This window comes from Achromobacter sp. E1 (assembly GCF_037039475.1).
Taxonomy (GTDB): domain Bacteria; phylum Pseudomonadota; class Gammaproteobacteria; order Burkholderiales; family Burkholderiaceae_B; genus Achromobacter; species Achromobacter mucicolens.
Genome location: NZ_CP146253.1, coordinates 3902440 through 4359405 on the forward strand (window position 1 = coordinate 3902440; position 456966 = coordinate 4359405).

A 456966-nucleotide genomic window follows, 5' to 3' on the forward strand; every position below is an offset into this window, starting at 1 on the left:
GATCAGCGCCAGAATCCAGCATGTAAACAACAGCCACCACAGCATCACCCCTGGGTACAAGGCCAGACCTTCTGAAGAACGGATCGGACGACAGACGCGCCGCAGCCGGTGCGGCCCCTTTCAAACAAGCATCAGGCGGGATGGCGGACGCGCCGCGGTGGCGCGTGCCACCGCAGCGCAGATCAGCTTGCCGCTCAGCTGGCGCCGCCAGCCGGCGGGGTCGTGCCCGTACCGGCCTTGGCGTTGTCCAGCTTGGTGCCAAGGTCCTCGAACATGCCTTTCAGGGAACCGGTAAAGGCGCCTACCGCGACAATGAGCGCGACCGCCACCATCCCCGCGATCAGCCCGTACTCCAGGGCCGTAATGCCGTCTTCGTCATTCCAGAACTGCGCAAGCATTGTTTTCATATCAAGCTCCATGGGCATCGATTGATGACCGGGCCGCGCCTGAAGACCAGAGCACGCCCTTGAAAGCCTGGAACAATCCGCGCGCCGCACCCTTCTACGCGCCGCGCATCCAGGGTCCCGCTAACCCGGCCCAGCCGAAGCGCCGGGGGACCTGCCCGGCGCCTCGACAGGCGCCGATTCAATGATCGAGTCGATACGCTGCGCCATGCGCGCGCGAAAACGTTGGGAAGCACGCTGCAAATGCCAACGCATGAGCAGCAAGGTGACGATCGACAGCGCGAACGCGATATACGGCAGCATGGCGCCCCCGATATACCGGCCGGCGGCATCGTTCTTCGAGGTGCAAATGACCGTGCCAGCCGCCGCGCCCGTGTAGTGCATGCCGCATACCGCGACGGCCATCAAGATGGCCGCGCCAATTCGCTGGCGTTCATTCTGCGTATTAAATGCAAGCCACAGCGCGGCGGTCGCCGCCACCACGGCAATCAGCACCGAAAAAACCACCAGCGGCAGATTCCAGAGCAATACCGCGGGCATGCGCGCGGCACTCATCCCGACATAATGCATGGACGCCACGCCGAACCCCGCCGCGCAACCGCCGATCAGGCACCGGGCAAACGAGAAACGCTCCCGGCCGACATACCAGAATGCCCACCCGGAAAAACCCGCCGCCACGAGAAAGCTGAGTATCGTCAGCCCGATCTGGTAGCCGACCTCAAAGGGCAGGTTCTGCGCCAGCATGCCGATGAAGTGCATGCCCCAGATACCCACTCCGCCCATCGCCACCGCGCCGATGACGACATAGCCCTTGCGGATTTCGCCGTCCTGAGTCTCGGCGCGAATGCCCGCGGCCGCCAACAGGGCCACATAGGAACCCAGGGCCGCGATCAGAAACGACAGCGCCACCAACCCGCCATCGAATGAGAGCGGAACGATTTCGCCCGGGCTCATGAAGGCTCCTCGTGTGGCAACCGGCAGCGCCGTGGCGCCGCCAGCCGATATTTGCAGTGCGTCTTGCAGTAAATCCCGGCCATGCGAATCTCCCGGCGGGTGCACACATTTTGCGTATTTTTGATACGTGGGATTCAGTTTATATATTGCCAAATCATACGCATCAGGGTTTTCACTGAATTTCGCAAACTAGCGACACGCGAGATGTAACGGATACCCCAAAAATCGGCGCAATCTTAATGAAAACTGCCGAAACTCGCCTATCTTTTATTGAAAACGTTAATGGGGACACCTTAATGATTTGTCGACAGCGCATTACCCGACCACTTGCAAAGGGGTTTTGAAATGAATTGTCATCCTGACGCGAATACTGGCACCATATAAATGCCCGTAAAACGCAACCATTCTTTGCTGACGCGGTAACCATTTTCCACTCGATACGCGATCCTTATCGCTCGTCTTTCACATGAGCCGGCAGAAATGACAGACAAGACAGGCACGCGAGTGACGTTCCAGATTGGCCCGCTGTCTCTGGCCTTGTTTTGCCTGCTGGCCGGCGGTTCGGCGGCCCGGGCTGAAGGGCCGCTGCGCGGCAATCCGGTAGACGCCCTGCCGCGAGTGGAACGCCCGCCGTCGGCAAGGCAACCCCCGCCCGTCGTCCAGACCGCCACGCCCGAGCAACTGGCCTTGCAAGCCCGGCTGGCGCAACGGATCGTGCCGCGCAATTTCGACGTGAGCGGCGTACGCGCCATCCCGTTCGAGGAGGTGTCCGCGGTGCTGGCCCCGCTGGCGGGCAAGGAAATCAGCCTGGGAGAACTGGTCGCGCAGGTGGACAAGATCACGCAGCTCTACCGCGACAAAGGCTTTCCCCTGTCTTTTGCGCTGGTGCAGAACCAGACGTTTGCCAATGGGCTGGTCGTGGTGACGGTGGTCGAGGGCTATATCGCCAATGTGCGTATTGACGGCGACATCGGCAACGCGCAGGCCCGGCTTGAGACGCTTGCCTCGCCCCTGCTGGCCGAACGGCCGCTCAGCCAGGCCACGCTGGAGCGCCAGCTGAATCTGATGCGCACCGTTCCCGGCGTGCGGTTCACGCCCAGCCTGGATTTGCCCCGGCGGGCCGACGGCGCCACCGATCTGATGCTGACGGCCAGCCGCCAGCCGGTCAGCCTGAGCGGCGACGTGGCGGATCTGGGCACCGGCATGCAGCCGGTGGTGAACGTCACCACCAACAGCCTGACGCCGCTGGGCGAGCAGGTGAAACTGATCGCGGCGGTGCCCTTCAATACCGATGACGTGAAGTACATCTCCGGTGAAATCCGCGTGCCGGTCGGCGCCAACGGTTTCGCGGTAAAGATCGATGGCTATCACTACGATGCGCGGCCCCAGGACGATGCGATCGAGCTGCTGGGTTTTGAACGCCGCGTAAAGAACGATCGCATAGGCGTGGGCGTGAGCTATCCATTTCTGTTGAATAACCGGCGCTCGCTGACCGGGACGTTGGGCGTATACGCGGCAAACTCCAAGGACCGGTATGACGCGCGCGAAACCGACCGCTGGTTGCAGCAGGATGCGCAGGTGCGCGCGGCCATGGCCGAAGTGCGCTATATCCAGGTTTCAGAAACCCAGGCCACGGACGTCACGCTGGGCGCCGCCAAGGGATTTGATGCCGCGGGGGCCAAAAAGGATATTTCGACCAACTACGGTTATTCCGCCACGCCGATGCTGGAGCTGGATTTCAGCCGCTACAACCTCAATGCCAAGCAGACCTTCGCGCTTCCCAACCAGTTCGGCCTGGTTTTCTCGGGCGCGGCGCAGTATTCCAGCAATATCCTGCCCGCTTCCGAACAAATCTCGTTTGGAAGCTGGCGCTTTGCCATGGGTTATCCGCAGGGCGAGCAAAGCGGCGACAAGGGTGTGGGCGTATCGGCGGAAATCAATCGCCGCTTCGGCGTGGGATGGACCTACCTATCCAGCGTGCAGCCCTACGCCTTGGTCGACTTCGCACGCACCTGGTACAACAACAAGGATCTGCAATCCCTGAATGATCGTCACCTGTCGTCCCTTGCCCTGGGCCTGCGGGTTACCGACGACAAGCACTATCTATTCGATTTCAACGTCGCCAAGCCGGTGGGATCGGCCACCATCAACAATGACCGCAACGTCCGTTTCAACGCCAATTACTCGGTATTCTGGGACGCGCTCTAGCGAATGCCGAAGCGCGCTATCGCCAGTATAAAAACGCCCGTCCAGACGGGCGTTTTTCATGGGCTGCGGTCACGGACGTTACGTAACGCGGACCGTAACGTTACGGCCGATGGGCGGCTTTCCGTAACATTCGCGGGCTCGGCAACATCTCAAAATGACGGTTTTCCGGCGCCTGGGGAAAACCCCTGAAATCGGGCGGATACCCTGATAAATAGGGCATTTCGGATCCGTTGAAATTGCGGAATATGCCGGTTTGCAGCGAGTTTGAAAAATCTTGGCATGGATTGTGCATGAAGACACGTACCGGGTTGTTTCACCACCCGATTCTTCCAGCCAAAGGAGTTCGTCATGCAGATCCATTCCGACATGCGCCGCCTGCAACACGTCCTGACCGCCACCGTCATGGCCACCGCGCTGATCAGCGCCTTGACCGCCTGCGGCGGCGGTGGCGGCGGCGGGAAGAAGACCGCCGGTCTTCCAGGCACCGACATCCCGACAAATCCCGGCGGCGGCGGGGGCCTTGATCCCGGCGTGAACCCCGGCGGTGGCGGCACCAACCCGGGCGGTGGCACCGACCCCGGTGGTGGCACCAACCCGGGCGGTGGCACCAACCCCGGAGGCGGCACCAACCCCGGCGGCGGCACCGATCCCGGCACCAATCCGCCGCGCGTGAGCGGCCTGCTGGAAACGACGCTTGGCAACACCGGCGCGGCCGTCGACAACACCCTGCCCCTCAATCTGGACTCGACACTGGGCGAGGTGGGCAAGGTGCTGGATCCGACGATCAAGCCGGTGGCGGACACCGTGGTTGGCCTGACCCAGCAGGTCGGCGCCACAACCGGCTTGGGAGAGCCCGCCGACGGCGTCGTCAGGCAGGTGGGCGGACTGGTCAGCGACCTGGGCGGCGGCGTCAAGGACGCGGGACTGCCGGCAGGGCTGAGCGCCGGCGTGGGCGGTCTGGTTGACGGCCTGGGCAAGACGGTCGCCAGCACGGGCGGTCTGCTGAACGCCGATGCCAACAACCCCAATCCCCTGACCACGGTGCTCGGCAATGCCACGGGCGCCGTCGGTGCCCTGACCGGCCCGCTGTCCGGCGACGGCGGCCTGCTGCAGCCGATCACGCAGGTGCTGGCCGGCGTGACTGGCGGTGCGCTGAGCGGCCCCACGACGCCGCTGCTTGAACCCGCGCTGGGCAATGTCGGCAAGACCGTGGACAACGTGGTGCCGCTGGGCCTGCAGCCGACGCTGGCTGGTCTGGGCGGCGCGCTCGATCCCACCGCCAGCCCGCTGGCTGGCAACGTCGTCGGCCTGACGCAGCAGGTGGGCGACACGACCAAGCTGGGTGCGCCCGTGGCCAACCTGTTGACCAGCCTGGGCGGTACGGTTACCAACCTGGGCGGCTCGCTGCCCGGCGGCACGCCAGGCCTGAATGGCGTGCTGCAAGGCCTGGGCGGCGCGGTCGCCAGCGCGGGCGGCCTGGTCCACGCCACGCCGGGCAACGCCAATCCGCTCGGCTCGACGCTGGCCAACGCAACGGGTGCGGTGGCCTCGCTGACCGGCGGCCTGGGTCTGGGCGGCGTGACCGGCGGCGTGACGGGCGGAAACGGCGCGGGCGGCCTGCTGGCGCCCGTGACGGGCCTCTTGGGTGGCGTGACGGGCGCCGTGAGCGGCGCGGCAGGCGGACCGGCCGGCGGCGGATTGCTCGGCGGCGTGGTGGGCGGATTGACGGCGGGCGGCGGTGCGAGCGCAGGCGCGGGAGCGGGCGCGGCGGCCGGCACGAACGGCGGCGGCCTGCTCGGCGGACTGGTGGGCGGCGTGAGCGTCGGCGCAGGTGCAGGTGCAGGCGCAGGTGCAGGCGCAGGTGCGGGTGCGGGTGCCACGACCGGTACGGGAGGATCCGGCGGCTCGGCGGGTGGCGCGGCCAATGGCGGCGGGTTGCTGGGCGGGCTGCTGGTCGGAGTGACGGGCGGCGCGACGGGCACCACCACGGGCGGCGCCGCCAACGGCGGCTTGCTGGGCGGACTGCTCGGCGGCCTGGCCGGAAAGAAGTGATTCCCCGCAAACGTCAGGAAAACCCATCATGCTGCAACAACAGACCTACTCTCATCACGAACCCATGAGCGGCATGGCCGACTCCCCCATGAGCGGCCGGCGGTCCGGCATGCTGGACGACATCGTCCAGTTGCTGAGCCAGCAGTTCGCAGCCAGCCACGCGGCATGCCAGTCGGCCCTGGCGGAAAACCTGGGCATGCCGCTGGCGGACCTGAAGGCGCTGGAACTGGTCATGGCGTTCGATGCGTTGCCGACGGGGCATCTGGCGCGGCTGATGGGCATCAGTTCCGGCGGCGCGACGGCGTTGATCAACCGGCTGGAAGCCGCCGGCTACGTCGAGCGCGGCAGGCATCCGCTGGACCGCCGGGTCATCGTGATCCGGCCGGTCGAATCGCAATGCCGGATGATCGCGAAGGAGCGGCAGTGGATCGCCGATGCCATCGCGACGACGTCGTGCGGCTATGACACTGCGGAGCTGGAAACCGTGCACGCGTTCCTGGCGCGTTGCGGCCGCGGCGTAAAGCGCGATGCGCTTGAGTGGCTGGAAATGGGCGGCGCCCAACATCCGGGCCACCATTGCACGCATCACGCCGGGTGAACGGCGGCGGGGCGCGGCCCCGCCGCCGCTTGAACCGGATCAGGCCGCTTCGGGCGGCCCGAAGTGCAAGCGCGGCACCGCGGCCAAGAGGCGGCGGGTGACTTCCTGGCGGGGCGCCAGCAACACCGCCTCTGCCTGTCCCAGTTCGACGATGCGGCCCTTGTCCATGACCGCGATGCGATCCGCCAGGTATTCGACCACCCCGAAATTGTGGGTGATGAACAGATAGGCGATGCCCAGCTCGGCCTGCAGTTCGCGCAGCAGGTCCAGGATCTGCGCCTGCACCGACACGTCCAGCGCCGATGTGGGCTCGTCGCAGATCAGTACCTTGGGTTCAACGGCCAGCGCGCGGGCGATCGCGATGCGCTGGCGCTGCCCGCCCGAGAACTCGTGCGGATAACGCGTCAGCGTGTTGGCCGGCAACCCGACCCGCTCGATGAGCTGCGCGGCGTGCTTCTCGCGGTCCGGACGGCTCATGCCGCGCTTGAGCGACGCCAGCCCCTCGTCCAGGATCTCGCCGATGCGCATGCGCGGGTCCAGCGACGCATACGGGTCCTGGAACACGATCTGGATGTCCTGGCGCAGGCGCTGCAACTGGCGCCGGTCGGCGGTGAGCAGGTCCTGGCCTTGCAGCATGGCGCGGCCCGACACGCGCGCGCCGTCGATCAGCCGCAGCAACGCCTTGCCGGTGGTGGTCTTGCCGCAGCCGGACTCGCCCAGCAGGGCCAGGGTTTCGCCCGCGCGCAACGTGAAGGTCACGCCGTCCACGGCCTTGACCCATGACACGATGCGGCGCAGCGGCCCCTTGCGCACCGGGTAATGGACTTTCAGGTCCTGCACGTCCAGCACCACGCCGCCCGCCTTGGCCGGTTCGCCCCGCGCGCGCTCCTGCGCGGCCGCGGCGCGACCGTGTTCGGTCAGCGGCACGCCGCGCTTGTCGAACGTGGGGATGGCTTCGAAGAGCTGTTTGGCGTAGGGATGACGCGGCGCGCGGAAGAATTCCTCGGCGCTGGCGCTCTCGACGATCTCGCCGCCGCGCATCAAGGCGACGTGGTGCGCCACGTTCTTGACCACGGCCAGGTCATGCGTGATCAGCAGCACGGCCATGCCCATTTCCTGCTGGATGGTGGCCAGCAGGTCCAGCACCTGCGCCTGCACTGTCACGTCCAGCGCAGTGGTGGGCTCGTCCGCGATCAGCAGCAGCGGCTCGGCCGCCAACGCGATGGCGATCATGACGCGCTGCTTCTGGCCGCCGGAAAACTGGAAGGGATAGTCGTCGATGCGGCGCTCGGGCTCGGGGATGCCGACCCGGCGCAGCCAGTCGATGGCCCGCGCGCGCGCGGCCGCCCCGCGCAAGGGCGTGTGCGCGGTCAGCGTCTCGATGATCTGGTCGCCCACCCGCATGACCGGATTCAGGCTGGTGGAGGGTTCCTGGAAGATGATGCCGATGCGCCCGCCGCGCACGCCGCGCATGGCGCTCTCGGGCAGGCGGTTGAGGTCTTCGCCGTCCAGTTCGATCTGCCCGCCCACGATGCGTCCGGCATCCGGCAGCAGCCGCAACAGCGCCAGCGCGGTCATGCTCTTGCCGCAGCCCGATTCGCCCACCAGCGCGAAGGTCTCGCGTTGGGAGATGGCCAGCGCCAGGCGCTTGACCGCGTGGGTGATGCCGGTTTCGCCCGCGACGTCGACATCCAGGCCCTGCACGGTCAGCAAAGGGGTGCCGTCGCTCATGGCGCCTCCCCGGTCTTGGAGGCGCGGCCGTCGGCCGCCAACATGGCTTCCGGACGGCGGCCCATAAAGCCCAGGCGCGCGAGGCGGCTGGGCTTGTAGCGGCGTGTGCGCGGATCGAAGGCGTCGCGCACCGCGTCCGCAAACAGGTTGGCGGCCAGCACCAGCGCCAGCATGAAGATGAAAGCGGTCATCAGGTTCCACCAGATCATGGGATCGCGCGACATTTCCAGCCGCGCGCCGTCGATCATCGAGCCGAAGGAGTTCATGCTGGGATCCACGCCGATGCCCAGGTAGGACAGCACGGCTTCATACAGAACGAGCCCCGAGAATTCCAGCACCACGGTGATCAGGACCAGATGCGCGACGTTGGGCAGCAGGTGGCGCGTCATGATGCGCCAGTGCGAAACGCCGAACGCGCGCGCGGCCTGCACGTATTCCAGTTCGCGCAGCTTGAGGGTCTCGGCGCGCAGCAGGCGGCACAGCCCCGCCCAGCCCGTCAGCCCAAGAATCATGCACAAGAGGAACAGCCGCAGGTCGGCGCGCGCCGCGGACGTGTCGAAGAGATCGGAATGGTTGTCGATGTACACCTGCATCATCAGCGCGCAGGCGGCCACCAGCAGCACGCCGGGAATCGACGTGATGGTGGTGTAGAGGTATTGAATGGCGTCGTCGACCTTGCCCTTGAAATACCCGGCCGCGATGCCGAAGACGATGGCGGGCGGCAGCATCGCCAGCGTGGTGAGGCTGCCGATGACGAGCGCCGTGCGGATGCTTTTCAGCGCCTGCCACAGCACGTCGTTGCCGATGCGGTCGGTGCCCAGCGCGTGGTAGCCGCTGGACAGGCCGGCCAGCGCGCCCACGGCCAGGCACAACAGCGCAAAGGTGATCGTCATGGCGCGCCACGGAATGTCGGCCCGGCCGGCCAGCAGTTCCTCGGCGGCGTGGGACGCCGACCCGGTGGCGCGCGCCAGGCAAGCGAACAGCAGCACCGCGCCCGCCAACGCCACGGCCAGCCCGGCGGCCAGGCCCCAACCCAGCCGCATGGCGATGTCGCCCGCGCGCTCCTTCTCCGGATCGGTCAGGTGCAGCGCGGCGCCGCGCAGCCGCGGAAAGTCGCGCACCGGCTTGTCGTCGACCAGCATGGTCTCTTTGGTGAACTGATGCGCGGCCAGCGGCTCGGAATAGGTTTTTTCGGGGCGGGTCAGCACGGTGCCCGCCAAGAGGCCGTCAAGCGCCGACCGCACCGCCGGCGCATACACCGGCGGGGCATCGGCGGCGGCGCCCGGTGCGGGCGGCAGCAGCGGTCGGTAATGCACCGAATCCAGCAGGCCGATCACCGAAAACGCGACCAGGATGACGGCCGAGCACATGGCGGGGGTATCGCGCGCCACGCGCGCCCAGGTCGCGCGCAGGTTGGGACTGCGGCGCACGTGCCACACATAGGCCAGCGCGCCGGCCACCATCAGCCACAGCGCGATATCGGTCCAGAGAAAGACGAACTTGGGCATGGCGGCTACTCGAAACGCACGCGGGGATCGGCCAGCGTGTAGGAAATGTCGGCCAGGATCAGCCCCACGATGTATAGGGCCGCGCCCAGGAACACCATGGCGCGCACGATGGAGAAGTCCTGCGCATTGATGGCGTCGATGGTGTAGCTGCCCAAGCCGGGAATGCCGAAGAACGACTCGGCGATCAGACTGCCCATGAACAGCAGCGGTAGCGCGGCGACGGTGCTGGTCAGGATGGGCAGCATCGCATTGCGCAGCACATGGCGGAACAGCACCACGCGTTCGGCCAGCCCCTTTGAACGCGCGGTGCGCACGTAATCCTTGCCGATCTCTTCAAGAAACAGCGTCCGGTAAAAGCGCGCCTCGGGCCCCAGCCGAGACACGATCGCCACCAGCACCGGCAGCGCCAGGAACTTGATCACGTCCAGGCCGCCCGAATAGCCCGAGAACGGCACCAGCCGCAAGAGCTTGGCGAACAGCCATTGGCCCGCAATGATGTAGAACAGGCTGGATATCGAGAGCAGCATCACGCACAGCACGACGCCCCAGAAATCCAGCCGCGTCGCCCGGAAGTACACCAGCGTCAGCGAAAACACGATGCTGGCGAACAGGCCCAGAAAGAAGGTGGGCACCGCCAGCGCCAGGCTGGGCCCCATGCGCGTCTTGATCTCGCGGCCGATGTCGCGGCCGCCGTCCGAGGCGCCAAAGTCCATGACCAGCAGCGGCACCGAGCGGCGGTAGAACACCGTGTCCGTCAACTGCGCCGTGCCCTGGGCCTGGGCGTTGAAGAAAAGCGGCTTGTCGTAGCCGCGCTCGGCCTTCCATTTTTCGACGGCGTCCTGGCTCACGCGCTGCCCGCCGATGGCCAGCCGCGCCATGTCGTCCGGCGTGTTCACGGCGAAGAACAGGATGAAGGTGAAGAGATTGACGCCGATCAGAATCAGCACGCCATACAGCAGCCGGCGGATCACATAGCCGATCATGATTGATGCTCCTTGCGTTCGGGCGGCACGAATGCCGTCTGGCGTTCACGCCGCTTGAGCGCCACGTACGAAGGCCAGATCGCCAGCGCCAGCAGCAGAATGAAAACGCCGATGGGCCACCAGATGGGCGAATTCCATTCGTCGATCTTCTGCTGGCGCAAGGCCGGATCGATCTTCATGTACTGCAGCGTGTTGCGCACCATCTGCGTGGGCTTGGCGTTGCCGACCCACTGCTGGTAGGCCCCGCCCGACATCGGGAAGTAGCCGAACATCCACGGCGCGTCGCGCTGGACGATGGCGATCATCTGGGCGATCAGTTCGGCCTTTTCGGGGCCGTCGTCCAGGAATTTCATCTGCTCGAACAGCTTGTCGAATTCCGGGCTGGCGTAGTTGGCCGCATTTTCGCCGCCGCCCTTGGCCTTGGCGTTCGGGCCATAGAGCAGGAAGAGGAAGTTTTCGGCGTCGGGGTAGTCGGCGTTCCAGCCCCACAGGAAGATCTGCGCGGCGCCGCGCAGCATCTTGTCCTGGAAGCGGTTGTAGTCGGTGGCGCGCACGTCGAGCTGCACGCCGATCTTGGCCAATTGGCGCCGCATCCAGTCGAACTGCGGGTTGGACCCGCCGCCGCTCATCGAGTCGAAATACAGCACCAGCGGCGCGCCCGTCTGCGCGTTGCGGCCATCGGGGTAGCCGGCCTCGGCCAGCAGCCGCTTGGCCACGTCGATGGACTTGCGCACGGGCTTGCCATCGACCAGGTCATAAACCACGGGGTTGATGCCTTCGGGCGGGTCGCGATAGCCCAGCACGCCGGGCGGCACCGGGCCATACGCGACGGACGCCTGGCTGTTCTCGAACACGGCCACGTATTCTTCCCAGTCGAAGGCAATGCTGATCGCCTGGCGCAGCTTGCGGTTGCGCTCCTGTTGTTCGGGCGTGTCGCCCTTGCCCACCACCGGATCCAGCCAGTTAAACCCCATGTACCAGTTAGCGGTCTCGACCGTGGTGGGCAGCTTGATGCCGTGTTCCTGGTATTTGCGGGCCTTGTCCTGGCTGTCGCCGGCCGCCACCAGCATCGCCACGCCGTATTCGCCGCGCTCGATCTGCGGCACATCGTAATAGCCCTGCATGAACTTGCCGGTCAGCGGAATGGCTTCTTTTTCGACGCTGAACTCGGCGCGGTCGATGAAGGGCGTGGGCTTGCCGCAGTCGGCCAGCAGGCCGGCGGCCTTGTCGCCCGGCTCGCCTTCGCAGGGATAGGGCTCGCCGTGGTAATTGGGGTTGCGGCCCAGCACGTGCCGGCGGTTCTGCAGCGACTCGACCAGCATGTACGGGCCGGTGCCGACCGGCCAGGTGTTCAGCGACAGGTCGTGCGCGGCCATGCCGGGCTGGCTGTAGAAGCGGTCCGCCTCCCAGGGTATGGGCGCGGTGAAGGTCATGGCCAGCCAGTACTTGAACTGCGGATACTTGCCGTCGACGCGGATGCGCAGCGTGTGGTCATCCAGCGCCTCGACGCCCGTAAAGCCGTCGTCCTCGCGCAGATCCAGCCAGGGCAGCGTGCCGCTGCCGCCCGGCAGGTCGCGCCGCAGATCCTGGTCGCGCTGGCGCAGCCGGTCGCCGTAGTCCTTCAGGCCCTGCACGTGCTCGGCCATGAGTGAATAGATGGGCGACACGACCCGCGGGCTGGCCAGGCGCCGGAAGGCATAGACGTAGTCGTGGGCCGTGAGCTCACGGGTGCCCGTGAGCGGGAAATCGGGAATGTAGAACTTGTCGTCCAGTTCGCCCGGGGCGAGCGGATAGTAGGCGTAGCTGCCGTCCTGCTTGCGGGCAAAGGCCGGGTGCGGCGCAAAGCGTATGCCGGGACGGATCTTGATGTCGTAGACGCTTTGCGCGATCTGCTCGCCGGGTGCGTCTTGGGGCAGCGGGTTGCCCGCCTTGTCCAGGTAGACCGGCGGATCGATCGACGCCGCCGCGCGCGGCACCAGCTCGTAGGGCCGCTTCAGGTAGTGATAACCGTAAAGCGGCTCATAGATGTTGTAGGTGTAGGGCGTCTCGTCGCCGGAGTAGGAGCTGGCCGGGTCCAGGTATTTGGGCGAGCGTTTGACGAAAGCGGAATACAGCGTGTTCTGGCTTTCGGCGCCGGATGGATAGGGGCTGTTGATGGGGCTTTCCTGCGAGCAGCCCGCCAACGCCAGCGACAGCAGCATGGCCGACGCCCAGAGCCGCTTCAGTACACCCATGGAAACCTTCCTGTCGTTTCGTAGCGACAGAGGATAGCAAATGGGGGGCCGGGGAAGTACCCCGGCATCCCCCTAGGGACGAAATGGGGGGGGCGGCCTTCAGCCGCACTGGCGCTGGCGCCAGCAGTCGTAGCGCCACTTCCAGGGCTGCACGGGGTCCGGACGCGCCCACAGCCCGCGGCCAGCCGCCCTGGCCTGGCGCTGCAGGTCCGGCATGGCCTTGTCGCGCAGGTAATCGCCCTTGCGGGCCGTGTAGGCCCAGGCGTAGCCGGCTTCGACCTGCACGCGGTTGGCCGAGCGGCCGTCGGCCAGGATCAGCGCGCAGACATCGCGGCCATATTGGTCCTGCTCGTAGCACTGCGCCGTGAGCGTCTTGCCGGCCACCAGATCTGCCAGGTGCTTGCGCGACGCCTCGGCGTCGGGCTGGCCGGGCTGGTCCGTGCCATGGCCTTCCTCCGGTGCGTCGATGCTGTCCATCCGGATACGCCGCTGGCCGTCAGGCGCCCGCAACGTCACGGTATCGCCGTCCGCCACGTTCACGATCGTGCCGGTCAGGGTGAAGCTCCCCGGTGGCACACCACCCGCAGGCGCCACGGCCGACGGTTTGCCTGCGGCCGGCGCCGAGGGCTTGCCGCTTGCCGTCGGCCCCGGGCGCTGCGGCGCCGAATCCTGCGGTTCAAGCCAATTCACGATGGCACCCGCCACCGCCAGAACCAGGGCAACGACAAGGGCGGTCAGCTTGCTGCCGCTACGAAAGGGAGATTTGCGGCGCACCGGCAGGACTCCAGAGGGAAAACGAAAGCGAGTTTGCCACAAGAAGCTCGCCACATTGGGAGGTGTCTGACACCCTAGGCACACCGCGACAAACCCAAGGTCGTCTCCCCGGGTGTCAGACACCGGGGCATGAACACCATCTTCCCAGCGCGTCCAACCCAGTCCCCCCTTACAACCAGCCGGACTTGCGGAACCGCCAGTAGAGCACCGAGCAGATGGACGCGATGACGCCCAGCGTGATCGGGTACCCCCACGGAGACTTCAGTTCGGGCATGAATTCGAAGTTCATCCCATAGATGCCGGCGATGGCGGTAGGCACGGCCAGGATGGCGGCCCAGGAGGCCAGTTTGCGCGTGGTGTCGTTCTGCGCCGCCTGCCCGATCATCAGGCTGGCTTCAAAGGCGAACGCCAGCGACTCGCGCAGTGAATTGAACAGTTCGTCCACCCGCAGCACACGGTCGGCCACTTCGCCGAAGTAGGGCCGCGCGTGCTCGTCTACGGCGGACATTTCGACCCGCGCCAGCCGGCGGCAGATCTCGGCCAGCGGCGAGACCACCGTATGGATGCGCAGCAGGTCGCGGCGTTGACGGTACAGCCTGCGGATATCCGAGTCCTTGGCGCCGCGGATCAGGAGCTTTTGCTCGGCGCCCTCGACGACGCTCTCGATCTTGACGGCCGCCGAGACATAACGGTCCACCAGCCAATCCAGCAGTTCGGACGCCACATAATCGCTGCCGCGCTTGAGCAGGTCGGGCGAGGCCTCCAGGCGCTCGCGCAGCGGACTGTGGGCCGCCGTGGCGCCGCGCCGCACAGTGACCAGAAAGCCGTCGCCGATGAGGAACTGCGTCTCGCCGAAGATGGGGCGTTCAGCCTCGACCTCGACCGTGATGGCGACGATCAGAATCATGTTGCCGTAGTCGATGATCTTGGGACGCCGGTGGGTTTCCAGCATCTCTTCCTGGTTCTTGTCGCAGGCGCCCAGTTCGCGCGCCACCTTGGCAAGCGTTTCGGGGCTGGGATTGCGCAGGCCGATCCACAACATGCTCTGGCCCTGGCGCTGGGCGACGTACTGGCCGGCTTCTGCAATGGGGACCTCGCGGTCCCGCCGTCCGTTCACGTAGGCGATCGATGCCACGACCTCGCCCTTGGGCGCGTCGGCGGCTTGTGCTTCAGTAGACATAGACTTCCTCGGACAAATCGATCCCTGCCGCGCAGCGTGTGGTTATCGGCCGATGATAGCCCAGCCCGCTGACGGGCCGCTGGCTCAGAAAAGGCTGCGCACCCGCTTGGCCACGTCGATGCGCGGGGCCTGCGGCTCGCGCGGCTCGGCCCGTCCGGGCGGCAGGTCGGGCAGCTTGGGCAGGTGGTCAAAGAGCGGCAGCATCGCGTTGGTGATGAACCGCGTGCGCGAGCCATAAACGTGCCGGTCGCCCATGCCCGTCTGCTGGTGCACGTAAAAACGCTGCGGCACGACGAGCTGAAGCCGTTCCTTGGCCCGCGTCATGGCCACGTAAAGCAGCCGGCGCTCTTCCTCGATCTCTTCGGCGGTGCCCGTGCTCATGTCCGACGGAATGCAGCCATCCACGACGTTCAGCACATACACCGCCTTCCATTCCTGGCCCTTGGCCGAATGGATGGTGGACAGGATCATGTAGTCCTCGTCGCGCAGCGGCGCGCCGGATTCGTCACTGGTCGCGTCGGGCGGATCCAGCGTCAGCTCGGTCAGGAAGCGCTCGCGCGACGGGTAGCCCGACGCGATGCGCACCAGCTGGTCCAGGTCGGTCTTGCGCACGCGCGCATCGTCATACAGGCGCTCGAGCTGGCCGTTGTACCAGCGCAGCGCCAGGTCCACGTCGGCGGGCCACTTCAGGGTGGGGTCGCACAACGCGGCGTAGGTGTCGGCAAAAGCGCCCCACTCTTCCTGGGCCGCCGCGCCGGGCTTGAATTCGCGCAGCGTGCGCAGCGGCTCGGCCGAGGCGGACATGGCGTCCATCAGCTTGCCCGCCGTGGCCGGCCCGATGCCCGGCATCAGCTGCGCAACCCGGAAACCCGCCATGCGTCCGCGCGGATTCTCGGCCCAGCGCAGGATCGACAGCAGATCCTTCACGTGTGCCGCTTCCAGAAAGCGCAGCCCGCCAAATTTGACGAACGGGATGTTGCGACGGGTCAGCTCCAGTTCCAGCGCGGCGCTGTGGCTGGCCGTGCGAAACAGCGCCGCCTGCGACTTGAGCGTCGCGCCGCCCTCGCGCTGCGCAAGCACCTGGTCGGCCACCCAGCGCGCCTGGCCGGCTTCGTCGCTGACCGTCACCAGCTCGGGCATCTGCGAGGACTTGCGATCGGTCCAGAGGTCCTTGGCGTAGCGTTCGGTGGCCTGCGCGATCACCGCGTTCGAGGCATTCAGGATGGGTTGCGAGGACCGGTAGTTGCGGTCCAGCGTGATGACGCGCGCCGGCGCGGGAAAGAGATTGGGAAAGTCCAGGATGTTGCGCACCGTGGCCGCGCGGAACGAATAGATGGACTGTGCGTCGTCTCCAACGACCGTCAAGCCCCGGCCGTCCGGCTTCATGGCCAGAAGAATGGCCGATTGCAGCCGGTTCGTGTCCTGGTATTCGTCAACCAGCACGTGGTCGAAGCGCGCGCCCACGTCGGCCGCGATTTCCTCGTCCGACATCATCTCGGACCAGTACAGCAGCAGATCGTCGTAGTCCAGCACCTGCTGGTCCTGCTTGGCCGCGACGTAGGCGCGGAACAGGTTCTTGAGCTCGTCCTCCCATTGGGCGCACCACGGAAACGAGGTCTTGAGCACGTCGCCCACGGGCGTCTGGCTGTTGACCACGCGCGAATAGATCGCCAGGCATGTCCCTTTGAGCGGAAAGCGCGATTTGGTGGAGGACAGGCCAAGTTCATGGCGCACCATGCCCATCAGGTCCTCGGCATCGCCGCGGTCGTGGATGGTGAAGGCCTCGGACAGACCGATGCGCTGGGCGCAGTCGCGCAAGAGCCGCGCGCCGATCGCATGGAAGGTGCCCGCCCACGGCAGCGACGGCGCCTGCTGCGACGAGCGCAAGTTCATCACCCGCTGCAGCACCGATCCCACGCGCCGCTCCATTTCCAGCGCCGCGCGACGCGAAAACGTCAGCAGCAGCATGCGCTGCGGGTCCGCCCCGTTCAGGATCAGGTGGGCCACGCGATGCGCAAGCGTGTTGGTCTTGCCCGACCCCGCCCCCGCGATGACCAGCAGCGGGCCATCGTTGCCGGGCGCGCCTGCCACGCCGAATTCGGCCGCTTCGCGCTGGGCGGGATTCAGGTCGGCCAACGGATCGGGCCGCTCGGCCGCTCGCGCGGCGGCGTTGTCGTTGTCGGGAGTATGCGAAAGAGGATCTTGGTCTGGCATGTCGCCCAGCCGCAGCGCTGCGGCCGCAAAAAGGAAGGAGCCAAGGCTGGCTCCGGATGAACACTGTATATTTATACAGAATTTTTGCGAATCCGTCTGAACCACCCCGGCGCCATGCCCGATTTTCCCCGCATCCTGACCGGCACCGCCTCCTGGACCGACCCCACCCTGCTGGCCTGCGGCCGCTTTTATCCGCCCGACGCCCGCAGCGCCGAATCCCGGCTGCGCTTTTACGCGTCGCGCTTTTCGCTGGCCGAGGTCGACTCCAGCTTCTACGCGATGCCCACCCCCGACAACGCGCACCGGTGGACCACGCGTACGCCGGACGATTTCGTCTTCAACATCAAGGCCTTCCGGCTGTTTACCGGCCACCAGACGCCGCTCTCTGCCCTGCCCGGCGACATCCAGCGCGAATTGGCCGATTGGCCGGATCCGGTCATCTACCACGACCGAATGCCCGCCGACCTGCGCGACGAACTCTGGCGGCGCTACCAGCTTGCCATCGAGCCCTTGCGGATGCCGGGCAAGCTGGGCGCGGTGCATTTCCAGTTTCCGCCCTGGATACGGCGGGACGCCCGGGGCATGGCGCGCGTGGCGGACTGCGCGCGGCGCATGGAGGAACACCTGGTGTCCGTGGAATTCCGCCACCGCAGCTGGTTCGAGACCGCCGATGCAACGGCAAGCACGTTGGCCTTCGAGCGCGATCTGGGCGTGGTGCACACCGTCGTGGACGCCCCGCAAGGCTTCGATAACACGGTGCCCGCGGTCTGGGAAAGCACCCATCCGGACCTGACGCTGCTGCGTCTGCACGGGCGCAACGCGGCCACCTGGAACGCCTCGGGGGCCGCGTCGTCGGGAAGGTTCCAGTACGAGTACTCGGAAGCGGAACTGGCCGAACTGGTCGCCCGCTTCACCCGGCTGGCCTCGCAATCGGGACAGGCCCACGCGGTGTTCAACACCAACTTCGAAGACCAGGGCATGAACAACGCCGCCGCCTTTGCCTCGGCGCTGACGCTGCCGGGCGTGTGAACGGGTATCAGGTGCCCGCCTTGGCGGCAGGCCGCGCCACGGGCCGTGCCACTTCAGCCAGGCTCTCCAGCAGCACCTCGAACTTGCGCGCGATGTCGTGCTCCGGCACGCAGGCGTAGCCCAGCAACAGCCCCGGCCGGCGTCCTTCGTCGTTGACGTAGTAGCGCGATAGCGCCCGCGTCAGCACGCCCTTGCTGCGGGCCACCTCGACCACGCGCAGGTCGTCCATGTCGGGCGGCAGGGTCAGCACCAGATGCAGGCCGGCCATGCTGGCGTCGCGATGCAGCCAGTCCGGGCCCAGCCGCCGCTCGATCAGGTTGACGAGCATGGCGCGGCGGCGGCCGTACAGCATGCGCATGCGGCGGATGTGCGCCGCGTAATGGCCTTCGGAAATGAACGTCGCCAGCGCCGCGTGCGTCATCAGGTGACCCTCGCGGTACAGCTCGGCGTGCGCGGCCTGAAATGCCGCGGTCAGCGGCTTGGGCAGCACCAGATAGCCCACGCGCAGGCCGGGGTACAGCGTCTTGCTGAACGTGCCCATGTAGATCACCGGCGCATCGGACTCCAGGCCCAGCAGCGACGCGATCGGCCTGCCCGAGAAGCGGAATTCGCTGTCGTAGTCGTCCTCGATGATCCAGCTGCCGCATTGCCGCGCCACCGCCAGCAGTTGCCGCCTGCGGGCCAGCGACATGACCGGCCCCAGCGGATACTGGTGCGAAGGCGTGACGAAGATGAACCGCGGCGGCGTGCCCACGGTGTCTGGCAGCCGCATGCCTTCTTCGTCCACGGGCAGGTGCACCGTGCGCAGTCCGTTGGCCTGCAGAATGGTGCGCGCGCCCCAGTAGCCGGGGTCCTCGACCCACGCCGTTTCGCCCGCCTCGCCCAGGATGCGCGTGGCCAGGTCGATGGCCTGGTGCGAGCCTTCGGTGATGATGATCTGTTCGGGATCGCAGTCGATCGACCGGGTCAGCGCCAGATGCTGCGCCAGCGCCTCGCGCAGCGCCGGCAGCCCGCCGCCGTAGGAATAGGTCAGCAGATCCGGCGCGGGGTTGCGCCATAGCGCGCTGAAGATGCGGCCAAACTTCTTGTGCGGAAACTCGGTCAAGTCGGGCACGCCCGGCATGAACGCCCCCCACTGGTAGGGCGAGGCCGACACCCCATCGACGATGGCCGCGCCGCGCGGCGACAGCGAGGGACGCGAAGCCGCCTCGTGCGCCTGGCGCGCGCGGCGGCCGCTGGCCAGATAGGAGTCCGGCACCGACGCATTGACGAAAGTGCCATTGCCCTGCCGGCTGCGGGTATAGCCCTCGGCAAGCAGCTGGCTGTAGACATGCACGACCGTGTTGCGGGCAATCCCCAGCTCGGCCGCCAGGTCCCGCGTGGCGGGCAGGCGCGAGTCCGCGGCAATGGACCCATCCAGGATGGCTTCACGGATGCCGCGGTAGAGCCGCTTGTTCATGGGCTCGCTGGCGCCGTCGGCTAGGCGCAGCAGCAGCAAGTCACCGACGATGGACCGCAATTGGTTCTACCTGATTTATCAAAGTGGTTCCCACAAGTGGGGCCATCGTAGCATTAAATAACTGCTTTACCGCCCATCACTCTCATCGAGACCGAGATGAAGAATCAGGATCTGAATACCCGCCGTTCCCTGGCCACGCCGCGCGGCGTCGGCGTCATGTGCGACTTCTATGCCGTGCGCGCGGAAAACGCCACGCTGTGGGATGCCGAAGGCAAGGAATACATCGACTTCGCAGGTGGCATCGCCGTGCTGAACACGGGCCACCTGCACCCGAAGGTCAAGGCCGCGGTCACCGCGCAGCTGGACAACTTCACGCACACGGCCTATCAGATCGTGCCGTACGAAGGCTACATCTCGCTCGCCGAGCGCATCAACCGCGTGGCCCCCATCGATGGCCTGAAGAAGACCGCCTTCTTCACGACCGGCGTCGAAGCCGTCGAGAACGCCGTGAAGATCGCACGCTCGGCCACCGGCCGCTCGGGCGTCATCGCCTTCTCCGGTTCGTTCCATGGCCGCACGATGCTGGGCATGGCGCTGACCGGCAAGGTCGCCCCCTACAAGCTGTCGTTCGGCCCCATGCCCGGCGACATCTATCACGTGCCGTTCCCCAACGCCACGCAGTCGATCAGCGTGGCCGATTCGCTCAAGGCGCTGGACCTGCTGTTCAAGGTCGACATCGATCCGAAGCGCGTCGCGGCCATCATCATCGAGCCCGTGCAGGGCGAAGGCGGCTTCAACATCACGCCGCCCGAACTGATGACGGCGCTGCGCAAGGTTTGCGACGAACACGGCATCCTGCTGATCGCCGACGAAGTCCAGACGGGCTTTGGCCGCACCGGCAAGCTGTTCGCGATGGAACACCACACCGTGCAGGCCGACATCATCACGATGGCCAAGAGCCTGGGCGGCGGCTTCCCCATTTCCGGCATCGTCGGCCGCGCCGAGATCATGGACGGCCCCGCCGCGGGCGGCCTGGGCGGCACTTACGCCGGCAATCCGCTGGCCGTGGCCGCCGCGCACGCCGTGCTGGATGTCATCGCCGAGGAAAAGCTGTGCGAACGCGCCACCCAATTGGGCGACAAGCTGCGCGCCCACCTGGAAGGCCTGCGCGGCAAGGTGCCCGGCATCGCCGACGTGCGCGGCCTGGGTTCGATGGTCGCGCTGGAACTGAACGACGCGGCGGGCAAGCCCGACGCCGAAGCGGTCAAGCGCGTGCAGAAGCGCGCCCTTGACGCCGGCCTGATTTTGCTAAGCTGCGGTGTATACGGAAACGTCCTGCGCTTCCTGTATCCCTTGACCATTCCCGACGCCCAGTTCGCACGCGCGCTGGACATCCTGTCCGAGGCGCTTGCCGCTTGAGGCGCGAGCCCTGACTAACCGGTTATTCGGCCGGCGGGCATAACGATTGCGGGCGTAGCAGGTTCCCGGCTTGGATCTCAAGCCTGAACACTGCCGCGCCCGTCGTCGCTTGGCCCGCCGCACCCATCAAGGAGACTCCCAAATGACAGCACTGTCCCATCCCCTCGCCCGCCCCGACCTGCTGCGCGACGCCTGCTACATCAACGGCAAGTGGGTTGGCGCCGGCGAAGGCGCATCGATCCCCGTCGACAATCCGTCCACCGGCAAGACCATCGTGTCGGTGCCCAAGCTGGGCCGCAAGGAAACCGAACAGGCCATCGCCAGCGCCCAGGCCGCCCTGCCCGCCTGGGCCGCCAAGACCGGCAAGGAACGCGCCGCGATCCTCTTGAAGTGGGCGCAGCTGATGATGCAGAACCAGAAGGACCTGGCTGCCATCATGACGTCCGAACAAGGCAAGCCCGTCACCGAGGCCGCCGGCGAAATCGCCTACGCGGCCTCGTTCCTGGAGTGGTTTGCCGAGGAAGCCAAGCGCGTCGACGGCGACATCCTGCAAAGCCCCAAGGCCGGCCAACGCCTGATGGCGCTCAAGCAGCCCATCGGCGTCACCGCCGCGATCACGCCCTGGAACTTCCCCGCTGCGATGATCACCCGCAAGGCCGGCCCGGCCCTGGCCGCCGGCTGCACCATGATCGTCAAGCCCGCCCAGCAGACGCCGCTGACCGCGCTGGCGCTGGCCGTGCTGGCCGAAGAAGCCGGCGTGCCGGCCGGCGTCTTTCACGTCATCACCGGCAGCTCGCGCGACATCGGCGCGGCCCTGTGCGAAAGCGACGTGGTGCGCAAGCTGAGCTTCACCGGCTCGACTGAAGTGGGCCGCACGCTGATGGAGCAATGCGCGCCCACCATCAAGAAGCTGTCGCTCGAACTGGGCGGCAACGCGCCCTTCATCGTGTTCGACGACGCCGACCTGGACCGTGCGGTCGACGGCATTCTGGCCTCGAAGTACCGCAATGCCGGCCAGACCTGCGTGTGCGCCAACCGCATCTACGTGCAGGCCGGCGTGTACGAGGAAGTCGCCAAGCGCCTGGTCGACAAGGTCAACGCCATGAAGGTGGGCGACGGCTTTGAAGACGGCGTGACGCAGGGTCCGCTGATCGACCGCAACGCGGTCGAGAAGGTGCAGGAGCACATCGCCGACGCCACCTCGCACGGCGCCAAGGTCATCGCGGGCGGCAAGCCGCACGCGAAGGGCGGCACGTTCTTCGAACCCACCGTGGTGCGAGACGTGACGCAATCGATGCGCTTTGCCAGCGAGGAAACCTTCGGCCCGGTCGCGCCGCTGTTCCGCTTCGAGTCCGAGGACGAAGTCATCGGCATGGCCAACGACACCATCTTCGGCCTGGCCGCGTACTTCTTCACGCGCGACTACGCCCGCATCTGGCGCGTGTCCGAAGCGCTGGAGTACGGCATCGTCGGCATCAACACCGGCCTCATCTCCAACGAGGTCGGCCCGTTCGGCGGCGTCAAGCAGTCGGGCCTGGGCCGCGAAGGCTCCAAGTACGGCATCGAAGAGTACCTGGAGATCAAGTACCTCTGCGTCGACCTCGGCGCATGAAACCAGGCGCGCGCGGCGGCCCGCCGCGCGCGCCTGTCGACCGCGTGGCCGATGTGCGCGCCGTGTTCATTCCGATACCATCCAGGCGTGTTAGATTTGCGCGTTCCCTGGAAGAGTCCGTATGAGCAGAACCTTCACCCTTGAGGACACCCGCAGGCTGGCGGCCATCCTGGCGGAAACCGCGCAGGCGGAAGTCATGCCGCGGTTTCGCAACCTGCCCGAAGGCGCCGTGCGCGGCAAGACCTCCCCGCGCGATCTGGTCACCGACGCCGACGAGGCCGCCGAACGCCTGATCGCCGCGCGCCTGGCCAAGCTGCATCCCGGCGCCGTGCTGATCGGCGAAGAAGCCTCGGCGCGCAATCCCGCCCTCTTGAACATGCTGGTCGACGCCGACCTCGCATTCCTCATCGACCCCATCGACGGCACGCGCAACTACGTCGCGGGCCTGCCGCTGTTCGGCATGATGATCGCGGCCTGCCATCGCGGCGACGTGATCGCGGGCGTGATCTACGACCCGGTCAGCCGCGACAGCGCGCTGGCGGTGCGCGGCGAAGGCGCCTGGCTGGAATTCGAAAACGGCAAGCGGGCGCCGCTGGCGGTTGCCAGCCCCGCGCCCCCGCATGACATGGACGGCATGATCTCCACCGGCGCCCTGCCCGAGCCGCTGCGCACCACCGTCAATGGCAACCTCTCGCAGCTGGGCAGCACGGCCTCTCTGCGCTGCGCCGCGCACGAATACCGCATGCTTGCCGCGGGCCATTGCCATGTGGCGCTGTACAACCAGCTGACCGCGTGGGATCACGCTGCCGGCTGGCTGCTGCATCGGGAAGCGGGCGGCTATGCGGCGCATTTCGACGGCTCGCCCTACAAGCCCACCCACCGCACGGGCGGATTGCTGTACGCCCCTGACGCCGGAAGCTGGCATGCGGCGCGCAAGGCGCTGCTGGGGGACGCATTGGAATCCATCGAGACTTGACAGCGCGCTTGAAACCACCCCGAAAAACTGGGGTTATCCCTAGGAGTTATCCCCAGTTCCTGTGGACAACCCTATGGAAAGGTCTGTAACCGGCCGAAAAAAGCGTTGCCGGGCAAGCACTTGCTTAGACCGCTCAAAAACCGGCCGACCCGCTTCTTCTTAAAGCGCTTCCAGCGCCACCGCGCAGGGCAGTTCCACTTTCAGGGTCAGCAGGCTGTCGGCGCGGGTGCGTCCCAGATTGATGGCGGCGATGGGCAAGCCGCCACGCGACGCGGCGGTGACGAAGCGATAGCCCGAATACACCATCAGGGACGAGCCCACCACCAGCACCGCATCGGCGCTTTCAAGACCCGCATTGGCGCGCTCCACGCGCTCGCGGGGGACCGTCTCGCCAAAGAACACCACGTCGGGCTTGACGATGCCGCCGCAGCGCGGACAGGGCGGCACCGCGAACCGCGAGAAGTCGTGGCCGTCCAGGTCGGCGTCGCCGTCGGGCGCATCGCTGGCCTCCAGCTGCATCCAGCCCGGATTCAGCGCGTGCAGCTTTTCCTGCCAGTCGTGGCGGCCGCCCCGCCAGTCGCAGGTCATGCAGCGCACGGCGTCCAGGCGGCCGTGCAGGTCCACGACATCGCGGCTGCCCGCGGCCTCGTGCAGGCCGTCCACGTTCTGGGTCACCAGGATGTCGACGTTGCCGCGCGCCTGCAGACGCGCCAGCGCCAGATGCGACGCGTTGGGCCGCACGTGCCCGAAGCGGCGCCAGCCCACCATGCTGCGCGCCCAATAGCGCGCGCGGGCCAGTTCGCCGCCCATGAACATCTGCAGCGTCATGGGCGGCTGGCGCTTCCATTCGCCTTCGGTGTCGCGATAGTCAGGGATGCCCGAGTCGGTGCTGACACCGGCCCCGGTCAGGACGAAGAGCCGCGGATGGCGGTCGATGAAGCCGCGCAGCGCGGCCAGCTCCGGAACTGCTGTATCCAATCCTCGCTCCTCGAATTGACGCACCCGCGATTGCCGCACCCGCGCTCCGCAGATGGCGCCGCGCGGGCCGCGCCCCTTCAGCCGCCCAGCCCGCAATCGGGCATGTCGCTGACCAGGCTGGCCTGCGTCACATTGCTGCCCGGCGGCACACTGCGCGTGAGCCAGACATTGCCGCCAATGGTCGACCCCTTGCCGATCGTCACGCGGCCCAGGATCGTGGCGCCCGCGTAGATCACGACATCGTCCTCGATCAGCGGGTGGCGCGCCAGGCCCTTCTTGAGTTCACCGTTTTCGCCGGGCGGGAAGCGCTTGGCGCCCAGCGTGACCATCTGATAGAGCCGCACGCGGTCGCCGATGATGGCGGTTTCGCCAATCACGACGCCCGTGCCGTGGTCGATGAAAAAGCTGCGGCCGATGGTCGCGCCCGGATGGATGTCGATGCCGGTGTCGGCGTGGGCGATCTCGGCGACGATGCGCGCCAGCATCGGCACGCCCAGGCGATACAGGACATTGGCAAGACGGTGATGGATCATTGCCGCCACGCCCGGATAGCACAGCAGCACTTCGTCCACGTTGTGCGCGGCCGGGTCGCCCTGATAGGCGGCCATCACATCCAGGTCGAGCGCGGCGCGCACGGCCGGCAGCTGGGCGCCGAACTGGCGCACGATCTCCGTGGCACGCTGTTGCGTGTCCGCCTGCAGGGCCGGGTCATGACGGCCTTCGTATTGCAGTTCCAGACAGACCTGATGCAGCAGCGCATCGAGCGCGGCGCCAATGGTGTGACCGACGTAGAAGTCCTCGACTTCCTCGCGCAGGTCGATGGGCCCCAGGCGCATCGGGAACAAGGCGCCACAGAGATCCTTGACGATCTGGCGCAGGCTCTCTTGAGAAGGGAACTCGCGCAGGCCGGCATCGTCGCGCAGGCGGCCGCGCGGGCCGCGCCAGGCGACGCGGGCCTCGCGCAGGCCGGACACGATGCCGTCCAGGTTCCAGTGCGCGGTGGGGAAATGGGTGGGGCCGCTCATTGCCGGGCTCCGGACAGGGAGCCGGCGGTTCCGGCAGTCGGATGGATAACGAACATGGGTTTGCCTCGCTGACAGTGCGAAGCCCCCGGGGCAGAGCGCCGGGCAATGCTGCTTCGCAATAATTCCGTCAACTGTAACCGCTCTGGCGCGCAGGCCGAAAGTCATCCGATATGGCGTTGGGGTTATGCCGTTGCCGGCTCGACCTCGTAGCCCTGCGGATTGCCCTGCTGCCAGCGCCACCCGTCCGCGCACATGGCGTCCACCCCGTGCGTGCTGGACCAGCCCAACAGCGACGCCGCCAGCGCCGGATCGGCCCACATTCGCTCGACATCGCCCGGCCGCCGCGGCAGGACGCGCAGCGGAATCTTGCAGCCATTGACGCGCTCGAACGCGTGCACCAGTTCCATCACGCTGGTGCCCTGCCCCGTTCCCAGGTTTACCGCCACGAACCCGGGATGGGTTTCCGCATAGGTCAGCGCCTGCACATGGCCACGCGCCAGATCCATGACGTGCAGGTAATCTCGCACGCCGGTGCCGTCGGGCGTGTCGTAGTCGTCGCCGAACACGCGCAGAAACGGCTGGCGCCCCACCGCCACCTGCGTGATGAACGGAAAGAGATTGTTGGGCAGGTCGCGCGGGCTCTCACCGATCAATCCGCTGGGATGCGCGCCGATGGGATTGAAGTAACGCAGCGTGACGGCGCTGAACGCGGGATCGGCCACGCATACGTCCTTCAGCATTTCCTCGACCATCAGCTTGGTGCGGCCATAGGGATTGGCCGGCGCCAGCGGATGGGCCTCGGTGAACGGCAGGTATTGCGGTTCGCCATACACCGTGGCCGACGAGCTGAACACCAGCCGCGACACGCCCGCCTCACGCATGGTGCGCAAGAGGACGAGCGAACCCTGCACGTTGTTGTCGTAATACTTGAGCGGGTTTGCCACCGATTCGCCCACCGCCTTGCAGCCGGCCAGGTGCAGCACCGACTGCACCGGCATGCCGCGTGCCGCCGCCTGCGCCAGCACGCCGGCCACCAGCCCGGGCGATCGGATGTCGCCTTCGACCAGCGGGATCGGCGTGCCGCAAAGCTGCTCCACGCGGCGCACAGCCTCGCGGCTGCCGTTGCTGAAGTTGTCCAGCACCAGCGGCCGCAGGCCGGCGGCGATCATCGCCACCAGCGTGTGGGTGCCGATATACCCTGCGCCGCCCGTCACCAGCACGTGCGTGTCCGGCATGTCGATGCTCCGTCAGAGATGGGCCGCCATGCCCGGCACCCAAGCATGGCGGGGACGCGGGGCCTGCGCATGGCTGCGGTAGCGGTCGATCCAGTACGACGTGGAGGCATCATGGCCCCAGTCGACCACGCCCGCCGACACCGGCACCGCCAGCTCGCGCTCGATGCCGCTGGCAAGCCGCTTGCCCAGTTCCACGCCGTACTGGTCGAAGGGGTTGATGCCCCAGACCACGCTCTGCACGAACACCTTGTGCTCGTACAGGGCCAGCAGCGCGCCCAGGCTGCGCGGATCGAGCTGGCGCAGGACGATCAGCGTCGACGGCCGGCCGCCCGGATGCACCATGTGCTGCGCCAACGTCAGCGCGCGCTCCTGGTTGTCGATGTGCGCCACGTCCAGCATCGCCTGCTCCAGGCTCTTGCCGCGCAACAGCGCCTGGCGCTGCGCGAGGCAGTTGGCCAGCAGCATGCGATGCGCATCGGGGCTGTCGGCGTGCCCTTGCAGGCTGGCGATGAAGTCGACCGGCGCGCCTTCCTCGCTTTGATGCAGCCACTGGAAGAACGTGTGCTGGCCGTCGGTGCCCGGCATGCCCCAGATGATGGGCGCCGTCGGCACGCCGACTGCCGCGCCATCGCCCGCGACCCGCTTGCCCAGCGATTCCATCTCCAGCTGCTGCAGGTAGGTCACCAGGTGCAAGAGGCGCCCGCTATAGGCCGCGACGTTCAACGAGTTGAATCCCAGCACGCTGCAATTGACCAGCCCGGCCAGCGCCAGTTGCACCGGCGCGTTGGCCGCGAACGGCGTCTGCAGGAAATGCTGGTCCATCGCCTCGGCGCCCGCGCGCATGCCGATCAGCACGTCCACGCCCACCGTCAGCGCGATGGACAGGCCGGCCACCGACCAGACGGAATAACGCCCGCCCACCCAGTCGCACATCTTGAAGACCTGGCTGGACGGCACGCCCAGCGCGCGCGCGGCCGGCGCATTGGCGGTGACGGCTGCCAGATGATCGGACACGTCGGCCACCCCGCCCTGCTTGAGCCATGCAATGGCGGCGCGGGCATTGTGCAGCGTTTCCGTCGTGGTGAAGGATTTGGACGACACCACCACCAGCGTGCGGCGCGGGTCCAGCCCGGCCACGGCGTCATGGAACGCATGGCCGCAGATGTTGGAGACAAAGCGGATCTGCCGGCGCTGCAGCGGTCCGCCGAAGGCCTGCACCGCCAGGCGCGGGCCCCAGTCGCTTCCGCCGATGCCGATGTGCAGGACGGTGGAGAAATCCGCCGTCTGGTCCACGCGCCGCACAAAGTCGGTCATGCGCGAATACTCGCAGACGGAATCCGCGTCCTGCCCTTCGGGCTGTTCGCGCGTGCGTCCGGCGCGCAGCGCGGTATGCCATGCCGCGCGGTTTTCAGTCCAGTTGACCGGTTCCCCGGCAAACAGCGCGCGGCGCGCCTCTTCCAGTCCGCGCGCCTGCAGCAGCCCCATGCCGGCGCCGTCCAGCGACGGCGACTGGCGTTGCATGGTCAGGTCCACGCACAAGCCTGCCGCCTCGATCACCTTGAGCGCACTGGCGTCCAGTTCGGCGTTCTGCGCAGCCTGCGCGAAAGCCATCCACTCGGGGCTGTTTGCCAGTCCGGAGTCTGCCCTTAACGCCTCAATCGCCTGTTGAGCCTTTCCCATCGCGTGATGCTCCTTAGAACGGTAAACGAATGTGAGGTGCAATGCGCTTGAACGCCTTGCGAAAGTCCTCCTCGATACGAGCCAGCGCGGCCACGTTGTCTCCTTCGAACCGGAGTACCACCGTTGGCGTGGTGTTGGACGGTCGCGCAAGGCCGAAGCCATCCGCGTAATCCACACGGATCCCGTCGAGCTCGTTGATCGACACTGCGCCGGGGAATTCCCCTTGGTCGCGCAGCGCCTGAACAAGCTCGACGCCTTCCGTGGTCTCCAGTTTCAATTCGGGGGTGGCGCAGGACTGCGGCAAGCTTTCCAGCAAAGCCGAGGGGTCCGGCGCCGACGAGAGGATTTCCAGCAGGCGGGCGGCGGCGTAGATACCGTCGTCAAAGCCATACCAGCGCTCCTTGAAGAAAATGTGGCCGCTCATCTCTCCAGCAAGTAGCGCTCCCGACTCGCGCATCTTGGCCTTTATCAGGGAATGCCCTGTCTTCCACATGGTCGCCTTGCCGCCCGCCTCGGTGATGGCGCGGGCCACATGGCGGCTGCATTTCACGTCGTAGATCACCTCGGCGCCCGGGTTGCGCGCCAGCACGTCACGGGCAAACAGGATCAGTTGGCGATCCGGCCAGATGATCTGTCCCGATTTTGTGACCACGCCCAGCCGGTCGCCGTCGCCGTCGAACGCCAGACCCACCTCGCAATCCGAATAGCGCAGGCAATAGATCAGGTCCTGCAGGTTGTGGGGGTCGGCCGGATCCGGGTGATGCCCCGGAAAAGAGCCGTCCACTTCGCAGAACAGTTCGGTGACCTCGCAGCCAAGCGCCCGAAAGAGCCCCGGCGCCACCGCGCCCGCCACCCCGCTGCCGCAATCAATGGCGATCTTCATGGGCCGCGCCATGCGGATGTCGCCCACCAGGCGCGCCGCATAGCAGGGTGTGATCTGCATCTGCGTGCGCCCGCCCGGCACCGGCGCCGAATCGATCGGCTGGCGCATCGCATCGCGCAGCGCCGTCAGGCCGTCGCCGTACAACGAACCGCCCTCCATCACGATCTTGAAGCCGTTGTGCGTGGGCGGGTTATGGCTGCCCGTCACCGCAATGCCGGTGCCGGTGTCCATCAGCCGGGTCGTGAAATACACCATCGGCGTGGTCGCCATGCCGATATCGATGACGTGCATGCCCGCCGAACGCAGCCCCGCCTGCAGCGCCGCGGACAGTTCGACGCTGCTCAGCCTGCCATCGCGGCCCACCACGATCGACCGCACCCCCTGCTCGTGGGCCTTGGCGCCCACCGCCATCCCCAGGCTATGGGCAAACCTTGCATCCAATTCGTCCGGTACTGTTCCCCGTATGTCGTAGGCCTTGAAAACCGCATCCAGAATCTGCGGCGTGTCCCAGCCAAAAGTTCCGTGCATGCCAGATTCTCCGGGTGGCGTTCACTTGGGACCGTTGTGTTTGAAATCACCGTAGTACGCCGCACGGGAGTAGCGATAACCACCGTACTTGGACCGGAAGCCAAAGCGTTCCGGCATCAGCTTCAAGCCATTGAAGAGCACGCCGTCCACCGGGGCGCCGGCCTGGATCAGGCGCTTGGCCGTCTCGCGGATCTCGCCCACTGTGTTCATGCCGGACCGCACCACCACCATGACGGCCGCGGCGTGGGTGCCGACCACGGCCGCGTCGGGCGAGGACAGCACGGGCGCCGTGTCCAGGATCACCATGTCGTACTGCGTGGCCAGTTCCCGCAGGGTTTCGCCGAAGACGGGCGAAGCCAGCAGCTCGGACGGATCGAAGGTGACGGCGCCCGTCGCGATGAAGTCCACGCCTTCGGACACGCTGTGCTTTCTGACGCGGCTGAGCGGGATCGTGCCGGTCAGCACTTCGAACAGGCCATCTTCCTTGGGCACGCCGAAGTACCGGTTGAGCTGGCCCTTGCGGAAGTCGGCATCGATCAGCAGCACGCGCTTGCCGACGCCGCCCTGGATGAAGGCAAAATTTGCAGACAGGAAGGATTTACCCACGCCCGCCACCGGCCCCGTGAACATGACCATGTTGTTGGCCGACTGGCGCAGCGAGGCCTGCAGCACGTTGCGGAACGACCGCAGGCTTTCGATGGGTGGCGAGTTGCCCTGGCTTTGGGCCAGCAGCGCGGGCACGGTGGCGTTCTTGCGCCGGCTTCGGCGCCAGAGCTTGTCCTGCACGTCGCTGTACGGAATGGCCGCCAGCACCGGCAGGCCGGTATGGCGCTCGACGTCTTCCGGCTCGGACAGGCCGCCAAACAGGGCGTTGCGCACGAACGCGCACAGGATGGCGAAGATCATGCCGGCCGCGGTGGCCACGCCAATGATGATCGCGGCCTTCGGACGCACCGGCTTGTCGGGCTGCACGGCCGCATCCAGGATGCGCACGTTGCCCACCTTGCCGGCGCGGATCAGCTTGAGCTGTTGCGTGTTGTTGAGCAGCGCCGTGTACAGCTCGGTGTTGACGCGCACGTCACGCACCAGGCGCACCACGTCCTGTTCCAGATCGGGCAGCTGCTTGATGTTGTTGCCCAGGCGGTTGACGTCGCCCGTCAAGGACGCGATCTGACGGTCGATGCCCACGATGCTCGGGTGCGTCGGCGCAAAGCGCGTGATCAGTTCCTGGCGCTTCTGCCGCAGTTCCATCACGCGGGTCTGCGCGTCCACCGACTGCGCGAGGATCAGCTTGGCTTCCTCGCTCAGGTCGATCGTGCCGCGCTTGTTGCGCAACTGGTTGTACTTGGTTTCCGCGGCGTCGAGCTCGGCCTTCAGTTGCGGCAGCTGCTGCTCCAGGAACACCAGCGACTTCTCGGCCTGCGCCGACTTGCGGTTCACGTTCTGCTGCACGTATTCCTGGCCGATCTGGTTCAGCACCGCGGTCGTCAGCGCCGGATCGTTGCCCTCCAGCGTGACGCCGATCACGCCCGAGGCGCGGCCGCGTTCAAAGATGCCCATGTGCGACTGCACGTTCTCGATGGCCGCCAGGCGCGAGCTGCGCGACACCGTGAACTCGGTGCCGGGACGGCCTGACAACGCGTCGACATGCACGTCCATGGCGCCGCCGCCCGGCAGCAGGAAACGTTCGGGCTTGCCCACCGTGCCGGTGAACGTTGCGCCGGTCAGCTTGTCGCTGAGCGTGTAGCGGCCTTCGCCCAGCGTAGTCAGGCGAAACGGCTTGCCCAGCCATTCGTTGGGCACGTCCAACTGCGAGATCGCGATGGTCTCGCCGCCCCACGCATAGCCGCCGCGCGGCAAGCCGGACGGATACGGCAGGCTTTCATAGCGCTGCGCAAGCCACTCGCCCACCACGGGGAAATAGCGCGGCTTGGCGTGGATGTAGAGCAGGAACTTGTCGACCGCGGGACCGACGACCATGCGCGAACGCAGCACTTCCATTTCGCCGGACGTTTCCGCCTTGGTGTCGAACATCGACGACACATCGCCCAGCAGGCTTCGCGCCTGCCCGTTCGGGAGCTCCTCCTCGACCTGCACGATGATGTCAGCTGAATAGACCGACGGCGTCACCATCACGTAGGCCAGCGCGCCGAGAAATGCAAACAGGGTGATCGCAATGATCATCCAGCGGTTGGAAAAAATGGCGTCCACGTGGGACGACAAGGGGGTTTCCTGCTGACGGGCCGGTACTGACGGCTCGAACGATTCGATGGGCAACGACATGCAGCTCTCCAGGAGAGGGCGCCGCCGCGGTTGCGGCGCCCCCAAAGGCGGGTTTTTCAGGCGGACTAATCGATGGACTTGACGGTCTGTACGGTTTGCGCGCTCGGGAACAGGTTGCTGATGAAGCGGTTCCACCGCACCAGGCTGGCCGTATCCACGAACACGACGTCTTTGGGTTGCAATTCAAACTTCGCGCCTACCGCAAGGGCTTGCGGCGATGCGGCGTTCAAGTGGTAGACCAAAGGCTTTGCCTCCTCCGTGGCGCGCACGACGAAAATTTGCGAAGGGTCGGCCGTGAGCTGGTTCGGCCCGCCCGCCAGGCCCAGTGCTTCGGTCAGCGACATGCGGCCATCGCGCATGACCGAGGCGCCGGGCAGGAAGACTTCGCCCATCACGAACACCTTGCTGTCGTCGCGCGGCGTGACTCTCACGATGTCCCCTGCCTTGAGCATGACCTGGTTCAGATCCTGGCCGCGCTCGATCAGCGCGGGAAGGTTCACGCGAGTACGACGGCCATCGCGGATCACGTAGACCGCACTGCGATCGCCGGTAGGCAGAATGCCTCCGGCCCTGTTGAGCGCTTCCAACAGGGTCATGGGAACATCGTTGATCGCAACCGTACCCGGCGTCGTTACCTCGCCATCGACGAAGATGCGCTTGCTGCGAAATCCCAGAACGCGTACGGTGATCTGCGGGTCCTGTATGTACTTGCTAGAACTGTTGACTATGAGATTGCGCGCCTGAAGTTCAGTCAACCCCGCCACTTTCAGCAGTCCCGTATACGGAAACTGGATATATCCCGTGGATGAGACCGTATAGCCCGGAATGCCCGAGGCGGTATCCCCGATGGCTAATTCCGTTGCCCCCGATCCGATGGCGTAGGTTTGCGTCGGAAGCACGAGTTCCGGGTGATCCCACACGACGATCGACAGGATGTCTCCAGGCCCGATGAGGTAGGGACCAGGCTTGCCGACCAGGTGGCCAATGCCTTCGTTGTCCAGCAGCGCTTCACGCGCGCGCTGCTCATCAAGCACCAGCGACGGCGTGATTTCCTTGATGACAGCCTTGGAGTTCGGGTCCAGCGGATCCGCGAGTTGATTGGCGCTGAACGTCATGCCAGGAGACAAGGCGCAAGCGCTCAGCGAGGACACGAGCGCGATAGCGGCTATGGCTCGGCTCAACGTTCCGAAAAGTGTAGTCATGGCGAATCCACTGTGAATGACTTCGTTGCTTGGAAAGGAGCCCGATGCGTAACGGGTTGCGACATTCCACACGCTTTTCCTAGTCCCGCACATTCGACGGATGCCCTAAGCCTTCTCCTACATCGTTTGGAGGTTTCGGGTGCGTTGCGCTCTCAATAAGATTTTGTCGGTAGCCACATGCTTTGCGGCACTGCACAGTCGTTGCTTGCCGCAGGGCGCTTCCCCCCGAACAGGAGTGCGCGATGGACCCGTCCCAAACGGACACGTCGGCAAGGTTCAGCGGAGCAAGCTATCTGTATCGCTTGCTCGACGCCGCGATCGTCATCACCTGCGGCCTGACTGCCACCGGTTTGAAATTCTCGGAAGAGGCCTTGACGGATCCTCCGCAGATTCATCTGTTCCTGATCTACCTTTGCGGCCTGGGTGCGATCGCGATCTTCCCGGCCTTTCGCCTGTATGTGTCGTGGCGCGGACGCCTCCTGACCGATCTGGTGGTGCGCAGCCTGGCTGCGTGGGCCACCGTGTTCGCGTTGGGCATCTTCGTCAGTTTTCTCATGCACCAGACCGGCGCGATATCCCGCTTATGGGCTGCAACCTGGTTCGGCATGACGGCGCTGGCGCTGGCCGGTGTGCGCATCGCCGTCTATGCGGTGCTGGGCGCGGCGCGCGATCGCGGCATGGACAAGAAGCGCGTGCTGCTGGTGGGCTTTGGCGCGCTGGGCCACGACATGTGGCGCCGCGTCGAAAAGTACCGCGAGGCCGGCTACCAGATATCGGGGATCTACGCCGAACCGCATGAGATCCTGCCGCCGCAGGTCCGCCGTCTGCATGACCTGGACAACCTGACCACCTTCGTGCGCGAAAACAACGTGCGCGAAATCTGGATCGTGCTGCCGATGGAAGCCGGCCAGGAGCTGCGCGAGGTGCTTTATCACCTGCGCAACGACCTGGTGGACATCCGCTGGATTCCCGATGTCATGTCCATTCAGCTGCTGGGCCATCGCATCGGCGAATTCCTGGGGCTGCCCGCCATCCAGTTGAACAGTCTGCCGGCCGCCGGCGTGCGCGGCTGGGCCAAGGAGGCCTTCGATCGCAGCTTTGCGCTGTGCGCGCTGATTGGCCTGGCGCCCGTGATGCTGACCGTGGCCTTGCTGATCAAGCTGACCTCGCGCGGCCCGGTCTTTTTCACGCAGCCGCGTCTGGGCGTGGACGGCAAGGTGTTCCACGTCTACAAGTTCCGCACCATGACCGTGCACCAGGAACAGGGCGTGGTCACGCAAGCCACGCGCAACGACAGCCGCGTCACGCGCATCGGCGGTTTCCTGCGGCGCACCAGCCTGGACGAGCTGCCGCAGTTCCTGAACGTGCTGATGGGCGACATGTCGGTGGTGGGCCCGCGCCCGCATGCGCTGGAGCACAACGAAATGTACAAGGACCTGGTGCAGCGCTACATGATGCGCCATCGCGTCAAACCGGGCATCACCGGCTGGGCGCAGGTCAACGGCTTTCGCGGGCAGACCGACACGCTGCGCAAGATGAGCGACCGCGTCGAACACGACATCTACTACATCCAGCATTGGACGTTCCGGATGGATCTGCTGATCATCGCGCGCACGGCGGTATCGGGTTGGACGGGCCGCAATGTCTACTAAACCGTTGGGATGGCCTGTGCGCGAAGCGCCGGCGCCGCGGGGTGGAATGCTGGCCCGCGCGGACTTCCGCCAGGCGGTGGAGATGCTGCCGCTGGTGTCGATCGACCTGCTGCTGCGCGACGGCGCCGGCAACTACCTGACCGGGCTGCGCGCCAATCCGCCTGCGCAGGGCGCGTGGTTCGTGCCCGGCGGCCGGATACGCAAGAACGAATCCCTGCAGCGCGCGCTGCGCCGCATCGTCCAGGACGAGCTGGGCCTCTCGCTGCCCGATCTCGCCTGGACGCCGCGCGGCGTGTACGAGCACTTCTATGGCACGAATTTCGCGGGTGAGGCGGGTCGCTCCACCCACTACGTCGTCCTCGCCTACGAGGCCGAGCTTTCTCTGGATACCGCAAGCCTTCCCCTGGCGCAGCACAGCGGCTACCGCTGGCTGCCCGGGGAAGTGATCGCCGCCGATCCCGGCGTGCATCCGTACACCCAGGCCTACTTCAAGGAGTGAGAGCCATGACCAACCCCCGTCCCCCGTATCGGGCTGTGATTCTTTGCGGCGGTTCAGGCTCGCGCCTGTGGCCGCTGTCGCGCGAACTGCTGCCGAAGCAGTTCATCCGTTTGACCGATGACCGCAGCCTGTTGCAGAACACCCTGCGGCGGCTGGACTCGGCCGGCGCGCAGGCCCGTCCCATCCTGGTCTGCAATGAGGCGCACCGCTACATTGCGGCGGAACAGGCCGAAGAGCTGGGCATCAAGGACGCCGAGGTCATCCTGGAGCCGTTCGCGCGCAACACCGCGCCGGCCATCGCCGCCGCCACGCTGCGGGCGATGCAAGACGGCGAGGACCCGATCATGCTCATCATGCCGTCGGACCACGTGCTGGAGGATGGCGAAGTGCTGAGCGCGGCCTTCGCCCAGGCGTACGACGCCGCCCGTCAGGGCGCGCTGGTGACATTCGGCATCAAGCCGACCGCGCCGCTCAGCGGATACGGCTACATCCAGGCCGACGAGCCCGGCGCCATGGCGCCCGCGCGCCGCGTGCGCCGGTTCGTGGAGAAACCGTCGCCCGAGGTCGCCCAGCGGTTCATCGATGACGGCGGCTATTACTGGAACAGCGGCATGTTCGCCTTCCAGGCCTCGGTCTTCCTGGCCGAACTGGGGCGGCTGGCGCCCAAGATCCTGGAGCAGGCCGAGGCCGCCGTGCTCACCGGACATGGCGACAACGGGCTCTTTCACCTGGACGGCCCGGCGTTCGAGGCCTGCCCCAGCGATTCGATGGACTACGCCATCATGGAGCGCACCGACAGCGCGGTGGTCATCCCGCTGGCGGCCTCTTGGAGCGACGTGGGCGCGTGGGACGCCGTTTGGGGCATCGCCCAGAAGTCGGTGGAAGGCAACTCCACCACGGGCGATGTCATGGTGGAGGACTCGCGCAACTGCCTCATCCATTCGACCAGCCGGCTGGTCGCCTCGGTGGGCCTGGACGACATCGTCGTCATCGAGACCGCCGACGCGGTCCTGGTGGCGCACAAGTCGCGCTCGCAGGACGTCAAGCGCCTGGTCGAGGTCTTCAAGGCGCAGCACCGCAGCGAGCTCAACCACCACCGCGAGGTCCAGCGGCCCTGGGGGTCGTACGACTCCGTTGGCCAGGGACCGCGCTACCAGGTCAAGCGCATCACCGTGAAACCCGGCGCGCGCTTGTCCTCGCAGATGCACCATCACCGTGCCGAGCACTGGATCGTGGTGTCCGGTACGGCCCGCATCTACAACGGCGACAAGCAGTACCTGCTGACCGAGAACCAGTCGACCTACATCCCGCTGGGCGAGATCCACAGTCTGGAGAACCCCGGGAAGATTCCGCTGGAGATCATCGAGGTGCAATCGGGCGCCTATCTCGGCGAAGACGACATCGTCCGATTCCAGGACATCTACGGTCGTGTCTGAGCCGGTTTCAGTTCCCTTCTGGCGCCCGGGCATGGCAAGGATTTGCCTGCCCGCGGCGGCCCTGTTTTTCATCGTGCTGGTCACGGTGGGCAACCTGCCTGGGCTGGCGGCGGACATGTCCGATGCCTTTGGCGACAAGCGGCTGCACCTGGCCGCGTACGCCTGCCTGACCGCGCTGATCTACCTGTCGGTGAACCGGCGTCCCGCGCTCGTGGCCATGCTGGCGGTCACCGCGCTGGGCGCGCTGGATGAATCAATCCAATCCTTTTTTCCCTACCGGCAGGCGGATCTCTTAGACCTTTTGGCCGATATCTCAGCGGCTGGTGCAACAGTAATCTCTTTGCACATTGGTAACGCAGCCATCGGCTCCTTTCGTGCAGTCACTAAGTCTTAAGGACACAACCATGCCAAAACGGGCACTGATTACCGGCGTAACTGGCCAAGACGGGGCCTATCTGGCGGAGCTTCTGCTGGCCAAGGGCTATGAGGTCCACGGCATCAAGCGGCGCGCTTCGCTGTTCAATACCGCGCGGATCGACCACCTGTACCAGGATCCGCACGACCAGCCCCGTAATTTCGTGCTGCACCACGGCGACATGACGGATTCGTGCAGCCTCATCCGCATCGTCCAGTCGGTGCAGCCCGACGAGATCTACAACCTGGCCGCGCAAAGCCATGTGGGCGTCTCGTTCGAGGAACCGGAATACACGGCCAACGCCGACGGCCTGGGCACCCTGCGCCTGTTGGAAGCCATCCGCATCCTGAAGCTGGAAAACAAGACGCGCTTCTACCAGGCGTCCACGTCCGAGCTCTACGGCCTGGTGCAGGAAACGCCGCAGAAGGAAACCACCCCCTTCTATCCGCGCAGCCCCTACGCCGCCGCCAAGCTGTACGCCTACTGGATCAGCGTCAACTACCGGGAAGCGTATGGCATGTACGCCTGCAACGGCATCCTGTTCAACCACGAATCGCCCAAGCGCGGCGAAACGTTCGTGACGCGCAAGATCACCCGCGGCCTGGCGCGCATCGTGCTGGGGCTGCAGGAATGCCTGTACCTGGGCAACTTGTCCGCGCTGCGCGACTGGGGCCACGCCCGCGACTACGTCGAGATGCAGTGGCTGATGCTGCAGCAGGACACGCCCGAGGACTACGTCATCGCGACCGGCATGCAATACAGCGTGCGCGAGTTCATCAACACCGCGGCGCGCGAGCTGGGCATCCTGCTGGCATGGGAAGGCGAAGGCCTGGAAGAGACGGCGACCGTGCTGTTCTCGCCGGTGCACGACGTCAAGGCGGGCCAGGTGATCGTGCGCGTCGATCCGCGCTACTTCCGTCCGACCGAGGTCGAAACTCTGCTGGGCGATCCCACCAAGGCCCGTGAGAAGCTCGGCTGGACGCCCCGCACCTCGTTCGCGCAGCTCGTCAAGGAAATGGTCGAGAGCGACCTGAAGGAAGCGCGCCGCGATGCGCTGGTCGAACAGAACGGCTACGAAATCTACGCCTACAAGGAGTAGCGCGCCATGACGAACCTGGACCAACGCGTGTTCGTCGCCGGCCACCGCGGGATGGTGGGCGCGGCGATCACCCGCGAACTGCACCGGCGCGGCTACGAGAACGTGCTGACCCGCAGCCGCGCCGAACTGGACCTGGAAAACCAGAACCAGGTGCACCGCTTCTTTTCGACCACGCCGGTCGATGTGGTGTACCTGGCCGCCGCCAAGGTGGGCGGCATCCTGGCCAACCAGACGCATCCGGTGGACTTTCTGTACAAGAACCTGATGATCCAGTGCAACGTGATCCGCGCCGCGTATGCGGCCGGGGTACGCAAGCTGCTGTTCCTGGGTTCGTCATGCATCTATCCGCGCGAGGCGCCGCAGCCCATCCGCGAGGACGCGCTGCTGACCGGTCCGCTGGAATCCACCAACGAGCCCTACGCCATCGCCAAGATCGCCGGCCTGAAGCTGTGCGAGGCCTACCAGCGCGAGTTCGGCGCGCGCTTCATCTGCGCCATGCCGACCAACCTGTACGGCCCGCACGACAACTACGACCTGCACAGCAGCCACGTGCTGCCCGCCCTGATCCGCAAATTCCACGAGGGCCGCGAGGCCGGCGCGGAAAGCGTGACGATCTGGGGCACCGGGGCGCCGCTGCGCGAGTTCCTGTATGTGGACGACCTGGCGCAGGCCAGCGTCATGCTGATGGAGCACCCGGACGCCGAGGGCATCTACAACATCGGCGCCGGCCAGGACATCTCCATTGCGGACCTGGCGCGGCTGGTGGCGCGCGTGATCGGCTACGAGGGCAAGATCGTCTACGACACCTCCAAGCCCGACGGCACGCCGCGCAAGTTGATGGACTCGTCGCGCGTGCAGGCGCTGGGCTGGCGGCCGGAAATCTCCCTGACGCACGGCATCACGCTGGCCTATGGCCATTTCCTGCGCGAGCGCACGCAACAGGCGCTGCCGGTCGCCTGACGGCCGCGCCAGCATGACAGACAGGGCTACCGATGCTTGGATTCGTGAAGAAACACATCGCCGGCAATGCTTCCTTCTGGGGGCTGGTGGAATACGGCATCGGTCCCGTCGCGGCGCTGGTGGCGCTGCCGATCCTCTTTCGCCAGCTCGGCACGGTCGGCTTCGGCCAATATTCCATGATCATCGCGCTGGCCGGGTTCGGCAACGCGGCGAACCTGGGCGCGGCGGTGACCGCGACCAAGCTGGTCTCCGAGAGCATGCACGAGCCCGGCGGCGCCTATCGCGCGGCTGGCGTCAGCATGTCGCTGATCGGCTGTGCGCTGGCCGTCGCCACCCTGGCCGCCGTGCTGCTGTGGGGCGTGGTGGGGCTGGGCTGGCCGGACGCCACGTTTGGCGGCGTGGCCGTCACGATGCTGGCCATGCCCGCCCTGGCGATCTACCTCACGCAGCAGTATGACCAGCTCTTTTCCGGCTGCCTGAAGGGACGCGAGGACTTTCGCGCCACCGCGCTGTGCGAGGTCTTCAGCCGAACCGGCACGATGGCGCTGGCGTGCGCGGCCGCCTGGTACACCGCCTCACCCACCTGGACCGGGCTGGCGCAGGCGCTGGGCCTGCTCATCGCGGGCAGCGTCAAGATGCGCGTGTTCTCGCGCGCCTATGACCGATTCATCGTGCGGCCCGTGCGCGACCGCGGCGCCATGATGGCCGCCTTCCGCTTCTCGCGCTGGTCGTGGCTGAACAGCCTGAGCGCGCTGGCTTTCGGCTCGGTCGACCGGGTGCTGGTCGGCAGCCTGATGGGACCGGCGGCGCTGGCGATCTACACCGTCGGCGTGCAGGTCGGCCAGATCATCCATACGGCGTCCGTCGCCATCTTCCAGAAGGCGATGCCGCGCGTGACGCGGCTGTCCGTCTCGCCGCCCTACCCCGGCGCCGCGGAACGCGAAATCCGCCGCATGATGCTGTGGAACCTGGCGCTGTCCGCCAGCGCCACGCTGGCCGTGCTGGCGGTCAGCAAGCCGCTTCTGAACGTACTGCTGGGCGAGAACGTCGCCAGCGGCCATCTGGGCACCTTCCAGTTGCTGATCGTGGCGTCGGGCCTCCTGTCCCTGAACGCCGCGGCGCACTTCTCCCTCCTGGGGCTCGGCAATTCCCGCGCTGTCGCAATCCTGAACGGACTGGGCGGCCTGGCGATGCTGTGCGTCATGGCGGGACTGGTTCACGTGGCGGGGGAACACGCCGCAGCCTGGGGCCGCATGGCCTACGCGGCGATCACGCTGGCCGGCGTGGCCCTCGCCATCCGTCAATCCCGCCCCGACTTTCCGGGCGCCATGCCTGCGGCCACCCGATAACCAACATGCTGAGGTCCTACATGCGCAAGCGCCATAACGAGTATTCACGCCAGCTCATCGACTTCGTCCGCGAGCTTCGTCCGCCGGCGCCCATCGCCAGCGGGCTGCTGCCCAAGGTGACGATCGTGACGCCCTCGTTCAACCAGGCCAAGTTCCTGGAGCGCACCATCCTGTCCGTGCTGAACCAGGGGTATCCGCGGCTGGAATACATCATCATCGACGGCGGCTCCACCGACGGCAGCGTGGACATCATCAAGAAATACGAGCGCTACCTGTCCTATTGGGAAAGCACCCCGGACCGGGGCCAGTCGCATGCGATCAACAAGGGGTTCGAACGCGCCACGGGCGACTACGTCGGCTGGCAGAACTCGGACGACCTGTACTTCCCGGGCGCGCTGCGCAAACTGGGCGCCGCCGCGGCCAAGGGCCGCGCGCCAATCGTCAGCGGCAACCTATTCGTGGCGGACGCCAACAACCGCATCTTCCGCAAGATCCATTACACGCCCGTCAACCGTGGCACGCTGACCGTGGTCAAGGCCTCCATCCCGAACCAGTCCGCCATCTTCCGCCGTGACCTGCTGCGCAAGTACGGCCTGCTGCAGGAAAGCATGCGGTACTGCATGGACCTCGAACTGTGGAGCCGGCTGCTGCGCGAGGGCAAGAACCTGATCGTTCCCGACGCGCTGGGCGTGTACACCGCCCACGACGAGACCAAGACCGCCCTGATGCAGGACGTGCTGCTGGAAGAGCGCGAACAGATCGTCAGCCGCATCCGCCGGACCGAGCCGGGGTTGGGAAAGCTGTTCGAACTGTCGTGCCGCGCCTCGAAGGTGGCCGCGCATGCCCGGCAGGGGGACCTGACCTACCTGCTGGAAAAGCTGACCACCAAGATCTTCGGCCGGGACGACTGGGCCGCGCACTAGGCTGCCCTCACTGATACGGAACCGCAATGACCACGCGCCGCCTTTCCACCCTGCATCTCCTGGGCCTGTTCGTCTTCACCGCGCTGGCGCTGAACGACGACAGGTTCATCGTGGGGGTGGGCAGCTTCAAGCTGTCGCCCTTCGATCTGCTGTTCGTGGCCATGCTGGGGGTCAAGGCGCTGCGCCTGGCCGACCCGGGCGCCTACGCGCTGCCACGCGGCGCGCTGGGCGTGTTGCTCGGCATCCAGGCCATCTCCGTGATCTATCTGCTGGTGGTCTCGGCCGACCATCCCGGGATCGAGACCGGCGACGTGGCGCGCGATCTGCGCATCGTCTTCTACTTCCTGTGCACGCCGTTCCTTTGCTACAAGGACATCGACAGTCCCCACGCCTATGCCATCCTGCAGAAGTACATCGTGGCGGCCAGCCTGGCGGTCGCCACGCTGATGCTGGCGGAGCAGGCGACGGGCTTCAGCGTCGCCAACCCGCTGCGCAACGTGCGCCTGGGCGTCTGGGCGATTCCGATGGGCGTGGTGTCGCTGCTGTACTTTCGGCGCACGCTGAACGTGTCGGGCCCCAAGGCCTACGCGCTGACGCTGTACATGGTGATGGCGCTGGTGTTCTCGCTGAACCGCAGCCAATACCTGCAGCTTGCCATCTCCGTGGTCATCGCCGTGCTGCTGGCAGGCAATGCCGACATCCGCCGCCGCGCCGTCATGATCTTCGCGCCCGCCGCCGTGGCCGGCGTGCTGATCTTCGCCAGCATCGGCTACCTGGACGTGCTGACCCAACGCATCTTCAGCGTCGAACGCCTGGACGAAGACTCCAGCTACGGCGCGCGGGTGCAGGAAATGGAAGGCCAGATGCAGTTCTTTGCCGAAAGCCCCGTCTTTGGCAAGGGTGCGGGCTTTCGCAGCTGGGTGATGGGCGAGAACGGCTTTGAACTCAGCACGTTCGCGCACAACTCCTGGGCGTTCTACCTGATGAAATTCGGCGTGGTCGGCACGATCATGATCATGCTGCCGCCGCTGCTCATCCTGCTGTTCTCGCTCTTTCGGCGCTACGCCCATCCCGGGCTGGAGATGCACCGGCGATACCTGCTCGCCACCGCGCCCATCTACATCTTCATCGACTCGATGTCCGGCGGCCTGGCCTATGCGCCCAAGACCGCGTTTACCGGCTTTCTGCTGTGTTACTGCCTTTCGCTGATGCGAAATGCCCAGATCATGCCCGTGCCTCGCCAAGAATCTCCCGCTCCCAGCCCCCGCCCGGACATCGTGCGCCGGGCGCCACCCACGCGAGTAATACCCCATGTCTGATGTCTTGTTTGTCGCACCGGACTTGCATGGCGGCGTCGGAAGATGCGTCGCCTTCATTGTGGATGCGCTGCCGGAACAGGGGGTGGACTCCGCCCTGTTCCTGCTGCGCTCGCGCAACCGCGAGTATCCCATCGCCAACCCCAAGGTCACCCGCGCATTTCCGATCATCGAGTCTCCCACCAAGCTGCGGCTGGCCCTGCCCGTGGCGTTCTTCAAGCTGCTGCAGCACATACGCCGCGAAAAGCCCGCCATCGTCTGCTCGCACGGCCTGTTGTGCAACATGCTGGTCGTGCTGGCCAGAAAGATCCTGCGCGGCAACTTCCGCACGGTGGCCTTCGAACACAGCAGCCCTGCCATCCACTACGGCGCCTCCAAGATGCGCCGCCTGAAGTGCTGGCTGGTCAGCCAGACCTACCGGCGGCACGACGCGGTGGTCGGGGTGTCGCGCGGCGTCAAGGAAGACCTGGTCAGCATGTTTCCGCCACTGCGCGGCAAGGTGCACACCATCTACAACGGCGTGCCGCTGGACAACGTGCGGCGCCAGGGCGCCAAGCCGAAGACGGCCGATGGCGGCGACTCGCCCTATCACGTGGTGGCGGTGGGCAGGCTCGAGGCCGTCAAGGACTACGCCACGCTGATCGACGCGGCCGCGCTGCTGGACGACCCGCGCATTGCGTTCACGATCCTGGGCGAAGGCTCCGAGCACGCCGCCCTGCAAAAGCGCATCGACGACCGGCCGTCCCGCACGCAGGTCACGCTGGCCGGCCACATCGACAATCCGTTTCCGGTCATTGCCGGCGCCGGCGCCTTCGCGCTCACCTCCGTGCGCGAGAGCTTCGGCAACGTGCTGGTCGAGGCCCTGTGCCTGGGCGTGCCCGTCATCTCCACCGACTGCCCGCACGGCCCCGCCGAGATCCTGGATGCCGGCCGGTACGGGCTGCTGGTGCCGGTAGGCGACGCCGAGGCGCTGGCCGAGGCGGTGCGTCGGCTGGCCTACGACGGCGAGATGCGCGAGAAGCTTGCGGCCCAGGGCCCCGAGCGCGCGGACGCCTTTTCCCTCGAGCGGCACTGCCGCAACGTCATCGATCTCTTCCGCCCGCTCATGCAGCGCGGAACGCCCTGAACAGGACAGCATCATGCAGAAGATACCGGTATCCGTCGTGGTGATGACCAAGAACGAGGAACGCAACATCGCGAAGTGCCTGAAGGCGCTGGTGGAGTTCGACGAAGTCTTCGTCGTGGACTCCAACAGCACCGACGCGACCTGCTCGATCGCCACGGCGATGGGCGCGCGCGTTTCGAATTTCCAGTGGGACGGCAAGTATCCGAAGAAAAAGCAGTGGTGCCTGGAGCAGCTTCCCTTCACGCACCCCGTCGTGCTGTACGTGGACGCCGACGAAGAAATGACGCCGGGCCTGGCCGCCGAGATCCGCGAGGTCCTGCCGCGCTTTGCCGCGGGAGCTGGCGGCGCTTTCGTGCCCTTCGACTACGTGTTCTGCGGCAAGAAGCTGGAACATGGCCATCGCGTCTACAAGCTGGCGCTCCTGGCGCGCGACCGCTCGCGCTTTCTGGACTACGACGACCTGGACGTGGCCAACATGTGGGAGGTCGAGGGTCACTACCAGCCGCAGGTCCAGGGCGAGACCTTTGCGCTGCGACAGCGCATGGTGCACAACGACCACGACTCGCTGTATCACTACTTCGACAAGCACAACCGCTATTCCGACTGGGAAGCGAACCTGCGCACCAAGGGCCTGATGAACGATCCGCGAGAGGCCAACGTCGGCGGCCGGGCCTTGCTCAAGCGCATCTTCCAGGCCATGCCATTCAAGGCGCCGATCTCGTTCCTGCACTCCTATGTCTTCAAACTGGGATTCCTGGATGGAAAGGCCGGCTACGACTATGCGGTCGCGCGCGCCATGTATTACTGGCAGATCCGCATCAAGACCGAAGAGATCCTGAAGGCGCGCAAGGCCAGCGAGGCCGCATCGCGGCGCGACGCCGTTGCGGGAGCGGCCAAATGAGCACCTTGCAACGCCTGGACCAGTTCGCGCTGGCGCCGGGTCAGCGCGGACGGTCGGCGCTGACCGTGCAGTTGTGGTGGATGGTGCAGGGCACTCTGTTCCGCTGGTCGCCGCAGGTAGCCTACGGCTTTCGCCGCTGGCTGCTGCGCCGCTTCGGCGCGCGCGTCGGGCACAAGGTGCTGATCCGGCCCACGGCCACGGTCACCTATCCCTGGAAAGTGGAAATCGGCGACTACGCCTGGATCGGCGACGACGCCGTGATCTACAGCCTGGGCCCCATCCACATCGGCGCGCACGCCGTGGTGTCGCAGCGCAGCTATCTGTGCGCAGCCGATCACGATGCCGGCCGGCCCGACTTTCCGCTGCGCGAACGCGCCGTGCGAGTCGAAGACGGCGCATGGGTGGCCACGGACGTATTCGTCGGGCCGGGCGTGACCATCGGACGCGAGGCCGTGATCGGCGCGCGCAGCTCGGTGTTTCGCAACATGCCCGCCGCGATGGTGTGCCACGGCAACCCGTGCCGCCCCATCCGGCCACGCACCGCCACGCCAACATGAAAATACTCATCTATGGCATCAACTACGCGCCCGAACTGACTGGCACCGGCAAGTACACCGCCGAACTCGCCGAGTGGCTGGCCGCGCGCGGGCACGAGGTCGGCGTGGTCACCGCCCCGCCCTACTACCCGCAATGGCGGGTCCACGACGGCTACCGCGGCACACGCTACACCAAGGAAACGCGCCGGGGCGTGACCGTGCGGCGCGCACCCTTGTGGGTCCCCGAAAGACCGGGCGGCGCCAAGCGGCTGGTGCATCTGGCCAGCTTCGCGCTGTCCAGCCTGCCGTCGCTGCTGCGCGCGGCGATGCGGCGGCCGGACATCATCCTGGTCGTCGAACCCGCCCTCTTCTGCGCCCCGGCCGCGTGGCTGACCGCACGCCTGACCGGCGCCCGCGCCTGGCTGCACATCCAGGACTTCGAAGTCGACGCGGCGTTCGAACTGGGCTTGCTCAAGGGCGGCGTCCTGCGATCGATGGTCAAGCGCGCCGAACGCTGGCTGATGCGCAGGTTTGACCGCGTGTCCACGATTTCTAACCGCATGCTGGACCTGGCGCTCTCCAAAGGCATCGACCCCGCCCGCGCCGTGCTGCTGCCCAACTGGATCGACGTCAATGCCATCACGCCATTAGCCGAAGGCGGCGACTATCGCGCGCAGCTGGGCATTCCGGACAACGCCATCGTCGCGCTGTATTCGGGCAACATGGGCGGCAAGCAGGGCCTGCAGATCCTCGCCGACGTAGCACGCCGCCTGAACCGCGAAGACCGCCTGTGGTTCCTGTTCTGCGGCCAGGGCCCCGAACGCGCGGCGCTGGAGGAAAAGTGCCGCGGCCTCACGCGCGTCATCTTCCTGGACTTGCAACCGGCCGAACGCCTGGGCGCGCTTCTTGGCACGGCCGACATCCACCTGCTGCCGCAACGCGCCGGCGCGGCCGACCTGGTCATGCCGTCCAAGCTGACAGGCATGCTGGCCACCGGCCGCCCCGTCGTCTGCGGCGCGGCGCGCGGCACCGAGCTAGCCAACGTGGTGTCGCGCTGCGGCCTGCTGACCCCGCCCGAAGACGCCGCAGGGATGGCCGAAGCCGTGCGCAAACTCAGCTACAACGCACAGATCCGCGAAACCCTGGGCGCCGCCGCCCGGCAGTATGCGATGGCGCACCTGCACGTGGATGCGGTGCTGGGCGCGGCGGAGCGGGAGTTCATGGCCATTGCGAAAAACAAGGGCCGCGCGACGCCGGCGGGAACGCGGGCGAGTGAGGGGGATGTTTGAAGGGGGGGGGTGTGAGGGAATTGGCGCAGGTGTTGGCGGGTGCGGGGGCGACATGGAGAGTGACTTGCCCCGCGCTTCTTGCTTAGCCCGTTGAAAAACCACAATGTCGATCGTTCTCTTCCGGAAATTGGATCTCCGGATACTGGAGAATGATCAGTTGCGGCAAGGCCCGGGATGGCATGTATAGCAGCAGAATCGCGAGATCAACCCAGATCATTAGAGGTAAAAATCGCCGCCCTTTCCTTGTGGTGATGGACCACATGACCAAGCGCCCCCCGTAACGCATCAGCACATCGCTCGGCTTTTGAGGAAGCTTGATGATTTTTGGTGCGGGCAAGCCTCCAACCTGGCCGGCCATGAAACGTTGAAGCCATGCCCAGATATGGCTTGCGAAGAATTCGTGATTAGCCATTATGGGTATCTTTACCAGTTTCGGCTCGGGCAGGTTGCAGGTGTAGCCCACCAGGTAAAGATACGATTGCGCTCGCCCCGTCATCCACCTGATGCCCTGGAGCCGATCCCAATCAAGTTCCCATATCGCGTCCAAGCTTTCCTCGGGATACGGGACGTAATAGACACGACGGCTACGGCGATCGAAACGTACTTTCGAACATCGGTATCGGTAGCGCGGCCCCAAGACACAAGAAAGGAAAAACAACACAACTCCCAAGCCGGGCAGGCCGAGAGAAAAAATTAACACGCCTACAGACCAGCCGCCGAAGCCCCCCATCACGGCAAACAGCAATGAAAAAAGCCCTGAGAAAGTAAATGCCTGAAGGATTACCCCCTCATGGCCATCCTGCAAGGTATCGGAAACCACTTCGATGCAACTCTCATTGAACCGTGTTGCTTCGATGGTGGCGGTCTCATGCATATCGAGCCGCAGTGGCAACAACGTACTTGCGAAACGAAACAGTCGCCACTTGTTCTGAATTTCACTAAACGATGGGCGCGGCTGCCGAAATTGTTTGGTAGTTCGCATTACTTAGGTTTTTAGGCGGGCGAAAGGGAACATTCGAGGTGGCGTGTGCCGAGCATGGTGCTGAAGCGGCGGACGCTGGAAGGCATGAAAAGCGTCACTGAACCCACTCTTTCTATTTATCCGTTGAAAAACCACAATGTCGATTGTTCTGTTCCGGAAATTGGATCTCCGGATACAGAAGAACAATCAGTTGCGGCAAGCTCCAGGACGGCATGTACAACAGCAGAATCGAGAGATCAACCCAAATCATCAAAGGCAACCATAGCCGCCCCTGCTTTGTAGTCAGGGACCATTTGATCCAGCGGCCACCATAACGCATCAGCACATCACTCGGCCTTTCAGGACGCGTGATGATCTTTGGTGGAGGTAGGTCTTCAACGTTATCCATGAAACGATGAAGCCAAGCCCAGATATGGCTCGCCCAAATCTCACCGTTATACATTACGGGTATCTTCACTAACTGAGGCTCCGGCAAGTTGCAGGTATAACCAACAAGGTAGAGATACGGTTGCGATCTACCTGTCGTCCAATCAATGCCCTGCAACTGGTCCCAATCCAGTTCCCATATCGCGTCTGAGCTTTCCTCTGGATAAGGGACGTAGTACACGCGCCGGGAACGGCGGTCAAAACGTACTTTCGAAGATCGGTATTTATATCGCGGCAGCAACACGCGCGGAAGGAAAAACCCCAAAAGCCCTATGATCGGGAGACCTAGCATAGGCACCCAAATCATTCCAAACCCATCGTCGACGCCCGCGATCAATGCAATATAAAAAACTACTAGCCCGAATAAAGTGAGCAGCCGAAGACCCACTCCCTCAAGTTCCCCTTGTAGCGTATCGGAAACCACTTCGATGCAATTTTCATTTAAACGCGTTGCTTCGATAGCTGGTACTTCGTGAGCGGCAGGATCCAAAGGCAATAACGTACTTGCGAAGCGAAATAGCCGCCACTTTTCCTGGATCTTCCTAAACGACGGGCGCGGCTGTCCGGCTTGCTTGGTGGCTTGCATTACTCAGGCTTCTGGGCGAGGGAGGGGAAACACTTGAAATGGCGTGGGCCGGGTTTTGTGCAGGCGTTGGCGGTCGCGGAACAGCATGCGATTCGTCGCCCTTACCTGACATTCATGTTCAATCCGTAGAAAAACCACAATGTCGATCGTTCTCTTCCGTGAATCGGATCTCCGGATACAGAAGAACGATCAGTTGCGGCAACGCCAGGACGGGCATGAATATCAGCAGAATCGCCAAATCCACCCAGATCATCAAAGGCAGCCATAGCCGTCCCTTCTTTGTGGTGAGGGACCATGCGATCCAACGACCACCGTAGCGCATCAGCACATCACGCGAATTTTGAGGGAACGCGATAATTTTGGGTGCGGGCAAGGCTTCGACCTTGTCCATAAAACCGTGAAGCCAAGCCCATATGTGGCTTGCGAAAATTTTCTCATTAAGCATTATGGGTATCTTGACCAATTGAGACTCAGGCAGGTTGCAGGTATAGCCCACAAGGTAAAGATACGCTTGCGCTTGTCCTGTGGACCAGCTGATGCCCTGAAGCCGATCCCACTCAAGTTCCCATATTGCATCCGAGCTTTCCTCAGGATATGGAACGTAGTAGACGCGACGGCCACGGCGGTCAAACCGTACTTTCGAACTACGGTATCGGTAACGCGGTGCCAGAAGACATGGCAAAAAAAACCATATAAGCCCGATGCAAGGTAGACCGAGTGAAAGTACGAGTACACCAGCAGACCAGCCACCGAATACTCCAATCACTGCCAAAAAAAACGAAAGCAGTCCAAAGAAGGTGAAAAGTCGAAGTAAAAATCCCGCGCCTTCAGTTTGCAACGTATTGGAAACGACCTCGATGCAATGGTCGTTCAACCGTGTTGCTACGATGGCGGCGGGTTCCTGCGTATCGGGCAGCGCTGGCAACAACGTACTCGCGAAGCGAAAGAGCCGCCATTTGTTCTGGATTTCCCTAAACGTTGGGCGAGGCACTCGAATTTTCTTGGTAGTCCGCATCACTTGGGCTCCGCGACTGGAGCAAGCAACTCTTCGTCAATAGGATCCGTGAGCCACGTGCCGCGTGTAAAGACAAGCGGTTCTCGCTGCGGGAACAGCGCGAGACTAGGCTGGTTAACGACATCCGGCCTGTAACAGTAGTCCAGCATGACCTCTGTGTCTTCCCGCATAACGATTTGCCAACTCAACTGGCGGGTGCCATCTTGAATGAAATCCTTGTCAACAACCATACATTCCGCATCAAAAGGGAATCGGTATTCCGGAGATGCCGCGATGGGCCCCCGAACCATGTTTAGTATTTGGCCGTTCCGCCTGGCTTTGAGCGTGTATTGGAAGACTTCAGCATGCTTTACTTGCTGCGACTCTTCGCCCGAAGTTGGATAGCCGGGCAGGACCAAAGATAGGGACAGTGTTCCTATCCTTTCTTGGGCGATAGCGCGATTTAGATCAATGCTGTCTTGCCAGAGTCCGTAAATGGGAATGCTGCGGACTGCAATATCACCCACCGACACCTCGGGGGTTTCCCAATTCGCTACCGCGCGGACGCCATAAACGGCACCGTGGAATGCGGCAAGTTCCTGGTCCAGAGAGCTATAACGGTATGCTCGATCACCCTGACTCCAAAAGCTGTGTGCCAACCAGACTTCGTCGGGCTGATATTTCGCGAGAGCGGCCTGGATGCTGAAATAAATTACTCCTAGGGTGGCGATAAAAGCCAGCACAAGCCAGCCGACTGGCCCAATGACGCCGAGGACGACGCTGGAGGCGCTTAAAAGCAGTCCAGCAGTCGCAAGTACTCCACAGCCAGCAGACGCCAGATACATTCGACCTGCTTCGGAGTTTTGTTGCGTGGCGTAGGCGCTAGCGGCACGTAATCCATCAGCGACTGCCCCAATAGCGGCAGTTACTGCGCCTAGCTTTGTCGCTAGCTTTCGCACTTCGCGGGCTGCTTCCCGCGCCATGCTCAACGAGTTCCCTTTCGCGAGTGCATGTAGCTGAATCGCGTCGCCCTTCAGCAACATGCCGGAGCTCATCACAGCGAATACCGCCGCCAAGGCGCTAGCCCCGTTGGCGAACCCAGTAACTGATCGATCAATCTTCCCGTTCGCGAGATCTTTGATCGACGACCGAAGTGCCATGATGGCGGAAATGGCGGCCAGGCCTGTGAACCCATATTCCCCGCGTACGATTCCAGTCTGCGCGGCGCCGTAGGCTTTACTTTGACGAACCTGATCCAGCATCCGCTTGAAAACATTGCCTTCAAGTTGGAACGGCTGCGGATTGTGCACAGACGGTTGGGCAGGGGAAATACGGGTTGCTTGATCACCAATGCGCACGGTTTCGTAAAGGAGCACCGTCGCTGGCTGATTGCGCAATGGCTGCTTGACGGTAATACCCCACTTCCTTAGTTGTTCGGTGTTCATGCTTCGTTCACCGTGGAACTGGGAGTATTGGAAATTCGCCTCGGCGCTAGACACGCGGTACGTGACAATGGTGTTGCCAACGCGGACTTCTGCATACAGGCGTAATCGCCGGACGATGCTGCTGGCTGTGGCCTCGGGCAAACGCGTATCACCAAGCTGAGAAAGCATCTGGCTTACGAGTACATCTGAGGACTGGGTCGCTGGATAGGAGACGTTCAGTTGAAGGATGGGCGCAAAGGCCGCAATCCCAACGTCCAGCACGTTCTTCAGCGGCGCAGGGTTGGCGAAATTGGCGTGCAACTCAGGGATGCCATGCGCTAGCGCCAACCAGACAGGACTTCTTTCTGGTGGGGCCAGCAACAAACTCCGGTACGTCGATCGGCCACTTTCGCTGTGAGTCAGGTTACCCACGCAGTGTGCAACAACGCGTTCGTAGTCCTGGGCATTCTCTTTTGCACCCAAGTCAAAACAGGACAGCACCTTGCCAAACCATCCATCCTGCCAATCCTTGGCGATGGCGCTGCCGCCAGTCCTGATCCAGCCTTCGAGGTCCTTCACCAGTGTGTCAATGTCGGCCTGTTTCCGCCTGACTGTCTGCTCATACGAGCGCATGTATGGAACAGCATTGCCAAGGAAGCGGTCCGCGTCATCGTTCGCGTCAAAGCGAATCAGGTCTCGCCTTTTGGCATAGGCTGCTGGGGTCGCACGCTTCTGAACGCTCTGCAAGTATTGTTTTATGACGGTGGCGCTTGTGTAGGCGTGATTGTTATCGATTTCATAAGCTTGCCGATCTGCCGCCGCAACTGCGACAAGATGCGCCAGTTCACTCATGACGCCGATCGGGTCGTGCAGCACGACCGCCAGAGGAACGATATCCTTGATCGGAACAAGCTCGACGTAAGCGCCCGGGATGACGGTTTCGTAGGTGGGGAACGACTCCGGCGCTGATATCTCGCTCCACGTGTAGTACCCCGACTTGCCACTCAAGTCGGGTCGTCGCAGTTCCGGCGTCGCGTAGGCAAGCAACGCGATGTTGAACACATGGGGTTGCTCAACACCACCAGCGGGCCTGACCTTTGTCGCCAACCTGGAGCGGATGCCGCCCGTATCGTTCTCGATGCTCCAGAGCCTGGCATGGGTCAGCATCGTTTCGCTGGTCAGCAGGTAGACGACGTCTGCTTCTTGGGTCGCTGGGGCAGATAGATAAGGTTTGGCGCTGACCGTTTCGGGGCGAGCGAGCCGCCCGGGGATGGCATCGTCTTCGTCTGCAGAAGTCCACCAGATGCGCGCAAATCGCATGTCGTCGGTGACTTGATAGTGCTGCGTCCACATCCGGCCGTTCTGGAAGTAGCAGAGATAAACGTAGGAGCCTGGACGCAGCACGCGCAGACCGTATGCCTTGCCGGCGGCCAGCGTGGGATAGCCCTCAGCGCTGAGCGTGGGAAACACGCCTTTATCCCAGGTGCGCTCAGCAACGCCGTAGCGCAAAGGGTAGATGGGCACACACCGCTGACACGATGGCGGTGAGATGGCCTTGCCCAGTTGTTTTTCATTAGGGCGGTCGGGACCCAGCGCTTTCTTGTGCGGCGTTGTCATAGCGGGGTCTTCATGGCCCACAGGCAACACGAAGGCGTTGGACAGACCTTCCCGCAAGGTGTACACGACGACGTCGAAGGACTTGTCGTCGATGGCAAATGCGAAGCGAAATCGGACTGGATAGGAATGTCGGGCTCCCGGAAACCACAGGCCTTCCACACCACCAATGCGTGCCCAGCCTGCGCGCGCCCATTACGGCACGCCCGCCCAGGCTTGGGTATCAGACAAGTACGATTTTGAAGTTCGTCAGCTTCTATTGCGACAACTGTGAGGCGCGCAGAAAAGCCAGGGCCTGTGCGGGCGGCAGCGCCACCCGCACAGGCCCTGACTCACGTCCTCGTTTCAGCTCGCGTCGCCCTTGGCCGGCGCAGGCTGCCCATTCGAACTGCGCACCAGTCCCATCTGCACCGCGATGTACGCGGCCTCGGCCTGGTTGCGCGCGTTCAGCTTCCAATAGAGCGTGCGCGCGTGGCTCTTGACGGTGGCGACCGAGATGCCGACCTGTTGGCCGATCTCGCGCATGGTCTTGCCTTGCACGAGCAACTGCAGGATTTCCTCCTGCCGCTGCGTGAGCTCGCGCAGCTCTTGCACGGACGCGTGCGCGGTGCTGGGCGGCCGGCCGGCAGGCTGCGGGTAGCATTCGCCGCCCGCAATCACCAGGCTGACTGCCGCGGCCAGCGCATCGGGGCTGGAAGCCTTGGGCAGATAGCCCGCGACCCCGGCGCGCGCACACGCGGCCATCACGCTCTGGTCCAGCGCGGAATACAGCACCAGCACTAGCCTGGGCATGAAAAAGGCCATGGCCTGCGATAGAAGGCCGATGTCCTCTTCCGCGGTGCCGCTGCAACCGATCACCAGCAACTCCACTGGCTTGTTGATCGAGCTGGACATATTAAGGAGGTGGGCTGGCGAGATGGCCAGGATATCGTCGGCGTTGCGCACACGTTCCAGCACATGCTGAATTGCGACACGAAGCAGAGCGTAGTCTTCGATCAGTACGGTTGTCATCCCGGGAAGAACCTTGTGACGCATGGCCCATTACGGTTCCCATGACGCTGGCGCGACGCCGCGCAATGCGCGGGTTCACGCGCGTCGCCAGGTTCAGGGGAATCCTGTCCGCAGCCTTGGGATTGCAGTGGCGAGACTAAGTGATTCGCCCTATCAATCCATGCTTGCGGACACAACTCATGCTATCAGCGGCTACGTTCGCTGAATCTCGTTCAGGAGGATGATTGGTGGCGGAAAGCGAGGCGACAGCGACGTGAACACCTGCTTTCTATGCCTTAGCCGTATTGGCTATGCGGGGCCCCGGCAGCGTTGGAACGGGCGTTCCTGCTGCCGGGCAGGCAGCGCAAACCTTGCTTAACCGAGCTTGCGCCCATAGATCTGCCCGGCATCCACTTCGCGCCCGTTCGGTTCATGCCATTCAAGGGTCGCGCCGCGTTGCAGCGCCGCGTACACGGCTTCGCCCTTGTTCTTGACATGCAGGCGTTGGTACAGCGTGCACGCGTGCGTCTTCGCGGTCGCGACCGAAATGTTCAACATCCGGCTGACGGTCTTGATGGGATAGCCCCTTGCAAGCAACACCAACACTTCGTACTGGCGCGGCGTGATCTGCAAGAGTTGTGCGCCCGCGCTGACCGGCATGGCGCCCTTCGCGCCGCCTTCTTCCGCATCCCGCGACGGCAAGGCGCATACGGCGGAGGCCGGAGCCTGCAGCGCCTGTTCGCTCGGGAAGCATTGCCCGCCCGCCATTACCAGGCGGATGGCGGCCTCGAGGATCTCGACCGAAGCCGTCTTCATCAGGCAACCGTACACACTGGCGCCAGGCAGGCCTTGCACCGGCATGGGCAAGGGCATGACGTCCGTCAGAAGCAGAATCCGCTTGGGCGTCAGCACGCGCTGAATCTCGTGCAAGGCGCTCCATGCTTCATCGGTATCCACTGGCAATCCATAGATCAGAAGATCGGCGCCCGCGTGCACGCCGTCGGCCTTGGACACGTCCGCAAGGCCCATCCCCTCGATCTCCCACACATCATCCAACTTGCTAAGAATTTGCCACAACCCCAACCGCAGTAGCGGATGGGCTTCAATCAGGACCATCTTGGCCATGGTGTCCTCCCGGTTTTTCGACGGGCCTAGAAGGGATCTTCGCTGTGCTGAAGATATTATTTATCCAGCCCTGCGGGGGTGGTCCGCATATCCCGGAATATCTAATGAAGCTGAACCGGGACGTTTAGGCTGGTCGACTTTGGTAGCCAACATAACGGATGGCATGGAACCCATCTTATGGTTCGGATTTGTCAAAATCAAGACGTTTCAGGGCGATATAATCCGACAAAATCAGAAATCAATCGTTAGCCTTAATCATGTTCCTAAATACGGATGAGGAACCTCATCTCGTCCTTTTTACCGCTAGGGTTTTCACCAGCATCACCCCGTTGCACCCGCGGTTCTCCCTATGACAAGGCCTGCGTTTGCCGGGCTGCCACGCCCGGAATGCCCGTGTTACAGACGAAAAAAAGCCACGTCAGGGCATCTGCCTGACGCGGCCTTGGGGTGCCGGATGGGGAGGGAAAGCTGTCAACTTGTATCTGTCGACACATCACGCCGGTGAGCGATCCCTGCAATCGAAATAACGGTAACATTTTTATTTTTACGCCCGCGGGCGTATTTACTCCATATAGGCGAAGTCAAATACCGTATGCCCCCCCTGATGATGCCAATGGTGCATTGAAGCATGGCGTTTTCTCAGGAAGTTAGCGTAGTGGATCTCGCCATCGGTTTCGACGTAAGTGGAAGGCGAAAGCTCCTCAATCTTGTTCAGCGAGACGCCCTTGCCGTAGTGACAGAAGCCTTGGTACTGGGCGCACCGGATCACGTCTCCGCCAGGCGAGACAACGATTCCGGCGTTTCGGGCGCGCATCGGGTTGCGCACGATCGGATTGCAGGCGTGGGGCGTCCAGGACGTCGAACGGGGCGAATCCGAGAAAAACGCGAACAGCTCGTCGCAGTGGCTCTGGCCGTCAGTCCGGTCGATATTTGTCAATAGCCACCAGTATTCACCGTGTTTAAAAATAATAGTGTCCACGGCAGAAATATTGGTCATCAGATTAACATCCAGCTCCCATTTCAGCGGAAATTCCGTACATTTCCATAGCTCTATACTGCGATTTCCGCACGTTTCCGGAACCATGTATGTCACGCCTTCGTGTTCAAAAATATACGGAAATGAAAGGTGATAAGGCAGGTTCAGCGCGGTGCCCAACAGCCGGAAAGCCCCGTCGGAGTAGGTCGCGACGGAGATCGTGCCCTTGCGGGACGTAAAATCATAGTCCTCGAAAAATATATATGGTTTTTTGTCGTGCGTATAAACGAAGGGGTCCGCGAAAAACCGCCCCTTGGGCGGCTGCAATACCATCGCCTCCGATACCACCGCCTGCTGCCGCGCGGAGGGAAACATACCGATCCGCCACCGGACATTGCGTTTCATGATGCGCCGCACAACCAGATCCGACATTAACCACGCCTGGCGCGCAATATATGCGGCGCTGTCCCACTCTGCCGGGTCGGCGCGGCGCGGGCCGCTCATGATCTGCATGGCGGGCGGCGCAACGCCCGGCCGGTCATGGGCCAGCGCCTGCAAGGCGTCATAGACCATGAAGTTTCCCAAACTGAAAGCGCGGGCCTGATTCTTCAGCCAGAACACTTCCGTGTTGAAACTGCGCTGGTCCAGGAGTTCGTCATCTTCCTGCCGCGCGCCGATGCGCCAGAGTTTCACGGTGGTGTGATCTTCGCGCTGAAAGACCTCCCAGAAGCCGGCATAACGGCTGGTCGCCACCGCAATATCCGAATAGCTCAATTGCCACACGCCCAGCCGCGACCAGCTGGAAAGTTGCGAGCGCGTGGCGAGCGACGCGCCCAGCGTGATCACCAGGTCCAGCCCCAGCGCCTGCACCTCGCGGCGCGCCTGCGGATCCTCATCGCCGGGCGCCAGCGGAATGACCGCCGCGCCGGCCTGCTGCAGGCTGTCGCGCATGTCGCGGCAGGCCAGCATGTCGCGCTGCTTCTGCGGCAGCAGCTTGCCTTCCAGGCGCGACAGCGTGCCGAACAGCGCCTTCACGCTCAGCCTCGGAGCACTGTCGGCGACCTCACCGTTCATCACCAGCAACGCCGTGAGCTCGAACTCCTGACTGTGGAGTAGCCACTCAACCATCTCGTGCATCCAGCCGGGTTGCTCATACCCGTCAACCAGCAATCCCACCTTGTACGTCGTCATTTCTCGTGCTCCTGTATCAGGGCGATTGGCCTGCCGCGCCGTGACTGCGCAGGGCCTCGCCCGGCACACACCCGGGGCAATGCTTTTATGTTCTCGCGCTGATACTGCGGGCTTTTGAGCGTGCGTTCCAGAGCGCATTCATCCTAGGACTGGTGTCCGAGGACATTCGGCTAAATCTCAACCTCCCGCGCGGGCCGCGCCTCATGCTTCTTCCCGGCAGAGCCTCGTCCGTACGCACGATGCGAAGCGCGCACGCAGCAAAAGCAACACCACGGCCGCTAGCGCTTAGGGGTAAACCCTATTGGGGATAGCAGAGGCTCGCCTCTCATCCAAGGCTCCCTCATAATGCATTGAAACAAACGTTTGAATTCAACCTTATGCAAGAAATCCGCTCCACACCCACGAGAGAAGCCATCCTGGACACCGCCGAGTCCCTGTTCGCGCAACAAGGACACGAAGCGACGTCGATGCGCCAGATCACCGGCGCGGCCGGTGTGAACCTCGCTTCGGTGAACTATCACTTCGGCTCCAAGGAGTCACTCGTGCAGGCGGTGCTCAAACGCCGCCTGGAAGTGCTGAATCGCGAGCGCATGCGCCTTCTGGACGAACTGGAGGCGCAATCCGGCGGCAAACCCCTGAAGCCCTCGCAGATCGTCGATGCGTTCTTCGGCACGCTGCTGCGCCTGGCCGCCGATCCCGCGCAGGCCGGCAGCACGTTCCTGCCGCTGCTGGAACGCACGATGACCGATCCCACGGATTTCATCCGGGCGCTGTTTGCCGAGGAATACGCCGACGTGCTCGCGCGCTACCGCAACGCGCTGTTCGCCGCCCTGCCGGACGTGCCCCGCGCCGAGATCATCTGGCGTTTCCAGTTCATGCTGGGCGCGACGTCGTACGCAATCATGGGCACCGACCTGCTGCGCTCGGTCACCGGCCTGGCCAGCGACGAAGCCGAGCAGCCCAACGACCGCGAACTGCTTCTGCCGCGCCTGATGAGTTTTCTGCTGGGCGGGCTGCGTTCGCCCTTGCCGCACGTGAACGCAAGCCCCGGAGGCGCCTGACCGCCGTCCACCGCCCGCCCGGCCGGCGCGCCCTCCTTTAAAGGCCGCCACGCACCTGAAGAACAACGAGGAGACAAGAAAATGTACGCAGTCATCGTCGCGCTGGTTGTCATTGCGCTCCTGGCCGCCGTGTTGCTGGGCGTGCGCCCCATCCGACGGGCGCTGTTGTCCGCGCCGATCTTCAACCTGTATCGCAAGGTGTTGCCGCAGATGTCGGACACCGAGCGCGATGCGCTCGAGGCGGGCACCGTCTGGTGGGAAGGCGAGCTCTTTCGCGGCCGGCCCGACTGGAGCCGTCTGCTGGCCTATCCCCGCCCGCAGCTGACCGACGAAGAGCAGCGTTTTCTGGACAACCAGGCCGAGACCGCGTGCCGCATGGTCAACGACTGGCACGTCACGCAAGAGCGCTTCGACCTGCCCGCCGACGTCTGGAACTATCTGAAGTCCGAGGGCTTCCTCGGCATGATCATTCCCAAGCAGTACGGCGGCCTTGCGTTCTCCGCTTACGCCCATTCCGAAATCGTGACCAAGCTATCCACGCGTTCTTCGGCGCTGGCCGTGTCGGTCATGGTCCCGAACTCGCTGGGTCCGGCCGAACTGTTGCTGCATTACGGCACCGAGGAACAGAAGAACCACTATCTGCCGCGCCTGGCCCGCGGCGAGGAAGTGCCGGCGTTTGCGCTGACCAGCCCGTGGGCGGGTTCGGATGCGGCCGCCATTCCCGACAGCGGCATCGTCTGCAAGGGCGAATGGCAGGGCCGCGAGGTGATCGGCATGCGCGTCACCTGGGACAAGCGCTACATCACGCTCGCGCCCGTCTGCACGTTGCTGGGCCTGGCATTCCGCCTGTACGACCCAGACGGCCTGCTGGGCGGCAAGAAGGACCTGGGCATCACCTGCGCGCTCGTGCCGCACGACCACCCCGGCGTGGACACCGGCCGGCGCCACTTCCCGCTGAACGCCATGTTCATGAACGGCCCCACGCGCGGCGCCGACGTCTTCATGCCGCTGGACTTCATCATCGGCGGTCCCGCCATGGCCGGGCAGGGCTGGCGCATGCTGATGGAATGCCTGGCCGCCGGCCGCTCGATCTCGCTGCCTTCCTCGAATACCGGCATGTCCAAGCTGACGGCGCGCGCCGTGGGCGGCTATGCACGCGTGCGCAGCCAGTTCCGCATGCCGGTCGGCAAGTTCGAAGGCGTCGAAGAGGCGCTGGCGCGCATCGGCGGACACACCTACATGATGGACGCCGCGCGCACCATGACGGCCGGCGCGGTGGACCTGGGCGAAAAGCCTTCGGTCGTGTCGGCCATCGTCAAGTATCACGTCACGGAGCGCGCGCGCCAGGTCGTCAACGACGGCATGGACGTGATCGGCGGCAAGGGCATCTGCCTGGGACCGTCCAACTTCCTGGGCCGCGCCTACCAGCAGATCCCCATCGGCATCACGGTCGAAGGCGCCAATATCCTGACGCGCAGCCTCATCATCTTCGGTCAGGGCGCGATCCGCTGCCACCCCTACGTGCTGGCCGAAATGCAGGCTGCGCAATCGCCGGACCGCAAGCGGGGGCTGGATGATTTCGACGCCGCGTTCTGGGGCCACGCGGGCTTCGTGGCGCGCAACACGTTCCGTGCGCTGGGCACGTCGCTGACCGGCGCGCGGTTTGCCGCCGTGAACGCCGACGTCTCGCCCGCAATGAAGCGCTACTACCAGCTGCTGGGCCGTTATTCCGCGGCATTCGCGATGCTGGCCGACACCTCGATGCTGGTGCTGGGCGGCAGTCTGAAGCGGCGCGAGCGCCTGTCGGCGCGGCTGGGCGACGTGCTGTCGCAGATGTACCTGATCAGCGCTACGCTCAAGCGTTTCGAGGACGAAGGCCGGCAGGCCGCCGACGCGCCGCTCGCGCATTGGTCCATCCAGGACGCATTGTGCAAATTGCAGGAAGCCTTTGACGGCGTGCTGGACAACTTCCCGAACCGTGCGGTGGCCTGGATCATTCGCCGCATCGTGTTTCCGTGGGGCCACAGCCAGATCCCGCCGTCGGACCAGCTTGGCCAGGACGTGGCCCGGCTGCTCATCAGCCCCAGCGCCACGCGCGACCGCCTGACCGCCGGCTGCCATCTGCCCGCCACCGCGGACGAGCCCGTGGGCGCGATCGAGCAGGCGCTGGCCGCCACGCTGGACGCCGAGCCGATCGAGGCCAAGATCCGCGAACTGGAAAAGCGCGGCGTGCTGGACGGAAATCCGCAAGCGAATGTGCGCGACATCGCCGACGCGGCGGTGGCCATCGGCGGCATCACCGCGGAAGAGTACGCGGTGGTCAAGCGCCGCAACCGCTTGCGCGACACCGTGGTGAAAGTGGATGATTTCCCCTTTGACCTCGGCGCCGCCGACGCGTACCGGCCCACGGCCGAACGCAAGGTCGCCTGAGGGAGGTAGCGGATGGCATTCAAACCGGTTTACGTCGTCGACGGTTCACGCACGCCCTTTTTGAAGGCCCGCACGGGCCCGGGCCCCTTCTCCGCCGGGGATCTGGCGGTGCAGGCCGGCCGCGCCCTGATCCTGCGCCAGCCCTACGCGCCCACCGACCTTGACGAGGTCATCGTGGGTTGCGCGGCGCCCTCGCCCGAAGAGGTCAACATCGGCCGCGTGATTTCGCTGCGGCTCGGTTGCGGCGATCGGGTGCCCGGCTGGACCGTCATGCGCAACTGCGCATCGGGCATGCAGGCGCTGGATTCGGCCATTGCAAACATCCAGAACGGCCGGTCGCACCTGGTGCTGGCCGGCGGCACCGATGCGCTGTCGCGCGCGCCGGTGCTGTTTTCGGACGGCATGGTGCGCTCGCTGTCGCGCTGGTACGCCGCGCGCGGCGTGGGCGCCAAGCTCAAGGCGCTGGGCGGATTCCGGCCCAAGCTCCTGGCGCCCGTGATCGGCCTGCTCAAGGGCCTGACGGACCCGGTTGTGGGCCTGTCGATGGGTCAGACCGCCGAGAACGTCGCCACGCTGTTCAATATCGACCGCGCCGCCATGGATGCGTACGCCGCGCGCAGCCACCAGCGCGCGCTGGCGGCCCGCGCCGCCGGCATGCCCGAGGTCACGCCGGTCATCGACATGCAGGGCACGCTGCACGCCGCGGACGACGGTGTGCGCGAAGACTCCACGCCCGACAAGCTGGCCAAGCTCAAGCCGGTGTTCGACAAGCCGTGGGGCAACATCACCGCAGGCAATAGTTCGCAAGTCACCGACGGCGCGGCCATGCTGGTGCTGGCTTCGGAAGAAGCCGTGCGCAAATGGAACCTGCGCCCGCTGGGCCGCATCGTCGATTCGCAATGGGCCGGGCTGGATCCCGCGATCATGGGCCTGGGCCCCGTGCATGCGGCCACGCCGATCCTGCAGCGCCATGGGCTGGGCTTGAATGACCTGGACCTGTGGGAGATCAACGAAGCCTTCGCGGCGCAGGTGCTAGGCTGCCTGGCCGCGTGGCGGGACGAGGCCTACTGCCAGGAAAACTTCGGCACGCCCGCCTGGGGCGAACTGGACCCCGCGCGGCTCAACGTCGACGGCGGCGCCATTGCCATCGGGCACCCGGTGGGCGCCTCGGGGGCACGCATCGTGCTGCATCTGCTGCATGCGCTCAAGCGCCGGGGCGCCCGGCGCGGCATGGCGGCCATCTGCATCGGCGGCGGCCAAGGCGGCGCGATGCTGGTCGAAACCCTGGACGAGGACCGCCCATGACGACATTGGATACGCTTTCCCACTGGCGCCTGGACCGCGACCCCGACGGGCTCGCCTGGCTGACCTTCGACCGCGCGGGCAGCGCGGTCAACGCTCTGTCGGCCGACACCATGACCGAACTCTCGGTCGTGCTTGACGCGCTGGACCGCGATCCGCCCCAGGGCCTCATCATCCAGTCCGGCAAGGCGACGGGCTTCATCGTGGGCGCGGACGTCAACGAGTTCGCCACGCTGGACACGCCTGAGCAGGCCCGCGGGCTGGTGTCGCGCGGCTGGAATCTCATGAACCGCCTGGCTGGCGTGCGCTATCCGACGCTGGCGCTGATCCAGGGGCATTGCCTGGGCGGCGGCCTGGAACTGGCGCTGGCTTGCCGCTACCGGCTGGTGGCGGACCAGCCCGGCGCCTCGCTGGCGCTGCCCGAAGTCATGCTTGGCATCTTTCCCGGCTGGGGCGGCATGCTACGCCTGCCGCAGGTGATCGGCGCGCCGGCCGCGCTGGACATGATGCTGACCGGCCGCGGCGCCGATGCCCGCCGCGCGGCCGCGTTGGGGCTGGTGGACGCGCGCGTGCCGCCACGCCTGCTGCTGACCGCGGCGCGCCAGACGGTCCTGTCGCGCAAGCCCGCCCGGCGCGCGCGCGGCCTGGGCGCGTTGCTGAACCGCTGGCCGCTGAAAGCCATCGTCGCCAACCGCGCCCGCAAGCAGATTGCCGCGAAGGATCCGCTGGGCCATTACCCGGCCGCGCCCGCCATCGTGGAAATCTGGGAAAAGCATGGCGGCAATGCGCTCAAGGCGCCCGACCTCATCGACCGCATTATTTCGTCCGGCACGGCGCGCAATCTGCTGCGCGTCTTCCGCCTGCAAGAGCGTCTGAAGGCCAACGGCAAGCAGCCCGGCGTTGCGCCCGCGCGCCATGTGCACGTGGTGGGCGCGGGCGTAATGGGCGGCGACATTGCCGCCTGGTGCGCGTACAAGGGCATGACTGTGACCCTGCAGGACCAGGAGATGTCCCGCATCGCGCCGGCCCTCAAGCGCGCCGCAGCGCTTTACACGCGGCGTTTGAAGGATCCGCGCCTGGCGCGCGCCGCCTTCGACCGGCTGGTGCCGGACCCGGAAGGCAACGGCGTGCCGCTGGCCGACGTCATCATCGAGGCCATCAGCGAACAGCCCGACGCCAAACGCGCGCTGTACCGGTCGCTGGAACCGCGCATGAAGCCGGATGCGCTGCTGGCCACCAACACGTCCAGCCTGTCGCTTGAAACGCTGCGCGAAGGCCTGGCGCGGCCGGAGCGCCTGGTGGGCATTCATTTCTTCAATCCCGTGGCCAAGATGCCGCTCGTGGAAGTCGTGCACGCGCAAGGCGGCGACCCCGACGCCCAGACCCGCGCCTGCGCCTTTGTGGGGCAGATCGACAAGCTGGCGCTGCCGGTCAAGAGCGCGCCCGGCTTCCTGGTGAACGCGGTGCTGGCACCCTACATGCTGCAGGCCATGCGCAGCGTGGACGAAGGCGTCGCGCCGAAAACCGTGGACGCCGCGATGGTGGCCTTCGGCATGCCGATGGGGCCGCTGGAGCTGGCCGACACCGTGGGCCTGGACATCGCACGCGACGCCGGCGCGCAACTGGCCGGCGGCGCCGAGCCGCCGCGCTGCCTGGCCGAGCGCCTGGCGCGCAACGAGCTGGGCAAAAAGAGCGGCAAAGGCTTTTACACCTGGCGCGATGGCAAGCCGGTCAAGCAGCGCGGCGCGGACCCCGCCGCCGCGCCCGCCGGCCTGGCCCAGCGCCTGATCCAGCCGCTCATCGACGCCACGCGGGAACGTGTCGCGGGCGGCATCGTGGCCGACGCCGATCTGGCCGACGCGGGCGTGATTTTTGGGACGGGCTTCGCGCCATTCACGGGAGGCCCCTTGCATTACGAAGCAGGCAGCACCAAGCAGGACCGCAGCACAGCGGCTCGCGCCGATTAGACCGGCGAAACCAGGCCGGCAGTGGAAGAGAGACACACATCCAACTCGAGGAGGCAGTACCATGCGCAGACGTCCATTGTCCCTGAGCACCCTGTCGGCCATCCTGGTCGGCCTGGGCGCATCCGCAACGTCCTACGGCGCCGGTTTTCAGCTCTTGGAGCAGAACGCCAGCGGCCTGGGCAACGCGTATGCGGGCTCGGCGGCAAACCCGGAGAATGCCAGCATCATGTATTTCAACCCGGCAGGCTTGACCTATCTGCCGGGCCTTAATTTCTCCGGCGGGGTAAACCTGATCAAACCGTCGTTCAAGTTTTCGGACAACGGAAACAGCCGCAACCCCAGCGCGCCGGGCATTCCCGGATCGGGCTTGAACGGTTCGGTTCCCACCGGCGGCAATGGCGGGGACGCGGGCCATCTGGGCGTCGTGCCCAACCTCTACGCCTCCTGGCAACTGAACGAGCAGTGGTACATCGGTCTGGGCGTCGGCGCACCGTTCGGCCTGATGACCGAATACGACGACGGCTGGGTCGGTCAATACCACTCGAACAAGTTCGACATCAAGACCATCAACGTCAACCCGTCCATCGCCTACAAGGTCAACGAGAAATTCTCGATGGGCTTCGGCGTGAACTGGCAACACATCGACGCCACCTACAAGAAAAAAACCGTGGTGCCCATCGCGGGGCTGCCGCTGGCCACCAATGGCGACGCCGACCTGAACCTGAAGGGCGATGCATGGGGCTGGAACGTCGGCTTCATGCTGCAACCCACCGAAGACACGCGCATCGGCCTGTCGTACCGCTCGAAGATCAAGCACTCGGCCAAGGGCGACACCGACATCGACAACATCGGCCCCACCGGCCAGTCCGTGTCGTTCGATGCCAAGGCCAACGTCGACCTGCCCGACACGTTGATTCTTAGCGCCACGCACCAGCTCAACGAAAAATGGGAACTGCTGGGCGACGTGTCGTGGACCGGCTGGAGCAGCATCCCCCAGTTGAAGATCAAGAACTCGGGTCCGGGCGCGCGCGACGATGTGCTGCCGCTCAACTTCCGCGATACCTGGCGCGTTGCCGTGGGCACCAACTACAAGTTCGCCCCCGCCTGGAAGTGGAAGTTCGGCCTGGCGTTCGATCAGTCGCCGGTGCATGACGCCGCCGACCGTCCCACGTCCCTGCCCGACAACGACCGCTACTGGTTCTCGACCGGCGTGCAATGGGCCGCCACGAAGGACACCACGATCGACCTGGGCTACACCTATCTGTACCTGCGCAAGACGGACATCGACACCACGTCCGGCAGCGCGGCCACCAAGGGCCGTGTCGCGGGCACCTACGACAGCAGCGGCCACATCCTCGGCCTGCAACTCTCGTCCCGCTTCTAGCCGTGAACGGGGGACGGCCGCGCGCCGTCCCCCGCTTTTTCAGGAGACTCCCTTGAGCAAGTTCGTCGTCAAAAACGTCGCCGTGCTGGGTGCCGGCGTCATGGGCGCGCAGATCGCCGCCCACCTGGCCAATGCCGGCGTGCCGGTCACGCTGTTCGACCTGGCCGCCCGCGAAGGCGACCGCAACGGCACCGTCAAGAAGGCGCTGGCCGGCCTGAAAAAACTGGAACCCGCGCCGCTGGCCGGCGCCTCGCGCCTGACGCTCATCACGCCCGCCAATTACGATGACGACCTCGCCCGCCTGAGCGGCTGCGACCTCGTCATCGAAGCCATCGCCGAGCGCATGGATTGGAAGACGGCACTGTACGAGCGCATCGCGCCGCACGTGGCGCCCGGCGCCATCGTGGCCTCGAATACGTCCGGCCTGTCCATCGACGCGCTGGCCAACGCCCTGCCCGCCGGGCTGCGCGACCGCTTCTGCGGCATCCATTTCTTCAATCCGCCGCGCTACATGCGCCTGGTGGAGATCATTGCCACCTCGCACACGCAACCGGACGTGCTGGACCAGCTGGAAACCTGGCTGACCTCCGCGCTGGGCAAGGGCGTGATCCGCGCGCTGGACACCCCGAACTTCGTTGCCAACCGCATTGGCGTGTTTTCGATCCTGGCCGCCATGCACCATACCGCGCGGCTGGGCCTGGCCTTCGACGAAGTCGACGCGCTGACCGGTCCCAAGATCGGCCGCCCCAAGAGCGCCACGTACCGCACCGCCGACGTGGTGGGCCTGGACACGCTGGCCCACGTGGTGGGCACGATGGAAAAGAACCTGCCCGACGATCCTTGGCACCGGTACTTCGCGCTGCCGGATTGGCTGTCGGCCCTGATCTCCAAGGGCGCGCTGGGCCAAAAGAGCGGCGCGGGTGTCTACCGCAAGCAGGGCCGAGAGATCCAGGTGCTGGATCTGAAAAAGCAGGATTACGCGCCGGGCACGGGCAAGCTGGCCGATGAAGTCGCCACGCTGCTCAAGGAACGCGATCCGGCCAAGCGCTTTGCCGCCCTGCGCGCCAGCGAGCATCCGCAGGCGCAATTCCTGTGGAGCCTGTTCCGCGACATCTTCCATTACAGCGCCGTGCAGCTCGAGCACGTGGCCGACAACGCGCGCGACCTGGACCTGGCCATGCGCTGGGGCTTCGGCTGGTCGCAAGGCCCGTTCGAAACCTGGCAGGCCGCGGGCTGGCAGGCCATCGCCGCCGCCGTGGCCGAGGACATCGCCGCCGGCCGCGCCATGAGCGACACGCCCCTGCCCGCCTGGGTGCTGGAGCCGGACCGCCAGGGCGTGCATGCGCCGCAAGGCTCGTACTCCGCCCGCACGGGCAAGCTGCACCCACGCTTGACGTTGCCGGTGTACGCGCGCCAGCTGTTCCCGGAACGCGTCGTGGGCGAAGCCGCCGACGACCGCGGCGTCACGGTCTGGGAAAACGAAGGCGTGCGCCTGTGGAATCTGCCGCAGGTCGACGCCGGCATCGCCATCCTGTCGGTCACTTCGCGCAACCACACGCTGGGCGCCGAGGTGCTGGAAGGCGTGCTGCAGGCGGTGGCCAAGGCCGAACGTGAATTCGACGGCCTGGTCATCTGGCACGACGCGCCGTTTGCGGTGGGCGCCAACCTGCAGCAGGTCGTTGAAGCCTGCGCGGCGGGCCAGTGGGACATGCTGGAAGCCACGGTCGAAAAATTCCAGCGGGCTTCGCAGTCGTTCAAGTACGCGCAGATCCCGACCGTTGCCGCGGTGCAGGGCATGGCGCTGGGCGGCGGCTGCGAATTCCTGATGCACGCCTCGCACCGCGTGCTGGCGTTGGAAAGCTACATCGGGTTGGTCGAGGCCGGCGTCGGCCTCATTCCGGCGGGCGGCGGCAGCAAGGAGTTCGCCGCGCGTGCGGCGGCGCTGGCGGCCAAGACGGCCACGCCCGGCGAAGTCTTCCCCTACCTGCAACCGGTCTTCCAGACCATTGCGATGGCCCAGGTCGCCAAGAGCGCACTGGAAGCCATCGAGGCCGGCTTTGCCCGCGAACACGACATCGTGCTGTTCCATCCCGGCGAACTGTTGTACGTGGCCATCGGCCAGGCGCGCGCCGCGGCACAGGCAGGTTATACGCCGCCCGCCCGGCTGCAGAACGTGCCGGTGGCTGGCCGCAACGGCATCGCCAACTTCGAGATGGTGCTGGTCAACATGCGCGAAGGCGGCATGATCAGCGCGCACGACTACCGCGTGGCCCGCAGCGCGGCCGTCGCGCTGTGCGGTGGCGAGGTCGAGACCGGCACCAAGGTCGACGAAGAATGGCTGCTGGCCGTGGAGCGCAAGGAATTCGTGGCGCTGCTGCGCACGCCCGAGACCCAAGCGCGCATCCGCCACACCCTGGAAACCGGCAAGCCGCTACGGAATTGATCCCCCCCAGGCGCCTGCGGCGCTTCCCCCAGGGGCGCCGCAAGCGGACCGGCAAAGCCGGATCCGCGCGGCCCCGCTTGTGGGAGACCATTTTGCGCGGGGGGTCCGATTGATATATCTCGCTATTGTTAGTTGAGGAAATGGATATGAGCACGCAGATCCAAGACGCCTACATCGTTGCCGCCACGCGCCTGCCCGTGGGCAAGCGCAATGGCGCCTACATCACCACCCGACCCGACGACATGCTGGCCGCCGCGCTGAACGGCGCGCTGGCGCAGGCGCCCGGGCTGGACGCCGCCCGCATCGACGACGTAATCGCCGGATGCGCCATGCCCGAGGCCGAACAGGGCATGAACGTGGCCCGCATCAGCCTGCTGCTGGCCGGCCTGCCGCAAAGCGTGGCGGGCGTCACCGTCAACCGCTTCTGCGCGTCGGGACTGCAGGCCGTGGCGGATGCCGCCGCCCGCATTCGGCTGGGCGAGGCCGACATCATGATCGGCGCGGGCACCGAATCCATGAGCGCCATGCCGCAGATCATGGGCAACAAGGTGTCCATGAACCCAGCCATCTTCGCTCACGAAGAAAACATCGGCATGGCGTTCGGCATGGGCCTGACCGGCGAAAAGGTCGCCGAACGCTGGAAGGTGTCGCGCGAGGATCAGGACGCCTTTGCGCTGGCCTCGCACCAGAAGGCCTGCGCGTCGATTGCCGCCGGCCACTTCCGCGCCGAGACCACGCCTTTTGAGGTCGTCACGCACCTGCCGGACGGCGCCAGCGGCGCGGTGCGCGTGGCGCGCCGCCTCGTCGAGGTCGACGAAGGCCCGCGTCCCGACAGCAGTCTGGAAGCGCTGGCGCGGCTCAAGCCGGTCTTCTCCACGCGCGGCAGCGTCACGGCGGGCAACAGCTCGCAGATGTCGGACGGCGCGGCGGCCGTGATCCTGGTGTCCGATCGCATCCTGCGCGAATTCAACCTGAGCCCGCTGGCGCGCTTCGTGGGCTTTGCCGTGGCCGGTGTGCCGCCCGAGGTCATGGGCATCGGCCCTGTCGCCGCCATCCCGAAGGTGCTGGAACGCGCCGGCATCAAGCAGGACGCGCTGGACTGGATCGAGCTCAACGAGGCGTTTGCGGCCCAGTCGCTGGCCGTGATCCGCGAGCTGAACCTGGATCCGGCCAAGGTCAATCCGCTGGGCGGCGCCATTGCGCTGGGCCACCCGCTGGGAGCCACGGGCGCGATCCGCACCGCGACGATCACGCACGGGCTGCGCCGCACCGGCGGCAAATACGGGCTGGTCACGATGTGCATCGGCACCGGCATGGGCGCGGCCGGCCTGTTCGAGGCCATGTAACCAAACGGCGGCCAGCGTGAAGCCCTACTGGTTCAAGAACCTGTCGCCCCAGTGGCGCGCGCGGCTGATGCGGGTGGGCTTCAACCTGCATCCGGCCTTTCGCGCCACCGGCGGCCGCGTGCTGCACGTGTCGCCGGACTTTCAGCACATCCGCATCAAGCTGCCGCTCTTGCGCCGCACCCGCAACATCGTGGGCTCGATGTACGGCGGCTCGCTCTTTGCGGTAACCGACGGCGCCCACCCGACCATGCTGATGTCGGCGTTGGGCCCGGATCACATCGTCTGGGACAAGGCGGCCTCCATCCGTTTCCGCAAGCCCGCCTACACCACGCTGTATGTCGACTTCCGGCTGCCGCCGGGCGAGATCGCCGAAATCCGGCGCTTGCTCGCCACGCACCACGAAACGACCCGCACCTATACGGTCGAACTGAAGGACAAGGACGACGTCGTGTACGCCGTCGTGGAACGCACGATCTACATCGCAGACAAGAAGTTCTACAAGCAGAAGAACACTGGAGGTGACAAATGCGTTTCAACCCCGGAGGGCGCACCGCCGCCCTGAGCCTGATTCTCGCGGCCTGCCTGGCGGGCGCGCCCGCCTTTGCCGACGTGGACGTTGCCGGCGTGCGCGTGCCCGAACAGCTTGCCGAAGGCAGCCAGGCGCTGACGCTGAACGGCGCGGGCCTGCGCACCCGTTTCGTCGTGAAGGTCTACGTGGCCGCGCTGTACGTCACCACGAAAAGCCACGACGCCGCGGCACTCATTGACAGCACGCAGCCGCGCCGCATGCGGCTGCGGATGCTGCGCGACGTGGACAGCAAAAGCCTGGACGGCGCGCTGCAGGACGGATTGCGAGACAATACGACCTCGCAGGAACTTGCCGCGCTGAAAGCGCCCGCCGAGCGCCTGTCACGCTTGATGAGCGACATTGGCGCCGCGCGCGAGGGCGACGTCATCGATCTGGACTTCGATGCCCGCGGCGTCGCCATTGCCAGCAACGGCAAGCCGCGCGGGCGCATCGACGATCCCGCCTTCGCCCGCGCCCTGCTTCGCGTCTGGCTGGGCGACAGCCCCGCGCAGGCCTCCCTGAAGAAAGCCCTGCTGGGCAACTAGGGCCTCGCGCCCCAACGGAACCGCAAGACATGGAACGAATCTGGCACAAGAGCTATCCCTACGGTGTGCCCGCCGAGATCGGGACCGACAGCGCGACCACCCTGGTGACGATCATCCAGGAAAGCTTCCGGCGCTTTCCCGGCAAGACGGCCTACATCAGCATGGGCAAATCGATCACCTATGCCGAACTGGACGCGCTGACGCGACGCTTCGCCGCATGGCTGCACGCGAACGGCCTTGGCCGCGGCGACCGCGTCGCGCTGATGATGCCCAATCTGCTGCAGTATCCCGTCTGCCTCTTCGGCGCCCTGCGCGCCGGCTGCATCGTGGTGAACTGCAACCCGCTCTACACCGCGCACGAGCTTGAACACCAGCTTGCCGATGCGGGCGCGCGCGCCATCGTGGTCGCGGACAACTTTGCGGCCACGCTGCAAAAGGCGTTGCCCGCCACGCAAATCGAACGCGTGCTGGTGACTTCCATCGGCGAGATGCTGGGTCCCATCAAGGGTCGTCTTGTGGACTTTGCCGTGCGGCACGTCAAGCGCATGGTGCCGGCGTGGTCGCTGCCCGGCTCGCAGAAACTGGGCGATGCGCTGCGCCAGGCCCGCGACCTGCCGTTCACCGACGTGCCGCTCACGGCTGCCGACCTGGCATTCCTGCAGTACACGGGCGGCACGACCGGCGTCGCCAAAGCCGCCATGCTGTCGCACGGCAACCTGGTGGCAAACGTCAGTCAGGCCTACGCCTGGGTCAGGCCCCTGGTGAAAGACGGCGAGGAATGCATCGTCACGGCCCTGCCGCTGTATCACATCTTCGCCCTGACGGCGAACTGCCTGACGTTCATGAAACTGGGCGCAAGCAACCTGCTCATCATCAATCCGCGCGATATTCCGGGGCTGATAAAAGAGATGGGCAAGGTGCCGTTCTCGGCATTCACAGGCGTGAACACGCTCTTTAACGCGCTGCTCAACCACTCGGATTTTGCCCACCTGGATTTCTCGCGGCTGCGCTTGACGATGGGCGGCGGCATGGCGGTGCAGCGCTCGGTCGCAGAACGCTGGCGCGCCGCGACGGGCGTGTCGATCGCGCAGGCTTACGGGCTTACGGAAACGTCGCCCGCCGTCACCATCAATCCCCTGGACACCAAGATCTTCAACGGGTCCATCGGCTTGCCCGTGCCCTCCACCGACCTGTCGATCCGCGACGACGCCGGCCGCGAACTGGGGGTCGGGGAAAACGGCGAGATCTGCGTGCGCGGCCCGCAGGTCACGCAGGGCTATTGGAACCGGCCGGACGAGACGGCGCTGGTCATGTACCCGGACGGCTTCCTGCGCACGGGCGACATCGGCTATGTCGACGAGTCGGGCTATGTCTATCTGGTCGACCGCAAGAAGGACATGATCCTGGTGTCGGGCTTTAACGTGTACCCGAACGAAGTCGAGGACGTGGCCGCGCTGCACCCGGGCGTGCGCGAGGTGGCGGCGGTGGGCGTGCCTGACCAGCGCTCCGGCGAGGCGGTCAAGCTCTACGTAATCCGCAAGGATCCCACGCTGGACGCGGACACGTTGATCGCGCATTGCCGCACGCAGCTCACGGGGTACAAGGTGCCTAGGTATATCGAATTCCGCGACGATCTGCCGCGCACCACCGTGGGCAAGATCCTGCGGCGCGAACTGCGTCCGGACGCGCAAGGCGCGGCGCCGGCCAATGCGCCCCACGCGGCGACCGACGCCATCGACAACGCCCCCGCTCCCGCCATCACCCGCCAGGCGACCGGCCAGGACTGATCGCCGCGGGCGCGCCGCCTTTCCGCCCACGCGGCACTGTCGCACGCGGGCAACAGCGCCCGCGTCGGGCCCGGGCGCGGTTCTGCGCGTCAACCCGCTGAATTCGCAAGGCTTTTCTTCGGCAATTCCCAAAGCCCCGCGCTGCCGCAGGGCTTTTTTTACATCTTCCCCGACGTTCGCTATTGGCTGTGTTCATCAACACAATTAATAATAGTTATCGTTGTTATTTCTATGAGTAACTGGACGCGCCCTTAGCCGCGCCAGTGGGGAGATCCTTTTGAAACGCCATCACACTCCGGCCGCCCTGCGCGCGCGGCTGCGCCCCCGTGTTCCCGCCGCCGCCGCACTGGCCGCCTGCCTGGGCGCGGGCGCCGCGCACGCGCAACCCGAGCAGCCCGCCACGCTGCCCGCCGTGCAGGTCCTCGGCACTGGCGAGACCGCCACCGGCCCCGTCGACGGCTACGTGGCCCGGCGCAGCGCCACCGGCACCAAGACCGACACGCCGCTGTCCGAGACGCCGCAAGCGATCACCGTGATCCCGCGCGAGCAGATCATCGACCAGGGCGCGCAGAACGTGCAAGACACGATGAACTACGCGGCTGGCGTGCGTCCGAATGCCTACGGCGTGGACAACCGCGGAGATTACGTGCGCGTGCGCGGCGTGGAGCCCGTGCAGTACCTGGACGGCCTGCGCCAGTTCTTCAACTACAACAACCCGCGCACCGAGGTCTACGGCCTGGAACGCGTCGAGGTGCTGCGCGGCCCGGCGTCGATGCTGTACGGACAGGGCAGCACGGGCGGCATCGTCAATCTGGTCAGCAAGCGCCCGCAGGCCGAACAGCAGGGCGAAATCGGCGTGCAGCTGGGCAACTTCAACCGCCGCGAAATCCAGGCGGACATCACCGGCCCGCTGACCGAGGACGGTCAGTGGCTGTACCGCGTGGTGGCCCTGGGCCGCGACAGCGACACGCAGGTGCAGTACGCGCAGGACGACCGGATGTTTCTTGCCCCGTCGCTCACGTGGCAGCCCAGCGCGGCCACCTCGCTCACGCTGCAGGCCTCGTGGCAGAAAGACCGCTCCGGCACGACGCAATCGTTCCTGCCCTGGAGCGGCACCGTCGACCACAATCCGAACGGCCGCATCCCCACGCGCCGCTTCGCCAGCGAGCCGGGCTTTGACGCCTACGACACCGAGCAATTCAACGTGGGCTGGCTGTTCGAACACCAGTTCAACGACACCTGGAAGGTCCGCCAGAGCTTTCGCAACACGGTCAGCAGCGTCGACTACAAGTCGCTCTATCCGAACGTTTATGGCGACCGTCGCGGCGATTCGTACATCGACGCCGCGCAGACCACCGTCGACCGCTACTACTACATCAACAAGCCCCGCATGCGCACGCTGCTGGCCGACCAGAACCTGGAAGGCAAGCTGAACTGGGGCCGCACGCAGCACACCGTCATCGTCGGGATGGACTACACGCGCTACCGCGAAACCAGCCAGTCCGACAGCGGGCTGGGATCGCCGCTGAACCTGTACCACCCGGTATACGGCAACGCGCCGGACTACACGCTGACCGACACGCCCAAGCAGCGGCAGCAGCAAATTGGCTTCTACGCGCAGGACCAGATCACGTTCGACAAGAACTGGATTCTGCTGGCGGGCATCCGCCGCGATCGTGTCGAAAGCACGACCGAGGGCCAGGACAAGGAAACCGACCAGGCCACCACCAAGCGCTTCGGCCTGATGTACGCGGCCGACAACGGCTGGTCGCCCTACGTGAGCTACAGCGAGTCCTTCACCCCCATCGCGGGCGCAGACTTCTACAACCAGCGCTGGAAGCCCATGCGCGGCAAGCAGTGGGAAGTGGGCCTGAAGTACATGCCGCCCGGCGCCGACCTGGAATTCACGGCGGCGGCATACGACCTGCGCGAAAGCAACCGCCAGACCAACGATCCGGACAACCCCAACAACCAGATCCAGGCAGGCAAGACGCGCACGCGCGGCGTCGAACTGGAGATGCGCGGCCGCGTCACCCAGAATGTGGACGTGATCGCCAACTACATCTACACCGACATCGATCCGCAGCTTGAGGGCATGCCCAAGCACATGGCGTCGCTGTGGGGCAAATACCGCTTCACGCTCGCGGGCCAGCCCGGCTTCGCGGTCGGCGCCGGCACCCGCTTCCTGTCCAAGTTCCGCGACGGCGGCGCGCCGGAAACGCCGTCGGTGACGCTGTTCGATGCGATGGTCAGCTACACGAACGGACCGTGGCGCTACGCGCTCAACGTCAACAACATCGCGGACCGCACGTATGAAGTGGTGTGCCTGGACCGCGGAGACTGCTTCTACGGCGCGCGCCGCACGGTCATGTTGAGCGGCGCCTACCGCTTCTGACGGTCAAACCGTCCCCATATCCGGGACGGACACCTCGGGTCAACCTGTACGTACATGCTGTACGTACAGGTGTACACTACGATTTTTTCAACCGTCCGACAGACGCGCATATGAACGTCTGCAACCCAGAAAAATCGTCCTGGAGACCCCGATAGTGTCGACCGCAACTACCCGCTCGCCCTTTTTTGGCACGATGCAGAAAATCCCCGGTGGATTGATGCTGGTGCCGCTGATCCTGGGTTCCCTGATCGGCACCTTTGCCCCCGAGGCTCTCGCCATCGGCGGCTTCACCACTGCTCTCTTCAAGAACAGCGCACTGCCGCTGATCGCGCTGCTGATCTTCGCGACCGGCACGCACGTCAACGCCCGCACGGGCGGTCCCATCCTGGCCACCGCCGGCACGATCCTGCTGATGAAGACGCTGGTGCCTGCCACCCTCATCATCATCCTGGGCAGCTACGTCGGTCTTGACGGCCTGTGGGGCGTGTCGATCCTGGCGTTGCTGGCTGCCTTCGACAACAGCAACGGCGGCCTGTGGCTGGCCTACACCGGCCAGTACGGCGATGCCCGCGACCGCGGCGCATATGTGGCCAGCGCGGTCAACGACGGCCCCTTCTTCAGCCTGCTGTTCCTGGGCGCGTCTGGCCTTGCCGACATTCCGATGATCGCCCTGGTGGCCGCGCTGGTGCCCTTCCTGCTGGGCGTGGTCGTGGGCAACCTGGACCCGAAGTGGCGCGACGTGCTCAAGCCCGTGCCGAATATCGTCATCCCGTTCTTCGCCTTTGCCCTGGGCACCGGCATCAATCTGGGCGCGGTCGTCAGCGGCGGCATCAGCGGTCTGATCCTGGGTCTGATCATCAGCCCCATCACCGGCGGTCTGGTCTACCTGGGCTATCGCCTGATCCTGCGCCGCGGCGGCAAGAGCGGCCTGGGCTTTGCGGCCGGCACCACCGCCGGCAACGCCATCGCCACGCCCGCCGTGGTCGCGGCAGCCGACCCCAACTTCCAGCAATACGTGTCGGCCGCCACCGCGCAGGTCGCGGCCTGCGTGCTGATCAGTTCCATTCTGGCCCCGGTGCTGGCATCCTGGTTCCTCAAGCGCGCCGGTGAGCTCAAGTCCGAGGACGCCGATGCCACCGTTGCCCCGCCCCTGACCGAAGCCCGCGGAGAGGCCTTGTGAAACCCGCCATCGCCATCGTCGCCGACGACCTGACCGGATCCGGCGACACCGCCGTGCAATTCGTGCGGGCTGGCTGGTGCACGCACCTGTCCATCGGCGGCGCGGACGAGGCCCTGGCCGGTCCCGCGCACGACGACGTCGAGGTGCTGGCCGTCACGACCAACAGCCGGGCGCTCAGCGCCGCCGATGCCGCCGGCGTCATCGGCCGCAACGTGCGGCAATTGCGTGAAGCCGGCGTGTCGCGCCTGTACAAGAAGGTCGATTCGACCCTGCGCGGCGCCTTCAAGGCCGAGATCGACGCGGCGCGCGACGCCTGGCGCGACGATGCCATCGCGGTGGTCTGCCCGGCCTTTCCGGCCACGGGCCGCACGGTCGAGCAAGGCATTCTGTATGTGAACGGCAAGCCGGTCACCGAGACCTCGGCGGCCACCGACCCGGTCACGCCGGTGACCGAAAGCCATATCCCCACCTTGCTCGGCAGCGCCCACGTGGCGCCGCTGGCGGACGACACGCCGGAAACGCTGGCCGCGCGCATCGCGCAGGCCGGCGCCACCGTGGTGGTCGATGCCGCCACCGATGACGACCTGGAACGGCTGGCGCGCGCCGTCGGGCTGCTGGGCGAGCGCGCCCTGCCCGTGGGCGCGGGCGGCCTGGCCGTGCCGCTTGCCCGCGTGTGGGCGGGCGCCGACCAGACCGCGCCTGTCGTGGTCGTGGTGACCTCGCAGCACAGCGCCGCGCGCGGCCAAGCCGCCGCGCTGCAGGCTGCGGGCGCCGACACCTGGCGCCCGTCGCTCGAGCAACTGGCTGACGAAGCGCAATGGCAGGCCTGGAGCCAGCCGCTGCTGCAGGCGCACGCGCAGGCCCCGCTGGACGCCGGCACGATTCTGCTGCTGGCTCCCGAAGGCCAGCGCGCCGGCCTGGATTCCGACAAGGTCGCCGACCGGCTCGGCAGCCTGGCCGCGCAATTGATTGCCGCCTCGCGGGCGGCCGGCGTGGTCGCCACCGGCGGCGACGGCGCGCGCAGCGTGCTGTTGGCGCTGCAAGCCAACGGCATCGCGCTGGTGGACGAAGTGATGGGCGGCGTGCCTCTGGGCACGCTGACCGGAGGCACGGCCGCAGGCCTGCCCGTGGTGACCAAGGCCGGCGGCTTTGGCACCGAAGACGTACTGGTTCGCGCGGTGCGCGCGATCCGCGACAGGAGATTCAAGCGATGACACAAACCCTTCCCGCGAAGCTGCCCCTCTTGGCTGTGACCTTGGGCGACGTAGCGGGCATCGGGCCGGAAATCACGGCCAAGATGCTCATGGGCCACGACGAACTGCGCCAGAAGGCGCGCCTCTTTGTGGTCGGCGATGCAGACGTCATGGCCAATGCGGTGCGCAATCTGGGCGCCGACCCTGCCATCGTGCGCAAGATCGAGCGCCCGGCCGACGCGACCAACACCCCCGGCCTGATCGAAGTCCTGCAGGCCGGCCCGTCGCTGGCGCACGTGAAGCTGGGCGAGATCAGCGCGGACGCCGGCGACGGCTCGGTCCGCTTTGTCACGACGGCCTGCGCCCTGGCGCGCGCCGGCGAGATCGACGGCATCGTCACCGCCCCGCTGAACAAGGCCGCCATGCACGCCGCCGGCCACAAGTGGCCCGGACACACCGAACTGCTGGCGCATGAGTTCGGCGTCAAGACGTTCTCGCTGGTGCTGTCGGCCGGCGACCTCTATATCTTCCACGCCACGACGCACGTGTCGCTGCGCCAGGCCATCGAAGACGTGAACCCTGCCCGCATGCGCGCCGTGCTGCGACTGGCCGGCTCGTTCGCCACCGCGCTGGGCCGTGCCGACGAACCCGTGGCGGTCGCGGGCCTGAACCCGCACGCCGGTGAGAACGGCATCTTCGGCAGCGAAGACGCGGACATCCTGGCGCCCGCCGTGGCCGAAGCCAACGCCGCCGGCATCCTGGCCGCCGGTCCCATCCCGGCCGACGCGCTGTTCCCGCAGGCCGTCCGCGGCAAGTGGAAGTTCGTGATCGCCTGTTACCACGACCAGGGCCACGCGCCCTTCAAGTCGGTGTACGGCGACGACGGCGTCAACATCACCGTGGGCCTGCCGGTCGTGCGCGTGTCCGTGGACCACGGCACCGCGTTCGACATTGCCGGCAAGGGCATCGCGCGCGAAGACAGCCTGATCCTGGCCGCCGAGCGCGCCGCGCACCTGGCTCCGGGCTGGACGCATGTATGGGAAACTGCGCGGGCACAAACCGGAGGTTGATTCCCATGGCGCCCGCCACGCACGACGCATTGCCCGATCTTGACCGCGCGGGAGACATCCCGCTGCACGCCCAGGTGGCGTCGCGGTTGCGCGGATACATCCGCACGAACAAGCTCGCGGCAGGCGCCGTGCTGCCCAGCGAGGCGGCGCTTTGCGACCGCTTCGGCGTGGCGCGCAGCGTGGTGCGCCAGGCCCTGGCGGCTCTGGCCGCCGAAGGTCTCATTCAACGCGAGACCGGCCGTCCCGCCACCGTGGCGGCGCCGCAGGAACACCGCCGCCTGGTGCAGCGGTCCACCGGTCTTTACGAACAGTTCGCCCAATCCGGTGTTGCGCTGCGCACGCGCGTGCTGGCGCTGGGCCCGGCCGAGCCGCCCGCCGACGTGGCCGAGTTCTTCGGCACCACCCGCCTGTTATTGCTGGAACGCCTGCGCCACGTGGCCGAAGCGCCGCTGGCCTACGTTCGCACCTGGCTGCCCGCCGACGCGGTGCCGGGCCTCGTCGCCGACCATCTGGCCGACGCCTCCCTGCACGGCGTGCTGACGCGGCAGTTCGGCCTGCGCCCCGGCGCGGGGCGCAACCAGATCCGCGCCGTCGCGGCCGACGACAAACTCGCCAGGCTGCTCGACACGCAGACCGGCACGCCGCTGCTGATGCTGCAAGGCCAGGGCATGGACCAGCACGGCAAGCCGCTGGAATGGTTCACCACCTGGCACCGCGCCGAACAACTGGTGTTCGACGTGGACGTCAGCATGGGACACGAAAGCGTGCAGCCGCGGCTGCATGACCCCGCCCCGGAACCGCAGGCGCCGGTCAACGGACACGATCCGCTGGCGCGCGCGCAGGCGCTGGTGGCGGAACTGTCGGCGGAACTGGAACGCTTGCGCGGGCAGTCCTGAACCACGGAACGCTGGCTGGAAACAAATCGGGGCGGCATATTGCCGCCCCGATTTTTTTTGATGCGCTCAGCGCACCATGCAAGGCCGCTTGTTGTCGAACTTCCAACCCGGCACCAGATACTGCATCGCCGACGCATCGTCGCGCGCGCCCAGGCCATGCTGCAGGTAGAGCTGATGCGCGCGTTCAATCGCGTCCATGTCCAGCTCGATGCCCAGTCCGCCGGTCTGCGGCAGTTCGACGTAGCCGTTGCGGATCTGCAGCGGGTTGCGGGTCAGATGCTGGCCGTCCTGCCAGATCCAGTGCGTGTCGATCGCGGTGACGCGGCCCGGCGCAGCGGCGCCCACATGCGTGAACATCGCCAGCGACACATCGAAGTGATTGTTGGAATGCGAGCCCCACGTCAGGCCGAAGGCCTGGCAGGTCTGGGCCACGCGCACCGACCCCTGCAGCGTCCAGAAATGCGGATCGGCCAGCGGAATGTCGACCGACTGCAGCGACAGCGCATGCGCCATTTCGCGCCAGTCGGTGGCGACCATGTTGGTGGCGGTGGGCAGGCCCGTGGCGCGGCGGAACTCGGCCATGACCTCGCGGCCGGAAAACACGCCTTCGGCGCCGCACGGGTCTTCGGCATAGGCCATCACGCCGTGCAGGTCGCGGCACAGACGCACCGCGTCCTTGAGCAGCCAGCCGCCGTTCGGATCCAGCGTGACGCGCGCTTCGGGAAAGCGCTCGTGCAGGGCGCGGATGGCTTCGACCTCTTCCTCGCCGCGCAAAACGCCGCCCTTCAACTTGAAGTCCTGAAAGCCATAGCGGTCATGAGCGGCTTCGGCCAAGCGGACGATGGCCTCGGGCGTCATGGCCTTTTCGTGCCGCACGCGCAACCAGCCGTCGGCGTCGGGCGCCGTCTGGTAAGGCAGCGGCGTGAGCGACGAGTCGCCCACGTAGAACAGGTATCCCAGCATCTGCACGGAGGTGCGCTGCACGCCTTCGCCCAGCAGCGCGGCCACGGGAACGCCCAGGTGCTGGCCCAGCAGGTCCAGCAACGCAGACTCCACGGCCGTCACGGCATGGATCGCCACGCGCAGGTCGAAGGTCTGGGCGCCGCGGCCCGCGCTGTCCAGACCGGCGAAGGCCTGGCGCATCTGGTTCAGCGTGTGCTGATAGTTGCCGATGGAGCTGCCCGCGACAATGGCGCGCGCGTCTTCCAGCGTGGCGCGGATCTTTTCGCCGCCGGGCACTTCGCCGACGCCGGTATTGCCTGCGCTGTCGGTCAGGATGACCAGGTTGCGCGTGAAATAAGGCGCGTGGGCGCCGCTCAGGTTGAGCAGCATGGAGTCCTGGCCGGCGACCGGCACGACGCGCATGCCGGTAATCGTGGGCGTCTGGGAGGCTTGCGATGCGTGAAGAGTCATGATTGCTTCTTGAAAATGCCCGGCCGGCGGGGCCGGGCGCGTTGCGTCATTGCACGGAGATGCCGCCGGTCTCGATGACCTGCTTCCAGCGGGCGCTTTCCTGCTGCTGGAACTTGGTAAAGGCTTCGGGCGAGTTGGCGACGACCTCCAGGCCGATGTCGGTGAAGGGCTTGCTGAGCGCCGGATCCTTCAGCGCAGCGGTCAGGGCGGCGGACAGCTTGTCGCGCACGTCGGCGGGCAGGTTCTTGGGCGCCACGACGGCCTGCCAGGCATAGACGTCGACGCCGGGCACCGAGACTTCGGCGAAGGTGGGCACGTCGGGCAGCACGGGCGAGCGCTTGGAACCGGTGACGGCGATGGCCTTGAGCTTACCGGACTTGATATGCGGCAGCACGGCGTTCACGTTCTGGAACGACATGTCCACCTGGTTGCCCAGCAAATCGGAAATGGCGGGCGCGCCGCCCTTGTAGGGCACATGCAGGCCCTTGGTGCCGGTCTTCTGCCAGAAGAGTTCGGCGGTCAGGTGGTCGGACGAGCCCGCGCCGGAGGTCGCGAAACTGATCGCGGCCGGCTTGTCCTTCAGCAGCTTCAGCACGTCTTGCACGCTGTTGACCTGGGGCGCCAGCTTGGGGCTGACCACCAGCACATTGGGCGTCTGCACGGCCACGGTGAGGTACGTGAAGTCCTTGGCCGGATCGTAGGTGATGCCCTTCATCAAGTGCGGGGCCACGACCAGCGGGGCCAGCGAGGTGACCATCAGGGTGTAGCCGTCCGGCGCGGCGCGGGCCACCTGCGACGCGCCGATGGTGCCGGTGGCGCCCGCCTTGTTTTCCACGACGAAGGATTGCTTGAGCTGTTCGCCCAGCTTGTTGGACAGCGCGCGCGCCACCGAATCGGTTGCGCCGCCGGGCGGGAACGGGACGACGACGGTGACGGCCTTGTCCGGCCAGGCCTGCGCCGCGCCTGCGGCGGCCATCAGGGTCAATCCAAGCATCCACTTGCGCGCATTGGTCTTCATTACTGTCTCCGGATTGGGTTCTTTTATTTACGTTAACGTTAACATTTCTTTTGTTAACGTTAACATGACGGCTTTTTAGAATATTTCGGGGCGAAGACGGTTCGCCATCCGGACAAACCCTGACACCATCCGGCCCGCAAGGCGCGCGTCTGCGGTTAGGCTTGACGCCAATTGCACCCCGCCGTTTTCGACTCCCTTTTTGATGCACCCGCCCCGCATGCCGTCCGCCGACTCCCCTTCCCGCTCCCCGGAGCGCGCCAACGTCACCGTGCGCGAGGTGGCGCAAGCGGCCGGGGTGTCGATGATTACCGTTTCGCGCGCCATCAACACGCCGCAGCAGGTCTCGCCCGCCACGCTGGACAAGGTCAACGCCGCGATCCAGGCGCTGGGCTATGTGCCGAACCTGATGGCCGGCAGCCTGCGCCTGTCGCGCAGCAACCTGGTGATGGTGCTGGTGCCCTCGATCGCCGGGTCGCTCTTTGGCGGGATGCTGACCGCGCTGACGCAGTCGCTCGAAGCCAAGGGCTTTCAGCTCATGGTGGGCCAGAGCGGCTACGACTCGCCCCGCGAGGACGCGCTGCTGCGCGCCATCATCGGACGGCGCCCGGACGGCATCGTGCTGACGGGCGTGATGCACTCGCCGCAGGGCCGGCAGCTGCTCAAGGCATCGGGCATCCCCATCGTCGAAACATGGGATGCCACGGACGCGCCCATCGACATGCTGCTTAGCCTGTCGCACGAGGCCATCGGCGCGGCCGTCAGCCACTACCTGCGCGACGCGGGCAAGACGCGGCAGGCGGTGCTGAGCGGCGACGACCACCGCGCCCGGCTGCGCGCCGAAAGCCTGGTTCGCGCGGCGCTGGAATCGGGCCTGCCCGAACCGTTGGTGCACTACATGCCCGCGCCGACGACGCACGCGCAAGGCCGCGAAGGGCTGCGCGCGCTGCAGCGCTCGGGCCAAGGCATCGACGCGGTGTTTTGCAGTTCCGACATGATGGCGGCCGGCGTGCTGACCGAGGCCGCGGCGCAAGGGCTGGACGTGCCTGGGCAACTGGCCGTGATGGGCTTTGGCGACATGGACATCGCCGCGTCGATGTCTCCGGCCATCACCTCCGTCCACGTGGACGGCGCCGCGATCGGCGCGCAGGCGGCCGAGATGATCGGCTTGCGCGCCAACGGCCAACGTCCCGCGCAGTCGGTGGTGGAAATCGGTTTTCGCATCGTGACGCGCGAGAGCGCGTAGGCGGCGCGCCCGCTTCCCCGAGCTGCATTGTTGTCGTCCGGACAACACCGTGCATCCTCGCGCGGATCTTCCGGCCCGCGGGCGTCGCCTCTAGGATTCCTTCTGACGCGCCACGCACCGCGGCGCGACACTTCCCGGAGATCCGACATGCCCAGGCCCGCCATCGCCCCAGCAGGCACGACCCGCACCAAGCAGGGAGCGCCGCATGCTGCCCCATGAATGGATCGCGCATTACGGCGTGCTGGCCGTATTCCTGAACGTGCTGGGCGCATCACTCGGCTTGCCGTTGCCGGTCATGCCCACGCTGATCGCCGTCGGCGCCAGCCAGGCAGCCACGGCCGGCGCATCGGGGCACCTCGCCATCCCGCTAGCCATTGTGCTGGCGGCCGCGGTGCTGGCGGGCGTGATGGCCGACCTGCTCTGGTTCCGCGGTGGCAGACGCTACGGGCCTCGCACGCTGCACACCGTCTGCAACCTGTCGCTCTCGCGCGAGGCGTGCATCAGCAAGACTGAACGCTTCTTCAACCGATGGGGCGTGCGCCTGTTGATCGTGGCTCGCTTCATGCCCGGACTGTCGATGGTGGCCGTGCCGCTATGCGGCGCAAGCGGCACGCGCCTGCGGTCCTTCGTCTGGCACGACTGCGCGGGCTTGGCGCTTTGGGCCGCCGCGGGACTATTGCTGGGCGCCGTTTTCTCGGCGCGCGTGGAAGCGCTGCTGGCGATGCTATCCGCGCTGGGCGGGCGCGCCGCTATTGCAACGGGCGCAGCGGCGGCGCTTTACGTCGCATACCGCTACGCACGCCGCGCGTAGACCGGCAAGACGCGCCGCGCTTGTCGCAGCGATTGCCCTGCGGCAAAATACTCGCCGTCCTCTCACGTCGTTGCGGCGCTGGCCCTATCCATGACCGACTCCGTCGCCCTCTTCGACCAGCACCGCTCCCGCCTTTATGGCATTGCCTATCGCATGCTGGGCGCCGTGGCGGAGGCCGAAGACGTCGTGCAGGAAGCGTGGCTGCGCTGGCACGGGGCAGACCGCGCGGTCATCCAGAACCCCGAAGCATGGCTCGTCACGGCCACCACACGCCTGTCCCTCGACCGCCTGCGCGCCGTCAAGGCCGAACGCGAACATTATGTCGGGGTATGGCTGCCCGAACCCATGCTGATGGCAGCGCCCTCCACGCCGGAACAGATCCACGAGCAGGCCGACGATGTGTCGGTGGCATTTCTATTCATGCTGGAACGCCTGTCGCCCGATGCGCGCGCGGCGTTTCTCATGCGCGACGTGTTCGATGCGGACTACGAAGACATCGCCCAAACGCTGGACAAGAATCCGGCGGCCGTGCGTCAGATGGTGCGGCGCGCGCGGCAGCAACTGCGCCAGGGCGCGCCGCGCGAGGCCGTGCCGCGCGCGACGCTGCAGCGCCTGTTGCAAGGCTTTGCCGACGCCATGCAGCGCAGCGATTTCAACGGACTGCTCGCGCTCCTGAGCGACGACGCCGAACTCATCGGCGACGGCGGCGGCAAGGTCAGCGCGTTTGCCAGCCTGGCGGGCGGCAAGCGGCTGGCGCAGCTCTTTTATGCGGGCAAGCGCCGCTATCGCGACGCATTGGATGTCCGGGTGGTGCAGGTGAATGGGCAATGGACCCTCTTGCGCTTCATCGACGGCGATCTGGAATCCGTGCAGTCTTACGAGACCGATGGCGAACGGCTGACGCGGGTGCTGGTGCAGCGAAATCCGGACAAGCTTGCGGGCATCGCCGCGGCGCTCAAGGGCTCTTGATGCGCGCGGGTGGCGTGTTGATGCGCGCGAGTGGCGTGTCGTGGGAAGGGTTATTGCGCTGTATCGAGTTGCGGACTGGGTGGGTTTGCATGGGATTCGGCTGGGTTCTTTAGGCGCCCGGCGCGGCGTGGGCCTGGGGCGGGCGGGGCTCCGATTGCGGTCCGGAGCCTTTGCTCCGGACTAGCCTAGGCGGCCCCCCCCGCGCACAACCTCGTCCGCCTTCGGCTCCCTTCGGTTTCCGCCGGGCGCATCTAAACGCCCCGCCCACCCCAGGCCCACGCCACACCGGGCTCTACGGTTGAATCTTGTCGGACAGCGGGGCGAGTTGGGTTCTTAAGGTTCTTGCATGCGACGGGGTGGACGAGAAGCGTCTTGCGGGGCCCGCCCCCGGGCGGCCGCGCGGGCGGCCTTCGTGGGCTTACGCGGCGTCTTGCGTCGTCGTGATGGCGCTTCGCGTGTGGCTGCTTCTGCTCTCGGTGTCTGACACCCTGGGGAGACTCCCGTCATACCAAGAGCGTCTCCCTAGGGTGTCAGACACCGGCAGCAGCAAACGCTCTAGGCAGGTTCAGGCAGAGATGCCAATTATCCTCTTAAGGTGTCTGACACCCTCGGGGGATGAACTTGGTATGAAGCTAATCTCACAAGGGTGTCAGACACCGGCTACCGACCGGCTACGGTCGCCTGGCTACGCGCCGCCGCTAGCGGCCCGATGCGTTGGTGCCTGGCAGGCAACACGGTGATCCCTTGTGCGTGCCTACCGCCTCGCGGGCCGCGCTTCTACGATGGACCTGTCATCACTCACACGCAAGGACAGGCCATGTCTAAGACCACCAAGTTCGGATTGCCCTTCATCGCCGCGGCGGCGCTGCTCGGCCAGCCCGTTTACGCCGCCTCCCATCACGCATCGTCCGGCGCCACGGCCGCCGATCCCGTCGTCACCGAACTGATGACCAAGGCCCTGCCGGACATTCCCGGCAAGGACGCGTTGATGCTCATCGTCGACTATCCGCCCGGCGGGGCCGATCCCATTCACCGCCACGATGCGTATGGTTTTGTCTATGTGCTGGAAGGCAGCATCGTCATGCAGGTCAAGGGCGGCAAGGAAGTCACGCTGACGCCCGGGCAAACCTTCTATGAAGGGCCGGACGACGTTCACACGGTGGGGCGCAATGCCAGCCAGACCCAGCCGGCCAAGTTCCTGGTCGTCCTCATCAAGAAGCAAGGCGCGCCCGCCCTGACCCCGGTCAAATAGGGACGCCCGGCACGCGGCAGGGGCCTTACGTTGGGCCGCCAGGCCTTCCCCTCGGGGGAAGGCTTTTTTTCGCGCGTGATGTCACAAGATTGCGGGCTGCGCCGTCTTAGCTGTAGGATCAACCCACTTGCGGCGCCGCCACCATGTCGACACCCCACCCTGCCCCTTCGGATACCCCTGCTTCGGCCGGACCGGATTCCCTGGCCGACAGCTTTGCCACCAGCTATGCCGGTGTCATGGCCTTCATCGCCGTCGCCGCCGAAGGCAATTTCGCCAAGGCGGGCGACCGGCTTGGCATCGGCCGCTCGGCCGTCAGCCGCAGCGTGCAGAAGCTTGAAGATCAGCTGGGCACGCGCCTGTTCGTGCGCACCACGCGCAGCACGTCGCTCACGCCCGAGGGCCAGCGCTTCTACGAGCAATGCCACCCGGGCGTTGAACGCATCATCCAGGCGCTGGACGACATGCGCGACCTTCGCCAGGGCCCGCCGTCGGGCCAGTTGCGCGTGTGCGCCACCGTGGGCTTCGGCCGCAAGATCGTCGCGCCGCTGTTGAAGGGATTTCGTGAGGCCAATCCGGGCATCTCGGTGGAGTTGCTGCTGGACGACGGCCCCACCGACTTCACGACCGACCGCGTGGACGTGTCCTTTCGCAACGGGCGCATGGAAGACAGCCAGGTGATTGCCAAGAAGGTAATCCCGATGCAGATGATGCTGTGCGCGTCACCGGCCTATGCCGCGCGCCACGGACTGCCCGCCAGCGTCGAGGACATCGCGGACCATGCCTGCGTGAATTTCAAGCTGGCGTCCGGCCGCGTGTTCGAATGGGAGTTCAAGGTGGGCGGACAGATGCGCAAGGTGGCGCCGCCCGGCATGCTGACCTTCAACGACGCGGACCTGGTGCTGCAATCGGTGCTGGACGGACACGGCATCGCGCAGATGGCGGCCTATCAGGTCTGCGACCATCTGCGGGCGGGCCGGCTGGTGGCCTGCCTGCCGCAATATGCGCCGGACGACCGCGGGCATTACCTGTGCTTTCTCAGCCGCCAGCACCTGCCGGTGCGCATGCGCGTGTTCATCGATTACATGACGGAGAACATCCGCGCGATGGACCTGCAGATACTGGACAGCCTGCTGGTCAAGCCGGCGTGAAGCGCAAGGCGGCAAGGCGCGTGGAAAGGCGCCCCGGCAGGCGGCGCTACTGCGTCAGTGCGACAACGCTTTCGATGCCGCCCTGCGCCATCTTGGAATAAGGGCAGAGGCGCTCGGTGTTGCGCACCAGTTCTTCGGCAATGGCCTTATCCAGGCCGGGCAGGTGGATGTTGACGTCCGCCTTCAGCGCGAACAGGCCATCGACGGGGTCGCGTCCGAACGCGATCGTGGCAGTGACCGAGGCGTCGGGAATGGACAGCCCGGACCGCTGGGCCAGCATGCTGAGCGCACCGTGAAAGCAGGCTGCGTAACCGGCGGCAAAGAGCTGCTCGGGGTTGGTTCCACCGCCCGTGCCGCCCAGCTCGACGGGCAACCGTAATTCCACAAGCAGTTCGCCGTCGTCCGAGATGGCGATGCCCGAGGCACGGCCATGCGCGGCCTCCCCGCCCCGCACTGTCACGCTGGTGGTGTACAGGGGACGGAAGTCGCCGCCCCGGTACTTGTCCAGGAGGCTTTGGGGAGGAGGCCGCAGTTTGCTCATGTAGGTCCTTGTGACCGCCGCTACTTTCTTGCACCCGAGTGGCTGAACCAGGTGTCAAAGCCGATCTTGCCCAGGCGCGGGCTGGTTCCCGGCACCAGTGTGCTGTCGTCCAGCAGCGCGCCGAAATAGCGCACGCCGGCGTCCGCGTGCACGGTGCGGGTGTCCCCGATTCTACGCATGTAGCGTTGGGCCAGTTCGGACAACCTGACCTTCTCCGGACCGGCGATCTCGACAATGCCGTTCACGGGCGCGCCCAACGTGGCGTCGGCCATGGCCAGCGCCACGTCGTCCGAGGCGATGGGCTGCACGTAGGCGGAGGACAGCCGTACCTCGTCGCCCTGCGTGCCGGACTGCACGATGCCGCCCAGGAACTCGAAGAACTGCGTGCTGTGCACGATGGTGTACGGAATGCCGGCGGCTTCGATCAGGTCTTCCTGCGCGATCTTGCCGCGGAAGTAGCCGCTTTCCGCGAGGCGGCGGGTGCCCACCACCGACAGCGCGACATGATGGCGCACGCCCGCGCGCTTTTCGGCGGCCAGCAGGTTGCGGCCGGAGGTCTGGAAGAATTCCAGGACGGCCTTGTCTTCGAAGGACGGCGAGTTGGCCACGTCGACCACGACGTCGACCCCGGCCAGGGCCGCGTCCAGGCCTTCGCCGGTGATGGTGTTCACGCCGGTGGCGGGCGAGGCGGCGATGGCCTCATGGCCGCGTTCGGCAAGCAGTTTGACGAGCTTGGAGCCGATCAGGCCCGTGCCGCCGATGACGAGGATTTTCATGATCGATCCTTAGTTGAATTGGGCCTTGTCCAGCCCATACGCCTTGTCGGCCGAGCCGGGCACGGTCTGGAATCCCACGTTCAGCCGGTTCCAGCCATTGATGGCCATGACGGCAAAGCTGAGGTCCGAGATTTCCTTTTCGGACAGCTCGCCGCGCACGCGCTCGTACACCTCGGTCGGCACGCCATGCACGCCCAGCGTGGTCAGCGCTTCGGTCCAGGCCAGGCAGGCGCGCTCGCGCGCCGAGAATTGATTGGATTCGCGCCAGATGGCGACATGGTGCAGACGCAGTTCGCGTTCGCCGGCAAGCTTGGCCTGCTTGATGTGCATGTCCAGGCAGAAGCCGCAGCCGTTGATCTGCGAGGCGCGGATGTCGACCAGGTCAAGGATCGACTTTTCGATGGTGCCGGATTTGGCCAGCATGGTGAACTCGACAAACTTCTTGAACAGTTCCGGCGATTGGGCAAAGGCGTTGAGACGTTGGCTCATGATGGCTCCTGGGTGGGTTGGGCGCTTCCGATCGGGTTGCCGGGCGCGGCGCTTGCTTGTTCGACGCCCAAATCGTAGGCCGGCCCGCCGGACCGCAGTAGCCCCGGCGCGGGGACCATGATGTTGCCGCAATGGCAACAATCGGCAGGCGCGGTCACGCCGACAATAGGCAGGCAATCAAGGCTCGCGCCCGGAACTCATCATGAACAGAAACGATATCTCGATGCAGGACATCCATTACTTCGTCGAAGTCGCCAAGCGTGGAAAGCTGTCCGCCACCGCCGCCGCGCTCGGCATCCCCGTCGCCACGCTGTCGCGGCGGCTCACGCAGCTGGAACAGGCGCTGGGCTACAAGCTCTTGAACCGCACGACGCGCAGCGTCAGCCTGACGGCCATCGGACAGCAGTACTTCGATCATTGCGCGGAACACGTCGAAGGCGCCCTGTCGGCGCACGAAATCATCAACTCACGGCTGAACCACCTGGCGGGCACGCTGCGCGTGTCGGTCATGCCCGGCCTGACGACGATCCTGCCGGCGGTGCTGAAAGAGCTGCGCGAAACCTATCCGCAGATCTCGTTCGAGGTGGAGCTTGGCTTGGCCGACACGGGCCGCAATGGCCAGCACTTCGACCTGATGCTGCGCACGGGCGAGCTGGCGGATTCGGCGCTCATCCAGAAGCACGTCGCGCAGGTGCAGTGGGTGCTGGTGGCGGCCAGCAGCTACCTGGACCGATTCGGCCGGCCGACCTGCCCGGAAGACCTGGGCCTGCACGAGCGCATCATCACCGGCGACCTGCAGGACTGGACACTGGGCGAAGGCGAGAGCCTGCTGAACGTCCGCGGCCCCACCCACATCGGCACCAACAGCTCGGCGCTGGGTGTGCAGCTTGCCATCGCCGGGCTGGGCATTGCCTGGATGCCCAGCCACCTGGCGCTGTCGCAAACACTGCGGGAACTGGATCTGGAACAGATCCTGCCAGACTGGAAACTGCCCCCGGCGACCATCTACGCGCTCTCCGACAACCGTGTGACGCCGGCGCGGGCGAAGGTGTTTCTGGATACGCTGCAACGGCATCTGCGCGTGAACTAGGCGTCCGTGCCCCAAGCATGCGCTGCCTCAGCCCAACAAGTTCTCCCTGACGTGCACCAGATGCCGGCGCACCGCCGCCATGGCGCGGTCTGAGTCGCGGTCATGCAGCGCCTCGACGATTTCGCGGTGTTCGGCCTGGTAGGCCGCGCGCCGTTCGGGGGTGAGGCTCTTGCGCTTGAGCGCGCCCCAGGTCGCCTGCGAGCGCGCCGCGGTCATCAGCGCGAAGACCTTTTCGATGAAGAGATTGTGCGTGGCCGTGGCCATCAGCTCGTGCAGTTTCGCGTCCCACACCTCGAACGCTTCAAAGCTGGCCGCGGCCTCCGCCTCGTCGCACGCATGCTGCATGGCGGCGAAATCGGCCGGCGTGCCGTGCTGCACCACCAACGCCGCAATGGCCGGTTCCAGCACCAGGCGGGCGGCCATCAGTTCGGCCGGGCTGGTGGACAGCACTTCGCCACGCAAGAACGCCTCGGTCTGCGCCAGCGTCGACGGCGGGTTGGCGTAGGTGCCGCTGCCCACGCGCTGCGAGATCAGTCCGTCGTCCTTCAACTGCGCCAGCGTGCGGCGCACGGTAGACCGGCTGAGGCCGAATTCCTCGCTCAACGCGCGCTCGGTGGGCAGGCGATGGCCGGCGGGCCAGACTCCCGACTGCAGGTTTTCGATGATGACCGCCCGCATGGCGGAGGCTTTGTCCATGAGGACTCCCGGATGAATGCCGCGATGATACCAAATCAGTCCAAAAAATTCCTGCCTATCCGGCAATAAATGGATTCGCCTGCGGAGAATTTTGGTTTATCCTGCCGAACAGCACCAATTGGGCCTGAATTATTCAAATTGGTATTTTTTGGTATCTCATCAACGGGCGGCGTAAGCCCCGCAGGAGCAAGCATGAAAATCGCGGTATTTCGAGTCAATGGTGAACGGCGCGTGGGCGTGGTCGCGGACGACGGCAGCACGGTTACCGCGCTGGACTTCGCGCCCGAACTGGCCGCGGCCGGCGCACTGACGGCGGTGCGGTGGCTGGCCGAGGGCCGCGCCCTGCCCGCCCAGGCGGGACCGTCCTATCGCTGGGATCAGGTCGAGCACGAAGCGCCCCTGCCGGCGCAGCCGCGCAACCTGTTCTGCGTGGGCCGCAACTATCACGCCCATGCCAAGGAACTGCGCGACTCCGTCTTCAAGGACAACGACGCCAACCCGGAGTCCTGGCCCATCGTCTTCACCAAGGTGCCGCAAACCGTGGTGGGCCCCTGGTCCGACGTGACGCTGCCCACGGGCATCTCCGACAAGATCGACTACGAAGCCGAACTGGCGGTGGTGATCGGCAAGGGCGGTCGCAACATCTCCCGCGCCGAAGCCATGAGCCACGTCATCGCCTACACCGTGGTCAATGACGTCACCGCACGCGACGTGCAGATGCGCCACCAGCAGTGGGACCTGGGCAAATCCTTCGACACCTTCTGCCCGATGGGTCCGTGGCTGGTCACTGCCGACGAGCTGGACGGACGCAACACGCGCGTGCGCTGCTGGGTGAACGGCGAGCTGCGCCAGGACGGCAACACGGAAGACCTGATCTTCGACATTCCCACGCTCATCGAAACCTGCTCGCGCGGCATCACGCTGTACCCCGGCGACGTCATTGCCACCGGCACGCCCGCTGGCGTCGGCCAGGGCCTGAATCCGCCGCAATTCCTCAAGAGCGGCGACGTCGTCCGCATTGAGATCGACGGCATTGGAAGGATCGAGAACCGATTCGTCTGACGCCCGCGCCAATGAGCGCCGGTCAATGAAACCGGCGCCGCGCAGCACGCAAGCCCATAAGGAGTGAGACATGAAACTGCGCTGCAAACAGGTGGCCGCGGCTGCCTTGCTATGCCTGAGTGCGACGGCCACGATGACCGTGCAGGCCGCCGGCTATCCCGAACGCCCCGTCACGCTGGTGGTGCCCTTCCCGCCCGGCGGCGTGGCCGACACCATCGCCCGCCCCATTGCCCAGGCCTTGGGCGACAAGCTGGGCCAGCCCATCGTCATCGAAAACAAGGGCGGCGCCGGTGGGGCCATCGGCATCGGCCAGGCGGGCCGCGCCAAGCCCGATGGCTACACGTTGCTGATGAGCCTGTCGTCGATTTCCATCCTGCCCGCGGCCGACCGGCTGCTGGAGCGCAAGCCCGCCTATCAGCTGGACCAGTTCGTGCCGATCGCCCGCATCACGGCCGATCCCACCGTGCTGGTGGTGCGCGCGGACGCGCCCTACAAGACGCTGGACGAATTCCTTGAGGCGGCCAGGAAACAGGGCGGCAAGCTGAGCTACGGCAGCTCGGGCATCTACGGCACGATGCACGTGCCGATGGAAATGCTGCAGAACGCCGCCGGCATCAAGATGATGCACGTGCCCTTCACCGGCGCGGGTCCCGCGGTGCAGGCGCTGGTCGGCGGGCAGGTCGACGCCCTGGCCACCGGCCCGTCCAGCGTCATGCAGCTCATCCAGGCCGGACGTGTGCGCCCACTGGCGCATTGGGGCGACGGCAAGCTGGAGAGCCTGCCGCAGGTGCCATCGCTCAAATCCAAGGGGTTTGACGCCAGCTTCGTGCAGTGGTCCGGCATCTTCGCGCTGGCCGGCACGCCCCCCGCCGTCATCGACAAGCTGCGCGATGCCGTCAAGCAGATCGCGGACGATCCCGCGGTGCAGGCGCGCATCGCCGGCACCGGCAGCCCGGTGCAGTACCTGGACGCGCCGGCGTTCGACGACTACTGGAAAAAGGACTCCGCGTCGCTGGAAGTGGCGGTCAAGCGGATCGGCAAGGTCGAATGACGAGCGGAACGTAGCTGCTATCGGGGGGCTTCGCGCCCCCTTTTTCATTGCACCGTTTCGCGCCCCGCCGCCTGCCGGGCCAGCGCCTTGCGGTCCACCTTGCCGACCGCGTTCTCCGGCAGCCGGTCGACCCAGATCACGTCGCGCGGCACGTAGATCCGGCCCAGCCGCGCCAGCACCTCGGCCTGTATCGCGGCCGCGTCAGGCGGACAGTCGCCATTGCCCTGCACGAAGATTACCGGCGTCTCGCCCAGGTCATCGTCCGGCGCCCCCACCACGCAGCAGGCCGCCACGCCAGGCATCCCCGTCACCACGCCTTCGATGAGGGCGGGCGAAATGTTCTCGCCGCCGCGGATGATGACGTCCTTGATGCGGCCGGTGATCATCAGGTAACCCTGTGGGTCGAAGCGGCCCAGGTCGCCCGTGCGCAGCAGCCGCGGCGCGCCCGCGTCCGCACTGTCCACGCCCAGATAGCCCAGCATCAGGCTATCGCCCGCGATGCAGATCTCGCCTTCGGCGCCTGCCGGCGCCAGGCTGCCGTCGGGCAGGCGCAGGCTCACGTCCTGCCCTTCAAGCACCGTGCCCACCGATCCCACGCGCCGCGCCGCGGGCGGATTCATGGTGGACGTGCACGTGGCCTCCGACAGGCCATAGGACACGACCAGCGGACACCCGAGGAAGGCTTCGATCCGGCGGTGCAAGGCCTCGGTGATGGGCGCCGAGCCGCAACGCGCAAAGCGCAGGCCGGCAAGGCTGTCCGGATCGAAGGTCAATTCCAGCATCCGCGCATACATCGTCGGCACGCCGGTGATGATCGTGGGCCGGAAGGCGGCCAGCAGTCCCGGCATGTCCTGCGCGCGGAACCGGCCGGCCAGCGCCACGCTCGCCCCCGCCAGCAGCGGCGTGAAGATCTGATTGTTGAGCGCGTTGGTGTGGTGCAGCGGCATGACGTGCAGCAGGCGATCGCCGGGCGTCAGGCCCGTATGCGCCAGAACGCCGCGCGCGTTGTTCACGATCCCCCGATGGCTGAGCAGCACACCCTTCGGATTGCCGGTGCTGCCGGACGTAAAGAGCAGCAGCCCCGGCGCCTGTGGCGCGACATCCGCGCCGGACCAGTCCTGCCCGCCCTGCACGATCTTGGCCGCATCGAGCACGCGCGCCGCCGGCAGGCCGCAGCCGCGCGCGGTGGCGGCGTTGCCGCTATCGGCCAGCATCCACGTCAGCCCCACTGCCGCCACGCGCCGCGCGGTTTCCTCGACCGACAGCCGCGGCTCCAGCGGGCACGGGCATGCGCCCGCCGCCATGACGCCCAGGATGGCCAGCACCTGCGCCAGCGAGCGCTCCATCGCCACGCCAACGTAGTCGCCGGGCGCAACGCCGGCAGCCCTCAGGCCGCCCGCGGCCTGCCCCACCCGGCGGCGCAGGTCCGCGTAGGTGACGGTTTCCTCGGCGGTCACGAGCGCGGGGCGCGCGGCCCATTCCGGCTGGTCCCACAAGCGTGCAAACGCCGCCACGACCGTGGCATCGGCAATCGACATGACTGATTCCCCCTGTACCGGGCTCGATGTGATGGGTAGATGCGCGATCAGCGCAGCGCGACGGCGGCGTCGCGTTCGAACTGCCCGTCCGCGTCCAGTTCGCGCAAGGCAAGGGCTTCGCGCTCGGTCGGCGGTTCGGTCGGGCCCGCGCCGGCGGCGTCGAACTCAAAGCCCGTGCGCTCGCGCACCTCGGACAGGCTGGACTCCGGATGCCACGATTGCAGCGCCAGCCGGCCGTCGCGTTTGATGAACACGGCGATCGGCGTGACCACCCCATGAAAGCCGCCCCACGACGTCATGAAGTCCAACTTGGGCACGAACGTGCGGCGCGAATGCTCGGTGCGCCAGGTGCAGGCGCGCCGCGCCGTGGGCAGCATCACCGCGCCGCCGCCGCCGCCGGGCAGGCGGACCTTGGGTTCATGCCAGTCGCCGATGCACGAGTTGTTGGCGCAGCCCGCGCCGTCGATCTGCGCGGCGCCCAGAAACGTCAGGTCCATGCGGCCGCGCGTGCACAGGTCGTAGAAGTCTTCGTTCGAGAAGATCGACGCCGTGTGCTCGGCCAGCACCGGATCGGAGCTGGACAACGGAATGTGCGAGGGCCGCGGGTTCACGCCGCCGGCCACGTTGATGTAGACGAAGTCCCAGTCATACGCACGCTTGGCCAGCAGGCAGGCCAGCATGGGCATCGTGGAGTTCACGCCGCTGAACGTGATTTCATCGGGGCGGATGAAGCGCGCCAGATTGGTGACGATGTACGAAAAGCCCGACCATTGCTCAGCCATGATTTCCCTCCCGCGCTTCGGGCGCCGCAGCCAGGTGCGCGCGCAGATCGCTGTTCTTGTCCATGTAGGTTTCCACCGCCGGATAGTCGATGGCGTAATCGGGCCAGCAGGATCCCGGCCACGCGCCCCCCGGCACGACCGCATAGGCCTGCACCATGAAATACGGCACCAGGGTGGATTCGGGCTGCGCCTCGAACACGGCGCTATCCACCTGCTTTTCGGCCACCACCAGCACGCTGCCGGCGGCACGCGACATGATCCGGTCCCAATGCGCGGTGCCATGCACGCGCACATTGCCTTGCGCATCCACCTCCGACGCCTGGATCACCGCGAAGTCCGGCCGGATCGCCGGCACCACCCAGGTCTTCTCGCCGCTGCCGTAGGGGTCTTCCAGGCATTTCCAGCCGTTCAGTTCCGGCAGGCCGCTGCCGTGCAGACCGCCGCAGGGCTGAAACGGCACGCCGAAGGCCGCCGCGCGCAGCCCTGCAGTCAGGCTGGCGCAGGCATGTTCCTCCAGCTCGATCTCGTGGCGTTCCACGGCGCGCCGGTACCAGGGCGCCAGACCGAAGTTGCCCTCCATCGCGACGATGCCCGCGCGCACGCGGCGCAGCACGCCCGCCCGGCACAGGATGTCGACGTCGTAGCCCGGCGACTGCTTGATGAGTTCGAGATCGCGCTTTTCCTGGCGGATCAGTTCACGCACGAACGCGAACGGGCCGCGATGCAGGAAGCTGCCGCCCAGCGCGATCGATGCCCCGTTGGGCACCAGCGCCGCCAGTTCCTGCAAGCTGCACTGCTTGTTCTTCTGATTGAATCCTGAAGCCATTGTCTTCCTCCCTGCTCGATGGGACGCGCCTAGCGCGCCTGCAGATATGCCGCCACGCGGTCCTTCAGCCCGGGCGCCGATGCCGAGCGCACCAGCCGTGCCAGATCCGTGTCCGGCGTCTCCTGCGACAGCGCGGCGTAAAGCTGCACGCGGCTGTCGTCCGTGAGCGCGCTGGCGGTTTCCAGCGCCTCGTCGCCGATCCGCGTCCAGTCGGCTGGCGCGGCAAGCCGGCTGGCAAAGCCGTCGCGCAATGCGTCTTCGGCATTGAACGTGGCGGCCTGTTCAAGCACCGTGCGCGCGCGCTCGGCGCCCACCAGCGAGGCAAACCGCCGCGTGCCCAGCACCAGTCCAAACTTCAGACCGGGCATCCGGAACGTGGCGTCCGGCGCGCTGACGCGCCATTTGCAGGCGCCGAACACATCCACGCCCGCGCCGAAATTGCGCCCGTGCGCCAGCGCGACGGTCAGGCACGGCGAGGCCGCCAGCCGCTGCAGCAGGGTTTCGATCCGCACGAAGCGCAGCAGCAGATCGCCTTCGCTCTGCGTCTGCCAATCGCCGAAGTCAAAGCCCGCGCTGAAATTCTTGCCTTCGCCTTGCAGCACGATGACCTTGGCGCCCTGGCCTTCGGCCTCATCAAGCGCCGCGATCAGCGCCTCGACCAGGTCGGCCGACAGCGCATTCATCTTTTCGGGGCGCGCCAGCGTCAGCACGTGGCGCGGCCCTTGTCTGTCGATACGCAGGACGCTCATGCCGCGCCCCCCTTGCCGCCCGCACGCAGCGGCCCCAGCACTTCGTCGTTGTGTTCGCCCAGCGCCGGCGGCCTGCGCCGCAGCGCCGTCGTCTCGCCGTCAAACCGCACCGGCAGGCCGAACGTGCGCGTCTGCACGCCGTTGGGCAGTTCAAGCGGCTGGACCCAGCCCATGTGCGCGACCTGCGGATCGTCCAGCACCTGGGAATACGTGTTGATGGGCGCGCACGGCACGCCGGCCGCGCGGAAACGCGCCAGCCATTCCTGCGCCTCGTGTTCCGCAAAGATCGCTTCCAGGATGTCGCGCAGCGCGGTCTGGTTGCGCGCGCGGGCGCTGGTGTCGGTAAAGCGCGGATCGGCCAGCAGGTCGTCGCGCCCCACCGTGGCGCACACGGCTTTCCACAGCGCCTGGTTGCCGGCGGCCATCCCGAAATACCCGTTCTTGCAGCGAAACGCCTGATACGGCGCGTTGCGCGGGTGGGCCGACCCCAGCTTGACGGGATCCTTGCCGCTGCCGAAGAACTCGGACGTCTGCAAGGCAGCGATGCCCAGCGTCGCGCCCAGCATCGGCACGTCGATGTGCGTGCCCTGCCCGCTTGCCTGCGCCGCGCGCAGCGCAGACGCGATGGCGAACGCGCCATACAGCCCGGCCGAAAAATCGGCCAGCGGCACGCCGCATTTGACGGGTTCGCCGCCGGCCTCGCCCGTCACGCTCATGATCCCGCTCATGGCCTGGATGGTGAGGTCAAAGCCGCCTTCCTGCGAGCGCGGTCCGGACTGGCCGTAGGCGGAAATCGAGCAATAGACCAGGCGCGGATTGGCCTCGCGCAGCTGCAGGTATCCCAGGCCCAACCGATCCATCACGCCCGGCCGATTGTTCTCGATGAGCACGTCGGCGCGCAGCGCCAGCTCCCGCGCCAACGCAACGTCGCCGGGATCCTTCAGGTTCAGGGTCACCGAGCGCTTGTTGCGATTGAGCGACGCGAAGTTTTCGCTGTAGCCATCGGAGATGGGCGGCCAGCTGCGCAGCGTATCGCCGCCTTCGGGGTGCTCCACCTTGATGACGTCCGCGCCCATGTCCGCCAACAACATGCCGCAAAAGGGTCCCGCCGCGACGTTGCAAATCTCCAGCACTGTGATGCCGGTTAGCGCCGAACTGGGTGTCATGTCTGACCTCTCGTTATGAAAATTCAATATTTGGGATAAGAAAAACAGTATAAGACGCGGCTTTCAACGGTGGCATCATCCAGTCCGACCAAGACGGGAAGTCGTTGATTTCCAGGCGAAGCCTAGTGCAATCCCTAGGTGTCGCGGTTAATTGTTGACCAGCATAGCACCGTGTGGAATTCTACGTAAACCATTTATTGGAACGTCGATCCTATATTTTAGGATTTAGTAAAAGAGGACTGCAGCGGTCAAGTCGCCGGCGATACGCACGGCGCCTGCCGCATGCTGGCCCATCCACCGAGGAGACTTGCATGAGACTGTTGTGGCGTATTGCCTTGGCCAGCACGGTGCTGGCGCTGTCGGCCAATCCCGCATCCGCGGACAACTGGCCAACGAAACCCGTGCGCATGGTGGTGCCGTTTCCGCCGGGCGGTGCCACGGACGCCGCCGCGCGCATCTATGCGCAGCATCTGGGAGACTTTCTCGGCCAGAGCGTGGTCGTGGAAAACAAGGCGGGCGCGGGTGGCGAGATCGGCGCGGAGTTCGTCGCCAAGTCCGCGGGCGACGGCTACACGCTGCTGATGGGCGCCGTGGGCAGCCACGCCATCCACGCGGCCATGCCCGACAAGCCCGGCTACGATTTCGGCACGGCCTTCGTCGGCGTGTCGATGGCCACCAGCATGCCGATGGCGGTGGCGGTCAACAGCAGCAAGATCTCCGCCAAGAACGTGCAGGAACTTATCGCACTTGCCAAAAGCAAACCCGGCACGATCACGTTCGGATCGGCCGGCCCGGGCACCTCGCAGCACATGGCGGGCGAACTCTTCCAGGCGGTGACCGGCACGCGGCTGATGCACGTGCCTTACCGCGGCAGCGGGCCGGCCATCACGGATCTGCTGGGCGGCCAGATCGACATGGTCATCGAAACCTTGCCCGCCCTCTTGCCGCAGGTTGCGAGCGGCAAGATCCGCCTCTTGGGCGTCACGACCGCCAAGCGCGCCACGGCCCTGCCCGACCTGCCGACGCTGATGGAACAGGGAGTGAAAGACTATTCGGTCGCCACCACGTACGCCCTGCTCGCGCCGGCGGGCACGCCGCCCGCGGTCGTCGAGAAGCTGTCGGACGGGATGCGCCGCGCCGCCGCGATGCCCTCCGTGCAGCAGGCCGCCTTGAAGCTCGGCGCCGACGCCATCGCCACGACCCCGGCCGACACCAGCCGGATGCTCAAGCAGGAAACCTCGCGCTGGGCCGACGTGGTGCGCCTGTCGGTGGCGAAATGACGCACGCCCCCGCATCGGGCCGGCCGGCCGCAATCGACCTGGCCATCGTCGGCGGCGGCTCGGTCGGCGTCAGCTTCCTGTATCAGTTCCTGCTGGCGCTGCAGGCCGCGCCAGCCCCGCGGGAGGCGCGGCCGCCGGTGATCCATCTGTTCGAACCGCAGGCCGTGCCCGGCCCGGGCGGCGCATACCAGGACGACCTGCGCAGCAACCTGCTCAACATCCCCGCCGGCAACATGTCGGCGCGGGCCGACCATCGGCTGGACTTTGTCGACTGGCTGCGCGCGCAGGATGCCGGCTGGCTCGGCGGCTACGGCGTCACCGCGATCGATCCCGCCGACTTTCTGCCGCGTCCGCTCTTCGGCGCCTACATGGGCGCGGTCTACGAACGCTGCCGCCAGCTCGCCCGGTCCCTGGGCGTGACGCTGGAACACGTGCGCAGCCGCGTGCACCGCGTGGCGCCGCAGCCGGACGGCGGCGCGATCATCCAGCCCGAACACGGCGCGCTGCGCCACGCGCGCCACGCCGTGCTGTGCAACGGCAACCTGCCCTCGCAGGCGTTTCCCTCGCTGGAAGGCGTGGCCGGTTACTTCAACAGCCCGTATCCGGTGTCGGCGCTAGCGCAGGACATCGCACCCGATGCGTCCGTGTGCATCGTCGGCACCAGCCTGAGCGCGGTGGACGCCGTGGCCGCACTGCAACAGGCCGGACACCAAGGCCCGATCCTGTGCGTGTCGCGCAACGGCCGCTTGCCGTCCGTGCGCAGCCCGCACAACCGTCCGCCGGACACGCTGCAACGCCTGAGCCGAGACGGCGCCCTCGCCCTGGCCGCACAGCACGGGGGAACGCTGACGCTGGACCTCATCTGGCAAGCCCTGCGCGATGAAGTGTTGGCGTTGCAGGGTTCTCTGGACCCCGACGAGGTGCTGGGCATGGACAGCGACGCGCGATCCGCGCTGGAAGACGAGATCCGCCGGTCGTCTGCCGCCCCGCGTCCGTGGCAGGCGGTGGCCGCAGCCACCAACGCGGCGGTCGATCAGATCTGGCACTTGCTGCCCGATACCGAACGGCGCCGCTTCCAGTCGCAATGGCGATCGCTATGGATGGCCCGGCGCGCAACCTTCCCCATGCGCAACGCCTTGAAATTGCAGGCACTGTTCGGCGCGAATCAGCTCAGCGTTGCGGCGGGCTTTACCGGCTGCGAACACGACCCGGCCAGTGGCCTGTTCCGCACGCGGCTACGCACGGCGGACGGCCAGATCGAATACCTGAGCCATCATCTGATCAACGCCACGAGCTTCTCGGTGGACGCAGCGCGCACGGACGATCCGCTGGTGTCTGAACTGCTGCGCGAAGGCCACGCGCAGGCCGATCCGCACGGCGGACTGACGCTGGACTACGACACGGGCTGCCTGATAAATGGCGCCGGCCAGCACGTGGCAGGCGTCTCGGTGCTGGGCAGCCTGGCCGGAGGCACCTACTTCTGGACCACGTCCATGGACGTCAATGCCCGCCTGGCGCGCGATCAGGCCGAGCGGATCGCGGCCACCCTGCGCGCCGCGACCATCACTGATCCAGAAAGCCGCGGCGATAGCCCATTCCCTGAGAGATGGACTGCGCACAGGCCGCCACATCCGGCGCAAGCTGCTTCATCCTAGCGGCGCTCAGGCGATCCAGGGGGCCAGAGATGCCCACCGCGGCCACGGGCTGATCCAGACTGTTGAACACCGTCACCGCCAGCCCGCCCACCCCTTCGCGCCACTCTCCGCGGTTCACCGCGTAACCGGCGCGCGCGATCTTGCGCAGCTCGTCTTTCAAAAGCGGCATGGACACGATGGTGGACGGCGTGTGCCGCACCATCTGCTCCGCGTAGCGTTCGACGTAGCCCTCGGGCTGATACGCAAGCAGCGCCTTGCCGGTCGCCACCGCATAGGCGGGCGCGCGGCCGCCCACCATCGAGTACGCGCGAATGGGTTGCGGGCTGTCGATCTTGTCCACATACACCACGTCAAAGCCATCCAGCACCGACAAGTGCACGGTTTCGCCTGTCTGATCCGCCAGCGTGCGCATGTGGGGCGCGGCCAGTTTGCGCACGTCCAGCTGCGCCAGTTGCCGCGCCGCCAGTTCGAAAAGGCGCACGGCCCCGCGGTAACCGCCGCCGTCGTCGTCCTTGATCACGTAGCCGGCATGTATCAGCGTCTGCAAGGTGCGATGCGTATTGCTGCGGGTCAGACCCACCCGGGCCGCCAGCGCGTCGATGGTGCGCGGCGGATTGTCCACATCGGTCACGGCTTCCAACACCATCAGCCCTTTGAGCAGCGTCTTGTCCATTCGTGATTTTTCCTAATATTTAGGACGGGAACATAGCACGGGACGCGGTGCGGGAACAGCAAATTCCGCCCGGCGGATACGCTAGCCCAGCGTGGCGCGCACGGCGGCGGACCGATCCCACAGATTGGGCAGGCTAGGCGACGAATAGCCCGAGACGAACGGCTTGGCCTGGCCGGTATCGGGGTCATACACGTGACGCGACACCGCGCCGATGTTGCCGCCATACAGGTGCACGCTGATGGACACCCTATCCGGATAGGCATTAGACACGCGATGGATGTCGCCCTCGGCCGGCGACAGGCGCTCGACGTCGCCCGGGCGAAGCGTGGTCGCCTCGCCCGCCAACGCCAGCCGGCCGTCCGCATCGCGCGTGAACCGCTGATTGATCTCGGCGCCGCGCAGCATGCCCACATAGCCCCAGACCTCGTGATCGTGCACGGGCGTGGACTGGCCCGGCCCCCAGACGAAGCTCACCAGCGAGAAACGCTCCAGCGGATCGCAATGCAGCAGGTACTGCTGGTAGAACTGCGGATGCGGGGCGGTACAGGCGTCGGGCAGCCAATCGTCGTGCCCCACCAGGTCCGCAAACGCCGCCGCCAGCTCGGGGCCCTGGTCCAGCGCCTGCGGCGAAGCCAGCCGCGTCGCAGTCGCAATAAAACGGCGCAGCCGTTCCAGGCCGGTGTTCGATTCAGGCATTCTCAGCTCTCCAAGGCGGGATGAAATCCCAGATTGAAAAAACAGTATCCACGATTCGGGACGCGGACGCACGCGCGTCCCGCATGCTGGCCCGCGCGGCGCCGTGTGTCCGCCCTTGACAGCGCCTTGCCGGCGCGTGCAGCGTATCGAACTGTCTGCAAGGTTGGAAATGAAAAACACGCATCACGATATTCCGCCCGCGCTGGCGCAGGCCCTGCGCAGCGCGCGCCGCGTCGTCGTATTCACGGGCGCCGGGGTGTCCGCCGAAAGCGGTATCGCCACGTTCCGCGATGCCCTGACCGGGCTCTGGTCGCGCTTTGACGCCCAGGCGCTGGCCACGCCCGAAGCATTCCGCGAACATCCCGACCTGGTATGGGGCTGGTACGAATGGCGGCGCGCGCAGGTCCTGCGCGCCGCGCCCAACGCCGCACACCATGCCATCGCGGCACTGGCGCACCATGTTCCGGAGCTGGCCGTCATCACGCAGAACGTGGACGATCTGCACGAGCGCGCAGGCAGCCGCGCGGTCACGCATCTGCACGGCAGCCTGCATGCGCCGCGTTGTTCGCGCTGCGGCGCTCCGCAAGCGTTAGCCACCGACCTGCCGCAAGAGCCCGACGCCGGCCGGCGCCTGGCGCCGCCCGCGTGCACGGAATGCGGCGCGCCGGTACGGCCCGGTGTCGTCTGGTTCGGCGAAAGCCTGCCCGCGCAGGCCTGGCGTGACGCCACCCTTGCCGTGCAGCAGTGCGACCTGCTTTTCAGCATCGGCACCTCGTCCCTCGTATATCCCGCGGCCGAACTGCCGCGGCTGGCCGTCGCGGGCGGCGCCACGGTCGTGCAGGTCAACCCGGCCGCAACGCCGCTGGACGCGATCGCCCATCACAACCTGCGCGGCGCCGCGGCCCAGATCATGCCCGCCGTGCTCGCGGCGGCGCAATTCACGCCAGTCCTGCCGGCCGCGCCGGCAACACCGGGCGGCCGCGAGGTTTTGTGAGCATCCGTGGCGTCCCACCACACGCCTATGACACTTGCGCGACACTTCCAGGAAAACCCTCAAATTCACCATTACATCCGCGTTATACAGTGGTGTAATGGGCTTCGTTTGTGGAGATGATCATTCCGTTTTCCTGGAGACTTCCTGACGTCTTCGTACGTTCGCCGGACGGTGTGCTGCACCGTGTGGTGCGTCACGCCACGACCACGGAAACCATCGCCAAGCTCGAAGGCATGCCCAGCAATACCCACCTGGATTGCGAATGCAAGCTCGACAACGGCGAAACGCTGTGCTGGATGGGCAACGACAAGTATCGCCAACTGAACGGCGGCGCCATCTTTCTTGCCGTCACGGCACACACCACACCCCGGGGCGAATCGCGGCACAGCGGCGCGGTCCCGGGCGATGAAAAGGCGGCATCCGCGCCGCGCGCCTCTCGCAAGAAAGTTGCAGGGCCCAAGGCGCGCCTGCCGCCAGCTGTAGTCAATCTAAAAACCGGCAACGATTGGAGCTTGATACGCGCCTGGCGCGAGCATCTGAACATCAGCACTGCTGAGATGGCTGCCCGGCTTGGCGTCGATCACTCCATCTATATCGAGTTGGAACGGCCGCGCCCGCGGCCCCGGCAGGTCATTCTTGACCGCGTGTCGCAGGCCCTGGGCGTATCGCCAGACCAACTCGATGATTCATTGTTAGGAGGACAGTTTCATTAGCGTCGCGCGCAAGGCATTGCCTCGCGCTCCCGCCGTGAATTGTTCAGACGACTTTGGCGCCGACACCTGACGGCCCGCGCATGGAGGTATTGAATATGCTCGGCACCGCAAGACGATTGACCGATGTGCTCGCCACATCGCCGGATGGCACGTTGTATCGCATCGAACGTTTCGTTTCCGATCCCGATGCGTATTCCGCGCTGGGCACGCCACGCTTTGACCCGAAGACGCACTGCGTCTGCCGCACCAGCTCTGGTGAAAAGGTCGCGTGGCTGGGCGGCCAGACCTATCAGCTTCTCAAGAGCGGCACGTCCCTGACGGCGGTGGACCGACGACGCGCCTGATGCCCTGCCGCTACCGCGCAACCCGCGTCACCACGAAATCCACGAAGGTCGTGAGTTTGGGCGGCGCCTGGCGATCCTTCGCGTACAGCAGCGTGATGGGCCGGGCGACCGGCCAATAAGGCTGCAGGATCGGCACCAGGCGGCCGGCGCGCACGTCGTCAGTCAGCAGCAGTTCGGGCTGCAGCACGATGCCAAAGCCGGCCAGCGCCGCCTGCCGCAGCGCCTGCCCATTGTTCGACACGAACCGCCCCGTGGGATACCCCATTTCCCCGCCCTCATCCGTGCCCAGCCGCCAGCCCGTGCGCCGGCTCCAATGCGAAAAATCCAGGCACTGATGCCGGGCCAGATCGCCGGGCGTGGCGGGCGTGCCGTAGCGCGCCAGATACGCCGGCGCGGCGCAGACGATCATCTGATAAAGCCCGATGCGCCGCGCAACGAGGCCCGAATCCGCGGGCTCGCCAATACGCAGCGCCACGTCAAAACGCGACGCCACCACGTCTTCCACGCTATCGCTCAACGACAGTTCCACGCTCACGTCGGGATAGATCGACAGGTAATCGGCGATCACCGGCGCCAGCGCGAATGACCCGAACGACACCGACGACGTGATGCGCAGATGGCCGCGCGGGGCCGATCGCAGCGCCTCGGCGCCCTGCTCCGCATCGCGAATGTCCGCCAGGATGGCCTTGCAGCGCGCAAAGTAGGCCTGGCCTGCCTCGGTCAGGCTCTGGCGGCGCGTCGTGCGATTCATCAGCCGCAGTCCCAGCCGGTCTTCCAGCCCCTTGACGTGCTTGGCGGCCATCGCGGGCGACATGTCCAGCTGCGCCGCGGCGGCCGTCAGGCTGCCCAGCTCGACCACCGCCACGAAGACTTCCATGCTAAGCAGGCGATCCATGGATTCCGTACCCTGAGTGTTGACTGATCCGACAATTCTAGGATTTTTCTTGCGGAATGCGACGCGCAGAATGCATTCATGCGTTGGCGGACCCGCCGGCGCCACCCCAACGGCATTCCACGGAGAACCCCATGAAGATCATCCTCATCGGCGCAAGCGGCACGCTCGGCAGCGCGGTCGCCCGCGAACTGGGCCAACGTCACGACATCATCGCGGTGGGCAAGCGCCGCGGCCAATATCAGGTCGACATGACCCGCAGCGACAGCATTCGCGACCTCTTCGAACGGGTTGGCAAGGTCGACGCCATCGTTTCCGCCGCCGGCAGCCTGCACTTCGGCCCGCTCGCCGACATGACGGCGTGTCAGTTCAAGCTCGGGCTGCATGACAAACTGCTGGGACAGGTCGACTTGGCCCTCATCGGCCAGCACTACGTCAACACGGGCGGCTCGATCACCCTGACCAGCGGCATCCTGAGCGACGAGCCCATCCGCTATGGCGCCAACGCCGCCGCCGTGAACAGCGCCATCGATGGATTTGTGCGCGGCGCGGCAGTCGAACTGCAAGGGATCCGCATCAACGCCGTCAGCCCCACCGTGTTGCAGGAGTCGCTGGACAGCTATGGCCCCTACTTCCAGGGTTTCGAGGCGGCCCCGGCCAGCCGCGTGGCGCTAGCCTTCAGCCGCAGCGTCGAAGGCGCGCAGACGGGGCGCGTGTACCGCGTGTGGTGATCCGCGCCAGTGATCCGCGCCACGAAAAAAAAAGCGGCTTGATGAATTCATCAAGCCGCTTTTCGCGTCCGCATTGCTGCGGTTTTTTCTGCGGAAACCACGCTGTGCTGCATGATCTCGAATAAGTTGGCGCGCCCGGCAGGATTCGAACCTACGACCCCCTGGTTCGTAGCCAGGTACTCTATCCAGCTGAGCTACGGGCGCCCCGAAAGAGGCGTGTTTATAACACGAAAGAATCACACCATGCAAATCGACCCCGTTTAAATCGGGAGTCGGCACAGGTGGCGACCCCGCATTTGCGCGATGTCAATGAATCGCAGGCCCCGACAGCAGTACGCTGGGTTCAATAAGAACATCAGGCAAACAGCATGGCCAAGAAGTTTCCCCTCCACCCCAAGCACCCCGAACGCATCTGCTGGGGCTGCGACCGCTACTGTTCCACCGACTCCATGGCCTGCGGCAACGGCTCTGGCCGCACCATGCACCCGGCGGAATCGCTGGGCGAAGATTGGTATCTGTTCGGAGATTGGGGCTTCGACGACGCGGACGAAAAATCGAAGGATACAGAGAAGGAAAGCGCGAAAGAAAGCGCCGCGCATTGATCGGGCAAGAAGCCCGCCACTGCCGCCCTGCACGTTTGCGATGTTGCCGTGCGGGGCAAGTATCAACACAAGCACAAGTATCAACGGCAACCGGCACTACAGAACCACGCCTGTAAAGGCGCGCGCCAAAACAAAAAGGCCTTCGATGCAAGATCAAAGGCCTTTCCATTTTTACTGCAATTTTCTTTGCCGCATTTACATCGCGATGTTTAAACCGTGATGGTTTGGCGCGCCCGGCAGGATTCGAACCTACGACCCCCTGGTTCGTAGCCAGGTACTCTATCCAGCTGAGCTACGGGCGCTCCGGCAAAGAGGCAAAATTATATCAGAATAATCGTGCCATGTTTGTAGTGACGCATAACTTCTCTTCACTACAAACGCTGCTTTTTCATCGGTCTCGCAGACATTGCGCATAGCGCATAGCGCAAACAACCGCGAAATAACTTGGCGCGCCCGGCAGGATTCGAACCTACGACCCCCTGGTTCGTAGCCAGGTACTCTATCCAGCTGAGCTACGGGCGCTTGAAAAAGCAAGCCTTGAATAATAGCGTTGTTTCGAATGTTGCGCAAGTCGGGATGGCACGCTGGCCTGTCTATCCCGAGCCCGCTTGTCTGTGCACCTTCAGTTGCCCTCCAACCCATCGCCCCACGCACCGCGTGCGAAAATCTTCCGATTCTTCCACCAAGGCGGTCTTCGTGAGACACCTGCTTGTCAGCCTGGAACGGCTGCATGATTTCGACGAAATTATCGACGTGCGCTCGCCGCTGGAATACGCCGACGACCACATCCCCGGCGCATGCAACGCCCCCGTGCTCAACAACGAAGAACGCGCGCTGATCGGCACGATGTACAAGCAGGTCTCGCCGTTCGAAGCGTCCCGCGCAGGCGCGGCCCTCGTCGCGCGCAACATCGCCCGCCATCTGGAGACCACCTTTGCGGACCGCCCGCAAGGGTGGCGTCCGCTGGTGTATTGCTGGCGCGGCGGCAAGCGTTCGGGATCGATGACGCTGATGTTCAACATGATCGGCTGGCGCGCCCGGCAACTGGACGGCGGCTACAAGACCTACCGGCGCGCCACGCTGGACGACCTGCAGACGCTGCCGCAACCACTGCGCCTCGTCGTGCTGACCGGCCCCACCGGCAGCGGCAAGACGCGGCTATTGCACGCCTTGCGCGAAGCAGGCGCGCAGACCTTGGATCTGGAAGCGCTTGCCTCGCACCGCGGCTCGCTGCTGGGCGCATGGCCGCACGCTGAGCAGCCCACGCAAAAGCGCTTCGACACGCTGCTTGCGGTGCGACTGCGCGAACTCGATGCCAGCCAGCCGGTGTTCATCGAAGCCGAAAGCCGCAAGATTGGCGCAGTGGAAATTCCCGCATCGCTGCTGCGCGCCATGCACCACGGGCAATGCGTTGACGTACGCGCCAGCCGCGAAGACCGCGCGCGCTTCCTGCAACAGGATTACGCGCAGCTCTTTGACACGCCGGATTGGCTAAAGGCGCAATTGCAGCGCATGGTCGGGCTGCACAGCCGGGACACCATCAAGGGCTGGATGACATTCGTGGACGAAGGCCGCCGCGAAGACCTCGCGCGCGAACTCATCGACCGCCATTACGACCCGGCGTACGCGCGCAGCTCGCAGTCGCATTTCGTGAATCTGCCACGCGCCGAGCGGCTGGATTTCCGCCCGAATGACGCCGATGCGGTCGAGCAGGCGCAAACGCTGATCGACAGGCTGGGGTGAGTCGCAGCGCGCATTGCTTCAAGTCGGCACGACCGCGGCCCGCAGTGGACCGCAGTGAACCGCACAAAACAAAAAACCCGCAGAGCAATAAGCTATGCGGGTCTTGAGGCAACCTTGTGTCACTGGTGCAAGTGTCTTTGGCGGAGACGGTGGGATTCGAACCCACGATGCAGTTTTTAGCCACATACTCCCTTAGCAGGGGAGCCCCTTCAGCCTCTCGGGCACGTCTCCGAAAAGAGAACGAGATTCTAGCACGATTTTTTTGGCTCTCGCCCGCGTTTCGGGCATTCACGCAAAAAAATCGTGCCGGACCTGATTCATCAGACCTTGGTGGCGGGCGCCTGGTCCAGACCGAAGGCCTTGTGCAGCGCGCGCACGCCCAGTTCCATGTACTTGTCGTCGATGATCACCGAGGTCTTGATTTCGCTCGTGCTGATCATCTGGATGTTGATGCCCTCTTGCGAGAGCGTCTGGAACATCAGGCTGGCAACGCCCACGTGCGAGCGCATGCCGATGCCGACGATGGAGACCTTGGCGACCTTTTCGTCGGTGGACAGTTCACGCGCGCCCACGGCAGGGATGACTTCGCGCTTGAGCAGGTCCACGGCGCGCGCGAATTCGTTGCGGTTCACGGTGAACGAGAAGTCGGTCGTGCCAGCCACGGACTGGTTCTGCACGATCATGTCGACGTCGATGTTGGCGGCGGCGACGGGGCCCAGGATGGAGAATGCGATGCCGGGTTTGTCGGGAACGCCCAGCAGGGTGATTTTGGCTTCGTCGCGGCTGAAGGCGATGCCGGAGACAACGGCGGCTTCCATTTTTTCGTCTTCCTCAAAAGTAATCAGCGTGCCCGAGACCATTTCTTCCTCGAGCGGGATAAGGGGGTCGGTCAGTGAGGACAGGACCCGGACCGGAACACGATACTTGCCGGCGAATTCGACCGAGCGGATCTGCAGGACCTTGGAGCCCAGCGAAGCCATTTCCAGCATTTCCTCGAAGGAAACGACGGCCATGCGGCGCGCTTCAGGCACCACGCGCGGATCGGTCGTGTAGACGCCGTCCACGTCGGTGTAGATCAGGCATTCGTCGGCCTTGATGGCAGCCGCCACGGCCACGGCCGAGGTGTCGGAGCCGCCGCGGCCCAGCGTGGTGATGTGGCCGTCGGGGTCGATGCCCTGAAAGCCCGTCACGATGACCACGCGGCCGGCGTCCAGGTCGGCGCGCACGCGGGCGTCGTCGATGGACGTGATGCGGGCTTTCGTGAACGACGAATCGGTGCGCACGGGCACTTGCCAACCGGCATAACTGCGCGCGGGCACGCCTTCGGCCTGCAACGCAATGGCCAGAAGGCCGCTGCTGGCTTGCTCGCCGGTGGCGGCGATCATGTCGAGCTCGCGGCCGTCGGGCTGGGGCGAAATCTCGCGCGCCAGACCCAGCAGACGATTCGTCTCGCCCGCCATGGCGGACGGGACAACAACAACTTGGTGGCCGGCGGCGTGCCACTTTGCGACGCGACGCGCCACGTTTCTGATGCGCTCGACCGAGCCCATCGAAGTACCGCCATATTTGTGAACGATCAGGGACATCTCGTGCTCTGGCTGGACACCCGCCGCAAGTGTTGACGGGCAAAACCATCTATTCTAGCGCGACGGTAAAAATTTGCGCAGATTGCGCAAATTTGTGTCCATTCCGCGCGCAAAATCGCTGGCAGCCACGTTAAAAACGGCGATCCCGCATCGCCGCGCGCCGACTACGAATCCGAACCTTCCCGGGGCTCGACCCACACGCGGCCGCGATGGCACCGGACCACGTGGCCGGCCTGCTCCACCCGCAACTGCCGGTCGTGGCCCAGGCTGTGCAGCCCCCGCAACTGCCGCAACAGATCGGCCATGCGCGCATCGGTCGGCATGCGGGCGCCGTTGCGCGCCAGCCAATGGCGCAGCACGTGCGCCTGCCGGGCGGGCGACAGACCGCGCCATGCCTGTAGCGAAAAGCTCGCGCCATCAGGGCTGGGGTCCAGCCGCGCAAAATCCTCGGCCGCGACTTCGTCCAGGATCTCGGCCGCCTCGGCCATGTGCCGCGCATGGCGCGCGACGATGGCGCGCCAGCCGGGCCAGCGCGCATCCAGCACGGGCGCCAGCAATTCGCGCAGCGCGGCGCGGGTGTAGCGCGGATCGGCGTTGGTGGGGTCCTGCACGGCGCGCCAGCCGATGGCGGCTTCGAGGTCGTTCGCCGCGCCCAGGATCTCGTCGCGATCCCGCTCCAGCCACGGCCGTAGATAAGTCACGCCATCGCGCTGCGCCACCGGCGCCATGGCGGCCATGCCGACCAGTCCGGTGCCGCGCAGCAGGCGCAGCAGCACGGTTTCGGCCTGATCATTGCGGTGGTGGGCAAGGAGGATGTGATGGACTTCGTGCTGACGCGCCAACCCGGCCAGTGCGGCATAGCGCGCGTCGCGTGCGGCGGCTTCGATGCCCTTGCCGGCGGCCGGCTCCACCTGGACGCGCGCTTCATATAGCGGCAGCGCAAGCCGTGCGGCCAGGTCCTGGCCATGCCGCGCCCAGGCGTCCGCCTGCGCCTGCAGGCCGTGATGCACATGGAATAGCAGCACCTCGATGCCAAGCGCCGGCGCAACCGCGGCTGCATGCACGGCCAGCACAGCCGAGTCCGCCCCGCCGCTGAAGGCGACGGCGATGCGGCGCGGACGCTCGGGCAATGCCGTGAGCGCCTGACGCAACGCCGCGGCAAGCGCGGCGCAAAGAGGCAAGGAGAAACTGCCGCCCGCGTCGGCCCGAGGGGAGATTCCGGGCGGCGGGACGTCGGTCATGGCAGAGGGCGCGGGGGCCGCGGCGCCGGCACTGGAGGCCGGCGCCCTGCCCGCTTTACGCGCGCACTTCCTGGAAGGCGCCGTACGAGAGCACGCGCTGCACGCGCTGCTCGACGAGCTGTTCGGGCGTCAGACCCTGAAGCTGGCGCAGGGCGTCGCCGAGCGCGCGGCGCAAGAGGCGCGCCATGACGCGGGGGTCGCGGTGGGCGCCGCCCACGGGTTCGTTGACGACGCGATCCACCAGGCCCAGGTCCTTGAGGCGCGGTGCGATGATGGCCAGCGCATCGGCGGCCTCGGGGGCCTTGTCGGCGCTGCGCCAGAGGATCGAGGCGCAGCCTTCGGGCGAAATCACGGCATAGGTGGCGTATTGCAGCATCAGCACGGCATTGCCCACGGCAATGGCCAGCGCGCCGCCCGAACCGCCTTCGCCGATGATCGTGCAGATCACCGGCACCTTAAGTTCAGCCATGGCGTACAGGTTGTGGCCGATGGCTTCGGACTGGCCGCGCTCTTCGGCGCCGATGCCGGGGTAGGCGCCGGGGGTGTCCACGAACGTGAAGACGGGAATGCCGAATTTTTCGGCCAGGCGCATCAGGCGCAGGGCCTTGCGATAGCCCTCGGGACGCGGCATGCCGAAGTTGCGCGCGGCACGCTCTTTGGTGTCGCGGCCCTTCTGGTGGCCGATGACCATGCAAGGCGTGCCGTTAAAGCGCGCCAGGCCGCCCACGATGGACTGGTCGTCGGCGTACATGCGATCGCCATGCAGTTCGTGGAAGTCGGTGAACATTTCGCGCACGTAGTCCAGCGTGTAGGGACGCTGGGGGTGGCGCGCGACCAGCGCCGTCTGCCAGGGCGTGAGCTTGGCGTAGATCTCCTTGGCGAGCGTCTGGCTCTTCTGCTGCAGACGTCCGATTTCATCGGAGATGTCTACCGCCGAATCGGCCTGCACATAGCGCAGCTGCTCGATCTTGTTCTCAAGCTCGGCGAGCGGCTGTTCAAATTCCAGAAATGTATTGCGCATGTAGTGTGGTTCCGTAGATGGGCTGCCTGGTTTGCGTCAGTATTGGACCGGCGTCGGTTCCAGACTGCGCCACAGATACCAGGTTGCCACGGTACGCCAGGGTTGCCACGCCAACGAGACTTCGCGAGCCTCGAAGCGAGAGACAGGCTCGCCGCTGAAATAGTGTAGCGAGATTGCCTTGAGCAACCCAGGATCATCCAGCGGCAGGACATCAGGCCGCTGTAGATTGAAAATCAAAAACATCTCCGCCGTCCAGCGTCCGATGCCGCGGATGGCGACCAGTTCGGAAATGACGGCCTCGTCGTCCATGGCCGCCCATTTCTCGGGGTGGACCCGGCGTTCGCCGAAATGCACGGCCAGGTCGAGCACGTATTCGGCCTTGCGTTGGGACAGTCCGGCCTTGCGCAGGCCGTCCACGCCCACGCGCAGCACGGCGACGGGCGTGGGGCGCTTGCCCACGGCGTCGATGAACTTGGTCCAGACGGCATCGGCCGCCTTGGGGGAAATCTGCTGCCCGATGATCGCCCGCGCCAGCGTGATGAACGGCGTGCCCCGCGAGGTCAGCCAGACCTCGGGGTGCTGGGGGATGATCTTTTTCAGGATGCGGTCGCGGCGCATCAAGTGCGCGACGGCGGCCTCCCAATATTCAGGCTTGGGAACGTCGAGATCTGCGGTGGACATGGCCGGCGTATCCTGCTTGGTCACGCGCGGCGCCATTGCGTGAGGCCACCCGGTTTGTCGTCCAGCTCGATGCCGGCGTCGCGCAGTTCGGCGCGGATGCGGTCGGCCTCGGCAAAGTTGCGGGCAGCCTTGGCGGCCGCGCGCGCGTCGATCAGGGCCTGGATGGCGTCGGCGTCGAGCGTGCTGCGCGCGCCCTGCTCCATGGCGGCCGCCGAGTAGCGGGTGGCGGACTGGAAGTAGGCGGCCGGGGCTTGCTGCAGCAGGCCCAGCAGCGAGGCCAGCGCCTTCATCTGCCCGGCGCTGCGCGCGCTCTTGGTACGGTTGGCCTCGGAGGCCAGTTCGAACAGCGCGGCCACGGCGCCCGAGCTGTTGAAGTCGTCGTCCATGGCGGCCTTGAAGGCCTGCGCCTGCGGCTCGTTCCAGTCGATGCCCTGGTCGTCGGCCGGCACGTTCTGCAAGGCCTGATACAGGCGATCCAGCGCGTTCTGCGCGTCGACGAGGTTATCCGGCGTGTAGTTCTGCGGGCTGCGGTAATGGTTGCGCACGATGAAGAAGCGCACCATTTCGGCTTCGCGCGGGTTCACCGCGTAATCGGACTGGTCGGCTGCCGGATCGCTTTGGGCAATGGTCTGGCGGATGGTCCGGAAGTTGCCGAGCGATTTGGACATCTTGTCCGAATCGACCATGAGCGGGCCGCAATGCATCCAGATGTTGGCCAGCGTGCCGCCGAACGCGCCTTCGGTCTGCGCGATCTCGTTTTCATGGTGCGGGAATTTCAGGTCCGGACCGCCGCCGTGGATATCCAGGGGCAGGCCCAGCAGCGACTTGCTCATGGCCGAGCACTCGATGTGCCAGCCCGGGCGGCCCAGGCCGTAGGGCGATTCCCACTTGGTGTCAGCCGGTTCTTCGGCCTTGGCGGACTTCCAGAGAACAAAATCCAGGGGGTCGCGCTTGCCGGAGCCGACGGCCACGCGCTCGCCGGCGCGCAGGTCATCCAGTGTCTTGCCGGACAGTTTGCCGTAGCCGGCAAACCCGCGGACGGCGTAGTTCACATCGCCGTCTTCGGCTTGATAGGCCAGGCCGTTTTGTTCGAGCTTGCCGATGATGTCGAGCATCTCGCCCACGTATTGCGTGGCGCGCGGCTCGCGGTCGGGGGATTCAACGCCCAGCGCGCGCTCGTCGGCGTGCATGGCGTCGATATAGAACTCGGTGACTTCGCCAATGCGGCGGCCGGTCTCGACCGCGCGGCGGATGATCTTGTCGTCGATGTCCGTGATGTTGCGCACGTAGTCGACAGCCAGGCCGCTGGCGCGCAGCCAGCGCTGCACGACGTCGAACGACACCAGCATGCGGGCGTGGCCCAGATGGCAGAAGTCGTAGACGGTCATGCCACACACGTACATGCGCACCTGGCCGGCCTGGGCCGGTTTGAACGGTTCTTTGGTACGCGATAACGTGTTGTAGATTTGCAGCATGGCGCGATAGGCTTCGATTAGTGTTCCGTGGCGGTTCGGAAAATTGCAATCGGCGGAAGATCCGCCGACGCGTGCCGCCCCATTTACAGTGCCGACCCGTTTGCAGGGGGCTTCCATTGCTCAGGGTCGTCCTTCAGCGTCGTCCCATTGCACTTTGGCAGTAGGGTTCACGTAGAAAAGAATCACTTCGCGACTCTCTTTTCCTTACTGCCCTGAACGCGATGGTCGAGCCAAAACCCAACCGGGGCTAAAATGGCGGTCGTCAAGTATAGCAAGCGGCCCGGTCGAGCGCGTAAGCGCCGGCCGGCCAAGACTTTTAACGGAACCCACACGTGACTATCAAGCCGCGTTTTTGCGTTGCCCTGCTCGCCCTGGCCCTGGCCAGCTCGCCCGCGGGCGTCGCCATCGCCCAGTCGATGAGCGGTGGCGCGGGCGAAAACCCCAACGCCACTCGCACCACCCTGGACCCCATCCCGCCCGAAGGCGGCTGGGACGCCCTGGCCAAGCTGCTGGAGGCCGCCAAGCCCAGCGTGGATACGCGCCTGACCCCGTCCGCCTCCCAGATCACGACGCACATCGAGCTTCTCTTGAACCGCGGCGATAACGAGAAGGCGCTGGCGATGATCGAAAAGCGCGAGGCCGAGATCAAGGACCAGCGCGGCACCGATGTCCAGCTCATGTTCCAGCATGCGCGCGCCCTGGCGGCGCTCAAGCGCACGAACGAAGCCATCGACATCTACAACGACATGACGACGCGGTTCCCCGAATTGCCGGAACCCTGGAACAACCTGGCGGCTCTATATGCAAGCCGCGGTGAACTCGACCGGGCGCAGGATGCCTTGCAGATGGCCCTGCGCGCCGACCCGAACTACGCGGCTGCCCGCGCCAACCTGGGCGACCTGCAGTTGCTGCAGGCCCTGCGCACCTACAAGGAAGCCGCCGGCGACGGCGTGCCCGGCATGCGCGAAAAGGTCCGCGAAGTTGAAACAATGTTGAAGGATAAACAAGGCAAATGATGTCCCGTTACTCCCCTCTACACCTGCTGCGCCTGACGGCGTGCTCGTTCGCGCTGGCTGCATTCGCACCGGCGCTGGTCAGCGCCGCCCCGGCAGCCTCTTCTTCCCCCTCCACCTCCGAAGGCACCAAAACCATGAGCACCAATCCCCGCGTCAAGCTTCAAACGAACCAAGGCGACATGGTCATCACCCTGGACGCCGCCAAGGCGCCCAAGTCCGTCGAAAACTTCCTGACCTACGTCAAGGAAGGCTTCTACAACGGCACGGTGTTCCATCGCGTGATCGACGGCTTCATGATCCAGGGCGGCGGCTTCGAGCCCGGCATGAAGCAAAAGCAAACCCACGCCCCGATCGAAAACGAGGCCAACAACGGCCTGAAGAACGACAAGTACACCCTGGCCATGGCCCGCACCAGCGACCCGCACTCGGCCACCGCCCAGTTCTTCATCAACGTGTCCAACAACGACTTCCTGAACTTCACGTCGCCCACGCCGAACGGCTGGGGCTATGCCGTGTTCGGCGCCGTCACCGAAGGCCAGGACGTGGTCGACAAGATCAAGGGCGTGAAGACCGGCAACAAGGGCTTCCACCAGAACGTGCCGAACGAAGACGTCATCATCGAGAAGGCCGAAGTTCTTGAATAAGATCACGCTGCCCGGCCCGGTCTGGCTGGCATCGGACCTGCACCTGGGGCCGGCCACGCCGGCCACCTCGGAGGCCTTCCTGGCCTTTCTGCAGGTTGCCCAAGAAGAGGCGGCAGCCCTGCTGCTGCCCGGCGACATCTTCGACGCCTGGATCGGCGACGACGTGATCCGCGCCGCCCCGCCGTGGCTTGCCACGGTGCTGGCGGCGTTGAAGACCACGGCAGCCCGCATCCCGGTCTGGCTGGGACGCGGCAACCGCGATTTCCTGATCGGCGAGGAACTGGCGAAGGCCGTGGGCGCGCAACTGCTGCCCGAGCCGGCGCTGCTGGAAACCGATTTCGGCTCGATCCTGCTGACGCACGGCGACGAATTCTGTACGGACGACGCCGCCTATCAGCAATTCCGCCAGATGGTCCGCAATCCGCAATGGCAGGCCGAATTTTTGGCCAAGACCATCCCCGAGCGGCTGGCCATGGCGCAGCAGGCGCGCGGCGAAAGCCAGGCGGCCAACCAGACGAAGTCCATGGAGATCATGGACGTCAACGCGGGCGCCATCGAATCGATCTTCCGCGAATCGGGCGTGCGCGTGCTGGTGCATGGCCACACGCATCGCCCCGCGCGCCACGTGCTGGAGGTCGACGGCGAAAAACGCGAACGCTGGGTGCTGCCCGACTGGGACTGCGACCACGTGTCGCCCCCGCGCGGCGGCTGGCTGGTCATCGACCGCGACGGACTGCAGTTCTACGATCTGGAAACAGAAGCGTAGCAGCTGCCGTACCGCGCAAGTCAAACACAAGGGCCGCTTGAAAAAGCGGCCCTTGTGTATTCTGCGCCCCGCCGTGGCGGGAAGGCATCAGCGTGTGAAGATCCAGGCGGCCACGACGCCGCCGAAGATGATCCGGTACCACGCAAAGACACGGTACGTGTGGTTGGCCACGAAGCGCAGCACGGCGCGCACCACCACCATGGCGCTCAGGAATGCGGCGACGAAGCCCACGGCGATGCCGGACAGGTCATGCTGGGTCAGCAGGCCAAAGTTCTTGTACATGTCGTAGGCCGCCGCGCCCAGCATGGTCGGCATGGCCAGGAAGAACGAGAACTCGGTGGCCGTCTTGCGCTGGATGCCCGCGATCATGCCGCCGATGATGGTGGCGCCCGAGCGCGAGGTGCCGGGAATCATGGCAAAGCACTGGGCCACGCCCACGCCCAGCGCCTGCTTCCAGGTGATCTGCTCCAGCGTGTGGGCCGATGCGCGTTCGTCGGACGCGGTGTCGTCCGCCGCGCCCGGCGCGTCGCCCGGCGTGTGGCGCGTGCGGCGTTCGACGTACAGCATGATCAGCCCGCCCAGCACGAGCGTCACCACCACCACTGCCGGGTGGTAGAACACCGATTTGATGGTCTTGATGAAGATCGCGCCGATCACCGCCGCGGGCAGGAAGGCCAGGATCAGGTTGCGGGTGAAGGCCACCTCGCTGGGCACGCCGGTCAGCGTGCCGCGAATCAGCTGGAGCAGTCGGGCCCGGAAGACCCACATCACGGCAAGGATGGATCCCAGTTGGATGACCACCTCGAACACCTTGCCGTCGCCCGAATCGAAATTCAGCCAGTCGCCGACCAGGATGAGGTGGCCCGTGCTGGACACGGGAATGAATTCCGTCAGGCCTTCCAGGATGCCCAGGATGAATGCTTTGATCAGATAGAGCGTGTTCTCGGTCACGGGCTGGGGTCTCTTTCTGTTAGTCGTTGGCTAGGGAGGATTCGTCAGGGAAATGCTCTTGCGGGCGCTTTTCGACGCGCACGAGCGCGATGCGGCGGCCGTCCATTTCCAGGACTTCGAAACGGAAATGCTGGTGGTGAATCTGGTATTCGCAGACGTCGCCCGGCTTGGGCAGATGTCCGAAGCGAGAAAGCAGATAGCCCGCAAGCGTGGAGAAGTCCTGGGCGTCGTCGACCAGGCCTTCGGTTTCCAGCACCTGTTCGACGTGGTGCAGGTCGGCGGCCCCATCGATCTTCCAGGTGTTTTCGCCGTCCGCCACGATGTCGGGCAGTTCGTCCTCGTCGGGGAATTCGCCGGCGATGGCCTCGAAGACGTCAATCGGCGTCACCAGGCCTTCGATGGCGCCGAATTCGTCGGCCACCAGCACAAGCTGGCCGCGCGAGCGCTTGAGGGTGTCCATGAGACGCAGGATGCCGATCGACTCGTGCACGATGATGGGATCGCGCAGGCGGTTGCGGCGCACCCTGCCCTCGGTGATCAGGTCGGCAATCAGGTCCTTGGCGCGGCCAATGCCCAGCACTTCGTCGAACGAGCCGCGGCACACCGGGAAAAAGCTGTGGGGCGCTTCGGTGAGCTGTCGGCGGATGTTCTCGGGATCGTCGTCGATGTTGATCCAGGACACGTCGGTGCGCGGCGTCATGATGGACCGGATGGAGCGCTCGGCCAGGGTCAGTACCCCGCTGACCATGTTGCGTTCCTCGACCCCGAACGCCTGGACGGACGGGCCGTCGGCGTGCGGCAGGTCGGGTTCGTCGCTGGCGGGCGGCCGCTTGCCCAGCATGCGCAGCACGGCCGACGCCGTGCGTTCGCGCATCGGACGGCGCGCATCCAGCTTGAGCAGATTGCGACGGGCCACCTGGTTCAGCGCCTCGATGGCGACCGAAAAGCCGATGGCAGCGTACAAATAACCCTTGGGCACCTTGAAGCCGAAGGCTTCGGCCAGGAGCGAAAAGCCGATCATCAGCAAAAAGCCCAGGCACAGCACCACCACCGTGGGGTGGGCGTTGACAAAGCGCGTCAGCGGCTTGGACGCGATCAGCATGATGCCGATGGCGATGATGACCGCGATCATCATGATGGCCAGGTGATCCACCATGCCGACGGCGGTAATGACCGAGTCCAGCGAGAACACCGCATCCAGCACCACGATCTGCGTGACGATCACCCAGAAACTGGCATAGACGCGCGGCCCGGACGCGCCGGTATGGGCGCTGCCTTCCAGGCGCTCGTGCAGTTCCATGGTGCCTTTGAACAACAGGAACAGGCCGCCCACCATCAGGATCAGGTCGCGCCCCGAGGGCGACAGGGGACCAATATTGAACAGCGGGGTGGTCAGGGTGACCAGCCAGGACATGACGGACAGCAGGCCCAGGCGCATGATCAGCGCGAGGCTCAGGCCCATGATGCGTGCGCGATCGCGCTGCGCGGGCGGCAGCTTGTCCGCCAGGATGGCGATGAAAATCAGGTTATCAATGCCCAGGACGATCTCTAGGACGACCAGGGTAAGCAAGCCGACCCACGCAGCGGGGTCCAGCAGCCACTCCATCAGGAGCTCCAGAAGTTACACGACCGGTAATCGTACATGGAAAATCCGTGACATGCCGGTGACGTATCCCCTCCGTAAGCCTGATGGACAGAGGCTTTGGCCCGAAAGGACTAAGGCTTGCAAGCGCCTGAACGGGGCGGCCCGGCAATGAAAAAGCCGGCCCCCCGGCCGGCTCTTGCTTGTCTCAACAGACCCGCCGGCGTATCAGCCGCCGACTTTAAGCGTGCCCTTCATCATGGCCCAGTGGCCGGGGAAGGAGCAGAAGAATGCGTAGTTTTCGCCCGCGGCGAGCTTGGAGACGTCGATCTTGACGGAGTCGGATTCGCCGCCGCCGATGACCTTGGTGTGCGCGATGACGCGGGTGTCGCCCGCCTTGACGTAATCCTGTGCGAGGCCGGCGCCCATGCCGTCGGTGGCGACGCCCTGCTTGTCGGCTTCCTTGGTGAGCACCCAGTTGTGGCCCATGGCGACCTTGGCCATCTTGCCGACGTGCTTGAGGGTGACCGTGAATTCCTTGCAGCTCTTGTCGACGACGATTTCCTTGACGTTGAACTGCATGGCGTCGTTGCTTTCGACGGTGGCTTCACATTGCGCGGCCAGCACGGGCAGGCTGGTGGCGGAAAGAAGGATGGCGAGGGTGGCTTTTGCCAGCATGAAATTCTCCGATGACACAGCGGTCGATGCACGTACGCCAGCCATATGCAGACGCCGTTGCCGCCGCGGACCAGTGTAGGACCGCCTTCGCATCGCTCTCTTGACATCCATCAAGCCCAACCCCGCATACCCCCCAAAACTAGGGAACTTCCCCTACATTTCGTAGGGCTATTACGCATTCAAAAGGCCAAATTGACAAACCGCAATCCGCCGCGGAGTGCATGTTCGTAGGATGCCTGTAAGCAAACACGACGAATAGAGTTCAGCATGCGCGGCAGTACCGAAGTACACCACCGGGTCGCACGATACGTTCAAGCCGCGTTGATTGCATTTTGGCTTTCCTGCCTGTTCCTGGCGCCAGCGGCGCAGGCGCAACGCCTGCCTGAATTCCTGGCCGCCACGCCCATCACCGAGATCTTTCCCGGCGCCGACCGCACCGGCCCCGTCGAAGGCAAGCCCGCCGTCGCCCGCGTCTATGCGGGCGGCAAACAACTGGGTCTGGTCTATCTCACCACCGACGTGGTCAACACCCGCGGGTACTCCAGCAAGCCGATCGACGTGCTGGTGGGGCTTTCGGACGACGGCCGCATCATGGGCGCAAAGCTCGTCGAACACCACGAGCCCATCGTGCTGATCGGCATTCCCCAGTCCAAGGTCGACCACTTCATCCAGGGCTACGTCGGCCTGAACTTCGTTGAGGCCCCGCCCCGCCACGGCGCGCCGCCGCCCGTGGACATCGTCAGCGGCGCCACCGTCACGCTGATGGTGATCGGCGACACGATCACCCGATCGGCCATCGCGGTGGCGCGCGCGCACGGCATCGACAAGTCCGGCGCGGCGCGCCCGGCGGCGCAGCCGGCCGCCACGCGCGTGCTGGACGAGGACAAGGACACGGTGCAGAGCTGGCAGGAACTGCTCGACGCGGGCGCCGTGAAGAACCTGCGCCTGACGCCCGACGACGTCAATCAGGCGTTCCTGCGATCCGGCCGCAAAGACGCCGCCGAACACGGCGAAGGCGGCCCCGACGACACCTTCATCGATCTGTATGCGGCGCTGGTCAGCGCGCCGTCCATCGGCCGCAGCCTGCTGGGCGACATCGGCTGGCAGCGACTGAAAGAACGCTTGAAGCCCGGCCAGCAGGCCGTGCTGGTGGCGGGCAACGGCCTGTATTCCTTCAAGGGATCGGGCTACGTGCGCGGCGGCATCTTCGACCGCATCGAGGTCATCCAGGACGAAAGCGCCTTCCGCTTTCGCGACCGCAACCACCAGCGTCTGGCCGACGTCAACGCCAAGGGCGCGCCGGCGCTGCGCGAAGTCGCCCTCTTTGTGGTGCCCGAAGACGCGTCCCTCGACCCGGTCAAACCGTGGCGCCTGCAACTGATGGTGCAGCGCGTGCTCAGCGTGTCGGACAAGGCGTTCGTCACGTTCGATCTGCCCTACGAACTTCCCCAGGCCTACACCCGCTCCGTCGCGCCCCCGGCCGCCTCCGCGCCCAGCCCGGCGCAAGCCTCGCCCGCGACCGCGCCCGAGGCCGATTCCGCGCCCGCGCCCGCGCTATGGAAACAGATCTGGCACGGCAAGGCCGGCCAGATCGCCCTCCTGACCGTCGCCCTGACGGTGCTCGTCGGCATCTTCTTCTTCCAGGACCAGCTCACGTCGCGCCCGCTGCTGCACGACCGCCTGCGCCTGGCGTTCCTTGCCTTCGCGCTGTTCTGGATCGGCTGGTACGGCCAGGCGCAGCTGTCCATCGTGAACGTGCTGACGTTCTTCTCTGCCCTGCGCACCGACTTCCGCTGGGAATACTTCCTGATGGACCCGCTGGTGTTCATCCTGTGGTGCGCCACCGCCATCTCCATGGTGTTCTGGAACCGCGGCGCGTTCTGCGGCTGGCTGTGCCCGTTCGGCGCGCTGCAGGAACTGACCAACCGCATCGCCCGGCGGCTGGGCGTGCGCCAGCTGAAGATCCGCCACGGCGTGGCGCAGCGGCTGTCCACGTTCAAGTATGTGATCTTCCTGCTGCTTTTCGGCTTCTCGCTGTATGACCTGGCGGTCGCCGAGCAGCTCGCCGAAGTCGAGCCCTTCAAGACCGCGATCATCCTGCACTTCGTGCGTCACTGGCCCTTCGTGCTGTTCGCCGTGGCGCTGCTTGTCGCGGGCCTGTTCATCGAGCGCTTCTTCTGCCGCTACCTGTGCCCGCTGGGCGCCGCCCTGGCCATCCCCGCCCGGCTGCGCATCTTCAACTGGCTCAAGCGCTACCGCGACTGCGGCAACCCGTGTCAGCGCTGCAACATCGAATGCCCCGTCCAGGCCATCGACCCCTCCGGCGAAATCAACCCGAACGAGTGCATCCAGTGTCTGCATTGCCAGATGCTGTACCACCACAAGCAGAAGTGCCCTCACCTGATCCAGAAGCAGGCCAAGCGCGAACGGCGCCCGGCGCCGCCCCCGGAGCCGGCGGTGCACGAAGTCGTTCTGCACCGCATGCCCAGCCCCAACCCGGCGAATCGCCCCAACCCGGAATCGTGAAACACGATTTTCGTACCGCGGCGCACCGCGCCGCCACTACCTAGGAGTTATCCATGTCCGACAAGACCCCCGAAAAAGCCGGCCTTACCCGCCGCAGCTTCCTGGGCACCGCAGCCATCACCGGCGCGGCCGGCCTCGTTGCCGGGGCGCAGATGTCCACCGCGCACGGCAAGGACGCCAAGTCCGGCAACGGCGGCGTGCTCGGGCACGTCGCGCCGGGTGAACTTGACGAATACTACGCGTTCAACTCCAGCGGCCAGTCGGGCGAAGTCCGCGTGCTGGGCCTGCCGTCCATGCGCGAACTGGTGCGCATCCCTGTCTTCAATCAATGCAGCGCCACGGGCTGGGGCCGCACCAACGAAAGCCGCAAGATCCTGACCGACGGCCTCACGCCCGAAACCCGCGAATTCCTGAAGGACAAGGGCGGCGTGTTCCCCAACGGCGACGCCCACCACCCCCACCTGTCGTTCACCGACCAGACCTACGACGGCCGCTACCTCTTCATCAACGACAAGGCCAACAACCGCGTCGCGCGCATCCGCCTTGACGTGATGAAGACCGACAAGATCACCGAGCTGCCCAACGTGTCGGGCGTGCACGGCCTGCGTCCGCAGCGCTATCCGCGCACCGGTTACGTGTTTGCCAACGGCGAGCACATCATTCCGCTGCCCAACGACGGCAAGGTGCTGGACGACCCGAAGAAGAACTTCTTCTCCGTCTACACGGCGCTGGACGGCGACACCATGAAGGTGGCGTGGCAGGTGCTGGTCGACGGCAACCTGGACAACGGCGATGCCGACTACCAGGGCAAGTACTCGTTTGCCACCTGCTACAACTCCGAGAAAGGCGTCACCGTTGAAGAGATGTCGGCCAACGAGCAGGACTGGGTCGTGGTCTTCAACATCAAGCGCATCGAGCAGGCCGTCAAGGACGGCGATTTCAAGACGATGGGCGGCGTGCCGGTCGTCGATGGCCGCCACGGTTCCAAGTACACGCGCTACATCCCGGTGCCCAACTCGCCCCACGGCTGCAACGCCGCGCCCGACGGCATCCACCTCATGCTGAACGGCAAGCTGTCGCCCACCGTGACGGTGATTGACGTGCGCAAGCTGGACGACCTGTTCGCCGACAAGATCAAGCCGCGCGACTGCGTCGTGGCCGAACCGCAGCTTGGCCTGGGCCCGCTGCACACCGCGTTCGACGGCCGCGGCAATGCCTACACCACACTGTTCATCGACAGCCAGATGGTCAAGTGGAACATCGACAAGGCCAAGCGCGCCTACAAGGGCGAAAAGGTCGACCCGATCATCCAGAAGCTGGACGTGCACTACCAGCCCGGCCACAACCACTCGACCATGGGCGAAACCAAGGAGGCCGACGGCAAGTGGCTGGTGTCGCTGAACAAGTTCTCCAAGGACCGGTTCCTGAACGTGGGCCCGCTCAAGCCCGAGAACGACCAGCTCATCGACATTTCCGGCGACGAAATGAAGCTTGTGCATGATGGCCCCAGCTTTGCCGAGCCGCACGACATGTGCCTGGTGCACCGCTCCAAGATCAACCCGATCAGCGTCTGGAAGCGCGACGACCCCATGTGGGAAGACGCCCGCCAGATCGCCAAGAAGGACGGCGTGTCGCTGGAAGACGCCGCCAAGGTGGTGCGCGACGGCAACAAGGTGCGCGTGTACATGATGGCGGTGGCGCCCATGTTCAGCCTGAAGCAGTTCGAGGTCAACCAGGGCGACGAAGTCACGGTGTTCGTGACCAACATGGAAGTGATCGAAGACCTGACGCACGGCTTCACGCTGGAAGGCCACGGCATCGCAATGGAAATCGGACCCCAGGCCACGTCTTCCGTGACGTTCAAGGCCGACCGCCCGGGCATCTACTGGTACTACTGCCAGTGGTTCTGCCACGCGCTGCACATGGAAATGTCCGGCCAGATGATCGTGCACCCCAAGAAGTCCGCGTAACGATCCATGGCTGCCATCGCAACCTTGCGGCTCGCGGCATGGGCCGGAGCCGGCATCGTGCTGGCCGGCTCCGGCCCGGCCCTGCACGGGGCCGCCGCGGCCGCGACGCTGGACGTGGCGGCGGGCGCGGACCTGGCGCAGGCCGTCGCCGCGGCGCAACCGGGCGACACGCTGCGCCTGGCGCCGGGGTCTTACGCGGGCGCCGTCGTCATCGACAAGCCGCTCACCCTTGAAGGACCACAGGACCGTTCCGCGATCATCGCCGGCACGCGCCAGGGACGCACGCTGTGGGTCAAAGCGGCGGACGTATCGCTGCGCCATCTGACCGTCACGCGCTCGGGGCTGGATCTGCCCGCCATGGACGCGGGCATTTTCCTGGACCGCACCGCGCATCGCGCCGCGGTGGAGCACAACGACATCCTGGACAACCTGTTCGGCGTGTATGTGTGGGGTCCGCAAGATGCGATGGTGCGGGGCAACCGCATCGTGGGCAATCAGGAACTGCGCGTGGCCGAGCGCGGCAATGGGGTGTCCCTGTGGAACACGCCCGGCAGCGCGGTGGTGGACAACGACATTTCCGCCGGCCGCGACGGCATCTTCGTGAACACCAGCAAGCAGAACCGCTTCACCGGCAACCGCTTCCACGACCTGCGCTACGGCGTGCACTACATGTACACGAACGACAGCGAGATCAGCGGCAACGTGTCCACCGGCAACGACATCGGCTTTGCCATCATGTATTCGCACCGGCTGGTCGTCACCGGCAACGAGGCCATGAACAACGTCGAGCAGGGCCTGATGATGAACTACGCCAACGACTCGGACATCTCGGGCAACACCGTCGATGGCGCGGCCAAGTGCGTGTTCATCTACAACGCCAACAAGAACCGCTTCGCGGACAATCAATTTTCCAACTGCGACATTGGCATCCATTTCACCGCGGGTTCCGAAGGCAACCGCATCTCGGGCAACGCCTTCATCAACAACCGCAACCAGGTCAAGTACGTGGGCACGCGGGTGATGGAATGGTCGGACAGCGGCCGCGGCAACTACTGGAGCGACAACACCGCCTTCGACCTGGACGGCGACGGCATCGCCGACACGGCCTACCGCCCCAACGACGTGGTGGACCAGCTGCTGTGGCGCGCCCCGGCTGCGCGCATCCTGCTCAACAGCCCCGCCATCTCGGTGGTGCGCTGGGCGCAATCGCAGTTCCCCGCGATCCTGCCGGGCGGCGTGATCGACAGCGCTCCGCTGATGAAGCCCGCCAGGCCGCGCGGCGCAAACACCGGCGCGAAACGCGCCGAGGACATCCAATGAGCAATCCACTGGTGACGCTTTCGGGCGTCAGCAAACACTATGGCGACCACCGGGCCATCAGCGTCCTGGACCTGGACCTGCGCGAAGGCGAATGCGTGGCGCTGGCCGGTCACAACGGCGCGGGCAAAAGCACGCTGATCAAGCTGATCCTGGGACTGATCCGCCCCACGCACGGGCGCGTCACGCTGTTTGGCCAGGACGCGCACAGCCCGGCTGCCGCGCGCCTGCGGGACCGGATCGGCTACCTGCCTGAGACCGTGGCTCTGCATCCCGCGATGACGGGCGCCGAAACCCTGGCGTTCTATGCGCGCTTGAAGCGCCAGCCCTTGTCGCGCAACACAGAACTGCTTGAAAAGGTGGGCATTTCCGGCGCGGCGCACCGCCGCGTGGGCGGTTATTCCAAAGGCATGCGCCAACGGCTGGCGCTGGCGCAGGCCCTGCTGGGCGAACCGCGCATCCTGCTGTTCGACGAGCCCACCACCGGCCTGGACCCCGCGTCGCGGCTCAAGTTCTACGAGATCGTGCATGAATTGCGCGCCAGCGGCGCAACCATCCTGCTCAGCACGCACGCCTTGTCGGAACTGGCTGGCCATGCCGACCGCATCGTCGTCATGAAGGCGGGCGTGAAGATCGCCGACGGCGGCATGTCCGCGTTGCGCCGCGATACCGGCCTGCCAATCCGCATCAGCGTGACGCTCGGGCCGGACGATGCGACCGCCCCGCCCTCATCGGCCTGGCGGCAGGTCGAGGCCGGCCGCTACGAGCGGCTGTGCCACGAATCGGACAAAGTCGAGGCTATCCGCAGCATCGGCGCCATCCGGGCGCCCATCGGCGACCTGGACATCCAGGTTCCCGGGCTGGACGACATCTACGCCCACCTGCTTGAACGGGAAGACGCATGAACGCCGTAAGCACAATCATCGGCAAGGAAATCCGCGACGGCCTGCGCAACCGCTGGGTCCTTGCCACCTCTGTCCTCCTGGCCGCGCTGGCGCTGGCGCTGGGCCTCTTGGGAAGCGCCCCCACCGGCGCAGTCAAGGTCGATCCCCTGACCGTCACGGTGGTCAGCCTGTCCAGCCTGTCCATCTTCCTGGTGCCGCTCATCGCCATGCTGCTGGCCTATGACGCAATCGTCGGCGAGGTCGACCGCGGCACCATGGCCCTGCTGCTCAGCTATCCGGTGTCGCGATGGCAGGTCATCATGGGCAAGTTCATCGGGCACCTGGCCATCCTGGCCATTGCCACCGGCGCGGGCTACGGGTCGGCGGGACTGGCGCTGCAATGGGTCTTTGGCGGCATGGATGCCGGCGCGTGGCGGCCCTTTGCCATGCTGATCGGGGCCAGCGTGCTGCTGGGCGCGAGCTTTCTGGCGATGGGCTACCTCATCAGCACGCTGGTGCGCGAACGCGCGACCGCCGCGGGCATCGCGCTGGGCGTGTGGCTGTTCTTTGTCGTCATCTACGACATGGGCCTGCTGGGCGTGCTGGCGGCGGACCAGGGCCGTCACGTCACGCCGGGCATGCTCAACGCGCTGCTGCTGGCCAACCCGTCCGACGTGTACCGCCTGCTGAACCTGACGGGCTTCGAAAACATCTCCATGTACGCGGGCATGGCGGGGGTCAGCGACCAGGCCCAGATGCCCGTGCCGCTGCTGGTGGCGGCGCAATTGCTGTGGATCGCGGTGCCGTTCCTTCTGGCCGCCTTCTGCTTCCGGAGGAAACAGCTATGACACTGCAACGTTGGGCCGCAGTGACGGCCTTCTCGGCCATCATGCTGGCGCTTTCGGCCTGCGGCGGCGACGAACCCGCCGCGCCGCCGCCCGCGCCCCAGGCGGTGTCCGCCGACGCCGTCGGCCACTACTGCGGGATGATGCTCAAGGACCATGCGGGGCCGAAGGGCCAGATATTCGTCAAGGGCCGCGCGGCGCCCGTGTGGTTCTCGTCGATCAAACAGGTCTTTGCCTACACCCGGCTGCCCGAGGAACCCAAGGGGCTTGCCGCCATCTACGTCAACGACATGGCGGCCGCGGGGCCCGACGGCGCCGCCGACCCGAAAGCCTGGGTGGACGCCCGCGAGGCGTTCTATGTCATTGGTTCCAGCTTTCTTGGCGGCATGGGCGCCGAAGACGCCATGCCGTTTTCGGATCAAACCCGGGCGCTTGCCTTCGCCCAGACCCACGGCGGCCGCGTTGTGCGCTTTGCCGACGTGCCCGAGGACTACGTGTTTGCCCAATAGCGATCGGCCGCCGCCCTGCCTCGAAGCGTCCCTGCCCCTTGCGCCCTTTCAGTAGATAACGCCATGAACCGTCCCACCCGCCGCCGCTTCCTCGGTATCGTCGCCGCGTCATCCGCGCTGGCCCTCGCCCCCAGCTTATGGCGCCGCGCGCAAGCGGCCATCGCACCCACGCGCTGGCAAGGCGTGGCGCTGGGCGCCGATGCGGAATTGCGGCTGTACCATCCCGACCGCCAGGCGGCCGAACGGCTGATCGAACAGGCGCTGCAAGAACTTCGGCGGCTGGAAGGGGTATTCAGCCTGTATCGCGACGACAGCGCGCTGTCGGTCCTGAACCGCCAGGGGTATCTGGCCGATCCGCCGTCCGATCTTGTCCGGCTGCTGAGCGAAAGCCGGCACTACGCCGAACTGACCGGCGGCCTCTTCGATCCCTCCGTGCAGCCGTTGTGGCGTATGTACGCCGATCACTTCGCGCGGCCGGGGGCATCGGTGGGTGGGCCGGCGCAGGCCGACATCGCAGCGGCCCTGCAGCGCGTCTCGTACCAAGGCATCGAGATCGACCCGCAACGCATCGGCCTGCAGCCGGGCATGGCGCTTACGCTGAACGGCATCGCCCAGGGCTACATCACTGACCGCGTGACGGACCTGCTTCGCCATGCCGGGCTGGAGCGCGCGCTGGTCGATATGGGCGAAATCCGCGGTCTGGATGCATCGGCCGGCGCAACGGGCTGGCGCGTCGGGCTGGCCGACCCGTTGTCCCCGGAACAGATTCTGACGCAGGTGCCGATCAGCAACCAGGCGCTTGCCACGTCCGGCGGCTACGGCACGCCGTTCGATGCCGAGGGGCGGTATTCGCATCTCTTCGATCCGCAAAGCGGCCGGGCGCGGCCGCTGTACCGCAGCGTGTCGGTCATGGCGTCCACGGCAACCGCGGCCGATGCGTTGTCGACCGCGTTCTCGAACATGCCGCTGTACCGCGCCGCGCAACTGGTGCGCCGCCTGGGTGTGCAAGCGTGGATGGTGCTGCCGGACGGGCAGCTGATTACGCAGACCGGCGACGCCTGATCGCCCCGTCTGATAAAAAGAAAACCGGCCACGAGGGCCGGTTTTTCTTTGTGCCGCGCCGATCAGGCGGCGGACGGCGGGTTCAGCGTGGCAAGCATCTGCGTGAAGATCTTGGGGCTGGCGGCCAGCACGTTGCCGCTGTCCATCCAGCCTTGTTCGCCGTCGAAATCGGCGACCAGGCCGCCGGCTTCCAGGACCATCAGGCTGCCCGCGGCCAGATCCCAGGGCTTCAGACCCACGCCGCAGAAGCCGTCCAGGCGGCCGGCGGCCACGTAGGCCAGATCCAGCACGGTGGAACCCAGGCGGCGCACGCCCGTGGCGCCTTCGGCCATCTGGCGGAAACGCTGCGAACCCTGTTCGGGGTCGCCGGCGTTGGGCCAGTGCGCGCCCAAGAGCGCGTCGTGGTAGCGGGTGCGGCCTGACACGCGCACGCGGCGGTCGTTCAGGAACGTGCCGCTGCCGCGGCTGGCCGTGAAGAGTTCGTTGCGCGAGGGATCATAGATGACCGCTTGCGTGACTTGGCCGCGCTGCGTCAGCGCGATCGACACGGCGTAGTTGGGCAGGCCGTGGATGAAGTTCGTGGTGCCGTCCAGCGGATCGATGATCCATTGGAATTCCGCCTGGTCAGGACCCTGCAGGCCGAACTCCTCGCCCAGAACGGCGTGGTCCGGATAGGCCGCGTGCAGCGTTTCGACGATGGACTCTTCGGCGGCCCGATCGACTTCCGTGACATAATCGCGCGGACCCTTGCGAGCCACGCTGAGTCGTTCCAAATCCATGCTGGCACGGTTGATAATGGTGCCGGCACGCCGGGCCGCCTTGATGGCGATGTTGAGCATCGGGTGCATAAAATTCCGTACGTATGCGATGAGTTGGCTTGATGATAGGCCGCTTGCCGCCCCCCGCCGCGCCGTCGCCCCCACGGGGAAATCGACCCAAAAAACCAGGAAGGCACGAAGCCAAACGTGCCATTTTAAATGACTCAAGCATTTTCACGTGTTCGCTTCGTAATGGTGAACCCCAGCCACCCCGGAAACGTCGGTTCCGCGGCCCGCGCAATCAAGACAATGGGCTTCTCGGAACTGGTCCTGGTGGACCCCAAATTCCCGGATGTAACAAGCCAGCCGGAGGCGGTGGCGCTGGCCAGCGGCGCGCTGGACGTGCTTGAAAACGCCCGCATCTACCCGACGCTGGAAGAAGCCCTGGCGCCCGTCACGCTGGCGTTTGCGCTGACTGCCCGGGTCCGGGACCTGGGCCCTCCGCCTTGCGACATCCGGCAGGCGGCCGACCTGGCCTGCGCGCATCTGGCGGACACGGCCGAGGGCGTGGCTGCCGTGGTGCTGGGCACCGAGCGCGCCGGCCTGACGAACGCGCAGATCGCGCTGTGCCACCGTATCTGCCATATCCCGGCCAATCCCGAGTACAGCTCGCTGAACGTCGCCCAGGCGCTGCAATTGGCCGCCTGGGAGCTGCGTTACGCCCTGCTGGTGGACCAGGGGGCCGAGCTGCTGCCCCGTTCCACCGCCCAGGAGCCCGCGCGCGGCGCGGCCCCGGCCTCCAGCGAGGCGGTCCAGGCCTTTCTGGCCCACTGGGAAGAAGCGCTGGTCGGCGTCCAATTCCTGGACCCCGCCCATCCCAAGAAGCTGATGCCGCGCATGCGCCATCTGTATTCGCGCCTGTCGCTCACCCGCGACGAGGTGGACATGATGCGCGGCGTCTGCACGGCGATGCTGAACGCGGTCAAGAAGAAATAGCGGCCCAAACCGGCAGGCCGGCAACGGCATTGCCGAATGCACGGATAAAAAAGGGACGGGCATTGCCCGTCCCTTCTTGTTTGGCCCGTCCGCCGGCAGCTCGCCGGCGGTCATGCCGATCAGTCCACCTTGGCGCCCGAGGCCTTGACCACGGGGGCCCAGCCGTCGACTTCCGACTTGATGAACTGGCCGAATTCGGCCGGCGTGGTCTTCACGCCCACGGCGCCCAGCTTTTCAAAGCTGGTCTGCACGGCGGGCTTGTCCAGCGCCTGCTGCATGGCGGCGTTGAGCTTGTTGATCACTTCCGGCGGCGTGCCGGCCGGGGCCAGCAGGCCGAACCAGGACGACACGTCGAAGTCCGCAAAGCCCGATTCCTGCATGGTCGGCAGGTCCGGCGCGCTCTTGGAGCGCTCACGGGTGGTCACGGCCAGCGCGTTCAGCTTGCCCGACTGGGCGTGCGGCCAGGCCGACGGCATGTTGTCGAACATGAATTGCACCTGGCCGCCGATCAGGTCGGTCATGGCCGGGGCGCTGCCCTTGTACGGCACGTGCAGGACGTCGATGCCCGCCTTCATCTTGAACAGCTCGCCCGCCATGTGGATGGAGGTGCCGCTGCCGGACGAGGCGAAAGCCAGCTTGCCCGGATTCTTCTTGGCGTAGTCGACCAATTCCTTCACGGACTTGACCGGCACCTGGGGATTGACCACCAGGATGTTCGGCACCTTGGCGCCCAGGGCGACCGGTGCGAAGTCCTTCGTCAGGTCGAACGAGACGTTCTTGTACAGGGTCTGGTTGATCGCGCTGGTCACCGCCACGAACAGCAGCGTGTAGCCGTCGGGCGTGGCTCGCATGACCTGGTCGGTGGCGATATTGCTGCCAGCACCCGGCTTGTTTTCAACCACGAACGACTGGCCGAGCGTCTCGGTCAATTCCTTGGCCATGATCCGGGCGATCACGTCGGTGGTGCCGCCGGCCGAGAAACCGACCACGATACGGACGGGCTTGTCGGGATAGGCAGCGTGGGCGGAACCCATTGCAAAAGCGCTTGCGGCGGTGGCCAGAAGGGTGGCGGCCAGACGCCGCATGCCAGGCTTGTGACCTGTAGTCATAGTGTCTCCGTGCAGGTACTGTCCATTAGATGGACGATTTGAATTATTGGATGAACGCATTCTGCGCTATACATGCGGATGGCATCAAGGTAGAGTCCACCCTACGGACAATGGTTTTCCCTTGTCCGTTCGTCGATAACCCTTAGTTTTCAGAGATTTGCATGCAAGACAGCGATGCCGCGTCCGCCGGCCCACGCACGCTACGCCGTGGTTTGGCCGTGCTGGCCGCCCTGCGTGACCAAGGCCCGGACGGCCTGAGCGTGACCGACATTGCCCGGTTGACCGGCATTCAGCGTCCCACCATCTATCGGTTGCTGGCAGCGCTGCTGGACGCCGGCCTGGTGTTGCCGGTCACGGGCACCAAGAAGTACCGCGCCCAGCTCGCCGTCGACCCGGACACACGTTCGCGCGACCCGCGCGTGCGACAGTTGCTGCCCGTGCTGCGCCGCCTGGCCGACCGCACCGGTGACGCCGTGTTCCTGGTGGTGCGCGAAGAAGACGATTCCATCAGCCTGCATCGCGAGATCGGCAGCTATCCCGTGCAGATCCTGGCCACATACGCGGGCAAGCGCCAGCCGCTGGGCGTGGGATCGGGCGGCATGGCGCTGCTGGCCGCCCTGCCCGACGACGTGGCGCGCGGCATCGTCGAGCGCAACTCCGGCAGGCTGGACGAGTACGGCGGCATGACGCCGCAAGAGATGTTCCGCCTCATCGAAAACACTCGTGCGCGCGGCTATTCGGTGGTGGGCAACCATGCGGTACGCGGCGCCCTGGGCGTGGGTTGCGCGCTGCTGGACGCGCAGGGCGCGCCCCTGTTGGCGGTCAGCGTCACGGCCATCATCGACCGCATGCCCGCGCAGCGCCAGCGCGAGATCGCGGGCTGGATCAAGACGGAACTGGCCAGGCTGGCGATGCCGGCCTGAACCGGGGATCGGCCGCGTCGCGTTCATGCACTGAAGAAAGCCACAATGCTGCGACGTAAAAAAATGGGAGCCCCGAGAGGCTCCCATTTTCATGCCTGACGCCCTGCGTGTCCCGTTCAGGAAGCCGCGGCGCCGGTCTTGGGATTCTGGATCTCGCGCAGCGGGATCGGGGCCTGGAAACCGGCCTCTTCGAGCGCGCGGCGGATTTCCTGGTACAGGCTCCAGCGCAATTCCCAGTACTTGCCCGACTCGGCCCACACGCGCACGTTCACGGTGACGCCGTTTTCCTTGTAGTCGAACACCTTGACCTGCGGCGCCGGATCCTTCAACGCATCGGGACGCGCATCCACGATCTGCTGCAGCTTGGCGACCACCGCATCCAGATCGTCGCCATAACGCACCGGCACGGGGATATCCAGGCGGCGCGTCTTGTTGCGGCTGTAGTTGGTGATGGTGGCGTTCCATACCGTGCTGTTGGGCAGCGTGAGATGAATGCCATCGCCCTGCACGAGACGCGTGAGAAACAGGCCCACCTCCTCGACCGTGCCGTCGGCGCCCGAACCGAGGGCGATGTATTCGCCGGCGCGGATGGGGCGCAGGATCAGCAGCATGATGCCGGCCGCGATGTTCTGCAGCGTGCCCTGCAAGGCCAGACCGACGGCAAGACCGGCGGCGCCCAGCACCGCGATCAGGCTGGCCGTCTGCACGCCAAAGCGCGCCAGCACCGCGATCACCGTGAAGATGCGTACCGCCCAGATCACGGTCGTGGAGAACATGGGAACGATCGTGGGATCGATCTTGGGCGACCGCGTGGCGGCGCGGCGGACCCAACCGCCCAGCAACGACGACACCCACCAGCCGATGCCCAGGATTAGCAAGGCAACCAGCAGATTGATGCCCATGTCCATCAGCCTGGGCGCCCACAGATAGAACTCTTTTACGGCCTCATCCATGGAGGAACCTCCTGCGAAAAAAAATCGACGGAAGAATGTATCAGAAGCGGCTTGCGCAAAACGGCGCGGCGCCTGGCGGGAGTGTCAGGCTTTGTAAAGAGAACCGACCTGCAGCATAGGTCTTCCGGCGCCGGCAGGCAAAGCCGCGTTACGCAGGCACGATGCGAAAGTGGTTGTCCCAGGAGACATCGCGCGACGGCGGCAGGACCGGCTTTTCCTTGCCTTGAGCGTCCGTGCGGATCATCGCGCCCAGTCCGCTCGTGACCAGAAAGCCCGCTTGCGCGGCGGGCGCGACGCCGCAGCCGTCGGCAAGCGCGGTGGTCCCCAGGCACTTGCCGCTGGCGGCATCCCAGTAGATCACCTGCCCGCCAACCGGGCTGGACGTGGCCACGATGCCGCCTGCGGCATCGACCGCGACGGAACCGACGTAGTTGCGCATGTTGCGCAGCGTCTCGGGCGGTCCTTCGAACAGTTCAAGCGCCGCGCCGCGGCGGTGCCGTCCGACCAGCGCGGGCCGGTCGGCCGCCGGCCCCATGTATTGGCAACCGAACCACACCGCGCCATCGGCCGCCAGCGCCAGATGCCGGATCGACAGCCGATGCAGCGAAGGCGCGAGCTCCACCTTTTCCAGCAGCTGGCCGGTGGCCGCGTCGATATACGCGAGCGACGGCCGCATGGTGCCCAGGTTCAATTCCAGCTTGCCGTAGTCCGGATGCGTCAGGATGCCGCCATTGGCCACGCATAGCGTCTTGCCGTCAGGCAGCAGCACGACTTCGTGCGGACCGATGCCGCCGGCGTCGAACTCGCCCACGCGCCGGTAATCGCCGCCCGGCGTGGCGTCGTACAGACCCAGCACGCCGCGGCCGGCCTCGAAGTCATTTTCCGTGGCGGCCAGAAGCCGCCCGCCTTGCACGAACGCGCCGTGGCCGAAGAAGTGGCGGTCGTCGGGCAGCGCCAGCGCCACCGGCTCGCCCCCGGCCAGCGAAAACCCCAGCGCGAAAAAGCCCGGCTGGCGGCCGAATACGACCGCGCGCCCCGCGGCGCCATCGATCGCAAAACTGTGCCCGCGGGCAGGCATCGGGATGGCCAGGCGGTCGCGGCCGGTCTCGTCCAGCACCACGGCCTCGTCGCGCCCGCCGCGCTTGCGCGCGGTCAGGTACAGCGGCCCGCCACCGGCCGGCATTGCGGCGCGCGCGGCGGCGGGCGGCAAGCCCAGCGCGGCGGCCAGCGCCAGGAACCGGCGCCGGTCAATCACCATCGAGCGCATTGAACCCGATGGTCACGCCCAGCGCAGGCGCCAGATTCTCGTCAACGATGGCCTTGGCGTTCTTGAGCGTCAGCGATGCCAGCATGAGCAGACGGCGTCCCTCTTCACTGGCCAGCGCCGCATCCAGCGGAACCGCCACATCGCGCAGCGTCTGCGCCGCGCTGGACAACTCGCCCCGCACCGACGCATCCATCCAGCCCTCGCCCGCCGGCAGCGGGTACGCGCCCGCCACATAGAACGCCTTGAGCGCGTCCACGTTGGCGGCCAGGAGGCTGGTCGACAGATTGCTGCGCCAGAACGCCGCCCGCTTGGGCCGCGCGGCCTGCGCCGAATCGCCCAGCACCGGTTCGATCTTGACGTCGCGCGCGAACTGCAGTCCGGTCGACAAGGCCTTCATGGCCTCGGCCGCCACCTCCTGCGAACTGCGGTACAGGTCGTTGCCCGGCTTGGGCGCGGCGAACTGGCGGCCGAACGCGCCCTGCGGGCTCCAGGCCTCGCCCACATCGCGCGAGATGCTCGCCACGTTGGACGCGATGGCCGTGGCATATCCGCAGGCGTAGGCAAAACCGGGCGCGCCGGTCTGCTTGAGCAGATCCGGTTCGCCATAGAGCACATATTCCAGCGCGGGCAGGCCTTGCACCGCCACGCTGCGTCCGGCCAGCGCGCCGGGCTGGAGCAGCGCGTCGTCCTTGGCCGCGATCAGCGCCTGCACCTGGCGGGGCATCACGCCACGCGTATCGGGCCAGAACGCCAGCCGTTCGAAGCGGTTGGCCTGCACCAGCGGGCCGAAGCGCAGGATCTCGACACCGGACCACGCGTGCGCCAGCGTGCCGAAGGCATCGCCGACGCGCTTGGCGCCTGCCGCGTCAGGCTTGGCGCACCAGCCGCCCAGCGCCCCTTCCAGGGCCGCGGCGGCGTCCGTCATCTTGGCCACCGCGGGCCGCGCGTAATCGCGCGCCAGGCGTTCACCCAGGTCGGCGGGCAAGGCGGCCTGCGCGGCAATCGGCGCAGACAGCGGTGCCGCCAGCATCAGCGCCACAGCCGCGGCGCGCTTGAACGGAAGGCGGACAGAACGGGCCATCACAGCGACTCCAGGAAGCGGATCAGGTCCGCGCGTTCGTCGGGTGTCATGTTCAAGACGCGGTCGCGCGCAGGCTTGGCCGCGCCGCCATGCCACAGCACGGCTTCCAGCAGCGTGCGGGCGCGCCCGTCATGCAGCCAGGTGGCGTTGGGATTGACGGTCTTGGTCAGGCCGATGCCCCACAGCGGCGGCGTGCGCCATTCGCGGCCGGTGGCCATGCCGTCGCTCACGCCGTCGGCAAGGTCGTCGCCCATGTCGTGCACCAGCATGTCGGTGTACGGCCAGATGAGCTGGAAGCGGTGTTCCGGCTGCTTGGCATTGCGGCTGGTCACGTACTTGGGCACGTGGCAGGCCACGCAATTGGCCTCGTAGAAGAGCTTCTTGCCGGCCAGCACGCGCGCGTCGTCCGCATCGCGCCGCTGCGGCACCGCCAGGTTCGTCGAATAGGTGGTGATGAAGTCCATCAGCTTGGCCGGCACTTCCTCCGCCCCGAAGCGCGGCTGCGCGCCATGCGGCATGTCCAGGCATTGCGGCTGCGCAGCGGTGCAGTCGCCGGAATGCTTGGGGAACATCGGCGTGGACAGGCCCATGTCGTTGGAGAACGCCGCGGCGCTTTGCTGCTCGACCGTCGGCTGTCCGGCTTTCAGGTTGAAGCGGCCCAGCGCCCGCGCGCCGGTGCGCGCGTCGGTGACCCAGTTGGCCTTGCCGACGATGCCGTCGCGCTTGTCCGCGCCGATGTTGGCCAGGATGTCGGCCTCGTGGATCGATTCCAGCAGGCCCAGGCCGATCATCGGCGGCGCCAGCCGCGGCGAGATCTGCGTGTCCGCGCGCATGGGCCCGTAGCCCAGGTTCTCGATGCGGTAGGTAGGCTTCATCAGCGTTGCGGTCTCGCCGCCGCGCAGCGCGACCGGCACGGGTTCGTACTCGATCTCCATGCGGCCTTCGGCGGGCAGGCCCGCGACCGCGAAATTCTGAAGCTGCACGCCGTAGACGGGTTCCGGCAAGGCCGCGATCTCGCCGGCGCCCAGCTTGGGATGCCCCCGGTCCGCGCCTTGCGGCACGGCCAGGCGCAGCAGCAAGGCGACGGCGTCGGTGCGTTCCAGCGGATCGAAGCCCGGCACCGTGCCGCGGCCGTCCTTGGTGTGACAGGCCTGACAGGAGCGTGCGTTGAAGAGCGGTCCCAGGCCGTCGGACGCCTGCGTGGACGCGGGCGCGGACACCCAGTCCTTGCGGAACAGGCCGTTGCCGACCTGGAATTCCTGGCGGCCTTCAAAGCTCATGTTGGCCGACGGCTGCGAAAAGATGTCGGCGTTGATGAGCTTGTTGGTGGTGGCGGCGCCGGCCTGCATGGTCTCGAACGATTCGATCTTCGAGAAATCCTGCGTGGGCGCCGTGATGGCGGTGACGCGCTTCTGGTCTTCGGGCGTCAGGTCGTCACGCCCGCCGGAAGCGGCGGGCGCGGCGGCGGCGCCGGCATGGGCCGACGCCGCCAGTACGGCGGCTAATACGAGTTTCACTTGAATACGGCGTCAGGTTTGTCCAGGCTGTCGGAACCTTCGATGGCCACCTTGCCCAGTTCCAGCAACGTAATCACGCGCTCCAGGCTGCGAGTCTGCGCCACCAGGCTGTCGATGGCTGCCTGCACCACCGCGTTGCCCTCCTTGTTGCCATCGGCGATCATCTGGTCATAGGTCTCGACCGTCTCGGCGCGGGTCTTCATGGCCTGCATGGCCGCGACCGTGGCGTCCAGCTTGGCGCGCACCTCGGCGTCCAGCTTGGGATCCTTGGCCTTGACCAGTTCCGACAGGCTCGCGCCCGACACGGTCTTGCCGTCGATGCGGGTGTACGAACCCAGATAGACATTGCGGATGCCGATCTGGTCGTAATAGTGCGAGTTGTGCGTGTTGTCCGAGAAGCAATCGTGCTCTTCCTCGGGATCGTGCAGCATCAGGCCCAGCTTCATGCGCTCGCCCGCCAGTTCGCCGTACGACAGGCTGCCCAGCCCGGTCAGCATGGCGATCAGGCCCGCCTTCGGATCCTCTTCTACGGCCTTGCGCGCGGCGCCGTCCTTCTTCCAGTTGCCCACCATTTCTTCCAGGTCGGTCACCAGCAGGTCCGTCACGGCCTTCAGGAATTCGATGCGGCGTTCGCAGTGTCCGCCGGTGCACTGCTTGGGATCGAAGTCGGTGTGCGGGCGGTTGCCGGAATGGCGCTCCTGCGGCGTGCCCTTGCGGTCCTTGGGCGCGGCGCCGGTGCCGTTCAGGTCCTGGCCCCACAGCAGGAATTCGATCGCGTGATAACCCGTGGCCACGTTGGCTTCGTTGCCGTCGGCCTCGTGCAGCACTTCGGACAGCAGTTCGGGCGTGATCTTGCTGACGTCGACCGTCTTGCCGCCCACCGAGATCTTGGAATTGGCGATGACGTTGACGGCGTAGAAGGCGTTCTCGTCGTTTTCGGTGCCGTAGGACGCGTCGACATAGTCGATCAGGCCTTCATCCAGCGGCCAAGCGTTCACGCGGCCTTCCCAGTCGTCGACGATGGGGTTGCCGAAACGGTAGGCCTCGGTCTGCTGGTAGGGCACGCGCGCCACGATCCACGCTTCGCGCGCGGCCTTCAGGGTGTCGGCGCTGGGCTTGGCGACCAGCGCATTGATGGCCTCGCGCAGCTTCTTGGCTGCCGTCAGCGAATCCTCGTAGCCGGCCAGCGCCAGATCGGAATACGTGGCGACCACGGCCTTGGGTTCGACGGCGGCCATCGCCGTTCCGCCATACACCGCAGCAGCCAGCACCGCCCCCAAAAGCAACTTGCGCATCGAATCTCTCCCGTAATCCGGACGGCTCGCCCCCGCGGCGGACCGTTCCAGCTTGAATTTTGTGGATGCGAGTGTAAACAATTTTCGTTTGTTATTCAGGCCCTGTTCAGATAGCTGACAACTTTTTGAACAAAAAAAGTATGCTGCGGCAGGCCGCAAATGGTCTTGCCGGCCCTGCTTTTTCACTCTGGAATTCGCCCCATGGAATTGCGCCAACTCCGTTACTTTGTCCGCGTCGCCGAACTGGGCAGCATTGGCCGGGCCGCGCGAGACCTGGGCGTGGTGGCCTCGGCGCTCAGCCAGCAGATCAGCCGGCTGGAAAGCGAGCTGGCCACGCGGCTGCTCACGCGCAGCACCACGGGCGTGACCACCACGCCCGCCGGCGCGGCTTTCCTGCGGCAGGCGCAGTTGACACTGCGGCACGCGGAAAGTGCCGTCGCGGCCGCGCGCGAGGCGCGGTTGGCCGGCACGGTCAGCGTTGGTTTCGCGCCCACCACCGCGTCGCTGCTGGCGCGTCCGTTCTATGCCGCCATGACCGAGCGCTATCCCAACGTGCGCCTGCATCTGGTCGAGGGCCTGTCGGGCAACCTGGGCGACCTGCTCAACGCCCGCCGGCTGGATCTGGCCGTCCTGTTTCAGAACGACAGCGCGCAAGGCCGCAGCGTGGTGCCGGTGCTGGACGAACGCCTGTTCCTGCTGGCCCCGCGCGGCATGATTGAGCGCCCCGATGGCGAACCCGTCCGCATGGCCGATCTGGCGGGGCTGCCGCTTGCCGTCACCAGCAAGGCGCACGGGCTGCGCGCGTGGGTCGAGGCGGCTTTCGAGCGGGCCAGCATCGAGCCCTGGATCGGCGTCGAGGTCGACGGCCTGACCACGCTGATGGACCTGGTGCAAGCCCATCCGATCGCGACGATCCAGCCCGGCGCTGCCGTGGCCCGCGTCGAAACCGGGCTGCTCAGCATGCACCCCATCGACGACCCGTATCTCTTTCGCCGCAATCAGATCTACTGCATCAGCGACGACGAGCTCTCGCCCGCGGCCCTGGCCGCGCGCGTGGTGCTGCTGGACGCCATGCGCGCCCTGGTCCGGCGCGGCGGCTGGCCAGGCGCCACCCTTCTCGATTCGTGATGCCCCCATACGCTTAGGATCCCTAGGCGGTCGGTTTTCTTGAAGATAAATTGATCCACATCAAGTCGCGGCAGCGTGTCGCGACGATTTACCTTCACGAAATCCGATGACCACTACTCCGAATCGCCCCGGCCGGCTGGGCATTTCCTCCATGCGCCCCCACTGCTCCGACGCCGAGTGGCAAGCCCGCGTGGACCTGGCGGCCTGTTACCGGCTGGTCGAGCTCTACGGCATGGCCGACATGATGGCCAACCACATCTCAGCCCGCGTGCCCGGCGAGGACAACGCGTTCCTCATCAACCCCTACGGCATGATGTATGAGGAGATCACGGCGTCCAGCCTCATCAAGGTCGACCTGGACGGCACCATCCTGTCCAAGCCCGACTTCGGCGATCTGAACTACGGCATCAACAAGGCCGGCTATGTAATCCACAGCGCGGTGCATGCCCACCGCCACGAGGTGGACTGCGTCATCCACACCCACAGTTGGGCGTCGATGGCCGTGTCGTCGCTGGAATGCGGCCTGTTGCCGCTGACGCAGACCGCCATGCGCTTTCTGAAGATCGGCTACCACGATTACCAGGGCGTGGTGCTGGGCACCGACGAACAGGCCTCGCTGCTGGCCGATCTGGGCCACGGCGAGGCGCTGATCCTGCGCAATCACGGCGCGCTGACCGTGGGCCGCACCGTGGGCGAGGCCTTCAACTGGATGCACCGCCTGGAACTGGCCTGCCGTTCGCAACTGGCGGCCATGGCAACGGGCGCTCGGCTTCAGCCCGTGCCGCAACCGGTGCTGGAAGAAACCTGGAACAACTACCAGCCTGGCACCCGCCGCCCCTACGGCGTCATGGAGTGGCCCGCGCTCTTGCGCAAGCTGGACCGGATCGATCCCGGCTACCGCGACTGACCTTCCGATTTTTCAGCGTCCCGGCCGGCGTGGCGGCACGGGGCCCTCATCACACGACAACGACCACGCGAGGAGACATCATGAAAACTGCCCAAGCCCTGCTCGCTTGCGCGGCGCTGGCGGGCGCCTGTACCGCGCCCGCCGCCATCGCCGCCGGCTATCCCGACCGGCCGGTCAAGGTCATCGTGGCCTTCTCGCCCGGCGGGACCACCGACACGCTCACCCGCAGCGTCACGAACACGCTCACGCAGAAGCTGGGCCAGCCCTTCGTCGTGGAAAACAAACCCGGCGCGGGCGGCAACATCGGCACCGAGTACGTGGTGCGCGCCGCGCCCGACGGCCACACGCTGATCGTGAACTCGGTCGGCCCCATCGCCGTCAATCCGTCGCTGAACAAGCTGTCCTACGATCCGCTCACCGACCTGGTGCCGATGGTGCAGATCGCGACCGTGCCCAACGTGCTGGTCGTGCCGCCGTCCTCGCCCGCCAAGGACATCCAGGGCTTTCTGAAATACGTGAAGTCCGCGCGCGATCTGAACTACAGCTCCACCGGCGTGGGCACGTCGTCGCACCTGTCCAGCTACATGCTGATGGACGAACTGAAGGTCAACGCCACCCACGTGCCGTACAAGGGCGCGGACGCCGTGAACGACCTGCTGGCCGGCCGCATCGACTTCATGTTCGCCACCATTCCGTCCGTGATCGGGCACATTCGCGCCGGCAAGCTGCGCGCGCTGGCGGTCAGCACGCAGCAACGGTCCGCCACCCTGCCCGAGCTGCCGACCATCGCCGAGTCCGGCTATCCGGGTTTTGACGCGGGTTCGTGGTTTGGATTCTTCGCCCCCAAGGGCACGCCGCAGCAGGTGGTCGATCTGGTCAACCGCGAAGTCAACGCGACGCTGCCCGCCTTGAACGAGCAGATGCTGCGTGAAGGCGCCGAGCCGGTCGGCGGCACGCCGGCGCAGTTCGCCACATTCATCAAGAGCGAACACGACAAGTGGGCCGTGCTGGTCAAGAAGTTCGATCCGCAGGCGCATTGACGCGCTGGGCCGCAAGCGGCAAGCCGCTAGGCGAGGTCCGCCGCCTCCAGCTTCCACCCCAGCGCGTACCACCACGCCGCGGCGGGATCGGCATCAAAAGCCGCGGCGGCGCCATCGCGCAAGGTTCGCGCCGCGGCCGGCGTGCTGGCCTCGACAACAAACAGGGGCGACAGCACGCGGCCGCTGGCGGACTCTCGCGGCAGCGGGGTGCTGAGCGCCGCGTCGGGCACCAGCAGACAAGACCGCACGAAGCCGTCGACCTCATGCAATTCGGCGCCGGCATTACGCGCCCGCCCCACCGGCGCACCCGCGCAGCCCACCGGCAAGGGCAGCACCACAAGCTGGCTGCCGCTGCCCGCGCCGGTCACCGCTTCCACCGCGCACACGCGGCGCATCGGATCGCGCATGCGGTCCAGGTTGGCCACCGACCAGGCGGTCTGGCGCTCGAACGCGGCGCGGTAATCCGCCGTGGTGAACGCGCCCAGCGACTGGGTGCGGTACAGGCCCAGATACTTGCGCCCGCCCTGCACGGACACATAGCGCGCGCCCGACAGGAAGCCGGGAATCCGCACGCGTTCCTCGACATGCTCGCGGTCGTACCAGCGGTTGAAATCGGGTTCATCGGCGGGATCGACGTCGGTTGCGACGAAAAGCAGCCCGTTGGGCACAAGCGGGAATTCGGAATCAGGCGTCATGGCGTCAGAGGGTCGGGATGAGCAAGGCCTCATCTTCGGGCGCAGGCCGCCGCGCGGCAAACCAATAAATCTTGCGCCCGGCAACAGAATTACTGAAAGCGATCCGGGGTTTTCACCCTTGCCAACGGGCCGGTTCGGCCTGCGGGGCCACCACCGCGGCCGTGAACTGATCCGACGCGCGGCAGGCCAGCTCGGCAACCAGCCGGATGGCGTCGGACCCGCCGCTTTCCAGGTAGCTCACCACCAGCAGCTGCGGCGGCGCCGGCAGATCGGTGCGGATCACCTGGATCTCGCCGCGCGCGACGTATTCGTAGATGGGCGGCAACGGTACAAGCGCGCGGCCGAACCCGCTGCGCACCAGCCGCGCCAGCGCCGAGATCGAGCTGACGAAATGCACCTTGCCTTGCGGCATGCCCACCTCGCGGTACAGCGCCTTGAGCGCCTCGTGCGGCTGCGAGCCCGGGCTCATCGTCAGCACCGGCTCGCCGAGCAGGTCATGCACCGACATGGCGTCTTCACCCCCCGCCGGCCCGACCCAGCCCATTTCCATGGGCAGGCACGGCATGCTGATGATGCCCGTGTCGTTCAGCACATCCGTCTGAAACGCGATGTCCAGCGTGCCCTCGCGCAGGCCGCGATGCAGGGCGCGCGTGGTTTCCGACGTGAGCTGCACCTCGATGCCCGGATACGTCGACCGCAAGTTCGTCAGAAAGCCGATCAGCCAGGTATGCACGACGGTTTCGATCGCGCCGATGCGCACCAGACCGGCGACCTCGTCGCCCCGCTTGCCCAGCGACAGGATCTGCTGGCGGATCGCGAGCAGGCGCTCGCCGTAGTCCAGCAGCCGCGTGCCAACGGCGGTCAGCTTCAGCTCCTTGGCGTCGCGTTCGAACAGGCGCGCGCCAATGTCTTCTTCCAGCGACGCGACGCGGTTTGCCACGGCCGCCTGCGTAATGTGCAGGCGGTCGCTGGCGGCGCGGAAACTGCCCAGCCGGGCGGACCACAGAAAGGCTTCGACAAAACGCGTGTTCATGGGCCAGATGCTACTGCCATCCCGGCGGCCGCGCGTGCCCGACTGCGCGGCGAGGCGCTATGTCCCCTTATGTGGTGCGCTTTGCACCATTTTGGTTCACGCCGGGCACCAGCCTGAAGCGGCAAGCGGGCGCGCCACGGGGCAAACCCTCCCGCGCGCAACCTGGCACGGGTATTGCTTGATGACTGGTATGCAAGCTTGTCTACAAGCGCCCCCACTCAAGCAGCCCAGGAGCCCCACATGATCGATCGCAACGCACCCTACGCCTTCAACGCCACCCGCCGCCGCCTGATCCAGGGCGCCGCCATGGGCGCCGCGGCGCTCGCCGCCCCGGCGCTGGTGCGCGCGCAATCGGGTCCGGTCATCCGCATCGGCTTCTGGCCCGTGGCCGCAGGCCTGCCGTTCTACGCCGCCATCGAGAAAGGCTACTTCAAGGAAGCGGGCCTGAACGTCGAGGCGCTGAAGTTCGCCGGCGCGCAGCAGGTCATGGAAGCCATGCTTGCGGGCCGTGCCGACGGCAGCGCCAACGGCACGGGCTCGGCCAACCTGGCCATCGGCGAGATCGCCTCGCCCGGCCTGTTCAAGATTTTTGCGTCCAACCCCAGCAACGTAAAGAACGTGCTGGACGAGTTCATCGTCGCGAAAGACAGTCCCATCAAATCCATCGCAGACCTCAAGGGGAAAAAGGTCGGTTCTGGTCCCGGCATCCAGAATTCCACGCTGGCCAAGGCAGTACTGGAGCGCGCCGGCGCAACCGGAGCAACCGTGGTCGAGTTGGCAATCAGCCAGCACGTCGCCGCGGTTGCCGCCGGCCAGTTGGATGCGTGCTACACGCTTGAACCCACGGGCACGGTGGGCCGCCTGAACGGCACGACCCGCGTGCTGGAAACGGGCGTGATCGCCAAATACGTGCTGGGCGATCCCATGGCGCCGTGGTTCGGCGGCTCGGCCTCGCTCACCACCGCCTTCCTGAAAAAGCATCCCGAGGAAAGCAAGAAATTCATCGCCGCGTACGCGCGCGGCATCGAACTGATCCGCACCAACCCCGCCGAGGCGCGCCCCTTCCTGAAGGGCTACACCGCCATCGAAGGCCCGATGACCGAGGAAGTGCCGCTGGCCGCCTACACGCTGCACAACGAGTTCACGCCCAGCGACGTGCAGTACTTCCAGAAGTTCTTCGACCTTTTCACCGACAAGGGCATCTTCGCGCAAAAGGTCGACGTCTCGACCATGCTTTACAAGGGCTGATCCATGACCGCGACCACGGCTACGGGCGCCACGCCCGCCCCTTCTCCGGCCTCCACCGCCGCGCCGCCCAAGGCGCAGCCGGCCATGTCCAAACCGCCGCGCAAGTTCAACAGCGCGCGCCTGCTTCCCCTGATCGGCCCGCTGGCGCTGTTCATCGTGTGGGACCTGGTGGTCCGGCTGCAGCTGGTCAGCCCCGTGCTGCTGCCCACGCCCAGCGCCACCATCGTGGCGCTGGTAAAGGGCATGGCGGGCGGCCCGCTGCTGGCCGACTTCCTGTCCTCGCTGAACCGCACAGTGCAGGCCTTCCTGATCGCCGGCGTGATCGGCGTGCCGCTGGGCGTGCTGCTGGGCAGCAATGAAAAGGCTTACCGCAGCGTCGAATTCCTGGTGGACTTCTTCCGCTCCACGCCGTCCTCCGCGCTGATCCCGCTGTTCCTGATGATCTTCGGCGTGACCGACATGAACAAGATTGCCATCGCCGCCTTCGCCGCCGTGCTGGTGATCCTGTTCAACAGCGCCTACGGCGTCATCAACGCCCGCAAGCAGCGGGTGATGGCCGCGCGCGTGATGGGCGCCTCGCGCTGGCAGATCTTCAAGGACGTGCTGATCTGGGAAAGCCTGCAGCCCACCTTCGTCGGCCTGCGCAGCGGCGTGTCGATGGCGCTGGTCATCGTGATCGTGGCCGAGATGTTCATCGGCTCGGACAGCGGCCTGGGCAACCGGATCATCAATGCGCAGCAGGTGCTGAACGTGCGCGAGATGTACGCCGCGATCCTGGCGGCCGGCGCGCTGGGCTATGTGCTCAACATTCTCTTTCTCGTGCTGGAAAAGCGCGTGGTTCACTGGAGCGGCCGATAATGTCCACCGTCATCAATCCCGCCATCGCGCCCGGACCGGCCGCCGCGCCCTTTCAGCCGGGCCCGCTGGGCACGCACATCACCATCCGCGGCCTGACCAAGTATTTCGCCGGCTGGCCGCTGTATGAAGACTTCAACCTGGACATTCCCAAGGGCAAGATCGTATCGGTCTTCGGTCCCAACGGCTGCGGCAAGTCCACGCTGATCAACATGATCGCGGGCCTCATCCCCATCGATGCCGGCGAAATCCTTTTCGACGGCAAATCGCTGGCGCAGACCAAGATCGGCTACGTCTTCCAGAACTACCGCGAAGCCATGTTTCCGTGGCTGCGCACCATCGACAACATCGCCTATCCGCTGCGGCTGGAAGGCCGCAGCAAGGCCCAGGTCGACGCGCGCGTCGAGGAACTGGTGGCCTCGTTCGACGTGAAGTTCGATCTGAACCGCTATCCCTACGAACTTTCCGGCGGCCAGCAGCAGACCGCCTCGATCATGCGCGCGCTGGCGCCCGGGCCCGAGGTGCTGTTCCTGGACGAACCGTTTTCGGCGCTCGACTTCGAGATGACGCTGTTCATCCGCGAGAAGCTGCAGGAAGTCTTCCTGCAGACCGGCACCACCATGCTGCTGGTCTCGCATGACCTGGAGGAAGCCGTGTACCTGGCCGACCAGGTGTTGCTCCTGACCAAGCGCCCCACGCGGGTCGCCGAGATCCTGGACTACACGGACGCGCGCCCTCGCACGGTCGAGACGCTGTCCGAGCCCAGCTTCATCCAGATGAAGAAACTGAGCCTGGAGATCTTCCAGCGCGAAGTGCGCAAGTAACCCACGCCATCACCGGGAGCATCCGCCATGACACAGGAAACCATCGACCAATACGTGCGCAGCGCGCTGGCGCTGTCGGGGTATGCGCTGCGCGAGTCCGCCACCGAGCAGGTCGCGCAGCAGTTCGCCCGCATCCACGACATCGCCGCCGCGTTTGCGGACGAGCCGCTGCCGGTGGAACTGGAATCGGCTTCGGTGTTCCGCCCGTGACCGGCCCCGCTCACGATATCGCCCGCCAGGTGCGCAGCGGCGAACGCAGCGCCGTGGCGGTGCTGGACGCCACCCTCGCCCGCGTGCGCGAGCGCGATCCCCGCTACAACTGCTTCACGGCCCTGACGGAAAGCCGCGCGCGGCAGGAAGCGCGGGCCATCGATGCGCGCCGGGCGCGCGGCGACACGCTGCCGCCGCTGGCCGGGGTGCCTTACGCCGTGAAGAACCTCTTTGATGTCGCCGACGAGGTCACGCTGGCCGGGGGACGCGTCAACGCGTCCAATCCCCCTGCCAGCCGCGATGCGGTGCTGGTGGCGCGGATGCGCGAGGCGGGCGCCGTGCTGATCGGCGCGCTCAACATGGATGAGCACGCCTACGGCTTCACCACGGAAAACACGCATTACGGCGCGTGCCGCAACCCGCACGACACGGCCCGCATCGCGGGCGGCTCGTCCGGCGGCAGCGCCGCCGCGGTGGCCGGCGGTCTGGTGCCGCTGACCCTGGGGTCCGACACCAACGGTTCGATCCGCGTGCCCGCCTCGCTGTGCGGCGTCTTCGGCCTGAAGCCCACCTTCGGCCGCCTGCCGCGCACCGGTTCCTTCCCCTTCGTCGGCAGCCTGGATCACCTGGGGCCCTTCGCGGGCACCGCCGGCGATCTGGCCGCGGCCTACGACGCGCTGCAAGGCCCTGACGAGGCCGACATCGCCGGCGCGCAGCGCCCCGCCACGCCTACATTGCCGGCCCTTTCCGAGGGCGCGGGCGCGCTGCGCGTCGGGGTGCTGGGCGGCTATTTTTCGGAATGGGCGGGGCCGCAGGCGCGCCGCGCCGTTGAGATTGCCGCGCGCGCCCTGGGCGCCACCGATGTGGTCGACTTTGCCGCCGCGGCGCAGGCCCGCGCAGCCGCCTTCGTCATCACCGCGGCCGAAGGCGGGGCGTTGCACCGCCGCCGGCTCGTCACGCACTACGACTACTACGAACCGCACTCGCGCGACCGCCTGGTGGCCGGCAGCCTGGTCCCCGCCGCCTGGGTGCAGCAGGCGCAGCGCGTGCGCCATCGCGCCTATCTCGAAGCGCTGGCCCTCTTCGAACACTACGACGTCCTCATCGCCCCGGCCACGCCCGTCAGCGCCACGCCCATCGGCGCGGACTGGCTGACGCTGGCGGGCAAGCAACTGCCGGCCCGCGCCAGCATGGGCCTGCTGACGCAACCGATTTCCGCCATCGGCCTGCCGGTCTGCACCGCGCCCACGTGGCCGGAGCTGGACGAGGACGGCCATCTGCCGCTGGGTGTGCAGCTTATCGCCGCCCCGTGGCGCGAGATCGACTGCCTGCGCGCAGCCCATGCGCTGGAACAAGCCGGCGCAGCCCGCGTCCGGCCAGTCTGACCGCCCACCCCGCCCCACCACCCGCAACGCCTGGAGCCTCGACATGGACACCGCCTTCGCCGCCATCGACATGCCGCGCACGCTGGCCGACTCCGCGTACACCACGCTCAAGCGCGACATCCTGGATTTCCGCCTGGCCCCGGGCGACCGCTTCACCGAGACCGAGATCGCGGACCGCCTGCACATCAGCCGCACGCCCGTGCGCGAGGCGTTGTTCCGGCTGGAGCGGGAAGGCTATCTAGAGGTGCGCCAGCGCAATGGATGGCTGGTCAAGCCGCTGGATTTCGAAACGCTGGATCATTTCTACGAGCTGCGCAGCGTGCTGGAAGCAGCCGCGGTGCATGCACTGTGCGCGCCGGGCCGGTTGCCCGATCCGCTGCTGGCGCTGCGCCCGCTTGCCGAAACGTGGCTGGTGGACGAAAGCGACCGTTCCAGCGATTGCGAATGGCTGGCGGACCTGGACGAACGCTTTCACGTCGAGCTGGTGGCGGCCGCCGGCAACCCGGAGATCGCACGCGTGCACCGCGCCGCCACCGAGCGGATACGCATCGTGCGGCGTCTGGATTTCACCCAGCCCGACCGCATTGGCACCACCTACCGGGAACACGCCGCGATCCTGTCCGCCATCCTGGCGCGCGATGCCGCGGGCGCGGCAGCGCTGTTGCGCGCGCACATCCAGGACAGCCAGAACGCCGTGCGCAAGATCACGCTGCACCGGCTGTACTCGACCCGCCGCGCCAAGGCCGCGTGAAGGTGAAGGACACCGCCGCGCCCGGCGCGCGGCTCAGCGCCCCCGCGGCCTCAGCTGGCGCGCAGCCAGCGATGCAGCACGCGCGAGATGAATGGAATGCAGAAGAACACCATGATGGGCGTAAGTATCACGCTCGTGATCAGCACGCGCCAGAACACCGGCAGGATGTTCAAGTGTTCGCTCACCAGCATCGAGAACACGAGCAGCACCGGAAAGTAGGCCAGCCAGATGCTGACCGCCTGCTTCCAGCGCGGCGGCGTGCTGGCCTTGGGCGCAAACCAGCCTTCGGTGCCCTTCACGCGATGCTCGTGGCTCGCCCGCACCAGGCTGGCGCCGCGCTCCAGCCACATGCGGCGCGGCAGGGATTTCTCCCACCGGTTCAGGCTCGCCTCGTCCGTGAAGCGCAGCAAGATCTGATATTCGTCGCCGCCTTCGGGCGGCTGCAGCACGCCAGATCCCAGAAACCCCGGGAAGCCCGCCGCCAGGATCTCGCCCTGGCGCATCCAGGACAGGAAATCGCTATAGCGTTCGGGCGCGATGTGCCGAGTCACCATCATGGTGACCGGAACGGAAACGGCGGATGCGGACATGGTGATACTCCTGGGGCAGCGTGCAGCGTGTTATGCACGTTAACCCTAGCAAACGGCGTGCCAGCCTTGCAGCGCAGCAATCCCGCCTTGCGAGGGCTTCCGGGGTCCGGCGCGTGGATATTTGCGCACCGCAACACACCCCATATTGGTGATTACCCCTACATCACGCACCAAGCTGGTGCATACCGGAGATAAGCAGCAATGGACATCAATCTGCCCGACGTCGTGGCCGAGGTCACCGCGGTTGTCGAACGCTACGAAGCGGCGCTGGTTTCCAACGACGTGGAAGTGCTGGACACCCTGTTCTGGAACAGCCCGTATACCCTGCGTTATGGCGCCGGCGAAAACCTCTACGGTTACGACCAGATCCGTGCCTTCCGCGCACAGCGTTCGCCGCAAGGCCTGGCAAGACAGGTCCTGCGCACCGCCATCACCACCTATGGCCGGGACTTCGCCACCGCCAACCTGGAATTCCAGCGCGAAGGCAGCACCCGCACCGGACGCCAGAGCCAGACATGGATGCGCACCCCCGAAGGCTGGCGCGTCGTGGCCGCCCATGTCAGCCTGATGACGTGACATCGTCGATCGCCCGCGTACCGTCAAGACGCGTGGGCCCTGCGGGCATAAGGCCGACATTGCCAAACGCCATGTGAATATTCGCAAACGGCATTGAGCCCGGACTTCTGCAGGTCTACACTGGCCGTTCCCTTTTCCTTGTTGGAGCCCCTGCTCATGAGCACATACAAGATTGCGGTTTTCGTCGGAAGCCTGCGCGCCGCCTCGATCAATCTGCGCGTGGCGCGTGCGCTGGAAAAGCTGGTTCCGGCCGACTTCAAGTTCGAGTATGTGAGCCTGGGCGACATCCCGCTCTACAACCAGGACAACGAAAACAACCTGCCCGCCCCCGCCGCCAAGCTCAAACAGCAGATCGCCGACGCGCAGGGCATCCTGTTCGTGTCTCCTGAGCACAACCGCTCGGTCCCGGCCGCCATCAAGAACGCCATCGACTGGGGTTCGCGCCCGTGGGGCCAGAATTCGTGGACCGGCAAGGCCGTCGGCATCCTGGGCGCATCGCCCAGCGCCGCGGGCACGGCCATGATGCAGCAACATCTGCGCAACATTCTGGCCGCCGAAGGCGCCAACGCGCTCACCACGCCGGAAGTCTTCCTGCAGTATTCCGAAGGCCTCGTCGACGACCAGTTCACCATCACCAACGAAGGCACCCGCAAGTTCCTGCAGGGCTGGGTGGACCGCTACGTCGACTGGATCAAGAAAATGAACGCCTGATCTGCCGCCGACGCCGGCCACGCCCCGCGCGTGCCGGCGCCGATCGCCCGATCTACCTCCGGGCGATCAAGCCCCTCGATGCGTCGAGGGGCTTTTTTTATCGCACGACCAAGCCAGCGCCGCAATTCGACTACCCCACGACACGGCGCAAGCATGTCTTGCGAGGCAAAAGAAGGCGGCCGGGGCATCTACCGTGAGGCGTCATCCGAGGCGAACTCGCCGCCCAACGCCAGATGCAGATTCACGCGTTGAACCAGCCGCAGCGCGCGGATGTGCAACAGACTGCCCTGCACGTGCAAGAGGTCGCGTTTGCGCTGCAACACATCAAAATCATCGACTCGGCCGATCTCGCGTTGCACCTGAGCCAACGTCAGCGCGCGGCGGCTTTCAGCAAGTTGACGTTGCAGGGATTGTTCGCGCACTGCCAACTGATATTCGCCCGTCAAACCGTTTTCAACTTCCGCCATCGCCGTCAGGATGACGCGGGCGTACAGCGCGAGCGCTTCACGTTGCTGTTCAGTCCGCAATTGCAGTGTTATCTGGCGGCGCCCCGCGTCGAATAGGGGCCACACAAGCGACGCTCCCAAGGGGAAGACCCAGGTCTGCATACTGGCCGCCAAGCCTGAATAATCTTTCGTGAAACGCCCCGCTCCGGCAAATATCGAAATGGCGGGCAGACGCGCGGCCTTCGCCTCCTCGGCGCCGAAGTATGCGGAAATAACCCTCTCGCGCGCCGCGACCAGGTCGGGCCTACGGTCCAACAGGTCCAAGGGCAGGCCAGAGCTCAAGGGCGGCGGCGCATCGGGAATCGCTTCGTCGGCCTGCACCGACGCGGACGGATAGCGTCCAAGTATCAGTTCCAATGCGCGCAGGGCTTCCGACCGGGCCTGCTCGTATTTTGCGACCGCGTCAGAAGCCGCGCCTGCCTGCTCCGACCAAAACGCTACCTCCAACTCACCAGTTTTTCCGATCTGGCGACGGTAGCGAACCAGGTTGAGCTGTTCGTCCGTTGCGACGGCAAGGTCCTTTGCCAGCTGCAGTTGACCGCTCGCTTCGAGTGCGGCGAGCCAACTGCGGGCGGTCAGGGCCCCGATGGACTGGCGCGCATATGCGTAATCCGCTTCGGCGGAGCGATATCCCGCCTCCGCCGACAATTTCTCGGCGCGCGCCCTGCCCCACAAGTCGATCTCCCAACTCATCAAGACTGCATAGCCATTGGCCGAAAACGCGCTGCCCGGCGTGGGATCTGTCGCCGTCCGCGCGCCCAGGCCCACCGTGGGAAGCAGGGCTGCGCCTGCCAACCTGGCCTGATGCGCCGCTTGTTGCAGCCGGCTGCCCGCGGCCCGAAGGTCCAGGTTGTTGGCAATGGCCTCATCGATCAGCGCATCCAGGGTGCCTTGTGCGCCAAAGCCCGCCCATTGCGGCGAGAACGCGGCGGCTGCCGCGCTCGCGACCCAATGTTCGGGCGCCTGGATGCCGGACATGGCCTGCTCGTACAAGGCGGCGTCGTCCGGCCGATCAAGATTTGCGCATCCCGTCGTGAAGGCCGCGGCACAGCACACCGTTGCAAGAAAACACAGAGCGTTTGGGCGGCGCGATCGCATGGACGCCTCGTCAATGAAGCTTGAGAACCAGATAGTCGAGCTTGGAAGAAACGCGGACGATGACTTTCCGAACCATGTGCAGCATCCCCAGGCTGTCTGTGTAAATGGCGGCCCGCCCGCGGGCGCCCATGGCCAACGCCATCTCTTGCGGCGTCTCGAGGTCTATGCGCACGGCAAACTGCATGGGCGCAGCGGCCTGATCGCCCTCCGCGGTCGTGCCGGGCAGCAGGCCGGACGCTTGAAACTGGCCCTGGGACGTCGCCCAGACGATCGAATCAACCTTGCCTTTGAATATGTGGCCGGGCACCGTTCGAAGAGACACCTCGACCTCGTTGCCTGGTCTCACCTTTGTCAGTTGATTCTGATCGAAGAACGCAATCACCTGCTGGGTGGTTTCGACGAACGACATGATGGGACGCATGGGCAGGGCGGCCGCATAGGAGCCCACCCGCGCCTGCAGGTTGATCGCATAGCCGTCAGCGGGCGCATACAGCGTCGTTTGCTGCAACTCCCATTTCGCGAATTCCAACTCCGCTTTCGCCTGCGCCACTGAAGCCTGGTCGCCATCGAACACGGCGCCCAGGCTCAGCCGGATCTTATTTTCCGATTCTCGCGCCGCTTCCCAGTTTGCAAGCCGGACCTTCAGTTCAGTCTGGAAACTCTGGACGTCGTACTCGCTCCCCGCGCCCCGCGCAGCCAGGGCCGTGCTTTGCCGCAAACGCATGCGGCTCAGTTCAACTTGTGCAAGCGCGGCCGCGGTTACCGACTGGGCGGCGGACAGGTCGCGATCCAGAGACTGCCGTGTCGCTTGCGCGTCGATGAGCTTCGCCTCGAGCTGCCTGACCTTAAGCCGATAGGGCTCATCGTCCAGCCTCAGCAGCACGTCGCCCTTCTTGATCGGTCGATTGCCTTCCACGGCAATCTCCACAACGCGTCCCGTCACGCGCGGCACGATCTCGACGACATAGTTGACGACACGCGCCTCGCCCGACGACGGCGTGACGACGTTGATCGTCAGGACAAGCGCCACCATGCCAGCCAAGCCCAAGGCAACTACGCCGACCTGGGATTGAATATTCCAGGGCAGGAGCTTGAGCTTGATGAAGACAAGCCAAACGATCAGCGCGTAAAAGACGCAAATCAGTTCGAGCATGGCGACCTCCGGTCAACCGGCGGTTGTGACGTCGGACCCGGCATTCCCGTGGGAATGATGGCGTCCCATTTTTCTAGACTTCCGCTTCGCTTTCCTTCGCGCGGGGCTTCGGATGATCGCCATCGTGCTCGTCCACACCGTAGGCAAGCCGATACGCCACCGGCTTGGTGTACGCCCACAACCAGGCAAAGGGCCACAGCATTCCCCCGAAAACCAGGGAAAGCAGGCAGAGCGCCTTGATGGCCTCGGCTTGGGGATGGCGCCGCTTCTCGGCGATCACCTCCGGCAGGACATGCAGCTTCCAGAATATCCAGAGGGCGAGCGCCGGCACCAGAACGATCACGATCCAGACGAGAACGTCGGCGATGGCGTCCTCAATGTGCGAGGATGCAGCCCGCCCGAGACCGGGAAAGAGGGCTATCGGCGCAATCGAGGCTCGGGTCAGTTTCGAACGCAATGAGGAGAGGTACATATCCAGCCCTTTCTTCGATCAGGCTCGGCCTCAAACAGAGGAGAACCCGGGTCCAGCGTACCGTTGCCGCAGGCCGCCTTCTTGACTTTGGTCATGGTCCTCAAATTCATGGGTTCCGCGCCAGAATTGCGCCGTACCGCATTTGCGGGAACGCGCTCCAAAGCCGCGTTCCGTTTTCGATTCATCAGGCGCCACTTATCCCCTCCAACTGTGGAGAAAGGTGAGGACAGCCTTGGGGCAGATCCAAAATTCCCTGTGTCGCCAAGCACTTGCGATGCGCGATCAATAAATGCGCAATCATCCTTTTGAACGATTTCCCGCGGAGTTATCCCCGGTTTTCGGCATTGCCGGGACCGTCACTGTGACGGCGCACGCCCGAGTGTGGATTTGTCCCCGCCTTCTGTGGACAAGGATGAGGACAGTATGAGGGCAGGTGGAAAATCCCGTTTCATATCAATGCCCTACATAGCGTGGTCAAGAAAGGCCCAAACGCGGTTTGACCGTGCTGGGGTTGTCCCCGCCAAATGTGGATAAGCCTGAGGACAGTCTGCGAGTACTCTGCCAAAAGCCTTGCAGATCATCGACTTGCAGGGTGCGGGCAAGAATCGCTCACCGTGCCGCCGCCGCAGCGCGCGGGATGAGGACGAGATGGGACGGTGGACAAGCGGACAGGCTTGTCCCCATGGAATGTGGACAAGCCTCTGAACAGTCGCACAACAAGTACAGAAACTCGTTATGCGACAGTCACTTGCGAGGCGTGGTCAAGCAATGACCAGCGGCGGGATCAGGAATCGCCTTCCAGGCGCATGCCGATCTTCAACCCTACCTGCCAGTGCGCCACCTTGCCGTCCTTGATGTGGCCGCGCACTTCGGTCACCTCGAACCAATCCAGGTTGCGCAAGGTTTCGGACGCGCGCTCGATGGCTTTCGCGATCGCATCGTCGGTGGACTTGGTGGAAGAGCCCACCAACTCGATCTGCTTATAGACATGATTCGACATAGCTCGTCTCCGCATAGGGGGTGAGTTGTGAATCGTCGGTGCTTTCGCCGTGTTCCGGCGCTTACGACCGGCAATCCATTCGAACACACAGGATACCTGCGCAGCGATAGAGTGGTGTTACGAGTTCCGTCGCGCGGTCTCGACCGGCGACGGAATCACTTTTGCAATGCGAAGCAAAGGAGACCACCATGCCTGAACGAAAGACCATCGAGCGCGCAAAGCGGGACAAGCGCGAAGGCAAATCAGCATCGACGCAAGCCGGCGAATTCGTGCGCGAGGAAATCGACAATGTGCGCGAGGGCAAGCATGGCGTGCGATCCAGCAAGCAGGCGATCGCAATTGGCCTGTCCAAGGCGCGCCGCGCCGGGGTGAAGCTGGGTACGCCCAAGAACGCCAGCGCCGAGACCAAACGCAAGGCAGCGCAGGACACCCGCGCGGCGCACGACGGCCATGCCAAGTCGAGCACGCGCTCCAAGGCCACGACCAAAGCCCTGAAGAAGGAAAGCACCAAGCCCGCGTCGAAGTCCGCGCTGTCACGCAACGCGACCAAGACGGCCAGCAAGCGCACGGCTGCGGACCGCTCGGCCGCCGCGCGCAAGGCAGCAGCGACCAAGGGTGCGGCCGGCCGCTCAGCCGCGGCCAAGAAGGCAGCACGCACGCGTGCGGCGAACAAGCAGGCAGCCGGCGGCCATCATGCGGCGCATTGATATGGCGGACTGACGAGGCGAACGGATGTGGCGTGGCGATACCGCAGCAATTCCTGAACGTGCGGCTAGCCCGCCTCGAATGCCTTGAACCGGTCCTGCAGAAATTCCCGCAAGCGCCGCACCGCGGGCGATAGCAGCATGCGGTGCACGCACAGCAGATAGAGCGGCGACGGCTCGCTGCCATAGCCGGCCAGCAGTTCGACCAGCCGGCCCGCGCGCAAGTCGCTCAGCACGTCGTAGCGCGATTTGTACGCGATGCCGTGCCCAGCCAGCGCCCAACGCCGCACCAGGTCACCGTCGTCGCCCACGCGATCGCCTTTGACCGGAATGGTGAGGCTGGTCCCCTCGTGCTCGAAGGTCCAGCGATCGTGCAGCGTTTCGCCCAGCACGAACGACAGGCAGTTGTGGCGGCGCAGGTCCGCCGGCGTTTGCGGCACGCCGTGCCGCGCAAGGTACGCGGGCGCCGCGCATACGACACGCCGGTTGTGTTCGGATAGCGGCAGTGCGACCAGGCTGGAATCGTTCGGCGTCCCGTACCGCACGGCGATGTCGACCGGTTGCCGGTACAGGTCCGCCAGCCGGTCGCTGATGCGTAGCTGGAAGTTGACCCGCGGGTGCTGGCGCTGGAATTCGTCCAGCCACGGCAGCAGCACGTGGCGGCCCAGGTCGGACGGGATCGATACCGACAAGGTGCCGGCAATGTCCGTCTTGTCGCGCGCCATTGCGTTCTTGCCGGCTTCCAGGGTGGATAGCGCCGAGCGCGCATATTCCAGGTAGCGTTCGCCATCGCTGGTCAAACGCAGGCTACGTGTCGAGCGCACGAAAAGCCGCGTTTCCAACGCCTCTTCCAGCCGCTTGAGCGCGGCGCTGGCCACCGCTGGCGTCAGATCGAGCTCGCGCGCGGCGGCGGAAAAGCTGCCCAGATCCGACGCGGCGACAAAGATCTTCAAATCCTCGAATCGGACCACTTCGGCCTCATTTTCAAAAATTTATTGAAACTGCCTGCGATGCTAGCCCGTTTTTCATCGGTGCGGAGTGGGTAATCATGCATTCATTCCCCCGACACGCAAGGAGTCCCCGCATGAAAATCGAACTGAACGGCAAGAAGGCGCTTGTCACCGGATCGTCCGGTGGCATTGGGCTGGCGATTGCCATTGGACTGGCCGAGGCCGGCGCGCAGGTCGTCCTGCACGGCCGCAATGCAACCAAGCTGGCGCAAGCCGCTGAGACTGTCACGCAGCAAGTTGCAGGCGCCCAGGTCACGACCGTGCAGGCGGACCTGGCCACCGCGGACGGCGCCGCCTCGGTATGCGCCGCGCATCCCGACGTGGACATCCTGGTCAACAATGCCGGCACCTTCACACCCAAGTCCTTCACCGAAATCACCGACGACGACTGGCAGTCCATGATGGACACCAACGTCATGAGCGGCATCCGGCTGTCGCGCTACTACCTGCCGCGCATGCTGGCCGCCAACTGGGGCCGAATCGTGTTCATCTCCAGCGAGTCCGCCGTGCAGATTCCCGCCGAGATGATCCACTACGGCGTCAGCAAGACCGCCCAGCTCGCGGTCTCGCGCGGCCTGGCCGAGCTGACTGCGGGCACCAACGTCACCGTCAACGCCGTGCTGCCCGGCCCCACCCGGTCCGACGGGGTCGCCGACTTCTTCGCGGAAATGGCCAAGGAGCAAGGCGTCTCGCAAGCGCAGATGGAGCAGGACTTCATCGCCCAGCATCGCCCCACCTCGCTGCTGCGCCGGCTGGCCACCGTGCAAGAAGTGGCCAACATGGTCGTCTACACCTGCTCGACCCAAGCGTCGGCCACCAACGGCGCGGCCCTGCGCGTGGACGGCGGCGTGGTCCGCTCCATCATCTGAACCCCTGAACCGCCGGACGCTCCCGCCATGAAAGCCATTGCCTACTTCAAGAACCTGCCCGCCGACAACGCCGACGCCTTGCAGGACATCACCGCCCCCGAACCCGTGCCGGGCGACCACGACCTGCTGGTGGACGTGCACGCCATCTCGGTCAACCCCGTAGACGTCAAGATCCGCGCCAACCGCAAGCCCAAGGACGGCCAGCCCGAAATCATCGGCTGGGACGCCGCCGGCATCGTGCGCGCGGTCGGCGCGCGCACCAGCCTCTTCAAGCCGGGCGACCGCGTCTGGTATGCCGGCGCCCTGACCCGTCCGGGCGCCAACAGCGAACGCCATGTCGTGGACGAGCGCATCGTCGGCCACATGCCCAAGAGCCTGGATTTTGCGCAGGCGGCCGCCCTGCCCCTGACCACCATCACCGCGTGGGAACTGCTGTTCGACCGCCTGCGGGTGCTGGACAACGCCGCGCCCAGCCAGCGCAGCCTGCTCGTCATCGGAGCGGCAGGCGGAGTTGGCTCGATCCTGGTGCAGCTGGCGCGACAGCTCACCGGCCTGACCGTGATCGGCACGGCCTCGCGACCCGAGACCCAGGCCTGGGTGCGCGACCTGGGCGCGCATCACGTCATCGATCACACCCAACCGCTGGCCGGCGAGCTCAAGCGCATCGGCTTTGACAATGTGAGCTACATCGCCGGCCTGACGCACACTGACGCGCATTTCCCGCAGATGGCCGAAGCGATTGCGCCGCAGGGCAAGATTGCGCTGATCGACGACCCGGCCGCGATCGATGTGCGGCTGCTCAAGGGCAAGTCAGCCTCGCTGCATTGGGAATTCATGTTTGCCCGACCGCTGCACAACACGCCCGACCTCATCGCGCAACACGAACTGCTGAACCAGGCTGCCCGCCTGATCGACAACGGCACGCTGCGCACCACGCTGGGCGAGCACTACGGCAAGATCAACGCGGAAAACCTGCGCCGCGCCCACTCCTTCATCGAAAGCGGCAAGGCGCGCGGCAAGATCGTGCTGGAAGGGTTCTAGAAACGCGGCGATCCCGAGCGGGATCGCGTGCGCCGGCGGGCCGCGCCGGGCGCGATCAGGCCAATCAGCCTCGGCCTTCGCGCTTGGCGCGCGCGTGCGGGTCGTTGATTTCGGCTTCCAGTTCGGCGATCAGCCACTGGAACCAGCCGTTTTCCGTGCGGGCATAGACGGCGGCCGCCGGCGTCTTGCCTTCGCGCCAGCCCGGCTGGTGCGTGTCCATCCAGGCCGACAGGCTCTTGTGCGGCGCCAGCAGACCGGACAGCCAGGACCACACATAATCGGGCACGTTGCGGCGAAAACCCTTGGCGCTGGCGTAGATAGTGGGCTCAAGCGGCAGGTTGCCGGCGCGAGCCAGCTTGGCCTGCGTCCGGCGAAGCGTCTCGACCGCAGCCTGCAATTGTTCGGTGCTGAGCTTTTTCACGTAACGACTCCTGATTCTGGTTTGAGCGGATTATCGCCGCAGGGTGCGGCGCTTACCAAGTCCTGTGAGGAGGCGTCGCGAGGCCAAGCAGCAGCGTCGCGGCAAAGCGCTCGCCCGGTTCCAGCACCTGCATGCCGGTTCGGGTCTCGCCCGCCGCCGCCAGATTGAACGCATCGGCCACGTTGCTGACCGGTTCCACGCAAAGGAAATCCGCGCCCGGCGCCGTGTACACCACCTGATGCGCAAACGCAGGGTCTGCATGCAGCGCCAGTTCGTGGCCCTCGGGCCAGTGCAGCGTCGCGCGGCCCTGCCATTGCGACAGGTACGTGTCGCAGCCCTCGGCGGACTGGCGCAGCTCTCGCACCGTCGTCGTCTTGCTGCCCGTGGGCAAGCCATTCTCGTCCGACGGCCAGATGCGCCGGGCGTGCAGCGTGACGCGCTGCGCCGTGAAATACGGATGGATGCCCATCCCGCACGGCATTGGCGTGTCGCCTCGATTGGTGATGGCCATCTTCAGGCTCAGCCCACGGCTGTCCAGCCGCCAGCGCTGCACGCATTCAAACGGCCAGGGCCAGCCCAGCACGCCGGCCGGCTGATCCAGCACCAGATCGACACTGTCGGGCGTCAGATTGCGGACCTGCCAGGACTGGAACAGCCCCGAGCCATGAATCGCCTGCGGCCGGTTGGGCACGGACTGCAACGCGTAGCGGGCGCCATTGAACGTGAAGACGCCATCGCGGATCCGGTTGGAATACGGCGCCAGCGGATAGGATCCGGCACGCGGCCATCGGCCCGCTGGCCATTCGGTGGCGGTCAGCGGCACGATCCAGTCGTGTCCGCCGGTCGACAGCCGCGTCAGCCTGCCGCCCCCGCCGGGCGCGAACTCGGCCCGGTGGTCGCCGCTGGAAATGGAAACGCGCTCGCTGGCATCCAGCACGTCAGGAACGGCAATATCGGGCATGGCGTTGAAACTCCCGCGGCGTCCACACGCGCCACGCCGGGAAGATTGTGCCCGGCGGCGCGTTGGGGCTGCAAGTTGGCGAGTCGTCCAAAGTCAAAGGGCCGAATCCCTTGTTTCAAAGGATTCGGCCCCACTTGCTAGGTGCCAGCTGGCTTGCCTTAGGGCAAGCCAGCCAGTTCTTAAATCGGTTTGATCATTGTCGCCTGAGGACCTTTCTGTCCTTGGCCGGCGACGAACGTCACGCGCTGGTTCTCTTCAAGAGATTTGTGCCCGCTGCCCTGAATCTCAGAGTAGTGAGCGAAGAGGTCCTTACCGCCCAGCTCCGGCATGATAAAGCCGAAGCCCTTGTCGTTGTTGAACCACTTCACAATACCAGTTTCAATCTTCAATGTAAGTCCTAGATTTTCCAGGGAAAAATATCCCTGCACGCACTATGGGTCATTAGTAGCCATAAAGATACGACCGTTACTAAATGACGCATGTGTCGGCGATGCCACTGAACGCAATCTTGGGAGCCGTGCGCGCTACGGCTTCTTGCCCCCGCAGGGCCGGGTGGCCGCCGGTGTCAGACACCAACATCAATTCAGCGGGCGCCTGCCGGCCGGCGCGTATCGGCCTTGCTGTCCTTGCTGCGCCGGGAATTCGTGTCCAGCGCGCCGTTGTAGTTTTTCCGGCTGGAAGACGATGAGCCATCGCTATAGCGGGTGTCGTAACCGCCCGTGTAGTTTTTCCGGCTGGAAGAAGACGAGCCGTCGCTATAACGCGTATCGTAGCCGCCGGTGTAGTTTGACCGGCTGGTGGATTTGCTGCCATCGCTGTAGCGGGTATCAAAACCGCCAGTGTAGTTTTTCCGGCTGGTGGAGGTCCTGCCATCGCTGTAGGTCGTATCGAAACCGCCTTGGTAGTTGGAGCGGCTCGACGACGTGGTGCCATCGTCGTATCTGCAATCTTCCCCGCCCTGGTAATTGGCCCGGCAGCTGTCTGCCTGGGCGCCCGCGGCGGCGAGCAAGGAAAGCACGACGAAAGACAGCATGGATTTGACTTTCATTTTGTTCCCGATGGCGTGGAGGTGGATGTCATCTCACCGCGTTGTTATGCGGCCAGGCAACTACCATAGCGACATTTGTCGCGGGCAACTGCGCATCCATTTTCAAAGGGGATTTCAGCCGGTTTCGGCGCGATTCAGCCTATTTCGTATGCGTACCATTCGTCCAGGTGCGCAGTCATGCGAAAAATCGCAACCCATCGCCAAATCGCCACGCCGCTGTTCAGCGGCGCCCTCCCCGCCCCGATACAATCACGGGCATGAATTCTGCACTGCAAAATACCTCCGCCGACGCCCACGCGGGCCACACCCCCATGATGCAACAGTACCTGCGCCTCAAAGCCGAGGCCGGGCCATTGCTGTTGTTCTATCGCATGGGCGACTTCTATGAAATGTTCTACGAAGACGCCGAGCGTGGCGCGCGGCTGCTCAATCTGACACTGACCAGGCGGGGCTCGTCCAACGGCGTGCCCATCCCCATGGCTGGCCTGCCGGTGCATGCCATGGAGCAATACCTGGCCCGGCTGGTGGCGATGGGCGAATCCGTCGCCATCTGCGAGCAGATCGGCGATCCGGCCGCCTCGAAGGGGCCGGTCGAGCGCCGCATCGTGCGCATCGTGACGCCCGGCACCCTGACCGACGACGCCCTTCTGCCCGCCAAGGCGGACCGCGCGCTGGCGGCCATCTGCGTCAGCGGCAGCGCTCGCGCGCCGCGCGCGGGGTTGGCGTGGCTGAATCTGGCCAGCGGCGAGTTCCGGGTGACCGAATGCGCGCCCGCGCAGCTGGAATCGGAATTGCACCGCATTGCGCCGGCGGAGATCGTTTGCGCCGACACCGCCGAGTTCGACTTTCCGTTCGAGGGCGCCCGCTCCCGCGTGCCGGACTGGCACTTCGAAAGCGACGGCGCGCGCGCGCACCTGCTGGCGCATTTCAAGACGGACACGCTGGCGGGCTTTGACATCGAAGACATGCCGGCCGGCATCTGCGCGGCCGGCGCCTTGCTGCGCTATGCCGCGCGCACGCAGTCGCAGGCACTGGCGCACGTGCAAAGCCTGTCGGCCGAGCGGCCCGGGCAGTTCGTGCTGCTGGACCCGGTCACACGCCGCAACCTGGAACTGACGCAGACGCTGTCGGGCGAAGACTCGCCCACGCTGTTTTCGCTGCTGGACGGCTGCCGCACGCCGATGGGCAGCCGGCTGCTGCGCCGCTGGCTCCATCACCCCTTGCGCGAGAACGACCAGGCGCTGGCGCGCCAGCAGGCCATTTCGGCGCTGCTGGCCGGGCGCATGGACGTGGAGCAGACCTTTGGCTCGACCGGTCTGCTGGAAGCGCTGCGCGCCGCCCTGAATGCCTTTCCCGACATCGAGCGCATTGCCGCGCGCCTGGCGCTGCGGTCGGTGCGCCCGCGCGAACTCGCCAGCCTGCGCGACGCGCTGCAGGCCTTGCCCGCGCTTGCCGACCTGGTCGAACCGATGTCCGCCTCGCCGCGCATCGGCGAACTGATCTCGCATCTGTCCGTGGACCCTGCCCTGGCCGCCCTGCTGGTGCGCGCCATCGCGCCCGAGCCTGCCGTGGCCATCCGCGATGGCGGCGTGCTGGCAGCCGGCTTTGACGCCGAACTCGACGAGTTGCGCGCATTGGCCGCGGACGGCGGGGACTTCCTTGTCCAGCTCGAAGCCCGCGAGCGCGAGCGCACCGGCATCAGCAACCTGCGCGTGGAGTTCAACCGCGTGCATGGCTTCTACATCGAAGTCACCAAGGGCCAGACGGCGAAGGTCCCCGAAGACTACCGCCGCCGCCAGACGCTCAAGAATGCCGAGCGCTACATCACGCCCGAGCTCAAGACCTGGGAGGACAAGGTGCTGTCCGCGCAGGACCGCTCGCTGGCCCGCGAAAAATGGCTGTTCGAGCAATTGCTCGACGTGCTTGCCGAGCACGTGCGTCCGCTGTCCGACTGCGCCGCGGCGCTGGCCGAGCTGGATACGCTGGCCGCGCTGGCCGAACACGCGCAGCGCCACGACTGGATCGCGCCCGAGCTGTCCGAGCAGGCCGACATCGACATCGAGGCCGGCCGCCATCCGGTGGTGGAACGCGTCATCGAACGCTTCACCCCCAACGGCTGCCGTCTGGATCCCGCGCGGCGCATGCTGCTCATCACCGGCCCGAACATGGGCGGTAAGTCGACGTACATGCGGCAGGTGGCGCTGATCGTGCTGCTGGCGCGCATTGGCAGCTTCGTGCCGGCCTCGCGCGCCCGGATCGGCAAGATCGACCGCATCTTCACCCGCATCGGCGCGGCCGACGACCTGGCGGGCGGACGCTCGACCTTCATGATGGAAATGACTGAGGCCGCGGCCATCCTGTCGGCCAGCACGCCTAACAGCCTGGTGCTGATGGACGAAATCGGACGCGGCACGTCCACGTATGACGGCCTGGCGCTTGCGTGGGCCATTGCGTGCCGCCTGCTGTCGCACAACCGCGCGCTGACGCTGTTTGCCACGCACTACTTTGAATTGACCCGCCTGCCCGCCGAGCAGCCTACGGCCGCCAACGTCCACCTGGCCGCAGCCGAGTCGGCGGGCGGCATCGTCTTCTTGCACGAAGTGCGCGAAGGCCCCGCCAGCCGCAGCTACGGGATTCAGGTGGCCCAGCGCGCCGGCGTGCCCGCCGCCGTCATCCGGCAGGCGACGCGCGAACTTGAACGTCTGGAAGCGCAAGGCGCACCCACGCCGCAGCTGGGGTTGTTCTCGGCTGCTGCCGAGGCCGACGCCCAGGCGTATGCGCAGGCCGAACGTGCAGACACCATCGAGGCGCTCGACTCCCTGCGCGAGGAGCTTTCCGCCATCGACCCCGACAGCCTCACCCCGCGCGAAGCGCTGGATGCCCTTTACCGCTTGAAGAAGCACCTCCAATGAACCTCGATCATCCGCTTGCGCTCCTGGGCAATCAAAGCCCCAACGACTTCATGCGCCGTTACTGGCAGAAGAAGCCGCTGCTGATCCGCCAGGCCATTCCGGCGTTCAAGCCGCCCGTCACCATCGCGGCCATCAAGAAACTCGCGCGCCGCGACGACGTGGAGTCGCGCCTCATCTGGCGCGAGAACGGCGAATGGCAGATGGAAAACGGCCCCTTTGCGCGTCTGCCCAAGGACAACGAGGGCGACTGGACGCTGCTGGTGCAGAGCGTGGACCTGCATAGCGATGCGGCCGCCGAGCTGATGGCCCTGTTCCGGTTCATTCCGGACGCCCGCCTGGACGACGTGATGATCAGCATCGCCAGCCACGGCGGCGGCGTCGGCCCGCATTTCGACAGCTACGACGTGTTCCTGCTGCAGGCGGCGGGCGAGCGCGAATGGCGCTATGGCCGCCAGAAGGACCTGTCGCTGGAACCGGACTTGCCGCTCAAGATCCTGAGCAACTTCCAGCCCGAGGAAAAGGCGGTGCTGGCGCCCGGCGACATGCTGTACCTGCCGCCGCAGGCCGCCCACGACGGCATTGCCATGGGCGATGGCTGCATGACGATCTCCATCGGCTTCCGGGCGCCGACGCAGGCGACGTTGGCGCGTGGCCTGCTGGAAGCGGCTGCGGACCAGGTCATGGCCCGCGTGGGCCTTCTGGGTGGTCCCTACGGCGAGCCCGCCCTGCCCGGCCCGAAGCTGTCGGCCGTCTACCGCGATCCGGCCCAGCCGGCCGTGGATACGCCCGCGGCGCTACCCGACGCACTGGTGGCCGCCACGCTGGAAACGGTGGAAAAGCTGCGCTTTGACGACGCGCTGGCGTCGCGCTTTCTGGGGTGCTGGCTGACCGAACCCAGCAACCTCAGCGTGTTCGACGCGCCGGAGGGCATGGACGTGGATCTGGAAGAGGACTGGCCCGCATCCGGGCGCCTGGTGCTGGACCGCCGCAGCCGCATGCTCTATCGCGGCAAACAGCTGTTCATCAACGGAGAAACCGCAATGACGCCCGCGGATGCGGCATTGCGCCTGCTGGCTGATTCACGTAGCCTGGATTGCGCGCATCCCGCCTGCGCCCGTCTTTCCGACGAAGCACGGGCATGTTTGGCCGATTGGCTGGACTCGGGCTGGATTCATTACCGAGCCGAGTAGTAACTGGAAACGTTCGCGTATCCGTGTCACACAGAAAGAAATCAGGTCTGTAAACCGGGTCACATCAAGAAAGACATAACACCAAGCTGAAAGGTTTGTTGCCGTTGGGATGCGAACGATTTAACTTTCCTACGCGATCGGCCTGAACCTTCCTGTAGCCTGAGTTCTGGTTTCCCCTAACGGGGTTTCAAGAGTCGTCATCTACAGGAGTTCAAATAATGATGAGCAAAACCTTGATTATTGCCTCGGTGCTGGCCGTCGCGCTCAGCGCTTGCAACAAGAAGGAAGATGCCCCGGCGCCGGCGACCAGCCCGACTCCCGGCGCCACCACGCCCGCACCTGGCGGCACGCCGCCGGCCTCGCCCGCACCGGCGGCCCCGGGCACGACGCCTGGCTCCGGTTCGACCACCCCCGGCGGCTCGACCACCCCCGCGTCGTAATCCTTCAGGCACGAACCCCCGCACTGAAGACGCAAAAAAAACCCTGGCATGTGTGATGCCAGGGTTTTTTTGTGCCTTGCCGGAACGTAAGCGACGGCGAAGTCCGCGCTTGCCGCCGGCCGGGCATGGGGCCCCGACCCGGGGGCCCTGCCGTCGGCCGCTGCGCGTGAGCGCGCGGCCCGGCGGTTCAATTACATCTTGTCCTTCAGGACGCTCAGCAGGCGCTGCGCGGTCGGGCTGCTGTCCGGCGCACCGTTGGAGTCCAGGACCGAGACGGTCGTCTGTTCGCCGTTGCCCACCAGGTGGATGCGGTACTGAGCTGCCTGCGCCTTCTTGTCGCCAGAGAACAGGCGGCTGAAGAAGCCGGGCTGTTCCATCTTTTCGCCGGTGTCGGTGTCGACATAGCGGACGAAGTAGTCGCCGGAAGAACGATCGCGGTCATCGACGGCGAAGCCGCCGCCATCGAGCGCCACGCCGACACGACGCCAGGCGCGGTCGAAGGATTCGCTGACGATGAGCGACGCGCCCTGGGCTCGGACGTCTTGCTGCACGGCGGGACGCTGCGGCGAGGCCTCGGCCTGCTGCACCAGCTTGCGGGCGTTGTCGACGTCGGTTCCCAGGAAGACCATCATGCGCGCCAGCATGGCGGCGTTCAGGCCAGGGTCTTCCTTGCCGTTCTGCCACTGCACCTGCGAGCCGTCGGAGCCGACACGCTTTTCGAGCATCTGGCGGTGGCTGACGTAGATTTCGGTGTGACCGTTGACGCGTTCGACGCGGGTCCGGAATTTCTCGCGCTCGCCGCTATCCCATGCCGATTCCAGCACCGCCCCCAGCGCCTGGCGCAGCCAGCTTTCGGGGATCTTGGCGCGGTTCTCGGCCCAGTCGGTTTCGATCAGGCCGGCACCGGGATTGTTGGTGGCGACGGTAAAGCCGCTTTCGGTCCAGAAGTCGATCAGGCGGGGGAAAACCTGCTCGGGCGGACGGTCCACGACGAGCCAGCGCAGATCGCCGTCGCGTTCGACACGCATGTCCGAACGGTTGGGAAGCACGTTGCTGGTCTTCGGGGCGCTGGCCTGGGCCACACCCTGTTGCTGGAATTCAGAGAAGGTGGTGGAACCCGAGGCCGGCGCGCGGTAGCGGGGATCGCTATTGGCCTGCGTCAGGTCGGGCGGAATGCTGAGAGGCTCTCCACGCTGGTTTACCGCGCTCTTGTAGTCGACCGATTCTTCATTGCCCAGGAATTGGTTGACCTCGGAGCACCCGGCCAGCAACACCAGAGACATCAATGCCGACAAACCGGCATGACGCTTGTTCATACGTTTCCTCACGATATTTAGAGCAGTCCCGTTTCCTGGAGCGCGTTGCGCACCGTTGCGTGATGCTGCGCGCTCAGTTCGACCAGCGGCAGCCGGTAGCCCAGCGCGCTGCGGCCCATTTGGGCCAACGCCCACTTGACGGGGATGGGGTTGGCTTCGACGAACAAAACCTTGTTCAGACGCGCCAGGAACGCGTTAAGTTCACGGACCTTGGGCACATCGCCCGCGAGGGCGGCGGCACAGAGGTCGCGCATGAGCTTGGGCGCCACGTTGGCCGTGACGGAAATGTTGCCGCGCGCGCCCAGCAGGATCAGGGCCGCAGCAGTGGGATCGTCGCCGCTGAAGACCTGGAAGCTGGCAGGCGCTTCGCGCAGCAAGAGGCCGCCGCGGGCGATGTCGCCGGTGGCGTCCTTGATGCCGATGATGCCCGGCACCTGCGCCAGGCGCAGGATCGTCTCGTTGCTCATGTCGGCAACGGTGCGGCCCGGCACGTTGTAAAGAATGGTGGGCAGGTCGACGGCTTCGGCGATGGTGCGGAAGTGGCGGTACAGGCCTTCCTGCGACGGCTTGTTGTAGTACGGAACGACCGACAGGCCAGCCTGCGCGCCCACTGCCTTGGCGTGGCGGGTCAGGTGGATGGCTTCGTCGGTGGAGTTGGCGCCCACGCCGGCAATGACCGGAATGCGGCCGGCGGCATGTTCGACGGCAACGCGGATGAGTTCCGCGTGTTCTTCCATGGAGACCGTGGGCGACTCCCCGGTGGTGCCCACCACCACCAGCGCGTCGGTGCCTTCCTGGACATGCCAGTCGATCAGCGACCGGTAGGCAGCGTAGTCCAGGCTGCCATCGGGTTGCATTGGGGTGACCAAGGCCACCATGCTGCCCTGGAAATTAACGCCTGCGGCGGTAGCAGGGGATGCCATAGATGTCGGGCTCCAAAACCCCGCGGCGGGATTGCCCCAGGGCCTGATTCAGTGAAACCGCTGAGTTTAACGGATATTGGGTGGAATCTTACAGAAACCACTGAACGATCGTCGTTCCCAGCCCGAGCACCGGTTGCATCAATAACCAGAGCACATCGGTGACCAGCAGGACAATGACGATGATCAATCCGTACGGCTCGATTTTCGAGTATTGCCAGGCCAGGCGATTGGGCAGCAGGCTAAAGAGAACGCGTCCGCCGTCCAGCGGCAGGATGGGCAGCAGGTTCAGCGCCATCAGCACCAGGTTGACGTTAACGCCCGCCACCGCCATTTCGAACCAGAAGCTTTCGTGCAGGCCGCTTTCCATGAAGAGCCGCAGCGACAGCGCCCACAAAATGGCCATGAACAGGTTGGCGGCCGGTCCGGCCAGCGCGACCCAGGCCATGTCTTTCTTGGGACGGCGCAGGCGGCCGAAGTCCACGGGCACCGGCTTGGCCCAACCGAAGAGCAAGCCGGGACTGCCCATGAGCTTGGAGGCCAGCAGGATGGCGACCGGCACCAGCAGCGTGCCGACGGGGTCGATGTGGCGTGCGGGATTCAGGCTGACCCGTCCGGCCTGGTAGGCGGTCGGATCGCCCAGCATGCGCGCCACGTAGCCGTGCGCCGCCTCATGCAGGGTGATGGCGAAGATAACCGGTATCGCGTAGACCGCAATGGTTTGGATGATGTCATTCATGGCGAACCGGATTGTAGATGAGCCGCGCGCCAGCGCGGCGCGTCTCGTGCATCGAGGCGAGGGGGAATATCAGACAAGTCCGAGGGTAGCGGGATCGCCGCGGCCCAGGCGCACGACGACCGGCTCGTCGCCGGTCAGGTCGATCACGGTGGTGGGCGCTTGCGGGCAGGCGCCCGCATCGATGATGGCGGCCAGATCGTGGTCGTAGCGCTCGCGGATTTCCTCGGCGTCGTTCAGCGCCTCGGTTTCATCCTTGGGGATAAGCGTGGTGGACAGCAGCGGCGCACCCGCCTGTTCCAGCAAGCCCAAGAGGACGGCGTGATCCGGCACACGGATGCCGATGGTCTTGCGCGAGGGGTGCGACACGCGCCGCGGCACTTCCTTGGTGGCTTCGAGGATGAAGGTCCAGGGGCCGGGCGTCGCGGCTTTCAGCAGCCGGTATTGCTTGTTGTCGACGCGGGCGAAGTGGCCGATTTCGGCCAGGTCGCGGCACAGGAGGGTGAGGTGATGACGTTCGTCCAGTCCGCGAAGGCGGCGCAGCCCGTCGGCGGCGCTTTTGTCGTCCAGGCGGGCGACGACGGCGTAACTGGAGTCGGTGGGCACGGCCACCAGGCCTCCGTCATTGAGCCATTGCGCGGCTTGCTTGAGCAGCCGCGGCTGGGGATTTTCGGGGTGGACAGAGAAATACAAAGCCATGGGTTTATCCTAACATCCTTGAAGGCCGCCCAATAGCGCGGCGATGCAAAATGGCGGTAATGACGATCCGCCCGGAGAACCAGTATGCGCCTCGATAATTCGCGCCAGAGCGACAACGTGGAAGACCGCCGTTCCAGCGGCCCACGAATCGGCGGCCGCGGGACCATTGGCATAGGCACGATAGTACTTGCCTTGGTGGCGATGTACTTCGGCGTCGATCCGCGCGTGGTCCTGGACATGGCGGAAGGCCCGGCCGTGCAGGAGCAGGCGCCCGCCTCGGCGCCGCCGGCCAACGATCCCCAGGCCGTCTTCGTGTCCAAGGTCCTGGGCGAAACCGAAGACGTGTGGACCGGCATCTTCCAGAAGGAACTGAACCGCCAGTACGTCGAGCCCAAGCTGGTGCTGTTTCGCGGCGCCACGCCCACGGCCTGCGGCACCGGCCAATCCGCCATGGGGCCCTTCTACTGTCCGGGCGACAGCAAGGTCTATATAGACCTGTCGTTCTTCGACGAACTGCAGAATCGGTTCAAGGCCCCCGGCGATTTCGCGCAGGCGTACGTGATTGCGCATGAAGTCGGCCATCATGTGCAGCACCTGCTGGGCATCTCGGACCAGGTGGACCAACTGCGCCGGCGCAACCCGTCGCAGGCCAATGCGTTGTCGGTTCGGCTGGAACTGCAGGCGGATTGCTTTGCCGGCCTCTGGGCGCAGCGCGCGGATGCCGCGCGCAACATCCTGGAAGGGGGCGACGTCGAAGAAGCGCTGGCGGCCGCCACCGCGATCGGCGACGACCGCCTGCAGAAGCAGAGCCAGGGATACGTCGTGCCCGATGCCTTCACGCACGGCAGCTCCGCGCAGCGCGTGCGCTGGTTCAAGCGCGGCCTGGAAAGCGGCAGCATCAAGCAGTGCGACACGTTTGGCGCGACGTCTCTGTGACGCCCGGCGCTGCGCGGCCCTCACCCGCTCCGGGCCGCGCAGCGCCAACACCTGTATATCCATCCAGGCCGCAGACCCCGGCAGTCTTCATCTTGTAAGATTACGCCCCCTCGCAATGCTGCGCGCGCGTGTCTTCACCGCGGCGCGGCGGGGCGCAGCGCATGCCGCATGCACGTTTTGCTTCGCGCGCCCCCAGACCCTAGATTCGTTTCCATGGCCAACAAGTTCGAACCGCTAATCACCGTTGATGAGGTGCAAGAGATTCTTGCCGAACCCAAGGAAACCGCCAAGCCGATCCTCTGGCTGCCGAAACCCGCCGCGGGCAACGCCCAATGGATGGAATTCAGCTGTCCATGCAAGATCAAGGGCGAGGTGCGCGAAGACGTGATCTTCCGCGTCATGTACCGGGGCGCCCGCACGGCAGTGCATGGGCAGGCCACCATCTTCCTGACCGAGGCGTTCTGCGCCAGTCTCTTCGTGGGCCCGCACCGGGTGTATGGCGTCGATACCGACGACTCGTTCCACACCAGCCTGGTGGGCGCGGACCGGCCGCAATACCGCAAGCCGCTTGCCGACCGCAGTCATGAACACATCTGGGTCGAAGAAGGCGAAGGCTATGCCGAGCCCATCGTGCCCGCGCTGGACACCATCGGCGCGCTGATGCAGTATTTCCTGCCGCGAGCGAACCTGACGCTGGCCGGCGGCTTTGCGCATCCCCTCAAAGGCCGCCAAATCGAACTGATCCTATGAGCAATTTTCTGGAAGCCTCCGGCTGGACCGTCCTGCCGGCGGGCGAACACGCCATTCGCGCCGTCTCTCCCATGACGTTGGGCCTGGACGGCCAGCACGCCGCCTTTTTCATCGCGCATCCCGATGAGTCGTCGTTCTACCTGACCGACGCCTGTGAGACCGCCATGCATGCGTCCAGCTTTGGCATCGACGTGGCGGCCAAGCGCATCGACATCCTGAACGAAACGCCGGGCGTCACGCTCGCCCGCTTCGACCGGTCGGGCGCCATCGTGGCCGAAGGTCCGGTCGAGCAGTTGCAGGAAGCGCTGTGGGACGCGGTGAAGCTGGCGATGGCCTTGTCGTTCCAATGCGCGAAATGGATGCCACGGTTCAGCCAGCTGCGATTCCGCGCGCAGGTGGGCCGCGCGCTGGCCGAAGGCGTGGGCGTGAACCGCATGGTCAAGGGCGCGCGCGCCAAGGGCAGCAGCGGTCACACGGCGGACTTTGCGTACGCGGTGCGCGCGGCGGGCAGCACCGCCCTCACCTACATCGAGCCGATCGCCCTGAAAGCGGGCAAGAAGATGGACTGGACGCAGGTCTACCAGACCCACGGCAAGATGTCGGATGTGAAGATGGCCGATGCGCGCAACTCGCGCATGGTGATTCTGGAAGACGGCGCATCGGCCGAGGAATTCAAGAAGGCCGTGACGATCCTGGAGCAGTCCGCCACCGTGCAGACGCTGGCCAAGACCCGTGACTGGCGAGAGGTGTTTTCGGCCTAGCCGTCTCAGGACGGCGTGTTGGTCAGACCGTCGACGATTTCGCGGCCGTGCACGATGGCCGCATGCACGGCCTCGCGCGGACTGTAGACGAAGCCGCCGCCCGCAAACTGGGGCACGGGGTATTCGTCGCCGCCTTCGAGTATGGCGCCTGCCTGGACAACCATCACCGAGGCAGTGAAGACAGGGCCGCTGGCTTCGGGCGGGGGCTCGATGGCGCCGCCGCCCCGGGACACCTTGGCCGTGAGGCGGTATCCCTTGTAGATCAAGTTGTTCTGATGCACTTCGGTAGTCCTCTATCTGCCGTCGAGCATACTCCGTGATTTCATGACAATCCGGATAAGTTTTGTAACTCAAGCAGAAAATAGAAACACTGTTGCGCCAACGCAGGCGTGTCCCCGTTTCTCAAATGTTGAGAAGCGCATCCGCTTTCATGCCTGAAAGGCAGCGCCGGCGCGGCTTGCGAGCCGGCGCCTGCGTTGCACGCAATGGCGCCCACCGCCAATTCCGGGGGATTACCCTAGGGTCTGTTGCGAAAGCGCATCCTCGGACATATTCATCCCTGTCACGCGCATGTAGTCGTCCAACCGCCAGCCCTTGCCGAGCAGGATCATGCGGGTATGCAGGTCATCGCGCACGCGGGGCGCCACCTCGCGCCCCAGATAGGTGAGCTGCTTGCAGCGCAGGTCCACGTAACCCAGCGCGTAGTCGCGCGACAGTCCCATCCACAGGCGGTGCGCCCCGACGGACTGGCGGGCGCCGCTAAGAATGCACAGGCCAGCGTCCAGCGCCCACCGGTACACCGCCGTGGCCAGGCCCATGCCTTGGTACGGCGCTGCGTACTTCGAATGCGGCGCGCGCACGTAGGGATCGGCGCGCCGGCCCACTTCGATCAGCCGGTTGAACACCGTATAGCCCGCCAACCGGTTCCGGCGCATGTCCACCACATACACGTAATACTCGCCGTCGGCCTCGCGATAGCGAAGCACGATGCCAGGAATGTCGGTCTTGACCTCCGGCAATCCATGCAGGCGGTCCATCGGACGATTCATGCGGTTGTGGATGGCATCGAGCTCCTTGTCCACTTCCTGGGGACTATGGTTAACGTCGATGCGCAATTCCGTCACGATCGACATGACGTGACGGAACGCGTGCAAGGCCAGCGTAGGCAAGGCCACCTCCTGTACAGGGTTGAAGAATGTCCGCGAGGGACGGGAGACGTAAAAAAAGCCGCATCCGCGGCTTGAAAAGTTGTGTGCGGGTGCACCGCCGGTCAGGGCGGTGAATGGGGCCAGGCGAGGAATCGATCACGCTGCTGCATGCGTGTCCCTTTGGGCTGCGGGCTGGTCGCCCGCCAGGCCAAAAAATGCCGGGAATTGCCGCTCGCCCTTGGCCGTGATGCGCAATGCGCGCGAGTCCAGGTCCTTTGCGACCCAGCCGCGCGCGAGAAGCGCATCGAGCAGCGCCGCGCCCAAGGCGCCGCCCAGATGGGAACGCCGTTCGCTCCAGTCCAGGCAAGCGCAAGCGAAGCGGCGGCGGCGCTGGCGCGCCTGGGCCACGTCGACGCCCACTTGCGCGAGCGACGCTTCGCCCAGCGGCGTGAGCACATAGTCGCGCCCGTCCGGCGTCAGCCAATGCCGGCCCAGCATCGCGTCGTGGATGCGCACGGCCAGCGTGCCGGCCATGTGGTCGTAGCAAGTGCGGCTGTCGCGCAGCGCGGACGGCGTGGTCGGCTTGAACGGCGCGCGCTCGGCGCCCGCCACCACCAGCAGCGCCTCCAGCGCGTGGCCGACCTCGCCGCTGGCCAGGCGGTAGTAGCGGTGTTTGCCCTGCACGGCCATTTCCACCAGGCCCTGGTCGCGCAGGCGCTGGAAATGGCTGCTGGCCGTGGACGCGCCGATGTCGGCGGCCGCGGCCAGTTCCGTGGCGGTGCGCGCGCGGCCGTCCAGCAACAGGCACAGCATGCGTGCGCGCGCGGGATCGGCGATGGCGCCTGCCACGGCGGACAGGTTGATGTCGGCGAACTCGGAATCCATGATTCGATATCGGCCAAAGTGTTGTGTGTAGGCCGTAAGCATACTTCGCCGCATCGAAACTCGCATCAATCGCCCAGACCATGTCCTCCTCTCCTCCCTTTTTCGGCTGGAAAGTCCTATGCGCCACCTTCGTGCTCGCCGTCTTCGGTTGGGGCGTGGGTTTTTACGGTCCGCCGGTATTCCTGCACGCCGTCGTCCAGCGCACCGGCTGGAGCGTCGCGCTGGTATCGGGCGCGGTCACGCTGCACTTTTTGGCCGGCACGGTGGTGGTGGCCAACCTGCCGCGCCTTTACCGCCGCATCGGCGTCGCCCGCACGACCGCCGGCGGCGCGGCGCTGCTGGCCGTGGGCGTGGCCGGATGGGCGGTGGCGCAGACGCCCGCGCAGCTGTATGCCGCCGCGGCGTGCAGCGGGATGGGCTGGGTGACGTTGGGCGCCGCCGCCGTCAACGCCCTGATTGCCCCCTGGTTCGTGCGGCGGCGTCCGGCCGCCCTGGGCATGGCCTACAACGGCGCCAGCGTCGGCGGCGTCGTCTTTTCACCGCTATGGGTGTTCCTGATCGCGCACGCCGGCTTTGCGCAGGCGGCGTTGTGGGTCGGGCTGGCGATGGTCATTGTCATCGGCGTGCTGTCGCGCAAGGTGTTTTCAGTGACGCCGCGACAGCTTGGCCAGGCCCCGGACGGCGACGCGGGGGGCAAGCCGCCCACCGCCACCCAGACCGCGCCGGCGGCCGCCGGCCCGCTGCGCCGCGACCGCGCGTTCGTGACGCTGGCCGCCGGCATGGCGCTGGGCCTGTTCGCCCAGATCGGCCTCATCGCGCACCTGCTGTCGCTGCTGGCGCCGCTGCTGGGCGCGCAGACGGCGGGACTGGCAATGGGACTTGCCACCGCCAGCGCCATCGCCGGACGCTCGCTCGTCGGCTGGCTGATGCCTCCGGCAGCCGACCGCCGCCGGATCGCCTGCGCGGCCTACGCCGTGCAGATCGCCGGGTCGCTGGTGCTGATGTTGGCCGGGGACCACGCGTGGGCGGTGTGGGCGGGCGTGGCGCTCTTCGGGTCAGGCATCGGCAACGCCACGTCCCTGCCGCCCCTGATCGCGCAGGCGGAATTCGCGCGCGAGGACGCTGCCCGGGTGGTGCCCCTGATCGTGGCGCTGTCGCAAGGCGCCTATGCCTTTGCGCCGGCCGCATTCGGGGCGCTGCGGACCCTGTTGCAGCCGACGGGGCTGGCGCTGCCGGGTTTCCTCGCCGCCGCCGCCGTATTGCAACTGGCTGCCATCCTGTGCTTTGCCGCCGGTCGTGGCGCCCACGCCAGGCGCGTCGCGCCCTGACGCCTCAGGCGCCGCCGCGCCGCGCCACCAGGCCGGCCATGACCGCGTCGCCGCGTTCGTTGACCAGCCCCTCGGCCACGCCCTCGCGATCGGCCGCGTTGCGGTTCTGGCTGACCTTCCACTTGCCTTCGATGCGCGCGATGGGGATTTCCACGCCGATGATGGCGCGCATCTGCGCGGCGATGAAATCGGCGGGCGCCTCGTCCACGCGCCACGGCTGGGCGCGCGCACGCTCCTGGCTGTCGGTCAGCGCCTCCAGCTGGGCGCGCAGCCACGCCGGATCGTCCTGGATGACAGGCGTGCCCCACACGTGGACAGCCACGAAATTCCAGGTGGGCACCACCTTGTGCGTCTCCGCCTTGGTCGCGTACCAGGACGGCGTGATGTAGGCCTGCGCCCCGTGGAAGGCCACCAGGCACTCGCGTCCCGAAGCCAGTTCGGCGAGCTGCGGATTGGCGCGCGCCACGTGCAGGCGCAGGACGCCATGCGGGCCTTCGGGATAGAGCAGACAGGGAATGTGATTGGCCATCAGCCCGCCGTCGCCGCTGGTGCAGACGACGCCCAGCGGGTGGGCGCGGATGAACTCGTGCTGGATATCCAGCGAATCTTCGCGAAAGGCGGACGGCAGGTACATGATGGCGGCGCGATGAAAAGGTCGGAAAAGCGACAACATACCGCGCGCGTGGCCCCACTGAAAGAGCCACACCTTCCGCGTTTCATGGAGCCAAGCACCTCGTGCGCCAACTGGCGCCGCCAATGCGTCTCGCTGCTATCGTCGGGATCGCGCGTAGGCGGCGTTCATGCGTTCGCGGGCCTCGGTTTCATGCGCAAAGGCGCGGTCGTAGTTTTCAAGGCAGCCGGGCGTGGGACTGGGCCACTGGATCGCGGCGATCGCTTCGGTCAGTTCATCGCGGGCCCGCTGCCATTCCTTGACGGCGGCATACCATTCGTTGGCGGTGTCCATAGATGTCTCCTTCTATGTGCACATACCCATCGTAGCGCTGGCCACAGGCGGCAAGACAGCGTTTTCGCATGGCCAGAAGGATGATGCGGCCAGGCGCGCAGCCGATGCCCGCAGCCAAAAAAAAATAGCCGCGGCAGCGCGAGTTTCGGGCAGATAATTGCCAGCATGAATCGTGCCGGTCTTGAGTCCGCCGCCGCGGACGCCGTTGCCTGAAAAGGAAAGCCCCCATGAAGCCCAACCTCGCACTGTGCGCGGCCTGCTGCGCACTCATCGGACTGGCCGGCTGCACCAATCTGCCCAAGGCCAAGGACTATTCCACCGCGCTTGGCGAACCCCAAAGCCAGCTGCAGCAGGACCCGAACTGGAGCGGCGGCCGCATCTGGGTCCGGCCGGGGCCGCCGATCGGCAGCCAGTTCGACAAGAAGCTGCTCTTGGAGAATGTGACCTACATTCCCGGCGACCGGCCTGACGAGTTGGACTTTCGCGACAATGCCGAACTGCGGCAGCGCGTGCTGGACTACATGAACGCCGCCTTGCGCCGGGAGTTTTCGCAGGCCGGCTATCAGTTGATATCGGCGCCCGCGCCGCGCTCGGTGCGGCTGCGGGCCGCCATCACGGGCACCTTCCGCAACGATCGCGATCCGCGCCCGGGCGAATACGTGCCGATCGGCTACGTACTGGGCCAGACGGCCAAGGCCGCGGGCCTGCGCGATCAATCGGCGCGGCTGTTGATCGAAGCCTCGGCGCGCGATGCCTCCACCAACCAGCTGCTGATCGCCTCGATGGGCGCCGTCACGGGCAGCAACCTGCCCGAGAGCCGCAAGCCCACGGCGGCCGACGTGCAAGGCGCCATCGACGACTGGGCGCGCCGGGTTCGCGAGCAGTTCGACCGCATCTGGGTCGCGGAAATTCCCAAAACGCCGTGATGCGCGGGTGACCATTTCCCGCTGCATATCACGATGTGATGAATATTGACGTCAACCCTCACTTACCCAGGGACCACGGCTAATGCTACTGTTCCGCCTGTGCAAGGAGTACATGCAATGGATCAGAAAACAAAGCCCTGGGCATTTCCCAAACCCCACCCCGAAAACACGCCACGCGGCGAGCGCAACAAACAAGAGTTCGACACGCCGCCCAAGGAAGAAAAGCCCGCGGCCAAACCGCGCGCCAAAAAGCAGACGCCTGCGACAGGACGGGCTCGCCCGTGAGGCTGGCGGCAAAGGTCTGTGCGGCCGCCGGAGCAGCGCTTTGCGCGCTGTCCATGGCCGCCGCCGCAACGCCCGACCTGCAGACGGGCGACATGGTTTTCCAGCAGTCGCGATCGGCGCAAAGCCTGGCCATTCAACAGGCCACGCATTCGCCCTATAGCCACATGGGCATGATCGTGACGCGCCAAGGCCAGGCCTACGTGCTCGAGGCCGCAGCGCGCGTCAGCTACACCCCCCTCTCGCAATGGATCGCGCAAGGCGAGGGCGGCCATTACGTCGTCAAGCGGCTACGCGACGCATCGCAGCTCACGCCCGACGCGCGCGCCCGCCTGGCCAAGGCGGGCGCCGCCTATGTGGGCAAGTCCTACGATCTGGTGTTCGCCTGGTCGGACGACCAGATCTATTGCTCCGAACTGGTCTGGAAGATCTACGAGCGCGTCCTCGGCGTGCAGATTGGCGCGCTGGCCCCGCTGAAAAGCTTCGATCTGGCCTCGCCCGCCGTGCAGTCCAAGATGCAGGAACGCTACGGCAAGCGCATTCCCGGGGAAGAACCCATCATCTCGCCGGCCGCCATGTTCGCGTCGGACCAACTGGTGACCGTCGGCACCTTCTGACGGCGGCGCCGCGCTGATAACGGCGCGCGCCGTGGTGCATCACACCCGCACCGCCCGCCTGAAATGCTCAGCGTACCGGCACGGTGTCCTTGTAGAGCACACCGTCCTTCATGATGACCAGAAAGTTTTTCTCCGGGTCACCGATCAGCGAGATGTCTTCAATGGGATTGCCATCGACCAGCAGCAGATCGGCAAGCGCCCCCTCGCGCACCACGCCCAGGTCGCCGCGGTAGGGATTGCGCTTGCCCGACAACTTGAGCAATTCGGCGTTCGTGCCGGTCGCCATCATGAGCGTCTGTGCCGGCGTGTACCACCGCGTGAGGCTGGCGAGGATCCTGCCCTGCTGCGCCGCCAGCTGGCTGGAAAAAAGGATGTCGGTGCCGAACGCCGTCTTCAGTTTGTACTTGATCGCCAGCTGATAGGTCCGGTCGGTGCCGGCAAAGACCTCCTGCGCTTTTTGCCATTGGTCCGAGCCGCGGGGAAAGGCGTCTGCCAGTTCGTCCGGAAAGGGCTGCGTGCTAAGCCATGCGCCCGATCGGGCCATCAGCTGCGCCGTTTCCTCGTCCATCATGCTGCCGTGCTCGATGCTCTGCACTCCCGCCCTGATGGCCCGCTGGATGGCGGTGGGCGTGTAGGCGTGCACCGCCACGTAGGTGCCCCAATCCGTCGCGGCCTCCACCGCCGCGCGAAGCTCGGGCTCGGTGAATGTCACGACGTCCAGCGGGCTGTGCGGCGACGACACGCCTCCGCCGCCGGTCAGCTTGATCTGCGTCGCGCCCTGCATGAGTTGCTCGCGCGTGCGCAGGCGCACCTCGTCGGGACTGTCGGCAATGGTGCTGTCGCCGGCCAGATCGTGCCGCGACGCGGGCGCCCCTAGCGTGCGCGGCAGGTCCGCCATCGAACGGAAATCGCCATGCCCGCTGGTCACGCTGATCATCGCGCCCGACGGGTAGATGCGTGGGCCCGGGATCACGCCCTGGTCCACCGCCTGCTTCAGGCTGAACGCCGAGCCGCCCAGGTCCCGCACCGTGGTGAAGCCGCGCATCAGCGTCTTGCCGGCCTCCACGCCCGCGACAATGTTCAGGTAGGTCGGATCCTGGGTCATCGCCACGGCCAGCGGCACGCCGACGAACATGCTGTGCCAGTGCATGTCGATCAGCCCCGGCATCAGCGTGCGCCCGCCGCCGTCGATGACCCGCGCGCCATCGGCCGGCACCTTGTCGCGCGACACCTTCTCGATGACGCTCCCGTGGACCAGCACGCTGCTCGCCGGACTCAGCTCGCCCGACACGCCGTCGAAGATGCGGACATTTTCGAAGAGGATCCGGGAATCGGCCGCGGCCGGCGCGCCCGGCGGCGGCGTCGCGTGGGCTGCGGGCAGGGAATGGGAATGCGCCGAAGCAGCCCCGAAAATCAGCAATGCCGCCGTGAATGCAATACCAGTCCTGACAACCATGATCGCGCCTCTGGGTAAGTCATCCGCCCTCAGGACGGAAACAGGATCGGGATCAGCATCACGCTGACCACCAGGGAAAACAAGGTCAATGGCGTTCCGATCTTCAGATAGTCGGCAAAGCCAAAGCCCCCCGCCACGCTGACCAGCGCATTGGAAGGCGTGGACACCGGCGACATGAACGCCGCGGACGACGCGATGGCCACCGTCATCGCAAACGCGTAGGGCGAAGCATGCAGGCTTTCGGCGATGCTGATCGCCACCGGGCCCATCAGCACGGCAGTGGCCGTGCCCGACACCACCACGCCCAACGTGACGGTCGCCACGAACACCAGCGCCAGCTGTCCGTAGATGCCCCAGTCGCCCGAATAGTGCAGCAGGAACTGCGCGGCCATATCTACGCCGCCGCTGCGCTTGAGCGCCAGCGCAAAAGGCAGCATGCCCACGATCAGGATCAGCGCGCGCCAGTTGATCGACCGGTACGCCACGTCCAGCGTCACGCAGCCGAACAGGCCCATCATCAGGCCGCCGATCAGGCCCGCCATCACGTTGGGCACCCAGTCGGTCAGCATCAGGAACACGACCGTCGCCAGCGAGAACAGCGCGTGAAGGGCGCGATTGGGCACCGGCACCAGCGAATCGGCTTCGACCGGCATGGCCAGGCTGACCAGATCGTGCTCTTCGGCCTGCAGCGAGAAAATGCCTGCCCACGGGCCGACCACCAGCAGCGTGTCGCCCACGCGCATCTTTACATTCGGCAGGTCCCGCATGGCCTCCTTGCCGCGCCACAGGCCGACAACAAAGAGCCCGTGCCGCGCCAGCACCACGGATTCACGGGCATTCGCGCCCTCCAGCCGCGACTCCGAGGGGATGATGACCTCCACCATGCCCACGTCGCGCGCCTGATCGGTGAAGTACACCCCGGACATCGCCAGCCGCTTGACCTGATGCCGGGCGCAGAATCCGTCGATGTCGAAACCCTCGGCGTCCATGTCCAGCAACAGGATGTCGCCCGCTTCCAGCACGTCGTCCGCCGTGGGGCGCATCACGGCCCGGGCGAAGCGCGAGTGCCGCTCGATGGCGATGACGAACGCCGCCTTGCCCAATTCGCCCGCCCACATGCCAAGCTGACGCCCGGCCAGATCGGAGTCGTCCTGCACCAGCAGGCGGCAGGCCCGGTTCTGCAGGGAATACTTGGTGGCCCAGTCGCCGAAGCTGGGCCGGTTCGCGGCGCGCGGCCCCTGGCCCGCGTCGATCAGATTGCGCGCAAACAGCATGTAGGCGATGCCGCCGGCCAGGACCACAATGCCGATCGGCGTGAAGTCAAAGAAGCGAAAGCCCTCGTAGCCCGCATAGCCCAGCGCGCTGTTGAGCACCAGGTTCGGCGTGGTTGCCACCAGCGTCAGCATGCCGCTCATGGCTGCCGCCGCGCCCATGGGCATCAGGATCCGGCGGCTGGCCATGCCGGACTTGCGCGCGATCCGCAGGACGATGGGAATGAAGATGGCGACCACGGCCGTAGAGCTCATCACCGCGCCCATCGAGCCGACGGCCCCCATCACCAGCAGCACCAGCCATCCCTCGCTCTTGCCGCCATGCCGCAGCAGCAGGTCGCCCACGGCCTGCGCGACGCCCGTGCGCACCAGCCCCTCGCCCACGACGAACAGGCAGGCGATCAGGATGATGTTGGGATTGGAGAATCCGTCCAGCGCCTCGCGGTAGGTCACCGTGCCGCTCAGGGGCAACAGCAGCATGACCAGCAGCGCCACGGCATCCGACCGGGGCCGCCCGATGACAAACAGCACGACAGCCGCGCAGAGGATGGTGAGGACGATTGCCAGTTCGCTGACCATTGCCGTGCGGCTCCTTCGCGTCCCTAGAACGCCGTGTTGCCCGTGCTGATCGCCCACACGCCGATGCCGCACGACACCAGCACCAGAATCAGGATCGGCCATTCATACGGGGCAAAGATGTTGCCGCGCTGCTCCCGGCGGGAGATCAGAAAGAGGATCGTGCCAGGCGCATAGATGACGCAAGACAGGACGAAATACCGGAAGCCGCCCGCATACACCAGCCCGGCCGCATAGACCGTGGCGGCCACCGCCAGCGCCAGCTCGACCTTGCGCCGCCCGCTCCAGCCGTTATAGGTTTCGCCGCGCACGGTCAGCATCAGCCCAAACGCGGCCACGAAGAAATACGGCATCAGGCTCATCGAACTGGCCATGTTCTTGAGCAGCACGAAGGTGTCTTCGGTAAAGAGCGTGACGATCAGAAAGAGCTGCACGATGCCGTTGCTGAGCCAGAGCGCGGCTGCCGGCACGCCGTGCCGGTTTTCGCGGCCCAGGAACGACGGCATGATGCCCGCGCCGGCCGCGGCGCGCAGCACTTCGGCCGCCAGCAGGATCCACGCCAGATAGGCGCCTGCCACCGACACCATCAGCCCCACGCTGACCAGCATGCTGCCCCACGGCCCGACCACCGCGCGCAACACGCCCGCCATGGACGGGTTGCGCAGCGCCGCGATCTCCGCGCGCGGCAGCACGCCGTACGACAGCATCGTCACCATCACCAGCAGCGCCAGCACCAGCAGAAAACCCACAATGGTCGCCACCGCCACGTCCTCGCGCCGCTTGGCGTAGCGCGAATAGACGCTGGCGCCCTCCACGCCCAGGAACACGAACACCGTGACCAGCATCGTGTTGCGCACCTGCTCGAAAAGACTGCCCTTGCCTTCACCGCTGAGCCCCTCGGCGATGTTCGCGCGCAGCACGTCCAGGTCGACGGCAAAGGCGGCAAAGACGATGAAGATCGCGATCGGGACGACCTTGGCGATGGTGACGACCGTGTTCATGCCGGCGGCCTGACGGATGCCGCGCAGGATCAGGAAATGGGTGGACCACAACAGCACCGAAGACACCAGCACCGCCGGCACGGTGTCGCCGTCGCCGAAAAATGGCAGCACGGCGCCCAGCGTTCCCTTGAAGATGACGAAGTAGCTGACGTTGCCCAGGCACGCGGCCGTCCAGTAGCCCAGCGCCGCCAGAAACCCCAGATACAGCCCGAAGCCGGCCTTGGCGTACGCGAAGATGCCCGTATCCAGATCGGGACGCCGGCGCGCCAGGAACTGGAAGACCATCGCCAGCGTCAACATGCCCGTGCCGGCGATGGCCCAGGCCACCAAGCCGCCCACCGGACCGGTATTGCGCGCAAACACGCTGGGCAGCGAAAAGATCCCCGCTCCCACCATCGAGCCCACCACCATGGCGGCAAGCGCCATGCGAGAAAGTTTGGCAGTTTCCCCGCTCACGATCTTCTCCTGAAAGAGACCCAGTGCTTGCCCTGCCCGCGCAGCCGTCCCCCGCCGGGACGGCCGCGCGCGCCGATCCCCCGCTAGGCGGCATCCCGCGAGATCGGGCACGTCATGCAATGCCCGCCGCCGCGGCCCCGGCCCAGTTCCGCGCCGACGAAGGTGATGACCTCGATGCCCGCCTTGCGCAGCAGCGTGTTGGTGTAGACGTTCCGGTCATAGGCCAGCACCACCCCGGGCGAGATGCAGACCAGATTGGCGCCGCTGTCCCACTGCGTGCGCTCGCGGACATAGGCGTTGCCGCCGGTCTCGACCACGCGCATCTTCTTGACGCCCAGCGCCTCGCCGATCACGTCCACCAGCGAGCCCTTGTCCTTGTGCAGCTCCAGCGAGCCCGGCGTGTTGCCCGGCCGGTACGAGAACGCCTGGACGTTGTTGACGATGTCGGGGTACATCAGCACGCAGTCACGGTCCGCGAAGGTCAGCACGGTGTCCAGGTGCATGGCCGCCCGCAGCTTGGGCATGGCCGCCACGATCACCCGGTCGGCCGCGTTCTTGGCAAAGAGCGTGGCCGCCAGCTGGCTGATGGCCTGGCGCGACGTGCGTTCGCTCATGCCGATCATCACCGTGCGGTTGCCGATCGGCATGACGTCGCCGCCTTCCAGCGTGGCCAGCCCGTGGTCGGCCGTGGGATCGCCCCACCAGACGTTCACCTTGCCGGCAAAGCGCGGATGGAACTTGTAGATGGACGACGTCAGGATCGTCTCTTCGTGCCGCGCGGGCCAGTAAAGCGGATTGAGCGTCACGCCGCCGTAGATCCAGCAGGTCGTGTCGCGCGTGTACAGCGTGTTGGGCAGCGGCGGCAGCAGGTATTCCGTGACGCCCGCGGCCTCCTTGATCAGCATGAGCTGTTCGCCGCCCACCGACTCGGGAAACTCGTCGGTCGACAGCCCCCCGATCAGCGTCTCGGCCAGCTTGCGCGGCGCCAGCCCGTCCAGGTAGCTGCGGATCTCATCGAGCAATCCCAGCCCGACCTGGTTCGCCACCACCTGGTTGTCCAGGATCCACTTCTTTGCCTCCGGTATCGCGACCGTTTCGGCCAGCAGGTTGTGCATTTCCAGCACGTCCACGCCGCGGTCCCGCATCTTGGTCATGAAGTCGAAATGGTCCCGCTTGGCGTTGTCGACCCACATGACGTCGTCGAACAGCAACGCATCGCAATTGGAGGGCGTCAATCTTTCGTGGGCGCGTCCTGGCGCGCAGACCATCACCGTGCGCAATTGCCCGACTTCTGAATGGACTCCAAATTCCTCGGTATCAGCCATGACTAGCTCCCAGACGTTAAATGGCGATCCAGCCGTAGATCAGGCCGACGATGGCGGCCAAAGCTCCGACGCATGCCACGATGAATACGACCAACTCCCAACCTGTGAAGAACGACCTGCCCTGCTCGCGCCGGGCCCAGAAGTACAGGACAGACCCGGGCGCGTACAACAGCGCCGACAGCAGCAGGAATTTCAATCCGCCGGCGAGAATCATGAACACGGTGTAGATGGCCGCGATGCTGGCAAGCGTCAGATCGCGCTTGCGGTCCTTGCCGTCGACATACGTCTCGCCGCGCTTGGCAAGCTGCCAGCCGAAGCCGGCGACCAGCAGGTAGGGGATCAACGACATCGCGCTGGTCAGGCTCAGCATCAGCGCAAAGGCGTCGCGCGACCAGTACGTACTGATGACGAAAAGCTGCACGATGATGTTGGTCACCCACAGGGCCACGACCGGCACGCCGTTCTTGTTCTCGCGGGCGAACGCGCGCGGCATGTCTTCGTTCTTGGAAGCCGCGTGCATCACTTCCGCGCAGATCAGCGACCAGGCCAGATAGGCGCCCAGCACCGAGATCAACAGCCCCACGCTGACGAACACCGCGCCCCACGGACCCACCACCGATTCCAGCACGCCGGCCATCGACGGCTGGCGCAGCCCGGCGATGTCGCTCTGCTGCATGACCGCATAGGGCAGCAGCGACACCAGCACCATCAGCAGCAGCGCCGTCACAAAGCCGATCAGCGTGGCCACCCCCACGTCCGAGCGCTTGGACGCGAACCGCGAGTACACGCTTGCGCCCTCGATCCCCAGGAATACGAAGACGGTCACCAGCATGGTTCTGCGCACCTGCTCGAACAGGCTGTAGCCGCTCATTTCGCCCCAGAAGTTGATGCGGAACAGGTCGACCTTGAACGCCACGAACAGCACGACGATGAACACCAGGATCGGAATGATCTTGGCGACCGTCACGACCGCGTTGATGAACGCCGCCTGCTGCACGCCGCGCAGGATCATGAAGTGAAACAGCCAGATCCCCACCGATGCCACCGCGATCGCGATGACCGTGTTGCCGTCTCCGAAAACGGGAAAGAAGGCGCCGAGCGTGGACTTGATCAGCACCCAGTACGACACGTTGCCGATGCAACTGCCGATCCAGTAGCCAAACGCGGACAGAAAGCCCATATAGTTGCCAAAGCCCGCCTTGGCGTACGCAAAGACGCCCGCGTCCATGTCGGGTTTGCGCTCGGCCAGCGCCTGGAACACGCGCGCCAGCGTGTACATGCCCGCCCCCGCGATAATCCACGCGATCACCGCGCCGACGACGCCCGTCGCCCCGCCAAAGGTCCTGGGCAGCGAGAAAATCCCGGCGCCGATCATCGACCCCACCACCATGCCGGTCAAGGCAAGCAATCCAAGCTTCTTGGGAGTACTGCTTTCCATCATGCACCTCCAGTAATGAGCAAAGACGTGAGCGGGTCGGCCGATTTGCCGGGCGTGGCCCGGACCGGCCGGCTCAGCTGCGGGCAACGCGTGAACTGCGGCCTGCGCCGTACACGGTGGTCATCGTGATAAGTAGGGGCACGCCAATGAACGTGCCCGGAATGCCCCACACAAACCCCCAGAAAAAAACAGCAAACATCACCATCAGCGGCGACAGCGCAAACGCGCTGCCGGCAAGCCTGGGTTCCAGATAGCAGCCGTAGACGATCTGGATGCAGTTCAGGACGACGAGCACCGCAATGCTGGTCTGCAGCGATCCCACCTGCACGAACGCGAAGAACGCGGGAAACACCGTCGCCACCAGCGGCCCGAGGAAGGGGATGTAATTGAGCAGGAACGCGAGCCCGCCCCAGGCGGTCGCCAGCTCCAGCCCGGCATAGATCGCAAACAACCAGACCGTCACGCCCGTCAGCACGCTTGCGATCGTGCGGATCACCATGTACCAGCGCAGCTTGGCGGCAACCTCGCGCCCGATCGCCATCCAGCGCTGCGCCCGGGCTTCGCCCAGCAGGCGGATCAGCCGCGCCGGCGCCTCGTCCAGCTCGAACAGCCCCAGCGCAATGAACACAAAGGCGATGAAAATCATGCCCAGCATGCTGTTAATCCGCAGCGCCACCTCCTGGATCGCCCGCACCAGCCACGACACGTTGAAGCTGTCCTGAAACATCTGGATCGCCATCGCGCCATGCGGGTGCAGCGTTTCGGTCTCCAGCGTGAACAGGCGCTGGAAGCGCGCGGCGTTCGCCATGACCCACTGCGCGACCAGGCTGAAGCCCCAGGCCGCCAGCGACAGGAACACCACCGACACGACCACCGTGACCACCAGCGCCAGGATCGCGGCCAGCGGCGCCGGCATCCTGCGGCCCAGGTACTGGCGCAGCGGCGCAACCAGGCAGATGACGAACAACGCAAACGCCAACGGCACGAAGATCGGGCTGGCCAAATACAGCAGGCCGAGCAGCAGGAGGGCAAAGATGCCGGACATTGCGAAGGACGTCATCGTGGTATCACCCCATCAACGCGCTTGACCAGATAGGCATAGAACGGATTGGAGGTCAGCCGGGTCAGCGTGTCCATGCCGATCACGAAGGCGCCGACTTCGCCGCGCATGGACATGGCGCCCAGGCTGATGCCAAATTCTTCGATGTTGTCCGGATGCGTGCCGTACAGCGCGTCGTCGGTCGGGAACGGCAGCGCAACGTGCGACAGCGAATAGACCTCGCGCGGATAGTCCATGCCGATGGCCCGTTCCACGACGGCGGTGGCGTTCGGCTCAATGACGCGCTCGATCATGGCGCTTGACGTGGGGCTGGCGTTGGTGACGAGCGTCAGGCGATAGTTGCGCTTTTCGCCGGGCAGCGTGCCCGCCAGTTGCCAGGCGACACCGCGCCGGAACAGCGGCCCAAGCTTGGTGGCCCGGTTCAGGTCGAACAGCACCAGGTCGCTGCCGTTGGCCGGCAGCCGCGCATACAGCGCGTTGATCAGCGCGCGCGTGCTGACGGTGAAATCCAGCACGGAGTGGAACGTGATGATGGGCGGCAACCGTTCCAGGCCGCCCGCGCGCTGCTGCGCGACCAGCCTGTCCTGCAGCGTCTGCGTCAGCTCGAACGACTGGCGGGCCGCGTGGACGGGGAAAGAGTTGTACTTGAAGGGATTGAACTCCGGCACGATGCTCAGCCACGCGGCCTTGGCAAACGCGGGCAGGATGGCCGGCAGGCCCGCCAAGCCCGCGAAGCGCGCAAACGACGTGATGCCGACCATCGGCGAGATCAGCACCAGGCGGTCGGGCTTGTCGAGTTTGGGGTTGTCCAGCGCATCCAGCGCGTGCATCAGCGCCAACGCCCCGCCATTGGAAAAGCCCACCATGTGCAGCGGTTTGGGTGCCGGCACGCGGCGGCGGGCTTCGCGCACGGCCAGGCGCGTGGCCGCCGCCCAGTCTTCCCAATGCGCGTCCGTCAGCCCGCCGGGCACTGTGCCGTGGCCCGGCATCCGGATGGCGATCGCCACGTAGCCGACGGATTGGTAATGGGCGGCGACGTGGCGCAGGCTGTAAGGCGAATCCGTCAGGCCATGCAGCAGCACGGCCACGCCCCGCGGTTCGCCCGCCGGCAGCAGCATGAACGACCGGTTCCAGTCATGCGCGAAATGCTCGGGGTACACCTTCGCGTCCGCGAAATAGCGGTTGCTGTCCACCTTGTCCTCCGGCAGCAGCTTGTCGCCCACGTTCTGCCTGACCAGCGCAAAAAGCTGATCCTCATGCGCCAGATAATCGTCCCAGGTGCTGCGGTCCAGCCGCTCGGCGTCCAGTTCCTGCGGCACATATGTGTGCCACGCCGCCAGCGGCGGCCCCTGCTGGATGTCGTACAGGCGCACGCCCATGAGCGTGAAGACGACCAGCAACGCCACCCCGGCCACGATGAACAAGGCCTTGCGCAGCCGGCGCCACCGCGGGCGCTGGACGGCGTCGGTGGGCTTGCCGGTGTTCACTGCGCGGCTCCCGAGGAGGAAGAATCTGCCCCCGCCGGCAGAACGGGCGTGGACACGGGGGCCGGCGATCCCGCGGCGGGATCGCCCGCCGCGGGCGGCGCGTCCGCCATGACCACTTCCGGCTGCTCGTCCCCGCCGCCCAGCGCCACGTACAGCGACACGCCGTTCTGCAATTGCGAGGCCCGCAGCGTCAGCATCTGCTGCTCCGCGTTGAACAGGCCGCGCCGCGCGTCGACGACTTCCAGATAGATGGAGATGCCGTTCATGTAGCGCAACTCGGCGGTTTCAGCCAGCCGGCGCTGCGCCTGGATCGCCGTCTCCTGCGCGGTGACCTGCTCCTGAAAGCGCTTGCGGTTTTCCAGCGCGGTCGCCACTTCGCTGAACGCGGTCTGCACCGTCTTGCGGTAGTTGGCGACCAGCTCGTCGCGCTGCGCCGTGGCCAGGTCAACCGCCGCCCGCCGCTGCCCGTAGTCGAAGATCGGCCACCCTATCCCCGCGCCGATGTTCCAGATCTGGCTGGGCGAGGAGAACAGATCCGACAGCTCGGTGGACGCGTAGCCCAGCGATCCGGTCAGCGCAATGCGCGGAAAGAGTGCCGCGCGCGCCGCGCCGATGTTGGCATTGGCGCTGCGCAGGCGGTTCTCCGCCTGCCGGATGTCCGGCCTGACCACCAGCAGCGAAGACGGCAATCCGGGGCTCAGCGCATCGAACTGCCCCGCGGCCTCGATGGGCTGACCGGGGGCCATCTCGTGCTGCAGGTCTTCGCCGACCAGCACCCACAACCGGTTCCAATGCCCCGCCGTGGCGCGCTGCCATTCGGCAAGCTGGGTCTGCGCCTGGGTCAGCAGGATGGCGGACTGCTCGAAGTCGACGCGCGACGTGACCCCGGCGTCCAGGCGGTCCTTGGCCACGCGAAGCGCATAGCTGCGCGTCTCCACCGTGCGCTGCGCCAGCGCGATGCCCTCTTCGCCTGCCTGGGCGTCGTAATAGGTCGAGGCCACGTTTGCGATCAGCGACAGGCGGAACGCGCGCCGGCCTTCCACCGTCGCAAGGTATTGCTGCAACGCCGAGGCGGTCATATTGCGCACCCGCCCCCAGAAGTCCAGCTCAAACGACGAGACCATCACCTGCGCGTTGAACTGATTGAATTGCACGGTCTGCCGTGACCCGGCCAGCGCCGGGTCCAGCACGGTCAGCGGCTGCTGGTTGCGCGACGCCGCCGCGCCGGCGTCCAGTTGCGGCAGCTGATTGGCGCGCTCGATGCGGTAGAACGCGCGGGCCTGCTCGATCCGGGCCGTGGCCGCTGCCAGGTCCTGGTTCAGCTCCAGCGACCGGGCGATCAGGCGCTTGAGCTGCGCATCGCCAAAGAATTGCTCCCAGGTCACGTCCTGCGCCGCCTTGGCATCCGGGGGGACCTCGCCCGGGAACATGGCGGGCGTGGCCACTTCGGGCCGGCGGTGCTCGGGCGCAAAATTGCACGCGGACAGCCCACCGATAAGCAGCGCGGCGGCGGCAATGCGGGCGGGAATCATAGGTTCTCTCCCCGCTCTTCGGCCTTGGCCGGACCGCTATCGCCAGGCTTGGGCGCAGGTTTCCGGGGCCCGGACCAGCGCCGCGCCACCATGTAGAAAAGTGGCGTGAAGAACACCCCGAACAGCGTGGCTGTCAGCATGCTGCCCATCACGCTGGTGCCCACCGCCTGCCGGCTGGCGGCGCCCGCGCCGGTCGCCAATACCAGCGGCAGCATGCCCAGCACGAACGTGACGCTGGTCATGATGATGGGGCGCAGGCGCTGGCGGGCCGCGTCGACCACCGCTTCCTTGCGGTCGCGGCCTTCAAGCTCCTCCTTCAGCGCGAACTCCACGATCAGGATGCCGTTCTTGGCGGCCAGCCCGATGATGGTGACCAGCCCGATATTGAAATAAATGTCCGCCGACATGCCGCGTCCCAACGTGAACGCGGCGGCGCCCAGGATGCCAAAGGGCAGGATCAGCAACACCGACACCGGCACGGACCAGCTTTCGTACAGCGCGGACAGCAGCAGGAACACCACGACCAGCGACAGGGCCAGCAGCAACGCCACCTGGTTGCCCGCCTGCTGTTCTTCGTACGCCGTCCCGGTCCATTCGTAGGTGATGCCCTGCGGCAGGACCCGCGCGGCGATGGCCTCCATTTCGGCCAGCGCCACGCCGCTGGAGCGGCCGGCGGCGGCTTCGCCCGAAATCGTGATGGAGGGAAAGCCGTTGTAGCGTTCCAGCTGCTGCGGACCGTCGATCCAGCGCATTCGTGAAAACGCCGAGAACGGCACCATCTCGCCCCGGTTGTTCGGCAGCTGCAAGGCGGCGATGTCCTGCGGCTGCATGCGCTGGTCGGCCTCAGCCTGGATGAACACCCGCTGCACCGAGCCATCGTGCAGGAAGTCGTTGACGTAGTTCGAGCCGAACGCCAGCGTCAGCGCCTGGTTGACCTGCGCCACCTGCAACCCCAGCGCGCGGGCATGCACGCGGTCGATCTCGACATACAACCGCGGCCCCGGCGGCATGCCGTCCAGCCGCACGCCGGTCAGCAGCGGACTGGCGGCGGCGGCCGCGATCATCGCCGCGCCCGTCGCGGCAAGACCCGCGCCGCCCTGCGCCGTGCGGTCCTGCACTTTCATGGAAAAGCCCGACGCGTTGCCCATCGACGGGATCGGCGGCGGATTCAGCGCAAAGATCATCGCCTGGGGGATCTGGCGGAAGGCCAGGTTGCTGCGCCCGACCAGCGCATCGACCGCCTTGCTGCGATCCGTGCGCTCGCTCCAGGGGTAAAGGTCCACGAACGACAGCGCGGCCGTCTGCCCCTGGCCGAAGAAGTTGAACCCAACCACCGACGCCACGTTGCGCACGGCAGGCTGCTCACGCAGCAGGCTTTCGGCCTGTTGCACGGCCACCTCGGTCTGGTCGGCCGTGGTGCCGGGCGCGCCGGTGTACGACACGAAGAAATAGCCCTGGTCTTCCAGCGGCAGGTAGCCGCCCGGCAAGCGCGAGAACAGAAAGATCGTCAAGCCGCACACGCCCAGGAAGATCAGCATCCAGCGCAGCGGCCGCACCAGCATGTGCTCGACCGCCCGCACGTACTGGCGCGTCATGGCGTCAAAGCCCGCGTTGAACTTGTCGAAAACCCATTGCTTGGCCTTGGACACCCGTCCCTTCGGAGGTTTGCCGTCCGGCAGCTTGAGCAGCGTTGCGCACAACGCGGCGCCCAGCGACAGCGCCAGCACGGTGGACACGACGATGGCGACCGACAGGGTGATGGAGAACTGGCGGTAGATCGCGCCGCTGGACCCCGGAAACATCGCCATCGGCACGAACACCGCCACCAGCACCAGCGTGCTGGCGATGATCGGCCCCCATACCTGGCCGACCGCCTTGCGCGTGGCTTCCGGCGCGGACAGCTTTTCGTCCTGCATGATGCGGGCGACGTTCTCGGACACCACGATCGCGTCGTCGTTCAACACCCCGATCGCCACCACCATGCCAAAGAGCGACAACAGGTTGATGGATGCGCCAAAGAGGAACAGGCCCGCGCAGGTGCCGATCAGCGCAATCGGCACGATCAGCGTCGGGATCAGCGTGCTGCGCCAGCTTTGCAGGAACAGGAACACCATTGCCGTGACCAGCAGCAGCGCCTCCACCATGGTGACCAGCACCGAACTGATCGAGGTCGTGATGAAGGGCGTGGTGTCGAACGGCACCGTCCAGCCGACGCCCGCCGGAAAGACCGATTCCAGCTCCGTCATGCGCTGGCGGACCTGGCGTGCGACATCCAGCGCATTCGCGTCATTGGCAAGCTGGATGGCGATGCCGGCGGCCTCCTTGCCGTTGACGCTGAGGCGGAAGTTGTAGCTTTCGTTGCCCAGCTCCACCCGCGCCACGTCGCCCAACCGCACGAGCGAGCCGTCGTTGTTCACGCGCAGGATGACCTGGCGGAACTGCTCGGGCGTGGAAAAACGGCTTTGCGCGACGATCTGCGCGTTGAAGTCCGCGCCGCGCGCCAGCGGCAGGTCGCCCAGCGAACCGCCGATCGTCTGCGCGTTCTGCTCCTGCACCGCGCGCATCGCGTCGCTGGCCGACATCTGAAAACTCGCCAGCTTGCGCTCGTCCAGCCAGATCCGCATGGCGTACGACGAGCCGAACAGCTGCACATCGCCCACGCCACGGATGCGGCGCAGCTCATTCAGGATGTTGTTGGACGCGAAATTGCCCATCTCGACGGCGCTGACGTTGCCGCTTTCGGACTGCAATGCCAGCAGCATCAGGAAGCCGGATGACGCCTTGGTCACGGCCACGCCCAACTGGCGCACCTCTTGCGGCAGCCGCGGCTCGACCCGGCTCAGGCGGTCCTGCACTTGGCTACGCGCCACGTCCAGGTCCGTGCCGGGCTCCAGCGTCACCGTAATCTGCGCCGTGCCGTTGGCGCGGCTGACCGACGCCATGTACAGGAAGTTGTCGACCCCGTTCATTTCCTCCTCGATGATGGAGGTGACGGTGCGATCGATGGTGGTGGTATCGGCACCCCGGAAGGTCGCCTGGATGGTGATCGATGGCGGCGCGATATTCGGGTACTGCTCGACGGGCAGCAGCACCACCGAGATCAGGCCGAACAACAGGACGAAAAGCGCCACTACCCAGGCGAATACCGGCCGCAACACGAAGAATGAACCCATGGCCGGCTCCGTCAGGGTTTCGCGGCTTGCTGTTCGACTGGATCGACCTGCTGACCGGGCCTGATTCTGTGCCAGCCGTCCACCACCACCCGCTCTCCGGGTTCAAGGCCGCTACGTACCAGCCAGTTGCCGGCGACCTGCTCGCCGACCTGGATTTGTTTAGGCACCGCCGTGTCGCCCGGCCCGATGACGAACACGGTGGCCGTGTCGCCGTTCAACCGCGCGGCCCGCGCGGGGATCAGGATGCCCTCCTTGCGCACGCCCACCAGGATCTGCCCGGTCACGAACTGCCCCGGCAGCAGTTCCCGCTTGGCGTTGTCAAAGCGGGCGCGTATGGTCTGAGCGCCGGTCGTCCGGTCCACGCTCAGGTCCGCAAAGTCGACGACGCCCGTTTCGCCGAACTCGCGGCCATTGGCCAGCATGAGACGCACCGGAAATGTGTTGCCCGCCGTGGCCAGCGCGCCCGAGCGCGCGTAGTCGGTCAGGTCCATGATGGCGGTGTTGGATTTGGTGAACGTGGCGCTGATCGGCGAAAGCTGATTGACCTGCGCAAGCAGCGTTGCGCCCGAGGCGCTGACCAGCGCCCCCTCGGTGACCAGCGCGCGTCCCACCCGCCCGGCGATGGGCGCCCTGACCGTGCAACGGTCCAGGCGCAACTGCGCCAGCGTGACCGCGGCCTGCGCATCGGCGACATTGGCCTGCGCCTGGCCCAGGGCGGCGAGCGCCGCCTCGTACTCCTGTGCGCTGACCGCCTGGCGCTGCACCAGCGGGCGGAACCGCTCGGTGACCGAGCGCGCGTTCTTCTGCACGGCCTGTGCGCGCTGCAGCATGGCATTGGCCTGCGCCAGCTGCGCCTTGTAGTCGCTCGGGTCGATCTGGAACAGCGGGTCGCCGGCCTCTACGTCGCTGCCTTCCGTGTAGAGCAGCTTCTCCACGATGCCATCCACGCGCGCCCGCACTTCGGCCGTGCGGATGGGTTCGATCCGGCCCGGCAGATCCACGTTCAGATCGACCGGCTGGCTTCCCACGGTCATCACGAAGACCTTTACTGGCGCCAAGGGGACGGCAGCCGCATCGTTCCGGTCCCTGCACCCCGCCAACACCATCATCCAAGCACTCAACGCATACAACGCGACACGACGGACATTGCTGCTCGCTTGCATCATCCCCTACTCCCAGGCGGTCGGACTCAAGGTCCCACTTCCCTCTCCTCCCACCGGTGGAAAGGGCCCAGCTCGGACAGCTCAATGGCGCGGCGGGTGCGCCGGTTCAGCGTATTTTTTGTGGATTACGGGCGCGACGCGGCGCAAAGGGAATAAGGCGCCGGAAAAGGGAGGAGGGCCCGATCGGGAAACATCCGATCCAGGAAGAACCTGCCCAACTGGGCAAGGCCGATGCGTGCCAGGCGTGCGCCGGCCGCATCGTGATACCAACAAGACCATCGACTTTCGCACAAGGATCCTTTATGTCCGGGACAAGGGAAACTGGCTGACAAAGTGTTGCGTGGTCATTCGGCGGAAAGGCGCTGCGATCCGCTTGCCGACGCTGGCACGTTACGTGCTGGAGCGCGGCGTTTCGGCACAGCTTAAGTAGCGGCGGCACTTAGCGCAAGCTTTTCTCGACGGTGTCAATCGCCCGCATGGCAGGATTTTTAACGCCTTGCAGCGAAACCTTGGCGCGAGCGTGCCCGCTCAGGTCGTCGCAACTATGCGATTTCCGCAGCCTGTTTTGCGCACGTCCCAACACAAGCGCAATCACCCTTTACGCCCGCGTAGGGTGAACTATTTCCAGAAGCGGAAAATTGACACCAAATGAAACTCGGCAATAACGGGCGCGACGGCCGCTGCGCGCGGCCGGCGGCAACGTTCAGATGCGGGGACGAATCTTGCGCACGACTTCCAGTAGATCGTCCAACGACACGGGCTTGCTGATGTGCGCCGAGAAGCCGGCGCTGACGGCCTCTCGCATGTCTTCCTTGGCGCCGAACCCGGTAAGCGCGATGGACGGCAGATCGACGCCGTCATCCCGCTCGCGGATGGCCCGCATCAGCGCATAGCCGTCCATGTCGGGCATGCCGATGTCCGACAGCAGCAGATCGAACGGGGACTGATCCAGCCGTTCCAAGGCCTCGCGGCCGCTGGAGACGGCCGTCACGATGGCCCCTTCCAGATCCAGCAGTTCGCGCATGACCTGCAGGACGTCCTCGGAATCGTCGACCAGCAGCACATTCAACCCGTCGAGCGGCATGTCGCCATTGGTTTGGGGCGCATCCTGTTCTTCGCGCGCCCCGGCCAGGTCCAGCCACACCGTGAACCGCGCGCCGGCGCCCAGGCCGTCCGAGTGCACCTCGATCGTGCCCCCATGGGCGCCGACAAGTTCGCTGACGACCGCCAGTCCGATACCCAGCCCGGGGCTGGTGCCGGCCTTCTGACGCACGTCTCCCTGGCTGAACATGTCGAATACCCGGCCGACAAACTTCGGGTCGATGCCCTGGCCCGTATCGGCCACGTCCAGCCTCAACCGATTGTCTTGAACGGCGAGCTTGAGCGCGACCCGCCCGCCTTCCGGTGTGAACTTGATCCCGTTGTTCAGCAGATTCCAGATCACCTGCTCGATGCGTACGGGGTCGGCATCCAGGTAGATCGCCAAGGCGGGATCGAAGTCCGCGCGCAGATCGACGCCGGCCGCGGCGGCGGCGGGCCTGAGGACATCTAGGATATTTTTCGCGATGGCCGCGACGTCGATGATCGATTTGTTCAGCGCCAGCTTGCCGGTGCGCACGCGCGACAGGTCCAGCAGGTCGTCGATGATGCGGGCCTGGCCCCTGACCGACCGCTGGATCAGATCGATGGCGCGCGCTGCCGGCGCCAGGTTGCGCACGGCTGGCGTGCGGGCCAGCAGCTCGGCATTTAGCTGAATCAGATTGAGCGGGTGCTTGAGTTCGTGCGACACGACCGCGAAGAATTCGTCCTTGAGCATGCTGTCGGCACGCGCGCGATCCAGCCGCGATTCCTGCTCGGCATCGCGCAGCTTCAGTTCCGTCACGTCGCGCACGATCTTCGCGAACCCTTGGTAGACCGGGTCGTCCATGCGGTTCACGCCGCCAGTGCAGTAAACCAGGCTGCCATCCTTGCGCTTGTGCCATCGCTCGTCCGGCGCGTAACCGATCTGCCGGGCGCGATCGAGTTCGTATTCCGGCCGGCCGGCGGCAATGTCCTCGTCGGTGAAGATGATGGATATCGACTTGCCTTCGGCTTCGGCGCTGGTGTATCCGAACATCAGCTCGGCGCCGATGTTCCAGTTGGTGATGATGCCCTGGTTATCCAGTGTCATGATGCCGAAGTCGCGGGCGCTTTCCGTCATCAGCTTCAGGTGGGCTTCGCCCAGACGAACCCGGTCTTCCGCCTTGCGCCGGTCGGTGATGTCGATGAACGTCAGGACCGCGCCTTCGATGCGGTGTTCGGCACTGCGGTAGGGCAGCAGGCGCGCCAGATACCAACGGTCCGTTGAGCTGCGCACCTCGCGCTCAAGTGGCCGCAGCGATTCGAACACGCCCGCGGCATCGTTGGCCAGGTCCGGATATTCAAGCCGATGCGTGATGTCCAGCACCGAACGGCCAGCGTCGCTGGGAATCACATTGAAGATATCGGAGGCGCGCGGCGTGAACCACTGAATGCGCATCATGCGATCCACGAACACCGTGGCGATGTCGGTGGACGCGATCAGGTTCTGCAGGTCGTCATTGATCTTGGCGGTTTCGTCGACCTTGGTCTTGAGTTCCGCATTGACGGTAATAAGCTCTTCGTTGACGGACTGCAGTTCTTCCTTGCCGGTTTCCAGCTCTTCGGTGGTCGAACGCAGCTCTTCGTTGATGGCCTGCAGTTCCTCGTTGGAGGCCTTCAGTTCCTCCGTCGAGGTCTCGGCCTGCTCGATGGTGGCCTGCAACTGATCCTTGGTGCGCTGCAGCTCTGCCTCCAGCTGCGTCAGCACGGCGGCAGAGCCGCTCGTCGGACCCTGGCTGCCATCGGCGCTCATGACGTCTTCGACTTCATCGAACAGCACCAGCATGTAGTCGCTGGCGGACTCCTCGTGCCGGAACGGCCGCACCACCATGTTGATGTAGGCCTGGCGGTCGCCAAAGGTCATCTTGACCCGCCGCGCCTCAACGCTCTTGCGCGAGTGCAGCGCCTGGAACATGGCCGTGCGCAGCTCGGTGCGAAGTTCGGGATGCACAGACGCCGGGAGATTCCGGGAAGGCTCGCCGCCCGGATGGCGCAGGAAACGGCCTGCGCGGTCCGAGATATGCACGATGTCGCTGTTGGCATCGACGATGACGCTGGGTGGCGCGTACATTTCAAGCGCGCGCTGGTGCACTGCGGCGTACGACACCTTGGTCTCACGCACCGGCGCGGTGGAGGCGTGGATGGGCCGCACGTGACTGAAACCGCCGTCCGTCAGTTCGGGCATGCCGCTCAGCTGCGCCGGGGTCTCGCGCGCGGCGTAGATGCGATAGCGCTTGTCCACCACCTGGAACAGCTGCGGGCATGCATCGGCCGATTCGGAGCTGCCCAGAAAAAGGAAGCCGCCCGGTTTCAACGCAAAATGGAACATGCGCAGCACATCGCGTTGCACCTCGCGATCCAGGTAGATCAGCAGATTGCGGCAGCTGACCAGATCCAGCCGAGAAAAAGGCGGGTCGCGCAGGATGTTGTGCACGGCAAACAGAACACGCTCGCGCACGTCTTTCTTGATGCGGTATTCGTCGTCCTTGCGGCTGAAGAAGCTTTGCAGCATTGCCTCGGGCACATCGGCCTTGATCGCCATGGGATATGCCGCCGCCCGGCCCACCGTCAGCGCCGTTTCGTCGATGTCGGTGGCAAAGATCTGGATCCTGGGCGGCTGAGGCATCGCCGCAGCCCGCGCGCTCATCAACATGGCGAGCGAATACGCCTCTTCGCCCGTCGAACAACCCGCCACCCATGCGCGCAACGCGGAATCCGGCGCATGACTGAGTGCCTTGAACAGCTTGGGCAGCACGAATTCATCCAGATTGGCAAAGGCGTCCCGGTCACGGAAGAACTGCGTCACGCCGATCAGCATGTCGGATAGCAGCCTGGGGGTTTCGTCGCTGCGTTCCTGAAGCAGCTTTCCATAGTCCGCCAGGGTGGCGGCGCCCGTGATCTGCATGCGGCGCTCGATCCGGCGCAGCACCGTGGCTTTCTTGTAGTGACGAAAGTCGTGCGCCGTGCGGGCGCGCAGCAAGGCAAGGATCTCGCGCAACGTGTTGCGATCGTGCTTGGACTCATCCGCCGCCTGCTCGGCGTCGGCCGCGCCCGCGGCTTCCTCCTCGGTCAGCGGCGGCAGGTGGATGCTGCCCATGTTCTCCGCGATTTTCCTGAGGCGATCCGGCATGATCGACACCGGCAGCACGATGTCCACCGCGCCCGTTGCGATCGCGCTTCGCGGCATGGTGTCGTGTTCGGCGTCCTGGGGCGACTGCGCGAACGTCACGCCGCCCTGTTCCTTGATACGGGCAAGGCCCACCGACCCGTCCGATCCGCCGCCGGACAGGACGATGCCGACGGCGCGCGTTGTGTGCACGTCGGCCAACGTCCGGAAAAACGTGTCGATGGCGATGTGGCGGCCTTCCGGTCTGGGCGTGGCGGCGGTCACGCGCAGATACCCGTCGTTCATCGCCAGCGTCGCGCCCGGGGGTATCACATAGATGTGATCACGCTGGATCGGGACCGGCTTGGTGACCTGCGCGACCGGGATGACGGTGCTGGACTGCAAAATCCTGTCAAGGACGCTTTCGTGATCCGCGGACAGGTGCACCACCACGACGAAGGCCATGCCGGGCTTGGCCGGCATATGCGAAAAAAATGTTTTAAGCGCGTCGATCCCCCCGGCTGAGGCGCCCAGGCCGACCACAGGAAAGCTGAGGTCACTACGGACGACGCCGGGCTTGTTGTTCGGAACGGACGGCGAATCGGACATTTTTTGCCTGGGGTGACGGGCTGAAGGGTATCGGCAATGATACAGGTCGAGAAAAGCGCGGCGGCTTCACGTCACGATGCAGGCCCCGGCGGCAGCGCACGCTTGTGCGCGGTGGCGTTGAACTGCCGCTCGATCACCGCCACGGCGTCCGGCGCAATCGCCTCGCCTTCCAGGTATCCATCGATCTGGGCATACGTGACACCGTACGCGTCCTCATCCGGGCGCAACGGCCGCAACGATTCCAGGTCGGCCGTGGGCACCTTCATCACCAGACGCTCCGGCGCCCCCAACTGCGTTCCCAACGTCCGTACCCGCCGCTTGGTCAGTCCACGAAGCGGCAGCACGTCCGCCGCGCCGTCACCATGCTTCGTGAAGAACCCCATCAACGCCTCGGCCGCCTGGTCCGTGCCGATGACCAGGCAATCCAGCGCGCCGGCAATTGCGTACTGCGCGATCATGCGCTGCCGCGCCTTGATGTTGCCCGCGCCAAAGTCCTCGGCCGCCTCGTCCGCGTAGGCAAGGCCCGCTGCGCGAAGCGCCTCGCGCTGCGCGTCCACCGCCGGCTTGATGTCGATGCGCATGCGGCGGTCGGGCGCGATGAAGTCCAGCGCCTGCGCCGCATCTTCCTCGTCGCGCTGTTCGCCATAGGGAAGGCGTACCGCGATAAACGTGGCCGCCCTGCCTTGGGATCGCACACGTTCGACGGCAAGCTGCGCCATTCGCGCGGCCACCGTGGAGTCCACCCCGCCGCTGATGCCCAGCACATACCCCGCGCGCCCCGAGCGGATCAGGTAGTCGGCCAGGAATGCGATCCGCGTTTCCCGTTCTGCCGCCGCGTCAAAGTCCTTGGTGACGCCCAGTTCGCGCGCAATGACGTCTTGCGCCCGCAAGGACGAGTTCTCGGATTGCATATTCACTCCTTTCGGCTTCTGGCGGATCCTCGCAGCAAACCGCGTGCCCAGCGGTCTGCCCGCCCTTGGGCTGCGGCCGCTCGGGCACACAACTTGCTCGCCTTGCCCGGGGATTGCGTTTTGCTTGAAGGAGGCGCCGCAATGGACCCGGATTGGTCGACGATGTTTTCGTTTTCCGTGGCCCCGCTGGAAATCTTCATCCGCGGGACAATCGTTTATTGGTTCATCTTCCTGCTGCTCCGGCTTGCAGGGCGACGCGATGTCGGTTCGCTGGGCGTGGCCGACATGCTGGTGCTGGTGCTCATTGCCGATGCCGCGCAAAATGCGATGGCCGGTGAATACAAGTCCATCCTGGATGGGATGGTGCTGATTTCCACGATCCTCGGCTGGACGGTGCTGGTTGACCGCGTCAGTTATTTTTGCAAGCCGCTGGGCCGCCTGCTGGAGTCGGATCGCGTGTGTCTGGTGCGGGACGGCGTGATCGCCAAACGGGCGCTCCGGCGTGAATACCTGACCGAAGATGAGCTCATGAGCCAGCTTCGGCTCAAAGGGGTGCTTGAGCTGTCCGAGGTGCGACGGGCGTACATCGAACCGGATGGCGACATCAGCGTCATCAAACGTCGGACGCACAACCGGTTTCGCAGGGTATAGCGCCGGTCCCGTGGACCGCCCGGCGCTCAAGGCATGGTATGCGCGTCCTCGGTCAGAACCTGCATCAGGGCTTCAACGGAATAAGGCTTCTGCATCACCGGAAAGCCCAGCGCCCGAGGCCCCGCCATCGCCTCGCTGTAACCGCTGGCCAGCACGATCCGGATGCCGGGCCAGCGCTCCCGGATGCGATAGGCCAGATCCATGCCGTTCATGCCGGGCAGCACCAGGTCAAGAATGGCCAGGTCGAACCCGCCGTCGCGCTGCTCCAGTTCCTTCAGGGCCTTTTCGGCGTCAACGGTCCAGGTGAGCCGTTGTCCCAGCTCCCCCAACCACGCAGAAACGACCTCACCGACCATGCGGTTGTCTTCCACCAACAGCACCTCGCGGCGTACGGGCACGTTGGCCATCTCACCGGAGACGGGCGATTCGGCCGTGGCGCCCGGCGCCTTCGCGGCCGGCAGGTAAAGCGTGAACGTCGTGCCCGTGCCCACCGCGCTGTCGACGGTAACGTCGCCGCCCGATTGCCGGACAAAGCCTTGCACCTGACTCAGCCCCAAGCCGGAGTTCTCATGCTGGCCCTTGGTCGTGAAGAAAGGTTCGAAGACATGGGCCAGCACCTCCGGCTCGATCCCGGCGCCGGAATCCTGCACCGACAGCGCCACTTGCGGCCCATTGAGCTTGGCCAAGCCGCCCAGCGTCGCGGTGTCGGGCACGATCTGGGCCGATATCTTCAATTGGCCGCCCGAGGGCATCGCGTCGCGCGCGTTGATGACCAGGTTGAGCAGCGCCGACTCAAGCTGGGTGGGATCGGCGAAGATCGTACAGTCGCCCGGCCCGAACTCGTAGCTGACCGCCACGGACGACCCCACCGTGGTTTCGAAGAGCGGCCGCATCGAAGCCAGGCTGTCGCGCACGTCGAACGCGTGCGGCTGCAGCGGCTGCCGCTTGGCGTAGGCCAGCAACTGCCGGGTAAGCTGGGCCGCTTTCTCCGTCGTGTCGATGATGATGCCCACATAACGCATCAGCGAAGCAGGCAGGTCGGGATAGCGCTTGATGAATTCCGCGGAGAACCGGATCGCCGTCAGGAAATTGTTGAAGTCATGCGCCACGCCACCCGTCAGCCGGCCAATGGCCTCGTTGCGCTGGGCATGGTGCATCGAATCGCGGGCTTCCTGCAGTTGCTCGTTCCGCTCTTTCTGCTCGGTGATGTCGCGGGTGATCTTCGCGAAGCCGACCAGTTCGCCGCGATCGTCAACGACCGGGTCGATCACCACGCTGCACCAGAACCTGCTGCCGTCCTTGCGCACACGCCAGCCCTCGGCCTCGAAGCGCCCCTCTCGCCGTGCAGTCTCCAGCGCGCGCCCCGGTACGCCGGCATTCCGGTCCTCGGGCGTGTAAAAAACGGAGAAGTGCTGCCCGATGATCTCGTCCGCGCCATAGCCCTTGAAACGTTCAGCGCCCGGATTCCAGCTGCTGACCCGGCCATTGGCGTCCAGAAGGTAGATGGCGTAATCCCGTACTGCCCCTACCAGCAGACGATAGCGATCTTCGGACGGAAAATCCGGTAAAGAAGTCATGCAATGTCCCCACCTGCGTGTCTATTCATGCTCAAGCCCCGTCAGCAAACAGCGTGCCATCGCGAAAACTCTGTTACAGCCGCCGCCCGGCAGGCACAAAATTTGCTGTAACAGCGATCAGTAGGCGGCCCAACCCTGGCGCCGTCCGGGCATAGAGGGCCTTAGCAATGCAACCCATTCGTAAAGCTGTATTTCCCGTCGCGGGCCTCGGCACGCGGTTTCTTCCCGCCACCAAGGCCATGCCCAAGGAGATGCTTCCCATCGTCGACCGGCCGCTGATCCAGTATGCCGTCGAGGAAGCGGTCGCCGCAGGCATCACGGAACTGATTTTCGTCACCGGCCGAAACAAGCGCGCCATCGAGGATCATTTCGACCGCGTGCCAGAACTGGAATACGACCTGGAAGCGAAAAACAAGAACGCCCTGCTGGAAACCGTCCGCAACGTCATTCCGGACAACGTCAAATGCGTGTACACCCGCCAGCCGGCAGCCCTTGGGCTGGGCCATGCGGTGCTCTGCGCGGCGCCCATTGTAGGCAACGAACCGTTTGCCGTGCTGCTGGCGGACGACATGATAGACGCGGATGCCCCCGTCATCGGCGAAATGGCGAAGGTCGCCCGGGAGTTCGACGGCAGCGTCCTGGCGATCCAGCAGGTGCCCAAAGCCAACACCCACCAGTACGGGATCGTCTCCGGCAGCCGCAAGGCGCACGGCGTAATGAGCCTGACAGGCATCGTGGAAAAGCCCAAGCCCGAGGACGCCCCGACCGACCTGGCGGTCGTCGGGCGCTACATCCTGGAGCCCGAAATTTTCGCGCTGCTAGAGAGCACCCAGGCGGGCGTGGGTGGAGAAATCCAGCTGACCGACGGCATCGCCGCCCTGCTCAAGGCCCGAAACGTCTTCGGGTTCGAATACGAGGGCGTGCGCTACGACTGCGGCAGCAAGGAAGGCTTTTATCGCGCCACGATGGAAATCGGGCGCAAGTATCACAACCTGGGTTGACCGCGCGGGCACGCGCTCCCATCTTTACAAAGGAACCTACCCCATGACCGATTCGAAACCCGCCCCGCCGCCCAATCCGCCGCCGTCGCCTCACGTGGATCGCGCAGAGACCGGCTACACGGGTCAACCGACCGAGGACGGTCCGCCCACGGGGGACGTCAATCAGAACCCCGACACCAATTCGGGGTATCCCGCCGGCGGGTCCCAGGCACCCGCGGGCAAGGATCCGTACGGACGCCCCAAGAAATCCGAGTCCTGACCATACCTGACCGGAAGGCCCAGCAGACCGCGCACAGGCTTCGCGGTCTGCTGGGCCAACGCATCGCCATGTACCTTCCCTTTCCCGCCGACGCAGACGCCTGATCTGCGCGCAGGCGGCCAAAGTTCAGATGTTTCCTCTTTACGCCCAATTTCTTAAACGCGCCACCGCCTATCGCGACGCGATCGGACAGGACAATGTCCGCCTACCCTTGCAAACCATTACCGCCGTCTTGCTGGCCTATGGCTGGATGCGGTGGCAGCAGATGCCGGATCTGGCATGGGGCGCCTTTTCCGCGCTATTTGTGGTGCGGGCCACGGTGGAGGGCACGGTCGGCGAAGCAGCCGCCCGCATCCTGGGCGCAATGATCGGGGTGGCGCTGGGCATTGCGCTTGTGCCCCTTTCCGCGGTCACCGGCCTGCCGGCGCCGTGGAGCATCGTGGTCGGTGTAGGCGCCGCCGCTTGCCTGACGATACGCTGGCCCTCCTTGAACTACAGTCTCGTCACGGCGACCATCCTGACCGTAACCCCGGACGCCGACCTCGTTGCAGGCGCCGTCAACAAGACACTTGCGATCGTCGTGGGCTCGGCCGCCGGCATCCTGGCCGCCTTTGCGGTGCTGCCGCTGTCGGCCCGTCACAGCATGCGGTACAACCTTGCCGCCTCGTTGCAGCTGTACGGGGAATTGCTGGTCGAATGGGCCGCCGCCCTGAACGAAGGCCGAGAACGCCCGCGGCCGCGCGACAAGCCTGCACTGGAACGCGCGCACTGGCGGGCGATCGACATGGCACGCCAGTCCCGATCGCTGCCCATCGACTTTGTGGGCCGCGACACCCAGGCGCAGCGGCTGCAGGAGCGGATCGAGGAGCTATGGCTTACCGTGCCGCTGATGGAGCGCGTGGGCGGCGTGCAAGTTACCGAGAACGTCTCACGCCGTCTGGGCCCTGCCCTGCATGCCGTTGCGCAGGCGGCGCAACGGCAGATCGACGGCCTGGCGCGCGCCATTCGTGACCGGGGCGCCGACGCGCCCCTGTGCTGCACCAGCCAACAATTTGCTCAGCTGGACGCCGTGGTGCAGGAAGCCGCCAGCGGCGGCGGCTTCACGTGTGACGAACGGGTGGCGGTGGATCTGATCCGCTGGTCCTGGCACGAGGTCACGCGGGAATTGGATGCCCTGTGCGACACCGTGCAGCCTGCCGCGCAACAGACCCCATCCCAGGCCGGGGCCTGACGCGCGCCAGTCGTCAAGGCGTGAGCACCACCTTGATGCACCGATCCTCCTTGTCGCGGAAGGTCTTGTACATATCGGGTCCGGCCTCAAGCTTTGCGCGGTGCGTGATGACAAACGACGGATCGATCCTGCCCTGCACAATCAGGTCGAGCAGCTCGTCCGTCCAGCGCCGCACGTGGGTCTGGCCCATCCGCCACGTCAGTCCCTTGTTCATAGACGCGCCAAACGGAATCTTGTCGATCATTCCCCCGTAGACGCCGGGGACCGACAGGATGCCGGCGGGCCGGCACACATACATCATCTCGCGCAGCACGTGCGGCCGGTCGGTCTCGGCGCCCACTGCCTGCTTCATCCGGTCGTAAAGGTGCTCCATCGAACTGCTGGCGTGCGACTCCATCCCGACCGCGTCGATGCACTTCTCCGGGCCCTTGCCGTGGGTCAGCTCCTTTAGCCGCTCCACCACATCCTCGTCCTGAAAGTTGATCGTGATCGCGCCGCAATCGCGCGCCATCTTCAGCCGCTCCGGCACGGATTCGATGCAGATCACCTGGCGCGCGCCCAACAGGATCGCGCTCTGGATCGCCATCTGGCCCACGGGTCCGCCGCCCCACACGGCGACGGTGTCGGTCGATTCGATGTCGCACTGCTTGGCCGCCTGCCAACCGGTGGGCAGGATGTCGCCCAGGAAAAGAACCTGTTCATCCGACAGCTCGTCGGGCACCTGCACATGGGTCGAATCGGCAAACGGCACGCGCACGTATTCCGCCTGGCCACCGGCATAGCCGCCGGTCAGATGGGTGTAGCCGAACAGCCCCGCCGTCGTATGCCCGAACATCTTGGCCGCCTGGTCCGCGTTGCGGTTCGTGCGCTCGCAGACTGAAAAGTTGCCCTTCTTGCATTGGTCGCATTCGCCGCAGGTGATGGTGAACGGAATCACGACCCGGTCCCCCACCTTCAGGTTCTGCGCCTGGGCGCCGACGTCCACGACTTCACCCATGAACTCGTGACCCATGACGTCCCCGGACTTCATGCCGGGCATGAACCCGTCGAACAGATGCAGGTCCGATCCGCATATCGCGCACGCGCTCACCTTGATGATCGCGTCGCGCGGATGCTCCAGGATCGGATCGGGCACCGTGTCGTAGCGGATGTCGTGTTTGCCGTGCCAGCAAAGTGCTTTCATTGGAATCTCCTTTGACGTGACCGCAACACGCGATCAGGCCTGGCGCAGCAACTGCCATGCCGCCGCGTCGCCTCGTGAAGTCCATCGGAGCGTGACCGCGGCACGCGGATGAACGCAGAACTTGCAACGTCGGTCAAAAAATATCCAAGACACCCCACGCGCCGCGCGGCCACGCGTGGGGTGCCGGGCATCACGTGCCGTCCCCGGCAGCCCAGGGCTTCGGCACGTAGCTTGCGACGACGTTGCACACGCTTCGGTGGCCCCTTCGGCGCCAGCCGCTCCCATCATCACCACCCCGCTTCCTTTCTGGAGTTTCCATGCGTACCGTCGATGCCTCGATTGGCGGCGCGCCTCACGCTCACGCTTCCGCTTCGCCGCAATCACCCGCAGCGAATGGATGGCTGACGCGCGAGCGCCCTGCGATATTGTGCTTTTCCCATTTGCGCTGGAACTTCGTGCACCAGCGGCCGCAGCATCTGATGACGCGCTTTGCGCGTGGCCACGCCGTCTTCTATATCGAAGAGCCCGTCTGGGAAGACGCGGCACAACACGGCTGGCTCGAGTCCAGCCACGTGGACGGCGTCACCGTGATCACGCCGCATGTCGCGCGGGAACAGGCGGAGCAAGACCAGCGCCGCCTGTTGGGCGACCTCTTGCATGAACACGGGCTCAACGCGCCGGTCCTGTGGTACTACACGCCGATGAGTCTGCCCTTTACCGAAGACATCGAGGCCGGGCTCGTCGTGTACGACTGCATGGACGAGCTGTCCGCGTTTCGTGGAGCGCCGCCAGACCTGGTCGGACTGGAACATCAGTTGCTCGCGCGTGCCGACGTCGTCTTCACAGGCGGCCACAGTCTGTACGAAGCCAAGCGCCGCCTGCATCCCAACGTGCATGCCGTCCCCAGCAGCGTGGACCGGGACCATTTCGCGCGGGCCCGGACCTCGGTCAGCATCCCGTCCGATCTGCTCGCAATCCCGACGCCGCGCCTGGGCTTTTACGGCGTGCTGGACGAGCGCTTCGATACCGGTCTGCTCGCGACAGTTGCCGGGCTGCGGCCCGATTGGCAGTTCGTGCTGATTGGCCCGGTCGTCAAGATCGATCCGGCAACGCTGCCGCAGGCGCCCAACATCCACTATCTCGGCGCGCGGGGGTATGACCAGCTTCCCGGTTATCTGGCGGGATGGGACGTCGCCTTGATGCCGTTCGCCATGAACGAATCGACGCGCTACATCAGTCCCACCAAGACGCCGGAATACCTGGCGGCTGGCAGGCCCGTCGTGTCCACGCCGATCGCGGACGTGGTGCGCGCCTATGGCGGCTGCCCCATCGTGCAGATCGCCGCCAACGCGGCGGACTTTGCGCAGGCCATCTCGCGCGCGCTCGCGTCTTCGGCCACGCCGGACACGGTCGCCCAGCACGCCGACCGCGCGCTGGAAGGCATGTCGTGGGAACGCAGCTGGGAAGGCATCTGCGACGCGATGAATCGCGCCTGGACCAGTTCCCCGCGTGGTGCGCGACATGGCCCCGCGGGGCCAGGCGCCGTTCGCATGGCACGCAAGATGCCTTCCCAGCACTACGACTTTTTGATCGTGGGAGCGGGGCATGCCGGCAGCGTGCTGGCCGAGCGCCTGGCTCGTGGCAGCGGCAAACGTGTCATGGTGGTGGACCGGCGCCCGCACATTGCCGGCAACGCGTACGACTTCCATAACGAGTCGGGACTGCTCGTGCACCGTTACGGGCCTCATATCTTTCACACGAACTCGGACAAGGTTCTGCAATACCTGTCACAGTTCACGCAGTGGCGTCCCTATGAACACCGGGTGCTGGCGCGCGCCGACGGGATGCTGGTGCCGATGCCGATCAACCTCACCACGCTCGAGCGCTTGAACGGCCGCAGCTTTACCGCGGCCCAGGCCGAGCAGTTCCTGCAGACGGTGGCCGAACCGGCGTCGGTCGTCTCCAGCGCCGAGGACTACGTGGTCTCGCAGATCGGACGCGTCCTGTACGAGAAATTCTTTCGCGGCTACACGCGCAAGCAATGGGGCCTGGATCCCTCGCAGCTGGATCGGTCCGTGGCGGCGCGCGTGCCAACACGGCTGTCGCGAGACGACCGCTACTTCACCGACCGGCACCAATGCATGCCGCTCATGGGCTACACGCGCATGTTCGAGCGCATGCTGGACCATTCGAACATCTCGCTGGCGCTGGGCATGGATTTCGAGGAGGCCAGGTCCGCCTTCCAGTACGACGAGCTGGTCTATACCGGCCCGATCGACGAGTACTTCGGCTACTGCTTTGGCCCATTGCCTTACCGGTCGCTCAAGTTCCGGCACGAAACGCTGGACGAGGAGTGGCACCAGCCCGTGGGCGTGGTCAACTACCCGGCCGAAGACGTCCCCTACACCCGCATCACCGAGTACAAGCACCTGACGGGCCAGCGCCATCCCAAGACGGCGGTGACCTACGAATACCCCAGCGCGCAGGGCGACCCGTACTACCCCGTTCCCCGGCCCGAGAACGCCGCGCTCTTTCGCCGGTACCAGGAACTGGCGGACGCGTGTGAGGGCGTGCACTTCGTTGGGCGTCTGGCCACCTACCGCTACTACAACATGGACCAGGTCGTGGCGCAGGCCCTGGCTACGTATGAGCAAATGGCAAGCCGCCAATCGGAGCCGCGCAACGCAATGATGGCCGAATGAGTCCGGGCATGCGCTTCCGAAGTTTCCAGCAGGCCGGGTTCGAGTGTTCGTGCCACCGGTTTCCAGACGGGCGGCAGCTGGATCTCATCGAATCGACGGGGCACGCAAAGTGGGCGGCGCAGGACTACGCCGCCATCGCCGCGCTGGGGCTGCGGACGGCCCGCGACGGGGTGCGCTGGCATCTCGTGTGTCCCGCCGCCAACGTGTACGACGGGTCCGCGGTCCTGCCGCTGGTGCGCGCGGCCCGCGACAGCGGCGTCGAGGTGATCTGGGACCTTTGCCACTATGGCTGGCCGCCGTGGCTGGACATCTGGTCGTCCGCCTTTCCCGAGACGTTCGCCCGCTATGCCGCCGCCACGGCCCGCCTGATCGCCGGAGAAACTGGAATGCCAACCTGGTATTGCCCGATCAATGAAATCTCTTATTGGAGCTGGGCCGGCGGCGACATGGCGCACTTCGGGCCGTGCACGCTGGGCCGCGGCCTTGAATTGAAGCGGCAATTGGCGCGAGCCGCGATTCAGGCCAGCGACGCAATCCTTGAAGCCGACCCCGCCGCCCGGCTGGTCTGCGCGGAACCGCTGATCGCCGTCCAGCCGGCGCTTCCCAGCGACGCCCGTGAGGCTGCCGCCGCCAGCGAGGCGCAGTTCGAGGCGCTGGACATGCTGTGCGGACGCGCGCATGCGGATCTGGGCGGCGACGCGCGCTATGTGGACGTGGTCGGCCTGAACTACTACCCCCACAACCAGTGGCTGCACCGCGGCCCGCCGCTGCCGTGGGACGACCCGCGTTACACACCGCTCGCCCAGCTCCTGCAAGGCTGCGCGCACCGTTACGGCAAACCGCTCTTCATTGCCGAGACGGGCGCCGAGGGCCTGGCGCGCACACCCTGGATGCGGTATGTCGCGGACCAGGTCGCGTCGGCGCGGGCACGCGGCGTCGACGTGTCGGGCATCTGTCTGTATCCCGTGACGGACTACCCCGGATGGGAGGACGACCGCCACTGCCCAACCGGTCTTTTGAGCGCCCCTGCCGCCGACGGCCGCCGCAGCGTGTACGCCCCGCTCGAAATCGAGGTTCGCGCGCAGGCGGCCCGCGCGGGACTCGGCCCCAGCGGCCTGCTTGCGGCGCCCGCCCCCCGCGCCGACGGAGATTGAACATGCCCGACCTGCCCGCCCTACCGTCGCAGCCTGCGGCCTTTCTCTGGCGATACGTCCGCCAGCGGCCCTGGGCCTTTGGCCTGCTGGCGATGATCGTCGTCCTGGCCGGGGTGTGCTCGGTCACGGTGCAATACGCCATGAAGCTCATTGTGGACGCCTTGGCGCTGGGCGCCTCCGCGTCCGTGCAGGTATGGTGGGCGCTTGGCCTGTTCCTGGGGCTGATCGCGGTCGAGGCCGCGCTGTGGCGATGCGGCGGATGGCTAGGCTGCCGCAACATCGTCGCCGCCTGCGCGGCGCTGCGGGTCGAAGTCTTCGAACACCTGAGCCACCATTCGACCCGCTATTTCCGCCAGCATCACTCGGGCGCGCTGGCTAACCGCATCTCGTCCACCGCCAGCGCCGCCGGCACCATCTACGGCGCCACGGTCTGGAGCATCGTGCCGCCGTGCGTCGATTTCCTGGGCGCCGTCGTGGTCCTGGGCACCGTGGACTGGCGCATGGCGGCCGCGCTGCTGGGCTTCGTGCTGGTGCTGGCTGCCATCATCGTGTCGTTCGGCGCGCGCGGGCGCAGCCTGCATCAGCAGTACGGCGAGCAGGCCGCGCACGTGGGCGGCGAAATCGTGGACGCCATTTCCAATATCTGGGCCGTGCAGGCCTTCTCCGCGCAGGCGCGCGAGCGCGCCCGGCTGGAAAAGGCTTTGGGCGAGGAGGCGCGCGCGCAGCGCAGAAGCTGGATGTACGTCGAGAAGGCGCGCGTCATCCATGACGCCTGCCTCTGGCTCGTGGCTGGCGCCATGTTGTTTTGGGTGCTGCGGGCGTGGGAGGCGGGCCGCGCCAGTCCCGGCGATGTGGTGGTGGTCAGCGCGCTGACCTTCCGAATCCTGCACGGCTCGCGCGATCTGGCGCTGGCGCTGGTGGGCACCGCTCAGCAATTCGGGGTCATTGCCGAAATGCTGCGCCTGGTAGGACGGCCGCACTCAGTGCCCGACGTACGCGGCGCGCATCCGCTGCGCGATCCGGCCGGCGCCATCACCTTCGAAGGGGTCCACTACACCTATCCGGACGGCTGCCACGCGTTGCGCGGCATCACGCTGTCCATCCGGCCCGGGCTGAAGGTGGGGCTGGTCGGCGCGTCCGGCGCGGGCAAGTCGACCCTGCTGTCGCTTCTGCAGCGCGCCGACGAGCCGCAGCAGGGGCGGATCCTGATCGGCGGCCAGGACATACGCGCCGTGACGCTGGAAAGCCTTAAGGCCGCGATCTCCGTCGTGCCGCAGGACGTCAGTGTGTTTCGCCGCTCCATCATGGAGAACATCCGCTATGGCCGCCCCGAGGCAACCGAGGACGAAGTGATCGCCGCCGCGCGCCAGTCCCATTGCGAGCCGTTCATCAAGCGGCTGCCGCAAGGCTACGACACGATCGTCGGCGAGCGCGGCGCGTTGCTGTCAGGCGGCGAGCGGCAGCGCATCGGCATCGCGCGCGCTTTCCTGAAGGATGCGCCGATCCTGCTACTGGACGAGGCCACGTCCGCGCTGGACAGTTACTCCGAGCAGCTCATCAAGGAGGCGCTGGCCGAATTGATGCGCAGCCGCACCGTCGTGGCGGTGGCGCACCGCCTGTCGTCCCTGACGCGTTACGACCGGATTGTGGTGGTGGACGCGGGCCGCATCGTGGAAGACGGCCCGCTGGACGAACTGCTGGCCGCACGCGGCCCGCTACGCGCGCTGTGGGACCTGCAGTCGGGACATGATGGGCGTGGCGGCCAGGAAGCCCTGCGCACGGTGTCCGCCCCTGCCTGAACACCTGGCCGCGCGTGCGTTCCCGCGCGCGCATGCAGGAACAGGACATGCGGACCGCGCCGCCGACGGCGCGCTTGCGACGCCACTCAAGGAAACTGCCATGGAACTCGTCCGCACTCCCGATGACCCTGCCGCCCCTCGCCGCCTGCGGCGAGCCAGCTTTTTGCTGGGTTTCGCCATGGGCGGCTTCTTTGACGGCATCCTGCTGCATCAGATTTTGCAATGGCACCATCTGCTCTCGAACGTGCGGGCCGGGCCGCTGGGGTCGCTGGGCGCCCAGGTCGCCGCCGATGGCGTCTTTCACGCCATCATGTACGTCATCGCCGCCGCCGGGCTCATCGAATTGTTCCGCGCCCGGTCAGCCGCGTCGCCGGGCACGCCGATCCGCCCGCGCTGGGGCCACTTCTGGATCGGTTTCGGCTCCTGGCACATCATCGATGCGCTGCTCTCGCACTGGATCACCGGCATTCATCGCATCAAGATGGATGCGGAACAGCCGCTGATCTGGGACATCGCCTGGTTTGTCGTATTTGGCCTGGCGCCGCTGCTGGCCGGCTGGAAGACCCGCAATCATCGCCGCCCGCCGCCCACGGGCCGCACCGGCAAATCGCTCGTCGGCCTGCTCGCGGCAGCGGTGCTGGCGGGCGGGATGCTGAACCTCTTTCCCTTGCGTGCCGACGCGGACACCACGGTGGTCGCGCTGCGCCCGGGCGCGTCCCCCGCCGCGATGTTCCAGGCGCTGGCCGCAACCGATGCACGCATCGTCTGGTCGGATCCGCAAGGATCCGTCTGGGTCATGACCGCCGTCCCCACCGCGCAGAAGCTGCGCCTATTTGCGGCCGGCGCAATGTATGTCAGCGGGTCGGTTGCGCCGGCGGGGTGTTCGGCATGGCTGACGGCCGGGGCCTCGAGCTGACGCGTCCGGTTGACGCAGCCGGCCGGTCAGCACTGCCCGCCCATCACCGTCAGCGGCGCGCGCGCAATAGCCAGCATGCCGCCCCGCCGATCACCACCGCGGCCGCCACAAGCGACGTGCTGGGTTGGTTCATGGCGACCTTCGTATATACGCTGCGGCGGCCTGCCTGCTGCTCCGCGGGATGCGACCCGCCGCCTTCGTAGAGCGAATCCGATCCGCCCCCAGCTGGCGTGCCGCCGCGTTGCTGGCGAAACAGCCACCCGGCCATGCGATCGGCCAGGGACGGCATGTTTTGGCCCAACGTCGAGATGGCGCGCGACGCGCTTCCGACATAGAGGTCGCGAGCCGGATGCTCGGCCGCGTGCAAGATGGCGTCGGCCACCGCTTCGGGCGCATATACCGGCGGCGGCAGCGTCGGCTGCACGTCCATGTAATTGCGCGCGTGCGACGTAAAGCCGGTGGCAATCGACGCGGGCTTGATAAGCGTGACGGAAACGGGAGCGCCTTCTTCGCGCAATTCCATGCGCAGCGCGTCGGTAAAGCCCTTGACCGCATGTTTGGCTGCGGAATAAGCGCCCTGCAACGGCACGGCGCGATCCGACACTTCACTGCCCACGTTGATCAGGGCGCCCCCGGATTTCTTCAGGTGCCGCACCGCCACCATCGATCCGTAGACCACGCCCCAGTAATCCGTGTCGAACAGTTTTCGCTGGTCTTCCAGCGGCACCGATTCGAGCTTTCCGAAGATCGACACGCCCGCATTGTTGACCCACGTATCGACGCGGCCATAGCTCTGGATCGCGCGCTCCAGGATGCGATCGTGATCATCCTGCACGCCCACGTCCGCGGCCACGCTGATGGCGGACCCGCCGCCGCGCACAATGTCGTCCAGCACGGCCTTCAGCGCCTCTTCCTGGCGAGCGACCAGCACGACCTTGGCGCCGCGCTCGGCGGCCATCCTGGCCGTTGCGGCGCCAATGCCGCTGCTCGCGCCCGTGATGACCATCACCTGGTCGCGTAGCGGTTTCAGTTTGAGTTTCATTGAGTGCTCCCGGTTGGCAACGCGAGAATCGCGCTGGCGGCGGGGCCAGCAATCTCCATTCCTGGTTCGCGCCGTGTATGCGGCGCCGTCAGCCCCAGCCGGCTGCCGTTGCTCCCGAGCGCGCCAAGCCAGCGATCCCAGCGCCATCCCCAGCCCGAAAGCCCCATACACCAGCGCAAGCGCCCACGTGCCAAGCCGGTGCTCAAAACCGGGCGTCAGGCGTTGCGGCGTCGCCCGGTAATCCACCAGGCAGGCGATTGCCGCCGCGGTCAATCCGGCCACGACGCCCGGTCCCGGCGGATACGTGGCGGGCATCGCCTGCGTGGCGCGCGCATGCAGCACGCCCCAGAACACCGCCGCCGTATGGTGGATTGCATAGCCGGTGGCGGTATGCCGCCAGCTGGGCGCATCGGCCCGCAGCGCCGGGCTTCCCCACACCCAATGGCTTGTCGAATTCGTCGGCGCAGTCCAACTTGCGGCCTGCCTCCGTCCCGCGACAGCCAGGACAAGTGTTGAAAGCACGCTGGCGGCAGAGCCGCTGACCGCGCCCTCGCGCAAAGCGGTGAGCCATGGGTTCATGAGCATTCCTTGTCGAGGTGAACGGGAACGCAGCTTGCGGCCCCGGGCAATGAAAGGCGGCGCGCGGTCGCGTCCGCCAGGGAGATTTGGCTTGAAGATCTTGTTGACGGGCGCCAATGGCTTCATAGGCAGCCGCCTCGTTCATGCCTTGCTGGCCGAGGGACACACACTGGTCTGCCCCGTGCGCCGCCCGCCGTCAGGGCATAACGCGCCCGACGCAACTTTCGTACCCATGGATTTCAGCGGGGCGCTGTCGGAAGACGCCTGGATGCCGCTGCTGAAAAACGTGGACGCCGTCATCAACACCGTGGGCCTCTTTCGCGAACGGCGCGCGGGCGACTTCGCCGCAGTGCACGTGCGCGCTCCGCAGGCGCTGTTTCACGCCGCCCGGCGGCAGGGCGTCCGGTGCGTGATCCAGTTTTCGGCGCTTGGGGCCGACGCGGGCGCGGCCAGCGGCTTTCATCTGAGCAAGCGCGCCGCCGACGACGACTTGCGCATGTCCGGCATGCCCGCCGCGATTGTGCAGCCATCGCTGGTGTATGGTCCGGGCGGCGCGAGCGCGGCGCTTTTCAATCGGCTTGCCGTGCTGCCGTTGCTGCCGCTCGCTGGCGGCGGACGCCAGCCGGTGCAGCCGGTCCATCTGGACGACGTGGTGGACGGCGTGCTGGCGTTGCTGAACAGCCCGCCGCCGACGCCTGTGACGATCGCGTTCTGCGGCCCCACGCCAATCACCTTGCGCGGGTACCTGGCCACGCTGCGCCGCGCGCTGGGCCTGGACACGCCGCTACGCGTCGTCCCCATTCCCATGACGATGGCAACGGGCCTGGCTGCCGCCGCCTCGCTGCTGCCGGGCAGTCTGATCGATCCCACGGCGCTATCGATGCTGGAGCGCGGCAACACCGCCGACCCCGCCCCATTTTCTGCCTTGCTCGGGCGTGCGGCGCGGGCACCCGACCGCTTCATCGTCCCGCAGACGCGCGACAGTCTGCGTGCCAGCGCACTGCTCGACGTCACGTTGCCTCTGCTGCGGTTCAGTATCGCGCTGGTGTGGTTGTGGACGGCCGCGGTGTCCTTCGGCCTGTACCCGGCTGCAGCCAGCCTGGACCTGTTGCGCCGCACCGGCGTGCCCGACTCCCTCGCGCCGATCACGCTATACGGCGCGGCCACGCTGGACCTGGCCTTCGGCGTGCTGACGCTCGCGCTGCGCGGCCGCGCCCGGCAGTGGCTGTGGATCGCACAGGCGGTTCTCATCGTGGGCTATACCGCGATCATCACGGTGCGGCTACCGGAATTCTGGATGCACCCGTTCGGACCGTTGTCGAAAAATTTACCGATGCTTGCAGCGTTGGCACTGCTTTACCTGCATGAACCCGCCACGGCCAGGAAACGCCAATGGAATACCTGATCCTCAAGCTCGTCCACGTGATCTCGGCCACGCTGCTGTTCGGCACAGGCATCGGGTCGGCCTTCTATCTGCTGTGCGTCGTGCTCCGGCGCGATGTCCATGTGATCGCCGGCGTGGCGCGGCTGGTGGTCATCGCCGACTGGCTGTTCACGGCGTCCACCGCCGTTCTGCAACCGCTCACCGGCCTCTATCTGGTTCATCTCATGCAATTGCCGCTGGCCACACCGTGGATCGGCTGGTCGCTCGCGCTGTACGGCGTGGCCATCGCCTGCTGGTTGCCCGTGGTGTGGCTGCAGATGCGGATGCGCGATGCTGCCGCGGCGGCGGATCGCTCCGGCGAGCCCCTTTCCTCCGGGTTCTGGCGCAGCTTTGCGTGGTGGGTCGCGTTGGGGGTGGTCGCCTTCGTCGCGTTCCTGGCGATCTTCTATCTGATGATCTTCAAGCCTGCTTGAAAAAAGGCACATCCGGCTGCCCGCCAGGAACGCTTGTTGCGGCACCGGCGCACCGGATCGAATGGGGCACGTCCATCGCCGCCCGCCAATTTCCCGAAAGGATGAATGAGGCATAGGCAACGGCAACCATGGCGTCCGAATCCCGCGCGCCGGCTTTCGATGCTACCGCGCACCACAAATCCCGAAAGGTACCCGGGAACAGGAGATCACTATGTTTGCCCATAACAAACGGCTGCAATACACCGTTCGAGTCAGCGAGACCAATCCAGGTCTGGCCAACCTGCTGCTGGAACAGTTTGGCGGCCCGCAAGGCGAGCTTGCCGCGGCTTGTCGCTATTTCACGCAGGCGCTGGCCGAGGACGATCCCGGCCGCAAGGACATGCTGCTGGACATCGCCACCGAAGAACTCAGCCATCTGGAAGTCATCGGCACGATGGTCGCCATGCTGAACAAGGGCGCCAAGGGTGTGCTGGCCGAGGCCACGGAATCCGAGGCGGAAATCTACCGGCGGCTGAACGGACCTGGCAACGATTCGCACGTCACGCAGGTGCTTTACGGCGGAGGCCCCGCGCTGGTCAACTCAGGAGGCCAGCTGTGGAATGCCGGCTACATCGACACCATCGGCGATCCATCCGCCGACCTGCGGTCCAACATCGCCGCCGAGGCGCGCGCCAAGATCATCTACGAGCGGCTCATCAACGCGACGGACGATCCCGGCGTCAAGGACGCCCTGGGCTTTCTGATGACCCGTGAAGTGTCGCACCAGCGCTCCTTCGAAAAGGCGCTGTACTCGATGGAGCCGAACTTCCCGCCCGGAAAGCTGCCGGGCGATCCGCGGTTTGCCTCGGTCTACTTCAACATGTCGCAGGGCGAAGGCGACACGCGCGGACCGTGGAACAGCGACGCGAATTTCGAATACGTGTCCGACCGGGAGCAACAGGGAGCCATCGACGGCGACGGCATGCCCAACGTGAACCTGACCGAAGAGGAAGCGCTGGCCTTGCAGGCAATGGCGGCACGGACCGCCTCCGACCCCAGCAGCGACCCGGTGACAGGCACCGAACTGGGGCAGGTGAACTCGCCCGACGAGTTCAAGCAACCGTAGACCGCTGCGTGAGGCTATCCCCGCCACTGCCCTTGCGGCACGGCGGGGTTTATTGAAGGCGTGAATCGAAGGCACGTGAACGCGAGCGCGTGCGTGCCGCAGCACATCGCGCGCCAGCAAGCGCTGTGCCGCCGAGCCCGGACGGCCGCCCGGTCAAGGATGCGTCTGTGGCATTGCCCAAGCGTTCGGCCGGGGCACCCGGCCCTCACGCCGCGCGCGGTCGCGGTCAGCACAGAAGTAGGCGACCGTCCGCGCAATGCCGTCGACGGGATGCACGCGCGGAGACCACCCCAGGCTGCGCCTGGCAAGCGAGATGTCCGGACATCGATGAGTCGGGTCGTCCACCGGCAAGGCACGGTGAACGACGGGCACGCGCGAGCCAGTCAGTTCGCGCACCATGTCGGCCATTTCCAGCATCGTCAGCTCCACCGGATTGCCCAGGTTCACCGGCGTGTCCACCTCGACCGCGCTTTCCATCAGACGCACCAGCCCGTCGATCAGGTCGTCCACATAGCAGAAAGACCGCGTCTGCGTGCCGTCCCCGTACACCGTGAGGGGCTCGCCGGCCAAGGCCTGCACGATGAAGTTCGACACCACGCGGCCATCGTCGGGCGACATGTGCGGCCCGTAGGTATTGAAGATGCGCGCAATCTTCACCACCACGCCCTCGTGGCGGGCGTACTCCATGAATATCGTTTCGGCGCAGCGCTTGCCCTCGTCATAACAGGAGCGAGGGCCCACGGGGTTGACGTGGCCCCAGTAGCCTTCGCATTGGGGATGCTCCAGCGGATCGCCGTAGACCTCGCTGGTCGACGCCTGCAACACGCGTGCGCCGGTGCGTCGCGCCAGCTCCAGCAACTGCATTGCGCCCAGCACGCAGGTGCGCAGCGTCTTGAGCGGATCCGCCTGGTAATGCACGGGCGATGCCGGGCAAGCCAGGTTGTAGATCCGGTCCACCGCCATGTCGCCCAGGGGTTCGACCACGTCGTGGCGAATGACCGTGAAGCGCGGATGCGACGCCAATGCCGCGACGTTGCAGGCCCTGCCAGTCTGAAAATTGTCCAGGCACACCACCTGCCAACCGTCGTTGAGCAGCCGCGCGCAGAGGTTCGAGCCGAGAAAGCCGGCGCCGCCGGCGACCAGCGCGCGGCCGGTACGGGGGATTGCATCCATCATGCTGCCTCCATCAACGTCTCGAACACGCCAAGCCAATCCGACACAAAGCGGTCCATGCCGAAGCGCTGCCGCGCCATGTCGCGGCCTGCAGAGCCCCAGGCCCGCGCAAGCTCGGGCTCGGCCCGCAACTGGCGCCCCACCTCCACCAGCCGGTCCAGGCGGTTGTCCACGTAGCCGTTCTCGCCGTTGCGTATCAGCACCGGCAGTTCCGTGCCGCCAAATCCCACTACCGGCACACCGCAGAGCATCGCCTCCACCAGCGAGAGGCCCAGACTGGCGTACCGGATGGGGCTGAAGAAATACCGGTAGCGCGACATGAACGCCGCCACTTCCATGTTGGGCACCTCGCCCAGTCCGCCCAGCCGCTCGGAATCCATGCCGATCAGATCCAGCGGCGTGCGGGCCCGCACGTGTTCGAATACATCGACGCCGATGCGCCGGCCACGGCGCGCCAGGTGGTTGACCACGACGATGCCTTTTTCGATGCCGCCGTCATAGGTCACGTCCGGCTCGGGCACGCCATGCTCGACCACGCGGCGGGGCATGTCCGCGCAGTCCCACATCACGGCGTTGTACGGGGTCACGTGCACGATCATGCCCTTGTCATGCCGGAACACGTGGCGCGTCTCCGTGGGATGCGGCATGGGCGGATCGTGTTCCAGATACGCGGATGGCAAGGCGCGCTGCGCGTCGCTGAGCAACAGCCGCGCGTCCTCCAGATTCTGGCGCGACTGATACAGCACGCAGTCGAACTCCATATCCCGCAAGTTGAAGGCGGGCGCCTCGGTGAGGCCTGCCCCCCACGGGATGCGGTTGCCCAACGCCCCGTAGCCGGGCGCGCGGCCGGGCAGAACCGGCACGATGAAATCATGCGGCACCTGACTGAGCGCATACAGATAATTCCCATGCACGTGCCAGGTCAGAATGCGCAGGCGGCGCTGCGGGTGGACGGCAGGCGTCATTGTCTTCCCCTTGCAAGCTGGCGGTTCGCTTCACGAAGCACCTGAGGCACCGTGACAGCCAGCGCGCACGGGTGGCCGATCGGACAATGCTCGTAGGCGCAGGGCCGGCACGGCGCATCGCCGGCCAGCACTACATGCAGATCGTGGTTGGTGGGCGCCCAACGCCGCGCGTCGCTTCCGCTGGCGATGACGACGCTGGGCGTGCGCATCGCCGCGGCGATGTGCGACACCCCAGTGTCGTTGCACAGCAGGAGCCGACTCGACTCGACCAGCGCGGCCAGGCTGCCCAGCGTGGTCTTGCCGCACAGGTCCGGCAGATTGCGTCCCGACAGGCGTCTCAGCTCATCCGCGAGTGGCCGCTCAGCCGCCGTTCCGGTCAGCGCCACCTGCCATCCCTGAAGCAGCAAGGCCGTCGCCGTGCGGCCGTAGCGCTCCAGCGGCCACCGGCGCGATGGCAGGCGCGCGCCGACGTGCATGAGCACCAGGCGGGCAGCATCCAGCGAATGGACCTTCAGCAGGTCTTCGGCAGCGCGCCGGTCTTCCACCGTGCACGGGAATTCGAGCTTGTCGTCGTCAGCCGGCACGCCAAGATGCCGGAGCAGCGCCAAGTATCGATGCGGCTCGGGCAAGTCGTCCGGCCAGGGCATCCACTGTCCGGGAATCCCCTGGTCTGCCTGCGACACAAAGCCGCCGCAGCGCCTGGCGCCCAGTTGCCCGACGATGGGATTGCTTTGCTCGCCGCTGCCGTGCATCTGCAGCGCCACGTCAAACCGCGCGTCGCGCACCCGCGCATAGAAATCCGGCAGCCCCTCTTCGCGGGCAGGCTGCTCGGGAAACGCCTCGATGCCCGGAAACTCGATCAACTCGTCCACGTAGCAGGCAAACCTGCCGACAAACTCGCGCGCGTTGGCAAGACCGATCAGGGCGATGTGCGCGTCGGGAAACGCCTTGCGCAACGCGCGAAGCGCCGGGACCGCGCAGAGCATGTCGCCCAGTTGCAGCGCCCGAAAGACCGCGATACGCGCCGGCGCGGGGGCAGATCCGAGCAGCAGGTTATTCATGCGGCGCTCCTCGCAAAGCGCAGCAACCCGACCGTGCGCCAGAAAATCGACAGCAACGGAATGCACGCCGACGTGATCGCCAGGTCGGCAACGTTGCGCAATGACATGCTGGTTCCCCGGATACGGCGCATGAAAAAGTACAGGGTCAGCGCGGCCCATACGACAGCTGGCGCGATGGCCGCTGCCGCATGGCCGGTTGCGAACAAACCAGCAGCCAGCAAAAAGGCGCCCGTAACGCTAAGGTAAAAGCGCGGGCCATGCCGGCGGATGCGTTCCTGATACAGCGCGGGGTACTTGCGGCGCAGCAGCATGTCGAACATCACCTTTTTCTGCATGCCCAGTCCAGCCGCGAAACTCACCGGCCGCACCGGGTGCTGCACGCGCGCGTGCTCGCACCGCGCGATGCGCAAGCCGGCATCGAGCAGCGCAAATTGCAGGTCCGAGTCCTCACGCCAGGCCATCGTGTAGCGCGTGTCGAATCCGCCGACCGCCAGCAACGCCGACCGCCGCACGAAGCAATTCGCAGTGATGAACTCGGCGCGCGTCAAGCCCGAGGCGTCGCGCTCGTAGTCGCTGGGCGGGTCCGGGATGGGCATCTCCGTGACGCCGGTCACCGCCGCCACGTCCGGCGCGAAGCCGCGCAGTCCCTGCGCAAGCCAGTCCCGATGCGGAATCGTGTCGTCGTCGGTAAAAGCGATGATCTCGGCCTTGGCACTGCGCCAACCCAGGTTGCGGGCGCCCGACGGCCCGCGGGTGCCGGACACCGGCAGGTAGCGCACCGCCCGCGCATCGCCCCAACGCGCCGAATAGGCCGCAACCTGCCGGTGCGTGGCCTCGCTGGCGGCGTCGTCGCACACCAGGATCTCGTACGGCACGGAGAGCCGCTGCCTGCAGAGCGCCTCAAGGCAGCGCGCCAGCAGGTCTGGCCGCTTGTAGGTCGGCACCACCACGGATACCGCGACTGTTGCGCCCGGGGCCGTCATCGCGGCTTCTCGACAAGGTAGGAGCCGATCACCAGCGCATCCAGCGGCGAGGTCCAGAAGCATTCAACGGCATCGCGCGGCGTGCAGACCACCGGTTCGCCCCGCGTATTGAACGACGTATTGACCAGGACCGGCACGCCGGTCAGCTGTTCGAACGCGGCCAGCAAGTCGTAATACCGTGCATTCTGATCCCGACGGATGGTCTGCACCCGTGCCGTGCCGTCGATGTGCCGCACCGCCGGAATCTGCTTGGCGCGGTGCGGCAGCACGTCATAGACGAACAACATGAACGGTGCGCAGATCGAGGCCGTGCCGCGTCCGTCGAACCACTGAGCAGCCCGCTCCTCCATCACGACGGGCGCCACGGGGCGAAAGTCCTCGCGGTCCTTCAGACCGTTTAACCGGGCCTGCATCGCGCTGTCCCGAGGCGACGCCAGGATGGAGCGCGCGCCCAGCGCGCGAGGGCCGAACTCCATGCGGCCCTGGAACCAGCCCAGCACCTTTTCCTGCGCGAGCAACGCCGCAGCCTCGCCCGACACGTCGCTCAACTTGCGATAGGAAAGGTGCGCCTTGTCCAGGAAGCGCTCGATCTCCTCGTCCGGGTATGACGGCCCCAGATACGCGTGTTCCATGGTCCACGCACGCTTGCCCCCGCGCCGATGGTAGTCCACGTACAGCGCCGCGCCCAGCGACGTGCCGGCGTCGCCCGCGGCCGGTTGCACCCACACCTCATCGAAGGGGCCATCCCGGGCGATGCGCGCATTCATCACGCAATTGAGCGCCACCCCGCCGGCCATGCACAGGCTCTTCGCGCCCGTCTTCTCGTGCAGCCACTGCGCCATGTGCAGCGCGGTTTCCTCCAGCACATACTGCAATGAACTGGCCACATTCTTGTGGCGGTCTTCAAAAGGCGCGCCGCGGCGTCTGGCCGGGCCGAAGCGCTCGGTAAGGCGTGCGGGTTGCAGCGAATAGCCGCCCTCTTCTTCCAGCCGAAGGATCTCGCGGAACTCCTTGCGGTACTCGGGCTTGCCAAACGAGGCCAGGGCCATCACCTTGTACTCGTCCGACGAATGCAGAAAGCCCAGCCAGGTGGTGACTTCCTCGTACAACAGGCCGAGCGAGTGCGGCAGGTCGATCTGCTTGAGCCGCGCGTACTCGCCGCCGGCGAACTGCCCATAGCTCGTCGTCGTGCGCTCACCCCGGCCGTCCATCGTCAGCACCGCGCATTCCGCGCACGGGGCCGCCAGGAACGCGCTGCTCTCGTGCGAAAGGTGATGGTCCAGATAGATCCATCGATCCATGATGTGCTTGAGCGTCAGATCGTCAAAGCGTGGCGACTTCAGATGCAGCGGGGCGCCATCCAGAAGCTGGCGCGGCGCGTTCACCAGATACGAGAGAAACAGCGCGTCCCACGGCGACGCGCCTTCCGCGCCGGCGCCGGCCCGCGATGGCTCCAGGGGCAGCGTGATCGCCTGCGGCAGCGCCGCACCGCCGGCCAGCAGCGCCGGGTCGTAGGAATAAACGATGTGATCGACGTCGCGCAGCCGAATGTCCGCCGCGGACAGACAATAGTCGATCGCGTAATACGGCAACTGCCAGGTGGTGAACGGGACGGGCCGCTTGCCGTGCTTGACGCGGGTAAAGCGTTCTTCCTCGGCGGCTGCCACCACGACGCCGTCATGAACCAGTGTGGCGGAGCAGTCGTGATACGCCGCATTGATGCCTAGAGTGAACATGAAATCGTCTCCTTGACGGCGCGCGGGCCCGTCTGAAACCGTGGGTGATGCCCAAGCAGCTCGCGGGCCGCAAATGCGACTTCCCCGGGCGGTACGCCCGCCAGGCACGCATGGTGTCCCTGCGGGCACACGCTGCGATAGCAGTACTTGCAGGGCACATCGTTACTCAGCACCCGGGCGTCGGTGCGCCAGGGCGTATGCTGCGGATTGGTCAGCGCGTACAGGTCCACGATCGGCGCGCCGACCGCGGCGGCGATGTGCGCGGGGCCGCTGTTGTTGCAGATGACCACCGCCGCGCCTTCGAGCGCGGCGCCCAGTTCGCCCAGGGTCAGGCCGTCCGACAGGTCGATCAGGCCCGGCAGCCAGCGCCGCCCCTCGGCCAGCGCTGCGGCCAACGCGGGATCCTCGTGACCGCCGAGCAGCAAAATGCGCCGGCCGTCGCCGCGCAACGCAATCAGCGCCTGCACCATCAGCGCGGCCGGATACCGGCGCGACGCCGCCGTCGCGCCCGCATGCACGCAGATCCATCCGTCGGTTTCGGTGACGCCCGCGTGGTGCAGCTTGTCACGCAGCGACGCGCGGTCGCGCTCGCGCACCCTGAACGACATGCAATCGTCTTCGCTGCGGGCGCCCACGGTAGCCACGAGGTCGAGCTGACGCTGCACCTCGTGCCGGATACCCTCTTGCGGCTCGACCTCCCGCACCCAGTCGCTGATGAGCCGATACGGGTTCTCGCGGCAATGCGCCAGCACGCGCGGCACGCCAGCCAGGTGACAAAGCAGCGCCGCCGGCAGGGGACTTTGGCTGAACGTCGTGAAGACGACGGCCGCGTCAGGCCGCAGCGCGCGCAGCCGGCCGATGGCGCCCACGTCTTCCTCGCGGCCCTGCGATGCGTTCTTGACCCAAGCGGCGTCATAGGCCATGACGGTGTCGACTTCCGGCATGAAAGGCGCGAGGGCCGCGCCCGATGGCGAGGTCAGGAGGGTGATGCGGCGAGCGCCTTGCTCGCGCAGCGCGCGCATGGCCGGCGTGCACATCAGCACATCGCCCATGTTGTCCAGCCGGATGCAAAGGACATGCGCGTCGCGCGGCCACGGCGCATTCCCGTTCATGCTTGCGCTCCCGGACGCATGGTGGCGTCTTCGGCAACGATCCGCGCCGCCGCATCCAGGTCCGGGGCGCGGCAATACGGCTCCCGGTCTGGGCCCGTGCGCCACTCGGTTTCGTTGCCCACGTCAAGCAGGATGCTGCGGCATCCGGCCCGATTTCCGGCTTCCACGTCATCCAGGATGTCGCCGATGAACCAGGACTCGGCCAGGTCCAGCCCCAGCTCCTGCGCGGCCCGCAGCAACAGCCCCGGCTTGGGCTTGCGGCAGTCGCACGCCATTGCGTAAGGCTGCACCACGCCCTCGGGATGATGTGGACACCAATAGAACCCGTCCAGGTGCGCGCCGGCCGCTTGGAACATTGCAGCCAGTTTTACGCCCACCGCGTTCAGGGCATCGGCCGCGAAGAGGCCCCGCGCAACCCCCGGCTGGTTGCTGATGACCACCAGGCTCAGGTCCGTCTGAGCAAGCCGGGACAGGCCCGCCAGCGCCATGGGCGCATACGCCATGCGCTCGGGCGCCACGTTGTAAGGCACATCCGCGAGCACGGTCCCGTCCTTGTCCAGAAACACGGCTGCCCTCAAGGCCATGACGTTTCCTTCATCGGCAACACCATGACTTCAGGCACCACCGTTTCCGGAGGTTGCGTCAGCACGAAGCGCACGGCGCGCGCCACGTTGGCGGGATCCTGCAGCGTGCCGGTGTCGATATCGGGAAAGCGGTCCAGGAGAAAGGGCGTGCGCATCCCGCCCGCGATCACGGCGCTGACCTTGATGCCCATGCCGCGCAGTTCCGCGTGCAGCGCATGCGACAAGCCCATCAACCCCCATTTGCTGGCATGGTAGGCAGACGCGTTCGGCCAGGCGCGCCGCGCTGCGGTAGACGCCACGTTGACGATATGCCCGCCGGGGCTCAACCGGTTCTTGCCCAGCTTTGCCATCAGGAAGGGTCCGGTCAGATTGGTGCGCAGCACGCGCTCCCAGACGTCCGCCTCCAGCTGGTCGATGGGGGCCGTCACGTCAACGCCGGCGCTATTGACGATGGCGTCCAGCTTGCCGAACTGCCGCACGACGGCATCCATGCATTCGGCCACGTCTGCTGCAACGCCGACGTCCATGATGCAGGCCATGACGTCCGCGCCGCTTTCCTTCAGCTTGGTGGCGACCGCATGGGCGCGCTGCTCGTCGATGTCGCTGACCGCGACGCGGGCGCCTTCGGCCGCCAGCTGCTCGCAAAGCGCCGCGCCCAGGCCGCTGCCGCCGCCAGTGACCAGGATTACCCGCCCGTCCAGGCTCTCGAATTCGTGCATGGTTCCGCTCCTTTAAGCCGCGATGCGCGCGGCGATCCGATCTTCCCGTGGCGTCTCGGCCGCCATGCGCCCATAGACGGACTGCAAATCCTGGCCCACGCGCTTCCACGTATAGAGGCGGCGCGCGCGCATGCGTCCCGCCTCGCCCATGCGCTCGCACAAAGCCCGGTCACCCGCCAGTTCCGCAAGCCTGTCGGCCAGGCTGTCCGGGTCCTTGGGCGGCACGAGAAACCCCGTTCTACCGTGCACCACGGTGCTGCGTATTCCGCCCGTGTCCGCGCCGATCACGGGACGCGCGCACGCCATCGCCTCGACGGGCGTAATGCCAAACGGCTCGTACCAGGGTGTTGTCACAAACACGTCGCTCGCGCTGTAGTAGGCGGCCAGTTCCTCGCGCCGCCGCCGGCCCGCGAACTCGACCCACTCTGCCACGCCCTCTTCGCGCGCAATACCGCGCAATCGGCCGATCTCGGGGGTGGCCAGCTCGCTGGCATCCTCCGTGTTGCCGCCGACCACGCACAGCCGTGCCTGGACGCCATGGCGGCGGCGCAGCCGCGCAAGGGCACGAATGACGTTATCCACGCCTTTGCGCGGCACCATTCTTCCCAGCTGCAGCACGGTAAACACGCCGTCGTCCCAGCCCAACGCCTTGCGAGCCAGCGCCATCGGCTGCGCGGTCATTTCCGCGGCGTCGTAGCCGCAGGGAACGATATCGATGCGGCGCGGATCGGCCCCGTACAGCTCGATGAGATCGCGCCGGTCTTGCGGGCACTCAGCGATGAGACGGTCCGCGCGCCGCGCGATGTCGTCCTCGATGTCAAAGCGCGAATCCGGAAACAGATCAGCCGACTGCTGATACTGCCGCCGCACCTTGCCCAATGCGTGGAACGTGACGGCCAGCGGCACACCGTAATGCTGCGCCACCGGCAACGCCGCCATCGCCGACATGAAAAAGTTGGCGTGGATGACGTCATACCCCGCGGGCTGACGGCCGACGTACCGCATCAGATACGCGGAGAAGTCGTCCATGTAAGGCAGCATCTGCTCTTTCGGAAGAAAGCTGGCGGGCCCTGCAGGAACATGAATCACCTTGACGTTGCGCATCCACCGAAACTCGGTATCCAGCGCCGCATTGTCCCTGCGCGTAAATACATCGACCTCCATGCCTGCGCGCGCCAATTCACGCGCCACGTTTGCGACATACACGTTCTGTCCACCGCTATCCACGCTGCCCGCCAGCGCAAGGGGCGAGGCGTGTTCGCTGATGATGGCAATCTTCTTCATGAGGGCAACTCCGTTATTCGAGCCGGAACCGTGCCAGCATCGGATCTCGCAACGGAGAAGCGCATGCCGATGACAACGGCTGCTCGCATTCGTGGACGAGGGTTGCGCACCTCATTTGGGGGGACTCCGCGCGATTCGTCCGCATCGGGCATACGCTGGGTCAAGAGCAAGTCGTGTGCCGATACGCTTTCACGCGCGTCGAATGGAAGAACCGCTTTTATCCGGCACTTCTTACAAGCACGCGTAAGAAGTGCCGGGTTACTCGAGCCATCAGGGCTCGCGCCGTTGCTGAGCCCGCGCCGCCGGCAGCAAGGCGCCCACCGTGGCCAGCAATTCGTGCGGATCGACGGGTTTGGACAGATGCACCTGAAAGCCCGCCAGCAACGTGCGCAGGCGGTACTCCTGGCTGACGTGGCCCGACAGCGCGATGGCAGGCAGGCGGTGCGAGAGCGCCGCCCCACGGTCCGCTTCCATCGCTCGCACCCGCGCCACGACCTCGTAGCCGTCCACGTCGCCCAGCGAAAGATCGCAGATGAGCACTTGCGGCCACGTTGCCGCGGGCATGGACTCGAACGCGGCAATGGCAGTTTCACCATCCGCATACGTCGTCACGTTGGCGCCGTTGTCCTTCAGGATTTCGGCCACCATCTCGCGCGCCTCGGCCTGATCGTCCACCAGCATGATTTGCGCGCCGCTCAGATTTGGCACGCTGACGTCCGCGCGCAGCGGTGCTGGCTCCATGGCGCGCACGGGAAAATCGACGGAGTAGCAGCGTCCGCCCGGGGGTGCGGCCGTACTGTGGAACGTGCCTCCCTGGCGCTGCGCCCGCACGGCCAATTCCGCCGGATCCAGCGCTGCCGCGACGCGCAGGCCGTCCGTCGGGTTCTGCATGCCATCGGTGGGCAACAGCGCGGGATCCGTGTCCTGCTCAGTGCGGCCGTCCGTGACCGACAACCGCGTCAGCGGGCCCTCGCGGCGCAGGCTGATCTCGATGCGCCCTCCCGGCGGCGTGACCGCTATCGCATGCAGGCACAAGTCCCACACCAGCTGCTGCAACGCGCTGGGGTCGCCGGTAATGCGCGCCGCCTCGTTGCCGATCAGGGTGTAGACATTCACACCTTTGTCCTGCGCGACTTCCCGCGAGCCATCCAGCACGCCAGCCACCACGGCAACCAGGTTGACAGGCTGCCGGGTATCCCTTCCCATTGCCTCTTCCAAGGCGGACTGCTGCCGCTGCAAGGTCCACATCTGCGCGTAGATGCCCTGGCGCGCCAGCAGATCGTCGTGGCGTCCCTGCTCGACGACCCTGCCCCGATCCAGGACCGCGATGTTGTCGGCATGCACAATGGTCGATAGCCGGTGCGCAATGATGAGCGTCGTGCGGCCGCGCGACAGCCGCTCCAGTTCCGCCTGGATCGCCCGCTCGGTACGCGTGTCCAGCGCCGAGGTCGCCTCGTCGAACACCATGATCGTCGGATCCTTCAAGATCGCGCGGGCGATGCCCACGCGCTGGCGCTCGCCGCCCGAGAGCTTCACGCCGCGTTCGCCCACGGGCGTTTCGTATCCGCCCGGAAGGCTTTCGATGAAATCGTGGATGCGCGCGCCGCGCGCGGCCTGTACGATCTGATCGCGCGTCGCATCCGGCCGGCTGTACGCAATGTTGTAGGCGATGGTCTCGTTGAACAGCATGGTGTCCTGCGGCACGATGCCCACCACGCGCCTCACGCTGCGCACATTGACGGCGCGCAGGTCGTGTCCATTGATCAGGATGCGCCCGGCATCCGGGTCATAGAAGCGCAACAGCAAGCGGCCGAGCGTCGATTTTCCCGAGCCGCTGCCGCCCACCACAGCCAGCGTCGTCCCCGCAGGCACCGTCAGGTCCACGCCCCACAGGATCTGCCGTCCCGGCTCATAGCCGAAATCCACGCCTTCGAAGCGCACTTCGCCCGTTCCCGCCTGCAATGACGGCAGCGTGGCGTCGTCCCCCGTTTCCGGCGGATATCTCAAGAGGTCGCAGACGCGCTCGGCATTGACGAACGCTTCCTTGGCCTGGCGGAAAATGAGGCCCAGCGTATTCAACGGCAGGCAAATCTGGATGATGTAGGCATTGACCAGCACCAGATCGCCCACCGTCATGTCGCGTCCCACGACCTGCTGCCCGGCCAACAGCATGACTGCCGCCACGCCGCAGGCGATGATGCCGCTCTGGCCGACGTGCAGGCGCGACAGCGAACGCTGGTTGCGCTCGCCGACCCGCGTCCACTCGTCCAGCACGCGCGACAGGCGGTCCGATTCCAGCGCTTCGTTGGCATTGAGCTTGACGGCCTCGTAGTTGAGCAGGCTGTCGACCATCTGCCCGCTTGCGCGCGAGTCCAGCTCGTTCAATCGGCGCTGATAGGCGACGCGCTTGCGCAGCAGCACCGTGGTGTAGGAAAAATAGGCGATAAAGGTGACGGTTACGATCACGGCGAACCAGATGCTGTACCCCATGACCAGGATCAGCACGACCGACACGATCTCCACCAGCGTCGGCAGCAAGGTGAATAGCCCCGTGCCAAGCAAGAACCCCACGCCCGCAGTGCCGCGCTCCACGTCGCGCGCCAGCGCGCCAGTCGGCCTGCCGCCATGAAACCGGGCGCCCAGCTGCTGTAATCGCGAAAACACGCTGACCGTAAAGTCCGCCACGGTGCGCAGCGCAACCCGCGCGAACACGACATCGCGCAACTCCGTGAAGACACCCCCCCCAAATCGCATGAGTGCGTAGCCCAGCAGCAAGAATACCGGCAACACCAAAGGCCCTGGCGCGCTGAACAGATCGACGATGGCCTTCAGCACTGCCGGCACGGCCACCATCAGCAGCTTTGCCGCCACCAGCAGCGTTACGGCCGCAGCCGTGCGCCCGCGGTATTTCCATAGCGCCCGCAGGATGGTGCGATTGACCTCCTTGCGGGAAAAATCACTGGTGCTGCTGTCCGGCTCGCTCATCGTCCGCGCCCTCCTGAGGAGCCCCGCAGGCCAGCAACTGGCGTTCCGAGGCGCCCCGCACGCAGCAGACCAGCCTCAGGCTATCGCACCTGCAGCGCTTCCCGCCGACCCTGCACTGCCGCCTTGAACAGCGAAGCGACCGCGGCGGCAAACGCCTCATCGAACCACGGGTTCGCGCCGCTGACAGCCACCACGATCCCGTCCACGCATACGCTGCCCCAGACCTGCGTATCCCGGGCGCGAAGCAGATGGGGCCTGAGCGCCATCACTTCGTGCGTTCCCAAACCCGTGCGCCAGCTCACGCGCGCCTTGCCGCGGGCGTAGGCGCCATAGTCCGCGTCCCACCCCGCGGGATCGCCGATGCTTTCCTCGTACAGGATCGCGTCCGCGAACTCGCAGCTGCCCGGGTGCGCCAGCGGATTCATGATGACCACATGCAGGAATCCACTTTCGCCAACGCGGGTGTTCGAGAGGGCGGCCTCCAACATGGGCCGGGCGAGCTGCACCGCCTCTTGCGCGGCATCGCGCTCCCAGTAGGCCCAAAGGAATTGCGGGCATGTCGAATCCTCCTGTTCGTAGCGCGCGTGCAGCAAAACCCGTACCTGTGAACCACTCGCGACGGAACGACGCTTGCTGACCACCGCATATACGTGACCGATGCTGCGATGCGTATTGACCCCGTACCGGCAGCATGCCCCAATACTCCGGCCGGATGAACAGGAGACAGAAATGTCAAACCCAACCTACAAGCGTGTCATGGAAGTGGTTGCCGCCGCCGCCGACGGCAATACCTACCGCATCGACAGATACTCTTCGGAGCCCCTCGGCGACGGAAAAGCCCGCTCGTACTGCTGCCTTCCCGATGGCCAGCTCGTGACCTGGGAAGGCGACGGACACTACAAGCTTCCGGATGGCACCATCGTCACCATGGTGGCATCAAGGCTGTGCCAATGATTGCCGGGCCGCTACATTCCGCGGATCAATACGCCGACCAGAAACAAGACGGCGACGGCGCCTATCCAGAACGCAAGCATCAACCAGGGCCCCCGGCCGGTCCTGGCCCCACGCCGCGCGGGCCGGCCGCGCGAAGGTGACTCGTCTGCTGGTTTCATGATGCTCTCCTGGGCGCCCCGTTTCAGCGCATAGTACGAATTACGGCCCTGCACGCGCAAGTGCCGCGCAGGGCCGTCATCGCCGCAGCGGGCACGCTGCCGCGCCTTCCACTACTTTGCCTTGCCTGCCTTGGCGGCCTCGGCGTTGGTCTGCTGTAGCGCCAGCATGCTCAGCTTCTCGTCGGTGGCCTTTTCTTCGGCCAGCGTTTCCTTCAACAACGTCAGCGCTTCGGTCTCGCCCAGTTGCTTGGCAAACGTGCATAGCGTTCCGTAGCTGGCGATCTCGTAGTGCTCGACCTTCTGCGCCGCCGCGATCAGCGCGGCATCGCGCACCGGGCCTTCTTCGACATCTTCAATCACGTCGCGGCCTTCTTCCACCAGCCCTTCCATCGCAGCGCACTTGATGCGCTTCAAACGGAAGTCCGCGCCTTCCACGATCTTGTCGATGCGATCGATCTGACCACGGGTTTCTTCAAGGTGGGCGGTGAATGCGTCGGCCAACGCAGGGTCGCTGGCGGCGCGGGCCATCTTCGGCAGGGCTCGCGTCAATTGCTTTTCGGCGCTGTAGATGTCGGACAGCTCGTGCACGAACAATTCCTTCAAGGTCTTTTGGCTCATGATCACTCCTGTAGGTGGATCGATTGGAAAGCGGGCCTGGCCCAGCCCCTGTACAGCAAGGCGCATGCCGGTGAGCCTTGGTGCAACGAGTGGCGGGCAGGCCCGCTTGAACGGCCCGGCGCCGGAGAGGGCGCCGGCGCACGCGTGTGCGCTACTTCTTGGCGGACACGCTTTGCTGCAGGGCCTTGGCGGCCTGCAGATGCTGCTGAAGACTGGGCAGCGTTTCGATCGCAAATTGCTTGACCTCGGGATCCTTCACTTCCTTCGAGGCCTTTTCGAACAGCTTGACGGCGTCCTCGTGCGCATCCACGCCGATCTCGTCCGCGTAAGCCTTGTCGAAACCTTCGTCGCGCAAGCCCATCGCCTTGAGCTTGGCGGACTGCATCATCGACGGGTCCTTCGGCGGTTCGAAACCCTTGCTCTTGGCCAACGCCTCAAGCTTCTGGCCCACCTTCGTGTGATCGTCGATCATCATCTGCGCGAACTTCTTGACCTCGGCGTTCTGCGACTTTTCCAGCGCCATCTTGCTGCCAGCAATCTCGAGATGACCGGACTCGGCCGCGTCGCTCAAAAAGCCACGAGCCTCGCTGTCCAGCTTGTTCGTTGCGGCAGGCACCTGCCCGCCAGGGGCGGCGGGCGTCTGCGCCAGCGCAACCGAACCCATGCTGAGGACAATTGCAGCGCCAAGTCCTGCCTTCAAAAGACGGTTTTTCATTCGGACCTCCAGTAGAAGTAGCGTCGCCGGATGACGGCGCGATGCCGTCTGACGAACAGGCACGTTCCAGCAAACGTCATTCCCAATGGCGAGCTTCGTTTCGCGCCCGGCGAGCATCGCCGGGCTCACATTCAACCGAAATCGCCTTCGCCCACCGCTATCGGCCCATCGGTCGGAACCCATTGCGTACGATGCGCCAAGTCGCGCAACGCGTCCTCGCTGCGCTCGAAAGCGCGCAGCAATTCCGGCGCCGTATCGTCCGCGGCGCCAAAACGGCGCCGCAGCACATCACCGGATATTTCGAACTGCCGCGTGACGCCGGCTGTCTCCATCTCGAACACAATGGCGTCGCCTTGCGCTTTGGCGTTGGTGGCTTTGGTGAACTTCATGCGGTCCTCCTGTCGTGTGGTCGATACGCGATGCCCGAGCGCCGCAAGTCGCGGGCCTGACCGAACCGCGCCAATTGGCGGTGCCGCGAGCTGTTCACGCACGCGGCGCTCCGCCAGTCAATTTTTCCGGTCGTGTAGAAATCCCCTCACCCCGCGTGCATCACGAGGCGGGCGTCACGCAGCGCAATCGCTTTGCAATCAGTAGGCCGCGCACGTGTGCGATGGGAACGTTAGTTGCGGACGTCGAGGTGTCACAGCGACACAGTTATCGGATTCTGGTTGGGGAGCCCGATGGCTGGCACGGCCTCGCCACGTCGCTGTGGCCTTGCGTTTTGTTTGAACCGTGAGTCTTTGCCCCGCATTGCGGGGCACTTTTTTGCGGATCGACAGGCAGGTCTTACGGCGATGTAACACAGAAACGCGAAGTTACACGCCCTTCGTTGCGCGAGCGTTTTGCGCTGGGCAAACTAGGCGCTCGCATCTTTTGGGAGAGTTGCCATGCAAGTGGATATCCAGAAGCTGGGAGCAGACGCCGCGCGCCAGGGGTTGACCCTTTTGGATTGCCCCTACCTTCGCACCGCAGCCATGCCTGCGCACACCGGCGAATCCGTCAATGAATGGCGCAGCCGCGTCGAGATGTGGAAAGCCGGCTGGAAAGACGGCGTCAAATCTCGGGCAGTGAGCCGCGCCCCTTCGTCCCCCTTCATGAGCACGCGCAGGTAGTATCCGCCTGCTGTGCATGTCCCGCCGGGCCCTGGACCTCGTCCAGGGCCCGAATTGCTTGGGGCCCTGGCAGCCTGGCCAGCCAACTACTGGTCGGCCGCTCAAACCATGCTGAGGTTGGTCGGGAATTATTGCACTTTGTTGCACCCTGGCGGAGGCAGTTTTTGGAAAATCCCGTGGCAGCACGATTCTCATACATCACACTCTCTGGAGCGCACGATGAATACTGAACAAGGTATTTGCGTAGATGGATTCAAAGTCCACTGCGACGTCATTGAGTTGCCCAGCGGCAAGTACCGGTTGGACGTCACGACCCGGCGTGACGGCGACCTTGAGGACCAGCAAGCAGTCTGGCCCATTCCGAGCGGCAAGCTGTTTTCGGCTCAGCATGAAGCCGAGCGGCACGCGAAGTGGATTCTCAAGGGCATCCGGCGCGTCGACCCTAGCGGCACGCCGCAGTTCTGCCTGACCTGACGCGCGCCGCGCGCGGTCCGCTTGAGCGCCTTCGGGCGCTCTTTTCATGGGACGTACCGGCCGCCCGGGCACGCGCATTGCTAGGGCTCGACGGCCACACCCGGCCGGCAGCCCCTGGTGAACAAAGCTCCGGTCTTCACCCTGAGGAGCATCCATGGATCGGCCATGCCACGGCTCACAACCGGATTCAACGTTGACGGCCTCTGCGCTTGCACGTCTTACGGCAGCGCGCGGCCTCTTTTCGGGAACGTATTAAGTGCCCCGCCAGACCTCCCCAGCCGGCCAGGCGCTGCCGGACCCGCGGACCTCGATGCTGAGGGGGCTGATGGGAACGGCTCTGCTCATCGTGTGCGGGCTGGGCGTGTTCGCGTTATGGCGATACCTGGACGCCGGCCATCCCGCAATTGGCGCCGCCTTGTTGGGCGGCTTGCTCGCGGCGGGCGCGACCGCGCTGGGCGCGTTGCCGGTCGCGTTCTCGCAACGCGTGCCCGAGCGGGTGCAGGACACCCTGCTGGGATTCGGCGCGGGCATCATGCTGGCCGCCAGCGCGTTCTCGTTGATCATTCCGGGCCTGGACGCGGCCCGGGAACTTGGGAGGGGCCCCTGGGGCGCGGGCCTGACCATCGCCGGGGCCATCCTGCTCGGGGCAATGGCGCTGCTGCTCTTGGACCGCGTGCTGCCCCACGAGCATTTCATCAAGGGCAAGGAAGGCAAGCCGGCACGCAATCTGCGCCGCACCTGGCTGTTTGTCTTCGCCATCACGCTGCACAACTTTCCGGAAGGCCTGGCGATCGGCGTCGGCTACGCCGGCGCCGATCCCGTGCAGGCGGGTTCGCTCGCCATGGGCATTTCAATCCAGGACGTCCCCGAGGGACTGGTGGTGGCCATTGCCCTGCTCGCCGCGGGCTATCGGCGCGCATTCGCCGTTGGCTTCGGGATGGCATCGGGGCTGGTGGAGCCGCTGGGCGCCGTGCTTGGCGCGGCCATTGTGGGCTGGTCGGCCTCGCTCTTGCCCTGGGGATTGGGCTTTGCGGCTGGCGCCATGCTGTTCGTCATCAGCCACGAAATCATTCCCGAGACCCATCGAAAAGGCCACGAGGTTCCCGCGACCTGCGGCCTCATGCTGGGATTCGTGCTCATGATGCTGCTGGACACGGCGCTGCAATGACGTCGCCCGGCGTTGCTGTGTCACCGGTATAAGCGGATCCCTCTCCGCCTTTGGATGTCGGCCGCGTTGACGATGCCCATCCGATTTCAGTAATGTAAATCGGTGAGCCAGCCGGCTCACTTTTTCCCTGTAAGCCATTTCATCTGCAAGCCAACCCCAGGAGCTCGAACATGAAGAAGCACCTACTGATGATTGGTCTCATTGGCTCGCTGACCTTCTCGGTCACCGGCCAGGCAGCTGATGCGAAAAAGCCTCTCGGCATGTGGCAATGCCAGGACTTCCTCGACGTCCAAGAGAGCTTCCGTCCCGTCGTCGTCAGCTATGCAGAAGCGCTGAACAACAAAGGCAAGCCCGAAGAGGCTGTGGTCGACGTAGAGGGCATCAGCACCCGCACGCCGATGCTGGTCAAGCAGTGCAACGAAAACCCCAAGCTCATGCTGCGCGACGCCTTGGCGGGTCTGAAAAAGTAAATGTCTCGACGCCCCTGAGGCTCAGGCTTCGGGGGCCTGCCTCGGCTTCCCAAGCGCACGAGGCACAACATTTGCTGCGGTCGGCGCTCCGTGCATGGGAGGCCCCGTAATGAATTCATGGATATTTGGAGATTGGCTCAACGCGCACCCGATGGCGCTTTGGATCATCGCACTCGGCGTGGGCGCGGTGCTTTTCATGGTGCTTGCGACCGTGCTGAAGGTCGTGCGCGCGCGGCTGGAGGCGCGCGCGCAATTGCCTGGCCATGGTTTCGCCAGCGCCATGTCGCAGATACTGCGGCGGACCAACTGGGTCGTGCTCGCGCTGCTGTGCCTGATGGCCGGCGTCGACGTCAGCGATGCGCCCCTGCCCTGGAGCGGCGCCACCATCAGCCATCTGTGGTTCGTGCTGCTGGCGTTGCAGGGCGCCTTGTGGCTGGAGCGCGCCGTGGACGTGCTGGTGCGCCGCGCGGTGCTAGCACGTGGCGACGCCAGCCGCGTGACCGCCACCCTGCTCGGCCTGCTGCTGCGCACCTTCGTCTGGGCCGTGGCGCTGCTGGCCATGCTGGACAACCTGGGGGTGAACATCACGGCGCTGGTGGCCAGCCTGGGCATCGGCGGGGTCGCCGTGGCCCTCGCCGTGCAGACCATCCTGAGCGACCTCTTCGCCTCCATTTCCATCGGCCTGGACAAGCCGTTTGAAGTGGGCGATTTCATCGTGTTCGGGGCAGTGGCCGGCAGCATCGAGCACATCGGCCTGAAGACCACGCGCATCCGCAGCCTGGGCGGCGAACAGATCGTGTGCTCGAATACCGAATTGCTCAAGCAGACGATCCAGAACTACAAGCGCATGCAACAACGGCGCATCGTCTTCTCGGTACGCATCAGCTATAAGACCGACGTCGAACGTGCCGCGGCAGTGCCCGGCATCCTGCGCGACCGGATCAACGAGCAGAGCGATGTGCGATTCGACCGCGCCCACCTGGCGCGATTCGGCGACAGCGCGCTGGAGTACGAGGCCGTCTACTACTTGATGAGCGCGGATTACAACCGCTACATGGATACGCAGCAGTCCATCAACCTAGGCATCATGCGGTCGCTCGAGGCGGCAGGCATCGCGCTGGCGCTGCCCGAACGCATCGTCCACGTCAGCGCCGCCGATGGCGAGGCCGAGGCAGAACCCGTGATGGCGTCCGAGCGCGGATGATCGCGGGCCGCGAGTGTTTCTGGCTGGGGCTGACCTACAACCCCAGCGACAGCAGCATCAGGAATGCCCCAAACAGCACAAAGTGCGTCAGGCCCTCGATGGCGTTGGTCTGCCCGTCGTTCAGGTTGATGGCCGCGACAACCAACGTGACCAGCATCATCAGCGTCTGCAGCGGCGTCATCGCCATGTTGATCCGCTGACCGGTGATCAACGCCATCGCCTCCATCGCCGGCACGGTCAGGATCACCGTGGACAGGGACGCGCCCAATGCAATATTGACCACCGACTGCATGCGATTGGCCAACGCCGCGCGAAACGCCGTCAACATCTCTGGCGCCGCCGAGATGCCCGCAACAACCAGCGCGATCAGGCCGACGGGCACGTCCATCCCTTTCAGGCCGCGGTTCAGCGAGTGCGACATCAGTTCGGCCAGCGCGCCCACCGCCACAATGCCCACCGCCATCACTACTGCCGACTGGCGCCAATTTGGCTGCGCGCCCGCCGGCGCGGGCTTGCGCGTCTTCTTGTCGGGATAGCTGTAGCTGAAGAAGTAGCTGTGGGGTCCGGTCTGCATGCGCACGAACACGCCATACATCAGCAGCATCGACACCACCGTGAAAGCGCTGTAGGCCCGCCAGCTAGGCTGCGGAACGAACTCGGGGATGATCATCGACACCGTGACGGCGGTCAAGATCATCACGCTGTAAGTGCGCGCCGAATCGTCGTTGTAGGCCTGCTCGCCGTGCTTGAAGCCGCCGATCAGCGCGGCCACGCCTAGGATCCCGTTGATGTCCAGCATCACCGCCGAATAGATGCTGTCGCGCACCAGCGTCGGCGAGCCCGCCTTGGCCGACACGATCACCAGCACGATCACTTCGACCAGCACGGCCGACAAGGTCAGGATCATGCTGCCGTAGGGGTCGCCCAGCTTCTGCGCGATTCGTTCCGCATGGCGCGCAACACTGAGCGACGCGGCAAGAATCGCGGCGATCAGCACGACCGTTTCGACAAGGCTGCCGGCTTGGCCTAGCCCTTCCAGATGCGGCTCAACAAAGAGCCCCGCGACCGCAAGCCTGCAGGCCAGCAGCAGGAACATTTCAGACTGCAGTAGGGATTTCATTGCGATATGGCGGGCGAAAAACACCGTGAGCCTAGCACGTGCCGTGCCGCGTGGCGCGCAAGCAATCGGGCATGAGGCTTGCTGTCGGGTTTTACGTCACGCAGGTCCGAGCGTGTAGGAATGGAGCGCCATGCCGAAGGGAAATGCAGCAAAGCGGCGAGCAAAGTGCGAGCCGAAATCCCGGCCCGGGAAGGCCGGAAAAGTGAACCCCATCTCCCACTTTTTTGACCGCTTCGCATCGCAAGTCACGAAGAGAGCGGGATCGCCTGTCGCATTCGGCATCGCGCTGATCGCTGTAGTCGTGTGGGCGTTCTCGGGCCCGGCCTTCGGGTTTTCCGAGACATGGCAGCTTGTCATCAACACCGGCACCACCATCATCACGTTTCTCATGGTCTTCCTGATTCAGCAAAGCCAGAACAAGGACAGCGAGGCGCTGCACCTGAAGCTGGACGAACTGCTGATTGCGGTGAAAGGCGCCGACGAGCAACTGGTCGACGCTGAACGGCTGGACGAGGAAAAGCTGCTTGCCCTGGCGTCCGCGCTGACCAGCCGGGCGCGGAAACAGCATCGGCAACGCGCACGCAGTCGCCGCCGGCAGTGATGGGGTGCGGGTCCATGGGCGCTCTTGGACCGGCCATGATCCGCCCGGGCATTGGACCCGCGAGGGTCCGCCCGTGCAGCAGGCGCGGTCGCGCCTCGCGTTTGCCTTGCGCTATGGAATCGATGAAACGTCACGGCCCGCCGGCGCGGACGGCACGGGAGGGGTCTGCCGGGTTCGCGGAGTGGGCGGAATGGTCTGCATGACTTGAGACTGCTGGACGTGCTGGGCGCGCTGACCTTGCTGCACACGCAATTTGCGCAGCCGCGCCACTTGAAGATCCAAAAGAGCCCGAAGCCGCTCGATCTCCGCGTCGTCGGCCGACCTGGCGGCAGCGGCGCGCACGTCCGCCATCATCTTCTCCAACCGGGCCAGTTCCGGGTCCGACATCGGATCGCTGACGCGCCGCACCTGCATGCGGCCCATCAGTTCCGCAACCCGGTCGCGCATGGCCACCGCTGCCATGGCGCGCAGCGGCTGGCGCAAAAAGCGCGGCCATCCCAGCGTCGCACCGGCGGCCAGCGCGGCCGTCCGGGCCCACGCCCCGCCCGCTCTGTTGAGCGGTAAACGTCGCGGCATGGGAACATCGAGCGCCTGGCGGTCGCGCTCCATCTTGGCCAGCAGGGCCTCTTTATCAGCCAGTGTGGTCGTCTTGGGCATAATGGCTCCGTGCAGCAGCGGTATCCAGGCGCACCTGATGACTCAGTTCCGCGAAGGGCGACGCTTTCGGCGCGCTCCGTGTCGAAATGACCAGCGAAATCATCGTGATCAGCAGCCAGGCGCCGGCCACCAGCCACGCGGCCAGCTTGCGATGCTCGGTATCCCAAAAGCTCACAATCGCGGCCACCGAGATAAACCCCAGCGTGCCCAACCCGCAAAACACAAGGGCCACGCTGCTGATCACGGTGGCCACCAGCGCCGAGCGGTAAAGGGACAACTCGATCCCCACCAACTCCACATAGTCCCCCGAGCGTTCGGCGGCAAAGGCCGCGATGCGGCGCAATCTACGCAATCGTTCTGCAATCATGGCGTCTCCTTGGCGCGTGGCTGTCAAGCCTGGCGGGCAAGGCTCGCGCAGCAATTGCCATTCCCGCGCTAGGGCGCCTACGTCCGCCCCGACGCGCGCCCGCCGGTCAACCGGATCAACAGGCCGGCCAGTTGCTCTAGCCGGTAAGGCTTGGGCAAAAGCGGAATGCCGTCCTGCCCGGCCTTTTTCACTTCCTCGCCCATGTACCCGGTCATCAGCGCCACCGGCAGTCCCGGGTTCCGGATACGCACTTCGCGAGCCAATTGGATGCCGTTCTTGCCGCCCGGCATCATGGCATCCGTCAACATGACGTCCACGCGGCCATCGCCGTTCAGCACTTCCAACGCCTCTGCGGCACTGGAAGCGGGCGTGACCTCATAACCCAGCTCTTGCAGCATGCTGGCCGTCAACGCGGCCACTTCGGCGTCATCTTCGACCAGCAAGACATTCAACGTCGAGGCGCGTTCCCGAACCGCACGCACATCGGCCGGACGGCCGCGCGTGGCCGCCTGTTTTACCGACCGGGGCAGACACACCGACACGGTGGTGCCCCTGCCCGGCTCGGTGGACAGCTCGATGGCGCCGCCGGACTGTTTGGCAAAACCATAGGCTTGCGGCAGCCCCAGGCCCGATCCCTTGCCCACATCCTTGGTCGTGAAAAAAGGCTCGAATACGCGCGCAGCCACATCGGCATTCATGCCCGTACCGGTATCCGTTACCCGCAACGCGACGTGGTCGATCGTCAACTCGCCCTGCCCTGGCGCAGCCACGTTCTCGGTCCGGATTTCGATCACGCCGCCGTTGGGCATGGCATCGCGCGCATTGACCGCCAGGTTCAGTATGACGAGCTCAAGCTCGCCGGGATCGACCTCCACCGGCCACAGGCCGTCGGCCAACGCCAGCGAAACGACAATGTCGCCACGCAGGCTGCGCTCCAGCATGTCGAGCATGTCGCGAACGACCGTGTTCAAGTCCACTACCTGCGGACGCAAGGCCTGGCGGCGGGCAAACGTCAGCAACTGCCGCGACAACGAGGCGCCCCGGTCCACCGCCTGCCGCATCGACGCATACAGGCGGGTACGCCGCGCATCGTCGATGGGACGCTGCAGCATTTGCAGCCCCCCCGAAATGACCATCAGCAGGTTATTGAAATCGTGGGCCACGCCCCCCGTCAGTTGTCCCAGCGCCTCAAGCTTCTGGGCCTGGCGCAGCGACTCTTCAATCCGGCTGCGCTCGAGCATCTGTTGCTGAAGTTCGGCATTGGCCATTTCCAGCTCCCGGGTCCGGCTTGCCACCATGGACTCGAGCGCCTGGGCCGCCTGCTTCTCGGCCAACAACAGAGAACGGATCTCATACTGGCGCATCCTTGCGCGCGCCGCCGTCTGCACCATCGTGGTCAGGGCAAGGCTTTGGGTCGGCCGCTCCAGCAGCGACACGTTGCCCAGCAGCTCCGTCATCTTCTTGCGCCACCGCACGACGGGTCCGCTCTGCGACTTGCCGGTCAGCACGACAAACGGCAGTCCGGACCAGGCCGGCTGCGCCTTCAGCCATTCGCTCACCAAGTCCAGATTCTTGCCGAACAGCCCTTCCTCGGTAATGCAAGCCGTCAGGGCGCCGGTTTCCGCCTGCATCAGCAGGTCTTGCGCATCCTTGCACACGTATGTAGAGAAGCCGGCGCGCTGCAGCAGCCGCGCGCCGGCCGTGCCATCGCGACCGATCGGGGCATACACCAGAACACGCGCTTCGGCATCCTCAGGAAGAAGCATCGGGTACGCTCAATAGTCGCAAGTCTTCACCCGTGTACTGCGGGGTGCCCGAAAACAGTCCATGAAAGGCGGTCAAGGGCGGCCCCAGGGTCAGACCTGCCGACGACATGGTGAATTCGCGCATCACGTGTTCGTGCGCGCCGCTGCGTTTCTTGACGACCGAAATCGCACGACGCACGCGTCCGCCGTATTCGAAGTAACGCAACATGATTACCGTATCGCTGAGATAACTGATGTCCAGCGGCGTTTCCATCGGGCCCACCAGTCCATGCTCGGCAAGCACCATCACGGTCGTCACCCCCTGCTGGCCAAGGTAACTGAGAAGTTCGTGCATCTGCAGAATCAGAAACCGTCCGTCGGGCATGGCGTTCATATACCCGTTCAGGCTGTCGAAAACCACGATGCGCGCACCGCCCTGCTCGACAGCGCGCCGCACCAACGCCGTAAATTCGCCAGGGGACATTTCGGCCGGGTCGATTTGCTTGAAGTTCAGCAATCCGGCATCCAGCGCGGTATCCAGTTCCATCCCCAGCGCGCGGGAACGCGCAAAAAATGTGGCCCGGGATTCGTCAAACGCAAAAATTGCAGCATGCTCGCCTCGCTGCGTTGCGGATGCCGCGTAGGTGGCAGCCAACGAGGACTTGCCCACGCCGGCCGCGCCAATCAACAGGGCGTTGGTACCACGGTCCAGGCCGCCGCCCAACAGGCTGTCCAGCTCCGCATTGCCGCTGGAGGTGGGCGTCGGGTGGAACTCCGTGTGATGTTCGGCCGCGACCAGCCGCGGATAGACCTCCAGACCTCCCCGCTTGATCGTGAAGTCGTGATAACCGCCCCGGAAGTCCACGCCGCGCATTTTAAGAACGCGCAGCCGCCGACGCTGGGCGCCGAAATCGACGGCCACCTGCTCAAGGGCGATGACGCCGTGCGAGATGGAGTGCAACTGCAGGTCGTCCTCTTTGGACGCCTGGTCGTCCAACAGAATCACGGTGCATTGGCGATTCGCGAAGAAGTGCTTCATTGCCAGGATCTGGCGGCGATAGCGCAGAGAGCCCTGCGCCAGCAGTCGAAGTTCAGAGAGGCTGTCAACGACGACCCGCGACGGATTCAGCGATTCCACCTTGTCCAGAATGAGCCGCGTGGTTTCGGTCAGCTCCATCTCTGCGGGGTGCAAGACCGTGAGCTCGCGCTCGGGGTCCAGCACGTCTTCCGACACGATTTCCAGGATCTCGACGCCATCCAACGACCATCCATGGCGGTGCGCGACGAGGTTGAGCTCAGCCGGACTTTCCGACAACGCGACATACAGCGCGCGCTCGCCCTGGCGGACACCCTCCAGCAGAAACTGCATGCCCATGGTGGTCTTGCCAGCGCCTGGACGCCCTTCGCAGAGATACATCCTGTTGGGATCCAAACCGCCGCCCAGAATATCGTCAATCCCGGAATTGCCGGTCGAAATGCGGGGTTCAGGCTTGAAAGCCGCAGTCTGTTCTTCAATCGATGCGCTCATGGCTTTCCCGTAAATACGAGTTAAGCGCCAAGCATATCGCCATCGGCAAATGGGATCAGCCGCTCAGACGGAAAGAGATGTTACGTACTGAATCGCTGCGCTGGGGCACAGGGGGGTTGTGCAATAAAAGGAAAACCCCGGGGTGCAGCACCACAGGGCGCGATTCCAATACGTCCCCAAAAAATAAAAACCCGCCTTCCAGAATGCGGAAGGCGGGTTTTTTATTTTTACTTAATGCTTCGGCTACTCGAACGAAATCTGAAGCTGGGGATTGATCTTCCATTCGAATCGGGCACTTGCCTCGCCGCCACCGGCGTCTTGGGCCAGCACCACGTAACGGCCCTCTTGCGGAGTCGGCGGCACCAGACCACGCAGCGTGCCGGTGGCCTCGTCGAACTTCAGGCCTTCGGGAAGTCGGGCAGGCGTCGTGCCGTCCTTGTCGAAGAGCGCGTAGCGCACCGCGCCGCTACCGCCCGTGGCGTTCACCACCGGCAATGCCGTCGGCATCGTGGCGCCGGCAGTGAGTTCGATCGGGTTGGTCGAGATTTCGAGCGCGGGCGCCAGGTTGAAGTCGACCGGAATGGAAACGCGGGCACCGCCTTCGTCGCTGATGGTGGCGGTCAGGCCGGCCATTTTATCCAGAGACTTGGGCACCGCGCCGCTGACGCGGCCGCTGCCGTCGAGCACCAAGCCCGACGGGATACGCATGCTGCTGCCATCAGCGTTTGAATAGGACACGGCGTAGTTACCGGTGCCGCCGCTGACATTGATGAACTTGACAGGGTTCTTGATCCGGCCGCCCGCCGTCGCTTGAATGGAACCGCCTTCGACATTCAAAGGCGGGTTGATGGTCAGTTGCACCGCCCGGCTGGCCTTACCGCCACCACTGTCTTCCACCTGGATCAGGTAGGTCAGCGTCTTGGGGCTGGCGACGGAGGGTGCGGCGCCCGAGAGCGAGCCGTCGGATCCGAACACCAGGCCGGCGGGCAATTCGGCGGGCTTGCCGCTGGTGTCAAGCAACCGGAAGTTCAAGGTGCCCGTTCCGCCGGAGGTGCGCACACGGATCAATTGCGAATTAAGCGTTGCGCCCGACGTGATGGAGAGCCCCTTGTCGGGAGCAATGGCCGTGCCACGGGACCGGGCAATTTCCTGACCGCCCGTGGGGGTCGTGGAGGCGGCAGGCGAGCCCTTGACGGGCGCGGTGCGTTGCGAGATTTTGCCCACGGGCGGTTTGAAGTCTTCGGCAGCGATGGCTTGGCCTGGCTTGACTGCGATCAGTCCAACAGCGACTCCCAAGCACGCGAATCGGGAGATTATTTTTTTATTCATAACAGTCCTTGTCACTTAATCAACGATGCGCTCTGCGCGTTAAATATCACTCAACAGGCCGAGCGCAAAAAACGCTCGGCCTGCGAGACCCAATAACCGCGTGCGCCTCAGACAAACTTGAAGCTCCGCCATGTCTCTTTGCATTTACATCGCAGAACCGCGCAAGGCTGCAGGCCACGATCAGCACTGACGTATCGGAAGACTGGGCGACACATTATTTCAAGAACAAGAGGCTGGAATGGAGAGTAAAACTACCCTTTTGCCAGCACATAATCGGATTGCCCCTCGATCGAGCGCCAGTCAGTGCCAGGCTTTATCAGACCGATGAACAGCCGGGCCAACGCAAGCGAAGAATTGATATTCAGCTTGGAATAAACACGCGCCTTGTGGTTGTCGACGGTTCGCACGGAGATATGCAGATGCTCCGCGATTTCCTTGCTGGAATGCCCCGCAATCACGCCTTGAACGATCACAAGCTCGCGCTGCGTCAGCAGCGCCTTTCGCGCTTCTTCCTGGTTTGCCCGGACGCGGTTCAGATGCGCGCTGCGGCTCAGGTGAAGCGCAAAATGAACGGCATGGTAGAGGCGGCTGGAATTGAGCGGCTTGGCAAAGAAGTCCACCGCACCGCGCCGCATGGCCTCGACGGCGTCGCCGAATTCAGGCTCGGACTTGATGAAGATTATCGGCAGGGCGGCGTTTGCCTGGGCCAAATCGCGATCGACGGCCCTATCCGCGGTCAATTTTCCAAAGTCCATAATCAGGCAGTCGCACTCGCCCTCGGAATAAATGGACAGGAAATCACGCACTGTCCGGCTCTGTATGACGTCGATGGAAAAATTGGCCAGGATCCGACGAACGGCCCATTCCGATGATTCGTCCTCGTCGACGATGTAGGCTTTGGCGCCGATGGGAAATGGGTCCGCGTGGGCCGCCCGCACCGCCACCCCGCGCGGCGCATGGAACGCGTCATGGATAAACCGAGGGTGGTACTGCCCCCAGTGCAGCGACTGTTCGGAATACGGCATCGTCTGTTATGGCAAGAACGCAAAATCGCGCATCCCGGCAATCTGGGTAGCACTGCGCGCAAGTGACGAAGTATAGGAACGCGCCCACAAGCGTTCCCATCAGAAATCTTCGATTCTTTGGGCCGTCCGTCTCGGCGGCGCATCGCGTGGCAACGACATCCATTGCGGCCGGCGTTTTCATGATGGAAGTCAACATCGACGCTGCCCTAATCCGCAATTCTGACCGGATGGTCGTCATGCCGGTTGAAGCGTACAAAGCGAGCCTTGCGCGCACGCTCGCCGGTGAAGCACGACTTAAAGATGCGGTGAGCGTGGAAGACACAAATGGCCCGCAGACTCAAGTCGTTCATCCTGGCCACCGTGTTGTTGGCGCCCCTGCTCGCGTTCGGGGCCGCTGGCGACGAGGCGCGTTCCACGGCCCCTGCCCTTGAATTGACGCTGGAAACAGCCCCCGTCGAGATCGACGGTCAGGTGCTGTTCACGGTCCGTGGGCTGTCATCGTTTCCCGCCGAGAAACGGGCGCAATCCATCGGGCGAAGAATCGAGGAAGCGGCCGGCGATGCCGCCTTCGCGAGCGCCGGACTGAAAGTGGACACCATCGAAACCGGCTCCGTCATCCTGGCAGGCAAGACGGCATTGATGGTCGTCACCGATGCGGACGCCCAGCTCGAGCAAACCACGCGTGAGAACCTCGCGGCCTTGCACCTGGCGCGCATTCGCCAGGCCATCGACGAATACCGGCTGACCCGCAGCACGGGGTACCTGATCAAGGCGGCCCTTCATGCCGCTGGCGCCACCGTCCTGCTGTCTGCAGGCATTGCGGTCTTGATCTTGCTCAATCGCTGGCTGGACAAGGCAGTCTCCAGGATTCTGAAGCGTCGCGTACACGACGTGGACATCCAGTCGTTCGAGGTCGTGCGGTCGGACACGATCTGGAAAACGTTGCATGGCGTGATCCTGGCGATCGGGATCATGACCATCGTGGTGTCGATCTACGCATACCTGCAATACGTGTTTGCGCTCTTTCCCTGGACCCGTTCCGTCTCGAACGACTTGCTCAACCTGTCGACCCGTGCTGTCCGCAGACTTGGAAAGTCCACAGCAGAAATGATTCCCGACGTCCTGATTCTGGTCATCATCTATTTGCTGACCCGCTTTACGCTGGCCCGGGCCCGGAAATTCTTCGCCGCAGTGGAACAAAAGCGCGTCGTCTTCACGCAGTTCGAACCGGAATGGGCCATGCCGACCTACAAACTGCTCCGGGTGCTGATCCTGGCGTTTGCGGTGGTCGTTGCGTACCCCTACATTCCTGGCTCCGAAACCGCAGCCTTCAAGGGTATCTCGATCTTCATCGGCCTCATGCTGTCGTTAGGCTCTTCCACGGCAATATCCAACCTTATCGCGGGCTACCTGATGACGTACCGGCGGGTTTTCAAGGTCGGGGATCGCGTAAAGGTGGGCGATGTCGTCGGCGAAGTCGTGGCCGTCCGCCTTCAGGTGACGCATCTGCGCACGAATAAAAACGAAGAGGTGACAATACCGAACTCCCAGATTCTGAACAGCGACGTCACGAATTACAGTTCCCTTGCCGGCACCAAAGGTTTGATTCTTCACACCACAGTCGGAATCGGCTACCAGGTGCCGTGGCGGCAGGTCGAGGCGATGATGCTCGCCGCCGCCGGGCGGACCGCCGGCGTGCTTTCAGATCCGAGCCCCTTCATTCTCCTGACCAAACTGGGAGATTTTTCGGTTTCATACGAGCTGAACGTCTATGTGCGCGACACAGAAATGATCGGCAAACGCTACGCCGAGCTGCACCGCCACATCATTGATGTCTTCAACGAATACCAGGTGCAAATCATGACGCCTGCCTACGAGGGAGACCCCGAACAGCCCAAGATCGTGCCGCCGGAACATTGGTACTCCGCGCCTGCGTCTCCAGACGTAAGAGCCAAGCCCTGACACGCGCGACGCCGCCCGCGATCTATTTGCCGGGTGAATCAACCGTCGGCAACGCGAAACCCGGCGGCGCATGGGACCACGGGAAGCCCTTCAATGCCATGTCATAAGCGGTGTCGTAGAGCGATCGCATGTATTCCGTGTCGAACTCCTCTCGATGCGGAGCCCGAAAGCTCGATGGAATGAACGCAAGGTTGAACTGGACGCCATCACGGTGCGCCGTCGTATAGATGCGGTAAAGATCACCAATACCTTGGCTTTGAATCATGGACGCGACCGCGCGCGCTGCGATGCTCATTGTGGCGCGCTGCACCTGAATCCAGTCCGCGTCCAGCCGGGCGTTGCGGATGATATAGAGTTCCCGCTCGCGGTTGGCGCCGCGCAGCGTCGCTTCCTCAGCGAGGCGCAGGGTAACGGGATAGGCAAAAACTTGCGCCACCACACCGCCATCGACGTGCATCTCCTGGTAGCGTCGTCCACCGGCTTCCACGTCAATCATCATCGGAGGAAAAGCGCCCGGAATCGACGTCGAGGCGACCATGACCTTTACGAACAGGTCCAATGCCGCAGGACCGCCGTAAGTGGCAATCTTGCCCATATCCCAGATGACGCCACGGCCGGTATCGAGGTCCGTGGTGCCGATCAACAGCATGCGCCCCTTGGCGTGCTCGGCGGCGATCTCCTCCAGGAACTCCTGGGTCACGAACTTTCGGGTCAGGGCCAATAGCGGACGGTTGTCCGCCATCGCATCGCTCAACACGCCGCCAAGCAAACTGCGCTTGACCATCACGTCGTCCGGCGCAGTCGTTGTATAGACTTCCTTCAGCGTCGCATCATATTTCTTGCCGGCAAAAGCGAAAGGGGCAATCAGCGCACCCGTGCTGATGCCGGTCACAAGCTTGAACTCCGGCCTGGTGCCTGTTTCCGTCCATGCGTTCAACAACCCCGCAGCAAACGCCCCGTTGTCGCCACCCCCAGAAATCGCAAGGAATACCGCGGGTCCAAGCTTGCCCGAATATCCCTGCCTCGCAAGATAATCCTGTTCCCTTTTCAACGACTCGTACGCCGCCTGAATGATTTTCGGCGAGTCGGCCACGACCAGATAGCGCACACCAGGCATTCCAGGAACTTCAACGTGGTCGACCAAGCCGTGCGGCACCGCCTGCAACCTGCCGGGCGTCGCGGTGCACCCTTGAAGAAACAGCCCTGCCGCCATGATCAGGGCAAGGCCGAACGCTGCGTCAAGGCGCCGCCTTCCTGCATAAAGCGTCTTGAACAGCGTCACGAAGAATCCGCTCATGCTCTATTTCCTTCGGCGCCTCTGAAGACGGACGGTTTTATCAGCTTGATGCCGCGGGACCCGTTGTAGCCATGGATCTCTTTGACATCGAGCTTGCGCATGAACTCAATGGTGTTCGCGTCGATGATCTGGCCTGGCACCATGATCGGAAAGCCCGGCGGATAGGGGATGACGAAATTCGCTGACACCAGCGGGGGGCCCGCTTCCAGGCGCTTGTCAATGTCTTGACTGGACAGCGGCAGGTATTCGCAGTCCGCTTCGTTGTAGGCCGCGAAGAAGGCGTCTCGCATGTTGCCTTCCTGCGTGGGGCTGCGCGGGTCGTCCCGGTAGCCGTCATGAAAGCGGCTGAAGTTGGGAAGGCTGGGCACATCTTCCATCAGGCTCCTGACTTTCTCGGCGAACTCTGCCCTGCCCGCTTCGCCGCTTTCCTTGAATCCTGATTCGATTTCCTCGGAAATTTCCAGCAGCACCTTGATAAGCATCGCGACGTCACTGCGTGTGTTGTTGATATTGCTCTGAAGCAAGACGCTGTTGCGCGAGGTCTTGTTGAGTTGGATGTTGTAGCGGGAAGCCAGCAGGTTCTTGAACGTGGTGCCGTCGTATCCCGCCGTGCCGCACACCAGCGTCAGGCGGGTCGGGTCCAGGCAGAACTCGTCTTCCTTGAACGACTTCACGGCGGTCAGCCAGTTCGTGCCCGGCGCCAGATAGTCGGCAAAGCCCGATGCGCGAAACTCCTCGGGGATCATCTTGTCGGCCCCCAGCACGCTGAAGTAGCGCGAAATCAGGGGGTGATTCGCGACCTCGCGGCGGATGGCCAACGCGACTTCGATGGCGCGCATGACCAGCTCGTAGCCCTCCAGCTCCATCTGACGGCGAGCCACATCCAGCGAGGCAATGATCTGCGCATTGGGCGAGGTCGATGCATGGATGAAGACCGCTTCGTGGAATGCCGAGACATGGTGCTCGTAATCTTCATCGCGCACGGCGATGATCGATCCCTGCCTTAGGCTGGACATGGATTTGTGCACCGAATCCGTCTCGTAGACGCGTATGCGCATGGTCCGCGGATCGGGAACCAGGACGCGATCCAGCAGCCGCGGGTCCTGGGGATCCAGATCCTCGCCGAGTTCACGGCACTGTGCCTGCCAGGCCTCGAGCGCCCTGGGGTCGTCGCGCCATGCATGCAGCGCAGCCGCGGCGCCCATCGCAGTGCGCATGCGCAAGAATGGCGACCAGCGCGCAAACCCGAACCACGCCTCGTCCCACAGGAATATCAGGTCGGGCTTGATGGCCAGGCACTCGGCCATGACGCGCTGGGTGTTGTAGATGTGTCCGTCGAAGGTGCAGTTGGTCAGCGTGACCATCGCCACCTTGTCCAGCCGCCCCGCCGACTTCAGCGCCAGCAATGCCTCTTTGACCGTGCGCAGCGGAACCGCGCCATACATCGAATACTCCGTCATCGGAAAGGCTTCCACATAGAGCGGCTGCGCGCCCGACAGCACCATCCCGTAGTGGTGCGACTTGTGGCAATTGCGGTCCACGATCACGATGTCGCCCGGTTTGGTCACCGCCTGGTAGACCATCTTGTTCGACGTGGACGTGCCATTGGTCACGAAGAACACGTGATCCGCGCCCACCGCACGCGCGAACTTCTCCTGGGCGACCTTGATGTTGCCTGTGGGCTCCAGCATGCTGTCCAGGCCGCCTGTCGTGGCGGAGGTCTCCGCCAGGAAGAGGTTCAACCCGTAGAATTCGCCGAAGTCCCGAATCCAGTTGGACTTGATGATCGACTTGCCCCGCGCGATGGGCAGCGCATGGAAGGTGCTGATCGGCTTGGCGGCGTACTGCTTGAGATTGTCGAAGTGGGGCGTGGATTGCCGCTCGCGCACGCCTTCCAGAATGTTCAGGTGCACCTCCATGGGCTCTTCGACCTCATAGAAGACGCGGCGGATCGCCGAGGCGCTGGGATCGCCCGCCAGTTTTTCCACGTTCCTGTCGGTGAGCAGGTAGATGTCGAGCTCCGGCCGGACGCGGGCGATCATGTGGGCCAGCCGCACGCCGATCTCGCGCGGCGCGTCGACCGTCATGTCCAGGTGCTCGTAGACGCTCAGAAAATCCCGCAGCAGCGGGGCATCGTGCTTGGACGGGATGGGGATGCCGTCATAGATGACGACGGCCTCCAGCTTGCCGTTGAGAATCGTGGCAAGCAAGGCATCTTCGACGCTTCCGACCAGGACGGGCTCGTAGATCAGGGGGTCGTCGTGCCGCCGCAGTTCACGGATTTCTCGGGTGATCGCCGCAGCGCGGGCGGCGGGCGCCGGGCTCACGAACAGCGCCTCGAAGTACGGCCGGCTGGAGTGGCTTCCCGCCAGACCGGGCGGGGTGCGGTCGGGCCCTTCGGCAGAGAATTCCTCTGTCGCCTGCCATTCGCTCTCGTCGTAGCGATAACTGCCCGATAGCAGGGAGTTGCTCATCCGCAGGATGAGACGCGCCGCGCCCATGCCGTCACCGTCCGCGATCCGCTCGTCCAGCGCATGCAGCAACCGCACGCCCGGGTACGCGAAGTAGCTCTCCATCGGGCGCAGGTCCGCCAGCGCTTCCTGCACCGGTCCTGGGCCCGCGCCGGTCCTGGCGCACCGGACCTCGGCGGCCCAGGCCTGCGCCTTGGCATTCAGGTCGCGCCACCGCCGCGCTTGTGGGGAGCGTGGTGCAGGAAGCGGATTCCACCGATTTCGTCGCGCTGGGCTTCGGCGTCTTTCTTGGTGCGGTGATCGGCACTTCGCTCGTATTGCCCATCGGCGGCATGCCGATCGCCATCGGAAGGAGCGTCGGAACGTTGGTGCTGGGCCTTTTGGTTGGCTGGCGCAACGCTGGCAAGCCGTTATTCGGCCGAATATCCCACGCTTCCCTGGAATTCATGAAGTCGATCGGGCTGGCCGGTTTCGTCGCCATGATCGGATTGAAAGCCGGGCCTCTTTTTGTCGACGCGCTGAAAGAAGTTGGACTGACGATCTTTCTGGCGGGCATCGTCGTGACGTTGGTGCCCTTGTTCGTTGGCTTGCTGGTGGGCCGATACTTGTTGAAGCTTGAGCCGCTTTTATTGTTGGGCGCATTGGCCGGCGTGCAAACCATGACAGCCGGCCTTGCCGCGGTGCAAGAAAAATCCGATAGCCCCGTCGCGGTCATCGGCTATTCCGGCACAGTGGCCTTCGGACATATTCTGATCACGACATGGGGCACGGTGATCGTCTGGCTGCTGTTTTGATCCTGCATTTACCCTATCAGGGTCAGGACGGCAGATCGGTCCATTATCCAGATCACGACAGCCGCAACCGAGGCAACTACCAAAAAGGCACGCCTTCCATTACGGAGTCCGGCTGATGGCAATGAAACGGCCTTTTTCCCTTTGAGGCGCTGTTTCTCCCAGATCTTCAGGACCAGTAGATAGCCGGCATACACGATTGGGTATGCAATCAACAGATTTAAAAAGGTGCGATGCGGCAGCAGATCGTCGTGCGCCGTCAACGCCAGCGCGCAGGCGGAACTGACCAGCAACATGCCGCTTTCGATGTAGTCCTGAAACGATGCGATTGCCAGATCTGCCTTGGGGGTTCCCCGCTGATGCCGGACGACGCCACGGCCCGCAGTCAACCCGGCCATGGCGGCCAGCCAGAACGAGCAATAGGAAAGAAAGTACGCCCGTCCGTCCGAGGAAGTGAAAAACGAAGCAGCGTCGGCGTCGTTCAGAAACATGATCACCACCACGGGAGGGGCGAGCAACAGAAGCGCCAGCCCAAACAGCGCCCAATCGGCGCCAGTCAACTTTTCCATGTGGTTCATCTACTTGCGCTCCGACAAGGCATCGTTATATTCAGATAACGGCAGCGGACGGCCGAACTGAAACACCGTTCCGATGGAATGCACGGCAATCAGGGTACGCGGCCGCCACGCCCGAGTCATTCGGCTCTGGCGAATTCACGCAGTGTATTGTTTCTGAAAAGGATCGGGCCAAGATACCGCGCACCGCCTTCTGTCAGATGGATGCGATCGTAGGAAATCAGCTCATCATCCGGGGGGACGGCTGGGCAGCCTCTATCCGCGCATACCGAATTGAAGAAGTCCACGTATGTCCCCAAGCCCGCAACGCCCTCTTGCAACGTTCGGCCGAGTTCCAGGTGGCCGGCGTTGGGGAAAGACCGCACCTCGGCACGCTGCTTCGCCGTCATTCTCATCATGTTGCGAATGTCCGGCGGCGCAAACTCCTTCGTGCCGGCCACAAACAAGCGCTGATCCGAACGCAAATTCATGCGTTGAATTGTCTCTCGCAGTCTGGATGCGGACCATAGATGCCAGTTTGCGACCAGGAAAATCACGTCAGCCTTCGCAACCTGAACCGTGGACTTCTTCAAGGAGCGGGCGTTTGCGCACATGTGCCGCTCGGCTGCAGGAATGTGCGCCGACACATCGTCATCCGTCCAGACAATCTGACATTGCGCAGGCACATAGATTGTCCGGACCTCGTCGGACTTCCAGGCGCCGGCCTCGGCTGCCATATTCACGAAATCCTGCGCCTGGCTGTCTCCGATCACCAGCACGCGGCGCTTGCCGACTTCGTCGAAGTCCTTCTCAAGCGCGTTGAAGCGAGTGATGACGTAGGGCGTCTGCGCCTGGACGTTGTCGTACTCCTGCCAGCGCTTCTGTTCCTCGTTGTGACGAACAATGGCGCCCTGCCAGACCCACAGCGCCATGCCGATTCCAAAGACGGCCAGCGATCCAAGCCCTAGGGTCCACATGGCTGGCCGGGTCTTGAATTTTGCGCGGTCCCGAAATGGCATTTCGACCACACGCCAACTGATCCAGCCCAGCACCAGCGCCAGTCCGGTCAAGATCAAGCTGCCCCGAATCCCGAAGCCGGGCCGGATAATGTGCGCGAACGTGAACAAAGGCTGGTGGACCAGATAAGCGCTGTAGGAGATAAGCCCCACCCACACCAACGGCCGCACCGACAGAATCCGCCCCAGCGAATTGGTCCGCGTGGCGCCCAAGAGAACGAACGCCGAACCCACGGCGGGAATCAGTGCGGACAGGCCCGGGAAGAACACAGAACTGTCGAAAGTCAGGATGGCGCCAAACACGCCGGCAGCCCCCAACCATCCGACGACGCCGCGAATATTCGGACGGGTTGCCAGGAATGTCCCCAGGGGGGACAAGGCGGCGAGGGAGCCGATCAACAGCTCATAAGCGCGGGTCGGAAGCCAATAGAACGCGGCGAGAGAACGTCCAGTTTGTACCGCCGCCTCGCTCACCGCCAACGATGCAAGCGCGCAAAGCAACAAGACCCAGACAACGGATCTGCGCGCAAAACGCCAAATTGCGATCATGAGCAGCGGAAATAGCACATAGAACTGCTCTTCGACGCTGAGGCTCCATGTGTGGAGCAGCGGGTTCTCCAGACCTGCGGTGAAATAGTTCGTCGTGTTCCAAAAGAAAATATTGGAGACGAAAGTGGTCACGGCGACCAGCCCCTGCCCAAGACGAACCAGTGCATACGGCCCCTGCAAAAACCAGGCGGCGATGGTGGTGCCGATCAGGACCGCCAAGAGCGCGGGAAGAATACGCCGCGCGCGCCGTTCATAAAAGCTGCCAAACGAAAATGACCCGGCATCCAGTTCACGCGCGATGATCGTCGTGATCAGGTAGCCGCTTATGACGAAGAAAATATCAACGCCGACAAAACCACCCGCCATCCCGGGAATTTTCGCGTGAAACAGAATGACCGCCAACACTGCAATAGCGCGTAGTCCGTCGATTTCAGGCCGGTATTTCAGGTGCACGTCTGACATTCGTAATGTTCTTCTAATCTGCGTGATGTGATAATCGGGCGGCCGCCGCTCTCGGCCCGGGGCGATTATAGACACCGATTTTCTGCCGGCTCTGTTACGGGCGGGATTCTGCAGGAGCTTTCAGGCGTCTCTCTAGCTCCGTCAAAATATCTCGTGCCAGCGTTGCATATTCTTCAGTGCCGGCATTGAGTACATTCCGGGCTCGGCTAGCAGCCCGATCAAATGGACGGCGGCACTGCGCCAACTGTTTGCCGACCTTGCTCAGTTGGACCAAATAACGCGAGGCGTTAAATTGGCCATTCGGGAATCCGTGTACCTGGTCAATATTTGGAATGGCCAGCAACTATGCGCCGAACAGGGCTTCGGGGCGCTATGTTCCAAAATCAGGGGAGATTGGGTTAAGACGCCTGGCCGCGAGCGGTTCACCTTTCACGGCCTGCACGCCTACTTTGCGATAGTGCTGGTGGGCAGGGACGAGAACCCGGAAACGCACGCGACTCCGGCAACGATGCACCGCGTTGATGATGGGCGCCGGGTGGCCGAAATCGAGAGCAGCGCTCAATGCATGTCACCATTCTTGATTCATGCCACCATTTTGCAGAACGCACAAAAGAAAAAAGCCGCTCTAGGCGGCTGATTTCTAAGGAATTCTTGGGGTGGCTGATGGGACTCGAACCCACGACAACCGGAATCACAATCCGGGACTCTACCAACTGAGCTACAGCCACCACTGGTACTGCTAAGCACTGCTTAACTTCTACAGCGCTTTCGCCGCAAACTTCTCTGAAACGTGTTTCGAAGGAAGCTCAACAACGAAGAGGCCGAATTCTAGCACGTTTTTTTAAAGCGTGTGAAATCACTTCCAAGCCGCACGTTTGCCACCCGCGGCAGCCTTGCTATCCTTGCGCTTGGTTAACCAATGGAGGCCGCGTCTCAAGCCATCGCCATGGATCGCATACACGCATTTTTGATCGAATACTGGCCTCATATTGCCTTTGCCATCAGCATCGTGGCGGGCACGGGCGCGGCGGTGCATGCTGCGATGACCAAGCAGGATGTGCGGGCGGCCATCGGCTGGGTGGGGGTGGCGATGTTCTCGCCGATCCTTGGGGCGCTCTTCTATTTCGTCGCCGGGATCAACCGTATCCGCAAGACGCGGGTGTCGCAGCAGCGCGACGACGCCATGCTGGAAGATGCCGAGCAGGTCGAGACTGCGCCGGTCGATGTGGTGGCGATCTCGGGCGAGCAGTTCGCGTCGCTGAAGGTACTGGGTGACCGGGTCAGCCGGTTTCAGCTGCTGGCCGGCAACGAGGTGCGGCCGCTGGCCGGTGGCGACGAGACGTATCCTGCGATGCTGCAGGCCATTCGCGAGGCCCGCCACACGGTGGCGATGCAGAGCTATATCTTCGACAACGATCCGATCGGGCGGGAAGTGGCCGAGGCGCTGATCGAGGCGCAGGCGCGGGGCGTGCAGGTGCGGGTGCTGATCGACGCGGTGGGGGCCAAGTACTCCCGTCCGCCGATCGTGCGCATGCTGGCGCGGGCGGGCGTGCCGGTGGCGCGGTTCATGACCAATCCGATGGGAGTGCTGCGCATGCCCTATGCCAATCTGCGCAGCCACCGCAAGGTGCTGGTGGTGGACGGCCGGGTGGGCTTTACGGGCGGCATGAACGTGCGGGCGGCGTTTGTCAGCGCGCTGGCGGGCGACGCCACCAACCACGATACGCATTTCCGAGTGGAAGGACCGATCGTGACGCAACTGATGTCGGTGTTTGCGCATGACTGGAATTTCACGACGCACGAGTCGCTGCCCGCCAAGCCGTGGTTCGATCCCGACTTCATGCCGCCGTCGGGCCGCGTGCCGATCCGCTGCGTGCCGTCAGGACCCGACCGCGCGCTGGGCAGCACGCACAACATGCTGCTGGGCGCCCTGGCCGTGGCGCGGCATCACGTGCGGATCCAGTCGCCGTACTTCCTGCCGGACCAGACGCTGATCGGGGCGCTGGCCACGGCGGCGCGCCGCGGGATCATTGTGGACATCGTGATCCCGGGCAGGAACAACCTGCGGCTGGTCGATTACGCGATGACGGCGCAGCTGGACCAGGTGGTGCGCACGGGCTGCCGCGTCTGGCGCTCGAGCGGCGCGTTCGACCACTCAAAGCTGATGACGGTGGACGGGGCCTGGACGTATGCCGGCTCGTCGAATCTGGATCCGCGCAGCCTGCGGTTGAATTTCGAGCTGGACACCGAGATCTACGACCGCGACGTGGCGCGGTGGCTCGATGCGCGCTTCGATGCGTTGGTCGCCAACGCGCACCGCGTGACGCTTGATGACCTGCTGCAAGCGCCCTTTGCCAAGCGCCTGCGCAACAAGGTGATCTGGCTGGCCACGCCTTATCTGTAGCGCCCCCCTGCCCCCGCGTTGATCATCCGGGCGGCTCGCCGTGGCTAGCCGTCCGAGGCGGGCACGGCGGCGTGGCGGACCGCGAACACGGCGCTGGCCTTGAGCATGGCGCGGCCTTCCACCTGCAGGCGGCAGGTCGCATAGATCAGGCGCTTGCCCTGCTTGTCGATCTGCACGTGCGCCTCAAGCCAGTCGCCCGGATTGACGGCGTTCAGGAATTCAACGGACATCTGCGCCGTGACGACGGAGACGTGGGCGTCTTCCGAGATGACAAGCCCCAGCGCGCTGTCGGCAAACGTTGCCAGGAATCCTCCGTGCGCCATGCCGTGCATGTTGCCGTGCGCCGTGGTGACACGCAGCCCCAGCACGTTGTCGGCCTTGCGGCGGTAGAACGGGCCAAGATCGTTCAGGTGGCGCATGAACTGGCTGCTGGGATACCAGGGCGTGAAACCGGCGGGGATGGAGTCTGTCATGGCTGCCGCTGCAAGAGTCCCGATGGACGATCCTCGAAAGTATTGCAGACGCGCCCGCCCCGGCATAGCGCGGTGATCGGCGCGCGGACGCCCGGCGAGCGGCCGCGAGTGCGCGTTGGCCCCGATTGCGGCTTCTGCGGGTAAGATTTACGGCACAACAATCACCCTACATGGCAGGAGCAGTGGAAGATGGCAAAAGTCGGCATGGTTGGAATCGGCCTCATGGGCCACGGTATTGCAAGCAACCTGGTCAAGCACGGCCACACTCTGACCGTGCTTGAGCATCCGGGCAATCAGCCCCTGGACTCGCTCAAGGCTGCTGGTGCGGTCAGCGTGGCCGGCGGCGCCGAGCTTGCCGCGCAGTCGGATGTGATCATCCTGTGCGTGACCGGTAGCCCGCAGGTCGAAGCCGTGCTGCTGTCGCCGGGCGGCGTGCTCGAGGGACTGCGTCCGGGCACCGTCATCATCGACTGCTCGACCGCCATCCCCTCGTCCACCGTGAAGGTCGCCCAGGCGGTCACCGAGAGCGGCGGGCACTTCCTGGACGCGCCCATGACGCGCACGCCCAAGGAGGCCGCCGAAGGCCGGCTGAACCTGCTGGTGGGCGGCGATGCCGCGCTGTTCGAGGAATGCAAGCCGCTGCTGGCCTGCTTTGCCGAAAACATCACCCATGCCGGGCCGGTGGGCGCGGGCCACCGGATGAAGCTGCTGCACAACTATGTGTCGTTGGGCGTGGTGGCGCTGCTGTCCGAAGCCGCGGCGTGCGCGCTGCGCTCGGACATCGACCCGGCCGTCTTCACCGAGGTCCTGGCAAAGGGCGGCGGCGGCGGCGTGGCGCTGGAGCGCATCAAGCCGTATCTGCTGGAACAGGATCCGTCGTCGCTGCGCTTTTTCATGTCGAATGCGCAGAAGGACCTTTCGTACTACAACACCATGGCCGCCGAAGCCGGCGCCGTGCGCGAGATCGGCGCCGCCGTGCAGCACACGTTCGACCAGGCCGTCACGCAAGGCGGCGGCGAGCGTTATGTGCCCGAACTGGTGTCGCTGCTGAAAGACCGCTAGCCGCCCCGCGCGCCGGGGATGCGCCGCATCCCTGGCCGGTTGCCGCGGCGCGGCGGGTTCAGCGTCCGGCAGCGGCCGCCACGGGCGGCGCCCGCAGGACGCCGCGCGGCGGCAGGCGCAGCGAAATCAGCGCCGCCAGCAACAGCAACACCCCGGCCGACCCGAACGCGACCCAGTGCGTGCCGAAGGTTTCGAAGGCCCAGCCGCCCAGCCACGAGCTGATCATGCCGCCCACCTGGTGGCCCAGATACGTCAGCCCATACAGCACGCCAACCAGCCGGATGCCATATACGTCGGCCAGAATGGCCGAGGACAGCGCGATGCTGCCGGCCCAGACGATGCCGCCGATGGTGGCGGCCAGATACAGCTCCCAATGCGCGCCCACCATGACGAGCGCGAAGAATCCCAGGCCTCGCACCAGATAAATGGCGGCGAGAATGTTGCGGCGTTCGACCTGATCGGACATGCGGCCCAGCACCAGCGTGCTGAAGATGGCGACCAGGCCGATCAGACCGATGCCCAGCGAACTGGTGGTGGGGTCGAAGCCGTGATCCATCAGCATGGGCATGCCATGCGTGCCCAGCAGGTTCATGCTGAAGCCGCAGGCAAACAGACCCAGCGCAACCTGCCAGAACGGCAACGTGCGCAGCGCCTCGCCCAGCTGCGGCGCGGGCGCCTTGGCGGCCGGCTTGGCCGAGCTGGATTTCTCGATGATCTGATGCGGCAGCAGGTCGGTGTGCTCGGGCGCCTCGTCGCGCATCACGAAAAGCGCAATGGGGATGGTCAGCACGGCAAACAGCACGGCAAAGCCCAACAGCGTCTCCTGCCAGCCCACGGCCGAAATGGCGTAGGTGAGCGTCGGCGTCATCAGCGCAATGCCGGCCATCGACCCCGTGGACAGGAAGAAGAGCGCCATGCCGCGCTGGCGCGTGAACCAGCGGCTGATCACCGGCGTCAGCGCGACGGGGCTGGTGAAGGCAAGGCCGATGGACAACGCGACACCGAAGGCGAGCAGGAATTCGAGGGGGCTGCGCGCGAAGACGGTCCAGATGGAGGCGGCGACGACGATGGCCGTGCCGGTCAGGAGCACGAAGCGCGTGCCGCGGATGCTGACCAGATAGCCGGCGAGCGGCATGCCCAGGCCATAGCACAGCATGCCGATGGCCACGATGCCCGACAGCAGGCTACGCGAAAAACCCAAGCCTTCGGCCATGGGCAGAAAGAACGGTCCGATCCCCATGCGCAGGCCGACCGTAAACAGCGTGAGTACCGTGGCGGCGCCGACGATGTTCCAGCCGAAATACCAGCCGCCCGACTCTTGCTTGTCCAATTCCTCTTCTCCTCGGTGTCTTTTTTTATGGCCGGTTGCGCGCCAGGACTTGCAGACACCGAGGGCAGGCACGGAGGGGGCTCCGCTGTCGACAGGGGGTGGGAAGGACCAGGCGTGATTCGGCATGCTTGCGCCGGCGGACGAGCGCCGCCGGACGCGTCACATATTACTCCTGGCTATATGCGGGCAGGACGGGGAAATGGAAATCCTGTCCGGTGAGCGGTCAGCGGGATTGAAGCGGTTTCGCGGGCGCGGATAACGCCGTGGCAGCCGGGTGTCGGACAACTGGCGCGTCGGCGCGGATCAGCCCGCCTGTTCAAGGAACGCCTGCAGCGCCGGCACGGTGTTCAGGACGTGCTGACGCATGGCGGCCTCGCAGCGTGCCGCGTCGCGGGTTTGCAGGGCGTCGATCAGTTCCTGATGCGATTCGCGTACGCGCAGCACGCGGCCGGGTTGGGCGGCCCACAGGCGCATGTAGGGTTCGACGACCGAGTGCAGTTCCGAGATCTGGTTCAACAGGCGCGGCTGCTTGCAGAAGCTGCACAGGTATTCGTGGAATTCGCGGTGGGCGGCGGTCCAGTCCAGGTCTTCGTTCGCGCCCTGGTCCAGCTGCGCCAGCATGTTGACCAGCCGGCGGATGTGTTCGGGCCCCATGTTGGCCACGGCGTTGTGCGTCGCCAGCCCTTCGAGGACCGAGCGCATTTCAAAGACCTCCAGCATTTCCTGCTGGTTCAGGCCGCGCACCACGGCGCCGCGGTTGGCGCGGATCTCGACCAGGCCCTCCGAGGCCAGGCGGCGCAGGGCGCCGCGCACCGGCATGCGGCTGGTGCCGATTTCAGCCGCCACGACGTCCGGCACCAGCCGCTGGCCGGGCGCATAGTGGCCCAGGCGGATTTCACGCTGCAAATGCAGGTACGCCTCGTCTTCGGCGCTGATGGCTGTCTTCTGGAATTGCAGCACTTTCGTCCCCGGGCTTGGAAAGCCGCCATGATAGATAACGGCGAAAATAACACAAACTGGATCCAATGATCCATGAATACAAATCCTAATGGCCGGATGCGCGCCGCTTGCGTTTAATCCAGGGCAGGACGCGGCATGCCGCGCCCGCTCGGCCGGAAGGGGCAAGAGACCCGCCCGGACCATACGCTTTCCATAACGCGATCAAGGGGAATCCATGAAATTTCGTCTCATCCGGGCGCTGGCAGGCGCTGCCGCCGTGGCCTTCGCGGCGCAGGCCGGCGCGCAAGCCACGGACTGGCCGCAGCATCCCGTGCGCATCGTCGTGCCCTTCCAGGCCGGTTCCGCCACGGACCTGATCTCGCGCCAGCTTGGCGCGGCGCTGTCCGCCGAGCTGGGTCAGCCCTTCGTCATCGAAGCCCGTCCCGGCGCCGCGGCCGCCATCGGCAGCGCATCGGTTGCTCGGTCCGCGGCGGACGGCTACACGCTGCTGATGGGCGGCCCGGCCGCCGTCGTCACCAACCGCTTCCTGCAAAAGCGCCTGGCCTACGATCCTGACGCGTTCGAGTTGGTCTCGATGGTGGCCTACACCCCGAACATCCTGCTGGCCAACCCCAAGCAACCCTTCAAGACGCTGCCCGAAATGGTCGCCTATGCGCGCGCCAACCCCGGCAAGCTGACCTACGCCTCGTTCGGCACGGGCACGACCTCGCACATGGCGGGCGAAATGCTCAAGTCTGTTGCCGGCATCGACATCCTGCACGTGCCGTACAAGGGCGCAGGCGAAGCGATTCCCGCCCTGCTGAGCGGCCAGGTGTCGATGTACTTCGACACCATCATGACCGGCCTGCCCCAGGCCAAGAGCGGCGCGCTGCTGGCGCTGGGCATGTCCAACTCTCAGCGCTCGGCGCTGGCGCCGGACATTCCCACGATCGCCGAGCAAGGTTTTTCGGGCTACGACATCGCGCCGTGGTACGGCCTTGTCGCGCCGCAGGGCACGCCCGCACCGATCCTCGACAAGCTCAACCGCGCCGTCAACAAAGTGCTCGCCGATCCCGCATTGCGCGGTAAGCTCGCCGAAGCCGGCGCCGAGCCGCGTGGCGGCAGCCGCGAGGAATTCGCCGCCTTCATCAAGGCCGAGATTCCGCGCACCAAGCAGCTGATCGACCAGGCCGGCATCACCCCGCAGTAATTTTTCCAACGAGTTCCAGCATCCATGTCCTCCCCCTTCGATTGGTCTTTTCCGTACGCTTCCCGAAAAATGCCGGTCCTGGCCGCCAACGCGGTCGCGACCAGCCAGCCACTGGCTGCGCAGGCGGGACTACGCATGCTGCTGGCCGGTGGCAATGCCGTTGACAGCGCCATTGCCACCGCGATCGCCCTGACCGTCGTCGAACCCGTGATGAACGGGATCGGCGGCGACATGTTCGCCCTGGTCTGGCACGACGGCCAGCTCCACGGCTTGAATTCCAGCGGCTGCGCGCCGGCCGCGTGGACACCCGAATACTTCAACGGCCGCGACGCGATGCCTGGCACCGGCTGGGGCACGGTCACCGTGCCGGGCCAGGTCGCCGGCTGGAAGGCCTTGTCCGACCGCTTCGGCAAGCTGCCCTTCGCCAAGCTGTTCGAACCGGCCATCGCCTACGCCGAAGAAGGCTTCGCGGTGTCGCCGACCATTGCGCGCCAATGGGCCAACCAGGCGCCCAAGCTTGCCGCCGAACCCGGCTTTGCCGACGCCTTCCTGCCGCAAGGCCGTGCGCCGCAAGCCGGCGAATGGTGGCGCTTTCCGGACCAGGCCAGGACGCTGCGCGACATCGCCGAGACCGGTGGTGAAAGCTTCTACCGCGGCGAACTGGCCCGCAAGATCGCGGACTTTGCCAGCAAGACGGGCGGCGCCCTGAGCGCGGTGGACCTCGCCGAGCACCGGCCGGAATGGGTCAAGCCCATCTCGCAATCGTTCCGCGACTACGAGCTGCACGAGATCCCGCCCAATGGCCAGGGCATCTCGGCGCTGATGGCGCTGGGCATGCTTGAGCAATTCGACCTGGAAGGCATGGGCCGCGACAGCGCCGACTACTACCACGTCAGCATCGAGGCCATGAAGCTGGCGTTTGCGGACCTGCACCACCACGTTGCCGATCCGCGCCACATGCGCACCGACGCCAACGCGCTACTCGACCGCGCCTACCTGGCCGAACGGGCCCGCCTGATTTCCATGGACCGCGCCAGCGTGCCCACCGCAGGCACGCCGGCTACCGGCGGCACGGTCTACCTGACCGCCGCCGACGCCGGCGGCACGATGGTGTCCTTCATCCAGTCCAACTATCACGGTTTTGGCTCGGGCGTGGTCGTGCCCGGCACCGGCATCAGCCTGCACAATCGCGGCCTGAACTTCGTGCTCAAGCCGGGTCACGCCAACCAGGTTGCGCCGCGCAAGAAGCCGATGCACACCATCATCCCGGCGTTCGTGACGCGCCGCGGCCAACCTCTCATGTCGTTCGGCGTGATGGGCGGGTCGATGCAGGCGCAGGGCCATCTGCAGATGGTCACGCGTCTGGCGGCGTTCGGCCAGAACCCGCAGGCCATGAGCGACGCGCCGCGTTTCCGCGTCGAGAACGGCCCTGTCGTGAACGTCGAGTCGCACCTGCCGGCCGACGTGGTCGATACGCTGCGCGCGCGTGGCCACAACGTGGCGGTCGCGCCGGTGGACAGCCTGGAGTTCGGCTCGGCCCAGCTCATCTGCCGCCTGCCGCAGGGTGGCTATGTCGCCGCATCCGACTCGCGGCGCGACGGCCAGGCCGTCGGATTCTGACCACGCGGGGCACGCCGGACCGGGCGCCAAAGTTCGGCGACAATCCGTGACCGCTCGCGCGCCGGCCGCAAGCCGCGCGCGTCGTCACACGCGTGCAGCGGGGACGGTGAATACTGCCGCCTCGTTGCCGGAAGGATCGATATGCCCCGCCTGGCCTTGCCGCCTCTTGAACCCCGCTGCGTCGCGCGTAGTGCATCGCGCCGCGCGCGACGCTTACCCGCATTCCTTGCCACGGCCTGCTGCGCCCTGCTGCTGGCCGCGCCGCTACCGCCTGCGCGCGCCGCGCTTCCGCTGGCCGTGGACGGTCAGCCCTTGCCTTCGCTGGCCCCCATGCTCGAGCGCGTCACGCCCGCAGTCGTGAACATCTCGGCGCAATCGGACGGACAAGCGGCTAACCCGGTGCGCGCGCCCGGCGGCATGCGCCAGAACGTCGGATCGGGCGTCATCGTGGACGCCAGCCAGGGCAACGTGCTGACCAATCACCACGTAATTCGCGGCGCCGCCACCATCCGCGTGTCGTTGCAGGACGGCCGCAGTTTCAACGCCACCGTCGTGGGCAGCGATCCGGACACCGATCTGGCGGTGCTGCGCATCCCCGCGCAAGACCTGCAAGCGCTGGCGTTGTCCGATTCCAGCGATTTGCGCGTGGGCGACTTCGTGGTCGCCATCGGCGATCCCTACGGCCTGGGCCAATCCGCATCGTCGGGCATCGTGTCCGCGCTGGACCGGTCCAGCCTGCGCGCCGCCGGCTACCAGAACTTCATCCAGACCGACGCCTCCATCAATCCGGGCAACTCGGGCGGCGCGCTGGTCAATCTGAACGGGGAACTGGTGGGCATCAACACGATGATCTACACGCCGTCGGGCGGCAACGTGGGCATCGGCTTTGCCATTCCGTCCAACCTGGCGGGCGAGGTCATGCGGCAGTTGCTGCAGCACGGGCAGGTGCAACGCGGGGGGCTGGGTCTGGACACGCTGGACATCACGCCACGCAATGCGCGCCAGCTTGGCCTGGCGCCAGGATCGACGGGCGTGGCCGTTGCCCGCGTGGCGGATGGTTCTCCCGCACAGAAGGCCGGCATCCAGGCCCGCGATCAGATCCTGTCGATCGACGGCAAGGCCATCGGTTCCAGCGCGCAGTTGCGCAACGCCGAAGGCCTGCTGCCGGTGGGCCGCCAGGTGCGCCTGGGGCTGTTGCGCGCGGGCGCAAAGCGGGACGTCGTGCTGCGCATCGAACCGGAACAGAACGAGCGCCTGCATGGCGGCTCCCTGGACGCGCGCTTCAACGGCGTCGAATTCACCGAAGTGGGACGCGCGCAGCGCGTGCAGGGCAATGACGGCGCGGCGGTCAGCGCCACCTATCCGGACCGGGGCCCGGTGGCTGCGCGCCTGCAGCGCGGCGACATCGTCATCGGCGTGAACCAGCGACCCGTCAGCAAGCTGGCGGACCTGCGCGACCTCTTGAGCGGCGCGGGCGCGCAGCCGCTGGTGTTGACGCTGCTGCGCGGCAAAGCCGCCTACACGCTGCAAATCAATTGAGACCAGCGCCGGCGGGGAATCGTGGCAGAATGGCCCGATTCCGGCCCCGCCGGACCTTGGGCCAAGCGCGCCCGCAACTGCCACCGCGGGCGCCCTGCCCGCCCGAAGGAGCATGGATGAACCGCATTCCGACTCACCCTCGCCCGGCGTTGGCCGGACTGTTCCTGGCAGCCAGTCTGGCCGCCTCCGCCGCGGCGGCCCAGGACAACGTGCCGCAGATCATGCAGGTGCCGGCAGACAATAGCGTTGCATGGCGCGCGCCGGCTGAAGGCGTCATCACCTACGAATGCCGGATGATCCAGACCGACGGCTCGCGCTATGCCTGGGTCGTCGCGGGCGCCAGCGCCACGCTGGGCGCAGGCCAGGCGGGATCATCGGAGCCGCGCGGCACGTACAAGAGTCCGCCTGAAAGCTGGCGGGCCGCCGACGGCTCGACATTGACGGGGATGGAAACCGTACGCGCATATGCCGGACCGGACCGGCTGTACGACCAGCTCGTGCTGGCCAATCCTTCGGCAGGCGTGGGCGTGCTGACCGGCGTCACGTACATTCAGCGGCTGGTTCGCGCAGGCGGCGGCGTGCCGCAAACGCCCTGCTCGCCGGCCAACAAAGGCCAGAAAACGCAGGTGGCATACCAGGCCGATTACGTGTTCTGGAAGCCGAACTGATTCCCGCCGGCATGACGGGCGCTCTGGCCTGTCGCGCCCATTACGGCGTTACCGACATGCCCTTTTTCAGTTCTTCGACCAGCCCGGGATGCCGGGCTTTTTCTTGCGCCAACGTATAGACCGAAAAGGTCACGACCTTTTTGCCCGACGCCGCGAACAGCGCCGTCAGTTCTGCGGGACGGCCGGACAGCCTGCTGGTTGCATCAAGTTGAAAGACGCCGATGCTGCCGACCTTGAACGCGCCGTCGCCCGTCTTCTTGAACGTGGGCACCGCGGCCTGCTGCTGCGATTGGAAGCCCGCGGCCATCGCCCCCAGCGTGAATGCGTCGTCATCGCCAACGGCCTGTTCAACCGGCACATCGATCACGATGATGGCCTGCATGGTCGCGCGGTTCAGGTAGATCTTGCCCGAGACCTCGGGCGTGGCCGGATCGGACGGAAACTCGGTTTCGGCGAAACCCGCGGGGATGGCGACGCGGAGCTTGCCGTCCAGGACCTGCAGCGGCGGTGGAGGTGGCGGCGGCGCCACCGCGGCGTCCACGGGTGCGCCATTCGGATCCTGCGCGGCGGGGTCGCCGGACGCTTTGGCGTCGGCGGGCTTGGCATCGGCGGGCTTCGCTTCTGCTGGCTTCGCTTCTGCGGGCTTCGTTCCAGCCGGCTTGGCTTCGGCCGGCTTGGTTTGCGCGGGCTTGGCTTCGGCCGGCTTGGTTTGCGCGGGCTTCGCTTCGGGCGGCTTGACCTCGGCCGGCTTAGCGTCTGCTGGCTTAGCGTCTGCTGGCTTAGCGTCTGCTGGTTTGGCTTCTGCTGGCTTAGCGTCTGCAGGCTTGGCTTCGGCAGGCTTCGATTCGGCAGGCTTCGCTTCAGCCGGCTTGGCGCCAGCCGGCGAGGCATCCGGGGTCTGCGCAGGCGCGGCCGTTGCGGTCAGGGCCAGCGCCAACGCCAAAGTCATTTCCGCGAGCCGAGCGTTGTGCGTTTGCATAGCTATCCGATGTTTAGGCTGAGCTTCCAATACTACAACGCCGGCGCGGCCCTTTTGGGCCGCGGACGCGCAATGAGGGATTGTGGGAAGGCGTGGCCGGTGGTCAGCCAGAAATGGCAAAGCCCGCGCCAGAATGCGCGGGCCTTCGGTTTGCCATGATCGAAGTTCGGGTGAGCGGACTGAGAGTGGAGCTAGGGAGGTGGCCGCTTTTTTCGCGTCTGTGGCCGGGTAAGACGCCCAATCCGCTCAGTGCAACCGCGGTGCAGGGCGCAAGCGGCGCGCGCCAGGCGCGCCGCTCATCACGTCTGCCGCTTAGAAGCGATGACGGATACCAACCATGCCGACCGTGCTCTTGACGCCGTCGATGAACGCGAAGTCCGTGGCGTAGGAACCCAGCGCGTACACGTTCGTACGCTTGGACAGGTTGTACGTGTAGCCGATGCTGTACACGTTCATGGCCGAATCGCCACCGGTCAGCAGATCGCTGTCCGGATCGGCACGTTGCCACGAAGCCAGGATCGAGCTGGCGCCGAGCGGCACGGTCAGGCCGACCATGTACGAGTTGGCCTTGAAGTTTTCGACGCCAACGTTCGAACGGAAGCCATCGGCGATGGTTTCGGTGCTGCCGAAGGCGTTGATGCTCTGGCCGGTGAACCAGCCGTCACGCGTCTGGCCGAAGGCGGCCGCCAGCTTCACGACTTCGAAGTCGTACGAGGCGCCGACGTTCCACGACTTGGGCGTGGCATCGTTGCCAAGCTGGTTGGCGGGGTTCAGCTGGTCGTACGTCAGAGCGACGTTCAGGGGGCCATTCACGTAGCGCACACCGGCCGTGATGGCGCGGGTGTTGTTGGCGGTGCGAAAGCCCGTCTGCGCCGCGGTCGTGTCAGCGACGTTGAACGAGTAGCCAATGCCAGCCTGGAAGCCGCCGAACGACGGGGTCGCGTACTGGACCATGTTGTCGTAACGGACGGTGTTGGCGGCGCTGAACGCGTTGCCGATGTTGGCCTGGCCGTAGCTGGCGCCGAACGGATCGATCGCGCCCAGGTACTTGGAGGCGATGTTGGTCTGACGACCGAATTCCAACAGGCCCCAGGACGAGCTCTTCAGGCCGATGGTGGCTTGGCGGCCGAACAGGCGGCTGCTCTGGCCCGATTGGCCGTTGGCTGAATTGAAGCCGCTTTCAAGCGTGAACACGGCGGACAGGCCGTCGCCCAGATCTTCCGAACCGCGCAGGCCCCAACGCGAACCGCTGGAAACGCCATTGCTCATGCCGACCTTGGATTCGTGGAAGCCATCGCCCTTGATCCGCTGATAACCCACGCCCGTGTCGATCAGGCCATACAGCGTCACCGATGTTTCCGCCTGCGCCATGCCGGACAGCGCGGCGAAGATGGCGGTGGCGAACAGAGTCTTTTTCATTACAGATTCCCATTGATGTGAACAGACATGCGCAGGTAGCCAGACCCGCGTTGCGGGCGGCACAGTGATGCACACGGCGCATGGCAGGAACGAATTCTAGGGACGCAATATGTCAGTTCTGGGGACGCAAGGGAGGTGGCGCAAAGAAGCGCAAATCAATCGCCTTTTTGTGGCGCGAGATCGACAGCGGCGCACGCGCGCGCCACACCGGCAGGCGTGTCACGCGCGTGTGATATGAAGGCAGGAAGGCGCAATTTGAAGCCGCAATTTGAAGCCGAAATGCCAAGCGGCTACCCGATTCGGCTAGGCGAATCGCCGCGCAAAGGTGCGCAGCAGTTGGCGCGCATCGTGCGTGGGTCCCAGCCCGGCGACCATCGCCGCCACATCGTAGCCCTCTGCCTCGAAGACCGGCGCCCGGCGCGCCAGGCAGGCCGACATCAATGTGGGCGAGAACTCGGGGTGGAACTGGACGGACCATGCGTTCGGTCCATAGCGCAGGACCTGGTGCGGATCGTGCCGCGACCGCGCCAGCACCTCGGCGCCCGGCGGCGGCGTCAGCACGCTCTGCTCATGCGTGAGATTGGCAAGAAAGCGCGGCGGCAGCGCGCCAAACAACGCATCGCCGGCGACGTCCGCGCAAAAGTCGATGGCATGTTGGCCGATCTCGCGGCCTTGGGGATGGAAATCGACCACGCCGCCCAGCGCGTGCGCCATCAACTGATGGCCGTAGCAGATGCCCAGCAGCGGCAGCTGCGCGCGATGCGCGCCGCGCAACCATTCGGCAGTGCGTTCGCTCCAGGGTTCGCGATCCGTCACCATGGACCAGGATCCGGTCAGCACGGCCCCGGCCAGCTCGTCCCACGCGGGCAGCGCCTCATCATCGTGGGGTTTGCAAACGCGCACCGGCAGGTCGGGGTCGGCCAGCGCGGCCAGCATCCAGTCGGACTGTTCGCCTTGCGCCTGCCGCAGGTCTTCGGGCGGGCGGCCCATCTGGATGATGGCGAGCGGTTTTCGGGTCATCGACGACGGTTCTACGGCGTTGGGCAAGACATTAACGGTGGACTATTTATCGAACAGGCGGCGCAGGCGCTGGGACTCGGCCAGGTTCAGGCGCTTGGCCTCGTCTTCCGCGTATGCCCGCTCGCCGACATCGTAAGAGCCTTCGTGCAGGCACTGCTTGCGTTTGGACTTGCACTCGTTGCTGGCCCGAGCGGGCGTGGTAGTGGTCGCGCTGGCCTTTTCCTCTGGTGTCGGCTTGGTGGACGAGCAACCGGCCACCAGCGCGACGAAGAACAAGGCCGCGCCGCAGCGGCTGATCGTACGAATCGACATTTTCCCGGCCCTACAGAAATGCTGTAGGCGCTTTTATAGCAAAGCCTGGCCGGAAAAGACGTGTTAAGTCGTAGCAAAAGCGGGTAAGGCGGCCGCCCTCCCCGCTTTGCCACGCGATGCCTACTCGATTTCGATGCCGGCTTCGTCAATCAGCGCCGTCCACTGCGCGGTGTCGCGCCGCACCGTGTCGGCAAGCTGCTGCGGCGTGCTGGAGACGAACTCCACGCCCTGCGACTCGAACTTCTGATTCAGCTCGGGATTCTTCAGTGTGTCGACCACCGCCGCGTTCAGCTTGGCCAGCACCTCGGGCGGCGTGCCCGCCTTGGCAAAGAGCGCGTACCAGGTGGTGTACGACACGCCCGGCAAGGTCTGGGAAATCAGGGGCAGCTTCGCGGTATCCGCGCCCTTGCTCGGCGCGCTCATCGCCAGCGCCTTCACGGCCCCCTTGTCGATCATGGGCTTGAGCGACGGCATGCTGCTGAACAGCGCCTGAACCTGACCCGACGCCAGGTCGGTCAGCACCTGCGAGGTACCCCGGTAAGGCACGTGCACCACATCCACCTTGGCCTTGCTCTTGAAAAGCTCCATGCCCAGATGCGCCACGCCCCCCACGCCTGCCGACCCGAAATTGACCTTGCCGGGATGGGCGCGCGCGTAATCGACGAGTTCCGGCACCGAATTCACCGGCAACTGCGCGTTCACCACCAGGACGTGCGGGCTTTCGGTCAAGAGACTGATGGGCGCCAGCACTTCCAGCACCTTCTTGCCCTGCATGGCCTTGGACGGCACCGTCATGTTGCCCGAGGCAGGCATGAGCAGCGTATAGCCGTCCGCTTCGGCCCCCAGCACCTGGTTCAACGCCGGCACGCCGTGACCGCCGCCCGCATTCACAACCACCACGGGCTGCCCCAGCTTTTCGCCAAACAGCTTGGCGAATTCGCGTCCGACCATGTCCGCGGGGCCGCCTGCCGCAAACGGCACGATCATGCGTATCGGCCTTTCGGGATAGTCGGCGTGGGCCGCGGCAAAGGGCGCAAGGCCCGCCATCAGGGCGATCGCGCCCAGCGTGTGCTTGAAGTTCATTGTCTTCCTCCTGTTGTATTGAATAGCTGTTACTCGGACGCAGGCAGCGACGTCCCAACGTCCAGCGTGGCCTTGGCCAGCGCGTCGTCAAGCCACACGGGCCGCAGTTCGCCGCGCGCGATGGCGGCCATGCGGCGGGCTTCGGCGCCGGCCTTGGTCAAGGCTGCCGCAACCATCGCGTCCATTTCCGCCGGGGCGACCACGACCAATCCGTCGTCATCGCCCAGGATCCAGTCGCCCGGATCGACGCGCACACCGCCGCACTGGATCTGGCGGTTCACAGTGCCGCCGCCGGCCTTGGCGGGCCCCGCTGGCGAAATCGCAGCGGCGAACACGGGCAGCAGGCCGTGGCGCAGCTCTGCCGCGTCGCGCACCGCACCGTCGATCACCACGCCGGCGATGCCGCTTGCAGCGGCCTGCGCGCACATGATTCCGCCCATCACCGCGCGTTCGGTGTAGCCCTGCGCATCCATCACCAGCACATCGCCAGGTTGCGCAAGCGCGAGCGCTGCATGGATCGCCAGGTTGTCGCCCGCCGGGACCGACACCGTCACCGCGCGGCCGCGCACGGTCCATCCCGCACGCAGGGGTTTGATCGCCGCGCGCAGATAGCGAGCGCCGACGTCCGCCAGCAATGTGCTGGTCAAGCCGGATTCGTGGATGTCGCGCATGGGGTCACTCCATCAAGGCCGAAACCACGGCCGGGAAAATGCTTTGATAAGCCTCGCCATAGCGCGTGCCCGCCGTTTTGCCCCGGCGCCCGGCCTGCGCGCCGCGTTGCAGCGCGACACGCTCGTAGTACGCCCACAGGTTGCTTTGCGTCGGCATGGCCTGCATGGCCTGCCACTTGCGTTCCCACACCTCCGTGATGTCCAGCAGCACATTGGGCTTGAAGCCGCACAACTCGGTCTGATGCGGCTCAAAGCACAACACTTGCGGCGGCACCACGAAGTCGGCCCCATGCCCCGGCGCCATTGCCTGCATGCGGGCGCGCAGCGTCATTTCGAACGTGCGGCAGTGATCGAGGTTGGAAGGATCGTGCTCGGGGTGGGTGAGCACCACCGACGGCTTGGTACGGCGCAGCGTCTCGGAGATGCGGCGCACGGCGTCCGGCGAGTCGGGCAGCGGATAGTCGCCCAGGTCGTGAAAATCCAGGCTGCTCACGCCCAGGATCTGGGCGGCGGCTTGCGCCTCGGCGTGACGCTGGGCCTTGACCGCCTCGCGCTGCGTATCGCCTTTCCACGCCGCGTTGGACTCTCCGTTTTCGCCATAGCTCAGGCAGACCAGATGCACCTGCACGCCACGCTGCGCATGCAGGGCCATCGCGCCGCCACAACGCCAGACAAAATCGCCCACATGGGCAGTTACCACCACCATCGAATTTGCCATCCCGGCCTCCCGAATCAACAGACTGGGTGCATTTTAAATTTACGAAACGACGTTGTATTACGTACAATCAGCAAGTAAAACAGCTCCTCTTGGAGAATTCATGAGCAATGATGGCGTCGTGGCCGTTGAACGCGCGCTCAGCGTGCTGGACTGCTTTCGCCCCGGGGCGGAGCACCTGTCGCTGGCCGATTTCGCGGCCCGCCTTCCCTTGCACAAGACGACGATCTTTCGCCTGCTCAATTCGCTGGCGCGCTGCGGCTATGTGGTGCGCGAGCCCGACGGCCGCTATGGGCTGGGCCCGCGCGTGCTGTTCCTGGCGCGGGTCTATGAGCGCGGCTTCGACCTGGAGGCCGTCGTCATGCCAGTGCTGGAGCGGCTGTCGGCAGACACCGGTGAAAGCGCGGCGTATTACGTCGAAGGCGGAGAACCGGGCCAGCGCCTGTGCCTTTTCCGGCACCAGCCGCACGAAGGCCTGCACAGCCAGGTCATTGCCGGCAGCGTGATGCCCCCCGACAAATCCTCCACGGGCCAGGTCTTTGCGATCTGGGCGCAAGGCGAACGGCGCGATCAGGTCCGCCTGCCGATCTTCTCGTGCGGCGCGCGCGATCCGTATACGTCGTCCTGGTCTGTTCCGGTCATCGGCCAGGAAGACCGCTTCGTCGGCGCGCTGACTATTGCCGGCCCCTCGGCACGGCTCAAGACCGTCGATGCCAACGCGTTCGAGGCCATGATCCTGGAACGCGCCGACGACCTGTCGCGCCGGTTGGGCGCTTCATCCGACATGCGCGCCGTGCTTTACCGGCCGGACGCGTCGTAGCGCAACCAGGGGCCGGTTTCCGCGCAGGCATAACCGGTCCTTAACAGGCCTATTAGTAGGGCTAATGAATAAAACCGGGATTTTTTCGGCAAAATTCCGGACTCAAGAAGTTATCCCCCCACCCGAGGCAAGACGACTGCGCCGTGCCTCTCAGGAACTGCCCCCATGACGCAACTGCAAATCAACGGTCAGACCCAGGACGTCAACGTCCCGGACGACATGCCGATCCTATGGGTTCTGCGAGACGAGCTGGGCATGACCGGCACCAAGTTCGGTTGCGGCATGGCGCTGTGCGGCGCCTGTACGGTGCATATCGACGGCACGCCCGTGCGCGCCTGCCTTACCCCCGTCTCGGTGGCTTCCGGCCGCCAGCTGTCGACCATTGAAGGCATGGATGCCGATCCGGTCGGCCGGGCGGTGCAGACGGCCTGGGTCGACAACAACGTCGCGCAGTGCGGCTACTGCCAGGCGGGCCAGATCATGACGGCGGTGAGCCTGCTGAAGGCCAACCCCACTCCCACCGAACAGGAGATCGCGGACGCCATGAGCGGCAACATCTGCCGCTGCGGCACTTACCCGCGCATCCTGGCCGCCATTCAACAGGCCGCCAGCCGCCTCGCCCAAGGAGGCAAGCAATGACCGACGCCGCTCAACTTTCGCGCCGCGCTTTCCTGCAGGGCAGCCTGGGCGTCTTGACGCTTGCCGTCACGGCCAAGGGATGGGTCACGACCGCGGTGGCCGCCGAGCCGACCGCCAAGGCGTATGGCGCCGACAGCATGCCTGGTGGCACCGTGGACGATCCGCTGGTCTTTGTCAGCATCGCCGCCGACGGCACGGTCACCATCGTGGCGCACCGCGCGGAAATGGGCACGGGCGTGCGCACCAGCCTGCCGATGGTGGTGGCCGACGAGATGGAAGCCCGCTGGGAACGCGTGAAGGTCGTGCAGGCGCCCGGCGACGAAGCGCGCTACGGCAATCAGAACGTGGACGGCTCGCGCAGCATGCGGCACTTCCTGATGCCGATGCGACGCGTGGGCGCCGCGGCCCGGCAGATGCTGGAAGCCGCCGCCGCCGCACGCTGGGCCGTGCCCGTCGCCGAGGTCAAGGCAGAACAGCATGAAGTGCTGCATGCGCCCACCGGCCGTCGTCTGTCCTATGGCGACCTGGCGGCGGACGCGGCCAAGCAGCCCGTGCCGGCCGGCAACGCGCTCAAGCTCAAGGACCGGTCCGCATTCCGGTACATCGGCAAGGATCACGTTCGCCTCGTGGACCTCGAAGCCATCGGCAAAGGGCAAGCCACCTACGGCATGGACATGCGCCTGCCCGGCATGGTCTATGCCGTCGTCGCGCGGCCTCCCGTCGTCGGCGGCCGGCTGCGGCGTTTCGACAGCGCCAAGGCGCTGGCCGTGCCCGGCGTGCTGAAGGTCGTCGAGATTCCCCCCATGCAGGGCGCCCCCGCATTCCAGCCGCTGGGCGGCGTGGCCGTCGTGGCGCGCAACACCTGGGCCGCCCGCCAGGGACGCGACGCCCTGGAGATCGAATGGGACGATGGTCCGAACGGCAGCTATGACTCGGCCGCCTACCGGCAAACGCTGCAGGCGGCGGCCCGCGCGCCGGCCAAGACGATGCGCAACCAGGGCGACGCCGCCAATGCCTGGGCCAAGGCGCCCGAAGCCGAGCGCGTGGCTGCGGAATACTACTTGCCCCATCTGGCGCACGCATCGATGGAACCGCCGGTCGCCACCGTGCAGATCAAGGGCAACAGCGCCGAGGTCTGGACGTCCGTGCAGAATCCGGCCGCCGCCAAAAGCGCGGTCGCCGCGCGCCTGAAGCTGGAACCGGCCAACGTCAAGGTCAACGTGCTGCTGCTGGGCGGCGGCTTCGGGCGCAAGTCCAAGCCTGATTTCGTGGACGAAGCCGCCATCGTGGCTCGCGCCATGCCCGACGGCACGCCGGTCAAGCTGGTCTGGACGCGGGAGGACGATATCCATCACGACTATCTGCACACCGTGTCGGTCGAGCGACTGGAAGCCGTCATGGACGCGCAGGGGCAAGTCCAGTCCTGGCTGCACCGCAGCGCCGCCCCCACCATCGCCTCGCTGTTCGCGCAAGGCGCCAAGGGACAGCAGATGTTCGAATCGGCCATGTCGGCGATCAACATGCCCTACCGCATTCCGAACGTGCGCGTGGAGACCGCCGAAGTCGACGCCCACGCCCGCATCGGCTGGTTCCGGTCTGTCGCCAACATTCCCCATGCCTTCGCGGCCCAGTGCTTCATCGACGAACTGGCCCACCGCGCGGGCAAGGATCCGCAGGCCTTCGCGCTGGACCTCATCGGCCCGGCCCGCCAGATCGACCCCGCCACGATGGCCGACACGTGGAACTACACCGAGTCGCCTGAACGCTACCCCTACGACACCGGCCGCCTGCGCGGCGTAATCGAGGCCGCGTGCAAGGGCGCAGGCTGGGGCCGCACCTTGCCCAAGGGCCACGGCCTGGGTTTGGCCTTTTGCTACAGCTTCATGAGCTACACGGCCACGGTCGTCGAAGTGGCGGTGGATGACAACGGCGAGGTCCGCGTCGTCGCCGTGGACATGGCCATGGATTGCGGCCCGCAGATCAATCCCGAACGCATCCGCGCGCAAATGGAAGGCGGCGCCATCATGGGCCTTGGCTTGGCTCTGACCAGCGAGATCACCTTCGAAAAAGGCCGCGTGAAGCAAAGCAACTTCCATGACTACGAAGTCCTGCGCCATAACGCCTCGCCGCGCGTGATCCGCACGCATCTGGTCAATGACGATCACGCGTTGCCGCCGGGCGGCGTGGGCGAGCCGCCGGTGCCGCCCGTGGCCCCCGCCCTGTGCAACGCCATCTTCGCCGCGACCGGCAAGCGGATCCGCAGCCTGCCGGTGCGCAAGGTGGCATGATGGAAAGTGTTGATGTGCGCGTGCTGCGCGCGGCGCGCGATTGGCAGGTGGACGGTCATCGCCTGATGCTGGCCACCGTCGTCAAGACGTGGGGGTCGTCGCCGCGGCCCGTCGGCTCGATGATGGTGCTGCGCGAGGACGGCCGCTGCATCGGATCGGTCTCCGGCGGCTGCATCGAGGACGACCTGATCCACCGCTACACGCGGGCCTACGGCGACGGGGCCATTCCGCAGTCGGTGCCCGAGCTCGTTCGCTATGGCGTCACGGCCGACGAGGCGCACCGCTTCGGGCTGCCTTGCGGCGGCACGCTTGAGCTGCTGCTTGAATTCGAACCCGACGGCGCGGCGCTTGACGCATTGGTCCGCCGGCTTGAGGCGGGCCACCTCGTGCAGCGGACCGTGGATTGCGCGTCCGGGGCCGTGACGCTTGGCGACGCATCGGCGCCCGAGGCCCTGCATTTCGATGGCGTCACGCTGTCCAGCACGCTTGGACCCCAATACCGGCTGCTCCTCATCGGCGCCGGATCGCTGGCCGAATACGTCGCCACCATGGCGCTGTTCAATGACTTCGCGGTGACCGTGTGCGACCCACGGATCGAACACCTGGGCACGTGGTCCGTGGACGGCGTGGCCTTCACCACCGAAATGCCCGACGACGCCGTGCGCGCGCTCGCCCCCGATACCCGAACCTGCATCGTGGCGCTCAGCCATGACCCCAAGCTTGACGACATGGCCCTGCTGGAAGCGCTGCACAGCCCAGCCTTCTATGTGGGCGCCATCGGCTCACGCCGCAACGCCGCCAGCCGCCGCGAGCGGTTCATGGAACACTTCGATGAAACGGAAGCGTCGCTGCAACGGCTGCACTCGCCGGTCGGACTGCACATCGGCAGCAAGACGCCCGCCGAGATCGCGGTGAGCGTCATGGCGCACATCCTGGCGGTCAAGAATGGGGTCACGGCCCGGTAAGAACCGGCGCCGCTCGCAGGCGCCGCCCGCCGCCAGTCCGGATTCGCGCTTGTCTTTGCCCGAATCCCCGCAAACGGCCGAGCCGAAAGCTAGCTGATCAATCCTCAAAAGCTTTATAAGATCAGCGAATCAATTTCTCTATTCGTCCCATGGCCCGTCGCAACCTCAATGACCTCCTTTACTTCGTGACGGTCGCGCGCGAAGGCAGTTTCACCCGCGCGGCGTCGCTGCTGGGCGTGACGCAATCGGCGCTCAGCCAGTCCGTCAGCGGCCTGGAGACGCGCCTGCAGATCCGTCTGCTCAGGCGCACCACGCGCAGCGTTTCACCCACGGCAGCGGGCGAGCGGCTGCTCAACGCCATCGGCAACCGCTTCGACGAGATCGAGGCAGAGCTGGACGAGCTGACCGAACTGCGCGACAAGCCGGCGGGAACCGTGCGCATCACCTGTGGCGACTACGTGCTGCACAGTGTCCTGCTGCCCAAGCTGACGCCGCTGATGCGCGAGTACCCGGACATCAAGCTGGAGTTCGACGTGAACTACGGATTCCGAGACATCGTGGCGGACCGGTTCGATGCCGGTGTGCGCATGGGCAAGACCATCGATAAGGACATGATCGCCGTGCCCATCGGTCCGCCAATGCGCCTGGCCGTAGTGGGGTCGCCCGGCTACTTCGAATCGCGGCCCGTCCCGAAGGTGCCCCAGGATCTGATGCAGCACGCCTGCATCAATCAGCGCATGCAAAGTTCGGGCGGCCTGTATGTATGGGACTTCGAACGACGAGGCCGCCAGGTGAACGTCCGCGTGGACGGCCCGCTGATCTTCAACACCACCCAGCCCCAGATCGACGCGGCGCTGGCGGGACTTGGCCTGTCGCTGTTGCCGGAGGACGAATTGATGCCCTATCTGGAATCCGGCCAGCTGGTCCGGGTGCTGGAGGACTGGTGCCCCAGCTTCGAGGGATACCATCTTTACTACCCCAGCCGGCGGCAACCGTCGCCGGCGTTTTCGCTGGTGGTTGCCGCGCTGCGGGTCAGCAGGCCGGCGCGAGGCTGAGGCCAGGCCCCCGCGCGCGATGTGTACCTGTCTATACTAGAGCCCGCATTTTCACCGCTCACACGTTGCATACCCAGGAATCCTCGTGGCTGCTTCCCCTCCCCGATTGCCTGTTCCAGCCAATGCCCCGCCCGCTCCGCTGTACGTGCAGGTCAAGCAAATGATTGCGCAGCAGATCCGCAGCGGCGCCTGGCCCGCGCATTACCGCGTGCCGTCGGAAGCCGAACTGGTCGAGGAACTGGGATTCAGCCGCATGACGATCAACCGCGCACTGCGCGAATTGACATCGGAAGGCCTGCTTGTGCGGATGCAAGGCGTCGGCACCTTTGTCGCGCAGCCCAAGGCGCGCTCGGCCCTGTTTGCCGTGAACAACATCGCCGACGAGATCGCGGCGCGGAACCACCGGCACCACAGCCGCGTGGTGCGGCTGGCTGAAGAGCCGGCCGGCGCCGAACAAGCCCAGGCGCTGGAAATCCGCGCGGGGCAGCCGGTCTTTCATTCGGTCATCGTCCACTACGAGGACGACGTGCCGATCCAGCTGGAAGACCGCTACGTCAACGTCCGCCTTGCGCCCGACTACCTGAAGCAGGACTTCACGCAAAGCACGCCCTATGAATACCTGACCCGCGTGGCGCCGCTGAGCGCGGGCGAACACGTGGTTGAGGCGATCCTGGCCAAGCCGCGCGAGTGCCAATTGCTGCAGATCGAACGCGATGAGCCATGCCTGCTCATCAGCCGGCGCACCTGGTCCGGCGACCGCGCGGTGACGCTGGCCCGCCTGATCCACCCCGGCTCGCGCCACCGCCTGGAAGGCAAGTTCACGACGTGACGTCCGCGCCATTGCGGCGCCCCCTGCTTCTTTCGCCAATGCCGAATCCCCACGGGTTTCGGCATTTTTCATTGGGGTAATCCCTGATTCGAAAACAAGTCATCTACTCTTGTCTATACAACCATAGGCATCATAAGATTCGATGACCTTGGCGCTGGATCACCGCGCGCCTCGACCCGATCCAGGAGACACACTTGAAGCCTTCGACCCGATTCCGCGACGCCCTCATTCGCGCACCGCGTGGCAGCCAACTCACGGCCAAGAGCTGGCTGACCGAAGCGCCCTTGCGCATGCTCATGAACAACCTCGACCCCGACGTGGCCGAGAACCCGAACGAGCTCGTCGTCTACGGCGGCATCGGCCGCGCAGCCCGCGACTGGGATTGCTACGACAAGATCGTTGAATCCCTCACGGTCCTGAACGACGACGAAACGCTGCTGGTGCAATCGGGCAAGCCGGTCGGCGTGTTCAAGACGCACACCAACGCGCCCCGCGTGCTGATCGCCAATTCGAACCTCGTCCCGCATTGGGCCACGTGGGAACACTTCAACGAACTGGACGCCAAGGGTCTGGCCATGTACGGCCAGATGACCGCCGGCAGCTGGATCTACATCGGCAGCCAGGGCATCGTGCAGGGCACGTACGAAACCTTCGTCGAAGCGGGCCGCCAGCACTACGGCGGCAACCTCGCCGGGCGCTGGGTCCTGACCGCCGGCCTGGGCGGCATGGGCGGCGCGCAGCCCCTGGCGGCCACGCTGGCCGGCGCGTGCTCGCTCAACATCGAATGCCAGCAAAGCCGCATCGATTTCCGCCTGCGCACGCGCTATGTGGACGAACAGGCCGCCAACCTGGACGACGCCCTGGCCCGCATCGCCAAACACACACAAGCAGGCCGCGCGGTGTCCGTCGCGCTCTGCGGCAACGCCGCCGAGATCCTGCCCGAGCTCGTGCGCCGGGGCGTCAGGCCCGACATGGTCACCGATCAGACCAGCGCGCACGACCCCTTGAACGGCTACCTGCCCGCCGGCTGGACCTGGCAGGAATACCGGGACCGCGCGCAGCGCGAGCCGGCGGCGGTCATCAAGGCCGCCAAGCAGTCGATGGCCGTGCACGTGCAGGCCATGCTGGCATTCCAGCGGCAGGGCATCCCCACCTTCGACTACGGCAACAACATCCGGCAGATGGCCAAGGAAGAAGGCGTTGCCGACGCGTTCGACTTCCCCGGCTTTGTCCCGGCCTACATCCGGCCGCTGTTCTGCCGGGGCGTGGGGCCGTTCCGCTGGGCCGCGCTGTCCGGCGACCCCCAGGACATCTACAAAACCGACGCCAAGGTCAAGGAACTGATTCCCGACGACGCCCACCTGCACCGCTGGCTCAGCATGGCGCGCGAGCGCATCAGCTTCCAGGGGCTGCCCGCGCGTATCTGCTGGGTGGGCCTGGGCGCACGCGCCAAGCTGGGCCTGGCATTCAACGAGATGGTCCGGTCGGGCGAGCTGTCGGCGCCCATCGTCATTGGCCGGGACCACCTGGATTCCGGCTCCGTCGCCAGCCCCAACCGCGAAACCGAGTCCATGCGCGACGGCTCGGACGCCGTGTCCGACTGGCCGCTGCTCAACGCCCTGCTCAATACCGCCAGCGGCGCGACCTGGGTCTCGCTGCATCACGGCGGCGGCGTCGGCATGGGCTTCTCGCAGCATTCCGGCATGGTCATCGTGTGCGACGGCACCGACGCGGCCGCCGAGCGCATCGCCCGGGTGCTGACCAACGATCCGGCCACGGGCGTGATGCGGCACGCCGACGCCGGATACCAGATCGCCATCGATTGCGCCCGCGAGCAGGGCTTGAACCTGCCCATGGTGACCGGCAAGCGCGACTGACCGCACAACAACGATCGCAAGCAGCCGGGCAACCGGCGTGGGAGAAGAGGAAATGGAATTGCATGTGAAACCGGGCCACCTGACGCTGGCCGACCTGCGGCGCGCCTACCGGCAGCCCGTAAGCCTGACGCTGGATCCCGGCGCCGCGCAGGGCATCGACGCCAGCGTGGCCACGGTTGAACGCATCATCGCCGAAGGCCGCACCGTCTACGGCATCAATACCGGCTTTGGCCTGTTGGCTTCCACCAAGATCGCGCGCGAGGACCTGCAGGCCTTGCAGACTTCGCTGGTGCGTTCGCATGCCGCCGGCGTGGGCGAGGCGCTGGACGACGCGATGGTGCGCCTCATCATGGTGCTGAAGATCAACAGCCTGGCCCGCGGCTATTCCGGTGTGCGCCGCAAAGTCATCGACAGCCTGATTGCCCTGGTCAACGCGGGCGTCTATCCCCACATTCCGCTCAAGGGTTCGGTGGGCGCCTCGGGCGACCTCGCCCCGCTTGCCCACATGTCGATGGTGCTGCTGGGCGAAAGCCAGGCGCGCCATCAGGGCGAATGGCTGCCCGCGCGCGACGCCCTGGCGCGCGCCGGCCTGACGCCGCTGACGCTTGCCGCCAAGGAAGGCCTGGCGCTTCTGAACGGCACCCAGGTGTCCACCGCGTTTGCCCTGCGCGGTCTGTTCGAAGCCGAAGACATGATGGCGGCCGGCCTCGTTTGCGGCAGCCTCAGCGTCGAAGCCATGCTGGGCTCTCGCACGCCCTTCGATGCCCGCATTCACGCCGCGCGCGGCCAGACCGGCCAGATCGACGTGGCCGCCGTCTACCGCAGCCTGCTGGGCGAGGACAGCGAAGTCGGCCATTCCCATGCCGACTGCGGCAAGGTGCAAGACCCCTACTCCCTGCGTTGCCAGCCCCAGGTCATGGGCGCCTGCCTCACGCAGATCCGCCACGCGGCCCAGGTGCTCCAGATCGAAGCCAACGCCGTGTCCGACAATCCCCTCGTGTTCGTCGAACAAGGCGACGTCATCTCGGGCGGCAACTTCCATGCGGAGCCCGTCGCACTCGTCGCCGACAACCTGGCGCTGGCGCTGGCCGAGATCGGCGCCCTGTCGGAACGGCGCATCGCCCTGATGATGGACAAGCACATGTCGCAATTGCCGCCGTTCCTGGTCCGCAAGGGCGGCGTGAACTCCGGCTTCATGATCGCCCAGGTGACGGCGGCGGCGCTGGCCAGCGACAACAAGGCCTTGGCGCATCCGGCCAGCGTGGACAGCATGCCCACGTCGGCCAACCAGGAAGACCACGTCTCGATGGCGCCCAACGCGGGCAAGCGTCTGTGGGCCATGGCCGACAACGTGCGCGACATCCTGGCCATCGAATGGCTGGGCGCGTGCCAGGGGCTGGATTTCCGCGAGGGGCTCAAGACCTCTCCGCAACTGGAACAGGCGCGCCGCGCCCTGCGCGAAAAAGTGTCCCACTACGAAGAAGACCGCTTCTTCGCGCCCGACATCGCCGCGGCCAGCGGCCTGCTCGCCGCGCAGGTCATGAACGGCCTGATGCCCCCGGGTCTTTTGCCCAGCCTGTGATGCCGTCCGTGACGGCCGGATGACGCCGGCCGCCATTGCCACGCCGCGTGCACGCGCCCACCAGAAGGCGCCTCTCGCGGCGGTTGATGCCGAACGTCCAAGGGAACACGAGAGAGACACAATGCAAGCAACCAAGCAGTCCGACGCACCGGCCCCCGCGCAGGCGCTCACACGGGGCCTGAATGCCCGGCACATCCGCTTCATGGCATTGGGATCGGCCATCGGCACGGGGCTCTTCTACGGATCGGCCAAGGCGATCCAGGCAGCCGGACCGTCAGTGCTGCTGGCGTACCTGGTCGCCGGCGCCGCCGTGTACATGGTGATGCGCGCCCTCGGCGAGATGGCGGTCCGCAATCCGGTATCCGGCTCGTTCGGCCATTACGCGACGCAATACCTGGGCCCGCTCGCGGGCTTTCTGACCGGTTGGACCTACGCGTTCGAGATGATCATCGTCTGTCTGGCCGACATCACCGCGTTCGGGTTGTACATGGGCTTCTGGTATCCCGACGTGCCGCGCTGGATCTGGGTGCTGTCCATCGTCTGCTTCATCGGCGCCATCAACCTGCTGTCCGTCAAGGTGTTCGGCGAACTGGAGTTCTGGCTGTCGCTGCTGAAAGTCAGCGCCATCATTGCGATGATTGCGGGCGGCCTGGGCATCATGCTGTTTGGCCTGGGACTGGGTGCGGACAGCGCCGCGACCGGCGTGCACAACCTCTGGGCGCACGGCGGCTTCATGCCCAATGGCGTGGGCGGGCTGATTGCGTCGCTGGCCGTGGTGGTGTTCGCGTTTGGCGGCATCGAGATCATCGGCATCACCGCCGGCGAAGCCAAGGACCCGGGCCGCACCATTCCCCGCGCCATCAACGCCGTCCCGATGCGCATCCTGCTCTTCTACGTGCTGACGCTATTCGTCCTGATGTCCATCTTCCCGTGGACGCAGATCGGCAGCAAAGGCAGTCCGTTCGTGCAGATCTTCGACAGCCTGGGCATCGGCTCGGCGGCCACCATCCTGAATATCGTCGTCATCTCCGCGGCCGTATCGGCCATCAACAGCGACATCTTCGGCGCGGGCCGCATGCTGTATGGCATGGCGCAGCAAGGTCAGGCGCCGCGCGGCTTTGCCTCGGTCTCGGGCAACGGCGTGCCGTGGATGACGGTGGTGGTCATGTCCGTGGCGTTACTGGTCGGCGTGTTGCTGAACTATCTGATCCCGGAGAATGTGTTCCTGCTCATCGCCTCCATCGCCACCTTCGCCACCGTATGGGTGTGGCTGATGATTCTGCTCTCGCAAGTGGCGATGCGCCGCAAGATGCGCGCCGAAGACGTCGCCGCATTGAAGTTCCCGGTTCCGTTCTGGCCGCTGGGTCCCTTGCTGGCCATTGCCTTCATGGTGTTCGTGATCGCCGTCCTGGGATATTTCCCCGGCACGCAAACGGCGCTGGGCGTTGGCGCGGTGTGGATCGCGCTGCTTTGCGTGGCGTACCGTTTGTGGGTGCATCCCAAACGCCCCGGCGGCGGCGCCCCGGTGCTGGCCACGCAGGGCTCGGATTGATCGACGCGGCGCCTGCCAGGGCAATCCCCTGGCAGGCAGCTGCCTGAAGGAGAAGTGCATGAGACAAGTCTGGCGGCATTGCCACGCGGCCACGATGGCGGGTGGCGCGTATTCCATCATCGAACACGCAGCCATCGTGACCCGCGCCGAGCGCATCGAATGGATCGGTCCCGAAGCCCAATTGCCAGACGTGGACGCCGCGCACGTGCATGACCTGGGCGGCGCGTGGGTCACACCAGGCCTCATCGACTGCCACACTCACCTGGTGTTCGGCGGTGACCGCAGCCGGGAGTTCGAGCAACGCCTGCAAGGTGTCGACTACGCCACCATCGCCGCCCAGGGCGGCGGCATTGCCAGCACCGTGCGCGCCACGCGCGCGGCGTCCGAAGACGAGCTCTACGCCAGCGCCCGCCGCCGCGCCCTGCAACTGCTGCGCGATGGCGTCACCACGCTGGAGATCAAATCCGGCTACGGGCTCGATCTGGAAAACGAACGCAAGATGCTGCGCGTGGCCCGTCACCTGGGCCAGACGCTGCCCCTGACCGTGCAGGCAACCTGCCTGGCCGCGCACGCGCTGCCGCCCGAGTTCCAAGGCCGTGCGGACGACTACATCGACGACGTTGCAGAGCGCATGCTGCCCGCCCTGGCGGCGGAGGGCCTGGTCGATGCCGTCGACGCCTTCTGCGAACATCTGGCGTTCACGCCTGCTCAGGTGGAGCGTGTGTTTCAGGCGGCGGCACGGCTGAACCTGCCCGTGAAGCTGCATGCCGAGCAACTGTCTTCGCTGCACGGCGCAAGCCTGGCGGCGCGCCATGGGGCGCTGTCAGCGGATCATCTCGAATACCTGACCGAATCGGATGTGCGGGCGATGGCCAAAGCGGGGACGGTGGCGGTGCTGTTGCCTGGGGCCTTCTATGCGCTGCGCGAGACACAACTGCCGCCGGTGGATCTGCTGCGCCAACACGGCGTACCCATCGCCATTTCGACGGATCTGAATCCCGGGACGTCGCCCGTGCTGTCGCTGCGCTTGATGCTGAGCATGGCGTGCACGTTGTTCCGGATGACGCCGGAGGAAGCGCTGGCGGGCGTGACGGCAAATGGGGCCCGGGCGTTGGGCTTGTCAGCGACGCGCGGGACGCTGGAGGCGGGCAAGGTGGCGGATTTTGTCGTTTGGGATATTGCGCATCCGGCAGAGTTGGCTTACTGGGTGGGCGGGGATTTGGCCAAGCGCGTGGTACGGCATGGGGCGACGGTAAATTTGACGGCGTAACGTTGCGATTTAGTTGATTAAATCAACGACTTGTCCGAGAATGGTTGCTTTCGGACGAGACGCCATCATGACCTTGCAAACGCAGCTGACCCATCTTCTGGGTATCCGATACCCCATCATTCAAGCCGGCATGAGCTGGGCGTCTTCCAACGCGGAATTGGCTGCCGCCGTGTCGGCCGCCGGCGGCCTGGGCGTGGTGGCATCCGGTCCGATGTACCCGGAGGCGCTGCAAGCCGCGCTGCGCAAGCTGCGCACCCTGACCGACGCGCCCTATGCGGTCAACATCCCGCTGTACAACAAGCGCGCGCGCGAACATCTGGACATCGCCATCGCCGAAGGCGCACCGATCATCATTGCCTCGCAAGGCGGACCGAAAGAGCATCTGGCCCGCGTGCACGATGCCGGGATGAAATGGCTGCAGGTCATTGCCAGCCCCGTCCACGCCGAGAAAGCGCAAGCAGCGGGCGTGGATGGCGTGATCGCGGTGGGCCTGGAAGCCGGCGGACATCCAGGCCCTGACGAGATCACCACACAGGTGCTGCTGCGTGCAACGGTGCAGCGCGTGGACCTGCCGGTCGTCGCCGCAGGCGGCATCGCGGATGGCGCCGGCATTGCCGCGGCGCTGTGCCTGGGCGCGGCTGGCGCGCAACTGGGAACGCGCTTCCTGCTGACGCCCGAGGCGAGCGTGCACGCCGATTACAAGGCGGCCGTGATGGCCGCCGGCATCAGCGACACCACCTTGGTCGGCCGCGGCCGCTCGCCGGTACGCATGCTGCGCAACGCTTTTGCACAGCAGTACCTGAACGCCGAACGCACCAGCAGCGACGAAGCGCTGGACGGCTTGTTCGCGCAAAGCACGCTGAAGCAGGCCGCGCTGGAAGGCAATGTCGACCTCGGCAAGGTGGAAGCCGGTCAAAGCGCGGGACTGATCGGCGACTTGGTGCCGGCCGCCGAACTGATGCAGCGCCTGGTTCAAGAGACGCTGGTTGCGATCCGGCGGCTTAGCGCGCTGGGGTGAAGCGCAAGTCCGCCACCCCGCGCGCGCCCTACTTTTTCGTCAGGCCAGCACTGTCCACCAGCTTGCGCATCGCAAGCTGGTCTTTTTCCACGTATTGGGTGGCTTCCTGCGGCGTCAGTGTCCAGAGCTCCACACCCTGGGCATCCATCAGCTTGCGATACTCCGGCGACTGGTTCACGGCCTGCACGGCCTTGTTCAATTTCTCAAGCACCGCTTGCGGCGTGCCCTTGGGTGCGGCCAGGCTGTACCACGACGCCGATTCGGCGCCGCTCACCCCTGCTTCAGCCAAGGTGGGCACATCGGGAAACAGCGCCGAACGCTTGGGGTTGGCATACGCCAGGGCCTTCAGTTTGCCGCTGCGGATGAACTGCACGCTGGCCGCCAGGTTCAGGACGGCCATATCGACCTGCCCGCCCACCAGATCATTGATGGCCGGCGCGGCGCCGCTATAGGGGATGTGCATGATGTCGACCTTGGCCTGCTGACGGAACAGCTCTCCGCCCAGATGCGGAGAACTGCCGGGCCCCGCGGACGCGTAGTTGATCTTGCCCGGCTCCTTGCGCGCCAGCGCGATCAGTTCCGGCAAGGTGGACACCGGCAAGGACGAACGCACGACCAGCATATTCGGCTGGTTGGCCACGATGGTCACAAAGGCAAAATCCTTGATGCCGTCGTAGGCCGTCCGCTGGATCAAGGGCGTCACGACATGCGCGGCCGACGTCCCCAGCAGCAGGGTGTAGCCATCCGGCTTGGCCCGCGCCACGAAATTTGCGCCGATCGCAGCACCGCCCCCGGCCTTGTTCTCCACGATGACCGGCTTGCCCAACTGTTTTTCCAGCTCGCGCGCCAGCGCGCGTCCCAGCACATCGGCGGGGCCGCCGGCGGCATAAGGATTGACCAGCGTGATCGGCTGGGTTGGGTAGGCGTCCGCCGCCAGGCTCGCACCGCTGCAAATCATGCTGACACCCAGGCCGCACAGCAATCGCTTCAAGGTCTTCATCGTTGTCTCCTGATCCTCATCGGGATGCTTTTTTTGTATTGCTAAATGGCGCCAAGCTGCCTTAACGCCGTGATTTCCTCGGCCGACAGCCCCAGCCTTGCGCGCAATACCTCGTCGGTATGCTCGCCCAGCAATGGCGGACGTTCGACCTGCGGATCTTCATACCCCTCGAACTTGAAGGGCACCGGCACCGCGCCAAAACGGCCGATGCGGGGATGTTCATAGCTCGAGACCATGCCGCGCGCGCGGACATGCTCGTTATTCAGGATTTCGCCGACATCCAGAATCGGCCCGGCCGGCACGCCTGCCGCATCGCAACGGCGGCAAAGCTCGTCGCGATCCAGCCGGGCCACGGCAGCCTGCAAACCGGCCATGACTTCCTCCCGGCGGGCTACCCGCACGGCATTGCGCGCCAATTCGGCATCCGCGCCCCATTGCGGTAGATCCAGAAGGTCACACAGCGGTTTCCAGTGTTGATCACTGCCGGTGATCTGCACCCATTTGCCATCGCGGCATTCAAACGCCGCCGACGGCACCCGGCCAGGATGTTCCGTGCCCATGCGCGGCGGCACCTCTCCCAAGGCGAAATAGCGCGCCGCCGCCAGCGACAACAGACCCACCTGCCCGTCCAGCATCGAGAAATCGATATGGCACCCGCGCCCGGTACGCTCGCGCCCGACAAGGGCGGACAAGATGCCAATCGCGGCCCACAGGCCCGAGGTCAGGTCGGCCACCGGCAATCCCGGCTTCACCGGTCCGCCATCGCGCTCGCCGGTCAGACTCATGATCCCGCCCATCGCCTGGAACACCGTGTCATAGCCCTTACGCGGAGCGTAGGGCCCGGTCATCCCAAAGCCGGTGCACGAGAAATAGATCAAGTCCGGGTTTCCCGGCGCGATGTGGGCCTTGTCGAGGCCGTAACGCGCCAGGGTGCCCACCGGAAAATTCTCGACCACCACATCGGCATCCTGCGCCAACCGGCGTATCACCTCCTGGCCCTCGGGCTTGCGGAAATTGACGGTGATCGATTGCTTGCTGCGGTTGAAGGCCAGGTAATACGCCGACTCGTCCCCGTCCTCGCCGTGCACCTTGGGTTCGAATCCGCGTGTCTCGTCGCCGCCATCGGGCTGCTCGACCTTGATCACCGTGGCGCCCAATTCGGCCAGGATCATCGACGCGAAAGGGCACGCCAGCACCCGCGACAAATCCAGGATGGTGATGCCATCAAGCGGCTTCATCGCGACGCCCCCTGACGGAAAACGCGCATGATGACGTTGGCATCGCGGCCCACCCCCAGCGCGTCTTCCAGCCCCAGGTCAGCGCACCGATGGAACGCGCGCTTGGTCAGGCCCATGGCGGCGGCTTCCCACCCGGCAAGACGCTCGGCAAAGGCCAGCGCCTGCGGCATGACATCGGCGGCGGGCACGGCCCGGTTGGCCAACCCCAACGCCACCGCCCGATGGCCGTCGATGGGCTCGGCCATGGCCACCAGCTCGAAGGCCTGCTTGCGGCCCAGCTGCCGCACCAGATTGGCCATCACCACGGCCGCCACGATGCCGTGACGCAGTTCGGGATAGCCAAAGCGCGTGTCCTCGGCCATCACCACCATGTCGCACGCCAGCGCAAGTCCAGCGCCGCCGCCCAGCGCATTGCCATGCACGGCGGCAATGACAGGTTTGCTCATGCGCGAGAAGACCAGATGCAGATCGGTGGTCAGGCTGGCGCGCGCCAGCACGGCCTCGGGATGCTCGGGCGTCAGCGCCGAAAACTCCGTCGTATCCGCGCCGGCGCAAAAGGACTTGCCATTGCCGGTCAGCACGATGGCGCGCACCGCCGGATCCTGATCGGCCTCGCGCAGCGCGGCCAGCAACCCGGCGGTCAAGGCGGTGTTCAGCGCATTGTGCTTCTCCGGGCGATTCAGCCGAAGCACACGCACCGCGCCTTGGTTCTCGACAATCAATTCAGCCATGGTTTTGCCTCTATTTAATTGACTTAATCAACTTTATGAATAAAAGAAAGCCTGTCTTGGACAGGCAATCGCCTCAGCGCGGCTGGACGCCGCGGCCGCGGCGGGCCGGCACTTCGGCCTTCAAGTCATTGAGCATGTCCAGCATGTGCGACGTCATCTTTTCCAGGGCACGCTCCAGCACCTCGCGCTCGTCCTCGCTCAGCACGGCCAGCATCTCCTCGTTACGCTCAACGGCAGCCGGAAACATCTCTTGATAGAGCTTTTTCCCAGCGCGCGTCAGGTCCAGGTTGACCCCGCGCGCATCCTGGGCATCCGCGCAGCGCTCGATCAGGCCGCGGTCGATCAGGTCGGACACCGTGCGGCTCGCCTGGCTTTTGTCGATGTTGGCTTCCCGAGCCAGTGCGTTCAAGGACATATTGGGCGCGGCGCCCAGCAAGGCCAGGATCCGCCACTCACGCGGGCCCACGCCATAGCGGCTTTCGTTCAGGCCCGCCGCAATGCGGCTGGACACGTAGGCCAGCCGGTTCAAGCGATAGGAAAACAGCTCCTTGAGCGCGGCGGGCGCGGGACGGCCCGAGGAAAGCTTGCTTCGAGTTGCCATGGAGTTCTCTTGGAGCGGTTGCGGTGACGAGGGCATGATATACAAACGCCGCTCAAGCGCCGGCGCGGATCAGCGGATTGAAGCCGCTGTCGGCCACGCGGCTGTGCAGGTCGCGTCCCAGCACCGCGCGGCAACGCTGCGACACGACAGCCAGCGCGCCCAGGTCCAGGCCCGTGCGCACCCCCATGGATTCAAACAGGTTGACCAGGTCTTCGGTCGCCACATTGCCGGTATGGCCCCCGCCATACTTCACCTTGGCCGGATGCCCGCCCACGCCGCCGACGGCGCAATCGAACCAGCGTACGCCGGCGTCCAACGCCGCCACGTAATTCACCAGGCCGGTTGCGCGGGTGTCATGAAAATGGGCCACCAGCGTGAGCTGCGGGAATTCGCGTTGCAGGGCGCCATACAACTCGCGCACGGTTTGCGGCGTGGCCATGCCGGTGGTGTCGCCCAGCGTGACGATATCCACCCCCAGCGCGGCGTAACGCTCGGCATCGCGCAGCACGCTATCGGCCGAGACCGCGCCTTCAAAGGGGCATCCGAACGCCACCGAGATCGTGCCGATCATGCGAAATCGGCCACTGGCCAGCCTGGCCATCCCGGCGATGTTGTCCCATTGATCCGCGCGGCTGCGCTTCAGGTTGCGCTCGGAATGCGACTCGCTGGCCGATACCAGCAAGCTGATCTCGTTGGCGCCCAGCCCCTGCTCCAGATCGGCCAGCGCCCGCTGCACGGCGCGCTCATTGGCGCAGGTCGCCTTGTACCAGACGCCGTCCCGTCGCGGCAGCGCGGCCAGCATCTCGCTGGCATCGGCAAACTGCGGCACCACCTTGGGATTGGAATACGAGGTTGCCTCCACCCGCTCGAAGCCCAGCGCCGCAAACGCGTCGACCAATTCGGTCTTGACGCCGGTCGCAATGAAATCCGGCTCATGCTGCAGGCCATCGCGGGCAAAACACTCGCACAGCACCACGTCGCGCGTCATGGCTTTTCTCCCAGGCCGAACAGGCTGACCGCGTGGGCGCGCAACTTGTTCTTCTGCACCTTGGAGCTCCCGGTCATGCCGATGTTCTCAAAGGTATCGACGATTTCCAGATAGCGCGGCACTTTGAAATTGGCGCAACGGCTTTTGCACCAGGCGATGAGCTCGGCGGTCTCGGCCTGCTGGTCTTCACGTAGCAGCACAAAGGCGGCCGGCACTTCGCCCAGCCGCGCGTCCGGCACGCCCACCACCTGCGCCATGCGCACGGCGGGATGACCATGCAGGACCTCTTCAACCTCGGCGGGCGCCACGTTTTCACCGCCGACCCGGAACATGTCCTTCAAGCGGCCCACCATGCGCAAACGGCCCTCGGCATCCATTTCGCCCAGGTCGCCGGTGCTTAGCCAACCGTCCGCGCTCAGTGCGCGAGCGGTTGCCTCGGGCATCTTGTAATAGCCCTTCATCACGCTCCAGCCACGCGCCTGGATCTCGCCTTGCCCGCCAGGCGCCACCACCGCGCCGGTGGCTGGATCGACCAGACGGATTTCCATGCCGGGATGCGGCAAGGCCCAGCCCTGCGCGCGCAGCGCAAACGCATCATCCCAGGCCGACATGACGATATTGGGCGAAGCCTCTGATTGCCCATAGGCGTTGCACACCGAGGGCACGCCCATGACATCCCGGATCTTTTGCATCACCTCGGGACCTGCCGCGGCCCAACCGCCTCGCAAATGGATCCGCTGCCGGTCGAAATCGGGGTGCCCCATCAGCATCAGGAAGATGGTGTCGTTGCCGGACGTCAGCGTGCAGCGCTCTTCGTCCAGCATGCGCAAGGCCTCGCCCACTTCAAAACGCGGCAAGGTCAGCAGGCAGCATCCCGTCACCAGACTCACCAGAATGGACAGCGTGGTGCCGGCAACGTGGAAGTACGGGCGGATACTGAAATAGCGATCTTCCGGCTGCACGCCCATGCGCTGCGCCACCGCCGCCGCGTTGCCCAGCATATTGGCATGGGTGAGCATGACGCCCTTCGGAAAGGACGTCGTGCCCGACGTGTATTGAATCAGCAGCACATCGTCGCTGCTGACGGCGCGCATGGCGGCATCAAAGCCGGCGGCATCGGCACGGGTTGCGCCTTCGATGAAGTCTGCCCAGGCGGTCGTGCCCGGCATCCCGCGATCGCCCAGCACCACCACTTTCCCCAGCCTCGGCAGCACCGCGCCGGGCAGGCGCTCAGCCAGGGCGGGCTCCACCGTTTGCAGCAGATCCAGGAAGTCGATGCCCAGAAACGTATCGGCCGTCAGCAACAGCTTGACGTCTGCCTGTTGCAGGCAGAACGCCAGTTCTTCCGTCTTGAAGCGGGTATTGACCGGCACCGTCACCGCGCCTATCAGGGCGCACGCGTAAAACAGCTGCAGCCAGTCGCCGCCATTGCCGAGAAAGATGCCGACATGGTCGCCTCGGCGCACACCGGCCGCATACAGCGCCTGCGCGCGCAGCCGCGCCCCGGCGGCCAGTTCATTCCAGCTGAAACGTTCGCCCGGGGCGACAAAGGCCTCTTGCTGGCCTCGCGCCGCCACCGTCTGCGCCAATTCGGCCGCCAGCGTCATCGTCTTCATGCTTGCGGCTCCTTGCCAAAGCCGGCGATGGCGCCTTGCCAATCCGTGCCGCGCAGGTTTTCCTCAATGGCCAGCAGTTCGATGGCCATCGCGCCTTCGCGCGTCGTGGCAAGCCCCTGGTCGATGCTGCGTTTGCTCAACCGCATCGTCAGCGGCTGGGCCCGGGCCATGGCCGCCGCCATCTCCAGCGCTTCCTGACGCAGCGCATCGGGCGCATACACATGGTTGACCAGCCCGATCTCGCGCGCCTCGGCGGCGTCGAAACGGCGGCCTGTAAACAACAGCTCTTTGGCCTTGCGAGCGCCAGCAATACGCGGCAGACGCTGCGTCGCGCCCACCGTCCCCCAGCCCACTTCGGGGTAGCAGAACACGGCCTCGCTGGAGGCCAACACAAAGTCGCAGGCGCCCGCGATCTCGCACCCCGAACCAAACGCCGGGCCGTGGACCACCGCCACCACAGGCTGCGGCAGGCGTTCAATGGCGGCATAGGCGGCAAAACCCTGCACGCGGCGCGCCGTCATCTCCTGGTTGTTCATGGTCTTGCGCTCTTTCAGATCAGCGCCCGCGCAAAACGCCGGGCCGTTGCCCATGATCAGCGCCACATGCACGCCGGGGTCGGCAGCGATCGCCTCCATGACATGCACCAGCTCTGCGCACATCTGCGAACTGAGCGCGTTACGACTCTCGGGCCGGTTCAACGTCACCGTGGCGACATGGTCCTGCACGTCAAACAGAATCGTGTGATAAGTCCGGGTCATGCCTGCTCCTGATCGTTCGGTTGCTGTCACCGCAAGAAGCCGCGGCCACGGAGCGACTATAGGCTTATTAGTTGATTTAATCCACTATATTTTTGTGAGGCGGCGGGGTTGGGTTGGGCTGTCACTGAGGCATTGGCGGAAGGGGACGGGGCGAGTTGAACTTTGGCAGCCATGCGCCCGTCCCTCGGCCTCAATTTCACCCCCAGCACTGAGGAAATGTCTGAGAAGACACTTGTCAGACACTGAGCCAAGTCGCCAGCGGCGACAACGACAGCAGCACACCGGCCCACGCTACCTTGCTGCCATCTCGCTGTATGGCATAGACACCGGATGCCACCCCGGGAAGCCCGGGGATCAATTCAAAGATGATGTACGGCCAAAGTCCCTCGTGCATCACTACCCACCAGTGCAACCAGGCGGTAGCAACACCGCAAATCAGCGCAAGGATGCTGTAGAAGGACCAACCCAAATCGCGCAGCATGCTGATTCCCTTCTGCTAGTTAATGCTGTCCAGATGTTAACGGAGTCCGATCCAGGCTACGCCCACCAACCTGACGAAGTTCTTTGGCAGGATGGCGCCGTCCCAACTGATACCCCAGCATGGCTACCAGTACCTTGAGGATCGCGCAGCCGCCGGCGCACCGATCAAAGCCAACAAGGAGTTGAGCCAATTCTCAGTCATCTGTCACTTCGGCGTGAGATGGGGCCTGTTAGCCGCGAATCCCTTCGTCAACATGATGAAGAATCGTTCGGATAGCAAGGCGAAGATCATCGACCGAAGTCAGGTTCTTCGCTTCTATGTATGGTCCGTGAAGCAGCGAGAAAACTACCGGACGATGGGCTGCGCCGCGATGTTTACCTATCTGACCGGGTTTCGCTCGTCTGAGGCTCGCCCGTTTCTCAAATCAGGCCTGTCGCCTGGAGGCGTGACGGTGCTGTCCACAAAGAGGAAGAAGGGCCAGGTCGAAGTCTTGAAGGTGCGCGAGTGGTCGAAGCGACTGCACGTGGTGGTGGCCCGTTCGCTCGACCGCAAGAACACCAGCAGCCCTTACCTGTTCGCGCCGACGAAGCGCTCCGATTCGTACACGCGCCATCGCTGGGCCTCGAGTTGGAAGGACGCGCAACTGGCGTGGATCAAGTCCGTGGACGAAGCCGTGACGGAGAAGTCCTTAACCGACCATCCGCTCTACTTCAATCTGCAGGATGTGCGCCCTGCGGCGATCACGACGAAGATCCAAAACGGTGACCATGATGCGTACGATTTCGCAGCCCACGCGAACCCGGCGACGACTCACAAACACTACGACAGGCGGGTGGTGAAGAAGGCCTCTGCGACAGAGTGAAGTTCTAACGCAAGCATTTTTATTCTAATGATTGCTTTCTTAACGAACTTCAAGGACACGCAATGGCTTGATTTTCCTAGCCATTCTGGCGCGGCAGGAGGGGCTCGAACCCCCGACCTCAGGCTTAGAAGGCCCGTGCTCTATCCAGCTGAGCTACTGCCGCGCGGTGTGAAGACGCCCGGAACCTGTCCGGGCCGCGCATTTTACCCTGTTGCGGAAAAAAGTTCGTCGCCCCTTAACCGGGCGCGTCCTAGCGGGTCCCGCCCTACTCCTCACCAATGTCCGTATGCGTGGACACCCACAGCACGATCGCATCCTCCGGGCTCAGGCTGATCACCCGGTGTCCCATGCGGCTGTCTATATAGAAGCTCTCCCCCGCCTTCAACCGCGCCGGTTCATAGAACTCGGTATAGAGCTGCACCTCTCCCTCCAGCACATAGACAAATTCCTCTCCCCCATGGCGGCTCCAGTCCTGGAATTCGTCGAAGGAGCGGGCCTTGACGCGCGTGTGGAACGGCATCATGCGCTTGTGGGACAACGCGGTGCACAGCAGGCGGTGGTCGTAGTACGGGGTTTCGTATTGGCGGCCTTCGCCCTGGCGGCTGAGGCTGCGGCGGCCGGTGCCCATGTGGGCGTCGGACGCGGTGAACAGTTCGGCGACGTCCAGGTCCAGGCCGGCGGCGATCTTGATCAGGTTGTCATAGGTGGGGGACAGCAGGCTGTTCTCGATCTTTGACAGGGTCGACGCGGACACGCCGGTGGCCTCGGCCGCCTGCTTCAGGGTCCACGCGCGCGCCTGGCGCAAGGCTCGCAGCCGTTGTGCCAATGCGCTCTGTTTGTTGCCTTGCATTCTCTACACCCTGTCATGCCCGCAGTAGTCGGGCCTGAATAATCAGGCCCGCAATAATCAGCCCCGCGATTGACGTTCACGCCACCAATCGCGCGCCTGGTAAGACCAATAAGTCAGCTGAACCGCCGCCGTGCCCAGGCTCCCGCCATTCCAGGCCAACCCGAACGGTTCGAAGAGCTTGTAGCGCTGCGTGTCGCCGGTGATCCCCTCGGCCACGACGCGTCCGCCTATGGAGGTGGTGTTCATGCCGTGGCCGCCGAACGCCGTGCAATACCAGACGCCCGGGCCCAGCAGCCCGATCTGCGGCATCAGGTGCCGCGCGTAGGCCATGCGTCCCGACCACGCCGCCTCAACGCGCACCCCCTGTAATTGCGGGTAGACGCCAAGCAATTCGCGGCGCAGGGACTCGGCCAGATCGGGCGGGTCGTCGACACGGGTGGTGATTCTACTGCCCCAGCCGATGCGGCCGCCATCGAGGACGCGGTAATAGTTGCCGGCTCGCCGGTCGTCTCCGATGGCGGCGTTGCTGCGGATGGCTTCGCGGACGCGGTCGCCCAGCGGTTCGGTCAGCATGATGTAGGTGGCGATGGGCAGCATGGCGCGCCGCAACGCGGGCACGACGTCGCCGGTGTAGCCGCCGGTGGCCAGCACGACGGTGGCGGCGTCGATCTGCCCTTGTTCGGTCTTCAGGTGCTTGACCGCGCCGTCGAGCGTGGCGTGCACGACCGGCGAGTCTTCATGGATTCGCACGCCCAGCCGGACGCACTCGCGGGCCAGCGCGCGGGCGTAGTTCAGCGGATGGAAGTGAAAGGACGACGGGTCTTCGATGCCCTGGAAGTAGACGTCGGACACCAGCCGTTCGCGGACCTCGCTGCGCGAGAGCAGCCGCACGTCGCGTCCGAAGTCGCGCTGCTGGCTGTCGCACCACTGGCGCAGCGCGTCGGTCGCCTCGTAGCGCACGACGCGCAGGCGACCGTCCACCTTGTGGGCGTCGGCGATGCGCAGATCGCGGATATTGTTGCGGATGATCTCGACGCCTTCCATCGACAGCCGGTAAAGCTGGCGGTAGTGGTCTTCGTCGACGTGCTTGCGAATGGCGTCGGCACCGGCCGAAAAGGCCGGCGACACCGAGCCGCCGTTGCGGCCCGACGCCCCCCAGGCAATGCGCCGCGCCTCCAGCAGGGTGACGTTGCGTCCGCGCCGGGCCAGTTCCAGCGCGGTGGACAGGCCCGCCAGGCCAGCCCCGATCACGCAGACGTCGGCGCTGGCCGCACCCGCCAGCGGCGGATAGTAGGTTTCGCTGTCGGCGAGCGTGCGCTTGTAGTAGGTGTCGATGTACTCGGAGACCATGGTGTCCGCTCAGTGCAGGCCCGCGCCTTGCAGGCCCCCGGTCAGGCGCTTTTCCAGCCAGTTGGCCAGGCGCAGGAGCGGGTAGCAGTAGATGAAGTAGATGGCGGCGATCATGCCGTAGATGAAAAGCGATTTCGCCGGGAACGTGATGATGAAGACTTCGCCCTGGCGGGTCAGTTCGGTGATGCCGACGACCGACAGGATGGCGGTGCTTTTGATCAGCATGACGTAGACGCCGCTCATGGGTTGCACGATCAGGCGCATGGCCTGCGGCAGGATGACCAGCCACAGGATCTGCAGCGGTCGCAGTCCCAGCGTCATCGCGCCCTCGGTCTGGCCGCGCGGCACGGCCTGGATGGCGCCCATGACGATTTCCGCCACGTAGCAGGACGTGTACACCGACAGCGCCACGAAGGCCGCCGTGCCGGAATCCCAGTGCAGCATTTCAATGCCGGAGCTGGGCAGCACGAAGTAGAAGATATAGAGCTGCACCAGGAATGGCGTGCCGCGCAGGATGTGGATGTAGAGACCCAGGATCTGATGCACGCCGCGGATGCGGTAGCTGCGGATCACGCCGATGACAAAGCCCAGCAGCGACCCCGCGATGATGGCCACGAAGGAGATCTTCAGCGTTTCCCAAAAGCCCTTGAGCAGAAAGGGCAAGACGACGCCGGCGGTGGAGAGATAGGATTCCAGCATGGTTACCTCGCGTTCCAGGCCGGGCCGGCCAGCCACAGGCTTACGCCCTTGGACAGCAGCAGCATGACGCAGTAGATCAGCAGATAGCCTGCGGCGATGGTCAGGAAGGCTTCGTTGGGCACGATGCGTTCGCTGTTCATCTGCACGCCGGCGGCCACCAGTTCAAACACCGTGATCAGCGACAGCAGCGAGGTGTCCTTGATCAGCACGGCGGTCTGGCCCAACAGCGGCGGCAGCGTATTGGCGAAGGCTTGCGGCAGCACCACGTAGCGCAGGCGCTGGTGGTAGTTCATGCCGCAGGCCTTGGCGCCTTCGATCTGGCCGCGCGGCACGGACTCGATGCCGACGCGGATGATTTCGCTCATGTAGGCAGCGTGGTGCACGGTCATGGCGATGATGCCCAGCACCATCTCGCTCCAGCCCTTGGCGCCGGGCACCAGGTACGGCACCGCGTAATAGACCAGGTAAATCTGGACGAGCAGCGGCGTGGAGCGCACGAATTGCACATAGGCCGCCACCGGGCGCCACACCGCGCCGCGGGACGACATATGGGCAAGCGCCAGCGGCACCCCGGCCAGCACCGACAGCACGAGGCTCGCGCCCGCCGCGATCAGCGTATTGGCCAGGCCTTCGGCAAATTGGCCCGTGTACTGGCTGACGATGCGCCAGTTATAGAAATCGATCAGCCAGTCCATGGGCGGTCCCGTCTCCGATCAGTGGTCTTTCTTCCAATCGGTCGAGTACCAGTACTTCACCAGCTCCGGCAGCGAGTTGTCGGCGGTCTTCAGCGTCTGCCAGTTGTCCAGCCAGAACTTCAGGCGGAACGCGTTGGGGCCGACGGCGAACGCCAGCGGCTCGCGCACCATGACGCCTTCCAGCACGCGCAGGTTGCCGAAGTCCACAAGGAACTGGTTGGCGGTGGACAGCGACATGATCCCCGCGTCCAGCCGGCCGCTGGACAGCGCCTGGCCGACCGGGGCGCTGCCGCCCGAGAACTCCTTCAGCGTGGCAGAGGGCAGCATCTTCTTGCCGACTTCGGCATAGGTGCTGGCGCCCAGCGCGCCGACGGTGACGCCGGACTTGTTCAGTTCGGCAAAGTTCTTGTACGGGGAATCCTTGGGCACCACGGCGACGGTGTCGGCGTAGAACATGGGCAGCGAGAACAGCACCTGCGCGGCGCGCTGCGGCGTGGGCGTCATGTCCGCGGCCACCATGTCGGCCTTGCCCGACAGCAGCGCGGGCAACAGGCCCTTCCATTCATAATCCTGCAGCACCAGCTTCACGCCCAGGTCGTCCGCCATGCGCTTGGCCACTTCCACCGCCAGCCCCGTGCGCTTGCCCGACTTGTCCATGAAGCTCATGAGCGGCCCGGAAGTCTGCACCGCCACGCGCAATTCACCGCGCTTGATGATGTCGGAAAGTTCGTCCGCCTGTGCCGGCAGGGCCACGGTGGCGGCCGCCAGGGCGACGCTGGCCACGCCCAGCCATTGTTTGATCTTCAGCATTTCTAACCCCTTTGGTGATTGGACCCATATCGTTCCGGGCAAGGCACATCGCGCCGGCAGCGCCCGGATAAGCCGGACCGGCGGGACTACAGAATCTTTTCCAGGAAAGCGCGGGTGCGCGCCTCTTTGGGGTGGCCGAACACTTCGTCGGGTGTGCCCATTTCCACGATACGGCCGGCATCCATGAAGAGCGCGCGGTCGCCCACGTCGCGGGCAAACCCCATTTCGTGCGTCACCACCGCCATCGTCATGCCGTCGCGCGCCAAGGCGCGCATCAATTCAAGAATGCCGCCCACCGTCTCGGGGTCGAGCGCCGACGTGGCCTCGTCGAACAGCATCAGTTGCGGGTCCATCGCCAGCGCGCGCGCAATGGCCACGCGCTGCTGCTGGCCGCCGGACAGCTGGCTGGGATAGCGATCGCCAAATTCCGCCATGCCGACGCGGCCCAGCAGCTCGCGGGCGTAGCGCTCGGCGTCGGCGCGGCTGCGCCCGCGCACCACGCGCTGGGGTAGCGCCACGTTGTCGAGCGCAGTACGGTGCTGGAACAGGTTGAAGTGCTGGAACACCATGCCCACGTCGGTGCGCCAGCGGTTGACGTCGGTGGCCGGGTCCGTGAGCGACACGCCGTTGACGTGGATGCTGCCGCTGTCGATGCTTTCCAGGCCGTTCAAGGTGCGCAGCAACGTGCTCTTGCCCGAGCCGGATGGACCGACCACCACCATCACCTCGCCGCGTTCGAGCTGGCAATCGATGCCATCCAGCGCCAGATGCGGGGGATGCCCGTCGCGCTGATAGGTCTTTCTGACTGCCTGAACTACGAGCAAGGGTTCGGCCACGAATTCACCTTCAGGTGCAGGGCACCTCAAAAATATTTCGCATTTCACGTCATAGTTTCGTATAGTAAATTTTTTTCCAGAATCGCCACTTAGGCATAACCCTTAAGCGAAGACGCTGACTTCGCAAGGCATCGAAGGAACCGGCATGGACACTCCTCAAGACATCCTGCGCAATCTCGGACTCAATTCCAGTGCGCTCACCGGCGGCACCCTGATCGCCCGCAGCCCGATCGACGGCGCCGAGCTGGCGCAGGTGCATGAGCACACGGTGGCCCAGGCCCACGCCGCCATCACCCGCGCCCGCCAAGCCAGCCTGGCATGGCGCGACGTCCCCGCCCCCCGCCGCGGCGAGCTGATCCGCCTGTTCGGTGAAACCCTGCGCCAGCACAAGCAGGAACTCGGCCGCCTGGTCAGCCTGGAAGCCGGCAAGATCGTCGCCGAAGGCGAAGGCGAAGTGCAGGAAATGATCGACATCTGCGACTTCGCCGTCGGCCTGTCGCGCCAGCTTTACGGCCTGACTATCGCGTCCGAGCGTCCCGGCCACCGCATGATGGAAACGTGGCATCCGCTGGGCGTCGTCGGCGTCATCAGCGCCTTCAACTTCCCCGTCGCCGTCTGGTCCTGGAACGCCGCGCTGGCGATGGTTTGCGGCAACGCCGTCGTCTGGAAGCCGTCTGAAAAGACGCCGCTCACGGCCCTTGCCTGCCAGGCCCTCTTCGCGCAAGCCGTGCAACGCTTTGGCGACGCCCCCGCCGGCCTGTCCGAAGTCCTGATCGGCGGCCGCGAAGTCGGCGAAGCCTTGGTCGACTCGCACACCGTCGCGTTGGTATCCGCCACCGGCTCCACCCGCATGGGCCGCCAGGTCGGACCGCGCGTCGCGCAGCGCTTCGGCCGCGTCCTGCTGGAACTGGGCGGCAACAACGCCATCATCGTCGGCCCCACCGCCGACCTGGACATGGCCGCGCGCGGCATCGTCTTCGGCGCCATCGGCACCGCTGGCCAGCGCTGCACCACCACCCGCCGCCTCATCGTTCACGAAAGCATCGCCGACGAACTGGTCCAGCGCCTGCACAAGGCCTATGCCAGCGCCCCCATCGGCAACCCGCTCGACAGCGGCAACCTGGTCGGCCCCCTGATCGACCGCGCCTCCTTCGACGCCATGCAGGCTGCCCTGACCGCTGCACGCGAACAAGGCGGCAAGGTCACCGGCGGTGAACGCGTGCTGGCCGACCAATACCCCGACGCCTGGTACGTGCGCCCCGCCATCGCCGAAATGCCCGGCCAGACCGACGTCGTCTGCCATGAAACCTTCGCGCCCATCCTCTACGTGATGCGCTACAAGGACTTCAACGACGCGCTCGCCATGCAGAACGGCGTGCCGCAAGGCCTGTCGTCCGCCATCTTCACCAACGACCTGCGCGAAGCCGAAACCTTCCTGTCGGCCGCCGGCTCCGACTGCGGCATCGCCAACGTCAACATCGGCACCTCCGGCGCCGAAATCGGCGGCGCCTTCGGCGGCGAAAAGGAAACCGGCGGCGGCCGCGAGTCCGGTTCCGACGCCTGGCGCAACTACATGCGCCGCGCCACCAACACCATCAACTACTCGCGCAACCTGCCGCTGGCCCAAGGCATCAAATTCGGCGAATAACCGCCGATCCCCCTGCCGCAAGGCCTGCCGGATCCGCCGCGCAGCGCCTTCGCCCAACACCTTTCTCCAAGCCCCGCGCATTGTCGACAATGCGCGGGGTTTTCGCATTGCTTACAGCCCATACAACCAATTAGCCTGACTTACAAACTGTTGCCGGGGACGGTGCTACATTGCCTCATCACAAAAACCATACACGTCCTCAATGACCTCCAGCCGTCCCTTTCATCGCTCTCCCACTACCCGCCTCATCGCCGCCCTCCTGGCCCTGGGCGCGGCCGGCTCCGCCGCGGCAGGCGTGTCTTACCGACTGGACCGTCCCTCTGCGGCGCCCGGCGAAACCGTCACCATCGAGGCCGTGTTCTTCAACGAAGGGGGCTCGCGCGTGGACTGGCAGGCCCCGCCTGAACTCGTCCTCCAGTGGCGCAGCCCCAACGGCCAGATCGTGCGCAGCCTGGCCAAACTGAAAAGCGGCCGCGACAACTACAGCGTGCCCGTCAACAACTTCGCCCGCATGTCCTGGACCGCCGAAGTGCCCGCCACCGCGCGCGGCCTGCAAGCCGTCTCCATCGAAGGCCAACCGTCCATGATGGCGCTGGACGCCACCGGCCGCGATAGCGGCACCCTGGCCACCACGCCCGCCCAAACCCCCGTCGTCGACGCCCGCAGCGGCCAGCCCGTCCCGCCCGCCGCAGTCGCCGCGGCAGGCGCCTCGCCCGAAGCCGGCCCCGCCCCCGCCGCCGCCGTCGAACAGACCGTCGAACAAGCCGCCTTCGACAAGTTCCGCAGCGCCTTCTCGGCCTACAAACCCGTCTACTTCGCCGTCGGCACCCGCGGCTTGACCACCGCCCGCTTCCAGATCAGCGCCAAATACCGCCTCATCAGCCCCCGCGGCAGCGCAGACACCTGGCACGACGACTTCTACCTGGGCTACACCCAGACCTCGCTCTGGGACCTGGAAAGCGACTCTAAGCCCTTCATCGACACCACCTTCAACCCCAGCGTTTTCTGGCTCTCCGACGACGTCTGGAAATCCGAAAACCAGAAGTGGCGCATCGGCATGAACGTCGGCGTCGAACATGCCTCCAACGGCAAGGACGGCGAAGACTCGCGCTCCCTGAACGACGGCTACATCGAACCGCGCTTCCACTACCGCTTCGACGGCGGCAGCACCCTCACCTTCGCCCCCAAGGTCAAGGCCTACTTCGCCGTCGCCAACGAAAACAGCGACTACTCCGCCTACGCCGGCCACGTCGACTGGCAACTGCGCTGGGCCCAGGACAACGGCGCGGTCGTCACCGCCATGTACCGCCAGGGCGACCAACGCCGCCGCACCACCCAACTGGACTTCGCCTGGCCGCTGCAACGCACGTTCCTGAACTGGAACGGCTACCTGCACCTGCAGTACTTCAACGGCTACGGCGAAACGCTGCTGGGCTACAACCAGCGCAACGAAAGCCAGTTCCGCGTGGGCCTGTCGCTGATTCCGTAAGGGCCTAACGCGGCACGGAATCGTTGAATGAAAATCGCCGGCTTGAAAGGCCGGCGATTTGCTTTGTGCGCGCGGTTGGGGTCTATCTCTGTTGGCGAGACGGTGTCAGACACCCGGGAGAGAGGGGCGTCGGCCCGTGACGACAATTCAACGGGTGTCAGACACCTTGGTAGACACCTCGATATCAAGCGCCGACGCAAGACACCCGAATGCCAGATAAGGCCGCCCGCGCGGCCGACATCTGGCAGCCCCGCAAGATCTTCCGTACGCCGGCAGATCTACAACAGAACGCCAAGCAAACCGCCCGCCCCAGCTCTCTTACGCCCACTAAAGACGCAGCCCGGCGCGGCGGCGGCCTGGGTGCGCGGGGCGTGTAGATGCGCCGAGGGAATCGGAAGGCAGTCGCCGAAGGCGACAACGACGATGACGACGGGGCAGTCCGGAGCGAAGGCTCCGGACCGCAATCGTAGCCCCGCGCACCCAGGCCGCCGCCGTGCCGGGCGTCTCAAGAACCCGCACCAAACCCACCCCAGCCGCCGCAAGAACCACCGAAACAACCACCGACAAAAACCACCAAAGAAAACCAACAAAGGGATTTCCCTCAATCCCCCCGAAACTCCAACCCCGTCCCGTAAACTCCGCCCCAAAGCGCACCTGAAAACACCGCGCACCAAGGGGATCCGGGCCGCTAGCTCCGGACAGATAAAGCACAAGCAAAGCCATTCATGTTCGCCGACCTGAAGCACCTCTCGCACCACGCCGCCTGGCGCCGCCAGCTTGAAATGCTGCTCGAATCGGCCGGCGAAGGCATCTACGGCATCGACCTGCGCGGCCGTTGCATCTTCATCAACAGCGCCGGCGCCGACATGCTCGGCTACACCCCCGATGAACTGGTAGGCCGCAACATGCACTACCTCATTCATCACTCCCACGCCAACCGCACCCTGATGCCCGTCCACGACTGCCGCATCTTCAAAGCCTTCCGCGACGGCCGTGGCGAACGCGCCGACGACGAAGTGCTCTGGCGCCGCGACGGCACCTGCTTTGACGCCCAATACGCCTCTTACCCCATCCGCAACGACCAGGAAGTCGTCGGCGCCGTCGTCACTTTCTCAGACATCACCGCCCGCAAACAGATCGAGCGCGAACTCCAAAGCACCCAAGCCTTGCTAGAACGCCGCGTCGGCGAACGCACCGCCGAACTCAGCGCCGCCCACGAATCCCTGCGCCGCTTGTCCTCGCACCTGAGCACCCTGCGCGAAGAAGAACGCGCCCACATCGCCCGCAACATCCACGACGATCTTGGCGCCTCATTCACCGCCTTGCAGCTCGACCTGAACTGGCTGCGCCGCCAGCTCAGCGCCGCGCCCGACCTCCAGGCGCACCTTGACCGCATGCTCGAAGTCACCCAGACCGCCATGGGCGCCACCCGCCGCATCCTCAACGACCTGCGCCCCGTCGTCCTCGACCACCTTGGCCTCTGGGCCGCCCTTGAAGCCCTGCTGCAGGACCTGCAGACCCGCAGCGGGCTGCAGTGCCGCTACCTTTGCCCGCCCGACACCGAAAGCCTGCGCCTGGACCGCAACGCCGAAATCGCCATCTACCGCATCGTCCAGGAACTGCTCACCAACGTGCAGCGGCATGCTCGCGCCCGCAGCGTCAGCGTCAGCGCCGTCTGGGGCGCCGACGGCCTGGTGCTGACTGTCGAAGACGACGGCGTCGGCATGCAACTGCCCGAAGACCGCCACACCTTCGGCATCCTTGGCATGCGCGAGCGTGCCCGCGCCATTGGCGGCGATCTTGCACTGGACAGCGCCCCCGGCGCCGGCATGCGCGCCCGCCTGCGCCTGAACCCGCTGGCCGCTTGAAGGAAACCGCGCCATGCCCCTGAACCTGCTTATCGTCGACGACCATCTCATCATCCGCCGCGGCCTCGCCCGCATCCTTGAAGAAGATCCGCGCGTCGCCCTTGTCCACGAAGCCGCCGACGGCCCCGCCGCCCTGCGCGCCCTGCGCCAGGCCCACTACGACGCCATCGTCCTGGACGTCGCCCTTGGCGAGCGCGACGGGCTGGATGTACTGAAAAGCGTGCGCGCCGATCATCCGGGATTGGGCGTCGTCATGCTCTCCGTCTACCCCGAATCCCAGTTCGCCGTCCGCGCCCTGCGCGCCGGCGCCCATGCGTATCTGAACAAAGGCTGCGAGCCCGAAGAACTGCTTGCCGCCCTGACCAACGCCGCCGCCGGCAAGATGTACGTCACGCCCACGGTTGCCGAACTGCTCGCCCACACCGTGCGCCAGGACAGCTCCCGCCCGCCCCACGAATTGCTGTCCAACCGCGAATTCCAGGTTTTGCAGCTGCTGGTGGCCGGCCGCTCCGTCTCGGCCATTGGCGAACAGCTTGCCCTGTCCGTCAACACCATCTCCACCTACCGCAGCCGCATCTTCGAAAAGCTCAACGTCCGCACGCTGGTGGAATTGGTCGCCTACGCCAACACGCACCAGTTGGGTGCGATCTGAGCGCCTGCCGCACTATCCCGGCGCAACCCGCGCACCACGTAGTAAGCCCCCTACACGCGTATCGTTGAACCGGCGATACCGGCCGCCGCCGGCCAGCCCCATGATGGCTCCATTCCCGACCGAAGGAGCCACCATGTCCCTTTTCAGCAACCCGTTTGACGCCAACAGCCGCCTGGCATGCGGCTGCGGACGCCACGCCTCGCAGGCCGAACACGAGCGCGCCACGCAGGCCATCTCGCAGGGCGACGCCGCCGGCAGCGCCGTTGAACAGGCCGTCATGCGCGCCCTGTTCCCGCAGGATGCGCTGCGCCGCCGCTTCCTGCGTGCCGTCGGCAGCGGCACCGCCATGGCCGCCATCGCGTCGATCTTCCCGCTTGCCGCCGCCAAGGAAGCCTTCGCGCAGACCGCCGGCCCGCTGGAGAAACAGAAGCTCAAGGTCGGCTTCATCCCCATCACCTGCGCCACGCCCATCATCATGGCGCACCCCATGGGCTTTTACGGCAAACAGGGCCTGGACGTCGAAGTCGTCAAGACCGCCGGCTGGGCGCTCATCCGCGACAAGGCCATGTCCGGCGAGTATGACGCCGCCCACATGCTGTCGCCCATGCCGCTCGCCATCTCGATGGGTGTCGGCGCCAGCCGCGCCGTGCCGTGGACCATGCCCGCCGTCGAGAACATCAACGGCCAGGCCATCACGCTGTCCATGAAGCACAAGGACCGCCGCGACCCGAAGGACTGGAAGGGCTTCAAGTTCGCCGTCCCCTTCGACTACTCCATGCACAACTACCTGTTGCGCTACTACCTGGCCGAACACGGCCTGGATCCCGACACCGACGTGCAGATCCGTTCCGTGCCGCCCCCCGAAATGGTGGCCAACCTGCGCGCCGACAACATCGACGGCTTCCTCGCGCCCGATCCCGTCAACCAGCGCGCCGTGTACGACGGCGTGGGCTTCATCCACACCTTGTCCAAGGCCATCTGGGACGGCCACCCCTGCTGCGCGTTTTCCGCCAGCAAGGAGTTCGTCACCACCATGCCCAACACCTATCAGGCTCTGCTGAAAGCCATCATCGAGGCCACCGCCTACGCCCGCAATCCGGCCAACCGCAAGGAAATCGCCACCGCCATCGCCGCGCCCAACTACCTGAACCAGCCCGTCACGGTGGTAGAACAGGTGCTGACCGGCACCTACGCCGACGGCCTGGGCAAGGTGCTGACCGATCCCAACCGCATCGACTTCGATCCCATGCCCTGGCAGTCGTTCGCTGTGTGGATCCTGACGCAGATGAAGCGCTGGGGCCAGGTCAAGGGCGACGTCGATTATCAAAAGGTCGCTAGCGACGTCTTCCTGGCCACCGATGCCGTGCGCCTGATGCGCGAAGCCGGCCTCACCCCGCCCGCCGAAACCGGCAAGACCTTCAGCGTCATGGGCAAGCCCTTCGATCCCAGCCAGCCCGAGGCCTACCTCGCCAGCTTCAAGATCCGGAGGACCTGATGGGGTCCGTGCAACACTGGCGGGCCACGTTCCTGTCGATCGCCCTGTTCCTGGCGTTCCTGCTGCTCTGGCACGCCGCCACCCGCCCCGATGCGGGCGAGGCGACGGTGGACCCGGCCTACGCCGCGCTGGTCGGCAACGCCGCGGCCAGCGGGTCCAAGACGCCGTTCCCCGGTCCCGCCGAGGTCGGCGCGCAGCTATGGCAGCACCTGAAGGATCCCTTCTACGACCGCGGACCTAACGACAAGGGCATCGGCATCCAGCTGGGCTACTCCGTGGCGCGGGTGCTGACGGGCTTCGGCCTGGCCGCGCTGGTGGCCATCCCGCTCGGATTCCTGATCGGCATGTCCCGCACGGTGTACCGCGCGTTCGACCCGTTCATCCAGGTGCTCAAGCCGATCTCGCCATTGGCGTGGATGCCGCTGGCCCTCTACACCATCAAGGACGCCAACACTTCCGCCGTCTTCGTGATCTTCATCTGCTCGTTGTGGCCCATGCTGGTGAACACCGCGTTCGGCGTGGGCGCCGTGCGGCAGGACTGGCTGAACGTGGCGCGCACGCTGGAAGTGTCGCGGCTGCGCACGGCGCTGCAGGTCATCCTGCCCGCCGCCGCGCCCACCATCATGACCGGCATGCGCATCTCGGTCGGCATCGCCTGGCTGGTGATCGTGGCCGCCGAAATGCTGATCGGCGGCACCGGCATTGGCTACTTCGTCTGGAACGAATGGAACAACCTGTCCATCTCCAACATCATCTGCGCCATCGTCTTCATTGGCCTGATTGGCATGCTGCTGGACAACCTGCTGGCACGCGCCGCGCGGCTGGTGAGCTATCGGGAGTAACGCGCATGAGCCAATCTTTCCTGCAGGTCCAAGGGCTGGGCAAGCGCTACCCGGGGCGCGATGGCCGTCCGCAGCCGCCCGTCTTCGAGAACATCGATTTCCAGATCGACAAGGGCCAGTTCGTCTGCGTCATCGGCCACTCCGGCTGCGGCAAGACCACCATCCTGAACGTGCTGGCCGGCATCGATGACAGCAACGAAGGCATCGTCATCATGGACGGCCGCCAGATTTCGGGGCCGTCGCTGGAACGCGGCGTCGTGTTCCAGGCGCACGCGCTCTTGCCGTGGCTGACGGCGCTACAGAATGTGGAATTCGGCGTGCGTTCGCGCTGGCCGGCCTACAGCCGCGAACAGGTGCGCGCGCACAGCCAGCGTTACCTCGACATGGTCGGGCTGGGCCACGCCGCCGGCAAGAAGCCCTGCGAACTGTCCGGCGGCATGAAGCAGCGCGTGGGCATCGCCCGCGCCTTTGCGATCCAGCCCAAGATGCTGCTGCTGGACGAACCCTTTGGCGCGCTGGACGCGCTGACCCGCGGCGCCATCCAGGACGAACTGCGCGCCATCGTCCAGGAAACCCGCCAGACCGTCTTCATGATCACGCACGACGTCGACGAGGCCATCCTGCTGTCGGACCGCATCCTGCTCATGAGCGCGGGGCCCTACGCCCGCATCGCCGAATCCGTCACCGTGGACCTGCCGCGCGACCGCACGCGCGCCAGTCTGCATCACGAACCCCGCTATTACGACATCCGAAACCATCTCGTCGACTTCCTGGTCGACAAGGCCATCCACAAGGAGTGAACCACCATGATGTCCCGCGCTGAAGTCACCGAACTCGTCGTCACCCGCAAGCTGGAAAAAAAGCTCTCGTGGGGCGCCATCGCCGAAGCCGTCGGTCAAAGCAAGGAATGGACCACCGCCGCGCTGCTGGGCCAGATGACCATGACCGAGGAACAGGCGCTGGCCGCCGCCCGCGTGCTGGACCTGCCCGCTGACGCCGTCGTGCAACTGCAGGTCGTGCCCTACAAGGGCTCGCTGCCCACCACCGTGCCCACCGACCCGCTGATCTACCGCTTCTATGAACTGATCAACGTCTACGGCACCACCTTCAAGGCGCTGATCAACGAAGAGTTTGGCGATGGCATCATGAGCGCCATCGACTTCAAGATGGACCTGTCGCGCGAGGCCGACCCCAAGGGCGACCGCGTGCAGATCGTGATGAGCGGCAAGTTCCTGCCGTACAAGACGTACTAAAGACGCAACAGGCGGGGCGGGCCCCGCCTGCGGTTAGCCCTCGGCGGCCAGTTCTTCCCAGCCCAGTTCGCGGGTGCGCTGCAGCGTCACCGTGACCTGGGCGGCGGCTTCGCGTACCGCCTGAACCAGCGTCAGGCCGTTCAGCAATCGCGACGACACGCCCGCCATGAACACGTCGCCCGTGCCATGCACCGACGGCGGAATGGCGATCTCGGGGTGAGTCACCACCGTGACGTCGTCCCGCGTGACCACCACCAATTGCAACGTGCCCGGCGCCGCCGTCATCGGCGCGGCGCTGGTCGCGACGATCCACTGCGGCCCGCGCGCGATCAACTCGCGGGCGGCGGTCACCACTTCGTCGACCGACGACAGCGCGCGGCCCACCAGCAATTCCAGCTCGAAATGATTGGGCGTCATGCCCTCGGCCAGCGGCACCAGCAGATCGCGATACTGCGCGACCAGCCCCTCGTCCACGTAGAGCCCGTCATTGCGATCGCCCATTACCGGGTCGATGAACACCCGCAGCTCAGGACGCGAGGCCCGCACGGCCGACAGCCATCGCGCCAGCAATCCGGCCTGCCCCGGCTGCCCCAGATATCCGCAGACCACCGCGCGCGCCACCTGGCTCACGCTACGTTCGTTCAATCCTTGCAGCAAGCCTTCGAACCAGTCCAGCGGCACCGCCCCGCCGTGCAGCGTGGGATAGTGCGGCGTATTGCTGAGGATGACGGTGGGCAGCGCAATCGCGCGCAGTCCCGCCTTGCGGAACACCGGCATGGCGGCGTTGTTGCCGACATAGCCGTAGACGACCTGGGACTGGATCGAGACGACATCCACCTGCGCGGTGCGGGCGGGCAGCGCTGCGCCCGGCGTGGGGGCAGCGGGAATTGCGGTCATGAGGATTGCTCCGGGGTGTGATCGGGGTGTAGCCGAGCGGGTCAGCCCATGCGGGTGATGAAATAGATCTTCTTGACGAAGTGGTCGACTTCCCAGCGGCCCGTATAGCCTTCGGGCATGACAAAGGCTTCGCCCACGGTCAGCTCGTGCACCGTGCCGTCCGGGTCCACCAGACGCGCGGCGCCTTCGACGATATAGCCGAATTCGATGTAGCCGGTGGTGTTGGACTGGAACGAACCCGCCGTGCTTTCCCACACGCCGGCCTCGGCCTTGCCCGCGTTGCCTTCAAAGGCGGTCACGGTACGAAACGCGGCATCGCCCGAAATCGGGCGGCGCGGCTTGCCGGGCACCGGGTTCTTCATCGGGCCGGCATCGATGCGGACAAGCCGCGATTGATCGTTTTTCATCGTTGATCCTGTGTCTTTCAATAGCGAGTCAGTGCGCCGGCCCCGAGCGTTCAGTGCGCCGCCACCACCAGCACCTCGGCCATGGCCCGGCTGACGGTGCGCATGCGGTGCGGCAATTCAGAGTCGAAATAGACGGAATCGCCGGTTTCCAGGCGGAACTGGCGTTCGCCCACGTGGACCTCGATGGCGCCTTTGAGCACCAGCAGGAATTCCTCGCCCGGATGCGGAAACACCGCGGCGGCGTCCGGAAATTCGCGCGGCGGATGCACAACGAAAGGCTCCATCGCCTTGACCTTGCGCCGCCCCGCCAGCGACTCGTAATGGTACTCGCTGCCCAGGCCGCGCCGCTGCAGGGCCTCCCGGTCGGCCACGCGCACCACGCTGACCACTTCGTCTTGCGCGGCGCCGTCGTCCCCGACCAGTTGGGACACGCCCACGCCATAGGCCTCGGCCAGGCGCAGCACCGTGGAAATCGATGGCTCGCTCAAGCCCCGCTCCAGTTTGGAGAGATAGCTTTTGGTCAATCCCGTGCGCTGCGCCAGCTGTTCCAGGGACAGGGTTTGCTGGCGGCGCAGGGTGCGTAGGCGGTGCGGCAGGTCGATCATGGGCAGGGAATGCGCAAATACAACCGGCAAGAATGCCCCAAAAGCCCGCCGCCGTCGAGCCGCCCCGCCCTGCTTCGCCTAGCTCAGCACATCAGGATGCGCCCGCAGGGCGCGGCGCGCGTAGTACGAGAACCCCACCTGCGACCGCTTGGGCGTCAGAATCCAGTCGTGCGCCTCGCGGCCCAGTTCCGGCGGAATCGGCTGGATCTTGCCCGCGGCCATCGCCAGCAGCTGCATGCGCGCGGCGCGCTCGAACTGCAGCGCCAGCACGCAGGCTTCTTCCACCGACCCGGCCGCAATCAGCATGCCGTGATGCGACAACAGGATGGCGCGCTTGGAACCCAGCGCCTTGGAAATGATCTCGCCTTCCTCGTTGCCCACCGGCACGCCCGGCCAGTCCTTCAGGAACGCCACGTCGCCGTAGAGCGGGCAGTTGTCCATGTGCGAGACCTCAAGCGGAACCTCCAGCATCGACAGCGACGCCACGTGCAGCGGATGCGTGTGGATGATGCAGTTCACGTCGGGCCGCGCGCGGTAGATCCACGAATGAAAGCGGTTTGCGGGATTGGGCATGCCGCCGCCTTCCTGCACGCGCAGGTCTTCGTCCACCAGCAGCAGGTTGCTGGCCGTGATCTCGTCGAAGCCCAACCCCAAACGCTGCGTGAAATAGCGGTCGGGCGCGTCGGCGCGTGCCGTGATCTGGCCCGCCAGGCCCGAATCATGCCCGCCGTCAAAGAGGATGCGGCAGGTCAGCGCCAGCCGCTCGCGCAAGGTCCATTGCGGCGTGTCGAACTGACGCTGCATCTCGGCCTGCGCGCGCGCAATCAGTTCGTCCTTTCCCAGGTGCATCGTATCGGCCATCATGTCTCCGTCATGCCGTTTCCATCAACGGCGTAAATCCCGGCAAGGCACGCATGCGGGCCAGCCAGGCAGTGATGTGCGCAAAGCCGGACAGGTCGTATCCGCCCTCGCCCGCCATGCTCGTGTAGGGGTACAGCGCGATGTCCGCGATGGTGGGCGAGGCGCCCACCAGAAACTCGCGGCTCACCAGGTGAGCGTCCATCAGCGCGGCGGCCTTCATGCCCGCCGCGCGCCACGCCACCATGTCGGGATCGTCCGTCTTGGCGGTCTGGCGCAGGTGAATCAAGAGGCGCGGCTGCGCGAACGCGTGCATGTGCTGCGTCTGCTCGAAACTCAGCCAGCTCGACACCTGCGCCTGCGCCAGCCGGTCCTCCGGCAGCCACGACGTGCCCATGCCCAGATACCACAGGATCGCCTGAGACTCCGCCAGCCACTGCCCTTCCGGCGTCAACAGCGCCGGCACCTGCCGCCACGGATTGATGCGCGCGAACGCCTCGGTTTCCAGGTCGCCCTGAACGATGTCGAACGTGCGCCGCCTGACCGGCAGGCCCATCAGCCCGCAGGCCAGCCGGATCTTCCACGCGTTGCCCGACCGCAGCGTATCGGCCAGTTCCAGCGGCTTGCCCGCCAGCGGGTGGGACGCCCCGGTATTCATGCGTAGCTCCTTTCCATATGCGTGTTTCCTAATCCATCTTGATATTGGCGCGCTTCACGATCTCGGCCCACTTGGTCTTTTCGCCGCCGATGAAGCGCTGATATTCCTCGGGCGTACCCGTGTAAAGCTGCGTGCCCTGCGCCGCCAGCCGTTCCTTCAAATCGGGCAAGGCCAGCGTCTTTTGCAATGCCGCACTTAGCGCGGCCACCACGTCCGGCGGCGTGCCGGCGGGTGCAAAGAACGCATTCCACGAACTGATCTGCAGGCCCGCATCGCCCGCCTCGACGCTGGTTGGCACTGCGGGCGCAGACGGCAGCCGCTTGTCCGACGCCACCGCCAGCGCCCGCAACTTGCCGGACGCGACGTGCGGCATGATGACCGGACTGGCGTCCATCACCACATCCACCTGCTCGCCGATCGCCGCATTCACGGCCTCGCTGCCGCTCTTGAACGGCACATGCACGATGTCCACGCCCGCAGTCAGCTTCAAGAGTTCCAGGCCCAGGTGCGGCGAACTGGCGTTACCGGCCGAGCCGAAATTCAGCTTCGCGGGATTGGCCTTGGCATGCTTGACGAACTCGGCGAACGACGCCGCGGGCACACCCGCACGCACGGCCAGTAGATACGGCGACCCGGACACCATCCCTACCGGCGCAAACTTGTCGGCGTCGTAGCTGAGCTTGGCGTAGATCAACGGGTTCACCACCTGCGTGCCCACCGTCCCCATGAATATCGTGTACCCATCGGCCGGCGCCGTCGCCGCCACCTGCGCCGCGATTACGCCCCCCGCACCGGGCCGGTTCTCGATCACGATCCCCTGCCCCAACACGTCCCCCATTCCCTTGCCCACCTGCCGCGCCACGATATCCGTAATGCCGCCGGCGCCAAACGGCACCACCAGCCGGATCGTCCGCTCTGGAAACGCCGCCTGCGCGTGTCCCACCAATCCCGCCGTCATTGCCAATGCTGCCACCATGCCCAAGACCTTCATGCCATTCCCCTTGTATACGCCGTCGCGGCGCTATGACACAAAGTGTCCTATAGAGCATTGATTTTCCGCAAGGGAAATTTGATTAGGGGAAACCTGGGGAGTGGGGAATGGAGTTCGGCAGTTGGCTTTGCCCGGTAATGCCGGCCAATGCGTGGGCGATTCTTGGTCTGTGCGAACGGAGAGCCTGCAGTTGTAAAAGGCCTACTTCGCGATAGGCGCGATTAAATTTTCGCAACGGTCTAAGCCGGCGGATTCGGGCATGGAGGGCTCCGATGCCCCTGTGGTCAGTGGCGGCTTCCGGCCAGAAGCGGACGGGCGATGATTCCGGATATGCTATTTCCACATATCAACCACCCCGAGATTCCATTTTCCGGCGAAATGATGGCGAACGTTCGAGCAGGCTATGAGCAACGACTATGCGACCTCGTCGAATCCTCTGAGCAACTGATGGCCGCGCTGCGGGCGGTTCGCTGCCTTGGTTTACCCTCGTGGTGCATCGGTGCAGGGGCCATCAGATCCTTGGTTTGGGATAACTTGCATGGCTTTCAGGTGCCCTCGAACGTGGATGACGTGGACGTTGCGTACTTTGATGCCGAAGCGCCTCTAGCTCTGGATGCCGAACTTCAAGAGCGGCTGCATCTTCTCCTTCCCTCGCTCACTTGGGAAGTGACAAACCAGGCCAGAGTGCACGAGTGGTTCGCAGAAGCCCTCGGCCAGGTGGTTTCACCCCTAACGTCTTTGGACGATGGGCTGGCCACTTGGCCAGAGTTCGCCACCTGCGTTGGGATTTACCTGGACGGTTATGAATCATTGAAGGTCATAGCGCCGTACGGATTGAATGACCTGTTTGAACTGCGAGTTCGGCACAACCCTCGTCGGGCGAGCGTCTCAACGTTTTTGCACCGTGTGAAGTCCAAGCGATTCAGCCACCGATGGCCTCGGCTTTCGATCTGTACTCCCTGACCGCACAGAGGGCTGCTGTGGGTCGGATAGCGCCCCTCCGAAGGCGCACACTGAATCTCCCCTTACTCGAAAGGAGATTGTCATGGAATCCGCGAATGGCACCGTTGACGGTCGTGTGCCATGGAACAAGGGCAAGCTCACTGGGCAGAAGCCGCCCCTAAAGCTCCGAGAAATTTGGGCAATCCGAATGAAACTTCAGATGGCTTCGAACATCAGGGAACTTGCGATGTTCAATCTCGCGATTGATAGCAAGCTTCGAGCGTGCGATCTCACGCGATTGCAGGTACTGGACATCCGTCACGAAAGTCACGTAGCCACGAGAGCAACCGTCATGCAACAGAAGACCCAGCGTCCGGTCCAATTCGAGATTACGCAGCAAAACCGTGAGAGCGTTGAAGCATGGATCGAGGCGCGAGGGCTAAAGGCGACGGATTTTCTGTTTCCGAGCCGTTTGCATACGTCCTCGCATCTGTCGACGCGGCAGTACGCCCGGATTGTGCATCGCTGGGTCGCATCGATTGGCCTAGACGATACCGCATATGGAACCCACACTATGCGCCGTACAAAAGCCTCGCTGATCTACCGCCGGACGAAGAATCTTCGGGCTGTACAACTGCTGCTCGGGCATACAAAGCTAGAAAGCACAGTCCGCTACCTTGGCATCGAGGTCGACGATGCGCTTGAGATGGCTGAACAAACAGAGGTTTGATGCATCGCGGCCGGCGAGCGAACGCTTGCCGGTCAGAAGCAGCCTGCTCGACGCTACCGTAATACCGAATTAACCCATCAGCCGAATCCCTTGTCCTCCAGCACGCGATTCGGTGAAATCACCAGCTATAGCTCAATGTCCCCACCACGGCGCGCCGGTTGCCGTAAAACACGGACTGATCGTAGAAGCCCGGGGTGAAATAGCGTTTATCAAAGAGGTTGGTCGCACTAATCGAAGCGCGCAAGCCCTTGAGACCTTGACTCAATTGACCCAGGTCATATCTGACCACCGCATCAACCAGGGTGTACCCGCCGATCTTGATCGTATTGGCCGCGTTGTAGGACGACCCAACATACCGGACGCCGCTGCCCAGGCCCAGCCCGGCGAGCGGCCCGGTGCGCACGGTGTAGTCGACGAACATGCCCGCCATGTGACGCGGCACCGACGCTGGGCGTAGGCCTTTCTTGCTAACGCCGGTGACGAGATTGGCATTGTGCTTGGTGATCTCGGCATCCAGATAGGTGTAAGACGCCGCCACGTTCAGGCCAGCGGCCAGCGAGGTCTTCGCTTCCAACTCCAGCCCGCGCGAGCGCACCTCGCCGTCCTGCACCGAATAGCCGGAGTACAAAGGGTCCGCGGTCGTGACGTTTTGCTGCGTCAACTGAAACAGGGACGCCGTGATCATGCTGTCGGAACCCGGAGGCTGGTACTTGATGCCGACTTCGTACTGCTTGCCCTTGGTCGGATCAAAATTACCGCCGCCCCGTGCCGGCGCCAGCGTGCCTGAGGCGGGCTGGAACGATGTGGAATAGCTGACGTACGGCGCGATGCCGTTGTCGAAAAGATAGGTCAGTCCGCTACGGCCAGTGAAGGCTTCCGAGTTGACTGTGCTCGACGCATCGGACAGATAGTCGGACTCCTTGTTGGTGGCCCAGTCGTAACGGCCGCCCAGCGTCAAAATCCAGCGCTCATAGCGCAGTTGGTCCTGCACATACAACCCGGTCTGATAGACCTGGCTCTTGCCGTCCACCGATTTAAAGCTGTTCCACGTGGTGGTATTGGTGTAGACGGGATTGAAGATGTCCACCGTGCCGTTGGTGCCCCCGGTGCGGGACTCGCGGCCGGAATAGTATCCATAGTCCAGGCCTGCCAGAACGGTGTGCTGGACGGCGCCCGTCGAAATGCGGCCTTCGACATTGGTGTCGACCAGGAAGGTGTCGGTGCTTTTCGGGCGGTCCTGCATGCCGAACGTGTAGTAGCGTCCGTCGGTCAGTTGCGCGCTGTTGCGTGCACCGCTGGACACGTAATCCACGTCGGCATGCGTGTACCGCGCCTTCTGACGCACGGTCCAGTTTTCCGTAGCGGCATGTTCGATTTCATAGCCGACCGAGGTGTTTTCGACCGTGTAGTGTGTCAGCTCGGGTTGTCCCAGGAAAACGTCTGACGGGAAGCGGCCAGCCGGGTTGTCATTGACGGTGCCGGTGAGCGGGAGGCTTTGTTCCGAACCGCCGCGCTTGGATTTCTGGTAGCTGGCGTAGACGGTGACGTTGGTCCGGTCGGTTGGACGCCATGTCAGCGACGGCGCCAGATAGAGCCGGTCGTCGGGCGAATGGTCCACCTGCGTGCCGCTATCGCGCGCCACGCCGGTGATCCGGTAAAACCACTTGCCCTCCTGGTCCACTGGACCGGCAAAGTCGAACGCAGCCTGGCGGCGCCCCAAGTTCCCCCCCTGCAATTCGATTTCATGCAGCGGCGTTTCGGTCGGGCGCTTAGTCGTCATGTCGACCAGCCCGCCCGGGGCGATTTGCCCGTACAGCACGGACGACGGCCCCTTGATAACGTCGATCCGTTCCAGCCCGTAGGTCTCGATATCGATGTCGTACTGGTTAAAGCCCGCGCGCAGGCCGTCCCGGAACGTCGAGAAGAGGTTAAAGGCGCGGAAACCTCGAAGGTAGATGTCGGGCGCGCCTTGCCCGCCCGGGTAGTCGATGGCGCGAATGCCGGGTGTGTACGCCACTGCGGAATTGAAGTTCTGCACGCCCCGCTGATCCATCTCTTCGCGACTGACGACGCTGATAGCTTGGGGAATCTCGATCAGGGGCGTATTGGTCTTGGTACCTGCCGACGAACGCAGCGCTACGAAGCCGTCGTCGGCAGGCCGCTCGGAAGAGGCGGTCACGGCGATGCTGGGGAGGGTGACAACGGATCCCGCTGCGGGCAAAGCCTGCAGCGTGTAAGCGCCCTGCGCGCCGCGGACGGCCTGCAGTCCACTACCCGCCAGTGCGACCCCGAAGCCCGCATCCACCTTATACGTGCCATGCACGCCAGCAGAGGTCAGGCCACGCGTTTGTGCAGCGTCGAACGAAATGGCCACGCCGGCTGCGCTCGCATACTGGCTGATCACCTGGGCCAGCGGCCCGCCAGGAATGTCGAAACGGCGGGCGGAGGACTCGGAGGCCATGACGGCGCCTTGCGCATGCAGCAGCGGTGAGGCCAGCAGGGTCGACACCGTGAACAATAGCGCCAAATGGGACGGCAAGACGCGCAGGCGCATGCCGGACGCGGAAGGGGCGTGAACAGACTGGTTGTACGACATGAAGTCTCTCAGGAAGACGCGAAATGAAGGTTCTGCCTGAGAGGACGAACGAGACGGCCCGAAGACGCAAATTCTTCAAAAATAAATTTGGACGGTTACAGAGAGCGGCGTCCGCACGCTTCAACGCGCGACAAGCCGGGTCCAATAGCCAAGCACTCGCGCGGTCTTGACCGGAAAGCCGTGCGTCAACGCGGCCAGGGCCTGATCGGTGTTGTCCAGCGGAAAAGAGCCCGACACCAGCAGGTGGGCAACCTCGGCGTCGCACCCCAGACCGCCGCGCCGATATCTGCCCAGCTCGGCCGCCAGTTGGCCCAGCGGCATGTCCAACGCGACGAGGTTGCCACTAGTCCATGCCGCGGTAGTGATGTCGTTTGGCTTGGGGGGTTCGACAGTGTCTCGGCTGAACCGCGCCTGCTGGCCAGCATGCAGGACGACGGCCCTCTGCCCCTGTACGGGCTCAATGCGGACCGACTTTTCCAGGACGGCCACGCGCGTCCAGCCATCTTCGGTCTTGACCGTGTAACGCGTGCCTAGCGCGGTGGCCGTGCCCTGGCGCGTTCGCACGAGTAAGGGGCGCGGCGTGGCGGCGGGGTCGGGATGCGTGGAGACCAGAATGGCGCCCGATCGCAGGTCCAGGATGCGCGCCTGGGCGTCGAACGTGACGTCGACGGCGGTATCGGTGTCCATCAGCATGGACGAGCCGTCCGCAAGCTTGATGTTGCGCCGTTCGCCGACGGCGCTGCGGTAGTCGGCAGTCCAGCCTTCCCACGGCAGGGTGCGCCATCCCAGCCAGGAGGCGGCGCCAGCGCCTGCCACGAGGCCGATGTTACGCAACACTGCGCGGCGCGACGCCTTAGCCGGCGCCAGCGTGGGGCGGGCGATGTTGCCTCGCAGGCGGCCCATCTGGCGGCAGACCTGCTCGACCTTGCCCCACGCGGCGCGGTGGGTGGCGTCGCTGGCGAGCCAGTGGCTCCAGGCGTTGCGATCGTTGGCGGTGGCGGCTTCCGAACTAAGGCGCGCGTACCAGGTGGCGGCCTCCTTGATGGCGCGCAGGTCCCGCGCGCTGGGCGGTGTCTCCGTAGACATCGGCGTGCCGCTCACGGCAAGAGCAGGCAGCAATGCGCCATGGCGCGCGCCAGATAATTGTCCACGCTGCGACGCGATACCCCTAGACGGCGGGCAATCTCGGCATAGGGCAGGTCTTCGCACTGCGCCATCAAGAAGGCCTGCTTGACCTTCAATCCGAGTCCGTCGAGCATGGCGTCGATCTCGATCAAGGCGCTACGCAACACGGCCTGCGTTTCGAGCGAAGGCACCTCCTGCGGTGGGAGTGCGGCCAAAACCTCGAGATAGGTCCGCTCCAGCGTTTGGCGCCGGAAGAAATCGATCATCAGGCTTTTGGCGATGGTCGCCAGATAGGCGCGCGGTTCCCGAATGTCAGCGGCGGGCTGGGCGTTGGCCGCGCCGCATCGCCCTGTATGCGTCTTCAACACCCTGACGAAGGTGTCCTGCATTAAATCAGCCGCGTCGAAAGGATCGCCCACACGACGGCGCAACCACCCCAGCAGCCACCCATGATTGTCGCTGTAAAGCGTATGTATCGCTGATACGGCAGTGGGAGGAGTGGACACCAGGCGCTCCGGATTGAAAATTTAGTAATGAGAATTACTATCGATTTTCCATCAAACCTGCAGATTTTGGCAAGCCGCGCCTGAGTGGCCGGTCTGGGTCGCAAGCAGACGGCCACGAAGGTCTCCAACCGCCCAAAAACATACGGTAGGAAACGGCGCTTCGCGCCTTCGGTGATAGCCCAGCCAGCAATCGGAGATAAGCGACGATACCAAATGCACCAGCATCGCCCAGAACGTCAAATCGAGAGACGCAAGTGAGCACCAAGAAAATGAATCTTTGCCTCGCCAACACGATGTTCGCGGTGCCAATTTTTGCACTGACTACCATGGGATCGGCTTTCGCTTTAGGTAATGACGCATCGCCTGATGGCGGACCACGGGTAACCCGGCAATTCGATTTTTCAGCGCCTGCCTTAAATTTCGAAAGCACCGTTCCACGAGATGCGAACGTGCAGACCGCGCCCATGGAGCCCAATCCGCCGGACACCATCGGCAACGTGAAGGTGATTGGAAAAATCACGTCGGATAAAAACAATCCGGAGATCGAGACCAGCATTTTGGGCTACAACCTGCCGGCGCCCGCCACGGCATGGCGACTCTGCACTTTCGAAGTGGAAGCACTCGGGTATGTACCGCGAATCTCCAAAAGTTCGGACGACCTGACAGAAGTGGGACTTCTGGCCCAGAAAGCCGACAACGGGAAGCCGAAGAGCGCCGCTATCAGTTATTGCTTTGTCCGCGAAAAACAGGCGGTGGGCGTTTTCTTCATCGTCGACGTGAGCCGTGCCGCCAGCATGGATGCCGCGAACAATCTGGTGCATGAAGCCGATCAATACGCCACGGCGCTCATTGACAGTCTTTCGTGGGCCAACGGGCAGCAATCGAGTTTCGGACGGGAGATGCAGGATATCCCGCTTCGTATCAGCAACGTGGAACACCGGATTCGCATCCCGGATGGATGGGACATTCCCATCAACGATTTTCATGGACCACTTCCCGCCGAGCTGCACATGGTCAGGCGTAAGAACGGAAAGGATGTCGGGTTGGTTTGGCTCTTCGTCCAGAACATGAAGGAGAAACCCGACCTTGAAACAGCCGGCGCCACGCTCGTGAAGGATTACTTCGTCAAGCAGACATCCGACGCGCAGCCTCCCGTGCTGGTGTCGAGCGAAGAGGATAGTGCGTTGGTGGACCAGGGGTTTGCCGCGCGTACCTTCCGGTTTTCCGTCGAAGACAAGAAGGGCCGCGACGCGGGCGACATCGAGGCGCTGGTCGCATGGAAGCATGGCCAGCTTTCCGTGCTGACGCTGTGGTCCGCGTGGACAGCTTCCGCCGATAGAAACACCTTCTTCTCGCGACTCCCGGGCCTGTCGGTCTACGACATCCTGCGGCAGGCCGTGGTGAAGACGCAACCGTAGAATTTGCACCGTCATTTTGATAAAAGCAAAGTTGCTGAGAACCTGAGGATCGATAGCTGCCATGTCCGAACCCTATTCTGCCTTTCTCAAACTCCAGATGTCCCGCGGGAATCTATCCCGATGGCTCGCTGCCCCTGTGCCGGCGGCATCAAGATGGTCAGACTGGCGCACTATCGGCGGGCAGTGGCATCTGTCGGAAGGCAAGGATTTGGCTGCCTCCAGCGACCAGGATTTGGGTAAGCTTGTTTCGGAATGCGACGCCATGCTGGCTCGCCATTCGGACAATCGCGCGGCGCTGCGGGCCATCATGCAATCCGCCGAGGCCGACAACATCAAGGTTGCGGCCTACGATTCTTCGGACACGCACTTCGTTGCGGGGTCGCTGACCTATTCCGAAAATCTCTACGACCTCATCGTTTTTCTGACGGTAGCGCGAGGCGCGGCCGATTTTCTCGAGGCAGAGGGTCGAGGCCTTGCGGTGGTTCACGATTACATCTGGGGAGAGGAAGGCGAACGGGAAACTGTTGCTGCGCTTGGACTGGCCGGAAAAGGCGGATCCGAGTTTCTGGCTTCCGATGCGTTCGGTCATGCCGCGGGCGCATTCGAGGGGATGGTAGACGCGATGCTGGAAGGCAAGGACGACGCAGAGTTCCACCCGCGAGATCAACTCGACCGTCTTTGAGACCAGGCCTGCGATATCCGTAGAAAAACAGAAGGTACATGACAGGCCCCACCGCGCGGGCCAAAGGGTAAAGATGTCAATGAGACGCGTAGCACTGGTTGTCATGCTGTCTGCCTGCGCGATCAGCCAGGCGCAGGAAGCCCGGACCTGGCACTTTACCGGTGTCGAGCTGGCTGCGGCCCTGGAAGGTCGGATGCCCTCGGCTTTTCACGACGCATCACTTCGCCGCCAATTCTCTTCCGCCTATGCACAGGCCTACGTGGCAGGGATCGCGGACCAGACACAGGGCGCGCTCTGGTGCAGCCCGACCGGCGTCCTGCCCCACGAATTGAAGGACAGGGTATACAGCTACTTGACCAAGCTGCCAGCCAGCCGGCTCGAAGAGAATGCCGGCCCGCTGGTCAGCGAGGCACTCCATCAGTCTTTCGCTTGCCGGTAGGATCGCGCAGGATGACGAAACTTTTCTTTGCCTTTTGGGCTGGAGCGTTCCGGACCGCCCTCGTCTGCGCGCCCTTACTATCTCCGCCTTCGAGCGGGACGGGGCCAGCGCCCGCGAAAAAGCAGGCATCGATCGCCGGGCGCGGGCGTGCGCTGCAACAATCGCTTTGCGCCCTGCTGTGGGCGTGCACGATCGTGCACGCGTCTGCCGCGGCCATGACGCGCCAGGAGATCGAAGCCACGCTCGCATCTGCCATGACTCAGGTTGTAAACCAGTACGTTGATCCCCTGGATTCACGTGTACTCGTGGTGAACGGCCTGAGCGCGCTCAAGGCGCTGCCAGGCGCTGAAGATCCATCGCGTAAGGCCGCGATCGAACAGGCCGTCCTGACCGGGCATCAGACGGAAGGTATGACACCCCAGATCCGCATCCTGACCGGCGAGATCCTGCGTTTTGCCGACGGCACACCGCGCGAGATGGCGCTGGACGCGGCCCTGCGCGGCATGATGGCGGGTCTGGACGCCTACAGCCGCGTCGCAACGCGCGCTGAACTGGCTGCCCCGCCGGCATCCGTCGGTCTGGAGCTGTCGATCCGGGACGGTGCCCTGACCGTCGTGCGGCCCCTGCCCGGCAGCCCAGGCGAACGCGCCGGCGTCCAGTCCGGCGACATCGTGACCCACGTGGACGGCCGTGCCACCGCGGGCCTGCCCTTGCCAGAAGCCGTCGCATTGCTGCGCGGCACGGCAGGCACCCCCACCACGCTCACACTGCGCCGGCCGGGCTCGGCCAGCGCGATCACGGCGCAGCCCGTGCGCGGACCTGTACAGGCGCCTCCCACGGTGCGTTGGGATCTGGATGGCGCGATTGCGGTGATCCGGATCTCCGCTTTCGACAGTCGAACGGGCCGCCAGCTGAAAGACGCGCTCGACGCAGCGTCCGCGCATGCCGAAGCGCCGCTGGCGGGACTGGTGCTGGACCTGCGCGGCAACGCCGGCGGGCTGCTCGACGCCGCCGAACTGGTCGCCGGCATGGTGCTGCCCGAAGGATCCGAGATCGGCAGCCTGCGCGGTCGCACGCCGGACAATGCGCGCACCTTGCGCGCCCGCGCCCCCCTCGTTCAGCAGGGGGTTCCGGTGGTGGTGCTCGTTGATCACCGCACGGGCGCCGGCGCCGAGATCGTGGCGGCCGCGCTGCAGGACCACGGCCGGGCCTTGCTGATCGGCACGGCAACCCTGGGCGCGGGCACGATCCAGACCGTGCGGTCCCTGCCCGGCAACCAGGGCGCGTTGGTGATCACCACCGCCCGCGTCCACCGCGCCGATGGCGCCCGGCTGGACTCGGTGGGGGTAGCGCCGGACATGCTTCTGGACAAGACCGGCCGGCGGGTCACACTGCGCACCGACATTGCGGCCGATTTCAACAGCGCTTTGGCGCAAAAGGTGCGCACGGCGGTGGCATCTGCGCCTGACGGTGCCGACACGGCGTTGCTCGCGGCGCTGACTGCCCTGACGGCGGCCACGACCGGCGATTGAAGCTGGCGTCGCCTCAACAAAGATCCAAGGAGCGATTCAATGAATACCGGCCAGATTCCATCAGATTATGGGCCGCTTTCGGTAACGGGACTGCCTACGCTCTATGGGCCGAAAAGCGCGTGGTGCGTCTGGATCACCGCGTTGCCACTGCCCGCAACGTCGCGATTGCGTGGCGCCGATGCGCTTCCCGCTTCAAAGGGCTACGCGCGCGACGATGCGATCGCACAAGCCGGGGAAGTCATCGCTTTCTTTGAAAATGACGATGGCTCCGGCGAAGCGCCGGCGTCAACGATGATCGAAGCGGCGCGCTGGCTGCTGGACCATGACGAGGCGTTCTACCAGGCGGTAATGAAGGCGATGCTGGCGGATCTGCCGCGCCTGCGCGCCGAGCAGGATGGCGTCGTTCTGGACGATGATGCCTTCCGGTTGCCGCAGCACTGGGATGGCCAAGCCTTGCGGAAACTGATCCGTCTGAACAACATCACGCTCCACCCTGTCGCTGGCGGGCCTTATATCGGCCTGGACTTCCGCTGCGCCTGGGAGGAGGAGCACGGTTACGGATTGATGATGGCCGGCACCACCGTCATCGAGTCTGGAGGGGCCGACGTCGGCACCTTGTCATGGATTGCGGCGCGGCACGCGAAGTCCCGGGGCTCAGAACCATAGCGCCGTGCAAGGAATGATCAATTGAGTCCGCAGCCCATCGCCAACCGATGTCGCCACCAGCAATGCGGGTTGCGAGCCTCATGCCACGTCCACCACGATTTTCCCCCTCGCGGTTGCAGTCGAGATAGCTTCGTAGGCACTTTCCGCGGAACGCAGGTCAAACCGCCGGGGATCGAGATTCGGCATGAGCTTGCCGGCTTCGACCAGCCATGTAGCCTCGCGGAGCATCGCGCCGTGGTGGGCGCGATGCTGGCCTGTGAGCAGCGGATACAGGGTGAATATTCCAGAATAAGTGGCCTCGCGGAACGACAGCGGCGCCAACGCATGCGTGCCCCACCCCAACGCGCTGACGACATGCCCAAAGTGCTTCACCGCGGCAAATGCAGCATCAAGCGATGGACCGCCCACGGTGTCAACGACAAGATCGAAGCCAGCGCCTTGCGTGAACGAAGCCACATACGTTTCGACTGACTGGGACTGGTAGTCGATGGGCGTTGCCCCGAGGCGCGCAACAAGATCGTGGTCACGCAAACCCGCCGTGGCGAAAACACGGGCGCCCAACGCGCGCGCCAGTTGCACCGACACATGACCGACACCGCCCGCGCCGCCTTGCACCAACACAGTTTGACCGGCCTGCAAACGCGCGCGGTCGACGATGCCCGAGTATGACGTGATAAATGCGAGGGGCAGCGCCGCGGCTTCACGCATCGAGAGGTTTACCGGCTTGATGGCAAGCAGGTCCGCATCCACGACCGCATATTGGGCCAGCGAACCCTGGATGCCGCCGACTCCTCCCGTCATGCCGTAGACCTCGTCACCGACGCGAAAAGTGGACACGCCTGGGCCGACGGCATCGACCACGCCGGCCATGTCTATGCCCAGCACCAACGGCAGCGGATGCTTTGCGTGCGCGGCGCTGCCGGCGCGAATCTTGGTATCCAGCGGATTGAGGCCACTTGCGGCGATGCGCACGCGCACTTGCCCGTGGGCCGGTTGCGGCATGGGAATTTCGGTCAACTCAAGTGGACCGTTATGACGGTTTAGAACGAGCGCCTGCATGGTCATGATCAACTCCTTACGAGTATCTGGCCCGTCGAATGACCGACCAATGCCGTCATCATTGACTATGCTATAACGCATGTAAATCCACATTTCTGCACAACTATTAAACACAAATGAATGACATGCGCCTGGACTGGAGCGATGTCCGCGTGTTTTTGGCGATTGCCCGTTGCGGCACATTGGGCCGTGCGGCAAAGCAGCTAGGCCAAACCCAGCCCACGATGGGTCGCAGGCTGCGTGCGCTTGAAGAAGCGCTTGGGCATACGCTCTTTCAGCGGACGAGCGATGGATTTGTCCTGACCGATGATGGGGCGGCGGTGCTCGCCTACGCCGAACGAATGGAGGAAGAGGCGCTGGGCTTTACGCGTGCGCTGACGGGAAAAGAAACGCAACTGAGCGGGCTGCTGCGGGTCTCTTCATCGGACTGGTTCGGCATCCACGTCCTCACGCCGGTATTCGCGCGCTTTCTGGCACAGCATCCGGGCATCTCAATAGAGCTGCTCACGGATTCACGCCTGTACAACCTTGCGCGGCACGAGGCGGATCTCTTGTTCCGGATCGTCCCTTTCGAAGAGTCCGACATCATTCAACGTAAGCTGATGCGGATCGACTATGCGCTATACGGGCACGTTGACATCGCCCCGCCGTCACCAGGCAACGGTGCCGGCCATGCGCTGATCAGCATGGACAGCGCATTCGGTTCCTTGCCCGATGTCGAATGGATCAAGCGGATGTTGCCTGGAGCAAGGATCGTGTTCGGCAGCAACAACCGCGGCGTTCAAGCACGTATGTGTGCTGAGAAATCGGGCTTGGCAGTGCTGCCATGTCTGCTTGGTGATATGACGCCCGGCATTCGAAGAATCGACTTGGGCGAGGCTCCGCCGGGTCGCGATGTCTGGCTAGGCTATCACCGGGATCTGCGTCGTGTTGCACGACTGCGAGCGCTGCTGGACGTCACCATCGATGCATTGGCCCAGCCGTGAGCCGGCTGGCCAGCCTCGATCTCCTGCAGGTTTGCCGCCGATATTCGTCATGCGACGAGTTCCGGCAGACCAACGGCCGGCCAACTTCAAGTCAGCGCCTTTCCCGCTTTGGCCGTGATTGCCTCCGAGACGAGACAATCGGCGAGCACGATCACGAGTTCTTCCCCGCCTGCGTGCTGGCTCCGACCTATCAAACGGTCATCGTCAGGATGATTTTCCCCACATTCTGCGCCGACTCCATCCGGCGATGCGCATCGGATGCACGTTCAAGCGGATAGGTGCTGTCGACCACGGGAACCAGACCCGCGCCGCTGGTAAAGCGGTCCAGCCAGTGTTCGCGAAAGCGCAGCACCATGGCGTGCTTTTCAGCCTGTGGACGCGACTTCATGACGGTGCCGAAAATTTGCAGATGACGATACAGGATGTCCTCTAGCGCAATATTGACTTGGCCGCCGCCGCCCAGGATACCCACCTGAACCAGCCGCCCACCGTTGGCCAGCGACGCAATATTGCGCGCAAAGTTGGGCGCGCCAATAAAGTCGATCACGACATCCACGCCGCGCTTGGCCGTCTGTTCAGCCACGACCTGCGAATAGTCCTGCGTGCGATAGTCGATGACGCAGTCGGCGCCCAGTCGCTTGACCTGCTCAAGCTTGCTGGCCTCGGCCGTTGCGTACACGGTGGCGCCCGTTGCCCTTGCAAGCTGGACCGCTGCCGACCCGACGCCGCCGGCTGCCGCATGAATCAATACGGACTCACCCGCTCTCAGGCGGCCAAGATGCAGCATGGCTTCGTGCGCAGTGACGAACACTTCGGGGATAGCGGCGGCGTGGACGTAGTCCAGCTCGGGAGGAATGGGCAAAGCCATGCGCCAATCCAATCTGGCAATCTCCGCATAAGCGCCGCCGCCCACCACACCCATCACGCGGTCACCGGCCTTGAAGCCGCGCACGGCGCTGCCGGCCTGCAGCACTTCGCCCGCGATTTCCAGGCCCATGATGGTCGAGTCGCCGAAATTCGGGCGGCCGTAGCCGCCACGGCGGTGGGTCAGGTCGGCGCGATTTACACCGGCTGCATGGACGCGGACGATGAGGTCATCAGGCCGCATTTCGGGCTGGGGAACATCGGCCACTTCAAGCACGTCGGCCTCGCCAAACTGTTCAAAAATAATCGCTTTCATTGCTTATCCTTCAAGTCGTTTGTGTGTGACACGGCCAAGGTGGCTTGCGCAATCGCAGAGGCGGTGATCGCGGCAGGAAACCCGACGTAGAACGCCAGATGCGTGATGGCGGCCGACAGTTCATCCTGCGTCAGCCCATTGCTGACGGCGCGGCGCAGGTGCGCGGGCAATTCATCCGTATGGCCCGCGGCAATCAGGGCGGCCACGGTAATCAGACTCCGGTCTCGCGGAGACAACGCGGGATTGCTCCAGATTTCGGGATATAGGGTGTTGTCGACAAATGCCGACAGCGCCGGGGTGAAGGCACGCGCCGCTTCGCGCGGATGGCTGAAATCGATGTTCGACATGGGATGCTCCTTTTTCAGGCCTGGCTGATGAACTTGTGCGTGAGGTAGTACTCGATGCCTTCCACCCCGCCCTCTGAGCCATGTCCGCTTTCCTTCATGCCGCCGAAGGGCAACTCCGTTGCAACGATTCGATATTGGTTGATGCCGATCATGCCGGCTTCCAGACCATCGGCCACGTCTATCGCCGTGCGGGCGTTGCTGGTGAACGCGTAGGCCGACAGGCCATAAGGCAGCCGGTTGGCTTCCTGCAATCCGTCGGCTAGTTCATCAAACGGCATGAGCACTGCGATCGGACCGAACGGTTCTTCGTGCATGATCTTGGCGTGCATCGGGACGTCGGCCAACACCGTCGGTTCGAAGAAGTAGCCAGGGCCATCTATGGCCTTGCCCCCGGTCAATACCGTGGCGCCGCATGCCACCGCGTCGGCAATCAGCGACTGCATCTTCTCCAGCTGGCGCGGGTTTGCCAACGGCCCGACTTGCGTGTCGGGATCAAGGCCGTTACCCACCTTCAGCGCACGGGTAGCCTTCACGAAATGTTCGCGGAATTCGCCATAAACGCCGCGCTGCACCAGAAAGCGCGTGGATGAAATGCAAACCTGGCCCGTGCCGCGGAAGCGATTGGCCGCACCTTCGACCGCGGCGCGCTGGACCTCGGCATCGTCGAACACCAGCACCGGCCCGTGTCCGCCCAATTCCAGCGTGATGGGTTTCACACCTTCGGCGGCGCGCGCCGACAGCAACCTGCCGATGGGTACGGATCCCGTGAATGTCACCTTGCGGATTACCGGCGACGCAATCAGATGCCGCGACACGTCGTCCGGTACGCCAAAGACAACTTGCAGCACCCCTTTCGGCAACCCGGCATCGTCAAGGGCGCGGGCCAGCGCCAGCGCGGTGGCCGGGCACTCTTCACCCGGCTTGATGATGACGCTGCAACCGGCGGCGAGCGCAGCGGCAAGTTTTCGGGCCGGCGTGATCGCGGGAAAATTCCAGGGCGTGAACGCAGCCACCGGGCCGATCGCCTGCCGCTTGACCAATTGCTGCACACCGGGGCGGTTCGCGGGCACGACACGGCCGTCAATCCGCTTGGCTTCTTCGGCAAACCATTCGAAATACTCGGCGGCGCGCCACACTTCGTCGCGGCTTTCGGCCAGGGGCTTGCCCTCTTCAAGGGTCATCAACGTGGCAATGTGCCCGGCGCGTTCGCGCATCAAGGCCGCTGCACGATTGAGAACGGCAGCCCGCGCATTGGGAAACGTCCGCCGCCAGATGTCGAAGGCGGGCTGCGTCGCGGACAGCGCGCGATCCAGATCTGCTGCCGTCGCAAGGGGTACGCGGCCCAGCTCCTTGCGCGTGGCAGGGTTGACAACGCTGGCCGTGTCGCGCTCGCTAGCGCCTATCCATTCGCCGTTGATGAAGAGGTAAAGCGGGTCATAGTCGCCGTTCATGGTTGCAAACTCCGATAAGATTGATCGAAAACCTTGGAACGAAGTCTAGGCATGACGGACGCGAGGATTTAGCCCCTTACGGAAGAATGACTTTTCCTTCCAGAGAAAAAGTCGCACGAACACAATGGACGCACGATGGACAAGCTATACAACATGTCGGTTTTCGCGAAAGTAGTGGAGATGGGCAGTTTCACTGCGGTGGCAAACCATCTTTCGACCACGGTCGGCAACATTTCACGCGCTGTAACGGTATTGGAAGAAGGCCTGAACGCCAGGCTGATTCAGCGCTCCACCCGCCGGCTCGTCGTTACCGATGTGGGGCATCGCTTCTATGACCGGTGCATCGCGATCCTGAGCGACGTTGAGCAAGCGGAAGCCGAAGCGGCGCACGCAACGGTCTCGCCACGCGGCGTATTGCGCGTTCACGCGGTGCCCGGCCTGGGACGAACGCTGGTCGCCCGCGCCGCCCTGGCTTACAGAAAGACCCACCCCGACGTCTCGGTGGACCTTCTTTTATCTCAGCGCATGCCGAACTTGCTGGAAGAGCAGCTTGACGTCGGCATCGTCATCGCGCGCGCCTTGCCGGATTCCACCTACGTCAGCCAGAAGATCGGCGTCAGCCACTGCATCTTGGCGGCGTCCCCTGAATACCTTGAACAGCACCCTGCCGTGGAAACTCCCGAAGACCTTTCCCAACATGCTTGCGTGCTGTTGACCACGGTGGACTATGCCCCCGACGAATGGCATCTGGAAGGCGAGGACGGCATGTTCACGCACCGGCCGACCGGAGGGCACCTTTGCGTGAACGACATGGACGCAATGGCGACCGCGCTGCGCGATGGCGCCGGCATCGGCCTGCTGGCAGGCTTCTCAGCGATCGAAGATCTTCGCCGGGGAACGCTGGTACGTGTATTGCCCAAGCTCTACACGAACCAACGCAACGTGTATGCGTTGTACCCATCGCGTCAGTTCGTCGATGCCAAGATCAAGCTGTTTGTGGACGCGCTGAAGCTTCATGTGGGGGAGCAGCTTGCACACTATGCGGCTGATCTGGGCATCGAGGCTAAGGAGACGACTTGAATCGAGGTTACCCTCGTTTGGTCGATTAGGGCGCTTGGTTACTGAAATCCAATTTGATAGCGGCACAATTCCCTCGCACCTAACCATCGAACCCCTATCAATCTCTCTCGAGAAATGCTTGCCAACGGGACTGCTCTGCCCTGACGAAATCCTCGTAGTATGGTCCGCTTCGAAAATCGGGCCGAACCCCCATCGAGGCGAAAGACCGGTTCAGTTCGTCGGACTGCAGGACTTCCGCGATCGCGCCTGACAGCCGCTCAAGGACGCTGGCCGGCAATGATGGCGGCGCCACCAGGCAGTATCCCCCGTCGGTCGCAAGATCCGGCAAGCCGACCTCGGCCGCAGCCATCCGGGCCAAGACAACCGATTCGTTTGATCGTCCCGTTCGCGCCGGGAGGGCACGCCGACGGGCGCACTGGTCATCGTTCCCGCCATCACTAAGAACGTCAACTACAACGCAGACCGGGATCTTGTCTCCATCGGCCTGGCCATGAACACGCCGCAGGTCGTGGTGGTGGCTACCAAGGTGCCGATCCGATGGGCGGCCCTCCCCAGGATTTCGCCATCTTCATTCGAAATGAAAGCCTGAAATGGGGCAATCTGGCTAAGCAGGCCGGCGTGCGGATGGACTAACAAGGCGGACGCAGACGCGGCAAGGCGTTGGAGTGACCGCTCATTCCGGCTCGATTCCGGCCGCCTTGATGACATTGCCCCATTTTTGAATCTCGGCAGCCTGAAACTGTCTCAACTCGTCGGGGGTCGTTGTCCACGCCTGGGTTGCCGAGTTCCGAAAGAACGCCTGCGCGCCGTCGCTGCCGACCGCCTTGACCAACAGCTGTCTAAGCTTCGCTGCCGTCGGCGCGGGTGTGCCGGCCGGAACGTAAGCGGCGAACCAATAGCCCATGTCATAACCTTTGATGCCGGCCTCGTCCAGGGTGGGCAACTCTGGAAGTTGAGGCAGGCGTTCAAGGGTTGACGCGCCGAGCGGACGCAGTTTGGCAGCTTCGATCTGCGACAAGCCCGTCACGGTGTCAATCACCATCATGTCGATGTGACCCCCCAGCAGATCGTTGAGCGCATTGGGATTGCTGTTGTAGCCGACCCAGACGATATCGGTCCCGGTCAGTTGCTTGAGCATTTCGCCTGCCATGCGGCTGGACGAATTCCCGCTGCCGAAGCTCAGTTTTCCCGGGGCTTGCCGTGCCGCGCGAATCAACTCATCGGCGGTGCGGTACGGAGAATCGGCTTTCACCACCAGAATCTGGCCGCCGCGTCCCAATCCTGTCAGCGGCGTGAAATCCCCCACCGGGTCATAGGGAAGCTTCTTGAATAGGTGCGGATTGGCGGCTTGCGTCGTATTGCTGGTGATTAACACCGTATAGCCGTCGGGGGTAGCTCGGGCAACATGCTGCGCGGCGATCATGCCGCTCGCGCCGGGTCGGTTCTCCACGACGACAGCTTGCCCCGTTTGTTGCGTCAGCGACGCTGACAATGCGCGTGCCAGCAAATCGGTCGCGCTGCCCGCGCCGAAGGGCACGACAAATGTCAGGGGTTTTGCGGGGTATTCGGCCGCTTGCGCCGGTACGGCCCAGGCAAGCCCGAGAGCGGCCGACAACGACGCTGCCACGCGGATGATAAATGCAGTGATGCGGATCATGATTTTTGTCTCCTGTGATTTGTCCGTGCCGGCGTCGAGGACCCGCACGTTGCGTATGCCACCGTCCGCGGTTGCGCTGTCAACGCACGCCAGCGGGTTTCGGCTGGAGATCGCGTCGGGCGCGTTGCGCCAGAAACTCGCGCACGACGGTCTTGTGTTCATCGCCGCAGAGCAAAATCGCTTGCATGGCGGCAGCAGCCTCCAGCGCCATCGGCAAGGTGGATTCGGCGGCATCCAATACCAGGCGCTTGGCCATGCGCAAGGCCTGGGGTGGGTTCGATGCAATGCGGCGGCCCAAGGCGGCGCTTGTCTCGTCCAGCGCTTCCGGCGCCACGACACGGGAAACCATGCCTAATTGCAGCGCGGTCTGGGCATCGATGAACTCGCTGGTCAGCGTTAGCTCCAACGCCTTTGCCCTCCCCACGATGCGCGTCAAGAACCAGGCGCCGCCGATGCCGGATACCAAGCCGAGCCGCAGGAAGCTCTCGGCAAACGTCGCGCGTTCGCTGGCCACACGCAGGTCGCACATGAGCGCCAAGTCGCAGCCGGCGCCGACCGCGGCGCCATTGACCGCGGCAATGGACGGCACCTGCAGTGCTTGCATTGCATGCGTGATTCGATGCAGCGTCGATTTCAGCCGGGCGCGTAGCTCTGTGACCGACCCCTGCATCAAGTCGGATCCTCGAGCCATGTCTTTCACATTGCCGCCCGTGCAGAAGTACTTGCCATTGGCGCGCAGCAATACGCAGTGAACGTCTGGCAGCGTATTGGCCTGCTCCAGTGCCTCGGCAAGGGCCAGAGCCATGCGCACCGACATGACATTGCCTGAGTCCGGGTCATTAAGGCTCAATGTGAGAACGCCGTCGGCGACATCTTGCCGGATCAGCACATCACCCGGGACGCAGGCACTTCCCGAGACGCTGGATTCATTTGTTTTCATCGGTGTCTCCTTGGCTTATGTAGAAAATCGTTCGGGCTTACCCAGCACGCCGCTACTGAACATGGCGTCTATGTCGGCTGTGTCATAGCCGCATTCATTCAGGATTTGGCGGCTGTGCTGGCCCAGCGTTGGCGCAGCCGTGATGGGGTCATGCGCGCTTGCCGCGTGAGCAGGCCCAGGCGCAAAGCCCGGCATGCGCACTTTTCCAGCAATAGGATGGTCAAACCAACTGTCGATTCCGCTAGCGACGTATTCCGGCGAGCGGACGACATCGTCGTAGTTCGCTACCGGCGCACACAGAATGTCCAGTCCGGACAGCCGACTTACCCAGGCTTCGGTGGCACGCTGCCGAAACAACGGCGTCAGTACCCGGCGCAGTTCATCGCGATGCGCGACACGGCACTCATTACTGGCAAAGCGCGGATCATGTTCCAGCTCGCCCGCCCCCAAGGCGGCGCACAGGGCCTGCCAGCGCTGGGGATGGTAGGCAGCCACCATGATCCATCCATCGAGGGTCTGGTAGGCTTCATTGGGTGCGGCGTAGGGAGCGGCGCTGCCAGCCTTGGCGGGTACAGCGTCCGAGGCAAAAAACGATGCGTACCCGATCTGCTGCAGCATCAGCGTCGCGTTGTAGAGGCTGATGTCCAGGTATTCGCCTTTGCCGCTGCGCTGTGCCGCGTTGCACGCCGCCAGAATCGCAATCGTCGCGATATAGGCAGTGACCATGTCGGCGACGGGCGTTGCGACTTTTACCGGCTCTCCGCCCGCGATGCCCAAGGTGCTCATCAAGCCGCTGGCGGCCTGGATGATGCCATCCACACCAGGCCGGCCTCGCAGCGGGCCGGTTTGGCCATAAGCGGAGATCGAGCAGTACACCAATCTGCGGTTGCTGTCGGCCAGCGTGTCGTAGTCCAGCCCAAACGACTGCATGACGCCCGGCCGGTAGTTTTCGACCACCACGTCCGCACGGTTGATCAAGCGACGGGCGACTTCTCGGCCGCCGTCGGACTTCAGATCCAGCGCCATGCCGCGCTTGTTGCGATTCACGCTCAAATAGACGGCGCTTTCTCCCGCGATCCAGGGAGGGCCGATCTGCCGCCCGAGTTCCCCGCCCGGCGGCTCGATTTTGATTACTTCCGCACCCATATCTGCGAGCATCATGGTGCAGACGGGCCCCGCGAGTACGTGCGAGAAATCCACGACTCGCACACCTTGCAAGCTGCGTTTGAACATATCCTGGCTCCTGCGCGACACGGCCTGATAGGTGGTCGTGATCACTTGTCATGCGGGCAGAATAGGCAGGGCCGATCGAGCCGGCAAACGACTTTATCGGCAGGACGCTTTGACTTTTTGTAAAGAGGTCAGTGCAGGCGCGCGCGGTTCAGAGGGCGACGAGGGTGACCAGCCAATCGCGGAATAGACGCAACGCCCTGGATTGGGGCTTGCCCGTAGGCCACGCGAAGTAATACGTGTAATCCTCACGATCCAGAACGCGATCCAGCGGCGCCACCAAAGTCCCGTCTGTCAGCTCTTTCTCGATGAGGGCCTTTTGGGCAATGGCAACGCCATGACCTTCGATGGCGGCCTGGTAGGCAAGCAAGGAGGTTTCGTACTTCATGCCCTGCGCGGGGTTCACGTTGCGCAAACCAGCGGCGCGCAGCCATAGCATCCAATCGTCGGGCCGGGCCATCGAATGCAGCAAGGTTTGCGTCGCCAGTTGTTTCCTTTGCGACAGCCGCAGCGTGGGGGCCACCACAGCAACCAACTCGTTGCGCACAAGCTGCAGGGTGCGCATCCCCGGCCAGCGGCCATCGCCCAGCTGTATGCCTGCGTCGATGTCTTCGCGCTGGAAATCCAGTGGCGCGAACGAGGTCATGACTTGAACGTCGATGTCTTTATGCTTCTGATGAAAACTCGCCAGTCGCGGGATGAGCCATCGTACGGCAAAGGTGGCGGGCGACCTGATGCGCAAGGTATCCCGGCCCACGTTGCTGCCGGAAACCGCCTGCGTGGCTTCGCGCAGGGTTGCGAACAACGGAATCAAGTCCGACAGGTAGCGTGCGCCCGCCGGCGTCAACTCCAGGCGGCCGCGTGTGCGTAAAAGCAGCGGCGTGCCCAGATAACTTTCCAGCGCACGCACCTGCCTGCTGACCGCCGCAGGCGTCACGCACAATTCATCGGCTGCCTTGGAAACGCTAAGCAGGCGTCCAGTGGCTTCGAACGCTCGGGCGGGATTCAGTGGCGGAAGTGGATCGCGGCGGGCCATGGCAGTGAGAGTCTTACGTTGACGCGACGCTACTATAGCGCCGAGCCCACCCTCGCGACCGTAGCCTGAATGCTTGACGCCGCCGAAAGGCACAGAAGCGGTGCCAACCGAGCCGGCGTTCAAGCGCATGATGGCGCCTCGATATCGCCAGACAAGCTGCGCGTCCGGACAACATCGCGTGTGTAGGCCTACACGACTGAGCCTGACCTCGGCATCGCGGCTAAAGTGATGACTCGAACAAGCGTCACCCCCAAAGCGTTATCCGGCCTCGGCGGGCAAGCTCGCTGGTCAAGATCTTCCGTATCACGCGCTTATGCCGCCATCGACGAGGATTCCCGATCCGGTGACATAAGCAGCGCCAGGCCCCGCCAGGAACGCGACGGCTTCGGCGACCTCGCGGGTCTTTCCGTAGCGGGCAATAGACAGACTTGGCAGGATGGAGGCGGCGAGATGACCTTCGGCGGGGTTCATGTCCGTGTCGATGGGGCCAGGACGAACCAGGTTAACGGTGATGTGACGGTGACCCAGCTCACGCGCCAGCCCACGGGTGAAGCTCTCCATCGCCGACTTGGTCGCCGCATAGACCGCGATGCCCGCGAATGGCACAGACAGGCCGGCATTGCTTCCAATCGTGATGATGCGGCCGCCATCGGGAAGGTATTTCAGCGCGGCCTGGGTGGTCATGAATACGCCTCGCACGTTGACGTCCAGTTGCCGGCTTATCTGCTCGAGCGATTGTTCGGAGAATGGGCCTGAGATCAAAACGCCAGCGTTGTTGACAAGGATGTCCAGCCCTCCAAGTTCTTCCGCGGTGCGCGCAACCGCGGCCTTCACGGCATCGGGGCTTGCCGCATCGGCTTGGATGGCGATAGCTTCGCGGCCGAGGGCGCGAATTTCGGCAACCAGCGCCTCGGCCTTCTCAACCGATTTTTCGTACGTGATAGCAACGTCCGCGCCTTCTTCGGCCAGCTTGAGCGCGATGGCCGCGCCGATCCCACGCGCCGCGCCCGTTACAAGCGCGCGTTTATGGGCGAGACGAGGCAAGGGATTTTTCAAGGCATTGTTCATGACGGCGTGTTCTCTTGAAAGCATGCATCCACGATGCAAAAGGAATGTCGAATTCTCATGGTTCTTGGCGTCTCCAACTTAGTGCTGCGGCCAGCGCCAGCGACGCGCCTATCGCCAATGAAGCCACGGCAAACCCACGCTGAACTTCCTGAGCGCTTGCCCCATCCGGGGCGATCGCGATGAACAGGCCACCGAACAAGGCAACACTCACTGCGGCGCTGATCTGCAAGGTGGCGTTTACCAAACCCGAGGCCAGACCGGCCCAGCGTGTTTCCACATGGTCCACGTTCAGGCGCACGAGCGCAGGTAGGGCGATACCTTGCCCTGCGCCAATCAGAAACAAGGGCAACGTCAACCACGACGACGCACCGGCCAACGCCAGCGCTGCGACCATGACCAGACCGAGCACCTCCATGACCATGCCAACGCCGGCGGTTCGTGAGCCCATTCGCCGAGCGATGTGCGGGCTGCAAAATGGGCCAAGGAAAAACCCGACGCCAAGCGGCAGGATGGCCAGGCCGGCTGTCAACGCATCGTGCCCCAGGCCGGCGTGTTCGTACACGGCGAATACCAGGAAGAACGCGGCGAGCGCATAGAAGAGGAACGTTGATGCCAGACTGCGTCGCAACCCGCGCCCGGCAAGAAGCGATGGCAGAACCAGCGGCGTTCTGCCGGCGCTCTCCTCTGCCTTTTCGTGCTGCCAGAAGCGCCATAACAACGGCATGCTCAACGCCAGCGGCACGATGCACCACCACGGCCATCGATGTTGCTGCCCTTCGATCAGTGGCACCACGAGCGCCAGCAAGCCCATCGCCAGCAGCACCGCCCCCCGTACGTCCAAGCGTGGCGAATGTTCGGCGCGACTTTCGCGCAGCAACTTTATTGCGGCCGGAATGGCAACGATGATGATCGGAAGGTTGATCAAGAACACACTGCGCCACCCCAATCCCCAGGGACTGGTGGAAACCAGCACTCCGCCGAGCAATTGGCCGCCCACGGAGGCCAAGCCAAAGGTCGCGCCGTATCGGCTGAGCGCGCGATTCTTCTCACTTGGCGGGAACATGGCGTGGATCGATGCCAACGATTGCGGGGCCATGACCGCTGCAGATATCCCTTGCAACAGCCGGCCGGCGACAAGCACGCCCGGTGACGGCGCCAGGCCGCACAACGCCGACGCGACGCCAAATCCGAGCATGCCAGCGATAAATACCCGCTTGCGGCCATACAGATCACCCAGACGACCGCCCAGGATCAATGTGACGGCGTAGGCAGCGGCATACACCGATATCACCAATTGCGAGACGTCGGAAGAAGCTTGCAGGTCCGTCCTGATCGCAGGTAGCGCCACGTTGACCACGAAGAAGTCCAAAGGTGGCAGCAGTGTGCCGGTCAACAGGACGGCCAAGGCGAGCCAGCGACGGGGGTCAGGAGCTGGTTTCCCAGCGGCGTGTTCGGATGACGCCAGCGCGGCTTCGAGCGCGCCTGCGACGTGCCGGGGTTGAACATTCATAGCTTGAGGCTCCAAATCAGATGTGCCTGAGCGTGGGCGCGAAGTTTTGCCAGGACATTTCATGAAGCGCATGATGCTCTGAACAATATTGTTCTACCACTGACATCGGTGTATATTTTCCGTACATTTTTGTACGGCGGGATGGGCATGGATTGGAACGACGTTCGCATCTTTCTGGCGGTCGCTCGCAGCGGATCCTTGGGCGGCGCGGCCCGTGCACTGAACGTGAGTCATCCGACAGTGGGTCGCCGAATCAAGGTGCTTGAGGAGGAAGCCAAGCAGGCGCTCTTTCGGAGAACAAAGGATGGCTTGGTGCTCACGGATGCCGGTGACACTGTGCGGGCGCTGGCGGAGTCCATGGAGGATTCCGCGCTATCCATGGAAAGGCGTCTGACCGGCAACGACCAGCGTCTTGAAGGCATCCTGCGAATCTCTTCAGCGGATTGGTTCGCCGGCTATGTCCTGGCGCCGGTCCTGGTCGAGTTGACACACCGCCATCCCGCTGTCGTGCCGGAAGTGATTGCCAGCCATCGCTTGCTCGATCTCTCACGGCGGGAGGCCGACGTGGCCTTTCGCATCGTGCCGTTCAGCGAACCGGATATCGTCCAGCGCCGTCTGATGCGCATGTCATACGGGGTGTATGCGTCGGCGGCGACCGCCCAGGCCTTGCAGGACAACCCCGCATCCGTGGGTGTCATTCTGATGAACACCGCACAGTCGCATTTCCCCGATGTGGCTTGGGTGCTGGAAAGGTTTCCGCACTGCCGGCGCGCGTTTACCAGCACGAATCGCTCGGTGCAGGCGCAGATGTGCTTGCGGGGCGTAGGCATCGCCGTACTGCCAAGGCCGCTGGGCGATGCAGTTTCCGGATTGCAGCGCCTGGACACGCCGGATCAACCGCCTACGCGGGATATATGGATTGGCTACCACCAGGACCTGCGCCACATGGATCGCTTGCGGGTAATGCTGGATATCGCCGACGCGATGCTATCGAATTCCATCATTCCCACACCTTGAACGCTTCCTGCGGCCATTGAGCTGGACGCGGAATACCTTCTATCAATGGGCCGGCCAAAGAAATCTTGACACCCTACCGACCAACTAGTAGATTGGTCGACAGTCGTCCAAGGACGCGCCTCTTTCACCCTGCACGCCGTCCTTTTCAAGGTCCCACCCAAATGAGCCTCGAGCTGTCCCCACGTGCCGCCGAAATCGTCGAACAGGCCAAGCAACTGCTTGCCGCCGGGGGTTACCACGGGTTTAGCTATGCCGACATATCCGAACGGGTCCGCATTGGCAAACCCAGTATTCACCACCATTTCCCCAGCAAGGCGGACCTGGTCCTCACCGTCGTTGTCCAGCACCGAAGTCAGTCGCGAGAAGGCTTGGCGGCACTGGACCAGCGGGTTCTTGATCCGCTCGGCCGCTTGACGGCCTACACCGAGTATTGGGCCCAGTGCATCCGCGAGGGCACGATGCCCCTTTGTATCTGCGCGATGCTGGCGGCGGAATTGCCCATGATTCCCACGACGATCGCGGACGAGGTGCGCGCTTATTTCGGTGAGTTGGCCGCCTGGATCGCGGCAGTGCTCGAGAGCGGCGCGGCAAAAGGGCAATTTCAGCTCCGTGACAACGTGCAGGCCGATGCCCAAGCCTTCATGTCCACCGTGTACGGCGCCATGCTGACTGCGCGAGCGTGTGGAGACCCCCAGGCATTCGCGGCCATTTCGCGGGCTGCCCTCCGTCAACTGACCAGCTCCGCCTGACACAACCATGGCGCGCACCCTGGTGTGTGCCCTTTTTTTGCGCCCATAACCGACCAACTAGTTGGTTCATTCGCCCAATGCTGCCACAGCCATGCAGCCTGCCTCGTGATGAACCCTCATCCATAAACCACAAGGACCATTGCCATGCCACACCCCATTTCCGCGCTCGGCGTCACCCACACCCTTATCAGTCTGGCAGCCGCGCTAGCCGGGCTGTACAGCTTTGCACGCTATCGCGAAATCAATGCAGCCACTGGCGCCGGCAAGCTATATCTAGGCGGCTTGGTGGCCGCCGTCCTGACATCTTTTGGGCTGTCCAGCTCCGGCGGGTTCAACGCCGGACACGCGCTCGGCATCCTGGCCCTGCTGTCGGTGTCAGCCGCCCTGCTCATCTCGCGCACGTCATTGCTTTCGCGAGCGCGGCCTTATCTGTCGCAACTGGGGTACTCATTCAGTTTCTTCCTGCTGTGGGTCCCAGGAATCGCGGAAACGTTGACGCGACTTCCCGTGTCCCATCCGCTTGCCGACGGGCCGCAATCTCACTTGGTTCGCAGTGTGCTGGCGGGATGGCTGGCTGTATTTGTCGTGGGGGCCGTGTCCCAGTTGATCTGGATTCGATCGCAGCGGCGCGTCCTCGGACAGCGCTCGTAGCCGTCCCAACCACCAATGCACTTTAAGACGCCTGAACCAGGAGCTCTCTTGCGCTTAGCTGCCCTAAACCCGCTGGCGCCGGCCCGCGCCGACGACGCCAGCGATCCTTACCGTGTTGAGCGCCTGCGCGCCCAGACGCACACAGAGCGTGCGGCGCGACCACAGGCGACGCGGTTCATACCGCTACCGGCCGTGCGTAACGCTGCATCGGAGGCTATAGCCTCACCCCCCAAGCTGCCCATCGAACCCGTTACCAAGACTCGCTCTGCCATCAATCCGCTGGGCGAGGCGTACACGGCGCATTGCCTGAAACTCGCCATCGAGGCCTATCACGCGCAGCAGGCCAGGCAAGTGGCGCATGCGCAGGCGGCAAACCTGGCCGCCCAAGAAGAAATGTCCAAACAGCAGGCGCGCACGAACGCGGCCAATGACCTCGGCACGATACAGGGCCTCTTGCCTCAGCAAGCGTACCGGTACGCGGCGGGCGTCCCGCCGGTCGTTGCAGAGCAGATGAGCGCAGCCGCATTCGTTGCGCCGGACAGGGTCGGCCCCGTCGCCGCAGCCGCGAAAGCGCGTAGCAGCACGGATGAAGCGCATGGCCGTGAACTCGACCGAACCGCGAAAGCCGCGCGCCGTACACCTGAATCGCGCTTCCTTTTTCCCGCTCGCAGCAGCGCAAACTGACGGCATGAACACCGTGACGAGTGGCGTGGTGTGGGAATGCGCTGGTCTACAGCGTCTTCGGACAATCGCGGACGTGTCAGACCGCGTTGATGGTTGGCGCGGACTCTGGCCGCCCAGGCCGCGTTCAACCCGGCCCGTCGCTCGCCGCAGCCAGCAAGGGCACGATGATGTCGCTGATCGGCGTGGATAGGCCATGGGCCTGTGCACGACGCGAGATCACGCCGTTTCGTATCTCCCATTCCAGTTGGCGGCCGGCTTCGCGGTCCGTCAGGATGGACGTGCTCAGGTCGGGGGAAGCGGCTTGAAACCTGGCGAGGATTTCCTGCGGGACCTCGTCTCCAAGTTTTGCGCCTTCCGCGCGCGCGACAGACAGGCACTCTTGCAAATACGCCAAGGAGAGCTTGGCGATGTCCGGCCGGGCAAACATGCCAGCGCGGCGATGCGTGAGGGCCATGAGGCCAGCGACTGCGTTTTGCAGCAGCTTGCGCCAAGCCACAGACTGGAAATCGTCGCTGATATCCACTGCGCACTGAGTCCCCTGCAGCGCCTCGGCAACCACGCGAGCTACCGGCACGTCGGGCAGGCTCAGGCGCGCATCCCCGCGCAAACGCACCGAGCCGTCGGCTTGCGCCTGAGCGGGGAACCACACCACAGCGGGGATGATCCGCGCGGGCGGCGCATGCGTTGCAACCGCTTCCAATTGCTCGACGCCATTCTGCAACACGCAGACCACGGTATCTGGCCGGCACAATGCCGCGAGCCATTCCGACGCAGCCTCGGTCTGCGTCGCCTTGACCGCGAGGAAAACGAGGTCCATCTTGCGGCCGGCCTGACCCGGGTCCGTCAGTACAGGGCCGGGAACGTCGACGCGGCGATCGCCATCCAGGAGCGTCAGCCGGTCTCGGGGCGTGCGGCCGCACAAGAGCGGTGTGCGGCCGGCCTGATGCAGCGCGGCGGCAACCGTTGTGCCGATGGCGCCTGGACCAACGATGGCGATTGCGGTGTCTGTTGCGGGTGTCATGGCATGGCCTCCTTAATGGCTTGCAAACGACACCTTAAAGCGAAAACGTTGTCTGCCGCCTGAAGGCAAGCGTGCTTGCCAAGGCTGCTGGCGTCCCGTTCCAGCGTGATGTGGCGGGTCTGCCGTTGACTTGGCGCAGCTTCAATGCCGGATTTCCGCCAGGAATTTCTGCGCCCGGGCCGTTTGCGGCCGGTTGAAGAACGCGTCCGGGGTGCCGGTTTCGACGATCCTGCCGGCGTCCATGAACCAGACGCGATCGGCCACTTCCCGCGCGAAGCCCATCTCGTGCGTCACGCAGACCATCGTCATGCCGTCCTTTGCCAAGCCCTTCATCACCTGCAGCACTTCGCCCACCATTTCCGGGTCCAGCGCGCTGGTGGGCTCGTCAAACAGCATGACGGGCGGGCTCATGGCCAGGGCGCGCGCAATGGCGACACGCTGCTGCTGGCCGCCGGACAATTGCGCGGGGAAGGCATCGGCCTTGTGCGCAAGACCCACGCGTTCCAGCAGTTGCATCGCGCGCTCGCGCGCTTCGGGGCGGCGGGCGCGCTTCAGTTGCAGCGGCGCCAGCATCAGGTTTTCCATCACGGACAGATGCGGGAAGAGATTGAACTGCTGGAACACAAAGCCGATATGGCTGCGCAATGCGTCCAGGTGCACGTCCTTGCCGTAGATGTCTTTGCCGTCGACTTCGATGACCCCTTTCTGGATGGGCTCCAGCCGATTGACGGTGCGGATCAGCGTGGACTTGCCGGACCCGGAGGGTCCGCACACCACGACGACCTCGCCCCGGGCGACCTGCGCGGTCACGTCGGCCAGCGCCTGATAATCGCCATACCACTTCTGCACTTCGGAAAATCGGATCATGTGGGCACCACTTTCTGGGTAGGCGCAGGTCCGGCGCGCCGGCGGCCGATGCGGCGTTCGGTCAGGTGCACCAAAAGACTCAGGCCAAAATTCAGGACGAAATAAGTCAGCGCAAGCAGCCCGAAGACTTCAAAGGGCTTGGTCAGCAGGACGCTGTTGATCTGGTTGGCGGCGTAGGTCAGCTCTTGCACGCTGATCACGTAGGCCAACGAGGTCTCCTTTACCGTGGACACGAACTGGCTCAGCATGCTGGGCAGCATGTTGTAGAGCGCCTGCGGCAGGATGACCCGGCGCATCGTCTGCATGTAGGACAGGCCCAGCGCGCGGCTGGCTTCCTGCTGGCCGGGCGGCAGCGCCTGGATGCCGGCGCGGATGATCTCGGCCAGATAGGCGCTTTCGTAGCAGACCAGCGCGACCACCATGGTGGTCGTGCCCGCCACGGGACGGCCGATGATCAGGGGCACGAAAAAATACGCCCAGAAGATGAACATCAGCAGCGGCAGGCCGCGCACCAGGTAGACCACGGCCGACGAGGGCCAATAAAAGATGCGATAGGGGCTGATGCGGCCCAGCGCCAGCAGCACCCCGCACGGCAGCGCCAAGGCAAGACTGATCGCGGCCAGGCCCAGCGTGGCCACCAGCCCGCCGATGGGTCCATGCGGATACTGCCCGATCAGAAGCAGCAGCCAATTGTCTTTGAGTATGTCCCACATGTCAGCGGACTCCCAGCGGACGATAGCGTCGTTGCAGCATTGCGCCCCCGCCCATGATGACGAACGAGAGCAAGAGGTAGATCACCGTCACGACCGCGTAGGCCTCGAACGTGCGGAACGTGTTGTTCTCGATCTCGCGCGCGGCCGCCGTCAGCTCGGTGACACCGATGGCCATCGCCAGGCTGGTGTTCTTGAGCAGCAGCAGGGTCTGATTCAAGAGTGGCGGAATGGCGATGCGAAAAGCCTGAGGCAGCACGACTTTGCGCATGGTCTTCAGAAAGCTCAGGCCCAGCGCGCGCGCGGCCTCGACCTGGCCGGGCGGAATGCCGCGCACCGCACTGCGCAGGTCTTCGCAGACATACGCGGACATCACCAGCCCGATCGCGATGCACGACAGGATGAATTCGCTGCCGTGGCTGTTGAGCCAGTCCGTGACGGGGGCCGGCAGCAAGGCCGGCACACCGAAATACCAGAACAGGATGTGCACCAGCATGGGCACGTTGCGGTGGAAGGCGACGTACGTCGCGATCAACCCATTGGCAATGGGCGAGCCCGTCAGGCGGATCACCGCCAACAGGCTGCCCACAAAGAACGCCAGGATCCAGGCAAGCCCGGCCAGCGCCAGGGTGGTGATCAACCCCCTGAGCAGCCAGTCCGGATACTCGCCCTGGAAAATGGCGCCAAAGTCGAAGATGTAGTGCATCGAACCAGGCTCCAGGACGCTTGGCGCGTCAACCCTTGATTTCTTCGATGCGGAAGTCGCGCTTGATGTTGAACTGCGTGCCGGGGCCGAACCACTTGTCGAAGGTCTTGGCGGCCTGCCCGGACGCCTCCATGCCATCCAGCACCTTGTTCACCTGGTTCAGCATCGCCGTGTCGCCCTTGCGCACACCGACGCCCCACGGTTCGATGAACAGCGCCGGCTCCAGGATCTTGACGGGCACCGCGCTGGAGGCGGCCTGGTGTTGCAGCTTGACCAGCATCAGTTCGGACCCGACGAAGCCGCTCACCTTGCCCTGCTGCAGCGCCAGGAACGCGCCGCTGGGATCCTTGAACGTCACGGGATCGACGTTCGGGATGTTCTTGCGCGCGCCTTGCTCCGACGACGATCCGCGCACCGCGCTGACCCGCTTGCCCGCCAGATCGGCCGGCGCCTTCAGGTCCTTGTCCGACTCGCGCGACAGGATCTTCTGGGGGCTCACGAAGTGCTGGTGCGAGTAATCGATCTGCTTGGCGCGTTCGGGCGACCACCCCAGATTCGCAGCCACGACGTCCACACGCCCAGCAATCAGCTCGGGGATGCGGGCCTCGACGGCGATCAGCTTGAGCTCCAGCGGCACGCCCAGGCTGTCAGCCAGCGCCTGGCAGACATCCACTTCGTAGCCGACGATGCCGCGCGTCTTGGGATCCTGGAAGCTGAACGGCTCGGCCGTGCCCATGGTGCCGCAGATGAATTTGCCGCGGGCCTTGATGTCCTGCAGCGTGTCGGCATTGGCGGCGGGCGCCAGCGTGGCCGCCAGGCCGACGATGGCAACGAAGGAGGAGATGAACGTCTTCATGGGATTCCCTTGATGTGTAGGTATGGGTGCTGCTTAAAAAAACCGGTTTCAGGCCAGCCGGGCGCAGGCTTCGCGGATGCGGCGGCAGCCTTCTTCGATGTTTTCCATCGACGTCGCGAAACTGAGCCGCAGGTAAGGCGACAGTCCATAGGCCGCGCCGTCCAGGCCCGCGACACCGGCCTCGTCCAGCAGAAACATCACGACGTCCAGGTCGCTTTCCAGCTTGCGGCCGTTGGGCGTCGTCTTGCCGAGCAGGCCTTCAACCGACGGATATACGTAGAACGCGCCTTGGGGAACCGGGCAACGGATGCCGGGCACCTCGTTGAGCAGCGCGACGATGCGGTCGCGCCGGTCGTGGAACAGGGCCGCGGCATCGCGCACGCATTGCTGGTCAGCCGTCAGCGCGACACGCGCGGCCGATTGGCTGATGGCGCTGACGCAGCTGGTGCTTTGCGAAATCAGGGTGGCCATGGCCTTGATCAACGCCTTCGGGCCGCCTGCGTACCCCAGGCGCCAGCCCGTCATTGCGTAGGCTTTGGAGACGCCGTTGATCGTCAACGTGCGCGCAGCCAACGCCGGCTCGACGGCCGCGGGCGACGCGTGGCCCTCGCCGCCATAGGCCAGGTGTTCGTAGATTTCGTCGGTCAGGAGCCAGACATCCGGATGACGCGCCAGCACCTGCGCCAACGCGCGCAGCTCGCCGGCGCCGTACATCGCGCCGGTCGGATTGCTGGGCGTGTTCAACAGCAGCCACTTGGTGCGCGGCGTGATGGCGCGCTCGAGCGCGTCGGGGGTCAGCTTGAATCCGTCGGACTCCGGGCAGGCCACCACGACCGGCGTGCCGTCGTTGACCAGGACCATGTCGGGATAGGACACCCAGTACGGCGCCGGAATGATGACTTCGTCACCGGCCTGCACGGTGGCGGCCAGCGCGGTGAAGATCAATTGCTTGGCGCCCACGCCGACGATCAGTTCGTCCAGGCCGTAGTCCAGACCGTTTTCGTGGCGGAACTTGGCGCGCACCGCTTCAAGCAGCGGCTTGGCGCCGACCGACGCGGTGTAGCGGATGTCGCCGCTGTTCAGCGCGTCGATGCCGGCCTGCACGATGTGGGCAGGTGTGGGCAGATCCGGCTCACCCACCGTGAAATCGATGATGTCGCGGCCCTGAGCGCGCAGTTGATCCACGCGGCTCTTGGCCATCATGCTGGGCGAAGGCTTGATGGCGCGCGCGCGTTGGGCCAGGAATTCGGGGGTGACGGCGTTCATGCCAGCCCCTTTGCCGCAAACGCGGCCTGCATCCAGCTCTGCGTTTTCTCGCCGGTGGCGATTTCGGCCATGATGCGCGCTTCCTTGTCGGCGTGCGCATGGGCCGCGGCAATCAGCGCGTCGGCGTCCGACGCGGCAAAGCTGACCAGCCCATCTTCGTCGCCCACCAGGATATCGCCGGGATTGATGACCTGACCGCCGATCGACACGGGGACATTGACTTCGCCGGGACCGTCTTTGTAAGGCCCGCGGTGGATGTGGCCGCGCGCGTAGCAAGGGAAGCTGTCGGCTTCGAACGCTGCCACGTCGCGGATGGCGCCGTCGACGACCACGCCCGCGCAGCCGTGGATCTGCAGATAGCGCTTCATGATTTCGCCGAGCACGGCGTTGGACATATCGCCGCCGGCGTCCACCACCAGCACGTGACCCGGCTGGATCTGCAGCATGGCCTTGTAGATCATGAGGTTGTCGCCGGGGCGGGTCTTGACGGTCAGCGCCGTGCCCACGAGCTTGCCCGCGCGGTTGTAGCGCCGCAGGCCGGTGATGCCCTCGCGCCGCGCAAGGTTGTCGCTCAGATGCGGCGTGACGATGCCTGCAAGCGCTTGCAGGATGGCGGCGGGCGCGACGGGAGATGCCGGCAGTATGCGTGCGCCGGTGGAAATGGTAGCCATGACGATCTGCTTGTCCTGAATCGAAGGCCGCTCGTTCTCCGGCTTTTTGAAGCGGATCCGGTCGGCAGGAATTAAGTCAGAGCGAATGGTGCGAGCTTTTGCGATTCCGAAAAAGGGATTAAATTTCAGCGAACTTCATCACTTTTCAGAATATAGGGGTTACCCCTTAAGGGAAAATTCGGAATGAACTCTGCCGACTTCAAGGGCGCCGCATGCTGACTTTCAAGCAAATCGAGGCGCTCTATTGGACGGTGCGGCTAGGCACGTTTTCCGCGTCGGCGCAGAAGCTGCACACCACGCAATCGGCAATCACCAAGCGCATCCAGGAGCTGGAAGCCGATTTCGACATCGCGCTCTTTGACCGGTCGGGCCACCGCGCCGAACTGACGGCGCGCGGTCATGAAATCTACGCGCTGGCCGAACAGATGCTGGGGCACCGCGACCGCCTGCTGGCGCGCCTGAAAGGCCAGCACACCCTGACGGGCACCTTCCGCTTCGGCATCACGGAGATCACCGCGATGACCTGGCTTCCCGCGCTCATCCGCCTGCTGCGCGTCCACTATCCGCGCATCACGCTGGAGCCCCATATCGATCTGGGCGGTGACCTGCACAAGCGGCTGCTGGCCGGTCAACTGGACATGGCCTTTCTGCATGGCGAATTCGCCGAGCCGAACCTTCAGGTCGTGGCGTTGCAGCGCCTGGAATTTGCGTGGATGGGCAGTCCCGACCTGATCGACACGAGCCACGTCTACACCCCGGCCGACATCGCCCGCCTTCCGCTGCTGCGCCAGAGCCGCGAGTCCGGCCTGAACATGATCTATGACGAGTGGCTGCGCCCCCACACGGCGCAAAGCAACATCTTCACCATCAACAGCCTGATCGCGATGGCAGGGTTGACCGCCGCGGGCTTTGGCGTGAGCTGCCTGCCGCGCGACTACTTTGCCGAGATGGTCAGCACGCGGCAACTGGTCATTGCGCGCACCAGCGTGGCGCCGCCGCAATCGGTGTACAGCGCGATGTTCCGCCGGGACGCGGACGTGGCGTTTTGCGAGAGCGTGGCCGAACTGGCGGAAAGTTGCTGCGAATTTTCCGTGGGGTGGCGTTTACGTTGAAGTGCGCGCGACGAAGAGGCTGCTCGCCTGCCCCTCCACCCGCCGCAACGGTCCCGTCAATCGACCTTCGCGCCCGATTGGCGCACGAGTTCGGCGGCGACCGGCATCTGCGCTTTCACGAACGCCCAGAACTCATCGGGGGTATTCGGTTTTCCCGGAAACGCGCCCTGCTCGACAAACTGCTTCTGCATCTCGGGCTTGGCGATCGCCTTGTTCAACGCGGAATTCAATGTTTCCAGCACCGGTTTGGGAGTGCCCGCCGGGGCGACGAGCCCATACCAGTTGTCCGTGTAGAGCTTTGTGCCCTCTTCTTCAAAGGTCGGCACATCCGGCATGGCCGGATGGCGTTCTTTGGCAGCCACGGCCACCGCACGCAGTTTGCCGCTTCGAACGTAGGGCACAGGTCCCGTCGTGATGGCGAAATCCATGCGGCCAGCCATCAGGTCGACCAGCATCGGGCCCGACCCTTTGAACGGAATATGCGTGATATCGACGCCGGTGAGCTTGATGAACTGGGCCGCGGCCAGGTGCTGGGAAGAACCCGATCCGCCGGAGCCATAGTTCAGCTTGCCCGGCTGCGCCTTGGCCGCCGCGATGATGTCCGGGACCGACTTGAACGGCGAGTCATTCGGGACGAGCAGTGTGCCTGGCGACGTGTTGATCTTGCCGATAGGCGCGAAATCCTCGATCGGCCGGTAAGGCAGCTTGGAGAACAGCGCGGAATTGAAGCCGTGGGACGCGGAGGTGGCGAGCATGATCGTGTAACCGTCGGGCTTGGCCTCGGCCACGAGCTTGGACCCAATGTTGCTGCCAGCGCCGGGACGATTGTCGACGATGACGGGTTGCTTCAATATCACCGCCATCTCCGCCGCGACAAGCCTTGCCAGCACGTCCGCAGATCCGCCCGCGGCCCAGCCCACGATCAGGGTGATTGGCCGCTCTGGAAACGCGCCCTGCGCGAAAACGGGAACATGCGCACCCGCCAGACTCGCAAGGGCGAGGCAGAGCAGGCGGCGCCGCGTGGTTGCCGAGGTATTCATGGTGTGTCTCCTGGTGTTCTTTTTTGGGTTGTACGAATCGTGACGTTATGGCGATCTTGCATCGACGACGATGGCGTCCGGCGGCAGCGGCTGGCCCTGGAGCGCAGCGACCACGCATTGCGCCGCGCGCCTGTTGGCGCGCTCCAGCCCTTCCCGGCTGGAGCCTCCGGTGTGCTGTGTGCAAATCACATTCGGCAGGGTCAGCAACTCGCGCGTGATGGCCTGACGCGACGCATCACGTTCCGATCCGAGGACATCAAGACCGGCACCCGCAAGCCTGCCGCCCTTCAGCGCCGCCAACAAGGCGCCATCGTCGACGAGCTCGCCGCGCGCGGTGTTGATCAGTATCGCGTTGGGCTTCATGCGGGCCAGGGCGTCCTGGTCGATCAGATGCCGGGTGGAGTCGGTCAACGGCGCATGCAAGCTGATGAAGTCGCTGTCTGCCAGCACGGATTCAAGCGATGCCAACAGCACCCCGTCCAGGTCCGCCACGTCATCGGGCAGATAGGGGTCATGCGCGATGACGCGCACGTCGAACCCAGCAAGCCTGCGGGCCACCAGCCGCGCGATGCGGCCCAGGCCGATCAATCCGACCGCCTTGCCTGACAGTTCCGTACCCACGAGCACCCCATGTTCGCCGGATTGCATGCGCCGGTGCGATTCGAAATAGCGTCGGCCGAGCGCAAGCATCAATCCAACAGCATGATCGGCCACAGTCGCCTCGTTGCTGCCCGGCGTAATCGTGAGGAGCCTGCGGTGCGCTTGCACGGCGGCAACGTCTATCGTGTCGTAGCCGACGCCCCGCCGCGCCATCACGCTCAGGTTGGGGTAACGCGCCAGCAGGTCGGCGGTGACCGGTGGCATGCCCATGATCCAGGCACTGCAACGCGAGAGCGCATCGTGCATGTCTTCGGTGATCACGGCGTCGACCGCGTCATGGGCAACGCCGCCCGTGACCACCGTCAGGCCGGCAGTGCGCAGGATGCTGGCCGCCTTGTCGTCAAAAAAGCGCGCGGTCACAAGGACACAGGAAAAGGAATTCGCGGGATGTCTCATTGATTCTCGACGCGCAGCCAGTTGCGCGCGCGCTCGACAACAGGACGATCGATCATTCGACCGTCCAGCGTTACCACCGCAAGCCCCCGGGACCTGGCCTCGTCATCCGCCGCAACCACGCTGCGCGCCCAGGCGAGCTCATCGTCGGAGGGGCCAAACCCGGCATTGGCGACCGGCACCTGTCGCGGATGTATGCAGGCGGTGCCACTGAAGCCGGTGTTGCGCGCAAGCCGGACCAGACTGGCAAATGCCGCCATGTCGTTGATCTGCGCAATGCTTCCGGGCAGGCCCCAGCACGCCAGCCGGTATGCGCGCGCGCAGCACGTCACGGCCTGCGCGGCCCACAAGAGAGACTGCGGTTCCGCAGGCACGCCCATGTCAGTGGCGTAGTCTTCGGCGCCAAATCCCAGCGCCGCCACGCGGGGGTGGGCGGTGGCGATGCTTTGCGCCTGCATGACGCCCAGCGGCGTTTCGATGAGGGCGGCGATGGGAAGGCCGGACGAATCCGGCGCAGAGTGCCGGTCGATGCATGCCGCAAGCGCCTGCACATCCTGGGGCGATTCCACCTTTGGCAGCAGCACGCCGTGCAACCGCGGCAGCGGCAGCGCGCCGATGTCCAGCGCAAACATATCCCTTGGCGCATTCACGCGAACCAGCACGGGAATCACGTCGGCCAGCGCCTCGATGGCTCGCCGGGCCATGACGCGCGCCTGATCCTTCAACGCAACGGAGACGCCATCTTCCAGATCGATGATGATCGCATCGGCGCCGCGCTCGGCCGCCTTGGCCCACAAAGACTCCGACGTGGCGGGAACGAACAGCAGGGAACGAACGTCGTTCAAATGCACTTGATTGCTCCGCGCGCTGAAAGTTCTTCAATGTGAGCGTCATCCAGACCCACGTCCCTCAGGACCTGTACCGTGTGCTGTCCCAGCAACGGCGCCTGATGCCGGATCCGGCCGGGCGTGTTGGCAAGGCGCGGCATGACGTTCTGCATCAGCGTGCCGCCGGCGCCAGACGGCCTCACGTAGCAGGCGCGATCGATCACGTGGGAATCGGCCGCAAGCTGCGCGGCGTCATAGATCGGGCCGGCAGTCACGCCTTGCGCACGCAGGTGCGCAAGGCACTCGTCCCGGTTCAATTGCGCGACCGCATCGGCGATTAGGGCGTCGAGCTCCGCGTCATTGGCCAATCGCGCGGCATTGGTGGCAAAGCGCGGTTCATCGGCGAGATCGCCGCGGCCAATGGCCTGCAGCACGCGGCGGGCCATGGCGTCGGTCGAGCCCGACAACGCCACCCAGCCCCCGTCCTTGCACTGGTAGACACCCCGGGGAGACGCGATCTTGACTGAAGGTCCCGCGATTCGTCCCGTGGCGGCGTAGGCGGTCACGTCGGGTCCCATGATGGCGAGCATCGGCTCAAGCAGGGAGAGGTCCACCACCTGACCTTGCCCCCCTCTCACTTCGACCTCGCGGACCGCCGCCAGGGTGGCGAATGCGCCAGCCAGACCCGCCACCATGTCGGCCAGCGCCATGTTGGGCAGCCGGGGAACATCATCGACAGCGTGTTTGTGCGCGAAACCGCAAAAGCCTTCCAGCAGGCTGCCGAATCCGGGCAGATCCCGATAGGGCCCCGTCTGGCCCCAGCCCGAGACGCGCACGATCACGAGCCGACGATTGAGTTCATGCAACGACGCAGGCGCCAATCCCATGGCTTCCAGGGTTCCGGGCCGAAAACTCTCGATCAGGACCTGCGCGCCGGCGGCGAGCCTGCGCAGCACGCCGATGGCGTCGGGATCGCGCAGGTCCAGGGCCAGGCTTTTCTTGTTTCGGCCATAGACCTGCCACCAGGCGTCCAGCGAGGCGCCATCGCCAAGGTCTTCTCGCCAATGACGCAGCGTATCTCCTTCGCGTGCGGACTCCACTTTGATGACCTCGGCGCCGAAGTCCGCCAATTGCATTGATAGCATGTTGCCCGCAACCAGCCGTGACAGGTCTATGACCCGCACGCCGGTCAACGGGCCCGTCGAATCGCTGTTGGGTGAGGTAGTCGGATTACGTTGCATGGAATTGGGAAGAAGATGTTGCCTTGCCGTCGATGGCCTTGCGCGATGTCGGCGACTTGCGCGCATGGATGCGGCGCCGGCCCCTTAGAATGAAGCCACCGCAATGAAGCCACCTCTCGGACTTGAGCAATCCTAACGTAGACTATGTGCTATGGCAAATAATGATATAGCAAGGAAAACCCTACCCGCTCCTGAACAGAAGCGTAGGCGCGCGTCCAAAAAGGATGTCGATTCCCACCGGCCTGAGATCCTCATCACGTATCGGATTTCAGTGCTGGCGCAAACGCTTTCGCGGCTGGTCGATGCGTCGGTACGCACGAATCTGGACCTGACAAGCCGCCAATGGCGTGTGCTGGTGGTGCTGAGCCGGCTGGGCGGTTCGTCGGCGTCCGGGGCGATAGCGCGGATGGCCAGCTTCGACCACAGTCAGGTAAGCCGAGTGACGATGGAGTTGGCCGAAAAGGGCTTGCTGACCATGTCCAACGATCCGCAAGACCGTCGCAAGCAGATCCTGACCTTGACGTCAGAGGGAATCGAGCAGCTTCGGCTTGGCCTGCCCCACTCTCTGGAACGGGAAGCGCGGCTACGCGGCCGCCTGACGGAAGACGAGTACGCCAGCTTCCTGAAGGTGCTTGGCGTGCTGGAAGACGAGGCCAACAACCTCCTGGACGAGATCAAGCGCGACGGCTGATCGCGTCAAGCGGAATGCACGGCGGCGCCCGGCGTGAAGCGCTGGCGCCGCTCAGGAATCAGGCCCCCGGCCGGATCGCAACCTTCAGCACGTTATCCCGCTGATTGGCGAACAGGTCGTACGCGTCCTCGATCTGGTCCAGCGCGAAGCGGTGCGTGACCATTTTTGCAAGATCCAGGCGGCCCGACTGCAACACGTTCATCAGCCGGCGCATGCGCTCTTTGCCGCCCGGGCAGAGCGCCGTGTTGATCTTGTGGTCGCCCAGACCGGCGGCAAACGCGGATACCGGGATCTTCAAGTCGGCGGAATAGACGCCCAGACTGGACAACGTGCCTCCCGGCTTCAATACGCGCAGGGCGGATTCAAAGGTGCTTTGCTGGCCCAGCGCTTCGATGGCCGAGTCCACGCCCTTGCCGCCGGTGAGACGCAGGATTTCCTCGACGACGTCGCAATCATGGAAATTCAGGACGATGTCGGCGCCCCACTGGCGAGATATTTCCAGACGCCGCGCATTGCCATCCACGCCGATGACCGTGGTGGCGCCCAGCAACCGGGCGCCCGCCGCCGCGCACAGTCCGATCGGGCCCTGCGCAAACACGGCCACCGTGTCGCCAATGCGGATGTTGGCGTTTTCGGCGCCCTTGAACCCGGTGGACATGATGTCCGGGCACATCAGCACCTGCTCGTCGCTCAGGCCGTCAGGCACGGGCGCGAGATTGGCCTGCGCGTCGGGAACCAGCAGGTATTCGGCTTGGGCGCCATCGATCATGTTGCCGAAGCGCCACCCCGCGGTGGCGCGGTAGCCGTGGCATCCGCACATGCCACTGGCCACCAGATAGCTGCCGTCCTGAGAGGGCGCACCGTCCTGCGCGGCGTAGGAATTGAAATTCGGGCAGATCGCGCCGGCGATCACGCGCTGGCCCTCGGAATAACCCGTCACGGCGCTTCCCAGCTTTTCGATGACGCCGACGGGTTCATGGCCGATCGTCAGGCCCGGCTGCACCGGATACTCGCCCTTGAGGATGTGGATATCCGTGCCGCAAATGGTGGTGGTCGTTATCTTGATCAACGCGTCATTGGGCCCGACGTCCGGAATGCGCTTTTCGCGTATTTCAATGCGGCCCGGGCTGGCAAAGACGACTGCTTTCATCGTGGTATTCATGCCCTACCTCCAACTGTTGACGAGTGGTTGAACGGCCTTTGGCGCAGCCTCGCGCACGAGCAGCAAGGGGACGGCCGCGCCGCGCGGCAGGTTCGGGGCCGGGCTGGCCATCGGCATCCTGCGCACGTCGCGCGACCGGTGCGCCCCGATCACGATCAGATCGGCCTCCCAGGCCCGGGCCTCGGCCGCCAGGCATTCCTCGAACGAGCGTTCGCCTGCTTCGACGAGCGCGCTATCGACTGGGATACAGTTTGCGCTCACCTTTGTTGCCGCGTTGCGCAGCAGTTCGGCGGCATGCTCAAACAATAGCGCCTGAATTTCCGCCGGGAAATAACAATTTGCGCTCAGGGCCCCCGACGACGGTTGCGATTGGACGATACAGATCAGCCGAATGACCCCGTCATGGAGAAAGGCCAGGCGTATTGCCTCATCCAACCCCGATTCAGAGGTCGAGCTGCCGTCAATCGGTATGAGAATCCGTCTATACATGGCCGAGAGCATCAAGGGTGGAAGGGGATTCCGGTTTTTCCGCGGCAAGCATCGGCTTCGTCGGCGCACATATAAACCGGGACCTTGACGAACAGCATGCCCTGGACCGACAGGCCTCGAACCAGTTCGGTTGCCGACAGGATGAAGGCCGCGATCGGTTCAACGACCAGCTCGCGCGCGGCCATGGCGGTTTCGTCCAGGATCTGGATGGTTCCGCTCGCGCCCTCTTCCCACCCCGGCCCGGCCTGGAACCCGCGCAGGGCCGCGTAGGACGAAAAGACCAGGATCAGCGCCTTGTCGTTCAGCCCAAGCACCGAGCCCGGCGGACTGGCGATGACGTTGTAGTAATTGCGCCCCTCGGCGGCGTCGATCAGGACACCGCGTCCGTAGGCCATCCCCAGGATGCTGCCGTCGGCGTGCAAGGCCGGCACGACCAGTACGCCGAAGGATCGGCCAACCAGCGCCTTGGCCGCGGGCGACAGACGATAGAGGCGCAACAGCGTGGCCTCGGCTTCCTGATCAACGCGGTTCAACAGGGCGGGCGGTACCGGCATCAACGAATCCGCCGGCTGTCCGAGCCCGGCGCTAGCCGGCAGCAGGGCCAGAATCAGGTGAAGCAACACGGCGAGGACGCTTGTCTTCATGGATTTCATCTTGAACCTGTCTGGCAAGCGCTCGTTGACCAAAATCACGAATTCGACGCTGACCGGCGGCCCGTGCGCTGGGGCTTGATCGAACGATCCCTCGCACGCGTGCCGCATCCTGGCCAACAGGGACGCCGCAATTGGAAGAGAGATTGACCGGCGTCAATCGCGTCCGCGGCAGCCGCGCGATCATGCTTGCATGGCCAGGCCCCGCGGCCTGGCGCGCGAAAGCGCCGGAGGCACCATGAAAAACAAGCCGAGTTCCGTTGGGAGATCGGGCCATGGCCCCGCCACCGCGCGGGCTGCCGTGTGGTGCGCCGTCCTGTCGGCGATGATGGCCGGCCCGGTACCGGCGCAGATCACGCCGCAGGACGTCATGCAGACCTTTGCGCTGCGCGTGGCGCCCGCGCTGAGGGTTCCGGCCGACGAGCAGATCCGCTACGCAAGCCTGGCGCTGGGGATGCTCGAGGAAGCGGGGCTCGGCCTGTTGGGCCCGCAGTACGCCCTCGTGGTCGACCGCAATCCCAAGGTACAGGCGGCCTTTCTCTTTTGGCTGCCCGCCATCGGCATGCCCGTCCATGTGGGCGCGGCGCCGGTGTCGACCGGCAGGCTCGGCCAGTTCGATCACTTTGAAACGCCCACGGGCGTGTACCCGCACACCTTGGCCAATCCGGACTTCCGCGCCCAGGGCACGAAGAACGCGAATGGCATCCTGGGCTACGGCGCCAAGGGCATGCGTGTCTATGACTTCGGCTGGCAGCAGGCCTTGCGGGGATGGGGCAATGGCGGCGTCAGCACGATGCGCCTGCAGATGCACGCGACGGATCCCGTCCTGCTGGAGTCCAAGCTGGGAACGCCGCAATCCAAAGGCTGCATCCGCATTCCGGCAACCCTGAACCGGTTGCTCGACAGCTACGGATTGCTGGACGCCGACTACGAGCTCGCGGCCGATCTGATCGCACCGCCGTGGGTGCTGCAGCCCGGCAGGACGCCCGCCGAAGGCGCCGGACGCTATCTGATCATCGTCGACACCGAACGCGAGAGCCGGCCGGGCTGGGCGGTGCCGGCGCGCGCCGCCGCACATTGATTGACTGGTCCGACCCGCCTTCCTGGTGGACTCAGGCTGAATCGACGCGATACGCGAGCCTGGAGGCGATCTCTGCCTGACGCCCGCCGTGCACAGAAAGGCGTTGCGCTTTTCGCGCGGATTCGTGCACCAGCAGCATGGGCGCGGCGCGGCGGGCGTTCCTGGTCCCGGCGTCCCGGGGGATGGCATTAAAGCCGTCCCCCCCCGCGAGCGCCCATGACGATCAGATCCGCGCCCCACGCGTCGGCCTCCTGGGCCACGCGCTCCTCGAAGGATTGTTCGCCTGCCTCGAACAGCGCGCTATCGACCGGGATGCAACGTGCGCGCACCCGGCGCGCGGCGTTGCGCAGCACTTGAACGCCAAGCTCGCGCGACAGCATGCGCACCTCTTTTGGGGAATAGCAATCCGCGCCGATCCGCGAGGACAGGGGCAGTTCCCCGACCACGCAGATCAATCGAATGCGAGCGCCGTTGCACACGGCCAGACGCATGGCTTCGTCCAGCCCCAGTTCGGCGGTCTGGCTGCCGTCGATGGGAATGAGGATCCGTCTATACAGGGACATGGCTGTAAACCGCCGTCATTCGATCTGCAGCGTCTTGTTCCGGCTTCCGGCCGATTTGGGTAGTGTCAGGGTCAGGACGCCGTTCTCGCAGACGGCCTTGGCGGCCGCTTCATCGATGGGGCTGGCCAGCGACACGGAGCGTTGAACCTGGCCCCAGAAACGCTCCTGGCGGATGACGTTTCCCGCCTCTTTCGTTTCACTGTGCTTTTCCTTGTTGGCCGAGATCATCACCGTGTTGCCATCGATCTGCACGGTGATGTCCTTCTTGTCGATCCCGGGCACGTCGGCCTTCAGGACGTACTTGTCGCCTGCCTCGGTGACATCGATGTCCATCCGGGGGGCCTGATCCTCCCCGTTCTGCCGGATTGGCCGCAGGAACGCCTGGAACACGTCCGCGAAGGGTTCACTCGAAAATGGGCTGTATTGCGTCAAGCGCGACATGGCTATCTCCTTTTCGTGAGGATGAGACGCGGGAGGCTCGCCCGCCTCTCCATGTTGCCCCCGTCCGGAATCGCCAAATTGACCTTTGTCATGGAGAAATCGGGGACAAACGTCGGGCCCCGCGCAGGCCCGGCCGCGCTCGTCCAGGCGATCGGGCGAAAGCTTGACTGACGTCAACTTCCACGACCGCTTCGGCGCGATGATGGCATCACGCCCGAGCCATGCGGCCCGGGCAGACACTGCTATCGGAGGGGTCGTGAAAAACGTGCTTATCCCCGTTGACGGATCGGGCAATTCCCTGCGCGCTGTGCGCTATGTGGTCGACCAGGTCCGCGAACATGGCCCTTGCGCCATCCACCTGCTGAATGTGCAGCCGCCCATTGCTTCCGGCACGATCTTGGCGTTCTTTGAGCCAGATGCCATCGAGGCATTCTATGAGGACGAAGCCAAGGCCGCCCTCGCGGAGTCGGAGGCCTTGCTGGACCGCTCGGGCATCGTCTATCAAAAGGCGACGCGGGTGGGCAACATTGCCGAATGCATCAAGGCCCACGCCACCGAGCAGGGTTGCGACCATATCGTCATGGGGTCGCGAGGACTGGGCGCGGCCGGCAGCCTGTTTCTGGGATCGACCACGCTGAAGGTGCTGCACACAGTTCACATTCCGGTGGTGCTGATCACCTAGGCCGATGCGCCATGCCTTCGCCGGACCATCAGCGCACCCTGGCCTCGATCAGCCTGGATCTGGTCAAGGATCCGATGTTCGCATTGCTGCTGGCCGGCGGCGGCCTGTACACGCTTCTGGGCGCCTGGCAGGAAGCGGCGCTGCTGCTGCTTTTTGTACTGGTCATTTTTGCGCTGACGGTGGCGCAGTCATTACGTACCGCACGCGCCCTTGACGCATTGGATCGTCTGGCGGCGCCCCGCGCCCTGCTGCTGCGCGACGGCAAGCGCCACTGGGTGCCGTCGGCCGAACTGAAGCCGGGCGATGCGGTGCTGCTTGCCGAAGGCAACCGCGTCCCCGCGGACGGCCGGTTGACGGACGGCGAGGGTCTGCTGGTGGACGAGTCGCCGCTTACCGGCGAGTTCCAGCCCGTGTACAAGCGGCCATCGGGCACGGTTGAGGGCGATGCCGAGGTGCTGAGCGGGACGCTGGTGCTGTCGGGAACCGGCACCCTGCGCGTTCTTGCCGTGGGAGACGACACGCGGTTGGGCGCGCTGGGGCAGTCGATGCGGCAACTGACGCCGGAACGCGCCCCCCTGGAATTGCAGACCCGCCATTTCATCCTTCGGTTCATGTGGGTGGGGTTCTTCCTGTCGCTGGCCACCTGGGCCCTGTACGTCTACATGCGGGGAGGATGGTTCGAAGGGATGCTGGCGGGCATCGCGTTGGCGATGAGTCTGCTTCCGCAGGATTTCCCCGTCATCGTGACCATCTTCTCCGCGCTGGAAGCCCGGCGCATCGCGGGCGAAGGCGTGCTTGTCCGCAAGCTGAGCGTGGTCGAAACCCTGGGCAAGACCACCGTGTTGTGCGCGGACAAGACGGGCACCATGACGACAAACACCATGGTCGTTCGCGCGCTTTACGCTGGCTCAGTGCGGATCGATGCCGCCGATCTCGCGGGCGCGGCGGCGGCGGATTGCGCGGCCGAGGCCATGACCTTGGCCGAAACGCTTGCGCTGGCGAGCGTGCCCGATTCCGGGGATGCGATGGAGGACGCCTTTCGCATTTTTGCCGCGTCGCTTGGCAGGCATCCGCCGGCGGGCGGTCTTGCCCTGGTTAAAGCCTATCCGTTTTCGTCCGCACGGTTGGCTGTGATCCACGTCTGGGCTGCGGCGTAAGCGGATGACGCCCGTCTCGCGTGCAAGGGCGCGCCGGAGGCGGTGTTCAAGCTTTGCCAGCTTTCGCTGGCGCGCACGGCGCAGCTGCAGGCCGAGGTCCAGCGCATGGCCGCGGCGGGGCTGAGGGTATTGGCGGCCGCCACCGGGCGCTGGCCGAACGGGCGGCTTCCCGATCAGCCCGACGACCTGCCGCTACAGTTCGCGGGCTTGGTGGGCCTGGAAAACCCGCTGAAGGAAGGCGTGGCCGAGTCGGTTGCCGCGTGCGATGCGGCGGGCATACGCGTGCTGATGCTGACAGGCGATCATCCGGAGACTGCCCGCGCCATTGCCCGCCAGGCGGGCATTCCGGCTGACTACGTGTCTGAGGGAGATGTGCTGGCGCGGGAAGGCGGCGAGCATCTGGCCGAGCTGGTCGGCCGCACCTGCGTTTACGCGCGCGTAAAGCCGGAACAGAAGCTGCGCCTGGTCCAGATGCTCAAGCGGCAAGGCGCCATCGTTGCGATGACGGGAGACGGCGTCAACGACGCCCCCGCATTGCGCGCGGCCCACGTCGGCATCGCCATGGGCGCGCGTGGCACCGATGTCGCGCGCGAAGCCGCCGACCTTGTCCTGACCCGCGACGATTTCTCCGACATCTTGAACGCGGTCCGGCAAAGCCGCCGCCTGTTCGACAACCTGTCCAAGGCAATCGTCTACATCGTCGCGGCGCACGTGCCGATCGCCGGGCTGGTGATCCTGCCACTGCTCTTTGGGTGGCCGGAACTGCTGCGCCCGGCCCATGTGGCGTTCCTGGAGATCGTCATCGGCCCCCTGTGCGGACTGGCTTTCGAGTCCGTCGCGGCAGAGCCGGACCTGATGCGCCGCCCTCCCCTGCCCGTCGAGAAGCCGCTGTTTTCACTACGAACCTTCCTGATTGGCCTGGCCCAGGGGCTGGCGCTGTTGGCATCCGCCGGTATTCTTTACGGCTGGCTGCAGCAGACCCAGACGCCCGCGGATACCGCGCGCGCCACCGCCTTCTGTGCGCTGGTGCTGGGCAATCTGACCTTGATGGTCAACAACCGCTCGCCCCACCAGCGGCACGCCGGCACATGGGACGGCGCCACCCGACTGGCGGTTGCGGCGACGCTGGCGCTGCTGGCCCTGACGCTGCAATGGCCTGCCCTGCGCGGGCTGTTCGAATTCGGCCCCCTGGGCATCCGGGAATGGACGGCGGCACTGCTGGCCGCAGTGACAGTGTGGCCGGTAGCGCGTGGACTGCGGCCGCTGGGCCGGCCGCTGAGCGCGGCTGGCGCGCTGCCATGCGGAGCCGCTCGATAACGCCGCGACGCGACTGGTGTCGCCACCGCCAGGCGCACGCGCTCACCGCGGCGGTCACCGTTGTGGCGTGGCCGAATTGAGTTGCTGCTGCAGCATCTGCTCCATCATCCGCTGCTGCATTCCCATGTATTGGTCGCGCATGTATTGATGTTCCCGGACCTGCTCAGGCGTCAGTCCGGAGTAATTGCCTCTCATGGCGTTCCACCCCATCATCGGGCCTCCCCGATGATGGGGGCCGCCGCCACCCTGCGCGCAGCAAGGTCCCATGCCGCCCGTCCACATCTGGCGCATCATGCCCATGGTGTTCTGCATGAGCTGCCGGTGCTCAAGCATGAGCTTCTGCCGCGCATCCGGATCGGTGGTCTTCTGGATCTCATCCATCTGCTTTTGCATGTTTTCCAGATTCTCCCTGACTTGCGCAGCCTGTTTGTCGAAGTCCTGGACATTGCCGCCCGGCGAGGCCGGCTGGGCCGGGCGCGCGGGCGCGTCGCTGGGCGGCGCGGCAAGCGCCAGGCTAGGGGCCGACAAGGCAAGCATCGCGGCAATGGCCGCAGTCTTCATGTTCATGATCGATCTCCACCCGATTGCCAATCGCACAAGATTCACTGCGCGCAACGCCTGCGCAGCGCCAGCATAGATCGGCCAGAAACCCCGAAATTGACAATCGTCAACATCCCCGAGGCCCCTGCGCAGGGCCGCTGCAAGGGCTCCGCGGCCCGTCTGGACCGCTTGCGATAGACTCGTGGCCTGTTTCGACGAAGTAGTGAAAAGGAGTTCAAGCAATGCCCAGCATTTTTCCAGGCGATCTTTGGGCGGTGGGCGAAGCCCGCGTCAACGGACTGCCGGTCGTCATCCGCTTTCGCACCGGTCTGCCGGCCGAGGCCGACCGCCAGATCAACGAGAACCTGATCATCATCACGTGGCCCTACGAGGGCATCGAATCGGGCATGCCCAATGATGAAGACAAGCAGCGCACCAACAGTTTCGAAGAGGCCGTCGAGCAGGGATTCGAGAATTCGGACGCCGGCGTGCAGGTGGCTTGCCTGACGGGCAATCATCAGAAAGAGTGGCGCTACTACACGCCGAATGTCGAGGCGTTTCTGGATGCGTTCAACAAGTGCCTGGCAGGGCATCCCGTGTATCCGATTCAATTGCGCATGTTCCAGGATCCGGACTGGAAGGCGCTGTCGGAATTGCAGCCGGAAGGGTCCGACCAGCTGCATTGAACGCACGCCCGCGAACACCGGGCAGGCCCGCTCAGGGCTTGTCCGTGATTCCGGCGTCCTGGATGATCCGGCTCCAGCGCGCCTCTTCCTCCTTGACGTACTCGCCCAGCGCGGCGGGCGTGCCCACATCGGGCGCCAGGCCTTCCAGCTCCAGCGCCGCGCGGAAATCCGGGTCGCCGAACGCCTTCCTGATTGCCGCGTTCAACGTATCGATGACGGCGGGCGGCGTGCCGTTCGGCACGAACACGCCATACCAGCTATCCACGAAATACCCCGCCTCGCCCGCTTCCGCGACGGTCGGCACATCGGGGTAAGCCGGCGAACGCTGCTTCGTGGTCACGGCCAGTGCGCGCAGCTGGCCGCTCTTGATGTGGCCGCTGACGCTGGCCGAGGTCGAGAAGATCATGTCGATCTGCCCGCCGATCAGGTCGTTGATGCCGGGGCCGGCGCCCTTGTAGGGCACGTGCAGGATGTCCACCTTGCCCAGGCTCTTGAAGAGCTCGCCCGCCAGATGGGCCGAGGTGCCGTTGCCATAGGATCCAAACGTCAGCTTGCCGGGATGGGCGCGCGCATAGGTAAGGATCTCCTGCACGCTCTTGAACGGCGAGTTTGGCGGCACCACCAGCACGTTGGGCGATTTGCCGATCATCGCGACCGGCGCGAAGGCCCGCTCGGTATCGTAGGGCAGCTTCTTGTGGATGGCCGGGTTCACCGCATGAGCAAACGTGGCCATCAGCAAGGTGTAGCCGTCAGGCGGACTCTTGGCCACGTTCTCCGTGCCGATGATGGTGCTGCCGCCCGGGCGGTTTTCCACCACCACCGTCTGGCCCAATTCCTGCGTCAGGCCCTTGGCCAACTGGCGCGCGATCAGATCCGTGCCGCCGCCCGGCGTGAACGGCACGACGATGCGCAAGGGCCTGTCGGGGTAGGCCGCGCGCGCCTGCGGCGCGGCCAATGCGCCCAGCGCCAGTACCGCCGCGGCCATGGCGATGCCGCCACGCGTGAAGAAGTTTTGCTGTTTCATGGTTGTCTCCTGTTTTTATCCACCCGCCTGAACTAGTTCAAGCGGCTTTGCAGGACGGCCACGCCGTCCGCCGCGCAAACGCCCTGGCCCGCAGGCCGAACGAAGAGCGGATTGATTTCGGCTTCGACGAGGACGTCTCCCAACGCGCCCGCCATGCGTGAGAACGCGACGACGGCGGCGACCAACGCCGGCACGTCGGCGCGCTCGCGCCCGCGGTAGCCGTCCAGCAAGGGCCAGGTCTTGAGCCGCCGCAGCCCGGCCATCACCTGCGCCGGCGACAGGCCGGTCCCGTCTTCGGGCAGCATCAAGAGCGTCGTATCCCGGACCAGTTCGGCGACCACGCCCCCCATGCCAAGCAGAATGGCCGACCCCAGCGGATCCCGGTGCAGGCCGACGATCACTTCCGCCGCACCGGTCACCATCTCCTGGACCAGGAAGGCGCGAGGCGTGTCGCCGGTATGGCGCAGGACGTCCTCGCGCATCTGCCGCAGCCGAGCGGGCACGTCCTCCTGCGCCACGTTCACGGCCACGCCGCCCACGTCGCTCTTGTGCGTGATGTCGCGCGACAGCAGCTTGAGCACGACCTTTGGGCCCAGCGCGGCCGCGGCCTGCAAGGCCTGCGCCTCGTCCTGCACGACGATTTCCTTGACGCCAGGCACCCCGAAGCGGGCAAAGAGCGCCTTGGCCTGCGCCTCGTCCAGCGATCCGCCTTCTCCAAGTTCCAGGCCGTCCGGCAACCCGGCGTTCGGCAGCGCCGCGTTGTCCGCCTCAACACGCGCCTGTGCCTGCCACATCGCCGCCATGGCCGCGCTGACGCCTTCGGGCGTGTGAAACGCCGGTATGCCGTAGCGGCCAAGCACCTCGGCGGCGCGGGGCGCGTGCGGGCTGATGTAGGCCATCACGGGCTTGGTGGCGCCAGCCAACGTGTCCTTCAACGCGCCTGCCATCAGTTCGGGCTGCGCCACGCCGGACGAACCGACGATCACCACCAGCGCGTCATAGCTACCGCTGTCGAGCAGAATGCGGATGGCGCCGCGCAGCAGTTCGGGCTGCAGGCCCGCCAGCGTGACGTCGATGGGATTGCGGTCCAGCGCGGCGGGCGTGCCGGGTTGCAGGGCGCGCAGCGCCGCGCCGGTGGCGTCGTCAGGCGCCGGCAGCTCGAACCCCGCAAGGCCCAGGCAGTCCGCCACCAGCGTGCCGGCGCCGCCCGTCGATGTCAGGATCGCAACGCGGCGTCCGGGGAGCTTGCGTGCGTGCGCCAGCGCAGCCGGAATATCCAGCAGGTCCGAAAAGGTCTGCGCCCGGATGACGCCCGCATCCTCGAAAAGCGCGTCGTACATGGCGTCGGCGCCGGCCAGCGCCCCGGTGTGCGACGCTGCCGCACGCGCACCCGATTCCGAACGCCCGATCTTGAACGCCACCACCGGTTTACCGGCGGCCCGCGCCTTGCGCGCGGCGGCGCGGAACTTGGCGGGATGGCGAATGCTCTCGACGTACAGCGCGATGACGCGCGTGGCGGGGTCGTCGGCCAGCGCGTCCACGAAGTCGGCCAGTTCCAGGTCGGCCTCGTTGCTGGTCGAAATCAGCTTGGACAGGCCCACGCCGCGGGCGGCGGCGCGCGACAGCAGCGCCCCCAGGATGCCGCCGCTTTGCGAGACGAGCCCCACCGCGCCGGGCTGCAGGTCGTCGATTTCCAGGGCGCCGCTGGCCGACAGCGTGACCCGGTCGGTCAGGTTGACCAGGCCGATGGTGTTCGGTCCCAGAATGCGCATGGCGCCAGCGGCCTCGCGCAGCGCCTGCTGGCGGCGCGCGCCCGCCTCGCCGCTTTCCGAGTATCCGCTTGCCAGCACGATGGCCGCGCCCGTGCCGATGGCGGACAGCTCGCGAACGGCCTGCTGCGTGCGCTCGGCGCCCAGCACCACGATGGCGACGTCGGGCGCCTGCGGCAGCGAGCGGATGTCGGGGTAGCAACGCAAGCCGTCGATCTCGGACGCCTTCGGGTTGACGGGGTAGATGCTGCCCTGAAACCCGTGCTTGCGCAGGTAGGCCACGGGCCGGCCCGAGGTCTTGGCGGGGTCCGCCGACGCCCCGACCACTGCCACACTGCGGGGCCGCAGCAGCTTGTCCAGGGCGCTCACGGCTTCTCTCCCTGGGCGCGGGCCGCCTGCGCCTGCGCCATCTTTTTCAGAAACGCGGCCACGGCGACGCGGTGCTCGGCGCTGGTGTAGCAGATGCCTTGCGCCTGGCTGCCCATGGCGAACACCTGGTCGGCCGTCAGTTCGAACGTCTGGTCCAGGATCGACTTGCCCAGCGCCAACGCCGTGGCCGAGCCCTGGCTTAATTCCGCCGCCCACGCCTGGGCCGCCTCCACCTCGGTACCGGCCGGCACGAGCCGGTCGGCGATGCCCAGTTGCAGGGCCTCCTGCGCCGCCACCTTGCGCCCGGAGTAGATCAATTCCTTCGCGCACGGCAGGCCGACGCGGCGCGGCAGGAAATACATGCCGCCGCCGTCGGGGATCAGGCCGCGCGCAATGTAGCTCCACGTGAACGAGGCGCTTTCGGACGCCACGATGAAGTCGCAACTGAGCGCCGTATCCGCCCCCAGCCCCGCCGCCGCGCCGTTCACCGCCGCGATCGTCGGCTTGGGCATGTTGAACAGCAGCCCTTGCGCGTGATGCACGCGCTGCTGGCGCGACCATCCGTTGAATCCGACCTCGCCCGCCGGCGCGTCCATCCTGCGCTGCATGCCCGCGATGTCGCCCCCTGCGCAGAATCCCTTGCCCTCGCCCGTCAGCACCAGCGCGCGGATCGCGCGGTCCTGTGCGACGTGCTCCAGCGCCTGGATCAATTCGCTGCGCATTGCGTCGCTGATCGCGTTGCGCTTGTCGGGGCGGTTCAGTGTCAGCGTCGCCACGCCGTGCCGCGTCTGCAGTCTGATGAATTCGTAGTCAGCCATTTCCGTGCTCCGTCGTTTCCGGGGCCAGCCCCGGAATCCACAACGGCTGCCGGGCTGGCAACACCGACAAGGTAGGCGCTACAGTGTGCAAATGCACCGCCCCATTTCCATCTAGTGGAATTGCATTGCCATGACCGCCGCCTCCGAATCCGCTACCGCCGCCAGCCGCCGCTTCACCGGCGTCAGCCAGAACCGCTCGCTGGAACGCGGCCTGGAGATCCTTCGCGCGTTCAAGCCGGGCACGGACCTGCTGGGCAATGGCGATCTGGCCGAACGCACGGGCCTGTCGGCGGCGACGGTCAGCAGGCTGACGCAGACCCTCGTGACCAGCGGCTTTCTGGAACACGACCGGCGCGCGCGCGCCTATCGCCTGGCCGCGCCGGTGCTCAGCCTGGGACACGCCATGCACGCCTCGTCGCCGCTGCTGCGCGCGGCCACGCCGCTGATGCGCGAGGTGTCCGTCAAGCAGCGCCTGAACGTGGGCCTGGCCAGCGCCGACCGGGCCGACATGGTCTACCTGGAATCCATCCGCTACAACCGCAAGGCGTCCCTGCGCACCATCGTTGCGGGCCAGCGGGTTCCGATCGAGCTGACGTCGCTGGGCCGCGCCTACCTGGCGACGCTGGACGCCGACACGCGCGACGCCCTGCTGGACCAGATCCGGCGGGGCTATCGCAGCGCCACCTGGAAGCCGATCCGCGCGGACATCGACAGCGCCATCGCCAAGGTGGCGGCGCGCGGATATTGCGTGGCGTCGTGGCAGCCGGGCGTGGTGGCGCTGTCCACGCCGCTACGCCCGCTGGGCGGCCCGGCAATGGCGCTGAACATCAGCCTCACCACCGACGACGCGCCGTCCGCGGTGACGCAGCGGCATGCCCCGGATCTGCTGGCGCTGAAAGCGGGCATCGAGCACGAGCTGGAAAGCCAGCATCCCGCCTGACACCTGCCCCCCTCGGATTCCCTGATGCCGCCCCCGCAAACCGCTGATACAATAAGAACCATTCTCAATCTCGACACCCTCCGTCCGGGATTGCCAACGTCTCCCCTTTCGCCGCACTTCCATGACTCGCAGCCTGGCGCCGGATCACCATCATGTGGGCGCACTCTATGTGGACCATCACCGCTGGCTGGTGAACTGGCTGCGCAGAAAGCTGGGGTGCGGCTGTGACGCCGCCGATATCGCGCAAGACACCTTTCATCGGCTGTTGGCCGCGCCCGAGCGCGCCCGCGGCCTGCAAGAGCCGCGCGCCTACCTGACGACGCTGGCGCACGGCCTGGCCGTGGACCACATCCGCCGGCGCAAGCTGGAGCGGGCCTATCTCGACGAGCTGGCCCTGCTGCCAGAAGCCCAAGCCCCTTCTCCCGAAACCCGCGCCCTGCTGCTCGAAACCCTGGTGCGCATCGACCGCATGCTGGACGGCCTGAACGCCAAGGCGAAGGCGGCGTTCCTGATGTCCCGGCTGGACGGCATGACCTATCCCGACATCGCGGCAACCTTGCGCGTGTCGGTGAGCTCCGTCGAAAAATACATGGCCGCCGCCATCCGTCATTGCTACGAACTGCGCTATGGCTGATCGCACCGTGGTACTGGATCGCGCCATTTCCTTTGCGGTGCGCCTGAACTCGGGCCACGCCGACGCCGCCGAGCACGAGGCCTGCCGCCGCTGGCGCGAGGCCGACGCCGAGCACGAACGGGTCTGGCGCCAGTTGCAGGCGATCGAGACGGATCTGCGCGCAGTGTCCGGCTCGGCGGCGGCGTCCGCGCTGCGAGCCGCCCCCGCCCGCGGCCGCCGCCGCGTCCTTGCCATGCTGGCGTTGGGAACGGTGGGCGCTGGCGCGACGCTGGCGTGGCGCGCCGGCGCCTGGGATCGCATGACCGCCGACTACCGCAGCGGCGTGGGCGAGCGCCGCCGGTTCGCGCTGGAGGGCGGGGCCGAACTGTGGCTAAACACGGGCAGCGCCGTGCGGACCGACCCGGGCGGCCGGCGCCTGACCTTGCTGGCCGGCGAGCTGCGCATGGACACGGGCGCGGCGCCCGCCCCGTGGGAAGTGCGCACGCGCCAGGCGCGTTTCACCGCCACGCACGCGCGCTTTCTGCTGCGCACGATCGAAGACGCCACGCTGCTGGACATGCAGCGCGGCGACTTGCGCATTGCCCCCTTGCACGGCGCCGAATCGCGCGCCGAAGCCGGCGGGCGCTACCGCGTGACGGACCGCGATGCACGGCGCGAACCCGCCGCGCCGTTTGACGCCGATAGCTGGGCCGACGGCGTGCTGACCGTGCGCGGCATGCGGCTCGCGGACTTCCTGCAGGAACTGTCGCGTTATCAGCGCGGCTGGATCAGCTGCGATCCCGCCGTGGCCGATCTGCGGGTGTCGGGCGTCTTCCTGCTGGACGACCTGCCGGGCGCGCTCAATACGCTGTCCCGCGCGCTGCCCACGCGGATCGAGCGCTACGCGGGCCTGTGGACCCGCGTGCTGCCCGCCTGAATGCCGTTACAACTTTTTGGCGATTCCGTTTACGGGTTTTGGCGTCCTCGTTCGACATAGGGAATGACAACCCCCGTTTGAACCAGGATCGCCTACGTCATGTCCCGCTCTGCCCGCCCCACCCCGACGCGCCTTCTGCGCCTGCTTCCGCTGTGCGCCGCGCTGGCGCTTGCCCCCGCCGTTCATGCCCAGTCCGCGCGCGTGACGGTCGAACAGGCCGCCGCGCCGCTTGAGACCGCCTTGAACCAGTACGCCGCGTCGGCGCGGGTGACCCTGTCGTTCGATCCGTCGCTCACCACGGGCCGGCAGGCGCCGGCGCTGCGCGGGCCCTACGCCATCGCCGAGGGCTTTGCGGCGCTGCTGGCGGGCAGCGGCCTGGTCGCCGAACAGACGGGCGAACGCCACTTCGTCATCCGGCCCGCTGCACCGTCGGTCAGCACGCTGGCCCCCGTCACGGTGACGGGCGACTCGGCCGCCGAACGCTACAACCCGCCGACCACGGTGGGCTCCAAGACGCCGCTCACGCAGCGCCAGATTCCGCAGTCGATCAGCGTGGTCACGCAGGAACGCATGCGCCAGCAGGCCATGCAGACGCTGGACGATGCGATGCGCAACACGGCGGGCGTCACCGTCGAACGCCGCGACAACAGCCGCTCGATCTTCCATTCGCGCGGCTTTGACATGACGTCGTATCAGATCGACGGCATTCCCACGCAATACGACTGGCGCATGCTGTCCTCGACGGACCTTGCCATCTACGACCGCGTCGAGGTCCTGAAAGGCCCCGCAGGCCTGTACAACGGCGCCGGCGGGCTGGGCGGCGCGATCAACCTGGTCCACAAGCGCCCGCAAAAGGAATTCGGCTTCGAAGGCAGCGTCTCGGCCGGCTCGTGGGACAACTACCGCTCCGAGGTCGACCTGACCGGCGGCCTGAACGAGGACGGCTCGCTACGCGGGCGGCTGGTCGGCGTCTACCAGGACCGCCGCTTCTTCTACGACAAAACCAACGAGCAGCATTCCGTGCTGTACGGTGCGCTGGCGTATGACTTCACGCCGCGCACCACGCTGACGGTGGGCGGCGGCCGCCAGGAACGCGACATCCACGCGTCGATGTGGTCGATCCCGGCGCTCATGACCGTGGGCCCCGGCGGCCAGCCCAGTTTTTCGCTGGCCGACATCAAGCGTTCCACCTTCATCGGCGCCGACTGGAACCGTGACCAGTTCACGTCCACCGAAGCCTTCGCCGACGTGGAGCACCGCCTGGACAATGGCTGGACCGCCAAGCTGTCCGGCCGCTACGCCGAAAACAAGCTGGACCGCGAACAGGCGTACGGCTGGGGGCCGGCCAACACCTCGAACAACCTGATCCAGCTGCTGTCGGCCAAGGGCCCGACACGGCAGGCACAGACGTCCTACGACGCCTACGCCGACGGCCCCTTCCAGCTGTTCGGCCGCCAGCACAATCTGACGCTGGGCGCCAACTACACCGACTCGCGCTTTGACAACGCGTGGAACTATCCGACGCCGAACTGGGCGCCGCGCATCGACATCACGAACCCGCGCTCGGACTTCGACCGTCTGGACTATGCCTTCAACAACAGCAACCACGCGCGCACCAAGCAATGGGGCCTCTACAGCAACCTGCGCCTGCGTCTGGCCGAGCCGCTGACGCTGGTGGCGGGCGGGCGCTTCAGCTGGTGGGACCTGACGTCCAACCAGCGCACGCTCACCGCGGAAAAGGCGCAGCAGGCCAATTACGACGGCAAGTTCACGCCCAACCTGGGCCTGATCTATGACCTGAACGACACCTATTCGGTCTATACCAGCTACTCCGAGATCTTCCTGCCGCAGAACGGATACACCACGGCGGACGGCAGCATGCTCAAGCCGTTGGAAGGCAAGCAGATCGAGGCCGGCATCAAGGGCGAATACCTGGACGGCGCGCTCAATGCCTCGTTTGCGGTGTTCGAGATCCGCGACGAGAACCGCGCCACGCTCTCGCCGGATTCCACCACGGTCTACACGGCCAACGGCAAGACGCGCAACCGCGGTTTCGAACTGCAGGTCAACGGCGAGATCCAGCCGGGCTGGAACGTCTACGCCGGCTACACGTGGCTGCAAACGCGCGTGGACCAGAGCGCCTCGTACGACTCGAACGTGACCGCCGTCGCGCCGCGCCATCTGCTGCGGCTGTGGACGGATTACCGGCTGCCGGGCGTGGCAAACCGGTGGACCATCGGCGGCGGCGTCAACGTGCAAAGCGGCACCTACGTTGCCCTGCCGCAGTACAACGGCGCGCGGCTGGAGCAAGGTGGCTATGCGACGGTCGACATGAAGATCGGCTACGAGATCAACCGCAACCTGGATGTGGCGCTCAACGTCACCAACCTGTTCGACCGCAAGTATTACGCGACCATCAGCTCGCCGCGCTCGCAGAACATCTTTGGCGAGCCGCAGGCCTTCCTGCTGACCCTGCGCGCCAAGTACTGAGCGCGGCATGGCGATCGCAGCTCGCCCGTTCTGGGTCCGCGTGCACCGATGGGCGGGGCTGGCCACCGCCCTGTTCCTGTGCGTGGCCGGGCTGACGGGCAGCATCCTGGCGTTCAAGGAAGACCTGGACGTCTGGTTGAATCCGCAGCTGTTCCTGGCGCCCGCCGAGGGACGCGCGCTGCTGGATCCCTTCGTCCTGCGCGACACGGTTCGCGCACAGTTGCCGTGGGCCGGCATCGAGCAGGTGCCGCTGCGGCGCGAGGCGGACCGGGCCGTGGTCTTTCGGCTGACGCCGCGGCAGGATGCGGCCACCGGGCGCATGCTGCCGTTGCCCGCCACGCATGCCTTCGCGGATCCCTACAGCGGCAAGGTGCTGGGCTGGCGCAACGAGGGTGCGGTGTCGCTCGCGCGCGAGAACCTGCTGCCCTTCATCTACCGGCTGCATCTGGATCTGACGCTGCCCGGCGTCTGGGGCCGCTTGCTGTACGGCGTGATCGCGCTCATCTGGACGCTGGACTGTTTTGCCGGCTTTTACCTGACCCTGCCGTCCAAGGGCGCGAAGCGCGCGGGATTCTGGCGCGCGTGGCGGCCCGCCTGGTCGATCAAGCAAGGCGCCTCGGCGGCGCGCGTCACGCTGGATCTGCACCGCGCCTTCGGCCTCTGGCTGTGGGCCCTGCTGCTGGTTTATGCGTGGTCCAGCGTCATGTTCAACCTGCGGGCCCAGGTGTACCAGCCGGTGATGTCGGTCATCATGCCGTTCGACACATCGTGGCGCGGCGCGCCCGTCCTGCCGCAGCCGCTGGCCACGCCCGCGCTGGAAGGCCCGGCCGCCCTTGCGGCGGCGCGCCGCGCGATGGGCGGACTGGCAAACGAACGCGGCTTTACCGTGGATGGCGAGGAGTCGCTGATGCTGGACCGGCGGCGCGGCGTGTACGCGTACCTGGCGCACAGCGATGCCGACCTGCGCCGCCATGTGGGCAACACCGCCATCCTGATCGACGCCAACACGGGCGAGCTGCGCGGCATGTACCTGCCCACGCGCGGCGCATGGGGCGACACGTTCAGCAACTGGCTGGGCGCGCTGCACATGGCGCATGTCTTCGGCCTGCCCTACCGGATCTTTGCCTGCCTGCTCGGGCTGATCGTCGTCATGCTGTCCGTCACCGGCGTGCTGATCTGGCGACGCAAGCAGCGGGGCCGGTCGCATGCCGCATTGCGCCGGCCGGGCTGACACGCCGCCCCGCATGCCTCAAGGCGCGGACGGCCTGATGTTCTGGTTGTGCCGGAAGAGGTTGTGCGGATCGTAGCGGGTCTTTACCTGCACCAGCCGGTCGAAGTTTTCACCATAGGCCGCGCCCACCCTTGCCGTCTCGTCCTGCGTCAGGAAGTTGACGTACACACCGCCCTGCGACCAGGGCTCGGTCGCCTTGAAAATGTCGCGCGTCCAGGCGATGCACCGCGCATCGTCTCCGGGATCGTCCCAACGTCCGTGCACATTCATGGCGAACTGCGCGGACCGGTGCGGATAGGCCGTGGCGGAAACGGGCACACGCATCGCCGCGCCGGCAATGTGGCCGAAAAAAATCTCGCATTGCGGTGACGGCACGTTCTGGACCGCCGACACGACGGCGTCGATCAGCCCGTCCTGCAGCTCACCGATGTTGTGAGACTTCCAGTAGTTGCGCGCGCCGGGCGTCAGCAAGGGATCGAACGCCTTCTGCCAGGCTGCATAAGGCATCGGCCCGAGGTGCTCGCCATAGGGTTCGCCCAAGGCCCGCACCGCCTCCAGCGCCTGCGGCCCCTTGTCCACCCCGCCCGTGTAGCACGCGGCGAAGGCGACGATGGGCTTTCCGTGCACGGACGCCGGCAAGAACGGCAGCGGCGGCGCCTGGCGCAGCACGGCCCACACGGTCAGCTCCGGCGGCATCGATGGCAATGCGTCGCGGTAGCGCGCCAGCGCCTCGCGGCCCTGTTCGAGCGGCAACACCACCAGACCGCCGTAAACCTCGGGGCCCACCGGATGCAGCTGGAATTCGAACATCGTGACCACACCGAAATTGCCGCCGCCCCCGCGCAGCGCCCAGAACAGATCCGGGTTCTCCGATTCACTGGCGCGCAGCATCTGGCCGTCGGCGGTGACGACATCCGTAGACACCAGATTGTCGATAGTCAAGCCAAACCTGCGCGTCAACCAGCCAAAACCGCCTCCCAACGTCAGGCCCGCCACGCCGGTCGTGGAGTTGATGCCCAAGGGCACCGCCAGGCCGAACGCCTGCGCTTCGTGATCCAGGTCGGACAACGTGGCGCCCGGTTCCACGTAGGCCCTGGCGCGCGCCGGATCGATACGCACCGACTTCATGGGCGACAGGTCGATCATCATGCCGCCGTCGCAGACGGCGGTGCCCGCGATATTGTGGCCGCCGCCCCGCACCGAAATCACCAGGCCGTGTTCGCGCGCGTAGTCCACGGCACGGCGCACGTCGGCCGGCCCGGCGCATCGCGCGATGACGGCAGGCCGCCGGTCCACCGTGGCGTTCCAGATTTTTCGGGCCTCGTCGTAACCGGCATCGCCGGCCGACAGGATCTGACCCCGGGCCGCCGCCCGCAGATCGTCCAAACTACTGCTGGACAGGTTGTTCATCACACATCTCCTTGATGGCGATGTCTTTACAAACCGCGTGTAAAGCCGTCTATCTGCTGGGGCGCGACATGGGAATTGCCTCCTTGGAAAAGGGGCCATGACCCTGTGCACATGAATGCCCGGCGAACGCCGCGCGGGGGGGAAGGCGGCAGACGCCCTGTGTCGTGCGCCGGAGCGTGCGTGATGGAAAAAGTATAGGCCTTTGGCCCAGCCGGCAGGCGCCCTATGAATCGTTTTTCAGGACGCCGCGCACGTTGAGCACGGCCAATCCTAGTTGCAGCGCAATAAGCGCCCAGGCGTCGTCGTGTAGCCCCCAGGCCACCCACAACACGTTGCTGGCAAGAAATACCCAGAAACCGGCCGTGCGCCGGGCAGGGCTGCGCGAGGCGACCAGCCAGGCGGCGGCAAGCGACGCCGCCATGGCCGGCCACTGCAGGAAGTCCCACAACGCGTCCAGCGTCATCGGCTACGGTTCCCGCTCAATGCACCGGACAGGATCAAGGCTTGGACCGGGCGCCCTGCCCGCGGTTGCGCTGGCTCTGCTGGTCCTGGCCAGTGCCGATCTGCGTGGCATGGCCCTCCTTTTTGGTGCGGTTCTGCGTGTCGCCGTGGCTCGCCTGCGATTGCCGGGGCGTATCGTCCTGCGTGCGGTCCGCGCCGGTCTCGGTGTGCTTATCGTCCTTCTGCTTGGTCATGATTTGCTCCTTTCATTGACGCGGATCCGGTTGTCGACGTCGTTGACACCGGCGCACTCCACGGTGCAATCCTCGATGTGATGCTTGATGCGGCGGTTGGGGACGGTGCCCTCCAGCACGACCCGGCCATCGGTGACCGCAACCGACACGTCGCTCACGTCCAGGCCGCTATGGGCGAGCGCCTCGCAGACGTTCTCGCGAATACGGTCGTCCGAACGGATGTAGCCCTTGGGATCGGTCCTGCGCGATGCGCGGTCGCGCCACGCCGTCGGACCACGGTTGTAGCCCCCGCGCTCGGCGGTTTCGAAGGACATGGATTCCTCGCGCCAGGCCGGACGGTCGCCGTAGTAGCCGCCTTCGTCGTCGCCAAAGGACGTGGGGCCGTCGTAGGACTGATCGCGTCCGTAGGCGCGGTCGCGCCCGCCCGGATATCGGCCCTGGCCACCCGTGCCGCGGCGCTGATCGCCATATCGGCCGCGCGCGTCATGGTGGCGGTCATCGCCGCCACGCCCGCGATCCTGCCCCTCAACCAGCTGTTGACGCTGGAACGAGGGATCTTCGTTCGAGAATCCGCCGTAGCTGCTCTGGCCAGGATCCGCGCTGCGGCTGCGCACAGGCTCTCGCGTCTCGCGCGCGCCGCCCTGGCGCGTGCCTTCGCTCTGGTATCCGAACGAAGGCGCGGGATCCTGCCACGGTTCCCGCTCGCCGCGAAATGCCGACGTGTTCCTCGGGTCTCTGCTCATATCGTCTCTCCCGTTGCAAGTTGCACATCAAGCGGGCCGGCTTCGGGGCAACTGCGCGCCCTCGCCCGCCCGCCTGGTCAGGGCAGCAAGTGCTGTGCCGGACGACGCAGCCGGTCTGACCGCACAAGGTCCACGCTGTATGGCCGATAGGCCAAAGGCAGTCGCGGTGCTAAGAATGGAGCATGCGGTCAGAACGCCGTGGCAAGGCCCAACAACCGCATCCGGCAACACGACACACGACATTCAGGAGATGAAATATGGCTTCAGGATCCAGGCTGTCCGATGTAATCGTAAAACTCCCCGATCGCTCCACCTGCCGCGTAGAACGGCGTTTGATCGCAAGGAGAACGCAAGAAGCATCCGGTGTCCCCATCTACGTCTGCACCCTTCCGACCGGCGAACCCGTCACGTGGCTGGGGGGAGGAAAATACCGGCTGCCGTGCGGGTCGGTGGGGGTGGCGGTGGCGCACAAACCGCCTGACAGGTGACGGGGCAGGCAGTTGGCACGCGGGCGGCACGCGGGCGGCACGCGGGCGGCACGCAGCTTGCTGGCCGCCCGGGCATTCACGCCAGGAGGGACGCGAATGAATGCCATCGAACGAGTTGCCGCGTACATGCACGAGCACTCGCTGCAACTGGTGACGGCCGAGTCGTGCACGGCTGGGCTGATTGCCGCCACGCTTGCCGACATACCGGGCGCGGGCGCGTTGCTGGACTGCGCGTTCGTGACCTACTCGCCGCAGGCCAAGCAGAAGTGCCTGGGCGTGGCGGCGCGTACGCTGCAGCGCCACAATCTGACCAGTGAAGCGGTGGCCAGGGAAATGGCGCTGGGCGCCGCCCGCAACAGTCCGGCGAACGTCGCAATCTCAAACACGGGCGTCACCGACGGCACCGACCCCGACATTCCCGCCGGCACGCAGTGTTACGCATGGGTATTCAAGGCCGGCCCCGCCGATGGCGCGCCCGCCGTCTACACCGAGACGACGCGTTTCGAAGGCGACCGCAACGCGATCCGGCGGGCCAGCGCGCAGCACGCGCTGGCCAGGATGATTGCCTATCACGAGCAGTGGCAGAACGGCGTTCCGCCGTCGCCCGGCGCCGGGTCCGGCTGAGCGCCCTCAACGCCTGCCGCCGCGTCCCACCCTCTGCGCAGCGCGGTCGCGAATCCGCCTTCGACGCGCGAGTACGGCCGGGCGCTGGTGGTCACGCGCGGCAGGCAGGACCATGCGATGTGCGCGCCGCCGGCTTCCAGCTTGTCGACCAGGGCCTGGTCCTCGCTGCAGGTCAACGCCGCAAAGCCGCCAATGCGCCGGTACACGTGCGCCGCGACGCCCAAGTTCGCCCCGTGCACATGCCGGTGGCCATCACGGTCCTGGTAATGCGCGGCGAACGCATTGCGCGCCCGCTGCGCAAACGCGCCGTGCGCTTCCCAACCCGCGACCGATATCGTGCCGCACACCACTTCCGCGTCCAAGGAAAGCTGGTCGGCCAGCCAATCGGGCGACACGTTCGTGTCGGCATCGGTGAAGGCCAGCCAACGCGCGCCGGCATCCAGCAGATGATGCGCGCCCGCGGCACGCGCGACGCCCACGTTGCGCGCGTGGACCGTCAGCAGATCCACCGGCCATCCGGCGACGATACCAGCGGTCCGATCCACGCAGTGATCCAGCACCACCGCGATCCGCACCGCTTCGCCGCCAAGCCGCGCATGGCGCGAGGCGCGCAGGACGGCGCGCAGGCAGTCCTCGATATGGCGCTCTTCGTTGTGCGCCGGAATACACACGCCGATCATGAATCGCTTCCTTGAGATTGTCTGCGCCATACATCCAGGCGGAACTCGGGCTCTTCGTGCCGCGCCGTGCACACCAGGCCGGGCAGCGCGCCGAGCGCGGCATGCAACGCATCCGTGGGCTGGAGACGGTCATCGAAGTCCGGGCGCCAGTGGCAGGCGACGAGTTCGCCGCCGGCGCCCAGCGACGCGTCCACGCCATGCAAAAAAGCGCGAAGCGCCGCGTCGTCCAGGTAATACGCCACTTCCGACAGCACGATGAGGTCAAAGCCGTCCGGCGGCACGTCAGGCCACTGCCGCGGCAGGTCCAAGGGCAGCACCGCGACGTGGTCCAGGCCCTCGCCCGCCATGCGCTCGCCGCAACGCGCGGCTGCCGCAGGCGCGACGTCGACGGCGCAGACCTGCGCGCACCGCAGCGCCAGGCATCGGGTCAACTCCCCCGTGCCGCAACCCGGCTCAAAGGCGTGGCGATAGTGTTCGCGGCCGAGCGCCGCCAGCAGCAGGCCGCGCTTGCGGCGTTCGTACCAAGCGCTTGCCACGCGCCACGGGTCGGCGTCGGCGCGGTACAGCCGTTCGAAGTGATCCGCGGCTACAGCGCCCATGGCGCGCCCTCGTGGTTAAGCACCGCTTGTCCGTGCGCGGCCTGGTCGCGTTCGGCATGGCTCTGACGGATGAAGACGGGCAGATCGGCCATCACCTGCGCAAAGCCGGCGTCGCGGCACAACGGCCCCGCGCCCAGCGCGCGCGCCGCCCGTTCCACCACCACGGCCGCCGCCGCCTCCACGGCCAAGCGGGCTCGCGCGCAAGCCATCGCGCACGACTGGCGCGGATGCGCATCGATCTCGGCAGCGGTCTCGCGCAGCACTGCCCGCGCCTGCGCCAGGGCGACGTCAACGGCGCCCAGATGCGCGAGGCGATGCGGGTCGGCGGACGTCACCGGCAACGCCGCGCGCAACGACTGCGCAATGTGCACCAGCCCGCCATACCAGCACGCCGCGACACCGGCGCCGCCGTGCAGGAAACCGGGGCGATTCACGTAGGCGCCGGGCTTGCCTACCAGCGTGCACGGCACGTGACTGAAGGCCACGTCGACGCTGGCCGACGCGCGCATGCCCACGGCGTGCCAGCCGGCATCGGTCACCTTGACGCCATCCTGATCCATTGCCACCGCGACCAGACAGGGTTCTCCGGCCGGATTCCAACCGCTGACGAGCGCGTGCGTCACGGATGCCGCGCCGGAACACCAGGCCTTGACGCCGTGCAGCAGCGCCGAACCATCGGCGCGCTGCGTGATCTGGACGCGGTGATCCGGGGGTTCGGCGCACCACACGGCCCAGCGGCTATTCGCCATCGAGGGCGCGGGCGACGCCTGTAACTCCGCCAGGATGGCGAGCGCATCGGTGTGGCCCTCGAAAAGCTTGGCCAGGCTGAGATCCGCTGCCGCCACGCGGGCCAGCGCCTGCCACCGTTCGCGCGTGCGGCCCGAGGCGGGCAGCGGCAACCGGCCGCAACCCTGGTCGACAAGGATCCGCAGCCACCGCCCGGGATCGAGCGGCGCATGGGCATCTGAAAGTGCCTGATCGAGGATGTGCAGGCAGGACGGCTGAGCGGCAGGGCCGTGATGGTCTGTCATGAAGATTGGGACACAAGGTGCGCGAGAAGATGCGCCCTGTTCAGCAAGCGTCGTGCCCGTCACGGCGGGGCGTCACGGCCGGGGTGGGGACCACCCCAGCGCCAGCGCATCGCCTTCCACGCATGCGACTAACGACGCGCCCTGCCCGCCTTGCACCGGATGTCCGCCCGTGAAGTCGGAAAACGCCGGCAGGACGGTGATGCCGGGGCGCAGCCAGAAGGCCGGCCAGCTGCGCGGCACGCCCGGCACGCGCGTCTTCGGATGCACGTGGCCGGCAATGACGTGCCGGCCCTGCGTGTCCGGCGTTGGCAGATGCCGGAAAAGAAATGGGCCGTCGGCCCACGCCTGCCCAAGCTGGCGCATGCCCAGCGCCGGCGCGTCCAGCGCCCGGTCGTGGTTGCCGGCCAGCACCGCCACGTCCACGCCCGCATGCGCCTCGCGCCACGCGATCCACGCATCGCGCCAGGCGGCCTGCGCGGCGGGGCCGTGCAGCACGTCGCCCACGATCAGCAGCTCGGCCGCCTGCGTCGCCGCGATCAGCGCCGACAAGCGATTCAAGTCATCCATCGTCGCGCCGCGCGGCACGGCGATGCCCGCCTGGCGAAAGACATGGCTCTTGCCCAGATGCAGGTCGGCAATCACCAGCCGGGACCGCGCCGGCCAGTGCATGGCGCGCGCGCCCAGCAGGACGACGCGTTCGCCCGCCAGCGCCATCGCCAGGCCTGCGTCAGGCGACGCGTGCATAACGCTTCTCCAGTCGCTCGGCGGCGCGCTTGACACGCGCCTGCCACGTCTCGGTGCTGAGCTGTCCACGCAGGCTTTCGGTCCACAGCGGGAACGACAGCGGCGTGAGCGCGCGCGGTTCGCACAAGGCCAGATCGCGGCGCTGGCAGTCTTGCAGCGCCGCCAGCAGGCGCGGCGCCTCCAGTTGCAATTCAAAGACTTCGCGCTCCGCCTGCGCCAGCAGAAGGTGATCGGGATCGTAGCGGCGCAGCACGTCGTAGAGCAGACCGCTGGACGCCTGCACCTGCCGCAGCGAGCGCGCCGCCTGCCCCGGCAACGACGGCGTCAGCAGGCCGGCAACGCGGGCAATCTCCCGGAACTGGCGGCGCGCCATTTCGCCAAGATTGACGCCGTCGCGCAGGTCCTCGGCCATGTTGTCGGGACTGAGCAGCGCGCGCAGCAGCGCGTCGTCCAGCGCGGCGGGTTCGGCCAAGGTCAGCATCAGGCCGTAGTCATTGACGGTGTAGGAAATCGTGTTGGGCTGGCGCCGGCCCCAGCGCAGCGCGACCATCGCGGCGATGCCCTCGTGCACGGCGCGGCCGGCGAACGGAAACAGGAACAGATGCGTGCCGCGCCGCGTCTTGATGAGCTCGGCCACCAGCCGGCCGTGGTCGGGCAGCGCGCTGGCCGCTTCCTGAATCCGCAGCAGCGGCCCGACCGCACGCATTTCTGGATGGTCGCCGGGATGGGAATACAGGCTTTCCACTTCGCTCGCCAACTGCGTCGACAAGGGCATGCGGCCGCCCTGCCACGTCGCGACGGGCCCGTCGCCGGCCTTTGCGCGGCGCACGTAGGCGACCATGCCCTCCAGCCGCACCAGCTCCAGCGTGCGGCCGGCGAACTGAAAGCGGTCGCCGCGCCGCAGACGCGCCAGGAACCCTTCCTCGACGGACCCCAGACTGCCGCCCCGCAGATACTTCACCGCCACCGCGCCGTCGGACGTAATGGTGCCGATGGACAACCGATGACGGAAGGCGATGCGCCGGTCGTGCACGCGGTAGCAGCCATCCTCGTCGCGCACCACGCGGTGGTAGTCCGGGTACTTTGCCAGCGCGCGCCCTCCTTGCACGATGAAGTCCAGCACGGCCTGCCACGTTGCAGCGTCAAGCGTGGCGTAGGCATGCGTGCCGCGAACTTCCTCGTACAGTTCGGCGGCGTCGAACCCGCCGCCCAGCGCCAGCGTCACGGCGTGCTGGGCCAGCACGTCCAGGCTGCCGATGGGCGGCATGCGCGATTCGATCTCACCGCGCGCGATCGCCTGGCGGGCCGCGGCATATTCGATCAGTTCCAGCGCCTGTGCGGGCACGCAGACGACGTTGCCCGATTCGCCCGGCCGATGCTTGGCGCGGCCGGCGCGCTGCAACAGGCGCGCCACGCCCTTCGGGCTGCCGATCTGCAGCACCTGGTCCACCGCCGGGAAATCCACGCCTAGATCCAGGCTGGACGTCGCGACCACGCAGCGCACCGTGCCGTCGCGCAGCCCTTGCTCGACCGCCGCGCGCAACTTGGGGTCCAGCGACCCGTGATGCAAGGCCAGCGTGCCCGGGGCTTCCGGCCAGATCGATTCCAGCGCGCGATGCCACAGCTCGGCCTGCGCCCGGGTATTCGTGAACAGCAGCGTCGCGCGCACGTCGAAAAGGCGCTTGAAAACGCGTTCGAGCTGCGACAGCCCCAGGTGGCCCGCCCAAGGCAGCGAGCGGCTGCGTTCCGGCAGCAAGGTCGAGATCTGGATCTTGCGCGGCTTGGCGCCCGCCACCAGCGCGCTGTCCGGCGCCTGCGGCAGCAGCACCGCTCGCGCCTGCTCCAGATTGCCCAGCGTGGCGGACAGCCCCCAGGTCCGTGCGGCCGGCGACAGCTTCCGAACGCGCGCCAGGCATAGCTGCAACAGCACGCCCCGCTTGTTGCCCAGCAGCTCGTGCCATTCGTCCACCACGATGCAGCGCAACGCGCGAAAGCGCAGCGACGCATCGGCGTACGACAGCAGCAACGCCAACGATTCGGGCGTGATGACCAGCACGTGCGCCTTGCCCTGCCGCGCCAGCCGCTTGTCACGCGCGCTGGCGTCGCCGGTGCGCAACGCGACCGTCCAGTCGATGCCCAATTCGCTCGCCGTCTGCGTCAATGCCCGCGTCGTATCGGCGGCCAGCGCGCGCAGCGGCGTCACCCACAGCACGCGCGGTCCCTCGCCCGCTGCCGCGCGCACCGGTGTGTCGTCTTCAAGCGCTTCGAGCAGCGGGCCGCCAAATGCCGCCAATGTCTTGCCGCTGCCCGTCGGCGTATGCAGCAACCCCGACTCGCCATCCAGATAACGGCGCCACGTTTCGCGCTGAAAGGGCGCGGGCTTCCAGCCGCGTGTCTTGAACCACGCGATCAGCGGCGCGTCCCTGCCCCGGGCCCCGCCACTCATCGCGCCAGCGCCTTCAGGGTGTCAAGCTGATCGGCCTCGCCCGCAGGCTTGTCGTGCCGCCAGCGCAAGATGCGCGGAAAGCGCACCGCCACGCCGGACTTGTGCCGTTTGGACAGGTTGACACCCTCAAAGCCCAGTTCGAAGACCTGCACCGGCTCGACCGAGCGCACCGGCCCGAAGCGCTCGCGCGTGTGGGCGCGCAGCCAGCGATCCAGTTCCAGGATCTCTTTGTCGTCCAGCCCCGAATATGCCTTGGCGATCGGCACCAGCGCATCGCCATCCCACAGCCCGAAGGTGTAGTCGGTGTAGAGCGTGCTGCGCCGGCCATGACCGGATTGCGCGTACAACAACACGGCGTCGATGGTGAGCGGATCGATTTTCCACTTCCACCAGTCGCCGCGCCGCCGCCCGCTTTGATAGGGCGCGCTGCGGCGCTTGAGCATGAAGCCTTCGACACCGCGCTCGCGCGATTCCGCGCGCAGTGCGAGGGCCTCGTCCCAGTCCGAGGGCGCCACGGCCGGCGACATGCGCAGCCGCGGATCGGGGTGGCGGCGCAGCAGCGCTTCCAGTCGCTCACGCCGCTGTGCCTGCGGCAATTCGCGCAGGTCCTCGCCCTCCAGTTCAAGCAGGTCGTACGCCAGCATCTGCACCGGCGCCTCGGCCAGCCACTTGGGGCAGGGCTTTAAGCGCTGGATACGGGTTTGCAGTGCTGAAAACGGCATGGGGTCCGTCTGGCCATCCTGCCAGGCCAGCAACTCGCCATCGATGACGCAGTCCACGTTCAGCGCGGCGGCGGCCGCTTCCACTTCCGGAAAACGCCCGTCCAGCCGCTCTTCGCCGCGCGACCACAGCGACACTTCGCCGTGGCGCCGGATCAGCTGCGCGCGGATCCCATCCCACTTCCATTCCAGCAGCCACTCGTCGATGGGGCCCAGAATGGCGGGCTCGCCTTCAAGCGGCGAGGCCAGGAAGAAGGGGTAAGGCTGCTGGCGATCACCGGGCAGCTCTTCGACGCTGAGCAAGTCGCGCAGGAACGCCGGGCTGGGGGACCACGCGCCCAGCATGCGCTGCGCGATGCGGGCGATGGGCACCCCCGACATCTCGGCCAGCGCCTGCTGCACCATGCGCTGCGACACCCCGACGCGCAGCGCGCCGGTCAGCAGCTTGTTGAACACGAGACGTTCGGCATAGGGCAGGCCCAGCCACGCCGACACGACGACCTCGCGCCGCTCGGTCTCGTCGCGATTGGCCACAGGCAGCAAGACCTCTTCGATCCAATCGGCCAGCCCGCGATCGGGCGCGGCCTGTACCGGATCCGGCACCAGCAACGCCAAGGTTTCGGCCAGGTCGCCGACCTGGTCATAGCAGGCGTCCAGCAGCCACGGCGCCGTGCCGGAGGCGTCGGCCGCCCAAGCGCGCAGCTCGCCCACGCCGGCAATCTTCTTGCGCGCGCTGGTGATCTTGCCGCCCGCCAGCAGATACAGCGCCCAGACCGCGTCGCGCGGCGGCGCATCGCGGAAGTACGCCACCAGCGCCGCGCGCTTGTCCAAGGTGGCTGTGCTGCGGTCGAGCTCCTGATACAACCCCGCGAATCGCTTCATGCCTGCGTCCGTTCCCCTGTCGATGATCCAGGATGTTCGTGTCCGTCCTAGTCGTCTTCTCCGTACTGCGTCACCAGCGTCTCCGCGGCGATGCCCGAATCATTCAGCGTCCGCACCAGCGCCTCGGTGTCGCCGTGCGTGGCGATGACCCGCTTGGCGCCGGTGTCGCGGATCGTGCGCACCAGATCGGGCCAATCCGCATGGTCCGACACCACGAAACCCCGATCCATGTTGCGGCGCCGCCGATTGCCCCGCAGCCGCATCCACCCGGACGCAAACCCGTGCTGCGCCTTGCGAAAGCGCCGCAGCCACGGGCTGCCGGCAGCTGACGGCGGCGCAAGGATCAGCTCTCCAGCAAATCCCGTGCCCGAGGCTGCGGGGCCGTCCGCGTCGATGACCAGCCGCGTCTTGGCCAGCGGCACGCCCGCCTTGCGGTATACGTCCACGCCCGCGGCGATCGCGCCATGCAGGTAGACCGGGCGGTCGATGAACGGGATCAATTCCGCAAGCACGCGCTGCGCCTTGCCCAACGCATAGCAATACAGAATGGCCGCCTCGCCGCGCGCGGCGCAGTGGTCGCGCCACTGCACGATGTCGCGCGCCACGTCCGAGGCGCTGGGCCAGCGGTAGATGGGCAACCCAAAGGTGGCCTCGGTGATGAAGGTGTCGCAGGGCACGACTTCAAAGGGGCTGCACGTAGGATCGGCCTGGCGCTTGTAGTCGCCGGACACGACCCAGACTTCGCCACCGACTTCGATGCGCACCTGCGCCGACCCAAGCACGTGGCCGGCCGGATGCAGCGACACGCGCGCGTCGCCCAACGTGAAGGTCTCGCCGTACGCATGGATCCGGTAATCCTGGTCGCCCAGGCGCCATTGCAGAATGGGCAAGCCTTCGGCGCTGGTGTGATAGCGGCCCATGCCCGAACGCGCATGATCGCCGTGACCATGCGTCAGCACGGCCACGTCCACGGGCCGCCAGGGATCGATGTGAAAGCCGCCGGCCGGACAGTACAGCCCTTCCGGACGCAATTGCACGATGTCGCGCATGGCACCTCCCGATCGGCGCGGCGCAAGGGGTTCGCGGCCGCTTGCCTTGGTTATACCCCGCGCCGCCGCGGGAAATCCGCGCCAAACGCGCGCCGCTAACATCCGATGAGAATTTAAAACTTCAGTTGCAGACGAGGGGCGTCGCAAGCAAGTAGTGTGTAGCCGTGGCTCAAAGGAGAAAATATGCGTACAAATCACATCCTCACCATCATTGCCCTGGTCGTCGTGGTTTCGATCGCCGTGTCGGTCGTACCCTGGTAGGTAGCTAGCGACGAGGCCGGGCATGCCACGGAACCTTCATGCCCGCTGCCTTACCGCCCGCCTTGATCGAACAGACGCTGCGCGCCGTGGCGCGCCGCTACCGCGTCGCGGCGATGTCCGCACCCACGCGCGGGCTTGAAGATTCCGACCCGGCGGCGGCGCTTGCCGCCGCCATCGAAGCGGGCCGCGCGGCGCTGATTTCCGGCGCCGAGCCCCAGCGCGAGCATCAGCATCTTTTTGTCGATGCGCTGTCGCAGTTGATTCGCGACGCCCTGCGGGACCCGGGCGGAGATCCCGTTTTCCAGGCCATGGTCCTGCGCCATCAAAGTGCGCAGGTGCGCGAACATGCTTCGCTAGCGGCGCACGCGGGCGCGGACCGGCGCGCCGTGCGCACGGCGGTGGCCGCGTTTGCGCATCCCGGCAAGCGTCGCGGGATGCCCGCCGGGCCGTTGGCCGATGCGCTCGCGGACTTGGATGGCGCCTGCGCCGCCGGCGAATGGCGCGCGCTGACGCAAGGCGTGCAAGCCCTGCATTGCGCACTGGCGTCCGATGAAGAGGCGGACGCGGCGCTTGCCGGTCAACTGGAGGGGTTGCTTCGCGACCCCGCCTTGGCTCGTCTGCGGCGGCAGGACGACTTGGCGTCCGATCCCCAAGTTCAACGCTATCAATCCCTGTGGCAGCGCCAAGGCCCGCGCACCGGCACGCCCGAGGCCGCCGCCCAGGGGCTGGACGCGCGGCGCCGCGGTGTGGCCGTCGAGGCGCGCGCGCAAGCGTCAATTGCCGCGCTGGCCCAACACCTTGCGCAGGCGGCTGGCGAGACCTATCGGGTGGCGACGTCCCTGCGCGTGCCGGCATCGATACCCAGCAATGCCGACCGCGCCAAGACCGAATGGGACGTGGCCCTGCTGCGGCAGTCGGGTGGCGATGCGGCGGACCCGGTCTGGGACGTGTGTCTGCTGGTGGAGGCCAAGGCGTCCACGGATGCCGCCACCACGGATCTGCCGCGGTTGCTGCGCGGCCTGCGGCTGCTCAAGCATGCCGATGCGCAGACCACTTATGTGTTCGACAGCCATCAGGGGCCCCTGCGGCTGCGCGGCGCGGCGCTGGCCGCGCTGCCGTCGGACCCGGACGAGCTGGCCAAAACGATCCTGTATTTCTCGGACGCGCCCGCTGAACCCGCGCCCCGGCTGCTCGGCGCCGCGAGCCGCATGCAGCTGCTTTCCGCGCAAGAAAGTCTGGACTACGCCAGCCAGACGATCGCAGGCGAAGCGCCAGATTCGCAGACGCTTGCGCCGCTATGGCATCACCTGCTCGCATCGCCACGCTGGAGCCCCGTGCTCAATCAGTTTCCGTGCTTGCAGCAGGTGCGGGCGTTGATGGTGCATGCCGACGATCTTGAGGCGGCCATCGCGCGGTTGGGTCAGGACGGCGTAAAGACCTGACCGCTGCGCACGCGCCAAGTCCTGCGCATTACTGCGCGGCGGCAAGCGTCCCGCCCCAGTCCCGCGCATGCCGCTCGATGTGCTCGCGGATGAAGTCGGCAAGCACGCGCGTGGCCATCGACGGAAAGCGGTTCGGTGCAGTCAGCAGATAGATGGCATCGCCCACGCCCTCGGGCTCGAACGTGGGCAACACCTGCACCAGCGTCTGATCGCGCAGCATTTCCCACACGGCGTAGCGCGGCAGCAGCGCCACGCCCAGGCCCGCCAGCACCGCGTCGCGCAGGAACGGATAATCGCCCGACTGCAGCCTCGGCGCCACACGCAGGATCAACGGATCGCCGTGCGCCTGCTTGAGCCGCAGATCGAAGCGCCGGCCCAGCGATTGCGGCGCGATAAGGTCGCAACGGCCCAACTGTTCGATGTGCTGCACCGGCCCGTTGCGCGCCAGAAAGCCGGGCGATGCGCACAGGCACCACTGGATGCCGCATAGCCGCCGCGCCACGTGATCTTCCGGCGGAGACGAGGTGATCTTGAGCGCAATGTCGACCTCGGCGGAGATCAGGTCGCCGATGCCGTCGTTGATGTGCACGCGCAGCGCGATGTCGGGATGGGCGCGCGCGAATTCCAGCAGCACCGGCGCCAGATAAAGATGGCCAAGCCCCGTGGGCAGGCGGATGCGCACGTCGCCGCGCACCGCGCCATCGAGGCTGTCGATGGCCGCCTGCACCGCGCGCATCTCGTCCAGCAGCCGGATGCCGTGCTGGTACAGCAACTGCCCCGCCTGCGTCAGTTCGACATGGCGGGTGGTGCGCCGGAACAGTTGCGCGCCCAGGTCGAGTTCCAGCCGCTTCAGCCGATGCGACATGTTCGACCGCGTCATGCCGCAACGCTGGGCGGCCGCGCTGAGATTGCGCGACTCGACCATCGCGACAAAAAGCCTGACGAGGTTCAGGTCCGGCATATTGTCAATCATGATTCACCATTCCCGGCACAAACCGATGGATTGTCCAATGCGTCGGCCGAGTCTAGCATCGTCTTCATTGCCCTAGACCCCTTGCCGAGGAGCGCCCGATCCCCATGCAGACCCCGCCCATTGACGCTTCTTGCGGCCCCTACGCCGGACTGCGTGTGCTGGACCTGAGCCAGGGGATCGCGGGCCCGTACTGCGCGCAGATCCTGTGGCAGCAAGGCGCCGACGTCATGAAGGTGGAGCCGCCCGACGGCGACTGGGGCCGGCACGTGGGCGTTGTGCGCGACGACCAGAGCGCGCTTTCCATCGCCTACAACGCCGGCAAGCGCGGCGTGTGCGTGGACGCGCGCCAGCCGCGCGGCAAAGCGCTTCTTGCGGAGCTGGCGCAACGCGCGGACCTGGTGATCCAGAACTTCCGGCCGGGCGTGGCCGAGCGCATGGGGGTGGGCTACGACAGCCTCGCGGCGCGTTGCCCCGGTCTTGTCTACGTGTCCATCAGCGGTTACGGACCGGACGGCCCCTATGCCAACGCGCCAGCTTCGGATTCGGTGATGCAGGCCGACAGCGGCCTGATGTTCGCCAACCAGACGCCCGCCGGCGAGCCCCGCCGCATCGGCCTCTTGATGGCAGACATCGCCACCGCGCTGTACGCCGTGCAGGCCGCCAGTGCCGCGCTCTACCAGCAGGCGCGCAGCGGCCGCGGCCAGCATGTGCAGCTCAGTCTGCTTGCCGCCTGCGCGGCCTTGCAGGTGAACGACATTCTTGCCTACGGCATCGCGGGCCAGCGCGAGGCGGTGGCGGTCAGCGCGCCCAATGGCGTGTTCGACACCGCCGACGCGCGCCTGTCGGTGCTGGCGCTGAACAACGATCAGTTCGCGCGCTTGTGCCGCGCGCTGGAGCGGACCGATTGGCTGGCCGATCCGGCCCTGTCCACCAACGCGGGGCGCATGGCGCAGCGCGACCGCCTGCATCGGGAAATGGCCGAGCAACTGGCGCTGCATCCCGCCGCGCACTGGGTGGAACGCCTGACGCGCGAAGACGTGCTGCATGCCCGCGTGCGCGATTACGACGGTCTGGCCGCGCATCCGCAGGCCGCGCACCTGGGATTGCTGGAACCGCTGGCGCAGCCGGGCGGCGAGCCGCTGCCGTATGCGCGCGCGGCCGGCGCCTTGTCGCGCCGGCCCCTTGCCGCCGCGCCCGCGGTCGGCGAGCACACGGTCGAGGCACTGACCGATTGGGGCATGCCGCGCGGACAGATCCAGGCCCTGCTTGAGGCAGGCGTGCTGCGCCAGGCTGCTTGCAGCAAGGAGGCCGTCTGATGCGCGCCCTGGTCTGCCATCGCCACGGTCCGGTCGAGGACGTCGTGCCCGGCGAGCTTGCCGACGCGCCCGCCCCCGCCCCCGACGAGGTCACCATCGCCATCGAGCATGCGAGCGTCAGCCATGCAACCAAGCTGCTGATCGAGGGGCGCTATCAAAGCCGTCCGCCCCTGCCCTTTGCGCCCGGCACGGAGGCCGCCGGCCGCGTCATCGCCTGCGGCGCCAAGGTCACGCGCCTCAAGCCCGGCGACAGAGTGGTGGCGCTGGCGCGTTGGGGCTGCTACGCCGAACGCCTGACCGTGCCCGAATACACCGTCTATCCGGTGCCCGATGACTTGCCGCTCCTGAGCGCGCTGCCCATCCCGATTTCGTACGGCACCGCCTGGACAGCGCTGCTCTGGCGCGCCGCCATGCAGCCCGGCGAGACGGTGCTGGTACTGGGCGCCGGCTCCGGCGTGGGGCTGGCGGCCGTCGAGATTGCGTCGGCACTGGGCGCGAGCGTGATCGCCTGCGCCAGCACGCCGGAAAAGCGCCAGGCCGCGCTGGACGCGGGCGCGGCCCATGCGCTCGCGGCCGATGCGCACATGCCGCAGGCCGTCAAGGCAGCCTGCCTCGGGCGTGGCGCGGACGTGGTGCTGGACGCCGTGGGCGGCGACGCCTTCGAACACAGCGTGCGCGCCGCGGCGGCCAACGCGCGCATGGTGTCGGTGGGTTTCGCCAGCGGCCGCATTCCCGACGTGCCGCTGAACCTGCTGCTTGTGAAGAACATTGCCCTGCATGGGTTTTTCTTTGGCCGCTACATCGGCTGGACGCCCGCGGACGAACGCATCGTCCACGCGCCCGCCGTGCAGCGGACCATGTCCACCCTCTTCGACTGGGCCCGCCGCCAGCGGATCCGGCCGGCTGTAACGGCGATCTATCCGATCACCGGTCTTGCCGCAGCACTCGCCGCCCTGGAAAGCCGACAAGTCGTCGGCAAGGTGGCGATCAAAATAACGACGGAGACAACCCCATGCGTACCCACGACTTCCGGCGCGCCGCCTGGCCGCGCCGCGCCCGCGCAGCGATCGATGTAGCGCCCCGCATTCGTCAGCTTGCAGCCTTGGCCCTGGCGGCCAGTTGCGCCTGCTTTACGGTCGGGGCGCAGGCAGCCGATGCCTACCCCAGCAAGCCCATCACCATGGTGGTGCCCTACCCCCCGGGCGGCCCGACCGATATCGTGGCGCGGCTGGTGGCCGCGGAAATGTCCAAGACCATCGGCCAGAACATCGTCGTCGACAACAAGCCGGGCGCCAGCGGCATGATCGGCGCGGACCTTGTGGCGCGCGCCGCGCCCGACGGCTACACGTTCCTGGCCAACGCCTCGCTGCATGTCATCAACCCGTACATCTACGCGTCGATGCGCTATGACGCCTTCAAGGATTTCGTGCCCATCACGCAGCTGGCGGACGTACCGCTGGTGCTGGTGGTGCCGCAGACGTCCAAGGTGCGGACCGTGCAGGACCTGGTGGCGCAGGGCAAGACCCAGCCGCTGAACTTCGGTTCGGCCGGGTCGGCGTCTGCGCAGCAGCTTGCGGGCGAGTCCTTCAAGGTGCGCACCGGCCTGCCGATGCAGCATGTGCCCTACAAAGGCAGCGCACCCGCGCTGACGGATCTGGTGGGTGGACAGATTCAGCTGATGTTCGATTCCATGCCGTCGGCCATGCCCTTCATCAAGTCCGGCAAGCTGCGCGCGGTGGCGGTCACGACAAGCCGGCGCGTGGATGAATTGCCCGACGTGCCCACGATGGCCGAGTCCGGATTTCCGGGCTTTGACATCAGCACCTGGTACGGCCTGTGGGCGCCCAAAGGCACGCCGCCGGCCATCGTGGCCAAGCTGTCCGAGCATGCGGCCCGGGCGCTTCGCCAGCCGAATGTCGTGACGCAGTATGCGGGGCTGGGCGCCAAGCCGGTGGGATCGGACCCCGCGACGTTTGCCCGATTCAACGTGTCGGAAGGCGAAAAGTGGCGGGACATCGTCAAGGCGGCGCAAATCAAGCCGCAGTAGTGGGAAACGCGGGCCGCAAAGACCTTCGGACCGGACGCGGGCACGCGCGGCGCGGGTAATCCCCCATAAGCAGCGCCGCGCCGCTGGATAAGAATTCAGGGTTCTCGAGCCAACCAGTCCAGAGGTCCCAGGCATGAAGGCGTTCTTTCACGACGATCAAAAGCTTCACCACCCGCAGACCTATTTTTCTCGCGGCAAGATGCGCACGCCGCAGGAGGTGCCGTCGCGGCTGGACGGCCTGGTGCAGGCGGCGCGCAAGCTGGGCTTCGACGTCCAGGCGCCGGCCGACGACGGGGCGGGCGCGATCGCGGCGGTGCACAGCCTGGATTACCTGCGCTTTCTGCAGGATGCGCATGAAGACTGGATGAAGCTGCCCGGAGACTGGGGCGGCGAGGTCGTGTCGAACGTCTTCGTGCGCGAACCCAACGCGCTGCGCGGCGTGCTGGCCAAGGCCGGGCGGTACCTGGCCGACGGCAGTTGCCCGGTTGGCCCGAAGACCTGGCATTCGGCCTACTGGTCGGCGCAATGCGCCATCGCGGGCGCCGATGCGCTGCTGGCCGGCGACCGCAGCGCCTACGCCATCTGCCGCCCGCCCGGCCACCATGCGCGGCGCGATGCCGCGGGCGGCTTCTGCTACCTGAACAACGCCGCCATCGCCGCCCAGCGGCTGACCCGCCGTTTTCCCCGCGTCGCCATCCTGGACACCGACATGCACCACGGCCAGGGCATCCAGGAAATCTTCTACGAACGTAGCGACGTGCTGTACGTCTCCATCCACGGCGATCCCGAGAACTTCTACCCCGTGGTGGCGGGCTTCGAGGACGAGCGCGGCGCCGGCGCGGGCTATGGCTACAACATCAACCTGCCCATGCCGCACGGCTCGCCGGAATCCGTGTTCTTCGAGCGGCTGGCGCAGGCGCGGCGTGCGATCGCATTGTTCCAGCCCGATGCCCTGGTGCTGTCGCTGGGCTTTGACATCTTCGAGAAGGATCCCCAGGCCATGGTCAGCGTGACGGAAGACGGTTTCGAGCGCCTGGGCCGCGAGGTCGGCGGCCTGAGCCTGCCCACTCTGATCGTGCAGGAAGGGGGCTATTACATCGATGGGCTGGAATCGAATGCGACGCGGTTTTTTGCGGGGCTGACGGGCGCTGGACGTTAGCGGATGCCCCGGCCAGTCACGCGCCGCCGGCAACCGGCAGGCGCATCGCCACACGCCGCTGCGCGGGCAGCCCGTGCCGGGCTTCCGCTTGCAGCACCGCGTAAAGCCGCGTCCCGGGCAACGCGGTCTCCTCGCGAAATCCCATCCGCGCATACCACGGCGCGTTCCAGGCCAGATCGCGAAAGGTCGTCAGCGTGACCGCGGACAGCCCCGCCGACGCGGCATGGCCGCACGCGGCCTGCACCAGACGCTGACCGAGCCCCATCCGCTGATGTTCGGCATCGACCGCCAGTTCCCACACATGCAGGTCGTCGTCAAAGCGCTCCGCGCATAGAAATCCGCACACGCGCTCGGCGTCCTGCGCCACCCACACCGTGCCCTGCGCGATCAGGCGCCGATGCGCGTATTCGGACATGACCGCATCGTCCGCGATCCACGCCAGCCCGGGCGCGGCGCGAAACACCGCCGCCGCGGATCGTTCGATGGCGGGCAAGAGGATGGCATCTTCGGGACGGGCGAAACGGATCGACATGGGGCGCAGGAATCTCCAAATGCAGACGCCCGCGATTCTACGCCGCGCCAGTCCGGTGTCTGACACCCTCAGTCCACACCCTCAGTCCGGTGTCTGACACCCTGGTGAGATGCACTTCAATGCGCCCGGCTGTCTCCAGGGTGTCAGACACCGGACTGGCGCGGCCCCCGCCAACCCGCCCCATGTTTCAATCCCCCCCCCGCAATCCGTTGTTTAATCGGCGATCCCTCGCGGGACACTTCGCCTGGGCGGCAGCAATAGCCTGGCCCCGGCGATTCCAACAACAAGATTCAGGATGTCGCACGTGTTTCATGTCATCACCGCGTTTATCGCGCTCTACGTCATCTGGCGCTTCGTCTGGCGTCTGCGCTGGCCGGCCGCCGGCAAGGTGTTGCTGTCGGCATTGGTGCTGCTTGCCGCCGAACATCACCTCATCACCCGCACCTTCTTCGGCACCATGGCCTCGCCCGAGGTGCCCGCCGCCGTCCTGATGGCGCTGGGCTGGGCGTTTGGCGCGCTGATTCTGCTGGCCGTCTTCCTGTTCGTCTCGGACGTGGCGGGGCTTGCCGTGTCGTTGTTTTCGCGCCGCCGCGGCCGCGCGCTGCTGGGCTGCCCGCGCCTGCGCGCCGTGTCTGCCGTGGCCGCGCTGGCGCTGTCCGCGCTGGGTGTCTGGCAGGCGGTGCGCGTGCCGCAAGTCGAAACCATCGAGGTCGCCCTGCCCAATCTGCCGCGCGCCTACGACGGCTTTCGCATCGTGCATCTGACCGACCTGCACGCCAGCCGCCTGCTGCAACGCGACTGGATGCAGGCCGTCGTGGCGCGCGCCAATGCGCTTGAACCGGACCTGACGCTTATCACCGGCGACCTGGTCGACGGCACGCCCGCGGCCCGCGCCGCCGACGTGCAACCGCTGGCCGATCTGCGCGCGCCGCATGGCGTGGTGGCGATCCCCGGCAACCACGAGTACTACGCCGAATACCTGGGCTGGCTGCAGGCCTTCGAGAAGCTGGGCCTGCGCATGCTGCTGAACGAACACATGGTCCTTGACCGCGACGGCCAGCCGCTCGTGCTGGCGGGCATCACCGACAGCGTGGCCGCGCGCGTCGGCCAGCCGCTGCCGGATATCGACGCGGCCATGAAGGGCGTGCCGCCGTCGTCGGCGGTCATCCTGCTGAGCCACCGGCCGGTCGGCGCCAAGCGCCACGCGCAGGCTGGCGCCGGCCTGCAGTTGTCGGGCCACACGCACGGCGGCCAGATCCTGGGCCCGCACCTCATCACGCAACTGGCCAACGAGGGCTACGTGTCCGGCATGTATCAGGTCGGCGGCATGCAGCTTTACGTGAGCAACGGCGCGGGCCTGTGGCCGGGCTTTCCCATCCGGCTCGGACGGCCGTCGGAGATCACGCAGATCGTGCTGCGCGCCGCGCCTCCTGCCTGACGCTGGCGAGCGGCCCACTTCGGCGGCGCATTGACAAGCGCCGCCGCGCTGACTTAGCATTCGGCCCTGCTTTTTCAACCCTTGCCATTTTCTGGGTGCAACCGTGTCTGCCATTCGTCAATTCGCCTGAACGCCGACGAGTACCGTCCTGGTACCGCGGTCAGCCTGCCCGCATTCGCTGCTCAACGCCATGTCATGAGCACACCCCGCCCGGCAGGCGCGGATCCAGGAAGCGCAACACCACCCCATCTCTGCTTCCCCTCCCGTAAAGACTGCGTTGTCGGCTTTTCCCATCTGCTGGAGAAGACCCATGACGCTGGATTTCTGCGCCTACGCGCAATCGCTGGACCTGTTCCGATATCCCCGAACGCCCCACCTGGAAGGCTCGCGCCTGCAGGAAGGCGACGAAGGCCACGACCACGTGCCCTACCGCGCGCTGGCGGGCCAGACCCTTGTCGTTGAAGAAAAGCTCGACGGCGCCAACACGGGCATCAGTTTCAGCCCGTCGGGCGAACTGCTGCTGCAATCGCGCGGCCACTATCTGGTGGGCGGCGGGCGCGAACGGCAGTTCAGCTTCATCAAGGCCTGGGCCGCCGCGCATGCGGACTGGCTGCTGGACCGGCTGGAAGACCGCTACGTGATGTACGGCGAAACCCTGTCGAAAAAGCACTCCGTGTTCTACGACGCGCTGCCGCATCACTTCTTTGAATTCGATGTACTGGACCGCCGCACCGGCCAATTCCTGTCGACCGGCGCGCGCCGCGCGCTGCTGGCCGGCGGCCCGGTGCTGTCCGTGCCGGTGCTGTACGAAGGCCCGGCGCCCGCACGGCTGGCCGATCTGAAGGCCCTGCTAAAGCCTTCGCTGGCCAAGACGGCCGGCTGGCGCGACGCGTTCGAGGCCACCGTGCTGCGCGAAGGCCTGGACCTGGCGCGCGCCTGGAAGCAGTGCGACAAGTCGGATCTGTCCGAAGGCCTCTACATCAAGGCCGAAGCCGACGGCAAGACGCTCGCCCGCTACAAGTGGGTGCGCCGCGACTTCGTGCAGGCCATCCTGGATTCGGACATGCACCATTCGGAGCAGCCCTACATCCCCAATCTGCTCGCCGACGGCGTCGACCTGTACGCGCCGCGCCTTGCGGTGGACTGGGACACCTTGCGCGGCGCCACCCGCGACGGAGAGACATCATGAACTACGAACAGATCCGGGCACTGGTTCCCACGTCAGCGCGCGGCGTAGATTACGCCGCGTGTCTGGCGGCCTTTCCCGCGCTGGAGCTGGCCAAGACCACGCCGCAGGACCCGCGCTATCACGGCGAGGGCGACGTATGGACGCACACGCAAATGGTCGTGGACGCGCTGCTCGCGCTGCCGCAGTACCAGGCTGCATCACGCGCCGACCAGGAGATCGTGTTCCTGGCGGCGCTGCTGCACGACGTGGCCAAGCACAGCACCACGGTGATCGACCCGGTAACGGGCGCCATCGGCCAGCCCGGCCATTCGCGCAAGGGCGCGATCGATGCGCGCATCGCCTTGTGGGACGCCGGCGTCCCCTTCGCGGTGCGCGAAGCCATCTGCCGGCTGATTGCCACGCACCAGGTGCCGTTTTTTGCGCTGGAAGGCTCGCGCCGCGGCCGCTCGCCCGAATTCATCGTTCGCGAGCTGTCCTGGCAGGTGTCCCTTCCGCTGCTTGCCATGCTGGCCGAGGCCGACATGCGCGGCCGCATCTGCGCGGACGCGGGCCGCGTGCTGGACAACATCGCCCTCTTTTGCGAACTGGCGCGCGACGAAGCGTGCTTTGGCCAGCCCCGCGCCTTTGCCGATGCGCACACCGCCGTCAGCTATTTCCGCGGCGCGGACGTGCATCCGGACTACGCCTTGTTCCAGGAGCCCGGTTCGCGCGTCATCGTGATGTCGGGCCTGCCCGCCTCCGGCAAGAACACCTGGGTGGCGGCGCATCATCCCGACCTGCCGGTGGTGTCGTTCGACGATGCGCGCGAGGAACTGGGGCTGCGCCACGGAAAGAACGAGGGCATGGTGGCGCACCTGGCCGTCGACCGCGCGAAGGCCCTGCTGCGCGCCCGCGCGCCCTTCGTGTGGAACGCCACCAACCTCAGCGAACTGATGCGCAAGAAGACGCTGGACCTGTTGTACGCGTATCAGGCCGACGTTGAGCTGGTGTATCTGGAAAAGCCGCGCGCCGAACTGCTGCGGCGCAATGCCCGGCGCGACACGTCGTTGTCCAACAAGACCCTGACTGGCATGCTGCACCGCTGGGACCTGCCGCTGCCGACCGAGGCGCACCGCGTGGTCTACGCGGTGTAGCGCCGGTCAGGCCGGGGCCGGCGCCAGCATGCTGTCCCGCAGCCGCAGCACGGACGCGCAGGAGGTGTCGCGATGCGTCACCAGCGACAGGGACAGCGCGCCCTGCGCGTCCGCGTCGGTCAAGGGCACAAAGGCCACATGCGGCGTCGAATAGGCACGGGTCACGCCGGGCACCAGCGCCACACCCAGGCCGCTGGCGACCAGGCTGACCAGCGTCTGCACCTGGATCGCTTCCTGGCTGATCCGGGGCGAAAACCCCGCCTTGTGGCATAGCGCCAGCGTCACCCCGTTCAGCCCCGGCACCTTGGCCGGCGAATACAGCACGAAGTTCTCGGAACGCATGCGTTCCAGCGCGATCGGGCCGGCGCCGGCCAGCGGATGCCCGGCGGGCACGGCCAGGATCAGATCGTCGCGCTCGACCACCCAGGAATCCAGTTCGTTGTCTTCGGCCAGCGGCCCGCGCACCAGGCCGGCGTCAATTTCGTTGCCGCGCAGCATCGCCACCAGGCCGACCGTGCTGTCCTCGCGCAGATCCAGCTGCACGTCCGGGTATTGCGTCCGAAAGGCGGGCAGGCAACGCGGCAGCAGCATGTAAGTGGCCGAGCCCACGAAGCCCAGCCGCAGCGTACCCCATTCACCCAGCGCCACCCGGCGGGCAGCCTGGCGCGCCTGGTCGGTATGAAACAGCGCGCGGCGCGCGTCGGCCATCAGCGCGTCGCCCGCCGGCGTCGTCGAGACGCCCTTGGCGCCCCGCACCAGCAGCGGCACGCCCACCGCGTGCTCCAGTTTCTGGATCGACACCGACAGCGCCGGCTGCGCGATGTGCAGCGCGTCGGCCGCGCGGCGGTAACTGCCCAGTTCGGCAATCGTGACGAACTGCCGAAGCTGGCGCAAATCTATAGCCATAACAGATTCCGTATCAAGCAATACCGAAGCCATATTAGACGCGTATGTGCGGCGCCGATAGGATTTCCGCCATGACCACGCCTCCCTCCCCGACCGTCTCCGCGCTGGACGGCATCCGCATCCTGGACCTGACCTCCGTCGTGTTCGGCCCCTATGCCTCGCAGATCCTGGCCGACTACGGGGCGGACGTCATCAAGGTCGAAGCGCCCGGCGGCGATTCCACCCGGCACACCGGCCCCGCGCAGGAGCCCGGCCTGTCCGCGATCTTCCTGGGGCTGAACCGCAACAAGCGCAGCATCGTGCTGGACCTGAAGCAGCCGGCCGCGCGCGAGGCGCTGCTGACGCTGGTGGACCAGGCCGACGTGCTAATGCACAGCATGCGGCCTGCCAAGATGGCCGCGCTGGGGCTGGACCCCGCCACGCTGTGCGCCCGCAATCCGCGGCTGGTGTATGCCGGCCTGTATGGCTTTGGCGAAGGCGGCGCCTACGACGGCCGCCCGGCCTACGACGACATCATCCAGGGCCTGTCCGGGTTTGCCGACCTGGTGGGCCGCCAGACCGGCGCGCCGCGCTACCTGCCCACCGTCGCGGCCGACAAGACTTGCGGCCTGATCGCCGCGCACGCCATCCTGGCCGCGTTGTTCCAGCGCGAGCGTACGGGCCAGGGCCAACAGCTGGAGGTGCCCATGTTCGAAAGCATGGCGTCATTTGCGCTGGTGGAGCATTACTACGGCCGCCATCTGGCCGATGCGCCCGGCCAGGCCGGTTATCCGCGGGTGCTGACGCCGTGGCGCCGGCCCTGCCCGACCGCCGATGGACACGTCTGCCTGATGCCCTATACGGACGCCCATTGGCGCGATTTCTTCAACGCCGCCGGCCGCCCCGACCTGGCGCGGGACGCGCGCTTTGCCGACATCTCGGCGCGCACCCGGCACATAGAGACGCTGTACGAACTGCAGGCGGGCATCGTCGCGGCCCGCGACACGGCGTACTGGCTTGCCCTGTGCGAGCGGCTGGAGATTCCGGCCGCGCCCGTGAACCGCCTGGAAGACCTGGAGACCGATCCGCACCTGGAGAGCGTCGGCTTCTTCGTGCCGCTGCAAAGCGCGTCCGGCAGCCAATACCGCTTTCCCCGCAACCCGGTGCGCCTGCAGCAATCCAGCGTGCCGCCCGCCATGCCCCCGCGCCTGGGCGAGCACACCCACGAAGTGCTGCGCCAGGCCGGCCTGGCTCCGAGCGCCATCGACGCCCTGCTGCAAGCGGGCGCCGCCGGCCAAGCGCCCTCCCCCTCTTCCGACAACGCCAAGGACACCGCATGACCCAAGACCGCAACGCCGCGCCCGCCGCCCAACTGGGCCAGGGCTACTACTGGCAGGACCTTACCGTCGGCCAGCGCTTCCAGACGTTTCGCCGCACGGTCACCGAGACCGACATCGTCAACTTCATCAGCGTCACGGGCATGCTGGAGACCATCTTCATCGACGCCACCTACAGCCACGGCGCGATAAAGGGCCGGCCCGCCCCCGGCGCGCTGACCTACGGCCTGATCGAAGGGCTGATCATGCAGGGCATGGTGCAGGGAACGGGCCTGGCGCTGCTGGAAGTCCACAAGAAAATGATCGCGCCCGTGGTGGCCGGCGACACGATCTGGGCCGAGATCGAAGTGACCGGCGTGCGCCCCACCTCGCAGCACAACCGCGCGGTGGTCACGTCCGCGATCGACGTCCGCAACCAGCATGGCAAGCCGGTGATGGCCTACACGGCCGTGCGCATGCTGGCCGGCAGACCCGGCTGAATGCCCCTGCGGCGGCACGAGTCCCGGCAGAGGACGCGGCCGCCAGTTCGCAGTACCCATAACAGCACAAGGAGACAACCATGAAAAAAGCAATGCTGGCCGCGACGCTGGCCATTCTGGCGCTGGGAGGCGCCGCAAGCGCCCAGGCCGCATGGCCCGACCGCCCGATCACGATGGTGGTGCCCTTCCCGCCCGGCGGGCCAACCGACCTGGTGGCGCGCGTGCTGGCCAAACAGCTCACCGACCAGCTCGGCCAGACCGTCGTCGTCGAAAACAAGGGCGGCGCCAACGGCAACATCGGCATGCAATACGCGGCCGCGGCCAAGCCAGACGGCTACACGGTGCTGTACAACACCTCGTCCATCGCGCTCAGCCCCAACCTGTACCGCTCGCTGGCGTTCGACCCGGTCAAGGACTTTGCGCCCGTCTCCAGCACGGCCGTCATTCCACTCGTCCTCCTGGTGCATCCCTCGGTGCCCGCCGACACCGCATCCGCGTTTGTCGACTACGCCCGCAAGCATCCCGGCAAGCTGTCGTATGGATCGGCGGGCGCGGGCAACGTCACGCACCTGGGCGCGTTGCTGCTCCTGAAGTCGCTGAACATCGACGCGGTCCACGTGCCCTATCGCGGCAGCGCTCCGGCCATGACCGATCTGGTCGGCGGCCAGGTCCAGGTGATGACCAACACGCTGAACGACTCGCTGGGATTCATCCGCGAAGGCAAGCTGCGCGCCCTGGCGGTGACCAGCGAGACCCGCAGCGACCAGTTGCCCAAAGTGCCCACGGTGGCGGAAACGGTGGCGCCGGGCTTTGGCATGGGCGCCTGGCAAGGCGTCGTCGTGCCGGCAGGCACGCCCGCGCCCATCATCGACAAGCTGAACGCCGAGATCCTGCGCGCGCTCAAATCCCCGGAAATGCAGAAGCAGCTCAAGGTGCAGGGCGCGCAGGCGCTGGGGTCGACACCGCAGGAATACGCCGCCTACATCAAGAGCGAGATCGCGCGGTGGGGCGAGGTAGTGAAGGCGGCAAACGTGAAGCTGGACTGACTGCGCAGCCCACGTATTCGCCCAAACGGAAACGCCCGCGGCAAGCGGGCGTTGTCTGTTCTGCCGGCGGGACGGATCAGCGTCCGGCGGCCTTGGCGCTCAGTCCATTAGCCACGCCCATGTCGGTCTTGGGCACGTCGCGCAGGATCACGCGCACGTCTTCGCCCGACATGTCGAGGCTGGCGCACACGGCCTGGTTCAGCGCCGCGATCAGCGCGGCCTTCTTGGCCTCGTCGCGCCCTTCGATCAGGTCCACGTCCACGCGCGCCATGCGCTTGCCGATCTCGCCCGCCACGATCACGTGTTCGGCCGGGATTTCGTGCAGCACGGCGCGCACGCTGGGCACCGGGGCCGCAATGCTTTCGACCACCGCGTTGGACGCCGCCTTCAACAGGGCGGCTTTCTGGGCGGCCGAATGGCCTTGCATGATCTGGACGTTCAAGAGGGGCATGACAGGTTCCGAGGGTGCATGACGAGGAAAGCCGGCCAAGCCGGCCGGCAAGCCATCATATCGTGACTGCGCCCGCGTGCAAGCAGGTGCACGCGGGCGCATGGGGTCATGCCGACGATGCGGGGATCAGGCGGCGGCCTTGCCCTCGCTTTCCTGCTCGGGCTGGGCCGTCAACGCAGCGGCATCGGGCGTGGCGGCGGTGTCGCCCGCCACCTGCGTCTCGGTCAGGGCCGGGGTCACCAGCTCGACGACCTTCTTGCGCGACAGCATGCCCAGGAACTCGTCGTCCTCGCCCGTCACGGCGACCGGCTGGTCGCTGTGCACCAGTTGCGCCAGCACCTCGCCCAGTCCCGCGGTTGCGGGCACCGACGCCAGGTCCTCGACGAAGCGGGACACGTCGCGCACGCCTTCCTGCATCGCCTTCTCGGCGGCCTCGGCGGTCAGCACGCCAGCCAGACGCTTGCCATCCAGCACCGGGGCGTACTCGTAGTTCAGCGCCTTCATGCGGTCCACGGCGTGCGCCGGGCGCGAGCGCATCGTCAGCGTCAGGCGCGCCGGATTCACGGCGTGCGTGGCGTTGAGCACCTTGGTGCGGTTCACGTCTTGCAGGAACGACTGCACGTAATCGTTGGCCGGGTTCAGCAGGATATCTTCCGGCGTGCCCTCCTGCACCAGTTCGCCGTCTTTCAGGATGGCGATGCGGTTGCCCAGGCGCAGCGCTTCGTCCAGATCGTGCGTGATGAAGACGATGGTCTTGTTCAGCTTGGCCTGAAGCTGCAGGAGCTGGTCCTGCATTTCGCGGCGGATCAGCGGGTCCAGCGCGGAAAACGCTTCGTCCATCAGCAGGATCTCGGCGTCGGTGGCCAGCGCCCGTGCCAGGCCGACACGCTGCTGCATGCCGCCCGACAGTTGATGCGGATACTGGTTCTCGAAGCCCGACAGGCCTACCTGTTCCAGCCATTCGCGGGCGCGCTTCTCGCGTTCGGCCTTGCCAACGCCCTGCACGGTCAAGCCGTACGCGGCGTTGTCCAGCACGGTGCGGTGCGGAAACAGGCCAAAGCGCTGAAACACCATGCTCATCTTCTTTTGGCGGAAGATTTCCAGGTCGCGCTTGTTCAGGCTGACCACGTCCACGCCGTCGACCAGGATGTGGCCCGCGCTGGGCTCGATCAGGCGGTTGAAGTGGCGGATCAGCGTGGACTTGCCCGACCCGGACAGCCCCATGATGACGTAGATGCTGCCTTCTTCGATGGACAGGCTGATGTCGCGCAGGCCGAGCGTGTGGCCGCTCTTGGCCAGCAGCTCTTCCTTGCTCATGCCGCCCTGCGCGGCTTGCAGCCATTTCTTCGGATGCGCACCGAAAATCTTGTAGATGTTCTTGACTTCGATCTTGCTCATCGCTGGCCTCCCGTGCGCATGCGCTGTCCATACGATTGCGTGATCCGGTCGAACAGCACGGCCAGCACCACGATACCCAGGCCGGCAAGCAGGCCCCGGCCCACTTCCAGGCGGTTGATGCCCAGAAGCACTTCATAACCCAGGCCGCGCGCGCCGATCATCGACGCAATCACCACCATCGACAGCGCCATCATCGTGGTCTGGTTGATACCGGCCATGATGTTGGGCAGCGCCAGGGGCAGCTGCACGCCGAACAGCTGCTGGCGCGGGTTGGCGCCAAAGGCGCGCGATGCTTCCAGCACTTCGCGGTCGACCAGGCGGATGCCCAGGTCGGTCAGGCGGATGAGCGGCGGCACGGCGTAGATGACGGTTGCGATGATGGCGGGGATCTTGCCCAGACCGAACAGCATCACGACAGGAATCAGATACACGAAGCTGGGCATGGTCTGCATCACGTCCAGCACGGGCAGCATGCCCGAGCGCAGCCAGTTCACCCGTGCCATCAGCACGCCCAGCGGAATGCCGATCAGCACCGACAGACCAGCGGCCATGATCATCAGTGCCAGCGTCTGCATGCCGGCGTCCCACAAGCCCAGCACGCCGATGACGCACAGCAGCGCGCCCATCGCCAGGCTCAGGCCGATGCGGCGGCTCACGCCGTAGGCGATCGCGATGGTCACCACGACGACCGCCCACCAGGGCGAATTGCGCAGCAGTTGCTCCAGCCACACCAACGCGTGCAGCACGGGCTGGGACATCTTTTCCAGCGTGTCCGCGTAGTTGGTGACCAGGTGATCGACGAAACCGTCGATCGCCCCCCGTACCTGACGGGCGGGAATAATTTCAGGAAACATACATTCGACTCCATTCTGGCGCGCTCGCCGCCCGTGTCGCCACCGGGCACGCTGGCGCAGGACAAGACATCGAGACTGAGACTGGCGCCAGGCACCCGGAAGGACCGCTGATTGCGCAAATCCATTCCGCATCGGTGCCCGGCACCGGAATCACTGCCACCGCGGGTGGCGGCACAAGCACGCTTGCCGGGCCGGACGCATGCGCCCGGCCGGCGGCCATCCCGGCAAAGAGTTTCGGCCCCTTGACGGGCCGGTACGCGCCACCGCGGCGCGCAGCCAGGATCACAGTGCTTTACAGCGCGCTTTGGACGCGCCCGGCGACGTCGGCGGGGACCCACTTGGTCCAGACGTCGGGTTTGTTCTTCAGGAACCACTTGGCCACGGCGTTGGACTCATCGCCGGACTCTTCCATGTGGGCCAGGGTTTCATTGATGACCGGCAGCGGCACCGAGACCTTGGACAGGAATTCGGTCAGCTTGGGCGCATCTTCGGAGAACTTGGTGTTCACCGCGGTAAAGACAGGGTTGTCGGGGTAGGCGCTGGGCTCGGGCTTGGCGCACTTGGGCGACGTCAGGCACTTGTGCTTTTCAGCATCGTAGGCCGGCAGGTCCAGCTTGACCAGATCCATGGCGCCGACCAGCGGCGTGGGCGACCAGTAATAGAAGACCACGTTCTGCTTGCGCTTGTAGGCCGACATCAGGGCCGCCTTCTGCGCCGCGCCCGTGCCGGGCGAGTACAGCGTGTAGGTGTCGTCCAGCTTCAAGGCGTGGAACAGGTTGTTGCTGGTGACTTCGCAACCCCAGCCGGCCGGGCAGCCATAGAAACGGCCCTTGCCGGGTTCTTCCGGATCCTTGAATTCATCCTTGAACTTGGGCAGGTCCGCCGCCGACTTCAGCTCGGGCAGACGCTCGGCCGTGTACTTGGGGATGTACCAGCCTTCGGCGCCCATGTACAGATCACCAATGCGCTTGACCTTGCCGGTCTTCTCGGCGCGGGCCCAGGGATCGGCCACGCTGTTCAGCCAGATCTCGGTGTTGATGTCCAGATCGCCGCGCTCAAGGGCGGCCAGGGCGGGCAAGGTTTCGGTGGGCAGGGTTTCGGTCTTGCAACCGTAGCCCTTTTCCATGATGAATCGCTCGACGTCGACCAGGACCAGGTTGGATTCCCAGTTCATGGCGCCGAACATGACCGGACGCTTGAGTTCACATTGCGGGGCGTCGGCGGCTTGGGCCGAACCAGCAAACGCAAACAAAACGGCCGCGGCGGCCAGGGACTTGACAGGGGTAAAACGCATTGGCTTTTGCCTCCATAGGTTCAGGCACTCACGCCAGGATGAAAGCCTGGGCGGCACCGTGGAGCTAAGGGGGTTGTGCGGAAGACGGGCTGAACCGCCAATACAAACCGACACTAGCAACAAGACTGCCCGCGAGGGATGCGGCGTCTTGCAAGACAGGGAGCTTCAAAAACGGGTTTTCGAATACTCACAGAAAGAGAACAAACTGAACGAAGAAGGCAGCATCTTAAACGAAATTGCTGCGCCGCCCAACCCCAGGGGTGAATGAAACAGATACATTCGCGGCCAAATTACCCCGGGAAAACCCCAGTAGATCAGGGGGAAACGGCAGATTTCTCCTAAGAAGACCAAACCCGAAAAGGCTGATACATTTAGTTAATATTATGTGCCTATTAATACGTTCAGTGCGTTCCAGAGTGCGCCGCAACACGGGAATTGGTTCCAGAAAGTGCAAACATTCGTACCACATACGATGGTTCCAATCGATGCCATCCCGATCCGGCCAGTCAAAGGTTCAAACCGCGGCGGTGGCCCCCTCAGTACCCGAACCGCGATCCCCATACATATAGTCCCGCCGCCACGGATAAGACAGATCCCCTGGCCCGTCCAGTTCGTCCGCGCGGCCCGACGCCGGATGCTGGACAAGAATCTGATGCAGCGCGATCCACCCATGTTCGAACGCCATGGCGCAGCCGGCCAGATACAGCCGGTACGCGCGCAGCGACCGCTCGCCCTGGTCCCCGCCCAGGATGCGGGCCGCTTCGGGCAAGCGCGCCTCCAGTCCATCGCTCCAGGCCCAGAGCGTGCGCGCATAGTGCGGACGCAGGTTCTCCACGTCCAGGTCTTCCAGCCCCCCATTGGCCAGCGCCTGCATCACCACGCTGACGTGCGTCAGCTCGCCGCCCGGAAAGATGTACTTCTCGATGAACTCGCCCATCCCGTTGCCAAGTTCGGCGTTGTACACGCCGGCCGCGGTGATGCCGTGATTCATGATCAGCCCGCCCGGCCGGAGCAGCCGCCGCAGCTTGGCAAAGTAGCCTTCCAGCTGCGCGCGCCCCACGTGCTCGAACATGCCGACCGATGCGATCTTGTCGTAGGGCTGCGATTCGTCCAGTTGGCGGTAATCCAGCAGCATCATGCGGACCCGCCCGGACAATCCCTTCTCTTCGATCAGCCGGCTGACGTGCGCATGCTGGTTGCGCGACAGCGTGATGCCGGTGGCGTCGACGCCGTAGTTTTCGGCGGCCCACAGCAGCAGGCCGCCCCATCCCGCGCCCACGTCCAGGAACCGCTCGCCGGCCGACAGACGCAGCTTGCGGCAAATGTGATCGAGCTTGGCCTCCTGCGCCTGCGCCAGCGTCATGCCGGTTTCGCGGTAGTAGGCGCACGAATAGACGCGGCGCGGATCCAGCCACAGCGCGTAGAAGTCGTCGGACAGGTCGTAGTGGAACTGAATCTGTTTGGCGTCGCGCTCGACCGAATGCCGCCACACCGACATCACCTTGCGCACCAGCTCGGTCAGCCATCCGCCCCGCGCGGCGTCCATGGGCGAACCGGGCAGAAGCTTTGCCGCGGCCGCCATGACGTCGCGCATGCGCCCTTCGATATCGATGCGGCCTTCGACGTAATCCTGGCCCAGCACGCCGACGGCCCCTTCGGCCAGATGGGCCAGCGCACTCTTGTCGTGCGTCACGAACCGCACGCGGGGGGACGGCGCGCCGAGCACGGCGCCATCGGGCAGCACGAGCTGCACAGGGACAGGCAGGGCCTGAAGTTTGCGTTCCACGACAGATAGCAAAGGATTCACGGCTTCTCCTCCGGATGCGTAGCGGCGCCAGGGACGCTATTGGAAAGCACCCGCAATTTTCCTGTAAGCCAGCCCATGATAAAGTCCCCGGCTTGGCGCGGCCAGTACAGCCCCTGCACCGCCACGCGCCCTGTCCCTGCGTTTCATCGCGATCTACATGCCCCCATCACAGACATCCCGCAGCAGCCTGCCCGGTTGGCTCATCCTCATGGGCGCGCTGACGGCCATCGGCCCGTTCGCCATCGATATGTATCTGCCCGCGTTCCCCACGATCGCGGCCAATCTCGGCGTCTCCCGCGGCGATGTCGAGCGCACGTTGGCGGCGTACCTGATCGGCCTGGCGATGGCGCAGGTGTTCTACGGCCCGATGGCCGACCGCTACGGCCGCAAGCCGCCGCTGCTGGTGGGCCTGACCCTGTTCATGATCGCCTCGCTGGGGTGCGCGCTGTCGGGATCGGTCGAAGCCCTGACCGGCTGGCGCGTCGTGCAGGCAATGGGTGGCGCGGCCGGCATCGTGATTCCGCGCGCGGTCATCCGCGACCACTACGAGACCCACGAGGCGGCGCGCGCCATGTCGCTGCTGATGCTCATCATGGGCCTGGCGCCGATCCTCGCGCCGCTGATCGGGGGCCAGTTGCTGGCCATCACCTCATGGCGCAGCCTCTTCTGGGTGATGCTCGCGGGCGGCGCGATGCTGATGACGGCCGTCATCCTCATCATGAAGGAATCGCTCACGCCCGAGCGCGTGGTGCCGCTGCGCTGGAGCACCATCCTGAAGAACTATCGCGGCCTGTTCGCGCACCGCGGCTTCATGTCGCACAGCCTGGCGGGCGGTTTTGGCCAGGCCGGCATGTTCGCGTACATCATCGGCTCACCCCGCGTCTTCATCGAACTCTACGGCGTGCCGCCGCAATACTACGGCCTGCTGTTCGGCACCAATGCGCTGTCGCTCATCATCTGCTCGCAGATCAGCGCGCGGCTGCTGCGCACCTACACCCCGCGCCAGTTGCAAAGCCGCGCGCTGGTCACGCTGGCCTGCGCCAGCCTCGCCGCCGTCGCGCTGACGCTGGTTGGGCTGCTGACGCTGCCGCTGCTGATGTTGTGCCTGATCTGCTACATGGGCAGCCAGGGCTTCGTGAACCCCAACTCTGCGGCGCTTGCGCTGGCGGACCAGGGCAAGCGGCTGGGCGCGGCGTCCGCGCTATTGGGGACGCTTCAGTTGTCGTGCGGCGCCCTCGCGGGTTTCGCGGTCAGCGCCTGGCAATCCGACACCGCCCTGCCGCTGACCACCACCCTGGCGGCCTGCGCATGCCTGTCCTGGACGGCCGGGCGTGTGGCGCGTTCGCACACCGCGTAGCCCTGCAGCTTGATTTACTTAAGATTTTCGTATTAGAATCGCGGTCTTCACATGAAGTTTCCCGTGCAGGACTACTATGCTTTGTAGTTCAGCACTCTGACCCCCAACCGCGTGTTGTGAATGCAAGCGGGCGGCAGGCAGCGGGTATAAGCACTGGGGTGAAATCACTTTCCCCCTCATCCACTAAGACTGGGTGGCCGGCCAAGGCAGCGTACAGCAGCCTTCACAGCCCGGCGGCTAAACCCCCGTCTACTCCCCCGAAGCGATGCGCGGCAAGAACGACACTAAAGAGGTGCATCCATGGCACGCGTATGCCAAGTGACCGGCAAAGGCCCGATGGTGGGCAACAATGTTTCGCACGCAAACAACAAGACCAAGCGTCGCTTCCTGCCCAACCTGCAATCGCGCCGGTTCTGGGTTGAAAGCGAAAACCGCTGGGTTCGCCTGCGTGTTTCTGCCAAGGCCATCCGCACGATCGACAAGAACGGCATCGAAGCCGTGCTGGCCGAAATGCGTGCCCGCGGCGAAATGGCCTAATCGGCCGCCCCGCCAATCTACATACTAGGAGCACGACATGGCCAAAGGTATCCGCGAAAAGATCAAGCTCGAGTCGACCGCCGGCACGGGTCATTTCTACACGACCACCAAGAACAAGCGCAACATGCCCGAGAAGATGCTGATCAAGAAATTTGATCCGGTCGCTCGCAAGCACGTCGACTACAAGGAAACCAAGCTGAAGTAATTCAGCCGGTATCCCGAAAAAAGGCCCTGTCATGCAGGGCCTTTTTTATTGCCGGCTTTTTATTGCCATTAATTTGCCGCTGCGCCGAGGCCCATGTTTCAATTAGGCCGCACCGGCGGCGCCCCAGGCGCGCGCGAGGCCCGATTCATCTTCAGCCTGCGATTACTCCACCATGATCCGTCCCTGCCTCACTTTGCTGCGCCGCGCGCTTGCGCCCGCGATCCTGGCCCTGGCCCTGACTCCGGCCGCCCCCGCCACCGCCAAAGACAAGGAACCGCCCATCCGCATCGGCGAGATCAACAGCTACAAGGCCATTCCCGCCTTCCTGGGCCCGTACAAAAAGGGTTGGCAACTGGCGCTTGAAGAGGTCAACGCCGCGGGTGGCGTGCTGGGCCGCAAACTCGAAGTCATCTCGCGCGACGACAACGGCAATCCGGGTGACTCGGTCCGCGCCGCACAGGAACTGCTGGCGCGCGAAAAAGTCGAGCTGCTGTTCGGCGGGTTCCTTTCCAACACCGGCCTGGCGCTGACCGATTTCGCCAAGCAGCAAGAGGTGTTCTTCCTGGCCGCCGAACCGCTGACCGACAAGATCACCTGGCAGGAAGGCAACCGCTACACCTACCGCCTGCGTCCGTCCACGTGGATGCACGTGGCGGCGGTGGCGCCCAAGGCGCTGGCCCTGCGCAAGAAGCGCTGGGCAATCGTCTACCCCAATTACGAATACGGGCAATCCGCCGTGGCCACGTTCAAGGCCATGATGCAGTCGTTCCAGTCCGACGTGGAATTCGTCGCGGAACAGGCCGTGCCGCTGGGCAAGGTGGATGCCGGCGCGGTGGTGCAGGCGTTGGCCGACGCCAAACCCGACGCCATTTTCAACGTGCTGTTCGCCGCCGACCTGACGCGCTTCGTGCGCGAAGGCAACACGCGCGGCCTCTTTGAAAACATGCCGGTCGTGTCGCTGCTGTCCGGCGAACCCGAATATCTGGAACCGCTGGGCGCCGACACCCCCACCGGCTGGATCGTCACCGGCTATCCCTGGTATGCCATCGACACGCCGGCCAACAAGACCTTTGTCGAGGCCTACAAGAAGCGCTTTAACGAAACGCCCAAGGTCGGGTCGGTGGTCGGCTACGCATCGCTGATGTCGATCGCGCAGGGCCTGAAGGCCGCCGGTTCCGTGGACACGGAAAAGCTCGTCGACGCCTTTGCCGGCCTGAAGGTGGACACGCCCTACGGCCCGATCCAGTACCGCAAGATCGACCATCAATCCACGATGGGCGTCTACGTGGGCGTGACCGCGGTCGAGGACGGCAAGGGCATCATGAAGGACTTTGCCTACATCGACGGCGCGCGGCTGCAGCCGCCTGACGAACAGGTGCGCAAGATGCGGCCGGCACACTGATGAATGTGTCCGGGCTGCTGCTGCAGCTGCTCAATGGCCTGGCCGACGCCAGCGCGCTGTTCCTGGTCGCCGCGGGCCTGTCGCTGATATTTGGCGTGACCCGCGTGGTCAACTTCGCGCACGGCTCGTTCTACATGCTGGGCATCTACCTGGCCTGGACTTTCACCAGCCATTTCGGCAGCGGCGCGGGTTATTGGTTCGGCCTGCTGCTGGCGGCGCTGGCGACCGGCCTGATCGGCGCGGCGGCCGAGCTTCTGGTGCTCAAGCGCCTTTACCGCGCCCCCGAACTCTTCCAGCTGCTGGCGACCTTCGCCCTCGTCCTCATCATCGGCGACGCGGCCCTGGCCATCTGGGGCCCCGAAGACCTGTTCTCGGCCCGCGCGCCGGGCCTGTCGGGCGCCGTGCAGATCCTGGGCCGCCGTTACCCTGAATACGACCTCCTGCTGATTGCCGCCGGCCCCATCGTGCTGGGGCTCTTGTGGCTGCTGCTCATGCGCACCCGCTGGGGCCGGCTGCTGCGCGCCGCCGCTGAAAACCGCACCATGCTGGCGGCGCTGGGCGTGAATCAGGCCTGGCTGTTCACGTCCGCCTTCACGCTGGGCGCGTTCCTCGCCGGCCTGGGCGGCGCGCTTGCCGCGCCCCGCGTGCCCGCCACGCTTGGCCTGGATCTGGAAATCATCGCCAGCGCCTTTGTCGTGGTGGTCGTGGGCGGCTTGGGATCGGTGCCGGGCGCGTTCCTGGCGGCCGTGCTGATCTGCTCGGTCAAGGCGCTGTTCGTGTTCCTGGGCCAGGTCGCCATCGGCCCGTGGGTGTTCAACCTGTCCAAGCTCACGCTGCTGGCCGAATTCGCCGTGATGGCCGTGGTGCTGGTCGTGCGGCCGTGGGGCCTGATGGGCAAGCCCCCCGCCCCAACTTCGCACGCGGGCATGCCGGAGCGCCCCATATCCCCGGCGGGCCCCCGCCTGCGTCTGGCCTATGGCGTGCTGCTGGCCTTGCTGGCGCTGGTGCCCGTCGCGACGCTGTACTGGCCCTACCTCAGCATCCTCATGACCGAGATCCTGATCGCCGCCCTGTTCGCCGCCAGCCTGCACTTTCTGACCGGGCTGGCGGGCATGACCTCGTTCGGCCACGCCGCCTGGTTCGGACTGGGCGCCTACGGCGCGGCGCTGCTCCTGAAACTGGCCGCCATCCCCATGGAGGCGGCGCTGCTGCTGGGCCCGTTTGCCGCCGCGTTCGGCGCCCTGGTGTTCGGGTGGTTCTGCGTGCGGCTGTCCGGCGTGTATCTGGCGATGCTGACGCTGGCGGTCGCGCAGATCCTGTGGGCCCTGACCTATCAATGGGATGACGTGACCGGCGGCAGCAACGGCCTGACGGGCTTGTGGCCGTCGGCCTGGCTGGCGCAGGGGCCCTGGTTCTACTACCTCACGCTGGCGCTGTGCGCGGCCGGCGTCTGGTGGCTGCGCCGGCTGGCGTTTTCGCCGCTGGGTTTCGCGCTGCGCGGCGTGCGCGATTCGGCCTTGCGCGCCGAAGCGCTGGGCATGGACACGCGCCGCATCCAGTGGGCCGGATTCGTGGCCGCCTCGTTCGCCGCGGGCCTGGCGGGCTCCCTGTACGCATTTTCCAAGGGCAGCATCGCGCCCGACGTGCTGGCCGTCAGCCGCTCGGTCGATGGACTGGTGATGGTGCTGCTGGGCGGCATCCAGACGCTGGCCGGCCCGCTCGTCGGCGCGGCATCCTACACCTGGCTGCAGGATGCCGCGGCGCGCAGCACCGAGTACTGGCACGCGGTGCTGGGCCTGGCGATCCTGGCGCTCGTCATGGCCTTCCCCGAAGGCCTGGCGGGCGCTGCCGCCCGGCTGCGCAGGAGGTCCGCATGACCCCGGCCGCCCCCCTGCTGCAAGTGCGCAACCTGCGCAAATCCTTCGGCGGCATCGACGCGCTGGCCGATGTGTCGTTCGACCTGGAAGCCGGCCACATGCTGGCCCTGATCGGCCCGAACGGCGCGGGCAAGTCGACCTGCTTCAATGTGTTGGGCGGCCAGTTGCGCCCCGACTCGGGTTCGGTGCGGCTGGACGGGCGCGAACTGGTCGGCCTGTCGGCCGGCAAGATCTGCCGGCTGGGCGTGGGCCGCAGCTTCCAGACCGCCGCCACCTTCCGCTCGATGACCGTGCTGGAAAACGTTCAAACCGCCCTGCTGTCGCGCGACCGGTTGCTGTTCAACCCATGGCGGCGCGCCGGCCGCCATGCGGTTGAAGAAGCGAAGACCCTGCTGTCGCAAGTGCAGATGGCGGACAAGGCCAGCGAGGCGTGCGGCACGCTGGCCTATGGCGACGTCAAGCGGGTGGAGCTTGCGATGGCGCTGGCGCACCAGCCGCGTCTGCTCTTGATGGACGAGCCCACCGCCGGCATGGCCACCAACGAACGCCACACGCTGATGCGCCTGACCCGCCAGTTGGCGGACACGCAGCGCATTGCGGTGCTTTTCACGGAACACAGCCTGGATGTCGTGTTCAAGCACGCAGACCGCATCGCGGTGCTGGTGCGGGGCGGCCTGCTGGCCGAAGGCGCGCCGGCCGCCATCGCGGCCGACGAACGGGTCAAGGCCGCTTATCTGGGCACCGAGACGCCGCAGAAAGCCTGACCCGCCAAACGCCTCAACCGTCGCGCTGCGGGCGGTCCGGCTGGCATTCCCAAAAAATCCGGGCCGTGCACCCTGCGCAGATGTTCCGGTCCAGCTTGGCGTAGATCTCGTGCAACGCCGTCGCCTTGTCCGGAAAGATGTGGTCCTCGCCCAGCCGGGCCAGAAATCCGGTGCGGCGCCACATGTCCATCACCTCGGGCCGGGGCCGATGGAAATACAGATCGCCGCCCATCGCGCGCCGCGCCGCCAGCTCGTCGTCCCAGACCTGCGCGCCGGCCAGGTCGATGAAGTTCATGCTCTTGGCCATCACCAGCAGATGGCGCGGCGCGCCCGGCGCCGAACGCAGATCGTGCAGCCGCTGCGCCACGTGCGCGGCCGCCCCGAAATAGACTGACCCCTCCATGCGCAGCAGCTTGAGCTGCGGGCATTCCGGCAAGGCGTCCGGGTGGTGCTCAAGGACGACGAAGCGGCGATCCGGCCCGCGCGAATCGAAGCCCATCGTGCGCATCGCCGGCCGCGACGTGCGGTGCAGGTACACCATGAGCGACAGCACCGTGCCCAGCAGGATCGCGACCTCCATGCGGATGGCGATCGTGGCGGCCAGCGTGGCCGCGGCGATTGCGCATTCGCCGCGTTGCGTGCGCAACAGGTGGCGCCAGCGCGGAATGTCCAGCAGCGTCCAGGCCACCAGCAGCAGCAGCCCCGAGATCGCGGCATGCGGGATCAACGCCAGAAGCGGCGCCGACACCGCCACCAGCAGCATCAGCAGCAGCGCGGAAAATACCGACGCCAGCGGCGTTTTTGCGCCCGCCTCGAAGTTTGGAATGGAACGATTGAGCGAGCCGCAGGACAGGTAGCACGAAAAAAAGCCGCCCACGATGTTGGACAGGCCCTGTCCCACGAACTCCCGATTCGCGTCGATGCGTTGGCCAGATCGCGTCGCAACCGCCTTGGCAATCGAGATGGATTGCGCCAATGCGACGATGGTCAACGCAAATGCCAGGCTCAAGAGATCGGGCAGCGCGCGCCAGTCGACGCTGGGCACATGAAACGGCGGCCACGGCTGGGCGATTGCCCCCAGCACAGGCACCGGCGTGCCTGCCTGCGGCGTGACCACCGAATTGAAGGCCCACGCCGCGAACGTCCCCGCCGCCAGGCCCAGCAGCATGTAAGGCTTGCGCTTGTCCAGCCTGCGCGCCAGCAGCGCGGTGCCCAGGGTGACAAGCGTCACCAGCAAGGCGCCTGGATGCGCCTGGCCGATATGCGTGGCGATGCTTTCCAGCACCGCGCCCGCACCATGCGCCTCTGTCGAGGGCAAACCCAGCGCGTCCTTGAGCGCATGCACGGCGATCAGCACGGCCGCGCCGCTGGTAAAACCAAACAACGCCGACGGCGAAATGAAGTGCGCCAGCGATCCCAGCCGCAAGGTGCCCACCAGCCACTGCATGATCCCGACCAGCACGGTCACGGCAAGGGCAAGCTGGATGTAGGCGGGGGTGCCCGCGGCTGCCAGCGGCGCCAGCACCGCAAACAGCGCCAGCGAATTGGCGTTGGTCGGTCCGGACATCACATGGCGGCTGGAGCCGAACAACGCCGCCACGATACAGGGCACGATGGCCGAATACAGGCCGTATTCAGGAGGCAGGCCCGCCAGCGTCGCGAACGCGACACCCTGCGGCAGCACCAGCAACGCGCCCAACAACCCCGCCGCCAGGTCGGCGCGCAGCGTCACCCGGTTGACGTCCTCGACCCACGAACCGAACAGCCGGCGCGCGACGTTCATTCCCCCCAGCATCATCCTGTCTTGTTCCCTGGCATCGGCGTTCCCGCCTGTCCGGCAAGGGTAAACGCTCGCCCCCGCCCGCGCAACGCGCCTTTTCAGCCGGCCTCGCCGCCGCGCCGCGCTTTCATGGCCTGACCGATCGCAGCCAGCGCGTCGTCCGGTATCAGCCGCGCCGCCATCGGCAGCAACTCGTCCTCTTCGCGCCGGATATGCGCTTCGTAGGCCTCGGTGAATGCCTGGACCTGCTGCGGCGGCAATTGCGCCGGCCGCCCCGCCGCGATCTCGGACAGCGTCTGGCGCAAGGGTTCCCACAGGCCCGCCAAGCGGCGATGATCGGCCATCAGGCCGTCCACCAGCGCGTGCAGGCACACCGCGTCCGACCCCGCCATCGAGTCGATCAAGGCTGGAAAGAGGTCTTCTTCTTCGTCTTCATGATGATGCGCGGCCGCGGTGTCGAAATACCGGCGGACGCTGGTGGCAGCGGTTTGCGCCGCCGTGTCGCTGCCGTGCGATGGCAGGTGCGCCGCCAGCCGCGCCAGCGTCGCGCATTGGCGTGCGATGCGCCCATGGCAGGCCGACAGCAGCGCCAGCGGATCGTCTGGGCCCGGCGCCGCAGCCGGACCGCCTGGAAAACTCACTGCCATCGCCTGCCTCCGAATCGTGTTGCGTTAACCCGCTGTGCCGCGCCACCACAAACGGATGGAATCCCACGCGCGCCCGGCGATGCCCGCCTCGGCCACGGGCTCCAGCGCCACCACCGGAAAGTGCATGGCGGGCTTGCCGTCCACCGTCACCTTCAGTTCGCCCACCGTCGACTGCGCGGCAATGGGCGCGATCAACGGTGCCCGCGGCGCCCAGGCCGATTCGACCTTCGCGCCGGCGGGCACCGTCACGTAGGCGTCGCGCGAGAATCCCACCTTCAGGCTGTCGGTCTCGCCCTTCCAGACCTCGGGCGTGGCCACGGCCTGTCCGCGCGCATACAGCTTGATGGTATTGAACCCCTGGAAGCCCCATTCCAGCAACTCGCGGCTTTCCTGCGTGCGCAGCTTGTCCGACGCCGTGCCCACCACCACCGTGATCAGCCGCCGCTGATCCTTGCCATTGGGCCGCTGCGCCGTCGCGATGATGCAATAGCCGGCCGAAGCCGTATGGCCCGTCTTCAGCCCGTCCACACTGGGATCCAGCCAAAGCAGCCGGTTCCGGTTGGGCTGAGTGATCTTGTTGAACGTGAACTGCCTGGCCGAATCGTAGGTCTTGTAGAGCTGCGGAAAGTCCCGGATGAACCGCGTGGCCAGGATCGACAGGTCGCTGGCGGTGGAATACGTGTTCGGATCCGGCAGCCCATGCGGGCTGGCAAAGCGCGTGGCGTGCAAGCCCAGCCGGGCGGCGGTGTCGTTCATCCGCGCAACGAAGGCTTCGACGCTGCCCGACACGGCCTCGGCCAGCGCAACCGCCGCGTCATTGCCTGACTGGATCATCAGGCCGCGCAGCAGGTCGTCCACCGACACCTTGGAGTTGGGCTCCAGGAACATCTTGGAGCTGCCCGCCGGCACCTTCCAGGCCCGCGTCGAGATGGTGACCAGCTGGTTGGCGGTCAGCTCTTTCTTCGTCATCGCATCGAACACGACGTAGGCCGTCATGATCTTGGTCAGGGACGCCGGCTCGATGCGCATAGTGGCCGCGTGCGACGCGATGACCTGGCCGCTGGTCTCATCCAGCAGCAGCCACGCCTTGGCCGAAAGCGCCGGCGCCGGCATCGATTGCGCCATGGCGCTGGATATACAGGCGGTCGCAACGAGCAGGCTCGCCGCCAACTTCTTCATCAACATATAGCTGCTTCACTTCCATGTTCTGTTTTCTTCGGGCGCGCGCAACGCGCTTGGGACAAGTCCGAATCACGGGACGTTCCGCCCATGCCCGCCGCGCGCGCCGCCCGCAATTGGAACATGCGCCACAAGATAGGTTCATCCGCATGCGCGGCAATGGTCCCTGAGCGCGCACGTTGCGCCGTACATTGGCCCACGCGCGCGCCCCGCAAACGCGAGCCGTCGGAACGTCAGCGAACGTCACGACTTCTTGCGAAACCCCTTGCAGAAGGCACTTTTCTGCGTGGAAACAACAAACAGTGGCTTAAAACCCGCTGCAAAGCCGCTTTTACCGCCACTCTTCCGCTATCATCGGGCGCGTAGCGTCAAATGCCGATATCCGGCACGCGCTGCTCCATGTCCTCAACATACGGATTTTGACCATGGCCACGAAAGCTAAAGCTCCTGCCAAGAAAGTCACCAAGACCGCCGTCAAGGCGCCCGCAAAGAAGGCAACTGCCGCCAAGCCCGCCGTGAAGCCGGCTGCCAAGAAGGCCGTCGCCGCCAAGAAGGTCGCTGCCGCCCCCAAGGCCATCAAGGCCGCGATGAACAAGACCCAGCTCATCGCCTACATCGTTGAGCAATCCGGCGTCGAAGCCAAGTCGGTCAAGGCCGTCCTGGCCAGCCTGGAAACCTCGGTGCTGGGCTCCGTGGACAAGAAGGGCGCTGGCGAATTCACGATGCCCGGCCTGTTCAAGGTCGCCGTGCAGAAGGTTCCCGCCAAGGCCAAGCGCTTCGGCAAGGATCCGTTCACGGGCGAAGAGCGTTGGTTCCCCGCCAAGCCGGCTTCGGTCAAGGTGAAGGTTCGCCCGCTCAAGAAGCTGAAGGACGCCGCGCAGTAATTTCATTACGCGCAGTATCCGGTCAAGCCGGGAAGGGCCCGCCTCGCAAGAGGCGGGCCCTTCTTCATTTGCGCGCGTCTTTGGCTCCGCAGGTGGCGCGCTTTGCATCGGCCGCAAGCCGCTGCTAGAATTTTGTCTTTACGTGAAGATACTTCACATTGACACACCAGCCCGCCGCCATGGATGACCTTGTCGATCTCGTGATCTCGCAATGGACGCGGGAATGCCCTGCGCAGGACTTCGCCGCCATGTCGGTGGTCGCCCGCCTCTTCCGCCTGAACGCATTCGCCGCCCGCAACGTCAATCGCACGTTTCGCCAGTACAACCTGCATCAGGGCGAATTCGACGTGCTCGCCACGCTCTACCGCACCGGCGCGCCGTATGCGATGAATCCGCAAAAACTCGTGCAAGCCCTTTTGCTGACGTCCGGCGCCATGACCAACCGCCTGGACCGGCTGGAAGAGGCCGGGCTGCTCGTGCGCAGTCCCAATCCCGACGACCGGCGCGGCGTCATCGTGTCGCTCACCGCCGACGGGCTGCGCACGATCAAGATCCTGCTCAAGGACTACCTGAGCGACCTGAATGATCTGCTGGAACCGCTGTCCGCCGCGGAGCGCCGCCAATTGGCGGGCCTTCTGAAAAAGCTGCTGATCAAGCAAGACCAGGAAACGCCCGGCAGCGTCGACGCCTGAGCTGCCTGCCTCCCACCGTCATCACCCTTTTCAGCCTCAGATCAGTGACTTCTCCTACGCAATCCACGCCCACGCTCACCGCGCCCATCATCCTCTTGATGTCCGTGGCGACCGGCCTGGCGGTCGCCAGCAACTACTACGCGCAACCCCTGCTGCACACGATCGGTCAGCAGTTCTCGATTTCGAATGCTGCCGCCGGCACCATCGTCACAACGGCGCAGCTCAGCTACGCAGTAGGCCTGATGCTGCTGGTGCCGCTGGGCGACATGTTCGAGCGCCGCGCGCTGATCGTGTTGATGAACCTGCTGGCCGCGGGCGGCCTGCTGATCTCGGCCTTTGCCGGCAACATCGCGGTGCTGATCCTGGGCACCGCCCTGACCGGCATGCTGTCCGTCGTCGCCCAGATCCTCGTGCCCTTCGCCGCCACGCTGGCCGCGCCCCACGAACGGGGCAAGGCCGTCGGCACCGTCATGAGCGGGTTGCTCCTGGGCATCCTGCTGGCCCGCACCGCGGCCGGCGCGCTGGCCGACATAGGCAGCTGGCGCACGGTGTACTGGGTGGCCGCCATCCTGATGCTGTGCATGTCCGCCGTCCTGTGGCGCGTGCTGCCCCGCTACCAAAGCCCCACGGCAATGAGCTACCCGCGCCTGCTGGGGTCGATCCTGCGCATGTTCGTCGAGGAACCCCTGTTCCGCGCCCGGTCCCTGATTGGCGGACTGCTGTTTGCCGCCTTCAGCATGCTGTGGACCCCGCTGACCTTCCTGTTGGCCGGCCCGCCTTATGAATACAGCAACACCACCATTGGCCTTTTCGGCCTGGCCGGCGCCGCCGGGGCCTACGCCGCTAACCGCTTCGGCCGCCTTGCCGACCGCGGACTGGGCAACCTTGCCACCCGCGTGGGCCTGCTGCTGCTCCTGGGTTCCTGGGGACTGATGGCGTTTGGCCAGGTGTCGGTCGTTGCGCTGCTGGCGGGCATCCTGGTGCAGGATCTGGCGATCCAGGGCGTTCACGTCACCAACACCAGTTCCATCTACCGCCTGCGGCCCGAAGCGCGCAGCCGCCTGACCGCCGGATACGTCACCTGCTACTTCATCGGCGGCGCCTCGGGTTCGCTGGTATCGTCCTGGCTGTACGCCCATTTCGGCTGGCCGGCGGTGGTCACGGCGGGCGCCGTCCTGGCGGCCCTCACGCTGGCTTATGGCGCCCTTGCGCCCAGTGCGCGCATCCCGGAAATGCCCTCGCCCCCTGCCCGCCCCTAGCACCTCCTATAATCAGGGGTTTTGACCGCCACCGCGCCCCGGCGCGATGGGGCGGCTCACCCCTTTTTCGCCACCGCGCACGAGCCCATGCAGGAACGCTACCTCCCCACTACCGTCGAAGCGGCCGCCCAACAAGACTGGCAGGCCCGCGACGTCTATCTGGTCCAAGAACACGCAAAGAACCCCGACGGCTCCGAAAAGCCCAAGTTCTACGCGTGCTCCATGCTGCCCTATCCCAGCGGCAAGCTGCACATGGGCCACGTGCGCAACTACACCATCAACGACATGATGGCCCGCCAACTGCGCATGCGCGGCTACAACGTCCTGATGCCCATGGGCTGGGACGCGTTCGGCATGCCGGCGGAAAACGCGGCCATCAAGTCCAAGGTCCCGCCCGCCAAGTGGACCTACGACAACATCGCCTACATGAAGAAGCAGATGAAGGCGATGGGTCTGGCAATCGACTGGACGCGCGAAATGTGCGCCTGCGATCCGCAGTATTACAAGTGGAACCAGTGGCTGTTCCTGAAGATGCTCGAAAAGGGCGTCGCCTACCGCAAGACCCAGGTCGTCAACTGGGACCCGGTCGACCAGACCGTGCTGGCCAACGAACAGGTCATCGACGGCCGCGGCTGGCGTTCGGGTGCGCTCGTCGAAAAGCGCGAAATCCCGGGTTACTACCTGCGCATCACCGACTACGCCGACGAACTGCTGGGCGCGGTCCAGAACGACCTGCCCGGCTGGCCCGAGCGCGTTCGCCTGATGCAGGAAAACTGGATCGGCAAGTCCGAGGGCCTGCGCTTTGCCTTCCCCCACCAGATCGCCGGCCAGGATGGCCAACTGATCCAGGACGGCAAGCTGTACGTCTTCACCACCCGCGCCGACACGATCATGGGCGTGACCTTCTGCGCCGTGGCGCCGGAACACCCCCTGGCCACGCACGCCGCCGCCACCAATGCGCCGCTGGCCGCGTTCATCGAGCAGTGCAAGCTCGGCGGCACGACCGAGGCCGAAATGGCCACGCGCGAAAAAGAAGGCATGCCCACGGGCCTGTTCGTCACGCACCCCATCACCGGCGCGCAGGTTGAAGTCTGGGTCGGCAACTACGTGCTCATGACCTACGGCGACGGCGCCGTCATGGGCGTGCCGTCGCACGACGAGCGCGACTTCGCCTTCGCCAAGAAATACGGCCTGCCCATCGTGCAAGTCGTGGACGTGGCCGGCAAGGACTACTCCACCGACGCCTGGCAGGAATGGTACGGCGACAAGCAGTCGGGCCGCACGATCAATTCCGGCAAGTACGACGGCCTGTCCTACAAGGAAGCCGTGGACGCCATCGCGGCCGACCTGGGCGAAAAGGGCCTGGGCGAAAAGCAGACCACCTGGCGCCTGCGCGACTGGGGCATTTCGCGCCAGCGCTACTGGGGCACCCCGATCCCGATCATCCACTGCGCCGACTGCGGCCCGGTGCCGGTGCCCGAAAAGGACCTGCCCGTGGTCCTGCCCGACGACCTCATCCCCGACGGCAGCGGCAACCCGCTGGCCAAGAACGAAGCCTTCCTGTCCTGCGCCTGCCCCAAGTGCGGCAAGCCCGCCCGCCGCGAAACGGACACGATGGACACGTTCGTGGACTCGTCCTGGTACTTCATGCGCTACACCTCGCCCGGCAACGACAACGCCATGGTCGACCAGCGCAATGACTACTGGATGCCGATGGACCAGTACATCGGCGGCATCGAGCACGCCGTGCTGCACCTGCTGTACGCGCGCTTCTGGACCAAGGTCATGCGCGACATGGGCCTGCTCAACTTCGACGAGCCCTTCACCAAGCTGCTGTGCCAGGGCATGGTGCTGAACCACATCTATTCCCGCAAGACGCCCCAGGGCGGCATCGAGTACTTCTGGCCCGAAGACGTCGACAACGTCTACGACGACCGCGGCGCCATCGTCGGCGCCAAGCTGAAGTCGGACGGTTCGGCCATCAACTACGGCGGCGTGGGCACGATGTCCAAGTCCAAGAACAACGGCGTCGATCCGCAATCGCTGATCGACACGCTGGGTGCCGACACGGCCCGCCTGTTCGTCATGTTCGCCAGCCCGCCCGAGCAGACCCTCGAATGGTCCGATTCCGGCGTCGAAGGCTCCAACCGCTTCCTGCGCCGTCTCTGGTCCATCAGCTACAACCGCCGCGAAGCCATCGCCCGCGGCCTGGCCCGCGGCGCGGACTGGGCGCAAGCGCCCGCCGCGGTCAAGGACCTGCGCCGCGAGGTGTACGGTCTGCTCAAGCAGGCCGACTACGACTACCAGCGCATTCAGTACAACACCGTCGTGTCCGCCTGCATGAAGATGCTGAACGCCATCGATGATGCCAAGCTGCCCGAAGGCGCCGAGGCCGATGCCGCCTATGCCGAAACCGTCGGCGTCCTGCTGCGCGTGCTCTATCCGGTCGTGCCGCATATCACCTGGCACCTGTGGCAGGATCTGGGCTACGCCAAGGAACTCGGCGACCTGCTCGACGCCCCGTGGCCGCATGTGGACGAAGCCGCCCTCGTCGCCGACGAGATCGAGCTGATGCTGCAGGTCAACGGCAAGCTGCGCGGCTCGATCCGCGTGGCGGCCAAGGCGGCCAAGGAAGATATCGAGAAACTGGCAGCCAGCCAGGAAGAGGTCGCCCGATTCCTGGAGGGCCGTCCGCCCAAGCGCGTCATCGTGGTTCCGGGCAAACTGGTCAACGTCGTAGGCTGATGAGGTCAAGCATGCACTTCGCCGGGCAACAATCGCAAGTCTCCCGCCAAACCTGGCTGCTGCGCGGCGCCTGCCTGGCGCTGTTCATGCTGCTCTCCGCCTGCGGCTTCGCGCTGCGCGGCACCACCCCGATGCCCTTCGACACACTGTACGTGGGCATTCCCGACAACATCCAGTTCGGCGCAGACCTGCGCCGCGCGCTGCGCGCGGCCTCGCCCAACACCAGACTGGTGGATTCGCGCAAGGAAGCCCAGGCGATCCTCCAGCAGGTCAGCGACACGCGCACGCTGCGTGAGGTCTCGCTGAACGCGCAAGGCCGTGTCGAATCCTACGAACTCGGCATCAACTACACGTTCCGCCTGATCGACGCCAAGGGCCGCGCCCTGGTCCCCGACACGACGCTGTCCATCTACCGCGAAATGCCGTACGACGACCAGGTCGTGCAGGCCAAGCAGGGCCAGATCGAAACGCTGTACAAGGCCATGCAGCGGGACCTCGTCTCGCGCGTGCTGCGCCGCATCACCGCGCCGGACGTGCACAAGGCATTCGAAGCCGCGCAAGCGGGCGGCGACGACGCAAACGCGCCGCTGTTCGACCCCAACGAGCCGCAACGACCGCGCGTGCCCACGCCCTGGCAGACGCCGTCCGTCACCGATCCGGCCATCGTCCGCTAGTCCATGGCACAGCCTCTGGACGCGGATCGGCTGGCCGAACACCTCCAGCGGCCCGGCAATCGCCTGGCGCCGCTGTACACGGTGTCGGGCGACGAGCCGCTGCTGGTGACCGAAGCCGTCGACGCGCTTCGCGCCGCCGCGCGCAACGCCGGCTACACCGAGCGCCTGTCCATGGTGATGGACGCGCGCAGCGACTGGAGCGCGGTCATTGCCGCCACCCAGAGCGTGTCGCTCTTTGGCGACCGCCGCATCCTTGAAATCAAGATACCCACCGGCAAGCCGGGCAAATCCGGCGCCGATACCCTGACCAAGCTGGCCGAACAGGCCGAAAAGCAGCCAGACGCCGACACCCTGGTGCTGATCGCGCTGCCCCGTCTGGACAAGGCCACCCGCGAAAGCCGCTGGATGCAGGCGCTTGCCCGCGCCGGCATGTCTGTCGATATCGCCAACATCGAGCGCGGCCGCCTGCCCGCCTGGGTCGGCATGCGCCTGGCGCGCCAGAACCAGCGCGCCGACAGCGCCACCCTGCAATGGATGGCGGACAAGGTCGAAGGCAACCTGCTCGCCGCCCACCAGGAAATCCAGAAGCTGGGCCTGCTCTACCCCGAAGGCCAGCTTGCCCCCGAGGACGTCGAGCGCGCCGTGCTGAACGTCGCCCGCTACGACGTCTTCGGTCTGCGCGATGCCATGCTGGCCGGCGACATCGGCCGCACCATCCGCATGATCGACGGCCTGCGCGCCGAAGGCGAAGCGCTGCCGCTGGTGCTGTGGGCAGTCGGCGAAGAAATCCGCCTGCTGGCGCGCATTGCCGAGGCACGCGCGCTGGGCCAGGACGCGGGCGGCCTCATGCGCCGCCTGCGCATTTTCGGCGCGCATGAACGCCTTGCGCTGCAGGCCCTGAACCGGGTGCAGCCCAACGTCTGGCCCGCCGCCGTGCAGCACGCCCACGAAGTCGACCGCCTGATCAAGGGCCTGTCGGTGCCCGGACGCCTGTCGGACCCCTGGGAAGAAATGACCCGGCTGGCCCTGCGCGTGGCCGCCGCCGGCGGCCGACCGTGAAGGCGGCTTCGCCGCCTGCCTCCCGCCCCCCCATCCGGTCCGCCGACCGGATCTCGCCCGGCCCTCCCGCCGGATATACACTGACTCTTCAGGCGGCGCCCGCGCCGCCTTCTCCACAAGATCGACGCCGCCATGTCCTCGTCCTCCATCGAACAAGCCATGCTGACCCTGGGCGAAAACGCCCGCCGCGCCTCGCGCGCCATGATGCGCGCCGACAGCGCCGCCAAGAACCGGGCGCTGATCGCCATGGCCGACGCGCTGGCCGCCAGCCACGACGAACTGAAAGCCGCGAACGAAAAGGACGTGGCCGCCGCCCGGGCCAATGGCCTGGAGCCCGCCCTGCTCGACCGCCTGACCCTGTCGGACAAGACGCTGGCGCACATGGCCGAAGGACTGCGCCAGATCGCCGCCCTGCCCGACCCGATCGGAAGCATCACCGCCACCACCGTGCGGCCCAACGGCATGCGTGTCGCCCAGATGCGCGTGCCATTGGGCGTGATCGGCATCATTTATGAATCGCGCCCCAACGTCACCATCGACGCCGCGGCCCTGTGCCTGAAGTCCGGCAACGCCGCCATCCTGCGCGGCGGCAGCGAAGCCCTGCACTCGAACGTGGCCCTCGGCCGCATCGTGCAGACCGGCCTGGCCGCCGCGGGCCTGCCGCAGGATGCCGTGCAGGTCGTCGCCACGACGGACCGCGCCGCCGTGGGCGCGCTCATCGCCATGACCGAGCACATCGACGTCATCGTGCCGCGTGGCGGCAAGGGTCTCATCGCCCGGCTGTCCCAGGAAGCGCGCGTGCCGCTCATCAAGCACCTGGACGGCAACTGCCACATCTACATCGACGCGGCGGCAGACCCCGACAAGGCCCACGCCATCGCCCTGAACGCCAAGACCTACCGCTACGGCATCTGCGGCGCCATGGAAACGCTGCTGATCGACGCCGTGGCCGCCGTGTCCATATTGCCCAGCCTGGCCGCCGCCTTCGCCGAACACGGCGTCGAACTGCGCGGCTGCCCGCGCACGCTGGCGCTGCTGCCGCACGCCACGCCCGCCACCGAAGAAGACTGGGCCACCGAATACCTGGCGCCCATCCTGGCCGTGCGCATCGTCGACACGCTGGACGACGCCATCGAACATATCGCGCGCTACGGTTCGGGCCACACCGACGCGATCGTCACGCAAGACCTGTCGGCGGCCCAGCGCTTCCAGCGTGAAGTCGACTCCAGCTCCGTCTACGTCAACCTTCCCACCTGCTTTGCTGACGGCTTCGAATATGGGCTGGGCGCCGAAATCGGCATCTCCACCAATCGCCTGCACGCGCGCGGCCCGGTCGGTCTGGAAGGCCTCACAACGCTAAAGTGGGTCTTGAACGGCGAAGGCCAGACCCGCGGCTGACCCAGCCCAAGCGCCCGACCGGCGCTACTGACGCGGCCCTGAACACGGGGCCGCGCCAAGCCCTCTACAATAGGGCCAGCTTTTTTTGCCTGAATTTGTCCATCCCACGCGGTCCCGCCGCGCATCGTTGAGATCCCCCATGCATTCACCCGTCATGGCAATGGCCTTCAGCCTGTTTGTGCTGTGTTTCATCACCTGCACGATCAGCGGCATCGTGCTGTTCTTCTTCAAGACCCAGCAGGTCAATGCGGCCCTCAAGCACCCCTATCTACAGCATCGGCCGTTCAAGCAATTCCCGCTGGCGATCCAGGCTGCGATCATGCTCGATTATTTCTTCCGCCTGATGTTTCCCGGCACGCGCATGTGGTTGATCGGCAATGCCAACGACCTGCTTGCCCACGTCGATCCCAAGAAGGTTCCGCTGTCCCTCAAATGGCCGATCGTCGGCTTCTGGGGTTCGTGCTGGCTGGGCCTGATCGCCATGATCGTCTTGTGGATCATGCTGTTCGTCGGAGCCTGAACGCATGCAAATCAGATTTGAAGACTATCCCGGCAGCATCGACGCCGCGCGCTTTCTGATCGCCGCGCGCCAGGCAGGCGTGGCCGGCCCCCGCCTGCCTGCGGAATGCCGGCCGCAGTCCCTGGGCCAGGCCTTCGCCGTGCAGCAGCGCACCGCTGAACTTCTGCGCGAAACGCGCCAGGACACCATCGCGGCCTGGAAAAGCGCCCTACCCTCGCCCGAAAAAACCGTCGTGGCGCCCATCTATGCCTCGGGCACGGCTGACGCCGCGGCCGGGCCGGTCGCCACCCGCGATGCCGTCGTGCGCATCGAACCCGAAATCGCGTTCGAAATCGCCCGCGACCTGCCGCCGCGCGACACACCCTACACCGAAGCCGAGATCGATGCCGCCGTCGGCGGCGCCCGCCTGGCGCTCGAAGTTCTGGGCTGCCGCTACGCCGCCCCCGAACATGCAAGCCTGCCCGAGCTGCTGGCGGACCACATGTTCAACCAAGGCCTCGTCCTGGGCCCGCGGATTTCATCGCCCGACGCAGCCCCCGGCTGCATGACCATCACGTTGACGGTCGATGGCGTTGAAGTCGAGCAGCACGCGGGCATCCACCCGAACGACCGCCCCAAGGCCGGCCTGTACTGGCTGGCCAATTTCCTGCGCGAGCAAGGCCTGGGGCTGACGGCCGGCCAGCACGTCATCACCGGCTCATACGCGGGCTTTCTGGACGTGCCCGCCAATCAAGACATCGAACTGGCGTACGGCGATCTGGGCGTGCTGAAGGTGCGCTTCGGCGGCTAAGGCCGCACGGACGGCCACCTTCAGGCCGCCTCACTTTCAGGCTGGCCCACCTTCTGGCCGTCCCACCTTCAGGCGGCCCCGCCGTTATCCACCAACCGCCAATTACTTCGGCGCGGGCTCGGCGATACTGATCGGCTCGCCGGCCGCCTCGATGATTTCGCCGGCCGCCAGGCACAGGTCCTCGCGGTACCGCCCCGCCACCACCTGCACGCCCACCGGACTCGGGCCCGAGCTGCTCATGGCGCTACCCATCGCCACGGACAGTCCCGGCAAGCCCATGAACGGCAGACCGATCTGGGTCATCTGCGCGCGCCACACGCGCGCATAGGCCGCGTCGCCTTGCAGATCCAGGTTGTCGGGAAATGGCAGTTCGGCCGACACCGGCAAAAGCAGCACCGGATACTCGGCAAAGAACATCTCCCACAAACGCGTGAGCGTGGCGCGACGCGTCAGCACCGCCGAAAAGGTCGTCAGATCCGCGCCCGCCGCCTTGTCGCGTTGCCCGGCCAGCGCCACCAACGCGCCCGGGTCGCCTTCTTTTTCCGCAGCCGCCAGCATGGCGTCGTAGCCGTCGGCCATCCACATGCGGATCTGCAGATCTGCGGCCTCTTGCATCGGCGGCAGCGCTTCAAGCGTATCGACTGTCCAACCCGCCTCGCTCAGCCGCCGCGCCGCTTCCTGCAACGCCTTCACCACTGCGGGATCGGTATCCATGCCTTCCGGGTTCAGACACAGCGCGGCGCGCCGCGGCGCCTCCGGTCCGGTCAGCGGCGCCGGCACCCACCACGGATCGCGCGGATCCGGCACAGCCAGCGCGGCCAGACCCAGCCGCACATCGGCAATCGTGCGGCCCAGCGGTCCCGACACGGCGGTGATCTGCCCGCCGATCGAACGCTCCGGCAGCGAGGCGTTGTAGGCCGCCACCCTGCCCAGCGATGGACGCAGGCCATGCACGCCGCACGCATAGGCGGGGTAACGGATCGACCCGGCGATGTCGGTGCCATGCGCCAAATGCCCAATGCCTGCCGCCACGGCAGACGCGGCGCCGCCCGACGAACCGCCGGGCGTCAGCGCCGGATTCCGCGGGTTACGCGTGTCGCCATGCAACACGTTGCCGGTAAACCAGCGCAGCGAAAACGCCGGCGTGTTCGTGCGGCCCAAAATCACCGCGCCGGCCCGCCGCAAGTTGTCGACGACGGGACTGTTCCGTTCGGCAATGAGGTCTTTCTGCAACCGCACGCCGTTGGTCGTGGCAAAGCCCGCCTGATCCACGTTGACCTTCACGGTCACGGGCACGCCGGCCAGCAGGCCGGGATCTTCTCCGCGCGCGATCGCCGCGTCCACCTCGGCCGCCTGCGCCAGCACGTCTTCGGGCCGATGATCCACCACCGCGTTGATCGCGGGATTGACGGCATCGAGCCGCTGCAGCGCGCTTTGCGCGGCCTGCACGGCGGACACTTCACGCTTGCGGACAAGGGCGGCAAGCTCAACTGCGGACAAACGCCAAAGATCGGACACGCGCAACTCCTGAGGTCGTGGGTTTTCCTGCGGGCCAGCAAACCTTAGCGCCAGTCGCGCCGCGCGACAAGCCTCGGCTTGCCGCTAATTGCTCTCTTCAAAGACCTCGACAATCGCGTCGGCCACGGCCCGCACGCGCGCGGTACGGTTCAGGTCGCCATGCATCACCAGCCACAGGTCATACGCCTCGGCGCGCGCTGGCCAGATGCGCACCAGGTCCGGATGGTCAGGCGCCATGTGCGTGGGCAGCTCGCCGATGCCAAGCCCCGCCACGACCGCGTCGATGATCATCAACCCCGAATTCACCTCGACACCGATGCGGCCATTGCGCGTCGGTTCGCCACAAAGGGAATCCGACCAGCCCGGCAGCACGGCTTGCTGATAGGCGATCAAGGTGTGCCCCGCGAAGGCGGTGCCAGGCTTGGGCTCTCCGTGCGCGTTCAGGTACGCGCGCGACGCATACAGGCCGACCTCCTTGCGCGCCAAGTGGCGATGGATCAGATCGGGGTTGTCGGGCTTGATGTTGCGGATGGCCAGATCGGCCTCACGGCGCGTCAGATTGCTGATCTGGATGCCGGTCGTCAGCACCACGCGAATGTCAGGGTGTTCGGCGTGGACCCGCTTGATGGCCTCCATCACGAAATAACGGGCAACCGTCTCCGAGGCTGCCACGCGAACCACCCCCGACAGCCGGTGATCCAGCCCCTGCATCTGGCGCTGCAGCTGGTCCGCCGCCTGCTCCATGCGTTCGGCGGCCGCAAACGCAAGCTCGCCCGCCGAAGTCGGGACGTAGCCACCGGGCGTGCGCAAGAACAGGCGCGCATCCAGCGACGCCTCCAGCGCGGCTAGGCGCCGTCCAGCGGTGGCCTGGTCGATCTGCAGCACCGCCGCCGCCCCGCGCAGCGTTCCCACACGGTAGATGGCCAGAAATATCCTCGCGTTGTCCCAATCCATTTGACGTCCGTGATGCACTTTTGCATGACTATAAAGCAGTAATACGGCTTTTTTGCATCACAACAAGCGCCTAAGCTTTGCAACTCCCGCTCCCCGCCCCCTCGAAAAGAGTCCCATCATGTCATCCGCCTGCCGCCCCATCGCCGCCCAAGACGCGCTGCCCGTCGCCGCCACGGGATGGGTGCCGCTTGTCACCCTGGCCATCGGATTCGTCATGGCCATGCTCGACGTAACCGTGGTCAATGTGGCGATTCCCAGCATCGCGCTCCAGTTCGCCGTCCCGCTTACCGACCTGGTGTGGATCGTCGACGGCTACACGCTGACGTTCGCCGCCCTGCTGCTGGTCGCCGGCGCGTTGGCCGACCGCTACGGCGCCAAGACCCTCTACCTTGCCGGCTTGGGGGTGTTCACCGCCGCGTCACTGCTCTGCGGCCTGGCGCCAAACGCCGACACCCTGATCGCGGCCCGCATGCTGCAAGGCGTCGGCGCGGCGCTTTTCATGCCAAGCTCGCTCAGCCTGCTCACGCACGCCTATGACGACGAAAGCGTGCGCAACCGCATGCTGGCCGCCTGGTCCGCCATCGTGGCGGTCGCTGGCGCATCGGGACCGTTGCTGGGCGGCGCGCTGATCCACCAATTTGGATGGCGCGGCATCTTCCTCATCAACATCCCGCTGGGCCTGGCAGGCCTGTGGCTAGCCCGCCGCCGCATCGCGTCCGCGCCACGTCGCGCCCGCGCGCTCAACCCCATGAGCCACGTGCTCGGCGTCGTGGCGCTGTCCAGTCTGTGCTTCGTGCTGATCCAGGGCAACGCCTATGGCTGGACCTCCCCGGCCATCGCAGCCACGATGCTTCTGGGCCTGGCCGCCGCCGCGCTTCTGGTGCACCGCGAACGGCAGCACGCCGAACCCATGCTCCCGCGGACGCTATTCGCCACCCCGCAATTCTCCGCGGCCAACGCGGTGGGGTTTCTCATCAACCTCGCGGCGTATGGCCAACTATTTTTGCTAAGCCTGTTCCTGCAGCATGCACGCGGCGCCGATGCATTGCAGACCGGCATCGAACTGGTGCCGATGCTGGCGGTGTTCTCCATCGGCAACCTCATTTCGGGGCGCGTGTCGGCGCGTTGGAATGTGTCGGCATCCCTGTTGGGCGGCGTCTCGCTCGCGGCCGCAATGAGCGCCGTCGGCATCGCCGCGTTCACGCCCGGCGTCGCGTACTGGCCATTTGCCATCGTCGTCGCGCTGGCCAATCTGGGCGTGGGGATCGCCGTGCCGGCGATGACCAGTATCGTCATGCAGGTATCCGGCCGCCAGCACGCCAACAGCGCGGCCGCCGCCCTGAATGCCAATCGCCAATCCGGCGCGCTGGTCGGCGTCGCGGTGATGGGCACCCTTCTGCATCTGCAGCCCGACTGGCACGTCACGTTGCCCGCCGCCTACGGCGTCATTACCGCCAGCTATGGCATCACGGTTGTGCTCGCATGGCGCTATCTGCGCCGCGCCCGCAACGCCTGAGCCGGCATGTAAGCCTCGTCATCCGGCGGGCGGGATTTCCACGCCGCGGCCGGCATAGAACCTGTCGAAGTCGGCCAGCGGCAGCTCCACGTCCGCCTGCGAGCCCGGCTCGCCCGACGGGTTATGAAACGTCACGGCGTCGGGCGTGGCGCGCGTCACCAGCACCAGATGCCCGCCCTTTTTCGCGGGCAGCACAGCAGGCCAGCGAATCGACGGATGTACCGAGGCCATGAAGTAATCCGCCCGCGCCATCAGCTCAGGCAGGCCTGAAGCCGGCAAGTCCACGCGCACGTGCGCACGCATGCCAAAGACTTCCGCGACGTATTGCACGAACGGTGCGTAGATCAGGCCCCTGATGCTTCCGTCCGGTTCCTCGACGTACGCCCCGTAAGACAAGCTGCGCCGCGCCAGCTCCAGGGTCGGATAGGCGTGGCCGGTGCGCGCCGCGAGCACCATCTTCAGACACGCCATCCCGCACACATGGCTGGCCCAACGCACGTACTCGTCCAGATCCAGCGCCCCGGAATTGCGCCACGCGGGGTCGTCAGCCAGCGCCAGGTCCCCGCGAATGATCTCGCCCGCCCGATGCGCGGATTCCCATTGGCAGAAATACGGTACGGTCGCGCGCGCAGGCGTCGGACGCATGCAAGCCTCCTGGCGATTTCGAAAAGCCCTATCTTGCCGCCGCTCAGCTTGCATGGCAACGGCATCGGCTTTGCTTCACAATGAAGCAAACCCAACAACGGAGACCTGCATGTCCAGCCTTGCTTCGTCCAGCTCTGCTTCGTCAAACCCGCCGTCGTCGCCGTCTGGCTTGCACGGCTCCGCTTCCTCCACCGCCATCCCCATCCGCCGCGTCGCCATCGTCGGCGCCGGCACGATCGGCGCCAGTTGGGCGGCGCTTTTTCTCGCGCACGGACTGGAAGTCGTGGTCAGCGATCCCAGCCCGCATGCCGAAGCCCAAACCATCGCCCGCTTGCAGGCGGCTTGGCCGGTCCTGGCCGAACTTGGCCACGTGCGCTCCGGCGGCACCGCCGACGCGCTACGCTTCGAACCCGACCTCGAAAAGGCGTTGACCGGCGTGGATTTCGTGCAAGAGAACGCGCCCGAACGCGAAGACTTCAAGACGGACCTGTTTGCCCGCATCGACGCCGTCCTGCCCCCGCACGTCATCGTCGCATCGAGCTCATCGGGACTCATCATGAGCCGGCTGCAATCGCGCTGCCGCCATCCCCAACGGTTCGTGATCGGCCACCCCTTCAATCCGCCACACCTCATTCCGCTGGTCGAAGTCGTCGGCGGCGACCAGACGTCCGCCGACACCATGGACCGCGCCATCGACTTCTATCGCAGCATGGGCAAACACCCCATCCGCCTGAACAAGGAAGTCCCCGGCCACATCGCCAACCGCCTGCAAGCCGCCCTGTGGCGCGAGGCCATCCACCTTGCCGCCGAAAACGTCGCCAGCGTCGCGGACATCGACGCCGCGGTATCGCAAGGCCCGGGCTTGCGCTGGGCGCTCTTCGGCCCGCACATGACGTTCAACCTGGGCGGCGGCGAAGGCGGTCTGGCGCATTTCATGCACCACCTCCTGGGCCCGGTGCAAACTTGGTGGGACGATCTAGGCGCACCCGAGGTCACGCCAGCGCTACAGCAACGCCTGATCGAAGGCGTCAACGCCGAGGCCGGCCACCGCAACATCGCCGACCTCGTCGAAACCCGCGACGCGCAACTCACCGCATTGATCAAGGTGCTGCACCGGTAAAGCCCTCAGCGTTGAGCCAGAGCTGCGCGCCGTCGGCGCTAATATCGGTAACCCGTCATTGATATCGCCATCCGCCATCGCTCACCGATCCCCGGGCCGCACCCGGCGAACCGACTCCGGGCGCGGCTTTTTGACGGCGTCTTGTATACGATGGCAAGCGCCTGGCTCCACGGCGGCAGATTTCCGAGTCGGCAACCCTGGTCGCAGGCTCGAAACTTGCTCGCTGAACTGAAGTCCGTCCTTTTCCGGTTTACAGAGCGGTGTTTGCCGTTCTGTCCACGAGAGGGGTTTGAAACGCGTTCGGCGCGAAGCGGGGCTGCCCTGTGTGACTCGCACGCGGTGAGCACGGTTAATGCCCGGCGCGATCCTCAATTAGCGCGTTGTTTGTGAATGCGGCGCGGGCCTCAGTAACGCCCGCTCCACCGCCACCCAAGGAGTTTCTTGAATGATTTCCGTAATACACGACACCGACCGCTCCCGCTTCACCGCCACTGTCGACGGCGTGCTATGCGTGCTGGACTATCAACTGCAAAACGGCGCCATGGCAATCACGCACACCGGCGTACCCAGCGCGGTCGGCGGCCGCGGCATCGCCGCCGAACTGACCCAACAAGCCCTGCTCACCGCGCGCAAAAACGGCTGGAAGGTCAAACCCTATTGTTCCTACGCCGACGCCTACATCAGACGCCATCCCGAATACGCCGACCTGCTGGCCTGACGCGATCTCCCGATCCGTTCTCCGCCTTTACCTGCGAGTCCTTTTCGCCCGACCTGGCGCTAATGCAGAATGCCCTCCGCCTGCGCCATATCTTGGCTGCAGTCGCAGCGGCGCTCGGTTTGGCAGCTTTGCCTGTCGTCCCGCCAAGTTGCCGTAATTTGTAGCGGTGATCAGGCACGAGCTCTTGTCGCGCAATTGCGTTGCCTCGATCGGCGCCCCGATCCGTGGCTTCGATCCGTTGCCTCGATCCTCCGCCCCGACTCGCTGGCTCGTTTCGTTGCCTCGATACGCTGCGTGGGCCCGTTGTCTCGGCCCGTTGTCTCGATCCCTTGCCTCGGCTTGCGGGCCAGATCCATTGCCTCGATCCGTTGCGTCGACTCGCTGCCTTGATCCGTCGCATCGACTCGCTGCCTCGATCCGTTGCCTCGATCCGTTGCCTCGGTCCGCTTCCTCGATCTGTTGCCTCGATCCGTTGCCTCGACTCGCTGCCTCGATCCGTTGCCTCGGTCCGCTTCCTAGATCCGTTGCCTCGATCCGTTGCCTCGATTCGTTGCCTCGGTCCGTTGCCTCGATTCGTTGCCTCGGTCCGTTGCCTCGGTCCGTTGCCTCGACTCGCTGCCTCGATCCGTTGCCTCGAGCCGTTGCCTCGAGCCGCGTCGCCTCGATTGCTTGCCTCAATCTGATGCCCTGTCTAGCGGCCATATCAATCGCCTCAGCCTCGCGCGGCCCAGGTGAAGCGACCCCTTGTTTTTTGTTCTGCCGTATCGTCAGAAGCCTAGATCTGACGAATCGAGCGGGCTTCCGGCCTCGCTTCCAAATTGGTTTTATCTGCCGCTCGCCTCGATCCGTTATGCTGACCGCTTGAACACTTCTGATTCTCTGATCCGCGTCCGGATCCAATTGCCCCAAGCCGTGCCAAAGCAACCCAGCCCCTCCAATCCCTCCTGCCCCTGCGGCAGCTCCCGTACCTACGCCGAGTGCTGCGGCCGCTGGCACGACGGCCCGCAGGCGCTGCAAGCCCCTACGGCCGAAGCCCTCATGCGCTCACGTTACAGCGCCTTTGTGCTGGACAACCTGCCTTATCTGCTGGCAACGTGGCACCCGCGCACGCGCCCTGCGTCACTCGAGCCCAACCCGCCCGGCCTGAAATGGCTGGGCTTGCAAATCAAGGCCGCGGCAGATCAGGACGCAGAACACGCAACCGTCGAGTTCGTGGCCAGAAGCCGCCTTGACGGCCGCGCCAGCCGCATGCACGAGACCAGCCGCTTCCTTCGAGAAAACGGACTGTGGTTCTACCTAGACGGCGAAGTACGCTGAAGGGAAACCTCCAGCCACGATCGCGGCCGTGATTAACGCCGAATTTGACGCCGAGTTTGACGCCGCGATGAGGCAGCGATGAGATCACGATTGACGTCGTACTTGAAGCCGCGATGTTGTCGCGATTGACGCCGTGTTTGACGCCGCAATATTGCCGCGACTGACGTCGTGTTTGAGGCCGCGATGCTGCCGCGAATGTCGCGGTGTTTGAAGCCGCAATGTTGCCGCTACTGACGCCGTGTTGGGCGCCGCAATGTTGCCGCGACTGACGCCGAGTTTGAGGCCGCGATGTTGCCGCGAGTATCGCAGTATGTGAGGCCGCGATCGGGTCCAGGATTGGGACCACGACTGTGGCCAGAATGGTGCCCGTGACTGCCGCCGTGACTGCTACCACGACCGCTGCCGGGAGTGTCAGTATTTTTGTGTTTGAGGCGTTAGAAGCCTGATAGTTGTTTCGATCAGGCTTATGGATGCTATCTCAGCGATACGGGTCAGTGAAGCGTTCTGCATAAATCACGGCGAACTGGTTCATAGCGGCCTTCCAGTCGTGCGTGGCGCTGCCCCAGGCCCCGGTGATGTTGCGCAAGACCAGCCACAGTAGCTTGGTGGCCGCTTCGTCGCTTGGGAAGTGACCTCGCGTTTTCACCGCGCGGCGCAGTTGGGCATTAATGCTCTCGATCGCATTTGTGGTGTAAATCACCTTGCGGATCGCCGGTGGGAACGTAAAGAACGGGATCACACGGTCCCAGGCCCGGCGCCATGCGTCAGCGATCGGGGCGTAGCGCTGGCCCCAAGGGCCTTGCTCGAACTGCACGAGCGCGGCCAGCGCTGCCTCCACGGTCGCTGCCGTGTAGATCGGCCTTAGCGCCGCAGCCACCGTCCGGCGCTCCTTCCAGCTGGCGTATTCCAGGCTGGAGCGGATCAGGTGCACGATGCAAGTCTGCAGCGTCGTGGCCGGGAACACCGCATTCAGCGCCTGCTCCATGCCTTTCAGACCGTCAGTGACAGCGATCAGGATGTCCTGCGTGCCGCGGGTCTTGAGCTCGTTGAACACCTTCATCCAGAACTTGGCGCCTTCGGTCTGCTCGATCCACAGGCCCAGGATGTCGCGCGTGCCGTCTGGCAACACCGCCAGCGTTAAGTACACGGCCTTGTTGCGCACCACGCCGTCCTCGCGGATCTTGACCCGCAGCGCGTCGAAGAACACCACCGGATACATCGTCTCCAGAGGCCGCGTTTGCCAGGCCGTGACCTCGTCCATCACCGCGTCGGTCACCGAGCTGACGAACTCCGGCGAGACTTCCGTGCCGTACTGCTCGAGCAGAAACCCTTGGATCTCGCGCACGGTCATGCCGCGGGCGTACATGGCGATGATCTTGTCGTCGAACCCGGTAAAGCGGCGCTCGTGCTTGGGGATCAGGATCGGGGCGAAGCTGCCATCGCGGTCGCGTGGGATCTCCACCCGCAGCGGCCCGTCATCGGTCAGGACTGTCTTGGAACTCTTGCCGTTGCGTTGATTGGTGGCCTGCTCGGGGCGCTCGCCGCCCGCCGGATAGCCCAGGTGGTGGCCCAATTCCGCTCCCAGGGCCCGTTCGATCAGCGCCTTCTTGAACGCCATCGACAGGTTCTGCACCGCCTCGGCGGTCATAGGGCCTTTGACGAATTGATCAACCAACTCTGCGGGAATCGCCGGCAGTTCCCTCAGCGGTGTCTTTTTCTTGGTAGCCATACATGCTCCTTGAGCAACATGTTAGGCCCCAAACACAAAATTTATGACACTCCCCCGCTGCCGCGACTGTATCCATGACTGCCGCCGTGACCGCCACCATGACTGTCGCTTGTGCTGCGGCCGTCACCACGACGTAGATTTGACGCTACACCGCGCGGCCTCTCCCGCTTGACCCGACCTGCCAAACGTCCCTGCTACGTCACCGGCTGCTTCATCTCCCCACCAATCGCCTGCTTCAGCGCACCCACCAGATCCTGGCCAACGCTGCCGAGGGCGCGCGCGTCGCCCACGATCGCCAGCTCGGTCGGCGGCACATCGGCAAATCCGTCCGCGGCGCCCAGTTCGACATGCGTATCAAGGCGCGCCGAAGCCGGCAACAGACTGACGCCCAGCCCCGCTGCCACGGCCGCCTGCACGCCAGCCAGACTGTGGCTGTGGTAGGCGACATGCCACGGCCGCCCGGCGCTCTCCAGCGCATAGATCATCCGCTTGCGGTAGACGCATCCCTGCGGAAAAAGAACCAGTGGCACGACGGCCGCCGCTTGATTGCGCGCTTGTCCGCCCACCCACACCAGCCGTTCCGGCCACGCCGCAAGGCAAGGCCCTTCACCCGGATCCCGCTTGACCAGCGCCAGATCGAACTCGCCGGCCGCCAGCCCCGCCCGAAGATCCGTGCTCATGCCGCTCAAGGTTTCCAGCCGTACCTGCGCATGCCGCGCCGCAAACTCCGCCAACAGCACCGTCAGCCGCGACACATCGAAGTCCTCAGGCACGCCCAATCGAATCACGCGAGCGCTTCTCGGCGCCGACAGTACATGCTCGGCCTCCCCCGCAATCGCAAGCAAGCGCCGCGCGTACGCCAACATGACTTCGCCGTCCTCAGTCGCAGACACATTGCCGCCGGCGCGGTCCCGCAGCAGCAAGGTCTTGCCCACGCTCTGTTCAAGCTTGCGCACTTGCTGGCTAACCGTCGACTGCGTGCGATGAACACGGCTGGCCGCCCGAGTGAAACTGCCTTCGTCCACGACGCAAACCAGCGTCTTCAATAGTTCAAGATCGAGCATCGGCTTTGATTAATTGATGTTGAAGTGCCGCTCACGAGCGAGTTGGATTGCCTCCAAATCTTCCCGCCCTGACCGGCTCGGCTAGCCCTGGCATCTAACCTCTACACCTAGACAACAAAGCAGGTCGGGCGCGGCGCGCTTGTACGTCGGCGCCGGGCGCTTCCCCCAGCGCCGTTTGCGCACTCACGGCGTGCAGCTCATCAGCTGGATGGGACGGCCCTTCTTGCTAGCGGAGCCACCCGTGCACTACGACGCTTGTTAAGCATACCGCCGCTCATTGGCTCCACAACTAAGGTAAGCGCATTAATTAATTTTACAACTTAGAGCGGCGGGCCTTACGCTGAAAGCTCCGATCTCTCTCCGAGGACCGACATGCCTTTTAACCAAGCTCCCCGCCCGCAATGGCTGACCTTCGACTGCTACGGCACGCTCATTCAATGGGACGAAGGCTTGCAAGCCGCAGTGGAAAATATCCTCGCGGGCCGCGAGGCCGCAATGAACCGGCCGACCGCTGCGCAGTTCCTGCATATATGCGATGGGCACGAGCACCACCTTGAACAGACGCCGCCCTACCGCAACTTCGCCGAGGTCACCCGCGAATCGTTACGCCTCACCATGGCGCATTTCGGCCTTGAGTACCGGCCCGAAGACGCGGAGACACTAACGGGCAGCATTTCCCGCATGCCCCCCTTCCCGGAAGTCGTCGACACACTCGGCAGGCTCAAACAAGCCGGATTTAGCCTGTGCATCATCTCCAACACCGATGACAACATCATCGCGGGCAACGTGGCCCAAATGGGTGGCCATATCGACCGCGTCATTTCAGCTGAACAGGCCCGCGCGTACAAACCCTCACCCGCCATCTTCGCGCACGCTCATCAAAAGCTTGGCGTCACCCCGGCAGACGTCGTTCATATCTGCGCCAGCCCTCATCTGGATCTCGCTGCAGCACGCGACATTGGCTTTCGCTGCATCTGGATCGACCGCGGCACCGGCCGCAAACCCTTGCCTGACTACCAGCCTGACGCTACCGTAGCAACTCTGGATCGCGTGCTGGACGTTTTCAGTAAAGCCGGCTGGCTCTGATCCCCAACCCATCCCTTGAAGGTTGTCATGAACCAGGAACCCGGTTTTGCCAACGCACTCTTCCATGCAGATCCCGTCACCGCTCTACGCACGGACCTGGCGCTGGCCCTACGTGCGGCCGCGGCCCACGGACTGGGCGAAGGCGTCTGCAATCATTTCAGCGTGGCACTGCCGGGCGATCCCGATCATTTCCTTCTGAACCCACGTGGCCTCATGTGGAACGAGGTGCAGGCGGACGACATCGTGCTAGTGGACGCGCACGGCAACAAGCTTGCCGGCCGCCACGAAGTCGAGCCCACCGCCATGTTCATCCACGCCGCCATCCACCGCATCGCCGGCAAGGCCTGCGTGCTGCACACCCACATGCCCTACGCCACGGCACTCACCCTAACCACGGATCGCGGCTTGGACACCACCCTGTCCCAAAACGCCATGCGCTTTCACGGCCGCCTCGCCATCGACGGCGCCTATAACGGACTTGCGTTGGATGTGTCCGAAGGCGAGCGCATCGCGCACGCCATGCAAGGCGCGGACATCGTCTTCCTCGGCAACCACGGCGTCGTTGTCTGCGGCGAACGTCTCGACTACGCCTACGACGATCTCTTCTTCCTCGAGCGGGCCTGTACGGCCCAGGTCTTGGCGCAATCCACCGGCCGTCCCCTGGTTCCCGTCCACGCCGACCTCGCCGCCAAGGTTGCGGCCCAGATTCAAAGCGAACGCCTGCAATCCGAGCCATTTTTCGCAGCGCTGCGTCGCCAGCTACCGTAGTCAGAAGAATATCCGACTCAAACAGCAGAGCATCCGATCCAGCCATAAACAAAACCCCCTCGCGGCGCCAGCCGCGAGGGGGTTTTTAATTAAATTCCGATCCTGCATTCCCGTTGCTGCATTCCCGTTGCTGCATTCCCTTTGCAGCATTCCAGATACCCGCATTTCCGATGCTGGAATCCCAATTCAGTAATCCCGACGCCCCAAAGACAAAACCCCGCAGGGGATACCTGCGGGGTTTTGAGCAATAAAAGCCTGACGATGACCTACTTTCACAGACGTCCGTCCACTATCATCGGCGCAAAGGCGTTTCACTGTCCTGTTCGGGATGGGAAGGAGTGGGACCACCTTGCTATGGTCGTCAGGCGTAACTGGTTGAGCAGCTGCGGGTTAGGCAACAGCTCCAATCTTGGAAGAAGCGCAACGCGTGGCGATCAGAGCCTGGGGCTCGATGATCGGCGCACGGTGGGGTGTAATTGTGTTGGCTGGCTGCTGACGGTGCAGCCAGTATTTTGTATTGAACGACACTTGGAACGCTATATCACCAGGTCAATAACCATCAGTGTTATAGGATCAAGCCTCACGGGCAATTAGTATCGGTTAGCTTAACGCATTACTGCGCTTCCACACCCGACCTATCAACGTCCTGGTCTCGAACGACCCTTCAGGGGGATCAAGTCCCCGGGATACCTAATCTTCAGACGAGTTTCCCGCTTAGATGCCTTCAGCGGTTATCTCTTCCGTACTTAGCTACCCGGCAATGCCATTGGCATGACAACCGGTACACCAGAGGTACGTCCACTCCGGTCCTCTCGTACTAGGAGCAGGCTCCGTCAAGTATCCAACGCCCACGGCAGATAGGGACCAAACTGTCTCACGACGTTTTAAACCCAGCTCACGTACCTCTTTAAATGGCGAACAGCCATACCCTTGGGACCGGCTACAGCCCCAGGATGAGATGAGCCGACATCGAGGTGCCAAACACCGCCGTCGATATGAACTCTTGGGCGGTATCAGCCTGTTATCCCCAGAGTACCTTTTATCCGTTGAGCGATGGCCCTTCCATTCAGAACCACCGGATCACTATGTCCTGCTTTCGCACCTGTTCGACTTGTCAGTCTCACAGTCAAGCACGCTTATGCCATTGCACTATCAGCACGATTTCCGACCGTACCTAGCGTACCTTCGAACTCCTCCGTTACACTTTGGGAGGAGACCGCCCCAGTCAAACTGCCCACCATGCACTGTCCCCGATCCGGATAACGGACCAAGGTTAGAACCGCAAACAAACCAGGGTGGTATTTCAAGGATGGCTCCACGTGATCTAGCGACCACGCTTCAAAGCCTCCCACCTATCCTACACAGGCCGGTTCACAGTCCAATGCAAAGCTACAGTAAAGGTTCATGGGGTCTTTCCGTCTAGCCGCGGGTAGATTGCATCATCACAAACACTTCAACTTCGCTGAGTCTCAGGAGGAGACAGTGTGGCCATCGTTACGCCATTCGTGCAGGTCGGAACTTACCCGACAAGGAATTTCGCTACCTTAGGACCGTTATAGTTACGGCCGCCGTTTACCGGGGCTTCGATCAAGAGCTTGCACCCCATCACTTAACCTTCCGGCACCGGGCAGGCGTCACACCCTATACGTCGACTTTCGTCTTTGCAGAGTGCTGTGTTTTTAATAAACAGTCGCAGCCACCGATTCTCTGCGACCCCATCATGCTAAGCGCGCAGGCGCTTCACACTACCGGGGTATACCTTCTCCCGAAGTTACGGTATCAATTTGCCGAGTTCCTTCTCCTGAGTTCTCTCAAGCGCCTTGGAATATTCATCCCGTCCACCTGTGTCGGTTTGCGGTACGGTCTCGTACAGCTGAAGCTTAGAGGCTTTTCTTGGAACCACTTCCGATCACTTCGCAAGCAATGCTCGCTCGTGCCATACCCTTGATTTACGCGCCCGGATTTGCCTAAGCGCCATCTTCGATACAGCAACAGGGACATCCAACACCCTGATGATTTTCCGCGATCCGTCCCCCCATCGCACTGTACGACGGTGCTGGAATATTAACCAGCTTCCCATCAGCTACGCATCTCTGCCTCGCCTTAGGGGCCGACTCACCCTGCGCCGATGAACGTTGCGCAGGAAACCTTGGACTTACGGCGAGGGGGCTTTTCACCCCCTTTATCGCTACTCATGTCAGCATTCGCACTTCTGATACCTCCAGCAGCCTTTACAAGCCACCTTCGCAGGCTTACAGAACGCTCTCCTACCGCGTGCACTAAAAGTGCACACCCGCAGCTTCGGTTTATCGCTTAGCCCCGTTACATCTTCCGCGCAGGACGACTCGATCAGTGAGCTATTACGCTTTCTTTAAAGGATGGCTGCTTCTAAGCCAACCTCCTGACTGTCTATGCCTTCCCACTTCGTTTCCCACTTAGCGATAATTCGGGACCTTAGCTGGCGGTCTGGGTTGTTTCCCTCTTGAGTCCGGACGTTAGCACCCGGTGCTCTGTCTCCCAAGCTGTACTTGCGGGTATTCGGAGTTTGCCATAGTTTGGTAAGTCGCCATGACCCCCTAGCTATAACAGTGCTCTACCCCCCGCAGTAATACTTGAGGCACTACCTAAATAGTTTTCGGAGAGAACCAGCTATTTCCAGATTTGTTTAGCCTTTCACCCCTATCCACAGCTCATCCCCTAATTTTTCAACATTAGTGGGTTCGGTCCTCCAGCACGTGTTACCGTGCCTTCAACCTGGCCATGGATAGATCATCTGGTTTCGGGTCTACACCCAGCGACTAAATCGCCCTATTCGGACTCGCTTTCGCTACGGCTTCCCTATTCGGTTAACCTTGCCACTGAATGTAAGTCGCTGACCCATTATACAAAAGGTACGCAGTCACCCCACAAGGAGGCTCCTACTGTTTGTATGCATACGGTTTCAGGATCTATTTCACTCCCCTTCCGGGGTTCTTTTCGCCTTTCCCTCACGGTACTGGTTCACTATCGGTCGATCACGAGTATTTAGCCTTGGAGGATGGTCCCCCCATCTTCAAACAGGATTTCACGTGTCCCGCCCTACTTGTCTTACGCTTAGTTCCACACACAGAATTTCGTCTACAGGGCTATCACCTGCTACGGCCGGACTTTCCATTCCGTTCGACTATCCTGCGCGCTAAAACGTAAAGGCTCATCCGATTTCGCTCGCCACTACTTTCGGAATCTCGGTTGATTTCTTTTCCTCGAGCTACTGAGATGTTTCAGTTCACCCGGTTCGCTTCCACTAGCCTATGTATTCAGCTAGGGATACTGCATTGCTGCAGTGGGTTTCCCCATTCGGATATCTGCGGATCAAAGCTTGTTTGCCAGCTCCCCGCAGCTTTTCGCAGGCTACTACGTCCTTCATCGCCTGTGATCGCCAAGGCATCCACCATATGCACTTAGTCGCTTGATCCTATAACGCTGTAGGCTATAGGACCTGAGTATTAGCGTTTGTGCCGTTCATAAGTTTCAAAGCAGTCTGAGGCTTATCACCCCAGTCTTGAGAACTTGGAACAAAAATAATGCAATCACAACCCGTGCCCATCTTCATCAGCAACGCCGATTACTCGATGAACACATTTTCGTTGTGCTTCTTCCAGATTGTTAAAGAACAAATGTAGCTGTTGGGTAAAACCCAACTGATAGCGCTGCAAGCAGCGCTATCAGTTAGTTTCTACGCTGCGCCAAACCTTGACGCCAGCTACAACAAACAACCGATAAGAGTGGACGCTTAACACGAGCACGTAAGCTCTGAAAGGAGGTGATCCAGCCGCACCTTCCGATACGGCTACCTTGTTACGACTTCACCCCAGTCATGAATCCTACCGTGGTAATCGCCCTCCTTACGGTTAGGCTAACTACTTCTGGTAAAACCCACTCCCATGGTGTGACGGGCGGTGTGTACAAGACCCGGGAACGTATTCACCGCGACATGCTGATCCGCGATTACTAGCGATTCCGACTTCACGCAGTCGAGTTGCAGACTGCGATCCGGACTACGATCGGGTTTCTGGGATTGGCTCCCCCTCGCGGGTTGGCGACCCTCTGTCCCGACCATTGTATGACGTGTGAAGCCCTACCCATAAGGGCCATGAGGACTTGACGTCATCCCCACCTTCCTCCGGTTTGTCACCGGCAGTCTCATTAGAGTGCCCTTTCGTAGCAACTAATGACAAGGGTTGCGCTCGTTGCGGGACTTAACCCAACATCTCACGACACGAGCTGACGACAGCCATGCAGCACCTGTGTTCCGGTTCTCTTGCGAGCACTGCCAAATCTCTTCGGCATTCCAGACATGTCAAGGGTAGGTAAGGTTTTTCGCGTTGCATCGATTAATCCACATCATCCACCGCTTGTGCGGGTCCCCGTCAATTCCTTTGAGTTTTAATCTTGCGACCGTACTCCCCAGGCGGTCAACTTCACGCGTTAGCTGCGCTACCAAGGCCCGAAGGCCCCAACAGCTAGTTGACATCGTTTAGGGCGTGGACTACCAGGGTATCTAATCCTGTTTGCTCCCCACGCTTTCGTGCATGAGCGTCAGTGTTATCCCAGGAGGCTGCCTTCGCCATCGGTGTTCCTCCGCATATCTACGCATTTCACTGCTACACGCGGAATTCCACCTCCCTCTGACACACTCTAGCTCGGTAGTTAAAAATGCAGTTCCAAAGTTAAGCTCTGGGATTTCACATCTTTCTTTCCGAACCGCCTGCGCACGCTTTACGCCCAGTAATTCCGATTAACGCTTGCACCCTACGTATTACCGCGGCTGCTGGCACGTAGTTAGCCGGTGCTTATTCTGCAGGTACCGTCAGTTTCCCGGGGTATTAACCCGGAACGTTTCTTTCCTGCCAAAAGTGCTTTACAACCCGAAGGCCTTCATCGCACACGCGGGATGGCTGGATCAGGGTTTCCCCCATTGTCCAAAATTCCCCACTGCTGCCTCCCGTAGGAGTCTGGGCCGTGTCTCAGTCCCAGTGTGGCTGGTCGTCCTCTCAAACCAGCTACGGATCGTCGCCTTGGTGAGCCGTTACCCCACCAACTAGCTAATCCGATATCGGCCGCTCTAATAGTGCAAGGTCTTGCGATCCCCTGCTTTCCCCCGTAGGGCGTATGCGGTATTAGCTACGCTTTCGCGTAGTTATCCCCCGCTACTAGGCACGTTCCGATACATTACTCACCCGTTCGCCACTCGCCACCAGACCGAAGTCCGTGCTGCCGTTCGACTTGCATGTGTAAGGCATCCCGCTAGCGTTCAATCTGAGCCAGGATCAAACTCTTCAGTTTAATCTCTGTATTTGTTTCGTATTCTTGGTCTGAATAAATCCAAACCAGGTCATACGTCGCTACTCAAAGGAAGTGAGGTATGTTCTTAAACTTGACGTCTAAGGTACTTCACTTCTAGTGAGCACTTGATTTCTTGTGCTTGCGATAAGGCCGAAACCTAATCGCTGCACCCGCATCAAGCGCCCACACTTATCGGTTGTTTAGTTGTTAAAGAGCGGTACTGCTAAATTCTGTACTACTGGTTTCTGCCCTCAACTTCGGGCAACTTCGCTTTTGCGTCGTCGCTGTCGTTGCAGCAGAGAAACGAGATTATGAAGAAGTTTTTATCGCTTGTCAAGTCAGCTTCGCTTTTGCTTTACGCAGTTGCGTCACTTGCTTGCGGCGACCTCTTCAGGTCTCGCCAGGACTTTCGTCCTGCCCTAGCAGTTATTGAAACTTCAGGGTAAACCCTAATTTTTCAGTAACTGCCAAGCCCAAAAGTATAGCACAATTTTTGCAAATCTTGCAACTGGCTTCTGCCTGATTTGCGTTGATCCTTGCAATAACCGCTTGGCGTTCATTACTGATTACCGTGGCGGCAGGTGAGATTGGGTTGCCCCGTCACCTGTTGCACTTGCTTGGCTTCGCGTCTCAAAACTGTCTGAGCTGCGAAGGAGCGAGACTATAGCACAGAATTTTGGGCTGTCATGCCAGTGTCGCAAATTTTTGGTGTGTCGGCGGCAGCGGGGATCCGCCAGCCACGGGTAACGCGATTCGCTGTCTCTCTCTATATATAGCGAACCAGCGAGGAACCCGTGCGTGGGAGGCGGCGGACGCGGGCGAGCGGGGTCACTTACCAGCGCAGGTAATGATTGTTGCGCAACCGTGCGAGATCGCGGCTCAGGGCGACTTCGTTTACCAGCCATTGGGGCGCGCCCACGTCATTGAGCAGGTGGGTATCCATGTCTTGAGCGAGGTTGCGCATACGCCGTTCGTTGCGGCGAGCACAGTAGGCGTTCCACAGACGCGCCATGAAACTGCGGTCTGGGGCCTGGGCGCTTTCCAGCACGGCGACCGGTTCGGCGTGGGCCAGGTTGGCTTTTGGGGGTGCACCGGCCAAGGTGACAGGCGGCATGAAAGACTGAGCGGTCATCACGGGCTCCTTTGCTGATCCGTTTTGGTAAGCGTAGTCGCCCAATGCCCGCCTGAAAATCCAATTGTTTTGGCATGATCGGTAAGCTACGATGACCAGTCAAATTCCAGCCTGGATCTGCCATGCGATTACCCCTCAATACGCTTCCTGCGTTTCGCGTTGTCGCGGAATTGCAGAATCTTCGCGCTGCGGCGGAGCGCCTTCACCTTACACATAGCGCGGTCAGCCAGCAGATCAAGGTGCTGGAAGAGCAGATTGGTTTTCCGCTTTTCGAGCGCAGCGGGCGCGGCATCGTCCTCAACTCGGCGGGCGCGGCACTTCTGTGCAGCGTGCAAAGCGCCATGGCGCTGCTCGATGAAGGGCTTATGACGGCGAGCGCGGCTGCGTCCGGCAGCGAGCAAAGACTGCGGGTGTCCGTGCTGCCTTCGTTTGCCCAGCGGTGGTTGCTTCCGCGCATGGCACGTTGGCGCGCACGGCATCCCGGCCTGGCGTTGGAGATCGAGACGTCCCAGCAATTGGTCGACTTGTTGCGCGACGGCTTTCATGCCGCGCTTCGAATCGGGCAAGGGCCCTGGCCCGGCGTGGAATCTGAGCCGCTGTTCGATGTGCCCTTGCCGCTGATCGTGCTTGCTTCGCCCGAGACGATGGCCGCCCTACCCGACAACTCCCCCCAAACGTTGGCGCGCCAACCGCTGCTGGGCGAACGTGACCTATGGCAGCATTGGTTTGCAGCGGCCGGATTTCCGACGCAGGTCACGCCTGTGGCGTCATTCAACGATGCGGGGATGATGCTGCAAGCAGCTGAGCAGGGGCTGGGAATTACGTTGGGCCGAGAACTGCTGGCGGCGGATGCGCTGTGCGCGGGGCGGCTTGTGCAGGTGTCTCCGGTGCGGGTGCACTACGAATTGGCGCAGACCTATCACCTGGTCTATCGGCCAAGCTTGCGGGACTGGGCGCCCCTGGCCGAGTTCAAGCAGTGGCTGCGCGACGAACTGGAAATTTCGCGCCAGACTCTGGTGACCTCCAAGTCCGAGGACGAGAACGAGGCCCAGTGAAAAAAAAGGTAAAGCAGCATGCAGCCGCTTTACCTTGACCAAAACACGGCGTCCGGCAGGACCTAGCCTCAAACAGCCTGGGTTCGCTTCGCTCGAAGCCCAGGCGGACGCCGCGACGGCGGCAGTCAATCTTTAGTCCCGCATCAGGCGACCTTGCGGGCGGATGCGGCGACCGGCTGCATCGAGTCGGTTTCGTTGAACCGCTGATGCCACGAGAATGCTTCCTCGAGCAGATGCGGCGTCTGGCCGCCGCGTTCGCAGGCGCGATCGAAGTAGTCTTGCAGCGCGTCGCGATAAGACGGATGCACGCAGTTCTGGATGATGGCCCGCGCGCGCTCGCGCGGGGCGAGACCGCGCAGGTCGGCCAGACCGCATTCCGTGACCAGCACATCGACATCGTGCTCGGTGTGATCGACGTGGGACACCATCGGGACCACGCTGGAGATGTCGCCACTCTTGGCCATCGACTTGGACACGAAGATCGAGATATGCGCGTTGCGGGCGAAGTCGCCTGAGCCGCCAATGCCGTTCATCATGTGCGTGCCGCCAACGTGCGTGGAATTCACGTTGCCGTAAATGTCGAATTCCAGCGCCGTATTGATGGCAATGATGCCAAGGCGCCGCACGATTTCAGGCGCGTTGCTGATCTCTTGCGGGCGCAGCACGATGCGCTGGCGGTAGTGTTCCATGTTGGCGAGGATCTTTTCATACACCGGCTTGGACACGGTGATGGAGGACGCCGATGCGAATGCGAGCTTGCCCTGGTCGAGGAGCTCGATGGCGCTGTCCTGCAGCACCTCGGAGTACATGACCAGGTTCTCGAAGTCGGATGACTCGAAGCCGTGCAAAACCGCATTGGCGATGGTGCCGATGCCTGCCTGCAGCGGCAGCAGCGAGTTGGTCAGACGGCCGGCGTTGACTTCGCCGCGCAGGAATTGGTTGATGTGGCCCGCGATCGCGTTGGTTTCTGCGTCGGGCGGCAGCGCGTTGGAGGGGCTGTCGGGCTCTTGCGTGATGACGATGGCGGCGATGCGGGAAGGATCCACTTCGATGAAGGGCTGGCCGATGCGCTGGTCTGCCGACACCAGGCCGATGGGCTGGCGGGCGGGACGGTCACCGGGGATGTAGATGTCGTGCAGACCTTCGATGGCCGCGGGCACGCTCGTGTTCAGTTCGACGATGATCTTGTCGGCCTGTTGCACGAACGACGCCGAATTGCCCACCGACATCGTCGGCACGATCGCGCCGGTTTCGGTGATGGCGGCGGCCTCGATGATGGCCACGTTGATGGGGCCCAGGTGACCGGCCCGCAATTGTTCCACCGTTTCGGACAGATGCTGGTCGATGAAGGCGATTTCGCCTTGATTGATCTTGCGGCGCAGGGTCGTGTCGACCTGGAACGGCAGGCGCCGCGCGAGCGCATTGGCCTGCGCCAGCATCTTGTCGGTGTCGTGCCCGAGCGATGCGCCGGTGATCAAGGTGATGGAGAGCGGTTCGCGTTCGGCTCGCGCGGCCAGCGCAGCGGGCACCGACTTACAGTCGCCCGCCCGGGTAAATCCGCTCATTCCGACGGTCATCCCATCCTGAATCAGTAAGGCGGCCTGTTCGGCTGTGGTGATCCGGGCGTGCAGTTCTGGGTTGCGGATCCGGTCGAAAGGCATGTTGTCTCCAAATTCAAAGGCTTGCGGCTTAGGGCCGGGCGCGGCGAAGGATCTACAGCGCCCGGGCACCGTCTGACGCGGCGTTTCCCGAGGTTCCAAGAGCCGCAGATGCGGGCGATGGAACGATTTTTCGGCAGTATAGGAACGCGGGCGCAAATCTCGTAATGACTTAAAATCATCCAATCCAGTCGTTTTTTTCATCATTTGTGTTTTTGTCGCGCATCGCGCGAAGGGGCAAGCATTCCCATGGACGTGCGCGCTTTGCGGTATTTCGTGGAAACCGTCCGCCATGCCAGCTTCACGCAGGCAGCGAAGGCGCTGTTCGTCACGCAGTCCACGGTGAGCAAGATGATCCGGCAGCTGGAAGAAGAAGCCGGCACGCCGCTCCTGATTCGCGATGGGCATACGGCCCGCCCCACCGATACAGGCCGGGTCATGTACCAGCGCGGTCTGCAGGTGCTGGAGACCATGCGCCAGCTGTCGGAAGAACTGCGGCAAACCGCGGAACTGGGGCGCGGCGCGCTGGAGGTGGGTATTCCCCCGATGATCAATCTGCTGTTCACGCCGGTGGTCAAGCGGTTTCGTGAATTGCATCCCGGCATTCATCTGACACTGCGCGAAGGGACCGGCCAGGCCGTGGAAGGCCTGGTGGCCAGCGGCGAACTGGAGGTTGGAGCCACCATCCTGCCGGTCGCCCCCGACGGCGGCCTGGTTGCTCAAGCGTTTGGCAGCTATCCGATTTGGGTGATTGGACCGCCCGACGCGCCCTGGTCCGGAAAGACCTCATTGCCGCTGAGCGCGTTGCGCGACGCGCGGCTGCTGATTCCCACCGACGACTTCGCGATCACCCGGCGGTTGCGCCAGGCGTTTGCCGATGCGGGACTGCAGCCCAGCATCGCGGCGCAGAGCGCTCACTGGGATTTCCTGGTGGCGATGGCGTCGGCAGGGCTGGGGGTGGCCCTGCTTCCCGAACCCCTGATGCAGCGGATGAAGACGCGGGGCCTTAGCACCGCCAAGCTGGCGAAGTCCGGCATGCAGTGGGAAGTTGGGCATATCTGGCTGCAATCCGGCTATCTGTCGTTTGCCGCCCGCGCCTGGCTGGAAGTGTGCGATGCCGTGCTGGGCAAGCCTCGGAGCCGGGCGGCGCGCGCGCCCCAAGGATCTGGGAGTTGAATCCAAACGTTCGGCTCGTAAACAGGGGTTGCGAGGGGGCCATCGCCGACCGCGGGCGACGCCCAAGCGCCGCAAATCCGGCCCCGTTTTTATGCCCGCCAACGGCAATATTCACCGTGCAGGCATGAGCTCTGAAATTTAGGGACGCAACAGCATTTTTGTTGCAACGGACAGCCGGGCGGCTTGTTATGCTGCCGCCTCGACGCGAGCAACTCGCCCCAAGAACATGATCCCCACCACGTACCCTCTGCTCATGCGCGCCCGCCTCGTTCGCGCACCCAACCTGGCGGCGCTGCTTGCCGCGCTGCTGCTGGTGTTCAGCTTGCTGCCCGCCTTTGCGGCGCCGCCCGCCACCCCAGCCGACACCGAAGCCGTACTGGCCGCCGCGCGTAAACAGATCGACGAGATCCGCAAGCAGATCCCCGACCAAACGGACGACGCCGTGCTGCTCAAACAGCGTGGCGAAGCGCTGGATATTCAATCGAAAGCGGATGCCGCCACGGAGGCGCTGACGCCGCAGCTGGCCAGCGTGACCGCGCGCCTGAGCGAACTGGGCACGCCGCCGGACGGCGCCAAGGAAGCGCCCGATGTGGCGGCACAGCGCACGCAGCTTGAGAAAAACAGCCGCGCCCTGGACGCGCAACTCAAGCTGGCGCGGCTACTGTCGGTAGACGCCGGACAGACCGCCGAACAGATATCGGCCCAGCGGCGCAAGCAGTTCCAGGCGCGCCTGGGCGAGCGCCGCGATTCCTTCCTGTCTGGCCAGTTCTGGACTGAATTCCGCCAGGAATTCCCCCGGGATCTGGAGCGGCTGGAAGCCCTGCGCGATGACCTCACCACCGCCGTCGGACAGACGCCCAAGTGGGGCTGGCTGCTGCTCGCCGTCGTCGCCGGCCTGGCGATTGCACTGCGCGTCTGGGTTGGCCGTTACCTGCTGCAGTTGACGGCAACGCGCGTGCCGCCTGGCCGGTTGCGCCGTTCTTTCCTGGCCGTGGCCCTCGTCGCGCTGTCGGTCGCGACGCCCGGCGTGATCGCCTTGCTGATCCAGGCCGGCCTGGACTGGCGGTCGCAACTTTCGGACCGCACCGCGTCACTCCTGACCAACCTGGTGGCGACCGTGTGTTTTGGCGGGTTCGTTTCGGGGCTGGGCTTCGCGCTGCTGTCGACCAAGCGTCCTTCCTGGCGCCTGCCGCCGGTCAGCGACATCGTGGCGAACCGCCTGCGCTGGCTCCCCGGCACGCTGGGCGTGCTGGTGGTCCTGATCTGGCTCGCCGAAAGGTTGCCCGTGCTGCTCGACGCCAGCCTGACGACGACCATTACGCTGACCGGCATCGTGGGCGTGCTGAGTATGGCGATGCTGGCCGCCGTATTGGCGATCAGCCGTCGCCTGCGCCGGCAGGTCATGCAGGACAGCGAAGCGCCGATTCCGCTGTGGGTCTCGCTGATGCTGGCCGCCATCTGGACGGTGCTGATCGTCAGCCTTGCCAGCCTGCTGGCGGGCTACGTGGCGTTTGGAAGCTTCCTGGTCAAGCAGGTCTTGTGGGTGCTGATCGTGCTGGCCTCGGCCTACCTGGCCTCCACGCTGATCGAGGACGGTTTCAGCACGCTGCTGGGTACGGCGCACCGCGAAGGTGGCGAAGGCGAAGGACCCAGCATGCGCGATCAGGCCGCGGTGCTGCTGTCGGGCCTTGGCCGCGTGGCGATCGCGCTGCTCGCCATCATTCTGGTGCTGGCGCCCTTCGGCGAGGCGCCGATGGATCTGGTGCAGCGCTTTGACCAGTTGCGTAAAGGTCTGGCCATTGGTGAGGCGCAGATCCGCCCGGGCGCGGTGCTGCAGGCGCTGATCGTGCTGGCGCTGTCGTTGCTGAGCGTCAAGATGCTCAAGCGCTGGCTCTCGAACCGCTACCTGCCCACGACCGAACTGGATCCCGGCATGCAGTTGTCTGCCGCGACGCTGTTCGGCTACGGCGGTTTCGTGCTGGCGGTGGCGTTGTCGCTGTCCGCCGCCGGGATCGGTCTGGAACGGGTCGCGTGGATTGCGAGCGCGCTGTCGGTGGGTATCGGTTTCGGCCTTCAGGCCGTCGTGCAGAATTTCGTGTCGGGCCTGATCCTGCTTGCCGAGCGGCCGGTGAAGGTGGGCGACTGGGTGTCGCTCGGCGGCGTGGAAGGCGACATCCTGCGCATCAACGTGCGCGCCACCGAGATCCAGATGGGCGACCGGTCCACGGTGATCGTGCCCAATTCCGAATTCGTGACGAAGACGGTGCGCAACGTGACGCGGTCCAACCCGCTTGGGCTGGTGCAGATCAAGCTGCCCATGCCGCTGTCGACGGATGCCGAAAAGGTGCGCGAGCTGATGCTGCAGGCCTTTGCCGATCACGAGGACGTGTTGGAGTCGCCTGCGCCCAACGTATTCCTGGACGGGATCGATGCAGGCCACCTGATCTTCAACGCGAGGGGCTACGTGTCCTCGCCCCGTGCGGCGTACGGCGTGCGAAGCGCGCTTCTATTCACGGTGCTAAAGCGGCTGGACGAGGCCAAGCTCGAAGTGTCGTCGCCGCCGACGATGCTGATTGCGGCGGCGCCGGAGCCCGCGCAGGCGCCTGCGCCCATCGCGGTAGCCCCGCCCGCTTCACCCTGATTGCCCGCGCGGCCGCCCGGCCTCGGCCCCGCCGTCTCAGCCGGGCGAATACAGGTCGGCAAACTGCTGACGCTCCAGGCGGGGATTGCGAAGCGGCGGCGCGGTAAACGCCGCGCTGCGAGCCGACATCACGGGATAGCCTTGCGGCGCCTGCGCCTGGGGCGCGACGGGCACGGGGCCCGCGGTCTGGACGGGCGTTTGCGGCGCGACCTGCGCCACGGCGCCGCTGTCGAACCGGTGATCCGCCGTCGTCAAGGCCGGATTGGTGCAAAGTCCCTGCGCCACCAGCGCCGCCTTGGTGCGGTCGTCGGTCTGGCACAGGATATCGATGGCTGCCGTTTCCAGACGCCGCGAGCGGTCCGCGTCCTTGGTCGACGCCGCCGCCTGCATCGTGCGCTCGAAGTTGCGGCGAAGGCTGCATTTTTGATCTTCGATTGGAATCGCAACGTTCATCCCGAATCCCACGACGGAACCGCCGCCGCCCGCCGACACCATGCAGCTGTCGGACGAGAACGAGCCGTAGAAGCTCTGGCCGCCGACCGGCGGCGCGCTGCGCAACGTGCTGGTGCCGCTATTGCTGGAATTGAGCGTGATGCCCTGGTTGTTGCCCGCATTGGTCGACCCGGACGATGCCGAGGTCGATGAGCTAGACGTGCTGGTCTGCGCCCCGGCCGACATGGCGGCAAGCGACAGGGAAATGGCTAGAACTATGGTTTTCATGATGTCCCCTCGCCCGGACGGCCGAAGCCGTCCGGATAATTCGGTCAGCGATTGAATCCGCCGACATGGCCCACCGCGCCGATGCCGTGTATCGACCCGAAAGCGCCGATGTTCGCTGCATGGAACGTCCCCGTCGCCGATGCGCTCGTTTCCGTCTTGCCGAACGTGGCGCCGCCGTTCGCGATGCTGTCGCCGACCATGATCGGCGCGTTGCCCGACACATGCCCGTAAGACTCGCTATTGGCGTATTGCCGTGTGCTGGTGACGACTTGCGTACCGTCGCGGCTGAACGTGCCGCCGACCTCCGCGATGCCGCCCGTGCTGCCGAACGACGTCTGGCTCGATGAGCCGTAGCCGTTGATCTGGGTGGCGACCACCGAACTGCCGGTGGAGATGGATGACGCGGTACCGTTGATGGCGCCGGCGTGGCCGGTTACCGAACCTCCGACCTGGCCCGGGCCAGTAGCGTAAGCCGATGCGGCGAACAATGACAACGCGGCGACTGCTGCGAGCTTTTTCATTTGAGCTCCTCCTGATCCGTCTGCACGGATGCACAGGTGCCGGAGACCGACCGGCGCGGACCGTTACTCCCCCAGGTACTGCGCCCGTCCAGGGCCAGGGCGTGGGACTTTCGTATTGGTACGGAATGATTGCGCCGTCCTAGGCAGGTCGGTATCGGTTAAACGAACGACCGGGTCTTTCTGGCGGATGGACTCGCGAATTACACAAACCTGAAAGAGGAGACGCCGGGCCCATGCGGCCATGCGTATGGATGACGCCAAGCGTGCGCGAAGGCCCGCCGTCCGGGCGGCTTTCAGCTCAAAGGATGGGTGTGCGCGCGGGCGGCTCGCGCATGATATCTAGCGCGCAAGAGGGCGAGCCCCCTCTTGCGCCAAGCGCAGCCACCAGCCGGTCTCGCGCCGCGCCAGCATCAGGTCCACGGCCACCATGACCAGCAGGAATCCGCACTCGGCCAGATTCAGATTGGCGACAACTTGATAGGTCGCCAGCAGGGCGATGCCGGTGACGCCGGCAAGATATGCGGGCCAAGCGGGCGGCACCCCGGACGCGACGGCTCGCGGGCGGCGCGACAGGCACAACCACGCCACCAGCGGCAGGCTCAGCATCGACAGAGGGATGTAAATGGCGATGGCCGACAGCAGCACGTCGACCGCGAACTGCGTATGCAGGAACAGGGACATCAATACGATCATGCCGACGCCCACATACCAGAGCAGGCGAACGGAAATGAGACGAGTCAAGGTAACGGCTCGGTGATTCATCAATCGGACTGGAAGCGGAAATTTCGGCCATACTACTCCCGGCCTTGCCCCCTCCCCCTTCAATCGGAGACAAAACCATGATTCAGGAGATTGCCAGCATCCACGTCCGCGAAGGACAGGAAGCGCTGTTCGAAGCCGGTGTGACTCAGGCGAAGCCGCTTTTTCTGCGCGCCAAGGGTTGCCATGGCATGGAACTGTACCGCAGCATCGAGCAGCCGCAGCGTTACACGCTGGTGGTGGACTGGGAAACGGTCGAAAACCACATGGTGGATTTCCGCGAGTCGCCCGATTTCCAGGAATGGCGCAAGCTGGTGGGCGGCTTTTTTGTCGAGCCGCCCCAGGTGCACCACGAACAGAAAGTGATCTGAACGCCCCCGCACCGCGCAGCAGCACGGCGCGGCGCTATTCTTGCGGCGGCTCGTTGTACTTGCGCGCACTGCGCCGGAACGCATCGGCGGGGTACTTGCTGGCGTTCTTCTCCATCTTGCCGGCTACCGCCTGCGCGATATCGATGCCCAGTTGATCGGCAAGCGCCACCAGATACATCTGCACATCGGCGATCTCGTCCGCGGCATCCGCAAGGCGGGCGGCAGACATATTGCGCGACTCGTCTTCGCTTAGCCACTGAAACAGCGAAACCAGCTCGCCCGTTTCGCCCGCCAGGGCCATGGCCAGATTCTTCGGCGAATGGAACTGCTGCCATTCGCGTTCGGCCGTGAACTGACGCACGGCAAGCCGGATCTCTTGCAGGTCTGACATGGGAACTCCCACAAAAATGACGCCGCGCTAAACCGAGGCCAGGCGAGCGCTGGCCGCCAGCGCCACCGCAACGGTCGTGCGCACGTCGGCCAACGCCCGGTGAGTGGGCTGCGAAGCGCCCACGTGCCGCGCAAGGATGTCGAGCTTGTGCGACGTCAGCTCGGGCCACGCGCGGCGCGCCAGCGCCAACGTGCAGTGGGTGGCGTTCGAGAAAGGCATCCCCGTCTGGTCTGCCGCCGCGCTGAGGAAGCGCCGATCGAACGAAGCGTTGTGGAAAAACACCGGCAGGTCCTCGACAAACGCCAGGAACGAAGAAAAGGCCTGCGCGACCGGTATGCCGTCGCGATCGACTTCGGCCTGCGTGATGCCGGTAAGGCGCGAAATGAAGGAGGGCACGCGTGCGCAGGTCCGCACGACCTGTGTGTACTCGTTCACCACGACGCCGCCCTCGCCGACCCTGACCGCCGCGAATTCAAGGATTTCGCAACTGGCAGTGGACAGGCCGGTCGTTTCAAGGTCGGCCACGATGAACGGGCCGCCCAACGCGTCAAGGGCTTGCGTGACCGCGGCCTGAACTCGGGCCGCCGGCCGGAAGGAGCGTGCCGGTGATGCGCCGCTCGAAGGCGTGCGCCGATAGAAAAAGCTCACGGGCCTACTCCGCGGGATGCAGCGCTGCGAAGCGGTCCGAACCGTCGGCAAGCTTGCCAAAGAACAGCTCGGCCGGTCGCACCCACAGACCGCGCGCGTGCGGCCAAAGATGTTCGTACACCACCATCGACTCCTCGGTCTCGGAATAGCGGGCAGTGCCCACATAGCGATACAGGCCGCCCTTGTAGTGGCGGTGCGTGGCAAGTGCTAGGGCTTCGGATTCGGTCATGGACATCGGCGGCAAATGGCGTGGCCCGCGGCGGAAACTGCCCGCGCGGGCCACGGGGGATCGGCAATGCCGTCTTTATAGCGCAATCGGGACCCGCTCCGCGCGGGCTGGGCCGCGTCACGCGGCGCGCAGACGTGCCGTGGCCTCGACGCGGGTTTCGGTCAGGTCTTCGGTGACGGCTGCCAGCTTGGCCGATTGCGCGAGCGACACTTCAACGACCTGACCCATGATTTCGGTGACGCGGCGCGATGAGGCCACGATGCCCTCCATTGTGCCTCCTGCTGACTGGACGTGCACCGCGCCGCCTTCGACCTGCGCAACCGACGTCGTGATGAGCGCCTTGATTTCCTTGGCGGCGGCGGCGCTGCTCTGCGCCAGGTTGCGGACCTCGGACGCCACGACCGCGAACCCCTTGCCGTGTTCGCCCGCGCGCGCCGCTTCGACCGCGGCGTTCAGCGCCAGGATGTTGGTCTGGAATGCGATGCCGTCCATGACCCCGATGATTTCGGAGATTCGGCGCGAACTGCCGGTGATGGCTTCCATCGTGGCCACCACCTCGCGCATCGTGTCACCACCGGTTTCCGCGACGCGGCTTGCGTCCTGCGCAAGGCTGTTGGCCTGCCGCGCCCGTTCGGCGTTCTCCGTCAGGCCTTGCACGGCGACCTGCAACGTCTGCGCCGCCGTAAACCGCTTGGTAATGTCGGTGGCAAATTTCACGACCTTGAAGGGCCGGCCCTGCGCGTCGAAGATCGGGTTGTAGCTGGCTTCGATCCACACCTGGCGGCCGCCCTTGCCCAGGCGCATGTACTGACCCGTGTCATGTTCGCCATTGCGCAGCCTGCGCCAGAAATCCTTGTAGGCCGTGCTTCTTGCCTCGTCGGCAGGTACGAACATGCTGTGGTGCCGGCCCAGCACCTCGTCCGCGCGATAGCCCACCGCATTGAGGAACAGGTCGTTGGCGCGCACGATGGTGCCGTCCAGTTCGAACTCGATGATCGCCTGAACCTTGGAGATCGCCGCGAGCTGGCCTTCGGAATCCGCCTGCCGGTGTTGCTGCTCGGTGATGTCCGTGGCGTACTTGATGACCTTCAGCGGCTGTCCGCGCTTGTCAAAGATGGGGTTGTAGGACGCCTGCAGCCAAACATCGGATCCGTCTTTGCGAATTCGCCGGTAGCGGCCGGAATCATGGGCGCCCTGCCCCAGCCTTTCCCAGAAGGCCGCATACTGCGCCGACCCGCGCTCTTGCGGCGCGATGAACATGCGATGGTGTTGTCCCTGGATCTCGTCGAGCACATAGCCCATGGTGTCCAGGAAATTCTGGTTGGCCGTCAGTATGTGGCCATTCAGATCAAACTCGATGACCGCCTGCGATTTATGGATCGCGTCGATTTGTCCGAGCAGATCAGCCTTGTCGGTGCTGCGGTATCCACGGATGAAGCGGCCAAGAGTATGCCAAAGCATGGTGACCTCCAGGGGTGAGTTTGCCGGCGTGCCTGGTACACGTGTATCTAATAGATACTATTAATCCCAGAAATTATCACGACTCATCGCGTTTTTTTTGGAATCCGTCGAAAATAAATTCGAATCGTCGTCACGACGCACACTCCGGGTAATCCCGGGTTCAAGCCGCATCCAGCTCGCGATATTGACGGAAAATACCTTCGCCAAATGGAAGACGGCGTCCGCTTGCAAAATACGCCTGCAATTCGGGCAGCGCAGTCACGCGTTCGTGCAGCGCAAACACATTGGGATAATCGGCCGCCACCGTGGCCATGCGTTTAGGAAAGGCGTACAACAGCCCGTCGACCAGGTGATACAAGGACAGGTCGACATATGTCCATTTGCCGCCTCCCGCCAGCCAGGCATCCTTCCCGTCCAGCAGCCGCTCGAAGTATCCCAAAAACTTCGGAATCCGCTCTTCGCGAAAGACCCGGGCGCGACGAGCGGCCTCTTCCTTCTGGTCTTCGTAATAATCGCTGGCGGAAATGGGGTGATGGGTGTCGTGCGCTTCGGCCACCATGTCGGCGATCGTGAGTTGCAGCTGATTTACCCACAATCGCCCTTCGAGCGATTCAGGGGCAAGGCCATGTTTCTCGCCAAGGAAAAGCAGGATGTTGGCCGTCTGCCCCAGCGTCATTTTTCCGGCCACCAGATAAGGCGGGGCAAACGGCGGATGCTTGCGGGCGGATCGCATGTCATCGATCAACTTGCCTTCGTCGGCGCCCGGCTCACGCGCCCGCTCCCGATAAGGAATGCCGCCCGCTTCCAGCGCCAGGCGCACGAATTCTCCTCGTCCGGGGATGCCATCCCAATACCAAAGGTCGTAAGTCATACGGTCTCCTTTCAGTTGGCGCAGCCGAGTCTGGAGTCTGCAGCCGCGACCGGCTGTTAGCAAGGCGCATGCCGCAGACGCGGAAAACGCGGCGATAAAAAACGCGCAGACGGCGGGCCTGCGCGTTTTTCGTGCGGGGGGGCGTTACCCCTGCGCCGCGTCTTCAAGAATCAATTCGGCGCCGCGTTCGGCCACCATCATGACAGCGGCCTGCGTGTTGCCGGAAACCATTTTCGGCATGACCGACGCATCCACTACGCGCAGTCCCGTCAGCCCATTGACCCGCAAACGCACGTCGGTGACGGCCGCCGCATCTGTCCCCATGCGGCAGGTGCCGATGGGGTGATAGATGGTCTGACCGTTGCGCCGAGCGAAATCCAGCCATTCGTCGTCGGTGTCCACATCCGGCCCCGGGCTGATTTCCGCTTGCACATAGCGCTGCATGGCGGGCCGGCCCACGATGCGCCGGGCCACCTGCATGCCGCCCACCAGGCTATCGCGGTCGACCTGCGCGGACAGGAAGTTGGGCCGGATGGCAGGTCCGGCCATGGGATCGGCCGACTTGATGTGAATGGACCCGACCGACTCGGGACGCAACTGGGCCACGCCGATGGTCATGCCAGGGTGACGATCCAGGATGCGTTCGGCCGCGTTGGCGTAACTGGCGTGCACAAAGAAGAACTGCACGTCCGGCGTGGGCAGGCCGGGACGGCTCTTCACGAAGCCATGCACCAACCCCGTGCCGAGCGTCAGGATGCCTTTGCGGCTAAGGTAATAGCGCGCCACCTGCTTCGCCAGCCGCCAGCCGCGCGACATCTCGTTCAAGGTCACCGTGTTCTTGACGCGCCAGTTCATGCGCGTGGCGAAGTGGTCGATGTAGTTTTCGCCCACCGACGGCTGCGCGTGCACGAGGTCGATGCCATGCGTCTTCAACAGGGCCGGATCGCCCACGCCGGACAATTCGAGCAATTGCGGCGACTGCACCGCGCCCATGCAGAGCAACGTTTCGCGGCGCGCGCGCACCGTGTGCTCTTGCCCGTTCTTGCGATAGGCCACGCCGACGCAGCGCTTTCCTTCGAATACCAGCCTCGTGACGTGGGCGCCGCATTCGACGCTGAGATTGCGCCGGCCGGCCGCCGGTTTCAGGTAGCCGTCCACGACGCTCCAGCGCCGGCCACGGTGCTGGAGCACCTGGTAATAGCCCACGCCTTCCTGGTCGCCGCTGTTGTAATCCGGATTGAACGGCTGGCCGTCTTCGCGCGCGGCCTGCAGGAAGGCATCCGACACGGGAAAGCGTTCGGCGACCTCTTCGAGGTGCATCGGTCCATCCTTGCCGCGGTGCTCGCCCCCCGGCGCGTAGTTCTCGATCTTGCGGTAGATGCGCTCGGCCAAGTCGCGGCCCCAACCTGCCGCGCCGGCCGCCACCCAGCCGTCGTAATCCTGGGGCTGGCCGCGCACGTAGATCATGCCGTTGATGAGCGTCGATCCACCCAAGCCCTTGCCGCGCGGCACGGCGATGACCCGGCCGTGGACGTTGTCCTCGGGCTCGGTCGCAAAGCGCCAGTTGTATTGCGGATCGACCAGCAGCTTGGAAAAGCCCGCTGGAATCGGAATCCACATGCTGCGCGCCTCGTGGCCGGCTTCCAGCAGCAGTACGCGATACCTGCCATCCGCACTGAGGCGGTTGGCCAGGATGCAGCCGGCCGTTCCGCCGCCCGCGATGATGAAATCGTAGTCGCCCATCTTTTTCCACCGGGTTCCGGATATGCGTCGCGCGCCTAGCGCGCGGCCGTCACGCCGAGCGTTTCCACCATCAGTTCGATCTGGCAGGCCAGCATCGGCGCGCCGTAATGGACCTTGCAGCCGCGCGCCTGCGCCGCGACGAGCAACGCGGTGTCCTTGGGCTGCATGATGACCTCGCAGACCAATTGATCCGGCGTCAAGCGGCTGGCGTCCAGCGGCAGCGGATCGCCTTCCTTCATGCCCAACGACGTGCCGTTGACGACCAGGTCGTGGCCGGACGGATCGGCATTGCCCACTGAGATCTGCGCGCCGGGATGCAGCGACAGGATGCGGGCCTTGAGGTCCTCGGCCTTGGCCGGCGTGCGGTTGGCGATGGTCAGGCGCGACACGCCAGCCTGCACGAGGGCAAAGCCGATCGCGTTGGCCGCGCCGCCCGCGCCGGCCAGATAGACGCTCTTGCCTTCCGGCGAGACGCCGCAACTGCGCAGACCGCGGACAAAACCTTCGCCGTCCAGCATATGGGCCACCAGACGCCCATCGGCCTCGCGCCGCAGAACGTTGGCCGCGCCGATCTTGCGCGCGACAGGCGTGGCTTCATCGGCCAATTCCAGGATGGCCGTCTTGTGCGGCACCGTGACGATCACGCCTCCCAGGTTTTCCAGCCGGCGCAGGCCTTCAACCACGGCAGCAAGGTTGTCCGGCCGCGCGTGAAACGGCACGCAAACCCCGTCATAGCCGATCTTGGCGAAATGCTCGTTCATGCGCTGCGGCGTCTTCACATGGTGAATGGGGTCGGCCAGGATGCCGAACAGGCGCGTGTTGCCGCTGATTTCCTTCATGGATGTCTCCGGATCAAAGCTTGATGAATTCCCGCGCGACGCCGGCAATGCCTTCGGCGTCGAGCTTGTAATAGGCGTACAGGGTGGTGGGCGGCGCAATGAGGCTGTATTCGTCATAGATGCCATGACGGCGCAGCCGGGTACCGGTGCCTGCGTCGGCCAGCACCTCGGCGACCGCCGAACCGAGGCCGCCCAGCACATTGTGCTCTTCGACCGTCATCATCAGCCGGGATTGGCCCGCAGCCTTCAGGATGGCGTCGCGGTCCAGCGGCTTGATCGTGGGCATGTCGATCACGCCTACCGACATGCCCTCTTCACGCAACTGCCGGGCGGCGGCCAGCGCGCCGTGCAGCGTGATGCCGCACGCGATCAGCGTCAGGTCGCTACCAACATCGTGG

At 65.4% G+C, this 456966-nt stretch carries 415 protein-coding genes, 6 tRNA genes and 3 rRNA genes (2 of these 424 cut by a window edge); 196 read left to right on the top strand and 228 right to left on the bottom strand.

Going from position 1 to position 456966, the window contains the following annotated elements:
* From V6V88_RS18125 to V6V88_RS18135, 3 genes are all read right to left on the bottom strand, one after another.
* Positions 1 to 60: the 5' end (the start) of a prepilin peptidase gene (locus V6V88_RS18125; protein WP_338128469.1), read on the bottom strand. The gene continues 462 nt to the left of window position 1, outside the view; only the first 60 of its 522 coding nucleotides appear in the window; the start codon lies at positions 58 to 60; its stop codon lies beyond the left edge, outside the window.
* Positions 61 to 194: 134 nt separating this feature from the next.
* Positions 195 to 407: a Flp family type IVb pilin gene (locus V6V88_RS18130; protein WP_223576207.1), complete on the bottom strand. Its 213-nt coding sequence runs from the start codon at positions 405 to 407 to the stop codon at positions 195 to 197.
* A 120-nt stretch (positions 408 to 527) separates the two neighbouring features.
* The gene (locus V6V88_RS18135) at positions 528 to 1358 is read right to left on the bottom strand and encodes an MHYT domain-containing protein (RefSeq protein ID WP_223576208.1); all 831 of its coding nucleotides are present in this window, start codon (positions 1356 to 1358) and stop codon (positions 528 to 530) included.
* A gap of 480 nt (positions 1359 to 1838) precedes the next feature.
* Between V6V88_RS18135 and V6V88_RS18140 the strand changes: the two genes are divergently transcribed.
* The 3 genes from V6V88_RS18140 to V6V88_RS18150 all read left to right on the top strand — a co-directional run bounded on the left by V6V88_RS18140 (position 1839) and on the right by V6V88_RS18150 (position 6216).
* A complete protein-coding gene (locus V6V88_RS18140; RefSeq protein ID WP_223576209.1) occupies positions 1839 to 3566 on the top strand; it encodes a ShlB/FhaC/HecB family hemolysin secretion/activation protein in 1728 nt (575 codons plus the stop codon).
* 366 nt (positions 3567 to 3932) lie between these two features.
* A complete protein-coding gene (locus V6V88_RS18145) occupies positions 3933 to 5618 on the top strand; it encodes a collagen-like triple helix repeat-containing protein (RefSeq protein WP_223576526.1) in 1686 nt (561 codons plus the stop codon).
* A 28-nt stretch (positions 5619 to 5646) separates the two neighbouring features.
* Positions 5647 to 6216, top strand: coding sequence for a MarR family winged helix-turn-helix transcriptional regulator (locus tag V6V88_RS18150; protein WP_338615885.1), 570 nt, complete (start codon positions 5647 to 5649; stop codon positions 6214 to 6216).
* Positions 6217 to 6255: 39 nt separating this feature from the next.
* Here the strand turns inward: V6V88_RS18150 and V6V88_RS18155 are convergent, their stop codons facing one another.
* The 7 genes from V6V88_RS18155 to V6V88_RS18185 all read right to left on the bottom strand — a co-directional run bounded on the left by V6V88_RS18155 (position 6256) and on the right by V6V88_RS18185 (position 16840).
* The gene (locus tag V6V88_RS18155) at positions 6256 to 7947 is read right to left on the bottom strand and encodes a dipeptide ABC transporter ATP-binding protein (protein WP_280003777.1); all 1692 of its coding nucleotides are present in this window, start codon (positions 7945 to 7947) and stop codon (positions 6256 to 6258) included.
* Positions 7944 to 9455 carry an ABC transporter permease gene (locus tag V6V88_RS18160; protein WP_062839152.1) on the bottom strand — a complete coding sequence of 504 codons (1512 nt, stop codon included), beginning with the start codon at positions 9453 to 9455 and terminating at the stop codon, positions 7944 to 7946. Before V6V88_RS18160 ends, V6V88_RS18155 begins: the two co-directional genes overlap by 4 nt.
* A 5-nt stretch (positions 9456 to 9460) precedes the next feature.
* A complete protein-coding gene (locus V6V88_RS18165) occupies positions 9461 to 10438 on the bottom strand; it encodes an ABC transporter permease (protein ID WP_056323758.1) in 978 nt (325 codons plus the stop codon).
* Positions 10435 to 12672, bottom strand: coding sequence for an ABC transporter substrate-binding protein (locus V6V88_RS18170; protein WP_280003779.1), 2238 nt, complete (start codon positions 12670 to 12672; stop codon positions 10435 to 10437). Before V6V88_RS18170 ends, V6V88_RS18165 begins: the two co-directional genes overlap by 4 nt.
* A 99-nt stretch (positions 12673 to 12771) precedes the next feature.
* Positions 12772 to 13446: a thermonuclease family protein gene (locus tag V6V88_RS18175; protein ID WP_280003780.1), complete on the bottom strand. Its 675-nt coding sequence runs from the start codon at positions 13444 to 13446 to the stop codon at positions 12772 to 12774.
* A gap of 169 nt (positions 13447 to 13615) precedes the next feature.
* Complete coding sequence (locus V6V88_RS18180) at positions 13616 to 14626, bottom strand: magnesium and cobalt transport protein CorA (RefSeq protein ID WP_223576214.1); 1011 nt, start codon at positions 14624 to 14626, stop codon at positions 13616 to 13618.
* A gap of 84 nt (positions 14627 to 14710) precedes the next feature.
* Positions 14711 to 16840, bottom strand: coding sequence for an ATP-dependent helicase (locus tag V6V88_RS18185; protein WP_081100893.1), 2130 nt, complete (start codon positions 16838 to 16840; stop codon positions 14711 to 14713).
* 114 nt (positions 16841 to 16954) lie between these two features.
* On the opposite strand from V6V88_RS18185, the gene V6V88_RS18190 reads away from it, so the two are divergent.
* Positions 16955 to 17869 (top strand): DUF72 domain-containing protein, encoded by a 915-nt coding sequence (locus tag V6V88_RS18190; protein WP_280003781.1) that lies wholly within the window; start codon positions 16955 to 16957, stop codon positions 17867 to 17869.
* Between the two features lie 7 nt (positions 17870 to 17876).
* Here V6V88_RS18190 and V6V88_RS18195 read toward each other — a convergent pair whose 3' ends face one another.
* A complete protein-coding gene (locus tag V6V88_RS18195) occupies positions 17877 to 19328 on the bottom strand; it encodes a PLP-dependent aminotransferase family protein (protein ID WP_062839250.1) in 1452 nt (483 codons plus the stop codon).
* Between the two features lie 156 nt (positions 19329 to 19484).
* Between V6V88_RS18195 and V6V88_RS18200 the strand changes: the two genes are divergently transcribed.
* The 3 genes from V6V88_RS18200 (at position 19485) to V6V88_RS18210 (ending at position 23335) form a co-directional block, all read left to right on the top strand.
* Complete coding sequence (locus V6V88_RS18200; RefSeq protein WP_056323744.1) at positions 19485 to 20747, top strand: 4-aminobutyrate--2-oxoglutarate transaminase; 1263 nt, start codon at positions 19485 to 19487, stop codon at positions 20745 to 20747.
* Between the two features lie 142 nt (positions 20748 to 20889).
* Positions 20890 to 22359, top strand: coding sequence for an NAD-dependent succinate-semialdehyde dehydrogenase (locus tag V6V88_RS18205; protein WP_223576217.1), 1470 nt, complete (start codon positions 20890 to 20892; stop codon positions 22357 to 22359).
* Between the two features lie 121 nt (positions 22360 to 22480).
* Positions 22481 to 23335 (top strand): inositol monophosphatase family protein, encoded by an 855-nt coding sequence (locus V6V88_RS18210; protein ID WP_056323738.1) that lies wholly within the window; start codon positions 22481 to 22483, stop codon positions 23333 to 23335.
* Between the two features lie 159 nt (positions 23336 to 23494).
* Here the strand turns inward: V6V88_RS18210 and V6V88_RS18215 are convergent, their stop codons facing one another.
* The 7 genes from V6V88_RS18215 to V6V88_RS18245 form a co-directional block, all read right to left on the bottom strand.
* Positions 23495 to 24313 carry an NAD-dependent protein deacetylase gene (locus V6V88_RS18215; protein WP_223576218.1) on the bottom strand — a complete coding sequence of 273 codons (819 nt, stop codon included), beginning with the start codon at positions 24311 to 24313 and terminating at the stop codon, positions 23495 to 23497.
* A 77-nt stretch (positions 24314 to 24390) separates the two neighbouring features.
* Positions 24391 to 25338, bottom strand: a complete 948-nt coding sequence (epsC, locus tag V6V88_RS18220; RefSeq protein ID WP_056323730.1) for a serine O-acetyltransferase EpsC — start codon at positions 25336 to 25338, stop codon at positions 24391 to 24393.
* A gap of 182 nt (positions 25339 to 25520) precedes the next feature.
* Positions 25521 to 26573: a UDP-glucose 4-epimerase GalE gene (gene galE / locus V6V88_RS18225; protein WP_056323728.1), complete on the bottom strand. Its 1053-nt coding sequence runs from the start codon at positions 26571 to 26573 to the stop codon at positions 25521 to 25523.
* Positions 26574 to 26585: 12 nt separating this feature from the next.
* Entirely contained in the window at positions 26586 to 28253 is a 1668-nt protein-coding gene (gene pgi / locus V6V88_RS18230) for a glucose-6-phosphate isomerase (RefSeq protein ID WP_223576220.1), read from the bottom strand.
* A gap of 13 nt (positions 28254 to 28266) precedes the next feature.
* Complete coding sequence (locus V6V88_RS18235; protein ID WP_062839161.1) at positions 28267 to 29664, bottom strand: phosphomannomutase/phosphoglucomutase; 1398 nt, start codon at positions 29662 to 29664, stop codon at positions 28267 to 28269.
* A 21-nt stretch (positions 29665 to 29685) separates the two neighbouring features.
* Positions 29686 to 31947: a GNVR domain-containing protein gene (locus V6V88_RS18240; RefSeq protein ID WP_223576221.1), complete on the bottom strand. Its 2262-nt coding sequence runs from the start codon at positions 31945 to 31947 to the stop codon at positions 29686 to 29688.
* Positions 31948 to 32012: 65 nt separating this feature from the next.
* Positions 32013 to 33149 (bottom strand): polysaccharide biosynthesis/export family protein, encoded by a 1137-nt coding sequence (locus tag V6V88_RS18245; RefSeq protein WP_062839163.1) that lies wholly within the window; start codon positions 33147 to 33149, stop codon positions 32013 to 32015.
* 242 nt (positions 33150 to 33391) lie between these two features.
* On the opposite strand from V6V88_RS18245, the gene V6V88_RS18250 reads away from it, so the two are divergent.
* From V6V88_RS18250 to V6V88_RS18310, 13 genes are read left to right on the top strand one after another with little or no spacing between them, the layout of a single operon-like run.
* Positions 33392 to 34801, top strand: a complete 1410-nt coding sequence (locus V6V88_RS18250) for an undecaprenyl-phosphate glucose phosphotransferase (RefSeq protein WP_062839164.1) — start codon at positions 33392 to 33394, stop codon at positions 34799 to 34801.
* Positions 34802 to 34847: 46 nt separating this feature from the next.
* Positions 34848 to 35300, top strand: a complete 453-nt coding sequence (locus V6V88_RS18255; protein WP_056323709.1) for an NUDIX domain-containing protein — start codon at positions 34848 to 34850, stop codon at positions 35298 to 35300.
* A 5-nt stretch (positions 35301 to 35305) separates the two neighbouring features.
* Entirely contained in the window at positions 35306 to 36736 is a 1431-nt protein-coding gene (locus V6V88_RS18260; RefSeq protein WP_062839165.1) for a mannose-1-phosphate guanylyltransferase/mannose-6-phosphate isomerase, read from the top strand.
* A 31-nt stretch (positions 36737 to 36767) separates the two neighbouring features.
* Positions 36768 to 37130, top strand: coding sequence for a VanZ family protein (locus V6V88_RS18265; RefSeq protein WP_056324604.1), 363 nt, complete (start codon positions 36768 to 36770; stop codon positions 37128 to 37130).
* A 10-nt stretch (positions 37131 to 37140) separates the two neighbouring features.
* Positions 37141 to 38250 (top strand): GDP-mannose 4,6-dehydratase, encoded by a 1110-nt coding sequence (gene gmd, locus V6V88_RS18270; protein WP_056323703.1) that lies wholly within the window; start codon positions 37141 to 37143, stop codon positions 38248 to 38250.
* A 6-nt stretch (positions 38251 to 38256) separates the two neighbouring features.
* Positions 38257 to 39210 (top strand): GDP-L-fucose synthase, encoded by a 954-nt coding sequence (locus tag V6V88_RS18275; protein ID WP_056323700.1) that lies wholly within the window; start codon positions 38257 to 38259, stop codon positions 39208 to 39210.
* Positions 39211 to 39254: 44 nt separating this feature from the next.
* Positions 39255 to 40559: an oligosaccharide flippase family protein gene (locus V6V88_RS18280; RefSeq protein WP_338615890.1), complete on the top strand. Its 1305-nt coding sequence runs from the start codon at positions 39255 to 39257 to the stop codon at positions 40557 to 40559.
* A 5-nt stretch (positions 40560 to 40564) separates the two neighbouring features.
* Positions 40565 to 41482: a glycosyltransferase family 2 protein gene (locus V6V88_RS18285; protein ID WP_223576224.1), complete on the top strand. Its 918-nt coding sequence runs from the start codon at positions 40565 to 40567 to the stop codon at positions 41480 to 41482.
* Positions 41483 to 41508: 26 nt separating this feature from the next.
* The gene (locus V6V88_RS18290) at positions 41509 to 42801 is read left to right on the top strand and encodes an O-antigen ligase family protein (protein WP_338615892.1); all 1293 of its coding nucleotides are present in this window, start codon (positions 41509 to 41511) and stop codon (positions 42799 to 42801) included.
* A complete protein-coding gene (locus V6V88_RS18295; RefSeq protein WP_062839169.1) occupies positions 42794 to 43924 on the top strand; it encodes a glycosyltransferase in 1131 nt (376 codons plus the stop codon). Before V6V88_RS18290 ends, V6V88_RS18295 begins: the two co-directional genes overlap by 8 nt.
* Positions 43925 to 43937: 13 nt before the next feature.
* Positions 43938 to 44825 carry a glycosyltransferase family 2 protein gene (locus tag V6V88_RS18300; RefSeq protein ID WP_338615893.1) on the top strand — a complete coding sequence of 296 codons (888 nt, stop codon included), beginning with the start codon at positions 43938 to 43940 and terminating at the stop codon, positions 44823 to 44825.
* The gene (locus V6V88_RS18305) at positions 44822 to 45382 is read left to right on the top strand and encodes a putative colanic acid biosynthesis acetyltransferase (protein ID WP_056323682.1); all 561 of its coding nucleotides are present in this window, start codon (positions 44822 to 44824) and stop codon (positions 45380 to 45382) included. The genes V6V88_RS18300 and V6V88_RS18305 overlap by 4 nt, the downstream gene beginning before the upstream one ends.
* Complete coding sequence (locus V6V88_RS18310) at positions 45379 to 46650, top strand: glycosyltransferase WbuB (RefSeq protein ID WP_338615895.1); 1272 nt, start codon at positions 45379 to 45381, stop codon at positions 46648 to 46650. Before V6V88_RS18305 ends, V6V88_RS18310 begins: the two co-directional genes overlap by 4 nt.
* Positions 46651 to 46732: 82 nt before the next feature.
* On the opposite strand, the gene V6V88_RS18315 is transcribed toward V6V88_RS18310, so the two are convergent.
* From V6V88_RS18315 to V6V88_RS18345, 7 genes are all read right to left on the bottom strand, one after another.
* Positions 46733 to 47632 (bottom strand): hypothetical protein, encoded by a 900-nt coding sequence (locus V6V88_RS18315; RefSeq protein WP_338615897.1) that lies wholly within the window; start codon positions 47630 to 47632, stop codon positions 46733 to 46735.
* A 112-nt stretch (positions 47633 to 47744) separates the two neighbouring features.
* On the bottom strand, positions 47745 to 48644 hold the full coding sequence (locus V6V88_RS18320; RefSeq protein WP_338615899.1) for a hypothetical protein: 900 nt from the start codon (positions 48642 to 48644) through the stop codon (positions 47745 to 47747).
* A 118-nt stretch (positions 48645 to 48762) separates the two neighbouring features.
* On the bottom strand, positions 48763 to 49659 hold the full coding sequence (locus tag V6V88_RS18325) for a hypothetical protein (protein ID WP_338615900.1): 897 nt from the start codon (positions 49657 to 49659) through the stop codon (positions 48763 to 48765).
* A complete protein-coding gene (locus V6V88_RS18330; protein WP_338615901.1) occupies positions 49659 to 52838 on the bottom strand; it encodes a toxin VasX in 3180 nt (1059 codons plus the stop codon). The genes V6V88_RS18325 and V6V88_RS18330 overlap by 1 nt, the downstream gene beginning before the upstream one ends.
* A gap of 183 nt (positions 52839 to 53021) precedes the next feature.
* Positions 53022 to 53687, bottom strand: coding sequence for a response regulator transcription factor (locus V6V88_RS18335; protein ID WP_056323669.1), 666 nt, complete (start codon positions 53685 to 53687; stop codon positions 53022 to 53024).
* A gap of 354 nt (positions 53688 to 54041) precedes the next feature.
* Complete coding sequence (locus V6V88_RS18340) at positions 54042 to 54791, bottom strand: response regulator transcription factor (RefSeq protein ID WP_056323666.1); 750 nt, start codon at positions 54789 to 54791, stop codon at positions 54042 to 54044.
* 562 nt (positions 54792 to 55353) lie between these two features.
* Positions 55354 to 56958 (bottom strand): hypothetical protein, encoded by a 1605-nt coding sequence (locus V6V88_RS18345; RefSeq protein ID WP_338615902.1) that lies wholly within the window; start codon positions 56956 to 56958, stop codon positions 55354 to 55356.
* Positions 56959 to 57335: 377 nt separating this feature from the next.
* On the opposite strand from V6V88_RS18345, the gene V6V88_RS18350 reads away from it, so the two are divergent.
* The 15 genes from V6V88_RS18350 (at position 57336) to V6V88_RS18420 (ending at position 78525) form a co-directional block, all read left to right on the top strand.
* A complete protein-coding gene (locus V6V88_RS18350) occupies positions 57336 to 58019 on the top strand; it encodes a TetR family transcriptional regulator (protein WP_338615903.1) in 684 nt (227 codons plus the stop codon).
* Positions 58020 to 58100: 81 nt separating this feature from the next.
* Positions 58101 to 60449, top strand: a complete 2349-nt coding sequence (locus tag V6V88_RS18355) for an acyl-CoA dehydrogenase (protein ID WP_338615904.1) — start codon at positions 58101 to 58103, stop codon at positions 60447 to 60449.
* A gap of 12 nt (positions 60450 to 60461) precedes the next feature.
* Positions 60462 to 61754 carry an acetyl-CoA C-acetyltransferase gene (locus V6V88_RS18360; protein ID WP_223576232.1) on the top strand — a complete coding sequence of 431 codons (1293 nt, stop codon included), beginning with the start codon at positions 60462 to 60464 and terminating at the stop codon, positions 61752 to 61754.
* The gene (locus V6V88_RS18365; protein ID WP_223576233.1) at positions 61751 to 63718 is read left to right on the top strand and encodes a 3-hydroxyacyl-CoA dehydrogenase NAD-binding domain-containing protein; all 1968 of its coding nucleotides are present in this window, start codon (positions 61751 to 61753) and stop codon (positions 63716 to 63718) included. Before V6V88_RS18360 ends, V6V88_RS18365 begins: the two co-directional genes overlap by 4 nt.
* A gap of 61 nt (positions 63719 to 63779) precedes the next feature.
* Positions 63780 to 65102, top strand: a complete 1323-nt coding sequence (locus V6V88_RS18370) for an outer membrane protein transport protein (RefSeq protein WP_056323651.1) — start codon at positions 63780 to 63782, stop codon at positions 65100 to 65102.
* A gap of 52 nt (positions 65103 to 65154) precedes the next feature.
* Positions 65155 to 67545, top strand: coding sequence for a 3-hydroxyacyl-CoA dehydrogenase/enoyl-CoA hydratase family protein (locus V6V88_RS18375; protein ID WP_338615905.1), 2391 nt, complete (start codon positions 65155 to 65157; stop codon positions 67543 to 67545).
* Between the two features lie 146 nt (positions 67546 to 67691).
* Positions 67692 to 68891: an acetyl-CoA C-acyltransferase gene (locus V6V88_RS18380; RefSeq protein ID WP_223576235.1), complete on the top strand. Its 1200-nt coding sequence runs from the start codon at positions 67692 to 67694 to the stop codon at positions 68889 to 68891.
* Between the two features lie 16 nt (positions 68892 to 68907).
* Positions 68908 to 69453 carry a DUF4442 domain-containing protein gene (locus V6V88_RS18385; protein WP_223576236.1) on the top strand — a complete coding sequence of 182 codons (546 nt, stop codon included), beginning with the start codon at positions 68908 to 68910 and terminating at the stop codon, positions 69451 to 69453.
* On the top strand, positions 69417 to 70004 hold the full coding sequence (locus tag V6V88_RS18390) for a chalcone isomerase family protein (RefSeq protein WP_142054400.1): 588 nt from the start codon (positions 69417 to 69419) through the stop codon (positions 70002 to 70004). The genes V6V88_RS18385 and V6V88_RS18390 overlap by 37 nt, the downstream gene beginning before the upstream one ends.
* A 29-nt stretch (positions 70005 to 70033) precedes the next feature.
* On the top strand, positions 70034 to 71791 hold the full coding sequence (locus V6V88_RS18395) for an AMP-binding protein (protein ID WP_338615906.1): 1758 nt from the start codon (positions 70034 to 70036) through the stop codon (positions 71789 to 71791).
* A gap of 304 nt (positions 71792 to 72095) precedes the next feature.
* Positions 72096 to 74186 (top strand): TonB-dependent siderophore receptor, encoded by a 2091-nt coding sequence (locus V6V88_RS18400; protein WP_062839252.1) that lies wholly within the window; start codon positions 72096 to 72098, stop codon positions 74184 to 74186.
* Between the two features lie 154 nt (positions 74187 to 74340).
* Positions 74341 to 75366 carry a 2-keto-3-deoxygluconate permease gene (locus tag V6V88_RS18405; RefSeq protein WP_081100895.1) on the top strand — a complete coding sequence of 342 codons (1026 nt, stop codon included), beginning with the start codon at positions 74341 to 74343 and terminating at the stop codon, positions 75364 to 75366.
* Complete coding sequence (gene dtnK, locus V6V88_RS18410) at positions 75363 to 76580, top strand: D-threonate kinase (RefSeq protein WP_223576239.1); 1218 nt, start codon at positions 75363 to 75365, stop codon at positions 76578 to 76580. Before V6V88_RS18405 ends, dtnK begins: the two co-directional genes overlap by 4 nt.
* Entirely contained in the window at positions 76577 to 77629 is a 1053-nt protein-coding gene (pdxA, locus tag V6V88_RS18415; protein WP_179689594.1) for a 4-hydroxythreonine-4-phosphate dehydrogenase PdxA, read from the top strand. Before dtnK ends, pdxA begins: the two co-directional genes overlap by 4 nt.
* 5 nt (positions 77630 to 77634) lie before the next feature.
* Positions 77635 to 78525 carry a GntR family transcriptional regulator gene (locus V6V88_RS18420; RefSeq protein WP_056323629.1) on the top strand — a complete coding sequence of 297 codons (891 nt, stop codon included), beginning with the start codon at positions 77635 to 77637 and terminating at the stop codon, positions 78523 to 78525.
* Positions 78526 to 78591: 66 nt separating this feature from the next.
* On the opposite strand, the gene gudD is transcribed toward V6V88_RS18420, so the two are convergent.
* Positions 78592 to 79938 carry a glucarate dehydratase gene (gudD, locus tag V6V88_RS18425; RefSeq protein ID WP_223576240.1) on the bottom strand — a complete coding sequence of 449 codons (1347 nt, stop codon included), beginning with the start codon at positions 79936 to 79938 and terminating at the stop codon, positions 78592 to 78594.
* 46 nt (positions 79939 to 79984) lie between these two features.
* Positions 79985 to 80956, bottom strand: coding sequence for a tripartite tricarboxylate transporter substrate binding protein (locus tag V6V88_RS18430; protein WP_338615910.1), 972 nt, complete (start codon positions 80954 to 80956; stop codon positions 79985 to 79987).
* A gap of 217 nt (positions 80957 to 81173) precedes the next feature.
* On the opposite strand from V6V88_RS18430, the gene V6V88_RS18435 reads away from it, so the two are divergent.
* The 5 genes from V6V88_RS18435 to V6V88_RS18455 all read left to right on the top strand — a co-directional run bounded on the left by V6V88_RS18435 (position 81174) and on the right by V6V88_RS18455 (position 86379).
* Positions 81174 to 82199 carry a LacI family DNA-binding transcriptional regulator gene (locus V6V88_RS18435; protein WP_081100896.1) on the top strand — a complete coding sequence of 342 codons (1026 nt, stop codon included), beginning with the start codon at positions 81174 to 81176 and terminating at the stop codon, positions 82197 to 82199.
* Positions 82200 to 82404: 205 nt separating this feature from the next.
* Positions 82405 to 83010 carry a VTT domain-containing protein gene (locus tag V6V88_RS18440; RefSeq protein ID WP_062839187.1) on the top strand — a complete coding sequence of 202 codons (606 nt, stop codon included), beginning with the start codon at positions 82405 to 82407 and terminating at the stop codon, positions 83008 to 83010.
* Positions 83011 to 83100: 90 nt separating this feature from the next.
* Entirely contained in the window at positions 83101 to 83979 is an 879-nt protein-coding gene (locus V6V88_RS18445; protein ID WP_062839188.1) for an RNA polymerase sigma-70 factor, read from the top strand.
* 817 nt (positions 83980 to 84796) lie between these two features.
* Positions 84797 to 85231 (top strand): cupin domain-containing protein, encoded by a 435-nt coding sequence (locus V6V88_RS18450; RefSeq protein WP_338615915.1) that lies wholly within the window; start codon positions 84797 to 84799, stop codon positions 85229 to 85231.
* 143 nt (positions 85232 to 85374) lie between these two features.
* The gene (locus V6V88_RS18455; RefSeq protein WP_338615917.1) at positions 85375 to 86379 is read left to right on the top strand and encodes a LysR family transcriptional regulator; all 1005 of its coding nucleotides are present in this window, start codon (positions 85375 to 85377) and stop codon (positions 86377 to 86379) included.
* A 46-nt stretch (positions 86380 to 86425) separates the two neighbouring features.
* On the opposite strand, the gene V6V88_RS18460 is transcribed toward V6V88_RS18455, so the two are convergent.
* The 3 genes from V6V88_RS18460 to V6V88_RS18470 are packed head-to-tail and all read right to left on the bottom strand — an operon-like array spanning position 86426 to position 88185.
* A complete protein-coding gene (locus tag V6V88_RS18460) occupies positions 86426 to 86920 on the bottom strand; it encodes an Ohr family peroxiredoxin (RefSeq protein ID WP_062839190.1) in 495 nt (164 codons plus the stop codon).
* 20 nt (positions 86921 to 86940) lie between these two features.
* On the bottom strand, positions 86941 to 87696 hold the full coding sequence (locus V6V88_RS18465) for an SDR family oxidoreductase (RefSeq protein ID WP_223576244.1): 756 nt from the start codon (positions 87694 to 87696) through the stop codon (positions 86941 to 86943).
* 9 nt (positions 87697 to 87705) lie between these two features.
* The gene (locus tag V6V88_RS18470; protein WP_056323593.1) at positions 87706 to 88185 is read right to left on the bottom strand and encodes a carboxymuconolactone decarboxylase family protein; all 480 of its coding nucleotides are present in this window, start codon (positions 88183 to 88185) and stop codon (positions 87706 to 87708) included.
* A 202-nt stretch (positions 88186 to 88387) separates the two neighbouring features.
* Between V6V88_RS18470 and V6V88_RS18475 the strand changes: the two genes are divergently transcribed.
* Positions 88388 to 89275 carry a LysR family transcriptional regulator gene (locus tag V6V88_RS18475; protein WP_338615918.1) on the top strand — a complete coding sequence of 296 codons (888 nt, stop codon included), beginning with the start codon at positions 88388 to 88390 and terminating at the stop codon, positions 89273 to 89275.
* 27 nt (positions 89276 to 89302) lie between these two features.
* On the opposite strand, the gene V6V88_RS18480 is transcribed toward V6V88_RS18475, so the two are convergent.
* Positions 89303 to 89971, bottom strand: a complete 669-nt coding sequence (locus tag V6V88_RS18480) for an FCD domain-containing protein (protein WP_223576245.1) — start codon at positions 89969 to 89971, stop codon at positions 89303 to 89305.
* A gap of 192 nt (positions 89972 to 90163) precedes the next feature.
* Between V6V88_RS18480 and V6V88_RS18485 the strand changes: the two genes are divergently transcribed.
* Complete coding sequence (locus V6V88_RS18485) at positions 90164 to 91033, top strand: fumarylacetoacetate hydrolase family protein (RefSeq protein ID WP_338615919.1); 870 nt, start codon at positions 90164 to 90166, stop codon at positions 91031 to 91033.
* A 70-nt stretch (positions 91034 to 91103) separates the two neighbouring features.
* On the top strand, positions 91104 to 92084 hold the full coding sequence (locus V6V88_RS18490) for a tripartite tricarboxylate transporter substrate binding protein (protein WP_223576246.1): 981 nt from the start codon (positions 91104 to 91106) through the stop codon (positions 92082 to 92084).
* A 44-nt stretch (positions 92085 to 92128) separates the two neighbouring features.
* On the opposite strand, the gene V6V88_RS18495 is transcribed toward V6V88_RS18490, so the two are convergent.
* Genes V6V88_RS18495 through V6V88_RS18515 form a run of 5 tightly spaced genes read right to left on the bottom strand, consistent with a single transcriptional unit; the run spans position 92129 to position 97145 of the window.
* Complete coding sequence (locus V6V88_RS18495) at positions 92129 to 93622, bottom strand: class I adenylate-forming enzyme family protein (RefSeq protein ID WP_062839196.1); 1494 nt, start codon at positions 93620 to 93622, stop codon at positions 92129 to 92131.
* Between the two features lie 47 nt (positions 93623 to 93669).
* A complete protein-coding gene (locus V6V88_RS18500; protein WP_062839197.1) occupies positions 93670 to 94404 on the bottom strand; it encodes a CoA-transferase in 735 nt (244 codons plus the stop codon).
* On the bottom strand, positions 94397 to 95230 hold the full coding sequence (locus tag V6V88_RS18505; RefSeq protein ID WP_056323572.1) for a CoA transferase: 834 nt from the start codon (positions 95228 to 95230) through the stop codon (positions 94397 to 94399). The genes V6V88_RS18500 and V6V88_RS18505 overlap by 8 nt, the downstream gene beginning before the upstream one ends.
* A 29-nt stretch (positions 95231 to 95259) precedes the next feature.
* A complete protein-coding gene (locus V6V88_RS18510) occupies positions 95260 to 95979 on the bottom strand; it encodes an enoyl-CoA hydratase/isomerase family protein (RefSeq protein ID WP_062839198.1) in 720 nt (239 codons plus the stop codon).
* On the bottom strand, positions 95976 to 97145 hold the full coding sequence (locus V6V88_RS18515; RefSeq protein WP_338615920.1) for a CoA transferase: 1170 nt from the start codon (positions 97143 to 97145) through the stop codon (positions 95976 to 95978). Before V6V88_RS18515 ends, V6V88_RS18510 begins: the two co-directional genes overlap by 4 nt.
* Positions 97146 to 97456: 311 nt before the next feature.
* Between V6V88_RS18515 and V6V88_RS18520 the strand changes: the two genes are divergently transcribed.
* Complete coding sequence (locus V6V88_RS18520; RefSeq protein ID WP_056323564.1) at positions 97457 to 98425, top strand: tripartite tricarboxylate transporter substrate binding protein; 969 nt, start codon at positions 97457 to 97459, stop codon at positions 98423 to 98425.
* Positions 98422 to 100080 (top strand): FAD/NAD(P)-binding protein, encoded by a 1659-nt coding sequence (locus tag V6V88_RS18525; RefSeq protein ID WP_338615922.1) that lies wholly within the window; start codon positions 98422 to 98424, stop codon positions 100078 to 100080. The genes V6V88_RS18520 and V6V88_RS18525 overlap by 4 nt, the downstream gene beginning before the upstream one ends.
* On the opposite strand, the gene V6V88_RS18530 is transcribed toward V6V88_RS18525, so the two are convergent.
* Positions 99989 to 100753 carry an IclR family transcriptional regulator gene (locus V6V88_RS18530; RefSeq protein WP_056323557.1) on the bottom strand — a complete coding sequence of 255 codons (765 nt, stop codon included), beginning with the start codon at positions 100751 to 100753 and terminating at the stop codon, positions 99989 to 99991. The two genes, V6V88_RS18525 and V6V88_RS18530, sit on opposite strands and share 92 nt — an antisense overlap.
* Positions 100754 to 100834: 81 nt before the next feature.
* Positions 100835 to 101449 (bottom strand): cysteine dioxygenase, encoded by a 615-nt coding sequence (locus tag V6V88_RS18535; protein ID WP_223576249.1) that lies wholly within the window; start codon positions 101447 to 101449, stop codon positions 100835 to 100837.
* Between the two features lie 169 nt (positions 101450 to 101618).
* Between V6V88_RS18535 and V6V88_RS18540 the strand changes: the two genes are divergently transcribed.
* The 3 genes from V6V88_RS18540 to V6V88_RS18550 all read left to right on the top strand — a co-directional run bounded on the left by V6V88_RS18540 (position 101619) and on the right by V6V88_RS18550 (position 103500).
* Positions 101619 to 102443 carry an NAD-dependent protein deacylase gene (locus V6V88_RS18540; protein WP_223576250.1) on the top strand — a complete coding sequence of 275 codons (825 nt, stop codon included), beginning with the start codon at positions 101619 to 101621 and terminating at the stop codon, positions 102441 to 102443.
* Between the two features lie 110 nt (positions 102444 to 102553).
* The gene (locus V6V88_RS18545; protein WP_062839203.1) at positions 102554 to 103156 is read left to right on the top strand and encodes a helix-turn-helix transcriptional regulator; all 603 of its coding nucleotides are present in this window, start codon (positions 102554 to 102556) and stop codon (positions 103154 to 103156) included.
* Between the two features lie 95 nt (positions 103157 to 103251).
* Complete coding sequence (locus V6V88_RS18550) at positions 103252 to 103500, top strand: hypothetical protein (protein WP_172802127.1); 249 nt, start codon at positions 103252 to 103254, stop codon at positions 103498 to 103500.
* A 10-nt stretch (positions 103501 to 103510) separates the two neighbouring features.
* Here the strand turns inward: V6V88_RS18550 and V6V88_RS18555 are convergent, their stop codons facing one another.
* Positions 103511 to 104395: a LysR family transcriptional regulator gene (locus V6V88_RS18555; protein WP_223576251.1), complete on the bottom strand. Its 885-nt coding sequence runs from the start codon at positions 104393 to 104395 to the stop codon at positions 103511 to 103513.
* A 131-nt stretch (positions 104396 to 104526) separates the two neighbouring features.
* Here V6V88_RS18555 and V6V88_RS18560 point away from each other — a divergent pair, with 131 nt between their 5' ends.
* Positions 104527 to 105123: a short chain dehydrogenase gene (locus tag V6V88_RS18560; RefSeq protein ID WP_223576252.1), complete on the top strand. Its 597-nt coding sequence runs from the start codon at positions 104527 to 104529 to the stop codon at positions 105121 to 105123.
* Positions 105124 to 105250: 127 nt separating this feature from the next.
* Here the strand turns inward: V6V88_RS18560 and V6V88_RS18565 are convergent.
* Positions 105251 to 105327, bottom strand: a tRNA-Arg gene (locus V6V88_RS18565).
* Between the two features lie 164 nt (positions 105328 to 105491).
* On the opposite strand from V6V88_RS18565, the gene V6V88_RS18570 reads away from it, so the two are divergent.
* Complete coding sequence (locus V6V88_RS18570) at positions 105492 to 105725, top strand: DUF3079 domain-containing protein (protein ID WP_223576253.1); 234 nt, start codon at positions 105492 to 105494, stop codon at positions 105723 to 105725.
* 225 nt (positions 105726 to 105950) lie between these two features.
* Here the strand turns inward: V6V88_RS18570 and V6V88_RS18575 are convergent.
* Together V6V88_RS18575 and V6V88_RS18580 are read right to left on the bottom strand one after the other, a co-directional pair.
* A tRNA-Arg gene (locus tag V6V88_RS18575) sits at positions 105951 to 106027 on the bottom strand.
* 143 nt (positions 106028 to 106170) lie between these two features.
* Positions 106171 to 106247 (bottom strand) — tRNA-Arg (locus tag V6V88_RS18580).
* 174 nt (positions 106248 to 106421) lie between these two features.
* On the opposite strand from V6V88_RS18580, the gene mnmH reads away from it, so the two are divergent.
* Positions 106422 to 107468, top strand: coding sequence for a tRNA 2-selenouridine(34) synthase MnmH (gene mnmH, locus V6V88_RS18585; RefSeq protein WP_223576254.1), 1047 nt, complete (start codon positions 106422 to 106424; stop codon positions 107466 to 107468).
* A gap of 138 nt (positions 107469 to 107606) precedes the next feature.
* Here the strand turns inward: mnmH and V6V88_RS18590 are convergent.
* The 6 genes from V6V88_RS18590 to cysS form a co-directional block, all read right to left on the bottom strand.
* Positions 107607 to 107699: transfer RNA gene (locus tag V6V88_RS18590), tRNA-Ser, on the bottom strand.
* An 89-nt stretch (positions 107700 to 107788) separates the two neighbouring features.
* Entirely contained in the window at positions 107789 to 109054 is a 1266-nt protein-coding gene (locus V6V88_RS18595) for an aspartate kinase (RefSeq protein ID WP_056323526.1), read from the bottom strand.
* A 164-nt stretch (positions 109055 to 109218) separates the two neighbouring features.
* Positions 109219 to 110295, bottom strand: coding sequence for a tRNA lysidine(34) synthetase TilS (gene tilS / locus V6V88_RS18600; RefSeq protein WP_223576290.1), 1077 nt, complete (start codon positions 110293 to 110295; stop codon positions 109219 to 109221).
* A 55-nt stretch (positions 110296 to 110350) separates the two neighbouring features.
* Positions 110351 to 111316, bottom strand: a complete 966-nt coding sequence (locus V6V88_RS18605; protein ID WP_056323524.1) for an acetyl-CoA carboxylase carboxyltransferase subunit alpha — start codon at positions 111314 to 111316, stop codon at positions 110351 to 110353.
* Positions 111317 to 111352: 36 nt separating this feature from the next.
* Positions 111353 to 111997, bottom strand: a complete 645-nt coding sequence (locus V6V88_RS18610) for a DNA-3-methyladenine glycosylase 2 family protein (protein ID WP_223576291.1) — start codon at positions 111995 to 111997, stop codon at positions 111353 to 111355.
* A 20-nt stretch (positions 111998 to 112017) separates the two neighbouring features.
* On the bottom strand, positions 112018 to 113472 hold the full coding sequence (gene cysS, locus V6V88_RS18615) for a cysteine--tRNA ligase (protein ID WP_056323521.1): 1455 nt from the start codon (positions 113470 to 113472) through the stop codon (positions 112018 to 112020).
* A gap of 332 nt (positions 113473 to 113804) precedes the next feature.
* On the opposite strand from cysS, the gene V6V88_RS18620 reads away from it, so the two are divergent.
* The 3 genes from V6V88_RS18620 to V6V88_RS18630 all read left to right on the top strand — a co-directional run bounded on the left by V6V88_RS18620 (position 113805) and on the right by V6V88_RS18630 (position 115898).
* The gene (locus tag V6V88_RS18620) at positions 113805 to 114488 is read left to right on the top strand and encodes a tetratricopeptide repeat protein (protein WP_142054351.1); all 684 of its coding nucleotides are present in this window, start codon (positions 113805 to 113807) and stop codon (positions 114486 to 114488) included.
* A gap of 134 nt (positions 114489 to 114622) precedes the next feature.
* Positions 114623 to 115132: a peptidylprolyl isomerase gene (locus V6V88_RS18625; RefSeq protein WP_056324586.1), complete on the top strand. Its 510-nt coding sequence runs from the start codon at positions 114623 to 114625 to the stop codon at positions 115130 to 115132.
* Positions 115125 to 115898, top strand: a complete 774-nt coding sequence (locus V6V88_RS18630; protein WP_056323515.1) for a UDP-2,3-diacylglucosamine diphosphatase — start codon at positions 115125 to 115127, stop codon at positions 115896 to 115898. The genes V6V88_RS18625 and V6V88_RS18630 overlap by 8 nt, the downstream gene beginning before the upstream one ends.
* Before the next feature lie 87 nt (positions 115899 to 115985).
* Here the strand turns inward: V6V88_RS18630 and V6V88_RS18635 are convergent, their stop codons facing one another.
* From V6V88_RS18635 to azu, 3 genes are all read right to left on the bottom strand, one after another.
* Positions 115986 to 116849 (bottom strand): undecaprenyl-diphosphate phosphatase, encoded by an 864-nt coding sequence (locus V6V88_RS18635; RefSeq protein WP_056323512.1) that lies wholly within the window; start codon positions 116847 to 116849, stop codon positions 115986 to 115988.
* Positions 116850 to 116868: 19 nt separating this feature from the next.
* Complete coding sequence (locus tag V6V88_RS18640; protein ID WP_056323509.1) at positions 116869 to 118455, bottom strand: TerC family protein; 1587 nt, start codon at positions 118453 to 118455, stop codon at positions 116869 to 116871.
* A 204-nt stretch (positions 118456 to 118659) separates the two neighbouring features.
* Positions 118660 to 119109, bottom strand: coding sequence for an azurin (azu, locus tag V6V88_RS18645; protein WP_056323506.1), 450 nt, complete (start codon positions 119107 to 119109; stop codon positions 118660 to 118662).
* Between the two features lie 267 nt (positions 119110 to 119376).
* On the opposite strand from azu, the gene V6V88_RS18650 reads away from it, so the two are divergent.
* From V6V88_RS18650 to V6V88_RS18680, 7 genes are all read left to right on the top strand, one after another.
* The gene (locus V6V88_RS18650; RefSeq protein WP_338615927.1) at positions 119377 to 121635 is read left to right on the top strand and encodes a 4Fe-4S binding protein; all 2259 of its coding nucleotides are present in this window, start codon (positions 119377 to 119379) and stop codon (positions 121633 to 121635) included.
* Between the two features lie 53 nt (positions 121636 to 121688).
* Positions 121689 to 123605 (top strand): TAT-dependent nitrous-oxide reductase, encoded by a 1917-nt coding sequence (gene nosZ / locus V6V88_RS18655; protein ID WP_056323503.1) that lies wholly within the window; start codon positions 121689 to 121691, stop codon positions 123603 to 123605.
* Positions 123606 to 123611: 6 nt separating this feature from the next.
* Entirely contained in the window at positions 123612 to 124925 is a 1314-nt protein-coding gene (locus V6V88_RS18660; protein ID WP_223576294.1) for a nitrous oxide reductase family maturation protein NosD, read from the top strand.
* The gene (locus tag V6V88_RS18665; RefSeq protein ID WP_338615928.1) at positions 124922 to 125827 is read left to right on the top strand and encodes an ABC transporter ATP-binding protein; all 906 of its coding nucleotides are present in this window, start codon (positions 124922 to 124924) and stop codon (positions 125825 to 125827) included. Before V6V88_RS18660 ends, V6V88_RS18665 begins: the two co-directional genes overlap by 4 nt.
* Positions 125824 to 126654, top strand: a complete 831-nt coding sequence (locus V6V88_RS18670) for an ABC transporter permease (RefSeq protein WP_223576295.1) — start codon at positions 125824 to 125826, stop codon at positions 126652 to 126654. Before V6V88_RS18665 ends, V6V88_RS18670 begins: the two co-directional genes overlap by 4 nt.
* Complete coding sequence (locus V6V88_RS18675) at positions 126651 to 127160, top strand: nitrous oxide reductase accessory protein NosL (protein ID WP_056323493.1); 510 nt, start codon at positions 126651 to 126653, stop codon at positions 127158 to 127160. The genes V6V88_RS18670 and V6V88_RS18675 overlap by 4 nt, the downstream gene beginning before the upstream one ends.
* A 63-nt stretch (positions 127161 to 127223) precedes the next feature.
* Positions 127224 to 128222: an FAD:protein FMN transferase gene (locus V6V88_RS18680; RefSeq protein WP_062839216.1), complete on the top strand. Its 999-nt coding sequence runs from the start codon at positions 127224 to 127226 to the stop codon at positions 128220 to 128222.
* Positions 128223 to 128284: 62 nt separating this feature from the next.
* Here V6V88_RS18680 and V6V88_RS18685 read toward each other — a convergent pair whose 3' ends face one another.
* Positions 128285 to 129070, bottom strand: coding sequence for an inositol monophosphatase family protein (locus V6V88_RS18685; protein ID WP_062839217.1), 786 nt, complete (start codon positions 129068 to 129070; stop codon positions 128285 to 128287).
* A 129-nt stretch (positions 129071 to 129199) separates the two neighbouring features.
* On the opposite strand from V6V88_RS18685, the gene V6V88_RS18690 reads away from it, so the two are divergent.
* Positions 129200 to 129976 carry an RNA methyltransferase gene (locus V6V88_RS18690; protein ID WP_155721790.1) on the top strand — a complete coding sequence of 259 codons (777 nt, stop codon included), beginning with the start codon at positions 129200 to 129202 and terminating at the stop codon, positions 129974 to 129976.
* 119 nt (positions 129977 to 130095) lie between these two features.
* On the opposite strand, the gene V6V88_RS18695 is transcribed toward V6V88_RS18690, so the two are convergent.
* Entirely contained in the window at positions 130096 to 131061 is a 966-nt protein-coding gene (locus V6V88_RS18695; protein WP_223576529.1) for a tripartite tricarboxylate transporter substrate binding protein, read from the bottom strand.
* Between the two features lie 185 nt (positions 131062 to 131246).
* Here V6V88_RS18695 and V6V88_RS18700 point away from each other — a divergent pair, with 185 nt between their 5' ends.
* The gene (locus V6V88_RS18700; RefSeq protein WP_056323481.1) at positions 131247 to 132008 is read left to right on the top strand and encodes an IclR family transcriptional regulator C-terminal domain-containing protein; all 762 of its coding nucleotides are present in this window, start codon (positions 131247 to 131249) and stop codon (positions 132006 to 132008) included.
* Positions 132009 to 132124: 116 nt separating this feature from the next.
* Here V6V88_RS18700 and V6V88_RS18705 read toward each other — a convergent pair whose 3' ends face one another.
* From V6V88_RS18705 to V6V88_RS18725, 5 genes are all read right to left on the bottom strand, one after another.
* Positions 132125 to 132961: a mechanosensitive ion channel domain-containing protein gene (locus V6V88_RS18705; protein ID WP_338615931.1), complete on the bottom strand. Its 837-nt coding sequence runs from the start codon at positions 132959 to 132961 to the stop codon at positions 132125 to 132127.
* A 148-nt stretch (positions 132962 to 133109) separates the two neighbouring features.
* Positions 133110 to 134219: a DUF1513 domain-containing protein gene (locus V6V88_RS18710; protein WP_223576530.1), complete on the bottom strand. Its 1110-nt coding sequence runs from the start codon at positions 134217 to 134219 to the stop codon at positions 133110 to 133112.
* Complete coding sequence (locus V6V88_RS18715; protein WP_223576296.1) at positions 134209 to 135309, bottom strand: imelysin family protein; 1101 nt, start codon at positions 135307 to 135309, stop codon at positions 134209 to 134211. The genes V6V88_RS18710 and V6V88_RS18715 overlap by 11 nt, the downstream gene beginning before the upstream one ends.
* On the bottom strand, positions 135309 to 136826 hold the full coding sequence (locus tag V6V88_RS18720) for a di-heme oxidoredictase family protein (protein ID WP_223576297.1): 1518 nt from the start codon (positions 136824 to 136826) through the stop codon (positions 135309 to 135311). Before V6V88_RS18720 ends, V6V88_RS18715 begins: the two co-directional genes overlap by 1 nt.
* Positions 136823 to 138121 carry an imelysin family protein gene (locus tag V6V88_RS18725; RefSeq protein WP_056323468.1) on the bottom strand — a complete coding sequence of 433 codons (1299 nt, stop codon included), beginning with the start codon at positions 138119 to 138121 and terminating at the stop codon, positions 136823 to 136825. The genes V6V88_RS18720 and V6V88_RS18725 overlap by 4 nt, the downstream gene beginning before the upstream one ends.
* 201 nt (positions 138122 to 138322) lie before the next feature.
* Here V6V88_RS18725 and V6V88_RS18730 point away from each other — a divergent pair, with 201 nt between their 5' ends.
* The 3 genes from V6V88_RS18730 to V6V88_RS18740 all read left to right on the top strand — a co-directional run bounded on the left by V6V88_RS18730 (position 138323) and on the right by V6V88_RS18740 (position 141196).
* Positions 138323 to 139249 (top strand): LysR family transcriptional regulator, encoded by a 927-nt coding sequence (locus V6V88_RS18730; protein WP_338615933.1) that lies wholly within the window; start codon positions 138323 to 138325, stop codon positions 139247 to 139249.
* 106 nt (positions 139250 to 139355) lie between these two features.
* A complete protein-coding gene (locus tag V6V88_RS18735; RefSeq protein WP_062839226.1) occupies positions 139356 to 140156 on the top strand; it encodes a class II aldolase/adducin family protein in 801 nt (266 codons plus the stop codon).
* An 80-nt stretch (positions 140157 to 140236) separates the two neighbouring features.
* Entirely contained in the window at positions 140237 to 141196 is a 960-nt protein-coding gene (locus tag V6V88_RS18740) for a tripartite tricarboxylate transporter substrate binding protein (protein ID WP_056323460.1), read from the top strand.
* Between the two features lie 26 nt (positions 141197 to 141222).
* Here the strand turns inward: V6V88_RS18740 and V6V88_RS18745 are convergent, their stop codons facing one another.
* Positions 141223 to 141891 (bottom strand): DUF4286 family protein, encoded by a 669-nt coding sequence (locus tag V6V88_RS18745; RefSeq protein WP_223576298.1) that lies wholly within the window; start codon positions 141889 to 141891, stop codon positions 141223 to 141225.
* 112 nt (positions 141892 to 142003) lie between these two features.
* Positions 142004 to 142924 carry a LysR family transcriptional regulator gene (locus V6V88_RS18750; RefSeq protein ID WP_062839229.1) on the bottom strand — a complete coding sequence of 307 codons (921 nt, stop codon included), beginning with the start codon at positions 142922 to 142924 and terminating at the stop codon, positions 142004 to 142006.
* A 240-nt stretch (positions 142925 to 143164) separates the two neighbouring features.
* Between V6V88_RS18750 and V6V88_RS18755 the strand changes: the two genes are divergently transcribed.
* From V6V88_RS18755 to V6V88_RS18780, 6 genes are read left to right on the top strand one after another with little or no spacing between them, the layout of a single operon-like run.
* Positions 143165 to 144172, top strand: a complete 1008-nt coding sequence (locus tag V6V88_RS18755; protein ID WP_056323453.1) for an ABC transporter substrate-binding protein — start codon at positions 143165 to 143167, stop codon at positions 144170 to 144172.
* A 3-nt stretch (positions 144173 to 144175) separates the two neighbouring features.
* Complete coding sequence (locus V6V88_RS18760) at positions 144176 to 145030, top strand: ABC transporter permease (protein WP_062839231.1); 855 nt, start codon at positions 144176 to 144178, stop codon at positions 145028 to 145030.
* A complete protein-coding gene (locus tag V6V88_RS18765; RefSeq protein ID WP_056323449.1) occupies positions 145030 to 145851 on the top strand; it encodes an ABC transporter ATP-binding protein in 822 nt (273 codons plus the stop codon). Before V6V88_RS18760 ends, V6V88_RS18765 begins: the two co-directional genes overlap by 1 nt.
* A gap of 27 nt (positions 145852 to 145878) precedes the next feature.
* On the top strand, positions 145879 to 146061 hold the full coding sequence (locus V6V88_RS18770; protein WP_056323446.1) for a DUF4089 domain-containing protein: 183 nt from the start codon (positions 145879 to 145881) through the stop codon (positions 146059 to 146061).
* Positions 146058 to 147446 (top strand): AtzE family amidohydrolase, encoded by a 1389-nt coding sequence (locus tag V6V88_RS18775; RefSeq protein ID WP_338615938.1) that lies wholly within the window; start codon positions 146058 to 146060, stop codon positions 147444 to 147446. The genes V6V88_RS18770 and V6V88_RS18775 overlap by 4 nt, the downstream gene beginning before the upstream one ends.
* 43 nt (positions 147447 to 147489) lie before the next feature.
* A complete protein-coding gene (locus V6V88_RS18780) occupies positions 147490 to 148197 on the top strand; it encodes a GntR family transcriptional regulator (RefSeq protein WP_338615939.1) in 708 nt (235 codons plus the stop codon).
* A gap of 50 nt (positions 148198 to 148247) precedes the next feature.
* Here the strand turns inward: V6V88_RS18780 and V6V88_RS18785 are convergent, their stop codons facing one another.
* Positions 148248 to 148787 (bottom strand): antibiotic biosynthesis monooxygenase, encoded by a 540-nt coding sequence (locus tag V6V88_RS18785; RefSeq protein WP_338615940.1) that lies wholly within the window; start codon positions 148785 to 148787, stop codon positions 148248 to 148250.
* Positions 148788 to 148988: 201 nt separating this feature from the next.
* Here V6V88_RS18785 and hpxZ point away from each other — a divergent pair, with 201 nt between their 5' ends.
* Complete coding sequence (gene hpxZ / locus V6V88_RS18790) at positions 148989 to 149363, top strand: oxalurate catabolism protein HpxZ (protein ID WP_338615941.1); 375 nt, start codon at positions 148989 to 148991, stop codon at positions 149361 to 149363.
* A 156-nt stretch (positions 149364 to 149519) separates the two neighbouring features.
* The gene (locus V6V88_RS18795; protein ID WP_056323434.1) at positions 149520 to 150074 is read left to right on the top strand and encodes an NAD(P)H-dependent oxidoreductase; all 555 of its coding nucleotides are present in this window, start codon (positions 149520 to 149522) and stop codon (positions 150072 to 150074) included.
* Between the two features lie 188 nt (positions 150075 to 150262).
* On the opposite strand, the gene V6V88_RS18800 is transcribed toward V6V88_RS18795, so the two are convergent.
* The 4 genes from V6V88_RS18800 to V6V88_RS18815 form a co-directional block, all read right to left on the bottom strand.
* A complete protein-coding gene (locus tag V6V88_RS18800; protein WP_338615942.1) occupies positions 150263 to 151558 on the bottom strand; it encodes a TolC family protein in 1296 nt (431 codons plus the stop codon).
* 130 nt (positions 151559 to 151688) lie between these two features.
* A complete protein-coding gene (locus V6V88_RS18805) occupies positions 151689 to 152831 on the bottom strand; it encodes an HlyD family secretion protein (protein WP_338615943.1) in 1143 nt (380 codons plus the stop codon).
* Positions 152832 to 152904: 73 nt separating this feature from the next.
* On the bottom strand, positions 152905 to 153303 hold the full coding sequence (locus tag V6V88_RS18810; protein WP_280003277.1) for a DUF3302 domain-containing protein: 399 nt from the start codon (positions 153301 to 153303) through the stop codon (positions 152905 to 152907).
* A gap of 784 nt (positions 153304 to 154087) precedes the next feature.
* Entirely contained in the window at positions 154088 to 154303 is a 216-nt protein-coding gene (locus tag V6V88_RS18815) for a dodecin (RefSeq protein WP_062842102.1), read from the bottom strand.
* 188 nt (positions 154304 to 154491) lie between these two features.
* On the opposite strand from V6V88_RS18815, the gene V6V88_RS18820 reads away from it, so the two are divergent.
* Positions 154492 to 155010: a DUF6496 domain-containing protein gene (locus tag V6V88_RS18820; RefSeq protein WP_056323428.1), complete on the top strand. Its 519-nt coding sequence runs from the start codon at positions 154492 to 154494 to the stop codon at positions 155008 to 155010.
* 65 nt (positions 155011 to 155075) lie between these two features.
* On the opposite strand, the gene V6V88_RS18825 is transcribed toward V6V88_RS18820, so the two are convergent.
* The gene (locus tag V6V88_RS18825; protein ID WP_062842103.1) at positions 155076 to 155978 is read right to left on the bottom strand and encodes a LysR family transcriptional regulator; all 903 of its coding nucleotides are present in this window, start codon (positions 155976 to 155978) and stop codon (positions 155076 to 155078) included.
* Positions 155979 to 156091: 113 nt separating this feature from the next.
* Here V6V88_RS18825 and V6V88_RS18830 point away from each other — a divergent pair, with 113 nt between their 5' ends.
* A complete protein-coding gene (locus V6V88_RS18830) occupies positions 156092 to 156886 on the top strand; it encodes an SDR family oxidoreductase (protein WP_062842104.1) in 795 nt (264 codons plus the stop codon).
* A gap of 27 nt (positions 156887 to 156913) precedes the next feature.
* On the top strand, positions 156914 to 157927 hold the full coding sequence (locus tag V6V88_RS18835) for a zinc-binding alcohol dehydrogenase family protein (RefSeq protein ID WP_338615944.1): 1014 nt from the start codon (positions 156914 to 156916) through the stop codon (positions 157925 to 157927).
* A 64-nt stretch (positions 157928 to 157991) separates the two neighbouring features.
* On the opposite strand, the gene V6V88_RS18840 is transcribed toward V6V88_RS18835, so the two are convergent.
* From V6V88_RS18840 to V6V88_RS18855, 4 genes are all read right to left on the bottom strand, one after another.
* The gene (locus tag V6V88_RS18840; protein ID WP_056323418.1) at positions 157992 to 158348 is read right to left on the bottom strand and encodes a hypothetical protein; all 357 of its coding nucleotides are present in this window, start codon (positions 158346 to 158348) and stop codon (positions 157992 to 157994) included.
* A gap of 52 nt (positions 158349 to 158400) precedes the next feature.
* Complete coding sequence (locus V6V88_RS18845; protein WP_338615945.1) at positions 158401 to 159309, bottom strand: aldose 1-epimerase; 909 nt, start codon at positions 159307 to 159309, stop codon at positions 158401 to 158403.
* Positions 159310 to 159488: 179 nt separating this feature from the next.
* Positions 159489 to 159698 carry a cold-shock protein gene (locus tag V6V88_RS18850; protein WP_062842107.1) on the bottom strand — a complete coding sequence of 70 codons (210 nt, stop codon included), beginning with the start codon at positions 159696 to 159698 and terminating at the stop codon, positions 159489 to 159491.
* Between the two features lie 194 nt (positions 159699 to 159892).
* Positions 159893 to 160357, bottom strand: coding sequence for a hypothetical protein (locus V6V88_RS18855; protein ID WP_280003280.1), 465 nt, complete (start codon positions 160355 to 160357; stop codon positions 159893 to 159895).
* Between the two features lie 257 nt (positions 160358 to 160614).
* Between V6V88_RS18855 and mutS the strand changes: the two genes are divergently transcribed.
* The 3 genes from mutS (at position 160615) to V6V88_RS18870 (ending at position 164899) form a co-directional block, all read left to right on the top strand.
* Positions 160615 to 163269, top strand: coding sequence for a DNA mismatch repair protein MutS (mutS, locus tag V6V88_RS18860; protein WP_338615946.1), 2655 nt, complete (start codon positions 160615 to 160617; stop codon positions 163267 to 163269).
* On the top strand, positions 163266 to 164459 hold the full coding sequence (locus V6V88_RS18865) for a cupin domain-containing protein (protein WP_062842109.1): 1194 nt from the start codon (positions 163266 to 163268) through the stop codon (positions 164457 to 164459). Before mutS ends, V6V88_RS18865 begins: the two co-directional genes overlap by 4 nt.
* Before the next feature lie 221 nt (positions 164460 to 164680).
* Entirely contained in the window at positions 164681 to 164899 is a 219-nt protein-coding gene (locus V6V88_RS18870) for an endopeptidase (protein WP_223576531.1), read from the top strand.
* 191 nt (positions 164900 to 165090) lie between these two features.
* Here the strand turns inward: V6V88_RS18870 and bamC are convergent, their stop codons facing one another.
* The 4 genes from bamC to V6V88_RS18890 all read right to left on the bottom strand — a co-directional run bounded on the left by bamC (position 165091) and on the right by V6V88_RS18890 (position 168570).
* Positions 165091 to 166215, bottom strand: a complete 1125-nt coding sequence (gene bamC / locus V6V88_RS18875; RefSeq protein WP_062842110.1) for an outer membrane protein assembly factor BamC — start codon at positions 166213 to 166215, stop codon at positions 165091 to 165093.
* A 17-nt stretch (positions 166216 to 166232) separates the two neighbouring features.
* Positions 166233 to 167138: a 4-hydroxy-tetrahydrodipicolinate synthase gene (gene dapA / locus V6V88_RS18880; protein WP_056323399.1), complete on the bottom strand. Its 906-nt coding sequence runs from the start codon at positions 167136 to 167138 to the stop codon at positions 166233 to 166235.
* An 88-nt stretch (positions 167139 to 167226) separates the two neighbouring features.
* Positions 167227 to 167874 (bottom strand): site-2 protease family protein, encoded by a 648-nt coding sequence (locus tag V6V88_RS18885; RefSeq protein ID WP_056323397.1) that lies wholly within the window; start codon positions 167872 to 167874, stop codon positions 167227 to 167229.
* A gap of 69 nt (positions 167875 to 167943) precedes the next feature.
* Positions 167944 to 168570: an L-threonylcarbamoyladenylate synthase gene (locus V6V88_RS18890; RefSeq protein ID WP_223576314.1), complete on the bottom strand. Its 627-nt coding sequence runs from the start codon at positions 168568 to 168570 to the stop codon at positions 167944 to 167946.
* Positions 168571 to 168654: 84 nt separating this feature from the next.
* Here V6V88_RS18890 and V6V88_RS18895 point away from each other — a divergent pair, with 84 nt between their 5' ends.
* The 3 genes from V6V88_RS18895 (at position 168655) to V6V88_RS18905 (ending at position 171017) form a co-directional block, all read left to right on the top strand.
* Positions 168655 to 169506 (top strand): neutral zinc metallopeptidase, encoded by an 852-nt coding sequence (locus V6V88_RS18895; RefSeq protein ID WP_128828751.1) that lies wholly within the window; start codon positions 168655 to 168657, stop codon positions 169504 to 169506.
* Positions 169507 to 169719: 213 nt separating this feature from the next.
* Positions 169720 to 170256 (top strand): hypothetical protein, encoded by a 537-nt coding sequence (locus V6V88_RS18900; RefSeq protein ID WP_056323388.1) that lies wholly within the window; start codon positions 169720 to 169722, stop codon positions 170254 to 170256.
* Positions 170253 to 171017, top strand: a complete 765-nt coding sequence (locus V6V88_RS18905; RefSeq protein WP_338615947.1) for a DUF1828 domain-containing protein — start codon at positions 170253 to 170255, stop codon at positions 171015 to 171017. The genes V6V88_RS18900 and V6V88_RS18905 overlap by 4 nt, the downstream gene beginning before the upstream one ends.
* A gap of 5 nt (positions 171018 to 171022) precedes the next feature.
* On the opposite strand, the gene V6V88_RS18910 is transcribed toward V6V88_RS18905, so the two are convergent.
* From V6V88_RS18910 to V6V88_RS18920, 3 genes are all read right to left on the bottom strand, one after another.
* A complete protein-coding gene (locus tag V6V88_RS18910; RefSeq protein ID WP_062842113.1) occupies positions 171023 to 171298 on the bottom strand; it encodes a hypothetical protein in 276 nt (91 codons plus the stop codon).
* Between the two features lie 231 nt (positions 171299 to 171529).
* On the bottom strand, positions 171530 to 172186 hold the full coding sequence (locus V6V88_RS18915; protein WP_223576316.1) for an N-acetyltransferase: 657 nt from the start codon (positions 172184 to 172186) through the stop codon (positions 171530 to 171532).
* 135 nt (positions 172187 to 172321) lie between these two features.
* Positions 172322 to 173050: a winged helix-turn-helix domain-containing protein gene (locus V6V88_RS18920; protein ID WP_338615950.1), complete on the bottom strand. Its 729-nt coding sequence runs from the start codon at positions 173048 to 173050 to the stop codon at positions 172322 to 172324.
* A gap of 80 nt (positions 173051 to 173130) precedes the next feature.
* On the opposite strand from V6V88_RS18920, the gene V6V88_RS18925 reads away from it, so the two are divergent.
* The gene (locus V6V88_RS18925) at positions 173131 to 174378 is read left to right on the top strand and encodes an MFS transporter (RefSeq protein WP_338615951.1); all 1248 of its coding nucleotides are present in this window, start codon (positions 173131 to 173133) and stop codon (positions 174376 to 174378) included.
* Between the two features lie 4 nt (positions 174379 to 174382).
* Here V6V88_RS18925 and V6V88_RS18930 read toward each other — a convergent pair whose 3' ends face one another.
* Both V6V88_RS18930 and V6V88_RS18935 read right to left on the bottom strand, forming a co-directional pair.
* Positions 174383 to 175012, bottom strand: a complete 630-nt coding sequence (locus V6V88_RS18930) for an FMN-binding negative transcriptional regulator (RefSeq protein WP_056324574.1) — start codon at positions 175010 to 175012, stop codon at positions 174383 to 174385.
* Positions 175013 to 175147: 135 nt separating this feature from the next.
* Entirely contained in the window at positions 175148 to 175342 is a 195-nt protein-coding gene (locus tag V6V88_RS18935) for a hypothetical protein (protein ID WP_056323375.1), read from the bottom strand.
* Positions 175343 to 175569: 227 nt separating this feature from the next.
* Between V6V88_RS18935 and V6V88_RS18940 the strand changes: the two genes are divergently transcribed.
* From V6V88_RS18940 to V6V88_RS18950, 3 genes are all read left to right on the top strand, one after another.
* Positions 175570 to 176268, top strand: a complete 699-nt coding sequence (locus V6V88_RS18940) for a DUF3313 domain-containing protein (RefSeq protein ID WP_175235551.1) — start codon at positions 175570 to 175572, stop codon at positions 176266 to 176268.
* A 117-nt stretch (positions 176269 to 176385) separates the two neighbouring features.
* Positions 176386 to 176553: a hypothetical protein gene (locus V6V88_RS18945; RefSeq protein ID WP_174245436.1), complete on the top strand. Its 168-nt coding sequence runs from the start codon at positions 176386 to 176388 to the stop codon at positions 176551 to 176553.
* A 53-nt stretch (positions 176554 to 176606) separates the two neighbouring features.
* Complete coding sequence (locus tag V6V88_RS18950) at positions 176607 to 177167, top strand: YiiX family permuted papain-like enzyme (protein ID WP_338615954.1); 561 nt, start codon at positions 176607 to 176609, stop codon at positions 177165 to 177167.
* A 67-nt stretch (positions 177168 to 177234) separates the two neighbouring features.
* Here V6V88_RS18950 and V6V88_RS18955 read toward each other — a convergent pair whose 3' ends face one another.
* From V6V88_RS18955 to nadE, 12 genes are all read right to left on the bottom strand, one after another.
* Positions 177235 to 178623 carry an amidohydrolase family protein gene (locus V6V88_RS18955; RefSeq protein ID WP_338615956.1) on the bottom strand — a complete coding sequence of 463 codons (1389 nt, stop codon included), beginning with the start codon at positions 178621 to 178623 and terminating at the stop codon, positions 177235 to 177237.
* Positions 178624 to 178652: 29 nt separating this feature from the next.
* Positions 178653 to 180473 carry an SLC13 family permease gene (locus V6V88_RS18960; protein ID WP_226846413.1) on the bottom strand — a complete coding sequence of 607 codons (1821 nt, stop codon included), beginning with the start codon at positions 180471 to 180473 and terminating at the stop codon, positions 178653 to 178655.
* Positions 180474 to 180496: 23 nt separating this feature from the next.
* Positions 180497 to 181927 carry a basic amino acid/polyamine antiporter gene (locus tag V6V88_RS18965; protein WP_223576324.1) on the bottom strand — a complete coding sequence of 477 codons (1431 nt, stop codon included), beginning with the start codon at positions 181925 to 181927 and terminating at the stop codon, positions 180497 to 180499.
* Between the two features lie 83 nt (positions 181928 to 182010).
* Positions 182011 to 183252, bottom strand: coding sequence for an arginine deiminase (arcA, locus tag V6V88_RS18970; protein WP_056323362.1), 1242 nt, complete (start codon positions 183250 to 183252; stop codon positions 182011 to 182013).
* Positions 183253 to 183268: 16 nt separating this feature from the next.
* On the bottom strand, positions 183269 to 184690 hold the full coding sequence (locus tag V6V88_RS18975; RefSeq protein ID WP_056323360.1) for a basic amino acid/polyamine antiporter: 1422 nt from the start codon (positions 184688 to 184690) through the stop codon (positions 183269 to 183271).
* Positions 184691 to 184763: 73 nt separating this feature from the next.
* Positions 184764 to 185750 carry an AI-2E family transporter gene (locus V6V88_RS18980; RefSeq protein WP_056323357.1) on the bottom strand — a complete coding sequence of 329 codons (987 nt, stop codon included), beginning with the start codon at positions 185748 to 185750 and terminating at the stop codon, positions 184764 to 184766.
* Positions 185747 to 187237, bottom strand: a complete 1491-nt coding sequence (locus V6V88_RS18985; protein WP_222119276.1) for an alpha/beta hydrolase — start codon at positions 187235 to 187237, stop codon at positions 185747 to 185749. The genes V6V88_RS18980 and V6V88_RS18985 overlap by 4 nt, the downstream gene beginning before the upstream one ends.
* Positions 187234 to 188769, bottom strand: coding sequence for an efflux transporter outer membrane subunit (locus V6V88_RS18990; RefSeq protein WP_338615959.1), 1536 nt, complete (start codon positions 188767 to 188769; stop codon positions 187234 to 187236). Before V6V88_RS18990 ends, V6V88_RS18985 begins: the two co-directional genes overlap by 4 nt.
* Entirely contained in the window at positions 188766 to 191942 is a 3177-nt protein-coding gene (locus tag V6V88_RS18995) for a multidrug efflux RND transporter permease subunit (RefSeq protein ID WP_338615960.1), read from the bottom strand. Before V6V88_RS18995 ends, V6V88_RS18990 begins: the two co-directional genes overlap by 4 nt.
* 11 nt (positions 191943 to 191953) lie before the next feature.
* Entirely contained in the window at positions 191954 to 192976 is a 1023-nt protein-coding gene (locus V6V88_RS19000) for an efflux RND transporter periplasmic adaptor subunit (RefSeq protein ID WP_230965040.1), read from the bottom strand.
* Between the two features lie 832 nt (positions 192977 to 193808).
* On the bottom strand, positions 193809 to 197939 hold the full coding sequence (locus tag V6V88_RS19005) for a CheR family methyltransferase (RefSeq protein ID WP_338615961.1): 4131 nt from the start codon (positions 197937 to 197939) through the stop codon (positions 193809 to 193811).
* Between the two features lie 71 nt (positions 197940 to 198010).
* Positions 198011 to 198850, bottom strand: coding sequence for an ammonia-dependent NAD(+) synthetase (gene nadE / locus V6V88_RS19010; protein WP_223576329.1), 840 nt, complete (start codon positions 198848 to 198850; stop codon positions 198011 to 198013).
* Positions 198851 to 198991: 141 nt separating this feature from the next.
* On the opposite strand from nadE, the gene V6V88_RS19015 reads away from it, so the two are divergent.
* Positions 198992 to 199501 carry a YetF domain-containing protein gene (locus V6V88_RS19015; protein ID WP_056323340.1) on the top strand — a complete coding sequence of 170 codons (510 nt, stop codon included), beginning with the start codon at positions 198992 to 198994 and terminating at the stop codon, positions 199499 to 199501.
* Positions 199502 to 199527: 26 nt separating this feature from the next.
* On the opposite strand, the gene V6V88_RS19020 is transcribed toward V6V88_RS19015, so the two are convergent.
* Positions 199528 to 201078, bottom strand: coding sequence for a PAS domain S-box protein (locus V6V88_RS19020; protein ID WP_338615963.1), 1551 nt, complete (start codon positions 201076 to 201078; stop codon positions 199528 to 199530).
* Positions 201079 to 201245: 167 nt separating this feature from the next.
* On the opposite strand from V6V88_RS19020, the gene galU reads away from it, so the two are divergent.
* From galU to V6V88_RS19035, 3 genes are all read left to right on the top strand, one after another.
* Entirely contained in the window at positions 201246 to 202079 is an 834-nt protein-coding gene (gene galU, locus V6V88_RS19025; protein WP_056323333.1) for a UTP--glucose-1-phosphate uridylyltransferase GalU, read from the top strand.
* A 43-nt stretch (positions 202080 to 202122) separates the two neighbouring features.
* On the top strand, positions 202123 to 202338 hold the full coding sequence (locus tag V6V88_RS19030) for a hypothetical protein (protein WP_062842130.1): 216 nt from the start codon (positions 202123 to 202125) through the stop codon (positions 202336 to 202338).
* Positions 202339 to 202549: 211 nt separating this feature from the next.
* Complete coding sequence (locus V6V88_RS19035) at positions 202550 to 203569, top strand: FUSC family protein (protein WP_338615964.1); 1020 nt, start codon at positions 202550 to 202552, stop codon at positions 203567 to 203569.
* A 13-nt stretch (positions 203570 to 203582) separates the two neighbouring features.
* On the opposite strand, the gene V6V88_RS19040 is transcribed toward V6V88_RS19035, so the two are convergent.
* Positions 203583 to 204752, bottom strand: a complete 1170-nt coding sequence (locus V6V88_RS19040; RefSeq protein WP_056323327.1) for a zinc-dependent alcohol dehydrogenase — start codon at positions 204750 to 204752, stop codon at positions 203583 to 203585.
* Positions 204753 to 205069: 317 nt separating this feature from the next.
* On the opposite strand from V6V88_RS19040, the gene glf reads away from it, so the two are divergent.
* The 4 genes from glf to V6V88_RS19060 all read left to right on the top strand — a co-directional run bounded on the left by glf (position 205070) and on the right by V6V88_RS19060 (position 211323).
* Positions 205070 to 207454, top strand: a complete 2385-nt coding sequence (gene glf / locus V6V88_RS19045) for a UDP-galactopyranose mutase (RefSeq protein WP_338615965.1) — start codon at positions 205070 to 205072, stop codon at positions 207452 to 207454.
* An 8-nt stretch (positions 207455 to 207462) separates the two neighbouring features.
* Positions 207463 to 208608, top strand: coding sequence for a beta-glucosidase (locus V6V88_RS19050; protein WP_338615966.1), 1146 nt, complete (start codon positions 207463 to 207465; stop codon positions 208606 to 208608).
* A 2-nt stretch (positions 208609 to 208610) separates the two neighbouring features.
* Complete coding sequence (locus tag V6V88_RS19055; RefSeq protein WP_338615967.1) at positions 208611 to 210407, top strand: ABC transporter ATP-binding protein; 1797 nt, start codon at positions 208611 to 208613, stop codon at positions 210405 to 210407.
* 100 nt (positions 210408 to 210507) lie between these two features.
* Complete coding sequence (locus tag V6V88_RS19060) at positions 210508 to 211323, top strand: DUF2243 domain-containing protein (RefSeq protein ID WP_056323317.1); 816 nt, start codon at positions 210508 to 210510, stop codon at positions 211321 to 211323.
* Between the two features lie 49 nt (positions 211324 to 211372).
* Here the strand turns inward: V6V88_RS19060 and V6V88_RS19065 are convergent, their stop codons facing one another.
* The gene (locus tag V6V88_RS19065) at positions 211373 to 212944 is read right to left on the bottom strand and encodes an SDR family oxidoreductase (RefSeq protein WP_338615968.1); all 1572 of its coding nucleotides are present in this window, start codon (positions 212942 to 212944) and stop codon (positions 211373 to 211375) included.
* 91 nt (positions 212945 to 213035) lie between these two features.
* Here V6V88_RS19065 and V6V88_RS19070 point away from each other — a divergent pair, with 91 nt between their 5' ends.
* The 3 genes from V6V88_RS19070 (at position 213036) to V6V88_RS19080 (ending at position 215906) form a co-directional block, all read left to right on the top strand.
* The gene (locus V6V88_RS19070) at positions 213036 to 214349 is read left to right on the top strand and encodes an SDR family oxidoreductase (RefSeq protein ID WP_056323313.1); all 1314 of its coding nucleotides are present in this window, start codon (positions 213036 to 213038) and stop codon (positions 214347 to 214349) included.
* Entirely contained in the window at positions 214337 to 214801 is a 465-nt protein-coding gene (locus tag V6V88_RS19075) for a DUF2269 domain-containing protein (protein ID WP_056323312.1), read from the top strand. The genes V6V88_RS19070 and V6V88_RS19075 overlap by 13 nt, the downstream gene beginning before the upstream one ends.
* A 211-nt stretch (positions 214802 to 215012) precedes the next feature.
* Positions 215013 to 215906, top strand: coding sequence for a manganese catalase family protein (locus V6V88_RS19080; protein ID WP_056323310.1), 894 nt, complete (start codon positions 215013 to 215015; stop codon positions 215904 to 215906).
* Between the two features lie 153 nt (positions 215907 to 216059).
* On the opposite strand, the gene V6V88_RS19085 is transcribed toward V6V88_RS19080, so the two are convergent.
* The 11 genes from V6V88_RS19085 to V6V88_RS19135 form a co-directional block, all read right to left on the bottom strand.
* On the bottom strand, positions 216060 to 217079 hold the full coding sequence (locus V6V88_RS19085; RefSeq protein ID WP_081101160.1) for a UDP-glucuronic acid decarboxylase family protein: 1020 nt from the start codon (positions 217077 to 217079) through the stop codon (positions 216060 to 216062).
* Positions 217079 to 218044: a glycosyltransferase gene (locus tag V6V88_RS19090; RefSeq protein WP_338615969.1), complete on the bottom strand. Its 966-nt coding sequence runs from the start codon at positions 218042 to 218044 to the stop codon at positions 217079 to 217081. The genes V6V88_RS19085 and V6V88_RS19090 overlap by 1 nt, the downstream gene beginning before the upstream one ends.
* On the bottom strand, positions 218041 to 219105 hold the full coding sequence (locus V6V88_RS19095) for a glycosyltransferase family 9 protein (protein WP_338615970.1): 1065 nt from the start codon (positions 219103 to 219105) through the stop codon (positions 218041 to 218043). Before V6V88_RS19095 ends, V6V88_RS19090 begins: the two co-directional genes overlap by 4 nt.
* Positions 219102 to 220088 (bottom strand): glycosyltransferase family A protein, encoded by a 987-nt coding sequence (locus V6V88_RS19100; protein WP_062842140.1) that lies wholly within the window; start codon positions 220086 to 220088, stop codon positions 219102 to 219104. The genes V6V88_RS19095 and V6V88_RS19100 overlap by 4 nt, the downstream gene beginning before the upstream one ends.
* Positions 220085 to 221824, bottom strand: coding sequence for a carbamoyltransferase C-terminal domain-containing protein (locus V6V88_RS19105; protein WP_280001408.1), 1740 nt, complete (start codon positions 221822 to 221824; stop codon positions 220085 to 220087). Before V6V88_RS19105 ends, V6V88_RS19100 begins: the two co-directional genes overlap by 4 nt.
* Positions 221812 to 222936: a glycosyltransferase family 9 protein gene (locus tag V6V88_RS19110; protein WP_142054174.1), complete on the bottom strand. Its 1125-nt coding sequence runs from the start codon at positions 222934 to 222936 to the stop codon at positions 221812 to 221814. The genes V6V88_RS19105 and V6V88_RS19110 overlap by 13 nt, the downstream gene beginning before the upstream one ends.
* Complete coding sequence (locus V6V88_RS19115) at positions 222933 to 223520, bottom strand: HAD family hydrolase (RefSeq protein ID WP_056323294.1); 588 nt, start codon at positions 223518 to 223520, stop codon at positions 222933 to 222935. The genes V6V88_RS19110 and V6V88_RS19115 overlap by 4 nt, the downstream gene beginning before the upstream one ends.
* Entirely contained in the window at positions 223511 to 224239 is a 729-nt protein-coding gene (locus V6V88_RS19120; RefSeq protein ID WP_056323292.1) for an SDR family oxidoreductase, read from the bottom strand. Before V6V88_RS19120 ends, V6V88_RS19115 begins: the two co-directional genes overlap by 10 nt.
* 12 nt (positions 224240 to 224251) lie before the next feature.
* A complete protein-coding gene (locus tag V6V88_RS19125; protein WP_223576340.1) occupies positions 224252 to 225523 on the bottom strand; it encodes a glycosyltransferase in 1272 nt (423 codons plus the stop codon).
* A gap of 270 nt (positions 225524 to 225793) precedes the next feature.
* Positions 225794 to 228508 carry an ATP-binding cassette domain-containing protein gene (locus V6V88_RS19130; protein ID WP_223576341.1) on the bottom strand — a complete coding sequence of 905 codons (2715 nt, stop codon included), beginning with the start codon at positions 228506 to 228508 and terminating at the stop codon, positions 225794 to 225796.
* An 80-nt stretch (positions 228509 to 228588) separates the two neighbouring features.
* The gene (locus V6V88_RS19135) at positions 228589 to 229101 is read right to left on the bottom strand and encodes a hypothetical protein (RefSeq protein ID WP_338615978.1); all 513 of its coding nucleotides are present in this window, start codon (positions 229099 to 229101) and stop codon (positions 228589 to 228591) included.
* Between the two features lie 136 nt (positions 229102 to 229237).
* Here V6V88_RS19135 and V6V88_RS19140 point away from each other — a divergent pair, with 136 nt between their 5' ends.
* Positions 229238 to 229462: a hypothetical protein gene (locus V6V88_RS19140; protein WP_155721967.1), complete on the top strand. Its 225-nt coding sequence runs from the start codon at positions 229238 to 229240 to the stop codon at positions 229460 to 229462.
* Positions 229463 to 229731: 269 nt separating this feature from the next.
* Here the strand turns inward: V6V88_RS19140 and V6V88_RS19145 are convergent, their stop codons facing one another.
* The 3 genes from V6V88_RS19145 to V6V88_RS19155 form a co-directional block, all read right to left on the bottom strand.
* Positions 229732 to 230238: a ferritin-like domain-containing protein gene (locus V6V88_RS19145; protein WP_062842147.1), complete on the bottom strand. Its 507-nt coding sequence runs from the start codon at positions 230236 to 230238 to the stop codon at positions 229732 to 229734.
* Between the two features lie 151 nt (positions 230239 to 230389).
* Positions 230390 to 230953: a DUF4142 domain-containing protein gene (locus tag V6V88_RS19150; RefSeq protein ID WP_062842148.1), complete on the bottom strand. Its 564-nt coding sequence runs from the start codon at positions 230951 to 230953 to the stop codon at positions 230390 to 230392.
* A 131-nt stretch (positions 230954 to 231084) separates the two neighbouring features.
* Positions 231085 to 231444, bottom strand: coding sequence for a DUF1488 family protein (locus V6V88_RS19155; protein WP_254595367.1), 360 nt, complete (start codon positions 231442 to 231444; stop codon positions 231085 to 231087).
* A 396-nt stretch (positions 231445 to 231840) separates the two neighbouring features.
* On the opposite strand from V6V88_RS19155, the gene V6V88_RS19160 reads away from it, so the two are divergent.
* The 5 genes from V6V88_RS19160 to V6V88_RS19180 all read left to right on the top strand — a co-directional run bounded on the left by V6V88_RS19160 (position 231841) and on the right by V6V88_RS19180 (position 235381).
* On the top strand, positions 231841 to 232065 hold the full coding sequence (locus tag V6V88_RS19160) for a CrpP-related protein (RefSeq protein WP_056323273.1): 225 nt from the start codon (positions 231841 to 231843) through the stop codon (positions 232063 to 232065).
* A gap of 219 nt (positions 232066 to 232284) precedes the next feature.
* Entirely contained in the window at positions 232285 to 232539 is a 255-nt protein-coding gene (locus V6V88_RS19165) for a hypothetical protein (protein WP_056323270.1), read from the top strand.
* 325 nt (positions 232540 to 232864) lie between these two features.
* Positions 232865 to 233707: a ZIP family metal transporter gene (locus V6V88_RS19170; protein WP_338619654.1), complete on the top strand. Its 843-nt coding sequence runs from the start codon at positions 232865 to 232867 to the stop codon at positions 233705 to 233707.
* Positions 233708 to 233877: 170 nt separating this feature from the next.
* Positions 233878 to 234177, top strand: coding sequence for an acid-activated periplasmic chaperone HdeA (hdeA, locus tag V6V88_RS19175; RefSeq protein WP_056323268.1), 300 nt, complete (start codon positions 233878 to 233880; stop codon positions 234175 to 234177).
* A gap of 109 nt (positions 234178 to 234286) precedes the next feature.
* Positions 234287 to 235381: a mechanosensitive ion channel family protein gene (locus V6V88_RS19180; protein WP_223576343.1), complete on the top strand. Its 1095-nt coding sequence runs from the start codon at positions 234287 to 234289 to the stop codon at positions 235379 to 235381.
* 34 nt (positions 235382 to 235415) lie between these two features.
* Here the strand turns inward: V6V88_RS19180 and V6V88_RS19185 are convergent, their stop codons facing one another.
* Positions 235416 to 236501: a calcium:proton antiporter gene (locus V6V88_RS19185; RefSeq protein WP_338615981.1), complete on the bottom strand. Its 1086-nt coding sequence runs from the start codon at positions 236499 to 236501 to the stop codon at positions 235416 to 235418.
* 130 nt (positions 236502 to 236631) lie between these two features.
* On the opposite strand from V6V88_RS19185, the gene V6V88_RS19190 reads away from it, so the two are divergent.
* Positions 236632 to 237102: a low affinity iron permease family protein gene (locus tag V6V88_RS19190; protein ID WP_338615983.1), complete on the top strand. Its 471-nt coding sequence runs from the start codon at positions 236632 to 236634 to the stop codon at positions 237100 to 237102.
* Positions 237103 to 237213: 111 nt separating this feature from the next.
* Here V6V88_RS19190 and V6V88_RS19195 read toward each other — a convergent pair whose 3' ends face one another.
* The 7 genes from V6V88_RS19195 to V6V88_RS19225 all read right to left on the bottom strand — a co-directional run bounded on the left by V6V88_RS19195 (position 237214) and on the right by V6V88_RS19225 (position 243753).
* Entirely contained in the window at positions 237214 to 237759 is a 546-nt protein-coding gene (locus tag V6V88_RS19195) for a hypothetical protein (protein ID WP_142054162.1), read from the bottom strand.
* Positions 237734 to 238126, bottom strand: coding sequence for a phage holin family protein (locus tag V6V88_RS19200; RefSeq protein WP_056323258.1), 393 nt, complete (start codon positions 238124 to 238126; stop codon positions 237734 to 237736). The genes V6V88_RS19195 and V6V88_RS19200 overlap by 26 nt, the downstream gene beginning before the upstream one ends.
* A gap of 77 nt (positions 238127 to 238203) precedes the next feature.
* Positions 238204 to 239892 carry an ATP-binding protein gene (locus tag V6V88_RS19205; protein ID WP_223576346.1) on the bottom strand — a complete coding sequence of 563 codons (1689 nt, stop codon included), beginning with the start codon at positions 239890 to 239892 and terminating at the stop codon, positions 238204 to 238206.
* Entirely contained in the window at positions 239879 to 241399 is a 1521-nt protein-coding gene (locus V6V88_RS19210; protein ID WP_223576347.1) for an ATPase domain-containing protein, read from the bottom strand. Before V6V88_RS19210 ends, V6V88_RS19205 begins: the two co-directional genes overlap by 14 nt.
* Before the next feature lie 55 nt (positions 241400 to 241454).
* A complete protein-coding gene (locus V6V88_RS19215; RefSeq protein WP_338619751.1) occupies positions 241455 to 241682 on the bottom strand; it encodes a hypothetical protein in 228 nt (75 codons plus the stop codon).
* On the bottom strand, positions 241643 to 242695 hold the full coding sequence (locus V6V88_RS19220) for a putative Ig domain-containing protein (RefSeq protein WP_223576348.1): 1053 nt from the start codon (positions 242693 to 242695) through the stop codon (positions 241643 to 241645). Before V6V88_RS19220 ends, V6V88_RS19215 begins: the two co-directional genes overlap by 40 nt.
* Positions 242696 to 242979: 284 nt before the next feature.
* Positions 242980 to 243753 carry a LuxR C-terminal-related transcriptional regulator gene (locus tag V6V88_RS19225; protein WP_223576349.1) on the bottom strand — a complete coding sequence of 258 codons (774 nt, stop codon included), beginning with the start codon at positions 243751 to 243753 and terminating at the stop codon, positions 242980 to 242982.
* Between the two features lie 324 nt (positions 243754 to 244077).
* On the opposite strand from V6V88_RS19225, the gene V6V88_RS19230 reads away from it, so the two are divergent.
* Positions 244078 to 245715, top strand: a complete 1638-nt coding sequence (locus V6V88_RS19230) for a mechanosensitive ion channel family protein (RefSeq protein WP_338615988.1) — start codon at positions 244078 to 244080, stop codon at positions 245713 to 245715.
* A 22-nt stretch (positions 245716 to 245737) separates the two neighbouring features.
* On the opposite strand, the gene V6V88_RS19235 is transcribed toward V6V88_RS19230, so the two are convergent.
* Both V6V88_RS19235 and V6V88_RS19240 read right to left on the bottom strand, forming a co-directional pair.
* The gene (locus V6V88_RS19235) at positions 245738 to 247012 is read right to left on the bottom strand and encodes a patatin-like phospholipase family protein (protein ID WP_223576351.1); all 1275 of its coding nucleotides are present in this window, start codon (positions 247010 to 247012) and stop codon (positions 245738 to 245740) included.
* Positions 247009 to 249618, bottom strand: a complete 2610-nt coding sequence (locus V6V88_RS19240; RefSeq protein ID WP_223576352.1) for a beta-eliminating lyase-related protein — start codon at positions 249616 to 249618, stop codon at positions 247009 to 247011. Before V6V88_RS19240 ends, V6V88_RS19235 begins: the two co-directional genes overlap by 4 nt.
* A 101-nt stretch (positions 249619 to 249719) precedes the next feature.
* Between V6V88_RS19240 and V6V88_RS19245 the strand changes: the two genes are divergently transcribed.
* Positions 249720 to 250277 (top strand): hypothetical protein, encoded by a 558-nt coding sequence (locus V6V88_RS19245; protein ID WP_223576353.1) that lies wholly within the window; start codon positions 249720 to 249722, stop codon positions 250275 to 250277.
* Positions 250278 to 250285: 8 nt separating this feature from the next.
* Here V6V88_RS19245 and V6V88_RS19250 read toward each other — a convergent pair whose 3' ends face one another.
* Both V6V88_RS19250 and V6V88_RS19255 read right to left on the bottom strand, forming a co-directional pair.
* A complete protein-coding gene (locus V6V88_RS19250; protein WP_223576354.1) occupies positions 250286 to 250852 on the bottom strand; it encodes a hypothetical protein in 567 nt (188 codons plus the stop codon).
* Positions 250853 to 250968: 116 nt separating this feature from the next.
* Positions 250969 to 252855 carry an acyltransferase family protein gene (locus tag V6V88_RS19255; RefSeq protein WP_223576355.1) on the bottom strand — a complete coding sequence of 629 codons (1887 nt, stop codon included), beginning with the start codon at positions 252853 to 252855 and terminating at the stop codon, positions 250969 to 250971.
* A 310-nt stretch (positions 252856 to 253165) separates the two neighbouring features.
* Here V6V88_RS19255 and V6V88_RS19260 point away from each other — a divergent pair, with 310 nt between their 5' ends.
* Positions 253166 to 253492 (top strand): hypothetical protein, encoded by a 327-nt coding sequence (locus V6V88_RS19260; RefSeq protein ID WP_155721968.1) that lies wholly within the window; start codon positions 253166 to 253168, stop codon positions 253490 to 253492.
* Positions 253493 to 253507: 15 nt separating this feature from the next.
* On the opposite strand, the gene V6V88_RS19265 is transcribed toward V6V88_RS19260, so the two are convergent.
* Positions 253508 to 253583: transfer RNA gene (locus tag V6V88_RS19265), tRNA-His, on the bottom strand.
* Positions 253584 to 253801: 218 nt separating this feature from the next.
* Between V6V88_RS19265 and cls the strand changes: the two genes are divergently transcribed.
* Positions 253802 to 255259 (top strand): cardiolipin synthase, encoded by a 1458-nt coding sequence (gene cls, locus V6V88_RS19270; RefSeq protein WP_338615993.1) that lies wholly within the window; start codon positions 253802 to 253804, stop codon positions 255257 to 255259.
* 44 nt (positions 255260 to 255303) lie between these two features.
* Here the strand turns inward: cls and V6V88_RS19275 are convergent, their stop codons facing one another.
* Positions 255304 to 255732 (bottom strand): PaaI family thioesterase, encoded by a 429-nt coding sequence (locus tag V6V88_RS19275; RefSeq protein WP_056323229.1) that lies wholly within the window; start codon positions 255730 to 255732, stop codon positions 255304 to 255306.
* A gap of 189 nt (positions 255733 to 255921) precedes the next feature.
* Here V6V88_RS19275 and V6V88_RS19280 point away from each other — a divergent pair, with 189 nt between their 5' ends.
* Positions 255922 to 256794 (top strand): NAD(P)-dependent oxidoreductase, encoded by an 873-nt coding sequence (locus tag V6V88_RS19280; RefSeq protein ID WP_338615995.1) that lies wholly within the window; start codon positions 255922 to 255924, stop codon positions 256792 to 256794.
* Between the two features lie 58 nt (positions 256795 to 256852).
* Here V6V88_RS19280 and V6V88_RS19285 read toward each other — a convergent pair whose 3' ends face one another.
* Positions 256853 to 258124, bottom strand: a complete 1272-nt coding sequence (locus V6V88_RS19285; RefSeq protein ID WP_280001372.1) for an MFS transporter — start codon at positions 258122 to 258124, stop codon at positions 256853 to 256855.
* Between the two features lie 303 nt (positions 258125 to 258427).
* Positions 258428 to 259084: a GntR family transcriptional regulator gene (locus tag V6V88_RS19290; protein WP_062842168.1), complete on the bottom strand. Its 657-nt coding sequence runs from the start codon at positions 259082 to 259084 to the stop codon at positions 258428 to 258430.
* A 214-nt stretch (positions 259085 to 259298) separates the two neighbouring features.
* Here V6V88_RS19290 and V6V88_RS19295 point away from each other — a divergent pair, with 214 nt between their 5' ends.
* The 4 genes from V6V88_RS19295 to V6V88_RS19310 all read left to right on the top strand — a co-directional run bounded on the left by V6V88_RS19295 (position 259299) and on the right by V6V88_RS19310 (position 264100).
* Positions 259299 to 260273, top strand: a complete 975-nt coding sequence (locus V6V88_RS19295) for a tripartite tricarboxylate transporter substrate binding protein (RefSeq protein WP_063954364.1) — start codon at positions 259299 to 259301, stop codon at positions 260271 to 260273.
* A gap of 24 nt (positions 260274 to 260297) precedes the next feature.
* Positions 260298 to 261893, top strand: coding sequence for a gamma-glutamyltransferase (gene ggt / locus V6V88_RS19300; RefSeq protein ID WP_338615998.1), 1596 nt, complete (start codon positions 260298 to 260300; stop codon positions 261891 to 261893).
* Between the two features lie 141 nt (positions 261894 to 262034).
* Positions 262035 to 263432: a trypsin-like peptidase domain-containing protein gene (locus V6V88_RS19305; protein ID WP_338616000.1), complete on the top strand. Its 1398-nt coding sequence runs from the start codon at positions 262035 to 262037 to the stop codon at positions 263430 to 263432.
* Positions 263433 to 263548: 116 nt separating this feature from the next.
* Entirely contained in the window at positions 263549 to 264100 is a 552-nt protein-coding gene (locus tag V6V88_RS19310; RefSeq protein ID WP_223576360.1) for a DUF3455 domain-containing protein, read from the top strand.
* A 40-nt stretch (positions 264101 to 264140) separates the two neighbouring features.
* On the opposite strand, the gene V6V88_RS19315 is transcribed toward V6V88_RS19310, so the two are convergent.
* The 7 genes from V6V88_RS19315 to V6V88_RS19345 form a co-directional block, all read right to left on the bottom strand.
* Positions 264141 to 265079 carry a hypothetical protein gene (locus V6V88_RS19315; RefSeq protein WP_338616002.1) on the bottom strand — a complete coding sequence of 313 codons (939 nt, stop codon included), beginning with the start codon at positions 265077 to 265079 and terminating at the stop codon, positions 264141 to 264143.
* A 312-nt stretch (positions 265080 to 265391) separates the two neighbouring features.
* Positions 265392 to 266498 carry a porin gene (locus tag V6V88_RS19320; protein WP_223576361.1) on the bottom strand — a complete coding sequence of 369 codons (1107 nt, stop codon included), beginning with the start codon at positions 266496 to 266498 and terminating at the stop codon, positions 265392 to 265394.
* A gap of 303 nt (positions 266499 to 266801) precedes the next feature.
* Positions 266802 to 267518: a glutamine amidotransferase gene (locus tag V6V88_RS19325; protein WP_223576362.1), complete on the bottom strand. Its 717-nt coding sequence runs from the start codon at positions 267516 to 267518 to the stop codon at positions 266802 to 266804.
* A gap of 42 nt (positions 267519 to 267560) precedes the next feature.
* Positions 267561 to 267830, bottom strand: coding sequence for a hypothetical protein (locus tag V6V88_RS19330; RefSeq protein WP_223576363.1), 270 nt, complete (start codon positions 267828 to 267830; stop codon positions 267561 to 267563).
* A 120-nt stretch (positions 267831 to 267950) separates the two neighbouring features.
* On the bottom strand, positions 267951 to 268913 hold the full coding sequence (locus tag V6V88_RS19335; RefSeq protein WP_062842176.1) for a tripartite tricarboxylate transporter substrate binding protein: 963 nt from the start codon (positions 268911 to 268913) through the stop codon (positions 267951 to 267953).
* A 29-nt stretch (positions 268914 to 268942) separates the two neighbouring features.
* Positions 268943 to 269584, bottom strand: coding sequence for an RraA family protein (locus V6V88_RS19340; protein WP_338616004.1), 642 nt, complete (start codon positions 269582 to 269584; stop codon positions 268943 to 268945).
* A gap of 4 nt (positions 269585 to 269588) precedes the next feature.
* Positions 269589 to 270302, bottom strand: a complete 714-nt coding sequence (locus V6V88_RS19345; RefSeq protein ID WP_223576364.1) for a PIG-L deacetylase family protein — start codon at positions 270300 to 270302, stop codon at positions 269589 to 269591.
* 100 nt (positions 270303 to 270402) lie between these two features.
* On the opposite strand from V6V88_RS19345, the gene V6V88_RS19350 reads away from it, so the two are divergent.
* The 11 genes from V6V88_RS19350 (at position 270403) to V6V88_RS19400 (ending at position 284194) form a co-directional block, all read left to right on the top strand.
* Positions 270403 to 271119 (top strand): IclR family transcriptional regulator, encoded by a 717-nt coding sequence (locus V6V88_RS19350; RefSeq protein ID WP_142054127.1) that lies wholly within the window; start codon positions 270403 to 270405, stop codon positions 271117 to 271119.
* 165 nt (positions 271120 to 271284) lie between these two features.
* The gene (locus tag V6V88_RS19355; RefSeq protein WP_056323189.1) at positions 271285 to 271758 is read left to right on the top strand and encodes a (2Fe-2S)-binding protein; all 474 of its coding nucleotides are present in this window, start codon (positions 271285 to 271287) and stop codon (positions 271756 to 271758) included.
* Positions 271755 to 274046, top strand: a complete 2292-nt coding sequence (locus V6V88_RS19360; RefSeq protein ID WP_223576365.1) for a molybdopterin cofactor-binding domain-containing protein — start codon at positions 271755 to 271757, stop codon at positions 274044 to 274046. The genes V6V88_RS19355 and V6V88_RS19360 overlap by 4 nt, the downstream gene beginning before the upstream one ends.
* Positions 274046 to 275011: an XdhC family protein gene (locus V6V88_RS19365; RefSeq protein WP_253858524.1), complete on the top strand. Its 966-nt coding sequence runs from the start codon at positions 274046 to 274048 to the stop codon at positions 275009 to 275011. Before V6V88_RS19360 ends, V6V88_RS19365 begins: the two co-directional genes overlap by 1 nt.
* A 149-nt stretch (positions 275012 to 275160) precedes the next feature.
* The gene (locus V6V88_RS19370) at positions 275161 to 276066 is read left to right on the top strand and encodes a LysR family transcriptional regulator (protein WP_253858454.1); all 906 of its coding nucleotides are present in this window, start codon (positions 275161 to 275163) and stop codon (positions 276064 to 276066) included.
* 106 nt (positions 276067 to 276172) lie between these two features.
* Positions 276173 to 276895, top strand: coding sequence for a histidine utilization repressor (gene hutC / locus V6V88_RS19375; RefSeq protein WP_338619657.1), 723 nt, complete (start codon positions 276173 to 276175; stop codon positions 276893 to 276895).
* Positions 276896 to 277089: 194 nt separating this feature from the next.
* Positions 277090 to 278772 (top strand): urocanate hydratase, encoded by a 1683-nt coding sequence (gene hutU, locus V6V88_RS19380; RefSeq protein WP_142054121.1) that lies wholly within the window; start codon positions 277090 to 277092, stop codon positions 278770 to 278772.
* A gap of 52 nt (positions 278773 to 278824) precedes the next feature.
* Positions 278825 to 280354: a histidine ammonia-lyase gene (gene hutH / locus V6V88_RS19385; protein ID WP_056323184.1), complete on the top strand. Its 1530-nt coding sequence runs from the start codon at positions 278825 to 278827 to the stop codon at positions 280352 to 280354.
* A gap of 121 nt (positions 280355 to 280475) precedes the next feature.
* Positions 280476 to 281906 carry an amino acid permease gene (locus tag V6V88_RS19390; RefSeq protein ID WP_062842186.1) on the top strand — a complete coding sequence of 477 codons (1431 nt, stop codon included), beginning with the start codon at positions 280476 to 280478 and terminating at the stop codon, positions 281904 to 281906.
* A 58-nt stretch (positions 281907 to 281964) separates the two neighbouring features.
* Positions 281965 to 283176: an imidazolonepropionase gene (gene hutI / locus V6V88_RS19395; RefSeq protein WP_280001344.1), complete on the top strand. Its 1212-nt coding sequence runs from the start codon at positions 281965 to 281967 to the stop codon at positions 283174 to 283176.
* A gap of 67 nt (positions 283177 to 283243) precedes the next feature.
* Entirely contained in the window at positions 283244 to 284194 is a 951-nt protein-coding gene (locus V6V88_RS19400) for a nitronate monooxygenase (protein WP_280001343.1), read from the top strand.
* A 28-nt stretch (positions 284195 to 284222) separates the two neighbouring features.
* Here the strand turns inward: V6V88_RS19400 and V6V88_RS19405 are convergent, their stop codons facing one another.
* From V6V88_RS19405 to V6V88_RS19440, 8 genes are all read right to left on the bottom strand, one after another.
* Positions 284223 to 285194 carry a tripartite tricarboxylate transporter substrate binding protein gene (locus V6V88_RS19405; RefSeq protein WP_280001342.1) on the bottom strand — a complete coding sequence of 324 codons (972 nt, stop codon included), beginning with the start codon at positions 285192 to 285194 and terminating at the stop codon, positions 284223 to 284225.
* 41 nt (positions 285195 to 285235) lie between these two features.
* Entirely contained in the window at positions 285236 to 286366 is a 1131-nt protein-coding gene (locus V6V88_RS19410) for a CaiB/BaiF CoA-transferase family protein (RefSeq protein ID WP_338616014.1), read from the bottom strand.
* 62 nt (positions 286367 to 286428) lie between these two features.
* Positions 286429 to 287163 (bottom strand): enoyl-CoA hydratase/isomerase family protein, encoded by a 735-nt coding sequence (locus tag V6V88_RS19415; protein ID WP_338616015.1) that lies wholly within the window; start codon positions 287161 to 287163, stop codon positions 286429 to 286431.
* Between the two features lie 73 nt (positions 287164 to 287236).
* Complete coding sequence (locus V6V88_RS19420; protein ID WP_062842192.1) at positions 287237 to 287764, bottom strand: MarR family winged helix-turn-helix transcriptional regulator; 528 nt, start codon at positions 287762 to 287764, stop codon at positions 287237 to 287239.
* Positions 287765 to 287816: 52 nt separating this feature from the next.
* Positions 287817 to 288752 carry a hydroxymethylglutaryl-CoA lyase gene (locus V6V88_RS19425; protein ID WP_223576372.1) on the bottom strand — a complete coding sequence of 312 codons (936 nt, stop codon included), beginning with the start codon at positions 288750 to 288752 and terminating at the stop codon, positions 287817 to 287819.
* Positions 288749 to 290368: an AMP-binding protein gene (locus V6V88_RS19430; RefSeq protein WP_338616017.1), complete on the bottom strand. Its 1620-nt coding sequence runs from the start codon at positions 290366 to 290368 to the stop codon at positions 288749 to 288751. The genes V6V88_RS19425 and V6V88_RS19430 overlap by 4 nt, the downstream gene beginning before the upstream one ends.
* The gene (locus V6V88_RS19435; RefSeq protein ID WP_338616018.1) at positions 290365 to 291126 is read right to left on the bottom strand and encodes an enoyl-CoA hydratase/isomerase family protein; all 762 of its coding nucleotides are present in this window, start codon (positions 291124 to 291126) and stop codon (positions 290365 to 290367) included. The genes V6V88_RS19430 and V6V88_RS19435 overlap by 4 nt, the downstream gene beginning before the upstream one ends.
* A 235-nt stretch (positions 291127 to 291361) precedes the next feature.
* Positions 291362 to 291607, bottom strand: coding sequence for a hypothetical protein (locus V6V88_RS19440; protein WP_062842196.1), 246 nt, complete (start codon positions 291605 to 291607; stop codon positions 291362 to 291364).
* 91 nt (positions 291608 to 291698) lie between these two features.
* On the opposite strand from V6V88_RS19440, the gene V6V88_RS19445 reads away from it, so the two are divergent.
* On the top strand, positions 291699 to 292469 hold the full coding sequence (locus V6V88_RS19445) for a hypothetical protein (RefSeq protein WP_338616019.1): 771 nt from the start codon (positions 291699 to 291701) through the stop codon (positions 292467 to 292469).
* Between the two features lie 86 nt (positions 292470 to 292555).
* On the opposite strand, the gene V6V88_RS19450 is transcribed toward V6V88_RS19445, so the two are convergent.
* From V6V88_RS19450 to V6V88_RS19480, 7 genes are all read right to left on the bottom strand, one after another.
* Positions 292556 to 292632 (bottom strand) — tRNA-Arg (locus tag V6V88_RS19450).
* Positions 292633 to 292734: 102 nt separating this feature from the next.
* Complete coding sequence (locus tag V6V88_RS19455) at positions 292735 to 293319, bottom strand: XRE family transcriptional regulator (RefSeq protein WP_056323144.1); 585 nt, start codon at positions 293317 to 293319, stop codon at positions 292735 to 292737.
* A gap of 57 nt (positions 293320 to 293376) precedes the next feature.
* The gene (locus tag V6V88_RS19460; protein ID WP_338616021.1) at positions 293377 to 294669 is read right to left on the bottom strand and encodes an FAD-binding oxidoreductase; all 1293 of its coding nucleotides are present in this window, start codon (positions 294667 to 294669) and stop codon (positions 293377 to 293379) included.
* A 9-nt stretch (positions 294670 to 294678) separates the two neighbouring features.
* Entirely contained in the window at positions 294679 to 295368 is a 690-nt protein-coding gene (locus V6V88_RS19465) for an amino acid ABC transporter permease (RefSeq protein WP_056323142.1), read from the bottom strand.
* A gap of 2 nt (positions 295369 to 295370) precedes the next feature.
* Positions 295371 to 296063, bottom strand: coding sequence for an amino acid ABC transporter permease (locus V6V88_RS19470; RefSeq protein WP_056323141.1), 693 nt, complete (start codon positions 296061 to 296063; stop codon positions 295371 to 295373).
* Positions 296064 to 296081: 18 nt separating this feature from the next.
* Positions 296082 to 296873 carry an ABC transporter substrate-binding protein gene (locus tag V6V88_RS19475; protein WP_223576376.1) on the bottom strand — a complete coding sequence of 264 codons (792 nt, stop codon included), beginning with the start codon at positions 296871 to 296873 and terminating at the stop codon, positions 296082 to 296084.
* A gap of 86 nt (positions 296874 to 296959) precedes the next feature.
* Positions 296960 to 297709: an amino acid ABC transporter ATP-binding protein gene (locus V6V88_RS19480; protein WP_338616028.1), complete on the bottom strand. Its 750-nt coding sequence runs from the start codon at positions 297707 to 297709 to the stop codon at positions 296960 to 296962.
* 145 nt (positions 297710 to 297854) lie between these two features.
* Here V6V88_RS19480 and V6V88_RS19485 point away from each other — a divergent pair, with 145 nt between their 5' ends.
* The 8 genes from V6V88_RS19485 to cynS all read left to right on the top strand — a co-directional run bounded on the left by V6V88_RS19485 (position 297855) and on the right by cynS (position 306956).
* Complete coding sequence (locus V6V88_RS19485) at positions 297855 to 299357, top strand: aldehyde dehydrogenase family protein (RefSeq protein ID WP_062842201.1); 1503 nt, start codon at positions 297855 to 297857, stop codon at positions 299355 to 299357.
* 202 nt (positions 299358 to 299559) lie between these two features.
* Positions 299560 to 300846 (top strand): phospholipase A, encoded by a 1287-nt coding sequence (locus V6V88_RS19490; protein ID WP_338616030.1) that lies wholly within the window; start codon positions 299560 to 299562, stop codon positions 300844 to 300846.
* Between the two features lie 725 nt (positions 300847 to 301571).
* Positions 301572 to 302714, top strand: a complete 1143-nt coding sequence (locus V6V88_RS19495; RefSeq protein ID WP_142054100.1) for a PAS domain-containing sensor histidine kinase — start codon at positions 301572 to 301574, stop codon at positions 302712 to 302714.
* Positions 302715 to 302727: 13 nt separating this feature from the next.
* The gene (locus tag V6V88_RS19500) at positions 302728 to 303366 is read left to right on the top strand and encodes a response regulator transcription factor (RefSeq protein ID WP_062842204.1); all 639 of its coding nucleotides are present in this window, start codon (positions 302728 to 302730) and stop codon (positions 303364 to 303366) included.
* 133 nt (positions 303367 to 303499) lie between these two features.
* On the top strand, positions 303500 to 304861 hold the full coding sequence (locus tag V6V88_RS19505; protein ID WP_063954406.1) for a CmpA/NrtA family ABC transporter substrate-binding protein: 1362 nt from the start codon (positions 303500 to 303502) through the stop codon (positions 304859 to 304861).
* On the top strand, positions 304861 to 305703 hold the full coding sequence (gene ntrB, locus V6V88_RS19510) for a nitrate ABC transporter permease (RefSeq protein ID WP_056323123.1): 843 nt from the start codon (positions 304861 to 304863) through the stop codon (positions 305701 to 305703). Before V6V88_RS19505 ends, ntrB begins: the two co-directional genes overlap by 1 nt.
* A gap of 5 nt (positions 305704 to 305708) precedes the next feature.
* A complete protein-coding gene (locus V6V88_RS19515; protein WP_063954410.1) occupies positions 305709 to 306503 on the top strand; it encodes an ABC transporter ATP-binding protein in 795 nt (264 codons plus the stop codon).
* Positions 306504 to 306512: 9 nt separating this feature from the next.
* On the top strand, positions 306513 to 306956 hold the full coding sequence (gene cynS / locus V6V88_RS19520) for a cyanase (RefSeq protein ID WP_105241620.1): 444 nt from the start codon (positions 306513 to 306515) through the stop codon (positions 306954 to 306956).
* 33 nt (positions 306957 to 306989) lie between these two features.
* On the opposite strand, the gene pdxK is transcribed toward cynS, so the two are convergent.
* The 6 genes from pdxK to V6V88_RS19550 form a co-directional block, all read right to left on the bottom strand.
* A complete protein-coding gene (gene pdxK / locus V6V88_RS19525) occupies positions 306990 to 307853 on the bottom strand; it encodes a pyridoxine/pyridoxal/pyridoxamine kinase (RefSeq protein WP_175156995.1) in 864 nt (287 codons plus the stop codon).
* 41 nt (positions 307854 to 307894) lie between these two features.
* Entirely contained in the window at positions 307895 to 308260 is a 366-nt protein-coding gene (locus V6V88_RS19530; protein ID WP_056323113.1) for a cupin domain-containing protein, read from the bottom strand.
* A 50-nt stretch (positions 308261 to 308310) separates the two neighbouring features.
* Complete coding sequence (locus V6V88_RS19535; protein WP_056323110.1) at positions 308311 to 308865, bottom strand: XRE family transcriptional regulator; 555 nt, start codon at positions 308863 to 308865, stop codon at positions 308311 to 308313.
* Between the two features lie 78 nt (positions 308866 to 308943).
* Complete coding sequence (locus V6V88_RS19540; RefSeq protein WP_056324545.1) at positions 308944 to 309726, bottom strand: aldolase; 783 nt, start codon at positions 309724 to 309726, stop codon at positions 308944 to 308946.
* A gap of 10 nt (positions 309727 to 309736) precedes the next feature.
* Complete coding sequence (locus V6V88_RS19545) at positions 309737 to 310381, bottom strand: glutathione S-transferase family protein (protein WP_338616040.1); 645 nt, start codon at positions 310379 to 310381, stop codon at positions 309737 to 309739.
* Between the two features lie 28 nt (positions 310382 to 310409).
* Entirely contained in the window at positions 310410 to 311372 is a 963-nt protein-coding gene (locus V6V88_RS19550; protein ID WP_338616041.1) for a tripartite tricarboxylate transporter substrate binding protein, read from the bottom strand.
* Between the two features lie 318 nt (positions 311373 to 311690).
* Between V6V88_RS19550 and V6V88_RS19555 the strand changes: the two genes are divergently transcribed.
* On the top strand, positions 311691 to 312335 hold the full coding sequence (locus tag V6V88_RS19555; protein WP_338616043.1) for a nucleotidyltransferase family protein: 645 nt from the start codon (positions 311691 to 311693) through the stop codon (positions 312333 to 312335).
* Positions 312336 to 312417: 82 nt separating this feature from the next.
* Positions 312418 to 313044: a tyrosine-type recombinase/integrase gene (locus V6V88_RS19560; protein WP_338616045.1), complete on the top strand. Its 627-nt coding sequence runs from the start codon at positions 312418 to 312420 to the stop codon at positions 313042 to 313044.
* 118 nt (positions 313045 to 313162) lie between these two features.
* Here the strand turns inward: V6V88_RS19560 and V6V88_RS19565 are convergent, their stop codons facing one another.
* From V6V88_RS19565 to V6V88_RS19575, 3 genes are all read right to left on the bottom strand, one after another.
* Positions 313163 to 315640, bottom strand: coding sequence for a TonB-dependent siderophore receptor (locus tag V6V88_RS19565; RefSeq protein ID WP_338616046.1), 2478 nt, complete (start codon positions 315638 to 315640; stop codon positions 313163 to 313165).
* 120 nt (positions 315641 to 315760) lie between these two features.
* A complete protein-coding gene (locus V6V88_RS19570) occupies positions 315761 to 316726 on the bottom strand; it encodes a FecR domain-containing protein (protein WP_338616047.1) in 966 nt (321 codons plus the stop codon).
* 11 nt (positions 316727 to 316737) lie between these two features.
* Positions 316738 to 317241 carry a sigma-70 family RNA polymerase sigma factor gene (locus tag V6V88_RS19575; RefSeq protein ID WP_338619659.1) on the bottom strand — a complete coding sequence of 168 codons (504 nt, stop codon included), beginning with the start codon at positions 317239 to 317241 and terminating at the stop codon, positions 316738 to 316740.
* Positions 317242 to 317525: 284 nt separating this feature from the next.
* Here V6V88_RS19575 and V6V88_RS19580 point away from each other — a divergent pair, with 284 nt between their 5' ends.
* The 5 genes from V6V88_RS19580 (at position 317526) to V6V88_RS19600 (ending at position 322008) form a co-directional block, all read left to right on the top strand.
* The gene (locus V6V88_RS19580; protein WP_338616048.1) at positions 317526 to 318689 is read left to right on the top strand and encodes a hypothetical protein; all 1164 of its coding nucleotides are present in this window, start codon (positions 317526 to 317528) and stop codon (positions 318687 to 318689) included.
* A 61-nt stretch (positions 318690 to 318750) separates the two neighbouring features.
* Positions 318751 to 319371, top strand: a complete 621-nt coding sequence (locus V6V88_RS19585) for a hypothetical protein (RefSeq protein ID WP_338616050.1) — start codon at positions 318751 to 318753, stop codon at positions 319369 to 319371.
* A 103-nt stretch (positions 319372 to 319474) separates the two neighbouring features.
* Positions 319475 to 319810, top strand: a complete 336-nt coding sequence (locus V6V88_RS19590; RefSeq protein ID WP_338616052.1) for a Rap1a/Tai family immunity protein — start codon at positions 319475 to 319477, stop codon at positions 319808 to 319810.
* Between the two features lie 254 nt (positions 319811 to 320064).
* Complete coding sequence (locus tag V6V88_RS19595) at positions 320065 to 321342, top strand: S41 family peptidase (RefSeq protein WP_338616053.1); 1278 nt, start codon at positions 320065 to 320067, stop codon at positions 321340 to 321342.
* A gap of 39 nt (positions 321343 to 321381) precedes the next feature.
* Positions 321382 to 322008, top strand: a complete 627-nt coding sequence (locus V6V88_RS19600) for a hypothetical protein (RefSeq protein WP_338616055.1) — start codon at positions 321382 to 321384, stop codon at positions 322006 to 322008.
* Positions 322009 to 322086: 78 nt separating this feature from the next.
* Here V6V88_RS19600 and V6V88_RS19605 read toward each other — a convergent pair whose 3' ends face one another.
* The gene (locus V6V88_RS19605; protein WP_128827527.1) at positions 322087 to 323073 is read right to left on the bottom strand and encodes a zinc-dependent alcohol dehydrogenase family protein; all 987 of its coding nucleotides are present in this window, start codon (positions 323071 to 323073) and stop codon (positions 322087 to 322089) included.
* A 110-nt stretch (positions 323074 to 323183) separates the two neighbouring features.
* Here V6V88_RS19605 and V6V88_RS19610 point away from each other — a divergent pair, with 110 nt between their 5' ends.
* On the top strand, positions 323184 to 324053 hold the full coding sequence (locus tag V6V88_RS19610; RefSeq protein ID WP_271263139.1) for a LysR family transcriptional regulator: 870 nt from the start codon (positions 323184 to 323186) through the stop codon (positions 324051 to 324053).
* A 190-nt stretch (positions 324054 to 324243) separates the two neighbouring features.
* Here the strand turns inward: V6V88_RS19610 and V6V88_RS19615 are convergent, their stop codons facing one another.
* Genes V6V88_RS19615 through V6V88_RS19625 form a run of 3 tightly spaced genes read right to left on the bottom strand, consistent with a single transcriptional unit; the run spans position 324244 to position 327031 of the window.
* Positions 324244 to 325233, bottom strand: a complete 990-nt coding sequence (locus tag V6V88_RS19615; protein ID WP_338616058.1) for an NAD(P)H-quinone oxidoreductase — start codon at positions 325231 to 325233, stop codon at positions 324244 to 324246.
* On the bottom strand, positions 325230 to 325580 hold the full coding sequence (locus tag V6V88_RS19620; protein WP_338616060.1) for a carboxymuconolactone decarboxylase family protein: 351 nt from the start codon (positions 325578 to 325580) through the stop codon (positions 325230 to 325232). The genes V6V88_RS19615 and V6V88_RS19620 overlap by 4 nt, the downstream gene beginning before the upstream one ends.
* A 14-nt stretch (positions 325581 to 325594) precedes the next feature.
* Positions 325595 to 327031 (bottom strand): NAD-dependent succinate-semialdehyde dehydrogenase, encoded by a 1437-nt coding sequence (locus tag V6V88_RS19625; protein ID WP_338616061.1) that lies wholly within the window; start codon positions 327029 to 327031, stop codon positions 325595 to 325597.
* 135 nt (positions 327032 to 327166) lie between these two features.
* Here V6V88_RS19625 and V6V88_RS19630 point away from each other — a divergent pair, with 135 nt between their 5' ends.
* Positions 327167 to 328111: a LysR family transcriptional regulator gene (locus tag V6V88_RS19630; protein ID WP_338616063.1), complete on the top strand. Its 945-nt coding sequence runs from the start codon at positions 327167 to 327169 to the stop codon at positions 328109 to 328111.
* 673 nt (positions 328112 to 328784) lie between these two features.
* Here the strand turns inward: V6V88_RS19630 and V6V88_RS19635 are convergent.
* The 6 genes from V6V88_RS19635 to V6V88_RS19660 all read right to left on the bottom strand — a co-directional run bounded on the left by V6V88_RS19635 (position 328785) and on the right by V6V88_RS19660 (position 335552).
* Positions 328785 to 329768: a tripartite tricarboxylate transporter substrate binding protein gene (locus V6V88_RS19635; protein ID WP_338616065.1), complete on the bottom strand. Its 984-nt coding sequence runs from the start codon at positions 329766 to 329768 to the stop codon at positions 328785 to 328787.
* A 79-nt stretch (positions 329769 to 329847) separates the two neighbouring features.
* On the bottom strand, positions 329848 to 330708 hold the full coding sequence (locus V6V88_RS19640) for an enoyl-CoA hydratase-related protein (RefSeq protein WP_338616067.1): 861 nt from the start codon (positions 330706 to 330708) through the stop codon (positions 329848 to 329850).
* 15 nt (positions 330709 to 330723) lie between these two features.
* The gene (locus tag V6V88_RS19645) at positions 330724 to 331941 is read right to left on the bottom strand and encodes a CoA transferase (RefSeq protein WP_338616068.1); all 1218 of its coding nucleotides are present in this window, start codon (positions 331939 to 331941) and stop codon (positions 330724 to 330726) included.
* A 148-nt stretch (positions 331942 to 332089) separates the two neighbouring features.
* Positions 332090 to 332974, bottom strand: a complete 885-nt coding sequence (locus V6V88_RS19650) for a LysR substrate-binding domain-containing protein (protein ID WP_338619662.1) — start codon at positions 332972 to 332974, stop codon at positions 332090 to 332092.
* 303 nt (positions 332975 to 333277) lie between these two features.
* Positions 333278 to 334042: an SDR family oxidoreductase gene (locus tag V6V88_RS19655; protein ID WP_223576398.1), complete on the bottom strand. Its 765-nt coding sequence runs from the start codon at positions 334040 to 334042 to the stop codon at positions 333278 to 333280.
* A gap of 55 nt (positions 334043 to 334097) precedes the next feature.
* The gene (locus tag V6V88_RS19660; protein WP_338616070.1) at positions 334098 to 335552 is read right to left on the bottom strand and encodes an MFS transporter; all 1455 of its coding nucleotides are present in this window, start codon (positions 335550 to 335552) and stop codon (positions 334098 to 334100) included.
* A gap of 147 nt (positions 335553 to 335699) precedes the next feature.
* Here V6V88_RS19660 and V6V88_RS19665 point away from each other — a divergent pair, with 147 nt between their 5' ends.
* From V6V88_RS19665 to V6V88_RS19680, 4 genes are all read left to right on the top strand, one after another.
* A complete protein-coding gene (locus V6V88_RS19665; RefSeq protein WP_280001320.1) occupies positions 335700 to 336569 on the top strand; it encodes a LysR family transcriptional regulator in 870 nt (289 codons plus the stop codon).
* Positions 336570 to 336730: 161 nt separating this feature from the next.
* Positions 336731 to 337318, top strand: a complete 588-nt coding sequence (locus V6V88_RS19670) for a TetR/AcrR family transcriptional regulator (RefSeq protein WP_226846571.1) — start codon at positions 336731 to 336733, stop codon at positions 337316 to 337318.
* A 144-nt stretch (positions 337319 to 337462) separates the two neighbouring features.
* On the top strand, positions 337463 to 337969 hold the full coding sequence (locus V6V88_RS19675; protein ID WP_280001318.1) for a hypothetical protein: 507 nt from the start codon (positions 337463 to 337465) through the stop codon (positions 337967 to 337969).
* A gap of 48 nt (positions 337970 to 338017) precedes the next feature.
* A complete protein-coding gene (locus V6V88_RS19680; protein WP_338616071.1) occupies positions 338018 to 338653 on the top strand; it encodes a hypothetical protein in 636 nt (211 codons plus the stop codon).
* A gap of 124 nt (positions 338654 to 338777) precedes the next feature.
* Here V6V88_RS19680 and V6V88_RS19685 read toward each other — a convergent pair whose 3' ends face one another.
* The 7 genes from V6V88_RS19685 to V6V88_RS19715 all read right to left on the bottom strand — a co-directional run bounded on the left by V6V88_RS19685 (position 338778) and on the right by V6V88_RS19715 (position 344750).
* Entirely contained in the window at positions 338778 to 339674 is an 897-nt protein-coding gene (locus V6V88_RS19685) for an oxidoreductase (protein ID WP_223576400.1), read from the bottom strand.
* A gap of 141 nt (positions 339675 to 339815) precedes the next feature.
* Positions 339816 to 340541 (bottom strand): amino acid ABC transporter ATP-binding protein, encoded by a 726-nt coding sequence (locus V6V88_RS19690; protein ID WP_056322950.1) that lies wholly within the window; start codon positions 340539 to 340541, stop codon positions 339816 to 339818.
* On the bottom strand, positions 340538 to 341254 hold the full coding sequence (locus tag V6V88_RS19695) for an amino acid ABC transporter permease (protein ID WP_056322947.1): 717 nt from the start codon (positions 341252 to 341254) through the stop codon (positions 340538 to 340540). The genes V6V88_RS19690 and V6V88_RS19695 overlap by 4 nt, the downstream gene beginning before the upstream one ends.
* A 1-nt stretch (position 341255) precedes the next feature.
* Positions 341256 to 341957, bottom strand: a complete 702-nt coding sequence (locus tag V6V88_RS19700) for an amino acid ABC transporter permease (RefSeq protein ID WP_062842220.1) — start codon at positions 341955 to 341957, stop codon at positions 341256 to 341258.
* Between the two features lie 28 nt (positions 341958 to 341985).
* On the bottom strand, positions 341986 to 342813 hold the full coding sequence (locus V6V88_RS19705; RefSeq protein ID WP_056322942.1) for an ABC transporter substrate-binding protein: 828 nt from the start codon (positions 342811 to 342813) through the stop codon (positions 341986 to 341988).
* A 48-nt stretch (positions 342814 to 342861) separates the two neighbouring features.
* Positions 342862 to 344079: an aminotransferase class I/II-fold pyridoxal phosphate-dependent enzyme gene (locus V6V88_RS19710; RefSeq protein WP_223576401.1), complete on the bottom strand. Its 1218-nt coding sequence runs from the start codon at positions 344077 to 344079 to the stop codon at positions 342862 to 342864.
* Positions 344076 to 344750: an RraA family protein gene (locus V6V88_RS19715; RefSeq protein ID WP_062842223.1), complete on the bottom strand. Its 675-nt coding sequence runs from the start codon at positions 344748 to 344750 to the stop codon at positions 344076 to 344078. The genes V6V88_RS19710 and V6V88_RS19715 overlap by 4 nt, the downstream gene beginning before the upstream one ends.
* A gap of 212 nt (positions 344751 to 344962) precedes the next feature.
* Between V6V88_RS19715 and V6V88_RS19720 the strand changes: the two genes are divergently transcribed.
* Complete coding sequence (locus V6V88_RS19720) at positions 344963 to 345862, top strand: LysR family transcriptional regulator (protein ID WP_056322933.1); 900 nt, start codon at positions 344963 to 344965, stop codon at positions 345860 to 345862.
* Positions 345863 to 345918: 56 nt separating this feature from the next.
* On the opposite strand, the gene V6V88_RS19725 is transcribed toward V6V88_RS19720, so the two are convergent.
* The 4 genes from V6V88_RS19725 to V6V88_RS19740 are packed head-to-tail and all read right to left on the bottom strand — an operon-like array spanning position 345919 to position 350023.
* Positions 345919 to 346902 (bottom strand): tripartite tricarboxylate transporter substrate binding protein, encoded by a 984-nt coding sequence (locus V6V88_RS19725; RefSeq protein WP_223576402.1) that lies wholly within the window; start codon positions 346900 to 346902, stop codon positions 345919 to 345921.
* A gap of 45 nt (positions 346903 to 346947) precedes the next feature.
* The gene (locus V6V88_RS19730; protein ID WP_223576403.1) at positions 346948 to 347958 is read right to left on the bottom strand and encodes a phosphoglycerate dehydrogenase; all 1011 of its coding nucleotides are present in this window, start codon (positions 347956 to 347958) and stop codon (positions 346948 to 346950) included.
* On the bottom strand, positions 347955 to 348806 hold the full coding sequence (locus V6V88_RS19735) for a CoA ester lyase (protein ID WP_081101148.1): 852 nt from the start codon (positions 348804 to 348806) through the stop codon (positions 347955 to 347957). Before V6V88_RS19735 ends, V6V88_RS19730 begins: the two co-directional genes overlap by 4 nt.
* On the bottom strand, positions 348797 to 350023 hold the full coding sequence (locus tag V6V88_RS19740; protein WP_338616073.1) for a CaiB/BaiF CoA-transferase family protein: 1227 nt from the start codon (positions 350021 to 350023) through the stop codon (positions 348797 to 348799). Before V6V88_RS19740 ends, V6V88_RS19735 begins: the two co-directional genes overlap by 10 nt.
* A gap of 271 nt (positions 350024 to 350294) precedes the next feature.
* Here V6V88_RS19740 and V6V88_RS19745 point away from each other — a divergent pair, with 271 nt between their 5' ends.
* Positions 350295 to 350714, top strand: a complete 420-nt coding sequence (locus tag V6V88_RS19745; protein ID WP_062842228.1) for a MarR family transcriptional regulator — start codon at positions 350295 to 350297, stop codon at positions 350712 to 350714.
* 58 nt (positions 350715 to 350772) lie between these two features.
* Here V6V88_RS19745 and V6V88_RS19750 read toward each other — a convergent pair whose 3' ends face one another.
* Genes V6V88_RS19750 through V6V88_RS19760 form a run of 3 tightly spaced genes read right to left on the bottom strand, consistent with a single transcriptional unit; the run spans position 350773 to position 353009 of the window.
* Positions 350773 to 351876, bottom strand: coding sequence for an NAD(P)-dependent alcohol dehydrogenase (locus tag V6V88_RS19750; protein WP_056322931.1), 1104 nt, complete (start codon positions 351874 to 351876; stop codon positions 350773 to 350775).
* 3 nt (positions 351877 to 351879) lie between these two features.
* The gene (locus V6V88_RS19755; RefSeq protein ID WP_223576537.1) at positions 351880 to 352377 is read right to left on the bottom strand and encodes a universal stress protein; all 498 of its coding nucleotides are present in this window, start codon (positions 352375 to 352377) and stop codon (positions 351880 to 351882) included.
* Positions 352377 to 353009: a hypothetical protein gene (locus V6V88_RS19760; protein WP_223576405.1), complete on the bottom strand. Its 633-nt coding sequence runs from the start codon at positions 353007 to 353009 to the stop codon at positions 352377 to 352379. The genes V6V88_RS19755 and V6V88_RS19760 overlap by 1 nt, the downstream gene beginning before the upstream one ends.
* A 244-nt stretch (positions 353010 to 353253) precedes the next feature.
* On the opposite strand from V6V88_RS19760, the gene V6V88_RS19765 reads away from it, so the two are divergent.
* Positions 353254 to 354096: a L,D-transpeptidase gene (locus V6V88_RS19765; protein WP_223576406.1), complete on the top strand. Its 843-nt coding sequence runs from the start codon at positions 353254 to 353256 to the stop codon at positions 354094 to 354096.
* Between the two features lie 188 nt (positions 354097 to 354284).
* On the opposite strand, the gene V6V88_RS19770 is transcribed toward V6V88_RS19765, so the two are convergent.
* Complete coding sequence (locus tag V6V88_RS19770; protein WP_223576407.1) at positions 354285 to 354659, bottom strand: universal stress protein; 375 nt, start codon at positions 354657 to 354659, stop codon at positions 354285 to 354287.
* Between the two features lie 15 nt (positions 354660 to 354674).
* Positions 354675 to 355100, bottom strand: coding sequence for an Hsp20/alpha crystallin family protein (locus tag V6V88_RS19775; RefSeq protein ID WP_175157031.1), 426 nt, complete (start codon positions 355098 to 355100; stop codon positions 354675 to 354677).
* Positions 355101 to 355263: 163 nt separating this feature from the next.
* Between V6V88_RS19775 and V6V88_RS19780 the strand changes: the two genes are divergently transcribed.
* Genes V6V88_RS19780 through V6V88_RS19790 form a run of 3 tightly spaced genes read left to right on the top strand, consistent with a single transcriptional unit; the run spans position 355264 to position 358256 of the window.
* On the top strand, positions 355264 to 355782 hold the full coding sequence (locus tag V6V88_RS19780) for a universal stress protein (RefSeq protein ID WP_223576408.1): 519 nt from the start codon (positions 355264 to 355266) through the stop codon (positions 355780 to 355782).
* 11 nt (positions 355783 to 355793) lie between these two features.
* Positions 355794 to 356939: an HAD-IC family P-type ATPase gene (locus V6V88_RS19785; RefSeq protein ID WP_338616074.1), complete on the top strand. Its 1146-nt coding sequence runs from the start codon at positions 355794 to 355796 to the stop codon at positions 356937 to 356939.
* A 42-nt stretch (positions 356940 to 356981) separates the two neighbouring features.
* Entirely contained in the window at positions 356982 to 358256 is a 1275-nt protein-coding gene (locus V6V88_RS19790) for a cation-translocating P-type ATPase (protein WP_338616075.1), read from the top strand.
* 54 nt (positions 358257 to 358310) lie between these two features.
* Here V6V88_RS19790 and V6V88_RS19795 read toward each other — a convergent pair whose 3' ends face one another.
* Entirely contained in the window at positions 358311 to 358823 is a 513-nt protein-coding gene (locus tag V6V88_RS19795; RefSeq protein ID WP_223576410.1) for a hypothetical protein, read from the bottom strand.
* A 215-nt stretch (positions 358824 to 359038) separates the two neighbouring features.
* Here V6V88_RS19795 and V6V88_RS19800 point away from each other — a divergent pair, with 215 nt between their 5' ends.
* A complete protein-coding gene (locus tag V6V88_RS19800) occupies positions 359039 to 359482 on the top strand; it encodes a DUF695 domain-containing protein (RefSeq protein ID WP_062842233.1) in 444 nt (147 codons plus the stop codon).
* 31 nt (positions 359483 to 359513) lie between these two features.
* Here V6V88_RS19800 and V6V88_RS19805 read toward each other — a convergent pair whose 3' ends face one another.
* From V6V88_RS19805 to V6V88_RS19815, 3 genes are read right to left on the bottom strand one after another with little or no spacing between them, the layout of a single operon-like run.
* On the bottom strand, positions 359514 to 360506 hold the full coding sequence (locus tag V6V88_RS19805; protein ID WP_338616076.1) for a tripartite tricarboxylate transporter substrate binding protein: 993 nt from the start codon (positions 360504 to 360506) through the stop codon (positions 359514 to 359516).
* A 32-nt stretch (positions 360507 to 360538) separates the two neighbouring features.
* Positions 360539 to 362644: an acetate--CoA ligase family protein gene (locus V6V88_RS19810; protein WP_223576411.1), complete on the bottom strand. Its 2106-nt coding sequence runs from the start codon at positions 362642 to 362644 to the stop codon at positions 360539 to 360541.
* A complete protein-coding gene (locus V6V88_RS19815) occupies positions 362641 to 363462 on the bottom strand; it encodes an enoyl-CoA hydratase/isomerase family protein (protein WP_338616078.1) in 822 nt (273 codons plus the stop codon). The genes V6V88_RS19810 and V6V88_RS19815 overlap by 4 nt, the downstream gene beginning before the upstream one ends.
* Before the next feature lie 130 nt (positions 363463 to 363592).
* Here V6V88_RS19815 and V6V88_RS19820 point away from each other — a divergent pair, with 130 nt between their 5' ends.
* The 5 genes from V6V88_RS19820 (at position 363593) to V6V88_RS19840 (ending at position 369673) form a co-directional block, all read left to right on the top strand.
* Positions 363593 to 364402 (top strand): IclR family transcriptional regulator, encoded by an 810-nt coding sequence (locus V6V88_RS19820; protein ID WP_338616080.1) that lies wholly within the window; start codon positions 363593 to 363595, stop codon positions 364400 to 364402.
* Between the two features lie 121 nt (positions 364403 to 364523).
* Complete coding sequence (locus tag V6V88_RS19825; RefSeq protein WP_338616082.1) at positions 364524 to 365036, top strand: sigma-70 family RNA polymerase sigma factor; 513 nt, start codon at positions 364524 to 364526, stop codon at positions 365034 to 365036.
* Positions 365029 to 365952 (top strand): FecR domain-containing protein, encoded by a 924-nt coding sequence (locus tag V6V88_RS19830; RefSeq protein ID WP_338616084.1) that lies wholly within the window; start codon positions 365029 to 365031, stop codon positions 365950 to 365952. The genes V6V88_RS19825 and V6V88_RS19830 overlap by 8 nt, the downstream gene beginning before the upstream one ends.
* Positions 365953 to 366051: 99 nt before the next feature.
* Positions 366052 to 368442, top strand: a complete 2391-nt coding sequence (locus V6V88_RS19835) for a TonB-dependent siderophore receptor (protein WP_338616085.1) — start codon at positions 366052 to 366054, stop codon at positions 368440 to 368442.
* A gap of 7 nt (positions 368443 to 368449) precedes the next feature.
* Entirely contained in the window at positions 368450 to 369673 is a 1224-nt protein-coding gene (locus V6V88_RS19840; protein WP_338616086.1) for a PepSY-associated TM helix domain-containing protein, read from the top strand.
* Between the two features lie 18 nt (positions 369674 to 369691).
* On the opposite strand, the gene V6V88_RS19845 is transcribed toward V6V88_RS19840, so the two are convergent.
* The 4 genes from V6V88_RS19845 to V6V88_RS19860 all read right to left on the bottom strand — a co-directional run bounded on the left by V6V88_RS19845 (position 369692) and on the right by V6V88_RS19860 (position 372521).
* On the bottom strand, positions 369692 to 371083 hold the full coding sequence (locus V6V88_RS19845; RefSeq protein ID WP_175236396.1) for an FAD-binding oxidoreductase: 1392 nt from the start codon (positions 371081 to 371083) through the stop codon (positions 369692 to 369694).
* A 223-nt stretch (positions 371084 to 371306) separates the two neighbouring features.
* Positions 371307 to 371540, bottom strand: coding sequence for a hypothetical protein (locus V6V88_RS19850; protein ID WP_056324516.1), 234 nt, complete (start codon positions 371538 to 371540; stop codon positions 371307 to 371309).
* 40 nt (positions 371541 to 371580) lie between these two features.
* Positions 371581 to 371778, bottom strand: coding sequence for a hypothetical protein (locus V6V88_RS19855; protein ID WP_338616088.1), 198 nt, complete (start codon positions 371776 to 371778; stop codon positions 371581 to 371583).
* Positions 371775 to 372521 (bottom strand): BON domain-containing protein, encoded by a 747-nt coding sequence (locus tag V6V88_RS19860; RefSeq protein WP_338616089.1) that lies wholly within the window; start codon positions 372519 to 372521, stop codon positions 371775 to 371777. Before V6V88_RS19860 ends, V6V88_RS19855 begins: the two co-directional genes overlap by 4 nt.
* A 584-nt stretch (positions 372522 to 373105) precedes the next feature.
* Here V6V88_RS19860 and V6V88_RS19865 point away from each other — a divergent pair.
* On the top strand, positions 373106 to 373633 hold the full coding sequence (locus tag V6V88_RS19865; RefSeq protein ID WP_338616091.1) for a CinA family protein: 528 nt from the start codon (positions 373106 to 373108) through the stop codon (positions 373631 to 373633).
* On the opposite strand, the gene V6V88_RS19870 is transcribed toward V6V88_RS19865, so the two are convergent.
* The 7 genes from V6V88_RS19870 to V6V88_RS19900 form a co-directional block, all read right to left on the bottom strand.
* Entirely contained in the window at positions 373579 to 374313 is a 735-nt protein-coding gene (locus V6V88_RS19870) for a glycosyltransferase family A protein (RefSeq protein ID WP_338616092.1), read from the bottom strand. The genes V6V88_RS19865 and V6V88_RS19870 overlap by 55 nt on opposite strands.
* Positions 374310 to 374912, bottom strand: coding sequence for an SAM-dependent methyltransferase (locus V6V88_RS19875; protein ID WP_056322883.1), 603 nt, complete (start codon positions 374910 to 374912; stop codon positions 374310 to 374312). Before V6V88_RS19875 ends, V6V88_RS19870 begins: the two co-directional genes overlap by 4 nt.
* Positions 374900 to 375943: an acyl-CoA/acyl-ACP dehydrogenase gene (locus V6V88_RS19880; RefSeq protein ID WP_056322880.1), complete on the bottom strand. Its 1044-nt coding sequence runs from the start codon at positions 375941 to 375943 to the stop codon at positions 374900 to 374902. Before V6V88_RS19880 ends, V6V88_RS19875 begins: the two co-directional genes overlap by 13 nt.
* Positions 375944 to 376015: 72 nt before the next feature.
* The gene (gene pdeM / locus V6V88_RS19885) at positions 376016 to 376687 is read right to left on the bottom strand and encodes a ligase-associated DNA damage response endonuclease PdeM (RefSeq protein ID WP_056322877.1); all 672 of its coding nucleotides are present in this window, start codon (positions 376685 to 376687) and stop codon (positions 376016 to 376018) included.
* Positions 376671 to 379133, bottom strand: a complete 2463-nt coding sequence (locus tag V6V88_RS19890; RefSeq protein ID WP_142054004.1) for a ligase-associated DNA damage response DEXH box helicase — start codon at positions 379131 to 379133, stop codon at positions 376671 to 376673. Before V6V88_RS19890 ends, pdeM begins: the two co-directional genes overlap by 17 nt.
* Positions 379130 to 380734 carry an ATP-dependent DNA ligase gene (locus V6V88_RS19895; RefSeq protein ID WP_338616093.1) on the bottom strand — a complete coding sequence of 535 codons (1605 nt, stop codon included), beginning with the start codon at positions 380732 to 380734 and terminating at the stop codon, positions 379130 to 379132. Before V6V88_RS19895 ends, V6V88_RS19890 begins: the two co-directional genes overlap by 4 nt.
* Positions 380735 to 380781: 47 nt before the next feature.
* A complete protein-coding gene (locus tag V6V88_RS19900; RefSeq protein WP_338616094.1) occupies positions 380782 to 381783 on the bottom strand; it encodes a ligase-associated DNA damage response exonuclease in 1002 nt (333 codons plus the stop codon).
* Positions 381784 to 382082: 299 nt separating this feature from the next.
* Between V6V88_RS19900 and V6V88_RS19905 the strand changes: the two genes are divergently transcribed.
* On the top strand, positions 382083 to 383486 hold the full coding sequence (locus V6V88_RS19905) for a 3-deoxy-D-arabino-heptulosonate 7-phosphate synthase (protein WP_338616095.1): 1404 nt from the start codon (positions 382083 to 382085) through the stop codon (positions 383484 to 383486).
* A 28-nt stretch (positions 383487 to 383514) separates the two neighbouring features.
* Here the strand turns inward: V6V88_RS19905 and V6V88_RS19910 are convergent, their stop codons facing one another.
* Positions 383515 to 384459, bottom strand: a complete 945-nt coding sequence (locus V6V88_RS19910; protein WP_062842251.1) for a LysR family transcriptional regulator — start codon at positions 384457 to 384459, stop codon at positions 383515 to 383517.
* Between the two features lie 104 nt (positions 384460 to 384563).
* Here V6V88_RS19910 and V6V88_RS19915 point away from each other — a divergent pair, with 104 nt between their 5' ends.
* From V6V88_RS19915 to V6V88_RS19930, 4 genes are all read left to right on the top strand, one after another.
* Complete coding sequence (locus V6V88_RS19915; protein WP_223576421.1) at positions 384564 to 385775, top strand: CoA transferase; 1212 nt, start codon at positions 384564 to 384566, stop codon at positions 385773 to 385775.
* On the top strand, positions 385775 to 386851 hold the full coding sequence (locus V6V88_RS19920) for an NADPH:quinone oxidoreductase family protein (protein ID WP_223576422.1): 1077 nt from the start codon (positions 385775 to 385777) through the stop codon (positions 386849 to 386851). Before V6V88_RS19915 ends, V6V88_RS19920 begins: the two co-directional genes overlap by 1 nt.
* Positions 386788 to 387822 (top strand): tripartite tricarboxylate transporter substrate binding protein, encoded by a 1035-nt coding sequence (locus V6V88_RS19925; RefSeq protein ID WP_223576423.1) that lies wholly within the window; start codon positions 386788 to 386790, stop codon positions 387820 to 387822. The genes V6V88_RS19920 and V6V88_RS19925 overlap by 64 nt, the downstream gene beginning before the upstream one ends.
* Before the next feature lie 133 nt (positions 387823 to 387955).
* Positions 387956 to 388981: a histone deacetylase family protein gene (locus V6V88_RS19930; RefSeq protein ID WP_223576424.1), complete on the top strand. Its 1026-nt coding sequence runs from the start codon at positions 387956 to 387958 to the stop codon at positions 388979 to 388981.
* A 16-nt stretch (positions 388982 to 388997) separates the two neighbouring features.
* Here the strand turns inward: V6V88_RS19930 and V6V88_RS19935 are convergent, their stop codons facing one another.
* Positions 388998 to 389513, bottom strand: a complete 516-nt coding sequence (locus tag V6V88_RS19935) for a GNAT family N-acetyltransferase (protein ID WP_223576425.1) — start codon at positions 389511 to 389513, stop codon at positions 388998 to 389000.
* Positions 389514 to 389817: 304 nt separating this feature from the next.
* Here V6V88_RS19935 and V6V88_RS19940 point away from each other — a divergent pair, with 304 nt between their 5' ends.
* From V6V88_RS19940 to V6V88_RS19950, 3 genes are all read left to right on the top strand, one after another.
* Entirely contained in the window at positions 389818 to 390951 is a 1134-nt protein-coding gene (locus V6V88_RS19940) for a metallophosphoesterase (RefSeq protein WP_223576538.1), read from the top strand.
* Between the two features lie 310 nt (positions 390952 to 391261).
* Complete coding sequence (locus V6V88_RS19945) at positions 391262 to 392140, top strand: RNA ligase family protein (protein WP_223576426.1); 879 nt, start codon at positions 391262 to 391264, stop codon at positions 392138 to 392140.
* The gene (locus tag V6V88_RS19950; protein ID WP_062842256.1) at positions 392137 to 393273 is read left to right on the top strand and encodes an AAA family ATPase; all 1137 of its coding nucleotides are present in this window, start codon (positions 392137 to 392139) and stop codon (positions 393271 to 393273) included. Before V6V88_RS19945 ends, V6V88_RS19950 begins: the two co-directional genes overlap by 4 nt.
* 6 nt (positions 393274 to 393279) lie before the next feature.
* Here V6V88_RS19950 and V6V88_RS19955 read toward each other — a convergent pair whose 3' ends face one another.
* The gene (locus V6V88_RS19955; RefSeq protein ID WP_223576427.1) at positions 393280 to 394179 is read right to left on the bottom strand and encodes a LysR family transcriptional regulator; all 900 of its coding nucleotides are present in this window, start codon (positions 394177 to 394179) and stop codon (positions 393280 to 393282) included.
* 71 nt (positions 394180 to 394250) lie between these two features.
* Here V6V88_RS19955 and V6V88_RS19960 point away from each other — a divergent pair, with 71 nt between their 5' ends.
* The 3 genes from V6V88_RS19960 (at position 394251) to V6V88_RS19970 (ending at position 397020) form a co-directional block, all read left to right on the top strand.
* On the top strand, positions 394251 to 395498 hold the full coding sequence (locus V6V88_RS19960; RefSeq protein ID WP_223576428.1) for a CoA transferase: 1248 nt from the start codon (positions 394251 to 394253) through the stop codon (positions 395496 to 395498).
* Positions 395495 to 395974 carry a MaoC family dehydratase gene (locus tag V6V88_RS19965; protein WP_062842259.1) on the top strand — a complete coding sequence of 160 codons (480 nt, stop codon included), beginning with the start codon at positions 395495 to 395497 and terminating at the stop codon, positions 395972 to 395974. Before V6V88_RS19960 ends, V6V88_RS19965 begins: the two co-directional genes overlap by 4 nt.
* An 80-nt stretch (positions 395975 to 396054) precedes the next feature.
* Positions 396055 to 397020 carry a tripartite tricarboxylate transporter substrate binding protein gene (locus tag V6V88_RS19970; RefSeq protein ID WP_338616098.1) on the top strand — a complete coding sequence of 322 codons (966 nt, stop codon included), beginning with the start codon at positions 396055 to 396057 and terminating at the stop codon, positions 397018 to 397020.
* Positions 397021 to 397096: 76 nt separating this feature from the next.
* Here V6V88_RS19970 and V6V88_RS19975 read toward each other — a convergent pair whose 3' ends face one another.
* From V6V88_RS19975 to V6V88_RS19995, 5 genes are all read right to left on the bottom strand, one after another.
* Positions 397097 to 397471, bottom strand: a complete 375-nt coding sequence (locus tag V6V88_RS19975) for a tautomerase family protein (RefSeq protein WP_056322842.1) — start codon at positions 397469 to 397471, stop codon at positions 397097 to 397099.
* Positions 397472 to 397597: 126 nt separating this feature from the next.
* Positions 397598 to 398869, bottom strand: a complete 1272-nt coding sequence (locus tag V6V88_RS19980; protein WP_142053976.1) for a glycine betaine/L-proline ABC transporter ATP-binding protein — start codon at positions 398867 to 398869, stop codon at positions 397598 to 397600.
* A complete protein-coding gene (locus V6V88_RS19985) occupies positions 398866 to 399723 on the bottom strand; it encodes a proline/glycine betaine ABC transporter permease (RefSeq protein ID WP_062842263.1) in 858 nt (285 codons plus the stop codon). Before V6V88_RS19985 ends, V6V88_RS19980 begins: the two co-directional genes overlap by 4 nt.
* 292 nt (positions 399724 to 400015) lie before the next feature.
* The gene (locus V6V88_RS19990; protein WP_223576430.1) at positions 400016 to 401017 is read right to left on the bottom strand and encodes an ABC transporter substrate-binding protein; all 1002 of its coding nucleotides are present in this window, start codon (positions 401015 to 401017) and stop codon (positions 400016 to 400018) included.
* A gap of 514 nt (positions 401018 to 401531) precedes the next feature.
* Positions 401532 to 402824, bottom strand: coding sequence for a class I SAM-dependent methyltransferase (locus V6V88_RS19995; RefSeq protein WP_223576431.1), 1293 nt, complete (start codon positions 402822 to 402824; stop codon positions 401532 to 401534).
* Between the two features lie 157 nt (positions 402825 to 402981).
* On the opposite strand from V6V88_RS19995, the gene V6V88_RS20000 reads away from it, so the two are divergent.
* The 6 genes from V6V88_RS20000 (at position 402982) to V6V88_RS20025 (ending at position 408966) form a co-directional block, all read left to right on the top strand.
* The gene (locus tag V6V88_RS20000; protein WP_223576432.1) at positions 402982 to 404181 is read left to right on the top strand and encodes a Bcr/CflA family multidrug efflux MFS transporter; all 1200 of its coding nucleotides are present in this window, start codon (positions 402982 to 402984) and stop codon (positions 404179 to 404181) included.
* 300 nt (positions 404182 to 404481) lie between these two features.
* Positions 404482 to 404718: a 50S ribosomal protein L28 gene (gene rpmB / locus V6V88_RS20005; protein ID WP_050447723.1), complete on the top strand. Its 237-nt coding sequence runs from the start codon at positions 404482 to 404484 to the stop codon at positions 404716 to 404718.
* A gap of 37 nt (positions 404719 to 404755) precedes the next feature.
* Positions 404756 to 404923: a 50S ribosomal protein L33 gene (gene rpmG / locus V6V88_RS20010; RefSeq protein ID WP_003810296.1), complete on the top strand. Its 168-nt coding sequence runs from the start codon at positions 404756 to 404758 to the stop codon at positions 404921 to 404923.
* A 172-nt stretch (positions 404924 to 405095) separates the two neighbouring features.
* Complete coding sequence (locus V6V88_RS20015; protein ID WP_223576433.1) at positions 405096 to 406325, top strand: ABC transporter substrate-binding protein; 1230 nt, start codon at positions 405096 to 405098, stop codon at positions 406323 to 406325.
* Positions 406325 to 408202 carry an ABC transporter permease gene (locus V6V88_RS20020; protein ID WP_142053972.1) on the top strand — a complete coding sequence of 626 codons (1878 nt, stop codon included), beginning with the start codon at positions 406325 to 406327 and terminating at the stop codon, positions 408200 to 408202. The genes V6V88_RS20015 and V6V88_RS20020 overlap by 1 nt, the downstream gene beginning before the upstream one ends.
* On the top strand, positions 408199 to 408966 hold the full coding sequence (locus tag V6V88_RS20025) for an ABC transporter ATP-binding protein (protein ID WP_062842268.1): 768 nt from the start codon (positions 408199 to 408201) through the stop codon (positions 408964 to 408966). The genes V6V88_RS20020 and V6V88_RS20025 overlap by 4 nt, the downstream gene beginning before the upstream one ends.
* 13 nt (positions 408967 to 408979) lie before the next feature.
* On the opposite strand, the gene V6V88_RS20030 is transcribed toward V6V88_RS20025, so the two are convergent.
* From V6V88_RS20030 to V6V88_RS20040, 3 genes are all read right to left on the bottom strand, one after another.
* Positions 408980 to 410749 carry a SulP family inorganic anion transporter gene (locus V6V88_RS20030; protein ID WP_062842269.1) on the bottom strand — a complete coding sequence of 590 codons (1770 nt, stop codon included), beginning with the start codon at positions 410747 to 410749 and terminating at the stop codon, positions 408980 to 408982.
* 95 nt (positions 410750 to 410844) lie between these two features.
* Entirely contained in the window at positions 410845 to 411393 is a 549-nt protein-coding gene (locus tag V6V88_RS20035; protein ID WP_223576435.1) for a hemerythrin domain-containing protein, read from the bottom strand.
* A gap of 24 nt (positions 411394 to 411417) precedes the next feature.
* Positions 411418 to 412578 carry a D-alanyl-D-alanine carboxypeptidase gene (locus tag V6V88_RS20040; RefSeq protein ID WP_280001267.1) on the bottom strand — a complete coding sequence of 387 codons (1161 nt, stop codon included), beginning with the start codon at positions 412576 to 412578 and terminating at the stop codon, positions 411418 to 411420.
* Between the two features lie 419 nt (positions 412579 to 412997).
* On the opposite strand from V6V88_RS20040, the gene V6V88_RS20045 reads away from it, so the two are divergent.
* The 9 genes from V6V88_RS20045 (at position 412998) to V6V88_RS20085 (ending at position 422593) form a co-directional block, all read left to right on the top strand.
* On the top strand, positions 412998 to 413456 hold the full coding sequence (locus tag V6V88_RS20045; RefSeq protein WP_056322817.1) for an HU family DNA-binding protein: 459 nt from the start codon (positions 412998 to 413000) through the stop codon (positions 413454 to 413456).
* Positions 413457 to 413635: 179 nt separating this feature from the next.
* Positions 413636 to 414148 carry a MarR family transcriptional regulator gene (locus V6V88_RS20050; RefSeq protein ID WP_223576437.1) on the top strand — a complete coding sequence of 171 codons (513 nt, stop codon included), beginning with the start codon at positions 413636 to 413638 and terminating at the stop codon, positions 414146 to 414148.
* Positions 414149 to 414246: 98 nt separating this feature from the next.
* Positions 414247 to 415407, top strand: a complete 1161-nt coding sequence (locus V6V88_RS20055) for an MFS transporter (protein WP_223576539.1) — start codon at positions 414247 to 414249, stop codon at positions 415405 to 415407.
* An 87-nt stretch (positions 415408 to 415494) separates the two neighbouring features.
* Complete coding sequence (leuS, locus tag V6V88_RS20060) at positions 415495 to 418152, top strand: leucine--tRNA ligase (protein ID WP_338616099.1); 2658 nt, start codon at positions 415495 to 415497, stop codon at positions 418150 to 418152.
* An 11-nt stretch (positions 418153 to 418163) separates the two neighbouring features.
* Positions 418164 to 418826, top strand: coding sequence for an LPS assembly lipoprotein LptE (gene lptE / locus V6V88_RS20065; RefSeq protein WP_280001262.1), 663 nt, complete (start codon positions 418164 to 418166; stop codon positions 418824 to 418826).
* A 3-nt stretch (positions 418827 to 418829) separates the two neighbouring features.
* A complete protein-coding gene (holA, locus tag V6V88_RS20070; protein ID WP_180100682.1) occupies positions 418830 to 419885 on the top strand; it encodes a DNA polymerase III subunit delta in 1056 nt (351 codons plus the stop codon).
* Between the two features lie 132 nt (positions 419886 to 420017).
* Entirely contained in the window at positions 420018 to 421283 is a 1266-nt protein-coding gene (locus V6V88_RS20075) for a glutamate-5-semialdehyde dehydrogenase (protein WP_338616100.1), read from the top strand.
* A gap of 139 nt (positions 421284 to 421422) precedes the next feature.
* The gene (locus V6V88_RS20080) at positions 421423 to 421803 is read left to right on the top strand and encodes a hypothetical protein (protein WP_175236422.1); all 381 of its coding nucleotides are present in this window, start codon (positions 421423 to 421425) and stop codon (positions 421801 to 421803) included.
* 4 nt (positions 421804 to 421807) lie between these two features.
* Positions 421808 to 422593: a fumarylacetoacetate hydrolase family protein gene (locus V6V88_RS20085; protein ID WP_338616101.1), complete on the top strand. Its 786-nt coding sequence runs from the start codon at positions 421808 to 421810 to the stop codon at positions 422591 to 422593.
* Positions 422594 to 422695: 102 nt separating this feature from the next.
* On the opposite strand, the gene V6V88_RS20090 is transcribed toward V6V88_RS20085, so the two are convergent.
* Both V6V88_RS20090 and V6V88_RS20095 read right to left on the bottom strand, forming a co-directional pair.
* The gene (locus V6V88_RS20090) at positions 422696 to 424111 is read right to left on the bottom strand and encodes an amidase family protein (protein WP_338616102.1); all 1416 of its coding nucleotides are present in this window, start codon (positions 424109 to 424111) and stop codon (positions 422696 to 422698) included.
* 84 nt (positions 424112 to 424195) lie between these two features.
* Positions 424196 to 425065, bottom strand: a complete 870-nt coding sequence (locus V6V88_RS20095) for a LysR family transcriptional regulator (RefSeq protein ID WP_338616103.1) — start codon at positions 425063 to 425065, stop codon at positions 424196 to 424198.
* Positions 425066 to 425183: 118 nt separating this feature from the next.
* Here V6V88_RS20095 and V6V88_RS20100 point away from each other — a divergent pair, with 118 nt between their 5' ends.
* Positions 425184 to 426581, top strand: coding sequence for an MFS transporter (locus V6V88_RS20100; RefSeq protein WP_338616104.1), 1398 nt, complete (start codon positions 425184 to 425186; stop codon positions 426579 to 426581).
* Between the two features lie 18 nt (positions 426582 to 426599).
* Here the strand turns inward: V6V88_RS20100 and V6V88_RS20105 are convergent, their stop codons facing one another.
* Positions 426600 to 427226, bottom strand: coding sequence for a hypothetical protein (locus V6V88_RS20105; protein WP_338616105.1), 627 nt, complete (start codon positions 427224 to 427226; stop codon positions 426600 to 426602).
* A gap of 109 nt (positions 427227 to 427335) precedes the next feature.
* Here V6V88_RS20105 and V6V88_RS20110 point away from each other — a divergent pair, with 109 nt between their 5' ends.
* The 3 genes from V6V88_RS20110 to V6V88_RS20120 all read left to right on the top strand — a co-directional run bounded on the left by V6V88_RS20110 (position 427336) and on the right by V6V88_RS20120 (position 430381).
* Positions 427336 to 428346, top strand: a complete 1011-nt coding sequence (locus tag V6V88_RS20110; RefSeq protein ID WP_338616106.1) for a 3-hydroxyacyl-CoA dehydrogenase NAD-binding domain-containing protein — start codon at positions 427336 to 427338, stop codon at positions 428344 to 428346.
* A 445-nt stretch (positions 428347 to 428791) separates the two neighbouring features.
* On the top strand, positions 428792 to 429064 hold the full coding sequence (locus tag V6V88_RS20115; protein ID WP_056322795.1) for a GNAT family N-acetyltransferase: 273 nt from the start codon (positions 428792 to 428794) through the stop codon (positions 429062 to 429064).
* Between the two features lie 912 nt (positions 429065 to 429976).
* Positions 429977 to 430381, top strand: a complete 405-nt coding sequence (locus V6V88_RS20120; RefSeq protein ID WP_338619663.1) for a YchJ family metal-binding protein — start codon at positions 429977 to 429979, stop codon at positions 430379 to 430381.
* 478 nt (positions 430382 to 430859) lie between these two features.
* Here V6V88_RS20120 and V6V88_RS20125 read toward each other — a convergent pair whose 3' ends face one another.
* On the bottom strand, positions 430860 to 432110 hold the full coding sequence (locus V6V88_RS20125) for an IS256 family transposase (RefSeq protein ID WP_223576444.1): 1251 nt from the start codon (positions 432108 to 432110) through the stop codon (positions 430860 to 430862).
* A 194-nt stretch (positions 432111 to 432304) separates the two neighbouring features.
* Positions 432305 to 433174, bottom strand: coding sequence for a LysR family transcriptional regulator (locus V6V88_RS20130; RefSeq protein WP_223576445.1), 870 nt, complete (start codon positions 433172 to 433174; stop codon positions 432305 to 432307).
* A gap of 372 nt (positions 433175 to 433546) precedes the next feature.
* Here V6V88_RS20130 and V6V88_RS20135 point away from each other — a divergent pair, with 372 nt between their 5' ends.
* Both V6V88_RS20135 and V6V88_RS20140 read left to right on the top strand, forming a co-directional pair.
* Positions 433547 to 434260, top strand: coding sequence for a haloacid dehalogenase type II (locus tag V6V88_RS20135; RefSeq protein WP_223576446.1), 714 nt, complete (start codon positions 433547 to 433549; stop codon positions 434258 to 434260).
* A 27-nt stretch (positions 434261 to 434287) separates the two neighbouring features.
* A complete protein-coding gene (locus V6V88_RS20140) occupies positions 434288 to 435028 on the top strand; it encodes an aldolase (RefSeq protein WP_223576447.1) in 741 nt (246 codons plus the stop codon).
* 253 nt (positions 435029 to 435281) lie between these two features.
* Here V6V88_RS20140 and rrf read toward each other — a convergent pair.
* From rrf to V6V88_RS20160, 4 genes are all read right to left on the bottom strand, one after another.
* Positions 435282 to 435394: ribosomal RNA gene (gene rrf, locus V6V88_RS20145) — 5S ribosomal RNA — on the bottom strand.
* A gap of 203 nt (positions 435395 to 435597) precedes the next feature.
* Positions 435598 to 438482, bottom strand: a 23S ribosomal RNA gene (locus V6V88_RS20150).
* 341 nt (positions 438483 to 438823) lie between these two features.
* Positions 438824 to 440353: ribosomal RNA gene (locus tag V6V88_RS20155) — 16S ribosomal RNA — on the bottom strand.
* Together the 16S, 23S and 5S rRNA genes form the textbook arrangement of a ribosomal RNA operon.
* A gap of 832 nt (positions 440354 to 441185) precedes the next feature.
* A complete protein-coding gene (locus tag V6V88_RS20160) occupies positions 441186 to 441485 on the bottom strand; it encodes a hypothetical protein (protein WP_223576448.1) in 300 nt (99 codons plus the stop codon).
* A gap of 122 nt (positions 441486 to 441607) precedes the next feature.
* Here V6V88_RS20160 and V6V88_RS20165 point away from each other — a divergent pair, with 122 nt between their 5' ends.
* A complete protein-coding gene (locus tag V6V88_RS20165) occupies positions 441608 to 442540 on the top strand; it encodes a LysR substrate-binding domain-containing protein (RefSeq protein WP_062841783.1) in 933 nt (310 codons plus the stop codon).
* A gap of 143 nt (positions 442541 to 442683) precedes the next feature.
* Here the strand turns inward: V6V88_RS20165 and V6V88_RS20170 are convergent, their stop codons facing one another.
* Positions 442684 to 444201: an acetyl-CoA hydrolase/transferase family protein gene (locus V6V88_RS20170; protein ID WP_223576449.1), complete on the bottom strand. Its 1518-nt coding sequence runs from the start codon at positions 444199 to 444201 to the stop codon at positions 442684 to 442686.
* 246 nt (positions 444202 to 444447) lie between these two features.
* Here V6V88_RS20170 and V6V88_RS20175 point away from each other — a divergent pair, with 246 nt between their 5' ends.
* The gene (locus V6V88_RS20175; RefSeq protein ID WP_223576450.1) at positions 444448 to 445374 is read left to right on the top strand and encodes a LysR family transcriptional regulator; all 927 of its coding nucleotides are present in this window, start codon (positions 444448 to 444450) and stop codon (positions 445372 to 445374) included.
* Positions 445375 to 445600: 226 nt separating this feature from the next.
* Positions 445601 to 448015 carry a DUF3772 domain-containing protein gene (locus tag V6V88_RS20180; protein WP_175155010.1) on the top strand — a complete coding sequence of 805 codons (2415 nt, stop codon included), beginning with the start codon at positions 445601 to 445603 and terminating at the stop codon, positions 448013 to 448015.
* A 36-nt stretch (positions 448016 to 448051) separates the two neighbouring features.
* Here V6V88_RS20180 and V6V88_RS20185 read toward each other — a convergent pair whose 3' ends face one another.
* The 3 genes from V6V88_RS20185 to V6V88_RS20195 form a co-directional block, all read right to left on the bottom strand.
* Positions 448052 to 448735 carry a hypothetical protein gene (locus V6V88_RS20185; protein ID WP_056326941.1) on the bottom strand — a complete coding sequence of 228 codons (684 nt, stop codon included), beginning with the start codon at positions 448733 to 448735 and terminating at the stop codon, positions 448052 to 448054.
* A gap of 44 nt (positions 448736 to 448779) precedes the next feature.
* Positions 448780 to 449256: a hypothetical protein gene (locus tag V6V88_RS20190; protein WP_056326939.1), complete on the bottom strand. Its 477-nt coding sequence runs from the start codon at positions 449254 to 449256 to the stop codon at positions 448780 to 448782.
* 339 nt (positions 449257 to 449595) lie between these two features.
* On the bottom strand, positions 449596 to 449997 hold the full coding sequence (locus V6V88_RS20195) for a hypothetical protein (protein WP_223576451.1): 402 nt from the start codon (positions 449995 to 449997) through the stop codon (positions 449596 to 449598).
* A 98-nt stretch (positions 449998 to 450095) separates the two neighbouring features.
* Between V6V88_RS20195 and V6V88_RS20200 the strand changes: the two genes are divergently transcribed.
* Entirely contained in the window at positions 450096 to 450386 is a 291-nt protein-coding gene (locus V6V88_RS20200) for an antibiotic biosynthesis monooxygenase family protein (RefSeq protein WP_056326936.1), read from the top strand.
* A gap of 34 nt (positions 450387 to 450420) precedes the next feature.
* Here V6V88_RS20200 and V6V88_RS20205 read toward each other — a convergent pair whose 3' ends face one another.
* From V6V88_RS20205 to V6V88_RS20240, 8 genes are all read right to left on the bottom strand, one after another.
* On the bottom strand, positions 450421 to 450777 hold the full coding sequence (locus V6V88_RS20205; RefSeq protein ID WP_062841777.1) for a nucleotide pyrophosphohydrolase: 357 nt from the start codon (positions 450775 to 450777) through the stop codon (positions 450421 to 450423).
* A 27-nt stretch (positions 450778 to 450804) separates the two neighbouring features.
* Positions 450805 to 451425 (bottom strand): 3'-5' exonuclease, encoded by a 621-nt coding sequence (locus V6V88_RS20210; RefSeq protein ID WP_338616110.1) that lies wholly within the window; start codon positions 451423 to 451425, stop codon positions 450805 to 450807.
* Positions 451426 to 451429: 4 nt separating this feature from the next.
* Positions 451430 to 451654 carry a DUF1653 domain-containing protein gene (locus tag V6V88_RS20215; RefSeq protein WP_338616111.1) on the bottom strand — a complete coding sequence of 75 codons (225 nt, stop codon included), beginning with the start codon at positions 451652 to 451654 and terminating at the stop codon, positions 451430 to 451432.
* Between the two features lie 117 nt (positions 451655 to 451771).
* Entirely contained in the window at positions 451772 to 453115 is a 1344-nt protein-coding gene (locus V6V88_RS20220) for a methyl-accepting chemotaxis protein (RefSeq protein ID WP_338616112.1), read from the bottom strand.
* A 160-nt stretch (positions 453116 to 453275) separates the two neighbouring features.
* Positions 453276 to 453986, bottom strand: a complete 711-nt coding sequence (locus V6V88_RS20225) for a glutathione S-transferase (RefSeq protein ID WP_223576452.1) — start codon at positions 453984 to 453986, stop codon at positions 453276 to 453278.
* A 144-nt stretch (positions 453987 to 454130) separates the two neighbouring features.
* Positions 454131 to 455729, bottom strand: coding sequence for a GMC family oxidoreductase N-terminal domain-containing protein (locus V6V88_RS20230; protein ID WP_338616113.1), 1599 nt, complete (start codon positions 455727 to 455729; stop codon positions 454131 to 454133).
* 35 nt (positions 455730 to 455764) lie between these two features.
* Entirely contained in the window at positions 455765 to 456568 is an 804-nt protein-coding gene (locus V6V88_RS20235; RefSeq protein ID WP_338616114.1) for a shikimate dehydrogenase, read from the bottom strand.
* Positions 456569 to 456581: 13 nt separating this feature from the next.
* Positions 456582 to 456966, bottom strand: partial view of a transketolase C-terminal domain-containing protein gene (locus V6V88_RS20240; RefSeq protein ID WP_338616115.1) — the end only. The gene runs 602 nt beyond the window's last position; only the last 385 of its 987 coding nucleotides appear in the window; its start codon lies beyond the right edge, outside the window; it ends in the stop codon at positions 456582 to 456584.

Excerpts from the sequence above, each read along its gene's own strand:
- V6V88_RS18130 (WP_223576207.1), bottom strand. The coding sequence starts at position 407 with ATGAAAACAATGCTTGCGCAGTTCTGGAATGACGAAGACGGCATTACG.
- V6V88_RS18135 (WP_223576208.1), bottom strand. The coding sequence starts at position 1,358 with ATGAGCCCGGGCGAAATCGTTCCGCTCTCATTCGATGGCGGGTTGGTG.
- V6V88_RS18140 (WP_223576209.1), top strand. The coding sequence starts at position 1,839 with ATGACAGACAAGACAGGCACGCGAGTGACGTTCCAGATTGGCCCGCTG.
- V6V88_RS18145 (WP_223576526.1), top strand. The coding sequence starts at position 3,933 with ATGCGCCGCCTGCAACACGTCCTGACCGCCACCGTCATGGCCACCGCG.
- V6V88_RS18150 (WP_338615885.1), top strand. The coding sequence starts at position 5,647 with ATGCTGCAACAACAGACCTACTCTCATCACGAACCCATGAGCGGCATG.
- V6V88_RS18155 (WP_280003777.1), bottom strand. The coding sequence starts at position 7,947 with ATGAGCGACGGCACCCCTTTGCTGACCGTGCAGGGCCTGGATGTCGAC.
- V6V88_RS18160 (WP_062839152.1), bottom strand. The coding sequence starts at position 9,455 with ATGCCCAAGTTCGTCTTTCTCTGGACCGATATCGCGCTGTGGCTGATG.
- V6V88_RS18165 (WP_056323758.1), bottom strand. The coding sequence starts at position 10,438 with ATGATCGGCTATGTGATCCGCCGGCTGCTGTATGGCGTGCTGATTCTG.
- V6V88_RS18170 (WP_280003779.1), bottom strand. The coding sequence starts at position 12,672 with ATGGGTGTACTGAAGCGGCTCTGGGCGTCGGCCATGCTGCTGTCGCTG.
- V6V88_RS18180 (WP_223576214.1), bottom strand. The coding sequence starts at position 14,626 with ATGTCTACTGAAGCACAAGCCGCCGACGCGCCCAAGGGCGAGGTCGTG.
- V6V88_RS18185 (WP_081100893.1), bottom strand. The coding sequence starts at position 16,840 with ATGCCAGACCAAGATCCTCTTTCGCATACTCCCGACAACGACAACGCC.
- V6V88_RS18190 (WP_280003781.1), top strand. The coding sequence starts at position 16,955 with ATGCCCGATTTTCCCCGCATCCTGACCGGCACCGCCTCCTGGACCGAC.
- V6V88_RS18195 (WP_062839250.1), bottom strand. The coding sequence starts at position 19,328 with ATGAACAAGCGGCTCTACCGCGGCATCCGTGAAGCCATCCTGGATGGG.
- V6V88_RS18200 (WP_056323744.1), top strand. The coding sequence starts at position 19,485 with ATGAAGAATCAGGATCTGAATACCCGCCGTTCCCTGGCCACGCCGCGC.
- V6V88_RS18205 (WP_223576217.1), top strand. The coding sequence starts at position 20,890 with ATGACAGCACTGTCCCATCCCCTCGCCCGCCCCGACCTGCTGCGCGAC.
- V6V88_RS18210 (WP_056323738.1), top strand. The coding sequence starts at position 22,481 with ATGAGCAGAACCTTCACCCTTGAGGACACCCGCAGGCTGGCGGCCATC.
- epsC (WP_056323730.1), bottom strand. The coding sequence starts at position 25,338 with ATGAGCGGCCCCACCCATTTCCCCACCGCGCACTGGAACCTGGACGGC.
- galE (WP_056323728.1), bottom strand. The coding sequence starts at position 26,573 with ATGCCGGACACGCACGTGCTGGTGACGGGCGGCGCAGGGTATATCGGC.
- pgi (WP_223576220.1), bottom strand. The coding sequence starts at position 28,253 with ATGGGAAAGGCTCAACAGGCGATTGAGGCGTTAAGGGCAGACTCCGGA.
- V6V88_RS18235 (WP_062839161.1), bottom strand. The coding sequence starts at position 29,664 with ATGCACGGAACTTTTGGCTGGGACACGCCGCAGATTCTGGATGCGGTT.
- V6V88_RS18240 (WP_223576221.1), bottom strand. The coding sequence starts at position 31,947 with ATGTCGTTGCCCATCGAATCGTTCGAGCCGTCAGTACCGGCCCGTCAG.
- V6V88_RS18245 (WP_062839163.1), bottom strand. The coding sequence starts at position 33,149 with ATGACTACACTTTTCGGAACGTTGAGCCGAGCCATAGCCGCTATCGCG.
- V6V88_RS18250 (WP_062839164.1), top strand. The coding sequence starts at position 33,392 with ATGGACCCGTCCCAAACGGACACGTCGGCAAGGTTCAGCGGAGCAAGC.
- V6V88_RS18255 (WP_056323709.1), top strand. The coding sequence starts at position 34,848 with ATGCTGGCCCGCGCGGACTTCCGCCAGGCGGTGGAGATGCTGCCGCTG.
- V6V88_RS18260 (WP_062839165.1), top strand. The coding sequence starts at position 35,306 with ATGACCAACCCCCGTCCCCCGTATCGGGCTGTGATTCTTTGCGGCGGT.
- V6V88_RS18265 (WP_056324604.1), top strand. The coding sequence starts at position 36,768 with ATGGCAAGGATTTGCCTGCCCGCGGCGGCCCTGTTTTTCATCGTGCTG.
- gmd (WP_056323703.1), top strand. The coding sequence starts at position 37,141 with ATGCCAAAACGGGCACTGATTACCGGCGTAACTGGCCAAGACGGGGCC.
- V6V88_RS18275 (WP_056323700.1), top strand. The coding sequence starts at position 38,257 with ATGACGAACCTGGACCAACGCGTGTTCGTCGCCGGCCACCGCGGGATG.
- V6V88_RS18285 (WP_223576224.1), top strand. The coding sequence starts at position 40,565 with ATGCTGAGGTCCTACATGCGCAAGCGCCATAACGAGTATTCACGCCAG.
- V6V88_RS18290 (WP_338615892.1), top strand. The coding sequence starts at position 41,509 with ATGACCACGCGCCGCCTTTCCACCCTGCATCTCCTGGGCCTGTTCGTC.
- V6V88_RS18295 (WP_062839169.1), top strand. The coding sequence starts at position 42,794 with ATGTCTGATGTCTTGTTTGTCGCACCGGACTTGCATGGCGGCGTCGGA.
- V6V88_RS18300 (WP_338615893.1), top strand. The coding sequence starts at position 43,938 with ATGCAGAAGATACCGGTATCCGTCGTGGTGATGACCAAGAACGAGGAA.
- V6V88_RS18305 (WP_056323682.1), top strand. The coding sequence starts at position 44,822 with ATGAGCACCTTGCAACGCCTGGACCAGTTCGCGCTGGCGCCGGGTCAG.
- V6V88_RS18310 (WP_338615895.1), top strand. The coding sequence starts at position 45,379 with ATGAAAATACTCATCTATGGCATCAACTACGCGCCCGAACTGACTGGC.
- V6V88_RS18315 (WP_338615897.1), bottom strand. The coding sequence starts at position 47,632 with ATGCGAACTACCAAACAATTTCGGCAGCCGCGCCCATCGTTTAGTGAA.
- V6V88_RS18320 (WP_338615899.1), bottom strand. The coding sequence starts at position 48,644 with ATGCAAGCCACCAAGCAAGCCGGACAGCCGCGCCCGTCGTTTAGGAAG.
- V6V88_RS18325 (WP_338615900.1), bottom strand. The coding sequence starts at position 49,659 with ATGCGGACTACCAAGAAAATTCGAGTGCCTCGCCCAACGTTTAGGGAA.
- V6V88_RS18335 (WP_056323669.1), bottom strand. The coding sequence starts at position 53,687 with ATGACAACCGTACTGATCGAAGACTACGCTCTGCTTCGTGTCGCAATT.
- V6V88_RS18340 (WP_056323666.1), bottom strand. The coding sequence starts at position 54,791 with ATGGCCAAGATGGTCCTGATTGAAGCCCATCCGCTACTGCGGTTGGGG.
- V6V88_RS18345 (WP_338615902.1), bottom strand. The coding sequence starts at position 56,958 with ATGACGACGTACAAGGTGGGATTGCTGGTTGACGGGTATGAGCAACCC.
- V6V88_RS18350 (WP_338615903.1), top strand. The coding sequence starts at position 57,336 with ATGCAAGAAATCCGCTCCACACCCACGAGAGAAGCCATCCTGGACACC.
- V6V88_RS18355 (WP_338615904.1), top strand. The coding sequence starts at position 58,101 with ATGTACGCAGTCATCGTCGCGCTGGTTGTCATTGCGCTCCTGGCCGCC.
- V6V88_RS18360 (WP_223576232.1), top strand. The coding sequence starts at position 60,462 with ATGGCATTCAAACCGGTTTACGTCGTCGACGGTTCACGCACGCCCTTT.
- V6V88_RS18365 (WP_223576233.1), top strand. The coding sequence starts at position 61,751 with ATGACGACATTGGATACGCTTTCCCACTGGCGCCTGGACCGCGACCCC.
- V6V88_RS18370 (WP_056323651.1), top strand. The coding sequence starts at position 63,780 with ATGCGCAGACGTCCATTGTCCCTGAGCACCCTGTCGGCCATCCTGGTC.
- V6V88_RS18380 (WP_223576235.1), top strand. The coding sequence starts at position 67,692 with ATGAGCACGCAGATCCAAGACGCCTACATCGTTGCCGCCACGCGCCTG.
- V6V88_RS18390 (WP_142054400.1), top strand. The coding sequence starts at position 69,417 with ATGCGTTTCAACCCCGGAGGGCGCACCGCCGCCCTGAGCCTGATTCTC.
- V6V88_RS18395 (WP_338615906.1), top strand. The coding sequence starts at position 70,034 with ATGGAACGAATCTGGCACAAGAGCTATCCCTACGGTGTGCCCGCCGAG.
- pdxA (WP_179689594.1), top strand. The coding sequence starts at position 76,577 with ATGACACAAACCCTTCCCGCGAAGCTGCCCCTCTTGGCTGTGACCTTG.
- V6V88_RS18420 (WP_056323629.1), top strand. The coding sequence starts at position 77,635 with ATGGCGCCCGCCACGCACGACGCATTGCCCGATCTTGACCGCGCGGGA.
- gudD (WP_223576240.1), bottom strand. The coding sequence starts at position 79,938 with ATGACTCTTCACGCATCGCAAGCCTCCCAGACGCCCACGATTACCGGC.
- V6V88_RS18430 (WP_338615910.1), bottom strand. The coding sequence starts at position 80,956 with ATGAAGACCAATGCGCGCAAGTGGATGCTTGGATTGACCCTGATGGCC.
- V6V88_RS18435 (WP_081100896.1), top strand. The coding sequence starts at position 81,174 with ATGCCGTCCGCCGACTCCCCTTCCCGCTCCCCGGAGCGCGCCAACGTC.
- V6V88_RS18440 (WP_062839187.1), top strand. The coding sequence starts at position 82,405 with ATGCTGCCCCATGAATGGATCGCGCATTACGGCGTGCTGGCCGTATTC.
- V6V88_RS18445 (WP_062839188.1), top strand. The coding sequence starts at position 83,101 with ATGACCGACTCCGTCGCCCTCTTCGACCAGCACCGCTCCCGCCTTTAT.
- V6V88_RS18450 (WP_338615915.1), top strand. The coding sequence starts at position 84,797 with ATGTCTAAGACCACCAAGTTCGGATTGCCCTTCATCGCCGCGGCGGCG.
- V6V88_RS18455 (WP_338615917.1), top strand. The coding sequence starts at position 85,375 with ATGTCGACACCCCACCCTGCCCCTTCGGATACCCCTGCTTCGGCCGGA.
- V6V88_RS18460 (WP_062839190.1), bottom strand. The coding sequence starts at position 86,920 with ATGAGCAAACTGCGGCCTCCTCCCCAAAGCCTCCTGGACAAGTACCGG.
- V6V88_RS18465 (WP_223576244.1), bottom strand. The coding sequence starts at position 87,696 with ATGAAAATCCTCGTCATCGGCGGCACGGGCCTGATCGGCTCCAAGCTC.
- V6V88_RS18470 (WP_056323593.1), bottom strand. The coding sequence starts at position 88,185 with ATGAGCCAACGTCTCAACGCCTTTGCCCAATCGCCGGAACTGTTCAAG.
- V6V88_RS18475 (WP_338615918.1), top strand. The coding sequence starts at position 88,388 with ATGAACAGAAACGATATCTCGATGCAGGACATCCATTACTTCGTCGAA.
- V6V88_RS18480 (WP_223576245.1), bottom strand. The coding sequence starts at position 89,971 with ATGGACAAAGCCTCCGCCATGCGGGCGGTCATCATCGAAAACCTGCAG.
- V6V88_RS18485 (WP_338615919.1), top strand. The coding sequence starts at position 90,164 with ATGAAAATCGCGGTATTTCGAGTCAATGGTGAACGGCGCGTGGGCGTG.
- V6V88_RS18490 (WP_223576246.1), top strand. The coding sequence starts at position 91,104 with ATGAAACTGCGCTGCAAACAGGTGGCCGCGGCTGCCTTGCTATGCCTG.
- V6V88_RS18495 (WP_062839196.1), bottom strand. The coding sequence starts at position 93,622 with ATGTCGATTGCCGATGCCACGGTCGTGGCGGCGTTTGCACGCTTGTGG.
- V6V88_RS18500 (WP_062839197.1), bottom strand. The coding sequence starts at position 94,404 with ATGGCTGAGCAATGGTCGGGCTTTTCGTACATCGTCACCAATCTGGCG.
- V6V88_RS18505 (WP_056323572.1), bottom strand. The coding sequence starts at position 95,230 with ATGGCTTCAGGATTCAATCAGAAGAACAAGCAGTGCAGCTTGCAGGAA.
- V6V88_RS18510 (WP_062839198.1), bottom strand. The coding sequence starts at position 95,979 with ATGAGCGTCCTGCGTATCGACAGACAAGGGCCGCGCCACGTGCTGACG.
- V6V88_RS18515 (WP_338615920.1), bottom strand. The coding sequence starts at position 97,145 with ATGACACCCAGTTCGGCGCTAACCGGCATCACAGTGCTGGAGATTTGC.
- V6V88_RS18520 (WP_056323564.1), top strand. The coding sequence starts at position 97,457 with ATGAGACTGTTGTGGCGTATTGCCTTGGCCAGCACGGTGCTGGCGCTG.
- V6V88_RS18525 (WP_338615922.1), top strand. The coding sequence starts at position 98,422 with ATGACGCACGCCCCCGCATCGGGCCGGCCGGCCGCAATCGACCTGGCC.
- V6V88_RS18530 (WP_056323557.1), bottom strand. The coding sequence starts at position 100,753 with ATGGACAAGACGCTGCTCAAAGGGCTGATGGTGTTGGAAGCCGTGACC.
- V6V88_RS18535 (WP_223576249.1), bottom strand. The coding sequence starts at position 101,449 with ATGCCTGAATCGAACACCGGCCTGGAACGGCTGCGCCGTTTTATTGCG.
- V6V88_RS18540 (WP_223576250.1), top strand. The coding sequence starts at position 101,619 with ATGAAAAACACGCATCACGATATTCCGCCCGCGCTGGCGCAGGCCCTG.
- V6V88_RS18550 (WP_172802127.1), top strand. The coding sequence starts at position 103,252 with ATGCTCGGCACCGCAAGACGATTGACCGATGTGCTCGCCACATCGCCG.
- V6V88_RS18555 (WP_223576251.1), bottom strand. The coding sequence starts at position 104,395 with ATGGATCGCCTGCTTAGCATGGAAGTCTTCGTGGCGGTGGTCGAGCTG.
- V6V88_RS18560 (WP_223576252.1), top strand. The coding sequence starts at position 104,527 with ATGAAGATCATCCTCATCGGCGCAAGCGGCACGCTCGGCAGCGCGGTC.
- V6V88_RS18570 (WP_223576253.1), top strand. The coding sequence starts at position 105,492 with ATGGCCAAGAAGTTTCCCCTCCACCCCAAGCACCCCGAACGCATCTGC.
- V6V88_RS18595 (WP_056323526.1), bottom strand. The coding sequence starts at position 109,054 with ATGTCCCTGATCGTTCACAAATATGGCGGTACTTCGATGGGCTCGGTC.
- tilS (WP_223576290.1), bottom strand. The coding sequence starts at position 110,295 with ATGACCGACGTCCCGCCGCCCGGAATCTCCCCTCGGGCCGACGCGGGC.
- V6V88_RS18605 (WP_056323524.1), bottom strand. The coding sequence starts at position 111,316 with ATGCGCAATACATTTCTGGAATTTGAACAGCCGCTCGCCGAGCTTGAG.
- V6V88_RS18610 (WP_223576291.1), bottom strand. The coding sequence starts at position 111,997 with ATGTCCACCGCAGATCTCGACGTTCCCAAGCCTGAATATTGGGAGGCC.
- cysS (WP_056323521.1), bottom strand. The coding sequence starts at position 113,472 with ATGCTGCAAATCTACAACACGTTATCGCGTACCAAAGAACCGTTCAAA.
- V6V88_RS18625 (WP_056324586.1), top strand. The coding sequence starts at position 114,623 with ATGAGCACCAATCCCCGCGTCAAGCTTCAAACGAACCAAGGCGACATG.
- V6V88_RS18640 (WP_056323509.1), bottom strand. The coding sequence starts at position 118,455 with ATGGAGTGGCTGCTGGACCCCGCTGCGTGGGTCGGCTTGCTTACCCTG.
- azu (WP_056323506.1), bottom strand. The coding sequence starts at position 119,109 with ATGCTGGCAAAAGCCACCCTCGCCATCCTTCTTTCCGCCACCAGCCTG.
- V6V88_RS18650 (WP_338615927.1), top strand. The coding sequence starts at position 119,377 with ATGCGCGGCAGTACCGAAGTACACCACCGGGTCGCACGATACGTTCAA.
- nosZ (WP_056323503.1), top strand. The coding sequence starts at position 121,689 with ATGTCCGACAAGACCCCCGAAAAAGCCGGCCTTACCCGCCGCAGCTTC.
- V6V88_RS18660 (WP_223576294.1), top strand. The coding sequence starts at position 123,612 with ATGGCTGCCATCGCAACCTTGCGGCTCGCGGCATGGGCCGGAGCCGGC.
- V6V88_RS18665 (WP_338615928.1), top strand. The coding sequence starts at position 124,922 with ATGAGCAATCCACTGGTGACGCTTTCGGGCGTCAGCAAACACTATGGC.
- V6V88_RS18670 (WP_223576295.1), top strand. The coding sequence starts at position 125,824 with ATGAACGCCGTAAGCACAATCATCGGCAAGGAAATCCGCGACGGCCTG.
- V6V88_RS18675 (WP_056323493.1), top strand. The coding sequence starts at position 126,651 with ATGACACTGCAACGTTGGGCCGCAGTGACGGCCTTCTCGGCCATCATG.
- V6V88_RS18680 (WP_062839216.1), top strand. The coding sequence starts at position 127,224 with ATGAACCGTCCCACCCGCCGCCGCTTCCTCGGTATCGTCGCCGCGTCA.
- V6V88_RS18685 (WP_062839217.1), bottom strand. The coding sequence starts at position 129,070 with ATGCACCCGATGCTCAACATCGCCATCAAGGCGGCCCGGCGTGCCGGC.
- V6V88_RS18690 (WP_155721790.1), top strand. The coding sequence starts at position 129,200 with ATGACTCAAGCATTTTCACGTGTTCGCTTCGTAATGGTGAACCCCAGC.
- V6V88_RS18695 (WP_223576529.1), bottom strand. The coding sequence starts at position 131,061 with ATGCGGCGTCTGGCCGCCACCCTTCTGGCCACCGCCGCAAGCGCTTTT.
- V6V88_RS18700 (WP_056323481.1), top strand. The coding sequence starts at position 131,247 with ATGCAAGACAGCGATGCCGCGTCCGCCGGCCCACGCACGCTACGCCGT.
- V6V88_RS18705 (WP_338615931.1), bottom strand. The coding sequence starts at position 132,961 with ATGGATGAGGCCGTAAAAGAGTTCTATCTGTGGGCGCCCAGGCTGATG.
- V6V88_RS18710 (WP_223576530.1), bottom strand. The coding sequence starts at position 134,219 with ATGGTGATTGACCGGCGCCGGTTCCTGGCGCTGGCCGCCGCGCTGGGC.
- V6V88_RS18715 (WP_223576296.1), bottom strand. The coding sequence starts at position 135,309 with ATGGCCCGTTCTGTCCGCCTTCCGTTCAAGCGCGCCGCGGCTGTGGCG.
- V6V88_RS18725 (WP_056323468.1), bottom strand. The coding sequence starts at position 138,121 with ATGCGCAAGTTGCTTTTGGGGGCGGTGCTGGCTGCTGCGGTGTATGGC.
- V6V88_RS18730 (WP_338615933.1), top strand. The coding sequence starts at position 138,323 with ATGGAATTGCGCCAACTCCGTTACTTTGTCCGCGTCGCCGAACTGGGC.
- V6V88_RS18735 (WP_062839226.1), top strand. The coding sequence starts at position 139,356 with ATGACCACTACTCCGAATCGCCCCGGCCGGCTGGGCATTTCCTCCATG.
- V6V88_RS18740 (WP_056323460.1), top strand. The coding sequence starts at position 140,237 with ATGAAAACTGCCCAAGCCCTGCTCGCTTGCGCGGCGCTGGCGGGCGCC.
- V6V88_RS18745 (WP_223576298.1), bottom strand. The coding sequence starts at position 141,891 with ATGACGCCTGATTCCGAATTCCCGCTTGTGCCCAACGGGCTGCTTTTC.
- V6V88_RS18750 (WP_062839229.1), bottom strand. The coding sequence starts at position 142,924 with ATGAACACGCGTTTTGTCGAAGCCTTTCTGTGGTCCGCCCGGCTGGGC.
- V6V88_RS18755 (WP_056323453.1), top strand. The coding sequence starts at position 143,165 with ATGATCGATCGCAACGCACCCTACGCCTTCAACGCCACCCGCCGCCGC.
- V6V88_RS18760 (WP_062839231.1), top strand. The coding sequence starts at position 144,176 with ATGACCGCGACCACGGCTACGGGCGCCACGCCCGCCCCTTCTCCGGCC.
- V6V88_RS18765 (WP_056323449.1), top strand. The coding sequence starts at position 145,030 with ATGTCCACCGTCATCAATCCCGCCATCGCGCCCGGACCGGCCGCCGCG.
- V6V88_RS18770 (WP_056323446.1), top strand. The coding sequence starts at position 145,879 with ATGACACAGGAAACCATCGACCAATACGTGCGCAGCGCGCTGGCGCTG.
- V6V88_RS18780 (WP_338615939.1), top strand. The coding sequence starts at position 147,490 with ATGGACACCGCCTTCGCCGCCATCGACATGCCGCGCACGCTGGCCGAC.
- V6V88_RS18785 (WP_338615940.1), bottom strand. The coding sequence starts at position 148,787 with ATGTCCGCATCCGCCGTTTCCGTTCCGGTCACCATGATGGTGACTCGG.
- hpxZ (WP_338615941.1), top strand. The coding sequence starts at position 148,989 with ATGGACATCAATCTGCCCGACGTCGTGGCCGAGGTCACCGCGGTTGTC.
- V6V88_RS18795 (WP_056323434.1), top strand. The coding sequence starts at position 149,520 with ATGAGCACATACAAGATTGCGGTTTTCGTCGGAAGCCTGCGCGCCGCC.
- V6V88_RS18800 (WP_338615942.1), bottom strand. The coding sequence starts at position 151,558 with ATGTCCGGCATCCAGGCGCCCGAACATTGGGTCGCGAGCGCGGCAGCC.
- V6V88_RS18805 (WP_338615943.1), bottom strand. The coding sequence starts at position 152,831 with ATGCTCGAACTGATTTGCGTCTTTTACGCGCTGATCGTTTGGCTTGTC.
- V6V88_RS18810 (WP_280003277.1), bottom strand. The coding sequence starts at position 153,303 with ATGTACCTCTCCTCATTGCGTTCGAAACTGACCCGAGCCTCGATTGCG.
- V6V88_RS18815 (WP_062842102.1), bottom strand. The coding sequence starts at position 154,303 with ATGTCGAATCATGTCTATAAGCAGATCGAGTTGGTGGGCTCTTCCACC.
- V6V88_RS18820 (WP_056323428.1), top strand. The coding sequence starts at position 154,492 with ATGCCTGAACGAAAGACCATCGAGCGCGCAAAGCGGGACAAGCGCGAA.
- V6V88_RS18830 (WP_062842104.1), top strand. The coding sequence starts at position 156,092 with ATGAAAATCGAACTGAACGGCAAGAAGGCGCTTGTCACCGGATCGTCC.
- V6V88_RS18835 (WP_338615944.1), top strand. The coding sequence starts at position 156,914 with ATGAAAGCCATTGCCTACTTCAAGAACCTGCCCGCCGACAACGCCGAC.
- V6V88_RS18845 (WP_338615945.1), bottom strand. The coding sequence starts at position 159,309 with ATGCCCGATATTGCCGTTCCTGACGTGCTGGATGCCAGCGAGCGCGTT.
- V6V88_RS18855 (WP_280003280.1), bottom strand. The coding sequence starts at position 160,357 with ATGAAAGTCAAATCCATGCTGTCTTTCGTCGTGCTTTCCTTGCTCGCC.
- mutS (WP_338615946.1), top strand. The coding sequence starts at position 160,615 with ATGAATTCTGCACTGCAAAATACCTCCGCCGACGCCCACGCGGGCCAC.
- V6V88_RS18865 (WP_062842109.1), top strand. The coding sequence starts at position 163,266 with ATGAACCTCGATCATCCGCTTGCGCTCCTGGGCAATCAAAGCCCCAAC.
- V6V88_RS18870 (WP_223576531.1), top strand. The coding sequence starts at position 164,681 with ATGAGCAAAACCTTGATTATTGCCTCGGTGCTGGCCGTCGCGCTCAGC.
- bamC (WP_062842110.1), bottom strand. The coding sequence starts at position 166,215 with ATGAACAAGCGTCATGCCGGTTTGTCGGCATTGATGTCTCTGGTGTTG.
- dapA (WP_056323399.1), bottom strand. The coding sequence starts at position 167,138 with ATGGCATCCCCTGCTACCGCCGCAGGCGTTAATTTCCAGGGCAGCATG.
- V6V88_RS18885 (WP_056323397.1), bottom strand. The coding sequence starts at position 167,874 with ATGAATGACATCATCCAAACCATTGCGGTCTACGCGATACCGGTTATC.
- V6V88_RS18890 (WP_223576314.1), bottom strand. The coding sequence starts at position 168,570 with ATGGCTTTGTATTTCTCTGTCCACCCCGAAAATCCCCAGCCGCGGCTG.
- V6V88_RS18895 (WP_128828751.1), top strand. The coding sequence starts at position 168,655 with ATGCGCCTCGATAATTCGCGCCAGAGCGACAACGTGGAAGACCGCCGT.
- V6V88_RS18900 (WP_056323388.1), top strand. The coding sequence starts at position 169,720 with ATGGCCAACAAGTTCGAACCGCTAATCACCGTTGATGAGGTGCAAGAG.
- V6V88_RS18905 (WP_338615947.1), top strand. The coding sequence starts at position 170,253 with ATGAGCAATTTTCTGGAAGCCTCCGGCTGGACCGTCCTGCCGGCGGGC.
- V6V88_RS18920 (WP_338615950.1), bottom strand. The coding sequence starts at position 173,050 with ATGGATTCCGAGTTCGCCGACATCAACCTGTCCGCCGTGGCAGGCGCC.
- V6V88_RS18925 (WP_338615951.1), top strand. The coding sequence starts at position 173,131 with ATGTCCTCCTCTCCTCCCTTTTTCGGCTGGAAAGTCCTATGCGCCACC.
- V6V88_RS18930 (WP_056324574.1), bottom strand. The coding sequence starts at position 175,012 with ATGTACCTGCCGTCCGCCTTTCGCGAAGATTCGCTGGATATCCAGCAC.
- V6V88_RS18935 (WP_056323375.1), bottom strand. The coding sequence starts at position 175,342 with ATGGACACCGCCAACGAATGGTATGCCGCCGTCAAGGAATGGCAGCGG.
- V6V88_RS18940 (WP_175235551.1), top strand. The coding sequence starts at position 175,570 with ATGAAGCCCAACCTCGCACTGTGCGCGGCCTGCTGCGCACTCATCGGA.
- V6V88_RS18945 (WP_174245436.1), top strand. The coding sequence starts at position 176,386 with ATGGATCAGAAAACAAAGCCCTGGGCATTTCCCAAACCCCACCCCGAA.
- V6V88_RS18950 (WP_338615954.1), top strand. The coding sequence starts at position 176,607 with ATGGCCGCCGCCGCAACGCCCGACCTGCAGACGGGCGACATGGTTTTC.
- V6V88_RS18955 (WP_338615956.1), bottom strand. The coding sequence starts at position 178,623 with ATGGTTGTCAGGACTGGTATTGCATTCACGGCGGCATTGCTGATTTTC.
- V6V88_RS18960 (WP_226846413.1), bottom strand. The coding sequence starts at position 180,473 with ATGGTCAGCGAACTGGCAATCGTCCTCACCATCCTCTGCGCGGCTGTC.
- arcA (WP_056323362.1), bottom strand. The coding sequence starts at position 183,252 with ATGGCTGATACCGAGGAATTTGGAGTCCATTCAGAAGTCGGGCAATTG.
- V6V88_RS18975 (WP_056323360.1), bottom strand. The coding sequence starts at position 184,690 with ATGGAAAGCAGTACTCCCAAGAAGCTTGGATTGCTTGCCTTGACCGGC.
- V6V88_RS18980 (WP_056323357.1), bottom strand. The coding sequence starts at position 185,750 with ATGACGTCCTTCGCAATGTCCGGCATCTTTGCCCTCCTGCTGCTCGGC.
- V6V88_RS18990 (WP_338615959.1), bottom strand. The coding sequence starts at position 188,769 with ATGATTCCCGCCCGCATTGCCGCCGCCGCGCTGCTTATCGGTGGGCTG.
- V6V88_RS18995 (WP_338615960.1), bottom strand. The coding sequence starts at position 191,942 with ATGGGTTCATTCTTCGTGTTGCGGCCGGTATTCGCCTGGGTAGTGGCG.
- V6V88_RS19000 (WP_230965040.1), bottom strand. The coding sequence starts at position 192,976 with ATGACCGTGGGAAGCCAGCCGGTCGATCTGAACGTGGATCTGCCGGGC.
- V6V88_RS19005 (WP_338615961.1), bottom strand. The coding sequence starts at position 197,939 with ATGTCCGATTCGCCGTCCGTTCCGAACAACAAGCCCGGCGTCGTCCGT.
- nadE (WP_223576329.1), bottom strand. The coding sequence starts at position 198,850 with ATGCAATCCGAGAACTCGTCCTTGCGGGCGCAAGACGTCATTGCGCGC.
- V6V88_RS19015 (WP_056323340.1), top strand. The coding sequence starts at position 198,992 with ATGGACCCGGATTGGTCGACGATGTTTTCGTTTTCCGTGGCCCCGCTG.
- V6V88_RS19020 (WP_338615963.1), bottom strand. The coding sequence starts at position 201,078 with ATGACTTCTTTACCGGATTTTCCGTCCGAAGATCGCTATCGTCTGCTG.
- galU (WP_056323333.1), top strand. The coding sequence starts at position 201,246 with ATGCAACCCATTCGTAAAGCTGTATTTCCCGTCGCGGGCCTCGGCACG.
- V6V88_RS19030 (WP_062842130.1), top strand. The coding sequence starts at position 202,123 with ATGACCGATTCGAAACCCGCCCCGCCGCCCAATCCGCCGCCGTCGCCT.
- V6V88_RS19040 (WP_056323327.1), bottom strand. The coding sequence starts at position 204,752 with ATGAAAGCACTTTGCTGGCACGGCAAACACGACATCCGCTACGACACG.
- glf (WP_338615965.1), top strand. The coding sequence starts at position 205,070 with ATGCGTACCGTCGATGCCTCGATTGGCGGCGCGCCTCACGCTCACGCT.
- V6V88_RS19050 (WP_338615966.1), top strand. The coding sequence starts at position 207,463 with ATGCGCTTCCGAAGTTTCCAGCAGGCCGGGTTCGAGTGTTCGTGCCAC.
- V6V88_RS19055 (WP_338615967.1), top strand. The coding sequence starts at position 208,611 with ATGCCCGACCTGCCCGCCCTACCGTCGCAGCCTGCGGCCTTTCTCTGG.
- V6V88_RS19060 (WP_056323317.1), top strand. The coding sequence starts at position 210,508 with ATGGAACTCGTCCGCACTCCCGATGACCCTGCCGCCCCTCGCCGCCTG.
- V6V88_RS19065 (WP_338615968.1), bottom strand. The coding sequence starts at position 212,944 with ATGAACCCATGGCTCACCGCTTTGCGCGAGGGCGCGGTCAGCGGCTCT.
- V6V88_RS19075 (WP_056323312.1), top strand. The coding sequence starts at position 214,337 with ATGGAATACCTGATCCTCAAGCTCGTCCACGTGATCTCGGCCACGCTG.
- V6V88_RS19080 (WP_056323310.1), top strand. The coding sequence starts at position 215,013 with ATGTTTGCCCATAACAAACGGCTGCAATACACCGTTCGAGTCAGCGAG.
- V6V88_RS19085 (WP_081101160.1), bottom strand. The coding sequence starts at position 217,079 with ATGGATGCAATCCCCCGTACCGGCCGCGCGCTGGTCGCCGGCGGCGCC.
- V6V88_RS19090 (WP_338615969.1), bottom strand. The coding sequence starts at position 218,044 with ATGACGCCTGCCGTCCACCCGCAGCGCCGCCTGCGCATTCTGACCTGG.
- V6V88_RS19095 (WP_338615970.1), bottom strand. The coding sequence starts at position 219,105 with ATGAATAACCTGCTGCTCGGATCTGCCCCCGCGCCGGCGCGTATCGCG.
- V6V88_RS19100 (WP_062842140.1), bottom strand. The coding sequence starts at position 220,088 with ATGACGGCCCCGGGCGCAACAGTCGCGGTATCCGTGGTGGTGCCGACC.
- V6V88_RS19105 (WP_280001408.1), bottom strand. The coding sequence starts at position 221,824 with ATGTTCACTCTAGGCATCAATGCGGCGTATCACGACTGCTCCGCCACA.
- V6V88_RS19110 (WP_142054174.1), bottom strand. The coding sequence starts at position 222,936 with ATGAACGGGAATGCGCCGTGGCCGCGCGACGCGCATGTCCTTTGCATC.
- V6V88_RS19115 (WP_056323294.1), bottom strand. The coding sequence starts at position 223,520 with ATGGCCTTGAGGGCAGCCGTGTTTCTGGACAAGGACGGGACCGTGCTC.
- V6V88_RS19120 (WP_056323292.1), bottom strand. The coding sequence starts at position 224,239 with ATGCACGAATTCGAGAGCCTGGACGGGCGGGTAATCCTGGTCACTGGC.
- V6V88_RS19125 (WP_223576340.1), bottom strand. The coding sequence starts at position 225,523 with ATGAAGAAGATTGCCATCATCAGCGAACACGCCTCGCCCCTTGCGCTG.
- V6V88_RS19130 (WP_223576341.1), bottom strand. The coding sequence starts at position 228,508 with ATGAGCGAGCCGGACAGCAGCACCAGTGATTTTTCCCGCAAGGAGGTC.
- V6V88_RS19140 (WP_155721967.1), top strand. The coding sequence starts at position 229,238 with ATGTCAAACCCAACCTACAAGCGTGTCATGGAAGTGGTTGCCGCCGCC.
- V6V88_RS19145 (WP_062842147.1), bottom strand. The coding sequence starts at position 230,238 with ATGAGCCAAAAGACCTTGAAGGAATTGTTCGTGCACGAGCTGTCCGAC.
- V6V88_RS19150 (WP_062842148.1), bottom strand. The coding sequence starts at position 230,953 with ATGAAAAACCGTCTTTTGAAGGCAGGACTTGGCGCTGCAATTGTCCTC.
- V6V88_RS19160 (WP_056323273.1), top strand. The coding sequence starts at position 231,841 with ATGCAAGTGGATATCCAGAAGCTGGGAGCAGACGCCGCGCGCCAGGGG.
- V6V88_RS19165 (WP_056323270.1), top strand. The coding sequence starts at position 232,285 with ATGAATACTGAACAAGGTATTTGCGTAGATGGATTCAAAGTCCACTGC.
- V6V88_RS19170 (WP_338619654.1), top strand. The coding sequence starts at position 232,865 with ATGGGAACGGCTCTGCTCATCGTGTGCGGGCTGGGCGTGTTCGCGTTA.
- hdeA (WP_056323268.1), top strand. The coding sequence starts at position 233,878 with ATGAAGAAGCACCTACTGATGATTGGTCTCATTGGCTCGCTGACCTTC.
- V6V88_RS19180 (WP_223576343.1), top strand. The coding sequence starts at position 234,287 with ATGAATTCATGGATATTTGGAGATTGGCTCAACGCGCACCCGATGGCG.
- V6V88_RS19185 (WP_338615981.1), bottom strand. The coding sequence starts at position 236,501 with ATGAAATCCCTACTGCAGTCTGAAATGTTCCTGCTGCTGGCCTGCAGG.
- V6V88_RS19190 (WP_338615983.1), top strand. The coding sequence starts at position 236,632 with ATGCCGAAGGGAAATGCAGCAAAGCGGCGAGCAAAGTGCGAGCCGAAA.
- V6V88_RS19195 (WP_142054162.1), bottom strand. The coding sequence starts at position 237,759 with ATGCCCAAGACGACCACACTGGCTGATAAAGAGGCCCTGCTGGCCAAG.
- V6V88_RS19200 (WP_056323258.1), bottom strand. The coding sequence starts at position 238,126 with ATGATTGCAGAACGATTGCGTAGATTGCGCCGCATCGCGGCCTTTGCC.
- V6V88_RS19205 (WP_223576346.1), bottom strand. The coding sequence starts at position 239,892 with ATGCTTCTTCCTGAGGATGCCGAAGCGCGTGTTCTGGTGTATGCCCCG.
- V6V88_RS19210 (WP_223576347.1), bottom strand. The coding sequence starts at position 241,399 with ATGAGCGCATCGATTGAAGAACAGACTGCGGCTTTCAAGCCTGAACCC.
- V6V88_RS19215 (WP_338619751.1), bottom strand. The coding sequence starts at position 241,682 with ATGGAAGATCAATCCCCAGCTTCAGATTTCGTTCGAGTAGCCGAAGCA.
- V6V88_RS19225 (WP_223576349.1), bottom strand. The coding sequence starts at position 243,753 with ATGCCGTATTCCGAACAGTCGCTGCACTGGGGGCAGTACCACCCTCGG.
- V6V88_RS19230 (WP_338615988.1), top strand. The coding sequence starts at position 244,078 with ATGGCCCGCAGACTCAAGTCGTTCATCCTGGCCACCGTGTTGTTGGCG.
- V6V88_RS19235 (WP_223576351.1), bottom strand. The coding sequence starts at position 247,012 with ATGAGCGGATTCTTCGTGACGCTGTTCAAGACGCTTTATGCAGGAAGG.
- V6V88_RS19250 (WP_223576354.1), bottom strand. The coding sequence starts at position 250,852 with ATGAACCACATGGAAAAGTTGACTGGCGCCGATTGGGCGCTGTTTGGG.
- V6V88_RS19255 (WP_223576355.1), bottom strand. The coding sequence starts at position 252,855 with ATGTCAGACGTGCACCTGAAATACCGGCCTGAAATCGACGGACTACGC.
- cls (WP_338615993.1), top strand. The coding sequence starts at position 253,802 with ATGGATCGCATACACGCATTTTTGATCGAATACTGGCCTCATATTGCC.
- V6V88_RS19275 (WP_056323229.1), bottom strand. The coding sequence starts at position 255,732 with ATGACAGACTCCATCCCCGCCGGTTTCACGCCCTGGTATCCCAGCAGC.
- V6V88_RS19280 (WP_338615995.1), top strand. The coding sequence starts at position 255,922 with ATGGCAAAAGTCGGCATGGTTGGAATCGGCCTCATGGGCCACGGTATT.
- V6V88_RS19295 (WP_063954364.1), top strand. The coding sequence starts at position 259,299 with ATGAAATTTCGTCTCATCCGGGCGCTGGCAGGCGCTGCCGCCGTGGCC.
- ggt (WP_338615998.1), top strand. The coding sequence starts at position 260,298 with ATGTCCTCCCCCTTCGATTGGTCTTTTCCGTACGCTTCCCGAAAAATG.
- V6V88_RS19305 (WP_338616000.1), top strand. The coding sequence starts at position 262,035 with ATGCCCCGCCTGGCCTTGCCGCCTCTTGAACCCCGCTGCGTCGCGCGT.
- V6V88_RS19310 (WP_223576360.1), top strand. The coding sequence starts at position 263,549 with ATGAACCGCATTCCGACTCACCCTCGCCCGGCGTTGGCCGGACTGTTC.
- V6V88_RS19315 (WP_338616002.1), bottom strand. The coding sequence starts at position 265,079 with ATGCAAACGCACAACGCTCGGCTCGCGGAAATGACTTTGGCGTTGGCG.
- V6V88_RS19320 (WP_223576361.1), bottom strand. The coding sequence starts at position 266,498 with ATGAAAAAGACTCTGTTCGCCACCGCCATCTTCGCCGCGCTGTCCGGC.
- V6V88_RS19325 (WP_223576362.1), bottom strand. The coding sequence starts at position 267,518 with ATGACCCGAAAACCGCTCGCCATCATCCAGATGGGCCGCCCGCCCGAA.
- V6V88_RS19330 (WP_223576363.1), bottom strand. The coding sequence starts at position 267,830 with ATGTCGATTCGTACGATCAGCCGCTGCGGCGCGGCCTTGTTCTTCGTC.
- V6V88_RS19335 (WP_062842176.1), bottom strand. The coding sequence starts at position 268,913 with ATGAACTTCAAGCACACGCTGGGCGCGATCGCCCTGATGGCGGGCCTT.
- V6V88_RS19340 (WP_338616004.1), bottom strand. The coding sequence starts at position 269,584 with ATGCGCGACATCCACGAATCCGGCTTGACCAGCACATTGCTGGCGGAC.
- V6V88_RS19345 (WP_223576364.1), bottom strand. The coding sequence starts at position 270,302 with ATGGCAAATTCGATGGTGGTGGTAACTGCCCATGTGGGCGATTTTGTC.
- V6V88_RS19350 (WP_142054127.1), top strand. The coding sequence starts at position 270,403 with ATGAGCAATGATGGCGTCGTGGCCGTTGAACGCGCGCTCAGCGTGCTG.
- V6V88_RS19355 (WP_056323189.1), top strand. The coding sequence starts at position 271,285 with ATGACGCAACTGCAAATCAACGGTCAGACCCAGGACGTCAACGTCCCG.
- V6V88_RS19360 (WP_223576365.1), top strand. The coding sequence starts at position 271,755 with ATGACCGACGCCGCTCAACTTTCGCGCCGCGCTTTCCTGCAGGGCAGC.
- V6V88_RS19365 (WP_253858524.1), top strand. The coding sequence starts at position 274,046 with ATGGAAAGTGTTGATGTGCGCGTGCTGCGCGCGGCGCGCGATTGGCAG.
- V6V88_RS19370 (WP_253858454.1), top strand. The coding sequence starts at position 275,161 with ATGGCCCGTCGCAACCTCAATGACCTCCTTTACTTCGTGACGGTCGCG.
- hutH (WP_056323184.1), top strand. The coding sequence starts at position 278,825 with ATGGAATTGCATGTGAAACCGGGCCACCTGACGCTGGCCGACCTGCGG.
- V6V88_RS19390 (WP_062842186.1), top strand. The coding sequence starts at position 280,476 with ATGCAAGCAACCAAGCAGTCCGACGCACCGGCCCCCGCGCAGGCGCTC.
- hutI (WP_280001344.1), top strand. The coding sequence starts at position 281,965 with ATGAGACAAGTCTGGCGGCATTGCCACGCGGCCACGATGGCGGGTGGC.
- V6V88_RS19400 (WP_280001343.1), top strand. The coding sequence starts at position 283,244 with ATGACCTTGCAAACGCAGCTGACCCATCTTCTGGGTATCCGATACCCC.
- V6V88_RS19405 (WP_280001342.1), bottom strand. The coding sequence starts at position 285,194 with ATGAAGACCTTGAAGCGATTGCTGTGCGGCCTGGGTGTCAGCATGATT.
- V6V88_RS19410 (WP_338616014.1), bottom strand. The coding sequence starts at position 286,366 with ATGATCCTGGCCGAATTGGGCGCCACGGTGATCAAGGTCGAGCAGCCC.
- V6V88_RS19415 (WP_338616015.1), bottom strand. The coding sequence starts at position 287,163 with ATGGCTGAATTGATTGTCGAGAACCAAGGCGCGGTGCGTGTGCTTCGG.
- V6V88_RS19420 (WP_062842192.1), bottom strand. The coding sequence starts at position 287,764 with ATGGCAACTCGAAGCAAGCTTTCCTCGGGCCGTCCCGCGCCCGCCGCG.
- V6V88_RS19425 (WP_223576372.1), bottom strand. The coding sequence starts at position 288,752 with ATGACGCGCGACGTGGTGCTGTGCGAGTGTTTTGCCCGCGATGGCCTG.
- V6V88_RS19430 (WP_338616017.1), bottom strand. The coding sequence starts at position 290,368 with ATGAAGACGATGACGCTGGCGGCCGAATTGGCGCAGACGGTGGCGGCG.
- V6V88_RS19435 (WP_338616018.1), bottom strand. The coding sequence starts at position 291,126 with ATGACCCGGACTTATCACACGATTCTGTTTGACGTGCAGGACCATGTC.
- V6V88_RS19440 (WP_062842196.1), bottom strand. The coding sequence starts at position 291,607 with ATGCTGCGCGATTTGGGTTGGTCCTTCTACAGCATCCTTGCGCTGATT.
- V6V88_RS19445 (WP_338616019.1), top strand. The coding sequence starts at position 291,699 with ATGGCGCCGTCCCAACTGATACCCCAGCATGGCTACCAGTACCTTGAG.
- V6V88_RS19455 (WP_056323144.1), bottom strand. The coding sequence starts at position 293,319 with ATGCAAGGCAACAAACAGAGCGCATTGGCACAACGGCTGCGAGCCTTG.
- V6V88_RS19460 (WP_338616021.1), bottom strand. The coding sequence starts at position 294,669 with ATGGTCTCCGAGTACATCGACACCTACTACAAGCGCACGCTCGCCGAC.
- V6V88_RS19465 (WP_056323142.1), bottom strand. The coding sequence starts at position 295,368 with ATGCTGGAATCCTATCTCTCCACCGCCGGCGTCGTCTTGCCCTTTCTG.
- V6V88_RS19470 (WP_056323141.1), bottom strand. The coding sequence starts at position 296,063 with ATGGACTGGCTGATCGATTTCTATAACTGGCGCATCGTCAGCCAGTAC.
- V6V88_RS19475 (WP_223576376.1), bottom strand. The coding sequence starts at position 296,873 with ATGCTGAAGATCAAACAATGGCTGGGCGTGGCCAGCGTCGCCCTGGCG.
- V6V88_RS19485 (WP_062842201.1), top strand. The coding sequence starts at position 297,855 with ATGGACACTCCTCAAGACATCCTGCGCAATCTCGGACTCAATTCCAGT.
- V6V88_RS19490 (WP_338616030.1), top strand. The coding sequence starts at position 299,560 with ATGACCTCCAGCCGTCCCTTTCATCGCTCTCCCACTACCCGCCTCATC.
- V6V88_RS19495 (WP_142054100.1), top strand. The coding sequence starts at position 301,572 with ATGTTCGCCGACCTGAAGCACCTCTCGCACCACGCCGCCTGGCGCCGC.
- V6V88_RS19500 (WP_062842204.1), top strand. The coding sequence starts at position 302,728 with ATGCCCCTGAACCTGCTTATCGTCGACGACCATCTCATCATCCGCCGC.
- V6V88_RS19505 (WP_063954406.1), top strand. The coding sequence starts at position 303,500 with ATGTCCCTTTTCAGCAACCCGTTTGACGCCAACAGCCGCCTGGCATGC.
- ntrB (WP_056323123.1), top strand. The coding sequence starts at position 304,861 with ATGGGGTCCGTGCAACACTGGCGGGCCACGTTCCTGTCGATCGCCCTG.
- V6V88_RS19515 (WP_063954410.1), top strand. The coding sequence starts at position 305,709 with ATGAGCCAATCTTTCCTGCAGGTCCAAGGGCTGGGCAAGCGCTACCCG.
- cynS (WP_105241620.1), top strand. The coding sequence starts at position 306,513 with ATGTCCCGCGCTGAAGTCACCGAACTCGTCGTCACCCGCAAGCTGGAA.
- pdxK (WP_175156995.1), bottom strand. The coding sequence starts at position 307,853 with ATGACCGCAATTCCCGCTGCCCCCACGCCGGGCGCAGCGCTGCCCGCC.
- V6V88_RS19530 (WP_056323113.1), bottom strand. The coding sequence starts at position 308,260 with ATGAAAAACGATCAATCGCGGCTTGTCCGCATCGATGCCGGCCCGATG.
- V6V88_RS19535 (WP_056323110.1), bottom strand. The coding sequence starts at position 308,865 with ATGATCGACCTGCCGCACCGCCTACGCACCCTGCGCCGCCAGCAAACC.
- V6V88_RS19540 (WP_056324545.1), bottom strand. The coding sequence starts at position 309,726 with ATGGCCGATACGATGCACCTGGGAAAGGACGAACTGATTGCGCGCGCG.
- V6V88_RS19545 (WP_338616040.1), bottom strand. The coding sequence starts at position 310,381 with ATGAATACCGGGGCGTCCCACCCGCTGGCGGGCAAGCCGCTGGAACTG.
- V6V88_RS19550 (WP_338616041.1), bottom strand. The coding sequence starts at position 311,372 with ATGAAGGTCTTGGGCATGGTGGCAGCATTGGCAATGACGGCGGGATTG.
- V6V88_RS19555 (WP_338616043.1), top strand. The coding sequence starts at position 311,691 with ATGATTCCGGATATGCTATTTCCACATATCAACCACCCCGAGATTCCA.
- V6V88_RS19560 (WP_338616045.1), top strand. The coding sequence starts at position 312,418 with ATGGAATCCGCGAATGGCACCGTTGACGGTCGTGTGCCATGGAACAAG.
- V6V88_RS19565 (WP_338616046.1), bottom strand. The coding sequence starts at position 315,640 with ATGTCGTACAACCAGTCTGTTCACGCCCCTTCCGCGTCCGGCATGCGC.
- V6V88_RS19570 (WP_338616047.1), bottom strand. The coding sequence starts at position 316,726 with ATGTCTACGGAGACACCGCCCAGCGCGCGGGACCTGCGCGCCATCAAG.
- V6V88_RS19585 (WP_338616050.1), top strand. The coding sequence starts at position 318,751 with ATGTCCGAACCCTATTCTGCCTTTCTCAAACTCCAGATGTCCCGCGGG.
- V6V88_RS19590 (WP_338616052.1), top strand. The coding sequence starts at position 319,475 with ATGCTGTCTGCCTGCGCGATCAGCCAGGCGCAGGAAGCCCGGACCTGG.
- V6V88_RS19595 (WP_338616053.1), top strand. The coding sequence starts at position 320,065 with ATGACTCAGGTTGTAAACCAGTACGTTGATCCCCTGGATTCACGTGTA.
- V6V88_RS19600 (WP_338616055.1), top strand. The coding sequence starts at position 321,382 with ATGAATACCGGCCAGATTCCATCAGATTATGGGCCGCTTTCGGTAACG.
- V6V88_RS19605 (WP_128827527.1), bottom strand. The coding sequence starts at position 323,073 with ATGACCATGCAGGCGCTCGTTCTAAACCGTCATAACGGTCCACTTGAG.
- V6V88_RS19610 (WP_271263139.1), top strand. The coding sequence starts at position 323,184 with ATGAATGACATGCGCCTGGACTGGAGCGATGTCCGCGTGTTTTTGGCG.
- V6V88_RS19615 (WP_338616058.1), bottom strand. The coding sequence starts at position 325,233 with ATGAAAGCGATTATTTTTGAACAGTTTGGCGAGGCCGACGTGCTTGAA.
- V6V88_RS19620 (WP_338616060.1), bottom strand. The coding sequence starts at position 325,580 with ATGTCGAACATCGATTTCAGCCATCCGCGCGAAGCGGCGCGTGCCTTC.
- V6V88_RS19625 (WP_338616061.1), bottom strand. The coding sequence starts at position 327,031 with ATGAACGGCGACTATGACCCGCTTTACCTCTTCATCAACGGCGAATGG.
- V6V88_RS19630 (WP_338616063.1), top strand. The coding sequence starts at position 327,167 with ATGGACAAGCTATACAACATGTCGGTTTTCGCGAAAGTAGTGGAGATG.
- V6V88_RS19635 (WP_338616065.1), bottom strand. The coding sequence starts at position 329,768 with ATGATCCGCATCACTGCATTTATCATCCGCGTGGCAGCGTCGTTGTCG.
- V6V88_RS19640 (WP_338616067.1), bottom strand. The coding sequence starts at position 330,708 with ATGAAAACAAATGAATCCAGCGTCTCGGGAAGTGCCTGCGTCCCGGGT.
- V6V88_RS19645 (WP_338616068.1), bottom strand. The coding sequence starts at position 331,941 with ATGTTCAAACGCAGCTTGCAAGGTGTGCGAGTCGTGGATTTCTCGCAC.
- V6V88_RS19650 (WP_338619662.1), bottom strand. The coding sequence starts at position 332,974 with ATGGCCCGCCGCGATCCACTTCCGCCACTGAATCCCGCCCGAGCGTTC.
- V6V88_RS19655 (WP_223576398.1), bottom strand. The coding sequence starts at position 334,042 with ATGAACAATGCCTTGAAAAATCCCTTGCCTCGTCTCGCCCATAAACGC.
- V6V88_RS19660 (WP_338616070.1), bottom strand. The coding sequence starts at position 335,552 with ATGAATGTTCAACCCCGGCACGTCGCAGGCGCGCTCGAAGCCGCGCTG.
- V6V88_RS19665 (WP_280001320.1), top strand. The coding sequence starts at position 335,700 with ATGGATTGGAACGACGTTCGCATCTTTCTGGCGGTCGCTCGCAGCGGA.
- V6V88_RS19670 (WP_226846571.1), top strand. The coding sequence starts at position 336,731 with ATGAGCCTCGAGCTGTCCCCACGTGCCGCCGAAATCGTCGAACAGGCC.
- V6V88_RS19675 (WP_280001318.1), top strand. The coding sequence starts at position 337,463 with ATGCCACACCCCATTTCCGCGCTCGGCGTCACCCACACCCTTATCAGT.
- V6V88_RS19685 (WP_223576400.1), bottom strand. The coding sequence starts at position 339,674 with ATGACACCCGCAACAGACACCGCAATCGCCATCGTTGGTCCAGGCGCC.
- V6V88_RS19690 (WP_056322950.1), bottom strand. The coding sequence starts at position 340,541 with ATGATCCGATTTTCCGAAGTGCAGAAGTGGTATGGCGATTATCAGGCG.
- V6V88_RS19695 (WP_056322947.1), bottom strand. The coding sequence starts at position 341,254 with ATGTGGGACATACTCAAAGACAATTGGCTGCTGCTTCTGATCGGGCAG.
- V6V88_RS19700 (WP_062842220.1), bottom strand. The coding sequence starts at position 341,957 with ATGCACTACATCTTCGACTTTGGCGCCATTTTCCAGGGCGAGTATCCG.
- V6V88_RS19705 (WP_056322942.1), bottom strand. The coding sequence starts at position 342,813 with ATGAAGACGTTCATCTCCTCCTTCGTTGCCATCGTCGGCCTGGCGGCC.
- V6V88_RS19710 (WP_223576401.1), bottom strand. The coding sequence starts at position 344,079 with ATGAACGCCGTCACCCCCGAATTCCTGGCCCAACGCGCGCGCGCCATC.
- V6V88_RS19715 (WP_062842223.1), bottom strand. The coding sequence starts at position 344,750 with ATGGCTACCATTTCCACCGGCGCACGCATACTGCCGGCATCTCCCGTC.
- V6V88_RS19720 (WP_056322933.1), top strand. The coding sequence starts at position 344,963 with ATGCTGACTTTCAAGCAAATCGAGGCGCTCTATTGGACGGTGCGGCTA.
- V6V88_RS19725 (WP_223576402.1), bottom strand. The coding sequence starts at position 346,902 with ATGAATACCTCGGCAACCACGCGGCGCCGCCTGCTCTGCCTCGCCCTT.
- V6V88_RS19730 (WP_223576403.1), bottom strand. The coding sequence starts at position 347,958 with ATGAGACATCCCGCGAATTCCTTTTCCTGTGTCCTTGTGACCGCGCGC.
- V6V88_RS19740 (WP_338616073.1), bottom strand. The coding sequence starts at position 350,023 with ATGCAACGTAATCCGACTACCTCACCCAACAGCGATTCGACGGGCCCG.
- V6V88_RS19750 (WP_056322931.1), bottom strand. The coding sequence starts at position 351,876 with ATGAATACCACGATGAAAGCAGTCGTCTTTGCCAGCCCGGGCCGCATT.
- V6V88_RS19755 (WP_223576537.1), bottom strand. The coding sequence starts at position 352,377 with ATGCTCTCGGCCATGTATAGACGGATTCTCATACCGATTGACGGCAGC.
- V6V88_RS19760 (WP_223576405.1), bottom strand. The coding sequence starts at position 353,009 with ATGAAGACAAGCGTCCTCGCCGTGTTGCTTCACCTGATTCTGGCCCTG.
- V6V88_RS19765 (WP_223576406.1), top strand. The coding sequence starts at position 353,254 with ATGAAAAACAAGCCGAGTTCCGTTGGGAGATCGGGCCATGGCCCCGCC.
- V6V88_RS19770 (WP_223576407.1), bottom strand. The coding sequence starts at position 354,659 with ATGTCCCTGTATAGACGGATCCTCATTCCCATCGACGGCAGCCAGACC.
- V6V88_RS19775 (WP_175157031.1), bottom strand. The coding sequence starts at position 355,100 with ATGTCGCGCTTGACGCAATACAGCCCATTTTCGAGTGAACCCTTCGCG.
- V6V88_RS19785 (WP_338616074.1), top strand. The coding sequence starts at position 355,794 with ATGCCTTCGCCGGACCATCAGCGCACCCTGGCCTCGATCAGCCTGGAT.
- V6V88_RS19795 (WP_223576410.1), bottom strand. The coding sequence starts at position 358,823 with ATGAACATGAAGACTGCGGCCATTGCCGCGATGCTTGCCTTGTCGGCC.
- V6V88_RS19800 (WP_062842233.1), top strand. The coding sequence starts at position 359,039 with ATGCCCAGCATTTTTCCAGGCGATCTTTGGGCGGTGGGCGAAGCCCGC.
- V6V88_RS19805 (WP_338616076.1), bottom strand. The coding sequence starts at position 360,506 with ATGAAACAGCAAAACTTCTTCACGCGTGGCGGCATCGCCATGGCCGCG.
- V6V88_RS19815 (WP_338616078.1), bottom strand. The coding sequence starts at position 363,462 with ATGGCTGACTACGAATTCATCAGACTGCAGACGCGGCACGGCGTGGCG.
- V6V88_RS19820 (WP_338616080.1), top strand. The coding sequence starts at position 363,593 with ATGACCGCCGCCTCCGAATCCGCTACCGCCGCCAGCCGCCGCTTCACC.
- V6V88_RS19825 (WP_338616082.1), top strand. The coding sequence starts at position 364,524 with ATGACTCGCAGCCTGGCGCCGGATCACCATCATGTGGGCGCACTCTAT.
- V6V88_RS19830 (WP_338616084.1), top strand. The coding sequence starts at position 365,029 with ATGGCTGATCGCACCGTGGTACTGGATCGCGCCATTTCCTTTGCGGTG.
- V6V88_RS19835 (WP_338616085.1), top strand. The coding sequence starts at position 366,052 with ATGTCCCGCTCTGCCCGCCCCACCCCGACGCGCCTTCTGCGCCTGCTT.
- V6V88_RS19840 (WP_338616086.1), top strand. The coding sequence starts at position 368,450 with ATGGCGATCGCAGCTCGCCCGTTCTGGGTCCGCGTGCACCGATGGGCG.
- V6V88_RS19845 (WP_175236396.1), bottom strand. The coding sequence starts at position 371,083 with ATGAACAACCTGTCCAGCAGTAGTTTGGACGATCTGCGGGCGGCGGCC.
- V6V88_RS19855 (WP_338616088.1), bottom strand. The coding sequence starts at position 371,778 with ATGACCAAGCAGAAGGACGATAAGCACACCGAGACCGGCGCGGACCGC.
- V6V88_RS19860 (WP_338616089.1), bottom strand. The coding sequence starts at position 372,521 with ATGAGCAGAGACCCGAGGAACACGTCGGCATTTCGCGGCGAGCGGGAA.
- V6V88_RS19865 (WP_338616091.1), top strand. The coding sequence starts at position 373,106 with ATGAATGCCATCGAACGAGTTGCCGCGTACATGCACGAGCACTCGCTG.
- V6V88_RS19870 (WP_338616092.1), bottom strand. The coding sequence starts at position 374,313 with ATGATCGGCGTGTGTATTCCGGCGCACAACGAAGAGCGCCATATCGAG.
- V6V88_RS19875 (WP_056322883.1), bottom strand. The coding sequence starts at position 374,912 with ATGGGCGCTGTAGCCGCGGATCACTTCGAACGGCTGTACCGCGCCGAC.
- V6V88_RS19880 (WP_056322880.1), bottom strand. The coding sequence starts at position 375,943 with ATGACAGACCATCACGGCCCTGCCGCTCAGCCGTCCTGCCTGCACATC.
- pdeM (WP_056322877.1), bottom strand. The coding sequence starts at position 376,687 with ATGCACGCGTCGCCTGACGCAGGCCTGGCGATGGCGCTGGCGGGCGAA.
- V6V88_RS19890 (WP_142054004.1), bottom strand. The coding sequence starts at position 379,133 with ATGAGTGGCGGGGCCCGGGGCAGGGACGCGCCGCTGATCGCGTGGTTC.
- V6V88_RS19895 (WP_338616093.1), bottom strand. The coding sequence starts at position 380,734 with ATGAAGCGATTCGCGGGGTTGTATCAGGAGCTCGACCGCAGCACAGCC.
- V6V88_RS19900 (WP_338616094.1), bottom strand. The coding sequence starts at position 381,783 with ATGCGCGACATCGTGCAATTGCGTCCGGAAGGGCTGTACTGTCCGGCC.
- V6V88_RS19905 (WP_338616095.1), top strand. The coding sequence starts at position 382,083 with ATGCCCGCTGCCTTACCGCCCGCCTTGATCGAACAGACGCTGCGCGCC.
- V6V88_RS19910 (WP_062842251.1), bottom strand. The coding sequence starts at position 384,459 with ATGATTGACAATATGCCGGACCTGAACCTCGTCAGGCTTTTTGTCGCG.
- V6V88_RS19915 (WP_223576421.1), top strand. The coding sequence starts at position 384,564 with ATGCAGACCCCGCCCATTGACGCTTCTTGCGGCCCCTACGCCGGACTG.
- V6V88_RS19920 (WP_223576422.1), top strand. The coding sequence starts at position 385,775 with ATGCGCGCCCTGGTCTGCCATCGCCACGGTCCGGTCGAGGACGTCGTG.
- V6V88_RS19925 (WP_223576423.1), top strand. The coding sequence starts at position 386,788 with ATGCGTACCCACGACTTCCGGCGCGCCGCCTGGCCGCGCCGCGCCCGC.
- V6V88_RS19930 (WP_223576424.1), top strand. The coding sequence starts at position 387,956 with ATGAAGGCGTTCTTTCACGACGATCAAAAGCTTCACCACCCGCAGACC.
- V6V88_RS19935 (WP_223576425.1), bottom strand. The coding sequence starts at position 389,513 with ATGTCGATCCGTTTCGCCCGTCCCGAAGATGCCATCCTCTTGCCCGCC.
- V6V88_RS19945 (WP_223576426.1), top strand. The coding sequence starts at position 391,262 with ATGACGCTGGATTTCTGCGCCTACGCGCAATCGCTGGACCTGTTCCGA.
- V6V88_RS19950 (WP_062842256.1), top strand. The coding sequence starts at position 392,137 with ATGAACTACGAACAGATCCGGGCACTGGTTCCCACGTCAGCGCGCGGC.
- V6V88_RS19955 (WP_223576427.1), bottom strand. The coding sequence starts at position 394,179 with ATGGCTATAGATTTGCGCCAGCTTCGGCAGTTCGTCACGATTGCCGAA.
- V6V88_RS19960 (WP_223576428.1), top strand. The coding sequence starts at position 394,251 with ATGACCACGCCTCCCTCCCCGACCGTCTCCGCGCTGGACGGCATCCGC.
- V6V88_RS19965 (WP_062842259.1), top strand. The coding sequence starts at position 395,495 with ATGACCCAAGACCGCAACGCCGCGCCCGCCGCCCAACTGGGCCAGGGC.
- V6V88_RS19970 (WP_338616098.1), top strand. The coding sequence starts at position 396,055 with ATGAAAAAAGCAATGCTGGCCGCGACGCTGGCCATTCTGGCGCTGGGA.
- V6V88_RS19975 (WP_056322842.1), bottom strand. The coding sequence starts at position 397,471 with ATGCCCCTCTTGAACGTCCAGATCATGCAAGGCCATTCGGCCGCCCAG.
- V6V88_RS19980 (WP_142053976.1), bottom strand. The coding sequence starts at position 398,869 with ATGAGCAAGATCGAAGTCAAGAACATCTACAAGATTTTCGGTGCGCAT.
- V6V88_RS19985 (WP_062842263.1), bottom strand. The coding sequence starts at position 399,723 with ATGTTTCCTGAAATTATTCCCGCCCGTCAGGTACGGGGGGCGATCGAC.
- V6V88_RS19990 (WP_223576430.1), bottom strand. The coding sequence starts at position 401,017 with ATGCGTTTTACCCCTGTCAAGTCCCTGGCCGCCGCGGCCGTTTTGTTT.
- V6V88_RS20000 (WP_223576432.1), top strand. The coding sequence starts at position 402,982 with ATGCCCCCATCACAGACATCCCGCAGCAGCCTGCCCGGTTGGCTCATC.
- rpmB (WP_050447723.1), top strand. The coding sequence starts at position 404,482 with ATGGCACGCGTATGCCAAGTGACCGGCAAAGGCCCGATGGTGGGCAAC.
- rpmG (WP_003810296.1), top strand. The coding sequence starts at position 404,756 with ATGGCCAAAGGTATCCGCGAAAAGATCAAGCTCGAGTCGACCGCCGGC.
- V6V88_RS20015 (WP_223576433.1), top strand. The coding sequence starts at position 405,096 with ATGATCCGTCCCTGCCTCACTTTGCTGCGCCGCGCGCTTGCGCCCGCG.
- V6V88_RS20020 (WP_142053972.1), top strand. The coding sequence starts at position 406,325 with ATGAATGTGTCCGGGCTGCTGCTGCAGCTGCTCAATGGCCTGGCCGAC.
- V6V88_RS20025 (WP_062842268.1), top strand. The coding sequence starts at position 408,199 with ATGACCCCGGCCGCCCCCCTGCTGCAAGTGCGCAACCTGCGCAAATCC.
- V6V88_RS20030 (WP_062842269.1), bottom strand. The coding sequence starts at position 410,749 with ATGAACGTCGCGCGCCGGCTGTTCGGTTCGTGGGTCGAGGACGTCAAC.
- V6V88_RS20035 (WP_223576435.1), bottom strand. The coding sequence starts at position 411,393 with ATGGCAGTGAGTTTTCCAGGCGGTCCGGCTGCGGCGCCGGGCCCAGAC.
- V6V88_RS20040 (WP_280001267.1), bottom strand. The coding sequence starts at position 412,578 with ATGTTGATGAAGAAGTTGGCGGCGAGCCTGCTCGTTGCGACCGCCTGT.
- V6V88_RS20045 (WP_056322817.1), top strand. The coding sequence starts at position 412,998 with ATGGCCACGAAAGCTAAAGCTCCTGCCAAGAAAGTCACCAAGACCGCC.
- V6V88_RS20050 (WP_223576437.1), top strand. The coding sequence starts at position 413,636 with ATGGATGACCTTGTCGATCTCGTGATCTCGCAATGGACGCGGGAATGC.
- V6V88_RS20055 (WP_223576539.1), top strand. The coding sequence starts at position 414,247 with ATGTCCGTGGCGACCGGCCTGGCGGTCGCCAGCAACTACTACGCGCAA.
- leuS (WP_338616099.1), top strand. The coding sequence starts at position 415,495 with ATGCAGGAACGCTACCTCCCCACTACCGTCGAAGCGGCCGCCCAACAA.
- lptE (WP_280001262.1), top strand. The coding sequence starts at position 418,164 with ATGCACTTCGCCGGGCAACAATCGCAAGTCTCCCGCCAAACCTGGCTG.
- holA (WP_180100682.1), top strand. The coding sequence starts at position 418,830 with ATGGCACAGCCTCTGGACGCGGATCGGCTGGCCGAACACCTCCAGCGG.
- V6V88_RS20075 (WP_338616100.1), top strand. The coding sequence starts at position 420,018 with ATGTCCTCGTCCTCCATCGAACAAGCCATGCTGACCCTGGGCGAAAAC.
- V6V88_RS20080 (WP_175236422.1), top strand. The coding sequence starts at position 421,423 with ATGCATTCACCCGTCATGGCAATGGCCTTCAGCCTGTTTGTGCTGTGT.
- V6V88_RS20085 (WP_338616101.1), top strand. The coding sequence starts at position 421,808 with ATGCAAATCAGATTTGAAGACTATCCCGGCAGCATCGACGCCGCGCGC.
- V6V88_RS20095 (WP_338616103.1), bottom strand. The coding sequence starts at position 425,065 with ATGGATTGGGACAACGCGAGGATATTTCTGGCCATCTACCGTGTGGGA.
- V6V88_RS20100 (WP_338616104.1), top strand. The coding sequence starts at position 425,184 with ATGTCATCCGCCTGCCGCCCCATCGCCGCCCAAGACGCGCTGCCCGTC.
- V6V88_RS20105 (WP_338616105.1), bottom strand. The coding sequence starts at position 427,226 with ATGCGTCCGACGCCTGCGCGCGCGACCGTACCGTATTTCTGCCAATGG.
- V6V88_RS20110 (WP_338616106.1), top strand. The coding sequence starts at position 427,336 with ATGTCCAGCCTTGCTTCGTCCAGCTCTGCTTCGTCAAACCCGCCGTCG.
- V6V88_RS20115 (WP_056322795.1), top strand. The coding sequence starts at position 428,792 with ATGATTTCCGTAATACACGACACCGACCGCTCCCGCTTCACCGCCACT.
- V6V88_RS20125 (WP_223576444.1), bottom strand. The coding sequence starts at position 432,110 with ATGGCTACCAAGAAAAAGACACCGCTGAGGGAACTGCCGGCGATTCCC.
- V6V88_RS20130 (WP_223576445.1), bottom strand. The coding sequence starts at position 433,174 with ATGCTCGATCTTGAACTATTGAAGACGCTGGTTTGCGTCGTGGACGAA.
- V6V88_RS20135 (WP_223576446.1), top strand. The coding sequence starts at position 433,547 with ATGCCTTTTAACCAAGCTCCCCGCCCGCAATGGCTGACCTTCGACTGC.
- V6V88_RS20140 (WP_223576447.1), top strand. The coding sequence starts at position 434,288 with ATGAACCAGGAACCCGGTTTTGCCAACGCACTCTTCCATGCAGATCCC.
- V6V88_RS20160 (WP_223576448.1), bottom strand. The coding sequence starts at position 441,485 with ATGACCGCTCAGTCTTTCATGCCGCCTGTCACCTTGGCCGGTGCACCC.
- V6V88_RS20165 (WP_062841783.1), top strand. The coding sequence starts at position 441,608 with ATGCGATTACCCCTCAATACGCTTCCTGCGTTTCGCGTTGTCGCGGAA.
- V6V88_RS20170 (WP_223576449.1), bottom strand. The coding sequence starts at position 444,201 with ATGCCTTTCGACCGGATCCGCAACCCAGAACTGCACGCCCGGATCACC.
- V6V88_RS20175 (WP_223576450.1), top strand. The coding sequence starts at position 444,448 with ATGGACGTGCGCGCTTTGCGGTATTTCGTGGAAACCGTCCGCCATGCC.
- V6V88_RS20180 (WP_175155010.1), top strand. The coding sequence starts at position 445,601 with ATGATCCCCACCACGTACCCTCTGCTCATGCGCGCCCGCCTCGTTCGC.
- V6V88_RS20185 (WP_056326941.1), bottom strand. The coding sequence starts at position 448,735 with ATGAAAACCATAGTTCTAGCCATTTCCCTGTCGCTTGCCGCCATGTCG.
- V6V88_RS20190 (WP_056326939.1), bottom strand. The coding sequence starts at position 449,256 with ATGAAAAAGCTCGCAGCAGTCGCCGCGTTGTCATTGTTCGCCGCATCG.
- V6V88_RS20200 (WP_056326936.1), top strand. The coding sequence starts at position 450,096 with ATGATTCAGGAGATTGCCAGCATCCACGTCCGCGAAGGACAGGAAGCG.
- V6V88_RS20205 (WP_062841777.1), bottom strand. The coding sequence starts at position 450,777 with ATGTCAGACCTGCAAGAGATCCGGCTTGCCGTGCGTCAGTTCACGGCC.
- V6V88_RS20215 (WP_338616111.1), bottom strand. The coding sequence starts at position 451,654 with ATGACCGAATCCGAAGCCCTAGCACTTGCCACGCACCGCCACTACAAG.
- V6V88_RS20220 (WP_338616112.1), bottom strand. The coding sequence starts at position 453,115 with ATGCTTTGGCATACTCTTGGCCGCTTCATCCGTGGATACCGCAGCACC.
- V6V88_RS20225 (WP_223576452.1), bottom strand. The coding sequence starts at position 453,986 with ATGACTTACGACCTTTGGTATTGGGATGGCATCCCCGGACGAGGAGAA.
- V6V88_RS20230 (WP_338616113.1), bottom strand. The coding sequence starts at position 455,729 with ATGGGCGACTACGATTTCATCATCGCGGGCGGCGGAACGGCCGGCTGC.
- V6V88_RS20235 (WP_338616114.1), bottom strand. The coding sequence starts at position 456,568 with ATGAAGGAAATCAGCGGCAACACGCGCCTGTTCGGCATCCTGGCCGAC.